Below are 461,373 nucleotides of genomic sequence, written 5' to 3' on the forward strand. Positions count from 1 at the left end.
GGAACGTCCATGCCCGTGCTGAAGGTCACCACCTCGCCGATACCGTTAGTGAGCAGCGCCCAGCGCCCCCGCCGGTTTGCCTCTGACTGCCTGGTGCAGCCGATCGCAGTCATTTCGAGCTGACGATAATCGAAGCGCATGGCCAGATCGTTATCGTAAACAGGCTCAGGCGTGTCTTTATAGTGGTTGGCTGGGTCTGACCAGTTCACCAGCGCGGCAGTGTTTCGGGTGGTTTCACTCGGATCCGCAAAGGTAAATTTTCCTTCAACAACGCTGGCGTGGTTATAGATGTGCCACACATCCCGTGGCATATCAGCCAGGACATACATCTTATTGTCGCCCCAGTACGTCATGCCGCGAAATATACCCGCCAGGTCACGAAGTACGGTCCAGGCGTCATTACGGTCCTGGATATAAACGTTGCAACGAAAACGAGGCTCCGTCCCGCTGCCGCCCTTGCCGTCTGGTACCAGTTGATCGCAATACTGGGCGATGCGATAAAGTTCCCATTTGTCTATCTGAGTCGCATCGATTCTTTGACCCAGCCCGAAGCGCTCGTTCAGAATGATGTCGTAATAAATCCAGGCAGGGTTATCCGTCCACGCCCATTTAAATACGCCCTCCCATGTACCAGAATAAGTGCGGGTTTCGGGATCATAAGTATCAGGTACACGGATGATTCGCCCTTTCGGATTGCACACAACCTGAGGAATGCCATTAGGGAACTGCTTTGCGTCAAACTCTACATACAGCAGCGCTGTGTTAACGTAGCGAAGTTTGGCGTCAATAATTTCAGTAACGGCCACAACGCGCATGGTGTCGACGATATTCACGCTCGTGGAATCCGGCGTGATTCTGCGAACCCGTAACTGCCATCCAGTCGAGGCTTTCGGAAGATTGACGCGGTGACTGCGCTCATAAAGCGACGTGGTTTTGTCATCAACAGCACCGTTAACCACCGTTTCATACGGCCCGCCATCGACCGACAGATCGATAGCATACTCGACGCGGGTGCCGACTTTATCACCGTTGTTTTTCTGGAGTAAAAGAGTTGGCCATCCCAGGCGAATTCGCAGCGCAGAGTGCTGCGTGTTGGATACCGCCCGAACATACGGTACAGCCTGTTTCAGCTCATATGAAACCTGAAGTTCGTTTTCAATGCCCGGAAAGCCCTGAATGTAATCCTGGTCCTGAGTACCGGAACGGAACTCGTATTTTACATTATTGAAATTGTAACTTCCGTCGGCGTTCTGGAGAGGGGTGTATGAAGATGAGTCGCCAAGGAAAATATTTTTACCATCAAGCCCGCCGGCGAACTCCCCCTCCCCAAGAGCAATCAGCACCTTTGCCCTTGCAATGGACTGAATGCTGTCTGGTGCCTCAACAGGCGTACGGGTCTGATTGCTGCCACCTTTGCCGCGGCCTTTGATGATTGTCGTCGTCATATCGCGTCCATAAAAAAGCCACCGTCAGGTGGCTTGCAGTACGTGGTTTTGTTTATTGCTGATCTTCTGCATAAACCCCGGCGGATATAATGGCGCCGCCAATTTCCCGTTGCCCATAAAGCAGGGGGACGGGATTGCCAGATGCCGTCGTGTTAACGGGACCACCAAACGCATAGGAGGGTTTGTTATCAGGTTCCTGACGCATTCGCAGACCTGAAACCTGAGGAGAGAGCATTTGCACTACACCGCCAACGGCCATTGCGGCACCAACGGAAAACATGAGGTTACTTGCTGCGATACTAACTCCCGGCATCCATATGGCAGCAGCGACCAGAGCCGTTCCGAGCAACGCCTGGAAAACTCCAGCTCTTTTACTACCCCTTATCACAGGGATTATTCTTAACTCATCACCCGGCCCCAGGAGTTCAAACTCTTCGAGCCCGATATTGCGACGATCCCGGAAAATAACAAAATCCAGTCCCTTTGCCCGAGCTTCACGCAGATAAGCATCAAAGCCGTCAATGGTGTTAGAAAGCGCCCTGAAAACTTCGCTGGCGGACGTTAGTGCACGGCGATGTGTCCTGCCAAATCGCTGAGCCATTGAGCCGCTGAGTTTGATAACGGTTTTTCTTTCCATTACATCAAATCCTTATAACGCAGAATTTTGATGGTACGGTCACGGTAATAGCCACCGTAGGGAATACGCTGGCTTAGCTGGCCATACATGTGATGCAGTAGCATGTTGCCATCAAGCAAAATCCCGGCATGGTTCGGGACGGTGGACTGAACCTGCATGATAACCATGTCACCTGGCTGAGCGGGACCGTCGTACTCACGGAAACCGCATTCCTGCCAGTTATCCATATAGAGGTTTTCACCCTGCTCCCACCAGTGGCGATCTACGCTGTAGTTGGGCAGTTCAATGCCGTGCTCGATGCGGAAATAGTCCATGATGAGAGACCAGCAGTCTGCATACCCGAGTACAAACTGGCGCCCTGTGAGGGGACGGTCTCCGCGAGGCATGACGGTGCGAATGTCGCCCTCCGGCCACGATGCAATAATCCAGGGCAGTTCCGTGGCATCACACATCAGCATGTCGAGCTCGCTCGGCTGAGTTGTTGCCCCGTCGCCGGGATGGCTGTGGACGATCGCCACCACAGTGCCCTGCTCTTCGGCGGCCGCATAATCCTCAGGATTAAGTTCAAATTGCTCAGTCGGCGACTCAGCATTATTTTTGCAGGGGATGTATTTCTCCACCCGCCCCTTCTGAATAACCACGCCACAGCACTCCTCGGGGAAGGATGCGGCGGCATGGGCCAGAATGGCGCTAACTGTTTTGTCGCGCATGATTATCCTCTCAGAAGTGAAGCGCCTGGGAACCCGCCATAATCCAGCTGTTCATTCTCTCCGAAGCGAGGTTTACAGCCCGTTGACAGCAATCCGGAGCAAACATCCTGTGAAGGATCGTCCACCCGATTGCCGTCTTTATCGAACCAGCCGTTTTGCCCGGCGTAGGTGCAGCCGTTCCCGGTTTTGTACCAGCCCCGCATGCACCACGTGCACATTGGCTGAATTTGCCGGGTCGGAATGAGTTGCCCTCGCAAATCGGCTGGACTTGAAAGCTCAAACTCTACGGTTTCATCGTCTGACCCTGATTTACGGTCGATGTAATAAACCTGTTTGCGCTCCTCGTTGGGATTCGCAGTCGGGTTCCCGCCAGGAAAATTTCTTGCGTCCAGGTAGTGAGCGAAGGTGTCATGGATGATCACCTTTGCTTTAGCCATCCCCTGAAACCTGCGGCACAGCGCGCCAATCGTACCGCTGATGTTTGCAACAGTGAGTGACGGCCGTGAACTCTGGCCGTCACTGCTTACAGATATGCCGGTCAGTTCATACGGCCACGCGCCATACTCCTGCCCCTGCCACCACACCGACTTCGGCTCAAGTTTTGACTCGTCGCCGCCTGCGGCGATGATTTCCGCCTCGGTATGCGGGATTGTCTCGTTGTGAAAGCGAAGAATACCCGCACCGAACGCTGAGCCGTCCACCTCGATCAGGCGGACGCGCTTACCCGGTTCCAGTTTCTGGACATCAGATGAAATACTCATGGATGGTATGCCTGTATGAATGTGCTGCTGAGGGTGTATTTTTTGTTGCCGTGGGTAGATATCTGGAAGGATTCCGCGCGCCATAAACCTGAAGGATCAAGCGGTGGCTTCCAGATAAATGACTTCCACCCTGCATGTCTGTTCAGAAAGTTTTTAATGGCCTGAATGTAAGCCTCGTCGCCGGTAAAGCTCACGCTCCACTGAGGTGTTACCGGGTTGATGCCGTCCCCGGCCACCTGTGTATAGCCATCGCCAAACTGCGCCTTTCGGGTACGAAAACTTGTATCAACCTGAGAGGCAACCTTTGGGCACCAGCTGAAGGTTTCGACTGCCATGGTTAAACTCCCTTGATTAATCGCCACAGAGGCGAGCCCGGCATGCTGGCCTGCTCGTTAATAACGCCAGTGATGGCATCTTTCAATTGTCTGCCAGCGGCACCGGCTGTTCCCTGACTGGCCGCCTGGGATGATCCGCCCTGAATATTGATATCGCCAAAGTTAACTGAAGGCACGCCACCAGAAACCTGCGGCATCCCCACTGCGCGAACGGCAAGATCACCATTAGGTGCCCGCGTGAGGGGCATGATTGCTTCAGGACCTGCCTCGCCGAAAATCCCTGCGCCTTTAGCAAAAGCAAACAGTTGAGGTGTCTGAAAAACGCCATTGCTGTAAGCGCTCAGGGACGGAGAGTCGTAAACATTACCCTTTGCATTAAAGGTAAAGTTCGCGCCAGCATTCTGAATAGCGGTACCGCTGCTGGCGGTTGCGGCTGACGAGGCACCAAAACTGAACAGTGATCCAATTGAGCTGACGCCATTAGCAACAGCCATGTTCACCAGAACGTTCTGGATAATCTTCAGTACGCTCACGCCCCAGTCCTTCCAGCTGTCAACGTTGCCATTGAGCATGTCGGTGATCGTGGTGACCGCGCCACCCATGGCCTGCTTCATGCCGTCAGCGGCCATGGAAGAATAATCAGTAGCTTCGTCCACCCAGTTCGCATAACCCTCAGACAGTCCCGTCATCCAGTCGTCACGCTGCGCATCAGAAGCTGCGTAATATCCCTCCTGGTCGCGCAGGCGCTCTTCGAGGTAGCGCTTATTAAGTGCCAGCCCCTGCTGATAGAACGTCTCGTCGATTTCACCAGCCTGACGCTGGCGGAGAAGATCGGTATTCTTCTGCTCAAACTCCTTACGCAGATTGAACTGCTCCTGAAGTCTTTCACGGAACCTGGTTCCCTGCCCGTATCCCAGCAGTTGCGCTTCATTGGCTGCGCGGGCGCTGGCGTTACTGTCGGCAAGGTTGGCTTCGTAATTTCGCAGTTGCTCACGCAATTTAACCTGGTCAATCAGCGCTGCATTCTGCAATACCGTCTTTTTCTGGGCTTCTGTCAGAGAAGCAAGCTCCCCCTGGCTGACCTGAAATTTAACCTTCGCCAGTTCAGTATTCTGACCCTGCAGGGCGATCTGCTCTTTTTGCTGCTTGATAAGGCGCTTATATACATCCTCTGTTTTCTCGCCTTCAGTTTTGCCTCCCTTCGCCTTAGGTTTGTTGGCCTCATTATTCCGCCATTCCGCCAGGCCGTTATTAATCAACTCCTGACGGCCTGTCTGGAATTGAGGATCACTGGTTAATCCCAGATCATCAGCGGCATAACTCAGCCGTAAACGCTCTTTGTCCTCACCCTTCAGGCGTGACAACTCCAGATCCCGGCGGCTCTTTTCGAGGGCATCAGTTTGTTTTTTGTCGAGGTCGGCCTGGGGAAGTCTGAGCGGGACGTTAGCCAGCCCCTGACGAGCCATAAGGAGCTGATTACCCAGCCCCAACAGGCGGTTAAATTCAGTATGCTGACCATTCATCATGATCATCGACTGATATACCGCATTCTGTCGCCAGGCTTGTTCGCGAATTAAATCATTACGACGCCGTTCAATTTCTTCGAGAGCCTGCTGTATGCCGCGAGATTTATCTCGCATGTCATTTAATTTTCCCTCTTCAACAGCAAGCTGATCCGTAACAATAGCTATCGCTCTCAGTATATTTGCATCGTTCTCGCTGGTAATGCCCGGTTTTCCACGCGATGCATTCAAATCATCGATCTGGGTCTTCAGCTCACCAACCTTTTTGGCTTGCTCATCAATCAGACGATTTTGCTCTACCAGAGCACCAACAGTCCTCCCCCTATTATCGTCTGTTTCAGACAAAGACATGCGGGAGGTTTTTTCTCGTATCTCGTCAATTTGACTGGCATATTCCTGAGCAGAACGCCGAGCCTGCTCCTGATTCTGATACATCGCATACCAGGCTCCTGCACCCAACATAACCAAACCAGGAACTCCACCGATGAGACCAAGTGCACCACTCATGAGCCGAGTGCCGACGGATGTCACGCTATTGAGATTGCTTTGAGCCGAAACACGGTTTGCAAGGTTCCGGTTTAAGGCAGCCTGAGCTGAAGCCAAACGCCTTTCAGCGACAGCCTGGGCGTCGGCATTTTTAGCTGCTACCAGCCCTGCCTGTGCACGCTCAAGTGCAGTTCTGGCCCTGACTTTTTCCGTAGCGGTGCCACTTGCAAGAGCGGTAGTCAGTCTGGCTTGAGCTGCTGTAACTTTTGCTTCAGCTGCTGCGACTTTTTCTTGCTGAGCTGCCTGAACATCTGCACTTCTTGAACTCTGTACTGCTTGCTGAGCACGGTAAACTTCAGCCCTTGAAGCTGCAACAGCAGACTGAGCCGCTTTATCTTGCGCAACAGCAAGTGCAACCTCTGACTTAGCCGCAGAAATTAGCGCGCCGGTAGCGCTCGTGGCGCTAGTTACCACTCCACTGAGATATCTTGCCAGCCCAACACCAACAAGCGCCCCAGCCACTGTTGTTATTGTGGACATATTGTCAGCAACGTCATTCAAGGCACCGCTAACAGCTGAAGAAGTGAACGCATCCAGAGTTTGGGCTAAACTATCCAGCCCGCCAGACAAACCTGCCGTTGCGCCGGTAGCCTGATCAATGCCGCCAACCCATTGCATGAATGAGTTAGTAACCTTCTGCAAGGAACCAGAAACCGTTTGTGGTAAGCTTTTGAACTCATCTTGCAAATTATCTAACTGGCCTACCAGAGCTGGAACAACCTTATCAATCGTAAGCTGCCCCTGATCGGCCATGCTCTTGAGGTCTTTGCGGGCCACGCCCATTCCGGCGGCAAGTGCGCGGATAACGCGGTCACCGGATTCGTTAACAGCGTTAAACTCCTCGCCACGAAGAACGCCCTGTGCCAGCGCCTGGCTGAATTGAGTGATAACAGAACTCGCTTCCTGGGTGTTAGCCCCCGAAAGTTTGAGGCCGGTAGAAACAGCTTCGGTAATTTTCAGGACTTCATCGGAGCTATACCCGTATTCACGCATTGAAGCCGCAGCGCGGGAAAAAAGGTTTGCATTATCTGCGAACGCCGTCCCAGTTCTTTGACTTATCTCCATCAACTGACGCTGAGAAGCTGCAAAATCGTCAGCAGAAGATGATGCCTGCTTGAGTCGCGCGTTTACGGAGTTCCACTCGTCAGCGATCTGAACAATTTTCCCGGTAGCAAACGCTGCGCTAGCAGCCGCGGCGGCTTTCCCTGCTGATGCAAATCCCTTAGTAAGATCAGAAAGTGCCCTCTCGCTTTCGCGGGCAGCGGCTGCTGATTGCCTCCCTCCATTTTGCATGGTTCGGTAATAATCTGCACCCATTCGTGAGGCGCGAGCAATCTCACTCTGGAAAGATTGAGAGTTCGCGGAGATTTTAATTATTAGTTCGCGTAGAGCCGCCATCTCTTGTACCTTAATAATGAAAATAGAATAGCCACTTGGACTAACAACTCAGAGGCTTGGCTTTTTTTTGCACATGGAGACATATATGTTGAGCTTGAACTTTGAAGTTCCCGGCAACCCGGATGACTACTACGAAGTTAGGGAAAAGGAAGACGGAACGCTTTCCTATAAGCCTAACAGATTAAAAATTAGAGGGTTAGCAAAAACTCAGTGTGATTATTTTGATTATATATCCTCTTTAGGTGAGAATATTCACATAGCCACACTTGAGAGCAATGATGTCATCAACGAATTTTTTGAAAATGAGCCGGAAGAGGCTCAAATTTCTATTTACAATACTCTTTCCGAAGAATTTAACGCTATTACTGATACCATTTTAGATAAAACTTCAGAATTGAATGCGCAGGCACAGCAGACAGAAAATGTAGCAGAGAACATAGGTAAAGTTATAGGGGCTATAATCCTTATAGGCTTTATAGTTTTTATATTATCGCAAATAAACTAAGTTACGGGCGGTTTACCGCCCTAATTTGATGCAGCAATTAAAGCCGCCTCAAGCCCTGCAAACGGGTCATTCGGTTCTGATTGCTCCTCACCACCCCAGCGCAGGATCGCATCGTCCAGCGGTACTTTTGCCCCCTGCGAACCGTAGATGGCAGAGACGATCTGGGCGGCCTGAATGTCACCGCGAATATCGCCAACCGGACTTTGCCTGTCGTACTCAATCCACATCAGAAGCTCGCTTGCCGTCATATTCTGCCGAAGCTCTGAGAGCGTGCGCCCCATCCGGAGCGCAAGCGACATCAGAAACTTTACGCCGGGGGTTGAGACTTTTCCCGCGCTTCGTCCGCGTTGTTGATCAGGTCAAGCGCCTGTTTGAGCAGGCGTGAATGGACGGGGCCGTAGATTTCACGCACCTGCTCTTCTTCGTCTACGCTGAATACCGGTTGCTTATCGGTGTCGCACAGGACGTCAATGAAGAGCACCACGTCAGCGCAAAGATTACGGTGTGCCTTTTCCGATACCGACACATTTTCATCATCAGCACCCGCTTTCACCACTTCCTGCCAGCGAAGCCAGGCTTCACCGGATGGCTCACGGAGAACCACTTTGACGCCTTCCCACTCAGGAACGGCGACCGTCTTATGACGAAAACCCGACATCTTAGCCAGGGCGAGATTTTTAATATTCTTCATGCGACCTCTCAGGAGCCAGACTCGATGTTTTCAGGCTTACCTTTCAGGCGCAGGGAGAACGTTGCCGCCACTACGCCGTTGGTACCGGAAGACCAGGTGTGCTGGCGGATTTCAGCCAGGAACTTAAAGCCTTTGCCGGAAGGGAAGATCACCTGGAAAGCGTAGGTCGTATCGTTGTCATACGCATCACGCAAGGCGTCCTGCGCCGGATTCTTGTAGAAGTTTCCGGACAGAGAGATTTCTGACGGAGAAGGCAGGCCGTTAATGTTCTCCTGCTCGGTCGAGCAAAGCGTTGTTACGTCGATATCCTGCTTCTGACCACCGGTGAACTGAATTTCTTTGATGGTGCAACTCAGATCGAGGAAGGTTGCGGAATCCATCGTTTCTTTGGTGGCTGGCAGGGAGGAAATAAGGATCTTCGTCAGCTGCGATTTTTCATAAAGTGCAGACATAGCTGTCTCCTGGAAAAAGAAAACCCGCCATCAGGCGGGTTCGTTGGGTGAATTAATTGTCAGGGGGTAACTTTAAAATCCAGGGTGGCACGGTAGAGCCGATAATCTGGCTCGTATCCGGGGATTTTTACCACCTCTGTAGGGTTTAACTGCTTAAGCGATGCGAGCGCCAAATCTCTCAGGGATCGTGATTCAGTGATCGTTGTGGCATACACATCGACCTGAACGGAAACCCTGCTCTCTGCCTGGCCACACATCACGTCAGCGGAAACATCATCGACGATGGAAAAGATAATCCAGGGTGGAGTGACCGACGGTTTCCCGTCACTATCTAATGGCGCAACATAGGGATATACCCGTCCTTCTGCCAGGGGAGAAAGCAAGGCGTAGATATTATCTTCATTCACTTGCTCAATACCTCATCAATAGCCTGACTCATCCTGGCAATGGCGACGCTGGCGGCCTCTTCCTCGCGCGTATCGTAAGCGGGTCGCACAAACGGATGTGCAGGCATTTTCGCGGTGCCCATTTCTACGAATCGCCAGTAAAAGGCGTTTCTCGGGTTATTCGCCTTCATCGTGTTATCGCTGTTGCCGGTGCGCGGGTTAACGCCACGGATATGAATACCGGATGAAATCTCCCCGCGTCGGCGGCTTTTTTGGGTCACCACTACCACATTTTTTTTCAGTTTCCCGGTGCGTTCCGGCGCGCGAGCGATCACTTCTTCTTTCAGCACTTCGGCACCGGCGCGAGTGGCATCACGCAGAACCTTGTTGTTTTCAGCGCGGCTAAGCGCCTCAAGGTCCTTTGCGATATCATTCAACCCGGAAAAATCGAGGCTCGTCTCAATCATTTTTCGGCACCCTGTTTGCAAAGAATTTCTAGCTGAACACCACGAGAGTCAGGGATAGGCGGACCAATGATATTCAAAATAGCCCCCTTGAGCGGGCCTGTGACAACCTTGATTCTGGACGCTGCAGTAATATCGCTACGAAATCGTGTCCATACCCTGATAGTGGCTACTGCGGTTTCAGCACCAGCGGCTACCAGCTCACGCCCACTGATGCCCTTTACTTCTGCCCAGGTTTCTGCGCCGTCATGCCATGATTCAACAGGCTGACCAGAAGGATCTCTGGATGTGGTGATGTTCTGAATTATCACCCTGTCTCTCAGTCTTCCTGCCTGCATAAACCCCTCCTACACACCGTAAATTCGATATGGTTGCAGCAGGGCTTCAACTGCAAACGGGACCTCTGCAACAGTCTGCCCAATAGCTACAGGTTCACGATTGGCGTACCAGTGCCCGATCAGCAGTAACATGGCCGCCTTCACATCGTCATTGAGCAGAATCGAGTCTGGGTCGTCTGCGTAACCAGGACTGTCCTCATTTTCATAGAGCGTTCGTCGTGTCCAGTTCTGCACGTATCGCGCCGCCGCCCCCGTGTAAATTCCCAGCAGGGCATCATCACCGGTAAAGTCGGTATCAATGCGGCAGTGCTGCTTCACCACATCAAGATCGACCATTATTTTTTCGCCTTCTTATCTGCTTTTGCTTCCGGCTGTTCCTGCTGCTGTTCCTGCTGCTGTTCCTGCTGCTGTTCCTGCTGCTGTTCCTGCTGCTGTTCCTGCTGCTGTTCCTGCTCTGCAGGATTTTCTGATTCATCGAGCATCGCATAGCCTTTTTTAATGAGCTCGCGACCGTGCTGTTCCAGAGTTTCCAGCGGAAGCCCCTCAGTAACGACAGTACCGCCGAAATAAATCGGTTTAAGTGCAATCAGTTTCATTTTGCCACCTGTAAAAGCGGCCCGAAGGCCGCAGTTTCATCAGCTACCAGCGCCAGTGTGGAATGCACCATACACAAATGCCTCAGGGCGTTTGACGGCCAGCGCCAGACGTTCCTCGCAACGGATGGTGAGCATGTTTTTCTCGAAGTCGTCGGCGTTCTCTGTGGAGATCACCACGTTCGCATCTTCGCGGTCGAAGATTTGCGCGCCTGCGTTGAAAGCACCGGTCAGGAATTTACCCTGGAATGCTGCCGCTTCGGTGGCAACAACCGGCAGGCCCCACAGAGTCGGTCCAGTCAGCGCCGCAGGGTTAGCCAGGATGTAACGGCCCAGGCTGTCTTTTGTCAGCTCGATCCGAGCCCAGTCAATGAAGTGAAGCACATGACCGGATGCCGGGAATCGCGCCAGCTGCACCTGCAGCATCGCCAGACGCAGATCGTCAATACCGCTCTGCTGTTCTACAGTGAACGCAGGATCAAACGCCGATGCCTGAGGAACGATGCCATGCAGATGCACACCGGTACCGTCACCGAAGAGAATTTCCTGCTCTTCCGCGTATTTCAGCCCGTAGCGCATTTCGGCATCAACGGTCGACTGCAGCTGCGCAAAGTCATCCAGGATCTGCTTAGAGGCTTTGAACAGGTGGGCGATGGTGCTGACACCAGTGATTTTCGGCGTAAATTCAATGTCGCTATATGGTTTCTGAGTATTTTCAGCAACCACTTTCGCGTTATTGGTAAAGCCTGTCTGCTGCACCCAGAAAATAGCCGGGGAGGAAGTGCGGCCAGGTGCAATCAGATCACGGATAAACAGGCGCTGCTTCGGAGCAGTATCGATACCAGGCAGGCGCTGCGGCTCCACCACACCATCAGGAACATCCGCAGAAGTCAAAGCTGCCTTCACAGGGATGCTGATACGTTTGCCACCTTCCACACCGGAAGCAAAGGTTTTCAGCGCTTCAGCAGAGATCACCTGCTGGCCAATTGATTCCACAACATGCTTCGCGTTAGCCAGCGGCATCTGAGCAACATGTTGCTCCAGTTCCCCCATCGCCGCCTTCAACGTTTTTTCTGCTTCGCGCAGGGCGTTGAACTCAGAAGCCATTTTATCAACGGCTGCCTTTGTTTCCTCAGACAGCTTGCCTGATTTCTGCGCCTCGTTGAGTGCGTCTTCTGCTTTCGCGTTGAACTTGCCGGTTGCCTCTTCAATGCTGGCAGTGACTTTTTTCAGAATATCGTTTACTTCAGACATAAAGGGTCCTTATTTGACTAACGCCGCCAGGGCGTTTTCAAGTGAATTGATAGTTTCAGGTTTGATATCTTTGGCAGCGCCCGGCATACCGTCGTTGGTGGTGACAGCGCCAGGCATGCCACCGGATAAGGCTTTAATGAGTTTTCGGCGCTCAGAGCGCGGGGTGTTGGTTTTAGCCAGCAACGCATCAAGTTTTCGAAGCGCGGCGGCAGGTGATTCGTCTCCGTCGCTGACCGCATCAGCAGAAAGCAGGCTGTCTGCCAGTCCTTTCGCCACGGCGTCACTTCCACCGATATAACTTTCTGCATCCATCAACTTCTGCACGACGGCCATATCAAGGCCGGATCGCGCCGCGTAGATATCAGCCATTGCGGTATCAAATGGCTCCAGTGACTGCGCCAGTTCTGCAAAGTCATGGCGGTTGCCCATCGCGTAAACCCAGCAGTTGTGGATCATCAGGAAGGCACCACGACCAATCTGAATATCATCCCCGGCCATTGCGATGATCGAGGCGGCACTGGCTGCAATGCCAAGCACCTTCACCGTTACAAGGCCTTCGTATTCGCGGAGAAGGTTATAAATAGCCAGACCTTCGAACATGTCCCCGCCCGGTGAGTTGATATTCACCGTGACGTCGGCCCCGTTCATCGCCCGAAGCGCACCGGCAATACGTTTAGCTGTTACCCCTTCGCCCCAGTAGTCCTTCCCGATAACATCAAAAACAGAAATGCTGTTATCGTCGGTGGCCGCCGCTTTGATCCCGCCGTCCCAGCGGTCCAGTGCGGACGGTAATGTTTCACAGGTAACGCGCGCGCAGGGGCGACCCGCCGGTGCTACCGGAAGTTGTTTTTTGCTCATCAGGATAGTGCTCCTAAGCGGCCTGTTTCAGCGGAGATTGTTCAAAGGAAATATCTGGGAATACGTGGTTGTGTAGTTCTCTCAGAGCCAGAGCCTGAACAGCAGGATTGATGCTTTCGAGATTTTTCAGTTGCGTCAGGTTGAGCTGAACGGTGTAAATGTCGCCCCCTTCAATCGGCGGCATGTTCTCCAGACGGCGAACGTCATTGCGGGACATCCAGCCATTCTGAAGCGCACTGGTATAGTACGCAGCACGGCCCACGCTGTCGGCTCGCAGCAGTCCTTCAACCGAGAACTCTGCAAACACCTCATCATCGCTATCAAGCAAGCACCGGCCAATTTCCTGCTCTATGTTCACCAGTAGCGGTCGCAGGGTGTGTGTCAGGAACTGCAGGTTCATACCCTCAAGGCTTGACGCCCAGCTGCTTTGTTTCGTGGTGTGACCAACCATGAAAGGAGGAACCCGGAACCAGCGGCAGATTTCCTCAATACTGAATGAGCGGCTTTCCAGCATCTGGGCGTCTTCCGGATTCATGGTAACGCCCTGGTACTTTAGTCCGCCCTCCAGAACCATAATTTTCCCGGCGTTCTTTGAACCGGTAAACTTAGCCATGTACTCACGGAGTCTTTCCCTTTGCTCATCGTTTAATGCTTGCTCCGCTGTCAGGAAGCCAGAACTCTGTAACCCTTGCTCGAAAATTTTGGCTGCAGACTCCTCCACCGCCATCGCTGAACCGATCACATCTCTGCCAGTTTTCATCGGCATCATGCCGCAAACACCGTCCAGACCGAATCCGCGAATGTGCATGATGTTTTTGACGGAAATGACGCGCTCGTTTCCGTTTTCGGTGTATTTGTACTCCAGCGCACCGGTGGTAAGGCGCTTAACCACCATGTTTTGCGGCAGTAAAGGGACCAGCGACACCAGGCGGTTTGCGATGAATTTCTTCTCAATGAAGGCGTTCCCGCGCAGGCAAATACTGGCGACTACCATCAACATAAAGCGGGATGGTGTCATTTCTGAATTTGGTTTGCGACACAGTATCGAATAGGCCGGGTGATCGGTTGCCGCTTTACGTGATCCGTCAGGCTGCCTTATGTAGATTTTCAACGGGAGTGTTGAAATAGACTCACTTAACAACCTGACACATGCCCAAACTGCCGATAGCTGGATGGCTTTATCGGCCGTTACCACCTTTCCGCTGCTGCTGGTACCAAACCATTCCTCCCAGAACGTGCCGGTAGTGAGGCTGATAGGCACACCGAGCCAGTTAAGCAGAGCACTCTTCACCCTGCCTGGCTGTTTGTTTTTTTTCATCAGAAACCTACCATGATGGGATTATTGAAGAATCCAGAAAGATCCTGCTGGTCATTGCCACCGTTGACCAGAACGCGGCTCATTGCAGTAAACAATGCCGCAGGGCCATCAATCTTGGCCTCTGGTGTGGACTTGTTAGGGAAAATGTTCTCGTTTCGGTCAGGTTTTACGGTTACGTTGGACATCATCCAATTCATTACCGGGTGATCGCTGTGATGGAAGCGGCCCCCGTATACCAGTGCTTCGACCTCTTTCATCGCCTCAGAGAAATTGCGAACCGTCTGCGGCACTTCCACCAGCGGCAACCCTTCTTCTGCCAGCGCAAGGCTGAACTGAGTCGCACTCCACGGATCGAAGCCAATTTCTTTCAGACTCTCGCCAGCAACCCACTCCTGAAGCTCCTCCTTAATCTGAGCATGGTCTATTACATCCCCGTCGGTAAGGATCAGCTTGTCCAGCTCGGACCACTTACGATAGAGCTCTGCCATCTGTCGGGAACATTTCTCAAGCCGTCCTTCCGGCAGCCAGAATTTAAAATCTGCATGGACGTGACCATCTGGCGAACGCCAGACTTTAGCGGCCGCACAGATATCAATTTTGTTTGAAAGGTCAACGCCAATCCATGAGGGATAGGTTTTAAGTTCGTGCTGCGGGGCGATAAACTCGCATTTTTCCCACTTCATCATGTCCATCCAGGCCGCCTCAGCGGTTACCCAGATATTCATGTGCTTGGTAAAAAAGTTAATCCTGGCAGAAACCTGCTCTTTAGCCTTTTTAGCCAGGCGGCGAAGGTCATCCCAGCGCTTACAGATACCCAGACCCGGATTCGCCTTCTGCCAGACTTTTTCATCAAAGGGATCATCACCTTCATCTAAGGTGTAGATGATGGCAAAAAACGTATCGTCTTTTACCAGCCCACGCAGCACCTTAATTGCGTAATCACGCAGTTCGTAGCAGATGCCTTCTTTGTTGAAGCCAGCTGTGGTGATACCGAAAAGCAGCGATTGCAGGCGCGCGCCGGTTGCCGTCTCCAGAACGTCCCAGACGTCACGGGTCTTGTGAGCATGCAGTTCGTCGACGATGGCGCAGTGAATGTTCAGGCCATCGAGGTTGTTCGCATCTGATGATAATGGCTCGAATTTAGAGGCTGTCTGTTCCTGGTAGATAGCTAGCTTGTTGAATTCGAAGATCCGCCCAAGAGTGGCTTTCGCCTTCTTGACCATATTCTTCGCGTCTTCAAAAACAATTCGCGCCTGGTCACGGGTGGTAGCAGCGGAATAAACCTCCGCACCGCCCTCGCCGTCGGCACCAGCCATATACAGCCCCACGCCAGAGCAAAGTGTTGATTTGGCATTTTTACGGGCCACCTCAACATCAGCAGTACGAAAGCGCCGAACCATTACCGGACGACCGCTGCCGTCGTTACGCAGGACGGTTTCTCCCGTTTCTTCATTAACCAGCGGGATCACAAATCCAAAAATATTAATCAGGATGAAAACATGCCAGTCCATCAGCTTAATAGGCTGGCCTGCCAGCGCGCCTTTTACGTGAGGCACAAAATTATAGAAATTCAGAATGTGCTGCGCGCGCGGCTCACTAAAGAAAATACCGCGCTCTTCGCCGTGTGCCAGATCGTCAAGAAAACGCTGACAGGCAAGGCGCACATACTCACAGGCAATAATTTCTCCCGCCACTACCCTCTCGGCGTAGCGGATGCCTTCTGCAACCTTAGCCATTAATCCCTCGCTTTCATAAACTCGGTCAGCGGGTCAACCGCATCAGGACCTTTTGCATTCACTTTAGAGCGGCTGGCTGGCGTCATGCCGAACTCTCCGAGCATGGCGCGCAGACGTTTCCAGGCATCAGCTTTCATAATGGCCGCCGGGTGAGCTTTGATCATCACATCCCCGCTCTGCGTTTCGGTCCGGTAGGTGTACCCCTCAATTTCAAGCGTGTCGCAGTGGTGCCGGTATTCGGTATATGCCTCAACCAGCAACTCAAGGGCTCTGGCGTCCAGTTGGGACATCACACCGATAGCATCGAGCTCGTCGGCCATCCGCTTAAACCAGTATTTCCCCTGCTTGTCGAAATGCTTCGGTGTTGGGGGTACCCCAGCAGCGGGTTTTGGTTCGTTTTTGTTGATCGGGCGTTTAGATGGGTTACCCCTCACCAAACGTAGATGGGTCGGGGTTTTCGGTGGTCCAGACATAATCGAAAACTCCTATTAATCATCGAATGGGGGACCCCATAAAAAAGTTTTCTAACCTGCGGCGATGTGAAAAGAGGTTAGGCGGCGGTCCTTTAGGGTGATTCCCCTGAGGTTTTTACCCCCCCTCCCCCTTTGACCAAATATCTGGATGGCACAGATGATCCCTGATGCGGCGAACATGCGTGTGCGTAATACCGTAGCGCTTTGCAATTTCTACCAACGTCTTACCGGACTTCGCCTCTCGCTCAATGCTCAGGATGATTTCAGGCTTCAATTTTGTTGCGACCGCTCGCTGTCCGCGCCGCAGACAAGCGGCCGTTCCATGCTGCATGCTGTCTGAGGTGTTCTCCTTTGGCGTTCCCCAAGCGAGGTTTGTTTTGCAATTGTTCAGCGGGTTGCCATCCAGATGGCGGGTGATATGGGCTTCAGATGGCTTTGGCCCGGTAAAGGCAAGCAACACAAGCTGATGCACTTGCTTCTTCACTTTCGTATCATTACCTGCTCCGGTGTTTACATTCACGTGCCAATAGCCGTTATGTAGCCGCATCGACAGCCGCCGAACGCTATCTGAGCGGAGCGAGTAAATAAGACCATCGTCACTTGCCAGATACCCTGGATAACCGGGAATATCTTTCATCTGGGCGCGCGAAAGCCCTGAACCATGTTTCGATTCAGTCATCTTCACCTCGTTACTTAATTTCTGTTCAGGCGCTCGCGTGCTGTCTTGGCTTTATGGCAGCCGCGGCAAATTGATTCCAGATTAGAGAGATCGTCAGTACCGCCGTGAGCTTTCGGCTTAATGTGGTCCACCGTCTCAGCGGGTGTATACCTTCCATTTCGCAGGCATTCCTGACAAAGGTGTTTATCTCTGTCGAGAACGATTGGGCGCAGCCTGTCCCACTTACTGCCATAACCGCGCTGATGCCTGCTCTGTCCCCGCTGATGCTGCTGCCAGCCTTCGTTAAGGTGTTTGGGGCAATAGCCTGAGCGATCTGTGGTTGTGCCGGGGCAGCCACGCTTGCGGCATGCTCTCGGTATTAACGCAGGCATCAGGCTAACCTCCACGCCCGGCGGCGTTCTGTACGTGGCGCTGAGTCAGGGTGACGCTCAACAGGCTCACCATCAGCATGATCCACCAGCGAGTAACACGGATAAACCACCGCGCCGCCATAGGCATCCCCGACTGCATAGTCGGCTGGCTTACTGCTGTCCCATCGAGAAAGGACTCGTTCAATATGCTGAGGCGGTACGCTGTAGCACACGCCGTGTATAAGGCGCGGCAGCGTGATGAAGTCAGACCGTGTCTTGTCAGCAACAATCAGACGTTCGGCTACCTGCATCTGATACTGTGGTGGTCGGCCAGTGCCCAGGTAAAAACTCACCAGCGATTCCGGGAAGCGGTTAAGCCAGCTCGTGACTGAAGTGAAGAACAAGTCCACTGGCATCGCATCATCTTCAACAACAACTACCCGGCAGGTTTGTTCTGCTGTCCACTCAAGCGCACGCCGATGATTCCAGTTCGCACCGTGGTTACCGTCATCAATAAGCAGATGGGCATCCAGCATCGCAGCGAGACGTTGTGCATGAACTATGCGAGAAACATGGCCGACCACCACAAACTTTATGTCTTCAGCCACCAGCGAATCTCCAATAAAAAAGCCGCACGATGGCGGCTACTGTCTGAATATCAGGGTGTTGCTTCGTTTTAACCCTGGTTAAGGTAAGCATTCAGCCCGTCAGTGGTTGGACACTGGCGCACTCTGTCGCGGGGGGATGGCTGATTACCTCCGAAAAGGAAAATACCCATGGGTTCCATGTCAGAACTGGAAAAAGCAGTTGCAGATTTACAACGTGAATTAAAGATTGAAAAAGCCACCAATAAACTGGTTTTTTCTTTGATTATTGAAGCTGTTAACAAGCTGTCACCAAAACAGAATGTTGGGGACGTTCTGATGGATGTACTGAAGGAGGTTACACCGCCTGAAATTTCATCTGCCCCAGATGCTCACGAAGCGATTAAGAGAGTTGAGAAAATAATTCAGAAGAAGCAACCGCGTTCGTAACTTCCTGAATTAAATCGTCAGCGGCTCGGTGCTGAGCCGCATTCACAATCTGATCGATTACAGTTTTCGCGTGAGTTTCAGCGCGCTGCTTGTAACCTTCAAGAGTAAAGTCTGCTGTAATGTCTTCACGATAAGGTACAGTCAGCATAGTTTTCTTATCGAGCTGTACTTTAACATCACCACCAATAGCATCAGTCACCATGGTTTTCGGAAATCCAGATGCATTTAAGCCGTCAATTTTTAAACTTACAGATTTTTGGGTCGGGAACTCAACCTCATACGAAATCATAAGACCTCCTGTTATTTATGGCGCCACCAGGCATTTTCTTTGCCGATGCCCCCAGTTTTGAACACCGTGTGAACCAGTGGGCCGGTGACCAGCCTGTCAGCGAATGACTGCGCAACAATGCCGAACGCCATCATGTCACCCACCGCGGCACCAGCCTGTTCTTTCTTCCAGAACCGATAGCTCTCGATCCGGTAGTAAAGACGGATGATGCCGTGAGCGAACGCCATTACATCAGAGCGGGTACCACCCAGCAGACCAGCGTTTAGCATCACATCGTTGCGGTGCGCTTCGATGAACTCCTGATAGATACGCTCTGGATGATTCTGCTTTGCCCAAGTGTCAGCGTATGTCTTCGGTTCTGAACCTACATAAACATTACCGGGCTGCATTTCTTCCCACGGTGCGCGAAGCATTTCGACATCGGTTCCATCGGTACACCAGACGAAACGGTATTCATGATGATCGCGCAGGTGCTGCCAGATGTGCAGCCAGCGCCGGAAGTAGACATTCATCTTCACGTCAGCGACGCGATACAGCTCAACGTCTGCCGGTGCCGTCTGCAGCTCATCCACCAGCGCAATACGTCCACAATTCCGAAGCGAGGACGCCCATTTAGCCAGCATGTCAGGCGAGGCCGCCATTTTTGTGCCGCGCTGCGGGTCAGGCTGACTGGTAAGCAGCGTTGTGATAACCACGTCGCGCTGCTGGCGGTATTCAACATAACCAGTAAACCCAGAATCACGCCGTTCGTTATGGATCTTCACGTTACGTTCCACCAGCGCCTGTCGGTCGGGACGCGGTACCGAACGCTCTACGGCTTCATGCTCATCGAGAGAATGAATCAGCTTTTCTGAACCGACCACATCACCGTAAGCCCACGTAGTCAGTCCTGCGTTATGGATACGTAGCGCGAGGTCACTGTGTTCGTACATGCCGCGACCATAAACCGGATCGAATCCACCCACCTTCTCGATGGCGCTACGGTGGTAATAGAGCATCACTCCGCGCTGCCCGGTGTACGCCACATGCTGATAGTCACGGTAAAGCACCGAAAGGTCATTGAGCTTATTCTGGCCAGCAAGATCGAGAAACTGGTAAGCCAGATGTGGCTCGGGTGATTTGATGTAGGGAAGATGCCAGTTATCGGCGATGGCATACGCATCGTCATCCCATAAAAACAGATGCTCGCACCCGGCATCCATCAGGGCTGACAGGCTGGCGTTCTTCGAGGCAACAATGCCGAGTGATTTTTCATGGCGAAGCAGCTGCACGCCGTGGGGAACTACCGCTGCAGGTTTTGAACCATCATCGATAACAACCACCAGCGCGCCCGAAGGCATATGTTTCATATGTTGTTCGAGTGATCGTTTCAGGACGTCGGGGCGCTGATGTGTCGTTATAGCAATGCCGATCCGCGCTGAATTAGCACAAGCTGGCGCATACTGTACGCCGTCTATAGTTACCTGCATTTTTATCCTCTACAGGGCATAATTTATGTTTATCCCCTACAGCCATTACGATGGGCCTGCCCATGGTGATGGCAATAAAAAACCGCCCGGAGGCGGTTATATTCAGCAGGTCAGCATATTATCTGTGAATGACAAATAGTGATTTGCATCGAGGACAAAGCAACGGCAGCTCCTGTCGTACTTTTGTGGAAGGTTGATTAGAGTGATGACCACATATCGGGCAAGTCACTGTTGTTTTGGTCGCCGCTTCAACGCGTTTAAGTGCGTAATCGAAGAATGACATAATTTTTAACCTCTCTAAGAGTGAGGTCTATCATAACACGGCTGGATACTTTTTAATCACAACTGACCACGCCTTAGCACTTAATCACCTTGTTAATATACTGCTATCGGTTGGTTGTTTGCAGTTCGCCTGCCACGCTTTGTTATGCGCCAGGATGTCTTTCTTCGTCTGGCGGTCCAGAACGTCAATATCGTGGTTTGTCAGATAGATAATCCGGGTCCACAGGCAGCCCGTATCAATCACCACCGGGGCGGGTGAAGTTTTCGCGCAGCTCGCGATCAACATCGTCATCAGGCATGTGATTAACAGTCTGCTGGACATTACTGGCCTCTTTAGTGACTTCCGCTTTACGTTCTGCCGCCGCAACGGTCGCCGCTGCATTCTCTTCGGTGCGCTGCTGGTTGGCTTTAGCCTCTGCTTTACTGGTGCCGCGAATATGGCCCAGGCCGAAAGCGCCAGCGATGGCGGCAATGACTGCTGCAGCAATACCAAATAAAGTTTCAAACCCCATAGTGACCTCACACCAGGACAGATTTCGCCAGGTTAAACAGCGCGCGGCGTTTATCCAGACCGTTACGACCGCCATTGATAAGCAGCGTGACGCGCTCCACATCGCCTGAATGGAGCAGGCATCCGTGCGAGACGTAGAACCATGCGGCGGAGCGCGCAGCGTATTCATCTCGTTCCAGTAGTTCGGGATACGAAACCAGATCCAGTTTGAGAGCCTGGCCGCAGTTGCGATAGTTGCTAAGCCCGGTGATTTGCTTAAGGCCTCGGCCGCGATATTTCCAGCCATCACCAGCAACCTGGTTTCCAAGGTTCTTTTTGCCCCACTCACCGCCGTAAACCAGATTGGCTATCGCTTTCTGGTTTGCCGGTTGAGTTGCCGTTCTGCCGAGCGCGGCGGCCTGCTGGGGAGTAATGCGGTGTCTGCCGAATGTAGGCACTAAGTTTTCAGCCGCGTAATTCAGGTTTTCCACCAGCCGGGTAAATCCCGTGGACTCATGCCCCATCTGTGCGATGAACATGGCCTGATCGAGCGGCGCCGTGATGCCGAATTCCTTCATTGCAGCATCGATATAGTGAAACCAGCGCACGGCTAGACCGGCGCTTATACCTGCCGCCTTTTCAAATTGTGTTTGGTTCATTAGTGCCTCAGATGATCTACCAGACGTGCCAGATTTCCCCGGGTCCTCATAACGGCGGCGCAGATAAGGAGGTTTGCCACCACCACCAGCCAGCTGGAGTCACGATAGAGACCGAAGATAAACTGCAACGGGATAACGGCATAAACCAGTACGGTTACATACGCCATGATAGAGATGAAAGGACGATGCCGGGCGCCATGTCGCTGGTAGAACATCAGAACGACAACAATTACCGCGCAGATAAATGCATTAAAGAATGCAGTCAGCTCACCTGCCATTTCCCCCTCCTCCGCGTAAACGCGAGAAAAAGCTGAACAGGCTGTTCAGATCCTGGTTATTAAGATAAGTTAGGATTTTGATACACAGGGCAGACAGAATCACTGCTCCGAGTGCATCCAACGGTTTTTCATATCGCGATGCGGCATTTAGCAGTGAGCCAACAAATCCAGCCCCAAGCACCCCAACGATAAACGACGTCAGAAAATACCCAGCCAGTCGTGCACGAGACAGGTTCGTTGCTGTTGCGACGTAGAACACCGCACCACCAAACGCCCCAAACACCACACCGAAATCTGTATGAGTAAAGACGCCGTACAGGACTGAACCCAGCAGGCCGCCGCCGAGAACTGCGCCGGTGCCGGTTAATGGATCGGACATTTTGCCCCCTCTTATTGCTGTTGATCCTCTCAGAAGGTTGAGGGGAAACAAAAAAAGGCCACCGTGAGGTGGCCTATATATGATTGAAATTTTTGATTTGGTAAGGCTTGATCAGACCGGCAATGCCTTCGGCTTGCCCATGTGATATGTAACAAGGCTGCTTTTGCTGCCATCTTCCCAGACTGTAGAGCTCTCGGTGATCATCAAAATCACCCAGCCTTTAGAAAGGCCCAAATTGACTTGCTCCACATCCTCTACCGTCCGTACTTCCTGAATTTTACTCAACAAGTTTTCATCTGCGCTCATCAACTGACCCTCAGTTAAAAAACACAACATAACAAACGCAATGAAGAAAAACCTTGCTGGAAATAAAAAAACCCGCAACGTGGCGGGCTTTTAGAGGTTAATTATCTACAGGCGCTATACTCCATAATCAGAAGCATACAGGACAGTTTTATGCAAAGTCAACACTAACGTGCAAAAAAGTGTCGCCATTTGTTCCGATCATATTAATAAGTTGTCGCCTTCTCAAACTCTACTGCCGCGTGACGCTCCCCCTGGCGCAGCGTGTCCACCAGCATTTCATAAAAGGGTTTCCAGTTGCGTGACCATGAGGACTGATGGAGGTCCGGGAGACGCTTCAGAATGGCACGGTGTACCGTCGCCGAGGAGATAGCAGAGAAGCCATTACCAGAGCAACGTTCACACGTTTTGAAAACCGGTGCGCCACGTTCTTTGGTCGCTTTGCGATCCAGCACTTCACCTTTACCGCCGCACCTGCACCGGGCGCTGATCGTTCCCTTGCCTTCGCAAGCATCACAGACCGCCGGTACAACCTCTGTTACCTCCATCCACTGCTCCCAGTCAGACGGTCGAACAGCACGAGAGCGGCAGGCCCAGTATGGAGCTTTACCCCATGGGTACGAAACCTTGCGGGTAATCTGTTCGCGGGTTGTTCGTCCGGTACCACTGCAGCTGTGACACGTCACGCTTGTAGCCGCCGAACGTGAATAATCAGCAAAGGCAAATTGCGCCAGCATCTGCATGCACCATCCGAACTGCCCACCAGCTGCTTTGCGAACATTCTTCGGTGCGGCATCCATCGCATATCGCGCCAGCGCCTGAACTGCGAGCTGTTCATCCGTTTTGCTGATTCCCGCTTTACCGAAGAACGCCGCCAGGCCGAAGCGCGCACGGCTGCTGGTGGTGCCAATCGCCGCCATTACATCTGTTCCTGTAAGGCGGTCCGGAGAGGTTCCTTTCACGTCGTCGCTGATGTGCATTCCCTGAGGGCTGAAATGTTTGAGTGATGTTTCCAACTTCATTGAATGGTTTCCCCCTTTTCAGCAGTGCCAAACCAGCCAGGGTGCGCCCACTGGACATCAGTCATTTTATCGCCGTTACCCCACAGCGTCAGAACACGCATAGCAACGTAGTGCATAAGGATTTTTTCATGCTCTCGCCACTCATCATCAGGAGTGTCTTCAACAAATTCAGCGATGGCGTCAGCAATAAGACCGAAACACTCAGGGAAATCACTATGACCGATTGCGATGTCTTTTGCCGTTTCCTGAAGCTCCAAAAAACGCTGCTTGGTAAAGAGATACGACATTTCTCTAATTAGACGATCCATTTTAATACCTCGTTGCGTTGGTGGCTTCCCACTCAATATCAATTTCACTTTGCTGTTTGCCGGCCAAATAATTGAAGGGCCCTTTATCACCCTCGATAAACTGGTGTGAGCGGGAATCAAAGTTAGCCCCTATGTCTCCGATCCAGCCTTCCCCTTCACGTTGTTTCAACAGGCGGATCATCGAAGCGGGCATTTGGATAGCAGTCTGTTCGTCCTTATCAAGGCTCTCATACCCCATTCTTTCAGCTTTGCGCTGCGCCAGTTCGCGCGGGATATTACGCCAGACGGCCATAACGTTGTCGGGCATGTCAGTTAAAGCGCCAGTGCCTTTAACATCCATTTTCCCTGTTGGTGCAGCTTCGTTTGTTTTTCTGGCATGCGTTACCAGCAGAACATGGCAGTTGTGCTCGTTTTTAAAGTCGCAGAGGGTATCGATAAATTCTTTTTGTCCACCGTAGTCCTCCTCATCGAGTCCACATTTTGCCAAGTTGTCGATAACGAAAAGATCGATTCCATAGCGGCGTCTGGCATAGGCAAATATTTCCAGCAGGCGATCGGCCTTGGCTGTTCCGGTGAGTTTGAACACCCAAAGACGATCAGAAAACCACTCGTTAGTCATGATGATTTCAGTACGTTCTGGGTTTTTTCTACAAATGGTTTGCCGGGTAAGACGAGCCAACATTTTCCCAGGCTTAAGCTCCAGCGAGGCAATGCATACCCGGACTCCCTGGCTCATGGCATTGACGGCGATATGTCCCACCAGCTCGGTTTTTCCGTGGCCGTTTACTCCGTTAACCAGCGTCAGCTCGCCGGCGCGGAATTTGAAATTACTGTTCAGCGAATCCCACGGGCTGGAAAATAATCCAACGTCTCGATGCTCGAACGCATCCAGTGTTTCCTGAAGGAGATCACCCGCAGAGCAGAGTTCATCAGGGTCAAAGAATTTAGCGGTCCCCAAGTAGTGCCAGATTTCATCCTCGCTCATCCCGGAGGTCAGGCATTCATTGATATCTTTGTGCGGCAGCTCTACCAGGCGGCAACGATGCTCCCCTAGACGACGAGCAATTTCTTTTGCGGCTTCGCGCCCTACATCATCGTTATCGAGGCTTAACCAAATTTCTTCGAATCGGTCGAGGTTGTGATACTCGTATTCGATCCATTGCTGTTTGGCCCCTTTTCCACCGCCGAACGGTACCGATAGAGCACTGATACCGAATTGCGAGTAGGTCATACAGTCAATCTCTCCTTCGCAAAGCACAACAGCGCGAGCTTTCGCGTCCATAGCCTGCCAGCCAAACAGACATGGCTCGCAATCAGCTTCAGCCATGATCAACTTTTTGCCATTTGGTCGTTCAGTGCCGATTCGCTTTACCTGCAAAAGCTCACCGTTGCGAAGATACGGAAACGCCACTGCCGGAATTTCGCGGTTTTCATCGTGGTACCAGACGACTGCGTCCGAAACACGGAATTGATCAGCTGTCTCTCGGGTGATGCCACGGGAAGAGAGGTAGTCGTAGCAATGGCTCGCCTTTTTAACGCCTTTTTTGGTTGGCCGTGAGAAGGTTTTTTTCTTCGCCTCGAAGTGGTTATCGTCGTCCTTCAGCCCAAGGAACTCTTTCGCTTCCCGCATAGCGTCGTGCAGCTGGCAGTTACGCACCAGCACCCAAAGATCAAGCAGGTCTCCGCTGTCGCCGCTTGCAAAATCTGCCCAAGTCTTCTTACCACCGAGATTAATTTTCAGGCTCTTACCGGCATCACCATTGGTATTACCAGCGCACCACTCCTTGCCCTCGAGGTGTCCTCGTGGAAGCAGGTATTTCGCAACTCTTTCGGCGTTGTCCCACAATTTTTCAGATAACTCAGCAGGGGTCATCACACACTCCGTAAATCGAATTTTATAAAGCACATAGTCACGAATTCCTCACGCAAAAAGCCTCGGTTATAGCCAGCAACCAGTAGACGTTTGAGGATTCTTTTCATGGGCGGTTAGCTCCGCGCTTCATGCGGTCAATGGCTGCCTGGCTGATAAATACCTCAGCCGAACCGTCACTTGGTTTTGCGAACCAGGAAGCACCTGTCCCACCGATGGCGTTTGCGCTTGCGGATATCTGAGGAGCTCCATTTGGTTTTTCATCGTTCCAGCGCTCTCCGTTCAGGTATGACGCTGGCAGGAGTTTGTCGAACCCCATTTGCTGTGTTTTCACCCGGAGGCTGATATCTTCAGCCAGCATAACGGCGAAGTTCTCAGGCGTACCTCGGTTCGCTTTTTTCCAGTCGCGATATTTGGTCCTGAACGCTGACTTAGCCTTGACCTTGGCATCCTTTCTCAGACCTGCCCCCCAAAAAATATTTTCGAAAGCGACATCGACTGGATCTTGGCCTTCAGCATCATCTGATTCTGAATCAGGTTTTTCCTGTGAAGGTTTCCCTTTCGACTCGTCAGGTTTATCGCCATCAGTCCGATTCGAATCGGACAAATTAGTTTGATCTTGTTCTTTCTCCTGCTCCTGTTCCTGCTCTTGGCTTGCAAGCCCCTTTGAAGCCCCTTCATTTACATCCGGGATCTGGAGCTCACTACTACGGGGACAGGTCATATTGAACTGCTTCGAATATTTCTCGTAAAACTCTGAAAGAAATAGGTTATCCGATATTTTGTTGTATTCGTTCTGTACTCCAGTGCAGCGCTTGTCTCCGGGTTTCAGTGCCTCGCCGATTTGATGCGTTGCCATTTCGATGACCCACACCATCTCTGAATGCTCGTCGTACTTACAAAACCCGGCTTTAATGGCGCTATTAAGCCCCTTCTTAGCCCCTTCCATGGTTAATCCAGTCTCATGAGACAGGAACGCAAGAGGCATGTAATAAAGACCGATCATATTGGCGTGCGGACTGGTAAGCAGGTACAACGCCACAAGCTGAGACTCTGGCCCAGCCTGACGCAGCTCTTTGCCTGTTCTGCCAATCCAGAAGTGAGGAGACACCTTTCCGTAATCACGCATTTTGCGCCTCCGAGACCTTCGTAAAATATTGTTGGAACTTCCAGACAGGCTGCATGCATTCATGCGGATAATTCTGTCTGGTGAAATACACCTGCTGTTTATCCCGATTCCAGCCGGTGACATGCACAATCACACCGCGCGGATCGCGATAATCGATATCCAATGGCTTAATTTGGTTTTCGGTAGTGATTGGGTGTGACATGTCACACCTCATTGCCCGGGTGAGGGAATAATTTTGGTTTGTCAGGTCTCAGTTCATGGGCGGGAATCCCAGTAAAGGCCGCAACATCAGGCACATGTTCCACCCCAACAACACCAACCTTTCTCCAGCGAGAGACAGAGGGTTGTTTTACACCTATAGCGCGAGCTAGAGCATTTACTCCTCCAGCAGCATCAATAGCTCTTTCAATTGCTGATTTCATTTTTTTGCTAATCCCGTTCAGTTGCTATCGAACTTATAATAGCAATTGCTATTGGAATGAGCAATAGACTTGTTTATCATGCTTGACTAGAATGTGATAGCGGAGGCTATAAATATGCAAGAGAGAACACTTAAGACGCTAGCTGACAGACTTAACTACGCAATGCATGAGATGGGCATGAGCCAGGGTCAGTTAGCCAAAGCGGCGAATATGGCACAACCAACCATATGGCGAATAACATCTGGAAATGCTAGAGGCACAACCAAAATCGTTGAAATAGCTAATGCCCTGGGTGTTCGTTCGGAGTGGCTATCAAACGGTACTGGACCAATGAGGGGTGACGACCAACAACCACCCCCACCGATGAATAACAAAAAAGATCCAGCCATCTTCAGAGTTGACGTACTCGACCTTACCGTAAGTGCTGGCCCGGGCATAATTAACAGCGAATTCGTGGAGGTGCTGCGCTCCGTGGAATACTCAGTTGAAGATGCCCGTCAAATGTTTAATGGCCGGAAACAGGAGCAGATACGCATCATCAACGTTCGAGGTGATAGCATGTCTGGCACCATAGAGCCAGGGGACTTACTCTTCGTCGATATCAGCGTTCAGCATTTCGACGGCGACGGTATATACGCGTTCATCTACGATGACACATCGCATGTTAAGCGCTTACAAAAGATGAAAGACAAACTCTTAGTTATCTCTGACAACCATACCTATCTACCATGGGAACCAATCGAGAAGGAAGAGATGAACAAAATTTTCATCTTCGGAAAGGTGATCGGCAGCATGCCGCAGACCTACAGGAAGCATGGGTGAATAATGCAAATTAAAATAAAAACTTACGCATAACAAGCTGAATGGATTCTTAACCCGGCCAGTGCGTCGGGTTTTCTATGTGCCCCCACAATAGTAACCACCAGTCAACCAGGCGGGCGACTACCTGGAGTCTGTACATAAATTTGTGTAATTGCCTGATTTTGATATGTTCAATCCAACATCAAAAGCAGGTTAATTTATGGACGAAAAACAGTTGCAGGCTCTGGCTAACGAACTGGCCAAAAATCTCAAAACCCCTGACGATCTCAACCAGTTCGATCGCCTGCTGAAGAAAATCAGCGTTGAGGCGGCTCTCAACGCCGAAATGTCCCACCATCTGGGCTACGATAAAAATCAGCCCAAACTGGGGGCTAATTCCCGTAACGGCTATTCCACAAAGACCGTTACCACCGGCGATGGCCCTCTGGAACTACGTACCCCACGCGATCGTGATGGCTCCTTCGAACCCCAACTGGTGAAGAAAAACCAGACCCGCATTACCGGCATGGATAACCAGATTTTATCGTTGTATGCCAAAGGGATGACCACACGCGAGATCGCCGCCGCGTTCAAAGAGTTGTATGACGCGGATGTCTCACCCGCGCTGGTCTCAAAGGTCACCGATGCGGTCATGGAGCAGGTTGTCGAATGGCAAAATCGTCCGCTGGATGCAGTCTATCCCATTGTTTATCTTGACTGTATCGTCCTGAAAGTCCGACAGGATAGTCGTGTCATCAATAAATCAGTGTTCCTGGCGCTGGGCATTAATATCGAAGGCCAGAAAGAGTTGCTGGGGATGTGGCTGGCCGAAAATGAAGGGGCGAAGTTCTGGCTGAATGTGCTGACAGAATTGAAGAATCGTGGCCTGAACGATATCCTCATTGCCTGCGTTGACGGCCTGAAAGGTTTCCCGGACGCCATCAACGCGGTGTATCCGGAGGCCCGCATCCAGCTGTGCATCGTGCATATGGTGCGCAACAGCCTGCGGTTCGTCTCCTGGAAGGACTACAAAGCCGTCACCCGCGACCTGAAAGCGATTTACCAGGCACCGACGGAAGAAGCAGGCCAGCAGGCGCTGGAAGCGTTCGCCGCAGCCTGGGACAGCCGCTATCCGCAGATAAGCCGAAGCTGGCAGGCAAACTGGGCCAACCTGGCGACGTTCTTCGCTTACCCGGCAGACATCCGCAAAGTCATCTACACCACCAACGCCATAGAATCACTGAACAGCGTGATCCGGCATGCTATCAAAAAGCGTAAGGTGTTCCCGACGGACGACGCGGTGAAAAAGGTGGTGTGGCTGGCAATCCAGGCGGCCTCACAGAAATGGACGATGCCGCTGAGGGACTGGCGTATGGCAATGAGCCGCTTTATTATCGAGTTCGGTGACCGCCTGGACGGTCACTTCTGAGAAAAGGCATTTACACAGAATCGTGTACAGGGTCACTACCTGATCGGAACTCCTACCCTACCCTCTTGCTCTCTGCGAGTATCTCGCCCTTTCACAGTCCATTTAATTCTCAAGCTTCGATGCTCCAACTCCCGATATCTCATGTATTGGTAGATCACTGTCTAAAGGACAATTATTTCTACCGTGCTGTTACAAACACATCAGCAATAGATTTTTTTTATTTTTGATATCAAAGACATAAAAATCAATAGCATTTTAAATAGCAATATCTATTGCAAATACCAATAGCAGGCTCTATCATCATTCTATCAAATCAACTCAGAGGTGATAGAAAATGTCTCAGAAGATAAAAACATTTAAGGGGTTGCCCATCCATCCTTGTGATGCTTTCAAGAATATGTCCTTGATTGTTGAAGCAGCTAGTTTGTTATCGGCGGTTGATGATGACGAGTATAGAGAAATTAGCGACATTCTTCTCGCGTTTGTCTGCAACTATGCAAACGAGGCCCATAAAAATGAATGGGATAAATGTTAATGAAAAATCCAATCGAAATGCTAAATGATATTGCTGCGGAAATCACTGAGAATGCTTCGTTACTGGAGGTTATTTACCGCATAAATGAATTTTCACCGGAAGCCGATAACACAATTGCCTGCCTGATTCGTTCTATGCTAAAGACCAGCCAAACTGCTTACGAGTATGTGGAGCAACTTAGCATCCATGCTGGAGCTGAATGTCAACGGGGACAAAAATTAGAGTCGCCAACAGCGCTAGCTAATCAACTTAACTCTTGGGCTTGTGATATCGGCGATTGTAAGCTTGCCGTTTATAATTCAATGGATGATATACCAACAGAATCAAACTCAATTGGGGTTTTAAGTCTCGTCTCCCAAAAACTGGATGAAATGCAGAGCATTATTAGCTCTAAAGCGGACAAGATCGAATTCAATAAGTAACGCTAAATAATAAAACAAATAACACCTTCACTGGTGTGGCTTCCTGCAACCTGAAAACAGGATTAGGTTAAAAATGACATTCATCAAAGATAAATCTGCGTATTTAACAGCACGGCTTTTCTTCGCGACCTATGGTGAGGAATACCGCCATATCTCTAACCTTTTCATGCGCAAAGCTTACGGGGTCTGAATATGCTCAGTAAAGACAGCTCTCTAGAAACCGCAAAAAACACAGCAGATAACCTGTATCAATTAATGGAATTAATTAACTCCAATATTATTGATATGGATATCGAGCAAATAATTTCTCTGTCTGGCCTCTGCCTTGACTTGTCGGCTCAGGTCTCAATGTGGATGGATTCGGAGTTTGAACGTCGTGAAAAACAACGTAATTGAAACCTACCGCCGCCGAATTTTAAAGGCAGCGTTATTACGCCACCAGCGTAAAACGGGCAGTAACTGCCTTGTTATTAAGCTCAATAAAGGCGGTATTAACACGGTCGAGTTAACAGAGATTCTTCTCGATGGATTATTGAGAAAATTCGAAAGGCTTGCGATCAGTGAGTACGGGAATGTCGAAGGCGTAAAAGCTATCAAGGGAATTTACAGCAGCGCTGTTGATGTTAATGGCAGCGGTGAATTCCTTACGGATTGCGGGAAGGAATTAATCGACGAGCTCATTTCTGAGCTGGTTGAGTTCGTCAAAAAACAAAAAGTAGAGGCTCCGAAAACGGAGGGTCATGAAATGGGGGGATCTGATGGCACTGACAGCGATACGAATTCCTGAGTGGGTTCACCTCAAAGCAGCACACGTTTTAAGCCAGTTCAGAGCAAGGCGCATTCACCCCTGCCGTATGCACGGCTCCGGTAATTTGAGCCTCAAGGTTAACCACCGCTGGCGGCTACTCTCCCGCGATGGCGGCAAGAACTGGGAAGTAATGTCCCATGAGCGTTATTCAAAAGTTAAGGATCGGAAATGAACGATAAACGCACCGTAAGCACAATTGATCTGGCATTGCAGAAACACGATACGCCAGTTGGCCCGCTTTTCGTGGCAGTACGCCACGGACGCATTAAAAAATGCTTCACTCGAGACACAGCGATCCGCTATCTGGCGTTCTTCATGACCACCGAGGCTTTTGAGCGTTCAGGTTTTCCACAGCGTCACCCGCGGGTGCGTATTGATCGCGATGATATGGAGGTATGGCGAGACGGGGAAACAAAGGCGGAGTATCTGGCCGCCCACCAGCGTTGTATTCGCCGTCTGCGTCGTATCCTGGCGCGCAAGCGAGAAATGGAGAAATGGTGTGAAAAATGGGACGCGATGCATGACCGGTTCATTAAAGAGGTCGATGCACTTCAAGCCATCAAGCCTAAAGGAGTGTATTGATGATTGCTTCAGCCTTTACTCCGGAGCCGACATCAACAGGCATCCGTTTTGGTAACCGCGTCATTGGTTATTCCGTCGCGGTTCGCCAGCTCGACAATGGCAACTATGACAAACGAATTCCGGATGGATTAGATCTGCTGGCTTGCATCATGGAAGCGATTGAAAGCGGCTGGTTTACCCCTGGCATCGAGAAAGAAATCATCATTTGGCGTTGGATGCTTGTTGCGGTCTTCATTACCGAGGAGCAGGCAAAGAACGGCACAGTTGAGGTTGCCAACGATTCTGGAGGGTTTGACACCGCAGTTATCTACTCCGGACAGCACGGTTCAATCAGTGTTTATCCTGCGCCAGAGCGGTTCGCACTCGCAAGCCATGTGGAAGGGTTAGCCATTGAGAAATACGGTCAGGAACTCGGCCAGCAGATGGCGCTGCGCATGTACCGGGACATGTTAGATACGGACGCTGAGAACGGGCTTCAACTCTCAAAAATGGGCCGGGAAGGTTTTAATCTCCTTCATGACAGCTTCATTGAACAGATTCAGAAAGAAGGTATGCCTGACAAGCCGGTTATGCACTGAGGAGGACGAAAATGAACACAGTAACGATCAATAACAAACAGCTGCCGGCAGTCGAATATCGCGGTCAGCGCGTTGTGACATTCGCAATGATTGACGAAGCTCACCAACGACCAGATGGAACAGCAGGACGTAATTTTCGTGAAAACAGGAACTACTTTGTCGAGGGGGTAGATTACGTTGAATTAGGTTCCGACGCTATACGCCGGGACCTTCCGGAAGGTGTGTTTTCTAAGTTTGCGCCCTCTGGAATTGTGCTTTTCGAGTCTGGATATCTGATGGTGGCGAAGTCACTCACGGACGATCTGGCCTGGCAGGTTCAGCGTGAGCTGGTTAACAGCTATTTTCGCACTCGCGCACCGCTGACGGAAATCGAGATGATCGCCGCAATGGCCGCCGATGCCGTTCGCCAGCAGAAGCGCCTGAATCATGTTGAAGAGCAGATCGAAACAGTCACAGAAGCTGTGGAGAACATCAAACGCGGGACCATGCGCGCCGGATATGTCGGTTACCGCCAGGTGGTAGCCAAAAGCGGAATGAGTGACGCCAAGTGCCGAAATTTGGTCAATGCCTACCGCATCCCTACAGACACGCACGAATTTATGACTCCAGACGGGCTTTTGTCACGTAGGGCTATCGTCGAACTGGAGCCGTTTATGGCCGCGTTTCGCCAGATGATGTCAGAAGCTGAACCGCGCGGCACCCGCTGGTATCACCCTAAAATGGGCCTGTTCCAGGCGATTGGGTGGGAGGGTTAAGAATGCACAAATTCTTCGTGGAGACAAACAACCTGAACACTATCAGCGATTGCCTGCAGCAGCTTGTTAACGCAGAAGAAGCGCAGCTCAGTATTGAAGAGCAACTGGCGAGATCGAACAGCAGTAGTGACTGGAGCACATGGCGCAAAAAGGCAGAGAACGCGCTGCGGCTGATCAAAGGGAAGCGTCGCATCATCACAGCCCGTCTGGCAGTCCTGCGTCATGAGGAAAAAGAACGCAACCTGGAACTGCACCAGCAGCACAACGATTTCCTGGTTCAGGCTCTGCGCGAAATTGTAACGCCCTCCTCTTTTGCGCGTTGCGTGCGTCTGGCTAAAGAGAAAATGGAGGAGATCCATGCAAACCAGTGCTGAAATCGTTCTTCTGGTGCCGAATGACTGGGTTAGCGAAAAGGTTCTGATTGCGGTTACCGGGCTTAAGCCCGGAACCATCACCCGCGCCAGAAAAGAATCCTGGATGCTGGGCCGCGAGTACCTGCACATTTCACCAGATGGTAATCCTAAGCCTTCGAGCGAATGCATGTATAACAGGAAAGCCGTTGATCAGTGGATCGAGGCGCAGAAAAAAAATCAACCAGGTGCGAAGACAGCATGAAAAGCAGTACACTCGTCAACGCTCCTGGACGTCAGGAGGGATCAATGGCTAATGCATCATACCCGACAGGCGTCGAAAACCACGGCGGTTCGCTCCGCATCTGGTTTCTGTATAAAGGTAAACGTGTCAGGGAAAACCTCGGTGTCCCTGACACTGCAAAAAATCGCAAGATAGCTGGTGAGCTGCGTTCTTCGGTTTGTTTTGCGATAAGGATGGGGAATTTTAACTATGCGGAAAAATTCCCAAACTCACCGAACCTTGCCCGGTTCGGTCAGGATAGAAAGGAAATTACTGTGCTGGAGCTTACCGAAAGATGGTCAGAGCTGAAGAGAATGGAGATCAGCTCTAATACCATGAGTAGGTACGAATCCATCATAAAAAACATGCTTCCGCGCATCGGCGAAAATAAAATGGTTTCTGCGGTTACCACTGAAGATTTGCTGTATGTCAGGAAGGAGTTGCTGACGGGCTTCCATGTAATGAAGAAGGATCACCGTACACAGGTAAAAGGCCGGAAGTCTTCAACGGTGAATAATTACATGATGCTGATGGCCGAGATCTTCCAGTTTGGAGCTGATAACGGCTACGCAAAGGAAAACCCGTTTAGCGGAATTAACCGGCTCAGGAAGGCAAAAGACGAACCAGATCCACTCACGACAGACGAGTTCATCAGGTTCATTCAGGCATGCGGCCACCAGCAGATGCGAAATCTCTGGACCGTCGCCGTTTATACCGGAATGAGGCATGGGGAATTATGTGGTCTTGCATGGGAAGACATCGATCTCACCGCGGGAACCATTACGGTTAAGCGTAACCTTACCCAAACGTATGAGTTCACCCTGCCAAAAACCGAGGCAGGCACTGACAGGGTGATTTATCTCATACAACCAGCTATTGATGCCCTCAGGAATCAGGCCCAACTGACGCGCCTTGGCCGGCAGCATGAGGTTGAAGTGAATTTGCGTGAATATGGCCAGTCAGTCATACATCCATGCACTTTCGTTTTCAGCCCTCAATGCGTCAAGCGTGGGTCCCGAAGAGGATATCATTATGCGGTTAATTCGATTAATAAAATTTGGGCCCCGATAATCAAGCGCGCCGGCATTCGTTACCGCAACGCTTACCAGTCACGGCATACCTATGCGTGCTGGTCATTATCAGCTGGTGCAAACCCAAACTTTATAGCAACTCAAATGGGGCATACCGATGCACAGATGGTTTACAAGGTGTATGGAAAGTGGATGTCTGAGAAGAGCGGCGAACAGGTTACTCTGCTCAACAAGGCGCTTTCACACATTGCCCCATCGCTGCCCCAAAGCATGATAGTAGCGCAGTAGAAAACCTTAAATTCAAGTGGTTAGCATAGTTACTGCTACATTTGTATAACACGGGGCACAAAATGCCCTCGACCATAAAGAGCGCTTATGTTGTGATCGGGGTTCAATAAATCACTAAACAAGGTATACTCCGGAGTTGTTTATTGTACTAAACGCTCCTGTGAGAGGATGCTACTGCGCACCTATGACTCAATTCGCTTCTCCTGTTCTGCATACATTGCTGGATACCGACGCGTATAAACTGCATATGCAGCAAGCCGTTTTCCACCATTACTATGACGTCCATGTCGCGGCGGAATTCCGCTGCCGTGGTGACGACTTGCTCGGTATCTACGCAGACTCCATTCGTGAACAGGTCGATGCTATGCAGCATCTGACGCTGCAGGACGACGAATATCAGTGGCTCTCTGGCCTGCCCTTCTTTAAAGCTGACTACCTGAACTGGCTGCGCGACTTCCGCTATAAGCCGGAGCAGGTGACCGTGGTCAATGATAACGGCAAGCTGGATATTCGTCTTGAAGGCCCGTGGCGTGAAGTGATCATGTGGGAAGTTCCGCTTCTCGCGGTGATCAGTGAACTGGCCCACCGCTACCGTTCGCCGGAAACCGGTGTTGAGCAGGCGGTCGCGTCGCTGGAAAATAAACTGGCCGCATTCTCAACGCTGACCGAAGGGCTGGATATGTCCCGCTTCCGCCTGATGGATTTTGGCACGCGTCGCCGTTTCTCTCGCGAAGTGCAGCAGGCTATTGTGAAGCGTCTGCAGCAGGAGCCGTGGTTCGTGGGCACCAGCAACTACGATCTGGCACGTCGTCTGGATCTGACCCCAATGGGTACCCAGGCGCATGAGTGGTTCCAGGCGCATCAGCAGATAAGCCCGGACCTGGCAAACAGCCAGCGCGCCGCACTGGCCGCGTGGCTGGAAGAATATCCCAATCAACTGGGCATCGCGCTTACCGACTGTATTACGATGGACGCGTTCTTGCGTGATTTTGGCCCTGAATTTGCCGAACGTTATCAGGGATTACGCCATGATTCCGGGGATCCGGTTGAATGGGGTGAAAAGGCCATTGCCCATTACGAAAAACTGGGCATTGACCGGATGAGCAAGGTGCTGGTCTTCTCCGATAACCTCGATCTGGCGAAAGCGGTCGATCTCTATCGTCATTTCACCTCCAGAATTAACCTGAGCTTTGGGATTGGCACCCGCCTGACCTGCGACATCCCTCAGGTAAAACCTCTGAACATCGTGATAAAACTGGTGGAATGTAACGGTAAGCCGGTAGCGAAGCTCTCCGATAGCCCCGGTAAAACCATCTGCCATGACAAAGCCTTTGTGCGCGCATTACGCAAAGCATTCGATCTGCCGCAGATCAAAAAAGCCAGTTAACCGCTTTCGGGAGCCTTTCAGGCTCCCCTCTCCTCAATTTATTTCTTAATTCTTCTCTTTTGACTGCGAAATCTGCTTGTCTGATGGCGGATGCCAGGTAACATAGATATCCCCCCCAGTAAGGGTGGACAAGTGTTTATTTTTTCCGACTATTAACAGAGAGAATATTATGAGCGTTGTGCCTGTAGCCGACGTACTCCAGGGCCGTGTCGCCGTTGACCAAGAAGTCACCGTGCGCGGATGGGTGCGTACTCGCCGAGATTCTAAAGCTGGCATCTCCTTCCTTGCCGTCTATGACGGTTCCTGCTTTGATCCTGTACAGGCCGTCATTAATAATTCTCTGCCCAATTACAATGATGACGTTCTGCGCCTGACAACGGGTTGTTCCGTTATCGTAACCGGTGTTGTTGTGGCATCACCTGGTCAGGGTCAGAGTTTCGAAATTCAGGCCTCAGCCATTGAAGTCACTGGCTGGGTTGAAGATCCCGACACCTACCCAATGGCGGCAAAACGTCACAGCATCGAATACCTGCGTGAAGTGGCGCACCTGCGTCCACGCACCAACCTGATTGGTGCGGTTGCCCGCGTGCGTCATACGCTGGCGCAGGCGCTGCATCGTTTCTTCGACGAGCAGGGTTATTTCTGGGTGTCTACCCCACTGATCACCGCGTCCGATACGGAAGGCGCGGGTGAAATGTTCCGCGTCTCTACGCTGGACATGGAAAACCTGCCGCGTACGCCAGAAGGTAAAGTGGACTATGACAAAGACTTCTTCGGTAAAGAGGCCTTCCTGACGGTTTCTGGTCAGCTCAACGGTGAAACTTATGCCTGCGCGCTGTCCAAAATCTACACCTTTGGTCCAACCTTCCGTGCAGAAAACTCCAACACCAGCCGTCACCTGGCGGAATTCTGGATGCTGGAGCCTGAAGTGGCGTTCGCAGATCTGGATGATGTCGCGGGTCTGGCAGAAGCGATGCTGAAATATGTCTTCAAAGCGGTGCTGGAAGAGCGTCCTGATGACATGAAATTCTTCGCAGAGCGTGTCGACAGCGATGCAGTCGCACGTCTGGAGCGTTTCGTCTCAGCAGATTTCGCGCAGGTGGACTACACCGACGCGGTGGCCATCCTCGAGAAATGCGGTGAGAAGTTTGAGAACCCGGTTTACTGGGGCGTTGACCTGGCGTCTGAGCACGAGCGTTACCTGGCCGAGAAGCACTTCAAAGCACCGGTTGTGGTGAAAAACTACCCGAAAGACATTAAGGCCTTCTATATGCGCCTTAACGAAGACGGTAAAACCGTTGCGGCGATGGACGTCCTGGCACCGGGCATTGGTGAAATCATCGGTGGTTCTCAGCGTGAAGAGCGTCTTGACGTACTGGACGCACGCATGGAAGAGATGGGCCTTAATCCTGCGGATTACAGCTGGTATCGCGATTTACGCCGTTACGGTACCGTCCCGCATGCCGGTTTTGGTCTGGGCTTTGAGCGTCTGATCGCCTATGTCACCGGTGTTCAGAACGTCCGTGACGTTATTCCATTCCCACGCACACCGCGTAACGCCAGTTTCTAATCGACTGAATAACAAATGGCCAGCAATTGCTGGCCATTATTTTATTCTGCATTGTCAGTTTTCGTCAGCGCAAAGTCAGCATTTTTAAACCACAACCCCGTTACAACCACTACCTGTTACGTTTTGTTTCCACGAAACATCTACGCACAAAAAATAAACCACATTCTTATTGCGCTTATTGCAATCTGAAGCAATAGCACAAAATTCAACCAGTTTTACAGCCATCCAGAAGTCTCTTTCGGGTCATAAGAAAAAATGAGCCGTTTGGCTTCTGTTTATACAAATTGCCTTTATCTAAATTAATTATAAGCTTTTCATATAGATATCAAAGTATCTGCCGTTTAATTCGCCAGTGGACGCTGAAATTTGAGGTGGTTCACAAAGTTCCGAAAAATACACATTTAGTTACACATGATTTCTTTTTGTAACTTAATCTTGAGAATTGTAGCAATTTCAGGCTAGCGAAACGGTTCTATGAATGGAAAGATGCCTGTCAGATACATAAAGACACCTAACTCTCATCAATAGTTCCGGAAATATTTATTGACAGAATTTATTGACGGCAGTGGCGAGTGTCATAAAAAAACCAATGAGGGTAATAAATAATGATGAAGCGCAATATTCTGGCAGTGGTAATCCCTGCCCTGCTGGTAGCCGGTGCAGCTAACGCTGCAGAAATCTATAACAAAAGCGGCAACAAACTGGATCTGTACGGGAAAGTGGTTGGTGAGCACGACTTCGTTACCTCTGGTGACAACACTGACAGCAACGACGCTACTTATGCTCAGATCGGTTTCAAAGGCGAGACTCAAATTAACGACCAACTGACTGGTTTCGGTCAGTGGGAATACCGTGCTCTGGCAAGCCAGGCAGAAAGCAACCAGACTCAGCGTACCCGTCTGGCGTTCGCCGGTCTGAAAGCAGGTGATGCAGGTTCCATCGACTACGGCCGTAACTACGGTATCGTATACGACGTAGAATCTTACACCGATATGGCGCCATCTTTCTCAGGTATGACCTGGGCAAACTACTCTGACAACTTCATGACTGGCCGTAACTCTGGTCTCCTGACTTACCGCAACTCTGACTTCTTCGGTCTGGTTGATGGTCTGAGCCTGGGCCTGCAGTATCAGGGCAAAAACGAGCGTACTGACGTGAGAACCGCTAACGGTGACGGTTTCGGTACCTCTGTAGGTTATGAGTTCGGTGAAGGTTTCGGCCTGATCGGCGCATACAGCAACTCTGACCGTACTGACGGGCAATCCGCAGACGGCAAAGGCGAGAAAGCGGAAGCATGGGCTGTTGGTGCTAAATACGATGCGAACAACATCTACCTGGCAACCACCTATGCTGAAACGCGTAACATGACCCGTGAAGACGACGGTTCTTTCGCAAACAAAACGCAGAACTTCGAAGTTATCGCTCAGTACCAGTTCGACTTCGGTCTGCGCCCATCCGTGTCATACGTGCAGTCTAAAGGTAAAAACCTTGCACAACGTGGCACCTTCGCTGGCGGCGATGCTGACCTGCAGAAATTCGTTGAACTGGGTGCAACTTACTACTTCAACAAAAACTTCAACATCTATGTTGATTACCAGCTGAACCTGATCGACGACACCGACTACTCTCGTAGCGTAGGTATCGTGAACGGTAAAGACGACCAGGTTGCAATGGCTGTGACCTACCAGTTCTAATCAGTACACCACTTTGTTATATGCTTAATGAACAGGGCTTCGGCCCTGTTTTTTTATGTCTGATAGCAAAAAATGGCGACTTTTGAAAAGCCGCACGCTTTTTGTCGCAAACGGTTGGCATTTTGTAAATCTACCGTTAACCTGATAGCGGATTTCACTTCTGTAATCACAATGGAACTTCGTCATGTTTGAGAACATTACCGCCGCTCCTGCCGACCCTATTCTGGGCCTGGCCGATCTGTTTCGTGCCGACGACCGCCCTGGTAAAATCAACCTGGGTATTGGTGTATATAAAGATGAAACCGGCAAAACCCCGGTGCTGACCAGCGTTAAAAAAGCTGAGCAGTATCTGCTGGAAAATGAAACCACCAAAAATTACCTCGGTATTGATGGTATCCCTGAATTTGGTCGTTGCACTCAGGAACTGCTGTTCGGCAAAGGCAGTGCAATTGTGAGCGACAAGCGTGCGCGTACAGCACAGACTCCTGGCGGTACCGGCGCGCTGCGCGTCGCGGCGGATTTCCTTGCGAAAAACACCTCTGTTAAGCGTGTCTGGGTGAGCAACCCAAGCTGGCCAAACCACAAGAGCGTATTCAACTCTGCAGGCCTGGAAGTACGCGAATATGCTTACTACGACGCGGCTAACCACTCTCTGGACTTCGACGGTCTGCTGGCCAGCCTGAACGAGGCTCAGGCGGGTGATGTGGTGCTGTTCCACGGCTGCTGCCACAACCCAACCGGTATTGATCCAACGCTGGAACAGTGGGAACAGCTGGCGAAGCTCTCCGTAGAAAAAGGCTGGCTGCCGCTGTTTGACTTTGCATACCAGGGCTTCGCCCGTGGTCTGGAAGAAGATGCGGAAGGTCTGCGCGCTTTTGCTGCCGTGCATCAGGAACTGATCGTGGCAAGCTCTTACTCCAAGAACTTCGGTCTGTACAATGAGCGTGTCGGTGCCTGTACGCTGGTTGCGGCGAACACTGAAACCGTTGATCGTGCATTCAGCCAGATGAAATCCGTGATCCGCGCTAACTACTCTAACCCGCCTGCACACGGTGCCTCTGTCGTTGCGACTATCCTGAGCAACGATGCACTGCGTGCTATCTGGGAACAAGAGCTGAACGATATGCGTCAGCGTATTCAGCGCATGCGTCTGCTGTTTGTGAACACCCTTGCGGAGAAAGGCGCTGACCGTGACTTCAGCTTTATTATTAAGCAGAACGGTATGTTCTCTTTCAGCGGCCTGACCAAAGAACAGGTTCTGCGTCTGCGTGAAGAGTTTGGCGTCTACGCCGTGGCGTCTGGCCGCGTCAACGTTGCAGGCATGACCCCAGACAATATGGCGCCGCTGTGCGAAGCCATCGTCGCCGTGCTGTAAATTGCCCCCATAAAAAAAGCCTGCATAATGCAGGCTTTTTTTTATTCTGGTTACCAGACAGGCATTTCGTCCTGAAGGAACGGGTTATGGAGTCGTTCATAACCCAGCGTCGACATCGGACCGTGTCCAGGGATAAACGTCACATCATCGCCCAGCGGCAACAACTTCTGTTTAATCGACTGAATCAGCTGTCCGTGGTCGCCACGTGGAAAATCGCTGCGTCCTACGCCACCTTTGAAAATCACATCGCCGGAAATCAGCAGACGGGACTGGTCATCAAAGAAGACAATATGGCCTGGCGTATGCCCAGGACAATGCAACACCTGTAAAGTCACATTCCCTACGTTAACGCGCTCTCCTTCATTTAGCCAGCGATCGGGCGTCAGGGGCAGACACTCATCAAGGCCAAACATGCGGCTCTGGGCTGGTAAACCCTGCAGCCAGAACTCATCTTCTTTTTCCGGACCGATCACAGGCACACCGAAGTGCTGTGCCAGCTCCGCCGCCGCACCAACATGATCAAGATGACCATGCGTCAGTAAAATCTGCATCAGCGTGACACCGCTATCAGCGACTTCCTGCTTGATTTTCTCAGCGTCACCGCCGGGATCGACAAGCGCGGCCAGTTTGGTTTGCTCACACCAGATTAATGAACAATTCTGGGAGAATGCAGTAACCGGAATAATACGATAGTTCATACTGCTCCTGTGTTTCGTTATTACCAGTGCCGGACCGGACCGGTATCAATATGCACAAAGTTGCTACTTGGGTAATATCCTACACCACCTGCGCGCATAGATAACGCAGCTTTGCGAATATTGGCTAACGAAACGCCTTCAATATGGAAATCCATTGCCTGTCCCTTCGTGTGATAGCTTTTTTTCGCTACCCCACGGCTGTGGGCGCGCAGTTCATTATTGGTATCAACAGAGCGATAACCAGAAATAAGCTGCACTGGCTTGCTGGTACCCAGCAGGCCCTGAAGGCGGAATAACTGATCAAACAGTCCTGGGTCGATGGCTTTTATTTTATTCGCGCGGAAATCACGGAAAAAATGGTTAAGTCTTGCTAATTCATCCTGAATATAGCCTCTGCCATCGAAGAACTCCGCTTTTAACGACTCACCGGTGTGGAGATTGTTGAGCGTTAAAACTCGCGGACGAGGTGTCGAGAGGGTGGCAAATGCTGGCGTCGGCAAGATGGCCGCTGCGCCGAGCGCAACACCACCTAACGCCAGCAGTTTGCGGCGATTAGCGTCAAATTTGTCCATGATAATCAGGTCTACAGGTCAATGTTTATCGTAAATATGCTTAGCGCACGAAGGGCACCTTAACTGGCAAAGCCGACTACGTCAAGGCACCCAACCCCAGTAAATACGCGGCCTCCAGCCATATAGCCCCGTATTCACCATTACTTACGACAACCTATTTTCCCGAACTGCTTCATTTACCTGATTAATTGTTCAGCTTTTGGCAAAATTTGTGCGCCGGATCGCGCCGTGAGATCATAATTGTAAATATCTGTACGATACTGCGTCCGCCCGTCCTCACCCACAAACGCCGTCAGATAATAAAGATTGACCGGAATATTATGGCGAATATTAACGTAACGCGTATCCCCCTGCTTCAGGGCGTCAGAGATGCGCGTATCGTTCCAGCCTGCATCCTGCAACAGCATATTAGCCAGCTCCGAGGCTTTATTGACACGCACACAGCCTGAACTCAGCGCGCGGGTGTCTTTCTGGAACAGATTGTGGTTCGGCGTATCGTGCAGATAGATAGCATCTGAACTCGGCATATTGAACTTGTAGCGTCCGAGCGAGTTATGCGCACCGGGTGCCTGCTGGAACCGGAATGGCAGATTTGACGCGGTAATGGTTGACCAGTCGACCATATAGGGGTCTATCGCCTCTTTGCTGTTCCAGCCGCGCATTACCGTATAGCCATGGCGTTCCAGGTAGCCCGGATCGTTCCAGACCTTGGGCAGAATGTCTTTACGTGCCAGCGTCGGCGGTACGTTCCACGGCGGGTTAACCACCACGTTGTTCAGTGCACTGCTCATCATCGGCGTTTTGCGATCGGGACGTCCCACAATCACGCGTGACGCCAGCACTTCACTGCCGTTCTGGTAATAGACCAGCGAATACGCTGGAATATTCACCATGATGCCAGTAGAGAGGGTCCCTGGCAGCAAGCGTAAACGCTGGATATTGAGCGCCAGCACCCCTGCCCGCTGCGCAGGTGAGACGTTCAGCCAGTCGCGCGTTGACTGGCCAATCACGCCATCAGCACCCAGCCCCTGAGCAGCCTGAAACTGCTTAACCGCTGCAACCAGCTCCCGATCGTAGGCCGCGGGCTTATCACTCAGAACGGCGGCTTTTTTCTCTTTCACCGGGGCTGACGGGCTGACAACGACGCTTTGCGCATCGTCACCCGGCAGGGCAATTTTAGGCCCGCTATCCAGAATACCGGAGCGTTTGAGGATCTCACGCAGGGCAGGCACATCGCTGCTCCACTGTCCAGGACGCAGCGTCGCGGTACCACGCATCTGCGGCCATGGACGTGAATCCCCGACCAGTTCCAGAAGCGACTGATGCATGGTCGCGTATTGCGGATGTGCCGGCGCGAGGCTCGCAATAAAGCGCGGCAGATCGCCACTATCCAGTGCCAGTTGCCACTGGTTAATTACCGACAGTGCCGGAGTCGCCAGCTTGTAAGGCTTATCGCTGTACAACCAACGGTTACCATTGACCGGAATACCGGCCACAAACTGGAGATACCCCATCATGGCATCGGAAAGCACCACGTCCCGCGCCTGCCCGGTGACAGCAGGATCGGTTAAGAGCTCAACCCATTTTGTGAACTGCGGCTGGAACCCTGCAATGGCGACTTCTGCCAGCTGTTGCTGGAAGGCGCGCACCGCATCACGGTTTTCCCACATGGGTTTCATGTCACGCGCCGCATAGAGCAGCGTGAGCTGGCTGGTATAGACAGGCGTGTAGCCTGCTGGCAGCCCAGACAGCAGCTGCTGGCGAAGCGATTCCGCGTCGATGCCTTCTGGCAACGGTTTAATACCGGCCATGATGGCCGTCGCAGGAGACTGCTCCAGCGGTTGAGACAGCGACGTTGGCTGTGTGCCAGTCGTTGCTGTGCTGTCAGTCGGCACAATTTCAGGCTCGTCGGCCTGAGCGGTTAACAGTGGAGCAAACGTCACTGCCAGGCATAAACTTAGCGCAGACAGCTGACGACCACATTTTTTCTTTAGCAACATCCCTTGCCCCCTGTTTTCACGACATGCCCATCACGTTGGGGCTTTCTTTTATTATAGGGTGACGGCAAACCTGTTGCCTTACCTTATGTAAAGAAGTTTAAAGATAACGCAGCCTTAAACACAAGTTAAGCGAAAAAAAAAGCGGCGCTGGTGCGCCGCTCACAGTTAGAAAACGCCTCAGGACGCGTCTGCCGTTGTTTCCGGTAAGGATTCTGGCGGCTGTGGGGCAAAACCGCGTAACCCGACCACGTGAACGTGTTCGGTATTCTGGAATACCTTACGCACCAGTTTATACGTGGTGCCTTTCTCAGGACTGATGTTCTCCGGCGCAGCGATAATGAGCTGCATATCAAGACGCTCACAGAGTTCAAACAGTGTGGCAATTGAGCGGGCGTCAAGACGCGCCGCTTCATCCAGGAACAGCAGTCGACATGGGGAGATATCTTTGCCGCGCAGACGACGTGCTTCATCTTCCCAGCTCTGGACCACCATCACCAGAATCGACATCCCGGTACCGATAGCTTCACCGGTAGAGAGTGCACCGGACTCCGCACGGAGCCAGCCGTCTGAACCACGGTTAACCTCCACTTCCATTTCCAGGTAGTTACGGTAATCCAGGAGCTCTTCACCAATGGTTTGCGGCGTGCGTTGCCCCATGTCAATCTGCGGATTAAGGCGTTGATACAGTTTCGCCAGCGCTTCGGAGAAGGTCAGACGGTTGCTGTTGAACAGATCCTGATGCTGTTCGTGCTGTTCAGACAACACTTCCAGCAGCGTCGAGTGCGCTTCACGCACGTTCACGTTCAGACGCACGCTGTTTACCTGACCAAACGATACGCTCTGCAAGCCCTGGTTCAGCTGGCGAATTCGGTTCTGCTCGCGCTGGATGGTTTTACGGATGATATTCGCCACGCTGCGGGAACTGATAGCCAGCTTCTGCTCGCGGGAGGTCAGCTCTTCCGTCAGGCGGCCCAGTTCGATTTCCATCTGCTCAATGGCTTCGACCGGATCGTCGGTACGAATGATGTCCTGACGAATACGCTCACGCAGGTGCTGATAAACGGCCACGAAGAACTGGATCTTACGCTCAGGGCGTTTCGGATCTTCGGACATACGCAGCACATCGCGCAGGTGTTCGTTATCCGCCACCGCCAGACGCAAGGCACCCAGCGCCTTATCCGACATAGAGCGCAGTTCATCCGCAGAGAGATAGGCCAGCTCGCGACGATGCAGACGGCGTTCAACGTTATTGTCTTTCACCATCCGCATGACGGCGCACCAGCCCGCCTTCGCGGTCACGACCTGCTCACGCATTTCGTGATAATCACGCTCCAGCTTGCGCAGGCGACGAGTCAGGTTATCCATTTCCGCTTCACAGAAGGTCAGCGCTTTTTCCAGCTGATTACGACGTGCGCGGTTATTACTGAGCTGCGCATGCAGTTCATCACGACGGATACGCGCCCGCTCTTCTGCTCCGCTGTCAGCACGGACGCCAATGTCCTGTAACTCTTTCTGAAGATCGTTTAACAGCTCTTTCTTGGTGTCGAAGGAGCTTTTCAGCGAGGCCAGGACCTGATTGTACTGGTTCAGCTGTGCCGAGTGGCTACGCATCGCGTCACGGGCGCGAGTACGTTCCGCTTCAGCCTGTTCAAGGCGCTGACGCAGCTTCTCATTGAGATCGCTCTTACCGCTCAGCATCTCCGCGGAATCGGAGTAGCCGAAGTGAGCCCGGCGCTGCACAACTTCAGTCAGGGCAAACGCCTGCTGGCGCGCTTCGCGCTGCACCTGCTGCGACCAGGCATAATCTTCTTTTAACTGCTCGAACTGCTCCGGATCGCTCTGCAACACGGAGACCATTGGTTCGAGCTTCGCCAGCTGATTACCGTACTGCTGAACAAAACGTGCCGCTTCCTGAGCTTCATCCAGACGTTCCTGAATCTCATCCACGCGGTCAGCCAGCGTGTCATCTGCCAGCAGATTCAGGCGAGGCAAGATGCGGTTAAGGGCCGCAACGCCCTCTTTCGCCTGTTCGAACTGAACGCGGCTTTGCTGGTTGTCATTTTCATGGTTTGAGATCGCACGCTCAAGCTCGCCGCGACGGGTGTTGAGCTTGCGAATTTCGGCTTCCGGGTCAGCTTCAAACGCCACGCCCAGATGGCTGCCGATAAAGCGGCTGAACGCCTGATGAAGACGCTGGGTTTTCTGCACGTCAAACGACAGGGTCGCAAAACGTTCAGACAGCTTCTCACGCTCGGCGTGCAGACTTTCAATCCGGTTTTCACGCGCTGCGCGACCAAACAGCGGAAGCTCAGGGAAGCGAGAATAACGCCACTGACGATCGGCGATTTTGACGACAACCGCTTTTTCCAGCTCATCGACGCTGAATACGCTGTCATCGAACGACTGCGGATCCCCTTCGATTAAATAGAGGTCTTCCGGGCAATCTTCCAGTCCTGCCAGCTGGTCAGCAATCAGCGACAGATCCGGGACCACAATCGCATTACGTGATGGGCCATACAGGGCTGAGAAGTACGGCGCATCGTCCAGACCGACATCGTCATAGATTTCGGACAACAGCACGCCGCCAAAACGTTCAGCCAGGGCGTTCAGACGTGAATCTTCCGAACCACCAGGCTGGCTTAAGCGCTCAATCTCTTCATCGATCTCGCGTTTACGGGCGCCGACTTCATCGCGCTCAACAATCGCCTCGCGCTCGCGCTCCAGCAATTGTTGCAGATATTCGGTCACGTCCTGGCTGGACTCAAACTGTTCGCCGCACTGTTCACTGAGCTGATTCAGGCTACTTTGGGCAGCCAGCCAGACTGGGGCACGCTGCAGCAGCACCTTAGAACGGGACTGCAGCTGTTCCATCTCCTGGCGCAGCGTCATGCGCTGTTCACTGGCGTTGGATACGGAATCGGAAAGCGCAGCAATACGCGCCTCGAGCTCCTGATGCAGAGCTTCAAGATCGTCGAAATCGTAATTTTTGCCCTGGCGCTTACAGAACTCCGCCAGCATACGCTCGGCTTCCTGCTGTTCGCGAAGACGCTGTTCCAGTTCGTTCAGGCGCATACGCAGCGGCTGAACCTGCTCGGCCAGATGGCGCTGGTTCACACCGTCGCGCAGCAGTTCACGGGCAACTTCCCACGCTTCGTTACGCGCAAGCGGGCCGTTAATTGCCACAACCAGCTGGTACGCTTGCTCAAACTGACTGTGCGCCGTTTGCGCGACGCTCATCTTCTGTTCAAGCGAGAGCAGTTTCTCGGTCGCTTCCTGCTCTTTGGCCTGGAAGGTATCCAGCCACTGGTCAGCGCTTTCCGGGGTGAGGTCAGGCAGATGACACAGCTCTTTTGCACGCTGTAACGCCTGAAGTGCCTGGGTATACTGAATTGCACGCGTCTGCTGCACGTCCAGCGCCTGCTGGTAATCGGCCAGCTGATTTTTCAGCTCATCCACTTCCAGCTCGGCGGCCTCGGCACGTGCTTCGTTCTCTTCCTGCATGTCGGCAGCTTCCGCCACCACTTCATTTTGCTCTTCGAGACGAATTTGCAGCTCATCGAGATCCGCTTCATAGCGCTCGATCTTCTCCTGCTGACGCAGGGCGGTCTGCACCAGGTTCAGGTGATCGCTGGCAGCCTGGTAATCGGCTTCCAGATCGCCTTCGGCACCGTTGTGCTCGCCCAGTTCACGCGCCATTTCGACGTGCTTATACTGCTCAGCCACCAGCTGTTTACGGGAGGTGAACAGCTCGCGGCGGTACTCTAACGCCTGATCGAGATGGACACGACGTTCATTGGCGTGACGCATATAGTCCGCCGCCACGTAGTTGGTGGCCTCGCTAATCAGGTGCTTAAACAGGTCACGGTCAGACTGCGTCACGCGAATGGCTTCGAGCGTCATCCGGTTTTCACGCAGCGCGGCTTCCATATCCTGGAAGGCCTTACGCACGCCGCTGTTTTCCGGCAACAGGTAGTCGCGCAGGGAGCGGGTAATGGCGCTGGAGATACCACCGTACAACGATGCTTCGATCAAACGGTAGTATTTGCTACGGTCAGACGCGCTGCGCAGACGACGCGCCACAACGCCCAGATCGAACATCAGGGAGTGGTAATCCGTAATGGAGTTGAACTGCTTGAACTGCACGCCTTCGATGGTTTCGAGCTTATCTTTCAGCTCCTGCAGCGTCAGCACGCGCGCCTGGCGCTCATTCAGGGTTTCCGTCAGCAGCGCTGTGGGCTGCATGGAGGTTGGCAGACCCTGGATAGCAAACGGTTTAATGTCCACTTTACGGTCACGGCCTGCGACCTGCTGCAGACGTACCCCCACCACCACACGCTGATGTCGGGAGTTAATGACGTCCAGTACCGAATAACAAACGCCTGCTTTGAGTTTGCCGTGCAGGCCTTTATCGCGAGAGCCGCTGGTCGCCCCCGCTTCGGTGGTGTTACGGAAATGGAGCAGCGTCAGATCGGGGATCAGTGCCGTAACAAACGCCGCCATGGTGGTGGATTTACCCGCACCGTTACCACCGGAGAGCGTCGTAACCAGCTCATCCAGATCGAACGTCCGGGCAAAGAAGCCGTTCCAGTTAATCAGCGTTAGTGAGCGAAATTTACCGCGTTCAATCATTACTCTTCCTCCCCGCTATCCGGCAGATTCTCTTCATGCTCATCGTCGAGCTGCAAATGGTTTTCCACCGGCATCGCTTCACCGTCGCGGATCATGCGAAGCTGCGCTTCACGCGCATCGTCGCCCGCACGCACATCGGCGCCGAAGCGGAAGACAGATTCCGTAATGCGGAATTTGCTGCTGTCATGGCCCATAAACCAGACCATGCCCAGACGACGCAGACGGTTAAGGGAAGAGCGAACTTTTTCCTGCAATTTCTGGCGGTCAAGATCCGAGCCGGTGGAGCGGTTGTTCACCAGCTTAAGCAGCTTGCTCTCATCCGCCAGCGCCAGCAGCTCGTCGTAAAGCTCCTGCTGGGTGAAGATGCCTTCATTTGCCAGACGCTCCGGGCTGAGATAGAGGTAGCAAAGAATTTTGCCGACCATCATATCCAGCTCAGAGAGCACGGAACGCGGAATCAGGGTTGTGGAACGTGGACGCAGGTAGAAAAACCCTTCCGGTGCGCGGATAAGCTCCACGTTATAGCGGGCGTAAAACTCCTCCAGGTACTCCTGGAAGTCCATCAAAAAAGCGTGATTGTCCAGCTCGTCTAAGCCAATGTGACGACCGGCACGCAGTTGGCTGTCCAGCGCCGGAAACAACGGATTCGCCAGCGCCTGTGCCAGCTTAACTGGCATCACTTGTTCAATATTTGTCAATGACATGCGCCTGTACCTTGGCTCCGTAATCGTTAATCGGCTGCCACTTCGGCGGCAGCCCGGTGAAATCTGCTTGCGCGACGCCCAGACGCACGGCCTGGTCTACCACGATGCGGGCGATGTCGAAGTGGCGCGCGCGAGGATATTGCGCCAGATAGTCGCGCACCACGAGCCCAAGATCCAGCGGCACTTGTCTGGTTTTGTAGACAGCGAGCTGTTCTTCGATCATCGCCGCAAGTTGCTCACGAATTTCGTTGAACTCTTCATATTCCAGATCCGGTGGCAGTTCACCGGTCACTTCTTCATCGCGCAGGGCCATCTCTTCGTCACGCATATCCAGTAGACGATCGGCACTGGCGTAAGTCAGCGCCCATGGCGCATCGAAATAGGTCTGTACCGACTGGCGCAGACGCTGGGCAAAGACGCGGTTTTTATCCATATCGATCGCGGTACGGATAAATTTATGCACGTGACGGTCATAACCGATCCACAGGTCAATCGACTGCTGACCCCAGCTGATAATACGATCGAGTTTGCTCTGCAGATCGAACACCAGACGGTCAATAAAATGCAGATCGTCATGGGCCATGGTCGCATCCTGGATGCGCAGCAGGTTCGCCTGAAGCTTATCCCCTGCGGCTTCCAGCGTATCCTGCAGTTCACGCAGCGTACCCGAGGTTTCCGACAGCAACATTTCACAGCTGGAGATGGCCGCACGCCAGTCTTTATTCAGCAACTGCGCGATATCGTCTTTTACCTGTTGCTGCTGTTCATCCATCAGACGCTGGGTCAGATCGATGCTGTCGAAAATCTCTGCCACCGAATATTTCAGCGGCGCATAGACGTTACGGTGCCAGTGGAATTCGTCACCGTTTTCATCCGCTGCATCGGCGGCGCGCTTAAGTTCACCCGCCACAATCGAGAGCTGCATGGAAAGACGCAGCGTGGAAAATTCACGCTGGCGGATGTAGTAATCCGTGATGCCGATACCCAGTGGCGTCAGACGATAGATGGCGTTTCCTTCCGCCTGCTCGCTGGTAAAGCGGTTCAGCAGACGTTGACGCACCATATCGTTGATTGCGTTGTTGGCACGCACGCTAATGGTTTCGCTGGTTTGCTCAAACGCATCACTGACATGGCGGAACGCATCCACCAGTTCACCCTCGCTCATTTCGCCATCCAGCCGTTCGCCGTTCAGCGTGGCAACCGCCAGCAGGAAAGAGAGTCTGTCTACCGGCAGCGAGATGGAGAAATCGTTTTTCCTGGCCCAGGCAACCAGTTCGGGGACTGTCTGGGAAAATTCACTCATAGGTTATCCTTGCATCTGCGGCTTGTGCGCGGTGACGTGAATATAGCGGCCAAGACTGACAAAAGGTTCCTGACGGCAATACCGCGTTTCCAATTCTGTTAAGGTGTCAAAACAGTCACGCTGTTTGTGTTTTTCACGCAGATAATCATGAAACACCCTGACGCCCGTTTTCCCGATTATCTGCCAGCCAATCTCTTCCAGCCAGCCATACACCTGCTGCGGATCACGCGGATAATCCGGGGAAAGCGTGCGTTTTTTCTTTTTTGGCATCCCGACCTGAACATAGTCGAAGTTACCCGCAACCATGTTGTGCATCAGGAAGCCGTTAGCATTGTAGAACATCAGTGACAGCGTACCGCCCGGGCGCAACATCGACCACAGGGTGCGTAACACGCTTTGCGGATCGGCAACCCACTCCAGCACTGCATGAAACAATATCAGATCAACCTGGGTTTCCAAATGCTGTGCGATGTCCTGAGCGGCGCATTGTATAAAATGCATGTTGTCGCTCACACCTTTCTCTTCTGCGGCACGCGTCGCACGCGCGATCATCTCAGCAGAAAGATCGCAAAGCGTTACGTGATGACCGCGCTGGGCCATTTTAATAGCCGTCTGCCCTTCACCGCCGCCAGCGTCCAGCACGCGCAACGTTTGCCCCTCAAACGAGGCCAGGATGTTGTCCAGATCCTGCCAGAGGATCGTCTGACGCAACTGCCCTTTCGTGGTGCCATAAATGTTGCGCGAAAACTTTTCCGCGATGTCATCAAAATTGCGATCCCGCATTGGGAGAGTTCCACTCGCTAACTGCAAAACCGCTATTTTGTCACACCCGCGCGGAGAATGAACCTCTCTGGTGTAATATCACGAGTAATCACCTGCTATATGGTTAAAAAAGGAACCAAAAAGGATGCTTTTTACCCTGAAGAAATACATTGGGGGGATGATGCTTCCCCTTCCACTGCTGCTTATCATCATTGCGCTGGGGCTGGCGCTGGTGTGGTTTAGTCGCTTTCAGAAAAGTGGCAAAACGCTTATTACCGTCGGCTGGCTGGTTCTGCTGCTGCTGAGTCTGCAGCCGGTTGCGGATAGCCTGTTACGCCCTGTCGAAAACAGGTACCCGACATGGCAGGGTCATCAGGAGGTGAAGTATATCGTGGTGCTGGGTGGCGGTTACACCTGGGATCCGAACTGGGCGCCCAGTTCAAACCTGATTAACAACAGCCTGCCTCGACTGAACGAAGGCATTCGCCTGTGGCTGGCGAATCCGGGATCGAAAATGATCTTTACCGGTGCGGCGGCAAAAACAAACCCGGTCAGCACGGCCGAAGCCGGAGCCAGAGTGGCTGAATCGCTGGGTGTACCGCGTTCCGCTATCATCACGCTGGACAGCCCAAAAGACACTGAAGAAGAAGCTGCCGCCGTGAAGCAGGCGATTGGCGATGCCCCGTTCCTGCTGGTTACGTCCGCCTCGCACCTGCCGCGGGCGATGATTTTCTTCGAAAGAGTTGGCCTGCATCCCCTCCCCGCGCCGGCTAACCAGATGGCCATCGACGCGCCGCTTAACCCGTGGGAACGGGCGATCCCGTCCCCGGTATGGCTGATGCACAGCGATCGTGTCGGTTACGAAACACTTGGACGCCTCTGGCAATGGCTAAAAGGCGCGTCAGGCGAGCCAGGGCAGGAGTGATTTCGTGGCGAGATCGAAGTTGGCACGATTAAAACGGCCAGTATTAACCAGTTGCGCCACTTCATCCCAGAGCAGATAGAGCCAGCGGCGCCAGAGAAACGCTTCTGCAACCGGCGCGCGCTGGAGATAATGCCAGAGTAACCCCTCTGCGGCCCCGCTGTCGCTGAGCCTGAACAACTCGTACTCGCGCGGTGCCCAGAGCATGATCCCCGGCCCTACCATTGCCAGAAGCTGGTCGCTGCGAGGGTCTTTCAGCATGCTGCGCAGGGTAAAATTGCCGTGAACCAGCACGCAGTTGTCGTTAAAGCCGTCAAACAGCGCGGGCAAACACTCCCGGGTGCGGAACAAAATACGTTTGTCCTGCATGGTCAAACCGGTGTTATTAAACTGGTTAAGGGTGCCCCACAACACTTCGACCCGCTGGCGATACCACAGTGGCCACAGGTTTTCCTGGGTGCTGTCTACCGGCCCGACGAGCCCACCGCTGTCTTGTCTGTGCCAGCCCAGCAGCGCCTCGACAATCTGATCTTTCAGCTGTTCCCAGCGTTCCGGTGAACGAGCAGGCGCTTCCACAGGCACGCCACGTAACCGCTCAATCAGCAGGACATCGGGGCCGGAGTGTTCTTCATGCGTCATCACGCCATACACCGTCGGCATGCGGACGGTCCCTTGTCGCGCAAGCATCGACATTTTCCAGGCCAGCTGCCTGGCAACGCCCGGCGAGGTAAAACTTCGGGCCATCAGCGGCATTGGGTTTCCCTGGCTGTCATATAACGACCAGAGTGCGGTATCTGCTTTTTCGTTCACACACTCAACCCTGCTTAACTTCTCACCCAGCAGATGGCTCAGTTCAGCACGCAGCTGTTCCATATGAGATTACCCCCATTAAGACTACTGCTTTTATAATGAGCGCGCGGACAGAAGATGTCACCCGACAGAGATCAATTATGGAAAAGAAAGGGAAAATAACCTGGAGAGAGCATCCCCCCGTAAGGAGGGATGCGGGCGCTATTAACGCAATTCGGCGCGGACGCGCTCAAGATCTTCCGGGGTGTCAACACCCGTACCTGGCACTTCCTGCGCAACGGCAACGTGGATTTTTTCCCCGTACCAGAGCACGCGGAGCTGCTCCAGCATTTCGATATGCTCCAGCGGGCTGGGTGCCCAGGTGACATAACGACGAATAAAGCCAGCGCGGTAGCCGTAGATCCCCAGATGACGCAGGAATGAATCACCAATGGTCTCTTTTGAAACCGCAAAACGATCACGATCCCAGGGAATAGTGGCGCGAGAGAAGTAGAGCGCATAGCCCTCGGCATCCATCACCACTTTCACCGCGTTCGGATTAAACGCCTCTTCAGCGTGGAGCACAGGAACCGCGAGTGTAGCCATACCGACCTGGCGCTGCGCCAGGTTTTCCGCCACCTGGCGAATAATGACCGCCGGGATCATCGGCTCGTCGCCCTGTACGTTAACGATGACGGTATCATCACTAAAACCGCATTTCTCAACCACTTCTGCCAGCCGCTCTGTGCCGGACTGGTGATCGGCGCGGGTCATGCACACTTCTCCACCAGCCGCCTCAACCGCACGGGCAACGTCCGGATGATCGGTTGCCACGATAACGCGCTCAGCACCGGACTCACGCGCACGTTCAAGGACATGCACAATCATCGGTTTGCCGTTGATATCCACCAGCGGTTTACCCGGCAGACGGGTTGATGCATAACGCGCAGGAATAATGACAACAAAACTCATGGTTTGCTCTCTTCTGCCACCAGGGAGCGGGCTTCGTTTTCCAGCAATACCGGAATACCGTCGCGCAGCGGGAATGCCAGACTGTCCAGCTTGCAAATCAGCTCTTGTTTGTCCTGGCTGTAGTAAAGTTTGCCGTTGCACACCGGGCAGGCAATAATTTCAAGTAAACGGTGATCCATAGTTCCTCCGTATGGGTAATCGCTAAAGCTTAACACATTCCTTTTTCAGGGAGTGTCTGTTTCCCAGCCACGTCGACAGGTGCTAAACAACCCGTCAGGCACCCGACCCAGCGCCACGTCGTGGGCCCCCTGCCAGCATGCGAATTCGCTAATGGCGGAGGTTAATCCTTTTTCCAGCGCCGCTGTGGTCTTGATCCCCTCTTCAAGATAGAGCGCGATAATCTCCAGCGTGCCGGTTTTGCGGTGCATTTTGGCATCCATTCGACCGACCAGTTGCCCTTTGTGCAGCAGAGGCAACACAAAGTAGCCGTACTGACGCTTTGGCGCGGGGGTGTAACACTCAAGCCGATAGCTGAAATTAAACAGCTGTTCGGCCCGTTTTCTGTCCCACACGACCGGATCGAAAGGCGATAACACCGCGCTGTGGGTTGCCTGAAGCTTACTGTCCAGAGCCTGGGGTAAGAGCGGGAGGAGATCCGAATGCAGCCACATGTCCCCGAGGGTTTCTACCGTGACGGGGATAACACGATGTTCACGCTGCCACATTTCCAGCAGCGGTTTCAGGGCCGGCTGGCGAAGGCGATAGTAATCCGCCAGCCACTGCGGCCGGAAAATGCCCAGACTGCGGGCGCTGTTTTCCAGCATGATGGCTTCCGCTGCCTCCTGGGTGAGTAAGTCACGCTCATCGTCCCAGTGGGGCATCACGCGGTGCGTCAGGTCATACACGCGCTGAAAATTACGCCGTTCAATCACCATGACTTTGCCGGACGTAAATAGTCCTTCAAGGTGGCGTTTGTGCGGCTTCCACTCCCACCAGCCGCTGGTCCCTTTTCTCGGATGTTCAAAATCGGCGGAACGTACAGGACCGTTTTGCTGAATATGCTCGATAAGCTGTGCAATTTCAGTCGCGTGCTCCTGCATCCATTCCTGGCGGTATTTCCAGCCCATCTTTTCGGGGGCCAGCATGCGATGGCGAACCAGGGCAAAATCGCTGCGCGGCAGGAAACAGGCCTCGTGCGCCCAGTACTCCATTAAGTCCCCCTTACTGAGCGCGTCATCCAGCCACTGAGGCGGATAATTCCCCAGTCGACTAAACAGCACAAGGTAAGGGCTACGGGCCACGATATTAATGGTGTCAATTTGAAGGAGCGACATGCGCTGAACGGTAGAGAGAATATCGGCGGGCTGCGCGCGGCAGCGGGGCTTTTTGAGCAGCCCCTGTGCGGCAAGGTGCAAATGACGTGCGGCTGAAAGCGAGAGTTGCGGTAAAGACATGCGTTTTCCTGTCAGTCAAAGCGCCACCAGAACCGCGTAAGCCATTACTGCACTAACGCAATCAGTTCCTTGAGCAATTGTTCCGGTTGCTCACCGCTGAGTTCAGCGTCAACCGGCAGATACCACCAGTTATCCTTTGCAAAGGCACGGCATTTCACCGCATCTTTTTCAGTCATGATTAGCGTCTGCCCCGGAGCAGTCAGAGCCGCGACCTGATCTGGCACCAGCGCCTGATGATCGGCCAGCGGAACGCGTTTTTCAAGCCGGGCACCACACTGTTCCAGCGTCGCGAAGAAACGCGGAGGATGACCGATACCCGCCATGGCCACCAGCGCGGGTAACAACGAGACAGCACGGCGCTCTCCGGTCAACAGATTCACCGCCATTCCCGGCCTGAGATGCATAGGGATCTCACCCGGTTTGGCCTCTCCACCGTTAACAATCACCGCATCAACGGACCTGAGACGCGAAGCACGTTCGCGCATTGGTCCGGCGGGTAGCCACCAGCCGTTACCGAACCGGCGAACCCCGTCAATGACCACAATCTCTTTATCACGCGCCAGCGCGTAATGCTGCAGACCATCGTCAGTAATAATAATGTCTACCGTGTGTTCGGCAAGAAGTGCCTGAACGGCATCACTGCGTACCGGGGAAACCGCAACAGGTGCACCTGTACGCTGGTATATCAATACTGGCTCATCACCCGCTTCAGCGGTCGTAGTTTCCGCGGTCAACAACAGGGGATACTGCGCCGCTTTTCCGCCATATCCACGCGATACCACGCCTGGGCGTATACCGCGTTTTTGCAGTTGCTCCACCAGCCAGATCACCACCGGTGTTTTACCGTTGCCGCCAGCCGTCAGGTTACCCACCACGACAACCGGCACCGGCGCGCGCCATGCTTGCTTCAACCCCAGACGGTAAAGCAGACGAATGACGCCGCTCACCAGGCCATAAAGCCAGGAAAGCGGCAGAAGCAGCAGCCACAGCGGTGATTCACCGGACCAGATGCGTGCAATCATTCGCCGAATTGCATCTTATGCAGTTGGGCGTAAACGCCGCGGTGCGCCAGCAAATCAGAGTGGCTTCCGCGTTCGACAATCACGCCATCTTCAACAACAACGATTTCGTCAGCCTGCTCGATAGTCGACAGACGGTGCGCAATCACCAGCGACGTACGGTTCTTTTGCAGCTCATCCAGCGCAGACTGAATGGCACGTTCAGATTCCGTATCCAGCGCAGAGGTTGCTTCATCCAGAATCAGAATCGGGCTATCACGCAACAGCGCACGAGCAATGGCGATACGCTGGCGCTGGCCACCGGAGAGCAGTACACCGTTCTCACCGATAATGGTATCCAGACCGTTATCCATCTTGTTGATAAAGTCCATCGCATAGGCCATACGAGCGGCCTTTTCAATCTCCGCACGGCTGTACTCTTCTGTACGCGCATAGGCAATGTTATTTGCCACAGTATCGTTGAAGAGATGCACATTCTGGGAGACCAGCGCCACCTGGTTACGCAGCGACTGCAGGGTATACTCCCGCAGGTCATGGCCATCCAACAGGATTTCACCCTCGTCGATATCATAGAAACGGGTGATCAGGCTGGCGATGGTGGATTTACCTGAGCCAGAGCGGCCTACCAGCGCAACGGTTTTACCCGCGGGAATGGACAGGTTGATATTACGCAAAGCCGGCGTTTCGCGGCCAGGATAGGTGAAAGTCACATTGCGGAATTCAACATCGCCGTGGGCGCGTTCAATCTCGCGTTTACCTTCATCTTTCTCCTGTTCGGTATCCAGAATGCTGAACAGGGTCTGGCAGGCAGCCATCCCGCGCTGGAACTGAGCGTTGACGTTCGTCAGTGATTTCAGCGGACGCATCAGGGCAATCATCGATGAGAAGACCACGGTGATGGTACCTGCCGTCAGCGTCTCCATCACGCTAGGGAAGCTGGCCGCATACAGAACGAAGGCCAGCGCCAAAGAAGCGATCAGCTGGATGATAGGGTCAGAAATTGAAGAGGCCGAAACCATTTTCATCCCCTGCAGACGCATTTTGTTGCTGACTTTATCAAAGCGTTTGGTTTCGACTTCCTGCCCGCCGAAAATCAACACCTCTTTATGCCCTTTCAGCATCTGCTCAGCGCTGGTCGTAACCTGGCCCATCGTGTTCTGCATATTCTTACTGATGTTGCGAAAACGCTTTGAAACGACGCGAATAGCAATAGAGACAACCGGTGCCAGCACGATAAGGATCAGTGACAGCTGCCAGCTGTAATAGAACATCATGATGAACAGACCAATAATCGATGCACCTTCACGCACCACGGTAATCAGCGCGTTGGACGACGATGATGCCACCTGCTCGGAGTCGTAGGTAATACGTGACAGCAAGGTACCGGTAGACTGCTTATCAAAGAACGCTACTGGCATGCCCATCATGTGGCCAAACAGCCGACGGCGCATGGTCATAACGACTTTCCCGGAAACCCAGGAGATACAGTAGCTCGAAATGTAGCTGGTGATACCGCGTAAGATCATCAGTCCAATAACCACCAGTGGCATCCATATCAGCACTGAGCGATCTGTTTTACCAAAACCGTCATCCAGTAACGGTTTGAGAAGCGATAACATAAACGTATCGCTGGCTGCGTTGAGGACTAACGCTACACCCGCCACGATCAAGCCTGCTTTAAAAGGTGCAATCATCGGCCAGAGTCGGCGGAAGGTTTGCCACGTGGAGAGATCTTTGTCGTTATGCATTCAAAAAACCAGCATCTGTTGAAATAGCCGCATATTCTACCCGTTATCTACGGGCGCGCCAAACCACTGATGATACCAACGCGGTAAATATTCATCACGTACGCGCTGTATTTGCCATCGATGTTGCGAGAATGTCACCGATATTTGTCCAGAATGGGGGGTATCGTGCCAGATATAGCCCTCTTTTCGATAACGTCTGATAACTTTTGCCGACGGAAAATGCCATGCGTTATAGCGGGCCGCAGAATCGAGCGCGATCCTCCCCTCTACCCGTTGCACCAGTGACAATGATGAAGACGTATTGCTGCCATGATGGGGTACCTGTATTACAGTGGACGTCAGATGACGCCAGTAATGGCTAAGCATAGTCTGTTCCGCTTGCGCTTCAATATCCCCCGTAAGCAACGCACTCTGCTCACCATCGTCGATTTTTACCACGCAGGAGCGATTGTTCCCCCTTTCGGAATAGCCCTCAGGAGGCCAGTGGACGGTGATGGTTAACCCCTCCCACATCCATCTCTGCCCGCGAAAACAAGGCCGATGTTCCGCCCGGCCTAACGGGCTTCTTATCCATAACGTGGGCCATGTTTTTTGCAGCGTCACCAGGCCGCCCGCATGGTCGAGATGCTCATGACTGAGGATGACGCCTTCTGGTTGCAAATGGTGCCAGCGTAGCCACGGAATGATTAACTGCCGGGCGCTATCACCCCCCGGCCAGGCGAGCCCGGTATCATAAAGAAGGGCTTTACCGTGGCGTTCAATGACCATTGCCAGTCCCTGCCCCACATCCAGCATATGCAGTGTCCAGCCCTCACTTCTCACCGTTCGCCAGAGCGGAAATGCCAGTAAGACACTCCCTGCCAGACACACTGCAGGAACGGATTTCCAGGCATGAAAGCGCCAGCCGATAATGGCAAGCCAGGGCAATAACGTCAGGTATTGCCATCGTTCATCTACATTCTGCCAGCCATCCGGCAGGCGCATCAGCATCCAGAACAACCCCCCCAGGGATTTATTGGCTGCAAGCCAGAGGACACTTTCCAACGCCGTCAGCGGCAACAGATGAAGCAACATTCCGGACAGGATCAGCGGTACGCAGATAAAAGTGACCAGGGGGACGGCAAAGAGATTAGCCACCAGGGAAGAGAGGCTGAACCCATGAAAAATCAGCACCTGTAATGGCATGAGCAGAAGCAACATGCCGGTTTGCAGATAGAGCAGATTCAGCAAAGGCTGTAACCAGCGAACCCGGTGCCCGCGAGGAAGAGGCAGCCACTGAAACCAGAAAATCAGCGCGGCGACGGCAAACGCTGAAAGGACCAGACTTTGAGAAAGCACGGCTAAGGGATCGCTTATCAGGATTGCCGCGATACAGCAACACCACACCTGCCAGGGAGACCACTGACGGGCGCCAATGCGCAATGCGGCCAGCACGGCAAGTGCGATAACCGTTCGCAATGCGGGCGGTTGCAGCCCGGTAAGCCAGGCGTAGAAAGCGGCAAAGAGCAACCCAGCCAGGAGAGGAATCTGCCAGTGGATCCAGTGGCCCGGCATCAAGAACTGAAGCCCACGCGCAAGTAACCAGACGATGGATGCGGCCAGCGCAATATGCAGACCCGAAATTGCCATCAGGTGCAGCGTGCCGGTGTCGCGCATCAGATCTTTAATTTCCCGGGGCACCTCCAGACGTTCTCCCATCCCCAGCCCAAGCATAACCGCGCCCCAGTGAAAAGCAGAAAGCCGGTGTTGCAGTGACATCAGGTACTGAGCACGCAAGCTGCAGTTTTCATCGACGATTTTCGCCTGCGTAAAACGTCCGCTGAGCGTCTGGTGTCGGGCAAAGGCGCTTCGCTGGGGATCATATCCCCCGTCGTTTAGCTCGCCATGCACAGGCCGGAGCCTGAGCGTCATAGCCCAGCGCTGACCGGCACATACCTTTTGCGGCAGGTAATTGCCATACAGCGTCACGCCCGTGGATGCCCACCAGCGTTGACCATCGACACGCAGAATGTTGCCCTGATGCATTGTTGCACCATCGGTGGCCGTGATTTCTATCTCTGCCTGCACTGCTCCCGTCGTTAAATGTTGCATCGGCCAGACGCTTTCCTGCGCGGCAAGAAGACCCCAGACACAAAATAACACCACGATCCCCATATACTTCAGGACGTTGTGTCGCTGGACGGCCAGCGCTATCCCACCGGCTATCATTACCCACACGGTATGACGTTCAGGCAGGACGGGTAACCAGAGTAACGGCATGATCGCCAGAATGGCGCAAAGACTTATCGCGGGAATGCCCATTACTACCTCCCTGTTTGAGGGTGACAGTATGGAAGCAGGCAGGGTGAGTCGTCAGCCAGAAGAAACGCGGTTTACAGCGGGCGCTGAAGCATTTTTATCCGTTTGCAGAAAACAAAAGGAAAATTGCGCGGCATCTTCAGAATAAAAGCGACAGGCACAAAAAAAGCACCCGCAGGTGCTTTCTTTCGAACCCAGTTTAGCGCTGATGGCTAAACTCAGTTGCCGTAAATGTTGGCGCGATCGCGCAGTTCTTTACCCGGCTTAAAGTGTGGAACGTACTTACCTTCCAGTTCGACTTTATCGCCAGTTTTCGGGTTACGCCCGGTACGTGGAGCACGATAGTGCAGAGAAAAACTACCGAAACCGCGGATTTCAATGCGCTCGCCCTGGGCAAGAGTGGAGGCCATATGCTCCAGCATCTCTTTTACGGCATCCTCCACTGCTTTCGCAGGGATATGCGGTTGCTGACTGGCAAGTCTTTCAATCAATTCTGACTTGGTCATGATTCCTCCGGTTCCTTTCAAACCAATTAGCTGAACAGCTCATTAAACAAGGGCGGCCGTAGCCGCCCTTTGTTATTGATTACAGGACGAATCCTCTAATCTGTCAAGTTTGCTCCTCATCCTTCTCGCTGTAAATGCGTTACAGCTCAAAATGATGCGGACAACCTGATATTACTCGCCTTTAGCTGCTTTGAAAGCTTCAGCCATTGCGTTGTTAGAGAAGTTTGCATCTTCCTGTTTGTTAACAGTGGCGATTGCATCTTTCTCATCAGCTTCGTCTTTAGCACGAACAGACAGGCTGATTGCACGGTTCTTACGGTCAACACCGGTGAACTTAGCTTCAACGTCGTCACCAACGTTCAGAACCAGAGTGGCATCTTCAACGCGGTCACGTGAAGCTTCAGAAGCGCGCAGGTAACCTTCAACGCCGTCAGCCAGTTCTACGGTTGCGCCTTTAGCGTCAACTGCAGTGACTTTACCGTTTACGATTGCGCCTTTCTTGTTCAGTGCAACCCAGTTGTTGAACGGATCTTCTGCGAGCTGTTTAACGCCCAGGGAGATACGTTCACGCTCTGCGTCAACCTGCAGAACAACTGCAGCGATTTCGTCGCCTTTTTTGTATTCACGAACTGCTTCTTCGCCTGCAACGTTCCAGGAGATGTCAGACAGGTGAACCAGGCCATCGATGCCGCCGTCCAGGCCGATGAAGATACCGAAGTCAGTGATAGACTTGATTTTACCTTCAACACGGTCACCCTTGTTGTGGGTTTCCGCGAACTGCTGCCATGGGTTGTTTTTGCACTGTTTCAGGCCCAGGGAGATACGACGACGTTCTTCGTCGATATCCAGAACCATAACTTCCACTACATCACCAACGTTAACAACTTTGGATGGGTGGATGTTTTTGTTGGTCCAGTCCATTTCGGAAACGTGCACCAGGCCTTCAACGCCTTCTTCGATTTCAACGAAGCAGCCGTAGTCAGTCAGGTTGGTAACGCGACCAGTCAGTTTAGTACCTTCTGGGTAACGCTTAGCGATAGCTACCCATGGATCTTCGCCCAGCTGTTTCAGGCCGAGGGATACACGAGTACGCTCGCGGTCGAACTTCAGCACTTTAACAGTGATTTCGTCGCCCACGTTCACGATTTCGCTTGGGTGCTTAACGCGTTTCCACGCCATGTCGGTGATGTGCAGCAGGCCATCAACGCCGCCCAGGTCAACGAATGCGCCGTAGTCAGTGAGGTTCTTAACGATACCTTTGACTTCCATGCCTTCCTGCAGGTTTTCCAGCAGCTGATCGCGTTCTGCGCTGTTTTCGGATTCGATAACGGCACGACGGGATACAACAACGTTGTTACGCTTCTGGTCCAGCTTGATTACTTTGAACTCAAGCTCTTTGCCTTCGAGGTGCAGGGTGTCACGGACTGGACGAACGTCTACCAGAGAACCTGGCAGGAACGCACGAATACCATTCAGCTCAACAGTGAAGCCACCTTTAACTTTGCCGTTGATAACACCGACCACAGTTTCAGCTTCTTCGTAAGCTTTTTCCAGCGTGATCCAAGCTTCGTGACGTTTAGCTTTTTCACGGGAAAGCAGGGTTTCGCCGAAGCCGTCTTCTACTGCATCCAGAGCAACGTCAACTTCGTCACCAACCTGGATTTCCAGCTCGCCCTGGGCGTTTTTGAACTGCTCTGCCGGAATGGCGGACTCAGATTTCAGACCGGCGTCAACCAGTACTACGTCTTTGTCGATAGCAACAACAACACCACGAACGATGGAACCCGGACGGGTTTCGATTGTTTTTAAGGATTCTTCAAATAGTTGAGCAAAAGATTCAGTCATGTTTAATCTTCAGGTTAATATAACGTCCACCTGGCTCCGTGCCGGATGGGGTTGTTTCACATACCCGCCGTCAATCCATTGCAGCGGGGGTACTGCTAAATCGGTCGCAATTACGCGAGTGCCAGTTTTTGGCGCGCATATTGTAGCGCTTTTTCAATCACTTGCTCAATAGTTAAACTGGTTGAATCCAGAACTAATGCATCTTCTGCAGGAACAAGTGGGGCGACGGCGCGGTTACGATCGCGGTCATCGCGCTCTTTTATCTCGGACAAAAGGCGATCAAAGTTAACACTAAACCCCTTTTCCTGCAACTGAAGCATGCGGCGTTGAGCCCGTTCTTCCGAGGAGGCGTCGAGGAAAATTTTCACTGGCGCATCAGGGAAGACAACGGTTCCCATGTCACGCCCGTCAGCGATCAGGCCAGGCAGCTCACGGAAGGCGCGTTGACGGCGCAGCAGTGCTTCACGCACGCGCGGGAAAGCGGCAACCTGTGACGCGGCATTCGCCACGTCCTGAGTCCGAATTTCACCGCTGACATCTTCACCTTCGAGAATCACTTCCAGATTTCCGTTGGTAGAGATAAAGCGAACATCAAGATGGGTAGCCAGCGGAACCAGCGCGTCTTCGGAGGCCACATCAACATGGTGATGAAGCGCCGCAAGCGCTAACACGCGGTAAATAGCACCAGAGTCCAGCAGATGCCATTGCAATGCTTCCGCCATTGCCTTGCACAAGGTGCCCTTTCCTGCACCGCTTGGGCCATCAATGGTTATGACCGGGGCAATTGCCGTCATCTTTATCTCCTTAAACAGGCATACCGTTAACGTAAACGCCGCGCATTATACGCGCCAATGCCCACAATCGTTAACGTTGTGTGCAAAAACGCGAATTACAGGTATTTAGATGAAGAATTATTGCGCAATGATACTTCTACATCGTTCGCGTTGCTTGCAGGCGGCAGGCGCACATCTTCAGAAGTGTAGATCATCACGTCAATGAGTGGGAACGGTGTAAGCGCGCCAGCACAGAGGCTGGCGCGAAGGCAAATCAGGTAGGGGTACTGATACGCGCCAATTGCTCGAAGTAGTCCGGGAAGGTTTTCGCCGTACATTTCGGGTCGAGAATGGTCACCGGCGTATCGGAGAGCGCCACCAGCGAGAAGCACATTGCCATGCGGTGATCGTTATAGGTGCCGATTTCCGCAAACTGCAGTTTTGCCGGAGGCGTGACGCGGATGTAGTCTTCGCCCTCCTCCACTTCGGCGCCCACTTTACGCAGTTCGGTCGCCATCGCGAACAGACGGTCAGTCTCTTTTACGCGCCAGTTGTAAATATTACGCAGCGTCGTGGTGCCTTTTGCGAAGAGCGCCGCCGTGGCAATGGTCATCGCCGCATCCGGGATATGGTTCATGTCCATATCGATAGCGTTCAGCTCGCCATGGGTGCAGGAGATGAAATCATCGCCCCAGGTAATCGTGGCGCCCATTTTTTCCAGCACGTCAGCAAAACGGATATCGCCCTGAACGCTGTTACGGCCAATGCCGGTCACTTTCACCGTACCGCCCTTAATTGCCCCTGCCGCCAGGAAATAGGAGGCAGACGAAGCATCACCTTCCACAAGGTAATGACCCGGAGACTGGTACTGCTGCGCACCGCGAACCACGAATTGCTGATAAGCGCGGTTTTCCACCTCAACCCCAAAGGTTTTCATCAGGTGCAGCGTAATATCAATGTACGGTTTAGAGACCAGGTCGCCTTTGATGGTGATGACCGTATCCTGTGGTGCCAGCGGCGCAGTCATCAGCAGAGCCGTCAGGAACTGGCTGGAGACGCTGCCATCCACGTCGACGTTACCGCCATTGAAACCACCGCGCAGACGCAGAGGCGGGTAATTTTCCTGCTCCAGATACTCAATCTGCGCGCCGCCCTGACGAAGGGCATCCACCAGATGACCAATGGGACGCTCTTTCATGCGCGGCTCACCGGTCAGCACAATATTGTTGCTGCCCAGGCACAGGGCCGCCGCCAGCGGGCGCATCGCCGTCCCCGCATTACCCAGAAACAGTTCACGCTCTTCAGCCGAGCGTAACGCGCCGCCGTTGCCGGTCACTTCACAGCGGGTGCGGTCGTCAGACAGCGTGTAATGAACTCCCAACGCTTTCAGCGCATTGAGCATATGGCGCACGTCATCGCTGTCCAGCAGGTTTGTGAGGACGGTGGTGCCGTTTGCCAGAGCTGCCAGCAGCAGAGCGCGGTTCGAGACACTTTTTGAACCAGGCAGATTAATGGTGCCATCTACCCGCGCGATAGGTTGTAACGTCAGGGATTCCATGAAACTTAACTCTCAACTCAACATAATAAAAACCCCGCAGCAGAGCTACGGGGGTGAAAAACAGCGTACTTAACCGTGGCGACGTTCGAAGTCGATCATGAAATCGGTCAGGGTTTTAACCCCTTCCAGCGGCATCGCGTTATAGATAGAGGCACGCATACCGCCTACAACACGGTGGCCTTTCAGCGCATGCAGGCCTGCAGCGAAGGACGCTTCAAGGAAGACTTTATCCAGGTTGCTGTCCGCCAGCTGGAACGGCACATTCATACGAGAACGGTTAGCTTTCGCGACATCGTTACGGTAGAAATCGCTCTTATCGATCACGCCATACAGCAGGTCGGCTTTCTGCTGATTGATTTTGTCCATCTGCGCCACGCCGCCGTTTTGCTTGAGCCATTTAAAGACCAGGCCAGAGAGGTACCAGGCAAACGTAGGGGGGGTGTTGAACATGGAGTCGTTATCGTTGAGGACCGTATAATCCAGAATAGACGGGCAAGACTGATGGGCTTTACCCAGCAAATCTTCGCGCACGATGACGATCGTCAAACCCGCCGGGCCGATATTTTTCTGCGCACCCGCATAGATAACACCGTAACGGCTGACGTCAATTGGCGCGGACAAAATGGTAGAGGAGAAATCGGCTGCAACCACGACGTCTTTACCGAAGTTCGGGGTCTCGTCGATGGCAATCCCGTCGATGGTTTCATTTGGGCAATAGTGCAGGTACGCAGCGTTATCAGAGAGCTGCCATTCGCTCATCGGCTTCACGGCACGCAGGCCATCAACGGTAATTTTGGCGTCGATAACATTTGGCGAGCAGTACTTTTTGGCTTCTTTAACCGCACTTGCCGCCCAGTAACCCGCATCAACGTAGTCTGCCGTGGTTTTGTCGCCGAGGATATTCAGCGGGACGCCAGCAAACTGACCGCGGCCACCGCCGTGGCAGAACAAAACTTTGTAGTTTGAGGGAATGTTCAGCAGATCGCGAAAATCCTTTTCTGCCTCTTCCGCCACCTGAATAAACTCTTTACCACGGTGGCTGATTTCCATCACCGACGTACCCAGACCGTTCCAGTCACAAAGTTCCTGTTGAGCCTGTTTAAGCACGTCTGCCGGCAACATCGCCGGACCTGAACTGAAATTAAAGACTTGAGCCATTTCCCCTCACCACGCTAAAAGCAATAAGTTATAACTGTGGATATCGGTTTTATCATTCAGTGACACGCGCCGCAATGTCTAAAACTTATGACCGGTGAAATGTGTCCCGCGTCACACAATACAATCTGCCACCTCTCTGCGGCAAAACCGACAATATGGCTGTCAGGTAAGGCGTTTGGCCCGGCTAACCTTCGTCCATTCCGGATTTGTACAGCGGGGACATAATTGATGATCGCCCGGCTGCATCGCCACAACATGGCTACATCTTATACAGGCATATTCGCCTGACTCAGGCACGGTCGTGAAACACTCAATAAGCATATCCGGCAGAATACAGAGCCCCGGCTTCACCTCGTCGTCAGCATAGTAATAGACGCTGATTTGCCCGTTCGTTTCCATGATTGCCAGCCGCACCTGCCCGAGTTGTTCAACGCTATTCAGACGCAGTTCCATAAAAAACTCGAACTCGGTCATGTTGGCACTCTGTACATTTTCCCAGGCCAGCCGCCCGTTCTCGACGATAACCACCGGCTTCCCTTCGAGAAGATCTTCCAGCTTTTCACTTTTCGACATCAGCCACATGACAAGCCGGTAAAGTAGCGCCAGTGAGACAAAAACGATAAAGACCGGCACCATCGGCACATCGTCGTAAAAGGCAACATCCCCCGCCGCTGAACCCAGCGTCAGAATAATCAGCACCTCAAAGAGGGACATCTGCCGGACGCCACGCCGCCCGGTGATTTTGAGAAACAGAAAGACCAATACAAAGGTATACAGGCTGCGCAGGGCCACTTCGCCCAAAAATTCGGGAGGAACTTTATCAAACGCCATCCGCTGGAGATCAAATGCTTTCATTTTTCTATGCCTTAACAGTAAGTTACTGTCTGTAAGCATAGTCGAGTCTTTTATTTTCGCCGAAGATAGCACCTGTCACGCAAAACCCGTATCATTGCGCGCTTTACGTACGATAAAAGTGAACGCCATGACTCAAACGTTTATCCCCGGCAAAGACGCCGCTCTGGAAGATTCCATCGCTCGCTTCCAGCAGAAACTGACCGACCTGGGCTTTAATATCGAAGAAGCCTCCTGGCTCAACCCGGTGCCTCATGTCTGGTCCGTGCATATTCGCGATAAAGAGTGTGCCCTGTGCTTTACCAATGGTAAAGGCGCGACAAAAAAAGCGGCACTGGCCTCTGCGCTGGGTGAGTATTTTGAACGTCTGTCGACCAACTATTTCTTCGCCGATTTCTGGCTGGGTGAAACCATCGCCAACGGCCCGTTTGTGCACTATCCGAACGAAAAATGGTTCCCGCTGCCTGAAGACGACGCGCTGCCGGAAGGCATTCTCGACGCGCGTCTGCGTGCGTTCTACGATCCGGAAAACGAACTGACCGCCAGCATGCTGATCGATCTGCAGTCCGGCAATGAGGATCGTGGTATCTGCGCCCTGCCGTTCACGCGTCAGTCTGATGAGCAGACCGTCTATATCCCGATGAACATCGTTGGCAACCTGTATGTGTCCAACGGTATGTCTGCCGGTAATACCCGTAATGAAGCGCGCGTACAGGGGCTGTCTGAAGTCTTCGAACGCCACATTAAAAACCGCATCATTGCCGAATCCATCAGCCTGCCTGAAATTCCGGCTGACGTGCTGGCGCGCTACCCGGGCGTGGTGGAATCCATCGCCAGGCTGGAAGCGGAAGGTTTCCCAATCTTTGCCTATGACGGCTCACTGGGCGGTAAATACCCGGTTATCTGTGTGGTGCTGTTTAACCCTGAAAACGGAACCTGCTTCGCCTCCTTCGGCGCGCACCCTGACTTTGGCGTGGCGCTGGAGCGTACCGTCACCGAATTACTGCAGGGCCGTGGCCTGAAAGATCTGGACGTGTTTACGCCACCGACCTTTGACGATGAAGAAGTGGCCGAGCACACCAACCTTGAAACCCACTTCATCGACTCCAGCGGTTTGATCTCCTGGGATCTGTTTAAGCAGGACGCGGACTATCCGTTCGTCGACTGGAGCTTTGCAGGTACCACCGAAGAAGAGTTCGCCACGCTGATGGCTATCTTTAAGGCGGAAGATAAAGAAGTCTACATCGCTGACTACGAACACCTTGGCGTGTACGCCTGCCGCATTCTGGTGCCGGGCATGTCCGACATCTATCCGGCAGAAGACCTGTGGCTGGCGAACAACAGCATGGGCGCGCACCTGCGTGAAACCCTGCTGGCCTTGCCGGGCAGCGAATGGGAAAAAGAAGATTACCTGAACCTGATCGCGCAACTGGACGAAGAAGGCCATGATGACTTCACCCGCGTACGCGAGCTGCTGGGTCTGGCGACCGGTAAAGATAACGGCTGGTATACCCTGCGTATTGGTGAGCTGAAAGCAATGCTGGCACTGGCTGGTGGCGATCTGGATCAGGCTCTGGCCTGGACCGAGTGGACTATGGAGTTTAACCAGTCTGTCTTCTCTGCCGAGCGCACTAACTACTATCGCTGCCTGCAAACCCTGCTGCTTCTCGCGCAGGAAGACGATCGTCAGCCGCTGCAATACCTGAATGCGTTTGTTCGCATGTACGGTGCTGACGCCGTTGAAGCCGCCAGCGCAGCACTGAGCGGTGAAGCGCCGTTCTATGGTCTTCAGGCTGTGGATAGCGACCTGAAAGCCTTCCCGGCACATCAGTCTCTGCTGAAAGCGTATGAAAAATTGCAGAAGGCGAAATCCGCTTACTGGTCAAAATAAGCGCATATAACATTATCAGCTGTAGGCGTATTCAATCGTCTGGGCTATATTACGGGGCAATTTCATTGCCCCGTTTTTTATTTTTTTCGGCAATGACTGTTGATTGTAATAATAAAGTTAAATATGGGTAAATATAATAATATTTACCTGGACTTTACTGTTACTTTTTATGGTAATTACTCCATATTAATTAACTGTTGCAGAGGTGGCCGAAAGAAATAATTCAACTCTTTTCATAACTTTTAAAATTTATTTTTATACGGATAATCAAATACTTACTCCGCTTTTGCTGTAAATCCATACACATTGCGGGCCTATAAGCCAGGCGAGATATGATCTATATCAATTTCTCTTCTATAATGCTTTGTTAGTATCTCGTCGCCGACTTAATAAAGAGAGAGTTAGTGTGAAAGCTGACAACCCTTTTGATCTTTTACTCCCAGCTGCTATGGCCAAAGTTGCCGAAGAAGCGGGTGTCTATAAAGCAACGAAACACCCGATGAAGACGTTCTATCTGGCGATCACGGCTGGTGTGTTCATCTCTATCGCGTTTGTCTTCTACATCACTGCCACCACCGGTACTGCCGCGATGCCTTTCGGCATGGCGAAACTGATTGGCGGTATTTGCTTCTCACTGGGACTGATTCTTTGCGTCATCTGCGGCGCCGACCTCTTCACTTCTACAGTGTTGATTGTCGTGGCAAAAGCCAGCGGAAGAATTACCTGGGGTCAACTGGCGCGCAACTGGCTTAATGTCTATGTTGGCAACCTGATTGGCTGTCTGCTCTTTGTTCTGTTGATGTGGCTCTCTGGCGAGTATATGACCGCCAACGGTGGCTGGGGACTCAACGTCCTGCAGACCGCAGACCACAAAATGCACCACACATTTATCGAAGCCGTTGCTCTCGGCATCCTCGCTAACCTGATGGTATGCCTGGCTGTCTGGATGAGCTACTCGGGTCGTAGCCTGATGGATAAAGCCATGATTATGGTTCTGCCGGTTGCGATGTTTGTTGCCAGCGGCTTCGAGCACAGTATTGCGAACATGTTTATGATCCCAATGGGAATTGTAATCCGCAACTTTGCAAGCCCGGAGTTCTGGACTGCTGTTGGTTCAACCCCGGAAAGTTTCTCTCACCTGACTATTATGAATTTCATTACTGATAACCTGATCCCTGTCACTATCGGGAACATTATCGGTGGGGGTCTGTTAGTTGGGTTGACATACTGGGTCATTTACCTGCGTGGCGACGACCATCATTGATGGTTATCTCAGGCAGTAAATAAAAAATCCACTTAAGAAGGTAGGTGTTACATGTCCGAGCTTAATGAAAAGTTAGCCACAGCCTGGGAAGGTTTTGCGAAAGGTGACTGGCAGAATGAAGTAAACGTACGTGACTTCATTCAGAAAAACTATACCCCGTATGAAGGTGACGAATCCTTCCTGGCTGGTGCAACTGACGCGACCACCAAGCTGTGGGACAGCGTAATGGAAGGCGTAAAACTGGAAAACCGCACTCACGCGCCAGTTGATTTTGACACCTCCGTTGCTTCTACCATCACTTCTCACGATGCTGGCTACATTAACAAAGCCCTTGAGAAAATCGTTGGTCTGCAGACTGAAGCACCACTGAAACGTGCGATCATCCCGTTCGGTGGTATCAAAATGGTTGAAGGTTCCTGCAAAGCGTATAACCGCGAGCTGGACCCAATGCTGAAAAAAATCTTCACCGAATACCGCAAAACCCACAACCAGGGTGTATTCGATGTTTACACCAAAGACATTCTGAACTGCCGTAAATCTGGCGTTCTGACTGGTCTGCCAGATGCCTATGGCCGTGGCCGTATCATCGGTGACTACCGTCGCGTTGCGCTGTACGGTATCGACTTCCTGATGAAAGACAAATACGCGCAGTTTGTTTCCCTGCAGTCTGATCTGGAAAACGGTGTAAACCTGGAAGCGACTATTCGTCTGCGTGAAGAAATCGCTGAACAGCATCGCGCGCTGGGTCAGATCAAAGAAATGGCGGCTAAATATGGCTGCGATATCTCTGGTCCTGCAACCAACGCTCAGGAAGCTATCCAGTGGACCTACTTCGGCTACCTGGCCGCTGTTAAGTCTCAGAACGGTGCAGCAATGTCCTTCGGTCGTGTATCCACCTTCCTGGATGCTTACATCGAACGTGATATGAAAGCGGGCAAAATCACCGAGCAAGACGCTCAGGAAATGATTGACCACCTGGTCATGAAACTGCGTATGGTTCGCTTCCTGCGTACCCCTGAATACGATGAGCTGTTCTCTGGTGACCCAATCTGGGCAACGGAATCTATCGGTGGTATGGGTGTTGATGGCCGTACTCTGGTTACCAAAAACAGCTTCCGCTTCCTGAACACCCTGTACACCATGGGTCCTTCTCCGGAGCCGAACATCACCGTTCTGTGGTCTGAAAAACTGCCTCTGAACTTCAAGAAATTCGCCGCTAAAGTGTCCATCGACACCTCTTCTCTGCAGTACGAGAACGATGACCTGATGCGTCCGGACTTCAACAACGATGACTATGCTATCGCATGCTGCGTAAGCCCAATGGTTGTTGGTAAACAAATGCAGTTCTTCGGTGCGCGTGCAAACCTGGCGAAAACCATGCTGTACGCAATCAACGGCGGCGTTGATGAAAAACTGAAAATGCAGGTTGGTCCTAAGTCTGAACCAATCAAAGGCGACGTTCTGAACTTCGATGAAGTCATGGAGCGTATGGATCACTTCATGGACTGGCTGGCTAAACAGTACGTCACTGCCCTGAACGTTATCCACTACATGCACGACAAGTACAGCTACGAAGCCTCTCTGATGGCGCTGCACGACCGTGACGTTATCCGCACCATGGCGTGTGGTATCGCAGGTCTGTCCGTTGCGGCTGACTCCCTGTCTGCAATCAAATATGCGAAAGTTAAACCAATTCGTGACGAAGACGGTCTGGCTGTTGACTTCGAAATCGAAGGCGAATATCCGCAGTTTGGTAACAACGACTCTCGCGTTGATGACATGGCGGTTGACCTGGTTGAACGTTTCATGAAGAAAATTCAGAAACTGACCACTTACCGTAACGCTATCCCGACTCAGTCTGTTCTGACCATCACGTCTAACGTTGTGTATGGTAAGAAAACCGGTAACACTCCGGACGGTCGTCGCGCGGGTGCGCCATTCGGTCCTGGTGCTAACCCAATGCACGGTCGTGACCAGAAAGGTGCTGTTGCCTCTCTGACCTCCGTCGCTAAACTGCCGTTTGCTTACGCGAAAGATGGTATCTCTTACACCTTCTCTATCGTGCCAAATGCGCTGGGTAAAGACGACGAAGTACGTAAAACTAACCTCGCGGGTCTGATGGATGGTTACTTCCACCACGAAGCGTCCATTGAAGGTGGTCAGCACCTGAACGTGAACGTAATGAACCGTGAAATGCTGCTTGATGCGATGGAACACCCTGAGAAATATCCTCAGCTGACCATCCGTGTATCCGGCTACGCAGTACGTTTTAACTCCCTGACGAAAGAACAGCAGCAGGACGTTATCACCCGTACTTTCACTCAGTCCATGTAAGTGGAATTGACTGAAATCACGCGTTAAAAGGCGTACAATAAAGGCTCCACATACGTGGGGCCTTTTTAACACTCTCTCCATCACAGTCTCTTTTGTCCGCTATCTATACTCTATGGATAACAGCCAAAACAGACTTAAACACAGCCGGTTTTGAGCTGTGCATACACAGGCCCCGGACGGGCCGATGCTGGAGATATCACCGCAATGTCAATTATTGGTCGCATTCACTCCTTTGAATCCTGTGGCACTGTCGATGGCCCGGGTATCCGCTTTATCACCTTTTTCCAGGGCTGCCTGATGCGCTGCCTGTACTGCCATAACCGTGACACCTGGGATACGCACGGCGGCAAAGAAGTGACCGTCGAAGAACTGATGAAAGAGGTGGTGACCTATCGTCACTTTATGAACGCATCCGGCGGCGGCGTAACCGCTTCCGGCGGTGAAGCCATTCTGCAGGCCGAATTCGTGCGCGACTGGTTCCGCGCCTGCCGCAAAGAAGGCATTCATACCTGTCTCGATACAAACGGTTTTGTCCGCCGCTACGATCCGGTCATTGATGAACTGCTCGACGTCACCGACCTGGTGATGCTCGATCTCAAACAGATGAACGATGAGATCCACCAGAATCTGGTGGGGGTTTCCAACCACCGTACGCTGGAGTTTGCCAAATACATCTCCGGGAAAGGCATCAAAACCTGGATCCGCTATGTTGTTGTACCTGGCTGGTCAGATGATGACGATTCCGCGCATCGGCTGGGAGAATTTACCCGCGATATGGGCAACGTTGAGAAAATTGAGCTTCTGCCCTACCACGAACTGGGTAAACACAAGTGGGTCGCCATGGGTGAAGAATATAAACTCGATGGCGTTAAGCCGCCGAAGAAAGAGACGATGGAACGCGTGAAAGGTATTCTTGAACAGTACGGCCACAAGGTAATGTATTAAGAAAAGGCCCGGTGAGAACCGGGCCTTTTTTATATTATCTGAAGACGCCATTAATAATGGTGGTCACAACCGCAGTACTCAGCGCAATTAAGACCAGATCGTCACCGACGACACGCCATTCATAGCCAGGATAGGAAGGAAGCTGGCCCAGCATAGAAGCCGGCACGGTTTTCTTCGCAATGCCCGGAGGGAGCGGTTTACCGCGTGCGAGGTTTTTCGCAATACCCGGAGGCAGTGACTCATAACCTGTTAAGCCGTAATTGAGTGCCAGGTGACGGGCATGATCGAAGCTCACACGGGCGTCGACATCGTCACTGACGCTTTTATTCGATTTACCTGGATTTTCCTGACCGTTATTTTGTTTATTACCGTGGGTACCGGAATTTCCGTTGCCATGACTACCGGAATTGCCGTGACTGCCGCCATTACCTTGTCCGCCACTGTTCCCGTGACCACTGCCATTCCCGTTACCCGGGTTAGCCATGACCGGAGCTGCAGCAAATGTTAAAGACAACACTACTGCCAGAGCGGTAGTGGTAAAACGACGAGTAGACATGATTGTTGCCTTTTAGTGATAGAACTCACCTGAATTATCGCCTGGTGCAATAAACAAACAATACGTAAAAGTCTTATATGTGATGGGGACAAAAAAGCCAGTCATCGACTGGCTTTTTATTAATCAGGCATGCGCCACAGGCGTCGGGTGTTCTCCCACTTTGCGCAGCAGCATTAAGAGGTAAATAAACGATACGCTGGCAATCATAATAAACAGCAAATTGTCGGAGTAATTCTGCATCAGCATCGCGGTAAAGGTCGGTCCCAGCAGGCTGCCGATGGTATAGCTCAGTAACAACGCCTGATTCATTGCCACTAACTGGTGATGTTCAACTTTCTCACAGGCCCAGGCCATCGCGACCGGATAGAGCGTAAAACCTGCGGCACCCAGAATAAACAGCGCAGGCGCCATCGCCGCATTGCTGAGCATGGCGAGACAACCCATGATCACCACGAAAACCTGAACACGCAGCACCAACAGGCGACCAAAGCGATCGGCCAGGCGTCCAATCGGCCACTGACCGACGATCCCCGCACTCACCATCACCGCCATCCAGAAACCGATCCCGGAATCGCTGACGCCCTGATGGTTCAGATAAAGCGGCATCAGGCCATACAGTGAACCAAGCACAATTCCGGAGATAATACAGCCATTAACGCCAAGGCGCGCCTGACGCAGTCTCAGCATTGGCCAGACGTGGGTTGCTTCCTGGTGTTCGCTATTCTGGTTCACAATGCGCGTAAAGAGCAGCGGCAGGATTGCCGCCAGCACCATTCCCGTCACCCACGGCAGAACGCTCATCAGGTCGGTTGGCAGTTTGCTCACCATCAGTTGACCAAGCACGGTACCGATGTAATAAACCATCATATAGGCTGCCAGCAGGCGTCCGCGGTTACGTGACGTGCCGCTGCACATCAGCGCGCTTTCAACCACCACCCAAATCATCGCGCAACCCACTCCGGCGATAAAGCGCCATACCATCCAACTCCAGAAGCCGACCATCAGGCCCAGCCCGGCACATCCGACCGCGAAGAGCAGCGAGGCCAGATAATAGCTGCGGTTAAAACCAAAGCGTTTAATCAGGCTTCCTGTAACCAGCGTACCCAGCAGGTTGCCGGTAAAAAAGGACGAGCTGACCATACCCACCTGCCAGGTCGGTAAGTTTTCATGGGCGAGCCACAGCGGGACGAGCGTATTTAACACTGCGATCGCCAGGGTCAGCAGAAGCAGGCCACAGAGCAATAAAAGCACTGGCCGGGTATAGATGGTCATGGATTAAAAACCGTGAGGAAGTTCAGATTTCGTGCGCATCATGCCACTGGCAAAAACAAAGTCAATCCACTGATTTCACCGCCACGCACGATATGTTCCCTGTCGATTTAAAAAACTTATCCTGCTAATGCAACGCCTGCTATAGATATGAATTATGTATCTGTTTTTATTTATTAATGCCCGAAGTGAAAACAAAACGTCAGTCGAAAAATTTCATGATTAAAATAAAAAAAGCCGGGCGCTCCGTCCCGGCTTTATCTCACCCACTGCAACGTTAACTGGCGACGGCCATACCTACGGTCATATGCAAACCATAGAACACACCGCGGCCGATCAGTTCACCTGCGAGGACCAGCACAAAAGCCAGTGACAGGAGCGGCAGCGCGGGTTGATACCCCTTAAGCTGAGGCACAATCCAGCACACCAGTGCCGCCACCAGCAGGACCACGCGCCAGGCCATCAGCGAGCCGTATGCCGGCACCAGGGCAGATGCCTGCTGAACAGAGCTGTGAATGGTTGCCAGCTCCGCGCCCTGCATCAGGGTGACGACTGCGCTCACCACCAGCGCCAGCAGTGAAACGACAGGCAGCAAACGCATCGCCCAACCGTCAACACCCGCGACGCGCAGCAGCATGAAGCCAAGAAGCGGCCCACCAATAAACAGCGTCAGGAAGAAGCTCATCGGCGTCCAGATGCTGTACCAGGTCGGCACGGTGTCGATGGTGTTATAGACCCGCACCATCATCCACACAAACACCACGCCCAGCACCATCGTGACAATCAGCCACACGCTGCGCAGCCCTGCCGGCAATTTCTTCAGTGCTGCCAGCAGCCAACCCAGCCCACCCACAGCAAAGAAGATCGCCCCGCTGGCGATTTCATTACTGAGTGACGACGCGCCCACCCGGTTCAGGGAGTTGAACGCGCGCATTGGTGAGCCGAGGTGCAGCGTAGAGGCAATAAAGCCAATTCCCATCAGCACCCACAGGCCAAACATACTCAACACTAAACGTTGTTGTTGCTCAGCAGTGAGATTCCCTTTCAGCAGCGCCAGCGCGAGGACAATAAAACCGCCCGCCACACACTGCCCAAAGACCGTGAAGATCATCAGCGGCCATTCATGCCATCCACTTCCCATCTCACACCTCCTTCGGGTTTGCCAGGTAGCCGGTGGTATCCCCTGTCGGGCGGCTGTTGGCGTTAGGTTTAATCACGATGCTTGGCTTCGTGAAGTGCGCGGACGGCAGCGGCGCGACGGCCGCCAGCTGGCCATGTTTTTTACGCAGTTCGTCAATGGGACCGAAATCCAGCGCACGCAGCGGGCAGGACTCCACGCAGATCGGCTTTTTGCCGTCTGCCACGCGGGTGTGGCAGCCGTCGCACTTGGTCATATGCCCTTTGGCGGCGTTGTACTGCGGGGCACCGTACGGACAGGCCATGTGGCAGTAGCGACAGCCGATGCAGACATCTTCATCCACCACCACGAACCCGTCGTCACGCTTGTGCATCGCCCCGCTCGGGCAGACCTTGGTGCAGGCCGGGTCTTCGCAGTGGTTGCAGGCAATCGACAGGTAGTAGGCAAACACGTTCTGGTGCCAGACACCGCTGTCTTCCTGCCAGTCACCGCCCGCGTATTCGTAAATACGGCGGAAGCTGACGTCCGGGGTTAAATCTTTGTAATCCTTGCAGGCGAGCTCGCAGGTTTTGCACCCGGTGCAGCGGCTGGAATCAATAAAAAATCCATACTGGGTTGTCATCGGTTACTCCTTACACCTTTTCAACCTGAACAAGGTTCGTGTGGGACGGGTTGCCCTTCGCCAGTGGCGACGGACGCTGCGTGGTCAGTACGTTAATACTGCCTGCCTGGTCGATGCGATTCGCATCCGGGCTATACCAGGCCCCTTCCCCCAGCGCGACAACGCCAGGCATCATGCGCGGAGACACCTTGGCTTCAATGTGTACCTCACCGCGACCGTTAAAGATGCGCACGCGGTCGCCATTGCTGATCCCACGGGCTTTGGCATCCATCGGGTTAATCCACATCTCCTGACGGCAGGCAGCTTTCAGTACGTCGACGTTGCCATATGTAGAGTGAACACGTGCTTTGTAGTGGAAGCCGGTCAACTGCAGCGGGAATTTCGCGGTCAGCGGATCGTTGTAGTTTTCAAAGCCCGGCGTGTAGATCGGCAGCGGATCGATAACATCCCCTTCCGGCAACTCCCAGGTAGAGGCAATTTTTGCCAGCTCTTCTGAATAAATTTCAATTTTGCCCGATGGCGTGGTCAGCGGATTGGCCTGCGGATCGTCACGGAAAGCTTTGTACGCCACGTGGTGGCCTTCCGGATCACGCTGTTTGTACATCCCCTGCTCACGGAAGGTATCGAAATCCGGGAGGTCAGGGATCGCTTTGCGGGAGAGTTCATGCAGATGGCGCATCCACCCTTCCTGCGTGCGCCCCTCGGTAAATTGCTGCTCAACGCCAAGACGTTTCGCCAGCTCAGAGGTCATCTCATAGATGGTTTTGCACTCAAAGCGAGGTTTAATGGCCTGATCGGTAAAGATGACGTAGGACATGTTGCCGCAGGAGGCATCCAGCGCGAAATCCATCTGCTCAGAGGCCGTGCAGTCCGGGAGAATAATATCGGCATATTTTGCTGAAGAAGTCATGTGGCAGTCGATCACCACAATCATCTCGCACTTCTTGTCATCCTGCAGGATTTCATGGGTGCGGTTAATTTCAGAGTGCTGGTTGATGAGACAGTTTCCGGCGTAGTTCCAGATCATCTTGATCGGGACATCCAGTTTGTCCTTACCCCGCACGCCGTCACGCAGCGCAGTCATTTCCGGGCCGCGTTCAATGGCATCAGTCCACATAAACATGGAGATACTGGTCTGAACCGGGTTTTCCAGCGTCGGCATACGTTCAAACGGCACTTCATAGGAGCCTTCACGCGCACCGGTGTTACCGCCATGAATGCCCACGTTACCCGTCAGAATGGCGAGCATCGAAATGGCACGGGTGGCAATTTCACCGTTCGCATGACGCTGTGGACCCCAGCCCTGACTAATATAGGCCGGTTTAGCCGAGCCAATCTCGCGTGCCAGTTGAACAATACGGTCTACCGGAATTCCCGTGATGGTGGACGCCCATTCCGGCGTTTTGGCAATACCGTCGCTGCCCTGACCGAGAATATAGGCCTTATAGTGGCCATTAGCCGGCGCGCTGGCTGGCAATGTTTTCTCGTCATAACCGACGCAGTATTTATCGAGGAACGGCTGATCGACCAGATTTTCAGTGATCATCACCCATGCCAGCGCGGAGACCAGCGCAGCATCGGTGCCAGGACGAATCGGGATCCACTCATCTTCACGCCCTGCACCGGTGTCGGTATAGCGCGGGTCGATAATAATCATGCGGGCATTCGATTTGGCGCGCGCCTGTTCGAGGTAGTACGTTACCCCGCCACCGCTCATGCGCGTTTCACCCGGGTTGTTGCCGAACAGCACCACCAGCTTACTGTTTTCGATATCAGACGGGCTGTTGCCGTCTGCCCAGCCACCGTAGGTGTAGTTCAGACCAGCGGCAATCTGCGCCGAAGAGTAGTCGCCATAATGGTTCAGATAACCGCCGCAGCAGTTCATCAGACGGGCCACCAGCGTTTTCCCCGGTGGCCAGGAGCGGGTCAGCGTGCCGCCGAGCGTCCCGGTGCCATAGTTCAGATAGATGGATTCGTTGCCGTAGTCTTTGATCAGACGCTGCATGTTCGTCGCGATAATGTCGTAGGCTTCATCCCAGCTAATGCGCTCGAACTTCCCTTCTCCACGCTTGCCAACGCGTTTCATCGGGTACTTCAGGCGGTCCGGGTTATAAACGCGACGACGCATTGAACGGCCGCGTAAGCAGGCGCGGACCTGATGTAACCCCTCGTAGTTATCGTCCCCGGTATTATCGGTTTCGACATATTTAATCTCACCATCCACCACATGCATACGCAGTGGACAACGGCTACCGCAGTTTACGGTACAGGCACTCCACACCACTTTTTCCGGGGTGGCCGGGGACAGTGCATCCGCCGCCGACACCAGACGAGAAAAAGGGAGCGTAAAGGCGCTGCTGGCAACGGCCAGACCACCAATTGCCGTGGTTTTCATCAACCCACGGCGAGTGACCTCGGCAGCCATTAACGCTTCAGGCGCTTTGATTTTCATAGAGACTCACTTTGGTTGCTCACAAAGAAAAGAGAGGCGGCATATGCCGCTATATAGTTTTATATATAACGAATGACTTCGTTATTGGTTTTTTATGCTGACTTTCATTCGGAGGAGTATTACTACTTTGGAGGGAGGGGTTATTGCGTCGTATCAATTCTAAGGTATAAAAAAAGCGCCCTGAGGCGCTTTTTTGTTTCACGTCAAATCATTAACCGATGTACTGCTGGCCTTTCATGTACGGGCGCAGCACTTCAGGGATCTCAATACGACCGTCCGCCTGCTGATAGTTTTCCAGCACGGCAACCAGTGTACGACCGACAGCCAGACCAGAACCGTTCAGGGTATGCACCAGACGGGTTTTCTTGTCAGACTTGCTGCGGCAACGTGCCTGCATACGACGCGCCTGGAAATCCCAGACGTTAGAGCAGGAGGAGATTTCACGGTAGGTATTCTGCGCAGGAACCCAGACTTCCAGGTCGAAGGTTTTGCAGGCACCAAAGCCCATATCACCGGTGCACAGCGCCATACGACGGTACGGCAGCCCCAGCAGCTCCAGCACTTTCTCAGCGTGGCCGGTCATCTCTTCCAGCGCGTCCATCGACTCTTCCGGGCGGACAATCTGCACCATCTCTACTTTGTCGAACTGGTGCATACGGATCAGACCACGGGTGTCGCGACCGTAAGAACCCGCTTCAGAACGGAAGCACGGAGAGTGTGCTGTCAGTTTGATTGGCAGGTCGTCTTCGTCGATGATCTCATCACGCACGAGGTTAGTCAGCGGCACTTCCGCAGTTGGGATCAGCGCGTAGTTGCTGCTGTCAGCTTCCTCGTCCAGCGGACGGGTGTGGAACAGATCGCCGGCAAATTTTGGCAGCTGGCCAGTACCGTACAGCGTATCGTGGTTAACCAGATACGGGACGTAGGTTTCGCTGTAACCGTGCTGCTCGGTGTGCAGATCCAGCATAAACTGCGCCAGAGCGCGATGCAGATGAGCAATCTGGCCTTTCATCACAACGAAGCGAGAACCGGTCAGCTTAACTGCGGCCGCAAAGTCCAGGCCGGCATGCATTTCGCCCAGGGTAACATGATCGCGAACCTCGAAGTCGAACTCGCGAGGCGTACCCCAGCGTTTCACTTCAACGTTGTCGTTTTCATCTTTACCGACAGGTACGCTATCGTCAGGAATGTTCGGGATCGCCAGCGCGATATCACGGATCTCGGCCTGAAGCACGTCCAGCTCCGCTTTCGCCTGATCCAGCTCTTCACCCAGTTTGTTCACTTCCAGGCGTAATGGCTCAATGTCTTCCCCGCGCGCTTTCGCCTGGCCGATGGATTTCGATCGAGAATTACGCTCTGCCTGCAGATTTTCAGTTTGTACCTGCAGAACTTTACGACGCTCTTCAAGAGCGCGCAGCTTATCTACATCCAGCTTAAAGCCCCGGCGTGCCAGTTTTTCAGCGACTGCGTCTGGCTCATTACGCAGCAGATTGGGATCGAGCATGCTTATCCTGTGCTTATCGAATTAAAATAGGAAAATGTGACCACAGCCTGCGGCCACAGGGATACATTGCCAACATTACCGCAACGATCGCACTAACGGTAGCGTTTTATAGGGCTATTTTGATCCTGTCCGGCGAGCCAGGCGAGCTTTTCGCCAATCTTGCCTTCAAGACCTCTGTTTGTGGGGTGATAATAGCGGGTTTGTGCCATCTCCTGCGGGAAATATTCCTCCCCGGCGGCGTAGGCATTGGGTTCGTCGTGGGCGTAGCGGTATTCCTGCCCATACCCCATCTCTTTCATCAGTTTGGTCGGCGCATTGCGCAGATGAACCGGCACGTCATAATCCGGGCGTTCACGAGCGTCGGACATGGCCGCTTTAAAGGCGGTATAGAGAGCGTTACTTTTCGGTGCGCAGGCCAGATAAACAACCGCCTGAGCGATAGCACGCTCGCCTTCAGCAGGCCCGACGCGGGTAAAGCAGTCCCAGGCCGAAATAGCCACCTGCATGGCGCGTGGGTCGGCATTCCCGACATCTTCAGAGGCAATCGCCAGGCAGCGACGGGCCACATACAGCGGATCGCCACCGGCGGTGATAATGCGGGCATACCAGTAAAGCGCCGCATCGGGCGCGCTGCCGCGCACGGACTTATGCAGTGCCGAAATCAGATCGTAAAACCGATCGCCTTTATTGTCGAAACGCGCGCTGCGCTCCCCGGCGATCTCGGTGAGCAACGCCGGTTTCAGTACCCGCTTGCCGGACGCATCCACTTCGGCCATATCGGCCATCATTTCCAGCGTATTGAGTGCCCGGCGGGCGTCGCCGTTAACCAGCTCAGCGATCGCCCGGCGCGTGTCGTCAGGCAGAACGATATCCTGCCCGCCGTAGCCGCGCGCGTTATCGTTCATCGCCTGCGTGAGAACCTGTTCAATATCCTCCACGGTCAGGGATTTGAGCAGGTACACACGTGCACGGGAAAGCAGTGCGGAATTGAGTTCAAACGACGGGTTTTCGGTGGTGGCACCGATGAAGAAAATGGTGCCGTCTTCAATGTGCGGCAGGAAAGCATCCTGCTGGCTTTTATTGAAACGGTGAACTTCGTCAACAAAGAGAATGGTACGTCGCCCGGCATTGCGGTTTTGCCGCGCACGTTCAATCGCCTCGCGGATCTCCTTCACGCCGGACGTGACCGCCGAGATGCGCTCGACATCCGCGTTAGCATAGCGGGCGATAACTTCCGCGAGCGTGGTTTTGCCTGTACCGGGTGGACCCCAAAGGATCATGGAGTGCAGATGCCCGGCCTCAATGGCACGCGGCAAGGGTTTCCCCGCAGCCAGCAGGTGTTGCTGGCCGATGTACTGCGCTAAATTTTCTGGCCGCATACGAGCGGCCAGAGGTTGAAACGCATTCTCAGAAAAATCGAGCGACAGATTGCTCACTCATGCCTCTTACTTGTTGCGCTGATCGTCCACCGTTACGCCCTGCGGCGGGGTAAAGGTGAATTTAGACGCGTCAACCGCGCCGTTTTGCTGGGTCTTGAGCTGGTAGCTGCTACGCTGGTCGTCCTGCTCAACCGCGCCAAACTGATTAATGGTTCCGTTGGTGCTCACGTTGATGGTGAACTGTTTCAGGTTGCCATTGCTGCCTTTCGGCGTCAGAACAAACTCATCACCATTCTGTTTGATATTGTACTGCTGCCAGTCGCTGGACTGGTTACGCGCAATCAGCATGAAAGGCGTATTGCTGGTCGCGTCTTTCAGCCAGGTCGCAGTAGCCTGCTCGACAAACGGGTTGTAGAACCACAGGGTCTTACCGTCAGAAACCAGGATGCTCTCATCCGGCTGAGTCATATGCCAGTTAAACAGATTCGGGCGTTTTACCCACAAATCCCCCTGACCTTCCTGCACCGCATTGCCACTGCCGTCAGTCACTTTTTGCGTGAAGCTGGCGTGGAAACTGCTCACTTTATCCAGTCGGCTTTTAAGGTCGCTGGCTGCATCAGCCCAGACGCTGCTGGCGACAAAACTGGTGAGTAATGCACAGGCGATTGCGATTTTTTTCATTGTTATTCCTTAAAATACGTCATCCCAATATGGGGTTCTGCCCTCTATTGTGTACCTGCCCGAAGGCAGGCGACAGAAGAAAATGCTTAATTTTGGCTGATTTACCCTTCTTTGCAATCACTGAAGGTTAATCAAACGGCGGCGGCGCCAGCACCTCACGGTTACCGTTGTGCCCCTGCTCGCTCACAATGCCCTGCGCTTCCATCTGCTCGATGATGCGCGCTGCGCGGTTGTAGCCGATGCGGAACTGACGCTGCACACCCGAGATAGAGGCTTTACGTTTTTCGGTGACGAAGTTAACCGCCTGGTCGAATAACGGATCCAGCTCCTCGCCGCCGTCCAGGCCACCACCGCCGCCTTCGCTTTCGCTGTCGGAGGTAATGCCATCAACATATTGCGGACGACCGCGCGCTTTCCAGTCCTGCACCACGGCGTGAACTTCCTGGTCGCGAACAAATGCGCCGTGAACACGCACCGGAGAGGTAGAGTTCGGGCCAGAGTAAAGCATGTCCCCCATACCCAGCAGCGACTCCGCGCCACCCTGGTCGAGAATAGTACGCGAGTCAATTTTGCTCGATACGGTAAACGCGATACGGGTTGGAATGTTCGCTTTGATCAGACCCGTAATGACGTCCACAGACGGACGCTGCGTCGCCAGAACCAGGTGGATGCCGGCCGCACGCGCTTTCTGCGCGAGACGTGCAATCAGCTCTTCCACTTTTTTACCGACGGTCATCATCAGGTCAGCGAACTCATCCACCAGCACGACGATGTAAGGCAGTTTTTCCAGCACCGGATGTTGTGCATCCATGCTGTCGCCCGGTTTCCAGTAAGGGTCCGGAATCGGACGGCCCATCCGTGCCGCCTCGGCGATTTTCTCGTTATAACCGGCAAGGTTACGCACGCCCAGCGCAGACATCAGCTTGTAGCGACGCTCCATCTCATTAACGCTCCAGCGCAGAGCATTGGCCGCGTCTTTCATGTCGGTAACCACTTCTGTCAGCAGATGCGGGATACCTTCATAGACCGACAGTTCCAGCATTTTCGGGTCGATCATGATGAAACGGACATCTTCCGGCTGCGCTTTATAGAGCATGCTGAGGATCATGGCGTTCACACCGACGGATTTACCGGAGCCGGTGGTACCTGCCACCAGCAGGTGAGGCATTTTTGCCAGATCGGCCACCACCGGCTCGCCCGCAATATCTTTACCCAGAACCACGCTCAGCGGTGACGGGTTATCGCGGAACTTCGCGTTATCCAGGACTTCGCGCAGGTAAACGGTCTGACGTTTCTTATTCGGCAGTTCAAGACCGACGTAAGGTTTACCCGGAATAACCTCTACAACACGCACCGCCACGGTCGACAGAGAACGCGCCAGGTCACGGGAAAGGTTAGAAATACGCGCGGCTTTTACGCCTGGTGCCAGATTAAGTTCGAAGCGAGTGATCACCGGCCCTGGGGAGTAGTTGACCACATCAGCCTTGATACGGAAGTCCGCCAGACGCGCTTCCACCAGACGAGCCATCTGCTCAAGAGCAAAGGTATCGACCGGCTCGACTTCAGCCGGCGGTGGGGTTAACAGATCCAGCGACGGCAGAGGCGTGCTTGGACGCTGCAACGGACGGCTGTCGCCATTACGCATCAGCAGCGGGTGAATGAGACTCTCCTGCGGCTGTGCCTGAGGCTGCTGGAACTGCGGCGGCTGTGGTGGCTGCTGCGGTTGCGCGTAAGCCTGCGGCGCCGGTTGCTGCTGCTGAGCATACGCCTGCGGCGCTGGTTGTTGCGGCTGTGCATACGCCTGCGGTGCCGGTTGTTGCGGCTGTGCATACGCCTGCGGTGCCGGTTGTTGCGGCTGTGCATACGCCTGCGGCGCTGTCGCAGTCTGCGGACGCGTCGGTTCAGCGTCCGGCATCACGCTCGGCGTGAACAGCGGCTCGCTCGGGCCATCATCAACCAGATCTTTCATTGGCGAGAATTCAAAATCCGACAGCGAGAACGGATTCGCTCCGGCAGGCTGCTCACCGGCATAACGCTGCTGCTGCGTGGCCGCGAACTGGCGCGCTAATTCCGCCTCAGCCGCGTCATCTTCGTCTTGTGGATGATGCACTTCATGCTGGTATTCTTCGCCATAGCGCTGATGCTGCTGGGCGGCGAACTGGCGCGCCAGTTCATCCTGATGCATTTCATCAACGTCATCTTCATACTCATTCTCGCGCGCTTTTTCCTCAGCCATACGCTGAGAAGGGAGCTTGATACCGTAGGAGGCCAGCTCACGCCGCGTTGGCACGCGGACACGGTTTGGGCGAGGTAACTGCGGGCCAATGCCCTCTTTCACCTGTGGACGTGGCGCACCGCCTGTGGCGAGGCTAAAGACCGGGGCAGCCGCGGCGGCTGCCGCTGTAGCCTGCTTCACGCTTTCAGCAACAGGTGCAACGGCAGGCGTTGGATCAACCGGAGGAACCGAAACAGAAGGTGCTTTGGTTACAGGCTCCTGCACCGGTTCAGGCACAGGCTGATACCAGGCCGCCAGCTGTTCACGCTCGCGGGCACGACGCTCTTCGACCTCTTCAAAATAGTATAATGGCGGACGAGACGGTTTCGCCTCTTCCACCACGTCAGGCTCTGGCTGAGGCGCTACGTATGGCTGTTCAGGTTCAACCGGCTCCGGCACGTACTCCTGATGAGGCTGTGCGGCAGGCTGCGCGTACTGCGGATATCCCTGAGGCTCATATGCCGGCTCCGGCTGATAAGGCTGCTGCCAGGCTTCCTGCTGGACAGGAATATAGCTCTCTGGCTCTGGCGCAATAACCGGCTCAGGCGTATGAACGCCAGGGGCGGTTTGCCATTCCACCTGAGGTTGCTGAATGGCGGATTCAGGTGGTGAAACCGGTGCTGAAGGCATCACCGCATCGGCTGGAGCGGCATACGCCTGTGAAGCCGTAGTAGCGGCGGCCGCTGCAGCGACCGGCTCGGTCACGGAGTGACCATTTAACAGCGGGTCATATTCATCAAACGCTCCCGGCGTGGCACGGTTGCCGGAGAAGAGCACATCGTTTGGATCGACAGCCGCACCGGCTGCACGATATTCAACCTGATCGTCTTCATCCATGCGTTTGCCGGAGAAGAGCGCCGCATCGGTTTTACGGCCTAGCGGGTTTGCAAATTTCTCGGCAACACGCTGACGACGCGCCAGCGCGCCTCGCATAATGCGGGCACGACGAGATTCGCGACGCTGAACGGGAGCATCGTCTTCCTCTTCGTACTCATCTTCATATTCATCTTCGTCAACCCACGTATCGTCGCGACGGGTACGGTTGCTGGCGAAGGTCAGGAGGGTAAGGATAAAGCTGCCAATCTTCTCGGCGATGCTCACCCACGACCAGCCGGTGAACAGCGTCAGTCCTGCCGCCCAGATACAGAGCAACGCAAGCGTGCCACCACTGCTGTGAAGCATGGGCTGTAGCGCAGAGCTCAACAGGCTGCCGATCACCCCGCCAGAGGCGAAATACCAGATATCATCGGCGTTGATAGCCGCCAGCCCACACGAGGTGAGGATCAGCGCCAGTGCGCCAATCAGGCGCAGCGACACCGCGAAATAGTCGATATAGTCATCGTTTTGACGATGGCGCCAGGCAAACCAGCATCTGCCAATGATAATGACGGGAAGGGTGTAGGCCATCACCCCGAAAATGAAGAAGAGCGTATCTGCAAGCCAGGCGCCGGGAACACCGCCTAAGTTATGGATAGGCTCATGCCAGGCGGTTTGTGACCAGCTGGGATCTGAGGGGTTGAAACTGAGTAGGGCTGCCATCAGCCAGACGGCAAAAAGGGCAATAACAATCAGCAAAGCCTCGAGGAGACGACGTCCGCTGCTTAGCTTCGATAATGTGACTTCTTTGTCTTCAGTGTATTCCTGGCTCAAGAAAGGCTCTCCAGGTATCAGGCATATCCTGCCTGTTTGCTAAAACGGACAACAGCGCCGGGTATCCCCGGCACTGTTGCTGTATGGATTAACAGGAGTGTAATCAAACTACACTGATTTTGCACCTGTTCCGTGTTAGCGCGTCTTAATAACCAGACGATTGCTCTGTTTGACTTCTTCCATCACCACATAGGTACGGGTGTCATTCACGCCCGGCAGACGCAGCAGGGTTTCACCCAGCAGCTTACGGTAGGCGGACATATCAGGCACACGGGTTTTCAACAGGTAGTCGAAATCACCGGATACCAGATGACACTCTTGAATTTCTTCAAGTTTTTGTACAGCGGCGTTAAATTGCTCAAACACATCCGGCGCACCACGATTCAGAGTAATCTCAACAAATACCAGAAGTGAGGCATCCAGATAATGCGGGTTCAACAGAGCCGTATAGCCCTGAATGAAACCCTGTCTTTCCAGTCGGCGCACACGCTCAAGGCACGGCGTCGGGGAAAGTCCCACACGTTTTGAAAGCTCGACGTTGGAAATACGCCCATCCTTTTGCAATTCATTAAGAATGTTACGATCGATACGGTCGAGATCTTTGCCAGGGCGCTTCTTGCTATCTACCATTATTATTGTCTCTCTGTATTCCTTCCCTACTCCTGCCTGGACCCTGTGCACATCACTGTTCAGAGCCTGTACCCGTTAGTCATCACATCGCCTGGTTATGTATTAGACGCGATGCGGATTCGGGTTCTGTTGGTAAGAAGACCGTTGCCCGAAGGCAGTCACCGATATCACGTATGGCGTCTGTCCACGCCATGCGTAGATTTCACTGACCCGGTAAAAATGGCATTTACGTGCATGCCTATGCGGCATGCGGTTAACGCGGTTTTTTTTTCTTCCTTGAATGTTTTCGCAAAAGCGCAGGGGATTGTCAAAGCAAAACATCGATTTTTAGTACAACATGCCGGATATTCATTACGGCAGGGTATTAATCCTCATTTTATTGCCGTACAAACGAGCGAATTTCGGTGCAAAGCGTGATGTTATAGCGCTTAATTCATCGTCGCTGGCTATTGCACATATCGATATCAAAATTGCTGCGCTCTTTTTTTACGGCAACAAATTCCCTACAATCCAGCCAAATGTCTGCCAACAACAATGGGGATCTCATGGGCACGGCCAAACACAGTAAGCTGCTAATTCTTGGTTCTGGACCTGCGGGATATACCGCGGCGGTCTATGCTGCACGCGCTAACCTGCAACCGGTTCTGATTACCGGCATGGAAAAAGGCGGTCAGCTGACCACCACCACGGAAGTGGAAAACTGGCCAGGCGACCCGAACGACCTGACCGGGCCGCTGCTGATGGAGCGTATGCATGAGCATGCGACGAAATTCGAAACCGAAATTCTGTTCGATCATATCAACAAGGTTGACCTGCAGAACCGTCCGTTCCGTCTGACGGGCGACAGTGGCGAGTACACCTGTGATGCACTGATCATCGCGACCGGCGCTTCTGCTCGTTACCTCGGTCTGCCGTCTGAAGAAGCATTCAAAGGCCGTGGCGTCTCCGCCTGCGCAACCTGCGATGGTTTCTTCTATCGCAACCAGAAAGTGGCGGTTATCGGTGGCGGCAACACTGCCGTGGAAGAAGCCCTTTATCTGGCGAACATCGCCTCTGAAGTGCACCTGATCCACCGTCGTGACACCTTCCGCGCAGAGAAGATCCTGATCAAACGTCTGATGGATAAAGTGGCGAGTGGCAATATCGTGCTGCACACCAACCGTACTCTGGAAGAAGTCACGGGCGATCAGATGGGCGTTGCCGGTCTGCGTATTCGTGATACCCAGAACACCGATAACGTCGAAACGCTGGAAGTGGCGGGTCTGTTTGTGGCGATCGGTCACAGCCCGAACACCGCGATTTTCGAGGGGCAACTGGAGCTGGAAAACGGCTACATCAAAGTGCAATCCGGTATTCACGGCAACGCGACCCAGACCAGCATTCCTGGCGTATTCGCTGCTGGCGATGTGATGGACCATATCTACCGTCAGGCGATCACCTCTGCTGGCACCGGCTGTATGGCCGCGCTGGACGCTGAACGCTACCTCGACGGGCTGGCGGAACAAGGTAAATAATCTTTACAAGTCAGTAACAAACGTAAATAAAGGCGGCGATAAGTCGCCTTTATTGTCTCTCCGTTGTAACATTGCGCTGCCCAACTTCTAATAACGTCACCTGCTAAGTACGCAATGGAAAAAACCCGTCAACAAGAATTAACACGCTGGCTGAAACAGCAAAGCGTTCTTTCCCGCCGCTGGCTAACCATCTCCCGTTTTCTGGGGTTTGTCAGTGGTCTGTTGATTGTTGCCCAGGCATGGCTGCTGGCCCGCATTCTTAATCACATGATCATGGAGAACATTCCGCGCGAAGCGCTCCTGTTGCCCTTTATCGTCCTGATCCTGATTTTTGTTCTTCGTGCCTGGGTGGTCTGGCTGCGTGAGCGCGTGGGTTTTCACGCCGGACAGCATATCCGCTATGAGATCCGCCGTCAGGTGCTTGACCGCCTTCAGGAGGCCGGTCCGGCGTGGATCCAGGGTAAACCCGCGGGAAGCTGGGCGACGCTGATCCTTGAGCAGATTGACGATATGCATGACTACTATGCGCGCTATCTGCCACAGATGGCGCTAGCCGTCTTCGTTCCGTTGCTGATTGTCATCGCCATCTTCCCGGTCAACTGGATGGCAGCGCTGATCCTGCTGGGCACAGCCCCGCTGATCCCGCTGTTTATGGCGCTGGTGGGCATGGGCGCCGCGGACGCTAACCGACGTAACTTTCTGGCTCTGGGTCGCTTAAGCGGCCATTTCCTTGACCGTCTGCGCGGCATGGAAACGTTGCGCATTTTTGGCCGCGGTGAAGCGGAAACTGAAAATATCCGCCTCGCATCGCAGGATTTCCGTCAGCGCACCATGGAAGTGTTACGTCTGGCGTTCCTCTCCTCCGGCGTACTCGAATTCTTTACCTCGCTGTCGATTGCGCTCGTGGCAGTCTACTTTGGCTTCTCGTATCTCGGCGCGCTGGATTTTGGCCACTACGGCACGGCGGTGACCCTTTCAGCCGGTTTCCTTGCGCTGATACTGGCCCCCGAATTTTTCCAGCCGCTTCGCGATCTGGGCACCTTCTATCATGCAAAAGCGCAGGCCGTGGGCGCGGCTGACAGCCTGAAGACGTTTATGGAAACGCCACTGGCGCATCCGGAACGCGGTGACGTGACGCTGAACGCCAAAGAGCCGGTTACCCTTGAAGCGCGTGATTTCTCCATTCTGTCGCCTGAAGGCAACGTGCTGGCAGGCCCGCTTAACTTTACCCTTCCGGCCGGAAAACGTGTGGTGCTCGTAGGCATCAGCGGTTCAGGGAAAAGCTCTCTGCTCAATGCGCTATCGGGTTTTATGGCCTACACCGGATCGCTGCGGATCAACCAAACTGAACTGCGCGATCTCGATCCGCTTGCCTGGCGTAAACAGCTTAGCTGGGTGGGACAAAACCCTCAGCTTCCTGCCGCCACGCTGCGAGACAATGTGCTACTGGCTCGCCCGGATGCGCGTGACGATGAACTGCAATCCGTGCTCGACCGCGCCTGGGTCAGCGAGTTTCTGCCGCAGCTTCCGCAGGGTGTCGATACCGTTGTCGGTGACCAGTCTGCCGGCCTGTCAGTCGGTCAGGCCCAGCGTGTGGCGGTTGCCCGCGCGCTGCTTAACCCATGCCAGCTCATGCTGCTCGACGAGCCAGCAGCGAGCCTTGACGCACACAGTGAGCAACGCGTCATGGATGCCCTGAATGCGGCCTCGCGGCAGCAGACCACCCTGATGGTCACCCATCAGCTGGAAGGTATTGCTGACTGGGATCAGATCTGGGTCATGGAAAATGGTCATATTGTTGAGCAAGGCGATTACGCCTCTCTCGTTGCCGCGCAGGGCCCGTTTGCCACCCTGCTGGCAAACCGTCAGGAGGATATCTGATGCGTGCTCTGCTTCCCTATCTTGCGCTCTATAAACGACATAAATGGATGCTGCTGCTGGGCATTGTGCTGGCGATTGTTACCCTGCTTGCCAGCATCGGTCTGCTTACGCTCTCCGGCTGGTTCTTGTCCGCTTCGGCCGTCGCGGGGTTCGCGGGTTTATACAGCTTTAACTATATGCTTCCTGCGGCAGGCGTTCGCGGCACCGCAATCACGCGTACTGCCGGACGTTATTTTGAGCGTCTGGTCAGCCACGACGCCACTTTCCGCGTGCTACAGCACCTGCGCATTTACACCTTCAGCAAACTGCTACCCCTCTCCCCTGCCGGGCTGGCACGTTTTCGTCAGGGTGAGTTACTCAACCGTGTCGTAGCCGATGTCGACACGCTGGATCACCTTTACCTGCGCGTCATCTCACCCATCGTGGGGGCGTTTGTGGTGATTGTGGTGGTCACGCTGGGGTTGTCGGTTCTGGACGTTCCCGTTGCGCTCACGCTGGGTGGCATCATGCTGCTGACGCTGATTATCCTGCCACCGCTGTTTTATCGTGCAGGTAAATCCACCGGCGAGAACCTGACGCGACTGCGCGGCGACTACCGACAGCAGCTGACATCCTGGCTGCAGGGACAGGCGGAACTGACCATTTTTGGTGCCAGCACGCGTTATCGCAGTCAAATGGAAAGCACTGAGCTGAACTGGCACGAAGCCCAGCGCCGCCAGTCGGAGCTGACGGCATTCTCCCAGGCGCTGATGATGTTAATCGGCGGCGTGGCGGTCATCGCCATGCTGTGGATGGCTTCAGGTGGCGTAGGCGGGAATACCCAGCCCGGCCCTCTGATTGCCCTCTTCGTTTTCTGCGCCCTGGCCGCATTTGAAGCGCTGGCCCCGGTGACGGGCGCCTTCCAGCATCTTGGACAGGTCATCGCTTCTGCCCTGCGCATCACCCAGATTGCCGAGCAGGAGCCGGAGGTTACATTCAGCGGCGCTCAGACCGCCGTGCCGGTGCAGGTTGCGCTGACCCTGGATAACGTCACCTTTGCCTATGAAAAACAGGCGCAGAACGCGCTGGAAGGGATCACGCTGTCTGTTAAAGCAGGCCAGCGGATTGCGCTCCTCGGTCGTACCGGTTGCGGTAAATCCACCCTTCTTCAGCTACTGACCCGTGCCTGGGATCCGCAGCACGGTCAGATTCAGTTTAACGATACGCCGCTGACCGACTTCAGCGAACAGACGCTGCGCAAGACCGTGAGCGTGGTTCCGCAGCGCGTGCACCTCTTCAGCGCGACGCTGCGTGATAACCTGCTGCTCGCGGCACCTCAGGCCTCCGACGATGATCTGCGCGCCATGCTGGAGCAGGTTGGGCTGCAAAAACTGCTTGAGAACGACGGGCTGAACGGCTGGCTCGGGGAAGGCGGTCGTCAGCTCTCCGGCGGCGAGTTGCGCCGTCTGGCGATTGCACGCGCGTTGTTGCACGATGCGCCACTGATGCTGCTTGATGAACCCACCGAAGGGCTGGATGCAACAACCGAGAGCCAAATCCTTGATTTACTGGCCCATGTTATGATCGGAAAAACCGTGCTGATGGTCACCCACCGCCTGCGCGGGCTGGCGAGTTTTGATCAGATAATTGTGATGGACAACGGACATATTATTGAGCAAGGTAGTCACACAGAACTGTTGGCGAAACAGGGTCGCTACTACCAGTTTAAACAGCGTCTGTAGACTATATTTGTACCGATCCTAACTCGCGTATTGGAGTTCTGCTGTCATGCGCCTGGTCCAGCTTTCTCGTCATAACATCGCGTTCCCTTCGCCGGAGGGAGCGCTGCGTGAACCTAATGGGCTGCTGGCCCTTGGCGGCGACCTTAGTCCTGCGCGGCTTTTGATGGCTTACCAGCGCGGCATTTTCCCGTGGTTTTCACCCGGCGACCCGATTTTATGGTGGTCTCCCGATCCCCGTGCCGTGCTGTGGCCGGCGCAGTTTCACCTGAGCCGCAGCATGAAGCGTTTCCATGCGAAATCACCCTACCGCGTCACCCTGAATCATGCCTTCGGTCAGGTCATTGAAGGCTGTGCCGAAGACCGTCATGAAGGAACCTGGATCACCCGCGATATCATTACCGCCTATCACCAGCTGCATGAGCTGGGTTTCGCGCACTCCATTGAAGTCTGGCAAGACGGTGAACTCGTCGGCGGGATGTATGGCGTTGCGCAGGGGACGCTGTTTTGCGGCGAATCGATGTTCTCCCGTGCCGTGAATGCCTCGAAAACCGCGCTGTTGATCTTCTGCCAGGAGTTTGCCCAGCGCGGCGGAAAACTGATGGATTGCCAGGTCCTCAATGAGCATACGGCCTCGCTCGGCGCGGTTGACATCCCCCGCCGTCACTACATAGAACATCTGGACGTTTGCCGTCAGGAGAAGCTGCCGCGAGACTTCTGGGTACCAAGAACGCTCTTTATGCCCAATGCCTAAATGTTTTCCGCATATTTTTTGTGAGGGTGTTATAATTATGCCGCAGAGTAGGTTCTGCCTGTTGCCTCGCCGCCGTTTGGGTCCTCCGCTTCAGATAACGTCCTGACGTTTATCCTGTTGTATCCCCTTTACGAATGCGCTTTCCGTTCGGTTGTACCGTGACGCTTGGGCAATGCGCCGAAACTATTTTGCTGCGTTTTAAACGCGCAATTCTTTACTTAATTGATGAATTTCGGCATTATCTTGCCGGTTCAAAACTTGGTAGTGATACCCCAGAGGATTAGATGGCCAAAGAAGACAATATTGAAATGCAGGGTACCGTACTTGATACGTTGCCTAACACCATGTTTCGCGTAGAGCTGGAAAACGGTCACGTGGTAACTGCGCACATCTCCGGTAAAATGCGCAAAAACTATATCCGCATTTTAACGGGCGACAAAGTGACTGTTGAACTGACCCCGTACGACCTGAGCAAAGGCCGCATTGTCTTCCGTAGTCGCTAATTGTTTTCGCCTGTAATGGCAGATGAATATATAAAGGTCGGGTTAACCCCGGCCTTTTTTATTTAACGGCTTAATGCCGGGCAGGAAGATGTATTGTCATGCGGGGCTGCGCCGGCGTGATTAAATCCCCGGCCATGGAATGCGCCACCTCATGCAGCAATCCCGTCAGGTACGGCAGCATATCCCGATCAAAATGGGACACCAGCAGCACGTGGTTTACTGCCCGGCAGTAGTCGCACTTTGTTTCGGTATCTTCCAGTAGCCACGCTTTTTGTCGCGGTGGTTCAGCGTCCTCCTCAAATTCCACTATCTGAAAATCACGCATTGATTCTGTGAGTCCGGTTTTGACTTCTTCCAGATACGCGCCTAAACAGCGGCACACGGGCTGCGTTTGCGGGTGGGCGTTGCAGTCCAGCAGAATTTCGGTGAGCAGCATGCAGCGCCCGGCCAGGGTCGGGAGATCGGGGTTGAGGGAGAGTTCGCTGTAGAGCTGGGAGAAAGAGTTTTCTGTATTCATTGGGTAATACCTTCACACACGTTGAGTTACCACCGCAGGAAACGCCAGATTCGCTGGCGGCGGACGAAAAGGAATTGGCGTACCAGTGTGTGTGCTACTGGCGCTTCAAAAGAAGCTTCCGATTCGCCCGCCAGATGCAGAATTATACCCTTTTCCTTAGGGCGAACGAAGCCTGCAGCAATGGTGCTGCTCACACACTTTCAGGACGCCAATCCTGACACCTGATTTTGCAGGTGCGCCGCCATTCTAGGACTGTGAATTTATACAGCAATGAGTGAGATGAAAATATGGAAAGCGCCTCGCAAAGTTTCGGTGCGGGCAGGCATAAAAAAACCGGGCAGTTGCCCGGTTTTTAAGACTAATGCTGGAAATTAGTGAGCCGCTTCCGGCTTGTGCTTCTGCGCACTCTGGAAATCATACGTCAGCTCATTCTTCTCCTGGTCCAGCGCGACCGTCACCTGACCGCCGTCTACCAGCAAGCCAAACAGCAGCTCGTTCGCCAGCGGTTTCTTCAGGTTGTCCTGAATCACACGCGCCATTGGACGGGCACCCATCGCACGGTCGTAGCCTTTCTCAGCCAGCCAGTTGCGGGCCTCCTGGCTCACTTCCAGCGACACGCCTTTCTGATCCAGCTGAACCTGCAGTTCGACGATGAACTTATCCACTACCTGATGGATAACCTCGGTAGAGAGGTGATCGAACCAGATGATGTTGTCCAGACGGTTACGGAACTCCGGCGTAAAGATCTTCTTGATCTCTTCCATCGCATCGGTGCTGTTATCCTGATGGATAAGGCCGATAGATTTGCGCTCCGTTTCACGTACACCGGCGTTGGTGGTCATTACCAGCACTACGTTGCGGAAGTCCGCCTTGCGCCCGTTGTTATCGGTCAGCGTCCCGTTGTCCATCACCTGCAGCAGGATGTTGAACACGTCCGGGTGCGCTTTCTCGATTTCATCGAGCAGCAGTACCGCGTGCGGATGCTTGATCACCGCGTCAGTTAACAGACCGCCCTGGTCAAAGCCCACATAGCCCGGAGGCGCACCAATCAAACGGCTGACGGTGTGACGCTCCATGTACTCGGACATATCAAAACGCAGCAGCTCAATGCCCAGCGCTTTGGAAAGCTGAACCGTTACCTCGGTTTTCCCCACACCGGTCGGACCGGCGAACAGGAAGGAACCGACAGGCTTATGTTCATGCCCCAGTCCAGCACGGGCCATCTTGATGGCTTCGGTTAACGCCTCAATGGCTTTATCCTGCCCAAAGACCAGCATTTTCAGGCGATTGCCAAGGGTGCGCAGCGTGTCGCGGTCGCTCTGAGAAACGCTCTTCTCAGGGATACGCGCGATACGGGCCACCACGGTCTCGATATCCGCCACGTTAACGGTTTTCTTACGCTTGCTGGCTGGCATTAGACGCGCACGCGCCCCTGCCTCATCAATCACGTCAATGGCCTTATCCGGCAGATGACGATCGTTGATGTATTTCACCGCCAGCTCCACCGCCGCACGCACCGCTTTGGCGGTATAACGCACATCGTGGTGCGCTTCGTACTTCGGTTTCAGACCGTTGATGATCTGCACGGTTTCTTCAACAGAGGGTTCAGTCACATCGATTTTCTGGAAGCGACGCGCCAGGGCGCGATCTTTCTCAAAGATGTTGCTGAACTCCTGATACGTTGTGGAGCCAATCACGCGGATCTTACCGCTGGAGAGCAGCGGTTTGATCAGGTTAGCGGCATCCACCTGGCCACCCGAGGCCGCACCGGCACCGATGATGGTGTGGATCTCATCGATAAACAGAATGCTGTTGGTGTCCTGCTCGAGCTGTTTCAAAAGCGCCTTAAAGCGTTTTTCAAAATCGCCGCGGTATTTAGTGCCCGCCAGCAGCGAGCCAATATCCAGCGAGTAGATGGTGCAATCGGCAATCACTTCCGGTACGTCGCCCTGCACAATACGCCAGGCGAGACCCTCGGCAATCGCGGTTTTACCGACGCCAGATTCACCCACCAGCAGCGGGTTGTTCTTGCGGCGACGGCACAATACCTGGATCGCGCGCTCCAGCTCTTTATCGCGACCAATCAGCGGATCGATACCGCCAACGCGAGCAAGCTGGTTGAGATTGGTGGTGAAGTTTTCCATACGATCCTCCCCGCCTGCTTGCTCTTCATTGTTATTGACCTGATTGCTGGAATCCGATGCCTGGTTCGGCTCGTCTTTACGCGTTCCGTGAGAGATAAAGTTAACCACGTCGAGTCGGCTGACTTCGTGTTTGCGCAGCAGGTAGGCAGCCTGTGACTCCTGCTCGCTGAAGATGGCGACCAGCACATTTGCGCCCGTCACTTCGCTACGTCCGGAAGACTGGACGTGGAATACCGCACGCTGCAACACGCGCTGGAAGCTGAGCGTCGGCTGCGTGTCGCGCTCTTCTTCACTGGCTGGCAGCACCGGTGTGGTTTGTTCGATGAAGGCTTCGAGTTCCTGACGTAGCGCCACCAGATCCACGGAGCAGGCTTCCAGCGCTTCGCGGGCAGATGGGTTGCTAAGCAGTGCGAGCAGTAAATGCTCGACGGTCATAAACTCATGTCGGTGCTCACGCGCTCTGGCGAAAGCCATATTTAAACTGAGTTCCAGTTCTTGATTGAGCATAGGCACCTCCCCCAAATTTTATGCCTTATCAGGCCTTTTCCAGCGTACACAGCAACGGATGCTCGTTCTCCCTCGCATAATCGTTCACCATCGCGACTTTGGTCTCCGCCACTTCGGCGGTAAAGATGCCGCAGATAGCTTTGCCACGATAATGAACGGTAAGCATCAGTTGCGTTGCACGTTCTACATCATAAGAAAAGAACTTTTGTAGCACGTCAATAACAAATTCCATCGGCGTGTAATCATCGTTCATTAACATAACTTTATACATAGATGGCGGTTTTAGCGCGTCACGCACTTTATCTTCCGCCAGCTGGTCAAAATCCAGCCAGTCGTTGGTCTTACCCATTTTGCATAACCACTTTGAATCTACCTCAGATGTTAGATAACAATCATCTATTACTGTCATCCGCGATGTCTGTCACAAACTGTTGCAATAGCGTTAACTGCTTCAAACTTTGGTTGATTATTGTCCCATCTCAAGCGCCAAACGCTTGACGACTTCTTTCGTTTCTCTAAATTGTACAAGCGTGAGATGGCGAGGTTTTGAACAGCCCCCACTCCACCACCGGTTCATTCCATCTTAACTTATAAGATTTACGAAGGATGTCGAAGCATGGAAATGGGTACTGTTAAGTGGTTCAACAACGCCAAAGGGTTTGGCTTCATCTGCCCCGAAGGCGGCGGCGAGGATATCTTCGCTCACTATTCCACCATTCAGATGGATGGTTACAGAACGCTCAAAGCCGGGCAGTCCGTCCGGTTCGATGTACACCAGGGACCAAAAGGCAATCATGCAAGCCTGATCGTACCCATTGAAGCAGAAACGGTCGCATAGCTCTCTGTTTTATTGTGTACATCCCGCCGTCAAAATGCCAGCCCGATCGGCTGGCATTTTTATTTTCAGCCTATTCGCGAGCCAACGCATCCACAGGATCCAGACGCGCCGCATTGCGGGCAGGCAGCCAGCCAAACAAAATGCCGGTAAAAGTCGAACACAAAAATGCGGTAAGAATGGCCACCGGCGAGAAACCAATCTCCCAGCCGGGTAAAAAAAGCTGCAGAGCAAACGCGATCATCATCGACAGCGCAATGCCCATCGCGCCGCCCACCAGACACACCAGCACCGCTTCAATCAAAAATTGCTGCAGCACATCGCTGGCTCTGGCACCGACTGCCATGCGGATGCCAATCTCCCGGGTACGTTCCGTGACCGATACCAGCATGATATTCATCACCCCGATACCGCCAACCACCAGCGAGATCACCGCCACCAGCGTCAGGAACAGCTGAAGAGTACGTGTGGTCTTTTCCGCCGTTTTCAAGAGACCGTCCATATTCCAGGTGAAGAAATCTTTCTTCCCGTGACGCAACGTCAGCAGCCGTTCCAGCTGTTGCTCGGCCTGCGCGCTGTCGTAGCCCTCCTTCACGCGAACGGTGATGGAGTTCAGCCAGGACTGCCCCATAATCCGCCCGGAGATGGTGGTATAGGGTAGCCAGACGCGCAGGATCTTGCTGCTGCCAAACATCGACTGTTTCTCTTCCGCCACGCCAATCACCGTCGCAGGCATGTTTCCGACCAGGATAACCTCGCCCACCACGTTGGTTTTATTGGGGAAGAGCTGCCGGCGCGAGTTGGCATCAAGCACCACCACCTGCGCCCGGCCCGCTAACTGCTCGGCATTGAAGGTGGCACCTTCGCTGAAGGTCATGCCATAGACGTTAAAGTAATCGCCGCTGACGCCGTTGGCGCTGGCAGCAACGTCAACATTGCCTACCCGCAGACGAAGGTTTTGTGAGACCGCCGGCGTGGCCGAATTCACCCACGGCTGCTTCTGGATAGCCGCCAGATCGTCGTACTTCAGCGCCTGCTGATACTGCGGCTCGTCATCGCCAAAATCTTTGCCGGGATAGACATCAATGGTGTTGGTCCCGATGGCCCGAATATCCGCCAGCACCAGCTGTTTGGCCGCGTCGCCCACGACCACAATCGATACCACCGAGGCGATACCAATGATGATGCCCAGCATGGTCAACAGGGTGCGCATTTTATTGGCGGCCATCGCCAGCCAGGCCATGGTCAGCGCCTCACGAAACCCGCTGGAAAATTGTCCCCAACCGGTTGACGCCGGCAGGACTTCTTTCGGCGCCGCCGCCCGGGCGTGACGCGCCGGCGGGTTGCTGACCAGCTCTCCGTCGCGGATCTCAATGATGCGCTCGGCCTGCGCAGCCACCTGCGGATCGTGGGTAACGATGATGACCGTATGCCCCTGATCGCGAAGCTGGTGAAGGATCGCCATCACCTCTTCACCCGAATGGCTGTCGAGCGCCCCGGTCGGTTCATCTGCGAGGATCACCTGACCGCCGTTCATCAGCGCGCGTGCGATACTGACACGCTGCTGCTGGCCGCCGGAGAGCTGCGAGGGCTGGTACTCCACCCGCTCCGCCAGCCCCAGACGCGTCAGCAGCATCTGGGCGCGCTCAAGGCGTTTTTTCCGCTCGACGCCGGCATAGACCGCCGGCACTTCGACGTTCTGCGCCGCCGTCAGGTGAGAGAGCAGATGGTAACGCTGGAAGATAAAACCGAAATGTTCCCGCCGCAGTTTTGCCAGCGCGTCACCGTCCAGCGTGGAAACATCCATTCCGGCCACCCGATAGGTGCCGCTGGTGGGTCTGTCCAGACAGCCGAGAATATTCATCAGCGTCGATTTACCGGAGCCGGACGCACCGACAATCGCCACCATCTCGCCCGCTTCGACGCGCAGGGTGATCCCCTTCAGCACCTCAACCGGGCCATCACCCGACGGATAGCTGCGACGAATGTCATTCAGCTCAAGCAACGCCGTCATTTAGCGGCTCCGGGCAGGCTTTCGCTGGTGACAACCTCCTCACCCTCTTCCAGCCCTTTGACCACCACCACGTCAGTGTCATTACGCGCACCAATGACCACTTCTCGCTCACGCGTTTCGCCGTTGCGCAGCACTTTCACTTTATAGCGACTCTCGCCGGTGGATTCACCCAGCGCAGAGAGAGGAATGGTGAGCACATTTTTCACGCCGGTAAGCTGAATGTGCACCTGTGCGGTCATGTCCAGACGCAACACGCCCTGCGGGTTAGGTACCTCGAAGCGCGCATAGTAGAAGATGGCATCGTTCACTTTTTCCGGCGTCGGCAGAATGTCTTTTAGCGCGCCTTCATAGCGCGTCTGAGGATCGCCGAGGACGGTGAACCAGGCTTTCTGCCCCGGCTTCAGATGAATAACATCCGCCTCTGAGACCTGGGCTTTCACCAGCATGGTGCTCATGTCCGCCAGGGTCAGAATGTTGGGCGCCTGCTGCGCCGCAATCACCGTTTGCCCCTGCAGCGTGGTAATTTGAGTCACTTCCCCGGCCATGGGCGCCACAATCTGCGTATAGTCGAGGTTGGTTTTGGCCGTATCCAGCGAGGCCTGGTTGCGCTTGATCTGCGCATCGATAGTCCCGATCTGCGCCTGCTTAACCGCCAGCTCGGTGGCAGCCGTGTCTAAATCTTGTTTCGAGATGGCCTGCGTTTTGGCCAGCGCCTGCTGACGCGTTAACGTCACCTGGGCCAGGTTACGCTCAGCCTGCGCCTGTGCACGCTGGGCACGCAGTTCCATGAGCGTGGCTTCCACCTCACGGATCTGGTTTTGCGCCTGCTCAGGATCGATAACGCCCAGCAGCTGGCCTTTTTTCACCTTGTCGCCAATCTCAACCGACAGCGTTTTCAACTGACCGCTTACCTGTGCACCCACGTCAACCTTGCGCAGGGCATCCAGTTTTCCCGTCGCCAGCACGTTTTGCTGCAGCTCGCCCGGACGGACAATCAGTGTTTGATACTGTGGTACAGGGGCATTCAGGATCTGCCATAGCCAGAACCCACTCCCGATAACAATTACCGCCAGCAGCAGAAACCACGTTCTGCGTTTTCCCTTGAGGTTCATAAATATTCCAAATAAATGTTCTGGCAATTATAAACGTTGATTCTATCTAAACGACTCCTCAACGAAACCCCCGCGCACCGAAATCGCCTCAATTTGTTGATGAGTTATTGAAATTTCGCCTGCTGAAATAGAACCCTTCCTTCAGAAGCAGGATCTAACATGTCTTCCATCGTCGATACACTTATTTCTCATCAGCACCAGCCTAAATCCGGCTGGCAGCTCTTCAATAATCTGGCCTTCGGGAAGATCACTCCGGGGCTGGCATGGCAAAACCCCGCTTATCGACGTAAATTCATGCTCCGTTCGCTGATGACACCGTTCAGCACCACGCGTCTGCTGTCAGAGCTGGCAAAGCAGCCGCGCCTGATGCAAATGTTGCAGGTACAGCCGGGGCTGCCGTGCCGCCTGCACCGCCCGTGGTTAACGGTGGACATGGATCGCCGACAGGCGCTGGAATCGCTGACCTGGCACTACCAGACCATGACGCGCCAGCTTCCGGCAACGCTGGTCAAGGGTTACCTTTCACCGCAGGGGGCAACCCTGCTGACCCTGACCGGAAAAGACGAACAGCAGTTTACTGTGCGCCTGTGCGCCGACGCCTTCATGGATAAAGAAGGTGAAGCTACCCTCGTCTTTTGTAACCATCAGAATACCGTGCTGGCGGAAATGACCTTCACGCTGTGCCTGTTTGAAGGAAAAACAACGCTGTTCATCGGCGGCCTGCAGGGGGCAAAAGCACATGTTCCACATGAACTGATCCAGGGGGCGACCAAAGCGTGTCACGGCCTGTTCCCGAAACGCCTGCTGGTTGAAACGGCAATGACGCTTGGCGCAGCTTTCCCGGTTGAGCATATTGTCGCGGTGAGTAACGCCACGCATATCTACCGCAGCTGGCGTTACCGCAAGAAAAAAGAGGGGAAACTGCTGGCCGATTATGACAACTTCTGGCTCTCCCTCGGCGGGCAAAAACAGGATAACGGCCACTTCATGCTGCCGCTCGCCATGCCCCGTAAGCCGATGGACGAGATTGCGAGCAAAAAGCGCGCTGAGTACCGCCGCCGCTATGCGTTACTGGACAGCCTGACGCAACACGTCACGCAGGCGACCCGCGCTTAATCCGCTTTCCCGCGTGCCAGCCACAGCACGCGGGAGAACATCTTGCGCAGCAACGTCGGCACGGACTCCACGCCCCGTCTCCCCGCTTCCGTCGCCACCTCAATCGCTAAATCAGGTTTTGAAGAGCGGTGGATGGCTTTGGCAATCACGCGCCGCATGTTCATTGGCACATCCACCGGCACCATCGCAATCCGGTGGAACACGTCGTCGAACCCCTGACGGTACATAAAGTGCTCCATGTCCATGGCCGGCAGCATGGTTAGGTGGTCGCGCTCTTCTTCGCGCTCATTATTCAGCAGGCCACGCACGGTCGCGGCATATTTTTTCCCCGCTTCGTCACCATCCACCAGTACATGCCATTCAATGCCCATCCGCCGGGCGAATTTGATCAGCGGCTTGATCCCCGACTGGGCAAATTCGATGACCTTGATACCTTCGGCATCAAAATGGTGGCCGCACTGACGCGCCAGTTCGTTGATAACCCAGGTTTCCGTTTCTCCCTCAACCAGCAGCCAGCAGCGGGCGAACAGCGACGACGCACGATTAAAGCGGATGTGGAACGAGATACGACGTCCCTCTTCCGCGTTCATCCCGCCCGGCCCGAGGCGATAGGCGGTGACGCGGGAAGACTCACGTACCAGACGGCAGACGTGCTCAACCGGGGTCAGCGACAATAACTCGCCGGAGTTGGTGGTGGTCACGCGCTGCAGCGGCAGCAGATTCAACAGGTGCCACGCCACCGAGAGCATGATCGGGTGCAGGCGCGTTTCCGGGTCTTCCACCAGCAGCAGCGGGCGGGCGTCACGGTCGAGACGAACGGTGCCCTTGGCCTGCAGTAGCGTAGAAAACAGCCCCAGCAAAATCACCCGATGGGTACGGCCACCGGGCCTGTCGATCATCCGGTTAATGATATCGAGGTAACGCCAGCTGCGTTGTTCATCGTGAGAGCGGCGGCGCATCAGACGATGGCGCGACTCCGACGTCCCCTGCTCGGAAAAATAGTGTTCCAGCAGTTGTACCATTGCCGACAACCCCTGGCGGATTTGACCATCGGTCAGATTTTGCGGACGCGCCACCAGCTCTCGCGCCAGGAAATCCAGCTCGCGGGCGGTCACTTCCACTTCCGGCATATTCGGTACGGTGCCGTTGCGGATCCGCCGCATAAAACGCGCATCACGCAGGCGCAACACCGGCATCAGGCGAATCAGGTGGCGAGCCAGGTCGTCGATGTCATCCAGCGGAATAGGGTTGGCTTTCTCATCGAGGAAATCACGCAGGGTTAATACGCCCTCGTTTTCTGCCATCTCACCTTCCAGCCGGTAGAAAATCCGGTGGAAACCGTCGTCGCACGGGACCCAGCAGGGTGATAACGGCCGGAAGCGACGCACGCGGTGACGCCCCGGCTCGGATTCGCGGAATGTCAGAATAATGTGCAGGTGTTTTTCGCGGCCGTTCACATCGCCGGGAGGAAACCAGAAATCATCATGGGCAAAGTGATACAGATCGTCTTCGGGCGAAAGCAGCAGCGTCAGCGCATCCAGCAGGCTGGACTTACCCCACGCGTTCTCACCGATCAGGACGTTGTTCTGCTCAAGCTGCAGCGACAGGCGGTTAATACCGCGGAACCCAACAATTTCCACACGTTCGAGAAGCATAAATCCCCCGCGAGATGATCACTTTTTCCTTTAAGTTATCAGCAGTATAGCGGCAGGAACTTTGACACGACAGCACAACCTTCGTGCTGTAGAGAATTGGTCTATGCTCTATTTACCGTCGATTTGAACAAGGAATGACATCACGTTGCCATAAATCAAATTAACCGAATTAATTTTAGTGGCGAAGGGATGTTTTTGTTTTTAAAATAATGGCTCTTTGAGTCGTCATCCCTTTTTTGACGATATCCCGCACGCAGGAACGCGTGTGAAGTTTATTATTGAGGTGGTTATGTTTAGAAAATTAGCAGCAGAATGCTTTGGTACATTCTGGCTGGTGTTTGGTGGCTGCGGTAGCGCCGTTCTGGCAGCAGCATTTCCGGAATTAGGTATTGGTTTTGTCGGCGTTGCGCTGGCATTCGGTTTAACCGTATTAACCATGGCGTTTGCCGTGGGTCATATTTCCGGTGGTCATTTTAACCCGGCGGTGACATTAGGTTTATGGGCGGGCGGTCGTTTCCCTGCTAAAGAAGTCATTGGTTATATTGTGGCCCAGGTTGTTGGCGGGATTATTGCTGCAGCGGTTCTGTACGTTATTGCCAGCGGTAAAGCCGGCTTTGACGCCGCCGCAAGCGGCTTCGCCTCAAACGGTTTCGGCGAACACTCCCCTGGCGGTTACTCCATGCTCTCTGCCATCGTGATTGAAATTGTGCTGACCGCAGGCTTCCTGCTGGTGATCCACGGCGCAACCGACAAACACGCCCCGGCGGGCTTCGCGCCTATCGCCATTGGTCTGGCGCTGACGCTTATCCACCTGATCTCTATTCCGGTCACTAACACCTCCGTAAACCCGGCGCGCAGTACTGCCGTCGCTATTTTCCAGGGCGGCTGGGCGCTTGAGCAGCTGTGGCTGTTCTGGGTAATGCCAATCATCGGCGGTATTCTGGGCGGCGTGCTGTATCGCACCCTGCTGGAAAAACGCGATTAATTGCGTGTGCAGTCGGGTAGCACTTACGCTTACCCGACCTGCATGACAACACTCAGGCCGGGTCAGGCGTTGCTGCCACCCGGCTTTTTTGTTGCTCCTTTACCTGACAACGTTTATTGGGTAGTGTCTCTGGCGCTTAACAGATATTCACAAGGACCCGTTGTTCATGTTTTCAGGACTCCTCATCATTCTGCTGCCTCTGATTGTGGGCTACCTTATCCCGCTACATCGCGAATCCGCGTTACGGCTTATCAACCGTTTTCTGAGCTGGATTGTCTACGTCATTCTTTTCTTTATGGGGATAAGCCTGGCGTTTCTGGATAATCTGGCCACCAATCTGCTGGCGATCCTGCATTATTCTGTCGTCACCTGCGCCGTTATTTTGCTGTGCAATATTGCCGCACTTTTCTGGCTTGAGCGCACTATTCCGTGGAAAAATCACCACCATCAGGAAAAACTGCCGTCACGAATTGCAATGGCGCTGGAATCTTTAAAATTATGCGGCGTCGTGGTGCTGGGTTTTGTTCTTGGGCTGAGCGGATGGAATTTTTTACAGCACGCGACGGAAGCCAGTGAATATACCCTCATTTTCCTGCTGTTCCTTATCGGTATTCAGCTGCGAAATAATGGCATGACGTTGAAACAGATTGTCCTGAATCGCCGTGGAATGATCGTCGCGGTTATCGTCGTCATTAGCTCACTGGTGGCGGGCGTGATTAACGCTTTTATTCTCGGCCTGCCGTTAAAAACCGGTCTGGCAATGGCCTCCGGATTTGGCTGGTATTCCCTTTCCGGTATTCTGCTGACCGAATCGTTCGGTCCGGTCATCGGGAGCGCCGCCTTCTTTAACGACCTGGCGCGAGAATTAATTGCCATTATGCTGATCCCGGGCCTGGTGCGCCGCAGTCGCTCGACCGCACTGGGTCTGTGTGGCGCCACGTCGATGGACTTTACCCTGCCGGTTCTGCAGCGTTCAGGTGGGCTGGAGATGGTGCCTGCCGCCATCGTACACGGCTTTATTTTGAGCCTGCTGGTTCCCGTTCTGATGGCGTTTTTCTCCGCCTGATACTCCTCTGGCGGTAGACTTTCTGCCGCCAAAATTGCGCTAAATCAATCTCCCTCTATTTTGTAGAAGAAAGCCCTTTTCACCGTTCAGTCACAGGCATAATCTCAAACATGTATATCAAATATAACTTTAACAGGTGTGATTATGTTTTGTGTGCAATGTGAACAAACCATCCGTACCCCGGCAGGCAATGGCTGCTCTTATGCGCAAGGTATGTGCGGCAAAACCGCAGAAACATCAGACCTGCAGGATCTGCTGATTGCCGCCCTGCAAGGCCTTTCCGCATGGGCATTCAAGGCCCGCGAATATGGCATTATTGACCACTATGTAGACAGTTTCGCCCCCCGCGCCTTTTTCTCCACGCTGACTAACGTTAACTTTGATTCCCCGCGCATCGTCGGCTATGCCCGCGAAGCAATTGCGCTGCGTGAAGCGCTGAAAGCGCAGTGCCTGAGCGCCGATGCCAACGCACGGGTAGAAAACCCAATGGCAGACCTGCAGCTGGTGAGCGACGACCTGGGCGAGCTGCAGCGTCAGGCAGCAGAATTCACCCCCAACAAAGATAAAGCGGCGATTGGCGAGAACATTCTCGGCCTGCGTCTGCTCTGCCTGTACGGCCTGAAAGGGGCCGCGGCCTATATGGAACACGCGCACGTTCTGGGCCAGTACGATAACGCTATCTATGCTCAGTACCACAAAATCATGGCGTGGCTGGGTACCTGGCCTGCCGAGATGAATCCGCTGCTCGAATGTTCAATGGAAATCGGCCAGATGAACTTCAACGTGATGCGTATTCTGGATGCCGGTGAAACCCGCACCTACGGCCACCCGACGCCGACGCAGGTTAACGTTAAAGCGACCGAAGGCAAGTGCATCCTGATCTCCGGCCATGACCTGAAAGACCTCTATAATCTGCTGAAGCAGACCGAAGGCACGGGCGTTAACGTCTATACCCACGGCGAAATGCTGCCCGCACACGGCTACCCGGAACTGCGTAAATTTAAACACCTGGTCGGGAACTACGGCAGCGGCTGGCAGAACCAGCAGGTTGAGTTCGCCCGTTTCCCGGGCCCCATCGTGATGACCTCTAACTGCATCATCGACCCCACCGTTGGCGCGTATGACGACCGCATCTGGACCCGCAGCATCGTTGGCTGGCCGGGTGTGAGCCACCTGGAAGGGGATGATTTCGGCCCGGTCATCGCCCAGGCGCAGCAGATGGGTGGCTTCCCGTACAGCGAAATCGAACATCTGATCACCGTCGGCTTTGGTCGTGAAACCCTGCTCGGTGCCGCGGATTCACTGATTGACCTCGTGAGCCGTGAAAAACTGCGCCATATCTTCCTGATTGGCGGCTGTGACGGCGCGCGCGGTGAGCGTAACTACTTCACCGATTTCGCCACCAGCGTACCGGAAGATTGCCTGATCCTGACGCTGGCGTGCGGTAAATACCGTTTCAACAAGCTGGACTTCGGCAACATCGAAGGTTTGCCACGTCTGGTCGATGCGGGTCAGTGTAACGATGCCTACTCTGCCATCATTCTGGCCGTCACGCTGGCGGAAAAACTGGGCTGCGGCGTCAACGATCTGCCGCTGTCGCTGGTGCTCTCCTGGTTTGAACAGAAAGCGATTGTCATCCTGCTGACCCTGCTCTCTCTCGGTGTGACCAACATTGTGACCGGCCCCACCGCACCCGGCTTCCTGACACCGGATCTGCTGGCCGTGCTGAACGAGAAGTTTGGTCTGCGTTCCGTGACCACCGTAGAAGAAGATATGCAGCAGCTGCTGAGCGCGTAAGGAGTTATTCATGACCATGCCAACCTCACAATGTCCGTGGCGGATGCAGGTTCATCACATCCATCAGGAGACGCCGGATGTGTGGACGCTGTCCCTGCTGTGCCATGACTACTATCCGTACCGTGCAGGTCAGTATGCGCTGGTCAGTGTCCGCAACTCAGCGGACACGCTGCGCGCCTACACGATCTCCTCAACGCCGGGCGTGAGCGAGTACATCACGCTCACTATCCGCCGTATCGATGATGGTGCAGGCTCGCAGTGGCTGACCCGGGACGTGAAGCGCGGGGATTACCTCTGGCTGTCCGACGCACACGGGGATTTCACCTGTGACGATAAAGCGGAAGATAAATTCCTGCTGCTGGCCGCCGGGTGCGGCGTCACGCCGATCATGTCAATGCGTCGCTGGCTGGCGAAAAACCGTCCGCAGGCTGATGTTCAGGTGATCTTCAGCGTGCGCTCGCCGGAAGATGTGATCTTTGCCGAAGAGTGGCGTAACTATCCGGTGACGCTGGTGGCGGAACATAACGCAACCCACGGTTTTGTCGCCGGTCGTCTGAGCCGCGAACTGCTGCAAAGCGTCCCGGATCTCGCGGATCGTACCGTGATGACCTGTGGGCCGGCGCCGTATATGGATATCGTTGAGCAGGACGTGAAAGCGCTGGGCGTGACCCGCTTCTTCAAAGAGCAGTTCTTCACCCCGGTCGCGGAAGCGGCAACCAGCGGAATTACGTTTACCAGACTGCAGCCTGCTCAGACCTTCTTTGGCCGGGTCGGCACCACGCTACTGGATGCGCTGGAAAGCAACAACGTGCCGGTGGTGGCAGCATGCCGTGCTGGCGTGTGTGGCTGCTGCAAGACCAAAGTGGTCTCCGGTGAGTACACCGTGACGAGCACCATGACGCTGACCGAGGCAGAAATCGCCGACGGATACGTGCTGGCGTGCTCGTGTCATCCACAAGGGGATCTTGTGCTGGCGTAATCAGCCAACGCGCGAATGACGGGGGTAAGCGCTCGCGTTTACCCCCGGTTAGTACGCCTACCGCCAGACCGGCGCTTTCCCCAACGCAAAACGCCCAGCGCCTAAACATGCTACCGCCAGCGCACCGATAAAGAAGTACACCAGGCTCTCAATCGCCCAGGCACCTACCGCGTCAAGCGCAAAGGTTTCCCCCGTCCCGACCATCAGCCACGCCACAATCATGGTAAACGCCAGCACCAGCGCCGCCGGGCGCGTAAAAAGCCCCACGATAATCAGGACAGGCGCCACCACTTCGCCAATGAGCACGCCGTAGGCGATAAACCCCGGTAATCCTTTTTCCACCAGCATGCCGCTGATGAACCCCACGCCACCCAATAACTTGTGTAAACCGTGAAAAAGCATCAGCCCACCGACGGCAAGTCGTAACAAGAGTTTGCCGGCATCGTCGCACGATAGCTTTTCATTAACAGCAATTAACAATGATTTAACCATTTGAAATGATTCCTGTTTTCATCTGTGTGATGACCAGATTATGCCGAATCATTGCGGGTGAAAAGCACCTTTTAATAAGGGGGAAAGCGCGGCAATACAGTGACTTTCTTCTAAGGAAGGTGCGAACAAGTCCCTGATATGAGATCATGTTTGTCATCTGGAGCCATGGAACAGGGTTCATCATGAGTCATCAACTTACCTTCGCCGACAGTGAATTCAGCAGTAAGCGCCGTCAGACCAGAAAAGAGATTTTCTTGTCCCGCATGGAGCAGATTCTGCCATGGCAAAACATGGTGGAAGTCATCGAGCCGTTTTACCCCAAGGCTGGTAATGGCCGGCGACCTTATCCGCTGGAAACCATGCTACGCATTCACTGCATGCAGCATTGGTACAACCTGAGCGATGGCGCGATGGAAGATGCTCTGTACGAAATCGCCTCCATGCGTCTGTTTGCCCGGTTATCCCTGGATAGCGCCTTGCCGGACCGCACCACCATCATGAATTTCCGCCACCTGCTGGAGCAGCATCAACTGGCCCGCCAATTGTTCAAGACCATCAATCGCTGGCTGGCCGAAGCAGGCGTCATGATGACTCAAGGCACCTTGGTCGATGCCACCATCATTGAGGCACCCAGCTCGACCAAGAACAAAGAGCAGCAACGCGATCCGGAGATGCATCAGACCAAGAAAGGCAATCAGTGGCACTTTGGCATGAAGGCCCACATTGGTGTCGATGCCAAGAGTGGCCTGACCCACAGCCTAGTCACCACCGCGGCCAACGAGCATGACCTCAATCAGCTGGGTAATCTGCTGCATGGAGAGGAGCAATTTGTCTCAGCCGATGCCGGCTACCAAGGGGCGCCACAGCGCGAGGAGCTGGCCGAGGTGGATGTGGACTGGCTGATCGCCGAGCGCCCCGGCAAGGTAAGAACCTTGAAACAGCATCCACGCAAGAACAAAACGGCCATCAACATCGAATACATGAAAGCCAGCATCCGGGCCAAGGTGGAGCACCCATTTCGCATCATCAAGCGACAGTTCGGCTTCGTGAAAGCCAGATACAAGGGGTTGCTGAAAAACGATAACCAACTGGCGATGTTATTCACGCTGGCCAACCTGTTTCGGGCGGACCAAATGATACGTCAGTGGGAGAGATCTCACTAAAAACTGGGGATAACGCCTTAAATGGCGAAGAAACGGTCTAAATAGGCTGATTCAAGGCATTTACGGGAGAAAAAATCGGCTCAAACATGAAGAAATGAAATGACTGAGTCAGCCGAGAAGAATTTCCCCACTTATTCGCACCTTCCCTAAGCTTGTAAGCGATATCACTTAAAGGAGATGGACACCCATGAAACAAACCGTGGCTGCATACATAGCAAAAACCCTCGAGCAGGCAGGCGTAAAGCGCATCTGGGGCGTAACCGGCGACTCCCTGAACGGGCTGAGCGATAGCCTCAATAAAATGAAGACCATTGAATGGATGCCAACCCGTCATGAAGAGGTTGCCGCCTTCGCGGCTGGTGCGGAAGCGCAGGTGACGGGTGAACTGGCCGTCTGCGCCGGATCGTGCGGACCGGGCAACCTTCACTTGATCAACGGCCTGTTTGACTGCCACCGCAATCACGTACCGGTCCTGGCGATTGCCGCTCACATCCCTTCTTCCGAAATCGGCAGCGGCTATTTTCAGGAGACGCATCCTCAGGAGCTGTTCCGTGAATGCAGCCACTATTGCGAATTAGTTTCCTCACCAGAACAGATCCCTCAGGTTCTGGCCATTGCAATGCGCAAAGCCGTGCTTAACCGCGGTGTTTCGGTGGTCGTTATTCCCGGTGACGTGGCGCTGAAGGCCGCGCCTGAGGGTGCCAGTTCGCACTGGTATCACGCCCCACAGCCTGTCATCACGCCGGCTGAAGAAGAGCTCAAAAAGCTCGCGCAGCTGCTGCGTTACTCCAGCAATATCGCCCTGATGTGCGGCAGTGGCTGTGCGGGCGCGCACAAAGAGCTGGTGGAATTTGCCGGCAAGTTAAAATCCCCGATTGTTCACGCCCTGCGCGGCAAAGAGCACGTCGAATATGACAATCCGTATGACGTGGGCATGACCGGACTGATCGGTTTTTCCAGCGGTTTCCACACCATGATGAATGCCGACACGCTGATCCTGCTCGGCACCCAATTTCCGTACCGCGCGTTTTACCCGACGGATGCCAAAATCATTCAGATTGATATTAACCCGGGCAGTATTGGTGCCCACAGCAAAGTCGATATGGCGCTGGTAGGGGACATCAAATCCACCCTCGCCGCCCTGCTGCCGCTGGTGGAAGAAAAAACCGACCGGAAGTTCCTCGACAAAGCCCTCAGTGATTACCGCGATGCACGCAAAGGACTGGACGATCTTGCCAAACCGAGCGACAAAGCCATTCATCCCCAGTATCTGGCGCAGCAAATTAGCCATTTCGCGGACGACGACGCCATCTTTACCTGCGACGTAGGCACCCCGACCGTCTGGGCGGCACGCTATCTGAAGATGAACGGCAAACGCCGTCTGCTGGGGTCGTTCAACCACGGTTCGATGGCCAACGCCATGCCGCAGGCGCTGGGGGCCAAGGCCACCGCACCAGAGCGTCAGGTGGTGGCGATGTGCGGCGACGGCGGGTTCAGCATGCTAATGGGCGATTTCCTGTCGGTTGTGCAGATGAAGCTCCCGCTGAAAATCGTGGTCTTTAACAACAGCGTGCTGGGCTTTGTGGCGATGGAGATGAAGGCAGGTGGCTATCTGACGGACGGCACCGAGCTGCACGACACCAACTTCGCGCGCATCGCTGAAGCCTGCGGCATCACGGGTATTCGCGTAGAGAAAGCCTCAGAAGTCGATGAAGCCCTGCAGCGCGCCTTCTCCATCGACGGTCCGGTACTGGTGGACGTGGTGGTGGCGAAAGAAGAGCTGGCGATCCCACCGCAGATTAAACTCGAGCAGGCCAAAGGATTCAGCCTCTATATGCTGCGCGCCATCATCAGCGGACGCGGTGATGAGGTAATCGAACTGGCAAAAACCAACTGGCTCAGGTAAAACATTTCACATAACCTCTTAAATTAAAGGGATGTGAAATGATTGATTTACGCAGTGATACCGTTACCCGTCCGGGTCGCGCCATGCTCGAAGAGATGATGGCCGCCCCGGTCGGGGACGACGTCTACGGTGACGATCCAACGGTGAATGCGCTGCAGCATTATGCCGCCGAGCTAAGCGGTAAAGAGGCCGCCCTGTTTCTGCCATCCGGCACCCAGGCCAACCTGGTGGCATTGCTCAGCCACTGCGAACGCGGTGAAGAGTATATTGCCGGTCAGGGCGCGCACAATTACCTGTACGAAGCAGGCGGTGCGGCGGTACTGGGCAGCATTCAGCCTCAGCCGATAGATGCCGCCCCGGACGGCACCCTGCCGCTCGACAAGGTCGCGGCGAAAATCAAAGTCGATGATGTGCATTTCGCCCGCACCAGGCTGCTCAGTCTGGAAAACACCCACAACGGCAAAGTGCTGCCGCGCGAGTACCTGCAAGCAGCGTGGGAATTCACCCGCGAGCGCAAACTCGGGCTGCACGTGGACGGCGCGCGCATCTTTAACGCCGTGGTGGAGTATGGCTGCGAGCTGAAAGACATCACGCAGTATTGCGATTCGTTCACTATTTGCCTGTCTAAAGGGCTGGGGACGCCCGTTGGCTCGCTGCTGGTGGGCAATGCGGACTACATCAAACGCGCGGTCCGCTGGCGTAAGATGACCGGCGGCGGGATGCGCCAGGCCGGTATTCTGGCGGCAGCCGGACTGTACGCCCTGAAAAACAACGTGGCCCGCCTGAAAGACGACCATGAAAACGCCGCGTGGATGGCCGCACAGCTACGCGAGATTGGTGCAGACGTTATGCGCCACGATACCAACATGCTGTTCATTCGCGTGGGCGAAGAGCACGCTGCCGCGCTGGGTGAGTTTATGAAAGCCCGTGGCGTGTTGATCAACGCCTCGCCGGTGGTACGCCTGGTTATGCACTTAGACGTTAATCGTCAGCAGCTGGCAGACGTGGTGAAACACTGGCAGGCGTTTTTACAGCGCTAAGGAGCAGAGCGTGCCGCAACGTATTCTGGTACTCGGTGCCAGTGGGTATATCGGTCAGCATCTCACCACTGCGTTAAGTCAGCAGGGGCACCAGGTGCTGGCCGTGGCACGCAACACGGAGCGTCTGCAAAAACTGCACCTGCCCGGGGTGACCTGTCACAACGTCGATCTCAACTGGCCCACGACGCTGCCGGCGTTACTGGAAGGGGTCGACACGCTTTACTACCTTGTTCACAGCATGGGCGAAGGGGGCGATTTTATCGCCCACGAGCGTCAGGTGGCGATGAACGTTCGCGACGCGCTGTTGCGCACACCGGTGAAGCAGGTGATTTTTTTAAGCTCGCTGCAGGCGCCTGCTAACGAGCAGTCCGACCATCTTCGCGCCCGTCAGCTCACGGCTGAGACCCTGCGCGGCGCCAATATTCCCGTCACCGAACTGCGGGCGGGGATCATCGTCGGAGCTGGCTCCGCCGCGTTCGAAGTGATGCGCGACATGGTGTACAACCTGCCGGTGCTTACCCCGCCGCGCTGGGTGCGATCGCGGACCACGCCGATTGCGCTGGAAAATTTACGCCATTATCTGGTGGCCCTGCTGGACCATCCGGCTGAGCAACACCGTGTGCTTGAGGCTGCCGGCCCGGAAGTGCTGAGCTACCAGCAACAGTTCGAACATTTTATGCGTGTCAGCGGCCGCCGACGCTGGCTGATCCCCATTCCCTTCCCTACCCGCTGGATCTCGGTGTGGTTTTTAACCGTCATTACGTCCGTGCCGCCGACGACCGCAAAAGCGCTGATTCAGGGGCTCAAACACGATCTGCTGGCCGACGATCGCGCGTTGCGTGCGCTGATCCCCCAGACGCTGATCCGTTTCGATGACGCGGTACGCAATACGCTCAAGGAAGAGGAACAGCTGATGAACTCCAGCGACTGGGGCTACGACGCCCAGGCGTTTGCCCGCTGGCGGCCTGAATACGGTTACTTTCCTAAACAGGCGGGCTGCACGGTGAACACCCCGGCAAGTCTGGCTGACCTGTGGGAGGTGGTGAATCAGATTGGCGGCAAAGAACGCTATTTCTTCGGCAATATCCTCTGGCAAACCCGTGGCGCACTGGATCTGCTGGTAGGACACAGGCTGGCGAAAGGCCGTCCTGCGCACCCGTATCTTGCGGTAGGCGATACGGTTGACAGCTGGAAGGTAATTATCGTCGAGCCCGAAAAACAGCTGGCGCTGCTATTTGGCATGAAAGCGCCCGGTCTGGGACGGTTGTGCTTTACGCTAAAAGACAAAGGCGACCATCGTGAACTGGACGTTCGTGCATGGTGGCACCCGCACGGTATGCCCGGGCTTTTCTACTGGTTGTTAATGATCCCCGCTCACCTGTTTATCTTTCGCGGAATGGCGAAACGTATCGCGCAGCTGGCAGAACAAAAGACGAAAATAACTCAATAAAACTCTTATTCTTTCACCTTTCCCATTGCAACCCGCCGTAATTCACGAAAGAATGCGCACGAAATTCTTTTTCAACACAGTGGATTGATATGAAGGTACTGGTTACCGGGGCGACCAGCGGCTTAGGCCGAAATGCGGTCGAGTTTCTGCGCAACAAAGGCATCAGCGTCAGGGCCACCGGTCGCAACGAAGCGATGGGTAAACTGCTGCAAAAAATGGGCGCAGAGTTTGTCCATGCCGACCTGACGGAGCTGGTCTCCTCTCAGGCCAAGGTGATGCTGGCCGGTATCGATACGCTGTGGCACTGCTCCAGTTTTACCTCCCCGTGGGGTACCCAGGAAGCTTTTGACCTCGCCAACGTGCGTGCCACCCGTCGTCTGGGTGAATGGGCCGTGGCCTGGGGCGTGCGTAACTTTATTCATATCTCCTCCCCGTCTCTCTATTTCGACTATCACCATCACCGCGACGTGCAGGAAGATTTTCGCCCGGCGCGCTTTGCCTGTGAGTTTGCCCGCAGTAAAGCGGCCAGCGAAGAGGTGATCGATCTGCTGGCGCAGTCGAACCCGCACACCCGTTTTACCGTATTGCGTCCTCAGAGCCTGTTCGGCCCGCATGACAAAGTGTTTATCCCGCGTCTGGCGCAGATGATGCACCACTACGGCAGCGTGCTGCTGCCCCGCGGTGGCGATGCGATGGTGGATATGACGTACTACGAAAATGCGGTCCACGCCATGTGGCTGGCAAGCCAGCCCGACTGCGATACCCTGATTTCCGGTCGCGCGTACAATATCACCAACGGTGAGCCCTGCACGCTGCGCAGCATCGTGCAAAGGTTGATTGACGAGTTGCAAATAGACTGCCGTATTCGTTCCGTGCCCTACCCGATGCTGGATATGATTGCCCGCAGTATGGAGCGTCTTGGGAGTAAATCGGCGAAAGAGCCTGCGTTGACGCACTACGGTGTCTCAAAGCTCAACTTTGATTTTACGCTGGATATCACCCGCGCAGAAAACGAACTGGGGTATAAGCCGATTGTCTCCCTGGATGAGGGGATTGTGCGTACTGCCGCCTGGCTGCGTGACCACGGCAAATTGCATCGCTAGTTGAGCGCGCTCATCTCAGAGAACAGAGACGAAAACGGCAACCCGAAGGTTGCCGTTTTGTTTTACAGCGCCGTCCAGGCGTCTGACCACGCCAGACCCGCGCCTGGCTCGTAGTACGCCGGGGCATTGTTACACCAGCCGCTGTACGGGAACGGTTTGCACTGGAACAGTTTACCGTGGTTATTCACGATATCGCCTGCCTTGTACTTGCTGTTCGCGCTCCACGCGGCATAAGCACCAGAGGTACCGTCGTTTTCAGACGGCGTCGTGGCTTTCGCTTTAACGTTCAGCAGATAGGAAGTGGTGCTGCTCAGCTCGCCATCGCTCACGGTCAGGCTGACTTCATACTGTTGAGCCGTCGCAGACTCTGGCGCGGTAAAGGTCACCACCGCCTTGTCTTCACCGGTGACCGTCTGGCCATCCTGTGAACGCCAGGTGTAGGTCAGCGTGTTGCCGTCCTGGTCAGTGGATCCTTCTGCGCTCAAGGATACCTGCGCGCCCGCTTCCACCGCACCGATTGGGCCCGCAATCTGCGCGACCGGGGCGTGGTTCACCACGGTCGGTTCTGCCGGCGTTTCGTCCGGAACCGGTGCCGGGGTTTCATCTTCCGATGGCGTCGGTGCCGGAGTGACCGGATGCTCGTCCGGCGTCACGGCGGAACCGTCATCGTTGATGATGTTGACGTTATAGAATTTCTTCACGCAGTTCGTGTAGTCACCCTCTTTAAAGGCGCTGAACGGCGTCTGATAACCGACCAGCTGGCAGGAATACGTTTTACCGTCTGGCGTATCGGCACTCCATCCCCAGTCCTGCTCCCAGTAAATCTTCAGCGCACCGGAGCCGCCTTCATCGAACTGCTTCATGTTGGCACAGCCGAGGACTTCATTTGCCGGGACAGGCACTTTCAGGTACTTCGCAAACTCTTTGTAGTACTTGATACGGTTTTCAGACTGGGCAATCTCAGTCGGGCCGCCGCACTCTACGCCACCGTTAATGATCTGGGTGGTCACGCCGAAGCCCGGAACCAGGCCGTTGGCTTTGTCATGATCGTTTGGCTGCCAGGTGCCGTCGATAACCTGCAGCATGCTCGGTTTCGGCGGCTGCGGATAGGCGAAGAAGAAGATGGCGCTTGCCAGGTTCAGCCAGGTGTCAGCCACCAGCTCCGGCTTGTCGAGCAGCGTGCGGACAGTGCCGAACATCGCTTCAGAGAACGGACCGTAGTTGTAGTTATAAGACAGCTGTTTAGCCCCACGGCCAAAGTAACTCACGAAATCGCCGTCTTTGTCTTTGCCGCACGGCCAGGTTTGTCCCTGCCAGATATCAGGATTACATTCGCCGTTGTAACCGCCTTTCTGCCCTTCGGTCCAGCCCATTTCGCGAACGTGAACCAGCGCCTGACGCCATTCGGCTTCCGGACGCCAGCTTTCGTGGCCGCCGGTTTCCTGTGCGAAGTGGGCAAACATAGTGGCCAGCTCTTTACGGCAGATGGCGTCGCTGTCACGGCCGTCGTTGTAGGTCTTACACAGCGCCGGGAATTTGCCCACCGCTTTCAGGAAGTTACTGTAGGTGTAGGACTGCGCTCGCATCGGGAAAAGGTATTCCCAGTCGCTGGCCTTCACAATGCCTTCAACGCGTTTAACGTTATCCGGGTTCGCTGCACGGCCTGGCTCAATCAGCTCAACCTGGGCATTATCCAGCGTACGAATGGTGTCTTTAACCGACGCCATCAGTGGAAAGTTAGTCAGTTCCTGTTCTTTCTTCGCCAGATCGCTGGCTTTCAGGGTGAACGGCTCGCTGGTGGTTGCCTGCAGCGTCGCAGCCTGTGCCATGAAAGGCGCAATGCATGCACCCGCAACGAGCACGCTCAGTAAGGTCCTTTTGGTCATTTCAACTCATCCTATATATAGCAACAAGGGTTAATGCAATCACGGTTTATGTATTATTCCCTTAATAAATAAACCAAAGAGTGCGGTAATTTTTCATTTTCTGAAGCGCACCTCTGGGTACGCTTCAAAAAACAAAAAGCAGAATTAATAAGAGGAACGAGGTTTTATCTCCTGATATTTCGCCCAGACCTTGCGGGCATAATTCATGCGCTTTGAATAATTCTCTTTTTTCACTCCCGCGTTATAAGCCCCGACGGCTTCCCAGTTATAGCCATATACGTTGATCATCGTCGACAGTATTGACGCGCCCACCATAATGGAGGTGCAGGGCTCGGTCACAAGCCGGTTCTCGTCAATGCCCTGGCGCTGCAGTTCGCTGAAATGCGTGCTGTTAATCTGCATTAATCCCACGTCCCGTGAGCCATCCTGATTCCACCCCACGGCATTCGGATTCATACCGGATTCCACCTGCGCAATGGCATATAATAAATACGGATCGACATGATAATAATGCGCCGCTTTATCCCAGCAATTTGCTGTCGCACTCTGACTTAAAATAAGCAATAACAATAAAAAGCGTTTCATCTCATTACCTGTTTATTTACTGACGATCCTTCTCCTTGCGCACGCTGTCTTATTCCGGAAGGGGTTGACCACACCCGAAACGGGGTGTGGTCAACGATTGCAGGCGATATCAAACCCGCAACCTCAGGCTAAGAAGGTTATTTGCAGTCTGCTGACGCGCCTTCTTTCACCCATACATCGCTGTTACCTGGTTTATCACCCCGGGTCCACCATTTCGCACGGTAGACATACCCCTGGTAGGTGGTCGTATCGCCACCGTTGTAAACCACATCTGAACGCCAGTTCATTTTCACCTGGCTGACCAGCTCCCACGCATCCGCGTCAAAGCCAGGTTTATTGCCCTGTGTCCAGTACTTCGCTTTCCACACCAGGTTGTCGGCGCTCACGGTGTCACCACTGTTGTAGATTTTGCTCGCACTCCAGGCCGGGTACTGGCTGGCATTGGCATCAACAGGTGCATCACAGCTGCCGGTGGCAGAGCCTTCATCAGAAGGTGGCGTGACCTCATCGGCTGGTGGTGTCACCTCGTCAGATGGCGGCGTGACCTCATCGGCTGGTGGTGTCACCTCGTCAGATGGCGGCGTGACCTCATCGGCTGCTTTTGGCGTGACAATAACCTGCACGTTCGATTGAACGCTGGTTTTACCGTCGCTGACCACCACGCTCAGGGTGTAGGTGGAATCGGAAGCGACAGCCGGTGCAGTGATATTCACGTTCGCGGTGTCAGTACCGGTTGCGTTCATGTCCGCCGGCACGCTCCAGGCATAGGTCAGCGCGTCACCATCCGGATCGGCCGCCTGCGCATGCAGGGCATAGGTTTCACCCGCCTGCAGCGTGATGCTTTCCATCGGGTTGACCACCGGTGCCTGGTTCGCTTTAGGTGCTTTGTTCACGACCTGAACATCAATGGCGTTCGTCAGGCCTTTCGCATCTTTCACCGTCAGGCGGAAGGAGAGCGTCTGGTTCTGAGTCACTGCCGCCGCGCCGAAGGAGGCTTTGGCTTTCGTGCTGTTGGTAAGGGTCACGGCTGGACCGGAAATCTGGGTCCACTTATAGGTAATGGCGTCGCCGTCCGGATCGCCAGACGCAGAGCCATCGAGGGTGACGGTAACAGGCCCGGTCACGGTCTGGTCGGCAGCCGCAGCGATCGGCGCATGGTTGGTGACAACGGGATCAACCGGCGTTGAACCGCCGCCCAACAGGCTTTCGTTCATCGCATTAAGGATGTCGCCATTGTCCGAGTCGATGGACCAGGAGAACAGACCGCCCAGGTTTTTCGCCAGCACATACTTACCTTTTGCCGTGGTAGAACGCGCGTCTTCATAGGTAATCAGATCGCCGGTGGCTTTATTGAACAGATACGGCGCTTCTGCCGCGGCATCGTATTTGTATTCCCAGCCTGGCTTGCCTTTGTACTCGTTCGCAATCTGACGGTAGTCAACCACGCCCGGTTCCCAAGTGCCTTTGACCGCGCCCGTTGCCGTACCGGTGAACGGATTGTCGCCTGTGTAGCCATGAACGCCGGTCCAGCCGCGACCGTACATGCCCGCCCCCACAACAATCTTGCCCGGCTGCACGCCCTGCTCCAGCAGCGCGTTCACGCCGTTTTCAGTGGTGTAGTTGGTGTCCGGTTTCCACTCCGCGCCGTGCAGCGCCGCCTGGTGGCCGAGATCAGTATTGCTCCAGCCGCCGTAGAAGTCGTAGCTCATCAGGAAGATGTGGTCGAGGTACTGCTGCGCCGTGGTGTAATCCACGTCTTCAATTTTGTCTTTACCGGAACCAATGGCGGTGGTCAGTTCGTACGTACGGCCCGTTTCTGCTGACAGCTCGTTCAGCATCGCGCGCAGATCGTGCATCACCGCGGTATAGGTGGCTTTGTCCTGAGCAGGGTTGCCAAGATTTTCCGACACGCCACCACCCCCCGGGAATTCCCAGTCAATATCAACCCCGTCGAAGAATTTCCAGGTTTTCAGGAACTCTTTCACGGAAGAGACGAAGCGCGCGCGGATCGCTGAATCATGCATCTGAAAGAATGGATCGGACATCGTCCAGCCGCCAATGGAAGGCAGCACTTTCAGATCCGGATGGGCTTTTTTCAGCGCCATCAACTGACCAAAGTTACCTTTGTAGGGGTCGTCCCAGTTGGTCACGCCGGCCTGCGGTTTTTGCAATGCCGCCCACGGATCGTGAATGGCCACGGTGTAATCCTGACGGCCCGCACAGGCGCGCTGCAGCGCGGCGAAGCTGTTGCCGTTCTCAACCGTTTTTAACCCGTCGTTGATGCCATCACCACCACAGATCGGAATGAAACCGTACAAAATGTGGTTCAGGTTCGCCGCAGGGATTTTATCCACCGGGAACTCACGCCCATAGACGCCCCACTCAGGGAAATAGGCACCCACCACTTTGTCCGTATGTTGAGAGAAAGTTTTGTTATTTTCCTTCAGGGTGGTGTTCAGCGGCAGCAGATGGCTCCCGTCCGTGTCCGCCACGATGATCAGTTTGCTGGCACTTTTAGAACACCCGCTGGCGTTACAGAGTTCAACCTGCTCCTGATAGCGTCCGCCCTTTTTCACTTTGAAGGTGGCTGACCCGGAGGCGCTTGCGGCACCACTCCACACGGCCTGACCATCCAGAAGTACTTTCGCCGAGGTTGGCGCATCGCCGCTCCAGACGTTCCACTCAACTTTCACATCCGCGCCATCATGGACTTTCACAAGGCTGTTATAGTCTTGCGCTGCCTGGTCAACTTCAACAATCGCAAACTTATCATTGCCACTGCTGAGGGTTGGCGTACCTGGCGCCGCCGCGAAGGCAGAGCTGGACGCCGCTGCAACGAAAAGCGCCAGATATTTAGGCTTCATAAATTTCATTTTTATTTCCTGATAAATTTATTTGTAAACGTTAATGACCCATGTCTTCCTTTAAAACATGGAATAGTTTTTTACAGACTTTGAATTTCAACTTAAGCAATAATCGTTAACCGCTATTTCTGTGGCGCGCTGTATTCCTCCATTAAAAGATACAAGCTCGAATTCTGTGAAGCTTATGTCTTTAACGATACGCTGAATAAATACTGTATTCCTTTCATTCCCCAATCGAAAAAATCGCTAAAAAAACTTGACCGGTGTATTCAGAATGTGGAACAGGCAACCTGATAAACAAAAACCGTCATGCCGGCAAAAGCTAAATAAGGCCCGAAAGAAATAATGCGGTTATTTTTATTCGCATGTGTTGTCGCGAAATATCCGACAATACCGCTTAACGCGGCAATCAGTTCCAGGGTGGGCAGTGCCTGCCAGCCGCACCAGGCGCCTAACGCCGCCAGAAGTTTAAAATCGCCATAGCCTAATCCTTCTCGTCCGGTAAGCAGACGAAATACCCAGTAGAGAGACCAGAGCGAAAGGTAGCCAGCCACCGCCCCCACCAGCGCATCCTTAAGCGGTAGCGTGTGGTCAACGAGGTGTAACAACAGTCCTGCCCACAGCAACGGCTGGGTCAGACAGTCAGGGAGCAACTGATGCTGCCAGTCAATCATCGCCAACGGCAGCAGAAACGCGGCCAGCAACCACAGTGAGAACAACGCCGGTTCGCCCGGAATGCACAAGGCGGTGAGGCCAAAAAAGAGCGCGGTGACGAGTTCGAGCATCAATAAGCGCAGCGGGATGGCCGTGCCGCACTGCCTGCAGCGCCCGCGCAATACTAGCCAGCTGACCAGCGGGATATTCTCCCAGGCCGCGAGATCATGCTGGCACACCGGGCAGTGAGAGGCCGGAAACAGCAAGTTGCCCGCGCCTTCCTCCTCCATCACCATGCCCGGCACGCGCTCGGCGACAACCCCCAGAAAACTGCCCACCATGCTGCCCAGGATCGCACTCATCACCGGGAACCCCACCGGGTAGATTTCCCGCATCAGCGCAACGGTGTTCATGCGGTTTTGCGCCAGGTGAGCTGCACTTCGGCTTTCACGTCACTGAGGTGATCGACCGGTGTAAGGTTCATTTTTTGCAGCCTGACGCCGGAGGTCTGGTTGATTTCCCGCAGCCAGTTTTTTAATTCATACACGTTTACGCGGTTCACCACGAACGATAAGGTTTGCCCGTCCTGACGCACCTCCGTCAGGGAAAGGTTAATTTCATGAGCGCTGTTCTCCACCACCGTGCGCGGGTTATCCGTTTTAATGATCATCACCGGAAGGTGGTGTTTATCTATTTCTCTGCGCATCCAGTTCAGCGTCTCTTTTTGTCGGGTCAGCGTTGATTTGCTATTTTGAATCATATTATCCAGTGGCATCATGCCCGCGTAATAAACAGCCGCGGCCAGGAGGGCAACGGCACCGGTTTTTAAAATATATTTCTCCCGGATGCTGTATTGTTGATAACGCGACGTAAGCTTCGTGATTCGCTCTTTCATTTATATTTCCCTGCGATCATGGCGGTATAAGGTGCAGTGGTAGAAACAGGCTGTAGGGTGAAATCAAAATGCTCCCCTGTTTTCTCCACAAACGACTGCAGTGCGGCCTGGCTTTGCGCACTGACGCTCAGGGTCAGCGCATTTTGTTGCGCATCGTACTCAAGCAGGGAGATCTCAAGTGCGGGTACGGCCTGCCTGGCTTGCTCAAGATCATCCAGCTGCAGGAATACCCCTTTGTGCTGCTTTTTCATGTTTTGACCAAAGTGGTATTTGATATTGGTCTGCTGGCGCATGCTGGGAAAATGGTGCTGATAAACCTGAACGATCTCCTGCTGAACCCGATTTTCCTGCTGTACCAGCATCCAGGCCATCGCGATCCGCGGACCCAGCAACAGCCCGAGAGACAGCAGACCCGCCGCCGCCATCGCGATTTTTATTCCTTTAGACGCGCTGCCTTTCCCTGCCTTCGGGCTGAATTCACCGTGCAGGAGGGTGACCCGACAGGATTGCCACTGGGGCTGGATCAACACCAGCGGATGCTGCCACGGGTGCAGAAGATCCACCCCGACACCGGCTGGCGGTTCGCCGTAACAGCACACGTCACCGTCTGGGGTTTTTTGCATCAGCAGCGGCAGCAGGCTGGCCTCCATTTCGCTGGCGACATGGGGCGACAGGCGCAGCCAGTAGCGGTCATCCAGGGCAACCAGCGTGCTTCCTCCTGCCGTCACCGGCAGCAGCCAGGCATCCGGCAGCACCTGAATCACCTTCAAACCGGCCTCCTGGCAACGGGCTAACCACCCGCGCAGAACATCGGTATCAATCGCCACCGCGTCAACGTCGGCCCCCTTTTTGTGAAGCACCGTCCAGTGAAGGTTGTCCACATCGCCAATGAGCGTCTCTTCCGCCAGCCACGAGAACGCCGCCGTCTGAGAGGCAACTTTTTTCGGCAACGTAAAATGGCGGAAGATCATGTTGCCCGCGGGCAACAGTAAACAGACCCGGGCCGCGAGAGGATGGTCTGCCAGCGCGTCAAGGCGCTCCACAACGTCAACCTGCTGGCTGCCGGAAGCACACCACATTATTTTCCCGCCCTCACGGCTGTCGGGACGAACAAAAAGTACCTGTTTCATAGCCATCTGCTTTTCTTATTCAATCATTCGGTAACGACGTTGCCACGTCACGATCTCACCGGCTTCGTTATTGACCTGAAGCTGGCTTACCACGCGAAGCGTTAGCGCATCGGTGTTGCCGGTATAGTTAACGCGGAAGTACCGGCTTTGGGTGGAGAGTTGTCCGGCCACCTGCGGAAGGTCGTCTTTCACCTGCGGGAAGGCCTGCTCCAGCGCGTTGCTGAAGGTTTCCATATTTTCCCAGCCGGTTTCAGGTCGCGATTCAATCAGGCGAACGGCATCGTCTTGCGTTATTTTTCCGGGGAACATGGCGGCCAGTAAGGCGGCCTGTTCCGGTTTCAGGGTGTTCACATCCACCTTGCTGGCGGTATCCGGTAAGGCACACAGCAGCGTGCTCACCTTCCGGTATGCCGTTGCCGGAAATGCCGGCAGCAGCGTGATCTCAGCGATCGTGCGCATCATCTGGTTTGCGGGCTGCCGGGGGGGCACCACGCCCGCCCAGGCATCGCTCTCCGCCCCCTCGCTGGCCGTGGTGGTATCGCCATCCAGATAGTCCACCAGCTGCGAGTAAACCTCGTGCGCCGTGGACTGGCTGAGGCCACTCCCGGTCAGGAGTTGCTCAACAATCTGCTCTTTCCGCGGTTTTTCCGGCACCGCGGGCGCATTTTGCCCCTGCGCGATGTCATCGACCGCCAGCAGGTTATTCACGTTGAAGCAGTCCTGGGCGTCTTCCACCTGGCTGACCACCGTGTAATCGTCACCCCGGGTCTCCAGCGGCTGGTGCCAGTCACCCTGCAGGGTAAGGGCTTTACTCTCACCGCTGGCGTCGCTCTGCAGACGATCTTTGACCACCTTCTCCTGAGCCTGCATGGCCCAGCGCAGCTGCTGCTGACTCACCTGGTAATGGGTTTTCTGCAGATTGCGGCAGAACTGCTGGCTGATTCTGGCAGCCAGCGCCGACATCATGACCAGCAGGATCAGTACCACCAGCAGCGCGACGCCTTTCTGTTTACGTAAAGCCTTCATGATGTCGCTTCCGCTGCAGGTGGCGCGGCAGGTGCGTCTGCGGGCGCTGGCGCGGCGGCCTCGGGGATATCGCCCGGCGTTGTAAACACCCAGCGCCAGGTTTCCCCGTTTTCCATCGTCAGCGTCAGCTCGACGCCATCCGGCAGATGTGCCGGGTCGTTCCAGCTTTTTTGCCAGCCCTGACGGTAAAAACGCCACTGCAGAGATTTCACCTCGCCGACAATCGGCACCGCATCGGGTCTGGCATCCGCCGGGCTGTCAATCACCGGCCAGACATCCCGGTACAGTCGCCCCTCTTCCAGCCGCCAGCGCACGCGCTCCAGCTGTACGGTTCCGCTCACGCCGTTCAGCGTGGTCAGCTCAAGGCCGTCATCTCCCTGACGAAATGTATCCGGCTCGTTGCGCGGCGCACGCGCCTGAAGCTGATAGAAATCGCGCTCCATCAGGCTCCAGGCACGCTGAAGCTGATTGAGCTTTGCCGCGCTGGCCTCCGTCGCCGAACTGGTGCGCATCGCCCCGTCGAGGATTTGCCAGGCCAGGGTGCTGATCACCGCAAAAATGGTCAGCGCAATCATGATCTCCAGCAGGGTAAATCCCCGCTGGCGTCGGATTTTCTTCACGGTTCCTCTCCCGGCGCGATAACCTGCAGTGAAATAACCGGCTGGCTTTCATCGCCTTCTGCATAGACGCGGATGGCATTCGCCCAGCCGTTAGACGCGGTTTTTACGCGCTGCTTTCGCCAGGCCCAGCTGCGCCCGCCCATGACCTCTGCCCCCTGCGCTTCAGCGTCAGGAAAATCACGTCTGTTGAGCTGCGCCTCCGCCAGTTGATTTTCGGCGACCCAGCTGGCCTGCAATGTATCGGCCAGCCCGTGGGTGAAACGCACGTTCAGGGAGACCGAGTTCATCAGCGCCAGTGCGGCGGTGGAGAAGATGACCAGCGCGACCATCACCTCCAACAGAGTCATCCCCTTTTGCTTTCTCTTGCCGTTAGCCATCGTTTTCTACCGTTACAGGGGCCGCGCCTTGCGACACCACGCGGAAATGGTGCGCGTTGTCGCGATTTTGCAGCGCCAGCGTAAAGCGGCTGATTTCACCGTCCGGCAGAAATAACACCTGCGGTTCGGATGTCACCGTGGCGGCGAGACGCTGCGGCGAGAGCGAGACGTGCATCTCCGGCGGGAAATCACCCCGGGTCGTTATCCGCCCCGCGGATAACGACACCCAGTGACGCTCACCGTTTTTATCCTCGAGCGTCACCAGCCGGTATTTATCCGCGGTCATAACCAACCCCACGATATTTCCGTCCATCACTGCCCGGTCTGAACCATAATCAACGAGGGCTTTTAATTGCTGACCAAATATATCTGCACCGCTGCGTGAGGGTATTGTTGAAACCACCATCATGGCGCAGCTGGCAAATATCACCAGCGCCAGAATAATTTCCAGCAACGTAAAGCCGCGTTGACGTTTCATTATTTCTCTTTCTTATCCAGAGACCAGTTTGTAATATCATCGGCGGTATTGGCTTCGCCATCCGGACCTGCGGAGAAAACGTCTACGGCACCGTGTTCACCCGGGCTGACCAGAATATAATCCCCGCCCCACGGGTCCTGCGGCAGGCGGCGGATATAACCGTCCGCACGGTAGCCGTTGGGAATGGGCGCAATCTCTGGCTTCGTGACCAGCGCCTGCAAGCCCTGCTCGGTGGTGGGATAGCGGTGATTATCCAGCTTATACATATCCAGCGAGCCTTCGAGCGCGACGATATCGCTGGTCGCTTTTTGGGTATCCGCTTTTTCTTTATTGCCCATTAAATTGGGTACCACCATACTCGCGAGTACGCCGAGAATAACAATAACCACCATTAATTCGAGCAAGGTGAAGCCCGCCTGGCGAGCCAGGTGTTTACGTTTTATAGCCATGATTTAACCTACCATATTATTAAGTTGCAGAAGCGGTTGTAATATTGACAGGACGATGAATAAAACAATCGTCGCCATAGATACCACCAGTGCCGGTTCAAATACCGACAGTGTTAACGTAATACGATGCTGTAATGCCGATTCCTGGTTTTCCGCCGCGCGGTCCATTAAATGGCCTAATTCCCCACTCTCTTCCCCGGAGGCAATCATATACAGCATGGTCGGCGGGAATAATTTCGCCTGCTCCAGAGCCGCATAAAGCGATGCACCCTGGCGCACGGTATCCGCCGCCTGCTCCAGCACCTGCCGGGCATACCGGTTTTCGATCCCGTCCATCGCGATATACATCCCCTCCAGCAACGGCACGCTACTGGCCTGCAAAATGCTCAGGGTACGGATATAGCGGGCGCTGTTGATGGCGCAGACCAGCTTTTTGACGGGCGAACCGTTCACCAGCCAGCCGTGCCAGCGAAAACGATTTTTAGCGTTTCGAAGCCAGGCCTTAAAACCCATCATCCCGCCTGCCAGGCTGCCGACGATATAGAGGCCGTAAACCTGCAGGAAATCACTCACCGCGATCAGCGTGCGGGTGGTGATCGGCAGCTGCTGTTTCATATGGGTGAACTGCTCAATCACCTGGGGCACAACCGCCACCAGCAGAATGCCGATCACCGCGATGGCCACCACGGTCAGGGTGATCGGGTAGACCATCGCCTGCGTCAGTTTGCTTTTCATCTTCTGACGCTGCTCGTTGTACTCGGCCAGCTTTTCCAGCACGTCGCCCAGATGGCCGGTCTTTTCACCGGCCATTACCAGCGTGCAGTAGAGCTTGTCGAAGCTGCGCGGAAACTGGCTGAAAGCCTCAAACAGCGTATGCCCTTCCACCACCTTCTCGCGGATGTCCACCACCATCGCCGCGAGCTTTTTGTCCTCCGTCTGTTTCGCGATTGCCTTCAGCGCGCTCTCCAGCGGCAGCGCAGCGTTGACGAGCGTCGACAGCTGACGGGTAAACATCGACAGCACCGGCGTGGAGAGTTTTGCCCCGGCGTTCGCATTACCGGCAGCCGCAACCTCACGGGTTTCGTTGATACTGACGGGCATCAGCTTTTGCTCGCGCAACATCTGGCGGACCTGCTTTTGCCCCTCAGCCTGCAACGTGCCACGCCGGGTTTTGCCCGCGGTATCCCTCGCCGTCCAGGCGTAGAAGGCCATTACGTATCTCCTCCGCGCTCGGCGGTGACGCGCATCACCTCTTCCAGCGAAGTGACGCCACCGATCACCTTCAGCAGCCCGTTCTCACGCAGGCTGTAGGCCTGCTTAAAGAGTTCGGTTTCGATGGCCATTTCGTCTTTATCTTCATGAATGGCGCGGCGCAGGGTGCTGTCGACCACCAGAAACTCATGAATACCGGCGCGCCCCTGATAGCCGCTCTGGCGACAGTGTTCGCACCCCACCGCGCGATAAATCGCATGTGGCGGCTGGTCCATAAAGCTGAACAGCGCCTTTTCATTGTCATCCAGCGGACTGGTGGTACGGCAGTGCGGACACAGCCGACGCACCAGACGCTGGGCAATGACCCCCAGTAACGATGAACCGATTAAAAACGACTCCAGCCCCATATCCCGCAGGCGGGTTATCGCCCCGGCGGCGCTGTTGGTGTGCAGCGTAGACATGACCAGGTGACCGGTGAGCGACGCCTGCACCGCAATTTGTGCCGTCTCGGCGTCACGGATTTCGCCGATCATCACCACGTCCGGGTCCTGGCGCAGAATTGCGCGTAACCCGCGGGCAAAGGTCATGTCCACGCGCGGGTTAACCTGCGTCTGCCCCACCCCTTCCAGCTCGTATTCAATAGGATCTTCTACGGTCAGGATGTTGCGCTCATGGCCGTTCAGCGCCGAGAGAATCGCGTACAGGGTGGTACTTTTACCGGAACCCGTTGGCCCGGTGACCAGGATAATGCCGTGCGGGCGGTCAATCAGCCCTTGTAACTTCTCCCGTTCTTCATCAATCAGCCCAAGCTTGTTGATATCAGGCTTGAGATTGCTTTTATCGAGCAGACGCATGACCACGCGTTCACCATACTGGGACGGAATGGTCGATACGCGCACGTCGACCGCCTTACGGCCAATGCGCAGGGAAATACGGCCATCCTGCGGCAGACGTTTCTCCGCGATATCCAGCCGGGACATCACCTTGATACGCGAAACCAGCAGCGGCGCGAGCTTACGCGCGGGCTGCAACACCGGACGCAGCACGCCGTCGACGCGAAAGCGAATGCTCAGCGTACGCTCGAAGGTTTCAATATGAATATCCGACGCGCCCTCTTTTACCGCCTCGCCGAGAATGGCGTTGATCAGGCGGATCACCGGCGAGTTTTCATCGTTATCGAGCAGATCTTCGTTGTCCGGGATCTCCTCGGTTAACGCCATCAGATCGATATCGGCGTCCATATCGTCCACCAGTTGCTGGGACACCCCGCTGCTCTGCTGCCAGATCCTGGCCAGCATTTCATCGAAGGCTTCCGCCGTCAGGGTGACCGGGACAAACGCGCGTCCCAGCACCCGACGCACTTCCAGCAGCGCGAGTGCCGGGGTGTCATCACGGATATAGACCGCATCGTGAAAAAATAAAACGCCGTTATCTTTTGCGTAGCCGCTGCTACACAGGGTTTTGCTCAGTTCGTCCACGTGATACCTCCGCCTTACTCTTTAAACGGATTGCGGGACGCGCTGGTTTTCACCGATGCAGCACTCGCAGCAGGGAACGCGGGTAACACGGCGTTATCCGCCGGTTCAATGATCCCGAGCTTTTTCTCCTCAACGCGCTGCTGCTGGCGGGCGCGGATCTGGTCATATTTCTCTTTCGACGCCGCGCTGTAGTTGTCGTCGTCACGCAGCACGGTGGTATGAATAAAGACCATCAGGTTGCGTTTGGACGCGTCCTGCGAGGTGTAGCGGAAAAGCTGCCCGACCAGCGGAATATCCCCCAGCAGCGGCACTTTGGAGACCGACTGCTTAGTGACATTCTCCATCAGGCCGCCGAGCACCACCGTTTGCCCGCTGTGCACCATCACTTCGTTATTGATGGTTCGGGTATTAAAGGTTGGGCCAAGGCTGGCGTCTTCCGTTGCGCTGTTGTCGACGCTTGAGACTTCCTGCTCAATCTTCAGGTGGATCATGTCGCCGTCGTTGATTTGCGGCACAATTTTCAGTTTGGTCCCCACCGTCTTGCGCTCTACGGAGTTAAAGACATTATCACCACTGGTGGTCTGCGAACCGGAAAGCACCGGCACGTCCTGACCGACATTGAATGACGCCTCTTTGTTATCCAGCGTGACCACGCTTGGCGTGGAAAGGATGTCGTTTTTGCCGTCAGTTGAGAGCGCGGTCATCAGCGCACCGAAATCACCGTTAAAGAAGCCGGTCGCCAGGCCAGTAAAGCTGGCGCCCTTGATGGTGCCATTTTTTATCTGACTAATGGGCAGGCCGGTGGAGCCGAACTGGACGCCACCGTGCTTGCCGGTCCACTGCACGCCGAGATCCAGACCGTTGCCGTCCTGCACTTCAGCAATGATGGCTTCCACCAGCACCTGCGGACGGCGGATGTCGAGCTTGTCGATCACCTTCTCCAGAGAGTTCATCACGTTAGGCTGCGCGGTGATCACCAGCGAGTTGGTTGACTCGTCGGCGGTAATATTCAGATCGGTCGCCGCGGTGGCCGTTTTCGCCTTCGCGGTGCCGGCTTTGTCTTTCAGCTGTTCGCCAATACCGGTGAGCACCGGAACCACTTTGGTGGCGCTGGCGTACTTGAGATAGAAGACGCGGGTATTCCCCTCGTTGTTCTGCTCGCGATCTAACTCATGGATCAGGCTGCGGGTACGCGTGCGCGCATCTTCCGAACCGCTGATCACCAGGCTGTTGGTTTCGTCATCCGCCACCACTTTGGTGGCCAACTGCGGCGCGTTCTGCCCTTTCTGCTCTTCGTTGTTGAGATTATTCAACATGTCGGAGAGCGCTTTGGCGGAAGCAAAGCGCAGGGGGACGATTTCGCGACGCTGAACACCGTCTTTATCCACGCGCTGGACCAGATCCACCAGCCGGTTCACCACGGACGCTTTACCGGTTAACAGCAGCACGTTGGAAGGCTCGAAGTGCACCACGTTGCCGATGCCGGTAGCATCGTTCAGTTGACGCAACAGCGGCGCGAGTTCACGCACCGGCACGTTTTCCATGCGCACGACACGGGTAATAATCTCATCGCCTTTGCCCGGGTTTGTGCTGTCTGCCAGCGGCGCACCGGCGGTGCGGGCCACGCTTGAGCGCACCACTTTAACCATGCCGTTATCCATCGGGATCACCGAGAGACCGTAGAGATCCAGCACGCTCAGGAAGAACTGGTAATACTCATCCTCCGTCAGCACGTTGTAGGTTCTGACGGATACGGAACCCTGAACCGACGGGTCGACGAGAATGGTTTTGTTAAGGTTACGGCCTACCGTATCGATAAACTCGCGGATATCGGTATTTTTAAAACTCGCGCTAAAGTTGGCTGCGAGCAGCGAACCCGAATATAACGACAATGCGGTCAGCGCCACGCACGCCCATGGAAATTTCTTCATGTCTGTACACTTATTAATTGTTAAGAACATTGACCCGAATATTTTCAAGGTGAGCGTGACGTCTGACGACAACCTCCGCTTCTTTCATTTTTGACCATTCAGCAATAATATTTTTTGCCTTTACTTCATTGGTCATATCGACAGCATTCACTTCGACTGCCACATCCCCTTTTTTCAGTCCTGAATGGCTATAAAAGGAAGAGGCATTCCGGGGATTAATGGCATAGCCTTCCAGTTGGCCTTTTTCGACAACCGGTTTTAATACCAGATAATCATTCAGATGCAGCGTGTCTGCGCCTGCATCTTTTGTCGATTTGGTTACCGGGCCGCTATCAACGCCGCCCTTGTAATAATCCGGTTTCTTTAAGGCCAGCGTCTGCGTGATGCCTTCATAATTCACGACGACACTGTCTTTGTTAATTTCCTGAATAAAGGCATCGTTAAACCCGGTCAGCGGCTCCCCTTCGCGGTAGCTCTTCTGGCCCGCGGGCGTTTTAATAACAGCGAAGGAAAGCCAGGGGTCATCACTGCGCACAATGCCTTCTATTTCCGCCGCCAGCGGGGCTTTTAGCGCAGCCGGCCCAATGTCCTGACGTGCTGCCGCCGTGAAAAGCGTGAATGTTTTCTCTTCGCGGCGGTTTTTCAGCGGCTGCGCATCGGCGTTAGCCAACCTATTCGTAACCTTTTTATAATCTTTAAACGTGAAATACCCTTGCTGGCCGCTAAAAATTAACAGCGCCAACATCATGCAAGGGGTTATCCACCGTGACAGAAATGAGAACCTCATTTTTCATCTGGCCTTTAACAAAGCGAAAATAAGCAGCATCACGCTGCGACAAAACGTGTGAAGAGAGTAATGAGACGCGGTGAATACGACCATCGACTTCGCCACCAACTTTAATAAAGAAAATTATTGACCGTCTAAAATCGAGGTGTTAGGACATTTCTGCCGGATATTTTTACCCAGTTGAAAAATTGATCGCCCCGTCTCCTTACCGTAATTTCACGACCTGTTGCTATTCCTAATCAGAGACGGTAAGTCGTTATGTATCAGAGCCACTTTACTTTTAAAACCCCGCCCTTCAGGATGGTCACCCGCTTATCCGGGGATTTTCTGGTGCCTTATCATCAGGACGTCTTTAACCTGCTGAAAGAGAAAACCCAACAGGCGGGAATATGCGGGCTCTTTAGCGACGATACCTCGCTGTTGGGCCAGTTCAGCGATGCGCTGAAAAACAGCGACAACCGCGTTCTTGCCATCAACGCGTTTCCAAAACTGAGTGCCAGTAGCCTGCTGTACAAGCTCAGCCCGGACACGAAAGCGATCGCCAGCCGTATTCAGGCGGTCGATACCGTGCTGCAGCAGTGGCAAGCCGGGAAAACACAGGCCACCGTGCTGGTCATTTCCCATACTGAAGCCATGAAAGAGACCTGCCGGACGGTGCTGGGGATGTTGCTCACCCGTGCGCAGGAGCTGGGGTTTCATTTATCGGTGGTGCTGACGGGCGCGGAAAATCAGGCGGCGCTGCTACAGCAATCTGATCTGCGTGAATATGTGCATACCCACCACACCTTGCGCCCCCTGACCTGCCGTGAATATCTCAGCTACGTGCAGGCGCAGTGCGAAGAGCACGGGGGCGAAAGCTCGCCGTTATCCCCGGCGCGCGTGCGTAAGATGCACGCAATGACAAAAGGGAAAATCAGTGAACTGAATGCGCTGGCGCACCTGTCGATGCTCGCGGCCTGGACCGAACGCGCAAGCCAGGTCAGTCCGCGACATTTACGCCTGGCGGCCGCAGAGGTGCTGCCCGCGAAAAAACAGGGTAAGCGTCTGGCAACGGTTTCACTGTTTGCCTCTGTGCTGTTCGCGGCTTGCGGCTGGTATTTCACCGCCTCAATGACTGCTCGCCTCCCGGTTTCTCTGCCGGTCCCGATAAGCTGGAAACACCCGGCCGCCCCCCTTCAGGCCCCCGTCGTGCCGGTTATCGACAAGGAAATAGTCAATCAGCCGGACGCGATGCATCAGCTTTATCTGATGTGGGGGTATGACGCCTCGGCGGACGATGCGCTGTGTCAAAACGCGGTGAAGGTAAACCTGATGTGTAAGCAGGGAAATGCCTCTCCGGATGCGCTGGCAAGCGAAGGTTATCCGTGGGTGAGCGAGCTCAAAACCGGCAATCATCTTAACTATGCGGTGGTCGCCCGCGTCGGAGAAACCTCGATGGACTTACTGATGAATAACCGGACCTGGCAGGTCAGCCGCAGCTGGTTTAACCGGCATGCAACCGGAAACTATACGCAACTGCACCGCCTGACGCCGGAAGGTAAAGACGCCATCAGCGCAACCAGTGACGGCAAAGAGATGACCTGGCTTGATCAGCAGCTGAGCCAGGCCCTTTCTCAGCCTGAAACCCACGCTCAGCGCTGGACTGCGGAGATGATGAAACGCACCCGCGCGTTCCAGCAAAAAATGCATCTGCATGTGGACGGTATTCCCGGCGAAGAGACATTGATGCAGTTAATGCGGGAAACCAACACCACGCCGAGCGTATTGATCCAGGCTTCGCATGCAATACCGGATGCGAAAATGCAGGAGAAGCATTCCTGATGTCTACTATCAGCCTTGCGGCTCAGCGCAGTTACACTACCGGGGAAGCGGTCTGGTTTTCATATCGCCTTCCCGGACTGAGAAACGTTTTTGCCCACACCGTTTTAGGACTCCTGGGTCTGTGCGCCATGCTGATGGCCGGGTTGTACGCGCATGTGTATTGGGATCTGCGCCACCCTGCACCCGCCCCCATCAACGCGAGCAGCGCCAGACCGGAAACACAGCTTTCAGATATGCATTATGTGTATGTGAGCAAACCCTTCCCGCATCCGCACCCTAAACCTGCGCCGGTGCATGAGGATATGCCTGCCCTGCAGGATCTGCCGATTAACGGCGATGATACCGACTGGCAGCAGGCGCCTGAAGGAGCGTCTCAGCACGATACCGCGCGGGATACGTTACCCGGAACCGGGGCGCACACCGACGCTTCTGCACGGGCTGGCAGTGACAGTTCCTCATTAACAGAATTGTTTAAGCAGGCGTTAAAAGAACAAGAGCAGGATTATTCGCAAGGCAAAATTCCCGCGCCGCCGGTTGACGAAACGCAGGATATTTCCCGGTCCCCTTTACGTCATAAAGGAGACCGGCTGGAGTAATTAATATTTTTCAGGCAAGGATGTCAGGTTAAGGAGTCGCCCCTTTTCCACCACAATATACTGGCCTTTTTTCAGGTCGGAGAGAATTTTAATAATGGTACTGCGTGCCAGGTTGGTGTATTCCTGAATATAGTCATATATATTGATATCACGCTGATGCTGAACAATCAGTTCATTAATCTCGTATAAAAATTCGCGCACCACCGAATAGGCACTGCGGGCAACCAGCACATCGTCACGCTTGCTCAGCATACAAATATACCAGGAGAGCACTTTCGTCAGTTCCGGCCACAGATTGTTTTCAGTCATTAGCTGGGCGAAGTCCTCTTTTTTTATCGAGCGCACGACGGTATTTGACCGAATGAGGCCATACATGTGCGTGGCGCTGTAAAACATAGAACAAAGCCCAAATATACACGGCCCCTGAACGGTGAACATGCACAGTTCATCAGATTCGCGGCGGAACTCAACGTCGCCACTGACGATAATATGAATATACTGTGAATCACTGGTAGATATTTTCTGCCACTTTTTTAACGTCTTCTCTTCAAATCCTGACGTTGCAGAAATAATTGCATTGACTTCGTTTTGCGGACGTAATTTTTTACCGTAGATGCTTAACATTATTATACCCAATTTAAGATGTGAAATATAAAACTCAGGATTAAGACGTAAGGCCTCAACCCAGGAATATTTTCCTGATGAAACACTCAAGGAGAAAATAAAAGTAGAAATTGTTTACGTTAATTTGCTGCTTTACTTAGCAAGCTATGTGTCCATCTTAAATCCGGATAATTTTAAGTCAATTAACTAAAAATGAATTGAGTTTGTACTTAAGATTAATCTTACTTAAATTACGCGAAAAATACTCACGAGGGGGTATCCCGCAGGATCACCCCTGTCCGTACTTTTCCAGAAGCGCTTCAGCGATGGCCAGCGTTTCCCGGTCAGCCACACCATTCCACAGCTGTGGACGGAAGTGCATTTGAAACGCGGTAATCACTCTTTTCTGCTGCTGGGCTGTGGCAGCCTCCGGCACTTCATAGCCATACCGCGCTAACAGATCGAGCAGCAGTGCGCTGTCCACTTCCTGATAGCGTGGCTGCCCATTGAGATAAAAGTTGACGCGGTCCGGATCGGGCCAGGCACCAATTCCCTGCTGCGCCAGTTCGCGCCAGGGGAACAGCGGGCCGGGATCGTCTTTACGCTGGGGGGCAATATCAGAGTGCGCGACGACGTTCTGCGGCTTAATGTCGTAGCGGGCGATAATGTCTTTGGCGAGCGGGATCAGAGCAGCAATTTGCGCCGGCTCGAACGGGGTGAAATGTTTTACTCCCACCGTTTTTTGCCAGCCCCGGTTTTCCAGCTCAATCCCCACGGAGGTGTCATTAATACGGTTGGTGCCGCGCCAGAAGCTGATGCCGGCATGCCATGCCAGTTCGCTCTCCGGTACCAGCTGCCAGATACGCGGTTTGCCCTCAGGGGCAGGCGGTTTGGCGGGGATCAGGTAGTGAGAGCTGACATTCTTGTCGGTTAACGTCGCCAGCGAGCTGTCAAAGTCATCGGCGGTGTAGTGGATCACCAGCACCTTTATACGCGGGTAAGCCGCCTGGGCCTGATGGCGGGTATCCAGCTCATAGGCACCTTTATCAATAATGCCTTTTTCCGTGGCGCACCCTGCCAGCAACAGCGCCAGCAGGAGTGTGGCAAGCGAGCGCTTCATCGACGGGTTTTCACCGCCGTACCGCTTACGCTCACCATCAGCATGCTGGCATCTTTACCGACCGTTTCGTAGTCAATATCGATGCCTACCACGGCATCTGCACCCAGCGCCTTGGCCTGCTCGCCAAGCTCTTTAAACGCAATTTCGCGGGCTTTGCGCAGCTCTTTCTCATACGCGCCAGAACGTCCCCCCACGATATCGCGAATGCCGGCAAAGAAGTCCCGGAAAATGTTCGCGCCCAGTATGGCTTCGCCGGTGACCACGCCGCAGTACTCGGTAATAGGTTGCCCTTCCAGGGTAGGCGTTGTTGAAAACTGCATACTTTCTCTCCTTCTTTAGCGTTCAATGCCTTAGGTACAGCATTATCGGTTCGTTACGCTATGATTGAAAGGATAGTTAATAAATAAGGAAATCAACATGCGCTATTCAGCTTTAACACTTTTCGTGCCCTGCGCGCTGGTGCTCAGCGCCTGCACCACCACGGTCACGCCAGCCTTTAAGGATATTGGTACCCGCAGCGGCCCATGCATTGAGGGCGGCCCGGATACCGTGGCACAACAGTTCTATGATTACCGCATACAGCACCGCAGCAATGATATTACCGCCCTGCGTCCGTATCTGAGTGACGGCCTGGCGAAACTGCTGAGCGACGCCACCCGCGATCCGCAGCATAACGCGCTGCTTAAATCCGATCCGTTCTCCAGCCGCGCCACGCTGCCTGACAGCGCCGAGGTCACCAGTGCTTCAACGATCCCAAACACCGATGCGCGAAACATTCCCCTGCGCGTCAAACTGACCCAGGGAACCCAGACCTGGCAGGATGAAGTGCTGATGATCCGTGAAGGTCAGTGCTGGGCGGTGGACGACGTAAGGTACGTCGGTGGCAGCGTTCACGCCCCGGCAGGCACGCTCCGCCAGTCGATTGAAAACCGCTAAGCCTCCCGTTTAAAAAGCGTTAACCCCGTAAAATGTGCGGCATTTCATGCGGAATGCCGACATTTATACTCGCCGACATTGCCGTTCGCTATTTTGTGCTATGTTTAGAGGGTATTGCGGGTTATATTTAACTTTTAACGCAGAAATATTGCATAACTATTCTGTCAACGGTACTATCTGCGGCCTCAATTGCTATAGATTGCCTGGATGAGTAAAGACTGCCCCGATGAGTATTAAACTAAACGGCATTAACTGCTTCTACGGCGCACACCAGGCGCTGTTTGACATCACGCTGGACTGCCCGGAAGGCGAAACGCTGGTTTTGCTTGGCCCAAGCGGTGCAGGTAAAAGCTCCCTTCTGCGTGTCCTTAATCTGCTTGAAATGCCCCGTTCGGGTACGCTGGCTATCGCCGGTAACCATTTTGATTTCGCGAAAACACCGTCTGATAAAGCGATTCGTGAACTGCGTCAAAACGTTGGCATGGTCTTCCAGCAATACAATCTCTGGCCGCATCTGACCGTACTGCAAAACCTGATCGAAGCCCCGTGCCGCGTGCTGGGCTTAAGCAAAGATCAGGCGACCGCGCGTGCGGATAAGCTGCTGGAGCGTCTGCGCCTCAAGCCTTACAGCGACCGCTATCCGCTGCACCTGTCCGGTGGTCAGCAGCAACGTGTGGCGATTGCCCGTGCGCTGATGATGGAGCCTGCGGTACTGCTGTTTGATGAACCGACCGCGGCGCTGGATCCCGAAATTACCGCCCAGATCGTGAGCATCATTCGCGAGCTGGCGGAAACCCATATTACTCAGGTCATCGTAACCCATGAAGTGGAAGTGGCGCGCAAAACGGCCAGCCGCGTGGTCTACATGGAAAACGGGTATATCGTTGAGCAAGGTGATGCGAGCTGCTTCTCAAACCCGCAAACCGATGCGTTCAAAAACTATTTATCTCATTGATTGTGTCAGGGGAAATGATAATGAAAAAAGTATTACTTGCCGCGCTGCTCGCCAGCGTCACCCTTTCCGCTACCGCAGCCCAGACGATTCGTTTCGCGACTGAAGCGTCTTATCCTCCGTTTGAATCCATTGATGCGAACAATAAAATTGTCGGCTTTGACGTGGATCTGGCAAACGCCCTGTGTAAAGAGATCGACGCAACCTGTACCTTCAGCAACCAGGCGTTCGACAGCCTGATCCCAAGCCTGAAGTTCCGCCGTATCGACGCCGTTATGGCCGGAATGGATATCACCCCTGAGCGCGAAAAACAGGTTCTCTTCACCACCCCTTACTACGACAACTCTGCCCTGTTTATTGGTCAGAAAGGCAAATTCACGTCGGTTGATCAGCTGAAAGGCAAGAAAGTGGGCGTGCAGAACGGCACCACGCACCAGAAATTCATCATGGATAAACACCCGGAAATCACCACCGTTCCGTATGACAGCTACCAGAATGCGAAGCTGGATCTGCAGAACGGCCGTATTGATGGCGTGTTCGGCGACACCGCCGTGGTGACCGAGTGGCTGAAAGCCAACGATAAACTGGCGCCAGTGGGCGATAAAGTGACCGACAAGGATTACTTCGGCACGGGTCTGGGTATTGCCGTTCGTCAGGGCAACACTGAGCTGCAGCAGAAATTCAACGCTGCGCTGGAAAAAGTGAAGAAAGACGGCACCTACGAAACCATCTACAAAAAATGGTTCCAGAAGTAATTCCTGATGAATGAAATTTTTCCTTTAGCAAGCGCCGCCGGGATGACCGTCGGCCTTGCCGTTTGCGCACTGATTATCGGCCTTGTGCTGGCGATGATCTTTGCGGTATGGGAATCAGCAAAATGGTTCCCTGTCGCATGGGCCGGCTCAGCGCTGGTCACCGTGCTGCGTGGGCTGCCTGAAATTCTGGTGGTCCTGTTTATCTATTTTGGCTCCTCGCAGCTGCTGTTAACGCTGTCGGACGGCTTCACCCTCAATCTGGGTGTGGTGCAGATCCCGGTGCAGATGCAGATTGAGAACTTTGACGTCAGCCCGTTCCTGTGCGGCGTGATTGCCCTCTCTCTGCTCTATTCCGCGTATGCTTCGCAAACCCTGCGCGGTGCGCTGAAAGCGGTTCCGCAGGGACAGTGGGAGTCTGGCCAGGCGTTAGGCTTGTCGAAATCGGCGATTTTCTTCCGTCTGGTGATGCCGCAGATGTGGCGTCATGCGCTGCCCGGGCTGGGTAACCAGTGGCTGGTGCTGCTGAAAGATACCGCGCTGGTAAGCCTGATCAGCGTGAACGATTTAATGCTGCAAACCAAAAGTATCGCGACCCGTACCCAGGAGCCGTTTACCTGGTACATCGTGGCGGCGGCTATCTACCTGGTGATCACGCTGGTGAGTCAGTACATCCTCAAGCGCATTGATCTGCGTGCGACGCGCTTTGAACGGAGACCAGGCTGATGCTTGAATATTTTCCGGAGCTGATGAAAGGGCTGCACACCAGCCTGACGCTGACCGTCGCATCGATCATCGTGGCGCTCATCCTGGCGTTGATCTTTACCATCGTCCTGACGCTAAAAACGCCGGTGCTGGTATGGATTGTGCGAGCCTACATTACCTTGTTCACCGGTACACCGCTGCTGGTGCAGATCTTCCTGATTTACTACGGCCCGGGTCAGTTCCCGTCGCTGCAGGAGTATCCGGTTATCTGGCACCTGCTTTCTGAGCCATGGCTGTGCGCCCTGATTGCCCTTTCGCTGAACAGTGCGGCCTATACCACGCAGCTGTTCTACGGGGCTATCCGCGCCATCCCGGAAGGGCAATGGCAGTCCTGTGGTGCGCTGGGCATGAGCAAGAAAGACACGCTGGCTATTTTGCTGCCGTACGCGTTTAAACGTGCGCTCTCCTCCTACTCCAACGAAGTGGTGCTGGTTTTCAAGAGTACGTCTCTGGCCTACACCATCACGCTGATGGAAGTCATGGGCCACGGGCAGCTGCTCTACGGACGCACCTATGACGTCATGGTGTTTGGTGCCGCGGGCGTGGTCTATCTGGTGGTGAACGGTTTGTTGACGCTGATGATGCGCCTTATTGAGCGTAAAGCGCTGGCGTTTGAGCGCCGTAATTAATCACCGATTTGCATAAATTTTATTGACGAAGACGGGCAAGTCTAACGACTGCCCGTCTTTTTTTATGAGATAAATAATATTTAATCATTTTTATTGAATATAAATTCATTAAATGGCATTGTATTTCCATGCCGCAGACACGGCGCATAAGACAGACTGACAGACGGGAGCATTACAATGAAAAAGTTAGTTCTGGCCGCTTTACTGGCCACTTTCGCCGCTGGCGCATCAGCTGCAGATAAAATCAACTTCGGCGTTTCGGCCACCTATCCGCCGTTTGAGTCGCTGGATGCCAGCAACCAGATTGTCGGTTTTGATATCGACCTCGCCAAAGCCCTGTGCAAACAGATGCAGGCCGACTGCACGTTCACTAACCATGCGTTTGACAGCCTGATCCCGTCGCTGAAATTCAAAAAATACGACGCGGTGATCTCCGGGATGGACATCACCCCAGAGCGTAGCAAGCAGGTCACCTTCACCGACCCGTACTACGCCAACTCGGCGGTGGTCATTGCGAAGAAAGGGGCTTACACATCCTTTGACCAGCTGAAAGGCAAACGCATTGGGATGGAAAACGGCACCACGCACCAGAAATACCTGCAGGACAAACATCCTGAAGTGAAAACCGTGGCCTATGACAGCTACCAGAATGCCATTATCGACCTGAAAAATGGCCGTATTGATGGGGTCTTCGGTGACACTGCGGTGGTGAACGAGTGGCTGAAAACCAACCCACAGCTGGGCACCGCGACCGAAAAAGTGACCGATCCACAGTACTTCGGTACGGGCCTGGGCATTGCGGTGCGTCCGGATAACAAAGCCCTGCTGGAAAAACTGAATTGCGCGCTGAAAGCAATTAAAGCTGACGGCACGTACAAGAAAATCAGCGATCGGTGGTTCCCGCAATAACAGCTTTTTGTCGGGTAGCCTGGCCTACGGGGGTGGTCTGTAGGCCGGGCAAACCCGGCAATTTCACAGCGGAACAAAGAAGCGAAAACGAGCCCCGTTTGTGGACTCCATCAGCCTGATCCCCCCGCCGTGCAGTTCCAGCATGCGTTTCACAATCAACAGCCCCAACCCGCCACGGTTTTCCCGTGATGCCTGCGGATTTAACGCCGAAGGACGCTCAAACAGATCGTTGCGAAGAGAAGCATCAACGCCGGTTCCATTATCAGCCACCTCAACCTGTAGCTGCGCGTTCTCCTGCCAGACCGCCAGACGGACCTCTCCACCGGTCGGCGTATGCCGCATCGCGTTATCCAGCAGGTTAGTCACCACCCGCTCAATCATCGAGACATCGGCATTCACCAGCGGCAACGGGCCCGGTACATCAATGCGCAGGTTCACCTCCCGCGTGCGGGCCGTGAGTTCAAATTTCTGCGCCACGTCTGAAATCAGCTCACCCATGGCAAAACGCTCGCGCTGCGGTTTGATGCCGCCGTGCTCAAGGCGCGCCAGTTCAAACAGCTGCTGCGAAAGATGACGCACTTTCTGCCCCTGGCGCAGCGCCGTGGCGAGATACTGCTGGTGCTCCTGCGGCGTCAGCGTCGCGGATTTCAGCGACAGCGTTTCGAGATAGCCCAGCAAGGAGGTGAGCGGCGTGCGTAAATCATGCGAAATATTGGCGATAAACTCCCGGCGCTGGCGATCGCTGTCGGCCAGTTGATCCCACTGCAGGGTGATTTTACGGGACAGCTCGATAAACGTATTGCGCAGCGTGGCCACTTCATCCTTTACCGTGGTTTCAGTAGGCTGCGCCGCCAGCTGCTTAATGGCACTAATGCTGTCCTGCTCCAGCCCGGCCACTTCCTGCGTGAGACGTTTGACCGGACGCGTTACCCAGTACCAGACCAGTAACCCCGCCAGCAAACCAAACAGCGCGACCCACATCAATGACCACAGGACGGTGCTCCAGAGCGCCTGATGCCAGGCCATCTCCGCCAGCGCGTTTGACTCTTCGCCCTGCAGAATAATATACAGATAGCCTTTCAGTTCTCCGTCCTGACGCAACGGCGTTGCGCTGAAAACCTTTTTGTTCTGGCTTCGCGGGTCATCGCCCAGTACCGGCCGTGCGGCATCACTGAGGAAAGTCTGCACCGGCCCGAGGTCGATTTTTTGCCGCTGGATATGCCCCGGCGGCGCGGCGTCAGCCAGCAGTTCGCCATCAGGCGAGACAACGTACAGTTCGACGCTTGGATTGAAGGTCATCAGCCGGTCAAAGAGCGGTTTCAGCGCGTGGCGGTCAACCCTGCCCTGCGCATCCAGAATCGGTTCCCGCTGGACAATCTGCTGCGCCAGGCCACCGGACAGCCGCTGCACCATTGCATTACCGTACTGCGTGGTGCTGTAAAGTTGCACCGCGCAGGCGATGGTCGCACAGAGCGTCAGCAGCAGAATAAACAGCAGCGTCAGGCGCTGGCTCAGGCTAAAGCGGCGCATCGTTTGGCTCCGCAAATTTGTAGCCTTTGCCCCAGACGGTGCGAATGATCTCCGGCTCGGCGGCGTCCTTCTCAATCTTGATGCGCAGGCGGTTAATGTGGGTGTTGACGGTGTGTTCGTAACCTTCGTGCTGATAGCCCCAGACCTGTTCCAGCAGCGCCAGACGCGAGAAAACTTCACCGGGATGACGGGCAAAGAAGTACAGCAGTTCAAACTCGCGCGGGGTGAGATCCACCACCTGGCCGTGCAAAAGCACGCTGCGCGCCAGCGGGTCGAGCGTCAGGCCGTGAGCCTGAATATTCCCGGCACTTTGCGCCTGCCCCATCGCCTGCTGGCGCCGGAACAGCGCCTTGATACGCGCAATCAGCTCCTGTACCGAAAACGGCTTGGCCAGATAATCGTCCGCCCCGGTTTCCAGCCCGGTAATGCGGTCGGTTTCGCTGCTGCGGGCGCTGATGATGATCACCGGCAGATAGCGGGTCATCTGGCGAATGCGACGGCAAATCTCCAGACCGTCGACATTGGGGAGCATTAAATCGAGGATCACCGCATCCCACGGCTGCTTTTCGAGGCGCTGTAAGGCATTGCCCCCGTCGGGCTCGTGGGTGATGGCGTAGCCTTCATCTTCTAAGTTGAGGCGCAGAAGCGCCGCGATATCGTGGTCATCTTCCACCAGCAGGATCTGCTTCATGGGTAAGCCTTCTTCAATTCTGATGAGATAAGCTTACCTGATTTCGCAGGCGGACAGAGTTCACATTTTGTTTAAGATTTAACGAGTAGCGTCAGGACTTCATAATGCGCGGTATGCGGGAACATATCGAACAACTGGACGCGTTCAATGCGGTAGCCCGCCAGCGTCGCGATATCTTTTGCCATCGTCTGCGCGTTGCAGCTGGAATAGACGATGTAGTCCGGTGCCATCTGGCTCAGATAGTCGCACAGCGCTTTCCCGATGCCCCGGCGCGGCGGGTTCACCAGCACCAGTTCAGGCACATTGTCCTGCCCCGTCGCGAACTGCGTGGAGTCCAGCGCCTGGAAGTGCAGCCGGGTCAACCCAAGCTCTGCGGCAGACTGTCTGGCACAGGCAATCGCTTCGGCGGAGATCTCAATCCCGGTAAGCTGCATGTCTGGCGTGGCGCAGTGCAGACCGAAGCCACCTACCCCGCAGAACAGATCCCACATATGATGGATATTTAACGCCCGCACCCAGTCACGGGCGGTGGCATAAAGCGCACTCGCGACGGTCGGGTTGGTCTGGAAGAAGCTTTGCGGACGGATCCACAGCGGTACATCGTTGAACGTTTCTGCCAGCGCATACTGTTCGGTGAAGAAGATCTCCCGCTCCCCTTCCATGATAGCCATATGCACCGGCTGAATATTCGCGGTGATAACGGTTAACTGCGGAAGCTGTTGCTGAAGCCATGGCAACGCCGCGCGAAGCTGCTCCACCTTGGCTTCTGAGCGCAGAACAAAGCGCAGCATCATGCTGCCGTCTACCTGGCTTTCGGTAAGAAGAAGGTATTTGAGCTCGCCGCGCTTGCGGGCAACGTTATAGGGCGTTAACCCGGCACGGGCAATAAACGGTTTGAGCGCAGCAAAGACCGGCGCAAACGAGGCGGGATAAAGCGGACAGTCGGTTAAATCTTCAGGCGTACCCTCACGATGCAACATGCCCAGCAGCGGTTTTTCAACGCTGCCGCTCACCACCATTTTGGCTTTATTACGAAAGCCCTGCTCCGGCCCGCTGACGGGTGCGCACCATTCCCCCACGGCATGGTCTGCCAGCAGGTGTTGCAGGTCGGCCATTTTGGCGGTGAGTTGCTGAGAAACCGGCTGTTCTATCCACTGACAGGAGCGGCAGCGACCGGCGTCATAGAGTGCGCACTGCATATCAAAACCTTAAGAATCACGAGGGCTGCGATTATACACATTATTGCAGCTGGAAGAACCGCCGACTGGAAGCAGGCACGAACAGGAAGAACAGCACCAGCATATCCGGGAGTTTTTGCAAAAACAGCGCGTGCAAAATCTCGCGTTTTGATCCACCCGCAATGCTGAACAGTTCCGGATAGCCATACCCCAGCGAGGCGGCCCACAGATAGCTCGCCGCCGTAATTTGCGTCAGCAAATAGACCCAGCGCGCCCAGTTGCGTCCTCTGACCAGCGAAAATGCGCAGTAAATCTCGATAAACACCAGTACCAGGCTGCTCAAAAAGACCAGCGTCAGGTTCCACGTCTGTACGCTGCGGTGAATGAATTCAGCCATACCGCGCACACCCAGGGTGTTAAGGATCATCAGCACATCAAGACAGCGGATCATAATAATAGCGAGCGCCGCCACCTGCACCAGTGCAGGAACGTTTGGACGAGCGTGCGTAAGACGTGATTTTTTTAATAATCCCAATGTTTTACTTCCCTGAAAAACAGTGCCGCGTCATGCGCGGCACATCACTGGAAATTTTAAATCCTTCAGCCGCGTCTTGCACGCTGGATATCACGCACACGTTGTTTTTCCGCGCGCGCCATCAAATACCAGGCGATAAATCCGACAATTCCGACCACCCCGAGGATAATCGAGGCCAGGGCGTTAATCTCCGGATTGACCCCCATGCGTACACTGGAGAAGACCAGCATAGGCAGCGTCGTGGCGCCCGGTCCTGAGACAAAGCTGGCGATAACCAGATCGTCGAGCGACAGCGTAAACGCCAGCAGCCAGCCGGAGATCACCGCCGGCATAATCATCGGCAGCGTGATGATGAAGAAGACCTTCAGCGGCGTCGCACCGAGATCCATCGCCGCCTCTTCAATGGAGCGGTCCAGCTCGCGCAAACGCGAAGAGATAACCACCGCCACGTACGCGGTACAGAAGGTGACGTGCGCCAGCCAGATAGTGAGCATGCCGCGATCTGCCGGCCAGCCAATGGCATGCGCCAGGGCCACGAACAGCAGCAGCAGCGCCAGACCGGTGATAACGTCTGGCATAACCAGCGGCGCGGTGATCATAAAGGCAAAGCCGTTCGACCCCCGAAAACGCCCGAAGCGCACCATGACCAGCGCGGCAATGGTCCCCAGCACGGAGGCCATCGTGGCCGCCAGCGCGGCGATGGTCAGGCTCAGCCCCACCGCGCTCATCATCGCGTCATCATGGAACAATTCGCCGTACCAGCGCGTCGACCAGCCGGCCCATACCGTTACCAGTTTGGAGCTGTTGAACGAGTAGATCACCAGCATCAACATGGGTGCATACAGGAAAGTAAAGCCAATCACCAGGATGGCAATTCGCCACGGGGAGCGCACTACCGGTAAGTTGTTCATCCGTGGTCTCCCATCTGTTTCTGCTGATGTTTGTGGAACCACATGATCGGTACGATCAGCAGGAGCAACATCACGATCGCCACCGCAGACGCCACAGGCCAGTCGCGGTTATTAAAGAACTCCTGCCACAGCACACGCCCAATCATGATGCTGTCCGGGCCACCGAGCAGTTCCGGGATCACAAACTCCCCTACCGCCGGGATAAAGACCAGCATCGACCCGGCAATAATGCCGCCCCGGGTCAACGGAACGATAACGCTGAAGAAGGTTTTAAGCGGACGGGCACCAAGGTCAAGCGATGCTTCCACTAGCGAATAATCGATACGCGTCAGCGCCGTATAAATTGGCAGCACCATAAACGGCAGATAGGCGTAAACAATCCCGATATAGACCGCGAGATTGGTATGCAGGATTGTCAGGGGCTGATCGATAACCCCAAGCCACATCAGGACGTTATTCAGCACGCCGTTGTTTTTCAGGATCCCCATCCACGCGTAGACGCGGATCAGGAACGAGGTCCATGACGGCAGGATCACCAGCAACAGCAGAATGTTGCGCGTCGAGGATTTACTGTGCGCCACGGCCCATGCCAGCGGGTAACCCAGCAGCAGACAGCAGATCGTCGAGATCGCCGCCACCTGCAACGACTGCAGATAAGCTTCGAAATAGAGCGGATCTTCCGTCAACTGCAGGAAATTGCCGAGGTTAAGGGTCAGCGTCAGCTGTCCGTCAGCCCAGTCCAGCAGGTTGGTATAGGGCGGGATCGCCCGCGCCATTTCCGCCAGGCTTATCTTAAAAACAATCAGGAACGGCAGCAGGAACAGCAGGATCAGCCACACGTAAGGCATGGCAATCACCAGCTTGCGTCCGTGGTTCATCTGCATGCGCGCCAGCCAGTGCGCGAAGCCACCCGGTTTTTCAACGCGGGCTGGAGGTTCTAAGGTACTCATTGTCCGCTCCTTATACCGTCAGCACTACACAACTGTCCGCATCCCAGCACAGGCGCACTTCGTCGCCCCAGGTCGGCTGTCCCTTGCGATAACGATGTTCGTTCTGCAGCTGGGCGCTGAGCATCTGCCCGCTTTTCAGACGCACATGGTAGATGGAGAGGTCGCCCAGGTAAGCAATGTGCACCACTTCCCCGACGGCGAAGTTAAAGCCATCGGCCGGCGGATCTTCGCACAGCATGATCTTCTCCGGGCGGAGCGCGACATACACCGGCACGTTATCCACCACCGAGCTATCCGGATCGACCTTAAGCGGATGCTGCAGCCCCGGCGACTCGATTACCAGACCGTCATCCTCGCGCGATTTTAGCAGCCCTTCGAAAACGTTGACCGACCCGATGAACTCCGCGCTGTAGCGGGTGGTCGGATGCTCATAAATCTCTTCCGGCTCGCCAATCTGTACGAACTTACCGCGGTTCATGATCGCAATACGCCCGGCCATGGTCATCGCCTCTTCCTGGTCATGGGTAACCATCACGCAGGTCACCCCCACACGCTCAAGGATATCCACCACTTCCAGCTGCATACGGTCACGCAGTTTTTTATCCAGGGCGCCCATCGGCTCATCGAGGAGCAGCAGCTTTGGCCGTTTCGCCAGGCTTCTGGCCAGCGCCACGCGCTGACGCTGGCCACCAGAGAGCTGATGCGGTTTACGCTTCGCGAACTCCTGCATGTGCACCAGGCTGAGCATCTCTGCCACGCGGGCGGTGATTTCGGCTTTCGGCAGTTTGTCCTGCTTAAGACCAAAGGCGATATTCTGCTCCACCGTCATATGCGGGAAGAGCGCGTAAGACTGGAACATCATGTTTATCGGGCGCTGATACGGCGGCACGCGGGAAAGATCGACACCATCCAGCATGATTTGCCCGGCGGTAGGCTGTTCAAAACCGGCCAGCATACGCAGCAGGGTCGATTTACCGCAGCCAGATGCGCCCAGAAGGGCAAAAATTTCACCTTTGTAGATAGTCAGGCTGACGTCGTCCACGGCATGCTGACCATCGAAAGATTTGGTGAGGTTACGAATTTCAAGAAGCGGGGTCAGCGCTTTACGGACTTTCGCCTGCGGGCGGGGGATCGCGTCATTCACGGGGTGCTCTCCGGCAGAAATCAAAACTGGTGCAAACGCACCATCAGGGTGCGCATCGTCGGGCGGCGCTCACGCCAGCCCGACCGACGGGTTTAGCAGGCCCGGTGAGCGTTTTCGCCACCGGGCAACCGTACCGGACGCCGTTATTTACCGCTTTTCACTTTGGTCCACGCACGGGTACGCACGCGGTCAATTTTTGGATCCTGAACTTTCAGGGTGAACAGCTTGGCAAACACATCCGCCGGCGGATAGATAGCCGGGTTATTGCGGATCTCTTCGCTGACCAGCGGCACAGAGGCCTTATTGCCGTTAGCGTAATAGACGTGATCGCTGATATGCGCGATGACTTCCGGACGCATCAGGTAGTTAAGGAACTGGTAAGCTTCGTCTTTGTTTTTCGCGTCAGCCGGCATGGCGAAGACGTCGAAGAACGCCAGCGCGCCCTCTTTTGGAATGAAGTAGGAAACATTCACGCCGTTTTTGGCTTCTTTGGCGCGGTTAGCCGCCTGCCATACGTCCCCTGCCCAGCCAATCGCCACGCAGATGTCGCCGTTTGCCAGGTCGTTGATGTACTGCGAGGAGTGGAAGTAACGAATGTTCGGACGCAGCTTCAGCAGCAGATCGGTTGCCGGGCCGGTGTAATCATCGGCCTTGCTGCTGTTAGGATCTTTGCCCAGGTAGTTCAGCACGGTGGCGAAAATCTCTTCTGGCGCATCCAGGAAAGAGACGCCGCAGCTTTTCAGCTTCTCAAGGTTTTCCGGCTTCAGCACCACGTCCCAGCTGTCGAGTTTGACATCTTTACCCAGCACCGCTTTGACTTTATCGACGTTATAGCCAATACCGGTGGTCGCCCACAGATACGGCATCGCGTATTTGTTGTCCGGGTCATGCTTGGCGACCAGCTTAAGCACTTCCGGATCGAGGTTTTTCCAGTTCGGTAATTTGCTCTTATCGAGCGGCTGGAAAACACCTGCCGTCAGCTGACGCTCAAGGAAGCTTGCGGAAGGTACCACCAGGTCAAAACCGGTACTGCCCGCCATCAGTTTCCCTTCCAGCACTTCGTTGGAATCGAAAACGTCATAGACCACTTTAATGCCGGTCTCTTTTTCGAAATTAGCGACGGTATCCGGCGCGATATAGTCAGACCAGTTATAAACGTGCAGCGTTTTTTGTTCCGCAGCGAGCGTGCCGGCAGAGACGGCCATCAGAGCACCCGCAACCAGACCCGATAACCATTTTTTATTCAAGGCGATCATATCGTTATTCCTTCTGAAAGCTCGTTAACAAACGAACTAAAACTGTGCAATCTGAAGATATGCAATAATCATGCATAGTTTGTCGCTCTGCACGAAATAAAAAGAAACCTCTTTACCCGGCAGGATCCGCTCGCTTTTTTAAGCATCGCAAGAATAACTGTAGCCCGTGTCTCCGGCTATAGCCCAGACGAAAAAACGCCTTTTATCAATTTTTTATGCAGGTTATGTCTACGTGATAAGCCGAAATGGCGTTTGGGGAGGTGAAAAATTCTTTAAAGAAAGGTTAAAAGCAGCAGAAAAAATGGCGTTATGCAGCCGCTATGGCAGCGACTGCGCAAAAGTCAGACAGGCTTAGTGAAGAAAATTGGGAGATGCATCATTATTCTCTGCATCATCTTCCGTGCTATACAGCAGATGGTGCGCATTCGCTTCCATCATTACCATCGAAATTTGCTCTTCACTCAAGCGCATAAACCAGGAGAACTGCTTGAATGAGAGGCCGGCACCGGAGAATAAAGACTGGCAAACGACCAGTTTTGGCAGATTATCATCCTGTATATCGAGAAATGCTTTCACCGTCAAAGAACTGGCGTTGATGGCCGACAGGTCAGAGGCCAGTGCCAGCAGCGCAGACGGTTTCACTTCGGCCAGCGCAGAGAAGAGGATCACGTCGTTAATGAGATCGATTTTGGCATCGAAAATACCATCGAAATTTTGCATATGAGGCAAATGCAGCGCCTGGCAGGAATCACATTCAAAGAAAGTGATACCGGCATCATCGAGCCATTGACGTAACGTATCCAGTGTTGGAACGACCTGTAAATCCATCGCGGTGCAGCCTCTTTAATAAAAACTTCGCATAGAGTACGCAAAAAGTGCGCTGTAATCCATTTAACCGCCCGTTTTCAGACAGTAGCCCGGCGTTGCGTGGCGCTCGACCCATGAGATCATTTTACCCGCAATATCGACCCCGGTGGTTTTTTCCACCCCTTCCAGTCCCGGTGAGGCATTCACCTCCATCACCAGCGGCCCGCGCGTCGCCCGCAGTAAATCAACACCCGCTACATCCAGCCCCAGCGTTTGCGCCGCCTTCACGGCAATCTCACGCTCGCGATCGCTGATATCCGCGACTCTCGCCACGCCGCCACGGTGCAGATTAGAGCGGAAGTCGCCCTCTTTTGCCTGGCGTTCGATGGCCGCAACCACCTCGTTACCGACAACAAAACAGCGAATGTCGCGCCCTTTGGCTTCTTCAATGTACTCCTGCACCAGAATATGGGCATTCAGCCCACGAAAGGCGTCAATCACGCTTTCCGCCGCCTGCCGCGTTTCGGCCAGCACCACACCAATGCCCTGAGTGCCTTCCACCAGCTTGATCACTAACGGCGCGCCACCCACCATATCGATTAAATCGCTGGTGTCGTCCGGTGAATGTGCAATGCCGGTAACCGGAAGATCGATTCCCTGCCGGGCAAGCAGTTGCAGCGAACGGAGCTTATCGCGGGCGCGAGATATCGCAACGGATTCATTGAGCGGATAACTGCCCAGCATCTCAAACTGGCGCAACGCGGCCGTGCCGTAATAGGTTATCTGGGAGCCGATGCGGGGGATAACCGCATCAAAATGCGGGAGCTTGCGGCCTTTGTAATGAATCGATGAGGCAGCAGGATCAATGTTCATATAGCAGGACATCGGATCGAGGATCTCAACCTGATGCCCCCGTTTTGCCGCCGCTTCTCGCAGGCGTTTACATGAATAGAGCGTTCCATCCCGGGACAAAATGGCAATTTTCACCCTGCACCTCTCTAAAGACATGGAAAAAGCCTGCGTATCATACACGCAGGCAGGCGCAGGATGAATGGGCTATCGTGTCGCCCAGCCCTGTTTGTGCAGATAGTCGAGAATAAACGGGCGATTCTCTTTAATGATGGTGCGACGAATGTGGTCACTCCAGGTATCGCGACGGTTATTGCTGTCGCGCGTCATGTAGTAGTGCGCCAGCTCTTCATCGTATTGCGCCAGCACATCCTGATCGACAGGCTGGTAGTGGTTTTCATGCACCAGCATCGCCGCAGGCAGGCGCGGCTTGAGGTCCGGGTTATCCGCAGGCCAGCCAAGGCACAGGCCAAACAGGGGTAGAACATGTTTTGGCAGCTTCAGCAGTTCGGTAACGCTTTCGATATTGTTACGCAGCCCGCCGATGTATACGCCGCCCAGCCCCAGCGACTCCGCCGCCGTGAACGCGTTTTGCGCCATCAGCGCGGTGTCCACGACGCCCAGCAGCAGCTGTTCGGCAAGGCCAAGCTCGGCTTGCGGGCAGATCTGCAGGTGGCGGTTAAAATCAGCGCAGAACACCCAGAACTCGGCTGCCTGTGCCACATGCTTTTGTCCACCGGTGAGGGTCACCAGTTGTTCACGCATTGCCGGGTCGGTAATACGAATAATGGAGCTGCACTGCAGGAAGCTGGAGCTGGATGTCGCCCTTGCACTGTCAATAATGGCTTCACGCTGCGCCGGCGTTATCGGCTCGTCGGTGAAGTGGCGAATTGAACGATGGGAACGTAGCAGGTCTATGGTTGGCGTCATCTTGTCTCTCTTTGTCTTGCGTGAATCATATCGCAGCCAGTATAGGCAATGATGCGCGCGATGTAATTGGCGAAACATAGCTGAGAGGTATTATAACGACAGGCGAAACCTTCTTTAATGACGGCAGGTTATCGGGCACTATAGACCCATTCGCCGTCAGGCTTGTTTTCGAGGAGAGAGAAATGTTTGCAGTAATTTTTGGTCGTCCAGGGTGCCCTTACTGTGTGCGCGCGAAAGAGCTGGCTGAGAAACTGACCGAAGAGCGTGATGATTTTAACTTCCGTTATGTTGATATCCACGCGGAAGGGATCAGCAAAGCCGATCTGGAAAAAACCGTGGGTAAACCGGTTGAAACCGTACCGCAGATTTTCCTCGATCAGAAACACATCGGCGGTTGCACAGACTTTGAAGCATACGCTAAAGAACATCTGGGCCTGTTTGCCGCTCAGTAATGCTAAGACGCCCTCACCCTGAGGGCGTTTTTATTTGTGCTGTCTGCGCCGGGCCAACATGCTATGAACAAACAAAAAGCATAGCGCTCCCAGTGCGCACCAGAAGACGCCACTCAGCAACCACGCCAGCTCCTGCCAGAAACTTCGCGTAGAAATATACAGTGACCGCATCAGCAGCAGACACAGCGGCGCTGCAAGTATTGCGCCCAGTAACGGTTTCACCACTTCCCCCCGGCGGGAGAGAAAACTGGCAGCAGCCCCTGGCAGGGTGAAAAAGAGCAACCCCAGCTCCGGATGACCCGACGCCCTGAACGCCCCCTTCACATTAAAAGCGAGGGACATGCAAACGACAATGAACAGCAAAAAGCAGCTGATCACCCCCGCCCAGTTTCGTTTAATGTTCAAACTATCCTCCTGACTTATCTCTATCAAATACACTTTCGTCGGGTAGACGCCCAGTCAGATAAAGCAATGCGGCAATCCTTGCCAAAGTACACACAGGGTGAAGCGATAATAGGTGGCTGTCAGTAGCTAATACGATTAAACTAACCGCCAGCTAATGTTTTAGGGAATAAAGCTGGAAACAGGGAGCGTTAAAGCCTTTCCCTGACCCAGAAAACAGTAGCCCAAAAAGTCCTTTCATTCAACAACTTACTGGTAAACAAGAAGTTAGCCTCCGTGAATATAAACGTCGCAGACTTGTTAAATGGGAATTACATCCTGTTATTATTTGTGGTACTGGCGCTGGGCCTTTGCCTGGGTAAATTGCGCCTTGGTTCGGTTCAACTTGGTAATTCCATTGGCGTTTTAGTCGTCTCACTATTATTAGGCCAGCAGCATTTCAGCATTAACACGGACGCGCTCAACTTAGGTTTTATGCTGTTTATTTTTTGTGTTGGTGTGGAAGCCGGGCCCAACTTTTTTTCTATTTTCTTCCGCGACGGCAAAAATTATCTGATGCTGGCGCTGGTCATGGTCGGCAGCGCGCTGCTGATCGCCTTAGGGCTGGGTAAACTGTTTGGCTGGGATATCGGGCTAACGGCCGGTATGCTCGCCGGCTCGATGACCTCCACGCCGGTGCTGGTGGGTGCAGGCGATACCCTGCGCCACTCCGGCATGGCTGGTGCGCAACTCTCTACCGCGCTCGACCACCTGAGCCTGGGCTATGCCCTGACCTATCTGATTGGTCTGGTGAGCCTGATTGTGGGCGCCCGCTACCTGCCAAAACTGCAGCACCAGGATTTGCAGACCAGCGCTCAGCAAATTGCCCGCGAACGCGGTCTGGACACCGACAGCAAGCGTAAAGTCTATCTGCCCGTGATTCGCGCCTACCGCGTTGGGCCCGAGCTGGTTGCATGGGCGGACGGGAAAAACCTCCGCGAGCTGGGGATTTACCGCCAGACAGGCTGCTATATCGAACGTATTCGCCGTAACGGCATTCTGGCAAACCCGGACGGCGACGCCGTGCTGCAGATGGGCGATGACATTGCCCTGGTTGGTTACCCGGATGCCCACGCCCGCCTCGACCCGAGCTTCCGCAACGGTAAAGAGGTGTTTGACCGCGATCTGCTCGATATGCGTATCGTCACCGAAGAGATTGTGGTGAAAAACCATAACGCCGTCGGCCGTCGTCTGGCGCAGCTGAAGCTGACCGATCATGGTTGCTTCCTCAACCGCGTGATCCGCAGCCAGATTGAGATGCCAATTGACGACAACGTCGTGCTGAACAAAGGCGACGTTCTGCAGGTCAGCGGCGATGCGCGACGCGTGAAAACCGTTGCGGACCGCATCGGCTTTATCTCTATTCACAGCCAGGTCACCGACCTGCTGGCCTTCTGCGCCTTCTTTATCGTCGGCCTGATGATCGGGATGATCACCTTCCAGTTCAGCAACTTTAGCTTTGGCATCGGTAACGCTGCCGGGCTGCTGTTCGCCGGCATCATGCTGGGCTTCCTGCGAGCGAACCACCCGACCTTCGGCTACATTCCGCAGGGGGCGCTCAATATGGTGAAAGAGTTTGGTCTGATGGTCTTTATGGCGGGTGTCGGCTTAAGCGCCGGTAGCGGCATTGGCCACAGCCTGGGTGCTGTTGGCTGGCAGATGTTGGTTTCCGGACTTATCGTCAGCCTGGTACCGGTAGTGATTTGCTTCCTGTTCGGTGCTTATGTGCTTCGCATGAACCGCGCCCTGCTCTTCGGGGCAATGATGGGGGCCCGTACCTGCGCCCCGGCAATGGAAATTATCAGTGATACCGCACGCAGCAATATTCCTGCGCTGGGCTATGCGGGCACCTACGCTATCGCTAACGTACTGCTTACGCTGGCGGGTACGCTGATCATCATCATCTGGCCTGGACTCGGATAACTCTTAAGTTCTGCGCACGACGAAAAAATTTTCGTTACGCGCAGAACTTTTTTATCAGGGGGCAGTCATAACTATTGCCACTGCTTTTCTTTGATGTCCCCAATTTGTGGAGCCCATCAACCCCGCCGTTTTGGTTCAAGGTTGATGGGTTTTTTGTTGCCTGAAATTCCCCTCTTCAACATTCCGCCTTCCCTCTTTCCATCCAAACATATATGCTTAACCATATATATAACCAACCGCAGGAAAGCCGATGCTACATCCGGTCCAACTTTTCAAAGCCCTCTCCGACGAGACCCGCCTGTCCATCGTCATGCTTCTGCGCGAAGCCGGGGAACTGTGCGTCTGCGATCTCTGTTCCGCCACGGCTGAATCACAGCCCAAGGTATCGCGCCATATGGCACTGCTGCGTGAATCCGGGCTGGTGAGCGATCGCCGGGAGGGGAAATGGGTTTATTACCGTTTGTCCCCCACTATGCCGGCATGGGCTGCCACCGTGATTGACAACAGCTGGAACTGCTTGCGGGAAGAGACCCGCGCAAAGCTGAAAAACCGTCTTCGGGGCGCGTGTTAAAACACATTCATAAAAACAGATATAACGGAGTTCACGATGTTTCTGGCTGGGGCAATTTTTCTGTTTACACTGGTGCTGGTCATCTGGCAGCCCAGAGGGTTAAGTATCGGCTGGAGCGCCACGATGGGTGCTGTACTGGCGCTGGTCAGCGGCGTGATCCACATTAACGATATACCGGTGGTGTGGAATATTGTCTGGAACGCGACGGCCACGTTTATCGCCGTCATCATCATCAGCCTGCTGCTTGATGAGTCCGGATTTTTCGAGTGGGCGGCGCTGCACGTGGCCCGCTGGGGTAATGGCAAGGGCCGGTTGCTGTTTACGTATATCGTTCTGCTGGGTGCGGCCGTTGCGGCGCTTTTTGCCAACGACGGCGCGGCGCTTATCCTCACGCCCATCGTTATCGCCATGCTCCTGGCCCTCGGGTTCAGCAAGCAGGCCACGCTGGCGTTTGTCATGGCGGCTGGATTTATCGCCGACACTGCCAGCCTGCCGCTGATCGTTTCGAACCTGGTCAATATCGTATCGGCAGACTTCTTCTCGCTAGGGTTCAGCGAATACGCCTCGGTGATGATCCCCGTGGATCTGGCCGCGATTGCGGCCACGCTGGTGATGCTGCACCTGTTCTTTCGAAAGGACATTCCGCCGACATACGACCTGTCAAAACTCCGCGAGCCTTCCCGCGCGATTAACGATCTTCCAACCTTCAGAACGGGCTGGATTGTTCTGTTACTGCTCCTTGTCGGGTTCTTTGTACTTGAACCGATCGGCATTCCGGTCAGTGCTATCGCGACAGCAGGCGCGTTGATTTTGTTTGCCGTTGCAAAGCGCGGGCATGCCATTAATACGGGAAAAGTGCTTCGTGGCGCACCGTGGCAGATCGTTATCTTCTCGCTGGGGATGTACCTGGTGGTGTATGGCCTGCGCAATGCCGGGCTGACGGAGTATCTGTCAGGGGTACTCAATCTCCTCGCCGGACATGGCCTGTGGGCCACCACGCTCGGTACCGGGTTCATCACGGCGTTCCTGTCATCCATAATGAACAATATGCCGACCGTCCTGATTGGGGCACTCTCTGTCGATGGCAGCACGGCATCGGGTGTGATTAAAGACGCGATGATTTATGCCAACGTGATTGGCTGCGACCTGGGTCCGAAGATCACGCCTATCGGCAGCCTGGCCACCCTGCTCTGGCTCCATGTCCTGGCGCAGAAAAACATGACGATCACCTGGGGCTATTATTTCCGGACAGGCATCATCATGACGTTGCCGGTTCTGTTTGTGACGCTCGCCGCGCTGGCGTTACGTCTCTCCTTCACACTGTAATGAGTAACGGATATGAGCCATATCACCATTTACCACAATCCAGCCTGCGGCACCTCACGCAACACGCTGGAGATGATCCGCAACAGCGGCACTGAACCCGAAATTATTCTGTACCTTGAGAACCCACCGTCACGTGATGAACTGACCAGACTGATTGCTGAGATGGGGATTTCCGTGCGGGATTTGCTGCGCAAAAATGTCGAACCTTATGAACAGCTGGGCCTCGCCGGGGACCGGTTTACCGACGACCAGCTTATCGATTCTATGCTGCAGCATCCGATCCTGATTAACCGTCCGATCGTGGTGACGCCGCTGGGCACTCGCCTGTGCCGCCCTTCCGAAGTCGTACTCGATATCCTGCCTGATGCACAGAAAGGGGCGTTTACGAAAGAAGATGGCGAAGCGGTGGTGGACGCTAGCGGAAAAAAAATCTCCGGCAGCTAATCTGCTGATAGTGATGCCCTAAGTCTTGTCAGTCACATACCCTGCCCCTTGGCGGAGTTGCATCCGCCGTCACCCGACCCATAATTTGATGGACCGGTCTGGTGAGGGGATGCAGGTATGAGTCTCAAAAATAAAACCGCCGTTATCTTTGGTGGCAGCGGCGCTATTGGCAGCGCCGCTGCGTACGCGCTCGCCCGTGAAGGGGCAACGGTCTACCTCGCGGCACGCGATCAGGCCAGGCTGGAGCACGTCGCTAACCGCATTCACGCCGCTGGCGGGTCAGCCCGGCGGTTTGTTTTCGATGCTCTCAATGCCGACGCGACGCTCCCGGACGTTGCCGGGATTGATATCGTCGTGAATGCCACGGGTTTTATGCATGACCAGGGTAAACGCCTCGACGCATTAACGCTCAGTGAATTCAGACAGGGGTTCGACCCTTTTCTGGCCGCCTATTTCAACATCGCCAAAGCTGTCGCACCCCGTATGGGCGGTGAGCGTGCCGGAACGCTTATCACCGTCGTTGCGCCGGCTGCAAATATGGCGATGCCGGGACATCTCGGGCATATCGTTGGCTGCGCGGGAACGGAAGCGTTAACCCGTGCGCTCGCGGCGGAGCTGGGGGCAAAGAATATTCGCGTCCTGTGCGTGCGTTCGCATGCGATAGCCGACGCGGTTCAGGCCGGTTCCGGTGTGGGTGACCTGTTCGCCATCAAGGCGCAGGCGATGGGCATCACCGTGGAGCAGTTTCTGGAGGGCGCGGCACAGAGCACGATGCTGAATCGCCTGCCGACGCTGGAGCAGGTGGCAGACACCATCGCGTTTCTGGCGTCAGATGCAGCCGGTGCCATCACGGGAACAACGGTGAACATGACGGCCGGCGCCACCACAATCTAACGTCCACTCTCGCCCGCTATCCTGCCGACCATCGCCCGGATCTCCTCCCGGGTGAGCGGGGCTCTGTCGGTCACAAAGTGCAGCGTCATCCCTTCGATAAAGGCATCCAGCGCGCGGGTGGTCACCGGGTCGAACCACTGCTCAAGCGTGGTCTGGCTCATCTTCATCCAGTCCTGCATTACCGTTTTGAGCGCCGCACTGCGGTGCATAAAGGCATAGAGCTGGTACATCAGCGCCATATTCTGCGGCGTCGTGACCTGCGAACTGTGGATCAGCGTGGTGATGGATTCGCACGCCATTTCTGGCCCGGTCACGCCGGCGAAGAAATCCCGATACTGCTGCGACATCTGCCGGGTAAACCACGTAAAGGCCTCTTCCAGCAGCGACTCCATACCGTCAAAATAGTAGGTCATCGACCCCAGCGGCACGCCCGCGCAGGTGGCAATTTTCCGGTGCGTCACGGCATGAATACCGTGCTCTGCAATGGTGTCCAGGGTCGCCTGCAGGATCTTCTCCCGGCGTTGAGGATCGTTCGGTGCTCTGCTCATAAATTCCCCACGTGGTTTGTGTACAAATGTACACAAACTTGCTAGTGTTGTCGCTATTGTTGTACTTCCGGTGCTGACTTCAATGACTCTGACCTCCCCCCGTAGAACCCTGCAGCTGCGTATGTGGGCGCTGTTTATGTTCTTCTTTATTCCCGGTCTGCTGATGGCCTCATGGGCCACGCGTACCCCGGCCATTCGCGATATTTTATCCGTCTCAACGGCCGAGATGGGCATCGTGCTATTTGGCCTGTCGATAGGCTCCATGAGCGGTATTCTCTGCTCCGCGTGGCTTGTCAAACGCTTCGGTACACGGGCGGTCATCCGCACCACCATGTGCTGTGCCGTGTTCGGGATGCTGGTGCTGAGCGTGGCGCTGTGGTTTGCCTCGCCGGTGCTGTTTGCCCTTGGGCTGACGGTGTTTGGCGGCAGCTTCGGTGCCGCTGAAGTGGCCATTAACGTTGAAGGGGCAACGGTTGAACGGGAGATGAATAAAACCGTACTGCCGATGATGCATGGCTTTTACAGCCTTGGCACGCTGGCCGGTGCGGGTGTGGGGATGGCGCTGACGGCCTCGGGCGTCGCCGCGAACCTGCATATTCTGCTGGCCGCACTGGTATGTATTATCCCCATTCTGACCGGTATCCGGGCGATCCCTGATGGCACCGGCAAGAACACCTCTGACGAACACGCCACCGCGGAAAAAGGGCTGCCGTTTTACCGCGACATTCAGCTGATGCTGATCGGCGTGGTGGTGCTGGCGATGGCCTTTGCGGAAGGGTCCGCTAACGACTGGCTGCCGCTGCTGATGGTTGACGGCCACGGTTTTAGCCCAACCTCCGGCTCCCTGATCTACGCCGGTTTCACCCTCGGGATGACCGTCGGGCGCTTTACCGGTGGCTGGTTTATTGACCGCTACAGCCGCGTGGCGGTGGTGCGTGCCAGCGCCCTGCTGGGCGGGCTGGGGATTGCGATGATCATCTTTGTGGACGTGGACTGGATTGCCGGTGTGTCGGTGATCCTCTGGGGTCTGGGGGCTTCGCTTGGCTTCCCGCTCACCATTTCAGCCGCCAGCGACACTGGTCCGGATGCACCGACCCGCGTCAGCGTGGTGGCCACCACGGGCTACCTCGCTTTCCTGGTGGGGCCACCGCTGCTCGGCTTCCTCGGTGAGCACTACGGGCTGCGCAGCGCCATGCTGGTGGTGTTAGGGTTAGTGATCATCGCAGCGCTGGTAGCGCGCGCGGTCGCGAAGCCGGAAACGGAACAAACGACACTGGAGAAGGGATATGAGCGTTAAACTGATCGCCGTCGACATGGATGGCACATTTCTGAGCGATGCCAAGACCTATAACCGCCCGCGTTTTCTGGCGCAATATGCACGAATGAAAGCGCAAGGCATTCGCTTTGCGGTTGCCAGCGGCAACCAGTACTACCAGCTGATTTCCTTTTTCCCGGAGATTGCCCATGAAATTGCGTTTGTCGCGGAAAATGGCGGCTGGGTGGTCAGCGCCGGGGAAGATGTCTTTAACGGTGAACTGTCGAAGACGCACTTCGACACCGTTGCCGCCGTGTTAAACGATGTGCCGGGCATTGAGATTATCGCCTGCGGAAAAAGCAGCGCCTATACGCTGAAGCACTATGACGACGGCTTTAAGGATATCGCGGCAAAGTACTACCACCGTCTCGAAATGGTGAGTGATTTCGGCAACCTGAACGATATTTTCTTCAAATTCGGGCTTAACGTCTCTGACGACGACATCCCGCGTATTCAGGCGATGCTGCACGAAAAGCTGAACGACATTATGGTGCCCGTCACGACCGGCCACGGCAGTATCGACCTCATCATCCCCGGGGTGCATAAAGCCAACGGTCTGCGAATACTGCAAAAGCGCTGGGGCATTGATGACAGCGAAGTGGTGGCTTTTGGCGATAGCGGGAACGACGTAGAAATGTTGCGCCAGTCAGGGTTCAGCTTTGCGATGGCAAACGCCAGGCCGCATATTAAGGCGGTGGCGCGCTTTGAAGCCCCGCACAATAACGACGAAGGCGTGCTGGATGTAATTGATAAAGTGTTGAACGGCGAAGCGCCGTTTTATTAACGCCACCATGGCCCTCTCCCGCCGGGAGAGGGTAAACGGCTTACGGCTGTAAAGCATTCCCGACGCGTTTATCCTTCAGGAACACCACGATAAGCCCAACCCACAGCACGCCGTTAGCCAGATTAAACAGGCTGAACAGACCGTTGCCGCCAAATGCGTAGGCGTGTTTGCTCACCTCGATTCCAACGGTGAAAATCAGCATTTGCAACATGCCCATCGCCGCTGACACCGTGCCTTTGCTCATCTCGCTGGCAAACAGGGTCAGGCGCACCAGCCCGGCATTCGCCACACCGATACCGAACGCGTAAACGCTTAATCCTGCGGTCATCCACAGATACGCATGGGACGACACCACTGTCGCGACCGCCGCCAGAACCAGCCCGGCAGCGATGGGCCAGCCGCCCATAATAATCAAGGCACGCACCGTACGACGGGATGTGAGACGCGCCAGCACCAGGTTACCGATAATCAGCGCGCCAAAAATCGGCACCTGCAGCAGGCCATACTCATAGCTGCTGAGCTGCTCGCCGCTGATGATAATGACCGGCGACTGGGCAATCCACGCCAGCAGAGGCAGGCTAACAAACCCCGTCGCCAGCGCGCCCGCCACAAAGCGGCCGTTCTTCAGCACTTCTTTGTAATCCCGGCCCAGCTCTTTTAGCGACAGTTTCTCACCCAGACGGGTAGCGGTTTCCGGCATCGCGCGGTGCAGGCCAAAGAAAGCGACGGCGGCCAGCACGGAAAACAGCACGAACATCCCTTCCCACGGCGCAACGTGTACCCAGGCAGCGCCCACCAGCGGCCCCAGCAAGGGCGCGATCAGCGCCACGTTCGCCATCAGCGCGGTAATCTTGATACACACCGCTTCCTCAAACGACTCCTGGATGGCGGCATACCCGACGGCACCGATAAAGCAGAGGCTCACCCCCTGCAGGAAGCGCAGCAGGGTAAATTGCTCAATATTTTGCGCCAGCAGCGTGGCGAGGCAGGTCACGATAAACCACACCACGCCCGTCAGCATCACCGGACGACGGCCAATACGATCCGACAGCGGCCCTAACAGCCACTGCAAAAACATGCCGCCAGCCAGATAGGCGGTCATGGAGGTCGGTACCCATTCGATCCCTGCGTTGTACTGTTCAACAACGGCCAGCATGCCGGGCTGGATCATATCGTTGCCGATGTAAGTAGAGAATTCGTAGAGCACCAGACATAAGGGGAAAAGCAACGCCTGACGACCCAGACGTGAACCAGAAGAAGAACGGTTTAACATGCAATCTCTTTATCGTGACAAAATCGCGACGAGTGTAATGAAATGCCCTGGCTCGAGATAGTGATTTATCCAGAAGAAACAGAAATAAAGCACATATCGTCTTTGTTTAAGGTTTCCTTAAGTTGACAGATTTATGATAGCCCCATTTCTCGTCAACGACTCCGGATTATGGCACCCACTTCCAGCCGTTCAGAATTGTCTAACTTACAGACAAATAAGACAAAACGACTTTACCGTCTACCACCCCGCTTTTATGGTTATCAGCTTTTAATACTGATAGCCCTTGCCGTGCTGTTTACCTGGCTATCCCGCGATGAAACGCTCGACAGATGGATCACCGGTTTATGGTATGACGCGGCTGCTCACCGTTTTCCACTGCAGCAAGACCACCTGCTGGACCTGCTGAACCATCGACTGGCGAAGTACATCGCCATCGCCGCAGGTGCTGTTGCGCTCATTTATGGCGCGTTCAGGCGCAATGCGAGACTGCTCACGGCCGCGCTGCTGATGGGGCTTGGCGCGCTGGTGGTTGGCGTACTGAAAAGCATAAGCCATCACAGCTGCCCGTGGGATCTGGTGGAGTATGGCGGTAAGGCCGTTTCTTATCCGCTGTTCAGTGCCGCTCCCGCTGACAGCGGTCCGGGTCGCTGTTTCCCCGGCGGTCATGCCTCCAGCGGCTTTATGGTGATGGGACTGTTCTTTGCCTTCTGGCGCGAGCGTCCGCGTCTTGCCTGGTGCTTCGTCGTGCTGGGCGTCGTTTTAGGTCTGGCGATGGGTTACGGCCAGGTCATGCGCGGGGCGCATTTTTTCTCTCACAACCTGTGGGCTGGGTGGTGGGTCTGGTTTTCCCAGTTGGTGGTCTACGGTCTGGTCTCCACCTGGTTTGCTAAAGAGTGACAACGCTATGTTAGAGAATTTGAATTACCAGCTGTTTTATCTCATCAACGCCACTCCGGCCTCGCCAGAGTGGATGATTGATTTCGCCACCTTCCTGGCAAAAGATCTGATCAGTATCGTGCCGGTGCTGGCGGCGATCCTCTGGCTGTGGGGGCCGAGAAGCCAGGTGAAGGCGCAGCGTCAGCTGGTAATTAAGATGGCGATGGCCCTCGGGATTAGCGTGCTGGTCAGCTACATTCTGGGCTTGACGTTCCCGCACGACCGCCCCTTCGTCGACCACGCGGGGTATACCTTCCTGCACCATGCCCCGGATGACTCGTTCCCAAGCGATCACGGGACGGTTATCTTTACTTTCGCGCTGGCCTTCCTGTTCTGGCATCGTCTGTGGTCGGGTGCGGTGCTGATGGTGGTGGCCGGGGCTATCGCCTGGTCTCGCGTTTATCTCGGCGTCCACTGGCCGATGGATATGGTGGGGGGGTTGCTGGTCGGTCTCATCGGCTGCGTCAGCGCAGCGATCCTGTGGAATCTCTTCGGTGAAGCGCTCTACCGCGGCCTGTCTTATCTGTATCGCACCCTTTTTGCTATCCCGATCCGCAAAGGCTGGATACGTGACTAACCCCAGTCTGACAGGTTACACTTGAACCCCCGCCCTGCGGGGGTTCACTTTTTTATCCCGAGGAACTATGGAAACACGTCGCGATGACCGCATTGCTCAGCTGATACAGGCGCTGAAGCGCAGTGATAAGCTTCATCTTAAGGAAGCCGCCAGTCTCCTCGGGGTCTCTGAGATGACCATTCGCCGGGATCTGAACAGCGAGAGCGCGCCTGTCGTGCTGCTGGGCGGGTACATTGTGCTTGAGCCGCGTAGCGCCAGCCATTATCTGATCAGCGACCAAAAGACGCGCCTGGTGGAAGAGAAACGCAAAGCCGCCCGGCTTGCGGCCTCGCTGGTGCAGCCGCATCAGACACTTTTTTTTGACTGCGGCACCACCACGCCGTGGATAATCGAAGCGATCGACAGCAGCATTCCGTTTACGGCGGTGTGTTACTCGCTGAATACCTTTCTGGCACTGCAGGAGAAACCCGAGTGCCGGGTGATCCTCTGTGGCGGTGAGTTTCACGCCAGCAATGCCATCTTTAAGCCGCTGAATCTGCAGGATACGCTCAGCAACGTATGTCCGGATATCGCGTTTTATTCCGCAGCGGGGGTCACTGTCCGTCAGGGAGCAACCTGCTTTAACCTGGAAGAGTTGCCGGTCAAGCACTGGGCATTAAGCGCCGCGCAGTACCATGTGCTGGTGGTCGATCACAGCAAGTTTGGCAAGGTTCGTCCGGCAAGAATGGGTGAGCTGTCGCGCTTTGACGCCATCGTCAGCGATTGCCGTCCGGATGAAGAGACCGTGGCCTACGCGAAAGCGCAGCAGGTGAAGTTGATGTACTGAGTCAGGTGCAGAGGTCATGCCGGGTGGCGCGATGCCACCCGACAATGGAGGCTTAACTGAACCAGCTGCCAAACCATCCGTGGAATTTCATCATGACGAAGTCCCACATCCGGCTAAAGAAACCGCCCTCTTCTACCGCTTCCATCACAATCAGCGGACGCTGTTCAATCGATTTGCCATTAAGCTGGAAATCAATCGTCCCGACCACCTGGCCTTTTTTCAGCGGCGCGGTGAGCTGGCTGTCGGTCAGGGTGTAGCTGGCTTTCAGGTTTTTCAGCTGACCACGGGGAATGGTCACCGACCCGCCTTCACCCGCCCCCAGGTTCACTTCACTCTTGTCACCAAACCAGACGCGCTGGCTGATGAACGTGGCATCCGGTTTAATGGGCGTGACGGTTTCATAGAAGCGGAAACCCCAGGTCAGCAATTTTTCTGATTCATTAAAACGAATGCGGTCGGTTTTGGTGCCCAGCACGACCGAGATCAGGCGCATATCGCCCTGAGTTGCGGAAGCGACCAGGTTATAACCCGCGCCGGCCGTGGTGCCGGTCTTCATACCGTCGACGTTGACGTTGCTGCTCCACAGCAGACGGTTACGGTTCGGCTGGCGGATTTTATTGAAGGTAAACTCTTTCTCTTTGTGGATGGCATATTCATCCGGCACGTCGTGGATCAACGCTTTGCCTAACAGCGCCATGTCGCGCGCGGTACTGAACTGACCCGGCGCATCAAGACCGTGCACGGTTTTAAAGGTGGTATTGGTCAGGCCCAGTTTTTGCGCGTAGCCATTCATCAGGCCAATAAAGGAGTCCTGGCTGCCCGCAACGTAATCGGCCAGCGCAATACAGGCATCGTTACCGGACTGGATAATGACCCCTTTATTCAAATCAGACACTGACACCTGATCGCCGGGTTTGAGGAACATCACCGATGACCCACGCAGCGCCGGGTTGCCGGTCGCCCAGGCGTCCTTCCCGATGGTGACCATATCGTCAAGCTTGATTTTGCCCGCTTTCAGCGCCTGACCCACCACATAGCTGGTCATGATTTTCGTCAGGCTTGCCGGGTCAAGTTTCTCATCCGCATTGCCTTCCGCCAGCACTTTACCACTGGAATAATCCATCAGGATCCAGGCGCGCGCATCCACAGGCGGCGCTTCGGGCGCAGCCTGTTCCGCTGCGTAGAGAGTTGGTACAAACAGGAAAAGGAGCGCAGAGCCTGCCGCCAGGCTGCGCAGAGAAGTCATTTTTCGCGTCATAAATGCCACCCGAGTGTCCATTCAAAAATTACGTCACATCACCGTGTCGCAAGAAGCGATGAGTAATAGCGCACTAAAACGGTTAAAGAAACCTAACCAAGGTAAAGTTATTAAAGTTTATGCAATAACATTCAGATACGCTTTGATTCAGGCGATTTTTTTGTCTTCTGTTGCGTAATTGTTAGGTTTATCTCACCATGGCAAATCGCTGGCGTTGATTCACATCTCAGGTTGTTTGACTATTTCGGGAGTTTCTATGATTACGCTGTGGGGCAGGAACAATTCAACCAACGTTAAGAAAGTCCTCTGGACGCTGGAGGAGCTGGATTTACCGTTTAAGCAGGTGATGGCAGGTTTGCAGTTTGGGGTAAATAAAGATGCCGACTATCTGGCCATGAACCCAAACGGTCTGGTGCCCTTGCTGCGCGACGAAGAGACCGACGTGACGCTGTGGGAGTCCAACACCATCGTGCGTTACCTCGCGGCACAGTATGGTCAGAGCCGCCTGTGGGTGGACAGTCCGGCCCAACGCGCTCAGGGTGAAAAGTGGATGGACTGGGCAAACCAGACGCTCTCCCCCGCACACCGTGTGATCCTGATGGGGCTTGTCAGGACCCCCGAAGCTGACCGCGACTATCCTGCCATTCATGCAGCCCAGGACACCTGTGAAAACCTGTTTGCGATGATGGACGACGAACTGGCGAAGCATCCGTGGTTCTCAGGCGAACGCTTCGGCGTAGGCGATATTGCCGTTGCGCCCTTCATCTGGAACCTGACCAACATTGACGTTACCTGGACGCCGCGCCCGCACCTTGAGCGCTGGCTGAAGCAACTGAGCGAGCGCCCGGCATACCGTCACGTGGTGATGATCCCGGTGACCTGATTACGATCCGGACGGGCTGACTTTCAACAGTTGCCCGTCCGTCTCATCGGTCAGGACATACAGATACCCATCCGGCCCCACCCGTACATCGCGAATGCGCTGGTCTCTGTCTCCTAAAATTCGCCCCTTCTCGGTAACCGTGTTGCCCTCCACGCTCAGCACGATAACGTCTTTCTCCTTCAGCGCCCCGACAAACAGCGTATTTTTCCACTGCGGGAATACGTCACTGTTGTAAAACGCCATCCCGCTCACGGCGGGGGACACTTTCCAGACAAACAGCGGCTTTTCCGTTCCCTCGACGTGCTCGCCCTGGGCTTCCGGGATCTTCAGGCCGCTGTAGTTGATACCGTGCGTCGCCAGCGGCCAGCCGTAGTTTTTGCCTTTCTCCGGGATATTGATTTCATCCCCGCCGCGCGGGCCGTGCTCGTTAAGCCATAGCGTGTCGCTCCAGGGGTTCATCGCCATCCCCTGCGGATTACGAATGCCGTAAGACCAGATTTCGGGCCGTGCGCCGGGAGTGTTCACAAACGGATTATCGGCAGGCACTTTGCCGTCCTCCGTCAGGCGCACAACTTTGCCCTGCAGTTTATCCAGATCCTGCGCCGTCGGACGCTGGTTGTTCTCGCCCAGACCAATAAACAGATGGCCTTTACCGTCGAAGACCAGTCGACCACCGAAATGGTTACCGGTGGACAGTTTCGGCATCTGACGGAAGACCACCTGGAAACCTTCAATTCGGGAGAGATCATCGCTTAAGCGGCCATAGCCAACCGCCGTTCCCGCTTTGCCGTCATTCCCCGCCTCGGCATAGCTCAGCCAGACGCGGCGCGATTTTTCAAAATCCGGGGCGAGTGCCACATCCAGCAACCCGCCCTGGCCGTTTGCCCAGACCTTGGGTACGCCGACGATCGGATCGGAAAGCCCTTTTCCGGCCTGCCAGTGCTTTAACTGGCCTCCCTTAAGGGTCACCAGCAGCCCTTTATTGTCCGGCAGGAACGCCATCGACCAGGGATGATCGAGCCGGTTTTGCACAACGTCGACTTTTACCGCGTCAGGGGCGGCGAGGAGAGAAATCGGGAAAAAAAACGCAGGCAGGAAAATCAGCGAAGATCGATGCATAACGCGCTCCTTTATCGGTTTATGGCATAAAGGTTAGCCACTGGGTCCGGGCACGTTATCACTTTTACAAAAGCTTAATCAGAAGGGGGAGTTGCCTCCCCCGGTGTCAGTGTTGTTCAAGCGTCTCGTGCTTGTTCAGACACATGATGCATAGAGAGAGTGTGGTCAGGCAGTTTTCAAGCTTCTCCGCGTTAACAGCGATAAAATTCGGGCAGTCGTGGCGTCCGTTCATCAAACATACCCCTGCAATGGAGAGCACCTCGGCGGCGCGGCGCAGCGCAACGAGTTCGCTTTCGGCGTATTCCGCTTTCAGGACGGGTGCTTTTTCACGCATGAAGTTGCAAAGTTCAAAGAGATTATCACGCAGATGTTCGCTTTCGCTGACTGACATATACCCTTTTGCCTTCCTCAACTGCAGGTACGCGGCAAGGTCGATTCGGGCATTGATCAGCTTGTTAAGCAGATCGCGTTTCAGTCTGTCAACGGACATGCTCTTTCCTCCTCTGTCAGCCATTGTGCATATTCAGAATAAGGTTATTTTTTGTACAGTTTAATGCCTGAGATCAATAATTCTTAACTGATTAACATTATTTACAATGTTACAACCTTCTCGTCGGTCATCCGCCTCGCAAAGAGTGTATAAATCCCCCGCGGAACGCTGTAAAATCCCGCCCTGATAACTCCATAATTGATGAATTTTTAACCTATGAGCAATGTTACGCACCAGCCTAAAATCGGCTTCGTCTCCCTGGGCTGCCCAAAAAACCTGGTGGATTCTGAACGCATCCTGACCGAACTGCGCACCGAGGGCTATGACGTGGTGCCAAGCTACGACAACGCCGACATGGTGATCGTTAACACCTGTGGGTTTATCGACAGCGCGGTTCAGGAGTCACTGGAAGCCATCGGTGAAGCCCTGACGGAAAACGGCAAAGTGATTGTGACCGGCTGTCTGGGCGCGAAAGTGGACCAGATCCGCGAAGTGCACCCGAAAGTGCTGGAGATCACCGGCCCGCACAGCTACGAGCAGGTACTGGAGCATGTTCATCACTATGTCCCTAAACCTAAGCACAATCCGTTCCTGAGCCTGGTGCCAGAACAGGGCGTGAAGCTGACCCCGCGTCACTATGCGTACCTGAAAATTTCCGAAGGCTGCAACCATCGCTGCACCTTCTGCATTATCCCGTCCATGCGTGGCGATTTGGTCAGCCGTCCGATTGGTGAAGTGCTGGCAGAAGCCAAACGTCTGGCAGACGCAGGCGTTAAAGAGCTGCTGGTCATTTCTCAGGATACCTCGGCCTATGGCGTCGACGTGAAGCATCGCTCTGGTTTCCACAACGGTGAGCCGGTGAAAACCAGCATGGTTGGCCTGTGCGAACAGCTTGCCAAACTGGGTATCTGGACACGTCTGCATTACGTCTACCCGTATCCGCACGTTGACGATGTCATCCCGCTGATGGCAGAAGGGAAAATTCTTCCGTATCTGGATATCCCGCTGCAGCACGCCAGCCCGCGTATTCTGAAGCTGATGAAGCGTCCTGGCTCCGTCGATCGCCAGCTGGCGCGCATCAAACAGTGGCGTGAAATCTGCCCGGACCTGACCCTGCGTTCCACCTTCATCGTGGGCTTCCCGGGTGAAACCGAAGAAGATTTCCAGATGCTGCTCGACTTCCTGAAAGAAGCACGTCTGGACCGCGTAGGCTGCTTCAAATACAGCCCGGTCGAAGGCGCAACCGCCAACGAACTGGCGGATCAGGTTCCGGAAGAGGTGAAAGAAGAGCGCTGGAACCGCTTCATGCAGCTGCAACAGCAGATCTCTGCTGAACGTCTGCAGGAAAAAGTGGGCCGCGAAATTCTGGTCATCATCGATGAAGTGGACGAAGAAGGCGCAATTGGCCGCAGCATGGCGGACGCCCCTGAAATCGACGGCGCGGTCTACCTGAACGGCGAAACCAGCGTTAAGCCGGGCGATATTGTCCGCGTGAAAGTTGAAAACGCCGACGAGTATGATTTGTGGGGAAGCCGGGTTTAACGGCGTTTACCCTTCCCTTCACCCTCTCCCGCCGGGAGAGGGTTTCCATCCTACCCCTTAATCCTCGGATCCAGCGCGTCGCGTAACCCATCACCCAGCAGGTTAAACGCCAGCACGGTCAGGAAAATGGCCAGGCTCGGGAAGATGGCCACGTGCGGTGCAATGACCATGTCCGCTCTTGCTTCATTCAGCATCGCGCCCCACTCCGGCGTAGGCGGTTGCGCACCCAGCCCCAGAAACGACAGGCTGGCCGCCGAGATAATCGACACGCCGATACGCATGGTAAAATAGACCACGATAGACGACACCGTCCCCGGCAGAATATGGCTGAACAGGATAGTGGCATCGCTGGCCCCCATGCTGCGCGCAGACTCAATAAAGGTTTGCTGTTTGAGCACCAGCGTGTTGCCTCGTACCAGACGCGCAAACGCCGGTATTGAGAAGACCGCAACCGCAATAATGACGTTAGCCATACCGCTGCCCATTATCGCCACTACCGCAATCGCCAGCAGAATGCCCGGGAAGGCAAACAACACGTCGCAGATACGCATGATAATGCGGTCCCACCAGCCTTCGTAATATCCGGCGACCAGACCCAGCACGGTGCCGATTGCCGCGCCAATCAGTACCGCAAAAACCCCGGCGGCGAGAGAGATCTGCGCCCCCACCAGCACGCGGCTGAAGATGTCGCGCCCAAGCGAGTCCACGCCGAACCAGTGCAGCATCGACGGTCCATCATTGAGACGGTCGTAATCAAAATAGTTTTCCGCATCAAACGGTGCTACCCACGGCGCAATGACCGCCACCACAATCAGCAGCAGGACAAACAGCCCCGCCGTCATGGCGACCGGCTGACGGCGAAAACGCCGCCAGAATTCAGACCACGGCGTGCGGATATGGTCCGGCTTTAGCCCCGGCATAGCGTTTAACATGGCCTGACGACGCCAGTTCAACAATCGCATTTTACTTATACCTGATGGCCGGGTTAATGGCGGCGTAGAGCACATCCACCACTAAGTTGATAAGAATAAATTCCAGTGAGAAAAGCAGGACTTCGGCCTGAATAACCGGGTAATCACGCATTTCGACTGAATCCACCAAAAGACGTCCCAGCCCCGGCCAGTTAAAGACCTTCTCCACCACAATCGAGCCGCCCAGCAGGAAACCAAACTGGAGCCCCATCATCGTCACCACCGGGATCATCGCGTTACGAAAGCCGTGTTTGAGGATGACCCATTTCTCGCTGACCCCTTTCGCCCGGGCGGTGCGAATATAATCTTCGCTCAGCACGTCAACGAACGAGGCGCGGGTAAAGCGGGCCATCACGGCAGCAACAGCCGCGCCCAGCGTCATTGAGGGCAGAATGTAGTGTTTCCAGGTGTCGGCCCCGACCGTCGGCAGCCAGCCCAGCTCCACGGAGAATATCTGCATCAGCAGCATCCCCAATGCAAATGCCGGGAAGGAAATGCCCGTGACGGCCAGAGCCATACCGAGCTTATCCGGCCAGCGGTTGCGCCAGACGGCAGCGACAATTCCTGCGCCAAGACCAAACAGCACCGCCCAGCTCATGCTGGCAATGGTTAACCAGAACGTGGGCATAAAGCGGCTGGCAATCTCTTCCGACACCGGACGACGTGACACCATAGAAGTGCCAAAGTCACCCTGCAGAACGTTGCCAATATAGTGGAGAAACTGCATATACAAAGGCTGGTCGAGGCCCAGTTGTTTTCGCACCAGCGCGATAACCGTTGCATCCGCATCTGACCCTGCAACCAGACGTGCCGGATCGCCCGGCAGCATATGAACAAACAAAAACACCAGCACCGCCACAATCAGCAGAGTCGGGATAAGCCCCAACAGGCGTTTACAAACATAATTCAGCATGCCTTTCCCTCTCATCCCACAGGCGGTGGCCTGCGGGCATGAGTATTATTTTAAATCTGCTTCATCAAAGCTAAAGCCCGTATCCGGCATGATGTAGAACCCGGTCAGCGCTTTGTTATGCGCGGAAACCAGTTTTTCCACCACCAGCGGTACCCACGGTGACTCTTTCCAGATGATATCCTGCGCCTCTTTATACAGGCGTGCTTTCTCTTCCGGTTTGGTCGTTTTCAGGGCATCCGCCAGGTCTTTATCCACCTTCGGGTTGCTGTAGAAGGCCGTGTTGAACAGGGTCGGCGGCCAGTTCTGTGAGGCGAACAGCGGCGACAGCGCCCAGTCCGCTTCACCGGTAGAGGCCGACCAGCCGGTGTAGAACATCCGTACGCCGCTCTCTTTCTGCCCTTTCCCTTCCACCTCAGCCGCACGCTGACCGGCATCCATCGCGGTGACCTGCGCCTTGATACCTACCTGCGCCAGCTGCTGCTGGGTAAATTGCAGCACCTTCTGAGCGGTACTGTGATTATGCGACGACCAGAGCGTGGTGCTAAAGCCGTTCGGGAAACCCGCCTCTTTTAACAGCTCACGCGCTTTGGCCGGATCGTAAGGCCACGGTTGATAGTTTTGCGAATAGGCGATCGCCGGAGGCAGCACGCCGGTAGCCGGCGTGGCATAGCCAGCAAAGGCGACTTTTACCAGCGCCTGGCGGTTAATGGCGTAGTTGATGGCCTCACGCACTTTTGGGTTATCAAACGGTTTTTGTGTCACGTTCATGCTGATATAGCGCTGCATAATGGACGGGCTGGCGACCAGCTCCAGCTTGCTGTTTTTCTGCAGAATGGCGGCTTGCTCATAGGGGATCGGGAACGCAAACTGCGCCTCGCCGGTCTGAAGCATCGCCGCGCGGGTGTTGTTGTCCACCACCGGACGCCAGGTAATGGTGTCCAGCTTCGGCAGGCCCGGCTGCCAGTAACCCGCAAACTTCTTAACCTTCACAAAGTCGGTCTGGTTCCAGGTGAGCAGCTCGTAGGGGCCGGTCCCCACCGGATGGAACCCGATCTCTTTGCCGTATTTTTTCAGCGCGGCAGGCGAAATCATCGCCGTGGCAGGGTGCGCCAGAATATTGATAAACGCCGAGAACGGCTCTTTCAGGGTGATCTTCACCGTCGTCGGATCGACCACCTCGGTGCTGGCGATGTTTTTATACAGGTTGTAGCGCTTGAGGCTATTTTCCGGGTTGCTGGCGCGATCGAGGTTTATCTTCACCGCCTCCGCGTTGAAATCTGTACCGTCCTGGAACTTCACACCGGTTCTGAGCTTAAGGGTATACACCAGCCCGTCGCTGGAGACGGTATACCCTTCCGCCAGCACATTTTTAAGTTTCATCTCGCTATCCAGGCCAAACAGCCCCTGATAGAACGATTTCGCCACCGCCTGGGAGAGCGTGTCGTTGGCATCATACGGATCCAGCGTGGTGAAATTGGAACCGACGGCGACCACCACATCTTTGGCAGCGAACGCCGGCGCGGCGGCCAGGGCTGCCGTCACGCTCGCGGCGAGTAACCATCTGCGCGCTACAAATTTAACCATTGTGTTCTCCTGCCTGTTTTAAGTTATAACCGCGAGAATGCATTGTCCTGACGCGGAGGGGCCACAAAATGCCCCGGGCCAATCTCGCGCAGCGCCACGCGCTCCACCGCCTCGCCCCGTTTACGAATATTGCTCGGCATTTCGTCCTGCAGCAGCACACGCTGGCCGCGGCGATGCTCAGGGTCGGCAACCGGCACTGCGGCGATAAGCTTGCGTGTGTAAGGGTGCTGTGGATTTTCAAATACCGCCCTGCGCGGTCCTATCTCCACAATTTGTCCCATAAACATCACCGCGACACGGTGGCTGATACGCTCAACCACCGCCATGTCGTGGGAGATAAAGAGGAAGGCAATCCCCATATCCCGCTGCAGGTCGAGCAGTAAGTTAATGATTTGCGCCCGGATAGAGACATCCAGCGCCGAGACGGATTCATCTGCAATCACCACTTTCGGGTTAAGCGCCAGCGCGCGGGCAATGCAAATACGCTGCCGCTGACCGCCCGAAAACTCGTGCGGATAACGCCAGGCATGTTCCGGCTTCAGCCCCACGCGCTCGAGCAGCCAGGCCACCCGACGCTGCGCGGCTTCACCGTCGAGCAGGTTATGCACCCGCAGCGGCTCCATAAGTGAATACCCCACCGTATGGCGCGGGTCGAGGGAGGCATACGGATCCTGGAAAATAAACTGGATATCTCGCCTTACCGCCTGCAGTTTGCTGTCCGGAAGGGTATCAATGCGTTCCCCGTTAAAGGTTATGCTGCCCTCCTGGGATTCTACCAGCCTGAGCAGCGCCCGCCCGGTGGTGGATTTCCCGCAGCCCGACTCTCCCACCAGCGCCAGCGTTTCGCCTGGCCATAAATCAAAACTGACGTTTTCAACCGCATGCACCTCGCGCTTCACGCGGTTAAACATTCCGCTGCGCAGGGGAAAACGGGTCACCAGATCGCGCACTTCCAGAATCGGCTTTCCGGGTACCACGGTATCCTGCTCGATTTCATCTTCCTGCTGGCCTGCCGCTTCGAGAGAAATTAACGGGAACCGGCGCGGTAAATCGCTGCCGTTCATCGCCCCCAACCGCGGAACCGCCGCCAGCAGCGCTTTGGTGTAAGGATGAACCGGCGCATGGAAAATCTGCTCAACCGTGCCGGTTTCCACGGCGTTGCCCTTGTGCATGACCAGCACGCGATCGGCAATATCGGCGACCACGCCCATATCGTGGGTGATGAAAATCACCCCCATCTCCATCTCCTGCTGCAGCACTTTGATAAGCTGCAGAATTTGCGCCTGAATAGTCACATCCAGTGCCGTCGTGGGTTCGTCGGCAATCAGCACCGCGGGACGGCAGGAGAGCGCCATCGCAATCATGACGCGTTGACGCATACCGCCGGAAAGCTGATGCGGGTAGCGTCCCAGAATGGCCTGCGCTTCCGGTATGCGTACCAGGTCGAGCATGCGTTTCGCTTCACGAAGCGCCTCATCACCGCTCAACCCCTGATGCAGTCGGATGGACTCGGCAATCTGTTCCCCGACCGGAAAGACCGGGTTCAGCGAGGTCATCGGCTCCTGGAAGATCATCGCAATATCGGCCCCGCGCACGCTCTGCATCTGCGAGGCGCTCAGCTCATTTAAATCAATGACCTGGTGGTTACGCCGGCGCAGCAGCATTTTTTCGCAGCTGACCTGTCCGCCGGTCTGTTCCAGCAGGCGCATCAGTGCCAGTGCGGTGACCGATTTCCCTGAACCGGACTCGCCCACAATCGCCAGCGTTTCGCCGCGGTTGAGCGAGAACGATAAATTCTGTACTGCGGGGATGAACTGCCGCTCTTCCTGAAACGCAATATTCAGTTGATGGACAGCCAGCACTTCACGGTTGTCCAGCTCTTCACTGTGCGGCACGCTTTGCCCCCTTATTCACGATAGATCCCCGTACTGGGTTCATCACCGGCATAACCCCACGCGCGGTACATACCTTCGCTGTTAAACGGCAATGCCACGTTGCCCTCACGATCCACCGCAATTAACCCACCGCCCCCCCCCAGCGCGGGCAGTTTCTCCATCACCACGCGTTCACAGGCTTCGGCCAGGCTTAACCCGCCGTAATCCATCAGCGCGGTGATGTCGTACGCCGCGAGGGCGCGAATAAACACTTCACCGGTTCCGGTGCATGACACTGCCGCCGTGGCGTTATTGGCATAGCACCCTGCCCCCGGCAATGGACTGTCACCGACCCGGCCCGGCAGTTTGTTGGTCATTCCGCCGGTCGACGTGGCCGCAGCCAGATTCCCGGCTTTATCAAGAGCCACCGCCCCTACCGTGCCCATTTTGCTGCGCTCATCGAGCGGCGCGGTATGGTCAAGCTGCGCCACGTTTGCCGAGCGCGCCTCAAGCAGCTGTTGATAACGCTCCGGCGTTGAAAACAGATCGGGAGAAACTGGCGTCATGCCATGTTCCGCGGCAAACGTCTCCGCCCCGGCCCCGGTCAGAAGAACATGCGGGCTCGCCTCCATCACCAGACGCGCGGCCAGCACCGGATTACGAAGATGGCTCACCCCCGCGACGGCGCCCGCTTTAAGGGTGACACCGTCCATGACGCAGGCATCCAGCTCGTGTGTTTCATCGCGGGTAAAGACCGAACCAATGCCCGCGTTAAACAATGGGCACTCTTCCAGCAGACGTACCGCCTCGGTAACCACATCCAGCGCGCTCTCGCCCGCCTCCAGCATCCGCTGGCCCGTTTCCACAATGGCATACAGCGCATCAATATAACGTTTTTCCTGCTCGGGACTGAGCAGGGCACGGGTGATTGCCCCGGCGCCACCATGAATTGCGATTACCGCATTAACCATTCCCATCACCCGTTAGCCTGATTTGCGGCTTTTTCTATAAATATCATTATCGTCGCTGAAACTTCAGATGATTTTTGAATATAGAAAGACGCAACTGTGATGTAAAGCGTACACCCATCGGGTCATACAGTTAGTGGCACTTTTCTGCCATAATGGACGCTTTCGTCGTTACTCCGCAGGAGCCCACCATGGATTTTACCGCCGGACTGATGCCGCTTGAGGCGGCACTCACGCAGATGCTTGACCGAATTTCCCCCCTGCACGACCACGAGACGCTGCCATTGGTGCGCTGTTTTGGTCGTATTGCCGCGCGCGATATCGTCTCTCCGCTTAACGTGCCTGGGTTCGATAACTCCGCAATGGACGGCTACGCGGTACGCCTGGCGGATATCCGGACGGATACGGCGCTGCCCGTGGCGGGGAAAGCATTTGCCGGACAGCCGTTTAACGGTGAGTGGCCTGCGGGTAGCTGCATACGCATCATGACCGGTGCCCCCGTACCGCCAGGCTGCGAAGCGGTGGTGATGCAGGAAGAGACCGAACAAACGGAAGCGGGCGTCCGCTTCACCGCGAGTGTTAAAGCGGGACAGAATATCCGTCGTACCGGTGAAGACATCACGCGTGGCGCAACGGTATTTGCCGCCGGGCAGAAACTGACGGTGGGCGAACTGCCGGTGCTGGCCTCGCTCGGCATTGCAGAAATTGACGTTATCCGTAAGGTACGCGTGGCGGTCTTTTCCACCGGCGATGAACTCCAGCTTCCGGGCCAGCCACTGCAGGACGGCCAGATTTACGACACTAACCGCCTCGCGGTACACCTGATGCTTGAACAGCTGGGGTGTGAGGTCATTAACCTTGGCATCATTGCGGATGATCCGGAGAAACTGCGCGCCGCGTTTATTGAAGCGGACCGGTCGGCGGACGTGGTAATTAGCTCCGGCGGCGTTTCCGTAGGTGAAGCGGATTACACCAAAACCATTCTTGAAGAGCTGGGGGAGATCGGCTTCTGGAAACTGGCCATCAAGCCGGGCAAACCGTTCGCGTTTGGTCAGCTGAAACACAGCTGGTTCTGCGGCCTGCCGGGTAACCCGGTTTCCGCCGCCCTGACCTTCTACCAGCTGGTCATTCCGCTGCTGGCAAAACTGTCTGGTAACCAGGCCCACCCGCTGCCGGTTCGCCAGCGCGTACGTGCGGCGACGCGCCTGAAGAAATCACCGGGCCGTCTTGATTTCCAGCGCGGTATTCTGACGCGCAACGCTGAAGGCGAGCTGGAAGTGAGCACCACCGGACACCAGGGCTCACACATCTTCAGCTCGTTCAGCCAGGGCAACTGTTTTATCGTTCTCGAGCGTGAACGCGGCAGCGTGGAGCCGGGTGAATGGGTTGAGGTGGAAAGCTTTAACCACCTCTTCGGAGGCTAACATGACGGCTGAACTCAGCGACCAGGAGATGATGCGCTATAACCGCCAGATTGTTCTGCGCGGTTTTGATTTCGACGGCCAGGAAGCGCTTAAGGCAGCACGGGTGCTGGTCGTGGGGCTGGGGGGGCTGGGCTGCGCTGCGGCCCAGTACCTGGCCGCGGCGGGGGTGGGCAATATGACGCTGCTGGATTTTGATACCGTGTCGGTGTCGAACCTGCAGCGCCAGACGCTGCACAGCGACGCGACCCTCGGCCAGCCAAAAGTGGAATCGGCCCGTGCGGCGCTGGCGCGCATCAATCCTCACGTGAAGTTCACCCTGATTGACGACCTGCTGGATGATGAGGCGCTGTCGGCCCAGATAGCACAACACGATCTGGTGCTGGACTGCACCGATAACGTCACCATTCGCAATCAGTTGAATGCAGGATGTTTTGTCCACAAAACGCCGCTGGTCTCCGGTGCCGCCATTCGCATGGAAGGCCAAATCAGCGTCTTTACCTACGCCGGGGGCGAACCCTGCTATCGCTGCCTGAGCCGTCTGTTTGGCGAGAACGCCCTCACCTGCGTGGAGGCGGGCGTCATGGCTCCGTTAGTCGGCGTCATAGGTTCGTTGCAGGCTATGGAAGCGATCAAAGTGCTGGCGCATTACGGGACGCCTGCCGCGGGGAAAATCGTGATGTATGACGCGATGACCTGCCAGTTCCGCGAGATGAAACTGATGCGCAACCCCGGCTGTGAGGTCTGCGGACGCTAAACGGTTGCCGGGCAAGCGTTAGCATAACCCGGCAACCGTATCAGAGCGTCGTTCTGCCAAACGCCCCTTGCCAGTCCTGCTCAAACTTCACTATTGCCGCATCCACCGCAGGCGAAGTAATAAACTGCTGAGCAACATCCAGCGGCAGGGTGATGGATTCACAACCGGCCAGCAGGCAGTCCAGTGCCTGACGCGGCGTTTTGAAGCTCGCGGCCAGCACTTTTGACTGCGGGGCATGCAGCGTCAGAAGCTGCTGCAGTTCAACCACCGTCTGGATCCCGTCCCCGCCCTGCGCGTCCACGCGGTTAACGTAAGGGGCAACATACTCAGCGCCCGCCAGCGCGGACAGCATCCCTTGTGCTGCACCGTACACCGCCGTACCCAGCGTCGGGATCCCTTCCGCTTTCAGCATTTTGATCGCCGCCAGACCTTCCGCCGTTACCGGCACTTTTACCACCAGGTCGTTGATAATGGTGCGCAGTTTACGCGCCTCTTCCACCATCCCTTCAGCGGTGGTCGCCATGACCTGCGCGAACAGGCGACCTTTCCCGCCGAGCGCATCCTGCAGCGCCGGTAGCAGCGCCTCGAGCGGCGTTTTCCCTGCCGCCACGATACTGGGGTTCGTGGTCACGCCCGCCAGCGGGAAGATACGCGCCAGCCGTTTCACTGCCGCGACGTCGGAAGTATCGAGATAAAGTTCCATGATGTAACCCTCAAATTTAGCCTGCACTTACCCTATCACGACAAAACCTGCTCAGGAGTTGACCTGCATCAAGATAACTTTCATTCGAAAGTAATTTAATCTTCATATGCAAGATGAGAGGCGAAAACATGATCTTCAATATTCAGCGTTACTCTACCCACGATGGCCCCGGTATTCGTACCGTGGTGTTCCTGAAAGGCTGCTCGCTGGGCTGTCGCTGGTGCCAGAATCCGGAAAGCCGCTCCCGCCACCGGGATGTGCTCTTTGACGCACGACTGTGCCTGGAAGGCTGCGATCTGTGCCAGAAAGCGGCGCCGGGCATTATCGATCGTGCGCTGAATGGGCTGGTTATCCACCGTGAAAAGCTTAACGAAGAGACTCTCGACGCCCTCACCGACTGCTGCCCGACGCAGGCGCTCACCGTCTGTGGTGAAGAAAAGCAGGTCGAAGAGATTATGTCCACCGTACTGCGCGACAAGCCGTTCTATGACCGCAGCGGCGGCGGGATAACCCTGTCCGGCGGTGAACCGTTTATGAATCCCGATCTGGCTCATGCCCTGTTTAAAGCCAGCCATGAGCAAGGCATACATACCGCCGTGGAAACCTGTCTCCACGTGCCATGGCATTATATTGCACCGTCATTACCGTATGTCGATCTGTTCCTGGCGGACCTGAAACACGTTGATGGCAGGACGTTCAAACAGTGGACCGACGGTTCCGCCAAACGGATCCTTGATAACCTGAAACGCCTGGCCGCCGCCGGTAAACAGGTCACCATCCGCGTACCGCTGATTCAGGGCTTCAACGCCGATGAAGCGTCGATTACCGCCATCACCAATTTTGCCGCAGACGAACTCAACGTCCGCGAGATCCATTTTCTGCCGTACCACACGCTGGGCATGAACAAATATACCCTGCTCGGCCAACCCTACTCTGCCCCTGATAAACCGCTGGATGATCCTGCGCTTCTGGACTTCGCACAGCAGTACGCCTGCCAGAAAGGGTTAACCGCGACCTTACGAGGATAAACTTATGACGACCCTGAATCTCAGCACCCTTAGCGAGCGCATAAAAGCACACAAAACGGCCCTCGTGCATATCGTGAAGCCGCCGGTCTGTACCGAGCGCGCCCTGCATTACACCGAGATGTACCAACAGCATATGGACAAGCCGATCCCGGTGCGTCGCGCGCTGGCGCTGGCGCATCACCTCGCGCAGCGCACCATCTGGATAAAACACGATGAGCTGATCATCGGTAACCAGGCCAGTGAAGTCCGCGCCGCGCCAATTTTCCCGGAATACACCGTCTCGTGGATTGAAAAAGAGATTGACGATCTGGCGGACCGTCCGGGCGCAGGCTTTGCGGTGAGCGAAGAAAACAAGCGCGTATTGCATGAGATCTGCCCATGGTGGCGCGGCCAGACGGTGCAGGATCGCTGCTACGGCATGTTCACCGACGAGCAAAAAGGGTTGCTGGAAACCGGCATTATCAAAGCGGAAGGCAACATGACCTCCGGCGATGCACACCTGGCGGTTAACTTCCCGCTGCTGCTGGAGAAAGGCCTCGATGGTCTGCGCGACAAAGTGGCCGAGCGTCGTTCGCGTATCAACCTGACGGTGCTCGACGACCTTCACGGGGAACAGTTCCTGAAAGCGATCGATATTGTGCTGGAAGCGGTCAGCCTGCACATCGAACGTTTCGCCGCGCTGGCGCGTGAAATGGCGGCAACCGAATCCCGTGAAAGCCGTCGCGACGAGCTGCTGGCGATGGCAGAAAACTGTGATGTGATTGCCCATCAGCCGCCAACAACCTTCTGGCAGGCGCTGCAGCTGTGCTACTTCATCCAGCTTATTCTGCAGATTGAGTCCAACGGCCACTCCGTCTCGTTTGCCCGCATGGACCAGTACCTCTATCCGTACTACCGCCGCGACGTGGAGCTGAACCAGAGCCTCGACCGCGAACATGCCATCGAGCTGCTGCACAGCTGCTGGCTAAAGCTGCTGGAAGTGAACAAAATCCGCTCCGGCTCGCACTCCAAAGCCTCAGCGGGTAGCCCGCTGTATCAGAACGTCACCATCGGTGGACAGACGCTGATCAACGGTGAGCCTATGGACGCGGTCAACCCGCTCAGCTACGCGATTCTGGAATCCTGCGGTCGCCTGCGCTCCACACAGCCAAACCTGAGCGTGCGTTATCATGCGGGCATGAGCAATGACTTCCTCGACGCCTGCGTGCAGGTGATCCGCTGCGGCTTTGGTATGCCCGCGTTCAACAACGATGAGATTGTCATTCCGGAATTTATCAAGCTCGGCGTCGAAAAAGAGGATGCCTATGACTATGCCGCGATTGGCTGCATCGAAACCGCAGTGGGTGGCAAATGGGGTTATCGCTGCACCGGCATGAGCTTTATCAACTTCGCCCGCGTGATGCTGGCAGCGCTGGAAGGCGGCCGCGATGCCACCAGCGGTAAGGTATTCCTGCCACAGGAGAAAGCACTCTCTGCCGGTAACTTCGATAACTTCGAAGAGGTGATGGCAGCGTGGGATACCCAGATCCGCTACTACACCCGCAAATCTATCGAGATTGAGTATGTGGTGGACACGATGCTGGAAGAGAACGTCCCCGATATTCTCTGCTCAGCGCTGGTGGATGACTGTATAGAACGCGCGAAAAGCATCAAACAAGGCGGCGCGAAGTATGACTGGGTGTCAGGCCTGCAGGTGGGTATTGCTAACCTGGGCAACAGCCTGGCCGCGGTGAAAAAACTGGTCTTCGAACAGGGTACGATAGGTCAGCAACAGCTGGCCGCCGCTCTGGCCGATGATTTCGACGGGCTGACCCACGAGCAGCTGCGTCAGCGGCTGATCAACGGCGCGCCAAAATACGGTAACGATGACGACAGCGTGGATATGCTGCTGACCCGTGCCTACGAAACCTATATCGCCGAGCTGAAGCAGTACCATAACCCGCGCTATGGCCGTGGTCCGATTGGCGGTAACTACTATGCCGGCACGTCATCTATCTCCGCGAACGTGCCGTTTGGCGCGGCAACGATGGCAACCCCGGATGGACGTAAGGCGCATACTCCGCTGGCAGAAGGAGCCAGCCCGGCCTCCGGTACTGACCACCTCGGCCCGACGGCGGTAATTGGCTCTGTCGGCAAACTGCCAACCGAAGCGATCCTCGGCGGGGTACTGTTAAACCAGAAGCTCAATCCGTCGACGCTGGAAAATGACAGTGACCGTCAGAAACTGATGGTGCTTCTGCGTACCTTCTTTGAAGTGCACAAGGGCTGGCATATTCAGTACAACATCGTTTCGCGTGAAACGCTGCTGGAAGCGAAGAAACACCCGGACCAGTATCGTGACCTGGTGGTGCGCGTCGCAGGGTACTCCGCGTTCTTTACCGCCCTGTCGCCGGATGCGCAGGACGATATTATTGCGCGTACCGAGCACACGCTTTAACTCTCTTCAGACTTATGCCCTCTCCCATCAAGGAGAGGGAACCTGTCTTTAAGCGGCAATTTCGGTTGCCGCTTTGCTTTGACTTTCGAATGAAATTAAATTTGTGCTCTCCGTCACCTTGTTATTAGAATGTTTCAAACGCAGTGACTCAGGAGCACAGTATGACCGTAAAAGTTATCGTCACCGATATGGACGGAACTTTCCTTGATGATGCCAAGCAGTACGACCGCGACCGCTTTCAGGCACAGTTTGAGCAGCTTAAAGCCCGTGATATTGAATTTGTTGTCGCCAGCGGCAACCAGTATTACCAGCTCATCTCCTTCTTCCCGGAACTGAAAGATCAGATCTCCTTCGTGGCGGAAAATGGCGCGCTGGTGTTCGATCACGGTGAGCAGATTTTTCACGGTGAACTGACCCGCCATGAGTCGCAAATTGTCATTGGCGAGTTGCTGAAAGACAACGCGCTCAACTTTGTGGCCTGTGGGCTGGAGAGCGCCTACGTCAGCGAACGGGCGCCGGACGCGTTTGTGGCGCTCATGTCAAAGCACTACCACCGCTTAAAACGCATCCGTGATTACCGCGAAATTGACGACGTGCTGTTCAAATTCTCCCTGAATCTGCCGGACAGCGATATCCCGAATCTTGTCGACAAACTGCACGTCTCCCTCGACGGGATTATGAAACCCGTCACCAGCGGTTTTGGGTTTGTCGATTTAATTATCCCGGGCCTGCACAAAGCCAACGGCATTAGCCGTCTGCTGAAGCGCTGGAAAATCTCCCCACAGGCGTGCGTGGCCATCGGCGACAGCGGCAACGATGCGGAAATGCTGAAGCTGGTGAAATACAATTTTGCCATGGGCAACGCGGCGCAGAGCATCAAAACGATCTGCCGCTACAGCACGGATGACAACAACCATCAGGGCGCACTGAATGTGATTCAGGCCGTGCTTGACGACCACTCCCCGTTCGACGCGTAATCTCTCTCTTGCCGGAGCACTGCTCCGGTACCTCACTCTTTTTCCATCCTGTGGCACTCGTCAAATATTTAAACTTGCATTAACTAATTTTTAACTTAAAGTATCACTTGTAGATATTTTTACTTTCGAATGAAAGATGCGAGGCAGTTATGACGTTTACCAGTGAAAGTTTGCCTGAGGACCATAAAGCAGCGATTCGTCAGTTGAAGCGTGAATTACGAGCGCAGATCGGAGACGTTCAGGCGGTATTCGACACGCTCAGCGATAAAATCGCGACCCGCGTGGCGGAAATTAATGCCCTGAAGAACAAAGGTGAAACCGTCTGGCCGGTTATCCCGTTTGCGGATGTGAAAAACGGGACGATCACCCAGGCACAGCGTGACGCGGTCAAACGCCGTGGCTGCGCGGTGATTAAAGGTCACTTCCCTCGCGAGCAGGCGCTGGCGTGGGATCAATCGATGCTCGACTACCTCGATCTCAACCGGTTTGATGAGGTCTATAAAGGTCCGGGCGATAACTTCTTTGGTACCTTAACCGCCTCACGTCCGGAAATTTACCCTATCTACTGGTCGCAGGCGCAAATGCAGGCTCGCCAGAGTGAAGAGATGGCGCAGGTACAGTCGTTCCTGAACCGTTTATGGACATTCGAGAGTAATGGCAAACAGTGGTTCGATCCGGACGTCAGCGTCATTTATCCGGACCGTATTCGTCGTCGCCCACCGGGTACCACCTCTAAAGGGCTGGGCGCGCATACCGATTCCGGCGCGCTGGAGCGCTGGCTGCTGCCGGCCTATCAGCAGGTCTTTGCCCGCGTTTTTGACGGCAACGTGGATAAATACGATCCGTGGAACGCCGCACACCGTACCGAAGTGGAAGAGTACACCGTGGATAACACCACAAAATGTTCTGTATTCCGCACCTTCCAGGGCTGGACGGCGCTGTCAGATATGATCCCGGGTCAGGGGCTGCTGCATGTGGTGCCGATCCCGGAAGCGATGGCCTACATTCTGCTGCGTCCGCTGCTGGATGATGTCCCGGAAGATGAACTCTGCGGCGTCGCGCCGGGACGTGTCCTGCCGGTCTCCGAGAAATGGCATCCGCTGTTAATCGAAGCGCTGAGCAGCATTCCTGCACTGGAAGCAGGCGATTCCGTGTGGTGGCACTGTGACGTGATCCACTCCGTTGCACCGGTGGAAAATCAGCAAGGCTGGGGCAACGTAATGTATATCCCTGCCGCCCCGATGTGCGAGAAAAACCTCGCCTATGCGAAAAAAGTGAAAGCAGCGCTGGAAACCGGTGCATCGCCGGGCGATTTCCCGCGCGAAGATTATGAAAAAAACTGGCAGGACCGCTTTACCGTGAACGATCTGAATATTCACGGCAAGCGTGCCCTGGGCATGGCTTAACTGTCGTATAACCCTTCCCGCTCCACGGCGGTGCGTCGTTTCCCCTGACGTATCCGCCGGACAGAACCCCGCACGGCCAGCGTGCCGTTAAGCAATAACGTTCCCACCGGCGCATCCGGGCGCATCAGCCGTTGCTGAAGCATATGCACCGCTTCGGTTCCCAGTTCATCGCGCGGTACGTGCACCGCCGTGAGCGGAACATCCTGAATGGCCGCCAGATTAAACCCGTCAATGCTCATCACCGAGATATCCTGCGGCACACGCAAGCCCTGTTTTTGCAGCGCACTGATGGTGCCCGCCGCCATAAAATCGCCGCCGACCAAAAATGCGGTGGGCAGATCCTTACCCTGCATTTGACGGAGCCAGGAGGTGACCAGCTCTTCCGTTTCACGCGCGCTGAAGCTCGGAGCCACCAGCAGATCGCGTTTATCGTTGAATTTCAGGTTGTGAGATTGCCACGCATCGCGGATCCCGGCCAGACGCAGTTCCATGGTGTAACGCCGCAGGCAGAGGACATTCATCACCTCACGGTGTCCCATTTCAAACAGATAGTCCGCGGCCCGCTCACCTATCGCGCGGTGGTCCGGTGCCACTGCAGGCAGGCGCATATGCCGGTCGCGGCAGTTAATCAGCATGCAGGGTTTACCCACATCCACCGCCAGATCGTGGATATGCGGATCGTCGATACCGAGAAGAATAGCGGCCTGTGTCTCCGGCTCGTTCATCCGTGCCAGAAAAAGCTGTGCGTCGCTGTCATTCTCTTCCAGCGCGCAATAACGCAGACGGACATCGTGGGAAGCAAGGCCTTTACTCACGCTCTGGATCACCCGGTAGTAAAAGATGTCGGACCGCTCGTCAAAGGCGCGCTGTGGCGCAAAAACCACCAGGCTGTTGAGCAGCAGACGCCCCGCCGCCAGACCGTCCATCACCCCCAGCTCCCGCGCACAAGCCAGTACTCTGGCGCGCGCTTTTTCACTGGTGTTCGCTTTTCCTGCCAGTACCCGCGACACGGTGCTGATGGAAAGCTGCGTACGGGCGGCAATTTCGGTGATTTTTAGCCTTTTGTCCATTTTGTGATCTGGCTCCATTTGCGAAATGAAAAAATTTTCATAGCGTACTCATCAGGCAGTAACGGGCATGAAAAGCATCATGCCAGATGATTTATGTCATTGATGAGAAATTTTGCACAAAATCCACTATTGCCCGCTCATTTTCTCCCTTAAGGTGAATTTGTCACACCACTTCCATACTAGTTGTATAGCAACTTCTAAATTAAAACGGATAGAAATCAAAGCCATAAAAATCTGTGTGACACCTGAACCTCCGTCCCCTTACCGTCCGTCTTGTGGAGAGTAAAATGAGTCAGGACATCAATAACACCGTTGCGACAAGCAAAACCCGTCGCGTCATTAAGAACCTGCGCTGGTATGTGCTGGTGCTGTTCTTACTGGGCGTCACCGTTAACTACATCACCCGAAACTCGCTGGGTATTCTCGCCCCTGAGTTGAAAGAGAGCCTTGGGATCACCACCGAGCAATACTCCTGGATCGTCGGGGCATTTCAGATTGCCTACACCATTTTCCAGCCTCTGTGCGGCTGGTTGATCGACGTGATTGGTCTGAAGATTGGCTTTATGGTTTGCGCCGGGATCTGGGCGCTGATGTGTATTTTCCACGCCGGGGCGGGCAGCTGGCTGCACCTGGCTATTCTGCGCTTCTTTATGGGTGCTTCTGAAGCGGCCGCCACGCCGGCGAATGCGAAAACCATTGGCGAGTGGTTCCCGAAATCGGAACGTCCTGTCGCGGCCGGTTGGGCGGGCGTAGGGTTCTCCATTGGCGCGATGCTGGCACCGCCCATCATCTATTTCGCGCACGCCTCGTTTGGCTGGCAGGGCGCGTTTATGTTTACCGGCGTGCTGGCGCTGCTGTGGGTGATCCTCTGGTGGGCTTTTTACCACAACCCGGAACAGCATCCGAACCTGAGCAAGGACGAACTGGCGTTTATCAAGCAGGATAACGAACCGCCTGCGGTAAAACTGCCTTTCCTCACCGCGCTGAAAAATGTCTCCAAAAATAAGCGCTTCTACGGTATCGCCCTTCCGGCGTTTATGGCCGAACCGGCCTGGGCCGTGCTGAGCTTCTGGGTTCCGCTGTATCTCGCCAAAGAGCACGGCATGGATTTGAAGCAGATTGCGATGTTTGCCTGGCTGCCGTTCCTTGCCGCGGACCTCGGCAGCGTGGCAAGCGGCTACCTCACCCGTCTGTATGCCCGACTGTTCGGCTGCAGCCGTGTGAACTCGGTGGTGGCCAGCTCCGTCACCGGCGCATTCCTGATGATCTCCCTGGCCGTCGTGGCCATTACCCGCGACCCGTATATCACCATCGTGCTGATTTCCATCGGCGGTTTCGGGCATCAGATCATCTCCTGCATGCTTAGCGCCCTGGTCGTGGAGTCATTTGATAAAGGTCAGATGGCGACCGTTAACGGCATGCGCGGCTCGGCGGCCTGGATCGCCAGCTTCCTGTTCTCCCTGTTAATTGGGGTGACCGCCGACAAAATCGGCTTTAACCCGCTCTTTATTGCCATGGGGTTCTTTGACCTGATTGGCGCTGTTTTCCTGGTGGCATTTATTGCTGAACGTCGCGCCAAGCGCGCCTGATAGTGGATGTATTGCGTATGAAAACCCTGAAAAGCTGGACCGTTGATAAGCAGTCGGCAAATCATCTGGAACTGCTGGTCGATAACCAGCACCGTCTGTGCCTGTATGTGCTGGAAGAAAATCTGTTCCGCGTGCTGATTAAACGCAAAGGTGAGCTGACGCTGGATCGCACCTGGAGCATCGCCCCGCAGCAAGATGTGCCGTGGGAAGGTCGCCGCCGCGACGATCTGAGTGGTTTCACCTGCCCCGCCTGGACGCTAACGCAGCAGGACGACGTGCTGACGGTTGCTACCGAACAGCTGCGTGTGACCGTGCATCAGCCGCTGTGGCTGGAGTGGCACTACCGCAATGAGGCGGGTGAATGGCAGCCGCTGGTCAACGACCGTCCGACCAGTGCCTATCTGCTGAATGCCCATGGCGACGGTGCGGCGCACTACCTGAGCCGCCGCAAGGATGAACGCTTCTACGGTCTGGGTGAGAAAGCCGGCGATCTGCAGCGTAACGGTAAACGCTACGAGATGCGCAACCTTGATGCAATGGGCTACAACGCGGCCAGCACCGATCCTCTGTACAAACATATTCCGTTCACCCTCACCCGTCGCGATGACGTGAGCTACGGGCTCTTCTACGACAACCTGAGCAGCTGCTGGCTGGATCTGGGCAACGAGATTGACAACTATCACACCGCCTATCGTCGCTGGCAGGCGGAAGCGGGCGACATCGATTACTACCTGTTCACGGGCAAACGGGCGCTGGACGTGACCAAAGCTTTCGTGCGTCTGACCGGGAAAACGCTCTTCGGGCCGAAATGGAGCCTGGGTTACAGCGGTTCGACCATGCATTACACCGACGCGCCGGATGCGCAGAACCAGCTGATGAACTTTATCCGTCTGTGCGAAGAACATGCTATTCCCTGCGACTCGTTCCAGCTCTCTTCGGGCTATACCTCGATCAAGGGCAAGCGCTACGTCTTTAACTGGAACCACGACAAGGTGCCGCAGCCGAAGGTGATGACCCAGGCTTTCCACGACGCGGGGTTAAAGCTGGCGGCCAACATCAAGCCATGCCTGCTGCAGGATCACCCGCGCTATAACGAAGTTGCGGAAAACGGGTTGTTCATCCGCGATTCAGAAACCGACGCGCCAGAACGCTCCAGCTTCTGGGATGACGAAGGTTCTCACCTCGATTTTACCAATCCACAGACGGTGAAATGGTGGCAGGAAGGGGTAACCACGCAGCTGCTTGAGATGGGGATTGACTCCACCTGGAACGACAACAACGAATATGAAGTGTGGGATGGCGAAGCCCGCTGCCACGGCTTTGGCAAGGAAATCGCGATCAAGCACATTCGCCCGGTGATGCCGCTGCTGATGATGCGTGCCTCGCTGGAAGCGCAGCAGCGTTTTGCCCCGGAAAAACGTCCGTATCTCATTTCCCGCTCCGGCTGCGCGGGCATGCAGCGTTACGTCCAGACCTGGAGCGGCGATAACCGTACCAGCTGGGATACCCTGCGCTATAACACCCGCATGGGTCTGGGAATGAGCCTGTCCGGGCTGTTTAATGTGGGGCATGATGTCGGTGGCTTTTCTGGCGACAAACCCGACGCGGAACTGTTCGTACGCTGGGTGCAAAACGGCGTGATGCATCCGCGCTTTACCATTCACTCATGGAATGATGACCACACCGTTAACGAGCCGTGGATGTATCCGGGCGTGACGCCGGCTATTCGTGGTGCCATTGAATTACGTTATCGTCTGCTGCCGTACCTTTATACCCTGCTCTGGCAGGCGCATACCGACGACGAACCGATGCTACGCCCGACCTTCCTCGACCACGAACACGATGCGCAGACGTTTGAGGAGAACGATGATTTCCTGCTGGGTCGCGACCTGCTGGTGGCAAGCGTGGTGGAGGCCGGGCAGCGCGAGCGATGCGTCTGGCTGCCGGATAACGAAACGGGCTGGTACGATTTTTACACCCACGAGTGGTTCGCTGGCGGGCAGTGGATCGTACGTGATGCGCCGCTGGAGAAATTGCCGATGCTGGTACGTGCCGGTGCGGGTCTGCCGCTCAGCGAACGCATTACGCATGTCAGCGCGGAAAAAGACACTACCCGTGAGCTGAAACTGTTCCCGGTGAAAGGCGTCGGTTCAACCGCGGGCCTGCTGTTTGAAGACGATGGTGAAAGCTGGGGCTATCAGAACGGCAATGCGCTGTGGGTGGAATGGGACATGGCATGCGACGGTGCCACCATCAACCTGAAGGTCAGTGCGCGGGGAGATTATCGTCCGGCGTGGAAAGCGCTGAAGATATCGTTACCGGCCGGGGAAAAACGCACGCTGCTGGTGAATGGTATTGAAGGGAATGAGTGGGCAGTGTAGTGCGGCCTGATGCCCGCTCCCGCCGGGAGAGGGCATCAAACACAGGCCCGGTAGGCGTAGCGCCACCGGGCTTTTTTTAACTCTCGATACCTTTACTGCGCAGGTAATCTTCGTAGTTACCGGTGAAGTCCACCACGCGCTCAGGCGTAATTTCGATCACGCGGGTCGCCAGCGAGCTGACGAATTCACGGTCGTGAGAGACGAAGATCAGGGTCCCCTGATACATCTCCAGCGCCATGTTCAGCGATTCGATAGATTCCATATCCAGGTGGTTAGTCGGTTCATCCATCACCAGGATATTAGGTTTTTCCATCATCAGCTTACCGAACAGCATGCGCCCTTTTTCACCACCGGACAGCACTTTAGCAGGCTTCTTGATGTCGTCCTGGCTGAACAGCAGACGACCCAGAATGCTGCGCACCGCCTGCTCGTCGTCGCCTTCCTGCTTCCACTGGCTCATCCAGTCGAAGACGGTCAGGTCGTTTTCGAACTCGTATTCATGGTCCTGTGCGTAGTAACCAATCTGCGCGTTTTCAGACCACTTCACGGTACCGTTATCCGGCTGCAGTTCGCCGACCAGGGTTTTCAGCAGGGTGGATTTACCCACGCCGTTGGCACCCAGAATGGCAATCTTCTCGCCCACTTCCAGCAGCAGGTTAAAGTTTTTAAACAGCGGACCGTTTTCAAAACCTTTAGCCAGAGCTTCCACTTCCAGCGCATTACGGAACAGTTTCTTGTCCTGCTCGAAGCGTATGAATGGGTTCTGACGGCTGGACGCTTTCACTTCATCAAGCTTGATCTTGTCAATCTGACGCGCACGAGAGGTCGCCTGGCGAGATTTAGAGGCGTTCGCGCTGAAGCGGCTGACGAAAGACTGCAGATCAGCAATCTGGGCTTTCTTCTTGGCGTTATCCGCCAGCAGACGTTCACGCGCCTGCGTGGCTGCCGTCATGTACTCATCGTAGTTGCCCGGATAAACGCGCAGCTCGCCGTAGTCCAGGTCCGCCATGTGTGTACACACCATGTTCAGGAAGTGACGGTCGTGCGAGATGATGATCATGGTGCTGTCGCGATCGTTTAGCGTCTGCTCCAGCCAGCGGATGGTGTCAATGTCCAGGTTGTTCGTTGGTTCGTCGAGCAGCAGGATATCCGGATTGGAGAACAGCGCCTGCGCCAGCAGAACACGCAGTTTCCAGCCTGGCGCGACTTCGCTCATCGGGCCGTAATGTTGTTCTACCGGAATACCCACACCCAGCAGCAGCTCGCCCGCACGCGCTTCCGCAGAGTAGCCATCCATTTCGCCGTACAGCACTTCGAGATCGGCCACTTTGTAGCCATCTTCTTCGCTCATCTCCGCCAGAGCGTAGATGCGATCGCGCTCCTGCTTCACTTCCCACAGCTCCGCGTGTCCCATGATAACGGTGTCAAGGACGGTGAACTCTTCAAAGGCGAACTGATCCTGACGCAGCTTACCGATGCGCTCGTTTGGATCGAGCGAAACGTTGCCCAGCGTCGGCTCTAAATCACCGCCGAGGATTTTCATAAAAGTAGATTTACCGCTACCGTTGGCGCCAATCAGGCCGTAACGGTTGCCGCCGCCAAATTTGACGGAAATGTTTTCGAACAGCGGCTTACTGCCAAACTGCATAGTGATGTTGTTGCTAAGGAGCAAAATTGATACTCTCTACTAAGTGATTGAAAGGATTAGAATATGCAAAAGCAAAACGGGTTAGCTTACAGTTACATACGATTTTCGAGCAAGAAACAAGAACAAGGCGACTCAGTGCGCAGACAGACAGAACTTGCCGAAAAATACTCTATTGCTAACAATCTTACCCTATCTGAGAAAAACTTTCAGGACTTGGGAATTTCAGCGTTTAAAGAAGGCAACAGACCGTCGCTTGGTGACATGCTTTCTGCTATCGAGCAAGGAGCAATCGAATCAGGTTCAACGATAATCATCGAGAGTCTTGACCGCTTGAGTCGTCGGGGTATCGATGTGACTCAACAGATAATCAAGTCAATCTTACAACACAACGTCTTTATAGCGAGCCTGACAGACGGTCTATTACTCAACAGAGAATCAGTTAACGACCTTGTAAGCGTGATTAGAATCGCTCTGGCTGCTGACCTTGCGCATAAAGAATCAGAGAAGAAATCACAGCGTTTGCGTGAGACAAAACAGCAACAAAGAAAAGCTGCTCTTTCTGGTAAAGTAATCAACAAAATACTGCCATTCTGGTTAGCAAGAGAAAAAGACCAGTTTGTTTTCTCTGACAGACTCGACGCAGTAAAAAGAATTATCGAACTCAAGAAAAAGGGACTTGGCACGAATAAAATAGCTAAGACATTAAACGATGAAGGATTCAGACCATTACGTTCTGCTGGTTGGAATCACACAACTGTTGGTAAAACTCTTAGTTCAGTTGCGTTATACGGTGCTTATCAAACATCAGAAACGACGAAAGACAGAAAAGTTATTCTGTTGGATATTATCGATAATTATTATCCAGCAGTAATTAGCAAAGAAGACTGGATGTTATTACAGTCTGATGCAAAGCAGAACAAGCCGGGATATAAGTCAGATAAAAACGCTTTCACAGGGCTGTTAAAGCACTCTTGCGGAGGTGCGTTAGTCAGAAAATTCCATGTTGTTACTGGTAAAACGTATCAATACCATGTTTGTGCTAATGCTCGCGATGGTAAATGCACCGTTACGCAGAATTTTAAAAACATGGAGATTGCTCTTTATAAAATCTTAAAGCACTTAAAGATGGAGAAGAAAACCTCTGTTGATACGACAATTGCACAAGAACGCGCTCAATTAAAAGAGCAAATCGACAACTTGAACGGAATGCTTCTAACAATGAAAAAAGTTCCTATGAGTGTTCTTGAGACAATCGGCAATCTTGAGGAAAAGCTACAGGAACTCGACCAGCAGTTTAAACAACAATCTGATATGGTATTAGCTGAACAATCAGTCGATTTCAACCTCCTGTCGGAAATCAAAGATCCTATCGAATTAAACATGATGCTTAAACGAGTTATAAAAGAAATCACGGTATTTAATCTTAAAAAATCTTGGCGAATAAAAGTTCAGTATCTGAATGGTCATTCTCAGAGTTTCCGATGGGATGGATATAGTATGAGTTTTGTTTCTGACAGCAAAAAACTACTGGAATACATGAACGCTGAGAAAGAGCAATTGGATAACTAACTACAACCATAAATGTAACAATACGTATTGCATTTAACTAAATGTTAACCACGTTAATATTTTACGTAGCATCCTTGACAAGCTAACATAAGACAAAATCAGAGCTTCGTGTTTTAATCTATTGAGTTTCTTACTCATTAACTTCAAAAGGAATCGAAATGAAATTACCAATTGTTGATGTATTTGAGAACCCATACGAATCCTGGACCTGCAGAAAGGCCAGTCAGGAAGAAATGATGGCTGTCTACAGGGCTACTGGCAAATTTGAAACTCATATCAAAGATAAACTGATTGCAAAAATTAAAAATCACTTAGATGCAGCAAAACACATGGCAAAAAGAGGTTCGGATAATGGATTAGAGAATTTCATTGACCGATATCTTGACAATAGCGTCAATTATAAAGAACTAAGACGCGCTATGCCTTCAAAAACTCCAAAAGTGTTATTTGACTATCAACAAAAATATCCTAATTACTCAGTAACCGAGGTGGATAAAGAAATCAATAGCATCGGTCATACACTAAGCGAAGGTCAATATCTTTTTCATGGTGGTGCATGGCTAAATGGAGCATCAAATCAATTCAAATTAACAGCACCACTTTCAACAAGTTTTTGTCCTCAAGTTGCATTAAGAAATGCTGAATGGAGAGGGAAAGCATATGATAACAATAAAATAGAGTTATTTGTATTACATACAGTGAATCCTATCACTAATGTTTTTGCTTTTCCTAGAAAGAATTCAAGTATGGGAAATGAAAAAGAGATTCTTTTTGCATCAGGGGCGACCCTGATTAGGCGAGCCACTCATTTAATACGTGATGACTATCCGGCTGGAAAATATGAACATAAGGATAAAAAAATCCCAATCTATGTAGTAGAAGTTGACATTTCATAATACAATTCATGAGGGAGCAACAGCTCCCTTATTTTACGCTCGTCCATTTCGATTCTGAGTTCCATTTTCCGATTCGAGAAAAGAACGTGTCTTGTTCATTACCCGGATAACTACGATGAACACCATCGGAAGCGTGATTTCTTGCAGATTTCTCAAGAACTTCCCAGATTGAGTTCATAACAGCTTCGGTTTCGTTTTTCGCTTCATTATCATCGTATTCGATGTTAACTGTTAATTTATCCATAGAGCCTGTGAACAGATTAAAACTCTCTGTTGGACTGCCAGTATTAGGATTCAGAAAACAAATATCAATTTTAACGTCTGCTCTGTTTAAAGCTTTCGTTCGAATCAAGTTGATATATTCTTTTCGGATATTAGCCAGCTTAACGGTCATTCCGATGTTATTAATTTCTTTTTCTTCGCTGATTGAACTGATATCAGTAAAGTCACCAGCGGCAATATAATTCTTACCTTGATATTGCAAGTCGTAATAAGCATCAGTTAACAACAGTTCTGTGCCGTTATGCATCTTAATCTGAACAAGATGAAACAACGTGCCGACACTGAACAACTGACCAGTAGTCAGTTCTGTATAATTAGTGCCGTTAAAATCGTTATACGCTTCGATGAAGTCAGGGTCTTTTCTTAGTCTGTTAAATTGGTCTTTTACTGACATTACACCACCTCTGTTGCAGTAAGTTTAATATTTGAAATCGATTGAAGATCTAACGGAATAGTATCGTTCGTCAGGATGAATCGCCCTTTCGTTCCTCTGTAATTCACAGTCTCACCAGCTTGAACGTTCTGCAACAGATTCGGAAAGAGTTTCATCTCTCCACCTGCTTTGACATCCTCCGTGACGGTATAAAGCTTGGAGTGATTCTGAAACTGAACTAATGTTCCTGCTTCTAAAGTATCGGTGAAGCTGTTCAGAGTGACCTTACGCGCTCCTTTGTTAGCTGTAACAGATGCTTGAATAAGTCCCTGAGCCGAACCTTTATAGTCAGTCAAGTAGCTTAACGGAAAGTCAAACGGCTGACCTTGTTGATGCATCGCGATAAAGCGTTGAACGTGTCTTGTGTCTTGCGACATATAATTCACAGTGAAATTCAATTCGAAATATTGCACGCCTGTATAACGTTTCTGAAAACGTCCTGATACTGCTCTGTTAGAGAAAAACGGAGCATTTGATTTAAGCTGAACATCGGTCAGCCTAACGTCTGTGTCTAATAGATTCATAAGTCCTCTCATAAATAAGATTTTAACTATATTTATGAGGCTAATATGGAACTTAACGCAATGCTTCGTTACGACGAAGGCGAAAAACTCACGATGTATAAAGACACAGAAGGATATTTCACAATCGGTGTCGGACATTTGATTACTAAGAATCCATCAAGAGACTACGCTTTGAAAGAACTTGATAAAGCAGTTGGTCATCCTTGTTATGGATATATCACAGCGAAAGAATCTGATCAGTTATTGAATACAGACGTTAATTCAACGTTACGTAAGCTTAGTAAAACAGAACTGCATCCAGTTTATATCAGAATCGATACAGTCAGGCGTTCAGCTTTAATCAATATGTGTTTTCAACTCGGCGTTTCTGGCGTATGTCAGTTCAAGAAATTCTTGGGATACATGGCTGTTGGAGATTATCAAAATGCGGCTGATGAAGCTTTAGACTCAAGATGGGCACGTCAGACTCCTAATAGAGCAAAACGTGTAACTGATGTTATTCGTTATGGAGATTTCAGAAGTTATAATTAAAAATTTAAGTTATCTAATTTGAACAGCATCAAGTTGATGAATGGAATAAGCAGATATGTAATTAACACCATCAGCTTAGTCTACATATATTTTGTTATAATATTTTACGACTCAACGAAGTCTTGTTAGGATAATGTAAACAAATCCGTTTTTTTAGATGTGAGTAATATTAGCAATGTTCATCTTAGAATGTGATATCGAAGGAAACTCGAAAATGATAATAGCTTTACACTATTGAGAAAATTTGGTTGAGGCTTCAAAATAGAGCATTCATACGTGATCAATAGCCAGACTAAGCAAGCAACAGCTAAACCCCGTAACGTACTGATTAAATTGATAATTGAAGGTGCATATGTTAAAAGTTACTGGTCTTGATAAGCTTCAGAAAGAACTCAAGGATGCAAAGCGTATACTGAGTGAGCTGGATGGCGAGCTAGGAGTCGTAAAGTTTAACCCTAACGACCCTGCTAGCATCGAGTCGGCAATTCAAACAGTTAATCACATGATTGATGAACGCATTGGCGGATGTTCAACCAACTCCATAGTCGGCTCGCTTGCGCAGCAGATGAAGGAAACATACAGAGAAGGCATTCTTAAAAAAGCTGCCGAAGCCAGATTGACTTCAAGTGAGGATGAGTAATGGCTCAAGATATTTTTTCTGAAATGAACAATGCTGTTCTGGATTTACAGGCTTCACAATACCAGACCTTTGAACGTCCACTCAAAAAGCTTGCTCAGCTTCTAAAACATTCCGATCTTGAATCATACAATGCAGACCTGACTGAAGGACTCAATCTTACAGAGTTTCTCGCAGAAAGTGAGAAGACTGGAGGAAGTATGGCTGGGAGTGCCCAGCTTGTCTGGCCAGATGATGCAAGAAAAACACTAGGCCTTACATTACTTTTGATTTTTAAGTTAGCAGAAGATCCTAATTATGCAATCAACTTTGGACATCATTTTTTCTATTCCGGAAGTAAAGTTATAGCAGGCATTCATTCGATTACAGGACAACTTATCATTCCTTTCGTTAGAGATTACAAAAATTATGTTCAGTCTAAGGGAAGCACAGAAACTATGTTGAAGCCGCAGTTTTCGAACAAAGTTTTCATTGTTCATGGTCATGATGATGGCGCCCGTGAAACAGTCGCAAGGTTTCTTGAACGTATAGGTTTAGAAGCAATCATATTACATGAGCAAGCTAATCAGGGACGAACTGTCATTGAGAAAGTTATAGCAAATAGTGATGTTGGATTTGCTGTTGTATTGCTAACACCAGATGATGAAGGTTGTGCTAAAGGAGGAATACCAGAACCAAGGGCAAGGCAGAATGTAATGCTAGAATTAGGATATTTTATCGGGCGTTTAGGCAGAGAGAAAGTATGTGCACTAAAACGCGGCTCACTAGATATTCCAAGTGATTTTGCTGGGGTTGTTTGGGAAAATATGGATAGCAGTGGAGGCTGGAAGCAAGCACTCGCACGAGAACTTGAAGCTGCTGGTCACAATATTGATTGGAATAAAGCAATGCGGAGTTGATTTTATATAGCTCTATTTTTAGCGATACTGGCGTTTCATCGACAATTAAAAATTTGGCTGCTGATTAGCCTAAAACGCAGCCAAATATAAATCATTAATGATATTGCTTAAATAAGTTTTAACGACTCATCTTCTGCCCCCCCTCTAACAAAAAATAATAGTTACTCTGGGACTTCTGAAACACCGAGATGTTTCGAGCGCTCGGCTTTTTTCTGCTGTGTTAAAATTCCAAATCAATTCAGTTCATCATCGATAGACAGGACTGATTCCGGATGATTTTTCCGTTCAAGATAAATACAGTAATAAACCCTTGGGCCACTTGTGTAAGGAGAATAAAATGGCACGTAAAATTTACGTCAGTATGACTGATATGGCAAAACGTTATGGTTATACCCTTAACGCTATTAAATCATGGAGAGCAGAAGGACTTCCTTATTCAGATAATCCAGCAGGAATACCAGAAAACGAAGGCACTTTATGGATCGTACAGAACAAAATTAATCCGATGCGCAATATGTCTGTTCGTGATGAATTCGAGAAAGAAAAACTTCGTGAACAGGTGGCGAAGGCTGACTTAGCAACTTATGCAGCGCAAGAAAAATCAGGTGAATTAATCCCTGTTGAGTTGGTGCAAGCTCAATTGAATCAGTTCTGTCAGTCTCTGAAAGATTCCATCAGGCTGATTCCGTCAAAACACGGTATCGAAATCATGGAGTCTGCTAATGATATCCAGGAGCTGAAAGAAAAACTCAAAGAGATTTTCAACAGAACATTGAATGAACTTGGTGAGTCGTTCGAACAAGACTTCGAACACGTTGACAAACCAGAAGAGAAAGAAGATAGTGAAATTGAACTTTAAGGGAGTTTGCACTCCCTTTTTAATTTCAAACAGTTACCATGTTTATGTATTTCATTTTTAAAATCGAATGAAGGAATTTAAAGCGATGGTGGGACCAAAATGTTTTTCATCGTGTTGCTCCTTTAAAGATTTGTTTCTGACGATTAATGAACATTCTTTCCTGCTTGAAATAGCCTGCTTCAATTTCGACTGACTCTGTTAGATGTTGCTTAGGGTATTTTTCGCGACTAGCGCAATGTACATTTTTTCGTTGTAACATAAAACTAATTTTCACATAATCGCGCTTGCAAATTAAACACTTGTAATCATGGCCTGTCATATATACTCCTTTGTAAAACTATATTTATAGCCTCCATAACATTACAAAAGAATGATATTTTTAATTTGAGGTGTCGTCCAAATATGATTATATTCCAAAGTGACATTAATGAATATTGTCCCGACTACGGAATAGGGATTAAAATAAACCGTAACCGGGAAATATATTTATTATCCATTTTTAACCATCATGGATAGTACAAATTTTTAAAGTGATTATTAATATCAACCATAGCATCAAGAATTGGTTTGAACAATGAAAAATCTATAGTCTGTCTATTTTCTCTGATAATATTGTTGGCAAACCTGTCTTTTCCAAAAGTAGTAGTGCTATCATGATTATTACTTTTATCAAAGGATTTACCGTTAATTGTCTTTGTCAGAACTTCATCTTTGAAAAAGTCTTCCATGCACGATTGTTTATCACCAGCCAATAGTGGAGTTAACAATACGTAGAGGTTATTCTCTAAATGTAAAAATTTATGTTTTCTTACGTCCTCTGATTTTCTAGGCAGGTGAGAATATTCTTTGATTATATTATTAATAAAATCAGATGGCCCAGTGTCATTATCCAAAACAATTATTACTGGATTTTTAGGCGGTTGTCTTTCAAATTTCTTGCATTGTTCTCTATGCCTTCTAAAGAATCTTACATAGTCAGCAGCCCCACCGTAGAGGTCTAAAAAATATTCCTTTTTTGCGTTTGTTTTGAATAACGTAATATTTAAAATTCTATTCTTTGTTCTATCGTCAACTCTAACCAGAGCAGGATAACTTAAATACAAAGAATCAATTGCACATTTCAAATAAATTGGATCTGTTTTACCTTCTGTCAAAACTGTAGGCTTTATATTCCCATAAAAATACTTATAATGAAGAAAGTTACTGAATGCTGTCTCTCTTGAATTCAATTTGAGAGTAAAATTAATTCCAGTTTTCTTTAGCACATATTTTTCTGGGAGTGTATGTTTTTTAGCGTTAATGTTATTATACTTATCAAGCATATCAATATAAACGAAGCGGCCTTCAAGTTCATTTAGAGTACCTTTTCGCGGTTTTCCACTAATATCCAAAAGGGTAAAATCCCCTTCTTTATAAAGTGCATGCGCCATAGCTCTGGTTTTTTTAATATAATCTTTATTGACATTTATTTTTTTGTTTACGGTTAAACCTGTTACTTCCTGCCTTGATGTATGCCGCAATATTCTGGTCTTATTATTATTAATTTTAAATCCAGCTTTTTCAATTTCATTAACTAACAATGGTCCTAACTCGTTAGAATTCTCATTTATAACAATTGAGTCAGGAAACTGATTTTTGTTAGTTGAGAATGTTATATCATCTGCATATCGACTATAACTGCATCCATTAGAAAGTGCCAACTTTGACAATCTAATATCTAAAATATTACATATAAGATTGCTTATTACAGGAGAGCAAGGACTTCCTTGCGGAAGTTTTCCATCATAGCAAGCTATCTGCGCAATTATAGTTGCTATTGATGGGTGCAAATTAAAATATTGATTCGCGATAAAATAACCACGGACCCTACCGAAATTAAATGTAGGGAAAAAATCCTCAAGATCAATATTTAAAACATTGGTTTTATTTCTATGTCTTTCTGCATTTGTTATTATTGTTTTATTTTTCTCAAATCCATGAGATAAGCTAGGGGTGATATTATTTGTTTTCCATATTTCGCTCTGACAAACATACAATAAATCTGATAAACGCCTTTGTATGTCTTTTAGTTTTTCAGTAGGCGCAAATATCTCTCTGTCACCTCCAGACTTCTTTTTTATAATAAATCTTTCATATTGATGCTCAGGTCGTATTCTGTACAGGACATTAGTAAGAAAAGAAACTTTAATTTGAAGTAAGCGTGCAAACTCAAATTTGGTCTTGCATGACTTGAGTCTTTCTAAGTAGGAGGGAGTGAACATAATAGTAAATTCCATTATTAATTATGTTATTGCACATGCAGGCACTCTTACGCATTTCAAAGTGACGCCCAAGAAGATCCGACGTCCGTCAGAGGCGAATACTGCCGACCTTTTAATCACTGATTGCGATACCACAACCAACAAATCTACCTGCATGTGCCTTGCTAATTTATCATAGTTAACAATCAAAACAAGCACTTTTGAAAATGGCTGTATCTTATTGATTAACTAATCATGGTCAAAGCCGAACATTCCTCGTGAAGATTGTTAGAATTTGAGATCTTTACGAGCACTTAACAGACTGTCAGATTCAGTCATGGAGCAAGTTGAATGCAATGTTATCATGTATCACTTTTTCTTTTTCGTCGTTAAGATGGTTCATAAAACTTACCATTAAGTCGATTGATAACTAGTAATTACATCTGTAGGTTCTCTTGATGATTTGTCAGAGGGCATTTGAGCTAAATAAAGTTGATTCGACGAGTTCAATTGCTTCATCTTCGATAGTTGATTTGTCCATTGTTTTGGTCGGCTCAGAAATATCAATTTTCACAATTACAATCTCGTCATCAAAAGATAGTTTTTCACCCCTTCTTTCTTTACGTAAAACGCTGTTCTCTTTGCTGAGTTCAGCGTTTTTCCTTTCTAACTCTGCGACTCTTTTCATCAAATCTTCCATTTTGGAATTCACAACATCTAGTCTCTGCTCAGTCGGAAATTCAATACTTTCGATGATTTCAATAAATTCACCAGTATACATCTGAACAAACTGCTCGGTGTCTTTGATCTTCTGCATTCTTAGATCTGAACAGAAAGCTTTCCACGAGTTCTTTTTACCGTTAATTTCACAAGCAACGATAACAGCATTATCGGTTGTATAAGCAACGATTGCAGGCAGATTATTAACTTCGGTCGTACCGATTTCGAAGCTATGCATATTTTTTACAGTCACAGCATTTTCAATCTTCTGTAACATCTTAGCTCGAACATTACGATGAATATCTATAGCTTTAACAAGAGCTTTCAGGCTGTTTTTGTTATTGGTCATTCTATTAACTTTGATAATATTTCTGTTCAGGCTTGCTTTAACTGTTCTGTCTAGATTTTCGAAGACTGCAAATTTGAAATTCAATTTATTTGCCTTTATTGATTGGTTGAGTTCTGATATTACGTTTTTTGCAAGCATTATACATCGTTGCTTTATTCATTTGTTTAGATTCTGCAATTTGCTGAAATGTCTCACCAGAGTCTAAGCGAGATTCAATTTCGAATTTGTTAGGTATAAATTTCATGGGGTTGCCTTTTTTATTGAATTGAAAAATAAGCACTCCGAAGAGTGCTTTAAACTTAAGGAATTTTTAAATGAACTAAGCTAATTGCTTATATCTTATTTTATGACGGATAAAGTCAGTAGTAAACAAACGAGAGAAAATAACGAGGAAGAAGAAACTCTCTGTGTTCATACTAATATTTATATAGTTCACCGAAAGTGTAAACAAAGTCCGAAAAATAATTTAGTGAAAAGCAGGTGCATTGATGCACATCAAAACGCATCGATAACGCATCGATGCGACTCGGAGAAGTGCATGGACCCTAGAAAAAATCGCCCTATAAGAACAATTGGATAAAGATGAACTGGAAGGATATAGAAGCAGTACAAAACCTGGAAAACATAGCGAAGCGAGCAGATTGCGCGAAGCGCGGGCGAAGCCCTAATTGATAAACATTAGCGCGAAGCGCGACAGATAACACTATCGAACTTGATTACTAGCTACTGATTAGATGTTTCTAGATAAAGATTATTAGCGCTTCGCGCGTTCGCTACGCTCACAATATTATTTTTCAGATCTGGATAATAATGATTACTGGATAACTGCATTATACTGTTCGTCTGACAATCAATAAACATAACGATCGATAATTAATTGAAATAACGTTAATGAGTTCTCCTTCGCTATCGCTACGTCGAACGGGCAAGCCCTATCTTTGATGATAGTAATGATTGACTGCTACATCATCCCTCCTCGCTTCTCCCTGCTTCTACTGACCTAATGATACTCCAAGTCAATTCCCTGTTATCAAGTTCACCTGATGCTTCCTGCTTCGTTATCGACCTTATTGCTTTTGACTCTACGCTTTCAGCTTCGCAGGAAGTACGCCCTGCTGTTTGCAGATCGTTCTAAAGAACTGAGTAATCAAGTTCTCAACTATTTGATTCCTTGCGCCCCAAAGATGCCTCCAGTATCTGTGGTTTACAATCTACTCATTTGAAATTCAATAAAAAAGGGAGCACTAAGCTCCCTTTTGTCATTTCAGACCAAGCACTAATGCTTGTTCAAGTTTTTTCTCAAGCAGAGTGTTTAATCCACTTTCGAAAAATTCAATCGCTTGAACGTCTGAGTCTGTTTTTAAGCGAACAGCGGCATCGTCAACTGTTAACTCTTCGGTCTTAACATCACCGTTTTTATAAACCACATTAGCAATCATGCTTTCTCCTTTGTTGCTAAAAAATAATAACCGAATGATATCACTTGTTCAATTTTTCTTTCAATCAAATAAGTATCCGATGAATAGTCGGCTCTCTAAACTAGCAGGTATGAAATAGTTCCTTAATTCTGAACCTCCTCACTTTGCTTCCTATTTAATATTGCAATTTTAAATCTAGTGTAATTAATTTAGCTACAAACTTGCATTTATTATACATTTAAAAAATCGCCTCCATTCGTTAGGCATTCTCAGTTTCACTCATTTCTCCTTTAGTGCTATTCACACAGCGAAGAAACTGATCCCTCTGATACGCGGCAGTTTTGTCTGACATCTGTTTTTTGAATAACTCAAAATCCCCCTCTGTACGTTTAAAAATAATCATGCTAATCGCAGATGGTTTTTTATTAGCCGATTTGCTAGCAAGAAGTTTTTCGATGTTATCGAATCCGAAAGCCTGATTCACGATTCGTTGTGCTTCAACAGCATCGACAACTTCAACCGTATTTTCAGCTTTAACTTCTTCAACAACTGTATATTCCTCGATGTTAGCTTTAACACGACGAACAACAGAACGAGGAACATCGTATTTTTCAGCAAGCTTACTCTCTGACATATCAGTACCAGCGTTTAATTCAGAAGCAATTCGGTTTTCAACAGTCAGTTCAGTTTTCATTGTCGTTCTCCTGTGTTTTGTTGGAACAGACTTTAACAGGCGGATATCCAGGTGCAAGAACTCTTAGAAATAATTTTATGGAGGTTTTCATAAATACAGACAGAGAAATGAAATCCATTTTGGGTTCATCCACTTAGGGCTGATTATGAAAAACTCAAATAAACTGAAAAGTATCTTACAGAATGCAAAGCGCTTTTTAATGCCACCTCCTGACTACACTCCGTCCGAGTGGGTCGAACAGTACCTGAAATTCCCTGATGGTCCTTATACAGGGCAGCCGATGAAACTGTTTGAGTTTCAGAAAGGCATGATTGACGTCATTAAAGAACGTAAGAAGAAAATCGTCTTCGAGACTTCTGCCCAGATTGGCAAGACAACCATCTTGAACGGAATTCTGTTCTATAAGTCTGCTACTGATCCCGGTAACGCTGGTGTCTTGCAGTCAACCGGTAAAGAGACGACTCAATGGCTATCAGGCAAGATTCGCCCAATGATTGACGAATCGGAAGAAATGCAACGAATCGTCACCGACAAGAACGACAGAAACGCAGTGAATAACACCAGTCAAATTCAGCTACGTGCTGGAGGCTTTTGGTATTTCATGTCGCTCAATAGCCCTTCTCACTTACGCGGTAAAACTCTTCCGCTGATGTTGCTTGATGAAGTTGACGCAGTTGAAACAGACACAGAAGAAGGCAACCCGATTATCATCGCGGAACAACGTGCTACGACGTTCGGTGAAGACGCTCGTGTTTTCATTAGCTCGACGCCTACAAGTAAATACGGTGCTATCCACACGCAGTATGAAGCATCCGACAAGCGCAAGTATCATGTTCCCTGTCCTACATGTGGTCATAAGCACGAACTGACGTGGGAGAATATCAAATTCGACTGGGTAAAAATCGATGGTAAATCATTACCTGATCCTAACTCTGCCAGAATTGAATGTCCTGAATGTCATCACGCTTTCTCTGAAGGCGACCGAGCACGAGCAATTAAACAAGGTGAATGGATTATTCATCAACCTGAAAGTCGAATTGCTGGATTCCACGTAAGTCGTTTATACAGCCCAATGAGTTCTATCAAATCAGTTGTTGAAGACTATAAGCAAGCATGGCAAACGTTCAGCTTGTCAACGTTTTATAACACTGTTCTTGGTCTACCGTTTGATGATTTAAACGAAGACATTGAGGTTAGTAAATTAGAAACACTCAAGACGAATATCGGCATCAGCAATATACCAGAAGACACGTTGTTTTTAACCGCTGGGGTTGACCAACAGCAAGACCGTTTAGAAGTAACCTTGATGGGTCACAACGAACGAACCGTTTATATTCTTGCACATCGTAGCTTTATGACAATGAACGCTGAGGTTATCGATTCCCCTGCTTATAAAGAACTTCTTGCATACGTTAAAGCACCGTTCAGAACAGCTTTGGGAAGAAAGGTTCCTTTAGCGTGGGTGAACGTCGATAGCTCAAACGGTCGAGCAACTAAAACAATCTATCGTTTCTGCTCTCAGTGGACAAACCTGAAAGCAATTAAAGGTGCCAGCTCTGTTGATGCCCCTTATGTTCCAACGAAAATCACGAAAACCGGTGGTTATGAACTTTATATGATTGGTGTAAACCAAGGAAAAAACTTAGTTCGTGAACTGCTAAACAGAAGCGTGAAATCTGGAAATACACCAGTCAGAGTCGAAATCTCTGATGATGTTCCAGATGATTACTGCGAACAGCTTATGTCCGAAGAATTAAAACGCTCTGGTAATACTGTTAGATGGGTTATTAAACAAGGCGGTGTTCGTAACGAAGGTCTTGACTGCTTTAACTACGGTTATTGCGCGCGTCTGCAAGTTCTAGAGAAAATCAAATTTCACGAGTGGAGGAAACTCGCTGCTAAATCTGATATTGAAATGCCAGAAGAACAAAACGAAACAAATTCTCCTGTTATTCAAACTCATGAACCTCGTCGAAACATTATCAAACGAAACAGACCAGTTAATAAGCCTCGTGGTTTCGGATTATAAATATAAGAAAGGAGAACTCAATGCAAAAATCAAATTCAGAAATTTACATCGGTGAAAAACTCGCTGTTTATAATCCTGAAGGTGCAACAGTCTCCATAGGCTCAACTGAAACTAAATTGTTTTCTCAAACTGATTGTCCAGCGAATATCTCGGTGGACACATCAGATTTTATCGAAGGAACTTTTTCTGTTGTTGTTCTCTATGAAGGTGCGCTTATCAGTAACAGCATTATCAAAGTGAAATCACCATTCGTTTCAAAAACGAAAAGAGAACAACTCAGAGAAATGATTAACGATATCGATACAGTTATTCAGTATCGTCTGACAAGTAACGAAGAAGCTATTCAACAAATGAGTATTAACGGTAAATCATTCGTTTATGAAACGCTTGATTCGCTGCTTATGGCTCGAAAACGACTTTTAGCTAACTTAGCAAATCTGATTAAGTCAGAACAAATGGCAAACGGTAAATCTCCGATTGTTACTATTAAAGCGAGGTTCACGAATCCATCATGAGTATTAGAGATTTTTTCACATTTAAAAAAGCAGAACCGAAAACACGTAAACAGAAACAGAAACTGGTAATTGATAACGAGCAAGCATATGGCTCACAGTTACAGCGTATTCTTGGTCCTCGAACTGACCGTTTAGATGGCGACTTTCAAGAGAACCTGATTACGACTGCAACGATTAATAACGAGATTCGAACTTATGCCGATGGCATTCGTAATATGTCTCGAACTCTTTCGATTAATACACCAGTTGGTAAACGTGCTGTTCAATATCAAGTTGATAACGTTATCGGTGAAGGTATTAACCCACAATTGCGTATTCTGGGAACAAACGGAAAGCCAAGCAAGAAACTGAACTCTATGATTATGGACCAGTTCAGCTATTGGTCAAGTTCAGCAAAACGTTTCAGTAAAAATGAAAGAATGAACTGGCGCAGATTTCAAGAACTCGTTGAACGTTCAAGATTTGTTGACGGCGAGGTTTTTATTCGTATTCACGAATCTGATACTGAATTTAAGCTTGAAATTATCGAAGCTTCACGCTGTAAATTTGGCGACAGAGAAACCTCCGACAACGGTTATGTTCTTGATGGTATCGAATATAATAACGATGATGTTCCAGTTCGTTACTGGTTTAACACAATAAGCAAAGCAACACAGACTTCATCTGGTAAATCTGAAGGTATCGACGCTGAAAATATTATTCACTATTACAGAGAATTGTTCCCTGATCAACGCAGAGGCATTCCTGAATGTGTAGCGAATATTGATGTTATGAACCAATATGATGCTTTCACAAAAGCAACGTTGATTCAGAAACGCGCCGCAGCAAGCTCTATGGGTTTCATCACTCAAGACAAAGACGGTCAAGATAATATCGAAATTGATAGCGATAACGAAGGCATTGAAGAATCTCCTGATGTTATTCAAAACTTTGAATCAGGGACAATTCATAAACTTCCTGCTGGTTACGATATAAAGCAGTTTAGCTCTACTCAGGGCGGTGACGACTTTATGAACTTCACGAATCGTCTGGAAGACCTGCTTGCTATGGGTTACGGTTTTTACAAACAAGGTTGGAAAGGTGACACAGCAAATATTAACTATTCTGCTGCCCGCTTCGGTGATCTTGCACAACGCGTAATGTTTAAATCAGTTCAGCGTAATATTAAAGAACAGGTTTTTGATGTTATTTTTGAACGTTGGTTACAATGGTCAATTATCAGAGAAACCGTTAATTTGAAAATGACAACTATTCCTTCAGTTCTTCGTCAGACTGTTTGGACATATCCTCAATGGCAAAGTATCGACCCAATTAAAGATACTCAGAAGGATATTTTTGATGTTGAAAACGGATTCAAATCTGCTTCTGATATTATTATTGCTCGCGGTGAAGACCCGGATATTGTATTTGCTCAGGTTGAACAAGAAAGAACTCGTTATGTTCCGAAATACGATAATCAAATTAAAGTTGCTGCTGCACCTGCTGCATTAACGGCTGATGCTCAAGTGGAAGTTGCTGAAATTAATTCGGATAACTCGGTGGAATAACACTAAATACATTCAGAAAAACAAAGAGCGTCGAAAGACGCTCCAACAGAGGACTGGTAATGCTAAAACTTAAGCGCGATTACACAGTTCAGGGTATTGATTCTGTTGATGGTGTTTTTGAAATTGCGTTCAGTTCTGAAACTCCTGTTGAAAGACAGATTCAGGATGAATACGGTCAAAACATTACTGTTAATGAAATTCTCGTTCATGACGGCTCACATAACGCTGACTTGACCCGAATTAATAACGGTGCTGCTTTGCTGTTTAACCATGATTTTGATAAACACTTGGGAATCGTTATTCCTGATTCTGTTCGAATCGATGAAGACAAAATAGGACGAGCAAAAGTCCAATTCAGTCAACACGGTGAATTAGCTAAAGAAATCGGTGCAAAAGTTCAAGAAGGAACAATTAGTAAAATCTCTTTCGGATATGACATTAATGAATATCACTTAGAAGGCGACAATCTTATTGTTACGAAATGGGCACCATATGAAATTTCTTTCGTCACTGTTCCTGCTGACGATAAAGTCGGTTTGGGAAGACTACTAAATACAGATACAACAAACAAACTTAACAAAGGTACTCGAATGAAACGTATTGATGAAATGACTAAAGATGAACTGGCAGAAATGACTATCGATGAAATTGAAATGCTGTCCGATGAAGATCGTGCAAAGCGTGAAGAAATTCTGGAAGAAGTAGTCGTTGAAAATGAAAACGCTGGTGATTCTGCTGTTGAAAAAACTGATGACGCTCCTGCTGCTGTTCCTGCTGGTGACGAACTGACAGAAGAAGAACGCGAAGAAGAAGCGGAAGAAATTCTTGAAATCGCACAACGCTACAAAGTAGCACAGAAAGACGTTGCAAGCGCTATCGCTAAAGGCATGACCGCACGTCAATTCAAACGCTCTATTAAACCTAATAAATCTGCAACGGTGATTCGCAACATGACTAAAGATACTAAACAAACTCTGGAAAATAAATTCGACCTTGGCGATGCTGTTCGCTCTATGATGAATGGTAAAGCTGTTCGCGGTGCTGCTGCTGAATATACTCAAGAAATGTCCCGTAAGCGTCTGATGCGCGGTGCTAACGTTTCTCAAGGTATCTATATGCCAGTTAGTGCTCTGCAAGGCAAACGCGCTATTAACACTGTATCAACTGTTTCCGCAGTACAAGAAACTGTTCAGCGTTATGATTCATTCGTTGAAATGCTGTTGAAAGACACTGTTGCTGATAAGCTGGGAGTTAACTTCCTGACTGGTCTGACTACTCCGATTTCTGTTCCTAAGCAGACAAAATCAAGTGTTGATGCATTCGGTTTCGTTGATGAAAACGGTGAATCTCCAGAAGGCGAAAGCAAATTCGAAAACATTCAGTTTATGCCTAAGACATTTACTGGTGGTAACCCGATTTCTCGTCAAGCTCTGTTGACTCTGCCTAATCTGGGTGCGTTCATTTCTGACCATATCGTGAATTTCTCACGCGCTAAACTGGAAGGTCTGATGTTCGGTTCTATTACCGACGCAAAAGCTCCTCAGTCTATCGTTGCTCAGTTAGTAGCAAAACAGATGGGAATGACCTACAAAGAATTCGTTGTTGAAGCTGCTAAAGCTAAAGGCGACGGCGTAGCAATGGACAAGTTCAAATATTTGATGGCTGCTGCTCTTGAAGGTGATTTGAAAACCACTCTGCGTGACGCTGGTGTTGCTGGTTATATCATCGACGACCTGAACAAACTGGGCGGACATGATGTTATCGGTTCCGGTCTTGTTAAAGAAGGTCAGGTTATCTCTGGTGACTTCTCTGCTGTAACCGTAGCTGAGTGGGAAGGTCTTGCTCTTGACCTAGGGAAGGTGCGAATAAGTGGGGAAATTCTTCTCGGCTGACTCAGTCATTTCATTTCTTCATGTTTGAGCCGATTTTTTCTCCCGTAAATGCCTTGAATCAGCCTATTTAGACCGTTTCTTCGCCATTTAAGGCGTTATCCCCAGTTTTTAGTGAGATCTCTCCCACTGACGTATCATTTGGTCCGCCCGAAACAGGTTGGCCAGCGTGAATAACATCGCCAGTTGGTTATCGTTTTTCAGCAACCCCTTGTATCTGGCTTTCACGAAGCCGAACTGTCGCTTGATGATGCGAAATGGGTGCTCCACCTTGGCCCGGATGCTGGCTTTCATGTATTCGATGTTGATGGCCGTTTTGTTCTTGCGTGGATGCTGTTTCAAGGTTCTTACCTTGCCGGGGCGCTCGGCGATCAGCCAGTCCACATCCACCTCGGCCAGCTCCTCGCGCTGTGGCGCCCCTTGGTAGCCGGCATCGGCTGAGACAAATTGCTCCTCTCCATGCAGCAGATTACCCAGCTGATTGAGGTCATGCTCGTTGGCCGCGGTGGTGACTAGGCTGTGGGTCAGGCCACTCTTGGCATCGACACCAATGTGGGCCTTCATGCCAAAGTGCCACTGATTGCCTTTCTTGGTCTGATGCATCTCCGGATCGCGTTGCTGCTCTTTGTTCTTGGTCGAGCTGGGTGCCTCAATGATGGTGGCATCGACCAAGGTGCCTTGAGTCATCATGACGCCTGCTTCGGCCAGCCAGCGATTGATGGTCTTGAACAATTGGCGGGCCAGTTGATGCTGCTCCAGCAGGTGGCGGAAATTCATGATGGTGGTGCGGTCCGGCAAGGCGCTATCCAGGGATAACCGGGCAAACAGACGCATGGAGGCGATTTCGTACAGAGCATCTTCCATCGCGCCATCGCTCAGGTTGTACCAATGCTGCATGCAGTGAATGCGTAGCATGGTTTCCAGCGGATAAGGTCGCCGGCCATTACCAGCCTTGGGGTAAAACGGCTCGATGACTTCCACCATGTTTTGCCATGGCAGAATCTGCTCCATGCGGGACAAGAAAATCTCTTTTCTGGTCTGACGGCGCTTACTGCTGAATTCACTGTCGGCGAAGGTAAGTTGATGACTCATGATGAACCCTGTTCCATGGCTCCAGATGACAAACATGATCTCATATCAGGGACTTGTTCGCACCTTCCCTAGACGACACAACTTACCGTAACAAAGGCGCTATCGTTCCTCGCGTTTGGGCTGATATCGATTGGAAAGTTTGTGCTGATGATCGTCTGTTCCTGCACGAAAAACAAGCCTAAGAAAAGCAAAAGCAAAAGCGAAAGCGAAAGCTGAAACTGCTGAATAATCAGAGGACTCCTTCGGGAGTCCTTTTTTCGTTTCTGGACTAAATATAATAAAAAGGAGACAACATGATTTTTCCATATTCAGAAAAACAAAAACAGTCTTTCTTAACTCGTTTCGGACAGAAAATCAAAATTAACGATTCTGATGAACTCGGTATTGTTGAAATTGAGATTAACAACGATAACGGACAAGTAAGCGAGACAATCTATATAACCGCTGATATCAATAAAGTTAAGCAAGAAGATGAAGTTCTATTAAACGAGATTCTGTATACCATTGCGTATCTTGTTAATGATGGTTCAGGACTTGCTAATTGTTATCTGGCATTTAAAGGCGAACAGGAGACATCATTCTATGACTAATCTGCCACGTTTAGGAATTAAACGCGCTCTGGAAGAAATAATCGTTAAAGAACTTAATCTGAAATACGTCAAAAACGCTTTCACAACTGGTGTTAAAGAACCTGTTCAAGTAATGATTCCAGGAATGACAGAAGAATATACGCGAATCGGTTTGCAATCGAAACTTGCAAGTGTTCTTAGTATTACGATTGATATTTTCTCAGAGAAAAGCGAAACAGGCGTTCACAAAGCCGTTTACGACTTAATTTCTATTAAAGCTAATCATGAAAAACTTATCCCATTTAAAATCGATAAGATTTATCCAAGTTCGAGCTTCACTGATTATGATAGTGAAGCATCAAATGGTCATGTTAGCGCACAAATAATTTTAACTTTCGAATACTTAATGTGAGACTAAAATGACAAACGATATTTTTGTAGGAAATAACGTCAGAGTTTCAGTTAATCCGCTAATCGTTGAAATCCCAGGATATAACGACCCAGGTTATGTAAGCACTGATAAACTGGCTGCATTCCCTGTTATCGGATTTAGAAAAGAAGTTCAGACACTAGAAGATTACAGAACCGATTTCACAACGAAACTTTCAGGTGACGTAACAATTAACGACACTTCAATAAGCTTATTTGAAGACAGTTCTGACCCAGTTTATCAGTTGCTTGATGAAGCTCTTATGGAAAAGAAACTCCTTAGATTCAGAAGTCTTTATGTTATCGATGGAGAAACAAAGAAAGATAATGATGCTGGTCTTTATCATATTTTTAATGCTTATGTAACGAAGAAAGAAACATCAGGTTCGGCTAACTCAGTCGTTACAACAACTTTTAATCTTTCTCCTGATGGTCAGTTGTTTACAGGTTTTGCTGAATTCTCAGTTCCGTTAAACGTTGGCGATTATGGTATTGGTGCTGGTACAGAAGAAATCGCAGGCGTTAAAGACTTAGGATTATTAACTGGTAACAGATGTGTAACAGTCGATGCAACAAACAGCGATAACCCTTATAACTCTGGCACGTCTGCTATGGCTATTCAGCATCCTGATGGTCAAGGTTGGGAGCTTATTGGTTCGTCAGTCGGTAATCCAAGCATCAGAATCAGAAACAAACAACAAAGCGGTGAAACTGTTACTGAATCTCCGTGGGTCAAAGTCTATACAGAACTTGAACGTCCAACTCCTGAAGATATTAATGCTTTGCCTATTACTGGTGGAGAACTCAAAGGATCTTTGACTATTCAGGAATATCTGAACGTTCGTAAAAAGATTTCTGCGCCACAAGGTGAAATCTTGGCTCTAAATAGTAATGAAATTAACTCAACTTCTGTCAAGGTCAAAGGCAAAGAAGTCTATTCTCCAAGTAATAAACCAACGCCATTAGAGATTAATTGTGTAGCGTTAGGAGAAACCTTAGACGCAGGAGTATTTTAACGGATAAAGAAAATGGCAAATAATAAAGTTAAACATTATAGAACAGACGTCGCCGGAAGAAAGCCAGAAGCGAAAAACATGCTTGATGGTGAAATCGCTATTAACTTAGCCGATAAAAAGATTTTTACTAAATTCGGTGACGCTGTTATTAACATCGGTAATGGTGCTGATGCTGTTGTTGAAGGCGGTCAGACCTTTACTGGAAAAATTAAAGCAAGTGATATTGAATCCGATTCTAATCTGACTTTAAAAAATCTTGATAAAAGCGATATTGTTTTTGCTGATGAACACGACAAAGCAAAAGCACGTATTAGTTCTCCTGCTCAGACAGACTCTAAAGGTGAACTTCGTGTTACGGTAGCGAAAGGAAAAGCTACAGGAGAGAGTTCTGACTTCGTGCTTAACGGTAATGGTCAGTTATCTTTGCCTGCTGCTCCTGTTGCTCCTGATAGCGCTACGCGTAAAGATTACGTTGATTCTGAAATCAGCAAAGTTCAAACAGGTTCAAGTGCTGACCTGACGAAACTCGAACAGAAAGTTGATGCTAACGACGCTGCTATTAACACTCGCGTTGATAATCTGAATTCAAAAGTTGACCAGAACGACACGGCTATTAATACGAAAGTTGATGCGAATAAAGCTGATGCTGACGAAAAGATTAAAGCAGTTAATGACCGTTTGACTGTTGATAATCAGACTCTGAAAGACATGATTGACACCAAAGTTAATAAAGCTGGCGACACGATGACTGGCGACTTAACTGTTCCTTCTGTTCATGCTGCTGGTAATGTATACGCAGGAACTTTGAAAGTTACACCTGCTGGTAATAACGGTGATGTTCTGAGTATTGAAAACCACGGCAGAACTTCAAAGACTATTCATCAAATTGCATACGCAACGGATACGGATGATCGACTGTTATTTCGTCGTGATGCTAACGAAGGAACCGACGCATTAGATCTAATGACCATGACTTGGGGAAAAACAGGCAGAGGAATGTCAATTGATATTTCAGGTCAAGCTAGAATCACTGATGCAGTAACAACTCCTTTAATGTCCGTTGCAAGCAACTTTGCCGTTGGAAATTCACTGGGTTTAAACTCTATCGCGATTGGTGATTCCGACACTGGTTTTAAATGGAGAGAAGACGGATGGTTAAACTTCTATTCAAATAACGTTGTAACAGCTTCTATTGCAGGATCTGAAAACTACTTTAATAGAAAAACTCATTTCCGTTTCAGAAGTGATGATGGTGATTCGAATCTGATGGCTCCTGAAGGTTATTCATTAATTAATATCGATACGACAACCGACGGTAATAACATTGGTGACGCCACGACTTATTTCGGATTAGTTAATGGTGGAAAATATAATCATTATCTGAGAGGTTCAGGCAGAACTTATATTGATACTAAAGAAGGTCTTGGTGTTGCTGGCCCTGCAAGTTTCTATAAAACGATTTATAATAATAAGCCTTACGGATGGTATGACTCGGAAAGCTTACCCGACTGGAACACTCCTGAGCAACAATCAAATCATTTAAGAAAAGTTAGAGCCGTTGGTGCTGGATCCATTTATCATGAGTTGGCAATGGCTAATCATCCTGACGATAGGCTGGATAACTCTATATGTTGGTTTCATGGTGATACTCCTGAATATTGGATGGGTTCATTAAACACCAATGGTCGATTGAATCTTGCAAGTGGTGTTTCTGTCAACGGCGAATCTAATGCTATTCAGTTGAATATTCCTGCGTCGAATCAGGCAAGTTATATGTCTGGCAATATGGACGGTCGCAATAATACCTGGATTCTTGGCAAGACAAGTGAGAATCTCGATATTGTCTGGTCTCAGAATATGAGAAATGATTTCTCTACGTCATCTGGTGTTACTCTTAGAACTAACGGATCCGTGACGGTTCAGACTGGTACTAATACCGCGATGGATATTCAGCATAATACAATTCAAATTGATGGTGCAAGATGGGCAGCAACCAATGATCATGCTTACGCTAATCAATGGAGACAAAATGCTCCTATGCAGATTAACTTCGGAGCAGTTGCTGGTGAAAGTGATTATTATCCCGGATATTCGATGAACTCTGTTTCCGTAGGACACGGATTCTCTACTGTTGTTGAATTAGGAACTATTAGAGGACCAGCTAATTCATGGGGCAAAGGAATTCTTCGTGTTGGGACGAAAGAAGAATCGACGTTCGGTAAAATGGCTAATTATGAATTTGATATCGATGGTCGTTTTGCTGTTCCTGGAAAAATTAATACTCCTTCTGTTGAAACAAATCGTTTAACAAGTTTTGGTATTAACACGGACAACGTACTAGGTGGAAACTCAATCGCGTTTGGTGATAACGATACAGGTATTCGACAAGTTACGGACGGAAACTTAAGCATTTTTACTAATGGTATTCAAATCGCAACCTTTAACACAGCTGGTTTGACAATTGATCGGTCAATTACGATTAACACCCATAATGAGTCTCGCGGTGTTTATGTTGGAAACGTTAGAACCGGGGCAAGCAATGCGATGATTCAAGGTGTCGTTGACGGTTGGCCGCAGTGGTCAGCGTGGCGTGATCGTCCTGCGGGAATGATTGTTGAAGCTCAGACTCGTGATAAATGTATTAATATCTGGAAACATGTTCATTGGGGCACAGAATACGGTGCTGCGATGGACATTTATAATCCGGGTAGTTCTGCTCCCGAGGCTGCACTTCACATTGGTGGTGCAGACTATCTATTCCTCGGTAATGGAACAGCAAATGCGATCCAATGGGTTAGCACTTCTGATAAACGTCTGAAATCGAACTTTGAAGAAATTGAAAACGCAGTTGATAAAGTCGAGAAACTTACTGGTTACGTATACGATAAGAAATCTGATTTAGTCAAAACTGAATATTCATTCGAAGTTCGTGAAGCAGGTATTATTGCTCAAGAACTGAAAGAAGTATTACCAGAAGCTGTTAGTTCTTTCGGACCTGACGAAATTCTTGGTGTTAACTCTGCTGCTGTAAACGCGTTGCTGGTTAATGCTATCAAGGAATTAAGTGCTCGCGTTAAAGAACTTGAAGCTAAATAACAAAAAGGGGAGAAATCCCCTTTGCTAAATAAACTATATTAACTCAAATAGGAAATTAAAAATGGCAGACAAATTTGATATTTTTGCTGGCTCTTACGTCAGTGTGTTCTATAACTCAGAAATTGCAAACACCGATCTGAATTCAGAAAAGTTTGTTGAAATTCCTGAAACTGGTGCATTCCCTTCTACGGGTATTGAACGCGAAGTTATTACAGCTCCTAACTTCTCTCACAAATACTCCCGTAAACTGGTTGGTCGTGGCTCTGTTCCTGATATCGACTTGACCGTTAACTATATTCCAGAAAGCGTTCATGATGTTCTGATTAAGCTTGCGGAAGATGGTAAACGTGGTCAGTTTAAAATCGTTTATTGGATTGATGCTACTAAAAAACTGGGTGTTGCAAAAGTTTATAACGGCTTCTTGTCAAGCGCTGTTCATAATGGCGGTGAATCAGAAGTTCAAGGTCTGACAATGACACTGAGTGTTGATGGTGGTCCTGTTGTTTCTGGTGTTGTTGATTTGACATCAAGTGATTAATTAAAAAGACTCCGCAAGGGGTCTTTTTTTGGCTCTAAATAAAGTCAGAGGTGAAACATGTTTAAATTTCAAGCTGACTTATCAAAATTACTTAACCGCTATATCAATCAGCAACACGTTTTCGGTCAAAACGACTGTAATATCCTTGTTGCTGAATATATCGACCTTGTTTGTGCTACTGAATACACAGACAAATTAAAAGACAAATACACGAGTATTCCTGAAGGTCTCAAGATTTGCAAAGAGCTAACTGGTTTTAATAACGTTCTCGAAGCGTGTGAAACGCATCTTGAGAAATCAGAAACTATAGAAACAGGCTCGGTTATCTTAATTAAGAAAAAACATAAAAACCGTGTCTATTACGTTGCATCTATCGTTTTTAATAATAGAGCATTAGTTGAACATGAAAATAAATATCAACTGATAAACGTCAACGATTTTAATTTTGAATTAATTTTTAACAGGAGAAAATAATGGCTATTGTAGCTATTGGTGCAATTATCGCAGGTGCTTCCGCGGCTGCTGCTGCTTACGCTGCGGGTGCTGCTCTTGCTTTGGCAATTGGTATTGGTGTCGCTGTTGCTGCTGTTTCTGCTTTGATGTCAACTCAGATGGCGCAGAACGTTCCCCGATTTAACAGCACAGACACAGCAACGACATTAGGAACAACGTCAGATCCATCAAGTGTTATTCCTATTATCTATGGTGAACAGCGTACAGGTACGATTAACGTTTGGAAAGCTGTTGGCGTTGATACGACATATTTGGTTCAGATCTTTGCAATCTGTGAAGGTGAAGTTGATAGCTTCAAAAACCTTTATATGGATAATCAGAAAATCTTACTTGATGGCGTTTATAAAGACGGTGTTCTTCCGAAACGTTCAATCGCTGCTGAATATCAGCAATATGTTGAAGTTGAATTCTCAACTGGTAAGCCATACGGTCACGTTTTTACTCTTGCTCAGAAACATCTAGGAAATTCAGATGCTGGCTGGCCTGATTCTGCTACTGGTAATAACATCGCTGCTTGTTGTGTTGTTATGCGCAAACGTAACTCAGACCTTCAAAACCAAGCTGATATCCTGCAACCTAACAGTCAAGTATCTGTTGACGTTAGAGGACGTTTGATTACAGATCTGAACACAGGAGAACGCGTTTCCTCGAACAACGGTCCGAGTCAGATTGTTGATTATCTAACAAATGATAGATACGGTCTTGGAATTCAGATTGATAAAATCGACCTTGATAGTTTTAAAGAAGCTGCTCGATATGCAAAACTGAACAGTTTATTTTCTGATGGTGCAACTGACCCGAACGGTTCATTCAAAGAAAACTTAACTCAGCTTGCAGGTGCATTTAACGGTATTATCACAGAGACTTTCGGTAAAGTAACATGCAGAATCGATGGACCTGATGTTGTTCAATATGACTTCAACGAAGATAATATTAACGCTGGTACTGTTAGCTTAAACGATGGCGGTTCTGAGAATTATTACAATACTCTGAACGTGAAATATCAAGATCCGTCGATTGACTATTCTGACCAAGTTCTGCGTTATCCGTCTGACGTAACAAATGATGGAACAATCGCGAAAGATAAACGTATTATCGCTAAAGATATCAGTTACAGATTCGTGAAATCAAAATCTCAGTTGGATAAAATTGCTTCAATCGAACGTAACAAATCTCTGTTAAAGCAAGTTATTAGTTTTTCAACTGCTGATGCTTATACCGCACAGGTCTGGGATGTTATCAGAGTTAATTTCTCTGAACTGGAACTTGTGAATTCATTATGGCGTATTACTAATATCGATCGTTCGATGAATAAAGGTGCTGCTGGTATCGTTACTATTACTGCTTCTGAATATATCGAAGAAGTTTATACCAATCTTGACTACGCGAAAGACCCTGATAACACAGGAAGCAACATTCCTAATAAATCTGTTCTGATTGCTCCTAAGAATCTGACAGTTAAAGCAGTTGCTGAAACAGCTTTAGGAAGAACTCTGAAAGTTCAATGGACGTCTGAACCTGATTATAATCGCGCAGGTTATTATATTCAGTATAGTCTTGCTGGTAAGAACTCTTGGATTCAAGCAGGTTTCACATCAGGCGATTATTTCTTGATTATGAGTCTTGACCCTAATCAGAAATTTGATATTCGTGTTTGTGCTTCTGGTGTTGTGTATCGTTCAGATTGGGTTTATGTCAATAACGTTAACCCTGAGGTTATGTATAACTTACCAGTCGTTACAGGACTGCACCTAGTGAACGCAGTTGAAAATCAATACACCACTAACAAGACTCAATTTGAATTCGCCTGGGACGACCAGAGCGCACAGAAATTCTATGTTGACGACACGTTACAGACATTCGGTGAAGTTTTTCAATATTACGAAATCAAAATTGAAGGTCAGCGTCCTGTAATTTACAAGACTAAAGACTTAGGTTTTGTATATGACTTTAATATGAACTTGGGTAATGGTCTGAGTCGTGAATTGAAAGTTTCTGTTACTGCATACGGTCACGCTGGTATGAAGTCAGATCCTGCTGTTATTACTGTTAAGAACAATCAAGCTCCTGCTATTCAAGGTTTCACAGCTTCGAATGGTCCTGGAATGCTGATGTGCTCTTGGAATGACCCACGCGATAATAAGCCTGAAGTTCCTGACTTCAAAGGCACAATCGTTCATATTGCGAAAGACCAGAGTTTTAATGAAATTGTTCACGTTTATTCAAGTTCAAGTCCGTTCTTAGATAATTTTCCATTAGAAGATGGTCAATTCTATGTTCGTTCAGCTTGGTATGACGTATTCGGACAAGACCAGATTACTTGGTCAGAATCGAAGTTTATCGATATGAAATGGGATATTCCGTGGACTGACGATATGAAAGAACAGTTAAACGATTTGCTTGATTTGGATAAACGTGTTGATGGTGCTATCGATGAAGCATTAGACCTCGCTAACAAATACACTGATACGAAAGTTACAGCATCCGAGCAAAAAGTTACTACTGAATTAAATCAGACTATCACGACGAAAAACACCGAACTTCATACTCAGATTACTAATGAAACTAATGGCGCTATCAATCAGGCTATCAGTATTCAAGAATCTAACTTTGATGGAAAACTTAACTCGGCTATTACGAAAGTTGAAAAAACTCAAGCTGATGATAGACAAGCAACCGCAAGTTCAATTAATCAATTGAAAGCTGAAACAAACACAGCTATTGCAACAGTTAGTCAAGAATCAAAAGCAAGCGTTGACGACTTAACAGGAACGATTAATAGCAAATGGGCAGTTCAGACTAATGCCGACGGTGTTGTTGCTGGTATCAGTATGCTGGCTAATAAGAATCCTGACGGTTCAAAACAGTCTAGTATTGTTTTTAACGCTGATAAAATCGCTATAACGAATAACAATACTCCTGCGGGTGCTGTTGCTCCGTTTATGGTCGCTGATAACAGAGTTTATATGGATTCTGCAATGATTCGTAATGCTTCTATCGGTTCAGCACAGATTGCAGATGCTTCTATTAACAACGCTAAGATTCAAAACGGTGCTATTAACAACGCGAAGATTGAAAACGGTGCGATTACTACTGCGAAAATTGGTAATGCTCAGATCGGTTCAGCACAGATTGCTTATGAAATATCTTCTGATAACTGGTTCCCTTCCGGTGGTACTCAAGGTTGGACAATCAGAAAAGACGGTTGGGCTTCTTTCCAAAACGTTAATATCAGAGGTAACATTCAAGCAGCTTCTGGTTATTTCGCAGGTGAAATCAGAGGCGGTTCAGGTTATTTCACAGGAACTGTATACGCTGACAGAATTGAAGGTGACGTTATCAAAATGGGTCATATAGATCCGTGGACAACAGTTCATATTCCTGCTGTTAACTGGAACAGAGTAATTTCTATTCCAAACCTTTCGATTTCAGGCAGAACTTATTCCGGTGGTGCTTGGGGCTACGGAACTGCATGGATTAATATGTCGAACGGTCAAGAAATCGTAAGAACAGTTACCAGTGCAATGAGTGGTTCAAACGGTGGTACAGGCATTATCTATGCGGGACAAGCTGTTGATTTGAGTTACGGTGCTGACTTGAATCATGCGACCGCAGCAAGAGCAGTTTACTTTATCAGTAAACAACAATAACGTTCTAAATAAAGACAAGGAGGTCTTTTAAAAAGGAGATTCAAGATGGTCGATATAGCACTGATCATTTCCATCTTGGGTGCTCTAGGAGGTTTCTTGGCTTGGGTTTATGCCGAAATTAAATCAAACAATGAAAAACGAATTGACCTTGAGAAACGTTTCTCAGACATCGAAAAAAGCATAGCCGTTAATGACGCAAAAGATGCTTCGCTTATAAGCGATATAACACGACAACAGGATGAATTTCGAGAGGTCAAATCTGATTTGAAGAATTTAGAAGGAAGAACAGCAAAGCTAGATATCGACCTAGCAGTTCTAAGAGGAAAATGAAAAGAAAAGAGATTCCGATTTATAAGCAAGAACTCTTTCAAAAGCAAAAAGGTCTTTGTGCTTTAACTGGCATAAAGATTCATGAAGTTAATAAAGCCCATCTTGACCATGACCATATATTAACAGGCTCTAACGCAGGCAGATGCAGAGGATTATTAATCGCTCAAGCAAACGTCCTAGAGGGCAGAATAAAACATCAGTTTAAACGTTCGGGTCTCGATGGGAAAATTGACTACATCGAGTTTTTGAAGAATCTTGTTCAGTATCTTGAAAAAGACTACTCAGACAATCCTACGCATCCACAACTTATTCCTGATTTAAAGAAGGCGTTCTCTCGAAAAAATCTTTCTGAGATGAAAGCTATTACAGGTTCAAACCTTAAAACGAAAAAGGAGCTTGAAAAAGTCTACTCAAACCAAATAAAGGTGAAATATGAAAATGAAATATCTCCAAGCATTGGCAAAACACGCTAAAGATTATCTTATTGTTCTATTTCTCGTTACTATAACTTATAACACTGTTGCTGTTCCTGTTCTGCAAGCTTTCGATATTAAAGCACCTAAAATGATTCTTATCAGCGAAGAACAGATAAAAACATTTGGGACGCTTCTGATGTCAGGAGTGAACTAATGGCAAAAGCAAAAGATGTTATGAAAGACCTTGAAAAATGGCGAATCAAAGAATCTGACGTGTTCAGTAAGAAAGTAACCAAAGCGTCTAAACTCGCTTCTGTTGAGTTGCAAAGAAAAATCAACAGACGAGTCGATGGACCAGTTAATTTCACTAAGAACGCAGTAGGTTTCAGTTTCAGATACGATCAGAACGGGTCACGAAATAGAATATTCATCAAAGACAAGCAGGCTGATTATCTTGCTCCGTTAATTGATGATAACAAAGGAATTAACAAGTTTGTTCCAACTGGTGTAAGAGGTTCAAAGAACAAATTCGGTAACATTCCTAACTTGAAATCAAGAAATAATCTTGAAGCTGTCAAGCAAAAAAAAGATGGCGTAACTCGAACGATCCTCATTAAAACTAACGTTAAAAAGCAAGACCGTCGTTTAATTGCTGTATTCAAGAAAAATCAACACAGAAGAAAAACTCTGGGTTCATGGAATCAAATCTCTGACGATATATTCAAAACCGTTAAGCGTGTTGCGGGTACTAAATAAAGTCAAAAGGAGAACAAATGAACATTCACGATTTTGATACTTACAGATTAGACGAACTTGCCGACATCTACGTTAACGAGATTAATCCCGAGTCAATGACTGTTCCTTACGGTTGCGAACACATCAAAGATAAGCGAATTAAAAAATATCTGTTCAACGATAAGAACGTTTTTATTGTTTCAACACAGAAGAAAAAACCTAATTGTCATTTCAAATTAGGACAGACAGTTCGACTGCAAGGTCCATTTTTTGAGACCGAAGCGAAGAACTTAGGAATGATTGAATATATCCACAAAGGTTTCAGAATGTACGGATATTTCTTTCAATGGAAATAACAAAAGGGAGCCTCGCGCTCCCTTTTTCATAAATAAAAGAAAACTCAACAAAGGGAAACAAAAATGAATTTCGATGAAATGTTAGCAAGTCTTTCGCCTTCTCGCGAACCAGTAGAAATCAACGGCTTTAAATTCTATGCTCGTCCTATGACCGTATCTGAATTCGGTGAATTCTATTTCAAAAATGAAAACACAGAAGAACGTAACGACCGAATGATTCTGAATTGTATTCAACACGAAGACGGAACTCCTGTTTTTAAAGAAATCGCTCAAGTTCAGAAACTTTATACCACTGTTCGTTCAACTCTTGCTAGTGCTGTTTCTACTGCCAGTATTCTCAGTAAGAAATCAGACGTTCTGGAAAAGAACTAAGACAGAACTGGGCTAAATCATTTCAGTATAGAACAATGCTACGTCGCGGATTATCTAACGATGAAATTCAACAGATGTCCGTGATGATGTATTACGAACTATGGTTTTTCGACTCGTTTATTGAACCTCAAGGTCCTGTCTATAACGATTTCTATCAAGCACGTTTGGTCCACACTATCGAAGCTAATAATCCTAATCTTACAAAAGAATATAGGAAAAAGCTCAACATGAAAGATCACCTGCTTATTAAAGATTCTGTGTTTAAGTCTCAAGAGGAAATCGAAAAAGAGAAAGAGCAACAGGAGCTTAAACGCAAGAAAGCTGTTGAATCGATGTTCGACCCTGCTCTGTTAGACAAAGTTAGACTGAAACAACAAAAAAAGGTGAATAATGGCTAAATCACGTTATGACGTCGAGATTAACGGAGATAACAAAGGCCTATCAATTTCTATTGACAAGTCCATGAAGAAACTGAATGAACTCGATTCAGTAGCTAATGGACTTTTTAGTAATATGACAGGACCGTTGAATAATCTCAACAACGGAATCTCAGGTATTGCAGGAATGTCCAAGGGTATGCAAGCTCTGGGGATTGCAGGAATGGCAGCAGGTGCAGGTGTAGCTGTTCTTAATACCGCGTTAGAAAAAACGAGAGAACTCAATCAACTCTCTACATCAACTGGTCTTTCAGTTGAATATCTGCAACAACTTAAAAATGAATTTCGCGAAACAGGTATGGAGATTGACCGTTTCGGAGATTTAAACAAAGACACATTAGATAAACTTGGCGATTCATTCAGAGAAGGTCATGGCGGTATTGCAGACGACCTCAAAGAATGGGGTATTGGTCTTGAACAGTACACACAATACGTCAACGATGCCCAAGGCGGTATTAAAGCGCTTGTTCAGACTTATTATGACCTGAAAGCTGCTGGTGCAAGTCAAGCTGAAATCGTGAACGGAATGGAGTCAATGGCTTCTGATGCTTCACATTTGATTTCAACTCTTGAAAAATACGGTTCAACTCAAGACGCATTAAACGCTATTAACAATCGTTCTGTTGATATCACAAACGAAACAGCAAAAGAATATAAAGAATTCGACGAAAACATGAAAACGTTAACCGTCAATCTGGATAATCTAACTGTTAACGTTATGAGTCCGTTAGTTAAGAAAATGAACGACCTGTTCGAAATTGCTAATAAAGATTGGACAGCAAGTAACTTTTTAGACTTCATGGGAACATTAAGCACGTTGCGTCCTGATGCTGCTCTTTCTGATTGGGCTGCCGAAGCGACTGTTAACAAAATGGGCGAATGGATGCCTAATGCGGGTTTTGCTAAACGTAGAAAAGCAATTGCAGATGAAGAAAAGTTTCAGAAAGATATTGCCGCAGCAAGAATCAAAGCTGATGAAAATCTTCGTTTACAGCAAGCAAATGCTAAAACTGCCGCAGATCTGAAAAGAAAAAAAGATGCATTAGCTGCCGAAGACGCTAAGAAAGAAGCTGAAAAAGCTAAACGCGAAGCTGACAAAATAGCAAGAGAAGCTAAAGCTGCTCAGAAAGAAAAGGAACGCTTACAGGAACAAGCCGCAAGAGAAGCTAAAGCTGCTTATGATAAGATGATGCAAGAGCGTCAGACAGCGTTACAGAATCTTTCCAGTCTTGATGCTGCAATTCTCAGTCAAGAAGGCAGAACTATTTCTAGTCAAGTCAGTAAAGTTAGAGAAGCTGTTGAAACAATCGACGAACTTGAAAAGAAAGGAATAATCAGCGCTACACAGGCAAATCAACGTCGTAAAATGCTTTTTGAGAATTCAAACAAAGAATTCAAACAAACTCTTATGGCAAGTCCTGAAGAAATCGGTGTTATTACGTCGAGTCTTGAAATCGTATATCAACAACAACTTGAACAACTCGAAGCTAAGAAAGCCCAATCGCTTATCGGTCAGAAAGAATATAATTCTCAGTTAGAAGCTATTCAGAAAGACCATCAGCAACGTCTTGAAGCAATTAAAGCGACTGCTGGCGATGGTAATATGTCTAATCTTAAAAATCTTGATGCTATCGGTTTTGCAACTGATGAAGAAAAAATGGCTATTCAACAGAAAATGTTGGAAGAACAATTTCAGAAGATGCAAGAACAGAACCAAAAGCTATATGACGGACAATTGATTTCTTATGAAGATTATCTCAAACAGAAACAGCGTCTTGAGCAAGCTTATGCGGTTAAATCGAAAGCAATTACTTTCACTGAGATTCAGACAAAACTCCAGATGTATAACGGTTTTGCTTCTGGTATGGGTGCAGTTATAGCCGGTATTTCTGGTGAAAACTCTAAAGCTGCTCAAGCAATGTTTGCAGTTGAAAAAGGAACAGCAATCGCAAGCGGTATGTTAAACGCTTATGAATCAGCAACTGCTTCAATGGCAAAATATCCTGGTCCTTTAGGTTACGCTCTGGCTGCTTCAAGTTATGCAAGAGTTATCGGACAAGTCATGCAGATGAAATCAGTGAATCTTACTGGTATGGCTCACGATGGTATTTCTAATGTTCCAAGAGAAGGGACATGGCTGCTTGATGGTGGCGAACGTGTCGTTGATGAAAGAACAAACGGCGACTTGAAAGACTTCTTAGATAATCAGAAAACAGGAGGCGAAACAAAAATCGACGCAAGTATTCACGTTTCAGGGAATGTTACTGATCAGCGTTGGTTTGCTGAACAATTAAAACGTCAGCAACAGAACATCGCGGCTATTGTTCAAGACAGCAACAGACGCAAGATGTAACTAATGGGAGCATCGCGCTCCCTTTTGATGTCTTGATTTTATCGCTTTGAAACTATATTGTGACGTTGCTGGTAACTAACACGGGGAGATTCCTGCGAAAAGTGTGATAAACACGGCATTATGCCACAATTCCGAATTGAGATCCCGCGTTGCGGCAATCCGCTAAACTTTAACAAAATCGAAAAAAATGTGATTTCGTACACATCTGAATTCCCTGTTAGCGGGAATGCACATATAATGCGCTCCCATCAAGATTCAGACTTATCAACTCATCGCCGGAATGGCTTAGATACCTCGCACAACATGAACATGAAATTAACAACGCTTTTTGCGGCGGCGTTAGCCGTAGTAGGTTTTTGCAAAACCGCTTCTGCGGTGACTTATCCGCTGCCGACAGACGGTAGCCGTCTGGTTGGTCAAAACCAGGTGGTCACGGTGCCTGAAGGTAACGCTCAGCCACTGGAATATTTCGCGGCGCAGTACCAGTTGGGCCTGTCTAACATGCTGGAAGCGAATCCGGGTGTTGACCCATATCTGCCTAAAGCCGGTACCGTGCTGAACATTCCTCAGCAGCTGATTCTGCCGGATACCGTCCATGAAGGTATCGTCATCAACAGCGCGGAAATGCGTCTGTATTACTACCCGAAAGGCACCAACACGGTTATCGTGCTGCCAATCGGTATCGGCCAGCTGGGTAAAGACACCCCAATGAACTGGACGACCAAAGTTGAGCGTAAGAAAGCAGGCCCAACCTGGACGCCAACCGCCAAAATGCACGCGGAGTACATCGCTGCGGGTGAACCCCTGCCAGCCGTTGTACCGGCAGGCCCGGATAACCCAATGGGTCTGTACGCGCTGTACATTGGCCGTCTGTACGCGATTCACGGGACCAACGCCAACTTCGGTATCGGCCTGCGCGTAAGCCACGGCTGCGTACGTCTGCGTAACGAAGACATCAAATTCCTGTTCGAAAACGTGCCGGTCGGTACCCGCGTCCAGTTCATCAACGAACCGGTTAAAGCGACGTCTGAGCCGGATGGCAGCCGTTACATTGAAGTACATAACCCGCTGTCCACCAGCGAAGACCAGATCAACAACAACGAAATCGTTCCGGTTACGCTGAACAGCGCGGTGCAGTCCGTGACCTCTCAGCCGGATGTAGAGACAGCGATTGTTGACCAGGCCGTTCAGAACCGTTCTGGTATGCCAGTGCGTCTGAACTGACCCTCTGCCCGGTGGCGCTTTGCTGACCGGGTCTGAGAATAAAAAAGCGGGCTCTGATGCCCGCTTTTTTTTATCCGTTATTGACGATAACTATCCCACCATGGTCGTAACGGTAGTGACAATGGGCATACTCAAGCGGTGTGCCATCCTCCAGATAGATAACCTGCTCCACCTCCAGCACCGGATCGGTCTGCTCGCAGATAAGGTGTTGCATATCCAGCGCGTTCGGTTTTAGCGCCCGCACCACGCGGTACGACCCCATAATTTTCAGCCCCAGCGTCTCCTGCACGTAGCGGAACACAGAGCCTTCAAGATGGCTTTTATTCAGACCGGGCACCAGATTAAGCGGCATTACGGTGGAGTCCAGCGACATCGGCTCACCGTTAAGCAGACGCAGACGAACAAAGTCATAGACTGGCGCATCGGCGTTAATCATCAACGAGGCCTGCTCCTTCTCGTTTGGAAAGCGCAGCTCGAAATGGACCACGACGCTGGAAACGGTGCCCAGATGCTCCCAGGTTTTTGTTGCGCCGAAGTAGTCGCTGCCGGAAAGATCCCACTGCGAGAGTTGCAGGAAATTTTTGCGGATAAACGTCCCCTGCCCCTGACGGGTATAGATCAGCCCTTCCACGATTAACTGGCGTATGGCCTGCTGTATGGTCATCCGGCTGGTGCTGAACTCCGCCGCCAGGGCAAACTGGTCCGGGAGCGGTTCGTTGGCGGCGTATTGCTGGCTAATAATGCGTTTCTTAATTTCCCGCGCTATGGTGATGTACTTCGCCGCCATCGTCCTTCCTTTCTGTTAGTTTTCTGTCCCGCTGTTTTTTAATGCCACTCTCTCGGCAATTTTGAGGAAAGGCAGGTAGAAGAATACACCAAATACAATGATTGCCAACTGCACGACCACGGCCCGCCAGTCCCCTGCCGTTGCCAGCCAGGCGCTCAGAATGGGCGGGGTTGTCCACGGGATCATAACCACACAGCGCGACATTAACCCCAGGGTCGTACAGAACCACGCAAACCAGATACCTATGGCAGGTAGCAGCACAAAGGGGATCATCAGCGGCAGGTTGAACACAATCGGCAGGCCAAAAATGACCGGCTCGTTGATGTTAAACAGGCCCGGCGCCAGCGACAAACGGGCCACCTGTTTCGCCGATTTTTGCCGTGAGAAGATGAAAATGGCAATTAGCAGGGAAATCGTGCTGCCGGTCCCCCCCACCATACCAAAGGTCGGTACAAAGATATTATTGATGATATGTGGGACAGGCTGACCGTTGGCAAAGGCCAGCATATTCTCGTTGGTGTTGATCAGCAGAAACGGCTCCAGCACCACGCTGTTAACCACCGACTGATGGATCCCAAGCGTGAACAGGAAGTTACCAAAGCTATAGATAAAAATCGTGCCCGGCAGGCTGGTATTGATCAGGCGCAGCGGCTGCTGAATAAAAGTGGTGATCAGGTGGATGAGATCCGTGTGCAACACGTTCGCCAGAAGCGCGGCCAGTATGGCAAACAGGGAAAGCGTCAGGATCGTCGGGATCAGCGCGGTAAACGATTTGCTGACCGCCGGCGGTACATTTTCACCTAAAGAAATGTGCAGCGCTTTCAGACGAGAAATGGCGATAAACAGTTCCGTTGAGAGCAGACCAATCAGCACCCCGGCAAAAATGCCGGTTGAGCCAATATTGGAGAACGTCAGCACCTGCGTGACGTTCACCGTGGCGTCGCTGCCGACGGGCGTGAGCTGTAAGCGCATCGGCATCATAATGATAAAACTGCTGATGGCGATAACCACTGCCGAGACCGGGTTGTCGAAGTCTTTGTTGCGTGCCAGCGACCAGGCAATCATCGGTGCCAGCAACAGCGCGGCGATATTCAGCGTACCGTTAATAATCGCCTCGCCCCACACCTTAAAATGCGCCAGCGTGTCGCCTTCAAAAATCCATGGAAATACCACGTTATTCACCAGCACCGCCAGCCCGGCAAGGATGAAAATGGGCATGACCGTGGCGAAGGCATCGCGCAGGGAACGCAGGTGCACCTGGTTTGCCAGGCGCGCCGAGAACTCAACAAATCTGTCGACAAAAGACTGCATATGCGGTGTTATTTTTGTTTCAGACATAGCGGATATTTCCCTTCAATCAGTCACAAAAACGGCCCGGCAGCGTACGGCTTAAATCTCGCGTCCGTTGGTATGGATAACCTGTTTCAACCATGCGTAGCTCTTCTTCGGTACGCGCTTTAAGTCTTTCAGGTCGTGGTTTTCACGGTTCACATAGACCACGCCGTAACGCTTACGCATGTCTCCCTGTGAACTCAGAATGTCGATTAAGCCCCAGCCGAGGTAACCGATCACCTCTGCGCCATCCTCAAATATGGCTTGTTTCATCGCCTCGATATGCGCCCGGTGGTAGTCAATACGGTAGGTATCTTCAATCGGATTCACACCGTCCCAGGACTCGATCACCCCAATACCGTTTTCAATCGGGAATACCGGCATACGCCAGTCGTTGTAATAGCGGGTGATGATGGTGCGAAAGCCCAGCGGATCAATCTGCCAGTTCCATTCGGTCGCTTTCAGGTACGGGTTATTTTTATCACCGTGCAGAAGGTAATCGTTGACCGGCGTTCCTTCGGGGATCGCATCGCTGTCGAGGGTTTTACTGGCGTAGTAACTGAAGGCCATATAGTCGTTTTTGGTACGCGCCAGCAGCGCAAGATCCTCAGCGCGGTAGATATCCGCAAAACCTTGCTGTTCCACGACCGCCATCACCGCCGGGCTGTAACCCTGGCCGGCAAAGACGCGCAGCAGGTTCTGGTTGAGGAATTCGTCATACTGCTGGGCGCAGAAGATATCACGCGGTTTACAGGTCGCCGGATAGACCAGCTGGTGCGCCAGCATGCCGCCCATCAGCTGCCCCGGACGGGTCTGGTGCAGGTATTCGGTCAGGGTCATATGCGCGACCATGGTGTGGTGCTGCAGTTCATACAGCTCGCGCAGGGTTTTCTCGCCTTTCATATAGCCCGAGATCCGGAAGGCTTCCGGCATGTGGAAGATGTTCTGCTCGTTAAACGTCAGCCAGTACTTCACCCGGTCGCCGTAACAGTCGATCATTTTTTTGCCGTAGCGGATAAACGCGTCCATCACACGGCGTTCGTTAAAACCGTTGTACTCCTGCGCCAGCGCCAGCGGCATATCGAAGTGGTAGAGGCAGATCATCGGCTCAATGCCGCGGGCAATTAAATCGTTAATAAAGCGGTCATAAAAGGCGATACCTTCGTCGTTGAAGTCACCGTCGCCCTGTGGACATACGCGGCTCCAGGCGATCTGAAAGCGGTAGCAGTTCATGCCCAGATCCTGCATCAGGTCGAAATCTTCCCGATAGCGGTGGTAGGAATCGGTCGCGACTTTCCAGTCAGAAACGTTCTCCCCGGCTTCGCGAATGTCATATACCGACATTCCCTTTCCTCCCTCATTCCAGGCTCCCTCCGTCTGCATACTGGATACGGAATTGCCCCATAAAAAATTGGCTGGCAGAAATTGATTCATGATCGCTCCCTATATGACTAGTCATTTAAAATTTCATGACTAGTCATATAGGCGAAGACGAAAAATCAATCAAAGAGGAGGATCGTTTTTTGTGAGCAAGGCGGGAAAAAAACCCGGTCAGCGAAGCGAGACCGGGGGAAGGACGGTTATTGTTGTGCGAGCTGATGACGGCGATATTCACCCTGCCGCTCCAGCATCCAGCCCGGGTACTCGCGCGGCAGCGCGCTGACGGCATCAAGCTGTTTAAGCTCGTCTTCGCTTAAACGGATCCCGGTGGCGGCAATGTTGTCGTCCAGCTGGTCGACACGTTTGGCACCAATAATGACGCTGGTTACGGCCTTCTGATGCAGCAACCACGCCAGCGCAATTTGCGCCACAGAGACACCCTTGCGCTCGGCCAGAGTGCGCATCACATCCACGCAATCGAAAGCACGCTCTTTATTCACCGGCGGGAAGTCAAATTCCAGGCGGCGACCGCCAGATTCACTCTGCCCGTCACGGCCATATTTTCCGCTAAGCAGACCACCTGCCAGTGGGCTCCAGACCATCAACCCGACGCCTTCACTCTGCATCATCGGTATCAGTTCACGCTCAAGATCGCGCCCGGCGATGGTGTAATACGCCTGCAGCGAAGCAAAACGCGCCAGTCCAAGGCGTTCGGAAATGCCCAGCGCTTTGGCAATCTGCCACGCCGCCCAGTTAGAGACGCCGATATAACGCACGTGCCCATGCTGCACCAGGTTATCCAGCGCGTAGAGCATCTCTTCGACCGGGGTTGCCGGGTCAAAACCGTGGAGCTGATACAGATCGATATGATCGAGCTGCAGACGGCGCAGGCTCTCTTTGACGCTACTGATGATGTGATAGCGCGAACTGCCGCGGGAGTTCACCCCGGCCGTGCCCGTTTCGCCAAACACTTTGGTGGCAACCACCACGTTTTCGCGCGGAATTTTCAGGTTCTTCAGCGCCTGGCCGGTGATCTCCTCCGAGCGCCCTTCCGAATACACATCCGCGGTATCGATGAAATTAATTCCGGCATCCAGTGCACGGCCCACCAGCTGCTCGGCTTCACTTTGCTGCAGCTGACCAATCTTGCCCCACATGCCGCCTTCTCCGCCGAAGGTCATGGTGCCAAGGCACAGTTCAGACACAAACAGACCGGTATTGCCCAGTTTTTGATAACGCATAAGATAATCCTCGCATGTCGTTCGATGGGTACCCGATAGTTATACCCGCCCCATAGCCATCGCGAATGTGGTGTTCCTGTCCGTTTCTTGCCCAATCCTCTGAATCTTATCCGCGCGGAGCCTCACCAAAGACCTTGTAATCCGGTAATTGCACCTGCTGATACGGCTCCCAGCCGCCGCCCAGCGCTTTGTAGAGCGCCACCAGATCGAGAGCGCTTTGTACCTGCGCCTGCGCGCGTTGCTGCTGCGCCTGCGCCAGCTGCCGCTGGGCATCCAGCACGTCAATAAAGCTGGCGATCCCCTGCCGGTAGCTGTCGCTTGCCAAATCAAACGCGTTTTGCAACGCATCGATGGTTTTAGCAAGGCCGGCTTCACGCTGCTGATCGGTGCGGTAGCTCACCAGCGCATTCTCTACGTCCCCGAGCGCGGTGAGCACCGTCTGGCGGTAGTCGAGCACTGCCGCGCCCTGCTGCGCACGCGCCACCTTCACGCTCGAGACCAGTCTTCCGCCCTGGAAAATCGGTATCGAGACCTGCGGGCCGAAGCTGTAGAAGTGGCTGCTCCAGTCCGTCAGCCAGTTGGTTTCGCTGTTTCGCAGACCAAACTGCCCGGAGAGGGTAAAGCTCGGGAACAGCTGCGCCACGGAAACGCCAATCTGCGCCGTGGCGGCGTGGAGATTGGCTTCCGCCTCGCGCACGTCAGGACGACGACGGGCCAGCGTGGATGGGATACCCGTTTGTACGATATCCGGCAGGGCGGGCATCGGCTGTGCCGACTGCAGCTCCGCATCCAGCGCCCCCGGCGGCTTGCCGAGTAAAATCGCGAGGCCATTCATTGCCTGCCGTGCCTGGGCCTGATACTGAGGAAGCTGCGCTTCGAGGTTCCCCAACTGGGCACGCGCGTTTTCAACGTCCATCTGCGGTGACAGCCCGCCCCGCTGGCGGCTTTCGGTGAGTTCCAGGGTTTGTTGCGCGCTCTTAATCTGGGTGTTCAGCGTGGCAATGATGCTCTGCGCCCCCCGCAGCTGCAGCCATGCGCGCGCCACTTCCGCCTCCAGCGACACCAGCGCGTCGTTACGCTGCTCTATCGCCGCTTTCTGCTGCGCTTCGGCAGCCTCTACCTGTCGGCGCACCTTGCCCCACAGGTCGATTTCCCACTGCGCGTCGAAACTCCCCTGGTAAAGATTGATCGGCTGCGTCAGCGGTCCTAGCGCGCCCCTGAGTTCAGGATCCACGTTATCAAGCTGGTCGTACACGCCGTGGGATTTCAGCTCTCCCTCCAGCCCAAGCTGCTGGCGCGTGGCCTGCAGATTACCGTTTACGGAAGGGTAAAACGCCCCACCCGCCTGGTTAATCTGTTCGCGCGCCCCGGCAATACGCAACACCGTCTGCTGCAGGGATAAATTCCCCGCGATCGCGCGCTCTATCAGGCTGTCCAGCTGCGGTGAACCGAAGGTTTTCCACCAGCGTGGGTTGGTTGCCGTCGAGGCCGTTTTTGACTTCACGCCGCTGTCACCCGGGTCGTTCCAGTGTGTCGGGGTCTGCGACGCCGGCGGCTGGTAATCCGGCCCCACGGCGCAGCCTGCCAGCAGCATGATTATCAGGGGGGTTAAACGTCTGTGTATCATCAATGTGCTCCTGCACTCCCCTCGCTCTTAACCGGCGAGAGCAACAAACAAAACGGAATCAGTAACATGGCTACCACGCTCAGAATGGTGAACACGTCGATATACGCCAGGAAGCGCGACTGCTCGATCATGGTCTGGTACATGCGCCCGGTGGCGATACCGGTAGGGTCCCCGACCTGAGTGGTGAAGTTCTGGATCGCCTGCGCACTTTCGCGTATCGCCAGCTGGAACTGTTCATTAAACGGTGACGCGTGATAGGCCAGATGCGCGCTGTGCGCCTGGGAACGTTCGGTAATGGCCGCCGTAGAAAGCGAGATGCCAATTGAGCCCGCCACGTTGCGGAACATGGTAAACAGCGCCGCCGCATCGGCGTTCAGCCGCCTCGGTATCGAAATAAAAGCAATGGTGGTGAGAGGAACAAACAGGAATCCAAGCCCTATCGACTGCGCACTGCGGAACAGCACCAGCGTTTCGAAATCGATGTCCGGGGTCAGCGTACGTGACCAGAAGAACGACACCGCCAGGCAGGTAAAACCAAAAGCGATAATCCAGCGCGTCTGCACCACCGGCATCAGCTTCAGCACCAGCGGGATAGTCAATACGATCAACACGGCGCCCGGCGAAAGCACCAGCCCGGACCAGGTGGCGGTGTAGCCCAGATCCTGCTGTGCAAGCTGCGGAATCACCACCGAACTGCCGTACAGAATCATCGCCATGCCCGCCATCAACAGGCTGGAGATGGCGAAGTTGCGATCTTTCATGCAGTGCAGATCTACCACCGGTTTTTTTGCATACACCAGCCAGTAAATCGCACCAATAATGCCGATGAGCGTCAGCACGGCGAAGGTGCGAATAAAGTTCGAATAAAACCAGTCCTCATCTTCTCCCCGGTCGAGCATCACCTGCAGGCAGCCTAGCCCCAGCGCGATCAGGCCAATCCCCGTCCAGTCGATAGACAGCTTCTCTTTCGATTTGCTTTCCCATGGCGGGTCTTCCAGCAGCTGGTAGATCGCCAGCACCGTTACAATCCCCACCGGAATGTTGATGAAGAAAACCCAGCGCCAGGAGTAGTTATCGGTGATCCAGCCGCCCAGCGTCGGGCCAAGTACCGGCGCAACGATGATGGCGATTGACGACAGGCCAAACGCTTTACCCCGGTCCTCGGGTTTAAAGTAGTCGAGCAGCACCGACTGCTGCGTGGGCTGCAGCCCCCCGCCGAAAAAGCCCTGCATTACGCGAAAGAGAATGATTTGCCACAGCTCGGTGGCGATCCCGCACAGGAACGAACAGACGGTGAACATCACGATGCAGATGAGGAAGAACTGCTTGCGGCCAAAAACCCGGCTCAGGAAAGCCGATATCGGCAGCACTATGCCGTTTGCCACCAGGTAGCTGGTCAATACCCAGGTGGATTCGTCGTAGCTGGACGAGAGCGACCCGGCCACATGCGGGAGCGCCACGTTAACGATAGTGGTGTCGAGGATCTCCATAAACACCGCCAGCGTGACCACAATCGCCACCGCCCACGGATTACTGGCGGGTCGCCAGTTGTCGTGGCTGTGATCCGTCATTCCACTGTCACCTTCGGTGCAACCGACAGCCCAAGCGGCAGCGGTTTGTTGGGATCCAGCCCTTTATCAATCACGATCTTCACCGGCACGCGCTGAACGATTTTGACAAAGTTACCGGTAGCGTTTTCCGACGGGAAGGCGGAGAAACGCGAGCCGCTGCCCTGTTGAATACTGTCGACATGGCCTTCGAGCGCCATATCCGGCCAGGCATCTACGGACACCTCGACCTTATCGCCCGGCTTCATGCGTTCGAGCTGCGACTCTTTAAAGTTCGCTACCACCCACACATTCGGAGAGACCAGTGAAAACAGCGCGGTACCCGCCTGCACCAGGGTGCCGGGCTGGACGTTGCGTTTAGTGACAAAACCGTCAAACGGGGCGCGGACTTCGGTGTAAGAGAGGTTCAGCGTCGCGGTTTCCAGCTGCGCTTTGGCCTGATCGACCTGGCGCTGACGCGCTTCCACATTGGTTTCCTGCTGGCGGATCTGCAGCTGTACCTGCTCCGCCACTTCAAGCTGCGCCTGCGCACTTGCCAGGCCCGCCTGGGCACTGCGCAGCTGGGCATTGGCGGTATCAATACTTTGCTGGGTGGTCGCTCGCGGGTCAACGCCTCGCTGGCGGCGATACTCCGCCTGCGCATTGGCCAGATCGGCCTGCGCTTTAATCACCTGCGCTTTGGCTTCATCACGCTGAGCGGGATACTGGACTTTTGACAGCGCCAGCTGCGCCTGAGCCTGATGCAGCTGGGCTATCGCCAGCCCAAGCTGGGCCTGCGCCTGATCGCGCTGGGCAGTGGTATCACGCGGATCGATAACCACCAGCAGGTCACCCTTTTTCACCCGCTGGTTATCGCGCACACGCAGCTCGGTGACATAGCCTGCCGTTTTCGGGGCAATCGTCACCACATCACCGTCGGTAAAGGCGTCGTCAGTGGTCTCTTCGTTACGGGTTAAAAACCACCAGACCAGCGCCACGATAACCATCACCACCACGACAATGCCAAGGATGATTAACGGTTTTTTGCCCGGGCGCTTACGCTGTTTAGTGTTGTTTTCCTGCTCGTCAGCAGGCAGGTTTTGATCTTCAGCCATAGGTCAGCAACAGTCCTGTCAGTGAGCGGCATCACACTATGCCGTTCACTAAAGCTAGGACGTTGCTATACGTTTGCCAGGAAAAACTGACAAATTGCGCACTATATGAGAAGGAAAATTCCGAAACCGATCGCCGCGGCCCAAATCAGCATCGGGATCGACCAGACATGGAAACGCCACCAGATACGACGATCGTTAGCCATACGCAGGGCAATCAGGTTAGCAAGCGAACCGGGCAGCAGCCCAAACCCGCCGATATTCACCGCCCACGCCAGCAGCGTGTCAGGGGGAACGTAGTTGAGGAGTAAAATGGTGGAAGGCACGTTGCTGATGAACTGTGACAGACCAATCGCCGTGAGCCACAATCCCGGCTGCGACAGGCCGCTGACGCTGTGCAGAACGTGTTGCAGTACCGGAAGCTGGATAAGCAGATGTACATCAATAAACATCACCATAAAGACCAGCAATAACGTCCAGTCCACGCTGATCAGCACGCGCCGCGCCAGGAATAAAAAACCGGCGGCGACGAGCAGTACGCCCGCCAGTTCATACTTCAGTTCCAGCGCGAACAGGAAAACGATGTACAGCGCCAGACAACTCCACACCAGACGCGGCTGCCACTGCGGGCCCGTGGTACCGCTGTGATACTGCAGTTTTTTGACCGGGAACGCGAACCAGCAGACCGCCAGCAGCGACACCATCATCACCAGTGCCAGCGGAGCCATCTGCCAGGTAAAAGCGGCAAACGACAGCCCGGAGCGTCCCCACAGGAGAATATTTTGTGGGTTGCCGATAGGGGTCAGAAGCGAACCGGCGTTAACGGCCAGTGCCTCGAAAATGATCAGCCGGCTAACCGGGATCTCGCAGAGCTTACGCAACGTGAGCGTGAGTGGCACAATGATAAACAGCGCCACGTCGTTGGTCAGAAACGTCGACAGCACCGCAGCAGAGAACACCATAAACAGCGCCAGGCGGCGTTCAGTGGCAAAGCGGCGCACCATTTTACGTCCCAGGACGTCAAAATAGCCACTCAACTCTACCCCTTTGGTGAGCATCATCAGGCCACTGAGGGTAATGATGGTGCGCCAGTCAATCACCGCAGGCCAGGTGTGTGGCGCAAACGGCACAAAGATGCTTAATACTGCGCCAATGATGAATAAGAGATGGAAGAAACGATCGCGTGCCAGGGCCTGCAGTCCGGGGATGTTCATTCAGCGGAGGGACCATATTTAAGGGTAAATTCGCGAAACTTAACCAGCGTCTCTTCGCTGACGTGGTGTTCCATTCCTTCCGCGTCCCGGCGGGCAATTTCCGGGCTTACGCCCAGCACCAGTAAGAAGTTTTCGACGAGCTGGTGGCGCTCGCGACTCTCCTGGGCGAGTTTCTCCCCTTCCGGCGTCAGAAAGACGCCGCGCCAGGGGATCATTTCAATCAGGCCCACGGAGGCCAGACGTTTTAACATTTTTGCCACTGTCGGTTGGGAAACGCCCAGCCGTGCAGCCATATCCACCTGGCGCGCCTCCCCGACCTCGCGAATCAAATCGGAAATCAGTTCAACATAGTCATCAATCAGCTCACGACGGTGCGCTTCACGTACCTGGCGAAAACCTTCGACATGTTCTTCAACATTCACCAGTTGCGTCGTTTTTCTGATTGTTGGCTTACCTGCGCGACGGTTCATTGTACTTCCTCAGTGGGGTGACGCTTCCAGCGCCCGGTATCGAGAGCGCACATTGTAAACCATCCCTCTACAAGCACAAAAAATTAACGAAATAGCCATAGCTATACAATATAGCCTGTGCTATATCTGTATGTAATGCAGTCACCCTTCACGGATCGAAGGGATCAAAAATCAGGAGGTCTCATGAACGAATTCAAGAGGTGTATGAACGTGTTTACCCACTCCCCCTTTAAAGTACGCCTGATGCTGTTGAACATGCTGTGCGATATGTTTAACAACAAACCCCCGCATCAGGACGACAAACCTTCCCACTAAGCGGCGTTGCGGTACGCCGCTTCATTTTTCCGTCACAAACCCTCTGTACACTGGCTTTTAGCCGCCCTATTCCCGATCTTTTTTACGGATTTGCAATCCCCTTCGCAAAACATCTGCTTAGCAACTGTTGCTATTATTTAGCGCTCGCACTATCTTCTTGCAGCCCTGCACAATTTGCGGCTCGCTGAAGCGGACCCTCATTCCCTCTCCACGCACTGTCAGGCAGGTTATGACCCTTGACGCCAGGGTGAGCACATGGCGTTTTTATCCATGATAGTGACCTATGAATTTAACCCTGATAGACACCGTTGTTACCCGTAGCCGGGCCTTAAGCCCGTGGACGGGATTTTACTTTTTGCAGTCATTACTGATTAACTTTGCGCTGGGCTATCCCTTTAGCCTGCTCTATGCCGTGGCCTTTACCTGCATATTGCATGTGCTGTGGCGAACGGCTCCGCGCGCGCAAAAAACGTTAGTCGGAATCTGTTCTCTGGTCGCTGCACTCTATTTCCCGTTTGGTCAGGCTTACGGCTCGCCGAACTTTAATACCCTGCTGGCGCTGCACTCGACCAATATGGAAGAGTCAACAGAGATCCTGACGATCTTCCCCTGGTACAGCTATGTGGTCGGCCTCTTTATCTTTGCCCTTGGCGTGATAGCCGTTCGCCGTAAAGCGGAAGAGAAAAAAACGTGGGGAAAAATTGAGCACCTGTGCCTGGCGTTTAGCGTGGTGGCATTCTTTGTCGCACCAGTACAAAACCTGGCCTGGGGTGGGGTGTTCAAGCTGAAGGATACCGGCTATCCGGTGTTCCGTTTTGTGAAAGACGTCGTCGTTAACAATAAAGAGGTGCTCGACGAACAGGCACGTATGGCTGAGCTTTCAAATATGAAAGACACCTGGAACGTGCTGGCCGTGAAGCCCAAATATCACACCTATGTGGTGGTGATTGGTGAAAGTGCACGTCGCGACGCCATGGGAGCATTTGGCGGACACTGGGACAACACACCGTTCGCCAGTTCGGTCAAAGGCACCCTGTTTACCGATTATGTTGCGGCCAGCGGCTCAACGCAGAAATCTCTCGGCCTGACGCTGAACCGGGTGGTCGATGACAAACCCCAGTTTCAGGATAACTTTGTTACCCTGGCGAACCGCGCAGGTTTCCAGACCTGGTGGTTCTCCAATCAGGGACAAATTGGCGAATACGATACGGCCATTGCCAGTATCGCCAGACGCGCCGACGAAGTGCAGTTCCTGAAGAACGGTGATTTTGAAGCGGACAAGAACACGAAAGATGAAGCGTTGCTGAAAATGACGGCGCAGGTCTTTGCCTCTCCGCGTACCCAGCCGCAGCTGATTGTTCTGCACCTGATGGGGTCTCACCCGCAGGCCTGCGATCGGACCGGCGGTAAATACGCAGAGTTTGTGCAGTCCAAAGAGACCTCATGCTATCTCTACACCATGACGCAAACCGACGACCTGCTCAGCAAGCTGTACGATCAGTTGCGCAATACGGGTGACAGTTTCTCGATGGTCTACTTCTCGGATCACGGGCTGGCGTTTAAAGAGCGCGGTAAAGAGGTGCAGTATCTGGCGCACGACGATAAGTTCCAGCAGAACTTCCAGGTACCGTTTATGGTTGTGTCGAGTGATGATAAAACGCATCGCATTATTAAAGCGCGGCGTTCGGCCAATGATTTCCTGACCTTCTTCTCGCAGTGGACGGGGATTTCGGCACAGCAGATAAAAAATGCGTACCCGTTTGTCTCTAACAAGAAGGCTCCCCCAGTTTACATTACCAACTTCAAGTTACAGAAAGTTGACTATAACCATCTGGGAACCGATATCTTCGATATTAAGAGTAAATAATCCGGGCAATCTGCTACCCTCTCATGCAAGGCGAGGGATTAACGTAAAAAAAAATCCGCCACATTGGGCGGATTTTTTACTGGCTCACCGAAGTGATTAGAAGCGGTAACCTACGCCCGCGATCCAGGTGCCAACGTCAACGTTGCGGATACGGCTCTGCTCATAAGAGAAGTCCAGAGCGACGTCCTGGATTGGGTTGAACTGCAGACCCGCGCCATAGGAGAAGCCGTAGTCGCTGTTGCTTGCAGTGCGGTTCAGACCCTGGTTTTCGGTCTGCTGGAATTTACCGTAGCCAACACCTACAACACCGTAGATGCTTGCCCAGTCGTTCAGACGGTAAGCTGGACCAGCGGTGATGCCGTAGTACTGGCCTTTGTTGTATGCGCCGTTTTCAGAACGATCTTTCTCGGTGTAGGTGAAAGAACCGATCACGCCCAGTGGGTTGTTATCCTGCTCGTAACGATACTTCAGGTTGAAACCGTTAGCTTTGTTCATCACGCCCTGCATATCGCTCTGAGCGTAACCACCGGTTACAGTAGAAGTAGCAGCTACAGCGGTACCTGCGGAAACAGCCAGTACAGCGGCCAGTGCTGAAAGACATGCAATTTTTTTCATAACCACCTCAAATGTGCTTCAAGTAAGTCCGTAAGTTTTAAATATATCAAAAAAATTTGCGAAACTCTTTGTGATTCGTGATGTCTAACAGAACCTTTCCTGTAACAGAACGTTTCCAGCGTCAGCTATCTCATTCAAATCACATACAATTTTCGCTATAAAACGCTCATACTGCGCGCCTGCGCCGTTACATTCATCCAGATTATTCCTAATCTGACAGGCGATAAATCCACCAGCGCTTAACCATTTTACGGAATTTACACGTTTTTTTTTCAACGGTCTCTCAACCGTTGCAGCTTATTTCCTTTACACTGCAACCTTTACTTCATTTGACATAAGTTGACAGGAGAAAGGATGCCTGGGTTATTCCGCTCGTCGTCGGTCTGGTTGCCGGTTGTCGTCATACTCATCGCCATGTTGTCCATTCAAAGCGGTGCCTCGCTGGCTAAATCCCTCTTTCCGCTGGTCGGTGCGCCTGGGGTCACGGCCCTGCGTATTGCCCTCGGAACCGCGATCCTGGTGGTGATTTTCAAACCCTGGCGTTTACGCTTTAAAAAAGAACAACGCTTACCGCTGCTTTTTTACGGGCTGTCCCTGGGAGCGATGAACTACATGTTCTATCTCTCCATCCAGACAATTCCGTTGGGGATTGCCGTGGCACTGGAGTTTACTGGCCCGCTGGCGGTAGCGCTTTTCTCGTCCCGTCGTCCCGTTGACTTTATCTGGGTAATTCTAGCCGTTCTTGGCCTGTGGTTCCTGCTGCCGCTGGGTCAAAGCGTCTCAGAGATCGATCTCACGGGCGCGGCGCTGGCTCTGGGGGCGGGTGCCTGCTGGGCTATCTATATAGTGACCGGACAGCGCGCCGGGGAAGAGCATGGCCCGGCGACGGTGGCAATCGGTTCATTGATTGCCGCTATCATCTTTGTGCCGGTGGGTATGGCTCAGGCCACCGAGTCCATCTGGCAATGGTCAGTCATGCCCATCGGGCTGGCGGTCGCCATTCTTTCCACAGCACTCCCCTACTCTTTAGAGATGATAGCCCTTACGCGCCTGCCGACGCGCATTTTCGGCACGCTAATGAGCATGGAGCCCGCGCTCGCCGCCCTGTCAGGGATGGTCTTCCTCGGGGAAACCCTGACCTTCACCCAGACGCTGGCCCTGTGTTCGATTATCGCCGCCTCAATGGGCTCAACGCTGACGATGCGCCCGGAACCTAAAGTTGAGAAAATTGACCTCAATTAGCGCTCTATATTCTGCGTGGCTTTATAGCCATGCAGAATAAAGGCCAGTTTCCCGTTTAAAATATTTTTTTACATACTTTGCACTCTTCGTGAAATATTTCCCCGCTGTCGATAACGTTTTCCTGAATTAGGATTGATCTGCATCAATTTTAAATAATCCCTTTAATTTCATACCATTGCAAACACAACGTCCTTCTCACTATTAAACTGATAGGCAGAGCCTCCCCGCAGGGAAAAAATCCGGTGCTATACTTAATCCCGCAATTACCTGGGACACAAACATCAAGAGGATATGAGATTATGAGTACCGCTAAACTGGTGAAAACGAAAGCGTCTAATCTGCTTTATACCCGTAACGATGTATCGGATAGCGACAAAAAAGCGACCATTGAGTTGCTGAATCGCCAGGTGATCCAGTTCATCGATCTTTCGCTGATCACCAAACAGGCCCACTGGAATATGCGCGGTGCAAACTTTATTGCCGTTCATGAAATGCTGGATGGCTTCCGCACAGCACTGGTTACCCACCTCGATACCATGGCCGAACGTGCCGTACAGTTAGGCGGTGTGGCACTGGGTACCACGCAGGTGATTAACAGTAAGACGCCACTGAAAAGTTATCCGCTGGATATCCATACCGTTCAGGATCACCTGAAAGAGCTGGCAGACCGCTACGCGATAGTGGCTAATGATGTGCGTAAAGCTATCGGCGAAGCGAAAGACGAAGATACAGCCGATATCTTCACCGCCGCTTCCCGCGACCTGGATCAGTTCCTGTGGTTCATTGAGTCCAACATCGAATAATTCATAAGAATTTCCTATACAACCCTCGCCCTCCGGTGAGGGTTTTGCACATCTATGGTGCACGTTTTTGGCCTGAGACGCTGCAAAAGTGAAAAAATTGTAATAATCACCTCACACAACCGTTAACGGAAGATTGTTTTTTCGTCAGAATTTACGCTAAATAACGCTTCGTCAGTTGAGCCAAATGATGCGCACCAAAACGGTGCTCCACTTTGGTGCAATAAAAGTTCATTGCCCCGTTTTCTGTGCAATGCATGACATCATCCCCTTTGTAAAACAACAGCTTGTAAAGTTGGCACGATTTTTTCATTGTGCCACTCGTTCTCGCAGGGGATCGCCCCGTGGATATAAAAGGAAATGCTATGAAGTCTGTATTAAAAGTTTCACTGGCTGCACTTACCCTGGCTTTTGCGGTCTCTTCCCAGGCTGCCGACAAACTGGTTGTGGCGACCGACACGGCGTTCGTTCCGTTTGAATTCAAACAGGGTGATAAGTACGTTGGCTTTGATGTTGATCTGTGGGCTGCTATCGCAAAAGAACTCAAACTGGATTACACCCTGAAGCCAATGGACTTCAGCGGCATCATCCCGGCACTGCAAACGAAAAACGTTGATCTGGCCCTGGCCGGTATCACCATTACTGAAGAACGTAAAAAAGCGATCGACTTCTCTGACGGCTACTACAAAAGCGGCCTGCTGGTGATGGTGAAAGCCGATAATAACGACGTAAAAAGCGTGAAAGACCTCGACGGTAAAGTCGTCGCGGTGAAAGGCGGTACCGGTTCTGTTGATTACGCGAAAGCAAACATCAAAACCAAAGACCTGCGTCAGTTCCCGAACATCGATAACGCCTACATGGAGCTGGGTACCAACCGTGCTGACGCAGTGCTGCACGATACCCCTAACATCCTGTACTTCATCAAAACGGCGGGCAACGGCAAGTTCAAAGCCGTCGGTGATTCTCTGGAAGCCCAGCAGTACGGTATTGCGTTCCCGAAAGGCAGCGACGACCTGCGTACGAAAGTTAACGGCGCGCTGAAAACCCTGAAAGAGAACGGCACCTACAACGAAATCTATAAAAAATGGTTCGGTACCGAGCCTAAATAATAATTCTTAAAAATGACGTTCACTCGGGGGCGACCTTTCGCCCCTGCTATTTTAGAAACACGGTAACAGTAACAGGAAACTATCATGCAGTTTGACTGGAGCGCCATCTGGCCTGCCATTCCTATCTTGCTTGAAGGCGCTAAAATGACCCTGTGGATTTCGGTCCTCGGTCTGGTTGGTGGGTTGATTATCGGTCTTGTCGCCGGTTTCGCCCGCACCTACGGCGGCTGGATTGCAAACCACATCGCACTGGTTTTCATCGAAGTGATCCGCGGCACCCCAATTGTCGTTCAGGTCATGTTCATCTACTTCGCCCTGCCAATGGCTTTCACCGACCTGCGCATTGACCCGTTCAGCGCCGCTGTCGTGACCATTATGATCAACTCAGGTGCCTATATCGCGGAAATTACCCGTGGTGCGGTCCTGTCGATTCATAAAGGTTTCAGTGAAGCGGGTCTGGCGTTAGGCCTTTCTCGTCGCGAAACTATCCGCCACGTCATTCTGCCGTTGGCCCTGCGCCGCATGCTGCCACCGCTGGGGAACCAGTGGATCATCAGTATTAAGGATACGTCGCTGTTCATCGTTATCGGCGTTGCTGAGCTGACCCGTCAGGGCCAGGAGATCATTGCGGGCAACTTCCGTGCGCTGGAAATCTGGAGTGCGGTAGCCGTTGTCTACCTGATCATCACTCTGGTTCTGAGTTTCGTTCTGCGTCGTCTTGAAAGAAGGATGAAAATCCTGTGATTGAATTTAAAAACGTTTCCAAGCACTTTGGCCCAACCCAGGTGCTGCACAATATCGATCTGAACATCAAACAGGGTGAAGTGGTGGTAATTATCGGGCCATCCGGTTCCGGTAAATCGACTCTGCTGCGCTGCATCAACAAGCTGGAAGAGATCACCAGCGGCGATCTGATTGTCGATGGCCTGAAGGTGAATGACCCGAAAGTCGACGACCGTCTGATTCGTCAGGAAGCCGGCATGGTGTTCCAGCAGTTCTACCTGTTCCCGCACCTGACGGCGCTGGAAAACGTAATGTTTGGTCCACTGCGCGTACGTGGTGCCAGCAAAGCGGCTGCGGAAACGCTGGCTAAAGATCTGCTGGCTAAAGTCGGCCTCGCGGAACGTGCTCATCACTACCCTTCTGAGTTGTCCGGTGGACAGCAGCAGCGTGTGGCTATCGCCCGCGCACTGGCGGTAAAACCGAAGATGATGTTGTTCGATGAGCCAACCTCGGCGCTTGACCCGGAACTGCGTCACGAAGTGCTGAAAGTCATGCAGGATCTGGCTGAAGAAGGGATGACAATGGTCATCGTGACCCACGAAATCGGCTTTGCTGAGAAAGTGGCTTCCCGCCTGATCTTTATTGATAAGGGCCGTATCGCTGAAGACGGTAACCCACAAGCGCTGATCGCTAATCCACCGAGCCAGCGCCTGCAGGAGTTCCTGCAGCACGTCTCCTGATAGCGCTTCAGTTACGCCATTCTGAGCCGGGCATGCCCGGCTTTTTTACGCCAGATTGTTCCCAAAAATCCTCCCGCGCGCCTCGCCCTCTATACTTATCTTTTTGTTCATTATTTTCACCGGAGGATGCCGTGCCGTGGATCTTGCTGTTGCTTAGCCTGTTTTGTGCGCCATCGTTCGCCGTTTCCATCCCCGGCGTCACCACCGGCACGACCGCCACACAGCAAACGACACCGCCCCCAGAGCCGGATGTTGAACAGAAAAAAGCCGCCTACAGTGCCCTTGCCGATGTGCTTGAAAACGATACCTCCCGGCAGGAGTTAATCGGACAATTGCGAAAAGTCGCCGCCACGCCACCGCAGGAACCGGTGCCGACAATTACCCCTCCGCAAGTGGAAGAACAAAAAACGGTGCTGGAAAATGTCACCGACGTGAGCCGTCACTATGGAAGCGAGCTCTCCTCGCGCTTTGCCCAGCTCTATCGCAACCTGATTGGTTCGCCCCATAAACCGTTTAATCCCCATACGTTTACGACAGCCGCCACGCAGTTTTTGATGCTGGCGGGCGCTGTATTTCTGTTTTACTGGCTGGTACGCCTGTGCGCATGGCCGCTCTACCGTAAGATGGGGCAATGGGGGCGCAAGAAGAACCAGCAGAAAAGCAGCTGGTTACACCTGCCGCTGATGATAGCGTCGGCGTTTATCATCGATTTACTGCTGCTGGCGCTGACGCTGTTTATGGGCCAGGTCCTGGCCGACAGGCTTAACGCCGGCAATAAAACCATCGCTTTCCAGCAGGCGCTCTTCCTTAACGCCTTTGCGCTGATTGAGTTCTTTAAGGCGCTGCTGCGTTTGATATTTTGCCCGCACGTACCGGATCTTCGTCCCTTCTCGATTCGGGATGAGAGCGCCAGATACTGGGCGCTGCGCCTCAGCGTGCTCAGTGGATTGATTGGTTACGGTCTGCTGGTTGCCGTGCCGATCATCTCCAACCAGGTCAACGTGCAGTTTGGCGCCCTGGCGAATGTGCTGATTATGATCTGCATTACCGTCTGGGCGTTGTACCTTATCTTCCATAACAAAAAGACCATTACCCAAAGCTTGCTGCATCTGGCCGATCGTTCCCTGTCGTTTTTCAGTCTCTTTATCCGCGCCTTCGCGCTGGTGTGGCACTGGCTGGCGAGCGCCTACTTTATCGTGTTGTGCTTCTTCTCGCTGTTCGACCCGGGCAACAGCCTGAAATTTATGATGGGGGCGACGTTCAAGAGCCTGGCCATCATTGGCATTGCGGCATTTGTCTCTGGCCTGCTGTCGCGCTGGCTATCGAAAACCTTCACCCTCTCGCCACAGGTGCAGCGCAGTTATCCGGAACTGCAAAAAAGGGTCAACGGCTGGATCTCGGTATCACTGAAAGTGGCGCGCATTCTCACCGTCTGCGTGGCGATTATGCTGTTGCTTAACGCATGGGGATTGTTTGACTTCTGGAACTGGCTGCACAACGGCGCGGGCGAAAAGACCGTCGATATTTTAATTCGCATCGCGCTGATCCTCTTCTTCTCTGCGGTTGGCTGGACGTTGCTGGCGAGCCTTATCGAGAACCGTCTGGTCTCCGACATTCACGGCCGCCCCCTGCCCAGCGCCCGTGCCCGCACCCTGCTGACGCTGTTTCGCAATGCGCTGGCGGTTATTATCAGCACCATTACCATCATGATTGTGCTCTCGGAAATCGGCGTGAACATCGCGCCACTGCTGGCAGGTGCCGGCGCGCTGGGGCTGGCTATCTCCTTTGGTTCGCAAACCCTGGTGAAGGATATAATCACCGGCGTCTTTATCCAGTTTGAGAACGGGATGAACACCGGGGATCTGGTCACGATTGGGCCGTTAACCGGCACGGTAGAGCGCATGTCCATTCGTTCCGTCGGCGTGCGCCAGGACACCGGGGCGTACCACATAATTCCATGGTCATCGATAACCACTTTCGCTAACTTTGTCCGAGGCATTGGCTCGGTAGTGGCCAACTACGACGTTGACCGTCATGAAGATGCAGATAAAGCGAAACAGGCGCTACGGGACGCCGTGGAAGAGATGATGGCGATGGAGGATATTCGCGGGCTGGTGATTGGAGAGCCGTCGTTTGCCGGTATTGTCGGCCTGACGAACACGGCATTTACCCTGCGCGTGTCGTTCACCACGCAGCCACTGAAGCAGTGGACGGTGCGCTTTGCGCTCGACAGTATGGTGAAAAAACACTTTGACCTGGCCGCGGTGCGGATGCCGGTGCAGACCTACCAGGTATTACCCTCACCGGCGTCCCCCACACCGCCACAGGAGCCCACCTTATAGCGTGGGGACCGGGTAACGGCGTCGCCTTACCCGGCCTGCCTGTGGGTTATTTACTGCGCTTGTTAGCGTCCATAAATGACCAGGCGATAAAGCGGCTCTGCTTCTGGCCTTGCGCCATCTCTTTTTTCACCACGTTAACGGCGCCCACGTCGGTCAGTGCACGGTACAGGGGGGGCAGGTTATCCCCACGGGATACCAGCGTCGTGAACCATTTAACCTGACGGCCAAATACTTTACTTTCCTCAATCATTCGCAGGATGAATGCCACTTCTCCCCCCTCGCACCACAGTTCCTGTTGCTGCCCCCCAAAGTTCAGCGCGGCATCTTCCGCCTGACCGAGATTGCGGCGTTTGCGCTCGCTGCCCGCACGGGCGGTGGCCGCGGAGTCATGGAACGGTGGGTTACACAGGGTGGCATCGTAGCTTTCGTTCTTGTGGATAATCCCGTTGAAGATCGATGCGGCATCTTTCTGCCGACGCAAGCGGACAGACCGGCTTAACCCAGGGTTGGCGTTGATAATCGCCTGTGCGCTGGAAAACGCCTCATTACCGATTTCACTGCCGGTAAAGCGCCAGTGATATTCATGAACGCCAATCAACGGATAAATCAGATTCGCCCCGGTACCGATATCAAGCACGGATGCTTGCTCAGGGATGACACCGTTGCGATCGCCAGCGAGAAGATCGGCAAGATGGTGGAGATAATCGGCCCGCCCCGGCACGGGTGGGCAGAGAAAGCCTTCCGGAATATCCCAGTGCGCCACACCGTAATAGTGTGCCAGCAGGGCTTTATTGAGCATTTTAACCGCCTGCGGATCGGCAAAGTTGACCGAAGGTTCACCGGCAGGTGTCTGCACAATGTAGTCCTGCAGCGAAGGACAGCTCTGACATAACGCATTCATGTCATAGCGGTTACGATGGCGATTTCGTGGGTGCAATCCCGGCTTTTGGGAAGTCATGGCTTTCTCCTTTAAACAGCGGCGTAAGATACCCTTTGCAGGCTCAACGGTAAATATTTCTCTGCGACGCTCAAAAACCCGTCATAAATCAAACACCTTTATGTCTATGATCTGTCAGTAAAACGTCAGTTTATATCGTTCAAAAAATAAGCAGATCATCATCAAATTTTTGCGCTAAATCACACTCGCCAGGCTTCTAAACTTAAAGGGAATCACCTGTTGTTTCCTCATGAGGATGTGATTATGAAAAAATACCTGACCCTTGTTGTTCTCGCGGGTGCACTGGCTACCGCGTCATTCTCTGCCATGGCGGTACAGTCATTGACCGACAATACAGATACCAGCCAGCTCAAGCCTGCGGGCACCGTCTCGGTAAGCCGCGCAAGTAACCTTGACGATCTCCAGAATAAACTCGCCGAAAAAGCCCGCCAGGAAGGGGCTAAAGGTTTCGTGGTTAACGCCGCGGGCGGGGATAACCATATGTATGGCACGGCGACCATTTATAAATAACGTCTCTTTCTATAAACAAACTGCATCTGCCTGACAGATGCAGTTCCTCTCTGCCTTGACTGCACGTTTTTTCACCCCATAGTAAAAACAGGGCTTAACAGATCCCAGGAGTAAACCATGGCTTCCGGTTGGGCGAATGATGACGCCGTTAACGAACAAATCAACAGTACAATTGAAGATGCGGTTGCGCGCGCTCGCGGTGAAATTCCGCGCGGTGAAAGTCTCTATGAATGTGAAGAGTGTGGAGAAGTGATCCCAGAAGCGCGGCGCAAAGCCATACCAGGCGTACGGTTATGCATCGCCTGCCAGCAGGAGAAAGATTCGAAAAATAGCGCGCACTCAGGATATAATCGCAGAGGATCGAAAGACAGCCAGCTACGTTGACTTTCCTTTACCGAAGTTAACGGCGCAGGCGGTTACCTTTACGCTCACGGTTTTTTGCGAACCGCGTAGCAAAATGTGCCCTTCTCGTCGCTTCTGTAAAGCGCAGCTACAAGAAGTGTAAAGTCGTCCTCTGAATTTATTAATATTCAATAAGTTATTTGTCATTCAATTTTTTTGAGCAACCACGTCAATTCTCTTCGATTTTCTCTCGCATAAAAAAACGTGATACTTATCACATCGACGGAACATCGTCCCCTTAACAGAATCACCTGCGAGAGATTAATTATGAAAACCATCAAATATGCTGTTGCTGCTGTTGCCCTGTCCGCTCTGTCTTTCGGCGCTTTTGCTGCAGAACCTGTGTCTCCATCTCAGGCGCAGAGCATGAACAAACTCGGTGTGGTAAGTGCTGAAGGCGCGACCACTCTGGACGGTCTGGAAGCGAAACTGGCTGAGAAAGCTGCTGCTGCCGGTGCAAGCGGATACACCATCACCTCCGCGAACACCAATAACAAACTGAGCGGTACTGCGGTTATCTATAAGTAATTGACTGAATGCTCCACCCTCGCCATACCCTCTGGTGAGCTGCTCCAACCCTCATTGACCCTGTTGTTGTTACCCTTGCTTGCCCGTCCGCCACTGGACGGGCTTTTTTTTTTTGGGCTTAAAACGTCTTCCCGACGCGTTCCATCCCTGCCTCTACGGATTCAACTTCACCGGTCGCCAGCAGGCAACAGGCCATCTGCAGCTTGATCGCGTGCGGTACCGGAACCTTTCCGGCCAGGCACTGCTCAATCCAGTGGGCGGTGGTATGCGGATCTTTTGCGTCAGGCAGGATCGCGTCGGAACGCTCTTCCCCTCGCTCGAGAATGGCGCGCATGCCAGCGGAATCAATCAGCATCATCTGTGGGCAGCGCTGCGGGTTAGCATACACCTCGCCTTCCGTGCCGTGCATCAACAAGGCCCTGCCGCCTATGTCTTCAAAGAATTTCCCCACTCGCGTCACGTACTCCGGGTGAGAGACGCTGGAAAGACGCAGAGCCGCGTCTTCGCCAAACGGCGTAGCCAGTTTCGCCAGCGTATGCGCGCTGTTACGCACGCCCATGCGCCAGCGCATATCAAGCTGCTTCTCCAGCGGGGGGCAGAGTGCTCCGACAGGGATATAAACCGGCTGATGGCCATCAAGCTTCGCCTGTGCCTGGCCGGCATGCCGTGTGGGTTCGATACCCAGCATGCCGAAAATCGTTTCGGTCAGCACGCGGGTTGGATCTTCGCTTACGCCATGCACCACCACCGGGAAGCCCAGCTTGTGCAATAAAATAGCGAGCAGCGGCGTCAGGTTGGCCTGCTTGCGTGCCCCGTTGTAGCTCGGGATCACAATCGGCATCGGTTTTGCCACTGGCGCGTTTAAGCGCAGGGTCTGCGCCTGCATTGCTTCGTAGAAGCCACGCATCTCCGCTTCGCCTTCTCCTTTGATACGCAGCGCTATCAGGATACCGCCCATTTCAAGGTCGGGTACGTCACCGTTGAGCATATGCGTATAGAGCGCACGAGCGGTTTCATGGTCCAGATCGCGGGCATGATTTTTCCCTCGTCCTACCTCTTTGATAATTTTGCGATAATCCACGACATCTCTCCTGACAGCTTCATCTTGTTAACAATATAGCCCTGAAGAACGTCTGGCCGTTAGTGTTTTTGAACCGGATCATCCTTCTGTTTTTATGACGAAAAAAGAAACTCAAGCACTATTTCAATTATTTGTGATTGCCGTTGAAGATTCTTACCCCACCCGTTTCTGATTAAATAACCAACGGAAAATCATTTAAGGTCAACGGTGAAAACGTCCAGGCAACGTTCTCACCAGAAACATACCAGGATTTGTTATGAACAAGGTTGCTATAGGTTTATTTATCGCCGCAACGGCAGGATGTTCTGCATCCGCATTTGCGGCAACAAACGGTGAAGGTCAGATTAACTTCACCGGTGAAATTATTGATTCTGCTTGTCAGGTAGTGAACGGGTTAAGTAATCCATTAAATGTTCAGTTAGGGAAGGTGCGAACAAGTCCCTGATATGAGATCATGTTTGTCATCTGGAGCCATGGAACAGGGTTCATCATGAGTCATCAACTTACCTTCGCCGACAGTGAATTCAGCAGTAAGCGCCGTCAGACCAGAAAAGAGATTTTCTTGTCCCGCATGGAGCAGATTCTGCCATGGCAAAACATGGTGGAAGTCATCGAGCCGTTTTACCCCAAGGCTGGTAATGGCCGGCGACCTTATCCGCTGGAAACCATGCTACGCATTCACTGCATGCAGCATTGGTACAACCTGAGCGATGGCGCGATGGAAGATGCTCTGTACGAAATCGCCTCCATGCGTCTGTTTGCCCGGTTATCCCTGGATAGCGCCTTGCCGGACCGCACCACCATCATGAATTTCCGCCACCTGCTGGAGCAGCATCAACTGGCCCGCCAATTGTTCAAGACCATCAATCGCTGGCTGGCCGAAGCAGGCGTCATGATGACTCAAGGCACCTTGGTCGATGCCACCATCATTGAGGCACCCAGCTCGACCAAGAACAAAGAGCAGCAACGCGATCCGGAGATGCATCAGACCAAGAAAGGCAATCAGTGGCACTTTGGCATGAAGGCCCACATTGGTGTCGATGCCAAGAGTGGCCTGACCCACAGCCTAGTCACCACCGCGGCCAACGAGCATGACCTCAATCAGCTGGGTAATCTGCTGCATGGAGAGGAGCAATTTGTCTCAGCCGATGCCGGCTACCAAGGGGCGCCACAGCGCGAGGAGCTGGCCGAGGTGGATGTGGACTGGCTGATCGCCGAGCGCCCCGGCAAGGTAAGAACCTTGAAACAGCATCCACGCAAGAACAAAACGGCCATCAACATCGAATACATGAAAGCCAGCATCCGGGCCAAGGTGGAGCACCCATTTCGCATCATCAAGCGACAGTTCGGCTTCGTGAAAGCCAGATACAAGGGGTTGCTGAAAAACGATAACCAACTGGCGATGTTATTCACGCTGGCCAACCTGTTTCGGGCGGACCAAATGATACGTCAGTGGGAGAGATCTCACTAAAAACTGGGGATAACGCCTTAAATGGCGAAGAAACGGTCTAAATAGGCTGATTCAAGGCATTTACGGGAGAAAAAATCGGCTCAAACATGAAGAAATGAAATGACTGAGTCAGCCGAGAAGAATTTCCCCACTTATTCGCACCTTCCCTGGAGTTTGGAGCCCGTTATATTCAGACCCAGGCCGCAATCACCGCAGGCCTGGCAAATGCCGTGTCGACCTTCACCGTTATTTATAACTGATATTATCCATCCTGAGATATTAGCTCTGTTCTGAGAGTTAATATCTCTTCTTTTATTGAGATACCTTTATGCGCCACGGTTATTTACTGAGTGCTCTTTTACTGGTAGCCGCCACTTCCCATGCCGGTGTCGTTATTAATGGCACACGCCTGGTCTATCAGGGCGACAAAAAGGAGTCGTCTCTGGGTCTTTCAAACCCAGATGCCACGGATTATCTGGTACAGTCCTGGGTTGATTCTGGCGGTAAAAACCCGGCTAAAGCCCCCTTCCTGATCACCCCACCGCTGTTTCGTCTCGATGCGAAAGAGGATAACGTCCTGCGTGTCGTGCGCACCGGCGGAAATTTGCCCGAGGATCGTGAATCTCTTTACTGGCTTAATATCAAAGCTATTCCCTCGTCAAAGCACGTCGAAGGGGTAAATACCCTGCAGATTGCCATTAATACACGCATTAAATTGTTGTATCGCCCGTCAGCAATAACAGGCAAACCCGAGGCTGTGGCGGACAAGCTTCAGTGGCATCGTGAAGGTCACGACCTGGTTGTGAATAACCCGACGCCTTTCTATATGAATTTCCAGACGGTGATGCTTAACGGCCATAAAGTGGATAAAGCCACCTGGGCAGTCCCCAAAACGGAAACGCACTTTGCCTTACCCGATAATGCCAGCGGGTCGACCGTCACCTACTCCATTATTACTGATTACGGCAGCATCAGCCAGACCTGGTCGGCATCCGTTCATTAACACCCACTCAGGCTATTAATATCATCATGTACAGCCATAAAAAGCCGTTCATCCATCGCCTTTCTTCAATGCTGGTCATTTTATGTGGCCTGGCACTGGCGATCTTTGCGCAGCAGGTTATGGCTGATGATTATTTCAACCCGGCATTACTGGATATTGATAATCCTCAACAGGGGAAAACCGACCTGTCTGTTTATGAAAAAGGACCGGGACAAGCCCCCGGGAAATATCAGGTCAACATTTTCATCAACAATAATAAAATTGATACCCGTGATGTCACGTTCAAATTAATAAAAGACGCTCAGGGCAATCATTCTCTTCAACCCTGCTTTAGCCTGGATGAGCTAAAAAACCTTGGGATCAAAACCCGGCAGTATCCCGCGCTGATGGCTAAAGGCCAGTGCGCCGATATAAGCGCCATTCCCGCGGCATCCGCAACGTTTCAGGTTCGACATCAGCAACTGTTGCTCAGTATTCCACAAACGGCGCTGGGCCAGGTCCCGCGCGGGTATATCGACCCGAAAACGTTCGACGAAGGGATCACCGCAGGTCTGCTGAACTACAGCGCCACCGCCAGCCAGAGCCATGCCCGTGTGCAGGGAGAGCAGGATAACAGCAGCCAGTACGTTAACCTGCGCCCGGGCCTCAATGTGGGGGCCTGGCGCATACGCAATTATTCCACGTGGAATCGCAGCACAACGGGCAACGAGGAAGAGCACAGGTTCTCCTCCGTCTACACCTATGCTCAACGCGATATCGTGGCGATGAAAAGCGATATGACCGTCGGGCAAAGCACCTCCCCGTCGGACGTTTTCGACAGCGTGCCCTATACCGGGGTTGAGCTGAAATCCGATACCGACATGCTCCCGGACAGTGAAAAAGGCTATGCGCCGATTATTCGCGGCACTGCCCACAGCAATGCGCTGGTGATGGTTCGTCAGAACGGTTACGTCATTTATCAGAACACGGTTGCACCCGGTGCGTTTGAAATTAACGATCTCTATCCCACCGGCAGCAGCGGCGATCTGCAGGTCACCGTGAAAGAGACCGACGGCAGCGAAAGTCACTTTGTCGTGCCTTACGCCTCGGTCCCGGTCCTGCAGCGTGAAAAGAATCTCCGCTACAGCGTGACCGCCGGGCGTTACCGGTCTTACGACAAGGACGTCGAACAAACCCCGTTTGCCGAGGGCAGCGCCATCTACGGCATGCCATTGGGTTTCACCGCCTACGGTGGTGCGCAGCAGAGTCGCCATTATCAGTCCCGGGCGCTGGGCGTCGGGAAAAACCTGGGCGATTTGGGTGCTTTCTCCCTTGATGTCACCCGCGCCAAAGCGCTGCTGAAAAAGCAGCAGGCCAGCAAAGGCCGCTCCTGGCGCGTTCGCTACAGCAAAGATTTTGTCGCCTCGGGCACTCACTTCTCCCTGGCGGGCTATCGCTACAACAGCAAAGGGTTTTACACCCTGGAAGACACGATGGAGTCTTACACCCGTTCAGACGACGGGTCTGCGCCGCAGCAGCGACGTGCCCGAACGGAAGCCACCGTCGACCAGACGCTGCCCGCGGGCTGGGGCTCTGTCACCCTGAGCCTGGTCAAAGAGACCTACTGGAGCCAGAGCCAGGATATGACCTCCATGAGCGTCAGCTACAACAACAGCTGGCACGGCGTCAGCTACAGCCTGAGCTACAGCATGAACAAAAACACCCAGGACAGCGATGCGAACGGTGACGATGTGATGAACGACAACCAGTTCTCGTTAAATGTCTCCGTTCCACTGGATCGCTGGATGCATAACACCTGGGCCACCTACAACCTCAACAACACCAAAGACGGTACGACGCAGAACATCGGCCTTAACGGTACCGCGCTGAAGGGAGACAACCTGAACTGGAATATTCAGGAGGGGCTGAGCAGTACCGGTAGCGGAAACTCCACCAGCATGAACGCCGATTATAAAGCGACCTATGGCGAAGTGAGTGGCGGGGTAAGCCAGGATAAATCCAGCAAACCGTAAACGTCGGGCTGCAGGGTGGCGCGATCGTGCACGCCAACGGGATAACCCTGAGCCAGCCGCTCGGAGAGACCATTGCGCTGGTGAAAGCACCGGGAACACACGGTACCCATATCGCCAATCAGACGGGCGTTGAGACCGACTTCCGCGGCTATACCGTCGTGCCGTTTGTTACCCCTTATCGCCACAATACCATTGCGCTGGATACCGAAACCCTGCCCGACGAGGCCGACGTGACGCACGCAGCGTACGTTGTTACCCCGACACGCGGGGCCGTGGTGCGCGCCAGCTTTAATACCCGCGTGGGCAGCCGGGTCCTGATGACGCTGACGCACAACGGTAAACCGCTGCCCTTCGGTGCGACGGTAACAACGGAGGATAAGGACAGCGAATTTATTGTCGGCAATGACGGCCAGACCTATCTCTCCGGCCTGCCAAAGCAAGGGCATCTCGCCGTCACCTGGGGACAGGATGCGAGCGAGCACTGCGAGGCCGACTACGTCCTTACGGATGAGACAGAGAAAACCAACATCCTTAACGCTGCTGCGCAGTGCCACTGATTCACCGTTCAGGCAAACCATTATGCAAATGATTAAACAGTGCTTTTTCTTCCTGGTCCTGGGAACCGCCGCGTTATTTATGCCACATGCTAACGCGCTCTGTACCTCCTCCGATCTGCCAAAACAGATTAATGTGGCCTCCGTATCCGTCTCAAGCACGTTGCCGGTAGGTGCCACCATTCCGGGCACCGAGCAGACCGTTCACGTAGCGGGCAACTGCTATAACCCTTCTGACTTCGGGCTTCCGATTGTTGCGTGCTATTACGGCGCAGGTCTGGAGATCCCCGGTCTTTCTGGGGTGTATGAATCAGGGCTGGAAGGAATTGGCGTAGCGCTGATGAATGACAAAGGCCAGCGAATTACCGGCGCCGGGGGAATTTACTGTAATTCAAGCGGCACGCCGCTGGGCTATGTCTCCAACGACATTTCTGAGGCCTTTAACTTTAATGTCACGCTGGAACTGGTGAAAACGAGCAATACGGTCAAATCAGGTTCGCTTTCTCAGGCGGAGTCTAAATTTGGTGTCGGGGTTTATCAGCATGAAGGCATCAGCGATCCTAATACGATTTCCTATGCGGGCAATGTGAATCTCGAAACGGTTACCTGCTCTGTCCTGCCTAAAAATCTCACCGTGAACCTGGGCGATTTTCCCGTCAGTGATTTTATCAGTATCGGGTTGCTATCCAGCCCTGCACAAAACTTTGACGTCACGATTAATTGCGACAGCACCGTCCAGCCTGAGCTAAAGGTGACCAGCGCAAACGGCTACGAAACGGCATTCGAAGGGGTGATCAAATTGACTCAGCAGAACGGCATGGCAACCGGCGTGGGCGTGAGAATGCTCTTTGATGACCATCTCGCCACCTTTGACACCTATGTCAGCACCCGAAGCCAGGCCATCGCCAACGAAACCCTGCGAATACCGTTCGAGGTTCGTTACGAACAGGTCAGCAACGTGGTGACACCGGGGCCGGCCAATACCGTGGCGACGATCACTCTGGCTTATAAGTGACCAACATGAAAAAGACACTTGCGATCCTGATTCTCGGCTTGATTGCCCGGGCACAGGCGGACGATATTCAGATCCAGATGACAGGCAATATTTACGCCAACACCTGCATTATTGACAGCGCCAGCCGCAACCTGACGGTGGATTTAGGCCAGGCGGTATCAGGGGATTTTAAAAATGTGGGCGATACCGGCGCGTGGAAAGACTTTACGCTCTCGGTCTCACATTGCCCTCCCACACTTGCGCTGGCGACCGCCTTTTTCTATGGTCAGGCCGACAGTACGCACCCGACAAAATTCGCCAATATCGGCAGTGCGAAAGGGTTGGCTCTGGAACTGGCAGACCGCCAGGACAATATACTCATTGCCCCGCAGGCAGCCTTTAACGTTCCGGTTAACTCAGCGGACCACACGGCAACGTTTCCTCTGGCTGCCCGCTATTATGCCAGCGCATTGCCCGTCACCGCCGGAACGTTTAACAGCGTGGTCCAGGTGACCTTTACTTACCAGTAGGACCGCGCCCCTTCGTACGGACGCTTTTACGCCGCCCGGCGGCAGGTTTTGCCGGACGTTTTTTAACGTCGGGCACGTCCGGCTGTTCAATCGGAAAAACCGGCAGAGCGTTGAGTAACCGCTGGCCGTAATTTTTGGTGAGCAGACGTTTGTCATAAATCACCACCTCTCCCCAGCAGCTGTGGCTACGGATCAGACGCCCCACCTGCTGAATCAGATTAAACGACGCCGCGGGTAAGCTTTGGACCTCGAACGGATAGCGATTGAGGCTTTTGAGCCATTCACCTTCGGTGATGACGACCGGGCTGTCGATGGGCGGGAAGGCGATTTTATGGATATGCACCTGCGTCAGGTAATCCCCCTTCAGATCCAGCCCCTCCGCGAATGATTGCAGCCCGATCAGCACGCTACGTTCCCCGTTATCAATGCGTTTGCGGTGCAGCTCTACCAGCCGGTAGCGGGGCTGATCGCCCTGCACCAGCAACAGCAATCGCAGGTCGGTAACGTGCTCCAGAAAACGCTGCATCGCCCTTCCACTGGCAAACAGGACCAGCATGCCGGGATATTTTTCACTCTCCAGCTGCTCGCGGAAATACGCTGCCATTTCGGCAATGTGCTGTTCTTCGTTGTCGATAAGCGGCTCATACTTCATGCGCGGAATGACCAGCTTGCCCTGCTCACAGTGGTTAAACGGCGAGTCCAGCGCCACAAAACGGTCGCCGGCTTTCTCTTTCAGCCCGCTCATCTCCTGTAAACGGGAGAAACTGTTCAGGGAACGCAACGTCGCGGAAGTCACTACCACGTGCGGCACGCTGCGCCAGATAAGCTTTTCCAGCTGATCGGCAACACGAATCCCCACGCAGTGGAAAAACAGGTGCGCCTGTCCGTCTTTCACGTCACGGGTTGCCCATTTGGTGACCGGCGCACCGGACGCCTGCGCCATCGAGGCCAGACGCCAGAGCTTGCTCTGGGCTTCGAACATGCCCAACGCACGGTTCATCTGCAGCAGAATGCGGTGCAAACGCACCACGTCGTGGGTACCGGTTTTCTCACTGAGATCGTTTAAGAACATCTCCGCCAGCCCGCGCAGCTTTTCAAGGTGCTTCGCCAGCTGCTGGCAGATCTCCATCACCTCGTCGGGCAGCTCTCCCATCGCAAAGCGATGCTCTGCTTCCTGGGTCGCCGGGAGATAAAGATTGAGGATGTTATTCAGGGAAGCAATAAGGCTGTAGACCGCTTCGCAATGTTCGCTCAGCCGCTCGGGCACCGCCAGCGGCGGCGTGGTTTTCGGGCGGAACTGCTCCATACAGGTCGCCACCAGCTTGCAGAACAGATCCAGCTGCAGGCGGAACCACGGCGCGGTGATTTCGGCGCTCATCTCCAGCGCATCCCGCGCCACATCGGGCAAATGGTGGCCTTCATCGAGCACCAGCAGCAGGTTTTTGGGCTCCGGCAGGACGGCCTCACTCTCCAGCGCGGCCATGACCAGCGCGTGGTTAGCGACAACCACCTCCGCTTCCTGAATCTCCCGCCGTGCGACAAAGAACGGGCACTCGCGATAGTAGTGGCAGTTGCGGTTAAGGCAACTGGCTTTATCGGTGCTGAGCCTGCGCCACAAATCATCGCTAATGGCATGGCTGGTGTGATCGCGAAGGCCGTCCCACTTGTAGCTGTCGAGCTCGGTTTTTAGCTTCGCGCACTGCTCCTGTTCTGCTTTGTTGTTCGGCGTCAGTTCATCATCCAGGAAGGCCAGCAGATCCTGCTGAGAGGGCTCACTGCTGGCGAGAGCCGCGAGATTGCGCGGACACACATAACGCCCGCGGCCAAAGGCGGCTGTAAATCGCAGTTCGGGGATAATTTTGCGCAGCAACGGCAGGTCTTTGCTGAAGATTTGATCCTGCAGGGCCACGTTAGCGGTGCTGACCACCAGCGTTTTTTGCTCTTCCCGCGCGATGGCAATGCCCGGGATTAAATACGAAAGGGTTTTCCCGACACCCGTCGGGGCTTCAATCGCCAGATGTCGTCCGTCGTCCCCGGAGAGCGTTTTTGCCACATCAGCAATCATCTGCCGCTGAGGCGCTCGGGGGATAAAATCGGGGATCTGCTGTTGTAGCGCCTTATACCAGGCGCCAATTTGCGCTTTGAGCGCCGCGGTTAAAGCCATCGGAGGACCTGAAATACTGTATAAACAGCCACTATTGTGGCACTTTCTTTCCGCTGCCGCAAAAGAAAAGCCCGGCTTTACGACCGGGCTTCCAGATTACTGCGGGTTAGCAGGTTTACGCGGGCGGCGTCGGCGCTGCCCTTCCCCTGCTGGTTTCCCCTCGCCGCTACGCCATGGGCTTTCACCGCCTGGCTTAGCCTCTGTATTACGACGCGGAGGTTTGCCCGCGGCTTTCGGTGCACCGCCTTCAGAACGACGCGGCTGCTGACTGCGCCCCCCGCCACCCTGACCACGACCACCGCCGCCGCCCTGACGGCCATTCTGAATAGGCTCCGCCTTGATGGACGGGTCCACGTCATAGCCCGGGGTTTCGATGCGCGGGATCTCTTTTCTCAGCAGACGTTCGATATCACGCAGCAGTTTGTGTTCATCCACACACACCAGCGAGAGCGCTTCACCGGTTGCCGCCGCTCTACCGGTACGACCGATACGGTGAACATAGTCTTCCGGTACGTTTGGCAGCTCGTAGTTTACGACGTGCGGCAGCTCTTCAATATCCAGACCGCGGGCAGCAATGTCGGTCGCAACCAGGACGCGAATGTCACCGGATTTAAATTCAGCCAGCGCGCGGGTACGTGCCCCCTGGCTTTTGTTGCCGTGGATCGCCGCGCTGCGGATACCGTCTTTATTCAGTTGTTCCGCCAGATGGTTAGCGCCGTGCTTGGTACGGGTAAAGACCAGCACCTGCTGCCAGTTGCCCTGACCAATCATATGGGAGAGCAGTTCCCGCTTACGCTTTTTATCAACGAAGTGCACGTGCTGGGTAATTTGCTCAGAGGCGGTGTTGCGACGCGCCACTTCCACTTCCAGCGGGTTATGCAGCAGTTTTTCCGCCAGCGCCTTGATCTCATCAGAGAAGGTGGCAGAGAACAGCAGGTTCTGACGACGCGGTGGCAGCTTAGCCAGCACGCGACGAATGTCGTGGATAAAGCCCATATCCAGCATGCGGTCAGCTTCGTCCAGCACCAGGATTTCGATGCTATCAAGCTTCAGGGCATTCTGGTGCTCAAGATCCAACAGACGACCCGGCGTTGCCACCAGCACGTCCACGCCACCGCGCAGCTTCATCATCTGCGGGTTAATACTTACTCCACCGAAAACCACCAGCGAGCGAATGTTGAGATAGCGGCTGTACTCACGCACGTTCTCACCAATCTGGGCCGCCAGCTCACGCGTTGGGGTGAGGATCAGGGCACGCACCGGACGACGTCCTTTGGCGTGCGGCTGATTTTTTACCAGCAGCTCTAACAGCGGCAGGGTAAAACCCGCGGTCTTACCGGTACCGGTCTGGGCGCTGGCCATCAGGTCGCGGCCCTGCAGAACGGCCGGAATAGCCTGCTGCTGGATTGGGGTTGGCTCGACGTAGCCCTGCTCTGCGATAGCGCGCAAAATTTCAGGGTTCAGGCCAAGGGAATCAAAAGACATAAAAACTCCGAACCGCCCCGACCATCACAGGTGTAGTTTTCAGGGAGATATAACGAATAGGGAAGGACAAAAACCACAATGTCGTGAAGCAGCGGAGTGTAGCAGGTTTTGTGACGTGGCGCATAAAATATCCCGCGGCGCTGCGTTGACGAAAGATTTCCCGCCGTGTGGTCACTGGACAAAAAGGGCAACCGGGCATAATGTTAATCAATCGATTGATTAATTTTTAAAACCGCCATGAATACGACCCCTACGACATCGAAAGGTGAACAGGCCAAAAACCAGCTTATTGCCGCCGCGCTGGCGCAGTTTGGCGAATATGGTCTGCATGCCACCACGCGGGACATCGCGGCGCAGGCCGGGCAAAACATTGCGGCCATCACCTACTATTTTGGCTCAAAAGAGGATTTGTACCTCGCCTGTGCCCAGTGGATCGCCGACTTTATCGGTAACCATTTTCGGCCACACGCTGAAGAGGCCAGCGGGCTATTGAGCCAGCCGTCGCCGGATCGCGCCGCCATCAGGCAGCTGATTATCAGCGCCTGCGACAATATGATTCGCCTGCTGACCCACGACGAGACGCTGAGCCTGAGTAAGTTCATCTCCCGTGAGCAGCTCTCCCCTACGGCGGCTTACCAGCGAGTGCACGATCAGGTGATTGCCCCGATGCATACGCACCTGACCCGGCTGATCGCGGCCTATACCGGACGAGACGCCGACGATACCGAGACTATTTTGCATACCCACGCCCTGCTGGGTGAAATTCTCGCCTTCCGTCTTGGGCGCGAAACGATCCTGTTACGCACCGGCTGGACACAATTTGATGAGGATAAAGCCGCGCAGATTAGCCAGGTCATCACCTGTCATCTCGATCTGATCCTGCAAGGCTTAACGCAAAGGAGCCTGAAGTCATGAAAAAACCTGTCGCCATCATTCTGGTGGTCGTTGTTCTGCTTGCCGCAGGTATCGGCGGCTGGCTGTGGTATCAAAGTCACCAGGACAGAGGCCTGACGCTGTACGGTAACGTCGATATTCGCACCGTGAATATGAGTTTCCGCGTCGGGGGGCGCCTGGCCTCCCTCACCGTTGATGAAGGCGATACCATCAAAACCGGTCAGATGCTGGGGATGCTCGACAAGGCCCCGTACGAGAACGCGCTGATGCAGGCGAAAGCAGGCGTTTCCGTGGCGCAGGCGCAATATGACCTGATGCTGGCCGGCTACCGTGACGAAGAGATTGCTCAGGCCGCCGCCGCGGTCAAACAGGCGCAGGCCGCCTATGACTACGCGCAAAACTTCTATGCCCGTCAGCAGGGACTGTGGAAAAGCCGCACCATTTCTGCCAACGACCTGGAAAACGCCCGCTCCTCCCGCGACCAGGCCCAGGCGACGCTGAAATCCGCCCAGGATAAATTAAGCCAGTACCACACCGGTAACCGCCCGCAGGACATCGCGCAGGCAAAAGCCAGCCTGGAACAGGCGCAGGCGCAGCTGGCGCAGGCGGAACTGGATCTGCACGACACCACGCTCATTGCCCCGTCTGACGGCACGCTGATGACCCGCGCCGTGGAGCCGGGCAGCATGTTAAGCGCGGGGAGCACCGTCCTGACGCTTTCTCTGACGCGTCCGGTATGGGTGCGCGCCTACATTGATGAGCCTAATCTCGGCCAGATGCAGCCGGGCCGCGAGCTGCTGCTCTACACCGACGGTCGGCCGGATAAACCGTATCATGGCAAAGTTGGCTTTGTGTCACCGACGGCTGAATTCACACCCAAAACGGTTGAAACGCCGGATCTGCGTACCGACCTGGTTTATCGCCTGCGCATCATCGTGACCGATGCCGACGACGCGCTGCGTCAGGGCATGCCTGTCACCGTAAAAGTCAGCGACGGGGAACGACATGAATGACGCGGTTATTCAGCTCAACAATCTGGTCAAACGCTTCGCGGGGATGGAAAAACCTGCCGTCGCCCCGCTGAACTGTACCATTCAGAAAGGCTATGTGACCGGGCTGGTTGGCCCGGACGGCGCAGGCAAAACGACGCTGATGCGGATGCTGGCGGGTTTGTTAAAGCCCGATGAAGGAACCGCCAGCGTGCTCGGACTCGACCCGATTAAAGACGATGGCGCGCTCCATGCCATGCTGGGCTATATGCCGCAGAAGTTTGGTCTGTATGAAGACCTGACGGTGATGGAAAACCTCAATCTGTATGCTGACCTGCGCAGCGTCACTGGCGAAGCCCGTCAGAAGACCTTTGCCCGTTTGCTGGAATTTACCTCGCTTGGCCCCTTCACCGACCGGCTGGCGGGCAAGCTCTCCGGCGGGATGAAACAGAAGCTGGGGCTGGCCTGTACGCTGGTGGGCGAGCCGAAGGTTCTCTTGCTCGATGAACCTGGCGTGGGCGTCGACCCGATTTCGCGCCGCGAGCTGTGGCAGATGGTGCATGAGTTAGCCGGCGATGGGATGCTGATCCTCTGGAGCACCTCGTACCTTGATGAAGCGGAACAGTGCCGTGACGTTCTGCTGATGAACGAAGGTGAACTGCTTTATCAGGGAGAGCCGACCACGCTGACGCAGAGCATGGCTGGACGCAGCTTCCTGTTGCACAGCGCCCAGGCCTCCAACCGTCAGCTGCTGCAGCGGGTGCTAAAGCTGCCTCAGGTCAGCGACGGAATGATTCAGGGCCGTTCGGTGCGCGTGATCCTCACGAAAGAGGCGACCGCGGACGATATACGCCGTGCACCGGGAATGCCTGAAATTGAGATGGAGGAGACCGCGCCACGCTTTGAAGATGCGTTTATCGATCTGCTCGGCGGCGCAGGAACATCAGAATCCCCCCTCGCCGCGATCCTGCACACGGTTGAAGGCACGCCGGGTGAAACGGTGATTGAAGCCAAATCCCTCACCAAAAAGTTTGGGGATTTTGCCGCCACCGATAACGTCAATTTCGCGGTGAAACGCGGTGAGATTTTTGGCCTGCTCGGGCCAAACGGCGCCGGGAAATCGACCACTTTTAAGATGATGTGCGGCCTGCTGGTACCTACCTCGGGGAAAGCGCTGGTGCTCGACATGGACCTGAAGGTCAGCTCCGGCAAGGCGCGTCAGCATCTGGGCTATATGGCGCAGAAATTCTCGCTGTATGGCAACCTGACGGTCGAGCAGAACCTGCGCTTTTTCTCCGGCGTGTACGGCCTGCGGGGCCGCGCGCAGAACGAGAAAATCCACCGCATGAGCGAGGCCTTTGGCCTGACGGGCATTGCTTCCCATGCCACCGACGAACTGCCGCTCGGCTTCAAGCAGCGGCTGGCGCTGGCCTGCTCATTAATGCATGAGCCCGATATCCTGTTTCTCGATGAGCCGACCTCCGGCGTTGACCCCCTCACCCGCCGCGAGTTCTGGCTGCATATCAACAGCATGGTGGAGAAAGGGGTCACGGTCATGGTAACCACCCACTTTATGGATGAGGCGGAATACTGCGACCGCATCGGGCTGGTGTATCGCGGCAAGCTGATTGCCCACGGTACGCCGGACGACCTGAAAGAACAGGCCGCCGATGACGAGGTGCCGGACCCGACCATGGAACAGGCGTTTATTACCCTCATCCACGACTGGGATAAGGAGAATGCCCATGCGCAATAACGCCATTTCGTGGCGCAGGGTGCGTGCGTTGTGTATCAAAGAGACGCGCCAGATCGTGCGTGACCCCAGCAGCTGGCTGATCGCTGTGGTGATCCCCCTGCTGCTGCTCTTTATCTTTGGCTACGGGATCAACCTCGACTCCAGCAAACTGCGGGTCGGGATTTTGCTGGAGCAGCAGAGCGAAGAGGCGCTTGATTTCACCCACACCATGACCGGCTCCCCTTACATTGACGCCACCATCAGCGACAACCGGCAGGCGCTAATCCAGATGATGCAGGCCGGGAAGATACGCGGGCTGGTGGTGATCCCGGTGGATTTTGCCGCCAATATGGCGCGCACCGATGCCAGTGCGCCGGTGCAGGTGATCACCGACGGCAGCGAGCCAAACACCGCGAACTTTGTACAAGGCTATGTGGAGGGTATCTGGCAGCTGTGGCAAATGCAGCGTGCCGAAGATCGCGGGGAAACCTTCGAACCGCTGATCGACGTGCAGACGCGCTACTGGTTTAACCCTGCGGCCATTAGCCAGCATTTTATTATCCCGGGTGCGGTGACCATCATCATGACGGTTATTGGCGCCATTTTGACCTCGCTGGTGATTGCCCGCGAGTGGGAACGCGGCACCATGGAAGCGCTGCTGTCTACCGAGGTCACACGGGTTGAACTGCTGCTCTGTAAGCTTATCCCCTACTACTTCCTCGGCATGCTGGCGATGCTGCTCTGCATGCTGGTCTCGGTGTTTATCCTCGGCGTGCCGTACCGCGGATCGCTGGTGGTGCTGTTCTTTATCACCAGTCTGTTTTTACTGAGCACCCTTGGGATGGGGCTGCTTATCTCCACCATCACCCGTAACCAGTTCAACGCCGCGCAGGTGGCCCTGAACGCCGCCTTTTTACCGTCGATTATGCTGTCCGGGTTTATTTTCCAGATAGACAGCATGCCCGCCGTGATCCGTGCCGTGACCTACATTATTCCGGCGCGCTACTTCGTGAGTACGCTGCAAAGCCTGTTCCTGGCGGGGAATATTCCGGTGGTGTTGATCATCAACACGCTGTTTTTGCTGGCATCGGCGACGATGTTTATTGGGCTGACGTGGATAAAGACCAAACGGCGTCTGGATTAAGGAGCGAACATGTTTCACCGTTTATGGACATTGATACGCAAAGAGCTGCAGTCGCTGCTGCGCGAGCCGCAGACGCGCGCCATTCTGGTATTACCGGTGTTGCTTCAGGTGTTGCTCTTCCCGTTTGCCGCCACGCTGGAGGTGACTAACGCCACCATTGCTATCTACAACGAAGATAACGGCAAACATTCTGTCGAATTGACGCAGCGTTTCGCCCGGGCGAAGGCTTTTACCCACATCCTGCTGCTGAAAAGCCCGCAGGAGATCCAGCCCACCATCGATACGCAAAAAGCGTTATTGCTGGTGCGTTTTCCGGCCGATTTTTCCCGCAACCTGGATACCTTCCAGACGGCACCAATGCAGTTAATCCTCGACGGGCGCAACTCCAACAGCGCCCAGATTGCAGCCAACTATCTTCAGCAGGTGGTGAAGGATTACCAACAGGAGTTGATGGACGGGAAACCAAAACCTAACAACAGCGAGCTGGTGGTGCGCAACTGGTATAACCCGAATCTGGATTACAAATGGTTCGTGGTGCCATCGCTGATCGCCATGATCACCACCATCGGAGTGATGATCGTAACGTCGCTCTCCGTCGCCCGTGAGCGCGAACAGGGGACGCTCGATCAGCTGCTGGTTTCCCCGCTCGCAACATGGCAAATTTTCGTCGGCAAAGCGGTTCCGGCGCTGATTGTCGCGACCTTCCAGGCCACCATCGTGCTGGGCGTGGGAATATGGGCCTACCAGATCCCGTTCGCCGGTTCGCTGGCGCTGTTCTACTTCACCATGGTGATTTACGGGCTGTCGCTGGTCGGGTTTGGACTGCTGATTTCCGCGCTCTGCTCTACCCAGCAGCAGGCATTTATTGGCGTGTTCGTCTTTATGATGCCGGCGATTTTGCTTTCGGGCTACGTCTCACCCGTCGAGAACATGCCGGTATGGTTACAGGATTTGACGTGGATAAACCCAATTCGGCACTTCACGGATATCACCAAGCAGATCTATCTGAAGGATGCGAGTCTGGACATTATCTGGGGAAGTTTGTGGCCGCTACTGATCATAGCGGCCACGACGGGTTCAGTGGCGTACGTGATGTTTAGACGAAACATCGCGTAGCTTTTTCTCTTTGGTCAGTAACGAGACCACGGCAGGCCCTGCGAGGATTGCCAGACCGGCCAGGGCCAGCAGCAGGTTGTTTTGCAGCACACGCGACAGCAACCAAAGCACAATCATCGCCGCACCAAAGTACCAGGTGGTGGTGAGCTCTTCGAGCACATCACCCACCTCACGCCAGCGTGCTTCGTGGTGGCGCTGTAAAAACAGCATCGACAGTACGGTGACGCCATAGAGGACGCATAGCCCTAAGCCGACCCGCACCAGCGTGCCGCTCATCCAGCCCATCACCAGTACGGCCACGACCAGTAAATGCAACATTATCTGCCAGCAACTCAGGCCAGTTGCGACACGAACGCGTTGTTGCCACTTCATGGCTTCTCTCCTGAAGGATTTTTCTCTGCTTAATCAGACTACCGCACTTTACGGAAAATTCCGTAACACCGCATCTTTTTGTGACGCCTACTACACTTTATTTTCATCGGGATAGTCACCCTGGAAGGAACGTATGACCAAAAAAATGCAGCATTTCTCGCTTAAAGTGCTGACGATAAACATTCATAAAGGCTTCACAGCATTTAACCGCCGCTTCATTTTACCGGAGCTGCGCGACGCGGTACGCACCGTCAGCGCGGACATTGTCTGCCTTCAGGAAGTCATGGGCGCGCACGAAGTGCATCCGCTTCACTTTGAAAACTGGCCGGACACCCCGCACTACGAATTCCTGGCCGACACCATGTGGAGTGATTACGCCTACGGGCGCAACGCGGTGTACCCGGAGGGGCATCACGGTAATGCGGTGCTGTCACGTTTTCCCATCGAACATTACGAGAACCGCGACGTCTCTGTGGGTGAAAGTGAAAAACGCGGGCTGCTTTACTGCCGTATCGCCCCGCCGGACCTGGCGTTCCCGGTGCACGTGGGCTGTGTTCATCTGGGCCTGCGCGAAGCCCATCGCCAGGCACAGCTAAAAATGCTGGCCGAATGGACCAATGCCCTGCCCGAAGGTGAACCCGTGGTCGTGGCCGGTGATTTCAACGACTGGCGGCAGCGGGCTAACCATCCGTTGAAGGTTGATGCCGGACTTGAGGAGATTTTCACCCGTGCAAATGGCAGGCCTGCACGCACCTTTCCGGTACGGTTCCCGTTTTTGCGACTCGACAGAATCTACGTGAAAAACGCCCATGCCAGCAGCCCGACCGCACTGGCGTTACTTAACTGGCGACATCTTTCCGACCATGCGCCGCTCAGCGCGGAGATCCACTTATGAAATGTTCATGGCAGGAAGGCAACCGGATCACGCTGCTGGTCAACGGGGATGAATATTACCCCGCGGTGTTTGACGCGATTGACCACGCAAAGCAGAAAGTGATCCTTGAAACGTTTATCTGGTTCGAAGACGACGTCGGTAAGCAGTTGCACAGCGTGCTGCTGCGTGCTGCCCTGCGTGGCGTCAAAATCGAAGTGCTGCTGGATGGCTATGGCTCACCGGACCTCAGTGATGCGTTCGTCAATGAGCTCACCTCAGCAGGCGTCGTGTTCCGCTACTACGATCCTGGCCCTCGCCTTTTCGGCATGCGTACCAATCTTTTCCGCCGGATGCACCGCAAAATTGTGGTGGTGGATGAGACGGTAGCGTTTGTTGGCGGCATTAACTACTCCGCTGAACATATGTCCGATTACGGCCCGGAAGCCAAGCAGGATTACGCGATTCGCATTGAAGGACCGGTGGTGCAGGATATCCTGCTCTTTGAGCTGGAAAACCTGCCCGGTAAAGAGGCTGCCCGGCGCTGGTGGCAGCGCCGCCATCATCGTCCGGAAGAGAACCGTCACCCCGGTGAAGCGCAGGCGTTATTTGTCTGGCGGGATAACGGTGAGCACCGGGACGACATTGAGCGGCATTACCTGAAGATGCTGGCGAATGCGAAGCGCGAAGTGATCATCGCCAACGCCTACTTTTTCCCGGGCTATCGCCTGCTGCATGCCATGCGCAATGCGGCCCGACGCGGCGTGCGCGTGAAGCTCATTGTTCAGGGCGAGCCGGACATGCAGATTGTCAAAATCGGTGCCCGGTTGCTGTACAACTATCTGGTGAAAGGTGGCGTACAAATTTACGAATATCGCCGCCGGCCGCTGCACGGCAAAGTTGCCCTGATGGACGATCACTGGGCCACCGTGGGCTCCAGCAATCTCGATCCGCTGAGTTTGTCACTGAATCTTGAAGCTAACCTGATCATCCACGATCGCCAGTTCAACCAGACTCTCAGGGATAACCTGCAGGCGTTGATCGTGAACGACTGCGTGCGCGTGGACGAATCCATGGTGCCCAAACGCACCTGGTGGAATCTGGGCATTAGCGTGGTGGTGTTCCACTTCCTGCGTCATTTCCCGGCGATGGTGGGCTGGCTGCCGGCGCACACGCCAAAACTTGCGCTGGTGGATCCGCCTGTCCAGCCCGAAATGGAAACCCAGGACCGCGTTGAAGCGGAAGATGGAGGGAAAACCTGATGTCGAAATCACATCCTCGCTGGCGACTGGCTAAAAAGATCCTCACCTGGCTGTTTTTCATCGCCGTCGCGGTTCTGCTGGTGGTTTACGCCCAGAAAGTTGACTGGGAAGAGGTGTGGAAAGTTATCCGCAACTACAACCGGCTGGTGCTACTGGGCGCGGTGGGTCTGGTGATTGTGAGCTACCTCATGTACGGCTGCTATGACCTGCTGGGCCGCTCCTACTGCGGCCATAAGCTTGCGAAGCGCCAGGTCATGCTGGTGTCGTTTATCTGCTACGCCTTTAACCTGACATTGAGTACCTGGGTGGGCGGGATCGGCATGCGCTATCGCCTTTACTCGCGCCTCGGCCTGCCGGGTGGAACCATTACGCGCATTTTTTCCCTCAGCATCACCACCAACTGGCTGGGTTACATTTTGCTCGGCGGGGTGATTTTCACCATCGGCGTGGTGCAATTGCCTGCGCACTGGTACATCGATGAAACCACGCTGCGGATTTTAGGCTTTGCATTACTGCTCATCATTGCGCTCTATCTTTGGGCCTGCGCCTTTGCCAAACGCCGACACATGACCATCAAGGGGCAAAAACTGGTGCTGCCTTCGTGGAAATTCGCGGTCCTGCAGATGGCCGTGTCCAGCGCCAACTGGATGGCGATGGGGGCGATTATCTGGATGCTCATTGGTGAAGATGTGAATTACTTCTTTGTGCTGGGCGTGCTGCTGGTCAGCAGCATTGCCGGCGTGATCGTGCATATCCCGGCGGGGATTGGGGTGCTGGAGGCGGTATTTATCGCCCTGCTCGCCGGAGAGCATGTTTCACAGGGTACGATTATTGCCGCCCTGCTGGCCTACCGTATGCTCTATTACTTCCTGCCGCTGGCGCTGGCAACGGTGTGTTATCTGGTGCTGGAGAGTCGGGCGAAGAAACTCCGGGCGAAGAATGAGAAAGCGTTAGCGAAGTGAGGTCTGGCGGGGGAACTTACCCGGCCTGCGCAACGCAGGTCGGGTAAGGGAAACACCCTTAACGACGGTTGCCTAAAATACGCAGCAACATCAGGAACAGGTTGATGAAGTCCAGATACAGCGTCAGGGCGCCCAGAATCGCGTATTTGCGCAGGTTTGAGCTGTCGCGTACGTCAATCTGTTCGCCAATATTTTTCAGCTTCTGAGTGTCGTAGGCCGTCAAATCGACGAAGATCACCACCCCGATATAGGTCACCGCCCACATCAGCGCTTCACTCTTCAGCCACAGGTTCACCAGCGACGCCAGCACAATCCCAATCAGCCCCATAAACAGCATGCTGCCGAAACCACTCAGGTCACGCTTCGTGGTGTAGCCGTAGAGGCTCATCGCACCAAACATCCCGCCAGCGACCACAAACGTGCTGGCGATGGAGGAATAGGTATACACGATGAAGATGCTGGAGAGCGTTAGCCCCGTCAGTGCCGAATAGAGCATAAACAGCGTGGTCGCCATTCCGGCGCTCAGCTTCTGCACCAGGCCGGAGAGAACAAAGACCAGCGCCAGTTGCGCGATGATCAGCCCAAAGAAGGTGATTTTGCTTGAGAAGATAAACATCATCAGCTCAGGCGTGTTGGCTGCATACCATGCGATAAAGGCGGTCAGCAGTAAACCGACCGTCATCCAGCCATAAACCTGAGCCATATACGTCTGCAGCCCGGTACGGGTCTGCTGTACTATTGAATCGGAACGCGGAAATCGGTCCATGATTCACTCCTGATTAAGTAGACACACACGTTAAGACTAACACATCCACGCAAACCGACTACCAACGACTGGCGGCTTCTTTGTCGCTGTCACGCGACTCAACCCACCTGTCGCCTTCCGGCGTCGCTTCACGTTTCCAGAATGGCGCTTTGGTTTTGAGGTAATCCATAATGAACTCCCCTGCGGCAAACGCGCTACTACGATGGGCACTGGTCACGCCGACAAAAACGATTTCCTCGCCAGGCCACATTTCACCAATACGGTGGATAACCGTCACTCGCCCGAGCGGCCAGCGGCCACGCGCCTGTTCAACGATCTCCGCGAGGGATTTCTCCGTCATGCCCGGATAGTGTTCCAGCGTCAGCGCCTTTACGCTGTCGCCGAGATTATGGTTACGCACTTTGCCGGTGAAGGTGACAACCGCACCGTCTTCGTCACGCTCTGCCAGCCAGTCATATTCTGTACCAACGCTGAAACGATCATGACCTACCAGAATTCGGGTTTCAGCCATCTTAGCCTCCTGTCACTGGCGGGAAGAAGGCCACTTCATCCCCGGCCGTCAGCGGATGAGTCAGCTCCACCAGCGTCTGGTTAACCGCGGCCAGCAGCTTGCCTTCATCCAGCGCCAGCGCCCAGCGGTCGCTTTGCGCGGCAAGATGCGCACGCAGGTCGGCAACGGTGTCAAAGGGGGCATCAAGCGTCAGGCTGTCGGTGCCCACCAGCTCGCGGACCTGAGCAAAAAAGAGCACCTTAATCATGGTTGCCCACCTTAAAATAACCGGATTTACCACCGCTTTTCGCCAGCAAACGAACCGGGCCAATCACCATATCTTTCTGCACCGCTTTGCACATGTCATAGATAGTCAACGCGGCGACAGAGGCCGCCGTCAGGGCTTCCATCTCAACCCCGGTTTTCCCGGTTAAGCGGCAGAGCGACTCGATGCGCACGCGGTTGTGCTCCGGCTGCGCCTGCAGGTTAACTTCCACCTTGCTCAGCATCAGCGGGTGGCAGAGCGGAATTAAGTCCCAGGTGCGTTTCGCAGCCTGGATCCCGGCGATGCGGGCGGTGGCAAAGACGTCGCCTTTGTGATGGCTACCGTCAATAATCATCGCCAGGGTCTCTGGCAACATGGTCACGAAGGCTTCAGCACGCGCTTCACGCACCGTTTCGGCTTTGGCGGAGACATCCACCATATGTGCTTCGCCAGCGGCGTTAATGTGGGTCAGTTGCGACATAACTTATTTCTTTAAATGGGGATGGAAATTACACGGACGAGTACGGGCATCCAGCTGCGGCGCAATAATATTTTCCCACGCGGTGCGACACGCTTTTGTCGAGCCGGGCATGGCAAAAATCAACGTGCCGTTCGCCACACCGGCCACCGCACGCGACTGCAGCGTGGAGGTGCCAATCTCTTCAAACGAGAGCATGCGGAACACTTCACCAAAGCCTTCCACTTCCCGGTCAAACAGCGGGACGAGCGCCTCGGGAGCCTGGTCGCCTGTGGTAAAGCCGGTGCCACCGGTGATCAGCACCACCTGCACCTCATCGCTGGCAATCCACTGAGAGACCTTGGCACGAATGGCATAACGGTTCTCTTTCACGATCGCCTTATCAACAATACTGTGCCCGGCATCATGTGCCGCATCGCGCAGCCAGTGGCCGGAGGTGTCATCCTCTTCACCGCGGCGGTCGGAAACGGTAAGAATAGCAATGCGTGTCGGGATAAATTCCGCGCTAACCTGGCTCATCTTCTGGTTCCTTCTTAAGCCTGATTACCCGCCAATGTAGGACAGGTTCTGAGTAATGCCGGTGTTGCCCTGATGCAGGAAGTGGGTCTGTTTTTTGTGCGTCAGAGCTTCAGAAATCCGCGCTTCAAGCGCGGCCTGTTGGGCGTCGTCCGCCAGCAGATCGCGAAGGTCGACACCGCCATCCCCGAACAGGCACAGATGCAGCTTACCAACGGAGGAGACGCGAAGACGGTTACAGCTGGCACAAAAGTCTTTCTCATACGGCATGATAAGCCCGATTTCCCCTTCGTAATCCGGGTGACAAAAAACCTGCGCCGGGCCGTCGCTGCGCTGACGAATCTGGTGGATCCAGCCGCGTTTCAGCAGCTCATCACGCAACACCATCCCGGAGATGTGATGCCGACGGAACAGCTCACTGCCCTCGCCGGTTTCCATCAGCTCGATAAAACGCAACTGGATGGGGCGGGATTTGATCCACGCCAGGAAGGTATCAAGCTGGTGATGGTTGACGTCACGCATTAGCACCGTATTGACTTTGACCTTCTGGAACCCGGCACTGAACGCCGCGTCAATCCCATCCATCACCTGGCGGAATTTATCCTGGCCGGTAATGGCATGAAACTGGCGGGCATCGAGGCTGTCCACGCTGACGTTGATGGCGGTTAAGCCCGCGTCGCGCCAGGCCGCAACGTCGCGAGCCATGCGGTACCCGTTGGTGGTGACCGCAATCTGACGGATACGATCGTTCTCACGCACCGCAGCAATGATATCGGGGAAATCACGACGCAGAGAGGGTTCCCCTCCGGTCAGGCGGACCTTTTCCGTGCCGAGTTCAGAGAATGCGCGCGTGACGCGGCGCACTTCGTCCACGGAGAGAAAGCCGTTATTGGTGACGCTGCCCGGTTTGTAGCCATCGGGCAGGCAGTAGGTGCAACGGAAGTTGCACACATCGGTAATCGACAGACGTAAGTAAAAAAACTTACGCGCGAATGCATCAGTAAGTTGTGAAGCCATGTACACCTTTCCAGAGACGGGAGGCACAGTCATTTCTTTCTGTACCCTGGTGGCATATTCGCCACGGCCAGGACGCCATATCTTTCGACACAGGCGCCAGGGCTCGAGTGTATGTTTTCAAATTTGAAAACGTGGTTATGGCGATAGTAGCGCGGAAATCTTCCCTTCGCCATTATCACTTAACGCTATATAACCATATACATAACGACATAATCGTGTATTTTCGCTACAGAATACCTAAAAACAGCATATTCACATTGATATACGTCATTTTGCGCCGGGTGAGGCATCGTCTTTTAGGGGTAGTTAGGGTAGTGTTACGCAGATCGAACGTGATAAGGAATGTGTATGCGCAATCGCACTTTTGCGGATCTTGACCGTGTTGTCGCTCTTGGCGGAGGCCATGGTCTGGGGCGAGTGATGTCTTCTCTGTCTTCACTTGGCTCAAGGCTGACAGGGATAGTGACAACCACGGATAATGGCGGCTCCACCGGGCGTATTCGACGCGCGGAAGGGGGTATCGCCTGGGGCGATATGCGTAATTGTCTGAACCAGCTAATTACCGAGCCGAGCGTCGCTTCGGCGATGTTTGAGTACCGTTTTGGGGGTAACGGCGAACTTTCCGGCCATAACCTTGGAAATTTGATGCTTAAAGCGCTGGATCACCTGTCAGTGCGCCCGCTGGAAGCCATCAATTTGATCCGAAACCTGCTCAAGGTTGACGCGTTCCTGATCCCAATGTCCGAACAACCGGTCGATTTAATGGCGATCGATGCGGAAGGGCACGAGGTTTATGGCGAAGTAAACATCGACCAGCTTACCGTGCCGCCAAAAGAGCTGATGACCTACCCAAGCGTGCCCGCCACGCGTGAAGCCATTGAGGCCATCGGCGAAGCGGATTTGATTTTGATTGGGCCGGGCAGTTTTTACACCAGTCTGATGCCCATTTTACTGGTCAAAGAGCTGGCACAGGCCCTGCGCAGAACGCCCGCCCCCATGGTTTACATCGGCAATTTAGGCCGTGAGCTGAGCCCGGCGGCGGCCAGCCTGTCGCTGGCGGACAAACTGAATTTGATGGAGCAGTACGTCGGGAAGAAAATCATCGATGGCGTAGTGGTCGGCCCGAAAGTTGATGTATCAGGAATTGGCGATCGCGTGGTGGTGCAGGAGCCGCTGGAAGCGAGCGATATCAAATATCGCCACGACCGTCACCTGCTGCGTGAAGCGCTGGAGAAGGCGATTCAGGACCTGGGATAGAGATTAGCCTTCACCCGACCACTCTCCCACGGGAGAGTGCAACCACTAAAAAAATGATAGCCTGCGGCTGTCATTTTGCTTTTACCTAGGAGGCGGCGATAAACAGATCGCGCAGCTGATGCAGCTGGTCGCGGATTTGGGCGGCCTCTTCGAATTCGAGGTTCTGCGCATGCTGCATCATCTGCCCTTCCAGTTCGTGGATTTTCTGCTGCAGCGCTTTTGGCGTCAGCTCGACGGTATCCGGCTCAACCACTGAACGCGCCTTCCCGCGCCCTTTCGCTTTGGTCTTCGCAATGTTCTGACCCAGCGCCAGAATATCCACCACTTTCTTGTTCAGGCCCTGCGGCGTAATACCGTGCTCTTCGTTGTAACGCTGCTGTTTCTCACGACGACGCTCCGTTTCGCCAATTGCTTTCGCCATTGACGGGGTAATTTTGTCACCGTAAAGGATCGCTTTACCGTTAACGTTACGCGCGGCACGGCCAATGGTCTGGATCAGGGAGCGTTCAGAGCGCAGGAAGCCCTCTTTGTCGGCATCCAGAATCGCCACCAGCGAGACTTCTGGCATATCCAGGCCTTCTCGCAGCAGGTTGATACCCACCAGCACGTCAAACTCGCCCAGACGCAGGTCGCGGATGATCTCCATACGCTCGACGGTATCGATATCCGAGTGCAGGTAACGCACCCGCTCACCGTGCTCCTCAAGATACTCGGTGAGATCTTCCGCCATACGCTTGGTCAACGTCGTTACCAGCACACGCTCGTTGATGGCCGCGCGGATACGGATTTCTGACAGCAGATCGTCAACCTGAGTGGCGACCGGACGCACCTCGATAATCGGATCCAGCAGCCCGGTCGGACGCACCACCTGGTCAACCACCTCATCGCCCGATTTTTCAAGCTCGTAGTTGCCCGGCGTAGCCGAGACGTAGATGGTTTGCGGTGCCAGCGCCTCAAATTCTTCAAACTTCATGGGACGGTTATCCAGCGCCGATGGCAGACGGAAACCATACTCCACCAGCGTCTCTTTACGCGCCCGGTCACCGCGATACATCCCGCCAATTTGCGGGATAGTCACGTGAGATTCGTCGATCACCAGCAGACCGTCTGCCGGCAGATAATCAAACAGCGTCGGCGGTGGCTCGCCCGGACCACGCCCGGAGAGGAAACGTGAGTAGTTTTCGATACCGGAGCAGTAGCCCAGCTCGTTCATCATCTCCAGGTCAAACTGGGTGCGCTGGCTCAGGCGTTGCTCTTCCAGCAGCTTATTATTCGCCAGAAGCACCTTACGGCGGTCTGCCAGTTCAACTTTGATCTCTTCCATCGCCTGCACGATACGCTCGCGTGGCGTCACGTAGTGCGTTTTCGGGTAGATGGTATAGCGCTGAACAACCGACTCGACGTGGCCGGTCAGCGGGTCAAAAAGCGACAGGCGTTCAACTTCTTCGTCAAACAGCTCAACGCGCAGGGCGATATCGTCCGACTCTGCCGGGAAGATATCAATCACCTCGCCGCGCACGCGGAAGGTACCGCGCTGGAATGCCTGATCGTTACGGGTGTACTGCAGCTCTGTCAGACGGCGTAAAATAGCGCGCTGATCGATGATCATCCCCTGGGTCAGGTGCAGCATCATCTTGAGATAGAGATCCGGATCGCCCAGACCGTAGATAGCCGACACTGACGCCACCACCACCACATCGCGACGCTCAAGGAGCGCCTTCGTCGCCGACAGACGCATCTGCTCAATGTGTTCGTTCACCGAGGCATCTTTCTCAATGAAGGTGTCAGAGCTCGGGACATACGCTTCAGGCTGGTAGTAATCGTAGTAGGAGACAAAATATTCCACGGCGTTATCCGGGAAGAACTCTTTCATCTCGCCGTAAAGCTGAGCGGCCAGGGTTTTGTTTGGGGCCAGCACCATCGTGGGGCGCTGCAGATCGGCGATAACGTTGGCAATGGTAAACGTTTTGCCCGAACCGGTTACCCCCAGCAGCGTCTGGTGCGCCAGCCCATCTTCCAGCCCCTCTTCGAGACGTCGGATCGCCTCAGGCTGATCGCCGGAAGGACGGAATGCAGAATTCAATTTGAACGGTTTACTCATGGGCGACAACCTGATGACGTTATAAGCGGCAGGTGAGTAATTTTACTCGTTGCTGCCAGGAATGCCAGTAAAAAACACTGGATGAAAAACCAGTAGCATGTCAGGATATTTAGAGTACCGGCAGGGTGATTAGCGCGATAGCGGTCAAAATTTGGACCGTGACAACATAAAACACCAGTCAGGACGGGTTATCCCCAGAACTTTTTCTTTTTTAACATTTGTCAAGCCAGGTAATGATAGTTTTATGGCAACAGGTGACACTTTCATTACGGCAATTGCTTTTATCTAACCAATTAAATATTAAGCGATATTTTCTAAAGCCGCGTTTCGCGCCAATTTGGTCGTAACCCGCGTCTTCTCTCGCTTATCGCGTGTTTTCTAACTCTAATGCACATGGTTATCCACAGGAATAGTGGATAACTGCTTCCAGCCCGTGCAGACCGCCGCTCAGCAAATTCCCGACTTTTCCCACGAAACGGCAGCAAAAATTTTTTATAGCTATTTTTTGCTGATAAACAGTTGTGTCATTCATAACCAACCGATGCGATCTTGCTCACATTTCCACCATTTTAACCCTGCACCACAACTCATCACGTCCGGCACCGCGGATGTGCAAAGGGGGTAATCACACACCGCTTATCCAGGACAAATTCCTAAAAAAGTCTCTTTTTTAATCAATTTAGGGTTTCTGGCAGGAGTTTTGCACATCCCACAATGAGCCTCATCCACACAGATTTTTAAGGAGAGAAAGATGTTGAGTCTGCGTGCAGTTAACCAGTTTTACGGAAGCCAACATACGCTATGGAACGTGGATTTAGATTTTCCCAAAGGCATGTGTACAGGCGTTGTTGGCCTGCCGGGGATGGGCAAAACGACCCTGATGAATTGCATCGCCGGGAAAGTGCCTGTCGACAGCGGCACCATCATCTGGCACGAAGCCGGTGCACCGCCGCGAGATTTGCTTAGCCAGACGCCAGAACCCTTCGCTGGTCCGGGAATAGGCTATGTCCCGCAGGACAGGCGGATTTTCTCCCAGTTAACCATTGATGAAAATCTGCATATCGCCATGCGGGCGACAGGGAAGCCTGACCCTGAAGCGAAAAGTGACGTTTACGACCTCTTTCCGGAACTCTATGCGCTGCGACAAACCCGGGCCAACACGCTTTCGCCAGACGACCAGTATCAGCTGGCGCTGGCCAATGCGCTGGTCATCCGTCCGCGGATGCTGATTCTGGATGAACCGATGCATGGCGCGGGCCACAGCTTCGCCCAGAAGCTGAGCCAGCTGCTGGTGCGGTTAAACCGGGAACTGGGAATGACGGTGTTGTTAGCTGAGCAGCAGCTGTCGTTTATCCGCCGGGTCGCGGAGCGCTTTTGCATGCTGTATCGCGGGCGTAACGTGGCCCAGGGCCACGTTAACGAGCTGGATGACGAGCTTATCGCCCACTGGATGTCGCTGGAGGCAAGACGCTGAGATCGAGGTAATGCCCGGTTTCAGCGCACCCGGCCGTGTCAGCCAGCCACGGGATCTCCCCAAGAAACGGCGCAGGAAGCACCCGCTTCAGCGTTGCCAGATACTCCTGATGTCGCCTGCCCGGCGCAACCACGTCGTTGGCTATCCAGCCGGCCAGGCGCAGCCCGGCCTGCTGAACGGCCTGGGCAGTCAGCATCGCATGGTTGATACAGCCGAGTTTGACCCCTACCACCAGAATTACCGGCAGCTGCTCGATTTGCACCCAGTCAGCAAAGGTCTGGTCCGCCGAAAGTGGCGTAAACCAGCCACCGGCGCCCTCCACCAGCACCCAGTCAGCCTGGCGTTCAAGGGCGCGTAACCCGGCAGAAAGCACGGCAAAATCAATCGGGCGACCTTCATCGGCGCTGATAATATGCGGCGAGGTGGGCTCGGCAAAGGTGTACGGATTCACCGCTGAATAGGCAAGTTCAAGCGTGCTGTTACGCTGGAGCGCCAGCGCGTCGGTATTGCGTAACCCGTGCGCCGTCATCTCGCTGCCGGAGGCGACAGGCTTATATCCGGCGGTGGTTTTTCCCTGCATGCGCGCCGCCTGCAGCAGCGCTGAGCTGGCAACCGTCTTGCCCACTTCGGTATCTGTTCCGGTGACAAAATAACGTTCAGTCACGTTCAATAATCCCATGAAAAAGTTGATATGAGAGCGGGAACTGCCCCCGCTGCTGCGGCCACGCCAGCTCCAGACGCTGCAACTGGCCGCGGGTAAGAGGTTTCTTTTCACGCCCCGCATGCAGATGGGTCGCGCCAATGCCCTTCAGGGAGCGCATGGCGCTGAAGGCATCGTCGAAATTCAGCGTAATGGTCTGCTCAGCGCAGCGATAGCGCCATCCCGCCAGCGCGTGGATGACCTGCTCGTGCGGCAAAAAACGGTTAGCGTGAGGTTGTTCATCCACCGCTTTCCACGCCTGATTGAGCTCCGGTAAAGAGCTTTCCAGCAGCGTGGTGAAGGCCACGCATCCGCCCGGGCGTGCCACGCGATAAAGCTCGTTTAATGCCTGCGGGAGACTACTGCACCACTGTACCGCCAGATGGCTCCAGACCAGATCAAACCGCGCATCCGGCAGCGGAATGGACTCAATATCGGCAACCAGATAGTGGTGCGCGGCCTGCTGCTGACGGGCCTCCTCGAGCATATCGGGCGACAGATCGATAGCCGTCACCTCGCTGCCGGCCGCACGCCAGTGTCGGCTATTGGCACCCGGCCCACACCCGGCGTCCAGCACCTGAGGGAACCGGGTCTCGTTGAGTAAAGCAAGCAGACCCTGCGCGCTCTGACGCTGGAGTTCATCGTGCTGCGAATAGCTGCGCGCGGCCCGGCCAAATGCCGCCGCGATCGCCTGTTTATTCACGGGTGTCATGCAGCGCCTCCAGAAGTGCCTCGATATCCTCTGCTTCGTGCGCCGCCGTGAGCGTCAGACGCAGTCGGGCAGTGCCGGGCGGTACGGTTGGTGGACGAATAGCCGTCACCCATATCCCCCGCTCGCGAAGCGTCTGCGCCAGCGTGAGAGCCTGACCGTTTTCCCCCACCATCACCGGCTGGATTGCGCTCTGCGAATCGGTGCTCTGGAACGGGAGATGGCGTAACCCCTGGCGAAAACGCCGGATATGTTCCGCCAGACGCGCCCGTCGTTCCGCACCTTCAGCGCTGCGGATCACCGCCAGTGATGCAGACAGCGCCACGGCCTGTGCGGGCGGCATACTGGTGCTGTAAATGAGATGACGGGCGAACTGCAGCAGATAGTCGGCGACAGACTCGCTGCACAACACAGCCGCCCCGCTCACGCCAAAACCTTTCCCGAAAGTCACCACCAGCAGTTCCGGCTTCACGTTTTGCTGATGGATGCTACCGCGCCCTTCCTCACCCATCACGCCAATACCATGCGCATCATCAACCAGCAGCCAGGCGTTTTGTCGCTGCGCCGTCTCATGCAGCGGACGCAGCGGTGCGCTGTCGCCGTCCATGCTGAACACCCCTTCTGTGACCACCAGCTGCTGTCCGGTGCAGGGCTTATCGAGCAGACCAGCAAGCTGAGCCGCATCGTTATGGGAAAAGCGGCGGAGCTGCGCAGGGCTTAAACTTGCCGCTTCCAGCAGCGAGGCGTGACTTAAGCGGTCGGCAACAATGCGGTCGTCCTTGCCCATTAGCGCGGTGATGACCGCCTGGTTGGCGGCAAAACCTGAAATGAACAGCAACGCACGCGGATACCCCAGCCAGTCGGCAAGGGCCTCCTCCAGCGCCTGATGCGCCGTGGTGTAGCCGCTGACATGCCCCGAACCGCCGCTGCCGACGCCAAACCGCTCCGCCCCCTGTTGCCAGGCGCGGACGATTGCCGGGTGCTGGCTCAGCCCGAGATAATCATTGCTGGAGAAATTGCAAAACTGCCGGCCCTCGCGGGTGAGAAAACGGCCTGCGCCGTTTTCTACCACGTTGCGAACGCGAAAGGCATCTGCCGCCCGCCGTTCTTCGAGCGCAGAATGGATACGTGCCTGCCAGGTCATACGGTTGCCGCGTTGTAGAACTGGTCAGTATCGGCGTTGAAAATCTGCTGCTCCAGCTGCTGCTGTTGCTCGTTATCCCCCGTCAGGACGTCGGTCTGATGCGGGTTCAGCCCCAGCTTGCGGAACAACTGGACGTCTTTATCCTCTTCCGGGTTCGGGGTGGTCAGCAGTTTGCAGCCGTAGAAGATGGAGTTGGCCCCGGCCATAAAGCACATCGCCTGCGTCTGTTCGCTCATCTGTTCACGACCCGCCGAGAGGCGCACGTAGGAGGTTGGCATCATGATTCGCGCCACCGCAATGGTGCGGATAAAATCAAATGCATCCACGTCTTCGTTATCCGCCAGTGGCGTACCTTTAACTTTCACCAGCATGTTGATCGGCACGCTCTCCGGCGGTGTGGGCAGGTTCGCCAGCTGCAGCAGAAGACCCGCACGGTCTTTCACCGTTTCGCCCAGTCCCACAATCCCGCCGGAACAGACTTTGATGCCGGCGTCACGCACTTTATCCAGCGTGTCGAGACGCTCCTGATAGGTCCGCGTGGTGATGATATTGCCGTAAAATTCAGGGGAGGTGTCGAGGTTGTGGTTGTAGTAATCCAGCCCTGCTGCGGAAAGGCGTTGCGCCTGCTCTTCGTTCAGCGTGCCAAGGGTCATGCAGGCTTCCAGCCCCATCTCTTTCACCCCTTTCACCATCTGCTCCAGATACGGCATGTCGCGATCGTGCGGGTTTTTCCATGCCGCGCCCATACAGAATCGGGTTGAGCCTGCATTTTTCGCCTTACGGGCAGAGTCGAGCACCTGCTCCACTTCCATCAGACGTTCAGATTCAAGCCCGGTTTTATAGCGCGCACTCTGCGGGCAGTATTTGCAATCTTCTGGGCATGCGCCGGTCTTGATCGACAGCAGCGTACTGACCTGCACATGGCGTGGATCGAAGTGCTGACGATGCACCTGTTGGGCTTCAAACATCAGCTCAAGGAAAGGTTTATTGAATAATTCAGTAACTTGCGACATCGTCCAGCGTGCGTGGTGAGCCATGGGGCTTCTCCAAAGGGTTTTGTTAATTTTCAGATCGGTTTATACTCGTAAACCTAAAACTTTTCAAAATGGTTTACAAGTCGATTATGACCCAGGACGATCTCGCCTTCGACAAGCAGCATATCTGGCACCCTTACACCTCCACTACCCGCCCCCTCCCCGTTTACCCGGTCGCCTCGGCTCACGGGTGCGAACTGACCCTGAGCAGCGGTGAGTCGCTTGTGGACGGCATGTCATCCTGGTGGGCGGCTATTCACGGGTATAACCACCCGCGTCTGAATGCGGCGATGAAAGCGCAGATTGACCAGATGTCGCACGTGATGTTTGGCGGTATCACCCATCAGCCTGCGGTTGACCTGTGCCGGCGTCTGGTCGCGATGACCCCGGCCCCGCTGGAGTGCGTTTTCCTTGCAGATTCCGGCTCTGTTGCCGTGGAAGTGGCGATGAAAATGGCGCTGCAGTACTGGCACGCCAGAGGTGAGACCCGCCAGCGGTTCCTCACCTTCCGCAACGGCTATCACGGCGACACGTTCGGCGCGATGTCGGTGTGCGATCCGGATAACTCCATGCACAGCCTGTGGAAGGGCTATCTGCCAGAGAACCTCTTTGCCCCGGCACCGCAAAGCCGTTTTGACGGGGAGTGGGATGAAATGGACATGGTCGGTTTTGCGCGGCTGATGGCTGCCCACCGCCATGAGATTGCCGCCGTTATTCTTGAGCCGGTTGTGCAGGGTGCAGGCGGGATGCGGATGTACCACCCGGCATGGCTGACGCGCATTCGTAAGATGTGCGATCGCGAGGGCATTCTGCTGATTGCCGATGAGATCGCCACCGGCTTTGGCCGCTCCGGCAAGCTGTTCGCCTGCGAGCATGCGGGGATCGCACCGGATATTCTGTGTCTGGGTAAAGCGCTGACCGGCGGCACCATGACGTTGTCCGCCACGCTGACAACGCGCCACGTTGCCGACACCATCAGCGACGGCGACGCGGGCTGCTTTATGCACGGCCCGACGTTTATGGGCAACCCGCTGGCCTGCGCGGTGGCGAGCGAAAGCCTGGCCATTCTCGAGAGCGGCGAGTGGCAAACGCAGGTCGCGACGATTGAAGCGCAGCTTCGCCAGGAGCTGAGCGCAGCGTCAGCGGCTGAATTCGTGGCGGATGTGCGCGTGCTGGGTGCCATCGGCGTGATTGAGACCACCCATCCGGTTAACATGGCGGCGCTGCAGCGTTTCTTCGTGGAACGGGGAGTGTGGGTGCGTCCTTTCGGCAAGCTTATCTATCTGATGCCGCCTTATGTTATCTCGCCGGCTCAGCTACGTCAGTTAACGGCTGCGGTAGTTGACGCCGTTAACATTCCCGCACATTTTGCGATTTAACCCTGAGCGTTAACGTCGGTACTCTGTTTATGCATTACACTTTTTGCATAATCGGGTACCGAGGTAAATCGTATGAAAATCATCAGTAAAGATCTGCGCGACGGGGAAAAACTGCCTGAACGCCACGTTTTTAACGGCATGGGTTATCAGGGGGATAATATCTCTCCGCATCTGGCGTGGGACGATGTTCCGGCGGGAACCAAAAGCTTTGTTGTCACCTGCTATGACCCGGATGCCCCTACAGGCTCAGGGTGGTGGCACTGGATAGTGGCGAACCTGCCTGCGGATACGCGCGTTCTGCCGCAAGGTTCCGGCTCTGACCTGGTGGCGCTGCCTGAAGGCGCTATCCAGACCCGAACCGATTTTGGCAAAGCGGGTTACGGTGGCGCCGCGCCGCCAAAAGGGGAAACGCACCGCTATATCTTCACGGTTCACGCGCTGGATGTGGACAAGATTGAGGTGGATGAGGGCGCGAGTGGCGCAATGGTCGGCTTTAACGTCCATTTTCATTCGCTGGGCAGCGCATCGATCACGGCGATGTATTCGTAAAAAAACCGGTGGCCTGTACGTGTCCGGGCCACCGGGCAAATCTTAGAGCACCGAAGGCAGTAAGCCCACCAGGCTTCCCTTCTCCAGCAGCGCGATCGCTTTATCAATATCCGGCGCAAAGAAACGGTCATCATCGTAATGCGCGACCTGTTCACGCAGCAGATGACGCGCCTGTTCCAGCAGCGGGCTGGACTTCAGACCTTCACGCAGATCAACGCCCTGACATGCGGCCAGCCATTCCACCGCCAGCACGCCACGGGTGTTGGCGGCCATCTCCCACAGACGACGTCCAGCGGCCGGGGCCATCGAGACATGATCCTCCTGGTTCGCTGACGTTGGCAGACTGTCCACGCTGTGCGGATGCGACAGGGCCTTGTTCTCGCTCGCCAGCGCCGCGGCCGTCACCTGGGCAATCATAAATCCGGAGTTGACCCCGCCGTTGCGGACCAGAAACGGCGGCAGCTGGGACATATGTTTATCCATCATCAGCGCGATGCGACGTTCGGATAAGGCCCCCACTTCCGCAATCGCCAGCGCGATATTATCCGCCACCATCGCCACAGGCTCGGCGTGGAAATTTCCCCCGGAGACCACTTCGTTTTCCTGAGCGAACACCAGCGGGTTATCAGACACCGCATTCGCCTCCACCAGCAGCACTTCTGCCGCGTGGCGCAGCTGCGTCAGACAGGCTCCCATCACCTGGGGCTGACAGCGAAGCGAATACGGATCCTGTACCTTGTCACAGTTATGGTGAGAGTCTGCAATATCGCTGGTCTCGGTCAGCAGGTGACGGTACATCGCCGCGGCGTCAATCTGCCCGCGCTGGCCGCGCACCTCGTGGATACGGGCGTCAAACGGACGACGTGAGCCAAGTACCGCCTCGGTGGTCAGCGCACCGCACACGACCGCGGAGGCGAAAAGATCCTCGGCTTCAAACAGACCACGCAACGCAAACGCCGTCGAGGCCTGGGTCCCGTTAAGCAGCGCCAGCCCTTCTTTCGCCGCCAGCGTTATCGGGGTTAACCCGGCTTTTTTCAGCGCCTCTTTCGCAGGGAGCCACTCGCCCTTCCAGCGAGCCTGACCTTCACCGAGCAGCAGCAGCGACATATGGGCCAGCGGCGCAAGATCGCCGGATGCACCGACGGAACCTTTTGCCGGGATCCACGGATAGACTTCCGCATTCACCAGCGCCATCAGCGCCTCGATCACGCTGAGGCGAATTCCGGAGAACCCACGTGCCAGACTGTTGATTTTGAGCACCATCATCAGGCGGACAATGTCATCATCCAGCGGTTGACCGACACCCGCCGCATGCGAAAGCACCAGCGAGCGCTGTAAATTTTCCAGATCGTGCGTGGCGATACGCGTCTGCGCCAGCAGACCAAATCCGGTGTTGATGCCGTAGGCGGTACGTCCTTCGGCAATAATGGCTTCAACGCAGGCAACGCTGTCGTTAATCGCGGCGTGGGCGCTTTCATCAAGTGAGAGCGTGACCGGTTGACGCCAGACGTTACGCAGCTGTTTGAGCGTCAGTGAGCCGGGAGTGAGGGTTAAGGCGTTCATTAATGCTTTCCTTGTGTGGCAGGGATCATCGGCAGGTTCAGGCCCTGCTCTTTGGCACATTCAATCGCAATCTCGTAACCGGCATCCGCGTGGCGCATTACGCCGGTTGCCGGGTCGTTATGCAGCACGCGAGCGATACGCGCTGCCGCTTCATCCGTACCATCACACACGATGACCATTCCCGAGTGCTGGGAGAAGCCCATTCCTACGCCACCACCGTGATGCAGCGACACCCAGGTCGCCCCGCTGGCGGTATTCAGTAAGGCATTCAGCAGTGGCCAGTCGGAAACGGCATCGGAGCCGTCGCGCATGGCTTCGGTTTCACGGTTCGGGCTGGCAACAGAGCCCGAGTCGAGATGGTCGCGTCCGATAACAATCGGCGCGGAGACTTCACCGCTGCGCACCATTTCGTTAAAGGCCAGACCCAGTTTTTGTCGCCACTCCAGCCCGACCCAGCAGATCCGCGCCGGCAAGCCCTGGAAGTTAATGCGCTCGCGAGCCATATCCAGCCAGTGATGCAGATGTTCGTCGTCGGCGACGATCTCCTTCACTTTGGCGTCGGTTGTGTAGATATCTTCCGGGTCGCCGGACAGGGCCACCCAGCGGAACGGACCAATACCGCGACAGAACAGCGGACGAATATAGGCAGGCACAAACCCCGGGAAGTCGAAGGCGTTACTCACGCCCATCTCTTTCGCCATCTGGCGAATATTGTTGCCGTAATCAAATGTCGGAATGCCCATCTGGCTAAAGGCCAGCATGGCGTTCACGTGCTCCGCCATGGAACGTTTAGCGGCGAGCACCGTGCCTTCCGGGTCACTTTCGGCGTTTTGCTGGTACGCTTCCCACGTCCAGCCCGATGGCAGGTAGCCGTGAAGGGGGTCGTGCGCGCTGGTCTGGTCGGTGACGAGATCCGGGCGTACGCCACGGGCCACCAGTTCAGGGAGAATGTCAGCCGCGTTGCCGCAGAGCGCAATCGACATCGCTTTGCCTTCTGACGTGTATTTTTTGATGCGTGCCAGCGCGTCATCCAGGTTTTCAGCCTGTTCATCGACGTAACGGGTACGCAGTCGGAAATCAATGCGGCTCTGCTGACATTCAATGTTCAGGGAGCAGGCACCGGCAAGGGTCGCGGCCAGCGGCTGTGCGCCCCCCATTCCCCCCAGACCAGCGGTCAGTACCCAGCGACCTTTCAGCGAACCGTTATAGTGCTGACGACCGGCTTCCACGAAGGTTTCGTAGGTGCCCTGCACAATCCCCTGACTGCCGATGTAGATCCAGCTTCCCGCCGTCATCTGGCCATACATCGCCAGCCCTTTGGCGTCCAGCTCGTTAAAGTGTTCCCAGGTCGCCCAGTGCGGGACAAGGTTAGAGTTGGCGATCAGCACGCGCGGTGCATTCTTGTGGGTTTTGAACACGCCGACCGGTTTGCCGGATTGCACCAGCAGGGTTTCGTCATGTTCCAGATGAGTCAGGGATTCAACAATCGCGTCATAGCACTCCCAGTTGCGCGCGGCGCGGCCTATGCCGCCATACACCACCAGCTCGTGGGGGTTCTCCGCGACCTCAGGATCGAGGTTATTCATCAACATGCGCAGCGGGGCTTCGGTGAGCCAGCTTTTGGCGGTAAGTGTGGTGCCGCGCGCGGCGCGGACATCCTGCTGGCGGTATTTACCTGACGACATTGTGTGCTCCTCATACGGGACAGATGATGTATTCAGATATACTTGTATAGACAAGCACACACAAGGTCGGATTTAACAAAAAAGATACAATTTTGTTATATTGCGTTAGCTATCACGCTTTTAAAACGTATGACCCTTACGACATGAAATGGCCCTGCAGCCGGTATCGATTTCCCGGGAACAGTAGTCTGGCATGCGACACAATATGCGACGAAGACCAGGTACGGCGACGAATGAGCAGGCAAGGATCGTGCTCTTTGATCCGCAACAGTTCGCACTCCTGCGGCGTAGCGCGAACCGCTTCCACGATGTGCTCCCCTTCCGTCAGCGGCGCGATGAGCGAAAGATAGGCATGCGGCGTGGTCTGGGTGTAATCCTGATCCAGGTACTCGGGCACCCGATCGGCGTTCACGCAGCGATCTTCAATCTGCACCGGGATGTCGTTTTCATAATGCACCATCACGGAATGAAAGATGCGGCTTCCCTCTTTGACATTCAGCTCCACGGCCTGCTCAGCGCTGGCCTGTGTCTCTTCGAGCACCAGCACTTCACAGTGGTGCTGATGGTTACGCGAGGCTATCTCATCGGCAATACTTCTGATCTCAAACAGTGCCGATTGCCCTTTCGGCTCCGCGACGAAGGTCCCGACCCCCTGCAGACGCACCAGAAGGCCCTCATCGGTCAGCTCGCGCAGCGCCCGGTTGATGGTCATTCGGCTAAAACCAAACTGTGCGACCAGTTCGGCCTCGGACGGAATGCGATCGTGCGGCCGCCAGACGCCGGTTGCGATTTTTTCGCTGATAGCCTGCTTTACCTTTTCGTAGAAAGGCGCGGGAGGGCTGGACTGCGACAGCGGTGAGCGTGAAAACATCCTGACTCCTTAAACGTTGTTATGCCCACCAGTGAGCAATTTGCCAGGCCAGACGGGCGGCAAGCTTTGCCCCCTGTCCGTCCCGATCGTACTGCGGGTTAAATTCTACCAGATCGGCAGCCTGCAGTTTTCCACTGCGGCAGATGTGTTCAATCACCGGCAGAAGATCCAGCGCGGGTACCCCTAACGCCGCGGGCGCTGAGACGGCTGGCATTTCGCCAGCAGGCAAAACATCGAGGTCAATGGTGAGGTAAACGCGGTCGGCCTGGGCCAGGACCTTGTCCAGAGCCGATAATGCATCTCGCCTGAAATGAAGGTCTTCCACCAGCGTGACGTTTAGTCGCTCAGCTTCATCCCACAGCGCCTGCGTGTTCGCCGCCCGGCTGACGCCCAGGCAGGCATACTGAAAATCGCGCGCCTGTTCCGCACAGTAGTGTGCCAGCTGACGAAACGGCGTGCCGGAGGTCGCGCGGTCCGCCTTGCGCAGGTCAAGGTGTGCATCCAGATTTATCACCACCACGCGCGCGTTCGGGAAAGCATCCAGAACCCCGCGGCCATGCGCCCAGGCGGTCTCGTGTCCCCCGCCAAAAACCAGCGTACGCATGCCGGACTGCTGGCAGGCCTGCACGGCATCGCTTAACGCCCGCTGAGCCGCTTCCAGATTATCGCCCTCGACATACACCGACCCCATATCCACCAGCCGGTCATGTCCATGATGACTTGCCATGTTCGCCAGCGCTTTGCGAAGCACCTCCGGGGCCTGTACGGCGCCGGGCCTGCCCTGATTGCGTTTTACCCCTTCATCACATTCAAACCCTATCAAAGCGATGCCGGACGACTGAGGGGTAAATACCGGCATCTGTCGCAGGGTCTGAAAAATACGTTTTGCATTGCTGGCCTCGGCGCTGTCGTCACGCCCCTGCCAGACGGTCTCGGCAACCGGCCGCCAGAGTCTCATATGCTCTCCCCACGGAAAATACGTTGATACAACGGATTGCGTCCCGGCTCGTAGACCATTTCGACCGGGTGATGTGCATCCCAGACGACAAAGTCAGCCACGAATCCAGCCTGCAGCTGCCCGTGCGTGGCCCCGCGTCCCAGCGCCTGGGCAGCATGTCGCGTCACGCCAGCCCAGGCCTCTTCAGGCGTCAGGCCAAACTGCACGCAGGCCATATTCATCGCGAGATGAATACTCGCGAACGGGCTGGTGCCGGGGTTATAGTCGGTGGCGACAGCCATGGGAACGCCCTCTTTTCTGAGCTGTTCAACCGGCGGACGCTGGCGCTCCTGAAGAAAATAGAACGCCCCCGGCAGTAATACCGCAACCGTGCCGTTGTGCGCCATCGCCTGAATACCGGCGTCGTCGAGATATTCAATATGATCGGCGGAAAGCCCCTTAAAGCGGCTGACCAGCGCCGCGCCGCCAAGATTTGAAAGCTGTTCCACGTGTCCTTTGACCGGAATCCCCAGGGCAGTGGCAGCGCGGAAAAGCCGCTCGGTTTGCGCTGGCGTGAAGCCGACGTTTTCGCAAAACACATCCACGGCTTCGAATAAGCCTTTTTGCCACAGCGTGGGCATCATCTGCTCGCACACCCTGGTGAGATACGCGTCCGCGTCGTGGCGGTATTCCGCCGGAACCGCATGCGCAGCCAGAAGCGTTGGGCTGATCTCTACCGGATTGTTCTGGCCCAGCTGGCGGGCGACCTGCAGCATCTTCTCTTCCGCTTCGGCGTTGAGACCATATCCCGACTTGATTTCAACCGTGGTCACCCCTTCATCGATCAGCCGCTGCAGACGCTGTTGCGCCAGCCTGAGCAGGGTCTCGGGCGAACTGCTCCGAGTCGCCGTCACGGTCGCGTTAATCCCGCCCCCCTGCGCGCTGATGGTTTGATAAGAGACGCCGTTCAGACGCTGCTCCCACTCTGCCGCACGATCGCCACCGAACACCAGGTGGGTATGGCAGTCAATCAGCCCGGGCGTGACCAGACGACCGTGCAGATCGACACAGTGACGGTGGCCGGAAGGGATGTCGGATTCGGGAATAACGGCCAGAATCGTCTGGCCGCGCACCACCAGGGCGTGCTGCGCTTTCAGGCCATAAGGCGTGCTGTCGTCCGGGATCATTGTCGCCAGTCGCGCATTGCGCCATATTACATCGTCGGGATGAAGCTGCTGCATGGGCATTCCACTTGTCATGGGTTGTATAGACATTTATTTTCATCTGCCCCCTGCTGTCAACCGCTCTGGCGGAAAATGTTATTTATTTGTGATGACTTTCCCGCCTCCCGCGGGTAAAAAATGCATCTTTTACCCTTTTTATCTTCCCGTTTCGCTCAACTTAGTATAAAAAAGCAGGCTATTTCGTCTATCCCGTTAAGACTTGCATACCCAGGAGCTTTACCTTGAACATTTCCAGGATTTCCCGTCTGGCGTTAGCGCTCGCCTTTGGCGTGACATTATCCGCATGCAGTTCTACCCCACCGGACCAGCAGCCTTCTGAGCAGGTTGCACCGGGTACCGCCTCTCGTCCGATTTTGTCCGCTGATGAAGCGAAGAACTTTGACCGTGCACACTACTTCTCGGCGATGGACCCTAACGCTGCGCCGTGGACACCGTCTTCTATTAACCTGCCGAAACAACCTGACTTCGTTGTCGGTCCGGCAGGCACGCAGGGCGTGACGCACACGACGATTCAGGCTGCGGTTGACGCGGCTATCACAAAACACAGCGCCTCTCGCCAGTACATCGCGATCCTGCCTGGGGAATATGAAGGCACCGTTTACGTTCCGGCAGCACCGGGCAGCATCACCCTTTACGGGACAGGCGAGAAAGCGGTCGACGTGAAAATTGGTCTGGCGATTGATTCTGAAATCGACAGCAACACCTGGCGTCGCCTGGTCAACCCGGCGGGTAAATACATGCCAGGCAAACCGGCGTGGTATATGTTTGACAACTGCCAGAGCAAGCGTGCAGCTACTATCGGCGTGATGTGTTCGGCGGTCGTCTGGTCTCAGAATAATGGCCTGCAGCTGCAAAACCTGACCATTCAGAATACCCTGGGCGATAGCGTGGATGCCGGTAACCACCAGGCCGTTGCACTGCGTAGCGATGGCGATAAAGTACAGATCAACAACGTGAATATTCTCGGCCGTCAGAACACCTTCTTTGTGACGAACAGCGGTGTTCAGAACACGCTGCAGAATAACCGTCTGACCCGTACGCTGGTCACTAACAGCTACGTTGAAGGTGACGTGGATCTGGTCTCCGGTCGCGGCGCGGTGGTGTTTGAGAACACCGATTTCCGCGTGGTGAATTCACGCACTCAGCAGGAAGGTTATGTGTTTGCCCCGGCCACGCAATCTAACCTGTTCTACGGCTTCCTGGCCGTTAACAGCCGCTTTAACGCGTCCGGTGACGGCGTCGCGCAGCTGGGCCGCTCGCTGGATGTGGACTCTGCCACCAACGGTCAGGTTGTTATTCGTGACAGCGTGATCAACGAAGGTTTCAACATGGCTAAGCCATGGGCCGATGCCGCTATCTCCAAACGTCCTTTCTCCGGCAATACCGGTAGCGTGGATGATAAAGGTAACGTGCAACGCAACCTGAATGACGCGAACTTCAACCGCATGTGGGAATACAACAACCGCGGTCTGGGTAGCAAAGTGGTTGCTGAGCCTAAGCAATAAAAGAATGCGTTGATGTCTTTTGCTGTACTCGCCCGGTGCCCACCGGGCATAAAAAAACCTCGCATTTGCGAGGTTTTTTGTTTTAAGCCTTTTAGTGTGCGTTTACCACCACCCACATTGGCCCCTGGCCGACGGCGTAACGCCCTTTCTCTTCCAGCAGCCCCTGCGCACCTTTGATTTCGTACAGCGCGATGTGGTGAGATTTTTGCCCCGCCGCAATCAGGTATTTACCGCTGTGATCGATATTAAACCCGCGTGGCTGGGTTTCGGTAGGCTGGAAACCTTCAATCGCCAGCACGCTACCGTCTTCAGAAACGCTGAATACCGTAATCAGGCTGGAGGTACGGTCGCAGGCATACAGATGACGCCCATCCGGGGTGATGTGAATATCAGCCGCCCAGCGGGTGTCAGAGAAGTCAGACGGCATCATATCCAGCGTCTGCACGCACTCAATCTTGCCGTTAGGATCTTTCAGTTCCCATACGTCAACAGAACTGTTCAGCTCGTTCACCACATAGGCGTACTGTTGGTTCGGGTGGAACACCAGATGGCGCGGGCCCGCGCCCTCAACGGTGGTCACTTCAGCAGGATTCTGCGCCACCAGGTGCCCATCATCGCTCAGGGTAAACAGGCAGATACGATCCTGTTTCAGCGCAGGGACCCACAGCGTACGGTTATCCGGAGAAATATTCGCCGAGTGGCATCCTTCCAGCCCGTCAACCACCTCCACGGTTTCAAGCGGTAGGCCCGCTTCCAGACGCGTTACGCTGACACAGCCGGCATTGTAAGAGCCGCTGAAGATGAAGTTGCCTTTGCGATCGGTGGAGATATGCGTTGGGCTGCCCGGTAAAGGTGCTTCCGCAGTGTAAGTCAGCGCGCCGTCGTCCGGCGAGATGCGGTAGGCCAGCACGCGAAACTCCGGGCGCACACCCACGTACAAGAAACGTTTATCCGGGCTGATAACCATCGGCTGCACCTGACCTGGCACATCAACAACCTGAACCAGCGTGAGGGTACCCTCGGTATTTAAACGCCAGACGTGGATCTGCTGGCTTTCAGGACTGGCGGTATAAACGGTTTGTTTCATGAATATTCACTCCTCACTGCGCATGAAAGTAGTTAACTTTTGACGGTGAATGCTGAATTGTCATCGGGAATTTTGAAGCCTTTGCCTCTCGGTGTACCATCCCTTCAGAACGTAAATTCAATATTAACCCGGAAAAACAAATGACCTCGCGTGTAATAGCTCTGGATTTAGACGGTACCTTACTTACTCCGCAGAAAACCCTTCTCCCCTCTTCCCTTGAAGCACTCAAACGCGCGCAGGAAGTGGGATATCAACTCCTTATCGTAACGGGTCGACATCACGTTGCCATTCATCCTTTTTATCAGGCACTGGCGTTAGATACACCTGCAATTTGTTGTAATGGCACTTATTTGTATGATTATCAGGCAAAAAAGGTTTTAGAATCCGATCCGCTGCCCGTGCCTCAGGCGCTGCAATTGATTGATCTGCTTGATGAGCATGCCATTCACGGCCTGATGTATGTGGATAACGCAATGGTGTATGAACGTCCGACAGGCCACGTGATCCGCACCAGCAACTGGGCATTGTCTCTGCCTGAAGCGCAGCGTCCGGTCTTTACCCAGGTTTCCTCCCTGCGCCAGACGGCTCAGGATGTCGATGCTATCTGGAAATTTGCGCTGACGGATGAAGATACCACCAAACTGAATGCCTTCGCGACGCACGTTGAACAAACGCTGGGTCTGGAGTGCGAGTGGTCCTGGCACGACCAGGTCGATATCGCCCGCAAAGGCAACAGCAAAGGCAAGCGTCTGACGCAGTTCGTGGAGTCACAGGGCGGGTCAATGCAGGATGTGATTGCCTTTGGCGATAACTACAACGACATCAGCATGCTGGAGGCCGCCGGTACAGGCGTGGCAATGGGCAACGCCGACGATGCGGTAAAAGCGCGTGCTAACGTCGTGATTGGTGATAACACCACCGACAGCATCGCGCAGTATATTTATACCCACCTGCTGTAATCAGGTGGTGATGGAGACGCTCTTGATTTGCGCGTAAAGCCACAGGCCAGGTTTGATTCCTAACTCATCTCTGGCCCACGGACTGATGCGCGCCCAGAGCGTCTTGCTGCCCACCTCGAGCTTCACCTCAACCTGACCGTTATCATCAAAACACTCCGCCACTTTCGCGCGCAGGATATTGCGAATACTGGTCTGCAGCGGCGCTTGCAGCACCAGAGAGACATCTGAAGCCTGAATACGTATACGCAACGCAGACTGCAGCGGTTTGTCGATTTTGTTGACCCACAAATGCTGGTCGCCCAGCGCCAGTGCGGTCATCGCATAATGTGGGTGATGTTCCAGCACGCTCACCTTAAGGATGCTGCTCTGCTGCTCCTTCGGTAACCACGGGTGCATCACGCTGCTGCCCCACACCTCTTCCAGATTACCGAATGCCTTAACGCTGCCCTCTTCCAGTACCAGCACTTTATCGGCCAGATGCAGGATCTCATCCAGCGAGTGGCTGACGTAGAGCATCGGGATATTGATTTCACGCGCAAGGCGCTGAAGATAGGGCAGCAGTTCACGTTTTCGCGGAATATCCAGCGAGGCCAGCGGTTCGTCGAGCAACAGCAGTTCTGGCGCGGTGAGCAACGCGCGGCCTATCGCTACGCGCTGTTTTTCACCACCAGAAAGCGATGAAGGGAGCCGGTCCAGCAGTGACTCAATGCCCAGCAGCGCCACCAGCTTATCAAATTGCGCGGCCATGCTTTTGGCCATGCCGTAGCGAAGATTACCGCGCACGCTGTAATGCGGAAATAATCGCGCATCCTGAAAAACATAACCAATTCGCCGCTTATCCGGTGCCAGGTAAATTTTGTTCTCAACGTCGTTTAAGACGCGATCGTTGAGCACAATCCGTCCGGACTGCGGCCGCGTCAGTCCGCTGATGGCATTGATCAATGAGGTTTTCCCTGCACCAGATACGCCAAAGATGGCGGTAATGCCGCTCGCAGGCAGCGTTTCGTTAAGGGTCAGGGTATGATTTCCCAGCGTCTGGGTGAACTGAAGTTCGAGCATGACTATTTCCCCATCCGCTCGCGACTGAGTCGCGCCAGCCATTCCGAAACCAGCAGCGAGACCAGCGCCAGCACAATTGAGATGATGCACAGCCGCGCCGCGGCACCTTCTCCACCCGGCGTCTGAATCAGGGTGTACATTGCTGACGGGATCGTCCGCGTCTCACCGGGGATATTCGACACAAAGGTAATCGTGGCACCAAACTCACCGAGCGAGCGGGCAAACGCCAGTACCGTGCCGACAATAATGCCCGGCAGCGTAAGCGGGAGCGTGATGGTGAAAAAGACGCGCCAGCGCCCGGCTCCCAGCGTGCGGGCAGCCTGTTCCAGTTTGATATCAACCCCTTCCAGCGCCAGGCGAATAGCCCTGACCATCAGCGGGAATGACATCACCGCCGCCGCCAGTACCGCCCCTCGCCAGCTAAACGCAAACGTCAGCCCAAACCAGTCATATAACCATTCGCCAATAAAACCGCGCCGCCCCATCGACACCAGCAGCAGGTAGCCAACCACCACCGGTGGCAACACGAGGGGAAGATGAAGAACGCTATCCAGCAGGGCTTTGCCGGGAAACTTACAGCGAACCAGTAACCAGGCAAAGAAGATCCCAAAGGGCAAACTCAGCGCAACCGCCAGGGAAGAGACTTTCAGGCTCAGCAGGACAGCCTGCCATTCAGAATCGGTCAATATCATTAGTGAGTCGTAAATCCGTAACGTTTAAAGATTGCGGACGCTTCGGGTCCCTTCAGGTATTCGCTGAAGGCCGTCACGGTCGCATTTTTATGTCCATCAACAATCGCAACAGGATATTCCACTTTCTTGTGGGAGTCTTCCGGGAACGTACCAACCACTTTCACCCCTTTACTGGCGACGGCGTCCGACCCGTAGACTATCCCCAGCGGCGCTTCATTACGTTCAACCAGCGCCAGAGCACCGCGCACATCTTCAGCCGGAGCCAGTGTGGGCGATAACGTCTCCCAGGCACCCAGTTTTTGCAATGCTTCTTTGGCGTAGATCCCCGCCGGTACATGCTCCGGATCGCCAACGGCCAGGCGTCCTCCGTTCAGCAGCCGGGTCCAGGGGGTCTCTTTGTTGATACTGATTTCGCCTTGCTGACTGGCTTTCGGCGCCACCACGACAAGGCTATTCCCCAGCAATGTTTCGCGGGTAGTCGCATCAATCGATTTCTTTTCAGCCGCGTAATCCATCCACTTCTGGTCTGCAGAGATGAACAGATCGGCCGGTGCTCCCGCTTCAATCTGACGTGCCAGCGTCGATGAAGAAGCAAAAGAGGAGACCACCTCGACGTTCTTCTCTTTTTTATACGCTGTCGCAATATCCTGCATCGCGTTGGTCAACGACGCCGCCGCAAAGACGGTAATTTTACCCTCGTCAGCCAGCGCGTGTCCGCTCAGCGAAAGTGTCAGCGTTGCCCCTGCGAAAAGGCGTACCCATGTACGTGCCATTTGTAGCTCCTGTGAGTATCGTTATATACACACTAATATAACGGTAACTCCGGGGAGATCCCAGCGTTAAATCGTACCGCTCAAGGGGTACAGCAAGCTGATGCTTTAAATAATATCGGCGAGAAAGGGAAATACTTGAGAGCAAAACGCCCGGGCAAGCCGGGCGTTTCGGGGGGAAATTAATGCTGCTTTTTAGCCTGGTCTCTGTGACCAATGTTCGAAAATACGTTGAACACTTCACCCAGGCCGTAGATGGCACCGAGGATAACGGCCATCACTACTGGTACCATGATCACGGCGAATACCAGACTTTTCAACAATTCCAACATGGTTTTCTCCAGATATTGTGAATGGCTTATTCTACCCTGAAAAGTGAGAAAAACATCCCCTTTTGTGCGGTGCCCTTTGCGACCTTCGCCATTTGGGTCACAATGCACTTTTTGCCAGGACAGTGTTATGCAGGCCGAAATTCTCCTCACTCTACGACTACAGCAGAAGCTTTTCGCCGATCCGCGACGTATCGCCCTGCTTAAACAAATAGAACAAACCGGTTCAATAAGCCAGGGGGCTAAGAACGCTGGCATTAGCTATAAAAGCGCCTGGGATGCCATCAACGACATGAACACCCTGAGCGAGCAAACGCTGGTTGACCGGGCCACGGGCGGCAAAGGCGGTGGAGGTGCGATCCTGACACGTTACGGCCAGCGCCTGGTTCAGCTGTATGATCTGCTGGCGCAGATCCAGCAAAAAGCATTTGATGTGTTAAGTGACGACGATAATCTCCCGCTGGACAGCCTGCTAGCTGCCATTTCCCGCTTTTCGCTGCAAACCAGCGCCCGTAACCAGTGGTTTGGTACGGTGATGGCGGGCGATAACGCCCAGGTGCAGCGTCATATTGAGATCCTGCTTGCCGATGGAACAACCCGTCTGAAAGCCGCGATTACCGCACAAAGCGCAGACCGACTGGCGCTGAATGAAGGTAAAGAGGTGCTGGTGTTACTGAAAGCGCCATGGGTGAATATCACTGCCGATGCCGAAAAAGCAAAAGCCGCTGATAACCAGCTACGCGGTGCCATCCGCCACGTTGAACGCGGTGAAGAGCAGTGTGAAGTACTGATGACCCTGCCGGACGGGCAAGAAATCTGCGCAACCCTTCCCCTCAGCGACGCCGCAGAATTAGAAGAAGGTGCTGTGGTGACCGCATATTTCAACGCCGACCGGGTGATTATCGCCACATTGTGCTGAGCACATTGACAAGCGTGTCGACAGTGAGTATCCCTGACATCTGTTGCTGCAAAAAATGGGATAAGTCATGTCATCATTGCATATTTCGCAAGGCACGTTTCGTCTTAGCGACACCCGAACGCTGACGATTTCTGATTTAACAATACGCGCCGGTGAAAGCTGGGCGTTTGTCGGTACAAACGGAAGCGGGAAATCAGCGCTGGCCCGTGCGCTGAGCGGAGAGCTCGCGCACCTTAAAGGTGAATACCAGTGTAACTTTACGCGCCTGACGCGCCTATCATTTGAACAGCTGCAAAAGCTGGTGAGCGATGAATGGCAGCGCAATAACACCGATTTACTCAGCCCGGGCGAAGAGGATACGGGCCGCACAACGGCAGACATTATTCAGGATGAGGTCAACAATCCTTCCCGTTGTGTGTATCTGGCAGAACAGTTTGGCATCACCTCCCTGCTGAACCGGCGCTTTAAATACCTCTCGACCGGTGAAACCCGAAAAACGCTGCTGTGTCAGGCGCTGATGAGCGAGCCGGAACTGTTGATTCTGGATGAACCGTTCGACGGTCTCGACGTGCAGTCCCGCGCACAGCTGGCCACCCTGCTCGGCTCGCTTAACCAGCAGGGCTATACGCTGGTACTGGTGCTTAACCGTTTTGATGAAATTCCTGAGTTTATTCAGAACGCCGGCGTGCTCGCTGACTGCAACCTGACTGAAACCGGCGAAAAATCGGCGTTACTTAAGCAGGCGTTAATTGCCCAACTGGCGCACAGTGAAAACCTGGACGGCATTACGCTGCCGGAACCGGACGCACCTTCTGCCCGCCACGCGTTAGATCCCCACCAGCCGCGCATCGTGCTGCGTGATGGCGTGGTAGCGTATGACGATCGGCCGATCCTTAATCATCTCAGCTGGACGGTCAACCCGGGTGAACACTGGCAAATTGTTGGCCCCAACGGCGCGGGAAAATCAACGCTGCTGAGCCTGATCACCGGCGATCACCCTCAGGGCTACAGTAACGATCTCACCCTGTTTGGCCGCCGCCGCGGAAGCGGTGAAACGATCTGGGATATCAAAAAGCATATCGGCTATGTCAGCAGCAGCCTGCATCTGGATTACCGGGTCAGCACCACCGTGCGCAATGTGATCCTGTCCGGGTATTTTGATTCCATCGGCATTTATCAGGCGGTCTCGGACAAACAGCATAAGCTGGCCCAGCAGTGGCTGGATATTCTGGGGATGGATAATCGGGTCGCTAACGCGCCGTTTCATAGCCTTTCATGGGGACAGCAGCGTCTGGCGCTGATCGTTCGCGCGCTGGTGAAACACCCGACCCTTCTGATCCTCGACGAACCGCTACAGGGCCTGGACCCATTAAACCGCCAGCTGATCCGCCGTTTTGTGGATGTCCTGATTAGCGAAGGCGAAACGCAGCTGCTGTTCGTTTCCCATCATGCCGAAGATGCCCCGTCCTGCATTACGCACCGCCTCGAGTTTGTGCCCGACGGTGAACGCTATCAGTACCTGCTGAGCAAAATCGATTAACTCCGGAGGGCTCTGCCCCTCCGTTTTTTCGGATAACCTGCACAAAGACTTCACTATCCCTTTGATCTACAATGTCGCATTGCCGCCAAAAAACGGATTTTAAAAGCAGTGTAAACGATTCCACTATTTTATCCCATGTCACACTTTTCGCGTCTCTGTTATGCTATGGTTATTACATACCATAAGCCCAATGGAGCGAAATATGCGAGTTCTGGTAACAGGTGGTAGCGGTTACATTGGTAGTCATACCTGCGTGCAGCTGCTGCAAAATGGTCATGATGTCATCATCCTCGACAACCTGTGCAATAGTAAGCGCAGCGTGCTGCCTGTGATTGAACGTCTTGGCGGTAAACAACCGACCTTCGTGGAAGGCGACATCCGCAATGAAGCGTTGATGACCGAGATCCTTCACGACCATGCCATTGAGACGGTGATCCATTTCGCCGGCCTGAAAGCGGTGGGTGAATCCGTCGCGAAACCGCTGGAGTATTACGACAACAACGTCAACGGTACCCTGCGTTTGATCTCCGCCATGCGCGCAGCGAACGTCAAAAACTTTATCTTCAGCTCTTCCGCAACCGTCTACGGCGATCAGCCAAAAATCCCTTACGTTGAAAGCTTCCCGACCGGTACGCCGCAAAGCCCGTATGGCAAAAGCAAACTGATGGTGGAGCAGATCCTCACCGATCTGCAAAAAGCACAGCCTGAATGGAGCATCGCCTTGCTGCGCTACTTCAACCCGGTTGGCGCCCATCCGTCAGGCGATATGGGTGAAGATCCACAGGGCATCCCGAATAACCTGATGCCGTACATCGCCCAGGTGGCCGTTGGCCGCCGTGAGTCTCTGGCTATTTTCGGTAATGATTATCCAACCGAAGACGGTACCGGTGTGCGTGATTATATCCACGTCATGGATCTGGCCGACGGCCACGTGGCGGCAATGCAGCAGCTGGCCGATAAGCCAGGCGTGCATATTTATAACCTCGGCGCCGGGATCGGCAGCAGCGTGCTGGACGTCGTGAATGCCTTCAGTAAGGCCTGCGGTAAGCCTGTGAACTATCACTTCGCACCGCGCCGTGAAGGCGACCTCCCGGCTTACTGGGCCGATGCCTCCAAAGCCGATAAAGAGCTTAACTGGCGTGTCACCCGCACGCTTGATGAAATGGCACAGGATACCTGGCACTGGCAGTCTCGCCATCCACAAGGTTATCCGGACTAAGGATCCGTCATGACTTCGTTCAATCCCGTCGATCATCCGCATCGTCGTTTTAACCCGCTAAGCGGGCAATGGATTTTGGTTTCTCCGCATCGCGCCAAGCGCCCCTGGCAGGGGGCGCAAGAGACGCCTGCAAAACAGACGCTTCCCCAGCACGACCCGGACTGCTTCCTGTGTCCGGGCAACACGCGTGTGACGGGCGATAAAAACCCGGACTACAAAGGCACCTTCGTTTTCACCAACGATTTTGCCGCCCTGATGACCGACACGCCCGACGCGCCGGATAGCCAGGACCCGCTGATGCGCTGTGAAAGCGCGCGCGGCACCAGCCGTGTTATCTGTTTCTCGCCCGACCACAGCAAAACGCTGCCGGAGCTGAGTGTTGACGCGCTGAAAGAGGTCGTCAGCACCTGGCAGACGCAAACTGCTGAGCTGGGTCAGACCTACCCGTGGGTACAAGTGTTCGAAAACAAGGGCGCGGCAATGGGCTGCTCTAACCCGCACCCGCACGGTCAGATCTGGGCCAACAGTTTCCTGCCAAACGAAGCCGAGCGTGAAGACCGTCTGCAAAAAGCCTATTTCGCGGAAAACGGATCGCCGATGCTGGTGGATTACACCCGTCGTGAACTGGCCGATGGCAGCCGAACGGTGGTGGAAACCGAGCATTGGCTGGCCGTCGTACCTTACTGGGCAGCATGGCCATTTGAGACGCTGCTTCTGCCAAAAGCACAGGTTCTGCGCATCACCGATCTGAGCGACGCACAGCGCGATGACCTCGCCCTGGCACTGAAGAAACTGACCAGCCGTTATGACAACCTGTTCCAGTGCTCCTTCCCGTACTCAATGGGCTGGCATGGCGCTCCGTTTAACGGTGAAGAGAATCAACACTGGCAGTTGCATGCCCATTTCTATCCGCCGCTGCTGCGCTCTGCGACGGTACGTAAATTCATGGTGGGCTATGAAATGCTGGCAGAAACCCAGCGTGACCTGACGGCAGAACAGGCTGCAGAACGCCTGCGTGCTGTGAGTGACGTCCATTATCGCGAATCAGGAGTCTAAAAAATGAGTCTGAAAGATAAAACACAATCCCTGTTTGCTGAGAAATTTGGCTACCCTGCCACCCATGTCATTCAGGCGCCTGGCCGCGTGAACCTGATTGGTGAACATACCGACTATAACGATGGTTTCGTTCTGCCGTGCGCCATTGATTACCAGACGGTCATTAGCTGCGCTAAGCGCGATGATCGCAAAGTCCGCGTTATTGCAGCGGATTACAACAATGAGACGGATGAGTTTTCCCTCGATGCACCCATCGTTACCCACGACAGCCAGCAATGGTCTAACTACGTGCGCGGCGTGGTAAAACACCTGCAGAAACGTAATAAAAACGTGGGCGGCGCTGATCTGGTCATCAGCGGAAACGTGCCTCAGGGCGCCGGGTTAAGCTCGTCCGCGTCGCTGGAAGTCGCCGTGGGTACCGTCTTCCAGCAGCTTTATCATCTGCCGCTGGACGGGGCACAAATCGCCCTGAATGGTCAGGAAGCGGAAAACCAGTTTGTGGGCTGTAACTGCGGCATCATGGACCAGTTGATCTCTGCGCTGGGTAAAAAAGAGCATGCCTTGCTTATCGACTGCCGCTCTCTGGGCACCAAAGCCGTTCCCTTGCCAAAAGGCGCAGCTGTGGTAATTATTAACAGCAACTTTAAACGCACGCTGGTGGGCAGCGAGTACAACACCCGCCGCGAGCAGTGTGAAACCGGCGCACGTTTCTTCCAGCAACCTGCGCTGCGTGACGTTTCGCTCAACGAATTCAATAAAGTGGCGCACGAACTGGATCCGGTAGTGGCGAAACGCGTTCGTCATGTGCTGACGGAAAATGCCCGTACCGTTGAAGCGGCGTCCGCGCTGGCGAAAGGCGACCTGAAACGTATGGGTGAACTGATGGCAGAATCTCACGCCTCCATGCGCGATGATTTTGAAATCACCGTTCCGCAAATCGATACCCTGGTGGACATCGTCAAAGCCACGATTGGCGATAAAGGCGGCGTGCGTATGACCGGCGGCGGCTTCGGTGGCTGCATTGTTGCCCTGATGCCGGAAGAGCTCGTCCCTGCCGTCCAGCAGGCGGTGGAAAAACAGTACGAAGCGAAAACAGGTATTAAAGAAACTTTCTACGTGTGTAAAGCATCACAAGGAGCAGGACAGTGCTAAACGAAACGCCAACCCTTGCCCCGGATGGCCTGCCGTATCGCCTGTTAACCCTGCGCAACAGCGCAGGAATGGTGGTTACGTTAATGGACTGGGGTGCCACTTTGCTATCCGCTCGCGTACCAATGCCTGATGGCAGCGTACGTGAAACCCTGCTTGGCTGCGCGTCGCCTGAGCAGTATGTCAATCAGTCCGCCTATCTTGGCGCGTCTGTCGGCCGTTATGCTAACCGCATCGCGAAAAGCGCTTTCGAACTTGATGGCGAGCGTTACTCGTTGCTTTCCAGTCAGGGCGAAAACCAGTTGCACGGTGGACCTGAAGGGTTCGATAAGCGCCGCTGGAAAATCGTTCAGCAAAACGACCGCGAAGTGCTGTTCTCACTGGACTCGCGTGACGGTGACCAGGGATTCCCCGGTAACCTCACCGCGTTCGCGCATTTCACGCTGGCTGACGATAACCGTATCGCCATTGAATATCGTGCGAAAGTTGATAAGCCGTGCCCGGTCAATCTGACCAACCACGCTTATTTCAACCTGGACGGCAACCAGTGCGACGTGCGTAATCACACGCTCCAGATCCTGGCCGATGCCTATCTGCCGGTGGATGAAATGGGGATCCCGTATCAGGGGCTCAAGGCCGTCAGCGGTACCAGCTTTGATTTCCGCAGCGGAAAAACCATCGCACAGGATTTCCTGAGCGATGACGATCAGCGCAAGGTGAAAGGCTATGACCACGCGTTCCTGCTGCAGGCGAAAGGTGATGTGACTCAGCCTGCCGCGCAGGTCTGGTCTGCAGATGAGAAACTGCAGATGACGGTCTACACCACGGCCCCTGCCCTGCAATTCTATTCAGGCAACTACCTTGGCGGTACCACGGCACGCGAACATGAAGAGTACAGCGACTGGCAAGGTCTGGCGCTGGAAAGCGAGTTCCTTCCGGACAGCCCGAACCATCCAGAATGGCCACAGCCGGACTGTGTGCTGCGCCCGGGTGAAGAGTACGTTAGCGTGACAGAATATCATTTCATCCCGCATTCATAATTCCCAGCCCTCCTTGCGGAGGGCTTTTTCTCTCCGTGTTGCTGAAAATAGCGCCGATCGCAGACAAAATCATAACCCTGGATTCACAAGCATCTTACACTCAGAGACTATTTTCGCTATGGTTAGGGTTAAGCGTTGCTGCTGGCACTGTCACGGCAATATAATGAGAATTGTTATCATTCAATAAAGCTTATGAGGAGTACGATATGGCTGTAACTAAGCTGGTCCTGGTGCGTCATGGCGAAAGCCAGTGGAACAACGAAAACCGCTTTACCGGTTGGTACGACGTTGATCTGTCAGAAAAAGGCGTAAGCGAAGCAAAAGCAGCAGGTAAACTGCTGAAGGCTGAAGGCTTCAGCTTTGATTTTGCTTACACCTCTGTGCTGAAACGTGCCATCCATACTCTGTGGAACGTTCTGGACGAACTGGATCAGGCCTGGCTGCCGGTTGAGAAATCCTGGAAACTGAACGAGCGTCACTACGGTGCGCTGCAGGGTCTGAACAAAGCGGAAACCGCTGAAAAATACGGTGACGAGCAGGTTAAACAGTGGCGTCGCGGCTTCGCGGTAACCCCACCAGAGCTGACCAAAGATGACGAGCGCTACCCGGGCCACGACCCGCGTTACGCGAAACTGACGGATGCTGAGCTGCCAACGACCGAGAGCCTGGCGCTGACCATCGACCGCGTTGTGCCTTACTGGAACGAAACCATTCTGCCACGCCTGAAAAGCGGCGAGCGCGTGATCATCGCAGCTCACGGTAACTCCCTGCGTGCGCTGGTGAAATACCTGGACAACATGGGTGAAGACGAGATCCTCGAACTGAACATCCCAACTGGCGTTCCGCTGGTGTATGAGTTCGACGAAAACTTCAAACCAATCAAACATTACTATCTGGGCAACGCTGATGAGATCGCTGCAAAAGCCGCGGCTGTAGCGAACCAGGGTAAAGCGAAATAATTTTCGCTGGACATAAAAAAAGCGTGGAGCAATCCACGCTTTTTTATTTGGCTCCTGAAACTCAGCCGCGACGCGCTTTTACCGCATTCGCCAGCTGACGCAGAAGGACATCCGTATCGTCCCAGCCGATGCAGGCGTCCGTGACGCTCTTACCGTAGACCAGCGGCTCGCTGCCTTCCAGATTCTGGTTGCCTTCCACCAGATGGCTTTCGATCATCACGCCAATGATCGCGTTCTCACCGCCGGCAATCTGCTGACAAACATCGGCGCCGACTTCCATCTGCTTTTTAAACTGCTTGCTGGAGTTGGCATGGCTGAAGTCGATCATCACCTGTTGTGGCAGACCCGCTTTTTCCAGCCCGACCTTCACGTCTGCGACATGTTTTGCGCTGTAGTTCGGCTCTTTACCGCCACGCAGAATAATATGACAGTCACCGTTACCGCTGGTATTCACAATGGCGGAGTGACCCCATTTGGTGACGGACAGGAAGCAGTGCGGTGCCCCGGCGGCATTGATGGCGTCAATTGCCACCTTAATGGTGCCATCGGTACCGTTTTTAAAACCAACCGGACACGAGAGACCTGACGCCAGTTCGCGGTGAACCTGAGATTCTGTAGTACGCGCACCGATTGCGCCCCAGCTCATCAGATCCGCCAGATATTGCGGCGTAATCATGTCGAGGAACTCACCGGCAGCCGGCAAACCGCTGTCGTTGATCTCCAGCAGCAGTTTGCGCGCAATACGCAGACCGTCGTTGATCTGGAAACTGTTATCCATATGCGGGTCGTTAATGAGCCCTTTCCAGCCAACGGTTGTACGCGGCTTTTCAAAGTAAACACGCATGACAATTTCCAGCTCGCCTTGCAGTTCTTCGCGAAGCTGAAGCAACCTTGCTGCGTACTCTTTGGCCGCAGCAGGATCGTGAATTGAGCAAGGGCCAATCACCACCAGAAGACGATCGTCATTACCTTTCAGGATCTTATGGATCGCTTTACGAGCATGAGACACCGTGTTTGCGGCATTTTCAGTGGCGGGGAATTTCTCAAGGAGTGCTACAGGAGGTAATAACTCATTGATCTCTTTAATACGTAAATCGTCGTTCTGATAATTCATTTTCTTTCCAGCTCTGCCATATCTTTAGTAATGAAAGCAATCCTTTCAATCTAACTTGCCGACCAGAAAGTGTAAACACGGTTTTACACTTCACGCAGATAATTCCTGGAATTCACCTAAAAATCGCCACAAAATAGCGAAAAACGAGATCTAACCTAAGCTTTTTAACTGTAACAACCACTTTTGTTTGATTAAACGCGATTCCATACTGACGTAAGTCCGTATGACGGAATCTTTCGCCTCTGAAAAAGATGCACTGTTGGAAAATGTTATCCAGCGTAACGACAAGAACAGGAGCACCAAGATGAAAATGACGAAACTGGCAACCCTCTTCCTCACAGCCTCCCTTACCCTGGCAAGCGGCAGCGTCCTTGCCGCTGAGACGGGCTCAACAGATAACAACGGTGACGCGAATGCCGCGGCGGCGGCGGGACAGGTCGCCCCTGATGCAAAACAGAATATCGCCCCGAATAATGTCGATAACAGCCAGATCAATACCGGGAACACTAATACCGGAGGCACGATGTTGCATCCGGACAGTAGCGGCTCTGGCACCATGAATCATGACACGATGAGTACCGATGAGATGCATAAGAACACCATGTGCAAAGACGGTAAGTGTCCGAATTCGAATGACAAAGTGGGCGACGATGCCAATACCAAAACGGATGGCACAACCCAATAATCCGTGACGGATGTAAACGTAAAAGGAGAGCTCTGGCTCTCCTTTCTTTTTGGAGTAAGCCATTAAAAACGCTACACTAAAAACAATAACAAAAAGGAAAGCTGATATGGCGCACACGCATTCACACACCCCGTCTCCTGGCGATGACAACGCTAAACGCCTTATGCTGGCCTTCGGCGTCACGGCAACGTTTATGGTTATCGAGGTCATTGGTGGCCTGGTTTCCGGCTCTCTGGCGCTTCTGGCGGATGCCGGACATATGCTTACCGATGCCGCCGCCCTGCTCTTTGCCCTGTTGGCCGTGCAGTTTGCCCGTCGTCCGCCTAACGCGCGTCATACCTTTGGCTGGCTGCGACTGACCACTCTGGCGGCGTTTGTTAACGCTATTGCTCTGGTGGTTATCACCCTTCTTATCGTCTGGGAAGCCATACAGCGCTTTCGACACCCTCAGCCGGTCGCCGGAGCGACAATGATGGTTATCGCCGTAGCAGGTCTGCTGGCGAATCTTCTGGCGTTCTGGATTTTGCATCGCGGCAGCGGAGAAAAGAACCTCAACGTGCGCGCTGCGGCTCTGCATGTCATGGGCGATTTACTGGGTTCCGTCGGTGCTATTGTGGCCGCGCTGGTGATCCTTTATACCGGCTGGACGCCCGTCGACCCGATTCTTTCCGTGCTGGTATCGTGTCTGGTATTGCGCAGTGCCTGGCGGCTGCTGAAGGAGAGCGTGAATGAACTGCTTGAAGGGGCGCCGGCATCCGTGGACATTGCCGAGCTTAAACGCAACCTGCGTCGTTCCGTGCCCGAGGTGCGCAATGTGCATCATGTTCACGTCTGGCTGGTGGGTGAGAAACCCGTCATGACATTGCACGTCCAGGTGATCCCTACCCATGACCATGATGGCCTGCTTGAGCGCATCCAGCACTTTCTCGAACATCACTATGAGATTGGCCACGCCACCATCCAGATGGAGTACCAGCCCTGTAACGGCCCGGACTGCCACCTGAACGAGGCGCAGTCCGGCCATTCACATCATCACCATCATTAGTTCGAAAGCGCGCGAGAGCCTCGCTCACGCGCGCTATTAATCCACATCCGGCTCCCGTTCAGGGCAATGAAGGTCAGCAGCAGATACTCCAGCGACATCGCATAGACGCCCTGAAGTGCAAAAATAACCACGCTAATGACGTTAATGACTACCCAGAGCAGCCAGTTCTCAACGTATTTACGGGTCATCAGGATCATCGCCGCAATCGATAGCACCATCATGCAGGAGTCCCAGAACGGGAAAGCATCCGGCTGGAGTGTTGGCATAGCGACATTCAGCCCGAGGCCAGACATGACCGACACCGCGACACGGGTCAGGAATGCAAACACCGGGTTGATATAGACGGTCATTAAACCAATGGCGACAACGCAGGCGACAAACCAGGCGATGGCTTTCGGTAAGGGCAGCCAGCGGATTTGCAGCTCCGCCTCCTGCTGGCTGTTCTGCCGCGACCACGCGTACCAACCGTAAATGTTCGCCGCAAAGAAGAACAACTGCAAAAGCAGGCTGGCGTACAGCTGGATCTGGAAGAAGATAATCGCAAAGAGCGTAACGTTAATTAACCCGAACGCGTAGTTGCTGATCTTCTCCAGGCTTGCCAGCCAGATACACAATAACCCAGCCAGCGTACCCACGGCCTCAATCCATGACAGGTCATAGCCACCTGCACCAATCGGTATATGAACCAGAATGTTCTGTGTGCTAAAAAAATCCATCTTTTCCCCAGGGCGTATTGAATTAAGTACGTAGTGTAGCCGCAAAATCCAGCATGCGGTTAAGCGGAATTAACGCACCTTCACGCAGAGCAGCATCCACATGGATTTCATGCGCTGCTCCGCCTTTCTCCAGCCCCTCAGCAATAGCTTTCAGGCCGTTCATCGCCATCCACGGGCAGTGCGCGCAGCTACGACACGTCGCCCCCTCGCCCGCCGTTGGTGCTTCAAGCAGCTCTTTCTCAGGCACGGCCTGCTGCATCTTATAGAAGATACCGCGGTCGGTTGCCACGATGAGCTGCTTGTGCGGCAGCGTCCTGGCAGCATTGATAAGCTGGCTTGTGGATCCCACGGCATCCGCCATGTCGACAATGGACTGCGGTGATTCCGGGTGAACAAGGATCGCTGCGTGCGGGTAAAGCGCCTTCATGCGCGAGAGCGCCTGCGTCTTAAATTCGTCATGAACAATACAGGCACCCTGCCAGCAAAGCACGTCAGCGCCGGTCTGCTTCTGCACGTAATTACCGAGATGGCGGTCAGGCGCCCAGATGATTTTCTCGCCCAGACTGTCCAGATGCTCAATCAGTTCAACGGCGATGCTTGACGTCACGACCCAGTCTGCCCGCGCTTTCACTGCGGCAGAGGTATTGGCATAGACCACCACGGTACGGTCCGGATGGGCATCGCAGAAGGCCGAGAACGCATCAATCGGACAGCCGAGGTCGAGTGAACACTCCGCATGTAGCGTTGGCATCAGAATGGTTTTTTCAGGGCTGAGAATCTTTGCGGTTTCACCCATAAAGCGAACGCCTGCGACCAGTAACGTGGAAGCAGGATGTCTGGCACCAAAGCGTGCCATCTCCAGAGAGTCAGAGATGCAGCCCCCGGTCTCTTCCGCCAGTTGCTGGATTTCCGGGTCGGTGTAGTAATGTGCAACCATCACTGCATCTCGCTCTTTGAGAAGACGTTTGATCTTCTCACGGTAAAACTGCTTCTCATCCTGACTCAGCGGGACAGGCTTTGGCGGGAAGGGATAGATTGCGGCTTCTGGATCAAACATCACGCTCATTATGGCTTCTCGTTTTACTGGCTTAACATTATTGCCTTACTTTTGCATGACATAGCAAAACGGACGGCAAATGTGTTTTGTATACTAAACAAGATAGCGAATTTGCGAGAAAAAGTCACCGGAAATAGGTGTGCGTAGCACGCATCGGATGGCGACTTCGCCGGAGCCGACCTGCAAGGTCAAAATATGCGGAATACAGATAGCAAAAAAGCGCCTTTAGGGCGCTTTTTTGCATTGGTGGGTCGTGCAGGATTCGAACCTGCGACCAATTGATTAAAAGTCAACTGCTCTACCAACTGAGCTAACGACCCCTTGCGGGATGTACTGCAAATCTATTCAGGCTGGTGGGTCGTGCAGGATTCGAACCTGCGACCAATTGATTAAAAGTCAACTGCTCTACCAACTGAGCTAACGACCCGCTTGGGTGTTGCCTGAATTTTTACTCATACCAATAACCTGGTGGGTCGTGCAGGATGACTCGGCTTCGCCTCGCCCTACGGGCCGTTTCTGTTGCAACGTTATCCTTCACGTTTAACATCTGAGTAAGACATTAAAATTGGTGGGTCGTGCAGGATTCGAACCTGCGACCAATTGATTAAAAGTCAACTGCTCTACCAACTGAGCTAACGACCCGGAGTGGTGGGTGATGACGGGCTCGAACCGCCGACCCCCTCCGTGTAAAGGAGATGCTCTACCAACTGAGCTAATCACCCACTCTGTACTACCGGAACTGCTTTAAGTGGTGGGTCGTGCAGGATTCGAACCTGCGACCAATTGATTAAAAGTCAACTGCTCTACCAACTGAGCTAACGACCCACTTTTACGCTGTTTTCACGTTGTTTGATATCCCGTGGCAACGGCGGCATATATTACTGATTTAAGAATTCAGCGCAACAAAAATTTCGATGAAGATCACTTAACTGCTTACGAATCATGCTGCACGACCAGAAATAACGCGATTTCTGGTCATGCGATAATCATCCCATCGAATTCAGACGTTTTTGCGCCTGCTTCGCACCTTCGGTGCCAGGGAATTTAGCAACCACCTGCTGATAAACCGCTTTCGCTTTCGCAGTGTCACCTTTGTCCTGCATGATGACGCCGACTTTAAACATCGCATCAGGCGCTTTTGGCGATTTCGGGTAATTTTTCACCACTGAGGCAAAATAAAACGCCGCATCGTCCTTTTTACCCTTGTTGTAATTCAGCTGACCCAGCCAATAATTTGCATTGGGCAGATAAGTAGAATCAGGGTATTTCTTCACAAAGTTCTGAAACGCAACGATAGCGTCATCCTGACGAGATTGATCCTGTACCAAGGCAATGGCCGCGTTGTAGTCCGTATTCGCGTCACCGCTCTGAACAGGCGCTCCCGTCGAGGCCGAAGCATCTGCCGCAGGAGCAGGGGTCGACGTCGCCGCACCGCTCTGATCGCCTGCTGCTGGCTGCGCAGCTGCGCCACCGCTGCTGAGGCTATCCATCTGCAGCAAGATTTGCTTCTGACGTTCCACTACCTGGTTAAGCTGATACTGGCTTTCCTGAATCTGACCACGGAGAGAGTCAATATCGTTTTGGTTGTCGGAAAGTTGTTGCTGGAGTTGGGTTAAAAGCTGACTGTGAGCGTTAGAAATACGCTCGAGTTGAGTGACCCGGTCTTCTACCGAGCCTGAGCCGACACTACTGATTGGTGCCTGAGCAAAAGCGGCCCAGGGGGCCGCTATTCCAACCAGTAACGACAGACTCAACAGATGATGTCTGAAGTTACTGCTCATGCAATTCTCTTAGTAAACCAGTACGGCACGACGGTTTTTGGAGTAAGCCGCTTCGTCGTGACCCAGTACTGCAGGTTTTTCTTTACCGTAAGAAACGATGGAGATCTGGTCAGCAGAAACGCCTTTACCCTGCAGGTACATTTTAACGGCGTTAGCACGACGTTCACCCAGGGAGATGTTGTACTCTGGAGTACCACGTTCGTCCGCGTGACCTTCTACGGTGACTTTGTAAGACGGGTTGCTACGCAGGAAGTTAGCGTGAGCATCCAGCATCGCAGCGAAGTCAGAACGGATGTCGTATTTATCCAGATCGAAGTAAACGATGTTGTTCTGCTGCAGCTGCTGCATCTGAAGACGCGCTTGCTCTTCAGAAGACATGTTGCCATTGCCATTCGCGTCCATACCGGTACCGGCACCCATCATGCCTTCGCCGCTCTGGTCATTGCTTGCATTCTTGTTAGAAGAACACGCTGCGATTGCCATTACAGGCAGAGCGATCATCAGCCCCTTCAGCACTTTGTTCAGTTGCATTTCTATGATTCCTTTAGTAATCAATTAATTATTATTTACAGATACGGCGACCAGGCAGGTGATTTTACCTGTCCATCAGTTGCCGGAATACGCGCTTTGAAACGCCCATCTGTAGAAACCAGATTCAGCACAGATCCCATCCCCTGAGAAGAGCTGTAGATTACCATAGTGCCGTTAGGTGCCAGACTTGGCGTTTCATCCAGGAACGTTGACGACAGAACTTGAACGCCACCCGCTACCAGATCTTGTTTGGCAATGTGCTGCTGCCCACCGTTGGAGCTGACCATTACCATAAATTTACCGTCGCTGCTCACATCTGCGTTTTGGTTCTGCGAACCTTCCCAGGTAATACGCTGTGGAGCACCGCCGTTGACGTTCACTTTATAGATTTGTGGACGACCTGCCTGGTCAGACGTAAATGCCAGGTTCTGGCTGTCCGGGAACCAGGACGGTTCGGTGTTGTTGCTGCGACCATCGGTCACCTGGCGAATTTGACCAGAGCCAATGTCCATCACGTACAGGTTCAGGCTACCGGTTTTAGAGAGCGCAAACGCCAGTTTGGTACCGTCCGGAGAGAACGAAGGCGCACCGTTGTGACGAGGGAACGACGCAACCTGGCGAACAGCACCGTTAGCCAGCGTCTGGATAACCAGCGCTGAACGACCGCTTTCGAAGGTAACATAAGCCAGTTTAGAACCGTCCGGAGACCAGGCTGGAGACATCAGCGGCTGAGAAGAACGTTTCACCAGGAACTGATTGTAACCATCATAGTCAGATACGCGCAGCTCATACGGGAACTGACCGCCATTGGTCTGTACCACATAAGCAATACGGGTACGGAACGCACCTTTAATGCCGGTCAGTTTTTCAAATACCGCATCGCTGGCAGCGTGTGCCGCGTAGCGCAGGTACTGTTTAGTGACCTTGTAAGAGTTCTGTGCCAGAACGGTACCCGGTGCACCGCCGGTATCAACCAGCTGCCAGGCAACGTTGTAAGAGCCGTCCGGGTTAGGTGTAACCTGACCAACAACGACAGCATCAATACCGAGTGCAGACCATGCAGCAGGCTGTACTTCCTGCGCGCTGCCCGGCTGCTGAGGCAGACGAGAACGATCTAATGGGTTGAATTTACCGCTGTTACGCAGGTCAGCCGCAACGATGCCACCGGCATCTTCAGGCGCAGCGCCAGGACCGGCCCACTGGAACGGAACAACACCGATTGGGCGTGCCGAATCCACCCCCTGGGTGATCTCGATACGTACTTCTGCGTGCAGTACTGCTGCCCACAGCATTAAAAAACCAAATGCTACACGTAATGCCTGCTTCATCATATCTCCCTTATCCGGGTAACCTTACCCACGATAATTTAGCAGAATGTTAACAAACCCAAATAGACAAAACTACTAAACACTCGTTAGGACAATAGACTGTTTTTCATACTTCCGTAAGGACAGTCGATTACAGTTTAAAGTCCAGTTTGGCATCTTTTATCCGTTCATAAACAGCCTCACTAGGCGGTTTAGGAATGTTCGCCGACCTTGCAGCGGCCAATGCTGCCTGACAAAGCGCAGGATCGCCCCCTTCAGAGGTCACGCTTTTCAACCTACCGTCTGGCGCAAGGTTGATATGCAGTACACATTGTTTGCCCTGATAGATGCTTGCATCAAACAGGCGGTTCTGAATCGCAACCTGAATTTGCTTAGCATAAGCGCTGATATCAGCACCCGTCGCCCCACCATTGGCTCCAGAAGTACCACTGTCTTTAGAGGGCTGACCACTGCCTTTCGCACCACCGCCCGCTTTCGGCGCATTCTTACCAGAACTCAGGTCGCCCAGGAGATCGTCAACGCCAGCGGCATCCGCGGCTTTCTCAGCGGCGGCCGCTTTTTTGGCGGCGGCTTTCTCTGCAGCAGCTTTCTTATCGGCAGCGGCTTTTTCTGCTGCAGCTTTTTTGTCAGCAGCCGCTTTCTCGGCGGCGGCTTTCTTCTCTGCTGCGGCTTTTTCAGCAGCGGCCGCTTTTTCTGCTGCAGCCTTCTCGGCAGCAGCCGCTTTCTTCGCAGCATCGGCAGCAGCTTTCTTCTCTGCTTCCTGAGCGGCTTTCTTCGCGGCTTCCGCTTCAGCTTTTTTCTGAGCATCAGCAGCAGCTTTTTTTGCCGCTTCCGCTTCAGCTTTCTTCTGAGCATCAGCAGCGGCTTTCTTCGCCGCTTCCGCTTCAGCTTTCTTCTGAGCATCGGCTGCGGCTTTCTTCGCCGCTTCCGCCGCTAATTTTGCCTGAGCATCAGCTTGTGCTTTCGCGTCCGCCGCGGCTTTGGCTGCCGCCTCTTCCGCCTGCTTCTGCTGTTCCTGAGCTTTCTTCGCGGCCTCTTCAGCTTGCTTCTGCTGTTCCGCCTGCTCTTTCGCCGCTTCCTGCGCCTGCAAACGTTCTTTCTCAAGCTGCTTCAGTCGCTCCTGCTCAGCGGCCTGCTTTTCACGCAGTTCTTCCGCTTGCTGTTGCGCCTGTTTTTCACGCTGCTCTTCAGCCCGTTTTGCACTCGCCTTCTGCTGTTGCTCGCGGTTATAGCTCTGCACTACCGCACCGGGATCCACCATGACGGCGTCAATGGAAGAGCCTCCACCGCCGCCCGATGATGCATCAATGTGCTCGTCGAACGAACTCCAGATCAGCACTGCAAAAAGAATAACGTGCAGCACTGCGGAGACGATTATCGCTCGCTTAAGCTTGTCGTTCTGTTCGGTTGCCTTTGACACTATCGGTTCCCAAAAACTACGCAGATGATCAAATAGGCTGAGTCATTAAGCCAACTGACTTAACGCCCGCGCTATGTAGCAAGTTCAGCGCTTTAATAATTTCATCGTATGGTACGTCTTTCGCGCCACCGATTAAGAAGACCGTTTTCGGATTTGACTCCAGGCGTCGCTGCGCTTCAGCAATAACCTGCTCAGGTGGCAGTTGATCCATACGATCTTTTTCTACCACTACGCTGTATTGCCCTACACCGGAAACCTCAATGATGACCGGAGGATCGTCATTGGTGCTTACCGCCTGTGATTCTGTCGCATCCGGCAGATCAACCTCCACGCTCTGGGTAATGATGGGTGCTGTCGCCATGAAGATCAGCAGCAGTACCAACAGAACGTCCAGCAGTGGAACGATATTGATTTCGGACTTGAGCTCGCGACGATTTCGTCCACGCGATCTGGCCATGGTTTACCCCTTGTTACTCTCGGTACTGGTAAACGCCTGACGGTGCAGAATCGCGGTGAACTCTTCCATAAAGTTGTCGTAGTTCAGTTCCAGTTTATTCACGCGCTGGTTCAGACGGTTGTAAGCCATAACCGCCGGGATCGCCGCAAACAGACCGATAGCGGTCGCAATCAGTGCTTCTGCAATACCCGGGGCAACCATCTGCAACGTCGCCTGCTTCACCGCCCCCAGGGCGATAAAGGCGTGCATAATCCCCCAGACCGTACCAAACAGACCAATATACGGGCTGATGGAACCAACGGTCCCCAGGAAAGGAATATGCGTTTCAAGGTTTTCCAGCTCGCGATTCATGGAGATACGCATCGCACGCGAGGCACCTTCCACAACCGCTTCGGGCGCGTGGCTGTTTGCCCGATGCAAACGAGCAAACTCTTTGAATCCGCTATAGAAAATCTGTTCGGAGCCTACGAGGTTATCACGGCGTCCCTGGCTTTCCTGATACAGACGAGAAAGCTCAATACCCGACCAGAACTTATCTTCAAACGCTTCTGCTTCACGGCCAGCCGCATTGAGGATACGCGTTCTCTGGATGATGATGGCCCAGGATGCGATTGAAAAACCAATCAAAATCAACATGATAAGTTTAACCAGAAGGCTTGCCTTCAGGAACAAATCAAGGATATTCATGTCAGTCACTGCTTAAACTCCGCGACAATAGACTTAGGAAGCGCACGAGGCTTCATTATGGTTGGATCAACACAGACGATCAGGACTTCAGCTGAGTTCAGTACCGTATTTTCTGCATTGACTATCCGCTGCGTGAAAACCATTGAGGTTCCGCGCATTGATGTAATTTCAGTTTGGACTTCGAGCATATCGTCGAGTCTGGCAGGCGCAAAATACTCAAGCGTCATCTTGCGAACCACGAAGGCAACTCGCTCAGCCAACAGCTCCTGTTGACTAAAGTGATGATGGCGCAGCATCTCTGTGCGTGCCCGTTCATAAAAAGCAACGTAGCTGGCGTGGTAAACCACACCCCCGGCATCGGTATCTTCGTAATAGACACGAACCGGCCATCGAAACAGCGTTGTATTCACTTTACATCCCGGTAATGCAACAAAAGTTAGAGCTTTTAAACTTCGCTACTATACGCGCGGGAAAGATGGTTTGGAATGGGAGAAAGTAAACGGAGAGTAAATTTTTATGGGCCAGGGTAAGCCCATATCATTAACGGACATTTCTTATTCAGAAGAAGAAGAAAATCAAGCCAGCGAGAAGCACCAGATCGGCGATAAGTGGGCAGAAAATCCCCTGCCAGTGCAGCGCTTTCGGACGAAAGCCTACGCCGTGGATCACACCTGCGCACACCGCCCACATAATGAGGAAGCCGTGCCAGATCTCAAGCTCGCTGGTCTTCGCTGCAAAGCGCGAAGGGTCCCAGAAGATACAACCTGCCAGCAGTAATGCCATCACTAAAGAAAGCGCCCTTAACGGGCGCTTATCCATTACCGCGTAAAGCGTCGCGATAATGTTCATTAGTGTTTGTCTTCACCTGCTTTAGACGCTTCGACGTGCTCAAGCGCCAGGGCAGTAATGACACCAAATGCACAGGCAAGAAGCGTCCCTAAAATCCATGCGAAATACCACATATTCAGCTCCTTACTTAGTACAGAGAATGAGTGTTGCTTTCAATATCTTCTTTCGTGATACGACCGAACATTTTCCAGTAACACCAGGCGGTGTACAGCAGGATAATCGGTACGAACACGCAAGCAACATACGTCATCAGGTTAAGCGTCAGCTGGCTGGACGTTGCATCCCACATGGTCAGGCTTGCATTCATCATCGTGCTGGACGGCATGACGAATGGGAACATCGCGATACCTGCAGTCAGAATAATGCACGCCAGCGTCAGTGAGGAAAATACAAATGCCAGGGCACCTTTTTCCAGACGTGACGTCAGTATCGTCAGCAGCGGCAGCAACACACCCAGAGCCGGAATAGCCCACAGAACAGGCATATTGTTGAAGTTCACCAGCCACGCGCCAGCCTGACGTGCTACTTCTTTCGTCAGCGGGTTAGACGGTGCCGTGTGGTTAATTGCAGACGTAATGACATAACCGTCGATACCGTACATCACCCATACGCCGGCCAGTGCGAAGCACACCAGGGTAATAAGCGCAGCAACCTGCGCCGTTGCACGAGAGCGAAGATGCAATTCACCTACGGTACGCATCTGCAGATAGGTCGCACCCTGAGTAATGATCATTGCCACACTCACCACGCCTGCCAGCAGACCAAACGGATTCAGCAGCTGGAAGAAGTTACCGGTGTAGTAAAGACGCATATATTCATCGATGTGGAACGGTACACCCTGCAGCAGGTTACCGAACGCCACGCCAATCACCAGCGGTGGAACGAAGCTACCAATGAAGATGCCCCAGTCCCACATGTTGCGCCAGCGGGTGTCTTCAATCTTGGAACGGTAGTCGAAACCAACCGGACGGAAGAATAAAGAAGCCAGCACCAGAATCATCGCCACATAGAAACCGGAGAACGCAGCCGCATAGACCATCGGCCAGGCAGCGAGCAGCGCGCCGCCTGCGGTGATCAGCCACACCTGGTTACCGTCCCAGTGCGGGGCGATGGAGTTAATCATGATTCGACGCTCGGTGTCATTACGACCGAGGAAACGGGTGAGCATCCCCACCCCCATGTCGAAACCGTCAGTGACTGCGAAACCGATCAGCAGAATACCGACCAGCAGCCACCAGATAAAACGCAATACTTCATAATCGATCATTTGATGACTCCTGTCTTAGCGTGCCGGCTGAGTAGTCGCACCGGACTGCTCGTAGTGATAGCGACCGGTTTTCAGGCTGCTTGGGCCAAGGCGCGCGAACTTGAACATCAGGAACAGTTCAGCCACCAGGAACAGGGTGTACAGACCACAAATCAGCAGCATGGAGAAGATCAGATCGCCTGCAGTCAGAGAGGAGTTCGCTACCGCCGTTGGCAGCACCTCACCGATCGCCCATGGCTGACGGCCATATTCCGCTACAAACCAGCCGGATTCGATAGCAATCCACGGCAGTGGGATACCATACAGCGCGGTACGCAGCAGCCATTTTTTCTCACCGATGCGGTTACGAATCACGGACCAGAAGGACGCCGCAATGATCAGTAGCATGATGATGCCGCAGCCCACCATGATACGGAATGCGAAGTACAGTGGCGCCACGCGTGGAATGGAGTCTTTGGTCGCCATCTGGATCTGCGCTTCCGTCGCGTCGGAGACGTTCGGGGTATAGCGTTTCAGCAGCAGACCGTAACCCAGATCTTTCTTCACATCGTTGAACTGGTCACGCACGGCCTGGTCGGTAGAACCCGCACGCAGCTGCTCCAGCAGCGCGTAGGCTTTCATACCGTTACGGATACGGCCTTCATGCTGCACCATCAGCTCTTTCAGACCCGTCACCTGCTTGTCGACGGAGCGGGTGGCAATGATGCCGAGCGCGTAAGGAATTTGAATGGCGAAGCGGTTTTCCTGTGCATCCTGGTCGGGAACACCGAACAGAGTAAAGGCAGCAGGCGCGGGTTGGGTTTCCCATTCGGCTTCGATAGCGGCCAGTTTGGTTTTCTGCACGTCACCCATTTCGTAACCAGATTCATCACCCAGCACGATAACAGAGAGGATTGCAGCCATACCGAAGCTTGCAGCGATAGCAAAGGAGCGCTTAGCAAACGCGAAGTCACGACCACGCAGCATGTAGTAAGAGCTGATGCCCAGTACAAACATCGCGCCGCACACATAGCCAGACGCCACGGTGTGAACGAATTTAACCTGTGCGACCGGGTTCAGCACCAGCTCGGCAAAGCTGACCATCTCCATACGCATGGTTTCGAAGTTGAAATCAGACGCGATAGGGTTCTGCATCCAGCCGTTCGCGACCAGGATCCACAGTGCGGACAGGTTCGAACCGAGTGCCACCAGCCAGGTCACCGCCATATGCTGGACTTTGCCCAGACGGTCCCAACCGAAGAAGAACAGACCTACAAAGGTGGATTCGAGGAAGAAGGCCATCAGACCTTCAATGGCCAGCGGCGCACCGAAGATATCCCCAACGTAGTGAGAATAGTAAGACCAGTTAGTCCCGAACTGGAACTCCATGGTCAAACCGGTAGCCACGCCCAGTGCAAAGTTGATACCAAACAACTTGCCCCAGAACTTGGTCATATCTTTATAAATCTGTTTGCCGGAGAGGACGTAGACCGTTTCCATGATGGCCAGCAGGAACGCCATACCGAGCGTTAGTGGCACAAACAGGAAGTGGTACATCGCGGTCAAGGCAAACTGTAAGCGCGACAGTTCGACTATATCTAACATCATGACTCCTTGCTCATCGCATGAAGACTCCGAGAGTGAACCCCGTTAGAAAAGGATTCACACACATGCCCCAATACAAATTATTCGCATCCATGTCGTCGCGCTTAGCCTGAGAAAGGATAAAAGCAATGACGATAGGTTACAAATACGTTAATAAAAAACTCAAATTGATCCCGTAAATATAATACGCTGCAAAACCCTTACAATAAACAGGTTTTTATTGAATCACATTTACGTTTTTTCGACGGCGATCAATTTATAGCAAAATTACCACTTTTCAGCCATTTTGATCGGGGACAATTTACCGCCTTTCGACACCTTTTTCCAAGGATTAAACTTTGATTTAAATCAAAAAGCACCGATTCTGTTAACCATGTTTAAATGTGGTGTGAATGGTAAAAACCTTGTTAATGCTATGTGTACGACGAGATATTTGGAGTTATCAAAAGCAAGAAAGAATATAAACAAACGTGATTTATTTTAACGCTGAAGAACAACGCATCTTTACATTCGCGTTAACGTATAAAGGTAGTCGTCAGCGCGTTTTTTTTCCATTGTGCGACGATAGCCGCAGATAATTACATTTATTTTACCTGCGACACGCTTAAAATTAACACCACAATGTGACTATTCAATAAAAAAGGCTGCCCTGCGCGCAGCCTTTTGTTCACTTCAGACGCTACCTTTCCGTTTTCAGGCTAAAAGTCCGCGATTGCCCAGGCCTGAACAGGCCCGTAATGCCCTTTTCTTCTCCCCTGCCTGCCAGCACCTGTTCATTTAAATCCGTCTCGCAACAGCCTTTAAGCGCCTGATTCCACGATAAAGAGGCATCACAGGACACAGATTCCGACGGATTAAACAGACGAAGGATAAGCGCGTCCCGATCCTCCGCCTTTTTTATCGCGCTCATAACACAGCCTGTCGGCGAAAGGGTCAGCAGGCTGTATCTGTCCGGCGTGCTGAACGGCGCACGGTTAAGTTTCATGGCATCCCAGGGGATTTTGTTATAACACTGGACGGGGGTAAGCCACGCTTTCGCCTGCTGAGCAACGCCGGCGTTCTCGGGAGAGCCGCTAAAACTCAGAAGGCTAAAACGGCAGTCGAGCCGGCCCCGAAGCTGCGAGTCCGGAACGGCCATTTTTATGCCGGACGGTCGGCCCGGGCGCAACAGCAAATCTTCCTTTCCCAGCACGCCCACACCGCGTAAAAGGGTCAGAGCAAACGCTTTTTCCGCCTCCCCCACCACTTCAAATTCGCGTAACCCTTCTGTGAACAGGGCGAGCCCGTTTCGTTCCTGCTGCAGCACGGCGTAGTTAAGTAAATTCCAGACGGGAACCGGTGCTTCTTTCCAGCCCTCTTCTTGCCAGTTAGCCATTGCGTCATCGCGAACCGGGCGCGTTATGGAGCCAAACTGCGTATCTGACAGTACCTGCTCCGTCATAAACGGCGTCGGGATAAGCACACGGACCCGGTGATCGTCAGCCTGATTATCCAGACGCGCCACAACATCTACACGCCTGCTGTTATGGCTGAGAGTGACCTCAAATTCCACCGCAAGAGCGCCATTGCGCAGGCGGGCCGACCGCTCGGCCAGGTTTGCCGGAACGGCGATAAGATGCTGGATCACCGCCCTGCTCTGCCAGGCTTCCTGTATCACCTCAACATGATGCTGCCCGTGCGCTGAAGTGAGCCGCCACTCTTCCCGGGATGGCGAGTAGTCGTACTCATCGCCATCATCCGACCCCTCTTCAATTTCCAGTACGCGGTCATAAATAAGTCCGGATTCTTTATCACGCAGGCGCAGCGTGCCATCGTCATTTATATCAATTTGCCAGAAGGCATTTTCCAGCAGAGCATCCGTTTTTGCCCTCGCGGGAAGCCTCTTTTCAGGAGCCTGGGGCTCGATGTAAAGCGTGCGGTATCCCATCGCGGGCAGGATCTGACAGATTTGGATATCAAACTCCATAAACGGATCGTAATTACCATAGTGCACGATTTGCCGATCAATCAGCCCCGGGTCAATTTCCCGGGCGCTGCGAATAAAACAGGGGATCTCATTACCTTTATTATCCCGCAACCGGAACTGGCTCGCGCGCAGACGAAGGGTGGTGTTAATCACCTCTTCACGGGGCCAGGGCATCAGATTGAACATCACCAGCTTGTCGGCCTCGCTTTGCGGCATATTGTCGACAATCTTGCGCATCGAGAAGCGCGTGAGGTTATCGGCCATGTCTTCAGCGAGCGCAAACCGGGCCATAATCTCACGATGCACTTTGTCGCTGCAGCAGCAGCCAATGCTGTCGTGAGCATGATTCTTGAGGATCTCTTTCCACATTTTCTCCAGCAAACCGTGGTGATACTCGAAGCCAAGCATCCAGGCGAGCACCGCCAGCGGTTCGAGGATATTCACGATTTTGTTTTCAATGCGGGCGTGGGCAATTTTGATGTCCATCCGTGTGGAGCCGATTGTCCGGTGTACACGCATGTATTTGCCGTCGATAAACTCCCCTTTCAGCGTCGCCAGTTCGTCACGGTGCGCTTCAGTATGTTCAAAGACCTCCTCGAACCGGCTCATCACAAATTTCCGCTGCGGGTACATCTTTCGAAGGGTATCCATCACCGCGAAAATGTTCTGCTGGAGGGGCATCTGGTCGTGACCGTTAGGCAGCAGAATCTCTTTCGTCACGGAAGCGTTCTCCAGCAATGTAAGCCAGGTATCGAGCCGTTTACGCAGCCCCGCTTCATCCTCCGGTAAGTACTTACCAATCGCGTAGCCCAGCGGTAGTACCTGCGCCGTGACTTCGCTGCCGTCTGCGCTCTGCCATAAAAATTCTGTTTTATCGGTGCCGTGACGCTCAGAACATCCGCGCCAGAACAGCGTGCGGGTGATACCAAAGCCGTTATAGATATGCGGAAGTTGCCCGGACATGCCAAACGAATCCGGCAGATACCCTATTTTCATCGGCTCACCGAATTCCATGCAGTCGCGCATCCCGTACATCAGGTTGCGAACGATCGATTCGCCGCTGACTATCGTGGTGTCGGTCTGGGTATACCACGGCCCGATAATCAGCTTTCCGCGCTCAACCAGCGCTTTTACCCGGGGCCGGTTTTCCGGCACAACGGCGAAGTAATCCTCCAGTACCGCGGTCTGTCCATCGAGAACGTAGTATTTATACTCTTCGTCCTGCTCCAGACGGGTCAGGATCTCCTCCATGTTATTGACCAAAAGGATCCGCGACGCTTCGGTGGTGAAATACCACTCACGGTCCCAGTGCATATGTGGCGTGATATGAACGCGAGATACAGCTTTCATCTTCGTTTCCTGTAAGTGAATTTATGGCGTGACGTCTTCCGTCAGGTATTTGCCTTTTTTTACGCCCTGACGTCGCCAGAACAGTAAGATGAGCGTAGAGAGCATCGTTCCCCCCAGCGCTGCGCCAAACCAGCCTGCCGCCGCGATCGCGCCACCCATCCCCGCGTCATGCAGTAAAAAGAGAGAGAAGATGCCCGCCCCCGGCGTAGACAACCCGATACCCATTGCACCGATAATCGCCCCTGTTGCCATCGAGCCAACAACAAACGAGCCAATCACCCGCAGCGGATCTTCAATGGCCATCGGAATTGCCCCTTCGGTGATGCCCGCAAGGCCCAGTAGCCACGTCGACTTGCCGGTTTCGATTTCAAACGGTTTAAAGAGATGCGGTGCCAGCATGGTTGAAGCCGTGACGGTAAAAGCCGAGACCATTTTGACGGAAGCAAAAATGGCATACGGCCCGTAAACGCCGTTGGCCATCGCCCCCAGACAGAACGCATAGGCCGCTTTGTTGACCGGTCCCCCCAAATCGAACGAGCACATAAAACCGAGCAGAGTACCCAGTAGCAACGCATTGGCACCGGAGAGCCCGTTAAGCCATGCCGTGAGGGAGGTGTTGATCCACGCGACCGGCTCGCCGATCACGAACAGCATCAGGCTGCCCACGCCCAGCACGCCAAGCACCGGGTAGAGGTAATAGGTTAAAAAGCCGTTATAACGCTGACTCAGACGGATATGGTTTTTCACCCAGCGCATCAGATAGCCGGCAATCAGGCCACCTGCAATCGCCCCTAAAAAACCTGAACCGATCATATTGGCGGCAAGACCGGCCGCAAAACCCGGCGCCAGAGCAGGTTTATCTGCCAGCGAGTAGGCGGTATACGCGGCCAGCACCGGCACCATTAACGTGCCTAACATCCCCCCGCCGAGTTTGCGATACATCCACAGCCATGAGTTCTCTTGCTCAAACAGATGCTGTAATCCCAACATCTGTGCCAGCAATACCGCGACGGCCAGCACCGTGCCTCCCGCCACAATTAGCGGCACGGCAAAGGAAATACCGCTGAGCAGGGCCTGCTTAAGCTCCGTTTTAAGGCTCTTGCTCACATCATTGCCGGTGTGCACCTGGCGATCCGTTCCCGCGGGGGGTAAGGCCAACGCACGCTTAATAAGCGCTTCGGCATGGCGAAGCGGTTCCGCGACCGGCACGGACAGCGTCGGGATGCCCTGAAAACGCTCGCTCTCTTTGAGAGCCACTTCTGCGGCAATGATACAAGCCTGCGCAGTGCGTAACTGCTGCGCGGTCAACCGCCCTTCGATACCGTTCGCCCCCTGCTTTTCCACCACCACGTTTACGCCAAGCTTACGCCCCGCTTTTTCCAGATACTCAGCTGCCATATAGGTATGCGCAATGCCGGCGGGGCATGCAGTTACACAAACGATGGTTGGCGCATCCACGAACGCGACAACGTCATCTTCCTGTGGCACATCGTCCAGCGCGGCGAGTAGCGCTGCTGCCGTGGTAGCCGCCATGACGCGCGCCCGAAGAGTTTCATCCGCCAGACGAGAAGTAAGTTCCGTCAGCACCTGGATATGGGTTGAGCCAGCTTCAGCCGGCGGAATGGCAAGCAGGAAAATCAGCTCGACATTTTCCGGGCCATCCACGCCTTCCCAGCTCAGCGGTTCACACAGGGTGGCTACGGCAAAAGCCGCCTCTTTCACCACCGCTGATTTACCATGCGGGACTGCCAGCCCTTCGCCGAGCGCGGTAGGGCCTAGCGATTCCCGATGAAAGACTTCGGTTAAAAACGCATTGCCGTCGGTAATTTTGCCGAGCGTCACCAGCCGCATCGTGAGCTGGCGTATTGCTTCATCACGACTGGTGTACTGCGCCTGCACGCAGACAGCGTCGGGATGGGTCAGGGTCGTCAGGTTCATCAGGATCCTCACACTCAAGGGTAATTGTTCAGGATCGATTGTGACAGACGAACTGATACCTTTATGTGATCATTTTCACTAACACCGATAATTTGTATTTAATTTGTATTATTTACAAATTCTATGCTGGAGGCATAATTCCGTGAAAAGGTATTAGAAGGCAGACGACATGGGCAATAAACCGATGTACCGGCAGATAGCGGATGCGCTTCGCGAGAAAATTACCGCCGGTGAGTTAAAACCCGGTGATGCGTTACCGACGGAATCCAGCCTGCAGGAGACATTTAGCGTCAGTCGCGTCACGGTGAGGCAGGCACTGAAGCTCCTCACTGAAGAGCAGATTATCGAGAGCATTCAGGGCAGCGGCTCCTATGTGAAAGAGGAGCGCGTCAATTACGACATTTATCAGCTTACCGGCTTTTATGAAAAACTGGCGGACCGAAACGTCGATACCCACAGCGACGTAAAAACATTCGAAGTGATCAAAGCGGATGTGAAACTGGCTGAGACGCTTAACATTCGCCCGGATGACAAAGTGTGGCATGTCAAACGGGTGCGCTTTATTAAGCAAAAACCGGTGAATCTGGAAGAGACGTGGATGCCGCTGGCGATGTTCGCCGACCTCACCTGGGAGGTGATGGAAAATTCCAAATATCACTACATCGAACAGATCAAGAAGATGGTTATCGATCGCAGTGAACAGGAACTGGTTCCGATCATGCCCTCACAGGAGGCGATCGACGCGCTGGCGCTGGATCCGGCAAAACCGATACTGGAAAAGGTGTCACGCGGCTTTCTGAAGGATGGGCGGGTGTTTGAATACAGCCGTAACGTGTTTAACAGCGACGATTACAAATTCACGCTGGTCGCGAAACGCAGGCATTAAAAAAGGCCGCTTTACAGCGGCCAACCATGTCGAAACGGACACTTATTACTTCAACGCTCCCTTTTACAGGGAGCAGAGAGGATTTACTTAATGATGGATTTCAGTGCTTCGCCGATATCCGCCAGGCTGCGAACGGTTTTCACGCCTGCGGCTTCCAGCGCGGCGAATTTCTCATCAGCCGTACCTTTACCGCCTGCGATAATCGCGCCTGCGTGACCCATACGCTTACCTTTCGGCGCTGTCACACCTGCGATATAACCGACAACCGGCTTGGTCACATGTTCTTTGATATACGCAGCCGCTTCTTCTTCTGCGCTACCGCCGATTTCACCGATCATCACGATCGCTTCGGTCTGCGGATCTTCCTGGAACATTTTCAGGATATCAATGAAGTTAGAACCTGGGATGGGGTCACCACCGATGCCCACACAGGTGGACTGGCCGAAACCGTAGTCGGTAGTCTGCTTAACCGCTTCATAGGTCAGCGTACCGGAACGGGAGACGATACCCACTTTACCCGGTTTGTGAATGTGACCCGGCATGATGCCGATTTTGCATTCGCCTGGGGTGATAACGCCCGGGCAGTTCGGGCCGATCATGCGCACGCCAGCTTCATCCAGCTTCACTTTCACGGTCAGCATATCCAGCGTCGGGATACCTTCGGTGATGGTGATGATGAGCTTGATGCCCGCGTCAATCGCTTCCAGAATCGAGTCTTTGCAGAACGGAGCCGGAACGTAGATAACGGTCGCGGTCGCGCCCGTCGCTTCAACTGCTTCGCGCACGGTGTTGAATACCGGCAGGCCCAGGTGCGTGGTGCCGCCTTTACCTGGCGTTACGCCACCAACCATCTGCGTGCCGTAGGCAATCGCCTGTTCGGAGTGGAAAGTCCCCTGGCTACCGGTGAAGCCCTGGCAGATAACCTTGGTATCTTTATTAATTAAAACTGACATTATTTCCCCTCCACTGCGGCAACAACCTGCTGAGCTGCATCCGTCAGACTTTTCGCTGCAATAATATTCAGGCCGCTGTCAGCCAGTTTTTTCGCGCCGAGTTCAGCGTTGTTACCTTCCAGACGCACCACAACCGGGACGTTAACACCCACTTCTTCTACCGCACCGATGATACCGTCTGCGATCAGGTCGCAACGCACGATACCGCCGAAGATGTTAACCAGCACGGCTTTGACGTTGTCGTCAGAGAGGATGATTTTGAACGCTTCGGTTACACGCTCTTTGGTTGCGCCACCGCCCACGTCGAGGAAGTTTGCAGGCTCACCGCCGTGCAGCTTAACGATGTCCATGGTGCCCATCGCCAGGCCTGCGCCGTTAACCATGCAGCCGATGTTGCCATCCAGCGCTACGTAGTTCAGTTCCCACTGTGCAGCCTGCGCTTCACGCGGGTCTTCCTGAGACTGGTCGCGCATTTCACGCAGATCCGGCTGGCGGAACAGTGCGTTGCCGTCAGCGCCCAGTTTGCCGTCGAGGCAGATCAGGTCGCCCTGAGTGGTGATGACCAGCGGGTTGATCTCGATCAGCGCCAGGTCGCGCTCCAGGAAGATGGTGGCCAGACCCATGAAGATCTTGGTGAACTGCTGAACCAGCTTGCCTTCCAGGCCCAGTTTGAACGCCAGCTCACGGCCCTGGTAAGGCATAGGGCCTGCCAGCGGATCGATCGCCACTTTGTGGATCAGGTGTGGCGTCTCTTCTGCCACTTTCTCGATTTCCACGCCGCCTTCGGTAGACGCCATGAACACCACACGACGGGAGCTACGGTCAACAACCGCGCCCAGGTACAGTTCTTTCGCGATGTCAGTTGCAGCTTCAACCAGGATCTGGTTGACAGGCTGACCGTTCGCATCTGTCTGGTACGTTACCAGACGCTTGCCGAGCCAATGTTCAGCAAACGCACGAATCTCTTCTTTACTCTTAACAACCTTCACACCGCCCGCTTTACCACGGCCACCAGCGTGAACCTGACACTTAACTACCCAAGGGCCGGAACCGATTTTAGATGCGGCTTCTTCTGCTTCACGCGGGGTAGTACAGGCATAACCCACCGGAGCCGGTAAGCCATACCGGGCAAACAGCTGTTTGGCCTGATATTCATGTAAGTTCATGTGTTCTATCCATCCTTCAGGTAATCGTTAGGTAGTGCTTTTGTAGGCCCGGCAGACAACGCGCCGCCGGGCAAGACTGCTAAAACTAGACGTCCAGCAGCAGACGCGTTGGATCTTCCAGCAGCTCTTTAATGGCAACCAGGAAGCCCACGGACTCGCGGCCGTCGATCAGACGGTGATCGTAAGAGAGTGCCAGATACATCATTGGCAGGATCTCCACTTTGCCGTCTACCGCCATTGGACGATCTTTAATGGCATGCATACCCAGGATCGCGCTCTGCGGCGGGTTGATGATCGGGGTAGACATCAGTGAACCGAAAACGCCGCCGTTGGTAATGGTGAAGTTACCGCCGGTCAGATCGTCTACGGTCAGCTTGCCGTCGCGACCTTTTACAGCCAGCTCTTTAATCTTTTTCTCGATGTCAGCCATACCCAGAGTATCGACATCACGCAGAACAGGGGTAACCAGACCACGTGGCGTAGAGACTGCCATGCTGACGTCGAAGTAGTTGTGGTAAACCACGTCATCGCCATCGATAGAGGCGTTAACTTCCGGGTAGCGTTTCAGCGCTTCAACAACCGCTTTCACGTAGAAGGACATAAAGCCCAGACGGATACCGTGACGTTTTTCAAACGCGTCACCGTACTGCTTACGCAGGTCCATGATTGGCTTCATATTCACTTCGTTGAAGGTGGTCAGCATCGCGGTGGAGTTTTTCGCTTCCAGCAGACGCTCAGCCACACGCTTACGCAGGCGAGTCATCGGCACGCGTTTTTCGCTACGGGCACCCAGCGCAGGCTGTGCTGCCGGCGCCGCTGCCGCTGCTGGCGCTTTAGCTTCTGCCTGAGCAGGGGCTTTCGCCAGGTGCTTCTCGATATCTTCACGGGTCAGACGACCACCGACACCGGTGCCTTTAATGGCAGCCGCATCCAGGTTGTGCTCGGCCAGCAGGCGACGGATCGCCGGGCTGAGCGCGTCGTTAGTCTGCTCTTCCAGAGAGGCCTGCTGACGCTGGGCTGGGGTAGACGCTTTTTCGTCAGACTTCGCGCTGGACTCTTTGCCCGCGCTGTTGCCTTCACGCAGGCGACCCAGGATCTGACGGGAGGTTACGGTTGTCCCTTCGTCTTCCAGGACTGCATCCAGAATGCCATCCGCTGAAGCCGGTACTTCCAGTACCACTTTGTCAGTTTCGATTTCTACCAGCACTTCATCGCGCTTAACGCTATCGCCCGGTTTTTTGTGCCAGGTGGCGACGGTCGCATCTGCTACGGACTCAGGCAGGTCGGGAACAAGAATATCTACGCTACTCATTATGTATCCTTTAATTAATCGACGTTCAGCGCGTCATTGACCAGATCTTGTTGCTGCTTCTGGTGAACGGACATATACCCTACCGCCGGAGAGGCGGAGGCCGGGCGACCTGCATAACGCAGGGCAGACCCAAATGGAATGACTTCACGGAAATGATGCTGACTGCAGTACCAGGCGCCCTGGTTAAGCGGCTCTTCCTGGCACCAGACAAAATCATGCACGTGAGCATACGGTTTCAACGCTTCCTGCACCGCCTGGTGCGGGAATGGATAAAGCTGTTCGATACGCACGATGGCGACATCTTTCTGGTCGTTCTTACGGCGCTGTTCCAGCAGGTCGTAATAAACCTTACCAGAACACATCACAACACGCTTAACGGCCTGCGGATCCAGTTCGTCAACCTCACCGATGGCAGGCAGGAAGGTGCCGTTCGCCAGTTCGTCCAGGCTGGACACCGCCAGCGGGTGGCGCAGCAGGGATTTTGGCGACATAACCACCAGCGGACGGCGCATACCGCGCAGCGCCTGACGACGCAGCATGTGGTAGACCTGAGCCGGAGTGGACGGCACGCAGACCTGCATGTTCTGCTCAGCACAGAGCTGCAGATAACGTTCCAGACGGGCGGAGGAGTGCTCCGGACCCTGACCTTCGTAACCGTGTGGCAGCAGCATCACCAGGCCACACATACGGCCCCATTTCTGCTCGCCGGACGAGATGAACTGGTCGATAACGACCTGGGCACCGTTGGCGAAGTCACCGAACTGCGCTTCCCAGATAGTCAGGGTGCGCGGTTCCGCAGTGGCGTAGCCGTATTCGAATGCCAGTACCGCTTCTTCAGACAGGACGGAGTCCCATACCTTGAACTGACCCTGACCGTTATGGACATGCTGCAGCGGAGTATAGGTTGAACCGTTAGTCTGGTTGTGAACAACCGCGTGACGGTGGAAGAAGGTGCCACGGCCCGCATCTTCACCGGACAGACGAACAGGAATGCCTTCATCAACCAGCGTTGCGTAAGCCAGTGTTTCCGCCCCGCCCCAGTCGAACAGCTTCTCGCCCGCCGCCATTGATTGACGGTCAGCATAAATTTTCGCTACGCGAGACTGCATCTCGATAGCGTCTGGTACGGTGCTGATACGTTTAGCCAGCTCCTGCAGGCGCTTCATCTCTACCTTGTTCGGGTAGCTCTCATCCCACTCGTGATTGAGGTACGGCGACCAGGTAAAGGAGTGCATGTTCATCGGGCGCAGCTCTTTCACTACGCATTCACCCGCATCCAGCGCGTCGCGGTAGAGGTTGACCATTTCGGTCGCATCTTCCAGCGTCGTCACGTTGTCGCCTTCCAGCTTGTCAGCATAGATTTTGCGTGGCGTCGGGTGTTTTTTGATTTTCTGATACATCAGCGGCTGCGTTGCACTTGGCTCGTCAGCTTCGTTGTGGCCATGACGGCGGTAGCAGAACAGGTCGATGAACACATCGCGTTTGAAGGTGTTACGGTAGTCCAGCGCCAGACGGGTAACGAACGCCACGGCTTCAGGGTCATCCGCGTTAACGTGGAAGATTGGCGCCTGAACCATCTTACCGATGTCGGTGCAGTACGGGGTAGAACGCGCATCCAGTGGGTTAGAGGTCGTGAAGCCCACCTGGTTGTTGATAACAATGCGAACGGTACCGCCCACTTCGTAACCACGCGCCTTGGACATGTTCAGCGTTTCCTGAACCACGCCCTGCCCTGTGACCGCCGCGTCACCGTGAATGGTGATTGGCAGAACTTTGTTGCTGCTCGGCTCGTCCAGACGATCCAGACGCGCACGCACAGAACCGATAACCACCGGGCTCACGATTTCCAGGTGTGACGGGTTAAACGCCAGCGCCAGGTGAACCAGACCGCCTTCGGTTTCGATATCAGACGAGAAGCCCATGTGGTACTTCACGTCACCGGTGCCGAGGTGTTCTTTATGTTTGCCCGCGAATTCGTCGAACAGGTCCTGCGGTTTTTTACCCAGCACGTTGACCAGTACGTTCAGACGACCGCGGTGCGCCATACCCAGCACCACTTCACGGGTACCGCTTTTGCCCGCGTGACGAATCAGCTCTTTCAGCATAGGTACCAGCGCGTCGCCGCCTTCCAGCGAGAAGCGTTTCGCACCCGGGAATTTCGCGCCCAGATAGCGCTCAAGGCCTTCTGCTGCGGTCAGTTCGCTGAGGAAGCGTTTTTTCTCTTCAGCAGAGAAATTCGCGTGGCCCGCCACAGATTCGATGCGCTGCTGGATCCAGCGTTTCTCTTCTGTAGAGGTGATGTGCATATATTCCGCGCCGATGGAGCCGCAGTAGGTTTGCTTGAGCGCGTCAATCAGCTCGCCCAACTTCATCGTGTCTTTGCCGATGGCAAAGGAACCTACGTTAAAGCTTTCCTGGAAATCGGCCTCGGTCAGATCGTGATACGCCGGATCGAGATCCGCCACACGATCTTGTTTCCACAGTCCCAGCGGATCGAGATTCGCATGCTGGTGACCACGGAAGCGATAAGCGTTGATAAGCTGCAGGACTTTAACCTGCTTCGCATTGGTGTCAGGGTCGGAAATCGCAGAAGAGTAACGTGAGGCATCCTTCGCCAGACGACGGAAATAATCACGTGTTTTGGAATGGAATTGATCCGGTTTGACTCCAGTGCCAGGTAACTGCTGGAACATGGAACGCCAGTTTGCGTCCACTGAGTCAGGATCGGTTAAGAAGTCTTCATAGAGCTGTTCTATCCAGCTCTGGTTTGAACCAGAGAGGTAAGAAGAGTCCAGCCAGGCTTTCATTGCGCCGTTCTGCATCGTGATCCCTTAAGCATTTTTATGCTTACTTTCGCCGTAGAAACTACCACGTACAACACGTACGTGCCGGGGTTCACCTGCGAGCTCTTATGTTGTCTTGGGCTCGCGAAGGAACCTTTAAAAACTGTCTGCACCTCGGGGCAGTTTTTAGAGGTTTCCTACATTTTATCCCCTCTCCTGTCAGGAGAGGGTCAGAGTGAGGGGAACAACGCTCCCCTCCTGTTACTTATGCACTGCGCTGCAGCAGCATCGACTTAATATGGCCGATGGCGCGCGTCGGGTTCAGTCCCTTAGGACATACACTGACGCAGTTCATGATGCTATGGCAGCGGAATACGCTGAAAGCATCACTCAGTCCTTCCAGACGACTGTCGGTTTCGGTGTCGCGGCTATCGATCAGGAAGCGATAGGCAGCCAACAGACCGGCCGGGCCGATAAACTTGTCCGGGTTCCACCAGAACGACGGGCAAGAGGTCGAGCAACATGCACAGAGAATACACTCGTACAAACCATCGAGTTTTTCACGCTGCTCAGGAGACTGTAAGTGCTCACGAGCCGGTGGATTTTGCCCATTATTCAATAAGTAAGGCTTAATCTTCTCATATTGTGCATAGAATTGCCCCATGTCTACCACCAAATCACGAACGACTGGCAGACCAGGCAAAGGACGGATAACAATTTTCTGACCCGCGCGCTGCAACGCTGAAATTGGCGTGATGCAGGCCAGACCATTTTTACCGTTCATGTTCACACCGTCAGAGCCACAAACGCCTTCACGGCATGAGCGACGGAACGACAGTGTCGGATCTTTTTCTTTCAGCTGGATTAAGGCATCCAGCAGCATCATGTCACGGCCTTCTTCCGCTTCCAGGGTGTAATCCTGCATACGCGGAGCATCATCTACATCCGGGTTATAACGATAAACTGAGAATTCGAGTTTCATTATCCTGTCTCCGCATTAGTAAGTACGAATCTTCGGCGGGAACGCCGGACGCAGTTTCGGTTCCATATTGACGCTACGACGCGTCATGGATTCCGACTCTGGCAGATACAGGGAATGGCACAGCCAGTTTTCATCGTCACGATCCGGGAAGTCGAAGCGGCTATGCGCGCCACGGCTCTCGGTACGGAAGTTTGCCGACATCGCGGTAGCGAACGCCGTTTCCATCAGGTTATCCAGCTCCAGACACTCAACGCGCTGGGTATTGAACTCGCTGGACGTGTCGTCCAGACGGGCATTTTTCAGACGCTCGCGGATCGCTTTCAGCTGCTCAAGACCTTTGGCCATCGCATCCCCTTCACGGAATACCGAGAAGTTGTGCTGCATACATTCCTGCAGCGCTTTGCGGATTTCCACCGGATCTTCACCATTACGGTTGCCGTTCCAGCGGTTCAGACGCTCAAGCGACGCATCAATTTCATCGTCGGTGGCATCACGCAGCGCACCCTGCTCGGCAATAGACTCTTGCAGATGCAGACCTACCGCACGACCAAATACCACCAGGTCAAGCAGGGAGTTCCCGCCCAGACGGTTTGCACCGTGTACGGATACGCAGGCAATTTCACCGACGGCAAACAGGCCCGGGATAACAACGTCTTCACCCTGCTCGTTCACGGTCAGCGCCTGGCCGGTCACTTTGGTCGGAATACCGCCCATCATGTAGTGACAGGTTGGGATTACCGGGATAGGCTCTTTCACTGGATCGACGTGCGCGAAGGTACGAGACAGCTCCAGAATGCCTGGCAGACGTGATTCCAGAACCTCTTTACCCAGATGGTCGAGTTTCAGCTTCGCGTGTGGACCCCATGGGCCGTCACAGCCGCGGCCTTCACGGATTTCGATCATGATGGAACGCGCCACCACGTCACGACCCGCCAGGTCTTTCGCATTCGGGGCATAACGCTCCATGAAGCGCTCGCCGTGTTTGTTCAGCAGGTAACCCCCTTCACCACGGCAGCCTTCTGTTACCAGCACGCCGGCACCGGCGATGCCGGTTGGGTGGAACTGCCACATTTCCATATCCTGCACCGGTACGCCGGCGCGGATAGCCATACCTACGCCGTCACCGGTGTTGATGTGGGCGTTGGTGGTAGATTGATAAATACGGCCTGCACCGCCGGTCGCCAGCACGGTAGCACGCGCTTTGAAGTAGACCACTTCACCGGTTTCAATACACAGCGCGGTACAACCTACAACGGCGCCATCGGCGTTTTTCACCAGATCCAGCGCATACCACTCGGAGAAAATAGTCGTGTGGTTTTTCAGGTTCTGTTGATACAGCGTGTGCAGCAGTGCGTGACCGGTACGGTCAGCCGCAGCTGCGGTACGTGCCGCCTGCTCGCCGCCGAAGTTTTTCGACTGGCCGCCAAACGGACGCTGATAAATGGTGCCATTTTCCAGACGGGAGAACGGCAGACCCATGTGGTCCAGCTCCAGAATCGCTTCCGGGCCAGTCTTACACATATATTCGATAGCATCCTGGTCGCCGATGTAGTCGGAACCTTTGACCGTGTCATACATGTGCCATTCCCAGTTATCTTCATGGGAATTGCCCAGCGCAACGGTAATACCGCCCTGCGCGGAGACAGTGTGGGAACGGGTCGGGAAGACTTTAGAGAGCAGCGCACAGGTCTGGCCGCTCTGGGAAATTTGCAGTGCTGCACGCATACCTGCGCCACCAGCACCAATCACAACAGCATCAAATTCTCTGACTGGCAGTTTCATTACACACCCCACACCACAACGAATCCATAAATAACGTAAACCACCAGTGCAACGACAATGACCAGCTGCAGAGGAAGGCGAATCGCCAGTGGTTTAACGTAATCGGTCAACACCTGCCACATACCAATCCAGGCATGAATAAGGATGGAGAACAGAGCCAGCAGGGTGAACACTTTGGTGAAGGCAGATCCGAAGAACCCACTCCAGATTTCCCACGTCAGCGTGCCGCTGGTCGCGAAGAAACCAATCATATAGATGATATAAAGGGTGAGAACGATGGCGGTAGCACGGACCAGAATGAAGTCATGTACGCCGTTGCGTCCTAATGCGGAGGCGTTGCTTACCATACGAGAACTCCTGCGAGAAGTGAAAGCACGACAGTCAATACAAATGAAATATTAGCGGAGCGTTTACCGGCTTCGAAAGTCTCTTCCAGGTAGCCAAAGTCCATCAGCATATGACGAATGCCCACGACAACGTGGTACGCCAGCGCAGTCAGAATGCCCCACATGATAAATTTCACGAAGAAGCTGTTCATGATGGCAGAGGCCTGGAGGAATCCTTCAGGAGAAGAGAGGCTGGTACCCAGTAACCACAGCAGAATGCCGACCGCCACAAACGTAATCACACCAGAAACGCGGTGCAGAATGGACGCTATTGCTGTTACAGGGAACCGGATCGTTTTGAGATCCAGATTGACAGGTCTTTGTTTTTTCACATTTCTTATCATGAATAACGCCCACATGCTGTTCTTATTGTTTCCTTCCTCCGGACTGCGATGCGGGTCAGACAGCGTTCCTTTTCTATAACTGCGCGTCATGCAAAACATTGCTTCCAAATGCTAAAACGACACGTTACAACGCTGGGTGGCTCGGGATTGCAGGGTGTTCCGGAGACCTGGCGGCAGTATAGGCCGTTCACAAAATCATTACAATTAACCTACATACAGTTTGTCGGGTTTTCTCTGGAACAGTGATCAGGGTCACGATAACAACATCTTTTTAATTTTTAATCATCTGATTTGACAAATGTTAAACAATATTGTTACAAACGTCATCAGAAAAGGCATATAATGCGCAAAAGTTATGAGGTCTCACTTTCACCTGACAAATAGTTATGTAACAGTGTGATGGTATTGACCGAAGTTATCAGGACAGTTATTAGTGATATACAGGTTTGAATAATTCGGACTGCGAAGACACTGATTTGCTGTTGTTTCACTGATTTTTCATGTTTTTACCTGCAAGGCGCCATAGCTCTGTACCCTGGTTTCTCCTCGTGAGCTGAGCGGTAAGCCAAATAACAAACTGGTAACGGTGAGAAATCAGCAGAATGCAAATCCGGTAATTGGCAGTCTTAAGCAATAAGGCGCTAAGGAGACCGTAAATGGCTGATACAAAGGCAACGCTCACCCTAAATGGTGACACTGCTGTTGAACTGGATGTGCTAAAAGGCACGCTCGGTCAGGATGTTATTGATATCCGTACGCTGGGTTCTAAAGGTGTATTCACCTTCGACCCTGGATTTACCTCTACCGCATCTTGCGAATCCAAAATCACCTTCATTGATGGTGACGAAGGTATCCTGCTCCATCGCGGCTTCCCCATCGATCAGTTAGCCACCGAATCCAACTATCTGGAAGTGTGCTACATCCTGCTGAACGGCGAAAAACCGACGCAGGCACAATACGATGAATTCAAAACCACCGTCACCCGTCACACTATGATTCATGAGCAGATTACTCGTCTGTTCCATGCTTTCCGTCGTGATTCTCACCCAATGGCGGTGATGTGCGGTATTACCGGCGCGCTGGCAGCGTTCTACCACGACTCGCTGGACGTGAATAATCCACGTCACCGCGATATCGCGGCGTTCCGCCTGCTGTCCAAAATGCCGACAATGGCAGCGATGTGTTACAAATACTCCATCGGCCAGCCGTTTGTTTATCCACGTAACGACCTCTCCTACGCCGGTAACTTCCTGCGCATGATGTTCTCCACACCGTGTGAAGAGTACGAAGTGAACCCGGTACTGGAACGTGCGATGGACCGTATTCTGATCCTGCACGCCGACCACGAACAGAACGCCTCCACCTCCACCGTCCGTACCGCAGGCTCTTCAGGCGCGAACCCGTTCGCCTGTATCGCTGCGGGTATCGCCTCCCTGTGGGGACCGGCGCACGGCGGCGCGAACGAAGCGGCACTGAAGATGCTGGAAGAGATCAGCTCCGTTGAGCACATTCCTGAATTCGTGCGTCGCGCGAAAGACAAGAATGACTCCTTCCGTCTGATGGGCTTCGGTCACCGTGTGTACAAAAACTACGACCCACGCGCTACCGTTATGCGTGAAACATGCCACGAAGTGCTGAAAGAGCTGGGTACAAAAGACGACCTGCTGGAAGTGGCGATGGAGCTTGAGCACATCGCGCTGAACGACCCGTACTTCATCGAGAAGAAACTCTACCCGAACGTCGATTTCTACTCTGGCATTATTCTGAAAGCGATGGGCATTCCGTCTTCCATGTTCACCGTGATCTTCGCCATGGCACGTACCGTTGGCTGGATTGCGCACTGGAACGAAATGCACAGCGAAGGCATGAAAATCGCCCGTCCTCGTCAGCTGTATACTGGCTACGAGCAGCGTGATTTTAAGTCTGACATCAAACGCTGATGTTAACGGGGTGTGGCCTGATGTCCTCACCCCATCCCTCTCTTACTCCGAGAGAGTGAAGACATTAAAAACGGTAACCCCCTGGGTTACCGTTTTCATTTTACTTCTGGCAGTGCGGACACCAGTAAAACGGTCTCGACGACAGCGTGGTTTTCGCAATTAACCCGCCGCACCGCTCGCACGCCTTCCCTTCACGATGAAACACCTTAAAGCGGAACAATGCCCCATGGTGCTTGCTGTCATCCACCACGCCACGCGTATTGTACGACAGGCGCGGGATATCCAGCAGTGCGTGGGATAACGCCTCCAGCTGTTCATCACTGAGTTGCGATGCCTTATGCTGCGCCGCCAGGCCCACCTCCCAGAGGATCTCCACCCTCAGGTAATTTCCTAATCCAGCCAGAAACGCCTGATCGAGCAACAGTCCGGAAAACTGTCGGTTACGAAACCGAGGTGACACCAGACGGGCTTTCACCTCGCCCGGGGTCAGGCTGATATCCAGCACATCCGGCCCGACGCGCTGCAGGAACGGATGAGTGAGCAGCTGCTCTGGCGTTAACATTTCGATATCGGATGCGCTGTAGAGCAGAATCGCGTTGTCTGCCGTCTGTAGCCTGACGCGCAGCACGCGGGTAGTTTGCGGCTGCTCGTTTGCCTTCACCACGCGCCAAACGCCGTACAGCTGATTATGGCTATATAACGTCAGGTTATGGGAGAAATGCGTGAGCAGCGCTTTGCCGCGCGTTTCAATGTGCGTCACCGTCTGACCCACCAGCTGGGCTTCAAACGGTTTCAGTTGAGGAAAAGCAAACCAGACATCCGTCAGCGGTTTGCCCTTTATCGCCGCCTCGAGGCTATCCGCTGCACGGCGGATCTCCGGGCCTTCAGGCATTTTTCTGTCCTTATCGTTATGTCATGCACTCACGAGAATACCCTGCTCCGCAAAGGCCGTCCGTAAGCGGCGTGCAAACTGCAGCGCATGCTCACCATCGCCGTGTAAACACACCGTATCCGCCTGGACTCTGGCCGTTGAACCATCAATTGCCTTTACCGAGCCCTCACATACCATCGCCAGCGTTTGCGCCAGCGCCTGTGATTCATCGGTAATAAGCGCACCGGGCAGTGAACGGGGAACCAGGCTGCCGTCCGGCTGATACCCTCTGTCAGCAAAAACTTCCTGACGGGTGGTTAACCCCAGCCGCTGTCCCGCGCGAATAAGCTCGCTCCCCGCCAGCCCCACCAGGATGAGCTGCGGGTTGCAGTCCCGCACCGCGCGGGCAATGGCATCCGCGAGAGCCGGATCTTTGGCCGCCTGATTGTAGAGCATGCCGTGGGGTTTCACATGGCGCAGCACGCCCTGCTGGGAACGCACAATCGCCTCCAGCGCGCCCGTTTGATAAAGCGTCTGGGCATACACCGTCTCAGGAGGGAGATCCATTGCCGTGCGGCCAAAATTATCCCTGTCAGGAAAACTGGGATGTGCCCCTATCGCCACGCCGTGCTTAATCGCATTACGCACGCTGTCCAGCATGGTTTGCGCGTCACCCGCGTGAAACCCGCAGGCAATATTGACCGAAGAGACCAGCGTCATCAGTTCAGCATCGGCACTTCCGCCCTCACCCAGATCGGCGTTTAAATCAATCTTTGCCATCGAGCCTCCATGCCAGTTGTTCCAGATAACGCTGCTGATCCTGGCGTGCCTTCAGCGCCTCCTCCAGCGAACATTGCACAAAATGAATCGGCTGTCCGAGAGGAATTTGCGCCAGATGGTAGCGATCTGCTTCAATGATGCAGGCAATACGCGGGTATCCCCCCGTGGTTTGCGCATCGTTCATCAGCACGATCGGCTGACCGTTACCCGGCACCTGAATGACACCAGGTAATAAACCGTGTGAGAGCAATTCCCGATCTGTCGTACGGGTCAATGGCTGCCCCTGCAGGCGGTATCCCATACGGTTACTTTGCGGGCTGATCTTCCACGGCGAACGCCAGAACGTCTCCTGAGCGACTTCATCGAACTCCTGATATTCCGGCCCCGGTAAGGCACGGATTTGGTTGGTCCATAACAGCTGTTTTACCCCCTGGGCCGTCGAGAAGTGGCGCGTTGAGGGGTTAACCGCCAGACGATCGCCGTCACGCAGCAGGCGCCCTTCATGACCGCCAATGCCGGCTTTCTGATCGGTACTGGATGAACCCAGCACCTCTGGCACATCAATCCCTCCTGCGACCGCAAGATAGCTTCGCACGCCGTGCACAGGACGTTTGAGGGTCAGACGCTGCCCGGCTTTCGCCCGCAGCCGCCAGCCTGTCCAGACCGCTTTGCCATCCAGCTCGGCGTCACAGGCGGCCCCGGTTAAGGCAAACCAGGTCTCCTCGCCGAATTCAATCACACACTGGCCAAGCGTAATTTCGAGTGCCGCCGTGCTGCCAGGGTTGCCCACCAGCACGTTAGCAATCTCCAGCGCAGGCCTGTCCAGCGCACCACAGTAGCTCACGCCCGACTGGCGCATGCCAAAGCGGCCGGCATCCTGTACGGACGTGTAAAGCCCGGCGCGAATCAGCGTTAACATACCCCCTCCTTCTGCGGGATAAAGCGCAGGGTATCGCCGGGACGAAGGAGTATGGGAACCTCCTGCCCTGGTTCAAATAACGGCCTGGACGTATGCCCGATAAGCTGCCAGCCCCCCGGTGACGTCAGAGGATAAATGCCGGTCTGCTCACCACCGATAGCCACCGTGCCCGCCGGCACGCTCAGGCGGGGTTCGGCGCGACGCGGCGTATGCAACTGCGGTGAGAGCCCCCCCAGATAGGGGAAGCCCGGCTGGAAACCTAAGAACCAGACCACGTAATCAACGCAGGCGTGCAATTCAACCACCTGCTTTTCCGTTAATCCGCAGTGTTCCGCCACCACGCCAAGATCGGGTCCATGCTCGCCGCCATACACCACCGGGATCTCAATTGTCCGGGAATCCGGCTCCAGCGCCTCGCTCTCTTCCCACCAGCGCTGCAAACGTTCAATAGCATCCAGCGCCAGCGTATGCGGATTACGCAGCACCACGGTGATGTTATTCATACCCGGAATCGCTTCAACCACTTCAGGCACATCGGCCAGGCGCTGCGTTAGCCGCCAGATACGCTTTTGCGTGGCAAGGGTCACTGGCGGTTCCAGCTCCAGAACCACTGCCGTTTCCCCCAGAAGATAACAACGCGCTCGCTGCACTCAGATACCTCTCATCAGGCCGGGTTAGGGATATCAATAAACGTGACATCCAGATCGGTATTTTCGGTCAGCCATTCACTGAGGGCGCGAATTCCGCCACGCTCGGTGGCATGGTGACCTGCCGCGTAAAAATGCAGACCTTGTTCACGCGCCGAATGGACGGTCTGCTCGGACACTTCTCCAGTGATGAAGGCGTCGACACCAAAGCGTGCCGCGCTGTCAATAAAGCCCTGACCACCACCAGTACACCAGGCAACCCGTTTCACCGTGTCCGGACCGGTGTCACCGCACCAGAGCGGACGGCGTCCCAGACGCGCTTCAATCCATGAGGCCAGCTCCAAGCCGGGCACCGGCATGGCCAGCTCTCCCCAGGGCACCAGCGGCTCAATTTCACCCATGACGGTAATCCCCAACAGCTGCGCGAGCTGTACGTTATTGCCCAGCTCCGGGTGCGCATCCAGCGGCAGATGGTAACCGTACAGGTTGATATCATTTGCCAGCAGCGTTTTCAGGCGGTTTCGCTTCATACCGCGAATGATCGGTGCTTCGTTTTTCCAGAAATAACCGTGATGGACAATAACGGCATCCGCTTCCTGACGGACAGCTTCGTCCAGCAGCGCCTGGCTTGCCGTCACGCCAGTGATAATTTTCTGCACCGTTTCGCGTCCTTCAACCTGGAGGCCGTTCGGGCCGTAATCGCTGAAGGAGACGCTGTTCAGTTTTTCGTTAATCAGGCTTTCCAGTTCGCTGTTTTTCATCATTACTCTCTTAAGCTTTGCGGGCGGCCTCGTACGCCGCCAGCGTGGCGACACGCGCCTGTTTATGGTCAACAATCGGACGGGGATAATCGAGCTTCACGCCCTGTTTATCCGCCCATGCCCACGGGTCGTGGATCGCTTTTGCAGGGACATTGCTCAGCGCGGGCAACCAGCGGCGGATAAACTCGCCGTCTGCATCAAATTTTTGTCCCTGCGTGGCAGGATTAAAAATACGGAAATAGGGCGCGGCGTCGGTTCCGGTGGACGCCGCCCACTGCCAGCCGCCGTTATTCGCCGCCAGATCGCCATCGATCAGCTGAGAAATAAAATACCGCTCCCCGACACGCCAGTCGATAAGCAGATCTTTCACCAGGAAGCTGGCGGTAATCATTCGCAGCCGGTTGTGCATCCATCCGGTTTCATTGAGCTGGCGCATCGCGGCATCAACAATCGGGAAGCCCGTTTCGCCTTTCTGCCAGGCCTGTAAGTGGCTCTCGTTGTGTTGCCAGTTTACGTTATCAGTCCAGGGTATAAACGGACGATGCTTACATAAATCAGGGTGATACGTCATCAAATGGCGATAAAACTCGCGCCAGATAAGTTCGTTAAGCCAGACGGAGCCGGGGCCCCCGTCCAGTGCCTGCGGTTGTTCCGCCAGAAGACGATGCAGACACTGGCGCGGAGAGAGCACGCCCAGCGCCAGACAGGCCGATAAACGGCTGGTGCCCTCTGTCGCGGGAAAATCCCTGCGCGCGTCGTAATCGCCTGCGCCCGCTTTACAAAACTGGCGCAGCTTCGCGATAGCGTTTTTTTCGGTAGCCGGGAACAGAGTCTCATCAAACGCCTGTTGCGGATAGTCAAACTCCCGCTCGGGTATCTCCGTTATGGCCTCTCCCCTCACGGTGGGTGCAGCCACACATTCCGGCAGCGCCTCCTTCAGTCTTTTAATGAAGGCATTTTTAAACGGCGTAAAGACTTTATACATCTCGTGGTTGCCGGTCATGACACTGCCCGGCGGCAGCATGACGCTGTCATCAAAACCCTGACACTCTACATCCTGCAGGATTTTCTCCAGCTGACGATCCCGCTGACGTTCATTGAATTCGTACTGATAGTTGTAAAAAAGGTGGGTGACAGCGTACTGCTCACAGATTGCCTTCACAGCCTGGCATTGCGCGGAGAAGTCACTGACCTCTTTATAAATGAGCGGGATCCCTTTTTCGGCAAGCGAACACTGCAAGCCATTCAGATGTGAGCTGAGGTAAGCCGCCTGGCGTGGTGCCATAGCATGCTGCTGCCACTGCCCGGGGGTGGCGATAAACACCGCCAGCACGCGGGCTTCCGGGGAGCGGCAGGCAGCCGCAAGGGCGAGATTGTCATGTACGCGCAGGTCCGCGCGAAACCAAACCAGATGGGTGGGCATAAAACTCCTGGCAATTATCCATTATGTCCGTAAGGCCATGCCACTAAAGAGAAAATGCGGCTGGCTTTTATCTACTTTGCCATGAAGTGTAGACGCGATGAAATAAAAAAGGCCGCCCGGGGCGGCCTTAACGCTACGTATCTTGCGCCATCATGGTAAAAGCAATAAACACTGTCGGTTCATCACGTCTTACCACGAGTACGCTGGCGACAATGAACGCAATGCAAAAAGAGCGTTTCATCATGCGGTCCCTGCTGCTAACCACTCCACCGTTCACCACCGGTGATAAGTCGGTGGACACACGCTCTGACGAGAGCCCAAAAACGGCCCAACGGACCGCGGATCCTGAGGGATAAAAAAAACCGCCACATTGCTGTAGGCGGTTTTTTTTATTGCTGTGTGTCGTCTTTGTATCAGTAAAAATCGCAGGTCGCTTTCTCGGCCTGATCCATCCACACCGGCTTCTCGCTGGTTTTGGCCCAGACGCGGTGCAAATAGCTATAAAAACGTGCGCGGTCTTTCCAGAAGAGCATCACCGGCAGGGCCAGCACGCCAGCCACTACGGCGAAAGTGCGACGCATGAAAACGATATGAGCCGGATACGCTTTATAAAGATCCATATTTTCTCCCCTATAGTTGGCCGGAAACATGCTCCGGAAAATTTGAAATCTGTGATCTGGCTAAAATAATACCGCTTTGCTTGTAATTTTACTACTCATCAGACCAGTTATTTTCATCCATTTAGTGAATATTTACATTTCCGCCGTAAGTAAGTTACAAAAAAGTTAACGACTTACTTACCAACAGTTAAATTGTGCCTTTTCCATTTTTATACTTTTTTTACACCCACCCTGCCGATTTTTGCGAAATCTTTGCGCCATAAATCCTACCGTTAACACAAATACAAATGTCACTCGGAGGTGGATTGTGAGTGCAGGTCTGATTACCGGCATCGTGCTGGTGTTCCTGTTATTGGGTTATCTGGTATACGCCCTGATTAATGCGGAGGCCTTCTGATGGCTGCTCAGGCGTTTTTACTTATAGCCAGCTTTTTACTGGTCTTATTGGTGCTTGCCAGACCGCTGGGAACGGGGCTCGCGCGGCTGATCAACAACGTGTCCTTACCGGGTACGGGAAGTATCGAAAAAGGGATCTGGCGCGTACTGGGAATACGCGATCAGGAGATGAACTGGCGTCAGTATCTGGTCGCTATTCTGCTGCTGAATATCGTTGGGCTGGTCGCGCTCTTTGTCATGCTGATGTTGCAGGGTAGCCTGCCGCTGAACCCGCAACAGTTACCGGGCCTGTCCTGGCATCTTGCGCTTAATACGGCCGTCAGCTTTGTCACCAATACCAACTGGCAATCCTACGCCGGCGAAACCACGCTGAGCTACTTCAGCCAGATGGTGGGATTAACCGTACAAAATTTCCTCTCAGCAGCCAGCGGCATCGCGGTTGTCTTCGCGCTGACGCGTGCGTTTGCACGTCAGAATATGGGTACGCTGGGCAATGCCTGGGTTGATCTCACGCGCATTACTCTGTGGGTCTTACTTCCGATTGCTCTGCTCATCGCGCTGTTCTTTATTCAGCAAGGTACGCTGCAAAACCTGCTGCCTTACGCGCCTTATACCTCGCTTGAAGGGGCAAAACAGCTTCTGCCGATGGGGCCTGTGGCCTCACAGGAAGCCATTAAGATGCTCGGTACGAATGGTGGCGGTTTCTTCAATGCCAACTCATCGCATCCGTTTGAAAACCCAACGGCACTGACCAACGCTGTGCAAATGCTGGCGATCTTCCTGATCCCCGCAGCGCTGTGCTTTGCTTTTGGCGATGTGGTGAACGATCGTCGTCAGGGTCGCACCCTGCTCTGGACCATGTCGCTCATCTTTGTCGTCTGTGTTGCGCTGGTGATGTGGGCCGAATGGCAAGGTAACCCGCATTTCCTGACGCTGGGCGCTGACGGCACCATGAATATGGAAGGGAAAGAGAGCCGCTTTGGCATTCTCGCCAGTAGCCTTTATGCCGTGGTCACGACGGCGGCATCCTGCGGGGCGGTCAATGCTATGCACGACTCCTTCACGGCACTGGGCGGCATGATCCCGATGTGGCTGATGCAGATCGGTGAAGTGGTATTCGGCGGCGTAGGCTCAGGTCTTTACGGCATGCTGCTGTTTGTTCTGCTGGCGGTGTTCATTGCGGGCCTGATGATTGGTCGCACCCCGGAATATCTGGGCAAAAAAATCGATGTCCGTGAGATGAAGTTAACCGCGCTGGCGATTCTGGTCACCCCCGCCCTCGTGCTGGCTGGTACCGCACTGGCACTGATGACGGAGGCCGGACGCAGCGGCATCTTCAACCCTGGCATCCACGGCTTTAGCGAAGTGCTTTATGCCGTCTCTTCTGCTTCTAACAATAACGGTAGTGCCTTCGCAGGCTTAAGCGCTAACTCACCGTTCTGGAACTGTCTGCTGGCGTTCTGCATGTTCGTGGGCCGTTTCGGGGTCATTGTGCCGGTGCTGGCGATTGCCGGGTCGCTGGTGAGCAAAAAAATTCAACCGACCACCAGCGGTACGTTGCCGACCCACGGCGCGCTGTTTATCGGACTGCTGGCCGGTACCGTGCTGCTGGTCGGCGCCCTGACCTTTATCCCCGCCCTCGCGTTAGGCCCGGTCGCGGAATACCTCTCTTTACGCTGATTTTGCGGAGAATTTGTCATGAGTCGTAAACAAATGGCCCTGTTTGAACCGTCGTTAGTTCGACAGGCCCTCATGGATGCGGTGAAAAAGTTGAGCCCGCGCGTGCAGTGGCACAACCCGGTGATGTTTATCGTCTGGATAGGGAGTTTACTCACCACCGCGCTGGCGATTGCCATGGGAACGGGTCATCTGCAGGGGAATGCGACGTTCACCGGCGCTATCAGCCTGTGGCTGTGGTTCACCGTACTGTTTGCCAACTTTGCGGAAGCGCTGGCGGAAGGCCGCAGCAAAGCGCAGGCCAATAGCCTCAAAGGGGTGAAAAAGACCGCTTTTGCGCGCAAATTACGCGAACCGAAATACGGTGCCCAGATGGACCATGTCCCGGCAGATGAACTGCGTAAAGGTGACGTGGTGCTGGTCGAAGCCGGGGACATTATTCCCTGCGACGGTGAAGTCATTGAAGGCGGCGCGTCGGTAGATGAAAGTGCCATCACCGGGGAATCCGCTCCCGTCATACGTGAATCCGGGGGTGATTTCGCCTCCGTAACGGGCGGGACACGCATTCTCTCCGACTGGCTGGTGATCCAGTGTAGCGTCAACCCGGGTGAAACCTTCCTTGACCGTATGATTGCCATGGTGGAAGGCGCGCAGCGTCGTAAAACACCAAACGAAATTGCCCTGACCATCCTGCTGGTGGCGCTGACGATTGTCTTTCTGCTGGCAACCGCCACGTTGTGGCCATTCTCCGCTTACGGCGGTACCGCGGTCACCACCACCGTCCTGGTGGCGCTGCTGGTCTGCCTGATCCCGACCACCATCGGGGGGCTGCTGTCGGCCATCGGCGTGGCCGGTATGAGCCGTATGCTGGGCGCGAACGTCATCGCGACCAGCGGACGTGCGGTAGAGGCCGCAGGGGATGTAGACGTTCTGCTGCTGGATAAAACCGGGACAATTACCCTCGGTAACCGCCAGGCGTCAGAGTTCTTACCTGCCCCCGGCGTGGATGAAAAAACGCTGGCGGATGCGGCGCAACTCTCTTCCCTCGCCGATGAAACGCCGGAAGGCCGCAGTATCGTGATCCTCGCCAAGCAGCGCTTTAACCTGCGCCAGCGCGACGTTCAGAGTCTCCATGCGACTTTCGTTCCCTTCACGGCACAAACCCGAATGAGCGGCATCAACATTCAGGACCGCATGATCCGTAAAGGCTCCGTCGACGCAATTCGTCGCCACATTGAAGCCAACAATGGTCATTTCCCACCAGAAGTGGACAACCTGGTCGAGAGCGTGGCACGTCAGGGCGCGACGCCGCTGGTGGTGGCTGAAGGGGCACATGTGCTGGGAGTGATTTCGCTGAAGGATATCGTAAAAGGCGGGATCAAAGAGCGCTTTGCCCAGTTGCGGAAAATGGGGATCAAAACGGTGATGATCACCGGGGACAACCGTCTGACCGCCGCCGCGATTGCTGCCGAAGCGGGCGTGGATGATTTTCTCTCGGAGGCAACGCCTGAAGCCAAGCTGGCATTAATTCGTCAGTATCAGGCGGAAGGTCGCCTGGTGGCGATGACGGGTGATGGCACCAACGATGCCCCTGCCCTAGCGCAGGCCGACGTGGCGGTGGCCATGAACTCCGGTACCCAGGCGGCGAAAGAGGCGGGCAACATGGTCGACCTCGACTCGAACCCGACCAAGCTGATTGAAGTTGTGCACATCGGTAAGCAGATGCTGATGACGCGCGGTTCACTGACAACGTTCAGTATCGCCAACGACGTCGCAAAATACTTTGCCATCATTCCCGCGGCGTTTGCGGCCACCTATCCGCAGCTTAATGCGCTGAACGTGATGCATCTGCACTCGCCAGCATCAGCCATTCTCAGTGCGGTTATTTTTAACGCCCTGATTATTGTCTTCCTGATCCCGCTGGCGCTCAAAGGGGTGAGCTATAAACCGCTGACCGCGGCCGCCATGCTGCGCCGCAACCTGTGGATTTACGGGCTGGGTGGGCTGATTGTCCCCTTCATCGGTATCAAGGTTATCGACCTGCTGTTGACGCTGTTTGGGCTGGTTTAAAAGGTGAATCAAATGACGATGTTACGTCCCGCTATACTTCTGTTTATTCTGTTGTCGCTTATTACCGGCGGGCTTTACCCGCTGGTGACCACCGCGCTGGGCCAGTGGTGGTTTAAGGATCAGGCCAACGGCTCGCTGATCGTGCAAAACGGTGAAAACCGCGGTTCGCGTCTGATTGGACAGAATTTTACCGACGCCCGTTACTTCCAGGGACGCCCTTCCGCCACTGCCGAAAGCCCGTATAATCCGATGGCATCCGGTGGCAGTAACCTGGCCGGCAGCAACCCGGAGCTGGATAAAGCCATTGCCGAACGTGTAGCTGCCCTGCGCGCCGCAAATCCACAGGCCAGCCGGGAGGTGCCTGTGGAACTGGTGACGGCCTCTGCGAGCGGGCTGGACTACAGCCTGACGCCGAAAGCGGTGGCATGGCAGATCCCCCGCGTCGCAGCGGCCCGTCAGCTGACGGTGGAACAGGTGAGCAAGCTGGTCGCAGAGTATACGCAAAAACCGCTGGTCAGCTTCATCGCCATGCCCGTGGTGAATATTGTTGAGCTGAATCTGGCGCTGGACGCGCTAAGGAAAAACTAAATGACCGACGAGCCCATGCGCCCGGATCCGGACAGGCTGCTCGAACAGACGGCTGAAGCCCATCGCGGCAAACTGAAAATCTTCTTCGGCGCCTGTGCTGGCGTCGGGAAAACCTTCGCCATGCTGACAGAAGCCCAGCGGCTTCGGGCGCAGGGGCTCGATATTCTTATCGGCGTGGTGGAAACCCACGGCCGGAAAGAGACGGCAGCACTGTTGAAGGGGCTGGCGACACAGCCGCCTCGCCGTATCAGCCATCGTGGGCGTCTGGTCACGGAGTTCGATCTCGACGCCGCCCTCGCCCGCAGGCCCGCGCTTATCCTGATGGACGAACTGGCACACAGTAATGCTTCAGGCTCGCGCCACCCCAAACGCTGGCAGGACGTTGAAGAGCTGCTTGAAGCAGGCATTGATGTTTTCACCACGGTAAATGTTCAGCATCTCGAAAGCCTGAACGACGTGGTCAGCGGCGTGACCGGGATTCAGGTTCGCGAAACCGTACCCGATCCCTTTTTCGACTCTGCGGACGAAGTGGTGCTGGTCGATCTGCCTCCAGACGATCTGCGCCAGCGACTGCATGAAGGAAAAGTCTATATTGCAGGTCAGGCCGAACGCGCCATCGAACATTTCTTTCGCAAAGGCAACCTGATAGCCCTGCGCGAGCTGGCCCTGCGTCGCACGGCGGATCGCGTGGACGATCAGATGCGCGCCTGGCGTGACCTGCAAGGGCAGGAGCGCGTCTGGCATACGCGGGATGCCATTCTGCTGTGTGTGGGTCACGGCAGCGGCAATGAAAAGCTCGTCCGCACCGCAGCGCGTCTGGCGGCCAAGTTTGGTAGCGTCTGGCATGCGGTCTATGTCGAGACGCCGCAGCTTCACGCGCTGCCTGAAAACCAGCGCCGCGCGATCTTAAGTTCGCTGCGTCTGGCACAGGAGCTGGGCGCAGAAACCGCCACCCTCTCCGATCCCCAGGAAGATAAAGCCATTCTGCGCTACGCGCGTGAGCACAACCTCGGGAAAATTGTCATTGGCCGTCGTCAGCATCGTCGCTGGTTTAGCCGCGAATCCTTTGCTGACAAACTGGCCCGGCGTGCTCCCGACCTCGATCTGGTAATTGTCGCACTGGATGACAAACCCACCCCTTTACCCAACCGCGCACCGGACAGCCGCACTTTTAATGATAAATGGCGAATTCAGATCCGCGGCTGTCTTGTCGCCGTCGTGCTCTGCGCGCTGATCACCGTGATTGCCAGCCACTGGCTGATTGCCTTCGATGCGGCCAATCTGGTGATGATCTACCTGCTCGGCGTGGTCGTGGTGGCGCTCTTTTACGGGCGCTGGCCCTCAGTACTGGCGACGTTCATCAACGTCATCAGCTTCGATCTGTTCTTTATCGCGCCCCGCGGAACGCTCGCCGTTTCGGATGTGCAGTACATTCTCACCTTTGCCGTGATGCTTACCGTTGGGCTGGTGATCGGTAATCTGACGGCGGGTGTGCGCTATCAGGCCCGTATCGCGCGCTACCGCGAACAGCGCACACGGCATCTTTATGAGATGTCTAAATCGCTGGCGGTTGGCCGTACGCCGCTGGATATTGTGCAGACCAGCGAGCAGTTTATCCGCTCGACCTTTCACGCCAGCAACCTGATTTTACTCCCGGACGAACACGGGAAACTGCGCCCGCTGACCTCGGCCTCAGGCATGACGCCCTGGGATGAAGCCATTGCGCGCTGGAGCTTTGATAAAGGACTCCCTGCGGGTGCAGGGACGGACACCCTGCCCGGCGTACCGTATCAAATTCTGCCGCTGCGCAGTGCCGATAAAAATCAGGGGCTGGTGATCGTTGAACCTTCGAATCTGCGCCAGCTGATGATCCCCGAACAGCAGCGATTGCTGGAGACATTTACCCTGCTGGTGGCAAGCGCACTGGAACGGCTGGCGCTTACCGCCAGCGAAGAACAGGCCCGTCTGGCAAGCGAGCGCGAGAGCATTCGTAACTCATTGCTGGCCGCCCTCTCCCACGACCTTCGCACCCCACTCACCGTGCTGTTTGGCCAGTCAGAAATTTTGACGCTGGATTTGGCAGCGGAAGGCTCGAAACATGCGTTGCAGGCCAGCGAGATCCGCCAGCATGTGCTGAACACCACACGCCTGGTAAATAATCTGCTTGATATGGCGCGTATTCAGTCGGGCGGATTTAACCTCAAAAAAGAGTGGCTCACGCTCGAAGAGGTGGTGGGTAGCGCTTTGAAAATGCTGGAGCCGGGCCTCGGTGGGCGCCATATTGCGCTGAACATGCCCGAACCGCTGACGTTAATTCACGTTGATGGCCCGCTGTTTGAACGCGTGCTGATCAATCTGCTGGAAAATGCCGGCAAATACGCAGGAGCAAACGCCCGGATTGGGGTGGATGCCACGGTGGAAGATCACACGCTACGGCTTGACGTCTGGGATACCGGGCCGGGTATCCCTGCCGGACAGGAGTTCGCTATTTTCGAGAAATTTGCCCGCGGTAATAAAGAGTCGGCCATTCCCGGCGTGGGTCTGGGTCTGGCGATTTGCCAGGCGATTATTGACGTTCATGGCGGTACCATTTCGGCGGAGAATCGCCCGGAAGGCGGCGCACGTTTTTGTGTTAAACTTCCTCTGGAAGCCCCGCCAGAACTTAATGAATTACCAGAGGATTTGTGATCAACGTTCTGATTGTTGAAGATGAGATCGCCATTAGCCGGTTTCTGCGTGCTGCGCTGGAAGGCGATGGTCTGCGCGTTCATGACGCCGGCACGCTCCAGCGGGGTTTGATTGAAGCGGCCACGCGCAAACCTGATCTGGTGATCCTCGATCTCGGCCTGCCGGATGGCGACGGCATCGATTTTATTCGTGAGGTTCGACAGTGGAGTCAGATGCCCATTCTGGTGCTGTCAGCCCGTACCGAAGAGTCGGATAAAATCGCGGCGCTGGATGCCGGAGCGGATGACTATCTGATTAAGCCTTTTGGTATTGGCGAACTGCAGGCTCGCCTTCGTGTCGCGCTGCGTCGTCACAGCGCCACCACCCCTGCCGACCCAACATACACGTTTGGTGATATTCGGGTTGATCTGGCAGCACGGCGCATTGTTCGCGGTGAAGAGGAAATCCATCTCACCCCCATCGAGTTTCGGCTACTCGCCGTTTTGCTCAATAATCACGGTAAGGTACTCACCCAGCGCCAGCTGTTGAGTCAGGTGTGGGGGCCAAACGCCGTGGAACATAGTCACTATTTACGCATATATATGGGACACCTTCGACAAAAACTGGAAGTTGACCCCGCGCGTCCTCGTCATTTATTAACTGAAACCGGTATCGGTTATCGGTTCATGCTTTGAATAACTATTCAGTTTATTTTTAAATAAAAATCTACCCTCCCATAAAATACGCGAAAAATAATCTCCGGGTTATTTTTTGGTATGTTTATGTCCATTCAGCACATTCATAATACAATCCGTTAACGCAACATCAACATATCAGCATTTTGATCTGCGATATTCATCAAAAGCGAATATTTATTTCTGATTTGATCGGTTAACGGTGATCTGTTTCACAGTTAATCGCTTTTTCCAGGATAAAATGTCCATGCTTTCAATTACTGAAAGGAAATGAAACATGGAAAACAATAATCGTTTAATGCCCCATATAAGGCGGACAACTCATATCATGATGTTTGCCCACCGAAACTGTTTTGACTTTCATATCTTTAATGCCCGGTAGTCCTTCGACTTCTGGCGCACACGCTTACAGGTTATCCTGAAACACCCTATTTTACAGGCCTTTGCCTGTGAACCCGTGCGCTCATTCATCTTAATTCAGGCTCATCCGCGACCGGGCGGACTGAATTCTATTCAGCAAAAAACGCATTACTGATTTTTTTAATCAGCGGCCTCCTTTTGCTGTTTTCCGGCATATTATCGATTTCTTTTCTGCAAGAAATCGAGGGACTGTTATTACCTAAAATAAAGAGAGAAAGATGAAAAGTTTAAAAATTGCAGCCAGCCGCGCCTGCCCTGATTGCTTTACCACTCACCGTGAACTGGTTGATATCAACGCCACGGATTATATTGATGTTGCCGCTATTGTTCTGGCCGTCAGCGATATTTTCACTGGTCGTATAGAAGAAATAGAAGCAACCGGATTTGGCATTCCTGTTTTTGTCGCGACGCATAAAGAAGAAATTATCCCGGCAGAGTATTTATCGCGGATCCACGGCGTATTCGAAGCATCAGACACCAGCAACGACTTCCACGGACGCCAACTGGAAGCGGCCGCGCAGAAGTATGAAACCCAACTGCGTCCGCCGTTTTTCCGGGCTCTGGTCGACTATGTCAAACAGGGTAACAGCGCCTTCGACTGCCCGGGTCACCAGGGCGGGCAATTCTTCCGCCGTCACCCTGCCGGCAATCAGTTTGTCGATTTCTTTGGCGAAACCCTTTTCCGCTCAGACCTGTGCAACGCCGACGTGGCGATGGGCGATCTGCTGATCCACGAAGGGGCACCCTGCATTGCGCAGCAACATGCGGCCAAAGTCTTTAATGCCGATAAAACCTACTTCGTGCTGAACGGAACCTCATCGTCCAACAAAGTGGTGCTCAACGCCCTTCTCACTCCGGGCGACCTGGTCCTGTTCGATCGCAACAACCATAAATCCAACCACCATGGAGCACTTCTTCAGGCGGGCGCAACGCCGGTCTATCTGGAAACCGCACGTAACCCGTACGGCTTTATTGGCGGCATCGACGCCCACTGCTTCGAGGAGAATTATCTGCGTGAGCTGGTGTCCGAAGTGGCGCCGGGCCGTGCCCGCGACGCGCGTCCGTTCCGCCTGGCGGTGATTCAGCTGGGTACCTACGATGGCACCATCTATAACGCTCGCCAGGTCGTGGATAACATCGGCCATCTGTGCGACTACATCCTGTTTGACTCTGCCTGGGTGGGTTACGAGCAGTTTATACCGATGATGGCCGATTGCTCTCCGCTGCTGCTGGAGCTGAATGAAAACGATCCAGGGATCCTGGTCACCCAGTCAGTCCATAAACAGCAGGCCGGTTTCTCACAGACCTCGCAAATCCACAAGAAGGACAGCCACATCAAAGGCCAGCAGCGCTATGTTCCGCATAAGCGGCTGAATAATGCCTTCATGATGCACGCGTCCACCAGCCCGTTCTATCCGCTGTTTGCTGCACTGGATATCAACGCCCGCATGCATGAGGGACAGAGCGGCCGCAACATGTGGATGGACTGCGTGGTGACCGGTATCGAAGCCCGTAAGCTGATCCTGCAGAACTGCCAGTATCTTCGCCCGTTCGTGCCGGAACTGGTTGATGGCCGTCCGTGGGAAAGCTGGGACACCGCTGAGATTGCCACGGATCTGCGCTTCTTCCACTTCGTGCCCGGTGAACACTGGCACGCCTTCGAAGGCTATGCCGAACATCAGTATTTTATCGATCCGTGCAAACTGCTGCTGACCACGCCGGGTATTAACGCCCGGACCGGTGAGTACGAGGATTTCGGCGTCCCCGCCACTATTCTCGCCAACTTCCTGCGTGAAAACGGCATCGTGCCGGAAAAATGCGATCTCAACTCCATCCTGTTCCTGCTCACGCCTGCCGAGGATATGGGCAAACTGCAGCAACTGGTCGCGCAACTGGTGCGCTTCGAAAAACTGCTCGAGACGGATGCCCCTCTAAAAGAGGTGCTGCCTTCTGTCTGTAAACAGTATCCGGAGCGCTATGCAGATTACACCCTGCGCCAGATTTGCCAGGAAATGCATGAGCTGTACGCCCGCCACAACGTGAAGCAGCTGCAAAAAGAGATGTTCCGCAAGTCTCACTTCCCGCGCGTCATGATGAACCCGCAAGAGGCGAACTATGCCTACCTGCGGGGTGAGGTCGAGCTGGTCTCACTGCGCGATGCGGAAGGTCGCATTGCCGCCGAAGGCGCCCTTCCTTATCCACCGGGGGTATTGTGCGTTGTGCCGGGTGAAGTCTGGGGCGGTTCCGTGCTGCGCTACTTTGCTGCGCTGGAAGAGGGTATCAACCTTTTACCGGGCTTCGCGCCGGAACTGCAGGGCGTTTACGTTGAGGAGTGTGACGGTCGTAAGCAGGTTCGTTGTAACGTCATCAAACACGCTGCCGCTCAGCCATCGCTGCTGAAAGGAGAAAAATTATGAGCAAGTCCAATAAAATGGGCGTGGTGCAGCTGACCATTCTCACCATGGTAAACATGATGGGGTCCGGGATCATCATGCTACCCACCAAGCTTGCGGAAGTAGGAACCATTTCGATTATCTCCTGGATGGTGACCGCAGTGGGGTCAATGGCACTGGCCTGGGCATTCGCCAAGTGCGGTATGTTCAGCCGCAAGCCCGGCGGGATGGGCGGCTACGCCGAATATGCCTTTGGCAAATCCGGTAACTTCATGGCCAACTACACCTACGGCGTCTCTTTGCTGATCGCTAACGTGGCGATTGCCATTTCCGCCGTGGGTTACGGTACGGAGCTATTCGGTGTGGCGCTGACCCCGGTGCAAATCGGGCTGGCCACCATCGGCGTGCTGTGGATCTGCACCGTGGCAAACTTTGGCGGCGCGCGCATTACCGGACAGATCAGCAGTATTACCGTCTGGGGGGTCATTATCCCGGTGGTTGGGCTGTGCATCATCGGCTGGTTCTGGTTTAGCCCCACGCTGTACGTCAACTCCTGGAACCCACACCATGTTCCGTTCTTCACCGCAGTGGGCTCTTCCATCGCCATGACGCTGTGGGCCTTCCTGGGGCTGGAATCTGCGTGTGCTAACGCCGAAGTGGTGGAAAACCCGGAGAAGAACGTACCGATTGCCGTGCTTGGCGGTACGCTGGGCGCAGCAGCCATTTACATTGTCTCAACCAACGTGATTGCAGGGATTGTACCGAACATGGATCTTGCCAGTTCCACGGCACCGTTCGGTCTGGCCTTTGCGCAGATGTTTACGCCGGGTGTCGGGAAAGTGATCATGGGGCTGATGGTGATGTCCTGCTGCGGCTCGCTCCTCGGCTGGCAGTTCACCATTGCTCAGGTCTTTAAATCATCCGCTGACGAAGGGTATTTCCCGAAAATCTTCTCCCGGGTCAGCAAAGCAGAGGCACCGGTTCAGGGCATGCTGGCGATTGTTATCTTCCAGAGTGGGTTATCTTTGATGACCATCAGCCCGTCGCTGAACAGCCAGTTCAACGTGCTGGTCAACCTGGCGGTAGTGACCAATATCATTCCATATATTCTGTCGATGGCGGCGCTGGTCATCATTCAGAAGGTGGCGAAGGTGGACGCAGGCAAAGCGAGGGTGGCGAATATTGTGGCGCTGATTGGGGCAATTTACAGCTTCTATGCGCTCTACTCTTCCGGCCAGGAAGCCATGCTGTATGGTGCGATGGTGACCTTTATGGGCTGGACGCTGTACGGTCTGGTATCACCGCGGTTTGAATTGAAAAATAAACACAGTTAATGCAAAAGCAAAACGGCAACCCTGGGGTTGCCGTTTTGATTGCATCGTGAGGGCATCAGCCCACCGCGATTTACGCGTTTTTCAGCACTTCGCTGACAATCTCTACCGCTTCTTTCTCAATCAGCTTACGGTGTTCGTCGCCGAGGAAGCTCTCACAATAGATTTTGTATGCATCTTCCGTACCGGATGGACGCGCGGCAAACCAGCCGTTTTCGGTCATCACTTTCAGACCACCGATTGAGGCACCGTTACCCGGGGCCGCCGTCAGACGGGCCGTGATAGGATCACCGGCCAGCGTGCTGGCACTGACCATCTCCGGAGAGAGTTTAGACAGCGCTGCTTTCTGCGCGGAGGTCGCGCCAGCCTGAATACGGTTATAGCTTGGCGCGCCAAAGCGTGCCGCCAGCTCGTTATAGTGTTCCTGCGGATTTTTACCGGTGACAGCGGTGATTTCCGCCGCCAGCAGGCACATGATGATCCCGTCTTTATCGGTGGACCATGGCGTGCCGTCGAAACGCAGGAAGGATGCGCCCGCGCTCTCTTCACCGCCAAAACCGAAGCTGCCGTCGTGCAGACCGTCAACAAACCATTTGAAGCCTACCGGTACTTCCACCAGCTTACGGCCCAGCGCCTCAACCACGCGGTCAATCATCGCCGAGGAGACAAGCGTTTTACCTACAGCCACCTCTTTGCCCCACTGTGGACGATGCTGGAACAGGTAGTTGATGGCAACCGCAAGATAATGGTTCGGGTTCATCAGCCCTGCCGGGGTGACAATACCGTGGCGGTCATAATCCGGGTCGTTGGCAAACGCCAGGTCGAATTTATCACGCAGCGCCAGCAGGCCCGCCATCGCGCACTCGGAAGAGCAGTCCATACGGATTGCGCCGTCTTTATCCAGGTGCATAAAGCGGAAGGTCTGATCAACGTGATCGTTAACGATGGTCAGGTTCAGCTTGTAATGCTCTGCGATGCGTTTCCAGTATTCGATACCGGAGCCGCCGAGAGGGTCAACGCCCAGCTTCAGACCGGCTTTCTGGATTGCCGCCATATCGACGATATCCGCCAGACCTTCCACAAATGGCTGTACCAGATCCTGCTCTTTCACATGGCCGGACGCCATGGCCGCATCCAGAGAGAGGCGTTTCACCCCTTTCAGGCCATCCGCCAGCAGCGCATTGGCACGATCTTCAACCACTTTCGTGACGTTCGTGTCTGCCGGTCCACCGTTAGGCGGGTTGTATTTGATCCCACCGTCTTCCGGCGGGTTGTGTGATGGAGTGATCACAATCCCGTCAGCCAGCGCGCCGCCTTTTTTGTTGTGGACAAGGATCGCGTTAGAGACCGCAGGGGTCGGCGTGAAGCCGTTATTTTCCTGAACAATGACGTCAACGCCATTCGCCGTCAGCACTTCCAGCACGGAAATGAACGCCGGTTCAGACAGAGCATGGGTATCTTTTCCCACATAGCACGGACCGGTAACGCCGTTTTTAGCGCGCTCTTCCGCGATGGCCTGAGCAATAGCCAGAATGTGCGGTTCGTTAAAGCTATGGCGCGCCGCGCTACCGCGGTGGCCAGATGTACCAAACTTCACTGCGTGTTCTGCGTTGCCCACGACCGGTTTCAGCACGTAATACTGCGCGGTCAGCTGAGCGACGTTAATCAAATCGCTTTGTTGTGCAGGTTGGCCTGCACGGCTGTGATTTGCCATTACCGGGTCCTTCTGATGCAAGGGTTAAATTGTACCGCAAACCTTTTCAATCAATTCCGCCGGGAACTGCATGGACTGCATGATGTGTTCAACCATGCTGCACTTGCGGCCCGTATTGGTATTGGTGATGACCCAGTACGGTGTGCCCGGGACATGTTTAGGTTTGGTTTGGTTGCCATTTTGCAGCAGCGTTTGCTCGTCGCCTGCGAAATAGACGCGGGTACGACCGTGCAGCGACTCGGTCGCTTCAGCAAACGCTTTGTTATCCAGTGAATAGAGTGTAGACAGCACCAGCATGAAGCGGTTAACCGCTTTTTTCTGCTCGGCGTACTCATCAGAGAGCAGCAACTCGCGCATCGCACGTACTTTGTCTTTCACTTGCGCGACGGCAGGTTTTGCTTGTGCAACAACGTTTTGTTGAGACACGACATCTTTAGTGACTGGGGTAGCAGGCTGTGAGGCGGCGGAAATTTTAAGCATGCGCCGTAAAATGTCGGACGCACTCTCCCCGATATGCCGCGTCTGGCTGGCAATATACTGATAGAGTTCGTCATCAACTTCGATTGTTTTCATCTTAATCCAGTGCGATATCTTATCTGAATACAAGTCGTTGGGATTATAAAGTTAAATTCCAACAGCGGATAGCGTCAAACCAGGTTGGCGGCAAAAGTCAGATTAAACTGGAACCTTGCAGCCGGGCGGCAGAATGGTCAACATGATACCCTAACCTGACATACGTAAAAAAAGAACTTTGCCATGAAATTGAATACCCGAGCGCAAACTGCACAATCGCCGAACAATAATTCTCCCATCGTACTGGTTCACGGGCTTTTTGGCAGCCTGGATAACCTGGGGGTGCTGGCGCGCGATCTGGTTACCGATCACGATATTTTGCAGGTCGATATGCGAAATCACGGTCTTTCCGGGCGTTCAGAAGAGATGACCTACGCGGCAATGGCCCAGGATCTGCTCGATACGCTTGATGCCAACCATCTTCAGAAGGTGACGCTCATCGGGCATTCTATGGGCGGCAAGGCGGTAATGGCCCTGACGGCGCTGGCACCGGACAGAATCAACGGTCTGGTCGTGATCGACGTTGCCCCGGTGGATTACGACGTGCGCCGTCATGACGACATTTTTGCTGCCATCACTGCGGTGACAGAGGCTGGGGTTTCAACCCGCCAACAGGCCACAGCCGTCATGCGCGAACATCTTAATGAAGAAGGCGTAATTCAGTTTCTGCTGAAGTCGTTTGTCGACGGCCAGTGGCGTTTCAACGTGCCGGTACTCTGGGCGCAGTACAACAACATCGTCGGCTGGGATACGGTGCCCGCCTGGCAACACCCTACCCTCTTTATTCGCGGCGGTAACTCCCCTTATGTCACCGACGCCTATCGCGACACCTTGCTGGCGCAATTCCCGCAGGCCCGCGCCCATGTCATCGCCGGTGCCGGACACTGGGTTCACGCGGAAAAACCTGACGCCGTGTTACGCGCCATCCGCCGCTATCTCTCTGATACTGCGAATTGATTAAAAAGAGAGCGACTGGAAGGTTGCGGGCTTCCAGTCGTTGGCGTGCCGTTTTTGGTGATGTATGATGGCGCGCTCATCGCCCGGGCAATAGCAGGGCGGCTTGTTTCCCCCGAAGTCTCAGAATCATGGCCAAAGAACAAACGGACCGTACGACACTAGATCTGTTCGCGAATGAGCGTCGACCGGGACGACCGAAAACGAATCCGCTTTCGCGCGATGAACAGCTGCGTATTAATAAACGCAACCAGCTTAAACGCGATAAAAATCGTGGGCTTAAGCGTGTCGAACTGAAGCTCAATGCCGACGCCGTCGATGCGCTTAACGAACTGGCCGAAGCGCGTAATATCAGCCGTAGCGAGCTCATTGAAGAGATGTTGATCGCCCAGCTTGAGACGTTGCGCCGCCAGGCATAAGTCTGAAAATCCCCTTTCTTACCCTTTTCATGTAGCACAGAGTGCAGTCCTGCGCGATAGCTGTTTCCGCGGGGTTGCCAGTTCTGCTATTATTGCCCTTATCCGTGGACAAATTGCGCCACCATACCATTAAGTTTCAAGAGGTTATTTTACTCATGGCAATCATCGGCATTTTCTTCGGCAGTGATACCGGCAATACCGAAAATATCGCAAAAAACATTCAAAAACAGCTCGGTAAAGACGTTGCCGATGTGCATGACATCGCCAAGAGCAGCAAAGAAGATCTCGAAGGCTATGACATCCTGTTGCTGGGTATCCCAACCTGGTACTACGGTGAAGCCCAGTGTGACTGGGATGATTTCTTCCCGACGCTGGAAGAAGTGGACTTCAACGGCAAGCTGGTCGCCCTGTTTGGCTGCGGCGATCAGGAAGACTACGCTGAGTACTTCTGTGACGCGCTGGGCACTATCCGCGATATCATTGAACCGAATGGTGCAGTTATCGTAGGCCACTGGCCGACTGCAGGTTACCACTTCGAAGCGTCTAAAGGCCTGGCCGATGACGACCACTTCGTGGGTCTGGCGATCGACGAAGACCGTCAGCCAGAACTGACCGCAGAGCGCGTTGAGAAGTGGGTGAAGCAGATCCGCGAAGAACTGCACCTGGACGATATTCTTAACGCCTGATTGTTATTGTGGCGCAACCCCGGTTGCGCCCAGGAACCGGGTCAAACGATTAAATTAATCGCTACAATCTTTTAACTTTTTCGCCCAGACCTGTACAATGTCTCCCAGGTAAAATGGGGTGCCATTGAGTAAGTTTGTCGGTGATACCACGTTTTTATAAGCATACTTTGCCTGAGACTTGCAGTTTTCATTTAGCCATGGCAGTTCTATAATGAGACGCATTATTCCAGGTGCATTTTCTGTCACTTCCTCCAGAAGTGAATCGTTTAGCAACAGGACAGATTCCGCATGACTGACAACAATACCGCATTAAAGAAGGCTGGCCTGAAAGTTACGCTTCCTCGGTTAAAAATCCTTGAAGTGCTTCAGGGTCCAGACAATCACCATGTCAGTGCGGAAGACCTTTACAAGCGTCTTATCGACATGGGTGAAGAGATTGGGCTGGCAACCGTCTATCGCGTGCTGAACCAGTTTGATGACGCGGGCATTGTTACCCGTCATAATTTCGAAGGCGGTAAATCTGTATTCGAACTGACCCAGCAGCAGCACCACGATCACCTGATCTGCCTGGATTGTGGCAAGGTCATTGAATTTAGCGATGATTCCATCGAAGCACGTCAGCGTGAAATCGCTGCTCGTCATGGTATCCGCCTGACCAACCATAGCCTGTATCTGTATGGTCACTGTGCTGAAGGTGATTGCCGCGAAGACGATCACGCACACGACGCCAAATAAGTCGAACTTTCATACTCTGAGCCAGCCGCAAGGTTGGCTTTTTTTTGCCTGTCACCCGGCGAAAAAAAGCCCGGTAAGCACAGCGCCACCGGGCCTTAACACGCTTAATTAATTTCCGTTGTTACTGCGTATTTCCTTCCAGATCTGGTCGCAACGCTTCGCCACTTCCTGATCGTTACCGGTTTTACGCGCCTGAATGCAGGCCTGATAGTCCATCACGCGAACATTTTCCTGCGTCGCAAACTGCTCATGCGCCTTCTCTTTCTTCAGCACATTCAGCACGCTCTGGCAGGCTTCAATTTTCTCCGGTGAGCCTTCAGCGGTGTTAATGCAGGCGCTGTAAGCCTCCTTCAGGCGAGAATCTTCTTTCGGCGCCGGGTCCTGGGCGCAAGCCACCAGCCCCGAGGCCAGCAACGCGACGATTACCATTTTTTTCATCATGTGCAGTCTCCATTCCGGCGGGACGGAACCCGCCGGAGCGTTCATCAGAAGATAGTGAATGGTGCGATAACCATGAATTTCACGTCACGTTCATCCTGGAAGATGTTGCCGTAACCGCCCGCGTAGCTTGGAATATCAGAGTGGTTGTCATACTGCGTGAAGTGCAGCTTGAACATCGTGCCTTTCGCACGTCCATCCTGCACGGTATAGATGGCATCCAGGCTGTAAGAGGACTCTTTCAGACGGTAGTTCGGATCGTAGTACGCATCCGGTGTGGCCATGTCGCCCGGTTTGGCGTCCCAGGCATACGCGTAGGAGGCGCCCACCGCCCAGCCCGGCAGGTTCCAGTTTTTCAGGTCATACATTGCGCCGAAGAAGACCGCTTTTTCGCCGTCGGCGTTGAAGTCAGAGCGGTTATCCCACCAGATATCCAGACGACCGTTTGAAGATGCGTAAGTCGGGGTCATACGCTGCAGGAAGTAGCCCTGCTGCCCTTCCGCCTTCACCCATGTTCCTTCCAGACGCAAATCCACCTGACCCACTTTATAGCCAAAGGTCAGCGCCTGCAGCCAGGCCGTGCCGTCATAAATATCGTTGACGCCACCATCGCTGACTTTGTCTCGCGTGCCGTAGAACTGGTAACTGGTACTCAACGGACTCCCTGCGATATCAAATTTGTAGCTGGCTTTGGCAAAATACTGATCGATATAGCCTTCAGCCTGACCAAAGGCGGCTTCTAACACGAGGTCGTTTTTAAAATCGTACTTCGCACCCAGTGAGTGGAGGTAATCCACTTTGGTCTTTTTATCGTTCTGGTAAAACTTATCCATTTCGATATGCCACGGGGCTTTGTATTCGTTGGTCCACATATAGGAGAAACTCAACGCACCCGCATCACCGTAGTCAAAGTTAGCGCCAGCTTCAGCGCCCTGGTAAGTACCAGGCATAAAACTCCAGTGTGGCGCTAACAGGGTTTGGCCAGTTGGCTGAATATATCCGCCGCGCGCCCAGACTGGACCATATTTGAATTTCGCAGCGGCTTTATACAGGCTGATACCGCTTTTATCGCCGGACCAGTCTTCTTTATAGGCCTTATTGCTGGACGAGAAGGCAATTTCGTTCGGGTGTCCGCTGTCGCCATTTTCCGCCATTTCAATTGCCGTGAACGCGGCAATATCCAGGCCGAACATATCGGCGGCATAGCCTGACTGGAAGTCGAGGTTGGCGTTCCAGGTAGAGTGAGAAAGGTTGGTTTTGTATTTGTCTTCGGTAACGTCTTTACGGTCACGTTCACGCTGCCAGTAATAAATACCGCCCGTGAGGGTAGAATCTTCGATGAAACCTGCTGCCTTAGCCTCTGGCGCAATCACCAGGCCTGACATTGCTGTCACACCGGCGATAGCCAGCGCCAGCGCACTACGTTTGCCACTGAACGTACGCATAGATTATTCCTCTTTGACGAATTAAAACGCCTGAACGGCGAAAAATATAAAAGACCAAAAGGTCAGGGGTAGTCAGAAATACCCTCGAATTAACTACCGCCTTTAGGTTATTTTTCGCGCCGCGAATTATCAATGCTTTTCAGTGGGCAAAAGTCAGGATTATGACGAAGTGCACATAATTCGTAGTGCTTTGTAACATTTAGCGGGAGACGAGATTTGGCGGGGCAAGTCATTAAATTCAAGCCAGTAATTGTGTAAATTACTGGTTATTTTCAGGCCTTCATTATTTTCAGAAATATACAAACTTTTTTTAGAAAAATAAGTAGCACCACATTGACCTGAATATTGCGCAGACATTATTTTTGCTCGCGCTTAACGATATGATCATTCAATAAAAAAACGCCGCATTACGCGGCGTTTGTCTCTCATTGACCAGAGCAGCGTTATTATTCGCCGACTTTAGTCCAGGTATCACGCAGACCAACGGTACGGTTAAACACCGGTTTTTCCGAGGTACTGTGACGGCTGTCGAGGCAGAAGTAGCCTTCACGTTCGAACTGGAACGCTTTGCTCGCTTCAGCGGCTTTCAGAGACGGCTCAGCATAACCCTGCTTGATGACCAGAGATTCCGGGTTGATTGTCGCCAGGAAGTCTTCTGCTGCACCTGGGTTAGGCACGCTGAACAGACGATCGTACAGGCGAATTTCAACCGGCAGCGCATGTGTTGCACTTACCCAGTGGATCACGCCTTTCACTTTGCGGCCATCTGCCGGATCTTTGCTCAGGGTTTCAGCGTCGTAAGAGCAGAAGATGGTGGTGATATTCCCTTCTGCATCTTTCTCAACACGCTCAGCTTTGATCACGTATGCGTTACGCAGACGCACCTCTTTACCCAGCACCAGACGCTTGTACTGCTTGTTCGCTTCTTCGCGGAAGTCAGCACGATCGATCCAGATTTCACCGCTGAACGGCACGTCACGGGTGCCCATTTCCGGCTTGTTCGGATGGTTAGGCATGGAGACCATTTCGCTCGCGCCCTGCGGGTAGTTTTCGATAACCAGTTTTACCGGATCGATGACGGCCATTGCGCGTGGCGCGTTGTCGTTCAGATCTTCACGAATGCAGGATTCCAGAGAGGCGATCTCAATGGTGTTATCCTGCTTGGTCACGCCGATGCGCTTACAGAACTCGCGAATAGACGCGGCAGTATAACCACGGCGACGCAGACCCGAGATGGTTGGCATACGCGGATCGTCCCAGCCCTCAACGTGCTTGTCGGTCACCAGCAGGTTCAGCTTACGCTTGGACATCACCGTGTATTCCAGATTCAGACGAGAGAATTCGTACTGACGCGGATGCACCGGGATGGTGATGTTATCCAGAACCCAGTCGTACAGACGGCGGTTGTCCTGGAACTCCAGCGTACACAGGGAGTGCGTAATGCCTTCCAGCGCATCGCTGATGCAGTGGGTAAAGTCGTACATCGGGTAGATGCACCACTTGTTACCGGTCTGATGGTGTTCAGCGAACTTGATACGGTACAGAACCGGATCGCGCATCACGATGAACGGTGATGCCATGTCGATTTTGGCACGCAGGCAGGCTTTACCTTCCTCGAAGCCACCCGCACGCATTTTTTCAAACAGCGCCAGGTTCTCTTCAACGCTGCGATCGCGGAACGGGCTATTTTTACCCGGCGCGGTCAGCGTGCCGCGGTATTCGCGGATCTCTTCAGCAGACAGCTCGTCGACATACGCCAGACCTTTATTGATAAGCTCGACCGCATAGGCATACAGCTGATCAAAATAGTCAGAGGAGTAGCAGATATCGCCAGACCAGTTGAAGCCCAGCCATTGCACGTCATTCTTAATAGACTCAACGTATTCGATGTCTTCTTTTACTGGGTTGGTGTCATCGAAACGCAGGTTGCACTGTCCCTGGTAGTCTTGCGCGATGCCAAAGTTCAGGCAGATCGATTTTGCATGACCAATATGCAGGTAGCCGTTTGGCTCCGGCGGGAAACGGGTATGAACTGTGGTGTGCTTACCACTGGCCAGATCTTCATCGATGATCTGACGAATAAAGTTACTCGGGCGGGCTTCAGCCTCACTCATCGTGGATTCCTCAAAGCGTAAACAACGTATAACGGCATATGATCTTATAAGCCGGACGTAGTGACAACCCTTAAAACGTCTCTGAAGAAAATAATGGGGGCAATTGCTGCAAAAAAAAGCGGCGGAGGAAAACCCCCGCCGCTTAAGGCATGACTCTACTCAGGAGCGATTACTTGCCTTTAATCTCATACAGTGGCGTCTGGCCCGCAACGACCTGACCTTTCGCCTGAATCACCAGGCCGCTGAAGTCGTCGATATTGCTGCAAACGACCGGGCTAATCATGGAGCGCGCGTTAGCGTTCAGGTAATCCAGATCCATTTCCAGAATCGGCTGACCTGCCACCACGTCGGCCCCCTCTTCCACCAGGCGAGTAAAGCCCTGACCGTTCAGCGCGACGGTATCGATACCCATATGGACAACGATCTCCGCGCCCTTTTCTGTTTCGAGGCAGAACGCATGGTTGGTGTTGAAGATTTTAACGATGGTCCCGGCAGCCGGTGACACCACGGTTTTGTCCGTTGGTTTCACCGCCACACCGTCACCGACAGCTTTGCTGGCAAACGCTTCGTCAGGCACCTGCTCAATCGCAACCACTTCACCAGTAATCGGTGAAACCAGCGCGGCAATGGTCGTTGCGTTAGGGACGGCCTGCGGTTTTGCCACCGGGGCTTCCGTCACTGGCGCGCTGTTCGCTGCAGAAGCCGCGATCGGTCCACGGGCAACCACTTTCTTCATTTCATCGCCAATCGATTCCGCTTTCGCACCCACGATAACCTGGATGGTCTGCTTGTTCAGTTTCACCACACCGGATGCGCCAAGGCGTTTACACATGGCATCGTTAACGCGCGCTGAATCACCTACCGTCAGGCGCAGACGGGTAATACATGCATCGATAGCTTTCAGGTTATCCGTACCGCCTACTGCGGCAATATAATTGGTTGCCAGCTGGGTCAGCCCTTCTTCGGTATTGCTGTTAGCTTCGCCAGTAACGATGTCGTCTTTCGTATCTTCGCGGCCTGGTGTTTTCAGGTTAAACATACGAATGACTGCGCTGAACAGAACGAAGTAGATAACGAAGAACACCAGACCCATTGCGACCAGCATCCAGACGTTCTTGCTCGCCGCGGGCAGGTTGTACATCAACACGTAGTCGATCGCGCCGGCGGAGAAGGAGAAGCCCGCATGGATACCCAGCAGCGTTGCAACAAACAGGCTAATACCCGTCAGCACAGCGTGCATGAGGTACAGCAGCGGAGCCAGGAACATGAACAGGAATTCCAGCGGCTCAGTAACACCGGTCAGGAACGCGGTGATGGCAACTGACAGCAGCATCCCGCCAACCATTGGACGACGCGCTTTCGGTGCGGCCAGGTACATAGCCAGCGCCGCGCCCGGCAGACCAAACATCATGATAGGGAAGAAGCCCGACATGAACATGCCCGCGGTGCCGTCACCTGCATAGAAGCGGTTGATATCCCCGTGGAATACCGCGCCCGCGGCGTTGGTAAACTCACCAATCTGGAACCAGGCAATGGTGTTCAGCACCTGATGCAGGCCGGTTGGGATCAACAGACGGTTGATGAAACCGAAGATACCCGCACCCACTGCGCCAGCGGAAACAATCCACTCACCGCCCGCATGGATAGCGTGCTGCACCGGTGGCCAGATGTAGCCAAAGATCGCGGCCAGAATCAGACAGAAGAAGCCTGTCGCAATCGGCACAAAACGTTTTCCACCAAAGAAGCTCAGGAAGTCTGGCAGTTTGATCCCCGCCCAACGGTTATAAACAGCCCCGCCGACCAGACCGGTAATGATACCTGCCAGAACGCCCATGTTAATTTCTGGGTTTATCGTCACCATCGCTTTCGTCAGGATGAAGTAACCGACAGCCCCGGCCAGCGCCGCTGCACCCGCGCTGTCTTTTGACCAGCTGGATGCCACACCGATGGCGAAAATCAGCGCCAGATTGTCAAAAATCGCGCCACCCGCTTGCGCGATAAATGGCACATTAAGCAGATCGGGTTGCCCGAATCGCAGCAGCAGTGCTGCAACCGGTAGCACGGCGATAGGGAGCTGCAAAGCCCTACCGAGGCGCTGGAAAAAACCTAAAATATTCATCCTATTCCCCCTACGAGACCCTTATTAAGGCTCGTGCATAAACTATGTTTTTATTGTGTCGACAACGATAAATACAGTTGATGATTCACTGGCATTGTGAGTGTGTGAAAAATTAATTCGTATCGCAAATTAAACACGTATTTTTTGTGATTTTTGTCACCAAATATCGTTAATAACCCTCCCTTTCTCTGGCTAACAGTGAAAACTTATTTTATCATTCAAAAAATCAAGACGGATTGATCCGGCCTGAAAGGTTCCAGGTTACGCTTAGTTCAGGTTCCGATAGCCATCCGCCCACTCTTCTACTTTAACTCTTGAGGTGAACAATGAGACTGATTCCCCTGGCAACTGCTGAACAAGTCGGTAAATGGGCCGCCCGTCATATCGTTAACCGTATTAACGCGTTCAAACCCACCGCCGATCGTCCTTTCGTTCTCGGCCTTCCTACCGGCGGCACGCCGCTGACCGCGTATAAAGCCCTGGTTGAGATGCATAAAGCAGGCCAGGTTAGCTTTAAACATGTTGTGACCTTCAACATGGATGAGTATGTCGGCTTACCCAAGGATCATCCGGAAAGCTACCATAGCTTTATGCACCGTAATTTCTTTGATCACGTTGATATTCCGGCTGAAAACATTAACCTGCTGAATGGAAACGCGCCTGATATTGACGCAGAATGCCGTCAGTATGAAGAAAAAATCCGTTCCTACGGTAAAATCCACCTGTTCATGGGTGGCGTGGGCAACGATGGCCATATCGCGTTCAACGAACCGGCCTCTTCTCTGGCTTCCCGTACGCGTATTAAAACCCTGACCCATGACACGCGCGTGGCAAACTCCCGCTTCTTTGACGGTGATGTTAACCAAGTTCCAAAATACGCCCTGACCGTAGGCGTAGGCACCCTGCTGGATGCCGAAGAAGTGATGATTCTGGTTCTGGGCGGCGTGAAAGCGCAGGCGCTCCAGGCTGCCGTTGAAGGCAACGTTAACCACATGTGGACCATCAGCTGCCTGCAGCTGCATCCAAAATCAGTCATCGTGTGCGACGAACCGTCCACGATGGAGCTGAAAGTGAAAACGTTGAAATACTTCAACGAGTTAGAAGCTGAGAACATCAAAGGTCTGTAATTGAATAACCGCCTCTTCATCAAGAGGCGGCCGCTTTTTTTAACCGGGGGTCGTTATGTACGCTTTAACCCACGGTCGGATTTATACCGGCCATGATATTCTGGATGACCATGCGATTGTTATCGCCGATGGCCTGATTGAACGTGTTTGCCCGCTGGCAGAACTGCCGCCGGGGATTGAACAGCGCTCACTCAATGGAGCAGTAATCTCCCCCGGTTTCATCGACGTACAGCTGAACGGCTGCGGCGGTGTGCAATTTAATGATACCGCGGAGGCGGTGACGGTCGACACGCTGGAAATCATGCAGAAAGCCAACGAGAAATCGGGCTGCACCAGCTATCTGCCAACCCTCATCACCAGCAGTGATGATCTCATGAAACAGGGTATCCGCGTGATGCGCGACTACCTGGCAAAACACCCTAATCAGGCGCTGGGTCTGCATCTTGAAGGACCGTGGCTGAACATCGTGAAAAAAGGGACGCATAACCCGGATTACGTGCGTAAACCTGACGCTAAGCTGGTCGACTACCTGTGTGCCAACGCCGATGTGATCACCAAAGTGACGCTGGCTCCTGAAATCGCGGGACCTGACGTTATCAGCAAACTGGCCGCCGCCGGGATTGTCGTTTCAGCGGGCCATTCAAACGCAACGCAAAAAGAAGCGAAAGCAGGTTTTCGCGCCGGCATTACCTTTGCGACGCACCTGTACAACGCGATGCCGTATATCACCGGTCGTGAACCTGGGCTGGTCGGGGCAATTCTCGATGAGCAGGACGTTTACTGCGGCATTATTGCTGACGGCTTGCACGTCGATTACACCAACATTCGCAACGCCAAGCGCCTGAAAGGTGACAAACTCTGTCTGGTAACCGATGCCACCGCACCGGCAGGGGCAAATATTGAGCAGTTCATTTTTGCCGGTAAAACAATATACTACCGCAATGGACTGTGTGTTGATGAAAACGGTACGCTGAGTGGTTCCTCCCTGACGATGATTGAAGGGGTGCGTAACCTGGTTGAACATTGCGGGATTGCGCTTGATGAAGTCCTGCGTATGGCGACCCTTTATCCTGCGCGCGCGATGGGCGTAGATAAACAGCTTGGCGGAATTGCACCAGGTATGGTTGCAAACCTGACGGCATTCACACACGATTATAAAATTATCAAGACCATCGTTAATGGTAACGAGGTCGTCACTGAGTAAGTAAAAGTATGACACCAGGCGGACAAGCTCAAATCGGTAATGTCGATCTCGTTAAACAACTTAACAGCGCGGCGGTTTATCGTCTGATTGACCAACACGGGCCAATCTCGCGCATTCAGATAGCCGAACAAAGCCAGCTTGCTCCCGCCAGCGTGACAAAAATTACCCGTCAGCTCATTGAGCGCGGGCTGATCAAAGAAGTCGATCAGCAGGCCTCCACCGGAGGCCGCCGCGCCATCTCTATTATTACCGAAACCCGCAATTTTCAGGCGATTGGCGTACGTCTTGGTCGTCATGACACCACCCTTACGCTCTATGATCTGAGCAGCAAAGCCATCGCGGAAGAACACTACCCGCTTCCGGAGCGCACTCAGGAGACGCTGGAACACGCGCTGCTGAATACCATTGAACACTTTATCGAGAGCTGTCAGCGCAAAATCCGTGAACTGATTGCGATCTCGGTGATCCTGCCAGGCCTGGTAGACCCCGAAAGCGGCGTGATCCGTTATATGCCCCATATAAAGGTTGAGAACTGGGGGCTGGTAGATGCGCTGGAAAAACGCTTTAAAGTGACCTGTTTCGTGGGGCACGACATCCGCTCACTGGCCCTGGCAGAGCACTACTTTGGTGCGAGCCAGGATTGTGAAGATTCGATTCTGGTGCGCGTACACCGCGGGACAGGAGCAGGCATCATCTCTAACGGCCGCATTTTTATTGGCCGCAACGGTAACGTCGGTGAGATTGGTCATATTCAGGTAGAGCCGCTTGGCGAACGCTGCCACTGCGGAAACTTTGGCTGTCTGGAGACGATTGCCGCCAACACGGCGATTGAACAGCGGGTGCGCCATCTGCTTGAACAGGGTTACCAGAGCCGCGTCACGCTGGACGATTGCAAGATAGGGACTATCTGCAAAGCCGCCAACAAAGGCGATGCGCTGGCCTGTGAAGTTATTGAGCAGGTGGGTCGCCATCTGGGTAAAACCATCGCCATCGCCATCAACCTGTTTAACCCGCAAAAAGTGGTGATCGCCGGTGAGATTGTGGAGGCCGAGAAGGTCCTGCTGCCCGCCATTGAAGGCTGCATTAACACTCAGGCGCTGAAAGCCTTCCGCCAGAACCTTCCCGTCGTTCGTTCTAAGCTTGACCATCGCTCAGCGATAGGCGCATTTGCGCTGGTTAAACGCGCCATGCTCAACGGTATTCTGTTGCAACATTTGCTGGAAAGTTGATCGGGTCTTATAGTAACGCCTTCTTTTTTTGATGTCGGAATGTCCATGACCATTAAGAATGTAATTTGTGATATCGACGGCGTGCTGATGCACGACAACGTTGCTGTACCAGGTGCTGCGGAATTTCTTCACCGCATCATCGACAAAGGAATGCCTCTGGTTCTTCTCACGAACTACCCTTCTCAGACCGGTCAGGACCTGGCAAACCGCTTTGCCACAGCAGGCGTCAACGTGCCGGACAGCGTGTTTTATACCTCTGCCATGGCCACCGCTGATTTCCTCAAGCGCCAGGAAGGAAAAAAGGCCTACGTGGTGGGTGAAGGGGCGCTGATCCACGAGTTATATAAGGCAGGGTTTACCATCACAGATGTGAACCCGGACTTTGTGATCGTTGGCGAAACGCGCTCCTATAACTGGGAGATGATGCACAAAGCCTCCTACTTTGTTGCCAACGGTGCGCGTTTTATTGCCACCAACCCGGATACCCACGGCCGTGGTTTTTACCCTGCCTGCGGCGCGCTGTGTGCCGGTATCGAAAAGATCTCTGGCCGGAAACCGTTCTACGTGGGCAAGCCCAGCCCGTGGATCATCCGTGCCGCGCTGAACAAGATGCAGGCCCACTCCGAAGAAACGGTGATTGTCGGCGACAACCTGCGCACCGATATCCTGGCCGGATTCCAGGCGGGCCTGGAAACCATTCTGGTGCTTTCCGGTGTCTCCACGCTCGACGATATTGACGCCATGCCCTTCCGGCCGAGCTGGATTTATCCCTCCGTCGAAGAAATTGATATTATCTGATCCCAAACCACGCCTCAGCGCGTGGTTTTTTATTTTCACGCCCGATAAACAAACCCATATCTAACAAAACAGCCGATTTATTGCATAATCATCAATAAAAGCGTTCATGATGTACTCGTTTTTCACTATTCGGCAATCAGCATTGCACTATTTCCGTTTTATCCCGTAAAACCCTTGCGCGCCCTCCCCCTTTGCGGCATTTTCATAAGCAAGCAACATTACAAAGCAACAGGGTTAACGGAGAAGGTTATGTGTTCAATTTTTGGCGTACTGGATATTAAAACTGACGCAGGCGAACTGCGTAAAAAGGCACTCGAATTGTCCCGCCTGATGCGCCATCGCGGCCCGGACTGGTCCGGCGTTTACGCCAGCGATAAAGCCATCCTGGCACACGAACGTCTGTCCATTGTTGACGTCAACGCCGGTGCTCAGCCGCTGTATAACGAGAAAAAAACACACGCGCTGGCTGTCAACGGTGAAATCTATAACCATCAGGCGCTGCGCGCCGAGTACGGCGACCGTTACGCCTTCCAGACCGGTTCTGACTGTGAAGTGATCCTGGCGCTGTATCAGGAGAAAGGCCCGGAATTCCTCGATGATCTGCAGGGTATGTTTGCCTTCGCCCTGTACGACAGCAAAAAAGATGCCTATCTGATTGGCCGCGACCATATTGGTATTATCCCGCTGTATATGGGTCACGATGAACACGGCAACTTTTATGTCGCCTCAGAAATGAAAGCCCTGGTGCCGGTTTGCCGCACCATTAAAGAGTTCCCGGCAGGAAGTTACCTGTGGAGTAAAGACGGCGAGATCCGTCAGTACTATCAGCGCGACTGGTTCGACTATGATGCGGTTAAAGACAACGTGACTGATAAAGCCGAACTGCGTCAGGCGCTGGAAGATTCTGTTAAAAGCCACCTGATGTCAGATGTGCCTTACGGCGTACTGCTCTCCGGCGGGCTGGACTCGTCCGTGATCTCCGCGATCACCAAGAAATTCGCCGCGCGTCGTGTTGAAGATCAGGAACGTTCAGAAGCCTGGTGGCCGCAGCTGCACTCCTTTGCTGTGGGCCTGGAAGGTGCACCGGATCTGAAAGCCGCGCAGGAAGTGGCAAACCATCTCGGTACCGTGCACCATGAGATCCACTTCACCGTGCAGGAAGGCCTGGATGCGATCCGCGATGTTATCTATCACATCGAAACCTACGATGTGACCACCATTCGCGCTTCCACGCCGATGTACCTGATGTCGCGTAAGATCAAAGCGATGGGCATTAAGATGGTGCTCTCCGGTGAAGGGTCTGACGAAGTGTTTGGCGGCTACCTCTATTTCCACAAAGCGCCGAACGCAAAAGAGCTGCACGAAGAGACAGTACGTAAACTGCAGGCGCTGCATATGTTTGACTGCGCACGCGCCAACAAAGCGATGTCTGCCTGGGGTGTGGAAGCCCGTGTTCCCTTCCTGGATAAGAAATTCCTCGACGTGGCAATGCGCATCAACCCGCAGGACAAAATGTGCGGCAACGGCAAAATGGAGAAACATATCCTGCGTGAATGTTTCGAATCCTACCTGCCGGCGAGCGTGGCATGGCGTCAGAAAGAGCAGTTCTCTGACGGTGTCGGGTATAGCTGGATCGACACCCTGAAAGAGGTGGCGGCAAAACAGGTTTCCGATCAGCAACTGGAAACCGCGAGCTTCCGCTTCCCGTACAACACGCCAGGCTCCAAAGAAGCGTATCTGTACCGTGAAATCTTTGAAGAGCTGTTCCCGGTGCCGAGTGCGGCGGAGTGTGTTCCGGGCGGCCCGTCCGTTGCCTGTTCTTCGGCTAAAGCCATTGAATGGGATGAATCTTTCAAGTCAATGAACGATCCATCAGGACGTGCGGTAGGCGTACACCAGTCTGCCTATAAGTAATCGAAAAGCATCCAATCAGGCCCTGCGGGGCCTGATTTTTTTTGCCCCCTATTTCACTCCCCAAAAACGATAAATAACCAATAATTGCCGAATATTCGGTCACGCTGTTCGCAACCTAACCAAACAGTCACATTCCGGCTATTTTCGTTGAAAAAGGTGTTGACGCTGCAAGGGTCTATACGCATAATGCGCCCCGCAACGCCGATAAGGTAACGCGAAAAAAAGATGGCTACGTAGCTCAGTTGGTTAGAGCACATCACTCATAATGATGGGGTCACAGGTTCGAATCCCGTCGTAGCCACCATCTTTTTTGCGGGAGTGGCGAAATTGGTAGACGCACCAGATTTAGGTTCTGGCGCCGCAAGGTGTGCGAGTTCAAGTCTCGCCTCCCGCACCATTCCCAGGTAAGCGTTGCACGGATGGGGTATCGCCAAGCGGTAAGGCACCGGTTTTTGATACCGGCATTCCCTGGTTCGAATCCAGGTACCCCAGCCATATTTCTTCGATTTTGCGGTTCTCCGCGGTATTGGGGTATCGCCAAGCGGTAAGGCACCGGTTTTTGATACCGGCATTCCCTGGTTCGAATCCAGGTACCCCAGCCATCGAAGATTGCAGTACTGGCTACGTAGCTCAGTTGGTTAGAGCACATCACTCATAATGATGGGGTCACAGGTTCGAATCCCGTCGTAGCCACCAAATTAATCATCTGTCGAATGATTCGGTAGACGAGAAAAAATTGTTGGGGTATCGCCAAGCGGTAAGGCACCGGATTCTGATTCCGGCATTCCGAGGTTCGAATCCTCGTACCCCAGCCAATTTAAAAAGTCGTTAAGCACATTGTTTAACGCAATTGGGGTGTCGCCAAGCGGTAAGGCTCTGGTTTCTGATACCAGCATTCCGGGGTTCGAATCCCTGCACCCCAGCCACTTAGTAACAAAAAAGCCCGCTCTGCGGGCTTTTTTGTTTTTGTTGGATTATGTACCGCATCCGAAAGCCCTCTCCCGCAGGAGAAGGCGCCCAGATTAAAGGCCTAACGCGTACTTCAGTGCCTGACGTTTCAGCCCACCGGCACGCTCCGCCGCCATCAACCCAATGTTACGCAGAATGCGCACCGGACCAAGATCGTTACTGAACCCGGCATAAAACAGATCCATCCCCGACTGCATGATAAAGTTATCCGCCATACGCCGCGTCTGGTAACGTTTCAGTACCGGATGGCTGGCCCAGGCCTCCGCGTGAGCGCGCGCATTGCCCAGCACATCCAGTAAAGCCTCAACGTCACGGTATCCCAGGTTCACGCCCTGCCCCGCCAGCGGGTGAATGGTATGTGCCGCATCCCCCACCAGCGCCAGCCCTGCACGGGCATACTGCAATGCATGGCGACGCGTAAGCGGAAACGCCCCGGCGGCAACCGGCATGACGTTGCCCAGACGGCGTGGGAAGTGCTGATGGATCTCTCGCTGCAGCTGCTCCATTGACAGCCCCTGCAACTGACGAATGCGCGCCGGTTTGTCATACCACACCAGCGACGCCCAGCGATCAAACAACGGTAAAAAAGCATGCGGGCCATTCGGGGTAAAGTGCTGCCAGGTGCTCTCACCCGCGTCATTCTCACACTGCACGGTGATCAGCATGCACGCCTGCTGGTACTGCCAGGCATGAATGCCAATTCCCGCCATTTGCCTGACCTGTGAGTTGGCACCATCCGCTCCGACAACCAGCCTCGTAGCCAGCTCATCACCCTTATCCAGCTCAAGCAAATACCCGCCTTCGTGGGGATGCAGTGCTTTAAGTGACGCCGGGACGCGCAGCGCCACTTTCGGATGCGCCTCCAGGGCCTGCCAGAGCGCCAGCTGGAGGACCGTATTTTCCACCATATAACCCAGGCGGGGCAGCTTCAGTTCAGCGGCATCAAACGCGACATGCGCATTCTCCCACTCCCAGGTTTCGAGACGGCTGTAAGGGTGCGCGCGCATCCCGAGCACGGCATCCCAGACGCCCAGCCCGCGCAGCAGATCGACAGAGGCGGCGCTGATAGCTGAAATTCGCACATCCGGCTTTGCCGTCGGGTCAAACGCAACAGGGGCAGCCTGCTCGATAACCGTCACCTCAAATCCCTGCTGCGCCAGCCCCAGCGCGAGTGCGCCGCCGACCATACCGCCGCCGACAACGGCAATTTCGGTTTGTTGGAGAGTCATGGTCAATTATCCTTAATGGTATATACCTTAAGTTTACCGGATTTTTTCGGTCTTGAGGTTGACAACCTTCATACTGGTCACAACCGCAGCAAAGCATTACAATACGCGCCCTGCATTCCTGAGCATGAGCAAGTCGATGACAAAAAAACTCCATATAAAAACCTGGGGCTGTCAGATGAACGAATACGATTCATCCAAGATGGCCGATCTGCTGGATGCCACGCACGGGTATCAACTGACTGACAACGCGAACGAAGCGGACGTGTTGCTGCTCAATACCTGTTCGATCCGTGAGAAGGCGCAGGAGAAGGTGTTCCATCAACTGGGCCGCTGGAAGCTTATCAAACGCAAAAGACCCGATGTGATCATTGGCGTGGGTGGCTGTGTGGCCTCGCAGGAAGGCAAACTGATCCGCCAGCGTGCTCACTATGTTGATATTATTTTTGGCCCGCAGACGCTGCACCGTCTGCCGGAGATGATCAACGCCGTTCGCGAGAATCGCCGCCCGGTGGTTGACGTAAGCTTCCCGGAAATCGAAAAATTTGACCGTCTGCCAGAACCACGCGCGGATGGTCCAACAGCCTACGTCTCCATTATGGAAGGCTGTAACAAGTACTGCACCTATTGTGTCGTACCGTATACCCGCGGCGAAGAAGTGAGCCGTCCGACCGACGACATTCTGTTTGAAGTGGCGCAACTGGCGGCACAGGGTGTGCGTGAAATTCACCTGCTGGGCCAGAACGTCAACGCCTGGCGCGGCGAGAACTACGACGGTACCACCGGCAGCTTTGCAGAACTGCTGCGCCTGGTGGCCGCGATCGACGGCATCGACCGCCTTCGCTTCACCACCAGCCACCCGATGGAATTTACCGATGACATCATTGATGTGTATCGCGATACGCCAGAGCTGGTGAGCTTCCTGCATCTGCCGATTCAGTGCGGTTCCGACCGCGTGCTGAACCTGATGGGACGTCCACATACGGTACTGGAGTACAAATCCATCATCCGCAAGCTGCGTGAAGCCCGTCCTGACATCCAGATTAGCTCCGACTTTATCGTTGGCTTCCCGGGCGAAACCACGGATGACTTTGAGCGCACGATGAAGCTTATTGGCGAAGTGAATTTTGACGTCAGCTACAGCTTTATCTTCTCAGCGCGTCCAGGTACTCCTGCGGCCGATATGGTCGACGATGTGCCGGAAGAAGAGAAAAAGCAGCGTCTGTATATTCTGCAGGAGCGTATCAACCAGCAGGCCAACGCCTGGAGCCGTCGTATGGTCGGCACCGTCCAGCGTATTCTGGTGGAAGGCACTTCCCGTAAGAGCATTATGGAGCTGTCAGGACGCACCGAAAATAACCGCGTCGTGAACTTTGAAGGCACGCCAGACATGGTCGGTAAATTTGTGGACGTGGAGATTGTCGACGTGCTGACCAACTCCCTGCGCGCGAAAGTGGTCCGTACCGAAGACGAAATGGGTCTGCGCATCGCACAGTCGCCGGAATCCGTCATGTCCCGCACCCGCAAAGAAAGCGACGCTGGCGTCGGTATTTACCAGCCATAACGCCATCCGGCCTGCCGTTTCGGCAGGCCTTGTATTTCCTCTCATCGCCCCCAATATCTTCCGCAACGCTTGCGCCTTTATTCTATGGCGTGAATAATTTCGGTAATGACCGTTTTATTACGCCAGGTGGCACCGGGTCAGTTAAACAATCAAAGAGGAACAGTTTGAACATAGATACGCGTGAAATTAGCCTTGAGCCAGCAGACAACGCTCGCCTGCTGAGCCTGTGCGGGCCGTTTGATGACAACATCAAACAACTGGAGCGACGTCTGGGTATCGAAATCAATCGTCGCGATAATCATTTCAAACTCACCGGACGCCCTCTCTGCGTCAACGCCGCTGCGGATATTCTGCGTAGCCTGTATGTGGATACCGCCCCAATGCGCGGTGAAATACAGGATATCGAGCCAGAACAGATCCACCTCGCGATCAAAGAGGCGCGCGTGCTTGAGCAAAGCGCAGAAAGTGTGCCGGACTATGGCAAGGCCATCAATATTAAGACCAAACGTGGCGTCATTAAGCCGCGTACGCCAAACCAGGCGCAGTACATCGCCAACATTCTCGACCATGACATCACCTTCGGCGTGGGTCCGGCGGGTACGGGTAAAACCTATCTGGCCGTTGCCGCGGCGGTTGATGCGCTCGAACGCCAGGAGATTCGTCGCATCCTGCTGACCCGTCCGGCGGTGGAAGCGGGTGAAAAACTGGGCTTCCTGCCAGGCGATCTGAGCCAGAAGGTTGACCCTTACCTTCGTCCGTTATACGACGCACTGTTCGAGATGCTCGGCTTTGAGAAAGTGGAGAAGCTGATTGAGCGTAACGTGATTGAAGTTGCCCCGCTCGCCTATATGCGCGGCCGTACGCTGAATGATGCATTCATTATTCTCGATGAAAGCCAGAACACCACCATCGAACAGATGAAAATGTTCCTGACACGTATCGGCTTTAACTCAAAAGCGGTCATTACCGGTGACGTCACGCAGATTGACCTGCCGCGCAGCACCAAGTCGGGTCTGCGCCATGCCATTGAAGTGCTGGCCGACGTCGACGAAATCAGCTTTAACTTCTTCCACAGCGAAGACGTGGTCCGTCACCCGGTTGTGGCGCGCATCGTTAACGCTTATGAAGCATGGGAAGAAGCAGATCAGAAGCGTAAGGCCGAACTGGCCGCAGAACGTAAGCGCGAAGCGCAGGAGCAAGAACAAAAATGAGTCAGGTGATCCTCGATTTACAACTGGCATGTGACGATAATTCCGGTTTGCCAGAAGAGGCGCAGTTTCAGACATGGCTGGATGCGGTTATCCCCCCGTTTCAGGAAGAATCAGAAGTCACGATTCGTCTGGTGGATGAAGCCGAAAGCCATGAGCTTAACCTGACCTACCGCGGGAAAGATAAGCCGACCAACGTGCTCTCTTTCCCCTTCGAAGCCCCACCGGGAATTGAGATGCCGCTGCTGGGCGATCTGATCATCTGCCGCCAGGTCGTGGAACAGGAAGCTAAAGAGCAGCAAAAACCGCTGGAAGCCCACTGGGCGCATATGGTGGTACACGGTAGCCTGCATCTGCTCGGCTACGACCATATTGAAGATGACGAAGCGGAAGAGATGGAGTCCCTCGAGACAGAGATAATGCTTGCTCTGGGCTATGAGGATCCGTACATTGCCGAGAAAGAATAGTCAGTCGACCGACTGACTAACATGCCGCCGCGTAGGGAAATAGCGCGGCGGTAAACGTTGAACTAACAAGAGAACCCTTAACAAACGCCATGAGCGACGACAATTCACACAGTAGCGACACGACAAACACCAAAAAGGGATTTTTCTCCCTCATTCTGAACCAGCTTTTCCACGGCGAACCTAAAAACCGTGACGAACTGCTGGAGCTGATTCGTGATTCCGGGCAAAACGACCTTATCGATGAAGATACGCGCGAAATGCTCGAAGGGGTAATGGACATCGCCGACCAGCGCGTTCGCGACATCATGATCCCCCGCTCGCAGATGATCACCCTGAAACGTAACCAGACTCTGGACGAGTGCCTCGATGTGATCATCGAATCCGCACACTCGCGTTTCCCGGTCATCAGCGAAGACAAAGATCACATTGAAGGGATTTTGATGGCGAAAGATCTGCTGCCGTTTATGCGCAGCGATGCCGAAGCCTTCAGCATGGAAAAAGTGTTACGCCAGGCCGTGGTTGTGCCGGAAAGTAAACGTGTGGATCGGATGCTGAAAGAGTTTCGCTCTCAGCGCTACCACATGGCGATTGTTATTGATGAATTTGGTGGCGTTTCCGGTCTCGTCACGATCGAAGATATCCTTGAGCTGATCGTGGGCGAAATCGAAGATGAGTATGACGAAGAAGAGGATATCGACTTCCGTCAGCTTAGCCGTCACACCTGGACCGTTCGTGCGCTGGCCTCGATTGAGGACTTTAACGACGCCTTTAGTACCCATTTCAGCGATGAAGAGGTCGATACTATTGGCGGGCTGGTGATGCAGGCCTTTGGCCACCTTCCGGCACGCGGCGAGACCGTTGACATCGACGGTTACCAGTTCAAAGTGGCAATGGCCGACAGCCGACGTATTATACAGGTTCATGTCAGAACGCCGGACGACTCACCGGTGCCAAAACTGGAAGATTAATGTAAATGGCATTTGCCCCATTACTTGAACGCCAGCGTGTACGTCTGCTGCTGGCGCTGTTACTCGGAGCCAGCGGAACGCTGGCTTTTTCTCCTTACGATATCTGGCCTGCAGCCATTCTCTCCCTGATGGGACTTCAGGGTTTAACCCTGAATCGTCGTCCCGTCCAGGCGGCAGCGATTGGCTACTTCTGGGGACTGGGGCTGTTTGGCTCCGGCATCAACTGGGTCTATGTCAGCATCGCCCAGTTTGGCGGTATGCCAGGACCCGTTAACGTCTTCCTCGTGGTGCTGCTGGCCGCTTATCTCTCGCTCTATACCGGTCTGTTCGCGGGTATCCTTTCTCGCCTGTGGCCAAAAACCACCTGGCTGCGCGTTGCCATTGCTGCGCCGGTTGTCTGGCAAATTACCGAGTTCCTTCGCGGCTGGGTACTGACTGGCTTCCCGTGGCTGCAGTTCGGTTACAGTCAGATTGATGGCCCGCTAAAGGGGCTTGCTCCGGTAATGGGCGTTGAAGCGATTAACTTCCTGTTGATGGTGGTGAGCGGACTGCTGGTCCTGGCGCTGGTCACACATAGCTGGAAGACGCTGGTCGTGGCGCTGGTGTTGTTTGCCCTGCCTTTCCCACTGCGTTATATCCAGTGGTACAGCCTGGTGCCAGAGCGCACCACGCAGGTTTCAATGGTGCAGGGGAATATCCCTCAGTCAATGAAATGGGACGAGAAAGAGCTGCTGAACACGCTGAAGATCTACGCTAACGCCACCGAGGCGGTCATGGGTAAATCGCAGCTGATCATCTGGCCAGAGTCGGCGATTCCGGATCTGGAAATTAACCAGCAGCCGTTCCTGAACATGATGAACGATCTACTGCTGGCTCGCGGCAGTACGCTGGTTACCGGGATTGTCGATGCGCGTCTGAATCAGCAGAACCGCTATGACACCTACAACACCATCATTACGCTGGGTAAAGACAGCGAATACAGCTACAACTCCACTGACCGGTATAACAAGAATCACCTGGTACCGTTTGGCGAATTTGTACCGCTGGAGTCCATTCTGCGCCCGTTAGCACCGTTCTTTGACCTGCCGATGTCCTCATTCAGCCGTGGCCCGTACGTTCAGCCCCAGCTGCATGCACACGGTTTTGCCCTGACGGCGGCCATCTGCTACGAAATTATCCTCGGCGAGCAGGTGCGCGATAACTTCCGTCCGGACACTGACTTCCTGCTGACTATCTCCAACGATGCCTGGTTTGGTAAGTCGATTGGCCCGTGGCAGCATTTCCAGATGGCGCGGATGCGCTCCCTGGAGCTGGCGCGCCCGCTGCTGCGTAGCACCAACAATGGCATTACCGCCGTGATTGGCCCGCAGGGCGAAATCCAGGCCATGATCCCGCAGTTCACCCGTGAAGTGCTGACGACCAACGTCACGCCTGCGACGGGCCTGACGCCTTATGCCCGCACCGGCAACTGGCCGCTGTGGATCCTGACCGCGCTGTTCGGATTTGGCGCGGTGCTGATGAGCTTGCGTCAGCGTCGTCGATAATTTCCCCTCCCTTCCCCTCTCCCGTTGGGAGAGGGCATTTCTGGCACGTCTCTTGCTTTATTTCCCCACGTAAACGCAGTTTGGCTTAACGTGCAACTTCGTCGCACCAGCGTAGATCACCGGTAGCACCGAAACGGTGCAACGAGAGATATTTGCCTCTGATTGGTGCGGCGCGCTTCGCAAAAATAAACAATAACGCAGCAAAATCTTTACATTAAGCCAGACTAAATGTTAACAAGCTTGCATAACACTGCACTCGCATAGCGCGAGATATAACAACATCACAATGGGTATCAATGCGTCACTGGCGCTGATAAGAAAGGAGTTGGGTATGCAATTACGTAAACTGGCCACAGCAATGCTGGTTATGGGGATGTCGGCAAGCGTTGTTCACGCTGAAGATGCTCCGGCTGCCGGAAGCACTCTCGACAAGATTGCCAAAAACGGCGTGATCGTGGTCGGCCACCGTGAATCTTCTGTCCCGTTCTCTTACTACGACAACACGCAAAAAGTCGTGGGCTATTCGCAGGATTACTCCAACGCTATCGTTGAAGCTGTGAAGAAAAAGCTGAACAAACCTGACCTGCAGGTGAAGCTGATTCCAATCACTTCACAAAACCGTATTCCACTGCTGCAAAACGGCACGTTCGATTTTGAGTGCGGTTCCACCACCAACAACCTTGAGCGTCAGAAACAGGCTGCCTTCTCTGACACCATCTTCGTCGTGGGCACCCGCCTGCTGACCAAGAAAGGCGGCGAGATCAAAGACTTTGCGGACCTGAAAGGCAAAGCCGTCGTTGTTACCTCCGGTACCACTTCCGAAGTGCTGCTGCACAAGCTGAACGACGAGAAGAAAATGGATATGCGCATCATCAGCGCGAAAGATCATGGCGACTCTTTCCGTACCCTGGAAAGTGGCCGTGCTGTGGCGTTTATGATGGATGATGCCCTGCTGGCAGGCGAACGTGCAAAAGCGAAGAAACCAGACAACTGGGATATCGTCGGCACGGCGCAATCTAAAGAAGCGTACGGCTGTATGCTGCGTAAAGACGATCCGCAGTTCAAGAAGCTGATCGATGACACCATCGCTCAGGTTCAGACCTCCGGTGAAGCGGAAAAATGGTTCGATAAATGGTTCAAGAACCCGATTCCACCCAAAAATCTTAACATGAACTTCGAACTGTCTGACGACATGAAAGCGCTGTTCAAATCACCAAACGACAAGGCTCTTAACTAATTAGAACAACAGGGGCGGGATCTCCTGCCCTCTCGATTGTCGGGAAGCATGGACAGACTATACGTTGAGTGGTCGTTCCCCACTCAGCGCGAAAAATGAGCTTCTCACCAATCTTCGAGGGTAGCGCTGCTACCCTTTTTTTTCTGGAGTTTATTATGTCAATAGACTGGAACTGGGGCATATTCCTGCAACAAGCCCCGTTCGGCAACACCACCTATCTTGGCTGGCTGTGGAGCGGTTTTCAGGTTACCGTCGCCTTATCGATCACGGCGTGGATTATCGCGTTTCTTGTCGGTTCACTGTTTGGTATTTTGCGCACCGTGCCTAACCGTTTTCTCTCATCTCTCGGCACCCTGTATGTGGAACTGTTCCGTAACGTTCCGCTGATTGTGCAATTTTTCACTTGGTATCTGGTCGTCCCGGAACTGCTGCCGGAAAATATTGGCATGTGGTTTAAGTCGGAACTGGATCCGAACGTGCAGTTCTTTGTCTCCTCCATGCTCTGCCTGGGGCTCTTCACCGCCGCGCGCGTTTGCGAGCAGGTGCGTGCCGCCATTCAGTCACTGCCGCGCGGACAAAAAAATGCTGGCCTGGCGATGGGCCTGACGCTGCCACAAACTTACCGCTATGTACTGCTGCCTAACGCTTACCGCGTCATTGTTCCACCGATGACGTCTGAGATGATGAACCTGGTGAAAAACTCGGCCATCGCCTCGACCATCGGTCTGGTGGATATGGCCGCACAGGCGGGCAAGCTGCTGGATTATTCCGCCCACGCGTGGGAATCCTTCACAGCGATCACACTCGCCTATGTTCTGATTAACACTTTCATCATGCTGGTGATGAACCTGGTTGAACGCAAAATCCGCCTGCCGGGCAATCTGGGGGGCAAATAATGTACGAATTTGACTGGAGTTCTATCGTTCCATCCATGCCTTACCTGCTGGATGGCCTGCTGATCACCTTAAAAATCACCGTGATTGCTATTGTGGTGGGTATCGTCTGGGGCACCCTGCTGGCGGTCATGCGCCTGTCGGCTTTTAAACCGTTCGCCTGGTTTGCCACGGCCTACGTTAACGTTTTCCGCTCCATCCCCCTGGTGATGGTACTGCTGTGGTTTTACCTGATTGTTCCCGGCTTTCTGCAAAACGTGCTGGGGCTGTCGCCGAAAACCGATATCCGCCTGATCTCCGCGATGGTCGCGTTCTCAATGTTTGAGGCTGCTTACTATTCAGAGATTATCCGAGCGGGTATTCAGAGTATTTCACGTGGGCAGTCCAGCGCCGCGCTGGCGTTGGGGATGACGCACTGGCAATCCATGCAGCTCATTATTCTGCCGCAGGCGTTTCGCGCCATGGTTCCCCTCCTGCTGACCCAGGGCATCGTACTGTTCCAGGATACCTCTCTGGTCTACGTACTGAGCCTGGCAGACTTCTTCCGTACCGCGTCTACCATCGGTGAACGTGACGGTACGCAGGTCGAAATGGTGCTCTTCGCGGGTGGCGTCTATTTTGTGATTAGTTTAAGCGCGTCGCTGTTGGTCAGCTGGCTGAAGAAAAGGACTGTATAATGATTTCCCTGAAAAATGTTTCTAAATGGTATGGGCACTTTCAGGTGCTGACCGACTGCTCAACCGAAGTGAAAAAAGGTGACGTGGTGGTGGTATGTGGGCCATCCGGCTCTGGTAAATCCACGCTGATCAAAACCGTTAACGGCCTGGAGCCGGTGCAGCAAGGAGAGATCCTCGTCAACGGCACCAAAGTCAATGACAGGAAAACCAACCTTGCTCAGCTGCGTTCCCACGTCGGCATGGTGTTCCAGCACTTTGAGCTGTTTCCGCACCTCTCCATTATTGAGAACCTGACGCTGGCGCAGGTAAAAGTGCTGAAACGCGATAAAAAGCTCGCGCGCGATAAAGGTCTGAAGCTGCTGGAACGCGTGGGGCTCTCTGCGCATGCTGATAAATTCCCGGCGCAGCTCTCTGGCGGTCAGCAGCAGCGTGTGGCTATTGCCCGGGCCCTGTGTATGGATCCGGTCGCCATGCTGTTTGATGAACCGACTTCCGCTCTCGATCCCGAGATGATCAACGAAGTGCTGGACGTAATGGTTGAGCTGGCGCACGAAGGGATGACGATGATGGTGGTGACCCACGAAATGGGCTTTGCCCGCAAAGTGGCGAACCGCGTGATCTTCATGGACGAAGGGAAGATTGTTGAAGACTCGCCGAAAGAAGAGTTCTTCGCCAATCCTAAATCCGAGCGAGCAAAAGACTTCCTCGCCAAAATCCTGCACTAATCTCCCCGGTGCGCAATCTGCGGATTGCGCACCGCTTCACGCTTTAACTCTCTTCTTCTCGTCGGCGTCACATTGCAGCGTTAACCTTGTCACAAAATAATGCTACGTATGGAGCACGCTATGGCACAACCTATCCTTCTCGATTGCGACCCGGGTCATGATGACGCGATCGCCCTCGTCCTTGCACTTGCCTCCCCTGAACTGGACGTCAAAGCCGTTACGTCCTCTGCCGGAAACCAGACACCCGAGAAAACGCTGCGTAACGTCCTGCGTATGCTGACGTTGCTCAAACGCATCGATATACCGGTCGCCGGTGGTGCCGTCAAACCGCTCATGCGCGATCTGATCATTGCCGACAACGTGCACGGTGAAAGTGGGCTGGATGGCCCGGCACTGCCCGAACCGGGGTTTGAAGCGCAACCCTGCACCGCCGTAGAGTTGATGGCGAAAGTGCTGCGTGAAAGCGCGGAACCGGTCACGCTGGTGGCCACCGGCCCGCAAACCAACGTTGCGCTGCTGCTGAACAGCCATCCAGAATTGCACAGTAAAATCGCCCGAATCGTGATCATGGGCGGCGCAATGCGACTCGGGAACTGGACGCCAGCGGCGGAGTTCAACATTTTTGTCGATCCGGAAGCCGCAGAGATTGTCTTCCAGTCTGGCCTGCCTATTGTCATGGCCGGCCTGGACGTCACCCATCGCGCACAAATAATGGCGCACGACATTGCGCGCTTTCGTGCCATTGGCAACCCGGTGGCGACAACCGTCGCAGAGTTGCTGGACTTCTTTATGGCGTATCACAAAGCCGAGAAATGGGGTTTTCACGGCGCGCCGCTGCACGATCCGTGCACCATTGCCTGGCTGCTCAAACCGGAGATGTTTACCACGGTAGAACGGTGGGTGGGCGTGGAAACCCAGGGGAAATACACTCAGGGTATGACGGTGGTGGACTACTATTCGCTGACGGGCAATCACCCCAACACCACGCTAATGGTGGATATCGACCGGGAAGCGTTCGTGGATTTACTGGCGGAAAGACTCAACTATTACAGCCAGGCCCGGTAAGCGATGGCCACCGGGCATGGTAGACAGCTCTGTGGCCTGATGCCCTCCCTCTGACCTGCTGGCAGAGGGCGGCTTTTAATTAGGGCTCAAACGGCCGACGCTGGAACTGATCGTGTCCACACTTTGGACACAGCGGCAACACATCCGGCGTATAGACTGCAATGTGGTGATGGCATTTCTCGCACACCAGATTCCCCAGTCCGACCACTTCTCCGCTGTGATAGACCCCGTGGTGGTTGAGATCCTGAAAGACTTCACGCCACTCCAGCTGCGTTTTATCGGTGATATCCGCCAGCTCCTGCCACAGGCTTTCTTTAATTACCCGCATAAAGACACTGTCGGTAACCTCGTTCTGACTCTCTTCGTAGCTTCGCGCAAACTCTTCCAGGTCGCGGCGTACGGCGCGCGTCACCTCTTCCACTTCGGTTCGCGTTAACTCACCCGTTTGCGTCACGCGGGCCCGCGCCTGTTCCACCAGCGCATCGATATCACGCTCGCCGTTACGCAGCCGTTCCGTCAGTGTTGTCACCAGTTCTCGGTAAAATTGAGCAACCTTGTTCATCATTTTGCCTCCCGGGTAAGTAACTGACTCTAATAATAGACCTTATTTCGCCACCGCTTTGCCAGGTGAACCACAGACCCGACAAATTCCTCACGCGCGCATTTGTGCGAAAGGCTGTTTTGGCGCGGGCGTTTGGGCTATGCTATGCGGATCTGAATTACCACATCCATTGGCTACATTTGTAGCTGTATTGAAAACAGGACCACTGGCTGCCATGCAAGAGCAATACCGCCCGGAAGAGATAGAATCAAAAGTCCAGCAACACTGGGACGAGAAGCGCACCTTTGAAGTAACCGAAGACGAGAGCAAAGAGAAGTATTACTGCCTGTCGATGCTTCCCTATCCTTCTGGTCGACTACACATGGGCCACGTGCGTAACTACACCATTGGTGATGTGATTGCCCGCTATCAGCGTATGCTCGGCAAAAACGTCCTGCAGCCAATCGGCTGGGATGCGTTTGGTCTGCCTGCAGAAGGCGCGGCGGTCAAAAACAACACGGCACCTGCCCCGTGGACGTACGACAACATCGCGTACATGAAAAACCAGCTCAAAATGCTGGGCTTTGGCTATGACTGGAGCCGCGAGCTGGCGACCTGCACCCCGGAATACTACCGCTGGGAGCAGAAATTCTTCACCGAGCTGTACAAAAAAGGCCTGGTGTACAAGAAGACCTCTGCCGTTAACTGGTGTCCGAACGACCAGACCGTACTGGCGAACGAGCAGGTTATCGACGGCTGCTGCTGGCGTTGTGATACCAAAGTTGAGCGTAAAGAGATCCCACAGTGGTTTATTAAAATCACCGCCTACGCTGACGAGCTGCTGAACGATCTGGATAATCTGGATCACTGGCCTGATACCGTCAAGACCATGCAGCGTAACTGGATCGGCCGTTCAGAAGGCGTGGAGATCACCTTCAACGTTGAGAACGACGATCGGACCCTGACCGTCTACACTACCCGTCCGGACACCTTCATGGGTGCGACCTATCTGGCCGTGGCCGCTGGTCACCCGCTGGCACAGAAAGCCGCGGAAAACAACCCGGAACTGGCGGCCTTCATCGACGAGTGCCGCAACACCAAAGTGGCCGAAGCCGACATGGCGACGATGGAGAAGAAAGGCGTTGATACCGGCTTTAAGGCTATCCATCCACTGACGGGCGAAGCAATCCCTGTCTGGGCAGCCAACTTCGTGCTGATGGAGTACGGTACGGGTGCCGTCATGGCCGTTCCAGGCCACGATCAGCGTGACTACGAATTTGCCACCAAATATGGCCTGACCATCAAGCCTGTCATCCTCGCGGCTGACGGTTCTGAGCCAGACCTCTCCGCACAAGCCCTGACCGAAAAAGGCACCCTGTTCAACTCGGGTGAATTCAGCGGTCTGAGCTTTGAAGATGGCTTCAACGCGATTGCCGACAAGTTAGCGTCGCTGGGCGTCGGTGAGCGTAAAGTCAACTACCGCCTGCGCGACTGGGGTGTCTCTCGCCAGCGCTACTGGGGAGCACCTATCCCAATGGTGACGCTGGAAGATGGTACCGTGATGCCAACGCCAGAAGATCAACTCCCGGTGATCCTGCCGGAAGACGTGATCATGGACGGTATCACCAGCCCAATCAAAGCCGATCCTGAGTGGGCAAAAACGACCGTTAACGGCCAGCCAGCGCTGCGTGAAACTGACACCTTTGATACCTTTATGGAATCGTCATGGTACTACGCGCGTTACACCTGCCCGCAGTATCAGGAAGGCATGCTGGATTCCGATGCAGCAAACTACTGGCTGCCTGTGGACATCTACATCGGTGGTATTGAACACGCCATCATGCACCTGCTCTACTTCCGCTTCTTCCACAAGCTGATGCGCGACGCAGGCATGGTCAATTCTGATGAACCAGCAAAACAGCTGCTGTGTCAGGGAATGGTGCTGGCCGATGCCTTCTACTACGTCGGGGCGAACGGCGAGCGTAACTGGGTGTCTCCGGTTGACGCGATCGTTGAGCGCGACGAGAAAGGTCGTATCGTGAAGGCGAAAGACGCCGAAGGTCATGAACTGGTTTATACCGGCATGAGCAAGATGTCGAAGTCTAAAAACAACGGCATCGACCCGCAGGTGATGGTTGAGCGTTACGGCGCAGATACCGTGCGTCTGTTTATGATGTTTGCCTCTCCGGCTGACATGACCCTGGAATGGCAGGAATCGGGCGTTGAAGGGGCTAACCGCTTCCTGAAGCGTGTCTGGAAACTGGTTTACGAGCACACCTCTCAGGGTGATGCTCCGGCAGTGAACGTCGCGGCACTGACTGAAGATCAGCAGGCGCTGCGTCGTGATGTTCATAAAACGATTGCAAAAGTGACCGATGATATTGGTCGTCGTCAGACCTTCAATACCGCAATTGCGGCTATTATGGAACTGATGAACAAGCTGGCAAAAGCCCCGCAGGACGGCGAGCAGGATCGTGCCTTAATGCGTGAAGCGCTGCTGGCCGTCGTTCGCATGTTGAACCCGTTCACCCCGCACGTCAGCTTCACCCTCTGGCAGGAGCTGAAAGGCGAAGGCGATATCGACAACGCACCGTGGCCAGTGGCTGACGAATCCGCGATGGTGGAAAACACCACGCTGGTTGTGGTCCAGGTTAACGGCAAAGTTCGCGGTAAAATTACCGTGGCGGTCGATGCTACCGAAGAACAGGTTCGCGAACGCGCAGGCCAGGAACATCTGGTTGCGAAATATCTTGAGGGCGTTACCGTACGTAAAGTGATCTACGTACCGGGTAAATTGCTGAATCTGGTCGTTGGCTAAGCGCGGGAGGAAACGTGCGACAACTGGCAACAATACTCTTATCTCTGGCGGTGCTTGTCACCGCTGGTTGTGGCTGGCATCTGCGCAATACCACGGCAGTGCCTGCTGAAATGAAAACGATGATTTTCGACTCATCAGATCCGAATGGTCCACTCAGCCGGGCAATTCGAAACCAGCTGCGGCTTAACGATGTTGAGTTGATTGAGAAAGGGACGTTACGTCAGGATGTTCCATCCCTGCGCGTTCTGGGCTCAGCCTTAGCTCAAGACACGGCGTCCATTTTCCAGGACGGCCGTACCGCAGAGTATCAGATGGTCCTGTCGGTTAATGCCGCCGTTCTGATCCCGGGTAAAGACATCTACCCAATCAGCACGAAAGTGTACCGTTCGTTCTTCGATAACCCGCAGACGGCTCTGGCAAAAGACGCCGAGCAGCAGATTATCATCAAAGAAATGTACGACAAAGCCGCAGAGCAGTTGATCCGTAAGCTGCCGGGCGTTGCCGCGTCAACGAAACAGGGTTCTGACATCATCGAAAAACCGGATGCCACCACGCCTCCTGTTTCTGCCTCCATGGGTAACTGATGATCAGGCTGTATCCTGAACAACTCCGCGCGCAGCTCAATGAAGGGCTGCGCGCGGCGTATCTGCTTCTCGGAAACGATCCGTTATTACTTCAGGAAAGCCTGGATGCCGTCCGACAGGCGGCGGCCGCGCAGGGCTTTGATGAACACCACACCGTCCAGCTGGATAACAACACCGACTGGAATGCCCTCTTCTCGCTTTGCCAGGCGATGAGCCTCTTCGCATCGCGCCAGACCATCCAGATCCTGCTGCCGGAGAATGGCCCTAACGCGGCCATCAATGAACAGCTGGCAACGCTGGTCAGTCTGCTGCACAGCGATCTGCTGTTTATTGTGCGCGGCAACAAGCTCACCAAAGCGCAGGAAAACGCGGCCTGGTTTACCCAGCTCGCGGCCAATGCGGTTATGGTGACCTGTCAGACGCCTGAGCAAGCCCATCTGCCAAAATGGGTCGCGACAAGAGCGAAGCAAAACAATCTTCAGCTGGACGACGCCGCAAACCAGCTTCTCTGCTACTGCTATGAAGGCAACCTGCTGGCACTGGCGCAGGCGCTGGACAGGCTCTCCCTGCTCTGGCCAGACGGTAAGCTGACACTGCCACGCGTGGAGCAGGCCGTTAACGATGCCGCGCACTTCACGCCCTTCCACTGGGTGGATGCACTGCTGGCAGCGAAAAGCAAACGCGCCCTGCATATATTGCAACAGCTGCGTCTGGAAGGTAGCGAACCGGTTATTTTGCTGCGCACTCTTCAGCGCGAATTATTACTGCTGATTACGCTCAAGCGTCAGTCTGCACATACGCCATTACGTTCGCTGTTTGATAAACATCGCGTGTGGCAAAACCGTCGGGCGATGACCACCGAGGCCATCAACCGCCTGAGTCATGAACAGCTGCGTCAGGCCGTGCAGCTTCTGATGCGCGCTGAGCTTACGTTGAAACAAGATTATGGTCAGTCGGTCTGGGCGGAGCTGGAAAGTCTCTCTCTGCTGCTCTGCCATAAGGCGCTGGCAGACGTATTTATCGATGGATAGTATGCATTCTTTACAGGCCCTGTACGGTGGTACCTTCGACCCGGTCCATTACGGACATCTGAAGCCGGTTGAAATTCTGGCGAATCTGATCGGCCTTCAGCGCGTAATCATCATGCCCAATAATGTGCCGCCACACCGTCCGCAACCTGAGGCGAGCAGCGAGCAGAGAAAAGAGATGCTCGCTCTGGCCATCGCGGATAAACCGCTTTTTAGCCTTGATGAGCGAGAATTGCGCCGCAACACACCGTCCTGGACGTCGCAAACGCTGCAGGAGTGGCGAGCCGAGCAAGGGCCGGACACGCCGCTGGCCTTTATTATTGGTCAGGACTCCCTGCTCAATTTTCCCACCTGGCACCAGTATGAAACGATTCTGGAAAACAGCCACCTGCTTGTCTGTCGCCGTCCGGGCTATCCGCTGACCATGCGAGAAGAGCAGTATCAGCAGTGGCTTGAGGCGCATCTCACAGACAATATTGAAGACTTGCACAACCAACCTGCCGGGAAGATTTATCTGGCAGAGACGCCGTGGTTCGATATTTCTGCGACCCTCATTCGCGAGCGTCTGCAGCAGGGATTAGCCTGTGACGATCTGCTGCCATCATCTGTGCTGGACTACATTCACGCGCATGGGTTGTATCAGAAAAGCGCAGACGCATAGCGGGGGCGCATGAAAAAGCGGCGTAATGATTATCCTGCCTTGACAGGTTAAGCCATACTGTTATCCTCCGCTGCCAGACTTTCCCGCCGATCATTGCTTTACAGAAATTGTTTTACAAAAATGGCGATGCAATCTCAGGCGGAGGGTGGGATGATACCCGCCTTCAAAAGCCCGGCCGGAGACATTTGTCCCGACACTGGCGTCAGTTCAGGTATACTGTCTGGCCACGAATTCATAGTTATACAATCTCATTCACCCCAGGGGGAAAACTTGCAGGGTAAAGCACTCCAGGATTTTGTTATCGACAAAATTGATGACCTGAAAGGTCAGGACATCATCGCTATCGACGTTAAGGGTAAATCCAGCATCACCGACTGCATGATTATCTGCACCGGTACTTCAACGCGTCATGTTGTTTCGATTGCCGACCACGTTGTTCAGGAATCGCGTGCAGCAGGCCTGTTACCGCTTGGCGTTGAAGGTGAAGCGACCGCTGACTGGGTGGTTGTCGATCTCGGCGATGTGATTGTCCATGTCATGCAGGAAGAGAGCCGTCGCCTGTATGAGCTGGAAAAACTCTGGGGTTAATGCGTGAAGTTGCAACTGGTCGCCGTCGGCACCAAAATGCCGGACTGGGTACAAACCGGTTTTACTGAATATCTGCGTCGTTTTCCAAAAGACATGCCGTTCGAACTGGTGGAAATTCCCGCCGGGAAACGCGGCAAGAACGCCGATATCAAACGTATTCTCGATAAAGAGGGAGAGCTGATGCTGGCTGCCGCAGGCAAAAACCGCATCGTCACCCTCGATATTCCAGGTAAACCCTGGGATACGCCGCAGCTGGCGCACGAACTGGAGCGCTGGAAGCAGGATGGTCGTGACGTCAGTCTGTTGATTGGCGGGCCTGAAGGGTTATCTCCTGCCTGCAAAGCGGCGGCAGAACAAAGTTGGTCTCTCTCCGCGCTGACGCTTCCCCACCCGCTCGTTCGGGTACTGGTGGCAGAAAGCCTGTATCGCGCGTGGAGCATTACTACCAACCACCCATATCACCGCGAGTAGTGACTGACCAGGGTAGATTAAGCAGCGGATGAAACTACAGAATTCTTTTCGCGACTATACGGCTGAGTCCGCGCTGTTTGTGCGCCGGGCGCTGGTCGCCTTTACGGGGATTTTGCTGCTTACCGGCGTGCTGATCGCCAACCTCTATAATCTGCAAATTGTCCGCTTTACCGATTATCAGACGCGTTCAAACGAAAACCGTATCAAGCTGGTGCCCATCGCGCCCAGCCGCGGCATTATCTACGACCGTAACGGCACTCCGCTGGCGTTAAACCGCACCATTTATCAAATCGAAATGATGCCGGAAAAAGTCGATAATGTGCAGGATACGCTTGAAGCGCTAAAAGGCGTTGTCGATCTGACCGACGATGATATCGCCGCGTTCAAAAAAGAGCGTGCCCGCTCCCACCGTTTCACCTCAATTCCGGTTAAAACGAACCTGACGGAAGTCCAGGTGGCCCGCTTTGCCGTGAACCAGTATCGTTTTCCCGGCGTGGAAGTGAAAGGTTACAAGCGTCGCTACTACCCTTACGGTTCCGCACTGACGCATGTCATTGGTTACGTTTCCAAGATCAACGATAAAGACGTTGAACGCCTCGATAAAGACGGCAAACTGGCGAACTACGCGGCGACGCACGATATCGGTAAGCTGGGGATCGAACGCTACTACGAAGATGTCCTGCACGGGCAGACCGGCTATGAAGAGGTTGAAGTTAACAACCGTGGCCGCGTCATTCGCCAGCTCAAAGAAGTGCCACCGCAGGCGGGGCATGACGTCTACCTGACGCTCGACCTCAAGCTGCAGCAGTATATTGAAACCCTACTGGCGGGCAGCCGTGCTGCCGTTGTCGTCACCGATCCGCGTTCCGGCGGCATTCTGGCGATGGTGTCCATGCCAAGCTACGACCCGAACCTCTTTGTCGATGGTATCTCCAGCAAAGACTATTCCGGTCTGCTCAATGACCCGAATACACCGCTGGTGAACCGCGCCACACAAGGGGTTTACCCGCCAGCGTCAACGGTAAAACCGTACGTGGCGGTCTCTGCGCTGAGCGCGGGCGTCATCAACCGCAATACCAGTCTGTTTGACCCGGGCTGGTGGCAATTACCAGGCTCTGAAAAACGCTATCGCGACTGGAAAAAATGGGGCCATGGTCACCTCAACGTTACCAAATCGCTGGAAGAATCTGCGGATACCTTCTTCTACCAGGTTGCGTATGACATGGGCATTGACCGCCTGTCAGAGTGGATGAGCAAATTCGGCTATGGACATTACACCGGCGTTGACCTTTCAGAAGAACGTTCCGGTAACATGCCAACCCGTGAGTGGAAGCTGAAGCGCTTTAAGAAGCCGTGGTATCAGGGTGATACCATTCCGGTGGGTATCGGTCAGGGCTACTGGACGGCGACCCCGATTCAGATGAACAAAGCGATGATGATCCTCATCAACGATGGCGTAGTGAAAGTTCCGCACCTGCTGCAAAGTACGGTTGAAGACGGCAAAAAAGTGCCGTGGATCCAGCCGCATGAAGCCCCGGTGGGTGACATTCATTCCGGTTACTGGGAAATTGCCAAAGACGGTATGTACGGCGTGGCGAACCGCCCGAACGGGACCGCACATAAGTATTTCGCCGGCACACCGTATAAAGTGGCCGCCAAATCCGGTACTGCGCAGGTCTTCGGTCTGAAAGCCAATGAAACCTATAACGCGCACCGCATTGCTGAACGTCTGCGTGACCATAAGCTGATGACGGCCTTTGCCCCTTATGATAACCCGCAGGTTGCGGTGGCGATGATTCTGGAAAACGGCGGCGCAGGTCCGGCCGTGGGGACCATCATGCGCCAGATCCTCGACCACATTATGCTGGGTGATAACAACACCGAACTGCCGGCTGAAAACCCGGCCGCCGCTGCGGCGGAGGACCAATAATCATGACGGATAATCCAAATAAAAAATCGCTGTGGGATAAAATCCACATCGACCCAGCTATGCTGCTGATCCTGCTGGCTCTGCTGGTTTACAGCGCCCTGGTTATCTGGAGCGCCAGCGGCCAGGACATCGGCATGATGGAGCGCAAAATCGGCCAGATCGCGATGGGTCTGGTCATTATGGTGGTCATGGCGCAGATCCCGCCGCGGGTCTACGAAGGCTGGGCACCGTACCTGTACATATTCTGTATTGTGCTGCTGGTTGCGGTAGATGCCTTTGGGGCCATCTCTAAAGGCGCGCAGCGCTGGCTGGATCTGGGCGTTGTCCGCTTCCAGCCCTCTGAAATAGCCAAAATAGCGGTTCCCTTGATGGTGGCGCGTTTTATTAACCGTGACGTCTGCCCGCCTTCGCTGAAAAATACCGCCATTGCGCTGGTGCTGATTTTCCTGCCGACGCTGCTGGTTGCGGCGCAGCCTGACCTCGGCACCTCGATTCTTATCGCCCTCTCCGGCCTGTTTGTCCTGTTCCTGTCGGGTTTAAGCTGGCGTCTGATTGGCATTGCAGTTGTGCTGGTGGCAGCGTTCATCCCGATTCTCTGGTTCTTCCTGATGCATGATTACCAGCGACAACGCGTCATGATGCTGCTCGATCCGGAAACCGATCCGCTGGGTGCGGGCTATCATATTATTCAGTCCAAGATTGCGATCGGTTCCGGCGGCCTGCGCGGTAAAGGCTGGCTGCACGGCACGCAGTCCCAGCTGGAGTTCTTACCGGAACGCCACACCGACTTTATCTTTGCGGTTCTGGCGGAAGAGCTGGGCCTGGTTGGCATCCTGATTCTGCTGGCGCTGTATGTGCTGTTGATCATGCGAGGGCTGTGGATCGCCGCGCGTGCGCAAACCACCTTTGGCCGCGTAATGGCAGGCGGGTTGATGCTGATTTTATTCGTTTATGTCTTCGTAAATATTGGTATGGTGAGTGGTATTCTGCCGGTTGTTGGCGTCCCGCTCCCGCTGGTGAGCTACGGAGGCTCGGCACTGATCGTGTTGATGGCCGGGTTTGGTATCGTGATGTCGATCCATACCCACAGAAAAATGTTGTCAAAAAGCGTATAAAAATAAGGGGATCGGAATGCGTAAGCAGTGGCTGGGGATCTGCATTGCGGCAAGTTTACTTGCGGCCTGCACAAGTGATGATGGTCAGCAACAGGCAACCGTCGCGCCGCCGCAGCCTGCGGTTTGTAATGGCCCGATCGTTGAAATCAGCGGTGCCGATCCCGTTTATGAACCGCTCAATGCCAGCGCGAATCAAGATTACGAGCGCGATGGCAAAAGCTACAAAATTGTTCAGGATCCCTCCCGCTTTAGCCAGGCTGGCTTTGCCGCCATTTATGATGCCGAGCCAGGCAGCAACCTGACGGCGACCGGCGAAGCGTTCGATCCGATGCAACTGACGGCGGCTCACCCGACCCTGCCTGTCCCGAGCTACGCCCGTATCACCAACCTGGCGAATGGTCGTATGATCGTGGTACGCATTAACGATCGTGGTCCCTACGGTAACGACCGGGTGATCTCCCTGTCACGCGCGGCTGCAGACCGCCTGAACACCTCGAACAATACCAAAGTCCGTATTGACCCGATTATCGTGGCGCAGGATGGCACCCTCTCCGGGCCAGGTACCGCGTGTACGACGGTGGCGAAACAGACTTATGCCCTTCCCGACCGCCCGAACCTGGACGGCGGCATGGGAAGCGTCTCTTCTCCGGCAGAGCCTTCTCAGCCAGCAGGAGAAGTGCGCCCAATCAGCAATGATACGTTGCAGAGCGAAGACACGACGGGTGCGCCGGTAAAGAGTAGCGGCTTCCTTGGCGCGCCGACAACGTTAGCCACCGGCGTGCTGGAAGGCAGCGAACCAACGCCAGCACCGGCTCCTGTTGTCGCTCCTGCCCCAGAGCCTGCGCCCGTAACGGCTCCGGCGACGGCGCAAAGCACACCGGTTGCGGCTCCAGCGGCGGCCAGCGGCGGCTTTGTGGTTCAGGTTGGGGCGGTAAGCGATCAGGCCCGTGCACAGCAGTATCAACAGCGTCTGAGCCAGCAGTTTGGTGTTCCGGGACGCGTTGCGCAAAACGGCGCAGTATGGCGTATTCAGATGGGACCGTTTGCCAGCAAATCGCAGGCAGCGTCTCTGCAGCAGCGCCTGCAAAATGAAGCCCAACTACAATCATTTATCGCTGTTGCGAAATAATGAACTGGCGGCATCCAAAGTGTCAATTTGTGTAAAACACATTCACAAACTCATGCTTAAAGTCGGATGCCTGCCTGAATAGCATTTGCTATAGTAAGGCACTTTTTTTAATTCCATCACGGATGTCGTTGTTCTGACCATGAAGACCACTTTTTCTGCTCGTTTTGTGCAGCGCATGGCGCTGACCACGGCCCTTTGCGCAACTGCTCTCTCTGCAGCTCACGCCGATGACCTGAATATCAAGACCATGATCCCTGGCGTTCCGCAAATCGACGCGGAATCGTATATCCTGATCGACTACAACTCTGGCAAAGTGCTGGCTGAACAGAATGCCGACGCCCGCCGCGATCCGGCCAGCCTGACCAAAATGATGACCAGCTACGTTATCGGCCAGGCCATGAAAGCAGGGAAGTTCAAAGAAACGGATCTGGTCACCATCGGTAACGATGCGTGGGCAACCGGCAACCCGGTATTTAAAGGTTCATCATTGATGTTCCTGAAACCGGGCATGCAGGTTCCTGTTTCTCAGCTGATCCGTGGTATTAACCTGCAATCCGGTAACGATGCGTGCGTGGCAATGGCCGATTTCGCCGCAGGAAGCCAGGATGCCTTCGTCGGTCTGATGAACAGCTACGTCACCGCGCTGGGTCTGAAGAACAGCCATTTCCAGACCGTACATGGTCTGGACGCAGATGGTCAGTACAGCTCCGCACGTGATATGGCGTTGATTGGTCAGGCGCTGATCCGTGACGTGCCGAACGAATACTCCATCTATAAAGAGAAAGAGTTCACCTTCAACGGTATCCGTCAGACCAACCGTAACGGCCTGCTGTGGGATAACAGCCTGAACGTTGACGGCATCAAAACTGGCCATACCGATAAAGCTGGCTACAACCTGGTTGCTTCTGCCACCGAAGGCCAGATGCGTCTGATCTCTGCCGTGATGGGCGGTCGTACCTTCAAAGGTCGTGAGACGGAAAGCAAGAAATTGCTGACCTGGGGCTTCCGTTTCTTCGAAACCGTGAACCCGCTGAAAGCCGGTAAAGAGTTTGCTTCTGAGCCAGTCTGGTTCGGTGATAACGACCGTGCTTCCCTTGGTGTTGATAAAGATCTGTACCTGACCATTCCTCGTGGTCGCATGAAAGATCTGAAAGCCAGCTACGTGCTGAACACCACTGAGCTGCACGCGCCACTGCAGAAAAACCAGGTGGTGGGCACCATCAACTTCCAGCTGGATGGTAAAACCATCGATCAGCGTCCGCTGGTTGTTCTGCAAGAAATCCCGGAAGGCAATTTCTTCGGCAAAATCATTGATTACATTAAATTGATGTTCCATCACTGGTTTGGCTAAAAATTGAACACTTGAAAGTGTGATTTTGATCCCCATATACTAGATATCCTGATAACTCCCACCTGTCGTGGGAGTTATTCTTTTTGACGTTACGCCGGAGCTGACATGAAAACCAAACTTAACGAACTGCTTGAATTCCCTACCCCGTTTACCTACAAAGTAATGGGTCTGGCGAAACCTGAGCTGGTTGATCAGGTGGTTGAAGTGGTACAGCGCCATGCGCCGGGTGACTACTCTCCGTCAGTAAAACCAAGCAGCAAGGGCAACTACCACTCGGTATCCATTACCATTACCGCAACCCACATTGAGCAGGTTGAGACGCTGTACGAAGAGCTCGGCAATATCGAAATTGTTCGTATGGTGCTGTAGTCCCTCTGCGGTTACCCGGTTTGCCGGGTAACCCGCCTCCCCGCTTGTGATATACTCTCCCTCACCTTTTGTCCCTCGTCTTCGGAGACGTCCTTTTGTATCAGGATAAAATTCTTGTCCGTCATCTCGGGCTGCAACCTTACGAGCCTGTCTCCCAGGCCATGCATGATTTCACCGATTCACGCGATGACACCACCCCTGATGAGATCTGGCTGGTCGAACACCTGCCGGTATTTACACAGGGACAGGCGGGAAAAGCGGAACATTTATTGATGACGGGTGATATCCCGGTAATTCAAAGCGATCGCGGTGGGCAGGTCACGTACCACGGGCCCGGGCAGCAGGTGATGTACGTTCTGCTGAACCTGAAGCGCAGAAAGCTCGGCGTTCGCGAACTGGTTACCCTGCTGGAACAAACCGTGGTTAACACGCTGGCGGAATACGGTATTGAAGCCCATCCGCGTGCCGATGCGCCGGGCGTCTATGTGGGAGAAAGTAAGATTTGCTCACTGGGGCTGCGTATCCGCAAGGGCTGCTCCTTCCACGGGCTGGCACTGAATATTAATATGGATCTTACCCCTTTCCAGCGCATAAACCCCTGTGGCTACGCCGGAATGGAGATGACGCAAATGCGCCAGTGGGTTGAAAGCGCAACGCCCGAGAATATTCGTCCTGTGCTTTTGAAGAACGTTTTAGCCCTACTTAACAATCCATCTTACGAATATATCACTGCTTAATATATCATGCATCATGGCTCGATTATTTGACGGGCCACTGTTTATTTACCGCTTTTACGCTTTACAATAATCCGCTTATTCTATATTTTCGAAGCGCCCGAATATTACCGCTACATATTATTTAGCCTCCAGCCAGAACTGCATACAGGGCGTAAGTAACTTGCGTGATAATCACACAACTGTTTGTTTTTGATAAACAAGTGAAACAAAACCAACACTTTACGAATCTCTACAAGCATAATAAATAAATTCAACTATCATTCATAATGTGAATGTATACGGAGTGAAAGCGTGGAGTATAATAATTTACCAGCCAAACGACTGAATGACCCAGGTGGTGAGGACAAGCCACAAATTTTTCGGACTTTACGTAATATTGATCTCAATTTGTTGACTATTTTTGAGGCAGTATATGTCCATAAGGGTATCGTTAATGCTGCGAAAATTCTTAATCTCACGCCTTCAGCAATAAGCCAGTCAATTCAAAAACTGCGCGCTATATTTCCCGACCCGTTATTTATTCGTAAGGGCCAGGGGGTTACGCCGACGGCCTACGCTACCCATCTGCATGAGTACATCAGCCAGGGGCTGGAGTCGATTCTGGGTGCGCTGGATTTAACCGGCAGCTATGACAAACAGAGAACCATCACTATCGGCTGTACCCCGTCTGTCGGCGTGCTGGTGATGCCCGCTATTTTTCAGGCGATAAAAGAGCATGTTCCCCAGCTCCTGCTGCGAAATGTGCCACTCAACGAGCCTGATATTCAGCTTGCTCAGTTTCAGACCGACCTGATTATAGAAAGCGGCAGCTTTAGCGCCCGAGCGCTCGGACAACATGTCCTGTATGCGGATAACCTGGTGCTGGTGTGCCGCCAGCAGCATCCCGCCCTGAGCGGGCCGTTGACCATTGAAAATCTGCGCAACTACGATCATTCGTCTTTCATGACCGAAGGACAGTCCAACCATGCGCTGCGTCAGCGAATCGATGAGATATTCCCGGAACGCCAGATCAGCTTCAGTAGTTACAATATGTTCACCACTGCCTCCCTGATCGGCAGCAGCGACATGCTCTGCATCATGCCTTCGCGTCTGTATACCTTGTTGCGTAAATGTTGGCCGCTGGAGAGCATTCCTCTCAACCAGCTCAATGCGGAATCTATCGAGATTTCACTGCATTACAACAAACTCAGCTTGCGCGATCCGGTACTGGAAAACGTTATCCGCGTCATCCGCCAGGCCTTCTGACTGGTTGATACAGCACAAGCCCCTGCCCCCTGCCGGGCAAAACGCACAAAACAACAACTATTTTACAAATTGGCGACCTGGCAGGCTGCTTTACCGACCGTTTCAATGATATACTGCCTGTCGTTCGTTCAAAAATAGTTGATAAATACAACATTCCCTTGAATAGAAACGCTTTCCTTCGATATTCGCAACTGGAACACGCACGCTATGAGTAAACCCATTGTGATGGAACGCGGTGTTAAATACCGCGATGCCGATAAAATGGCCCTTATCCCGGTTAAAAACGTGGCTACAGAGCGCGAAGCGCTGTTAAGAAAACCGGAATGGATGAAAATCAAACTTCCGGCTGACTCTTCGCGTATCCAGGGGATCAAAGCGGCGATGCGCAAGAACGGCCTTCACTCCGTCTGTGAAGAAGCCTCTTGCCCGAACCTTGCTGAATGTTTCAATCACGGTACCGCGACGTTTATGATTCTGGGTGCCATCTGTACCCGCCGCTGCCCGTTCTGCGATGTGGCTCATGGCCGCCCGGTAGCGCCCGACGCTAACGAACCTCAGAAACTGGCACAGACCATCGCCGATATGGCGCTGCGTTATGTCGTTATTACCTCCGTTGACCGTGACGATCTGCGTGATGGCGGTGCTCAGCACTTCGCTGACTGCATTACCGCTATTCGCGAGAAAAGCCCGAACATCAAAATTGAGACGCTGGTTCCAGACTTCCGCGGCCGTATGGATCGCGCGCTGGACATCCTGACCGCGACGCCACCAGACGTGTTTAACCACAACCTGGAGAACGTGCCACGTCTCTACCGTCAGGTACGTCCTGGTGCGGACTATAACTGGTCTCTGAAGCTGCTGGAGCGTTTTAAAGAAGCGCATCCCCATATTCCAACCAAGTCAGGCCTGATGGTTGGTCTCGGTGAAACGAATGCTGAGATCATCGAAGTGATGCGCGATCTGCGCCGCCACGGTGTGACCATGCTGACGCTGGGACAATATCTGCAGCCAAGTCGCCACCACCTGCCCGTGCAGCGCTACGTGAGCCCGGATGAGTTTGATGAGATGAAAGCCGAAGCGCTGGCGATGGGCTTTACCCACGCAGCCTGCGGCCCATTTGTTCGCTCCTCTTACCATGCCGATATGCAGGCAAAAGGCAAAGAAGTGAAATAAGACTGTAATATTCACTTACAGTAATACAAAAAAACCGGCCTCTTGAGCCGGTTTTTTTTCGCAAGCCCTCAGGCATTGCCGTTACTCTTTGTGAGAAAGCTTCTCTGCCGGGATGTCACCCTCGGCGCTTTTCTTCGCAGCCGCATCATCGTCGTTCATCGCTTTCTTAAAGCCTTTGATGGCGGCACCCAGGTCACCACCCAGCGTGCGTAACTTCTTGGTACCAAACAGCAGGACGACCAGTGCGGCAACCACCAGCAGTTTGGTAATACTAATCTCACCCATAGATACCTTCTTTACATAAACCAGGCTGCATTCAGCGCCAAAAACCTGATTGTATTAACGGTCATTTGACGCGTGCACACAATAGCAATCTGTAACAAGGTGAATCAAGCATTGTTGAAAAAAACATCACAATAATTGCGGTGGCGCAAACCGACGGTTGCGAAGAACCGGTAATTGCTGCCGTGCAAGCGTAATCCTCTCCCGCTGTAACTCTGTCATCAGCAAAACCGGGGCCTCCGCCGCAGCGGCTATCGTAACTCCCAGCGGATCCACCACCCTGCTCTGCCCAATGTTCTTATTGCCGCACTCCCCCGAGGCCACAACATAACAGGTTGTATCCAGCGCACGCGCTGCAAGGAGCGTTGCCCAGTGATGCTCTTTAAGCGGTCCCTTGACCCACGCGGCAGGCACAACCAGCACGTCAGCCCCCTTTAACGCGAGCGTAAGTGCCAGCTCAGGAAAACGCAGGTCGTAGCAGGTCATCAACCCAATCTTAAAGCCATCGACATCAAGCAGCGGTGGGATACTGTCTCCCGGATCCACCCGCCGTGATTCCTGAATGCTGAAGGCATCATAAAGATGGAGTTTGGCATAGCGCGCAACGATCGCGCCGTCACGGATGGCCACGAGCGTATTTACCGCTCGTCCTGCCGTCGAGGGGACATGCACCGTAAAGAGGGTGGTCAAACCATTGCCCACACTTTCCGCCAGCAGGTGCTGTAAAAATCCGCCGTCCAGGGGCTGGGCAGACTTCACCGACAGGTCCGGGTCGTTGTCATCTCTTGCCAGCAGCGCCTCCGGCAGCACCAGCAAGGATGCTTCTTTCAGGCGGGCCTGCCTCATCAGAGAGACACATTTATCTGCATTCTCTTGCCAGTCAGGCGTAACCGCAAACTGTCCTACAGCAACATACATATTTGTCCCCTCAGCAAAAACCGCGTTAAACTCGCCACTCTTACACATCAAATAGCAGGTATTTACAGTGTTACAACTACTTTTAGCCGTTTTTATTGGTGGGGGTACGGGTAGCGTTGCGCGGTGGTTTTTGAGTATGCGTTTTAATCCCCTGCATCAGGGTATTCCAATGGGTACGCTGGCGGCTAACCTGATAGGTGCTTTCATTATTGGCGTGGGGCTGGCCTGGTTTAACCGTATGACGCATATCGATCCCGTGTGGAAGCTATTGATTACCACCGGCTTTTGCGGCGGTTTAACCACCTTCTCAACGTTCTCGGCGGAAGTGGTTTTCCTGTTTCAGGAAGGGCGTGTCGGCTGGGCGCTGATGAACATTGCGATTAATATGCTCGGCTCCTTTGCGATGACGGGGATCGCATTCTGGCTATTTTCCTCCGCCACGACGCACTAACAGACGCTGCGTTAATGTTGGCTTAATTTTTCTCTGTCACTCTGAACGCAATACTGAACGAGGGTGACAGAATGAAACAGAACCTGATGAGCGCAGGTGTGGTGTTGTTGAGCGTGCTGATCGTTGCCAGCTTCCTCAAAATGTATCTGCTTAGCTGATTCAACGCGAAAAAAAACCCGCTCAGTGAGCGGGTTTTGAAATTCTTGCTGACGCGTCTGAATTACAGAGCGATTACGTTAGCAGCAGAAGGGCCTTTGGCACCGTTAGTGATTTCGAACTCTACACGCTGACCTTCAGCCAGAGTTTTGAAACCATTAGACTGGATTGCAGAGAAGTGTACGAACACGTCTTTGCTGCCATCTTCAGGAGTAATGAAACCGAATCCTTTGGACTCATTAAACCACTTAACGTTACCTTTAATCTTAGACATCAAAATTACCTTTACATTAAAAAACGACACAAATGCTGTGTCGGGTACCAGTACATCAATTGTGGGACCTTTTGTCCAGCGGTTCTTTGATAAAAAGTGACTAAAGTCGCGTTAATTTCTGCTGACGATTTTTTATCTCAACGGAATCAACGACTGCACACTTTTTCACCAGTACGTGACGTTTTTTCAGTTAAAACTGAAAACGCATCCAGGCGAAGTAAACGTTACCGTTGTTGTATGTCCCCGGGATATAGGTCATCTGGAACGTTGCCGGACCATAGCCGATAGAGGCCAGAGGCAGCAGTACCGGAATCGGAATGTAGTTCCAGTTGTCGCGTGCGGTCACACCGGCGGTGTAGCCCAGCCCCACATGAAAGTTTTCATCGGCTAACGGACGCCAGGTTTTCTCCCAGCCATAACCCCCGATCGGTTCCCATTTGTTAAAGGAATCTTTAAAGGCCATCAGATAGATGCCATGCCAGTTCCCTTTTTCGTCCCAACGCGACTGACCAAAACCAGCCCCCCACGGGCGCTCGTTATATTTGTCAGTCTTTTCTTTGTCATAGGCAAAACGCGCATGCCACGTTATTGCCGGAACATACAGGTCATAATGCTCTGGCGCAGTCCAGGTCTGCGACACATTATCAGTGAAGGTGGTGAACCAGCCTTTATCGGTTGCATTGCTCTCGGCGTGTGCAACAGACGACAATGCTAACTGCCCAAAAATAAACAACAAAATGAGGGAAAATTTATTACGTACAATCACAATGCAATTACCATTCTTAGTATTCGAGGCAAAGTTTACCATAAAATAGTTTAATCAAAGCTTAACAGCATCAGCGTTATTCCTAATTAATCAGCGTCTTCCTGGGAATATTCTGAGAGGAACATACCTTCACGCCATAATAAGCACAATAAAAGTAAGCCTTTATTAGGCTTTTATACGCTGGACAATCCAACCAACGCCAGCAATGACGGTCTCCAGGGCCCCTCCTGGAGGGCTGCCGGCAGCCATTAAAAACCCAGTTCCCAAAGGGTTTTTGCCTTTTCTTTCTGCGGCGAATTTAAACCCACAAAATATTTAACAACCCATTATCATTTAATTGACATATAGTGATATCTCTACCGGTCAATATGCGCATGAGATAAATGCCGGGGCGATGGCAAAAATACCGTTAATATCTTCTTTAGTAGTCTGTTTATTGATTTTAATCAGCAAGGACAGAACATTAATTCGGCACATTTCATCCTTCTTTTTTATTGATTATTTGTGCTCTCGGGCAGCAAGGATACAGGGGAAACCATGCTTACGTTTATCGAGCTCCTTATCGGAGTCGTCGTCATTGTCGGTGTAGCGCGCTACATCATTAAAGGTTACTCGGCCACAGGGGTATTATTTGTCGGCGGGCTAACCCTGCTCATTATCAGCGCCATCATGGGCCATCAGGTGTTACCGGCCAGCGCAGACAGTACGGGCTACACCGCCACTGACATTGTTGAATACATTAAAATCCTGCTCATGAGCCGCGGTGGCGACCTGGGTATGATGATCATGATGCTGTGCGGTTTTGCGGCGTACATGACCCATATCGGCGCGAATGATATGGTGGTTAAATTGGCGTCCAAACCGCTGCAGTACATTAACTCCCCGTATCTGCTGATGGTCGCGGCCTATTTCCTTGCCTGCCTGATGTCCCTTGCCGTGTCGTCCGCAACCGGTCTGGGCGTACTGTTAATGGCCACCCTGTTCCCGATTATGGTTAACGTCGGTATCAGCCGCGGCGCGGCCGCCGCGATTTGCGCCTCGCCGGCCGCCATTATTCTTTCCCCCACCTCCGGTGATGTCGTGCTCGCAGCCAAAGCCGCTGAGATGTCGCTTATCGACTTTGCGTTCAAAACCACGCTGCCCATTTCTATCGTCGCCATTGTCGGCATGGGCATCGCACACTTCTTCTGGCAGCGTTATCTCGATAAGAAAGAGAACATCAGCCACGAGATGCTGGACGTGAGTGAAATCACCACCACCGCGCCAGCGTTTTATGCCATTCTGCCGTTCACACCTATTATTGGCGTGCTTATTTTTGACGGTAAATGGGGCCCGCAGCTGCACATCATCACCATTCTGGTGATCTGCATGCTGCTGGCCGCCCTGCTGGAGTTTGTGCGTGGGTTTAACACGCAGAAAGTCTTCTCGGGTCTGGAAGTGGCCTATCGCGGTATGGCGGATGCGTTTGCAGGGGTCGTTATGCTGCTGGTTGCAGCAGGCGTCTTCGCCCAGGGCCTGAGCACCATCGGCTTTATTCAGAGCCTGATTTCCATCGCTACCTCGTTCGGCTCGGCCAGTATTATCCTGATGCTGGTTCTGGTGGTGCTGACCATGCTGGCCGCCATGACTACCGGTTCAGGTAACGCGCCGTTCTACGCCTTCGTTGAGATGATCCCGAAACTGGCTCACTCCTCAGGCATTAACCCGGCCTATCTCTCCATCCCCATGCTGCAGGCGTCAAACCTCGGTCGCACCATTTCACCGGTATCGGGTGTGGTTGTAGCCGTTGCCGGGATGGCAAAAATCTCGCCTTTCGAAGTGATCAAACGCACCTCCGTCCCCGTGATTGTGGGGCTGATTATCGTGATTATTGCCACGCAGGTGCTGGTACCCGGCGCAGCTTAAGCTAAATTCCTGATATCCAGAAAGCGCCTGCGGGCGCTTTTTGTGCTTTAATAATTTCCAGAAATTATTCATGCTCATTCGATCAGGAAATCACATGTTCAGGAAGGATATCGTTATTCCGTCTGGCGCAATCGCGCTGGCACTCTGTGTATTCTCCGCACAGGCCGACCCACTCAAGGCAACGCAGTATGGCGATTTCGATCGCTACGTTCTGGCTCTTTCCTGGCAAACCGGGTTCTGCCAGAGCATGGCCGACCGTAACCGCAACGAGCCCGAAGAGTGCCGTTTACAAAAAGAGAGTGATAACAAAACCGATTTTCTGACTGTGCACGGATTATGGCCGGGGCTGCCAAAGTCTGTTGCCGCACGGGGGGTGGATGAACGTCGCTGGATGCGTTTTGGCTGCGCAACCCGTCCAATCCCGAACATGCCGGAGGTGAAGGCCAGCCGCAAATGCGCTGCCGCCGAAACCGGACTGTCGCTTTCAGGTGCTGCTAAGCTGAACAGCGTTATGCCGGGTGCTGGCGGTAACTCCTGCCTGGAACGCTACGAATATGCCAAACACGGCGTGTGCTTTGGTTTTGATCCTGACGCGTATTTCGGCACGATGGTGCGCATGAATCAGGAGATAAAAAACAGCGCGATCGGCAAGTTCCTCGCCGATAACTATGGAAAAACCGTAAGCCGCAGCGACTTTGACAGCGCCGTGGCCAAAGGCTGGGGCAAGGAGAATGTCAAAGCGTTCAAGCTTACCTGTAATGGCAACCCGTCCTACCTGACCGAAATGCAGATCTCACTGAAGGCAGACACCATTAATAACCCACTTTCTGCAACCTCATTTGCTCCGCAGCCACACCCGGGTAACTGCGGAAAACAATTCGTCATTGATAAAGCCGGTCACTGATTGACGATCGGTCGGGTCATGTCAAACCGGTGCTCGTCACTGATGCCATAGTAAGCCGTCGGCCCACCCGCACGCAGGATGGGCTGCGCTTTCGCTGTCTGATAAATCCCCTCTTCCAGCAACGTTTCGGCGATGTGAATACCCACCACTTCGCCGAGCACCAGCCAGGTATCAACCGGTGTGCCGTCGGCCCCGGTAAGCTGAATACACTGCGACAGGCGACACTCAAAGTTAACCGGGCTTTCTGCCACCCGCGGGGCGTTCACCAGCTGGCTGGCCGCTGGCGTTAATCCCGCAAAGGTAAATTCATTTTCATCGTGGGGAAGCATAGCCGAGGTCGCATTCATCGCTTCAGCCAGATCGCGCGTCGCCAGGTTCCAGACAAACTCGCCGGTTTCGGTAATATTACGCACGCTGTCTTTCCAGCCGTTGCTGGAAAAACCGATGATGGGCGGACGATAGTTAAAGCAGTTAAAGAAGCTATACGGCGCGAGATTCAGCTGACCGGCGTTGTCGCACGAGGAGATCCAGCCAATCGGGCGTGGGCCAATAATCGCGTTCAGTGGGTCATGCGGCAGGCCGTGTCCCAGAGAAGGTTGATAGAAATACATAGTGCTCTCTTAATGGTGGGGCAGACACGAATTGCGTTTCGCTCAGTACCCTGGATCAGGACACTCAGCGTAACGCAATCCGCCAGGAATTAAGACTGAATAAATTTCAGCAAATCGTCATTGATCTGGTGCTTATGCGTGGTGCATATGCCGTGAGAACCCCCGGCATAGACCTTCAGTTCAGCGTTCGGCAGGAGCTCTGCAGCCACCCGACCACAGGTCTCGATCGGGACTATCTGGTCGTCGTCGCCGTGGATCACCAGCGTCGGGATAGTCATCTTTTTCAGATCTTCACGCAGATCGGTTTCAGAGAACGCTTTGACGCAGTCATACAGCGCCTTGATCGATCCCTGAAGCCCCTGCTCAACGAAGCTCTCCCGCACCGCTTTGGACTCTTTCGCCCCCGGGCGGTTATAGCCATAAAACGCCTCGGTCAGCGCATAGAAGAAAGCCGCACGATCGTTAATCACGCCTTCCCGAATACCATCAAACACCTCTTTCGGCACACCGTTCGGGTTGAAATCGGTTTTGATCATAATCGGTGTCACGGCACCAATAAGTACCGCTTTCGCCACGCGATCCGTACCGTGGCGACCAATATAGCGCGCCACTTCGCCACCGCCGGTTGAATGCCCCACGTGAACAGCGTCTTTCAGATTCAGACGCGCCGTCAGCTCAGCCAGATCGTCGGCGTACTGATCCATATTGTGCCCATCCCACGGCTGCGCTGAGCGGCCATGTCCGCGGCGGTCATGTGCAATTACGCGAAATCCTTTTGATCCCAGGTATAACATTTGGTCTTCAAAGGCATCCGCCGTCAGCGGCCAGCCGTGGCTAAACACCACGGGTTGCCCGCTTCCCCAGTCTTTAAAATATAAATAACTGCCGTCTTTCAACGTAATTTTGTCGTAATCGCTCATGAGATCTCCTGAGAAGAAACACTGAATGCGGATAGTCGCCCGCAGGGGGCGCTTAAAAAGAATAATGCAAATTGGCAAGGGAGCACGTTTTTCACCGAAAATTCATATGACCCATGAATGTGACCTGTATCACTTCAAAGTTGTGCGCTCAGCCAGTATCATCAGAAGAGTTAAACCCTCGCTGCCAGACGGCGAGGGTTTTCTTTTGGATTGGTTTCTGCGTTACACGCAGCATTAACGACATGGAGTAAAAAATGTCCAGACCCACCATCATCATCAATGAGCTTGACGCAGAACGTATTGACAGACTGCTGGAAAAAGCAGAATTCGCTTCGCTTCCGGTGGCTGACGCCCTGAATGAAGAGCTTGACCGGGCGCAGATGTGCACGCCTGAATCCATGCCTCACGACGTGGTCACCATGAACAGCCGGGTTAAATTCCGTAACCTGGCCACCGGTGAAGAGCTGACCCGAACGCTGGTCTACCCGGCGCAGATGACCGACAGCAGTGCACAGCTTTCGGTCCTTGCCCCTGTGGGTGCCGCGCTTCTTGGTCTGCGTACGGGAGACACCATCAACTGGGCGTTGCCAGGCGGTGCCGCGGCGCATCTGGAAGTGCTGGAGCTGCTCTACCAGCCAGAAGCCGCGGGCGACTACCTGCGTTAACCCCATCTGAACAAACGCTCCCGCGTTGCACAGAGGATGCACCCGCATCCTCTTTCCGCAAATTCACCCGATTATCCTATATCGCCCGAAAACCCCTTAACCCACGCTTAATCTGTTTGGGTGCCGCGGGGACGGTCATGAGTGAGATAGTGGTTATCACACTTATTTTTCTCATTATTCTGGCGATCATCGTCATGGCGGTGCTTTATCTTGAGCGTCATCGGTAAGCGATAATCTCACACCACCCCACCCGGGAAAGCATTGACCAGGCCTTTCACCTGCTGTGCCGCCGCGTCAGGCGTTTCCGCCCCCGGCACCAGAATGACCTTGCGGCACTCCTCCTCCCGTTTTTCGAAAATCTTGTAGGCGCGTTCCGCATCCGCCAGCGGCAGATAGTGGGTCACAATCTCCTCCGGCGTAAGCAGCCCTTTTTCGATAAGCGGCAGCAACTCGCCCAGCCAGGCGTGGACGTGTGTCTGCCCCATCCTGAAACTCAGCCCTTTATCGAAGGCATCGCCAAACAGGAAGCCGTGAATAAACCCGGCGTAAACGCCAGGGACGCTGACAACGCCGCCGCGCCGGACAGCCGCGATACACTGACGCAACGCTTTGCCGCTGCTGCCTTCAATTTTAAGGTTGCTGAGGATTGTTTCCGTGGTGCTGCCTTTGGCTTCGAACCCGACGGCATCAATCACCGCATCGACACCACGCTGGCCGGCAGTTTGCTCAATGATTTTTTCGGCGGCATCGTTCTCATCATCAAAGTTGACAGGGATTGCGCCGTAGCGCGCCTGAGCGAATCGCAGGCGATACAGGTGATGGTCGATGACGAAGATCTGTTCCGCCCCGAGCAGCCGCGCGCAGGCAATGGTCAGCAACCCCACCGGCCCGGCGCCGAACACGGCCACGCTCGATCCTTTTTCGATCTGCGCATTTTTTGCCGCCTGCCAGGCGGTGGGTAAAATATCTGACAGGAACAGCGCTTTGTCATCGGACAACAGCGGCGGCACCTTGAACGGCCCAACGTTCCCCTTCGGTACGCGAACATATTCCGCCTGGCCTCCCGGCACACCGCCGTAGAGATGGCTATAGCCAAACAGCGCGGCTGGCGCGGGAATTTGCTTTTTGTTCAGCGCGGCGCCCTGCCCAACGTTGGTCGTCTCGCAGGCCGCGTATTGCTGCAGACGGCAGAAGAAACAGTCACCGCAGGCAATCACAAACGGGATAACCACGCGATCGCCCTTCTGTAAACTCTTCACCTCCCTGCCGCACTCAACGATTTCCCCCATAAATTCATGACCAAAAATATCGCCGTGTTGCACCTTCGGGATTTTGCCGCGATAGAGATGCAGATCGGACCCGCAAATCGCCGTAGCCGTGACCCGCAGAATAATATCGTCTGGCTGTTCAATGATGGGATCGGGGACATTCTCGACGCGAACATGATGTGGGCCGTGATACGTGAGTGCTTTCATGCAACCTCCGAAAGGATCCAGGACAGTGTATAAAGGGTAGCTACCCCAGAAGACTTGCCCGTGATGACGGATCTTTTGAGATTTTTCCTGGCGAGATCAAAAAGTGGCGCCGCGCTTACAGAAACCATTCATATTTTGTGGTTGAATGAATTCAGCGTTTATAAACAAGGAGAAACGGGTATGTATCAGACAATCATTATGCCGGTTGATGTTTTCGAGATGGAGCTGAGCGACAAGGCCGTACGCCACGCGGAGTTCCTGGCGCAGCAGGACGGGATCATTCATCTTTTACACGTGTTACCGGGTTCCGCCAGCCTGAGTCTGCACCGCTTTGCCGCCGATGTACGTCGCTTCGAAGAGCATCTTCAGCACGAAGCTGAAAATCGTCTACAAACCATGGTCGGGCATTTCAGCATCGACCCTTCACGTATCAAAACTCACGTCAGGTTCGGTAGCGTGCGGGATGCCGTTAATGAACTGGCCAATGAACTGAAAGCAGACGTCGTGGTGATCGGTTCCCGTAATCCTTCCATTACCACCCACCTGCTGGGCTCTAACGCGTCGAGCGTGATCCGTCACACCCACATTCCGGTGATGGTCGTCAGGTAAAAAAAAAGAGGCCGCCTTTCGGTGGCCTCTTGCTGTTGCAGGTGTAGTCTTGCTTTCTTTTTATGCCGTTTTGGTGCGAATCAGATAATCGAACGAGCTCAGAGACGCTTTCGCCCCTTCACCGGTGGCAATGATGATCTGTTTGTACGGAACCGTGGTGCAGTCCCCTGCCGCGAACACCCCTTTCACGCTGGTTTCGCATTTCGCATCGATAATAATTTCGCCCATCCGGTTGCGCTCAATCGCGCCGTCCAGCCAGGTGGTGTTTGGCAACAGACCAATCTGTACGAAGATCCCCGCCAGCGCCACGCTATGTACGTCACCGCTCACGCGGTCGCGGTATTCCAGACCGGTTACTTTGCTGCCGTCACCTTTCACTTCCGTGGTCTGCGCATTCAGCACGATATCGACGTTTTTCAGGCTACGCACTTTGTCCTGCAGCACCTGGTCCGCTTTCATTTCTGGGGCGAACTCCAGCAGGGTGACGTGTTCAACGATACCCGCCAGGTCAATCGCCGCTTCCACACCGGAGTTACCGCCGCCGATCACCGCCACGCGTTTACCTTTAAACAGCGGGCCGTCGCAGTGCGGGCAGTAGGTGACGCCTTTGGTGCGATACTGATCTTCACCCGGGACGTTCATGTTGCGCCATTTGGCGCCGGTGGCAATGATAATGCTGCGCGCTTTCAGCACCGCGCCGGAGGCGGTTTCAATCTGGTGTAACCCCCCTTCAACCGCGGCCGGAACCAGCTTGCTGGCGCTCTGGCTGTCGATCACATCCACTTCATAATCGCTGACGTGCGCCTTCAGTGCGCCAGCCAGTTTCTGGCCTTCGGTCTTCGGCACAGAGATGTAGTTTTCGATATCCACGGTGTCGAGCACCTGGCCACCGAAGCGTTCGCCCATCAGTCCGGTACGAATGCCTTTACGGGCGGAGTAAACCGCCGCCGCCGCGCCCGCCGGGCCGGAGCCGACAATCAGAACATCATACGCATCACGTTTGTTCAGCGCTTCTGCCGCACGTTTTTCGGCACCCGTGTCCACTTTGGCAACGATTTCGGTCAGCGTCATACGGCCCTGGCCAAACTCCTGACCGTTCATAAAGACCGCCGGAACGCCCATGACGTTACGGTCGGTGATTTCGTTCTGGAACGTACCGCCGTCAATCGCCGTGTGCTTAATGCGCGGGTTCAGCACCGACATCAGGTTCAGCGCCTGCACCACGTCCGGGCAGTTATGGCAGGAGAGCGAGTAATAGGTTTCAAACTCAAAATCGCCGTCAATATCGCGGATCTGCTCGAGCAGCGCCTGCGCCTCTTTTGACGGATGACCACCGGTCCACAGCAGTGCCAGCACCAGCGAGGTGAATTCGTGGCCCAGTGGAGAACCGGCAAAACGCGGCCCCTGGTCAGAACCCGGATTGGTGATCAGGAAGGAGGGCTTGCGCACCGCCAGACCGTTATCTTCTTTGAAGGTCACGTTCGGTGACAGTTCGGCGATCTCTGCCAGCAGTTCCTTGATCTCTGCCGATTTAGCGCTGTCGTCCAGCGTGGCAATCAGCTCAACAGGTTTGGTCAGTTTCTCAAGGTAGGCCTTGAGCTGGGTTTTCATATTGGTGTCGAGCATTGTTCTTCCCTCTCTAAAAACGTCATCATGCAAGCTGCCTTATTCGGGCGGCCTGAATGCAACTTGCATCATGGTGCTGGAATAAAATGGGCGCGGGCGCGCCCATTACGACTGTCATTTCCGGAGCCTGTCGCGTCAGAGCAGGCGATGCACTGCGCGAAAGACGGCGGGAAACTTAGATTTTGCCAACCAGGTCTAAAGACGGTGCCAGAGTCGCTTCGCCTTCTTTCCATTTCGCCGGGCAAACTTCACCTGGGTGAGAAGCAACGTACTGCGCCGCTTTCACTTTACGCAGCAGGTCAGAAGCATCACGGCCGATACCTTCAGCGGTAACTTCGATTGCCTGGATAATGCCCTGCGGGTCAACAACGAAGGTAGCACGGTCAGCCAGGCCTTCATCTTCACGCATGTTGTCGAAGTTACGGGTCAGGGCGCCAGTCGGGTCGCCGATCATCGCGTATTTGATTTTCGCGATGGTTTCAGAGCTGCTGTGCCATGCTTTGTGGGTGAAGTGGGTGTCGGTAGAAACAGAGTAAACGTCTACGCCCAGCTTCTGCAGTTCGTCGTAATGGTCTGCAACGTCACCCAGTTCGGTAGGGCAAACGAAGGTGAAGTCAGCCGGATAGAAGAAGAAGACGCTCCAGCGGCCTTCGGTATCTTTCTCGGTCACTTCGATGAATTCACCGTTTTTGAACGCCTGGTTTTTGAAAGGTTTAATTTTGGTATTAATCAAAGACATCTGTACTTCCTCCGTGTTTTCGTTGAGATGTAAGGTAACCAACTTTCGCCGGGTGGGCTAATGCGTTTGCTTTATCAAATCAATCAGCCATACCTAACAACCCGAACAAGACAACGTGATGAACTGAATTAACGAAAAGCCAAAAGTAAAAAGGCCGCCCTGGTGGGCGGCCCTGATACCTGAACTTTCCACAGGAACTTTCAGTGCCAGCAATTGCTGGCGTTGCGTTGCGCTCTACAAACCTCATATCAAGGCCGTAACAGCGCCTTGATTACAACACCCGCACAGCGCGAGGGCAATGCACATGAGCGCCAATCGTATCTATGGCTGTGATAGGTTTCATCGAACACGGTTTATTGCGCAGGACTGAATACGCGCCGGCGAGGATTAATAAAAATGAATGATAATTATTTGTCTATATATAATTGAGACTATTTTAATGCAAACACTCTCGCAGTTTTAGAGATAAAAATATCTTAATATTCATTGAAGCTCTATTTTATAAATCTGCCATCGTGATATATTAAGTCAACATACAACTCTAATTAAGTAAGTTAATTGCATGGATGGCAAATGATTAACTTCCTTCTATAGTTATCAGTGATGTGTTAACGCAACGCAGTCCACTCAGGATGAAACATGGCTAATCTCTACGATCTGAAAAAATTTGATCTTAATCTGCTGGTAATTTTCGAGTGTATTTATCAGCACTTAAGCATCAGCAAGGCAGCAGAAACGCTCTATATTACGCCCTCGGCGGTCAGCCAGTCGCTGCAAAGGTTGCGTAATCAGCTCAACGATCCCCTGTTCATTCGTTCCGGGAAAGGGATTACGCCCACCACGGTAGGCGTGAACCTGCACCATCATCTTGAGCAAAACCTCAACCAGCTTGAGCAGACGATTAACATCATGCATGGCTCAACGCTAAAAAAGAATTTTGTGGTGTACAGCCCGCAAATCCTGACTACAGAAAATTTGCTGGGCCCGCTTAAATTATTGATGCGAGAGCACAATTACGAGATTGAACTGCATGACATGCTGCTCTCTGCTGACTCCGCAGAGGATCTGCTGGCATACCGTAAGGCAGACTTAATTTTCTCAATGGCCCCGGTTAGTAACCGTTCAATGATTTGTGTGCCATATGCATCCTATTCCGTCCTGCTGGTCTGCAGCCAGGATCATCCGCGGATGAAAGAGGTGGCCACCATGGAAGAGCTTCAGGAAGAGAAGTTTACGATATTCCTCAGTGATGAGCCGGGCGTTAAAACCTATCAATCGATGGCAGAAAAAGTGCATGCGGAAAAGACAATCGGTTTTCGCTGTGACTCTGTATTTACTATTATTTCGATGATAAGTGCCTCTCATTTAATTGGTTACGTACCGGAAATTTTATTTGATAAATACAGTGAAGTGCTAAGACTCAAAAAAATCACTGCACCGTTCACCCTTCCCTCGCTTGACATTTTTATGATTTATAATCGTTCGGCATTGAACAGTACGGCATTCGCGAAATTTATTAACGAAGTAACAGAAAAATAACAGCGACGGGCTGTGTCGCTCACAGCCCGTTCTCTCTGTTAATACATAATCCTGACTTATATTTTATAACGCGCTTTCGCGTTATTTTGACTGATATTACTCTCACTTATTATGGGCAGACCGCCGTTATTCTAACGCGAGAGGGATGACACGCTCAGAGTGTATTCAGCCGCTCCGCCGCCGCGAGAAGCGTCGATTCCTGTTTCGCAAAACAGAGCCGGATCAGCTTATGCGGGAACGGGTCGGCGCAAAATACGGACAGCGGAATGGCAGCAACGCCCACTTCTTTTGTCAGCCACTGGCAAAAACTCACGTCATCCCAATCCGAAATCGCGCTGTAGTCCGCCAGCAGGAAGTAGGTCCCTTCGCAGGGTAAAATCTCCAGACGGCTCTGGCTTAGCGCATTCACAAACAGATCCCGACGCTGACGGTAGAATGCCGGCAGGTCGCGGTAGTGCTCCGGTTCGGCGCGCAGCATATCAGCCAGGGCCAGCTGGGCCGGCGTGTTTACGGCAAACGTCAGGTACTGATGCACTTTACGCAGCTCAGCGCTGATGGCCGCGGGAGCCACGCAGTACCCCACCTTCCAGCCGGTCATATGATAGGTTTTACCAAATGACGATACCGCCACGGCACGCTCGCGAAGCTGCGGATGGGCCAGCACGCTGGCATGCCCTTCCTGCGCAAAACAGATGTGCTCATACACTTCATCGCTCAGCACGTAAATTTCACGCCCGGCAATCGCCTGCCACAGCTTAGCGAAATCGGCTTTCTGCCATGCGGTCGCCGACGGGTTGTGTGGGGTATTGATAATAACCAGACGGGTTTTGTCGCTCAGCAAGGCAGCAAACGCCTGCCAGTCCGGACGGAAATGCGGTGGCTGTAGCGCGATACGTTTTACCACGCCGCCGGAGAGTTCAACCGCCGGCGCGTAGCTGTCATAACTCGGGTCAAAGCAGATCACCTCATCACCCGTGCGCACCAGCGCGGTAATTGCGGCATACAACGCTTCGGTCGCCCCTGCCGTCACCGTGATGTCGCTGGTAGCGTCTGGCTTATAGCCATACAGCTCAGCCGTTTTGTCTGCTATGGCGTCCCGCAGTGCCTGCACGCCCGTCATCGGTGCATACTGGTTCGCCCCCTGCGCAACGTGGTACGCCAGACGTTCCTGCAAATAACGCGGGCCATCAAAATCCGGGAACCCTTGCGAGAGATTAATGGCGTTGTGCTGCTGGGCCAGTGCGCTCATTTGCGTAAAGATGGTGGTGCCAAGACTTGGAAGTTTACTCTGAGGAATCAATGCGTTATTGCTCATTGTGTTGTGCCTGCATGTAATACTTATGTTGCTGACACTATAACACGATGTTAGTCTTTGGCAATCAAGACGCTTAGACGTCTAAACAATATGAATATTCCTGACCGAGAGGGAAAAAGGAAGATGACCGACAACCTGCAACTCACACACCTGGTCGACGCCTGCCGCTGGATCGGCGCCAAAGGCTGGGCTCCTGCGACCGGCGGCAACATGTCCGTGCGTCAGGATGCACATCTGTGCTGGCTCAGTGAATCCGGCAAAGATAAAGGCAGCCTGACCACCGACGATTTTCTGCAGGTGGAGATTGCGACCAACCGTGCACCCTCTGGCCGCACGCCGTCGGCTGAAACCGGGCTTCACACGCTCATCTATCGTCTGTTTCCCGAAGCCAACGCGGTTCTGCACGTCCATACCGTCAATGCCACGGTCTTGTCGCGGCTGGTCAAAGAGCCCGAGCTGAAGATCACCGGCTTTGAGATGCAAAAATCCCTCTCCGGGCAGAGCACGCATCTGGATACGGTCGCTATCCCGGTGTTTGATAACGACCAGGATATCGACGCGCTCGCCGTGCGCATTGCCGAATACGCTCAGACGCACCCGTTTAATTATGGTTTTCTTCTGCGCGGTCATGGCTTAACCTGCTGGGGACGCAATGTGGCCGAGGCCCGCCGTCATCTGGAAGGACTGGAATTCTTATTTGAATGCGAAATGCGTTTACGACACTGGGAGAGAGTATGATTCGCGCGATTGTGACGGATATTGAAGGGACCACCAGCGATATCCGTTTTGTCCATGATGTTTTGTTCCCCTACGCGCGTGAGCGTCTGGCGGCCTTTGTGACCGCGCAGCAGTACGCCGAGCCGGTCAAATCGATTCTGGACAACCTGCGTGATGAAATTAACCACCCGCACGCCAGCGTAAGCGACCTTATCGACACACTCTTTACGTTTATGGATGAAGACCGCAAGTCAACCGCGTTGAAAGCACTGCAGGGGATCATCTGGCACGACGGCTACGTTAACGGCGATTTTACCGGCCACCTCTACCCGGACGTACTGCCTGCGCTGGAAAAATGGAAAGCGCAGGGTATTGATCTCTATGTTTATTCCTCAGGCTCCGTCGCGGCGCAGAAACTGTTATTTGGCTACAGCGACGAAGGTGATATTACTCATCTGTTCAGCGGCTATTTTGATACCCACATCGGTGCCAAGCGCGACGTCCAGTCTTACCAGAACATTGCGGCACAAACGGGTATCCCCCCGTCGCAGATCCTGTTCCTGTCGGATATACATCAGGAGCTGGACGCCGCTGAGCTGGCAGGTTTTCGCACCCTGCAGCTGATTCGCGGCGATGATGACGGTGCAAGCCATCACCATCAGGTACACCAGTTCGACGAGATTAACCCGGAGCAGATCCCTTCATGAGCGCATTGACCATTTATTCCGATAAAGACCCCAGTCAACCTCGCTGGCACAGCACCGACGCTGCCGACATCGCCCAACAGCTCAACGCCAGAGGGGTGCGTTTTGAACGCTGGGCCGCAGACCGCGACTTAGGCCGCGATCCTGCCCCCGATGCGGTTATCGCGGCTTATCAGCACGCGATCGACACGTTAGTGGCAGAGAAAGGTTATCAGAGCTGGGATGTCATCAGCCTGCGTGCCGACAACCCTCAAAAAGAGGCGCTGCGCGCAAAGTTCCTGAACGAGCATACCCACGGGGAAGATGAAGTGCGTTTCTTTGTTGAGGGTGCGGGGCTGTTTTGCCTGCACATTGGCGACGAGGTGTGTCAGGTATTGTGTGAGAAAAACGACCTGATTTCCGTGCCTGCCGGAACGCCGCACTGGTTTGATATGGGCTCAGAGCCGAACTTTACCGCCATTCGTATTTTTGATAACCCCGAGGGGTGGATTGCGCAGTTCACCGGCGATGCGATTGCGGATGCGTATCCGCGTCTGGCATGATTTTCCCCCTCTCCCTCCAGGGAGAGGGGGCGAAAAAACGTCAGTATTTCAATCCCTTCGTATACGCCACCAGCTGGTCCAGCACAATGCCCCACCCTTCGTGGAAGCCCATTTGTTCATGCTGTTCGCGGATTTCCGCCGTTGGGTGGCGAGCAATGGCGGTATAACGCGTTTTGCCCTCCCCCACATCATCCAGCAGTAGAATGGCCGTCATAAACGGCTTTTCTGCGGGCTTCCAGCCTTCCGTGTAACCGTCGGTAAAGACCAGCTTCCTGCCGGGATCGATTTCGAGAAACACACCCCGGTTATCCATCCGTTGCCCGTCTACCTCAAACACCGTGTTAAACCGCCCGCCAACGCGCAGGTCAAGGTCACACTCGGTCACTTTGTGCGGAACCGGAATGAAGAAGTTTTTGATGTGCTCGGGTGTCGTCCAGCAGAGCCACAGCAGATCGCGCGGAGCATCCACCACGCGTTCCAGTTTTAAGTCTGTATCAGGATCAAGCGTCACGTGACTGTCCTCCTAAAGGGAACCCCTTAAAGGATAGTCGTCCTCAGGCGAATTTCCCTTTTGCCACCTCTTCCGGCGTGACGATGCCCGTATCCAGCACCCAACCGCTTATCAATGCCGCTGGCGTGACGTCAAAGGCTGGGTTGTAGACCTGCGCGTTTTCAGGAGCCCACTGCACCGCGCCAAAGCTCCCGGCCACGCCCGTCACTTCGCTGGCCGCACGTTGTTCAATGGGGATTGCCTCACCGTTCGGGCACGCCGGGTCAAGCGTGGTATGCGGGGCGGCGACATAGAACGGAATACCGTGGAACGTTGCCAGAACCGCCAGAGAATAGGTGCCAATTTTATTCGCCACGTCGCCGTTGGCCGCAATACGGTCTGCGCCCACCCACACCGCGTCAACCAGCCCTTTTGCCATCAGGCTGGCGGCCATGGAATCGGCGATCAGCTGGTACGGCACGCCCAGTTCGCCGAGTTCCCATGCGGTCAGTCTTCCACCCTGCAACAGGGGGCGGGTTTCATCCACCCAGACAGAGCTGACGCGTCCTTCCTGATGCGCGCGGGCAATCACGCCGAGCGCGGTGCCAACCCCTGCCGTCGCCAGCCCGCCGGTATTGCAGTGGGTCAGCAGACGACTGCCGGGTTTCACCAGCGTACTGCCGGCGTTCGCGATGGCCTCGCACAGCTGCTTGTCTTCATCAATCAGACGCAGCGCTTCCGCCACCAGCGCAGGCACAAAATCCTCCTGCCAGAGAGCCAGCTTCATGCGGTCGAGGTTGTTCATCAGGTTCACCGCCGTCGGGCGGGATGCCCGCAGGGTCTCCAGGGCCACAGCCAGTTCATCACGGCTTTTGCCGTTTTCCGCCAGAAGGGCCAGCAGCAGGCTTGCAGAGAGACCAATCAGCGGTGCCCCGCGTACGCGCAGGGCGTGAATATGGCCGACCAGCGCCTCTACCGTCGAGGCGTCAAGCCAGCGTTTCTCCTGAGGAAGCGCCTGCTGATCGAGAATAAATAACTGATTCTCCGCCACTCGCAGGCTGGTCGTCTGTAATGTCTGCATGTCGTTAATTCCCTGTTGCGTTGTTGTAGCACATTGTGTCAGGATGAAATCCAGATGTATAGACGTCTAAATGTCTTTATTAGCTAAACCAGTGAGGAACAGGCAATGTCGCAATACCGTACCTTTACCGCCCAGGATGCCGTGGAGTATGCAAAGCAGTTCGGCGGCCTTGATGATCCCTCATCGCTGGTGGAGGCGCAGGAAGTGGGCGACGGTAACCTCAATCTGGTGTTCAAAATTTTCGATACCGAGGGTGTAAGCCGCATCGTTGTTAAGCAGGCGCTGCCGTATGTGCGCTGCGTCGGCGAATCCTGGCCACTGACCCTGGATCGCGCCCGCCTGGAGGCGCAAACGCTGATCGAACACTACCAGCACAGCCCGCAGCACACGGTGAAAATCCACCACTTCGACCCCGAACTGGCGGTGATGGTGATGGAAGATCTCTCCAGCCATGCCATCTGGCGCGGGGAGCTGATCAAAAACACCTACTACCCGCAGGCGGCGCGTCAGCTGGGTGAATACCTCGCGCACACGCTGTTCCATACCAGCGACTTTTACCTGCACCCGCATGAAAAGAAAGCGCAGGTCGCGAAATTCCTTAATCCGGAGATGTGCGAGATCACCGAAGATCTGTTCTTCAACGATCCGTACCAGGTCCACGAACGTAACAACTACCCTGCTGAACTGGAAAAAGACGTTGCCGCCCTGCGCGATGACGCTCAGTTAAAAATTGCCGTGGCCTCGCTGAAGCACCGCTTCTTCTCACACGCTGAAGCCCTGCTGCATGGCGATATTCACAGCGGCTCGATTTTCGTGGCAGACGGCAGTCTGAAAGCCATCGACGCAGAGTTCGGCTACTTTGGTCCCATCGGTTTTGACGTCGGCACCGCCATCGGCAACCTGCTGCTCAATTTCTGCGGCCTGCCGGGGCATCTGGGTATTCGCGATGCCGCCGCGGCCCGTGAACAGCGTCTGACCGACATTCAGTCGCTGTGGAACACCTTCGCGGAGCGCTTCCAGATCCTGGCCAGTGAGAAAACGCGCGATGCGGCACTTGCTGCCCCGGGCTACGCCTCTGAATTCCTGAAAAAGGTTTGGAAAGACGCGATCGGATTCTGCGGCACGGAGCTGATTCGCCGCAGTGTCGGTCTGTCGCACGTGGCGGATATCGAGACCATTCAGGATGAAGCAATGCGCCACGAATGCCTGCGCCACGCGATTACGCTTGGCAAGGCGCTGATTGTGATTGCCGACCGTATCGACACCGCCGAAGCGCTGGTGGCGCGGGTGCGTCAGTACAGTTAAACGCCTCGGCCCTCTCCCGATGAAGAGGGCCGTCAGAAAGACACCAGCGCGCCGTTACCCCAGATACTCAATCACCGACAATCCACCGTTATAATCCGTGCTGTAGATAATGCCCTGCGCATCGACAAACACATCGCATGACTGGATCACCTGCGGTCGATTCGGCCGCGTATCCATCATCCTCTCTGGCGCCGCCGGCACCAGCGCACCGGTTTCAACCGGACGGTAAGGATTGGAAATATCAAACGCGCGCACGCCCGCATTCTGCCAGGTCGCAAAAATCAGCGTAGAGCTGACAAAGCTTCCCGGCCGGTTCTCGTGCAGGTTGTGTGGACCAAAATGCGCCCCTTTCGCCACATAATCCCGCTCCTGCGGCTGCGGGAATGTGGAAATACTTACCGGGTTCGACGGCTCGCGAATATCAAACAGCCAGATGAACTTCTCACCGTCCTCCTGGTTATCCAGCACCGCTTCATCCAGCACCACCAGCAGGTCACGATCCGGCAATGGCAGCGCGGTGTGCGTGCCACCTCCAAACGGCGGGCTCCAGTTGCGATGGCTAATCAGCTTCGGCTGCGTGCGATCCTTCACGTCCAGCAGCGTCAGTCCCCCGTCGCGCCAGCTCCCGTAAGCGGTATCCCCGGCGATAATCGCGTGGTGCAGCGCGTAGCGTTTGCCTTCCGGCCAATTGGGTTGCTCACCGTCGGCCTGGTTCATCCCCGGCAGCCACCAGCGCCCGGCCACCTCAGGCTTTTGCGGGTCGGTCAGATCGATCGTCAGGAAAATATAGTCGGTAAAGCCGTCGATCAGCGCCGAAACATACGCCCAGCGCCCGCCGACGTACCAGATACGGTGAATGCCGATGCCGCTCAGGGATAAAAAGCCGATCTCACGCGGTTTGTCAGGGGTGGAGATATCAAACACCCGCATCCCGGCGCTCCAGCCCTTGTCCTGCACGTCGCGTACGGTTTCCCCTACCTGACGGGTGTAGTAGACCTTTTCGTCAGCGAAACGGGCATCCGCGAACAAGTCTCGCGCATTAATGACCAGCAGGAGATCGTCGTGCGCCTGGAGATGAACGTTCCAGGTGCCGGGCGGCGCGGGCATATAGCCTGCCGGTTTGGGATGTTTAGGGTCGCGCACGTCCACAATGGAAAAGCCCTGTGAGACCATATGCCCGATGTACGCGAAACCGCGATGCACCATCAGCTGCACGCCGTCCGGGCGACCGCCCTGGTCGCTATGGCCAATCAGCCGCATATTGCGGCTGTATTCAGGCGTGGGAAGCATACTCATTGATGTTTCGCTTCAAGCGTCGCAAACCACGGGGCGATAAAATCTTCGGTCTGACCCCAGCCTGGAATGATTTTCCCCAGCGACGCCACGTTCACCGCGCCTGGCTGGGCGGTCAGCAGCGCCTGCGGGATCGCCGCCGCTTTGAAATCATACGTGGCGGGTGTGGTTTCACCGGCAATCTTGTTGGCAATCAGACGTACGTTGGTTGCACCAATCAGCTTCGGATCCACCGCCACGCTCACTTTCCACGGGCTGCCTGGCTCGCGCATCAGCTGAAGATCCTGGTTTGAGATATCGATGCTGTAGAGTTTGATTTCGGTGCGGCCGTTCTCTTTCAGGGCTTTGTAGGCCCCCTGGCTGAAGGCATCCCAGGTTCCCCAGATGGCGTCAATTTTGCCTTTCGGGTATTTCGCCAGAATAGCGCCCACTTTATTCGCGGTATCTCCCTGCACGTCAGACGAAACGGCACCGATAGACTCCAGCTCTTTAATGTCCGGATACTGCTTCTGCAGCGCTTTATAGGCTGCCTGACGACGTTCCATCGGCGGGAAACCGGCAACCCACAGCTTCACGATGTTGGCTTTGCCGTTGAAATCTTTCGCCAGCTGGCCGAAGGAGAGATGGGTCAGGGAAGCATCATCCTGCTGGGTCACGGTCACCCCAGGAATGTCGCCCTGAACGGCGGTATCAAACACCGACACTTTAATGCCGGCATCGACGGCTTTTTTCACCAGCGCGGTCGCATAGGGGTCGCGCCCCTGAGAGAGGATAATCCCGTCATATTTCTGGCTGATCGCCTGATTAACGAAGTCCTGGAATTTGGCGTCGTCGCCATTGCTCAAAAAGGTGCTGACCTTAAAGCCGAGCTTTTTGCCTTCCTGAATGGCACCGGCGACAAACTGCGTGGTGTTGTCGTCAGAGCCGAGGTTACGGATCACCGCAATGCGGATGGGGCCGTCATGATTTGCAATGGCGGGCGGAAGCGGTGCGGGGGTTGCCGCAAGGCCTGGCAGCGACGTCAGTAACCCTAATGCCACCAGAGAGAGGGTGATTTTTTTCATTCTGTTTTCCCGTTGTGTTGTGATCAATCGTTAGCGTTTTTGTATGTAGGTAATCGCCAGCGCCACGGCGAGCACCAGCCCTTTTATAATGTCCATCGCGTAATAGGGTACGGAAAGCATCACCAGACCGTTCGACAGCACGCCAAGAATGACTGCCCCGACGAGCGTACCCAGCGCGTTCGGTTTTCCGGACCCGGCGAGCGAGAAGCCAATCCACGCCGCCGCAACCGCATCCATCAGATAGCCGCCGCCCGCATTCACCTGTGACGAGCCAATCCGCGAGGCCAGTAAAATGCCGCCTAATCCGGCGAGCAGAGAGGCAATCACGTAGGCCGTCACCTTGTAGCGCGTGGTGCGAATACCGGAGAGACGTGCCGCCTCCGGATTACCGCCGATGGCATACATGCGTCGTCCGTGGGTGGTCAGTGACAGCCCCAGCTGTGCGAGGATCGTCACCACCAGCATGATGATCACGATAGTCGGTACCTGTCCCAGCAGGCTGAACGCCGCCGGAATGGTCCCTTCAGCCATGTCGCCGCTCGGCAGCACCATGTTTTCGGTAATTGACCCGCCGTAGCTGTAGGTCATCGCCACGCCCTGGATAACAAACAGGCTGGCAAGCGTGGCAAGCATGTCCGGGATCCGCAGGATGACAATCAGAAACGCGTTAAACAGGCCAACCAGGGTACAGAGCGCCAGGGTAATCAGTATCGATTCGGTGGTGCCGAAGCCGTACCAGACGAACAGTGACACCACCAGCGCGTTAGCCAGCGATGCCGTTGAACCAACCGACAGGTCAAACCCGCCGATGGTCAGCGAAATTGACACCCCGATAGCAATCACCGTCACGATGGCAATTGAGCGCAGGATATTGATAATGTTGTTCGGATCGAGGAAGTTGTCCGACGCCAGGCCAAAGATGGCCACCAGCGCCACCACGGTCAGCAACATGCCCCACTTGTAGAGAAAATCAAAAATTTGCTGACGGCCAGACGCCGCCGCCGTTACTGAAAGGGCCTTGCTCACGACGCCGTTCCTCCGGTTGAATAATAAAGTAGTGTCTCTTCGTGGGCCTCGGCCCCGGCGATTTCCGCCACGATACGTCCGTCCCACAGCACGCAAATGCGATCGCACAGCCCCACCAGTTCAGCGAATTCACCGGAGGCGTAAATCACCCCTTTGCCCTCGCGCGCCAGGCCGTCAATTAACTGGAACAGATCGGTTTTCGCTTTGACATCGACGCCTTTGGTCGGCTCATCGAAAATCAACACGCTGGCGTCGTTGCGCAGCCACTTGCCGATGGCAATCTTCTGCTGGTTGCCCCCCGACAGACGACGTAGCACCTGCCCCGGCCCACGCGCACGCACGCCGACGCGGGCAATCACCTCTTCCGCCCAGCGCCACGCCTGACGGTGGCCGAACAGGCTCCAGCGCGAGAAGCTGTTATCCGCAGTGACCGCCAGGTTCATGCTCACCGGTTCATCAATAAAAATGCCCTCTTTGCGCCGTTCCTCCGGTACCAGCGCCAGACCGCGCAATACCGAATCCGCCGGATCGCGCGGCTGCCAGGGCTGATGATTTAGCTCACCACGCGCTACACGGCTTTTGCTGGCCCCAAACAGCGCCTTGCAGAGTTCCGTTTTGCCCGCTCCCGCCAGCCCGGCAATGCCCAGGATTTCGCCTTTTCGCAGGTGCAGGGAGATATCTTTCAACAGCGCGTCATCGTGCAGCCCTTCCACGCGCAGTAACGTCTCGTCGCTGTGCGCAGGACGGGCCGGCGGATAGATATCGTTAAGCTCATGACCAAGCATCTTCTCAACGATTGCGTCACCGCTGAGGTTCGCCATCGGGCCGGATTCAATCAGCTTGCCGTCGCGCAGCACGGTTAAGGTGTCGCAAATAGCGTTCAGTTCGTGAATACGGTGAGAGATAAACACCACGCCAATCCCCTGCTTTTGCAGACGTCTCACTACGGCGAAAAGCCGTTCGCTTTCATGGCTATCCAGCGGCGCGGTCGGTTCATCCAGAATCAGAAAACGGCAGTGGTGTGAGAGCGCCCGCGCCAGCAAAATCTGCTGCTTTTCTGCCAGCGTGCAGGTGTCGACGATGCGTCGCACATCCAGAGCGATACCCAGTTGCGCCAGCGCCTGTTTCGCCTGCTGGCGGATTGCGCGCCAGCGATAGCGATGCCCCGGCTGTGCAAGCTGATCGAGCATGATGTTTTCGGCAATGCTCAGCCCTGGTATCAGCGCGACGTCCACTTCCTGCTGCACCAGGTGGATACCCAGCCGTTTGGCATCAAGCGGCTCGCGGATCGTCACCGGCTGGTTATTAATGCAGATCTCACCTTCGTAGCGATCGTAAGTGCCGCACAGCACCGCCATCAGCGTCGATTTCCCCGCGCCGTTTGCGCCGGTCAGCGCATGCACGGAGCCGCCCATTAACGTCAAATCCACGCGCGACAACGCCTGAAAGCCGGAAAAGGCCAGGCTGATACCGCGCATCTCAAGGCGACTGGAAACCATCCGCGTTAAATCCTTCTTTCATATTGTGATTTATCGAATTTTTCACAGCTCCGGTTGACTGACAACGACGGAAAAGGCATAAGATAAAGCGAAATATTATTAGCCATCCGGATGTCCAGACATAACATCGGGTTAGCGCTTGCTAAAAAAAGGACAACACATGAGCAACACCGATATCCGCGTCGTGCCAGGCCCGGCGAACTATTTCTCGCATCCGGGAAGCCTTGCGCACCTGAATGAATTCTTTACGCCGGAACAGCTCTCCCGCGCGGTGTGGATTTATGGCGAACGCGCCATTGAAGGCGCGCGCCCTTTCCTGCCGGAAAGCTTTCACGCACCGGGGGCGAAACATCTGCTCTTTAAAGGGCACTGCAGCGAACGTGATGTCACCGATCTGGTGACGGCGTCTGGCAATAACGCCAGCGTGGTGATTGGTGTCGGCGGTGGCGCACTGCTTGATACCGCCAAAGCGGTGGCGCGCCGTCTCGGCGTGCCGGTGGTGGCTATTCCCACCATCGCCGCCACCTGCGCCGCCTGGACGCCGCTCTCCGTCTGGTATAACGATGCAGGTCAGGCGCTGCAGTTTGAGGTGTTCGACGATGCTAACTTCCTGGTGCTGGTGGAACCGCACATTATCCTCAAAGCCCCAGCGGAGTACCTGCTGGCAGGCATCGGCGATACGCTGGCGAAGTGGTATGAAGCAGTTGTCCTGGCCCCAGAACCCGAAAACCTGCCTCTGACCGTACGGCTGGGGATCAACGGCGCGCTGGCGATCCGTGACGTGCTGCTTTCCCGTAGCGAAGAGGCGCTGGCCGACCAGCAGCGTGGCGAAGCGACGCAGGCGTTCAGGGACGTTGTGGATGCCATTATTGCCGGGGGCGGAATGGTGGGCGGTCTGGGCGAGCGCTATACCCGCGTGGCGGCCGCGCATGCGGTGCACAACGGTTTAACCGTTTTGCCGCAAACGGAAAAATACCTGCACGGTACCAAAGTGGCCTACGGCATCCTGGTGCAAAGTGCGCTACTCGGCCAGGATGACGTGCTGGCCGAGTTGGTGGCGGCCTATCAGCGCTTTACCCTGCCCACCACGCTTCGCGAACTGGAGGTGGATATCAACAACCGCGACGGGCTGGACAAGGTCATTGCCCATACGCTGCGCCCGGTGGAATCTATCCACTATTTGCCGGTCGCGCTCACCCCTGAGGTTCTGCGCGCCGCGTTTGAGAAAGTGGAATCCTTCAGCCGTTAATCGTTCCGACCGACTATACCTAATGATGATTCTCATCACTCTCGCAACGAGGTCATCATGCAGATCGATTTAACAGGTAAGAAGGCGCTGGTTACCGGCGCCAGCCGTGGGTTGGGTCGTGCAATCGCACTTTCACTGGCACGCGCCGGTGCCGATGTGGTTATTACGTATGAAAAATCCGCCGACAAAGCCCAGGCGGTCGCCGAAGAGATAAAGGCGCTTGGGCGCCACAGCGAGGCGATTCAGGCCGACAGCGCCAGCGCACAGGCCATTCAGGATGCGGTTACCCATGCGGCGCGCTCCCTGGGCGGGCTGGATATTCTGGTCAACAACGCCGGGATCGCACGCGGCGGTCCGCTGGAGTCCATGACGCTGGCGGATATTGACGCCCTGATTAACGTCAATATCCGGGGCGTGGTGATTGCCATTCAGGAAGCGCTGGTGCATATGTCTGACGGCGGGCGCATTATCAACATCGGCAGTTGTCTGGCAAACCGTGTGGCGATGCCCGGTATTGCCGTCTATTCGATGACCAAATCTGCACTCAACTCCCTTACCCGGGGTCTGGCTCGCGATCTCGGCCCGCGCGGCATTACCGTGAACCTTGTGCATCCTGGCCCGACAAACAGCGATATGAACCCGGAGGATGGAGAACAGGCTGAATCTCAGCGCCAGATGATTGCGGTGGGACATTACGGCCAGCCGGAAGACATCGCCGCCGCGGTCACCTTCCTGGCCAGTCCTGCCGCCGGACAAATATCCGGCACGGGACTGGATGATTAGACTTGAGATAAATGACAGGGAATAAGTGAGATAATTATGGGAAGAACTGGGTCAGCATGGGAAGAGACTGGATGGAATATGCAATAACGTTACAGTATGTGAAAATCAGACCGGCCCGAAAAAAAACAGAACTCGCGCCAGCCTGATTGCAGATGTTACTCCTTTTTCCCCGTATCGGCATCGGGTTCACCATCAAACAGTTTGCCCTGCATCCGATCCAGTTCTTCTTTTCTGACCCGCTTCACCACGCTGTAGACCCACTGTAGCGAAACACCAAATTTGCGAGCCAGTTCGTGATGGTTGCGTCCGTCAAACTCCAGGAAGATTTCCCGGTCGCGCTGGCTGACCTTCCAGACCATGCCCATCGGAAAATAGACGTTTTGCCCGCCCCAGACCTGCATCATGCGGTTCGCGACAGCCTGACCAATCTGGTCGGCAACAGCGGGTTCGATATCAATAATCTCGCGGACGGTCTCAGAAGTATGCTGTGCCAGTTCCACCAATAGTTCCGGCCCTTTACTACGAAACTGATTCAGGTCGCTCATTGCTTCACCCCCGCAGCTCTGCGCTGCCACTTCTTCAGTTTCTCAATAACGCTACTTGCCTGCTCATTGCTGAGCCAGCGTAACGCGTTGATGCCTGTCTCCCGTTTAACCCACAGCGCCAGCGCCTGCTCTGAACTGTCTCGGACGGTACCCGCCGCTGCCATTTCAAGCCAAAGCGCACGGATTTTCTTTGACTGCGGATGGTTATCCAGCGGTAAGCCGGACCTGGCTTTTCCGGCAGGCTTAATGCGAAAGCCTTTCTTTTTCATAGATTCCAGAACACGGTTTAGCTGTGGGGTATCCATCCCTTTGGTTGAGGCTTTGCCAGTCAGCCCCTGTAGCATCTGGCGGTAGGTGTCCTCATCCATCTGGAGGTCATTGCGGGCAATATGGATGAGTTGAATAAGACGCTGCTTAGTCATCATCGTCGCTCCTTTTACCTGCGCCACCGATATAATCGACATATAAAGGAAGCGCTACAGGCCAGCACAGGAACATAACAGCCCAACTGATCCAGTGTCCGGCACCGCTGTAACGTGAGTAAAAACCTGAGCGGCGGTGCAGTTCAGCAGTACACCACCCCACGAGACCATACCAGAACAGGGCACATACAATAGATTCAGCCATCATAAACCACTCCCCAGCTTCCGCTGCTCCTGCCCGCCAACGGGCTGATGCAGGCGGACGTTTTCCCCTTCTCTGTAACCGATGCGGCGGGACATGTCCGCGTCACGTGATTTCCCGGCCCCATGGCCCGTGGTTGTGCCTGAGTCAGGGTATTTTTGTTCAAGCCAGAGGCTTGCCAGCTCCCGTTCTTCGCGGGACATAGCAAATAAATGAACCTCGCTGCGCACGGCCAGAACCCAGCCTTCGGCAAATTTGTCACCACGGCTGGTCTTGGTCGTGTTTTTGATTCTTTTATTCTGCTGTCGAATATAGTTTTTACGGGCCATGATTAATTGTCTGGCCAGTACCTCCCATGTATATGAGGCCAGTTCAACCCGGTCTTTATTACCGTAAAAACCAACGCTGGGTTTAAAGCCGGTGTGAATAATAGACTTAACGCCAAATGCTACCTGGATAATATCCAGCAGACCCAGCATGTAACGCGGCGGGTTAACGCTACCTGCAGTCCAGTAGTTACTGACGCTTTCATCAATATCACTGAGTGCGAGGTCAGCCTGAGTGATGTTATAGGCCTGCATCAGTTTCTGGGCGCGTTGCAGGGCCAGTGCAGCTTCATGAGGGTTGTCGGATTTAGCCAACGCCAGCAACTTTTTTAACTTCTCCAGCAGCTTTTCATTATTCTGCGGCATAAGTCACCCCCAGACGTTCGGCAAGGCGTTCCAGCTTTTTCTGCTTATGAAAGTCAATCATCAGACCCATCCCGTTGAGGCGGAACTGTTCAATCATGATTTCAACGTCAGCCAGCTCGCCAGCCAGATCAACTTCATTGCCCAGGCCGTTCATGTTGCGGGCAGCGGCAGCGGCCAGTTCGGCGGCTTCCTCCATCAGTTTCAGCGCCTGTGCTTCAGGGCCAAAAGTTTTCAGGGCCAGATTGTAGATCGTCGAACGGTTATATAATTTCATGCCTTTCATTTTGTTGCCTCGCAGGGGATGAACTCCATGGCCGGGACTTCGGTGTAGTAATGCTGGCTGCAGTGAGGACATACCAGCGTGATGAGGACGGCTGGCACATGGTATTTGCCAGAGGCAATGACGCTGGCGTCGCTGAACTTCAGGGTGGTGATACCTTTCTTACAGTTGGAACATTTGATGGACATGATTTATTCCTCAATATTGTTTTCGGCGTGCAGAAGCCCACGGCGCTGACGCCGAAATAAAAAGAAATTGAATTAAAATTAAATGGCAGCGATATCTAACGGAATATTAATTAGCTTCCCGTGTTTATCTTTCTCCCGGAAATTAATATAAGTTTTGGACATTGCCACCTGCAGTGATTCCGATATGGCCTCCATTGCTCGGTTCCAGCGCTCGTCCTGAATCTTGACCCGGCGCAGGGAAAGAATACGTCCGGTGTTAAGCTGGCCCTCTTTGTCCACCTGAAAAGCATCGCTGATGATGGCTCGCAGGTTGGCGTTTGCGCCTTCCGACCACTCGGTGACGCACTCGTCTATCAGGTCTTTGGCAATCTGCAGCTCTGGCCCGAAGGTCAGGGTTTCCTGCACGCGGATGGTGATCTGCTGAGCACCGTCGAAGCTGCTGAAGGTCACGTTGCCTTTGGCACCGCCACGCGTTCTGCCGTACTTCTCGGCCACAAGGTCAAGCCAGGCATAGCACTCGTCAAAGGCACGACGCTTGAAGTCGCTGAGTTCATCGCGTTTAACTTTCGCGGCGGCAACCTGTTCTTTAACGAAAGAATCCATCGCAAGGTCATAGTCAGACACCCGGTCAACCGGCACCAGACGCCCCTTGCGGTCTTTCATGTAGTCTTCTTTATTTACTTCGCTCATCTCTGTTCACCTTATGGTTAATGTAATGACTCTGACCAGGTAATACGGCAGCCATGCAGTTCAAAGACGCCCTGACGAAAGCGCCCTGAGCCGTCATGACCAACATGGGTATAACTCGCTTTGCCCTGCTCCAGCAGGCGGGCACAGTGCCCGTTGCGGGCGATGCGGATAACCGGCTTACTACCCGCAATCATGACGCTCTGCACGGTAGTGTTCATGGCGTTGAGCGCCATAATGGCGGACTGCACCTTGTTCATCTGCTGATTGATATCGGCGATGGATTTCATGATTAAACTCCCTTGACGACGTCGGCGTTGACCTGCGGAACCCCGATTTCAGCGGCCAGATTCATGGCTGCTATCACCAGGTTACTGACGGCCAGCGGATACAGCAGGCTGACCATGCTTTTACGGTTACTGCCCAGATTGCTCAGGCGGGCGCGGATGGCTTCCACTGCGCTGGCGTCCATGATGTCGGTCAGCTGCTTACCGGCGCGTTGCAGTTTGAACGCCAGAAATTCTTCCAGGCTGTTGTCCAGCGGCAGCAGTTCAACCACCTCGCAGCGCTGGACGACCTCACGGACTTCCATGTTGCGTTCGGACAGTTTGTCCGCCAGTTCAGGCTGGCCAATCAGCACGATGGACAGCAGTTTTTTAAAGCCCGATTCCAGCTCGAAGAAGCGTTTGAGGTGCTTCAGCGTCGGGATGGGCAGGCTGTGGGCCTCCTCAATCACCAGAACGTGGCTGAAGCCCGCCTGGCTGCTGTCCTTCAGGACGCGGTGCAACTGGCGGAAGCGGGCGTCCTGGCTGCGTTTGATGCTCTCCAGTGGCGCGATGGTGCTGATGATGGCCTCAGCGATAGCAGCCGCTTTCAGGGTTTTGCCCTTCACGTCGTTGTCTTCCATGGCGATGATGTATGGCTCGATAACAATCACCGGCGCGTTCTCGCGGTTGACACGTTCAATCAGGTCGCGGCGTAGCGTGGATTTACCCGCGCCGGACTCGCCGATAACCGCCAGAAAGCCACCGTGACGGGCGGTCTGGAACAGTGCCTCACGCACGTAGCGGATATCCGGCGTGGTGAACACATCGTCCGCGCCCTGCATGGCTTCATCGGCGAACGGGTCACGGAAAAGGCCAAACGCTTTTTTGGTTGCTGGAAATAACACCTGCTTTTTGAGTAACATGTTCTCTTCCTCACTGAGGTTGGTTTTATCGGTAGTACCCGCTGTACGGGGCGTGACCGCGCCCTGTACAGCATCAAAACTCTTCGCTGTATCAATCCCCTGACTTTCCAGCCAGGACGCCAGACGCTGGCGCACCTCTTCGGGGCTGGTGCGGGGCCACTCGTTATGGTTCACAATCTGGGCCAGCGTGGCCTCGGAAACGGCGACGGCTCTTGCCACCACCGCCTGCGGGATGCGGGCTTCTTTCAGTTGTTGCTTCAGTACCAGCATGTCTTCCTCCTCAGTTGCCGTTAACGATGCTGATAACGCTGCTGCGGGCCGGAGTGGTCAGGGTGACCATCACCTCATCCAGCGCGGCTTCCGGTACGCCATCCGGGTACTGCGCCGTTAACTGGCGGTAATGGTCCGGCGTCCAGGTATGGCCGTTCGCGCTGAACTTCTCGCGCAGGGCTTTCGCGGCCTCCACATGGGTCAGCGGACGCTGCTCAATACGCGGGCCGCGCACGTCTGAAGCCTGACCGCGCTTAGGCATATAGGCCGGAAGCGTGGTGTCGTCGATATGTTTATACGGGTCAAGTCGCCCGCCAAACGGCAGCGCCTTCGCCTTGCGTGCAGCAGCTGCATCGGCGGCGTTATCGGTGCCAGTGACCAGCTCTTCGATTTCTTTTACCGCCGTCTGCGCCGGGGTCTCCGGCAGGGCTTTGTAGTTTTCGCCAAATACCGCCGCGCTTTCGGCAAAGCCGAACTCGTTCTTTCTGACCTCTTCGACCAGGAAGAACGTCTCGTGGCCGTCCTCACCGGCCAGCACCACCTGCGCCACATCGCTGCGCCACGGGTTACGGGTAATCAACAGTTTTTCGCCGACCAGTACGCCCGGCACCGTCGAAACATCAAACTCAGCGCCCCGGAACGAGACGCGCAGTTTTGGCGTGACTTTGCGGAGTTCAGGTGCTGATACTGCCAGCTCGCGGCATACCTCAACGGAAGGTGCTTTCTTGAGCTGCTCAGCGTTAATTTTCAGCCAGATATCCGTGCGGGTTTTACCGTGGCGGCTGTGAACAGCCGTGGCGTTAAAGTGGCTGCGCCATTTCACGGCCAGCGCGTTCAGTTCTTCCAGACTGTGAACCGGCTGGAACTTGAGACCCGGCTCCAGCTTGCGTTCGATAATGTCACGGGCCTTTTCCACCTGCCCGGTGGCGCGGGCGTTATGCGGTTTATGCGCTATCAGGTTGATGCCCAGAGAGCGGCACATGTTTTTCGTCATGCCAGCGGTGTTCGCCGAACCGGGGTCGAGGTAGAGTATTTTCGGCACGCCGTGCAGCACGTCCGCGCCACCGCGCTCCTGCATGGCGTTGATAAGCACAGAACAGAGGTTCTCACCAGATTCCGCACCCATCACGTACTCAACGTAAATCCAGCCGCTGGTATGGTCGGTAATCTCGTAACTCCACACGCGGTCACTGGCGATGCGGGCGATGTTGGCAGGCTTGTTCTTGTAGAACTTCGCGCTGTCCATCACCTGCAGCCCTTTATGGCCGTTGCTCAGGTAGTAGAGCGTACAAAGTGAGGCATCAATCTCCCAGACGTGATTGGGATGCAGACTGGCCATCTCAGACGACGGGGCCGGTGCGTCAAGCTGTTCCGGGTGCAGACCATAGTTACGCAGGGCGCGGCTGATGGTGTCCTCGGACAAAGGGAAAAACTCGCCGGTGGCCTCGTCTGTTCTGCCTGCGGTGATAAAGCCGTTTGAACGCAGGGTCTCCACAGCATCCGCGATGGAATACAGGCGCTTGCCGTTCTTACGGGTGGCCTCGCGCAGCGTGGCGGATATCAGCGCGGCTTCGTCGCGGCTCAGGGCGCTGCGCCCGGCATCGGCGCGTTTTTTACGTTTGTCGGTCACTGATACCTCCTTCAGCTTGCGCAGCAGGGTGGCGCGGGACATGCCCAGTTCAGCGCAGGCGGCGTCGTATATCGCACCGCGCTTACCATGCCCCGCGTCACGTGCCGCGCGGGCAACATAAACCAGTCGTTCAGTCAGGGCGGCACTCATCGGTTATGCCTCCTGCCCGTTAATCTGTGGCGTCGGGTCAGTCAGCCATGAAGGGGCGGCGTTACCTGTCGGCTCATCCGGCAGGTCAAATGTGGAGCGCAGGCTACGCGCGGTGCTTTCCAGCTGGCAGACCAGACCGGCCATAAAGTCTCTGGGGGTATCAATCATGTTTTCAGCGCAGTATGCGCACAGAGTCTCAAAGGCGCTGGACAGTCGAACCGCGATGGCAGATTCCGCCTCAACCGCTAACGCTGTCACTTCTGCCCGCAGCTTCTTCACTTCTTCATCAGGCTTGGGTGGCTGAATACGGGATTTCTTCTCCAGTTTGGTGGAGAGAGAGTCGATTTTTTCGTTTTTGTCGGCGAGTACGCGCTGTTGTGCTGCGCTGGTTTCGCGGGCTTCACGCAGGGCTGCTTTCAGTTCGCGGCTTGTCATGCGATCAATATCATCGAGACTCATACCAGCAATCGTGCCGCCATCGGCTAATTCGACTAGGTCTTCGTCATCTTCCGTCATCAATTCAAACAGCTTTGTTTTACCCAAAAGCGCAAGCGCTTGCGCTTTTGGTTCAAGCTTGGGAGACAAGTATTTAAGTGATGCCTGCATCATCACCTGCGCGGTACGTTTGGACAGGGATAATTGAGATTCGACGATGTCGATGAAGTCGCCATGCGGTTCATTCTCTTTGAGAATAACCAGTCGTTTACCCGCTTCCAGCATGGCCTCGGCACTCTGTGCCATGTAGAAGCGAGTCTCATGAACGATACGATCTCGCTCATATGGCAGTCCGTCACCAAATTGCTGCATAATTTCGAGGCGATGCTCGGTCATGGCATTAAGACTAACGTTGAGGTCATCACTTACCGGCGCATCTTCCATCAGTTCAACTGGTTGTGATTTTGTGCGTCCCATTTCAACTCCTTAGCGACTGCCAGCCATAACACGCTGGTTGATTTCATTAATACGATCCTGCGCCCGCGCCATTTCGGTACTGTGCGCCATGGCGATTTGTAAGAGCTGGACTCCAGGGGCAAAACGCCCGTTATCCAGTTTCAGGGCCAGTCCTTCTTCGATAAGGGTATTCAGCGCACGATTGATATTCGCCGGGGACTCGCCTAGAGCCGATGCCAGTTCACCGTTAGAAACACCGTTCAGAGCGTGGCCGCGTAATGCTTTAAGAACGCGCAGAATGCGGGACCCAGAACTGGATACATTTGCTTTGCTCATGACGCCTCCTGAAGAATGCCTGGTGTAACTTCTTTGCCGATCACGACTGACAAATCGCGCAGAATGCGATACGTCAGTCGTCCGCGAGGAAGTTCATTTTTGCCAGCCCAGCGGCTTACCGCCTGAGTGACTGTTCGTGGCTCATAGCCCGCGTTAAGCGCGAACTGGCGCAGGCTGCTGCCCCGTTCAACCAGTCGTGCCCGAACTTGTTGTTTGTTCATATGCACCGTGTTCCTATTGGGTTATGATGTACTCAATATGAATAAGTGTACTTATTCAATATGAATAACTCAAGTGGGATTTATTTGAAATGAATAAAAAGTCCGTTGATGCAGTGCTCCTGCGCCTCATGTCACTGTTTAACGTTGATAGCGACAGTGAGTTGGCTCGAGCGCTAAACGTTAACAGACAGACTTTAGCTAGTTGGAGAAAGCGAGACTCTGTACCTTATTCAATTTGCATAAATATTGCTGAGGAGAGAGGGATCTCTCTTGACTGGTTACTCACGGGTAAGGGAGAAGAAGAGGTATTGAATGTTGAACCAGCAACTGAAATCTTCAGTCAAGCGGACCTTAAAATGCTTGAACTTTTAAACCAGTTAGATCCTGAAGTTCGACGAGATCTCATGCGAGGCGCTGAAGAAAAACAGCGTGTGATTGAGATGGAAAAACAACTGAAGGAATTATCCGCAACGATTGAGCGGTTAAAAAATGTAGGTTAATGTGTTCCTAACGAGAACACACAGCAGTAAGTGTTTGCCATTTAACAATAAAAAATAAGGTGAATAGTCAATGTCTGAGCAGGCCATTGAAGTTAAACACGTCGTAGTTCACATTTTGGACAAGCAACAAAATGGAGACGCTTCTGAGAGATTGAGTCCTGAAGAAGGGCTTGTTACTGAGGCCTCCCAGCGCCTTATAAACGATATTTGTGCAAAATACGCAGGACGCACAGGTAAAGGTTATGGCTATTTTGAAGGCGATACAGATAACTATCCGATGGAACGCATGGCTGGGGATTTTCTCGAAGGTGTTGATGATTTCTACCAAAGTTCATGCCGGATGATGCATCACCTGACGGAACGCTCACAACGAGAAAACATGGCTACTGGTGGTTATGTCCTTTTTGCAAACATCGTGATAGGACACAATGAACACCTGTTGATAGCTATTGTGAGTGCCACCATCGGGTCAACTGTCACTGATGATTTTAACATCCAGGATAGTACCTATCTTGATATCGCTAAGTTGCGCATGGCTGGGCGCATTGACTTAACCGCATGGAAAAGTGATGCAGAGCGCTATATCAGTTTTCTTAAGGGGCAAGGGAACGTTTCAAACTACTTTAAACAGTTCCTCGGCTGTAATGATGTTTTAATCGCCAAACGAGAGTCTGAAAAGTTACGTGACGTTTTAAAAGCATTTGCTGCAGAGAAAGAGCTTGACGGCGCTGAAAAAGACGCGTTTCTTAAGAGCGCGTTTGAACACTTACATGCGTTAAGCAAGGCTGGTGAGCCACTTAGTCTTGAAACCTTTGTTAATGCCGTTTGGCCTCAGGCTCCCGAGGAGTTATCTGGTAAACTTGCTGCTGAAGAGCTGGAGTTATCGGATGGCTTTGTTCCTGATGGTCGCGTCATTCGGGCTCTGGTATCTTTTAAAGGCAAGTCCAAATACTGGGAACTTAAGTTTGACCGGGAAGGGAAAACTGAAGGCTATATTGATTATGATCCGGCAACAAATATTATCACCCTACGTAATGTACCCGATGAGTTCAGGGAAATGTGGATGACTGAGGTTTAATCGTGACGATTTCGTTTGAGATGCTGACAGCACTGTACCGTCGCATGGAATTCCAGGAGGAGTTCCGTGTCGGTTCGCTGTTGCTCTCAGATCAGTCTGATTGTGACCAGATTAATACCTTACTTGATGATCCACGTGAGTATGGTCTTTCTATTGATACAGGGACTGTCGCTCTAGGCAACACGATCAACCTACGTGTTACGCCACCACGGAGTGGACTGGGACTTGTGTTTGCCACACACGAAAAATTACTAAATGCTCCAAAGCATCAGTGCCTTGAACCAGCTAATTACTTCATCCTCGAAACAAAATTTCGTAATGATGATGAAGATATCCCCGTTTTCATCAGCAACTACCGGAAGATTCTGGAGTTCGTTAACCTGCTAAAAGAGGCCGCTGCCTACTTCGACAGTTCAACTTGTCAGCTGGTTTTTCTGAAAAAAGAAGTTATCAAGCTATTGCCGCACTTCGCTGCCGAAAATGTACAAAATTTGCAACGAGAGCATCTTGATAACCTTATAGCCTGTTTCAACGATGATACTCATAAGGATCAGAAGCTGGATATTCTGATTGAAAGTATCCAGGCCGTTAGTGATGGAGTGGATTCACCACGGGTATTCGCGTTTTTACTGGACAACATTCAGCGTCTGCATGAAAAGTTCCTGAAAGGGTATCGTATCTACTCTTCTGGATTCTCTTATGACAAGGTAATGGATCAACTGCGTGCAGCAAAAGTCGAAGAAATGGGTAAAATCCACAAGGCTTTTTCGGATATCCAGAACCATATACTTGGCATTCCTGTTGCCTCTGTTATTGTGGCTACCCAATTCAAAGTAGCTACGAGATGGTCGGGTCAGGGGATAACAAACACAATAATTCTTCTGGGATGTATTTTTGCTGCGACGTTAATCTGGCTGGCACTTTCAAACCAGATGCAATCTATAAAGGCCTTGGGCGAAGAAATTGAATACAAAGAAAAGCAGATTAATAAGGAATATTCTTTCATCAAAGATGATGTAGCTGGTGTATTTCGCAGTATTTCTGCACGACTAGAGACGCAGAAACGTACGTTCTGGATCATACGCGGTGTACTGATAATCGGAATCATCACTGCGATCACAGTTTATTTTTGGTACACAAAGCCTGCTCTTGACTTCATGCAGTACTTGATTGACTGCATGAAGTCTTATTATTCTGTCAAAAATTGAGAATAATGAGTTCCTTCTTGCGACTGGGTTTGCCAGTTACCTTGAGGTTGTAGCTGATATCAACCGACTGCATATTCAGACCGTTGAATGCCAGCCGCATTTCCGGGATATCGTTCACCGATATAATCATCTTCCCTTTGATCCTACGCGCCAAATCTGCCATGTGGTCATAGTTTTCCAGCCCGAATTCCACACCATAGCCTTCCGTTCCCCAGTACGGGGGATCACAGTAGAAAAGCGTATGCGGGCGATCATATCGCTCAATGCACTGGTGCCAGTTCAGATGCTCTATCAGCGTTCTGGACAGGCGCAGGTGTGCCATCGACAGTTCTTCTTCGATGCGCAGGAGGTTAAAGCGCGGCGCACTTGTGGTGGAGGTTCCGAACGAGTGATCGGCCACCTTGCCGCCAAACGCCTGTTTCTGCAGGTAGTAGAACCGGGCCGCCCGCTGAATGTCGGTTAGCGTTTCTTCCGGTGTATCCTGCAACCATTTGTAAATCTGACGGCTGACCAGCGCCCATTTAAACTGGCGGACAAACTCTTCTAGGTGATGTTTTACCACCCGATACAGATTCACCAGTTCCCCGTTGATATCGTTAATGACTTCGATCTTGCTGGGTGTCTTAAGAAAATAAAGCGCAGCTGCTCCGCAGAACGGTTCCACATAGCAGGTATGGGCCGGGAACAGAGGAAGAATATGCTTAGCCAGACGACGTTTGCCGCCAATCCATGGAACGATGGGTAAAGATTGTTCTTTCATTATCCGTAAGCCTTTTGCAATCAATGAAAATATGGCAGGCTAGTCTGGTCTCGCGAGACTGACTGAACCCTGGTCGGCTCACAGTGCATACCTGTGGGTTGATGGCCAGCTTGGTGTTACAGCACTGGGCTGGTCGTTCTTTCAAAGCCATCATGCGGTTCACGTCCGCATTCTCACTATTAACGCTGTTTAAAATCCCTTTCCCCTGTGGGGAGGTGATTGTTTCTGCATGAGGGAGAGAAGCTTGATAAATCGGCGGAAGCCTTGGATAGCAAGGGATGCGAGGCGCGAGGGGTATTCCGCACGGCTCGACGAAAAATGATAAATTATGAGGAAAATTGCACTAAGTTTTGCACAGTAATGATAGCGAGTGGATCGCTATTAAACACATTTTAAAGCCTACTAAATTACTCTTCCGTACCAGACTACTTTACCAATCACGTCGAAATCACTTGGGATGTTATCCAAATCAATCAGGAAAGGCTCAAAGGCTGGATTTGTGCTGCTAATCCTGAGCTGAGCACCCGGTAAGCGCTGCACACGTTTGACAAGTAATTGACTATCCAAGCGAATGACATAAATGCCCTCATGAGGATCTCTATCCCCATGGTTAACAAGGATGACGTCTTTATCATTTAGGACCCCCATCATTGAGTCACCTATGACACTGATAACTGATAATTTCCTAGGGTCAGCCTTAAGATGATTCACAACCCAATATCGGCGGAAGCTGACAGTAAACATCGGGCTTTCATCGTCATTTAAAGCCCCGTAACCAGCCGATGCAGAGACATTGTATCTAGGTACAAAGACAAACTCTTCTAGGTCCACTTCGTTGCCCTTAACATCAATAGCAGTTGACCCAGATGTTACTACTGGCAAAGAACTGGAGGGCTCTGCCACTTCATCACCTGCGACTAGCCATGCTACAGATGCATTCAGGCACTCAGAAAGCTTGAGTATATGAGTAGCACTAGGTTCCCTGTCTTCATTCTCCCATGCTTGGAGCGTTGATAGCGCGACCCCAAGCTTATCCGCAACATAACTCCTCGAAAGTTTTAAAGCCTCTCTCTGAGTTCGAATACGAGTACCAATTTCACTCTTTAGTTCGTTTTCAGGTTTATTGGCCATATCTGGAAAAATCCCTCAACTTATTTTCAAGTTTTTCATGTTTGATGTAAGAGATTGAATTCAAAACAAAACAGTCTGTTTTTTGGCTGTTTTGATGACGTGAGCAACCTGAAAACAGAAAATTTAGTTTGTTTTCAGGTTTACATAACTCGAATTCGATCATATTGTACTTATGAGTTGAACCACGGAGATTAACTAATGAGTACATTCGAGAGCGCAAAAAAAAGCCAGAAAGATTCTGACTGGCATAGAGCCGATATCGTTGCAGCTCTTCATAAGCAAGGTTGGTCACTTCGTCGTTTGTCTTTGCACCATGGATACAAAAGTGCTGGGGCACTGAAAAACGCATTGGACCGACCGTGGCCGAAAGGTCAGCAAATCATTGCTGAAGCTATCGGCATCGCACCAGAAAGCATCTGGCCTACTCGTTATCATAAAGCATTTTCAGGTGAATGGAATTAATCATATGAACCAGATTAACCTGAAAACACATTATACAGCTCAAGAGTTGGCCTTGTTGCGCTTACCGGGATTACCGGAGACACGACCAGGTATAGCTGCAAGAGCTAAAAAGCACCAATGGATTTCACGATCAAGATCTGGTCGGGGGGGCGGTATTGAATATTCAGTAGATAGCTTACCTCTTACTGCCCAAGAAGCCCTACGTGACCAGCTCTATCAGAGCATACTCACAACAAAAAATGATGTTTGTGAAGTGTCACGAAAAAAAAGCTCAGTCAAACCGCGCGAAGAATTGGTATTAATCCGCCAGTGCCCGGCTCTTCTTGAGCGTGAAGTGGGCTCTCTGACTGATAAACAGAAAGAGATCGCCGATGCTCGTGCCGTTCTGGCAATGGAAGTGGAGAAACTGCGCGATGCCGGGATGTCCCGTACCGCAGCGGTTAACTACATCTCTATCGAGTCTCGTAAAGGTACACTGCCTGCACATCTGCTTAAGGCTGCTGAGATGGCCAATGCCCGCAAAGGCTCCAGCCGTGCCGGTGTTGGTACCCGTAGCCTCCAGGAATGGCTGACCATTTTTGAATCCACAAAGCCTGGCGTTGAGCGTATGGCCATGCTGGCCCCTGGCCATCTTAAAGCGAAGAAGCCTGAGCAGATTACCTGGCTCCCGGCGTTCCTTGCTCACTGGCGTAACCGCAAAGGCCCAACCCTGCGCGAGGCATACCGGGATTTCCAGGAGGAATGGTCTGTTATCTATGCTGACCAGCCTGCAATGGCTGCTGCATGTCCCTCTTATGATGCCGTTCGTCGGGCCATGGAGAAGCTGCCACGTCGCGAGAAAGCCCGTGGCCGCGTAAGTGGCTCTGCTGCGCTGGCTTATGAATGCTTCCAGAAGCGTGACTGGTCCCTTATGCCGGTTAATGGCTGCTGGATTGCGGATGGTAAATCCCTGGAGATGAAAGTGGCACACCCTGACCATGGCCGCCCGTTCACTCCAGAGCTGACGTTAATTATTGATGGCCGGACACGCTTTATTACGGGCTGGAGCCTGGCACTTTCAGAAAGCGTTATTGCTGTTGCTGATGCCTACCGTTACGCCATGCGTCATTTCGGCAAACCGTTATTTGTGTATTCCGATAACGGCGGCGGTGAAACAAACAAAACGCTTGATGCCGATGTGACGGGTATTTTCAGCCGCCTTGGTATTGAGCACCCTACCAGTATTCCGGGACGTCCTCAGTCTCGCGGCATCATCGAACGGCTTAACAAGGGTGTTCCCCGCCGTGTGGCCATGCAGTTCGATACGTTCAGCGGCGACAGTGCTGACCGGGAGCATGCCCGCATCACGTCGCGTGCCATCCAGTCAGCCATCAAGGCGCAGGAGAACGGACGGGAGCTGACGCCAGTACAGCGTAATGCCCTGGGTAAATTGCCCTCCTGGCAGCAGCTGCTTGACGCAATCGCCAGCGAAGTTGATGCATACAACAACACGCATGAACATCGTGAGCTTCCAAAACGTAACGGGCGTCACATGACTCCGGCTGCCTATCGTCGTGCCGTTCTCGAAGCTGAAGGTGACGATATTGAATATCTGACTGATGTTGAGCTGCGCGAAGCCTTTATGCCGGAGATGGTGCGTACCGCGCAGCGTGGCTGGTTGCGTCTTTTTAACAACGACTACTTCTCTGAAGAATTGATCCAGGTGGATAGCGAAGAGGTGCGGGTGGCTTTCGATATTCACGATCCCTCTTCCGTTATCGTTCGCCGGATGGATGGTACCTACGTCTGTACTGCGATCTGGAACGGTAATAAACGTGCCGCAATACCGGTGAGCGCAATGGATGTGGCAGTTGAGAAACGCCGCCAGCGCCGCCTCAACCGTATTGAAGACAAACGCCAGGAAATTGAGGCAGAGGGCCGCTCTGTATTACCGGGCCAGCGCTTCGACGATCTGGGGAGCTTTATCCCGGCTGAATTCAGCCGGATTACGGAAGAAGAACATTATTTCTTCCTCGAAACCGACCGTGAAGAATATCTGAAAAAAACCGGTAATACCCGGTAAGTGAGAGACATATGAGCCTACAAACAGAACTGAATGAACTTATGTCCCGCAAGGGTTACAGCCAGACACAGGTGGCCCGCGCTTTTGGTAAAAGCCCGGCAGTGGTTAATCAGTACCTGCAGGGAAAATATCAGGGTGATGTGGACAGCATCGACGAGCTGGCCCGCAGCTTCATTGCCCGCGAAGCCGACAAGGAAAAATCGCGGCGCATCACGCCGCGCTATATCCCCACAGTGACCTCCCGCAAGGGTATTGAGGTCATTCGCCTGGCGCACCTGGATGGGGAGATTAACGTTCTCTATGGCGCTGCTGGCCTGGGTAAAACCATGATTTTGCGTGAATACGCGTCCAGGCATCGTGATGCGCTGCTGATAGAGGCCGACCCCGGCTATACCGCCCGTGTTGTGCTCGAAGAGCTGTGTGGGCTGCTTGGCCTCAGCAAACGCGGCAACATGCATGAACTCAGCGAAGCCTGCATTGCTGCCCTGCGTGATTCAGGTCGCCTCCTGATGGTCGATGAGGCTGAGAACCTTCCATACCGTGCGCTGGAAACACTGCGCCGCATCCACGACAAAGCCGGTATCGGTGTCGTTCTGGCCGGGATGCCTCGCCTCATTATCAACCTTAAAGGCAAGCGCGGTGAGTATCAGCAGCTTTTCAGCCGCGTGGGTCTGGCGCTCAACATCGGCGAATCCCTGCCGCAGGCCGATATCAGCGATATCGCGATCAGTATGCTGCCGGATGCTGAGAACCCTGACGTATCTGAGGCGCTATTCCGGGCGAGCAACGGAAACGCCAGACGTCTTTTCAAACTGGTGCGCGGTGTCAGCCGTCACAGCGATATCAGTGGCCATGCAGTCAGCGCAGGCGCTGTCCGCAAGTTCGCAGAAATGCTCATTAACTGAGGATTTAACCATGACCAGAACATCAGGAAACACCGACAACGCAGGCGTTATCTCTGCGTTGATCCGGGCAGAAACGCTGATTTTATTTCTGTCAGCACAGGGAGTTCAGGTGAAAAGTGTATCCCTGCGCAACACACAGCCGGTCATTCGTATCGTGCGCCATGCATGGTGCGAGCGGATGAAAAAAGAGGGTCTGGCTCGGTTTGATATCACAGGCAATGACCGCCACGGGCGCTTTCGCCAGGGCGTCTATCAGGATGAAAGCGGGTGTCGGGTGGTCTGGTCTGAATCACTTCATTAAGCAGAGGGATATATGGCAAAGATTGTTATTGAAATAAAGGACAAATCTCGCGGTTTTGAAGTCGGTTGCAGGGTTATCCCTGATGACGGCGACAGCGATATCGTCAGCAAAGTGGCTGACAAAGTGGGTAAAGGTCTGGCTGGTCATGTGCTGGCAAAGGTTAACGAAGTCGTTAAGAAAGTAACGCGTCAATTTAAGGAGAGTAAAAATGTCCACTGAAAACAAGCAATTCACTGAAAAAAAAGCGCCAGAGGGTTACTGGATTGACGCCAAGGGCGTACTGACCCCTGTCAGTCTGATCAAAGATACCGACCAGATGCGTGACGATCTGGTGCGTAGCATCGTCGAAAAAGCGACGGCCCTGAGTGCTGCACTGGCAGAGTTCAAGCTTAGCGGCTTTTCCGATATCGGAGCCTTTGTTGATATCTCCGCCAGTCAGTACGGCGTCAGCCTGGGCGGCAAAAAAGGTAACGTCACGCTCTACAGCTATGATGGCCGCTATAAGGTTCAGCGTGCCATGCAGGACCGTATCGCATTTGACGAGCGCCTGCAGGCTGCTAAATCACTGATTGATGAATGTCTGGCAGACTGGACCGAGAATGCCCGCCCGGAGATTCGCGCCATCATCACCCGTGCATTCCAGACGGAAAAAGAAGGTGAAGTGAATACCGGCGCGGTTCTGGCATTGCGCCGCCTCGATATTACAGACGCTCGCTGGGTTAAGGCGATGGAGGCCATCGGCGAGGCTGTTCAGGTTGTCGGCAGCCGTTCTTATATCCGTGTTTATGAGCGCGTTGGTGAAAGCGATCAGTATCGCGCCATTCCTCTCGATATCGCTGGCGTGGGGGGGTGAGATGGCCATTCTGTTTGATCGTGCTAAATCGGACAAACCATGCAGCCCTTTCATGTCGTATGCAACCAGCGCTGTCATTGCCGAACAGAACGGCGAGTTTCAGCGGGCGGCGGATTCATGGAAACAGGCATTCAGTCTGGCAAAAATGGAGGTGAACTCTATTTATGCGGCTTCGCGTATGGAGTTCTGTCGTCATGCCGCACATCGTGGCTGGGGTGTTCCAGATGAAAGCTAAAGAATTCAATGCCCTTTACCCTAAAGGCAGTTCATTTATCTATCAGCCAGCCACAGGTTTACGCGGTGGCCGTGTAGTCAGAACGGTAGATGTGGCAAATGACCTTTATAAGGTCACGGTCGTGGAAATAAATCAGGAGCCTTATTTCGCGAATATTAAATCGCTGAAACCCGTCAACTGATTTTAACCGTAATTTAAATCACTTTTAAAAATGGCGTAAACCCGCAGGGGCTGGCTTACGCCAAATTCAGGAGTTGAACAATGGAAAATAAAGAGAAATATATCCAGAGAATTAAAAAGCTGATCGCGATGGCGCGTAATAACTCCAGCGCTGAAGAAGCTGCACTTGCCCTGCGCCGTGCTCAGCGTCTGATGGAAACCCACAAGCTGACTGAGGCTGATGCTGATTTGATTGATATCAATGAAGCTTCTACCCAGAAGGCCCCCTCTCATGCTGAGAAGATGCCGGAATATATGGCAATACTGGCAGAGATGGTCGCCCGCGTTTTTGGCGTGAAGTTTTACACCAGCCATGGCACTGAGCAGTGGGGCAAGCCAGCAAAACGCACCATACACTATTACGGCCCCGACGAACGCCCTCAGATAGCGGCATACTCATTCGAAGTTCTGGGTAAGCAACTGGTGAAAGCCCGCCGTGATTACCTATCCACATTACGCAAGAACATCAAACAGGCCACAAAAGTTGCCCGCGCCGATACCTTCTGCTCCGCATGGGTCAACGGTGCTTATGCCGTTGTCAGTGATTTCGCCGTCACGGAGGCGGAGACAACTCTGATGGAGTGCTACCGCAGCAGGAAATTAAGCGAAGGCATGAAAAGGCTGGAACCGCGCAAACCCGGCAAAGCCAGAGGAACGGATAAGGCGGAAAGCGAGGGATATCTGGCTGGACGTAATGCGCAGCTACATCACGCGGTAAGCAGTTCAGCTAATAAATGCGAACAGATCGGAGTGACAAAATGAAAACCTCGCCTCAACTGGAAACTACGCCAGTCAAAGAACTCGTAGCAGCCGGGCATGCGCTGGCGAAAGAACTACATTGCGCTGAGTCTGCCGCGCTGGTTCGCAATCTGGCTACAGCGCTTGATGTCCAGTTTGCTCGTGCCAACGCGCTAACGGTTGTTGATGTTTGTGACCCTAATGTGCTGGCGCAGCTGGATGAGCTGGAAGCTGTGAACGAGCTGTTTTTACGTGCAAGGCAGCTGATGTATCAATCAGGAGGGGCACCAATCGAAAACTCATTGAATCCGATTGATGCATGGCTGTATGACGCAGAACGCGTTGCCGGTAAAGGATAGTGACATGGCTACCAACGAAATTCTCATAGTTAACAAAATTGGGCGCGCTGATGGTGATTACGGATGCTACTGCCCTCACTGCGGAGAGCCGATGTTTTTCAGCGATGATGAACTGGAAGATATCCGAGGCTCTCAATACCAGCATTCTCGCGTGATAAATCTCAGAACCGGTGAACGGTGTGATGGATGGCTGGAAGTATCTACCAATGCGGGTTACTCGCGAATCTTGTTCGACCAGGGAGATGAATAGAGAAATGACAATCACCGAAATTTTGAATACCGGGCTCGCCTTCATGGGTTGGCTATTCATCATGGTCCAGACCGGTAAGTGGTTTACCTCTGCTGTTCTGAAATCGTGGGATAAACACCGCAAGTCATCACGTCGTCAGAAGGCTATTGATGAGTTATACGACGCTTTCGAACTGCAGAGCATTGAGCCTGGTACAACCGTTCGTCTTGCCACAAAGGGCGCTCTGACAATCATGATGTTTCGCTCTGAGGAGGCTGCCAAATGACAAACCGCAAAGCAAGAAGACTGCTGCGCATGCCTTTCAAATTCAGTAACCGTAAAGCGATGACAGGATGGCCGGCAACGATACCCCAGCCTGGCAACGAGTGGTGCGACAAGAAGAAACGCAGCGCTGCACAGAACCGCTGGAAAAATCATGTGAGGTATCTCTGATGAATTTAAACAAACATTCTGAGCGTAAGCCGGTGGTTTTCATTGCAGGTCCAATGACCGGGTATCACAACTTTAACCGCGATGAATTCAACGCTGAGGCTCGCATCCTGGAAGAGCGCGGCTTCACCGTCCTCAATCCGGCCATTCTTCCTGACGGCCTGCAGCATGAGCAGTATCTGCAAATTACATTGTCCATGCTTGAGCAGGCTGATGCTGTTTTCCTCCTGAACGGCTGGGAAAAGAGCACAGGCGCAACCAGGGAGTTTGATCGCGCCTGTGAGCTTGGTCTGTTGTTTCTTTACCAGGACTGGGAAAGCGTGTCGATTGCGATCCACCGTAAACGTCACCCATTAACGGAGGTGAGTTATGCATAGCGTAACGGGTTGCCAGTTCCAGGATAACGGCAACCGCCGTGTCTGGTTCTTCCGTGATAACAGCCAGGTTGTTGAGTTGTTGTCGGTTCCTCTTAAGTTGCGGTTCAACTATTACGACGCGAGTAACCGCAACGTTCTTAATAAGGGGATTCAGGCTGATATGAGAAAGGCGATTGAGTCTTTCAAGAAACTTCGGGGAATACAGTGATGGATATAGCTTTCATCCTCATATTTCTGGCGATGTATTTGACACTTGGCTGGTGTTGGGCATGCATCCTGGTCCGATTGGTGGGATTGGCTAATTTATCCTGCCAGAATTGCTGGTTCGCATTTCTCTTATGGCCATTAAGCATTATTGCAACCGATGCACATATGGAGGAGAACGATGAAAAGTCTGCTCAGAAACCTGACGGCGAAGACATTTAACCAGCGTTTTCCTGTCGGCTCCAGTTTCCTGTATCACCCGACACCAGGTATGCCCGAACGGGAGACCGTAATAACCCGCTCAGAAGCCTGGCATATGCGCAATGGTCGTCTGGTTGTCAGGGTTGAAGGGAAAATCGGTGGTATATCCGTCAGCAAAATGGAACCTTTAAAGTAAGTCATTACAGCAGGCACTTCACAAAGTGCCTGCGATAATGGCAACCAACAGGAGAAATATTATGTCCACGCCAGCAAAACGAGGCCTTATCGGGGCTATTAAAGCGGGTCAGGCATATCTTGGGTGGGATGATGTAACCTACCGTAGTGTTCTGTCTCGCTTATGCAACGGTAAAACATCATCCACTAAATGCACTCTCGACGAACTGCAGGCTGTCAGGGAATATATGCATGGTAAGGGCTTTCCTCGCTACTCAGCAAAACATGGTCGACGTCCAAAGGTTGCCAATACGCGCGAGTCAATTCTTGCTAAAATTCATGCATTACTTGCAGATGCAAAACGTCCGTGGAATTATGCCGAGAAAATGTGCGATCATATGTTCCACGTCAAATACATCGAGTGGTTGACGACAGAACAGTTAACCAAACTCATGCAGGCTCTCAGCATTGATGCGAGTCGGCGAAAAAAGCGGGAGCGTAATAATGAATCTGGAACAGGTAACGGAGCTGCTGCCATCAGCAGTGATACAAATAGCTGACCTGATAGGCTTCCCGGCGACCGAGCAGCTTCTTTCTGCTTTTGGTGGCACCACGTTCCCGATAGGTAAAGGCCTCCGCGCTATGGGGGCCAGCCGCGCAGCCCTCCTGCGCGATACTATCGGCGATGAGAAAACCCAATTACTCATCAAGAATTTTGGCGGCGAAGTTCTCTATTTACCCCGCTGTGATCGTGCCCTTCGTGAATTACGTAACCGTCGCTTTCTAGCCGAGTTCGCCGAAGTGCGTGGACAAGGTTCATCCTCTCTTATGGCCATGACCTTTCTTTGCCCTAAGTATGGTTTTAGTGATCGCTTTGCGTGGGAACTTCTTGCACAGCAGAAAAACAAAGATTGTAACAGTCAAGGAAAATTATTCTAATGGGCAATGCAATGAGATATGTGGCATTTTTCTTGGTGGTATTTAGTACTACTGCAGTAGCAAAAACAGTACCCAATACAAAAGCAGTTGAGACTTATAAAAATCAACTTGAGGAAACTAAGAGAATATTTAATGAAACGCAGAGCACTTTAATGGGTGCAACTGCTGTTTTTGATATGTACAAGAGTCTGGGATATCTTACACCTGAAGTTGTTGCAGTGAGTCGTCATTTCCTCCTCCTTGATGAGGATGCGAAAAAATTGTATGGGGAGAATCTTCTTTTAAACCCTACACCTTTTAGCTCTTGCGCTACGTTACCAGCAGCAGCTTACTCATATTGGATATCAAGGCTATCTTCATTAAAAACTGATAATGTTAAGGCTGTGAATGCGCAGGGTGAATCATACATAAAACAGGGTAAGGAATGTAAATTTGCAATTAACAACCCACCTCCTGCGCATATTGAAGAAAGTGACGATGTAGAGATAATTGATGTTAGTCAATAAGCCACTGAACCCCTTCACCTGATTATTCACCTAACCCGATGAAATACTGACGCCATCCCTTTTTAACCGGATGGCGTTATGCTTTTAACACTCCCACAATTTCAGCGAGCAGCGGGCCTTTCGCCAGTGATGGCGCAACGCTGGTTTGAACCATTCAGTAAAGCCACCGCTGAATTCCAGATTAATACACCAGCCCGGCTTGCCGCCTTTATTGCTCAAACCGGCCACGAGAGCGCGGGCTTCAGTCGGCTCAGTGAAAATCTCTATTATTCAGATGCTGAGCGCGTGGCGCGTATTTTCCGCAGCGACTTCGATCTCAATAAGAATCGTATTATTGAGCCCAGCGAGATTGAATTTGCCCGCCGCTATACCCGTAACCCTGAAAAAATGGCGAATTATGTTTACGCAAATCAGGGTGGTAACGGTAATGAAGCATCAGGCGATGGCTGGCGCTTTCGCGGGCGTGGCCTGATTCAGATTACCCTGCGCAATAATTACCTGCTTTGTGGTAAGGCGCTGGGTCTCGATCTCATCGCTAATCCCGATTTGTTACTGGAGTATCTCAACGCAGCCCGCAGCGCGGCCTGGTACTGGAAGGCTAATGGCTGCAATGAGCTGGCGGACAAAGGCGATTTTCTGGCTGTCACCCGCCGTATCAACCCTCCGGCTGAAGGTCAGGCCGACCGCGTGGCGCGGCTGAATGTCGCCAAGGCGGCGCTATGACGATCTCTCTGCGCGATCTGGTGACGAACCCGGCCACCGGTCGTCTCTCAACGTCAGACACCATCGTTTTTCTGGCCTTTCTGGTCAGTTCCTTCGTGCTGGTCTGGCTCACCGTTACCCGTCCAGAAACACCTGGTGAGCTGTATCTCACCTATCTGGGCGCATGGGTGGCACAGAGCCAGGCATCAAAACACATGTCCATCAAACGAGCCAGAGAGGTGCGCGATGTGGGAAGCAGCCCTGAAAATCCTGAAGGTTAGCTGGAAACCGCTGCTCGTCGTCGTGGTGCTGACAGGCTGCGGGATATGGTTCGGCACCTTCATCACAGGCAACAAGCTGGACGCTCAGGCGCTGGCCTTCAGCCAGGAGAAGCAACGCCTGACTGATGGTTTCAGTGAAAAAGAACGGCAGTGGGATCAGGAGCGTCTCAGCGCTGCGAATCAGTATGCAGCTGACCTGAAGGCTGCTCTTGATAAGCAGAACGCCTGGCAGCAGAAAGCGGATGCGCTGACGCGCGAGCTGGCTGAAAAGCAAAAGAAACATGATGAGACTGTTCGCGATCTTAAAAAGAGGCTTGACGATGCACTTGATAAAGATGGTCCTGGTTATACCGGCATTGGTCCTGGCGGCCTGCAGCTCTTCCGCGAAGCCTTCGGCTACCCCGGAGCCGAAGGTCTCCCCGCTGGTCAGTATCTGCCAGCCACCGCCAGCGGCACTTCTGGTCATTCCGGCCAGGCCACAGGCTCCGGTGGCGGACTCTCCCCCAGGGGTATAGTGGCGTTTTCAGCGGAATACGGCGCATGGTGCCAGCTCATTGAGAGCAGGCTGCAGGCAATAAACGAGTATTACAGGAAGTGAAAAACATTATGACTCTTGATATAGCCTTTCAGATTGCGCTGGCGCTGGCAGCGACCTTCGGCACCATCTGGATACGTCGTCTGCAAAAAGACATCACCGACCTGGAAAAGGCGGTTGATCGCATCCGGGATGAATACCAGCGCCGTGAGGATGCAAAAAGTAACTACACCGCAATGATGGATGCGATGAGGGAGCTGCGAGCGGCTATCGAGCGCATTGATAACAAACTGGACAGGAAACAGGATAAATGAAAGCCAGACACAAGCGCCGAACCCGCCGCGCGACAATCAGCCAGAGCGAACAGGAAACACTGAGCCGGATTTCCGCTCAGCTCGATCGCCTGCAGGCTCCCGTCAGCCCGGACATTCTGGGCGGGATTAATGACAAGCTGAGCCGGATTGATGTTCGTCTCACTACCATCAGCGACGATGCCGCTCGCCGTGGTGCCTCTGCGGGTGCGATTACAGGTGGCATCGCGGGCGGCGTCATCACGGTAGCGATTCTGCTCATTCGCGCAAAACTGGAGCTGTGATATGGCGCATCCGCAGGAAACACGGGAAAAACTGCGACGATCTTATATCTTCGGCCAGATGTCGCTCGAAATCGCCTCCGCTCAGGCTGGCGTGGCATTTGCGACAGCTCGCCGCTGGAAAAAGGAAGCACAGGACGCAGGCGATGACTGGGATAAGTTACGCGCCGCTCACCTTATGGCCGGTAATGGACTTGAAGAGATTGGCCGCGCCATTCTCACCGGGTTAATGACCCAGTATCAGACCACGCTGGAACTGCTTACAACCGAGTCTCAGCTCCCTCCGGGGGAACGCGTCGAGCTTCTGGCAAGCCTTGCTGATGCATTTAACAAAGCTGTCGCAGCAAACAAGAAAATACTGCCGGAGGTAAGCCAGCTGGCGGTGGCGCTGGATGTTATCCAGAAGCTCAGCGCATTTGTCGCCGAGCACTATCCAAAGCATCTGGCCGCATTCGTGGAAATCCTTGAACCCTTCGGCAAGGAGATGGAGCAACACTATGGCTGACCAGTTAATCCGGGTTAACAGTGAAAACTATGTGATGGCCAGTGACGTGCTGGGCGTCCGGTTCGCGGGCGGCAGAAACGTAACCGTCGCGACGTCGACAGGCTGCTACAGCCTCGATGTTGAACGAGATAAAACCGGCATCGAGTCGATGAACCGCTTCATCAGCGAGGTTAATAAAGCCCTCCGCAATCACCATTAACAGGCTGTTAAGGGCAAATTAATCATGGCCAGAACTAAGTTATCCAGCAAAGATTTTCTTGCCGAACTGGCGGAACTCTCCGCCAGTCTGCGTCGCACCATTGAAGCCGAAGATGTGGGCTTTGACCCCTCCGCTGCAGCAATTGCTGAGCGTCGCGGCCTCGTTGCTGACCCTGTAACGGGGTTTGAATACTTTGTGCAGCATTATTTTCCGCACTATGTCCGCCATTCCGCCCGCAGTGAGCTGCATAACTATCTTTATAAGCGCCTGCCTGAAATCATCCAGGCCACGGGGAGCCAGAACGATGCGATCGCAGCTCCGCGTGGTGAAGCCAAATCCACCATCGTGAGTCAGCTTTTTGTCATCTGGTGCATTGTGCTGGCGCTCAAGCATTACCCGGTCATCATTATGGATTCCATCGACCAGGCCTATCCGATGCTGGAGGCGATAAAGGCGGAGCTGCAGTTTAACCCCCGCCTGTTGATGGACTTCCCTGAAGCGACGGGCGGTGGCCGCGTCTGGCAGGCCGGGACAATCCTCACCCGAAACGACATTAAGGTACAGGTCGCCGGTAGTGGCAAAAAGCTGCGTGGTCTGCGCCATGGCCCGTATCGTCCTGACCTGGCTGTGCTCGATGATATCGAGAACGATGAGCTGGTGCGTAACCCTGAGCAACGCGACAAGCTCGATAACTGGCTCAAAAAAACCGTACTGCCGCTCGGCGGCGCGGGGGCCAAATTCGATGTGGTGTATATCGGGACAATCCTGCACTACGATTCCGTGCTTTCCCGCACCCTTAAAAATCCGCTATGGACGCGGGCCCGGTTCAAAGCGCTTATCAGCTGGCCGCACAATATGTCGCTGTGGGATAAGTGGGAAGAAATCCTGCGCAACAACGACGAAGATGGTCAGATGCTGGCACAGGCGTACTACCGTGAGCATCAGGCTGAGATGGATGAAGGAGCCGTGGTGTCATGGGCTGCGCGTCCGCTTTATGCCCTGATGCTCATCCGTGCCCGTGATGGCCACAGTACCTTTGATGCGGAATATCAGAACGATCCCGTCAGCGGCGAAGATGCGCCATTTACCGGCTGTATTAATTTCTGGGTCAACCGCCTTAACGAGTGGCGTTTCTATGGCGCATGTGATCCGAGCCTGGGTAAACACGGCAACAGCCGGGACCCTTCTGCGTTGCTGGTTGGCGGTTTCAACCGCTTCACCGGCATTCTGGATGTTGTTGAAGCGCGTATCCGAAAGCGTGTGCCGGACAAAATTATCTCTGACGTTATCGAGCTGCAGCGGGAATATAACTGCCTCGTCTGGGCGGTCGAGTCCGTCCAGTTCCAGGAGTTCCTGCGCACCGAACTGGTGAAGCGCTCCGCTGCGATGGGTATCCCCGTTCCTGCCAGAGCCGTCACGCCTTCGGTTGATAAGCTCCTGCGCATTGAGTCACTGCAGCCACATATGGCCAACGGCCTGATACGCCTGCACCCTTCGCAGACTACTCTCATCGACCAGCTCCGGCACTTCCCCAAAGCTGACCATGATGACGGGCCTGATGCCCTGCATATGCTCTGGATGCTGGCCGTTTCCGGCGCTGGTAATTTCGAATTTAAAGCTGTTCCCCGCCGTGGACATAGCGGGGACAGGTTCGGTCCTTCAGGAGGATTTTGATAATGGTTCAGATTCTTGACCAGTATGGTCGCCCGCTTAATAAAGAGGTGCTTAAAGCCCCCCAGACCTCCCGCACGTTCGAGCTGCAGCGTGACTGGCCAACTCACCCCTCACGGGGAATGACCATTGCTCGGCTTCCTAGACTGCTGGAAGCGGCTGAACGCGGCGACCTGGCGGCTCAGGCTGACCTTTTCGAAGATATGGTTGAGCGGGACGGGCATATCTTTTCTGAAATGGCCAAGCGCAAGAATGCGCTGCTCACTCTGGACTGGAGCATCGAGCCACCGCCGAACGCGACGGCGGAAGAAAAGCAGATCGCCGCGATGGTGGCCAGCTGGTTCGCTGACCTTCAGGAGATGGAAGATATTACCCTGAATGCGGCTGAAGCTATCGGGCATGGCTTTTCCGCTCAGGAGATTGAAAAGTGGGAACTTGACGGCAATCTTTGGCTTCCCGTCAAAATCAAACTGCGTCCGCATCGCTGGTTCTGTACCACGCCGGAAGCCGGGGATGAGGTGCGTCTTAACACCGGCACGCTGGGTGGAGAAGAACTCTGGCCGTTTGGCTGGCTGGTGCATACGCACAACGCCAAGTCAGGCTATATCGCGCAGTCCGGCTTATACCGCGTACTGGTCTGGCCTTATCTGTTTAAAAACTACAGCGTGCGCGATCTCGCTGAGTTCCTGGAAATCTACGGGCTGCCACCGCGTATCGGGTCGTATATGTCCGGGGCCAGCCAGGATGAACAGGATAAACTTATGGAGGCGCTGGTCAGCATCGGTCATAACGCCTCGGGGATCATCCCTGATAACACCAAAATCGAATTTAAGGATGCCGCCGAGGGGCAGTCCGATCCTTTCATGGCGATGATTAACTGGTGCGAACGTACCGAATCAAAGGTCATTCTCGGCGGCACGCTGACGTCACAGGCGGACGGCAAGTCCTCAACAAATGCCCTTGGTAATGTGCATAACGAAGTCCGGCACGATCTGTTGACCGCTGATGCCCGCCAGCTGGAAGGGTTTTATCGTGGCTTCATTCGTATGTTACTGGCCATTAATGGTTATAACGTCAGCCCGCGCCGTCAGCCGCGCCTGGTATTTGATACCCGTGAGCTGGAGAGCATTGAAACCTTTGCCAATGGTGTTTCCGCGCTGGTACGCGCCGGGATGGACACTATCCCGACGTCATGGATACACAAAAAGGTCGGGATTCCGGTGCCAAAAGAGAACGAAGCTGTGCTGACGCCGCCTGCTGTTTCCTCTCCGGTAGGGCTGAGCACCACGCCGGTATTCCGCCATTTCGCGGCACTGAGCACCACGGGCGAGGTTGTTGACCCTGCTCAGGATGCGCTGGACAGCGCCACGTCGCCTGGGGAGAGCATCGCGGTGGCCATGGATAAGCTGATTGCGCCGCTGGTTTCGGCTCTGAGAGAGGGGCAAAGCCCTGATGAGGCACTGGATATCATTGCTGCGAGTTACCCTCAGCTGGATGATACGCAGCTGCAACAGCTGATAAAACAGGCACTGTTTGTCAGCGAAGTCTGGGGGCGACTCAATGCCGAAAGCTGATGTTGATCTGGGGTACGCCATCGGGTTAAAGCCCGAAGAAGCGATTGCCTACTTCGAATCGAAGGGCTACGCCACCGGCTTTAACTGGCACGATATTGAAGCCCGCGCCCATGCCACCAGTTTCACCGTGGCGGGCGTCCTTAAACAGGATGTGCTTGAGGATATTCATAAATCGTTGCGCGAGCATATTGTTAACGGCGGCACGCTTCGTGACTTCGAACGGCAGATTACCCCAACGTTGATCCGTAAGGGCTGGCTCGCCGACCGTACCAGGCTGGTCGCCGATGACGATGGCGTTCTGGAGGGTAAGCAACTCACGCCACGCCGTCTGCGCACCATCTTTGAAACCAATATGCAGGCGGCCTATGGTGCCGGTCGCTATGCGGAGCAGATGGCCAACGCGGAATTTCGCCCCATATGGGAACGCGTGGCCGTCATGGATATGCACACCCGGCCACTCCACGCCAGACTCAATGGCTTCACTGCCCGCTATGACGATCCAGTGTGGCAGTTTATGTACCCGCCTGACGGTTACCACTGCCGCTGCCGCATTCGTGCCCGAACTCAGGCAGATGCAGACCGCATGGGGATTGAGGTCAAATCATGGGAGCAGGACATTGTCACGGTACAGCAGGCATGGGGACCAAAAGAAACCCGTGACGTTAAGGCGTTACGCTTCAACGGCGAGCTTTATACGCCTGATGCCGGATTCGGGCACAATCCGGGTCAGGGCTGGCTCTCTTCTCTCGGACAGCGCCTGATGGATAAATCTGCAACTACCACGCCCCGGATTGCCTCTCAGGCTATCCATGAAACCCTGTCTGAACCAGCTGTGCTGGATGCCGTCAGCGATGATGTGCGTCGCTGGGTCGACACCGTCAGCGTGCGGCAGAAGACCCGTGGCGACCTGAGGCGCGTTGGCGGTATCCAGCCTGAGCTGCTGAATCGCCTCGAAGAGCGTGGTGTTAACGGTGCGATCACATTAAGTATTCACGAAGAGGATGTCCGGCTAGCTCCGGGCCCGATGTGGTCAGAGCTTCCCGTTCTGCTCCGTCAGCCTGCTGGTGTCTGGCTTGATGATGACGCTCTGGTGTGGCTCCTGTCCGGGCAGAACGGCACCCGCGCCGTGCGTGGTGTGCAGTCTGACGATGGCTGGCGTCTGTCGCTTGTAAACGCCGGTGCCACAGTCACCCCTGGCGATGTGTTATCTGAACGCGCGGCGCAGCTGCTGGAGCTGAAATCATGAGCTACGCCATCAGGTATGACATTGGTGACTTTGAGCGCTCACTCGGTGAACTCATTAAAAAGCTGGAAAACCGCGCCCCCCTGATGCGTGAGATGGCCGCTGCTATGGGAGATGCGGTTGAAGAAAACTTCGCGCAACAGGGGCGGCCCGCGTGGATGGGCTGGAGCCCGGCATATGCCCGTCAGCGCCGGGGAGGTAAAATTCTCCAGAAGAGCGGTCGACTGGCGGCAAGTATCACGCAGTACAGCACGAATGATGAGGCGACGGTCGGGACCAATGTGAAATATGCCCGCATTCATCAGGAAGGTGGGGAAATCAGCATTCCGGCCCGCAGCCAGAAAGCCTACTACCGCCAGAACAAGGATGGTTCAGTGGGTAACCGGTTCGTTAAAAAATCCCGTTCCAACTTTGAGCAGTGGAACACAATCGGGGCGTATAAAATTAAGATGCCCGCGCGTCCTTTCCTGCATCTCACCGAAGATGACGTGGAGAAGATGGAGAGTACGGCTGAGCAATATCTGAAACGTATTTTAGACTGAGGGCAAATTCGTCCTGTAAGGCGCTGTGACGCGTTCAGTCTGATTGTGCTAGAGTGATTCGGCCAGAAGGTATTCAGACGTTTTTAAAAGCGGTTTAAAAAGGTCTGGGCTCATAAATGCATTACGGGAGCGAGCAACTGGACACATTCAAAGCTTTCCTTGATTATTTCACCCCGCAGCAGTGGGTTTTCATTGGCATCTTTGGGGGCCTGGTTATAAAGGTTGCTGAGTGGCTCACTGACCGATACTTTGCCCGCCGGCATCAGAAGCGTCAGTCTGCTAAACCCGATAAGCCGACAACCAAAGAAAACGATCCTCAGCAATAATCCACTGAACCTCTTCATCTGAACCTCCCCGCAGTGGTGCCGTATCGTCGGCACCATGAAAAAGACACTCATCGCTTCACTCACCCAGGAAATTAACACCGCCACTCCCGGTGTCATCCAGCTCTTCCCGGCTGGTGAATTCCGCGCCCGAGATGGCCGTCCGACCGAATGTGCCGCCTGGCTGATGACGCGTGAAATCGCCGAGCGGTTGATTGCCGCAGCCGATGAACGCGAGACGCCGTATGTCCTGGACTATGAACATCAGACTTTACGTTCAGCCAAAAATGGTCTGCCAGCTCCCGCTGCGGCCTTTTTCAAAAAGCTGGAGTGGCGCGAAGGTGAAGGCCTCTTTGCTGTCGATGTTGAGTGGACCACTGCCGCTGCAGACATGGTGGCAGCAAAAGCATATCGCTTTATTTCCCCCGTATTTTCTTACGACAAAACCGGTCAGGTGCTGGAGTTGCTCAACGCCGCGCTGACCAATACACCAGCGGTCGACGGGATGGAGGAAGTGTTACTTGCTGCCGCCTCCCTGATGGCCGCGCATTTAACCACAGAGGGTCAGACCGAAATGGATGAAGAATTTCTCAACGAGTTACTGAGCAACCTGCGCTGGATGCTCAATCTGCCAACCGCTTCAACGAAAGAAGAGATCATGGCTGAGCTGCAAAAAATCATCACCATGATTTCCGGTGGCCAGGGGACTGCAGCGGCGTCGGTCAGTCTGCTGGATATCCTGAACCAGAACGCGCAGAACATCGCCGACTTGACGGCGAAACTCGACACGCCTGACCCGGCTAAGTGGGTTTCGGTGGAGGTCATGCATTCAGCCGTTCAGCAGGCGACAGAGCGTGCCGGTGCGGGAAATACCGCCGCACTCGCCACGCAGCAGGCTGAAGCGCTGATTACGGTTGCCCTCGGCGACGGTCGTCTGCTTCCGGCACAGCAGGAATGGGCTGCATCACTGGCGAAATCCGATCCGGCCAGTCTTACCGCCTTTATCGAAAAAACGCCAAAGATTGCCGCACTGACTACCAGTCAGACTCAGGGGCAACCGCCTGCAGGCCTTCCGTCACGCCCGTCACAGGGTGCTGAAGATGATGCGATTGACCCGGCCATCTGCTCAATGATGGGCAATGACCCGGAAAGCGTCGCGAAATACCTCAAATAAAGGAGAGCGAAATGGATCGTCATACCCCTTATCGCGACGGCCAGCTGTTTGCCGTCCCGGTTGCGGCAGCCACAGAACTCTTTGGCGGCCACATTATTGCGGCCAACGCAGCGGGCTTTGCTGTACCAGGCAGCGCCACTGCAGCCAATACCACCCTCGGAATCTGTGATGGCTGGGTTGATAACACTGCCGGTGCAGCCGGTGATGCGAGCGTGCTGGTTCGTCGCGGTAAAGCCTGGTTCCTTGCCAACAGCACTGCTGACCCGGTCACGCTGGCGCAGACTGGCAAGGATTGCTACGTGGTGGACAGCCAGACCGTGGCCAAAACCAGTGATACCAACGCCCGCCCGGTCGCCGGAAAGGTGCTGGGTCTTGAGAATGATGGCGTCTGGGTTCTGATTTAATAAGGAGAGAACCGTGTTAATTAACGTAAAAAATGTACGTCAGATTTTCATTAATCTGAAAGCGACCTTCCAGAACGCCTTTGATCAGGCTCCGTCCGACTGGCAGAAGATTGCCATGGTGGTGCCGTCGACCGGGAAAGAAAACGACTACAGCTGGCTAAGCCGTTTCCCGAAAATGCGTGAGTGGATTGGCGACAAGGTGGTGAAAGCGCTCGCCGCGTTCAACTACACCATCCGCAACAAAGACTGGGAAGCGACGGTAGAAGTTGAGCGTAACGATATCGAAGACGATCAAATCATGGGCTATGCCCTGCAGGCGAAAGGTGCGGGCCAGTCCGCTGCAGAACTGCCTGCCGATATCGTCTTCGCTCTCCTGAGCAAAGGTTTCACCAATCTTTGCTACGACGGTCAGCCCTTCTTTGATACCGACCACCTTTCGGGGGGCAAGTCGGTCTCTAACAAAGGCACGAAAAAGCTTGCCGTTACCTCGCTTGCCGCCGCAAAAGCAAGTTACGGGGCTGCACGAACGGCCATGCGCAGCCTGAAGGATGATGAAGGCGCGTCCCTGAAAATTCGCCCGACCATCCTGGTTGTGCCTCCGGCTCTTGAAGACGATGCCAACTATCTGATGACGGCTGACCGCTTCCCTGACAATACGCCAAACCCATACAAGGGGACGGCTGAAGTTCTGGTTGTCCCAGAGCTGACGTCAGATACCGCCTGGTTCCTTCTGGACACGTCAAAACCCGTGAAGCCCCTGATTTATCAGGAGCGTAAAAAACCGGTCTTTGTCGAGCAGACCGACTACAACGCTGACAACGTCTTTATGCGCAAGAAGTTCATCTTCGGTGCTGAAGCCCGTGCAAATGGTGGCTACGGCTTCTGGCAGATGGCGTATGGCTCCACCGGGGAGGACGCATAATGCCGATTCAAATCACTGCCCGCCGCGATGGCTTTCGCCGTCTCGGCATCGCCCACAGCGCGAATACTGTCACCTGGCCGGATGACCATTTCAGCGACAGCGAACTCCAGATTCTGGAAAACGATCCCAATCTGATTGTGGTTCGTTTGCAGGATGTGCCTGAAAACGCTGGCGACGGCGATGCTGTTTCCGCCCTGACCACCGAGCGTGACGGCCTCAAGGCACGCGTCAGCGAGCTGGAGGCGACGGTTCTGCAGCTCAACCAGGATGGCGACGCGCTTAAGCAGCAGCTTGCCAGTGCAAACGGCACCATCACGGAGCTGGAGACGGTACGTGATGCACTGAGTCAGAAGCTGGATGCGCTGCAGGCCGGTTCGGAAAACCCGGACAAAAAGGCCAAGGGGTAAGCCATGTACGCGAACCGGGAGGACATGGTCAGGGCGTTTGGTGAGCGCGAATGCGTGTCGCTCACCGACCGCAACTACACCGGGCAGATTGACGATGATGTGCTGAACGGCGCACTCGTTCAGGCCAGCGCTGAAATC

455 protein-coding genes, 12 tRNA genes, 5 pseudogenes and 1 riboswitch (2 of these 473 running past the window's edge) are annotated in these 461,373 nt (G+C 53.5%); of the genes and pseudogenes, 237 read left to right on the forward strand and 235 right to left on the reverse strand.

The window, feature by feature from the left end:
* The 6 genes in view from HV157_RS05380 to HV157_RS05405 are tightly spaced (at most 52 nt apart) and all read right to left on the reverse strand, a layout consistent with a single transcriptional unit that may run on beyond the window.
* A protein-coding gene (locus tag HV157_RS05380; protein WP_182378407.1) for a phage tail protein crosses the window boundary here: on the reverse strand, window positions 1-1,445 show its beginning. The gene continues 2,392 nt to the left of window position 1, outside the view; the window shows 1,445 of its 3,837 coding nt (coding positions 1-1,445); its start codon is at window positions 1,443-1,445; its stop codon lies beyond the left edge, outside the window.
* Window positions 1,446-1,497: 52 nt separating this feature from the next.
* Entirely contained in the window at window positions 1,498-2,082 is a 585-nt protein-coding gene (locus HV157_RS05385) for a tail assembly protein (RefSeq protein ID WP_182378409.1), read from the reverse strand.
* Complete coding sequence (locus HV157_RS05390) at window positions 2,082-2,792, reverse strand: C40 family peptidase (protein ID WP_023296258.1); 711 nt, start codon at window positions 2,790-2,792, stop codon at window positions 2,082-2,084. Before HV157_RS05390 ends, HV157_RS05385 begins: the two co-directional genes overlap by 1 nt.
* A 2-nt stretch (window positions 2,793-2,794) precedes the next feature.
* Window positions 2,795-3,553, reverse strand: coding sequence for a phage minor tail protein L (locus HV157_RS05395; RefSeq protein ID WP_016240208.1), 759 nt, complete (start codon window positions 3,551-3,553; stop codon window positions 2,795-2,797).
* Entirely contained in the window at window positions 3,550-3,888 is a 339-nt protein-coding gene (locus HV157_RS05400) for a phage tail protein (RefSeq protein ID WP_058683958.1), read from the reverse strand. The genes HV157_RS05395 and HV157_RS05400 overlap by 4 nt, the downstream gene beginning before the upstream one ends.
* A 2-nt stretch (window positions 3,889-3,890) precedes the next feature.
* Window positions 3,891-7,355: a phage tail tape measure protein gene (locus tag HV157_RS05405; protein ID WP_182378411.1), complete on the reverse strand. Its 3,465-nt coding sequence runs from the start codon at window positions 7,353-7,355 to the stop codon at window positions 3,891-3,893.
* Between the two features lie 85 nt (window positions 7,356-7,440).
* Between HV157_RS05405 and HV157_RS05410 the strand changes: the two genes are divergently transcribed.
* Complete coding sequence (locus tag HV157_RS05410; RefSeq protein WP_060570048.1) at window positions 7,441-7,860, forward strand: hypothetical protein; 420 nt, start codon at window positions 7,441-7,443, stop codon at window positions 7,858-7,860.
* Window positions 7,861-7,880: 20 nt separating this feature from the next.
* Here the strand turns inward: HV157_RS05410 and HV157_RS05415 are convergent, their stop codons facing one another.
* The 16 genes and pseudogenes from HV157_RS05415 to HV157_RS05490 form a co-directional block, all read right to left on the reverse strand.
* A complete protein-coding gene (locus tag HV157_RS05415) occupies window positions 7,881-8,159 on the reverse strand; it encodes a DUF4035 domain-containing protein (protein ID WP_060570049.1) in 279 nt (92 codons plus the stop codon).
* Between the two features lie 8 nt (window positions 8,160-8,167).
* Entirely contained in the window at window positions 8,168-8,551 is a 384-nt protein-coding gene (locus HV157_RS05420; protein WP_001549114.1) for a phage tail assembly chaperone, read from the reverse strand.
* A gap of 32 nt (window positions 8,552-8,583) precedes the next feature.
* Window positions 8,584-9,003: pseudogene (locus tag HV157_RS05425) on the reverse strand (phage tail tube protein); the annotation flags it as partial.
* Window positions 9,004-9,062: 59 nt separating this feature from the next.
* Window positions 9,063-9,410 (reverse strand): DUF3168 domain-containing protein, encoded by a 348-nt coding sequence (locus HV157_RS05430; RefSeq protein WP_182378413.1) that lies wholly within the window; start codon window positions 9,408-9,410, stop codon window positions 9,063-9,065.
* A complete protein-coding gene (locus HV157_RS05435; RefSeq protein WP_182378415.1) occupies window positions 9,407-9,856 on the reverse strand; it encodes an HK97-gp10 family putative phage morphogenesis protein in 450 nt (149 codons plus the stop codon). The genes HV157_RS05430 and HV157_RS05435 overlap by 4 nt, the downstream gene beginning before the upstream one ends.
* Window positions 9,853-10,191, reverse strand: a complete 339-nt coding sequence (locus HV157_RS05440) for a phage head closure protein (protein WP_182063647.1) — start codon at window positions 10,189-10,191, stop codon at window positions 9,853-9,855. Before HV157_RS05440 ends, HV157_RS05435 begins: the two co-directional genes overlap by 4 nt.
* A gap of 9 nt (window positions 10,192-10,200) precedes the next feature.
* Complete coding sequence (locus tag HV157_RS05445) at window positions 10,201-10,527, reverse strand: head-tail connector protein (protein WP_063853216.1); 327 nt, start codon at window positions 10,525-10,527, stop codon at window positions 10,201-10,203.
* Window positions 10,527-10,787, reverse strand: coding sequence for a hypothetical protein (locus HV157_RS05450; RefSeq protein WP_063853217.1), 261 nt, complete (start codon window positions 10,785-10,787; stop codon window positions 10,527-10,529). Before HV157_RS05450 ends, HV157_RS05445 begins: the two co-directional genes overlap by 1 nt.
* Window positions 10,788-10,826: 39 nt before the next feature.
* A complete protein-coding gene (locus HV157_RS05455) occupies window positions 10,827-12,038 on the reverse strand; it encodes a phage major capsid protein (RefSeq protein WP_063853218.1) in 1,212 nt (403 codons plus the stop codon).
* A 9-nt stretch (window positions 12,039-12,047) separates the two neighbouring features.
* Window positions 12,048-12,896, reverse strand: coding sequence for a head maturation protease, ClpP-related (locus HV157_RS05460; RefSeq protein ID WP_063853219.1), 849 nt, complete (start codon window positions 12,894-12,896; stop codon window positions 12,048-12,050).
* A gap of 13 nt (window positions 12,897-12,909) precedes the next feature.
* On the reverse strand, window positions 12,910-14,214 hold the full coding sequence (locus HV157_RS05465; protein ID WP_063853220.1) for a phage portal protein: 1,305 nt from the start codon (window positions 14,212-14,214) through the stop codon (window positions 12,910-12,912).
* The gene (locus HV157_RS05470; RefSeq protein WP_063853221.1) at window positions 14,214-15,950 is read right to left on the reverse strand and encodes a terminase TerL endonuclease subunit; all 1,737 of its coding nucleotides are present in this window, start codon (window positions 15,948-15,950) and stop codon (window positions 14,214-14,216) included. Before HV157_RS05470 ends, HV157_RS05465 begins: the two co-directional genes overlap by 1 nt.
* Window positions 15,950-16,423, reverse strand: coding sequence for a phage terminase small subunit P27 family (locus HV157_RS05475; protein WP_063853222.1), 474 nt, complete (start codon window positions 16,421-16,423; stop codon window positions 15,950-15,952). The genes HV157_RS05470 and HV157_RS05475 overlap by 1 nt, the downstream gene beginning before the upstream one ends.
* Before the next feature lie 115 nt (window positions 16,424-16,538).
* On the reverse strand, window positions 16,539-17,102 hold the full coding sequence (locus HV157_RS05480) for an HNH endonuclease (protein WP_182378417.1): 564 nt from the start codon (window positions 17,100-17,102) through the stop codon (window positions 16,539-16,541).
* Window positions 17,103-17,116: 14 nt separating this feature from the next.
* Window positions 17,117-17,473, reverse strand: a complete 357-nt coding sequence (locus tag HV157_RS05485) for an HNH endonuclease signature motif containing protein (RefSeq protein ID WP_072143984.1) — start codon at window positions 17,471-17,473, stop codon at window positions 17,117-17,119.
* Window positions 17,385-18,063, reverse strand: a pseudogene (locus tag HV157_RS05490) (hypothetical protein). Before HV157_RS05490 ends, HV157_RS05485 begins: the two are co-directional and overlap by 89 nt.
* 165 nt (window positions 18,064-18,228) lie before the next feature.
* Between HV157_RS05490 and HV157_RS05495 the strand changes: the two are divergent.
* On the forward strand, window positions 18,229-18,486 hold the full coding sequence (locus tag HV157_RS05495) for a hypothetical protein (protein ID WP_040117529.1): 258 nt from the start codon (window positions 18,229-18,231) through the stop codon (window positions 18,484-18,486).
* On the opposite strand, the gene HV157_RS05500 is transcribed toward HV157_RS05495, so the two are convergent.
* The 15 genes from HV157_RS05500 to HV157_RS05560 all read right to left on the reverse strand — a co-directional run bounded on the left by HV157_RS05500 (window position 18,440) and on the right by HV157_RS05560 (window position 27,386).
* Window positions 18,440-18,775 (reverse strand): hypothetical protein, encoded by a 336-nt coding sequence (locus HV157_RS05500; protein WP_049012827.1) that lies wholly within the window; start codon window positions 18,773-18,775, stop codon window positions 18,440-18,442. The genes HV157_RS05495 and HV157_RS05500 overlap by 47 nt on opposite strands.
* 11 nt (window positions 18,776-18,786) lie before the next feature.
* Entirely contained in the window at window positions 18,787-20,244 is a 1,458-nt protein-coding gene (locus tag HV157_RS05505; RefSeq protein WP_182378420.1) for a glycosyltransferase family 2 protein, read from the reverse strand.
* Window positions 20,245-20,362: 118 nt separating this feature from the next.
* Window positions 20,363-20,527, reverse strand: a complete 165-nt coding sequence (locus tag HV157_RS26065) for a YnfU family zinc-binding protein (RefSeq protein ID WP_213841757.1) — start codon at window positions 20,525-20,527, stop codon at window positions 20,363-20,365.
* Between the two features lie 84 nt (window positions 20,528-20,611).
* Complete coding sequence (locus HV157_RS26220) at window positions 20,612-20,812, reverse strand: hypothetical protein (protein WP_249421984.1); 201 nt, start codon at window positions 20,810-20,812, stop codon at window positions 20,612-20,614.
* Entirely contained in the window at window positions 20,763-21,038 is a 276-nt protein-coding gene (locus HV157_RS05510) for a hypothetical protein (RefSeq protein WP_045285671.1), read from the reverse strand. Before HV157_RS05510 ends, HV157_RS26220 begins: the two co-directional genes overlap by 50 nt.
* Window positions 21,039-21,045: 7 nt before the next feature.
* Window positions 21,046-21,675, reverse strand: coding sequence for a glycoside hydrolase family 19 protein (locus tag HV157_RS05515; RefSeq protein ID WP_182378422.1), 630 nt, complete (start codon window positions 21,673-21,675; stop codon window positions 21,046-21,048).
* Window positions 21,675-21,953, reverse strand: a complete 279-nt coding sequence (locus HV157_RS05520) for a phage holin family protein (RefSeq protein WP_058647495.1) — start codon at window positions 21,951-21,953, stop codon at window positions 21,675-21,677. Before HV157_RS05520 ends, HV157_RS05515 begins: the two co-directional genes overlap by 1 nt.
* Window positions 21,943-22,332: a phage holin family protein gene (locus HV157_RS05525; protein WP_023306759.1), complete on the reverse strand. Its 390-nt coding sequence runs from the start codon at window positions 22,330-22,332 to the stop codon at window positions 21,943-21,945. The genes HV157_RS05520 and HV157_RS05525 overlap by 11 nt, the downstream gene beginning before the upstream one ends.
* A gap of 111 nt (window positions 22,333-22,443) precedes the next feature.
* A complete protein-coding gene (locus HV157_RS05530; RefSeq protein ID WP_047749287.1) occupies window positions 22,444-22,638 on the reverse strand; it encodes a hypothetical protein in 195 nt (64 codons plus the stop codon).
* Between the two features lie 203 nt (window positions 22,639-22,841).
* Window positions 22,842-23,657, reverse strand: coding sequence for an antitermination protein (locus tag HV157_RS05535; protein ID WP_182378424.1), 816 nt, complete (start codon window positions 23,655-23,657; stop codon window positions 22,842-22,844).
* Window positions 23,654-23,965, reverse strand: a complete 312-nt coding sequence (locus tag HV157_RS05540; RefSeq protein WP_045619504.1) for a hypothetical protein — start codon at window positions 23,963-23,965, stop codon at window positions 23,654-23,656. Before HV157_RS05540 ends, HV157_RS05535 begins: the two co-directional genes overlap by 4 nt.
* 1 nt (window position 23,966) lies before the next feature.
* A complete protein-coding gene (locus HV157_RS05545) occupies window positions 23,967-25,838 on the reverse strand; it encodes an AAA family ATPase (RefSeq protein WP_086581426.1) in 1,872 nt (623 codons plus the stop codon).
* A 103-nt stretch (window positions 25,839-25,941) separates the two neighbouring features.
* Window positions 25,942-26,964, reverse strand: coding sequence for a hypothetical protein (locus tag HV157_RS05550; protein ID WP_182378426.1), 1,023 nt, complete (start codon window positions 26,962-26,964; stop codon window positions 25,942-25,944).
* A complete protein-coding gene (locus tag HV157_RS05555) occupies window positions 26,957-27,166 on the reverse strand; it encodes a DUF4222 domain-containing protein (protein ID WP_048982547.1) in 210 nt (69 codons plus the stop codon). The genes HV157_RS05550 and HV157_RS05555 overlap by 8 nt, the downstream gene beginning before the upstream one ends.
* Before the next feature lies 1 nt (window position 27,167).
* Window positions 27,168-27,386, reverse strand: coding sequence for a YdaS family helix-turn-helix protein (locus tag HV157_RS05560; protein ID WP_032645228.1), 219 nt, complete (start codon window positions 27,384-27,386; stop codon window positions 27,168-27,170).
* Window positions 27,387-27,500: 114 nt separating this feature from the next.
* On the opposite strand from HV157_RS05560, the gene HV157_RS05565 reads away from it, so the two are divergent.
* The 16 genes from HV157_RS05565 to aspC all read left to right on the forward strand — a co-directional run bounded on the left by HV157_RS05565 (window position 27,501) and on the right by aspC (window position 41,274).
* Entirely contained in the window at window positions 27,501-28,208 is a 708-nt protein-coding gene (locus HV157_RS05565) for a helix-turn-helix transcriptional regulator (protein ID WP_023337033.1), read from the forward strand.
* A 199-nt stretch (window positions 28,209-28,407) separates the two neighbouring features.
* Window positions 28,408-29,616 (forward strand): IS256 family transposase, encoded by a 1,209-nt coding sequence (locus tag HV157_RS05570; protein ID WP_015386429.1) that lies wholly within the window; start codon window positions 28,408-28,410, stop codon window positions 29,614-29,616.
* Window positions 29,617-29,950: 334 nt separating this feature from the next.
* A complete protein-coding gene (locus HV157_RS05575) occupies window positions 29,951-30,151 on the forward strand; it encodes a hypothetical protein (RefSeq protein WP_182378428.1) in 201 nt (66 codons plus the stop codon).
* Window positions 30,151-30,573, forward strand: coding sequence for a hypothetical protein (locus tag HV157_RS05580; RefSeq protein WP_182378430.1), 423 nt, complete (start codon window positions 30,151-30,153; stop codon window positions 30,571-30,573). Before HV157_RS05575 ends, HV157_RS05580 begins: the two co-directional genes overlap by 1 nt.
* Window positions 30,574-30,765: 192 nt before the next feature.
* Window positions 30,766-30,969: a hypothetical protein gene (locus HV157_RS05585; RefSeq protein ID WP_016240231.1), complete on the forward strand. Its 204-nt coding sequence runs from the start codon at window positions 30,766-30,768 to the stop codon at window positions 30,967-30,969.
* Complete coding sequence (locus HV157_RS05590; protein ID WP_058647499.1) at window positions 30,950-31,360, forward strand: hypothetical protein; 411 nt, start codon at window positions 30,950-30,952, stop codon at window positions 31,358-31,360. Before HV157_RS05585 ends, HV157_RS05590 begins: the two co-directional genes overlap by 20 nt.
* Before the next feature lie 189 nt (window positions 31,361-31,549).
* The gene (locus tag HV157_RS05595) at window positions 31,550-31,963 is read left to right on the forward strand and encodes a hypothetical protein (protein ID WP_013097279.1); all 414 of its coding nucleotides are present in this window, start codon (window positions 31,550-31,552) and stop codon (window positions 31,961-31,963) included.
* Window positions 31,963-32,541 carry a hypothetical protein gene (locus tag HV157_RS05600; RefSeq protein WP_013097280.1) on the forward strand — a complete coding sequence of 193 codons (579 nt, stop codon included), beginning with the start codon at window positions 31,963-31,965 and terminating at the stop codon, window positions 32,539-32,541. The genes HV157_RS05595 and HV157_RS05600 overlap by 1 nt, the downstream gene beginning before the upstream one ends.
* Before the next feature lie 11 nt (window positions 32,542-32,552).
* Complete coding sequence (locus tag HV157_RS05605; protein WP_044158720.1) at window positions 32,553-33,296, forward strand: ORF6N domain-containing protein; 744 nt, start codon at window positions 32,553-32,555, stop codon at window positions 33,294-33,296.
* Window positions 33,297-33,298: 2 nt separating this feature from the next.
* Window positions 33,299-33,670 carry a hypothetical protein gene (locus HV157_RS05610; protein ID WP_044158718.1) on the forward strand — a complete coding sequence of 124 codons (372 nt, stop codon included), beginning with the start codon at window positions 33,299-33,301 and terminating at the stop codon, window positions 33,668-33,670.
* Entirely contained in the window at window positions 33,654-33,911 is a 258-nt protein-coding gene (locus HV157_RS05615) for an excisionase family protein (protein WP_013097283.1), read from the forward strand. Before HV157_RS05610 ends, HV157_RS05615 begins: the two co-directional genes overlap by 17 nt.
* 44 nt (window positions 33,912-33,955) lie before the next feature.
* Window positions 33,956-35,248, forward strand: coding sequence for a site-specific integrase (locus HV157_RS05620; RefSeq protein WP_044596886.1), 1,293 nt, complete (start codon window positions 33,956-33,958; stop codon window positions 35,246-35,248).
* Between the two features lie 184 nt (window positions 35,249-35,432).
* Window positions 35,433-36,635 carry a nicotinate phosphoribosyltransferase gene (pncB, locus tag HV157_RS05625; protein WP_182268407.1) on the forward strand — a complete coding sequence of 401 codons (1,203 nt, stop codon included), beginning with the start codon at window positions 35,433-35,435 and terminating at the stop codon, window positions 36,633-36,635.
* Window positions 36,636-36,804: 169 nt separating this feature from the next.
* Window positions 36,805-38,205: an asparagine--tRNA ligase gene (gene asnS / locus HV157_RS05630; RefSeq protein WP_032677806.1), complete on the forward strand. Its 1,401-nt coding sequence runs from the start codon at window positions 36,805-36,807 to the stop codon at window positions 38,203-38,205.
* A gap of 605 nt (window positions 38,206-38,810) precedes the next feature.
* Window positions 38,811-39,899 (forward strand): porin, encoded by a 1,089-nt coding sequence (locus HV157_RS05635; RefSeq protein ID WP_020884808.1) that lies wholly within the window; start codon window positions 38,811-38,813, stop codon window positions 39,897-39,899.
* Between the two features lie 184 nt (window positions 39,900-40,083).
* Window positions 40,084-41,274, forward strand: coding sequence for an aspartate transaminase (gene aspC, locus HV157_RS05640; protein ID WP_020884809.1), 1,191 nt, complete (start codon window positions 40,084-40,086; stop codon window positions 41,272-41,274).
* Between the two features lie 50 nt (window positions 41,275-41,324).
* On the opposite strand, the gene HV157_RS05645 is transcribed toward aspC, so the two are convergent.
* The 7 genes from HV157_RS05645 to cmoM all read right to left on the reverse strand — a co-directional run bounded on the left by HV157_RS05645 (window position 41,325) and on the right by cmoM (window position 51,963).
* Window positions 41,325-41,972, reverse strand: coding sequence for an MBL fold metallo-hydrolase (locus HV157_RS05645; protein ID WP_020884810.1), 648 nt, complete (start codon window positions 41,970-41,972; stop codon window positions 41,325-41,327).
* Between the two features lie 20 nt (window positions 41,973-41,992).
* On the reverse strand, window positions 41,993-42,544 hold the full coding sequence (locus HV157_RS05650) for a YcbK family protein (protein ID WP_014169403.1): 552 nt from the start codon (window positions 42,542-42,544) through the stop codon (window positions 41,993-41,995).
* 176 nt (window positions 42,545-42,720) lie between these two features.
* A complete protein-coding gene (ldtD, locus tag HV157_RS05655; RefSeq protein WP_014169402.1) occupies window positions 42,721-44,544 on the reverse strand; it encodes a L,D-transpeptidase in 1,824 nt (607 codons plus the stop codon).
* 177 nt (window positions 44,545-44,721) lie between these two features.
* Entirely contained in the window at window positions 44,722-49,173 is a 4,452-nt protein-coding gene (gene mukB, locus HV157_RS05660) for a chromosome partition protein MukB (RefSeq protein ID WP_182268406.1), read from the reverse strand.
* The gene (gene mukE, locus HV157_RS05665; RefSeq protein ID WP_014169400.1) at window positions 49,173-49,877 is read right to left on the reverse strand and encodes a chromosome partition protein MukE; all 705 of its coding nucleotides are present in this window, start codon (window positions 49,875-49,877) and stop codon (window positions 49,173-49,175) included. The genes mukB and mukE overlap by 1 nt, the downstream gene beginning before the upstream one ends.
* Window positions 49,858-51,180, reverse strand: a complete 1,323-nt coding sequence (gene mukF, locus HV157_RS05670) for a chromosome partition protein MukF (RefSeq protein ID WP_014169399.1) — start codon at window positions 51,178-51,180, stop codon at window positions 49,858-49,860. Before mukF ends, mukE begins: the two co-directional genes overlap by 20 nt.
* 3 nt (window positions 51,181-51,183) lie before the next feature.
* On the reverse strand, window positions 51,184-51,963 hold the full coding sequence (cmoM, locus tag HV157_RS05675; protein ID WP_182268405.1) for a tRNA uridine 5-oxyacetic acid(34) methyltransferase CmoM: 780 nt from the start codon (window positions 51,961-51,963) through the stop codon (window positions 51,184-51,186).
* Between the two features lie 124 nt (window positions 51,964-52,087).
* On the opposite strand from cmoM, the gene elyC reads away from it, so the two are divergent.
* A complete protein-coding gene (elyC, locus tag HV157_RS05680; protein ID WP_020884813.1) occupies window positions 52,088-52,867 on the forward strand; it encodes an envelope biogenesis factor ElyC in 780 nt (259 codons plus the stop codon).
* Here elyC and HV157_RS05685 read toward each other — a convergent pair.
* From HV157_RS05685 to HV157_RS05745, 13 genes are all read right to left on the reverse strand, one after another.
* A complete protein-coding gene (locus tag HV157_RS05685; RefSeq protein WP_182268404.1) occupies window positions 52,844-53,737 on the reverse strand; it encodes a YcbJ family phosphotransferase in 894 nt (297 codons plus the stop codon). The genes elyC and HV157_RS05685 overlap by 24 nt on opposite strands.
* 141 nt (window positions 53,738-53,878) lie before the next feature.
* Entirely contained in the window at window positions 53,879-54,625 is a 747-nt protein-coding gene (gene kdsB, locus HV157_RS05690) for a 3-deoxy-manno-octulosonate cytidylyltransferase (protein ID WP_014169394.1), read from the reverse strand.
* The gene (ycaR, locus tag HV157_RS05695; protein WP_006174474.1) at window positions 54,622-54,804 is read right to left on the reverse strand and encodes a protein YcaR; all 183 of its coding nucleotides are present in this window, start codon (window positions 54,802-54,804) and stop codon (window positions 54,622-54,624) included. The genes kdsB and ycaR overlap by 4 nt, the downstream gene beginning before the upstream one ends.
* A gap of 45 nt (window positions 54,805-54,849) precedes the next feature.
* A complete protein-coding gene (locus tag HV157_RS05700) occupies window positions 54,850-56,079 on the reverse strand; it encodes a winged helix-turn-helix domain-containing protein (protein WP_182268403.1) in 1,230 nt (409 codons plus the stop codon).
* A 44-nt stretch (window positions 56,080-56,123) separates the two neighbouring features.
* Window positions 56,124-57,101 (reverse strand): tetraacyldisaccharide 4'-kinase, encoded by a 978-nt coding sequence (gene lpxK / locus HV157_RS05705; protein ID WP_182268402.1) that lies wholly within the window; start codon window positions 57,099-57,101, stop codon window positions 56,124-56,126.
* Entirely contained in the window at window positions 57,098-58,846 is a 1,749-nt protein-coding gene (gene msbA, locus HV157_RS05710) for a lipid A ABC transporter ATP-binding protein/permease MsbA (protein WP_020884816.1), read from the reverse strand. Before msbA ends, lpxK begins: the two co-directional genes overlap by 4 nt.
* Before the next feature lie 36 nt (window positions 58,847-58,882).
* Entirely contained in the window at window positions 58,883-61,147 is a 2,265-nt protein-coding gene (locus HV157_RS05715) for a ComEC family protein (protein ID WP_182268401.1), read from the reverse strand.
* 215 nt (window positions 61,148-61,362) lie between these two features.
* The gene (gene ihfB, locus HV157_RS05720) at window positions 61,363-61,650 is read right to left on the reverse strand and encodes an integration host factor subunit beta (protein WP_008499965.1); all 288 of its coding nucleotides are present in this window, start codon (window positions 61,648-61,650) and stop codon (window positions 61,363-61,365) included.
* Window positions 61,651-61,821: 171 nt separating this feature from the next.
* A complete protein-coding gene (rpsA, locus tag HV157_RS05725; protein WP_014169387.1) occupies window positions 61,822-63,495 on the reverse strand; it encodes a 30S ribosomal protein S1 in 1,674 nt (557 codons plus the stop codon).
* Between the two features lie 110 nt (window positions 63,496-63,605).
* Complete coding sequence (cmk, locus tag HV157_RS05730) at window positions 63,606-64,289, reverse strand: (d)CMP kinase (RefSeq protein ID WP_014169386.1); 684 nt, start codon at window positions 64,287-64,289, stop codon at window positions 63,606-63,608.
* A 253-nt stretch (window positions 64,290-64,542) separates the two neighbouring features.
* A complete protein-coding gene (gene aroA, locus HV157_RS05735; RefSeq protein ID WP_182268400.1) occupies window positions 64,543-65,826 on the reverse strand; it encodes a 3-phosphoshikimate 1-carboxyvinyltransferase in 1,284 nt (427 codons plus the stop codon).
* A 69-nt stretch (window positions 65,827-65,895) separates the two neighbouring features.
* A complete protein-coding gene (gene serC / locus HV157_RS05740) occupies window positions 65,896-66,984 on the reverse strand; it encodes a 3-phosphoserine/phosphohydroxythreonine transaminase (RefSeq protein WP_025204554.1) in 1,089 nt (362 codons plus the stop codon).
* Window positions 66,985-67,146: 162 nt separating this feature from the next.
* Window positions 67,147-67,839, reverse strand: coding sequence for a DUF421 domain-containing protein (locus HV157_RS05745; protein WP_149376122.1), 693 nt, complete (start codon window positions 67,837-67,839; stop codon window positions 67,147-67,149).
* Window positions 67,840-67,966: 127 nt separating this feature from the next.
* Here HV157_RS05745 and ycaO point away from each other — a divergent pair, with 127 nt between their 5' ends.
* The 4 genes from ycaO (at window position 67,967) to pflA (ending at window position 74,270) form a co-directional block, all read left to right on the forward strand.
* Entirely contained in the window at window positions 67,967-69,727 is a 1,761-nt protein-coding gene (gene ycaO / locus HV157_RS05750) for a 30S ribosomal protein S12 methylthiotransferase accessory factor YcaO (protein ID WP_020884821.1), read from the forward strand.
* A 406-nt stretch (window positions 69,728-70,133) separates the two neighbouring features.
* A complete protein-coding gene (focA, locus tag HV157_RS05755) occupies window positions 70,134-70,991 on the forward strand; it encodes a formate transporter FocA (RefSeq protein ID WP_025204555.1) in 858 nt (285 codons plus the stop codon).
* A 51-nt stretch (window positions 70,992-71,042) separates the two neighbouring features.
* Window positions 71,043-73,325, forward strand: coding sequence for a formate C-acetyltransferase (pflB, locus tag HV157_RS05760; protein ID WP_014169380.1), 2,283 nt, complete (start codon window positions 71,043-71,045; stop codon window positions 73,323-73,325).
* Between the two features lie 204 nt (window positions 73,326-73,529).
* Complete coding sequence (gene pflA, locus HV157_RS05765) at window positions 73,530-74,270, forward strand: pyruvate formate lyase 1-activating protein (RefSeq protein WP_020884823.1); 741 nt, start codon at window positions 73,530-73,532, stop codon at window positions 74,268-74,270.
* Window positions 74,271-74,304: 34 nt separating this feature from the next.
* Here the strand turns inward: pflA and HV157_RS05770 are convergent, their stop codons facing one another.
* The 10 genes from HV157_RS05770 to lrp all read right to left on the reverse strand — a co-directional run bounded on the left by HV157_RS05770 (window position 74,305) and on the right by lrp (window position 88,426).
* A complete protein-coding gene (locus HV157_RS05770) occupies window positions 74,305-74,826 on the reverse strand; it encodes an anti-virulence regulator CigR family protein (RefSeq protein WP_020884824.1) in 522 nt (173 codons plus the stop codon).
* A 123-nt stretch (window positions 74,827-74,949) separates the two neighbouring features.
* Window positions 74,950-76,098 (reverse strand): MFS transporter, encoded by a 1,149-nt coding sequence (locus tag HV157_RS05775; protein WP_014169376.1) that lies wholly within the window; start codon window positions 76,096-76,098, stop codon window positions 74,950-74,952.
* A gap of 274 nt (window positions 76,099-76,372) precedes the next feature.
* Entirely contained in the window at window positions 76,373-77,236 is an 864-nt protein-coding gene (locus HV157_RS05780) for a dimethyl sulfoxide reductase anchor subunit family protein (protein ID WP_014169375.1), read from the reverse strand.
* Window position 77,237: 1 nt separating this feature from the next.
* A complete protein-coding gene (locus HV157_RS05785) occupies window positions 77,238-77,855 on the reverse strand; it encodes a DMSO/selenate family reductase complex B subunit (protein WP_020884826.1) in 618 nt (205 codons plus the stop codon).
* Window positions 77,856-77,865: 10 nt separating this feature from the next.
* On the reverse strand, window positions 77,866-80,307 hold the full coding sequence (gene dmsA / locus HV157_RS05790; RefSeq protein WP_182268399.1) for a dimethylsulfoxide reductase subunit A: 2,442 nt from the start codon (window positions 80,305-80,307) through the stop codon (window positions 77,866-77,868).
* A 211-nt stretch (window positions 80,308-80,518) separates the two neighbouring features.
* Window positions 80,519-81,811 (reverse strand): serine--tRNA ligase, encoded by a 1,293-nt coding sequence (gene serS / locus HV157_RS05795; RefSeq protein WP_008499983.1) that lies wholly within the window; start codon window positions 81,809-81,811, stop codon window positions 80,519-80,521.
* Between the two features lie 92 nt (window positions 81,812-81,903).
* Window positions 81,904-83,247, reverse strand: coding sequence for a replication-associated recombination protein RarA (gene rarA, locus HV157_RS05800; protein ID WP_020884828.1), 1,344 nt, complete (start codon window positions 83,245-83,247; stop codon window positions 81,904-81,906).
* 9 nt (window positions 83,248-83,256) lie between these two features.
* Window positions 83,257-83,871 (reverse strand): outer membrane lipoprotein chaperone LolA, encoded by a 615-nt coding sequence (gene lolA / locus HV157_RS05805; protein ID WP_014169368.1) that lies wholly within the window; start codon window positions 83,869-83,871, stop codon window positions 83,257-83,259.
* A 127-nt stretch (window positions 83,872-83,998) separates the two neighbouring features.
* Window positions 83,999-87,796: a DNA translocase FtsK gene (ftsK, locus tag HV157_RS05810; protein WP_182268398.1), complete on the reverse strand. Its 3,798-nt coding sequence runs from the start codon at window positions 87,794-87,796 to the stop codon at window positions 83,999-84,001.
* A gap of 135 nt (window positions 87,797-87,931) precedes the next feature.
* The gene (lrp, locus tag HV157_RS05815; RefSeq protein ID WP_000228469.1) at window positions 87,932-88,426 is read right to left on the reverse strand and encodes a leucine-responsive transcriptional regulator Lrp; all 495 of its coding nucleotides are present in this window, start codon (window positions 88,424-88,426) and stop codon (window positions 87,932-87,934) included.
* Between the two features lie 545 nt (window positions 88,427-88,971).
* On the opposite strand from lrp, the gene trxB reads away from it, so the two are divergent.
* The 5 genes from trxB (at window position 88,972) to infA (ending at window position 94,796) form a co-directional block, all read left to right on the forward strand.
* Window positions 88,972-89,940 (forward strand): thioredoxin-disulfide reductase, encoded by a 969-nt coding sequence (gene trxB, locus HV157_RS05820; protein ID WP_025204565.1) that lies wholly within the window; start codon window positions 88,972-88,974, stop codon window positions 89,938-89,940.
* A 114-nt stretch (window positions 89,941-90,054) separates the two neighbouring features.
* Complete coding sequence (cydD, locus tag HV157_RS05825) at window positions 90,055-91,821, forward strand: cysteine/glutathione ABC transporter permease/ATP-binding protein CydD (protein ID WP_020884832.1); 1,767 nt, start codon at window positions 90,055-90,057, stop codon at window positions 91,819-91,821.
* Complete coding sequence (cydC, locus tag HV157_RS05830; RefSeq protein ID WP_182268397.1) at window positions 91,821-93,542, forward strand: cysteine/glutathione ABC transporter ATP-binding protein/permease CydC; 1,722 nt, start codon at window positions 91,821-91,823, stop codon at window positions 93,540-93,542. Before cydD ends, cydC begins: the two co-directional genes overlap by 1 nt.
* 46 nt (window positions 93,543-93,588) lie before the next feature.
* Window positions 93,589-94,293 (forward strand): leucyl/phenylalanyl-tRNA--protein transferase, encoded by a 705-nt coding sequence (gene aat, locus HV157_RS05835; protein ID WP_020884834.1) that lies wholly within the window; start codon window positions 93,589-93,591, stop codon window positions 94,291-94,293.
* 284 nt (window positions 94,294-94,577) lie between these two features.
* Entirely contained in the window at window positions 94,578-94,796 is a 219-nt protein-coding gene (gene infA, locus HV157_RS05840; protein ID WP_002211347.1) for a translation initiation factor IF-1, read from the forward strand.
* A 70-nt stretch (window positions 94,797-94,866) separates the two neighbouring features.
* On the opposite strand, the gene HV157_RS05845 is transcribed toward infA, so the two are convergent.
* From HV157_RS05845 to clpS, 3 genes are all read right to left on the reverse strand, one after another.
* Entirely contained in the window at window positions 94,867-95,313 is a 447-nt protein-coding gene (locus tag HV157_RS05845) for a hypothetical protein (protein ID WP_040017044.1), read from the reverse strand.
* Between the two features lie 371 nt (window positions 95,314-95,684).
* The gene (clpA, locus tag HV157_RS05850) at window positions 95,685-97,964 is read right to left on the reverse strand and encodes an ATP-dependent Clp protease ATP-binding subunit ClpA (RefSeq protein WP_020884836.1); all 2,280 of its coding nucleotides are present in this window, start codon (window positions 97,962-97,964) and stop codon (window positions 95,685-95,687) included.
* Window positions 97,965-97,992: 28 nt separating this feature from the next.
* Window positions 97,993-98,313: an ATP-dependent Clp protease adapter ClpS gene (gene clpS, locus HV157_RS05855; RefSeq protein ID WP_006174393.1), complete on the reverse strand. Its 321-nt coding sequence runs from the start codon at window positions 98,311-98,313 to the stop codon at window positions 97,993-97,995.
* Window positions 98,314-98,580: 267 nt separating this feature from the next.
* Between clpS and cspD the strand changes: the two genes are divergently transcribed.
* Window positions 98,581-98,802, forward strand: a complete 222-nt coding sequence (gene cspD / locus HV157_RS05860) for a cold shock-like protein CspD (RefSeq protein WP_008499993.1) — start codon at window positions 98,581-98,583, stop codon at window positions 98,800-98,802.
* A 70-nt stretch (window positions 98,803-98,872) separates the two neighbouring features.
* Here cspD and macB read toward each other — a convergent pair whose 3' ends face one another.
* Window positions 98,873-100,813 (reverse strand): macrolide ABC transporter ATP-binding protein/permease MacB, encoded by a 1,941-nt coding sequence (gene macB, locus HV157_RS05865; RefSeq protein ID WP_020884837.1) that lies wholly within the window; start codon window positions 100,811-100,813, stop codon window positions 98,873-98,875.
* A complete protein-coding gene (gene macA, locus HV157_RS05870; protein WP_063925205.1) occupies window positions 100,810-101,925 on the reverse strand; it encodes a macrolide transporter subunit MacA in 1,116 nt (371 codons plus the stop codon). The genes macB and macA overlap by 4 nt, the downstream gene beginning before the upstream one ends.
* A 159-nt stretch (window positions 101,926-102,084) precedes the next feature.
* On the opposite strand from macA, the gene HV157_RS05875 reads away from it, so the two are divergent.
* The gene (locus tag HV157_RS05875; protein WP_063925206.1) at window positions 102,085-103,041 is read left to right on the forward strand and encodes a VirK/YbjX family protein; all 957 of its coding nucleotides are present in this window, start codon (window positions 102,085-102,087) and stop codon (window positions 103,039-103,041) included.
* Here HV157_RS05875 and HV157_RS05880 read toward each other — a convergent pair.
* Complete coding sequence (locus HV157_RS05880; protein ID WP_014169354.1) at window positions 103,038-104,696, reverse strand: ATP-dependent endonuclease; 1,659 nt, start codon at window positions 104,694-104,696, stop codon at window positions 103,038-103,040. The two genes, HV157_RS05875 and HV157_RS05880, sit on opposite strands and share 4 nt — an antisense overlap.
* Window positions 104,697-104,985: 289 nt before the next feature.
* On the opposite strand from HV157_RS05880, the gene aqpZ reads away from it, so the two are divergent.
* The 4 genes from aqpZ (at window position 104,986) to hcr (ending at window position 109,523) form a co-directional block, all read left to right on the forward strand.
* Window positions 104,986-105,681 carry an aquaporin Z gene (gene aqpZ, locus HV157_RS05885; protein WP_025204573.1) on the forward strand — a complete coding sequence of 232 codons (696 nt, stop codon included), beginning with the start codon at window positions 104,986-104,988 and terminating at the stop codon, window positions 105,679-105,681.
* A 166-nt stretch (window positions 105,682-105,847) separates the two neighbouring features.
* Entirely contained in the window at window positions 105,848-106,747 is a 900-nt protein-coding gene (locus tag HV157_RS05890) for a lysine exporter LysO family protein (RefSeq protein WP_020884841.1), read from the forward strand.
* Between the two features lie 144 nt (window positions 106,748-106,891).
* Entirely contained in the window at window positions 106,892-108,544 is a 1,653-nt protein-coding gene (gene hcp / locus HV157_RS05895; protein WP_032677785.1) for a hydroxylamine reductase, read from the forward strand.
* 10 nt (window positions 108,545-108,554) lie between these two features.
* Window positions 108,555-109,523, forward strand: coding sequence for an NADH oxidoreductase (gene hcr, locus HV157_RS05900; protein WP_014169350.1), 969 nt, complete (start codon window positions 108,555-108,557; stop codon window positions 109,521-109,523).
* A 57-nt stretch (window positions 109,524-109,580) separates the two neighbouring features.
* Here the strand turns inward: hcr and HV157_RS05905 are convergent, their stop codons facing one another.
* A complete protein-coding gene (locus HV157_RS05905; RefSeq protein WP_032677784.1) occupies window positions 109,581-110,015 on the reverse strand; it encodes a DoxX family protein in 435 nt (144 codons plus the stop codon).
* A 182-nt stretch (window positions 110,016-110,197) separates the two neighbouring features.
* Between HV157_RS05905 and HV157_RS05910 the strand changes: the two genes are divergently transcribed.
* From HV157_RS05910 to HV157_RS05930, 5 genes are all read left to right on the forward strand, one after another.
* Window positions 110,198-111,178 (forward strand): IS5-like element IS5 family transposase, encoded by a 981-nt coding sequence (locus HV157_RS05910; RefSeq protein WP_000019402.1) that lies wholly within the window; start codon window positions 110,198-110,200, stop codon window positions 111,176-111,178.
* A 187-nt stretch (window positions 111,179-111,365) separates the two neighbouring features.
* Window positions 111,366-113,084: a ubiquinone-dependent pyruvate dehydrogenase gene (gene poxB, locus HV157_RS05915; RefSeq protein ID WP_014169348.1), complete on the forward strand. Its 1,719-nt coding sequence runs from the start codon at window positions 111,366-111,368 to the stop codon at window positions 113,082-113,084.
* Between the two features lie 38 nt (window positions 113,085-113,122).
* On the forward strand, window positions 113,123-114,124 hold the full coding sequence (gene ltaE / locus HV157_RS05920; RefSeq protein WP_040017042.1) for a low-specificity L-threonine aldolase: 1,002 nt from the start codon (window positions 113,123-113,125) through the stop codon (window positions 114,122-114,124).
* A 10-nt stretch (window positions 114,125-114,134) separates the two neighbouring features.
* Entirely contained in the window at window positions 114,135-115,574 is a 1,440-nt protein-coding gene (locus HV157_RS05925; protein WP_040017040.1) for an SDR family oxidoreductase, read from the forward strand.
* Window positions 115,575-115,663: 89 nt separating this feature from the next.
* On the forward strand, window positions 115,664-116,677 hold the full coding sequence (locus HV157_RS05930; protein WP_020884845.1) for an NAD(P)-dependent oxidoreductase: 1,014 nt from the start codon (window positions 115,664-115,666) through the stop codon (window positions 116,675-116,677).
* Between the two features lie 62 nt (window positions 116,678-116,739).
* Here HV157_RS05930 and HV157_RS05935 read toward each other — a convergent pair whose 3' ends face one another.
* From HV157_RS05935 to gspC, 15 genes are all read right to left on the reverse strand, one after another.
* Window positions 116,740-118,563 carry a chitinase gene (locus HV157_RS05935; protein ID WP_040017039.1) on the reverse strand — a complete coding sequence of 608 codons (1,824 nt, stop codon included), beginning with the start codon at window positions 118,561-118,563 and terminating at the stop codon, window positions 116,740-116,742.
* Window positions 118,564-118,707: 144 nt separating this feature from the next.
* The gene (gene iagB / locus HV157_RS05940) at window positions 118,708-119,148 is read right to left on the reverse strand and encodes a type III secretion system invasion protein IagB (protein WP_014169343.1); all 441 of its coding nucleotides are present in this window, start codon (window positions 119,146-119,148) and stop codon (window positions 118,708-118,710) included.
* A gap of 137 nt (window positions 119,149-119,285) precedes the next feature.
* On the reverse strand, window positions 119,286-122,021 hold the full coding sequence (locus HV157_RS05945) for a glycosyl hydrolase family 18 protein (RefSeq protein WP_032681347.1): 2,736 nt from the start codon (window positions 122,019-122,021) through the stop codon (window positions 119,286-119,288).
* 260 nt (window positions 122,022-122,281) lie between these two features.
* Window positions 122,282-123,079 carry an A24 family peptidase gene (locus HV157_RS05950; RefSeq protein WP_150344229.1) on the reverse strand — a complete coding sequence of 266 codons (798 nt, stop codon included), beginning with the start codon at window positions 123,077-123,079 and terminating at the stop codon, window positions 122,282-122,284.
* On the reverse strand, window positions 123,076-123,561 hold the full coding sequence (gene gspM / locus HV157_RS05955; RefSeq protein ID WP_020884851.1) for a type II secretion system protein GspM: 486 nt from the start codon (window positions 123,559-123,561) through the stop codon (window positions 123,076-123,078). The genes HV157_RS05950 and gspM overlap by 4 nt, the downstream gene beginning before the upstream one ends.
* Window positions 123,558-124,691 carry a type II secretion system protein GspL gene (gene gspL / locus HV157_RS05960; protein ID WP_182268396.1) on the reverse strand — a complete coding sequence of 378 codons (1,134 nt, stop codon included), beginning with the start codon at window positions 124,689-124,691 and terminating at the stop codon, window positions 123,558-123,560. The genes gspM and gspL overlap by 4 nt, the downstream gene beginning before the upstream one ends.
* A gap of 15 nt (window positions 124,692-124,706) precedes the next feature.
* The gene (gene gspK, locus HV157_RS05965) at window positions 124,707-125,717 is read right to left on the reverse strand and encodes a type II secretion system minor pseudopilin GspK (RefSeq protein ID WP_182268395.1); all 1,011 of its coding nucleotides are present in this window, start codon (window positions 125,715-125,717) and stop codon (window positions 124,707-124,709) included.
* Window positions 125,714-126,337 (reverse strand): type II secretion system minor pseudopilin GspJ, encoded by a 624-nt coding sequence (gene gspJ / locus HV157_RS05970; RefSeq protein ID WP_020884854.1) that lies wholly within the window; start codon window positions 126,335-126,337, stop codon window positions 125,714-125,716. The genes gspK and gspJ overlap by 4 nt, the downstream gene beginning before the upstream one ends.
* Window positions 126,334-126,714, reverse strand: a complete 381-nt coding sequence (gspI, locus tag HV157_RS05975) for a type II secretion system minor pseudopilin GspI (RefSeq protein ID WP_044868487.1) — start codon at window positions 126,712-126,714, stop codon at window positions 126,334-126,336. Before gspI ends, gspJ begins: the two co-directional genes overlap by 4 nt.
* Window positions 126,707-127,192, reverse strand: a complete 486-nt coding sequence (gspH, locus tag HV157_RS05980) for a type II secretion system minor pseudopilin GspH (RefSeq protein WP_182268394.1) — start codon at window positions 127,190-127,192, stop codon at window positions 126,707-126,709. Before gspH ends, gspI begins: the two co-directional genes overlap by 8 nt.
* Window positions 127,192-127,641: a type II secretion system major pseudopilin GspG gene (gene gspG, locus HV157_RS05985; protein ID WP_014169334.1), complete on the reverse strand. Its 450-nt coding sequence runs from the start codon at window positions 127,639-127,641 to the stop codon at window positions 127,192-127,194. The genes gspH and gspG overlap by 1 nt, the downstream gene beginning before the upstream one ends.
* A gap of 3 nt (window positions 127,642-127,644) precedes the next feature.
* Window positions 127,645-128,853: a type II secretion system inner membrane protein GspF gene (gene gspF / locus HV157_RS05990; RefSeq protein WP_032677772.1), complete on the reverse strand. Its 1,209-nt coding sequence runs from the start codon at window positions 128,851-128,853 to the stop codon at window positions 127,645-127,647.
* On the reverse strand, window positions 128,853-130,331 hold the full coding sequence (gspE, locus tag HV157_RS05995) for a type II secretion system ATPase GspE (RefSeq protein WP_040017032.1): 1,479 nt from the start codon (window positions 130,329-130,331) through the stop codon (window positions 128,853-128,855). Before gspE ends, gspF begins: the two co-directional genes overlap by 1 nt.
* Before the next feature lie 14 nt (window positions 130,332-130,345).
* Window positions 130,346-132,262, reverse strand: coding sequence for a type II secretion system secretin GspD (gspD, locus tag HV157_RS06000; protein WP_047742434.1), 1,917 nt, complete (start codon window positions 132,260-132,262; stop codon window positions 130,346-130,348).
* Between the two features lie 13 nt (window positions 132,263-132,275).
* Window positions 132,276-133,007, reverse strand: a complete 732-nt coding sequence (gspC, locus tag HV157_RS06005; RefSeq protein ID WP_182268656.1) for a type II secretion system protein GspC — start codon at window positions 133,005-133,007, stop codon at window positions 132,276-132,278.
* 300 nt (window positions 133,008-133,307) lie between these two features.
* Here gspC and HV157_RS06010 point away from each other — a divergent pair, with 300 nt between their 5' ends.
* Window positions 133,308-134,870, forward strand: coding sequence for an ExeA family protein (locus HV157_RS06010; protein WP_182268393.1), 1,563 nt, complete (start codon window positions 133,308-133,310; stop codon window positions 134,868-134,870).
* On the forward strand, window positions 134,870-135,466 hold the full coding sequence (locus HV157_RS06015) for a hypothetical protein (RefSeq protein WP_182268392.1): 597 nt from the start codon (window positions 134,870-134,872) through the stop codon (window positions 135,464-135,466). The genes HV157_RS06010 and HV157_RS06015 overlap by 1 nt, the downstream gene beginning before the upstream one ends.
* On the opposite strand, the gene HV157_RS06020 is transcribed toward HV157_RS06015, so the two are convergent.
* From HV157_RS06020 to HV157_RS06030, 3 genes are all read right to left on the reverse strand, one after another.
* Window positions 135,467-136,090 (reverse strand): helix-turn-helix domain-containing protein, encoded by a 624-nt coding sequence (locus HV157_RS06020; protein ID WP_020884862.1) that lies wholly within the window; start codon window positions 136,088-136,090, stop codon window positions 135,467-135,469.
* A 268-nt stretch (window positions 136,091-136,358) separates the two neighbouring features.
* Window positions 136,359-137,189 carry an N-acetylmuramoyl-L-alanine amidase gene (locus HV157_RS06025; protein ID WP_049022068.1) on the reverse strand — a complete coding sequence of 277 codons (831 nt, stop codon included), beginning with the start codon at window positions 137,187-137,189 and terminating at the stop codon, window positions 136,359-136,361.
* Window positions 137,186-137,509, reverse strand: coding sequence for a heavy metal-binding domain-containing protein (locus tag HV157_RS06030; protein ID WP_006174327.1), 324 nt, complete (start codon window positions 137,507-137,509; stop codon window positions 137,186-137,188). Before HV157_RS06030 ends, HV157_RS06025 begins: the two co-directional genes overlap by 4 nt.
* 97 nt (window positions 137,510-137,606) lie before the next feature.
* Here HV157_RS06030 and HV157_RS06035 point away from each other — a divergent pair, with 97 nt between their 5' ends.
* The 6 genes from HV157_RS06035 (at window position 137,607) to artJ (ending at window position 142,132) form a co-directional block, all read left to right on the forward strand.
* Window positions 137,607-138,125 carry a lipoprotein gene (locus HV157_RS06035; RefSeq protein WP_014169325.1) on the forward strand — a complete coding sequence of 173 codons (519 nt, stop codon included), beginning with the start codon at window positions 137,607-137,609 and terminating at the stop codon, window positions 138,123-138,125.
* A 226-nt stretch (window positions 138,126-138,351) separates the two neighbouring features.
* Window positions 138,352-139,080: an arginine ABC transporter ATP-binding protein ArtP gene (artP, locus tag HV157_RS06040; protein WP_163304936.1), complete on the forward strand. Its 729-nt coding sequence runs from the start codon at window positions 138,352-138,354 to the stop codon at window positions 139,078-139,080.
* A gap of 20 nt (window positions 139,081-139,100) precedes the next feature.
* The gene (gene artI, locus HV157_RS06045; protein WP_020884864.1) at window positions 139,101-139,832 is read left to right on the forward strand and encodes an arginine ABC transporter substrate-binding protein ArtI; all 732 of its coding nucleotides are present in this window, start codon (window positions 139,101-139,103) and stop codon (window positions 139,830-139,832) included.
* Window positions 139,833-139,838: 6 nt separating this feature from the next.
* On the forward strand, window positions 139,839-140,555 hold the full coding sequence (gene artQ, locus HV157_RS06050) for an arginine ABC transporter permease ArtQ (protein WP_014169322.1): 717 nt from the start codon (window positions 139,839-139,841) through the stop codon (window positions 140,553-140,555).
* Window positions 140,555-141,223, forward strand: coding sequence for an arginine ABC transporter permease ArtM (artM, locus tag HV157_RS06055; protein WP_014169321.1), 669 nt, complete (start codon window positions 140,555-140,557; stop codon window positions 141,221-141,223). The genes artQ and artM overlap by 1 nt, the downstream gene beginning before the upstream one ends.
* Window positions 141,224-141,400: 177 nt before the next feature.
* The gene (gene artJ / locus HV157_RS06060) at window positions 141,401-142,132 is read left to right on the forward strand and encodes an arginine ABC transporter substrate-binding protein ArtJ (protein WP_182268391.1); all 732 of its coding nucleotides are present in this window, start codon (window positions 141,401-141,403) and stop codon (window positions 142,130-142,132) included.
* Window positions 142,133-142,195: 63 nt separating this feature from the next.
* Here artJ and HV157_RS06065 read toward each other — a convergent pair whose 3' ends face one another.
* The 11 genes from HV157_RS06065 to nfsA all read right to left on the reverse strand — a co-directional run bounded on the left by HV157_RS06065 (window position 142,196) and on the right by nfsA (window position 152,913).
* Window positions 142,196-143,662: an ATP-binding protein gene (locus HV157_RS06065; RefSeq protein ID WP_182268390.1), complete on the reverse strand. Its 1,467-nt coding sequence runs from the start codon at window positions 143,660-143,662 to the stop codon at window positions 142,196-142,198.
* Window positions 143,649-144,353, reverse strand: a complete 705-nt coding sequence (locus tag HV157_RS06070; protein WP_014169317.1) for a response regulator transcription factor — start codon at window positions 144,351-144,353, stop codon at window positions 143,649-143,651. The genes HV157_RS06065 and HV157_RS06070 overlap by 14 nt, the downstream gene beginning before the upstream one ends.
* Before the next feature lie 71 nt (window positions 144,354-144,424).
* A complete protein-coding gene (gene rlmC, locus HV157_RS06075) occupies window positions 144,425-145,552 on the reverse strand; it encodes a 23S rRNA (uracil(747)-C(5))-methyltransferase RlmC (protein WP_182268389.1) in 1,128 nt (375 codons plus the stop codon).
* A gap of 40 nt (window positions 145,553-145,592) precedes the next feature.
* Window positions 145,593-146,066: a YbjO family protein gene (locus HV157_RS06080; protein WP_014169315.1), complete on the reverse strand. Its 474-nt coding sequence runs from the start codon at window positions 146,064-146,066 to the stop codon at window positions 145,593-145,595.
* A 65-nt stretch (window positions 146,067-146,131) separates the two neighbouring features.
* Entirely contained in the window at window positions 146,132-146,977 is an 846-nt protein-coding gene (potI, locus tag HV157_RS06085) for a putrescine ABC transporter permease PotI (RefSeq protein ID WP_020884869.1), read from the reverse strand.
* Window positions 146,974-147,927, reverse strand: coding sequence for a putrescine ABC transporter permease PotH (potH, locus tag HV157_RS06090; RefSeq protein ID WP_025204595.1), 954 nt, complete (start codon window positions 147,925-147,927; stop codon window positions 146,974-146,976). The genes potI and potH overlap by 4 nt, the downstream gene beginning before the upstream one ends.
* Before the next feature lie 10 nt (window positions 147,928-147,937).
* The gene (potG, locus tag HV157_RS06095; protein WP_020884870.1) at window positions 147,938-149,071 is read right to left on the reverse strand and encodes a putrescine ABC transporter ATP-binding subunit PotG; all 1,134 of its coding nucleotides are present in this window, start codon (window positions 149,069-149,071) and stop codon (window positions 147,938-147,940) included.
* 143 nt (window positions 149,072-149,214) lie between these two features.
* Window positions 149,215-150,327 (reverse strand): spermidine/putrescine ABC transporter substrate-binding protein PotF, encoded by a 1,113-nt coding sequence (gene potF, locus HV157_RS06100; RefSeq protein ID WP_014169310.1) that lies wholly within the window; start codon window positions 150,325-150,327, stop codon window positions 149,215-149,217.
* Window positions 150,328-150,678: 351 nt separating this feature from the next.
* A complete protein-coding gene (locus tag HV157_RS06105; RefSeq protein WP_020884871.1) occupies window positions 150,679-151,155 on the reverse strand; it encodes a YbjN domain-containing protein in 477 nt (158 codons plus the stop codon).
* Window positions 151,156-151,218: 63 nt separating this feature from the next.
* Entirely contained in the window at window positions 151,219-152,121 is a 903-nt protein-coding gene (gene rimK / locus HV157_RS06110; RefSeq protein WP_020884872.1) for a 30S ribosomal protein S6--L-glutamate ligase, read from the reverse strand.
* Window positions 152,122-152,190: 69 nt separating this feature from the next.
* Complete coding sequence (gene nfsA, locus HV157_RS06115) at window positions 152,191-152,913, reverse strand: nitroreductase NfsA (protein WP_025204598.1); 723 nt, start codon at window positions 152,911-152,913, stop codon at window positions 152,191-152,193.
* Window positions 152,914-153,095: 182 nt separating this feature from the next.
* On the opposite strand from nfsA, the gene HV157_RS06120 reads away from it, so the two are divergent.
* Window positions 153,096-153,365: a GrxA family glutaredoxin gene (locus HV157_RS06120; protein ID WP_014169305.1), complete on the forward strand. Its 270-nt coding sequence runs from the start codon at window positions 153,096-153,098 to the stop codon at window positions 153,363-153,365.
* 30 nt (window positions 153,366-153,395) lie between these two features.
* Here HV157_RS06120 and HV157_RS06125 read toward each other — a convergent pair whose 3' ends face one another.
* Complete coding sequence (locus HV157_RS06125) at window positions 153,396-153,770, reverse strand: inner membrane protein YbjM (RefSeq protein ID WP_020884874.1); 375 nt, start codon at window positions 153,768-153,770, stop codon at window positions 153,396-153,398.
* Between the two features lie 273 nt (window positions 153,771-154,043).
* Between HV157_RS06125 and HV157_RS06130 the strand changes: the two genes are divergently transcribed.
* From HV157_RS06130 to HV157_RS06150, 5 genes are all read left to right on the forward strand, one after another.
* Window positions 154,044-155,729: an aspartate:alanine antiporter gene (locus HV157_RS06130; protein ID WP_014169303.1), complete on the forward strand. Its 1,686-nt coding sequence runs from the start codon at window positions 154,044-154,046 to the stop codon at window positions 155,727-155,729.
* 250 nt (window positions 155,730-155,979) lie between these two features.
* Entirely contained in the window at window positions 155,980-156,300 is a 321-nt protein-coding gene (locus HV157_RS06135) for a metalloregulator ArsR/SmtB family transcription factor (protein WP_182268388.1), read from the forward strand.
* Window positions 156,301-156,336: 36 nt separating this feature from the next.
* Complete coding sequence (locus HV157_RS06140) at window positions 156,337-157,626, forward strand: arsenic transporter (RefSeq protein WP_182268387.1); 1,290 nt, start codon at window positions 156,337-156,339, stop codon at window positions 157,624-157,626.
* A gap of 12 nt (window positions 157,627-157,638) precedes the next feature.
* The gene (arsC, locus tag HV157_RS06145) at window positions 157,639-158,070 is read left to right on the forward strand and encodes a glutaredoxin-dependent arsenate reductase (protein ID WP_025204600.1); all 432 of its coding nucleotides are present in this window, start codon (window positions 157,639-157,641) and stop codon (window positions 158,068-158,070) included.
* A 117-nt stretch (window positions 158,071-158,187) separates the two neighbouring features.
* Complete coding sequence (locus tag HV157_RS06150) at window positions 158,188-158,964, forward strand: SDR family oxidoreductase (RefSeq protein WP_182268386.1); 777 nt, start codon at window positions 158,188-158,190, stop codon at window positions 158,962-158,964.
* Here HV157_RS06150 and HV157_RS06155 read toward each other — a convergent pair.
* Window positions 158,961-159,512, reverse strand: coding sequence for a TetR family transcriptional regulator (locus HV157_RS06155; protein ID WP_020884879.1), 552 nt, complete (start codon window positions 159,510-159,512; stop codon window positions 158,961-158,963). The two genes, HV157_RS06150 and HV157_RS06155, sit on opposite strands and share 4 nt — an antisense overlap.
* Window positions 159,513-159,594: 82 nt before the next feature.
* Here HV157_RS06155 and HV157_RS06160 point away from each other — a divergent pair, with 82 nt between their 5' ends.
* Window positions 159,595-160,809 (forward strand): MFS transporter, encoded by a 1,215-nt coding sequence (locus HV157_RS06160; protein WP_025204602.1) that lies wholly within the window; start codon window positions 159,595-159,597, stop codon window positions 160,807-160,809.
* A complete protein-coding gene (locus HV157_RS06165; protein WP_047355698.1) occupies window positions 160,799-161,611 on the forward strand; it encodes a Cof-type HAD-IIB family hydrolase in 813 nt (270 codons plus the stop codon). Before HV157_RS06160 ends, HV157_RS06165 begins: the two co-directional genes overlap by 11 nt.
* 40 nt (window positions 161,612-161,651) lie before the next feature.
* Here the strand turns inward: HV157_RS06165 and HV157_RS06170 are convergent, their stop codons facing one another.
* Entirely contained in the window at window positions 161,652-162,884 is a 1,233-nt protein-coding gene (locus HV157_RS06170; RefSeq protein ID WP_059305489.1) for an MFS transporter, read from the reverse strand.
* Between the two features lie 168 nt (window positions 162,885-163,052).
* Between HV157_RS06170 and HV157_RS06175 the strand changes: the two genes are divergently transcribed.
* From HV157_RS06175 to deoR, 3 genes are all read left to right on the forward strand, one after another.
* Window positions 163,053-163,781, forward strand: coding sequence for a phosphatase PAP2 family protein (locus tag HV157_RS06175; RefSeq protein ID WP_182268385.1), 729 nt, complete (start codon window positions 163,053-163,055; stop codon window positions 163,779-163,781).
* 7 nt (window positions 163,782-163,788) lie between these two features.
* On the forward strand, window positions 163,789-164,397 hold the full coding sequence (gene ybjG, locus HV157_RS06180) for an undecaprenyl-diphosphate phosphatase (RefSeq protein WP_032681367.1): 609 nt from the start codon (window positions 163,789-163,791) through the stop codon (window positions 164,395-164,397).
* Window positions 164,398-164,464: 67 nt separating this feature from the next.
* On the forward strand, window positions 164,465-165,223 hold the full coding sequence (deoR, locus tag HV157_RS06185) for a DNA-binding transcriptional repressor DeoR (protein WP_014169292.1): 759 nt from the start codon (window positions 164,465-164,467) through the stop codon (window positions 165,221-165,223).
* Between the two features lie 52 nt (window positions 165,224-165,275).
* On the opposite strand, the gene dacC is transcribed toward deoR, so the two are convergent.
* The gene (dacC, locus tag HV157_RS06190) at window positions 165,276-166,481 is read right to left on the reverse strand and encodes a serine-type D-Ala-D-Ala carboxypeptidase (protein WP_020884884.1); all 1,206 of its coding nucleotides are present in this window, start codon (window positions 166,479-166,481) and stop codon (window positions 165,276-165,278) included.
* Between the two features lie 256 nt (window positions 166,482-166,737).
* Here dacC and HV157_RS06195 point away from each other — a divergent pair, with 256 nt between their 5' ends.
* Entirely contained in the window at window positions 166,738-167,364 is a 627-nt protein-coding gene (locus HV157_RS06195) for a glutathione S-transferase family protein (RefSeq protein ID WP_032681369.1), read from the forward strand.
* Here the strand turns inward: HV157_RS06195 and HV157_RS06200 are convergent, their stop codons facing one another.
* Together HV157_RS06200 and bssR are read right to left on the reverse strand one after the other, a co-directional pair.
* Complete coding sequence (locus HV157_RS06200; protein ID WP_182268384.1) at window positions 167,365-168,483, reverse strand: PQQ-dependent sugar dehydrogenase; 1,119 nt, start codon at window positions 168,481-168,483, stop codon at window positions 167,365-167,367.
* A 106-nt stretch (window positions 168,484-168,589) separates the two neighbouring features.
* Window positions 168,590-168,973: a biofilm formation regulator BssR gene (bssR, locus tag HV157_RS06205; RefSeq protein WP_020884887.1), complete on the reverse strand. Its 384-nt coding sequence runs from the start codon at window positions 168,971-168,973 to the stop codon at window positions 168,590-168,592.
* 216 nt (window positions 168,974-169,189) lie between these two features.
* Between bssR and rimO the strand changes: the two genes are divergently transcribed.
* Window positions 169,190-170,515 carry a 30S ribosomal protein S12 methylthiotransferase RimO gene (rimO, locus tag HV157_RS06210; protein WP_014169287.1) on the forward strand — a complete coding sequence of 442 codons (1,326 nt, stop codon included), beginning with the start codon at window positions 169,190-169,192 and terminating at the stop codon, window positions 170,513-170,515.
* Between the two features lie 50 nt (window positions 170,516-170,565).
* Here the strand turns inward: rimO and gsiD are convergent, their stop codons facing one another.
* The 5 genes from gsiD to iaaA are packed head-to-tail and all read right to left on the reverse strand — an operon-like array spanning window position 170,566 to window position 176,828.
* Window positions 170,566-171,477 carry a glutathione ABC transporter permease GsiD gene (gene gsiD, locus HV157_RS06215; RefSeq protein ID WP_020884888.1) on the reverse strand — a complete coding sequence of 304 codons (912 nt, stop codon included), beginning with the start codon at window positions 171,475-171,477 and terminating at the stop codon, window positions 170,566-170,568.
* 1 nt (window position 171,478) lies between these two features.
* Window positions 171,479-172,399 carry a glutathione ABC transporter permease GsiC gene (gene gsiC / locus HV157_RS06220; RefSeq protein ID WP_020884889.1) on the reverse strand — a complete coding sequence of 307 codons (921 nt, stop codon included), beginning with the start codon at window positions 172,397-172,399 and terminating at the stop codon, window positions 171,479-171,481.
* A 45-nt stretch (window positions 172,400-172,444) separates the two neighbouring features.
* The gene (gene gsiB, locus HV157_RS06225; protein ID WP_014169284.1) at window positions 172,445-173,983 is read right to left on the reverse strand and encodes a glutathione ABC transporter substrate-binding protein GsiB; all 1,539 of its coding nucleotides are present in this window, start codon (window positions 173,981-173,983) and stop codon (window positions 172,445-172,447) included.
* A 23-nt stretch (window positions 173,984-174,006) separates the two neighbouring features.
* Window positions 174,007-175,878: a glutathione ABC transporter ATP-binding protein GsiA gene (gene gsiA, locus HV157_RS06230; protein ID WP_182268383.1), complete on the reverse strand. Its 1,872-nt coding sequence runs from the start codon at window positions 175,876-175,878 to the stop codon at window positions 174,007-174,009.
* Between the two features lie 11 nt (window positions 175,879-175,889).
* Window positions 175,890-176,828, reverse strand: coding sequence for a beta-aspartyl-peptidase (gene iaaA, locus HV157_RS06235; protein WP_182268382.1), 939 nt, complete (start codon window positions 176,826-176,828; stop codon window positions 175,890-175,892).
* Between the two features lie 188 nt (window positions 176,829-177,016).
* On the opposite strand from iaaA, the gene moeA reads away from it, so the two are divergent.
* Both moeA and moeB read left to right on the forward strand, forming a co-directional pair.
* Entirely contained in the window at window positions 177,017-178,249 is a 1,233-nt protein-coding gene (gene moeA, locus HV157_RS06240; protein ID WP_020884892.1) for a molybdopterin molybdotransferase MoeA, read from the forward strand.
* 1 nt (window position 178,250) lies between these two features.
* On the forward strand, window positions 178,251-179,003 hold the full coding sequence (gene moeB / locus HV157_RS06245) for a molybdopterin-synthase adenylyltransferase MoeB (RefSeq protein WP_182268381.1): 753 nt from the start codon (window positions 178,251-178,253) through the stop codon (window positions 179,001-179,003).
* 40 nt (window positions 179,004-179,043) lie between these two features.
* On the opposite strand, the gene fsa is transcribed toward moeB, so the two are convergent.
* A complete protein-coding gene (gene fsa, locus HV157_RS06250) occupies window positions 179,044-179,706 on the reverse strand; it encodes a fructose-6-phosphate aldolase (protein WP_020884894.1) in 663 nt (220 codons plus the stop codon).
* Between the two features lie 128 nt (window positions 179,707-179,834).
* On the opposite strand from fsa, the gene HV157_RS06255 reads away from it, so the two are divergent.
* The 4 genes from HV157_RS06255 to HV157_RS06270 all read left to right on the forward strand — a co-directional run bounded on the left by HV157_RS06255 (window position 179,835) and on the right by HV157_RS06270 (window position 185,554).
* On the forward strand, window positions 179,835-180,734 hold the full coding sequence (locus tag HV157_RS06255) for a glycyl-radical enzyme activating protein (RefSeq protein WP_047955262.1): 900 nt from the start codon (window positions 179,835-179,837) through the stop codon (window positions 180,732-180,734).
* A gap of 4 nt (window positions 180,735-180,738) precedes the next feature.
* Window positions 180,739-183,171: a formate C-acetyltransferase/glycerol dehydratase family glycyl radical enzyme gene (locus HV157_RS06260; protein WP_025204613.1), complete on the forward strand. Its 2,433-nt coding sequence runs from the start codon at window positions 180,739-180,741 to the stop codon at window positions 183,169-183,171.
* Window positions 183,172-183,332: 161 nt separating this feature from the next.
* Window positions 183,333-184,148, forward strand: coding sequence for a Cof-type HAD-IIB family hydrolase (locus HV157_RS06265; RefSeq protein ID WP_025204614.1), 816 nt, complete (start codon window positions 183,333-183,335; stop codon window positions 184,146-184,148).
* 149 nt (window positions 184,149-184,297) lie between these two features.
* Window positions 184,298-185,554, forward strand: a complete 1,257-nt coding sequence (locus HV157_RS06270; protein WP_068795073.1) for a DUF1479 domain-containing protein — start codon at window positions 184,298-184,300, stop codon at window positions 185,552-185,554.
* Here the strand turns inward: HV157_RS06270 and HV157_RS06275 are convergent.
* A complete protein-coding gene (locus HV157_RS06275; RefSeq protein ID WP_047366374.1) occupies window positions 185,551-186,624 on the reverse strand; it encodes a LacI family DNA-binding transcriptional regulator in 1,074 nt (357 codons plus the stop codon). The two genes, HV157_RS06270 and HV157_RS06275, sit on opposite strands and share 4 nt — an antisense overlap.
* Before the next feature lie 287 nt (window positions 186,625-186,911).
* Here HV157_RS06275 and HV157_RS06280 point away from each other — a divergent pair, with 287 nt between their 5' ends.
* Both HV157_RS06280 and HV157_RS06285 read left to right on the forward strand, forming a co-directional pair.
* Window positions 186,912-188,213, forward strand: a complete 1,302-nt coding sequence (locus HV157_RS06280; protein WP_020884899.1) for an MFS transporter — start codon at window positions 186,912-186,914, stop codon at window positions 188,211-188,213.
* Window positions 188,214-188,230: 17 nt separating this feature from the next.
* Window positions 188,231-190,594, forward strand: coding sequence for a glycoside hydrolase family 31 protein (locus HV157_RS06285; RefSeq protein ID WP_182268380.1), 2,364 nt, complete (start codon window positions 188,231-188,233; stop codon window positions 190,592-190,594).
* A 76-nt stretch (window positions 190,595-190,670) separates the two neighbouring features.
* On the opposite strand, the gene HV157_RS06290 is transcribed toward HV157_RS06285, so the two are convergent.
* Window positions 190,671-192,266, reverse strand: a complete 1,596-nt coding sequence (locus HV157_RS06290) for an ABC-F family ATPase (RefSeq protein WP_182268379.1) — start codon at window positions 192,264-192,266, stop codon at window positions 190,671-190,673.
* Between the two features lie 39 nt (window positions 192,267-192,305).
* Between HV157_RS06290 and HV157_RS06295 the strand changes: the two genes are divergently transcribed.
* Complete coding sequence (locus HV157_RS06295) at window positions 192,306-193,811, forward strand: recombinase family protein (protein WP_001171815.1); 1,506 nt, start codon at window positions 192,306-192,308, stop codon at window positions 193,809-193,811.
* A gap of 158 nt (window positions 193,812-193,969) precedes the next feature.
* A complete protein-coding gene (locus HV157_RS06300; protein WP_182378432.1) occupies window positions 193,970-194,707 on the forward strand; it encodes a hypothetical protein in 738 nt (245 codons plus the stop codon).
* Window positions 194,708-194,735: 28 nt separating this feature from the next.
* Here the strand turns inward: HV157_RS06300 and HV157_RS06305 are convergent, their stop codons facing one another.
* Both HV157_RS06305 and HV157_RS06310 read right to left on the reverse strand, forming a co-directional pair.
* Window positions 194,736-195,383, reverse strand: a complete 648-nt coding sequence (locus tag HV157_RS06305; protein ID WP_000111578.1) for a DUF2163 domain-containing protein — start codon at window positions 195,381-195,383, stop codon at window positions 194,736-194,738.
* Window positions 195,383-195,946: a hypothetical protein gene (locus HV157_RS06310; protein ID WP_001050350.1), complete on the reverse strand. Its 564-nt coding sequence runs from the start codon at window positions 195,944-195,946 to the stop codon at window positions 195,383-195,385. The genes HV157_RS06305 and HV157_RS06310 overlap by 1 nt, the downstream gene beginning before the upstream one ends.
* A gap of 45 nt (window positions 195,947-195,991) precedes the next feature.
* Between HV157_RS06310 and HV157_RS06315 the strand changes: the two genes are divergently transcribed.
* The 4 genes from HV157_RS06315 (at window position 195,992) to HV157_RS06330 (ending at window position 198,872) form a co-directional block, all read left to right on the forward strand.
* Complete coding sequence (locus HV157_RS06315; protein WP_000422351.1) at window positions 195,992-196,477, forward strand: glycoside hydrolase family protein; 486 nt, start codon at window positions 195,992-195,994, stop codon at window positions 196,475-196,477.
* Window positions 196,478-196,829: 352 nt separating this feature from the next.
* Window positions 196,830-197,117, forward strand: a complete 288-nt coding sequence (locus HV157_RS06320; protein WP_000922096.1) for a hypothetical protein — start codon at window positions 196,830-196,832, stop codon at window positions 197,115-197,117.
* Window positions 197,117-198,013 carry a nucleotide-binding protein gene (locus HV157_RS06325; RefSeq protein ID WP_000046021.1) on the forward strand — a complete coding sequence of 299 codons (897 nt, stop codon included), beginning with the start codon at window positions 197,117-197,119 and terminating at the stop codon, window positions 198,011-198,013. The genes HV157_RS06320 and HV157_RS06325 overlap by 1 nt, the downstream gene beginning before the upstream one ends.
* A gap of 337 nt (window positions 198,014-198,350) precedes the next feature.
* Window positions 198,351-198,872, forward strand: a complete 522-nt coding sequence (locus HV157_RS06330; protein ID WP_000101429.1) for a hypothetical protein — start codon at window positions 198,351-198,353, stop codon at window positions 198,870-198,872.
* 506 nt (window positions 198,873-199,378) lie between these two features.
* On the opposite strand, the gene HV157_RS06335 is transcribed toward HV157_RS06330, so the two are convergent.
* The 4 genes from HV157_RS06335 to HV157_RS06350 all read right to left on the reverse strand — a co-directional run bounded on the left by HV157_RS06335 (window position 199,379) and on the right by HV157_RS06350 (window position 204,293).
* On the reverse strand, window positions 199,379-201,148 hold the full coding sequence (locus HV157_RS06335) for a retron Ec67 family RNA-directed DNA polymerase/endonuclease (RefSeq protein WP_001324718.1): 1,770 nt from the start codon (window positions 201,146-201,148) through the stop codon (window positions 199,379-199,381).
* 430 nt (window positions 201,149-201,578) lie between these two features.
* Window positions 201,579-202,319 carry a hypothetical protein gene (locus HV157_RS06340; protein WP_001324719.1) on the reverse strand — a complete coding sequence of 247 codons (741 nt, stop codon included), beginning with the start codon at window positions 202,317-202,319 and terminating at the stop codon, window positions 201,579-201,581.
* Between the two features lie 1,121 nt (window positions 202,320-203,440).
* A complete protein-coding gene (locus HV157_RS06345; protein ID WP_000561393.1) occupies window positions 203,441-203,620 on the reverse strand; it encodes a hypothetical protein in 180 nt (59 codons plus the stop codon).
* A gap of 238 nt (window positions 203,621-203,858) precedes the next feature.
* A complete protein-coding gene (locus HV157_RS06350) occupies window positions 203,859-204,293 on the reverse strand; it encodes a GntR family transcriptional regulator (RefSeq protein ID WP_149282226.1) in 435 nt (144 codons plus the stop codon).
* Between the two features lie 145 nt (window positions 204,294-204,438).
* Between HV157_RS06350 and HV157_RS06355 the strand changes: the two genes are divergently transcribed.
* Genes HV157_RS06355 through HV157_RS06370 form a run of 4 tightly spaced genes read left to right on the forward strand, consistent with a single transcriptional unit; the run spans window position 204,439 to window position 210,276 of the window.
* On the forward strand, window positions 204,439-206,322 hold the full coding sequence (locus HV157_RS06355; RefSeq protein ID WP_128542716.1) for a terminase gpA endonuclease subunit: 1,884 nt from the start codon (window positions 204,439-204,441) through the stop codon (window positions 206,320-206,322).
* A 20-nt stretch (window positions 206,323-206,342) separates the two neighbouring features.
* Window positions 206,343-206,837, forward strand: a complete 495-nt coding sequence (locus tag HV157_RS06360; protein ID WP_001172750.1) for a hypothetical protein — start codon at window positions 206,343-206,345, stop codon at window positions 206,835-206,837.
* On the forward strand, window positions 206,834-208,384 hold the full coding sequence (locus tag HV157_RS06365; RefSeq protein WP_000027534.1) for a phage portal protein: 1,551 nt from the start codon (window positions 206,834-206,836) through the stop codon (window positions 208,382-208,384). Before HV157_RS06360 ends, HV157_RS06365 begins: the two co-directional genes overlap by 4 nt.
* Before the next feature lie 59 nt (window positions 208,385-208,443).
* Complete coding sequence (locus HV157_RS06370; RefSeq protein ID WP_182378434.1) at window positions 208,444-210,276, forward strand: HK97 family phage prohead protease; 1,833 nt, start codon at window positions 208,444-208,446, stop codon at window positions 210,274-210,276.
* Between the two features lie 108 nt (window positions 210,277-210,384).
* Here the strand turns inward: HV157_RS06370 and HV157_RS06375 are convergent, their stop codons facing one another.
* Entirely contained in the window at window positions 210,385-211,365 is a 981-nt protein-coding gene (locus tag HV157_RS06375; protein ID WP_000019402.1) for an IS5-like element IS5 family transposase, read from the reverse strand.
* Window positions 211,366-211,658: 293 nt separating this feature from the next.
* Here HV157_RS06375 and HV157_RS06380 point away from each other — a divergent pair, with 293 nt between their 5' ends.
* From HV157_RS06380 to ldtB, 15 genes are all read left to right on the forward strand, one after another.
* Window positions 211,659-211,955 carry a hypothetical protein gene (locus HV157_RS06380; protein WP_000577166.1) on the forward strand — a complete coding sequence of 99 codons (297 nt, stop codon included), beginning with the start codon at window positions 211,659-211,661 and terminating at the stop codon, window positions 211,953-211,955.
* On the forward strand, window positions 211,948-212,346 hold the full coding sequence (locus HV157_RS06385) for a hypothetical protein (protein ID WP_000183389.1): 399 nt from the start codon (window positions 211,948-211,950) through the stop codon (window positions 212,344-212,346). Before HV157_RS06380 ends, HV157_RS06385 begins: the two co-directional genes overlap by 8 nt.
* Window positions 212,347-212,353: 7 nt before the next feature.
* Window positions 212,354-213,379, forward strand: coding sequence for a hypothetical protein (locus HV157_RS06390; protein ID WP_000180276.1), 1,026 nt, complete (start codon window positions 212,354-212,356; stop codon window positions 213,377-213,379).
* A 12-nt stretch (window positions 213,380-213,391) separates the two neighbouring features.
* Window positions 213,392-216,475: a tail fiber domain-containing protein gene (locus HV157_RS06395; protein ID WP_182268377.1), complete on the forward strand. Its 3,084-nt coding sequence runs from the start codon at window positions 213,392-213,394 to the stop codon at window positions 216,473-216,475.
* A 61-nt stretch (window positions 216,476-216,536) separates the two neighbouring features.
* A complete protein-coding gene (locus HV157_RS06400) occupies window positions 216,537-217,013 on the forward strand; it encodes a hypothetical protein (RefSeq protein ID WP_000763877.1) in 477 nt (158 codons plus the stop codon).
* A 57-nt stretch (window positions 217,014-217,070) separates the two neighbouring features.
* A complete protein-coding gene (locus tag HV157_RS06405) occupies window positions 217,071-217,487 on the forward strand; it encodes a hypothetical protein (protein WP_000472316.1) in 417 nt (138 codons plus the stop codon).
* Complete coding sequence (locus HV157_RS06410; RefSeq protein ID WP_182378436.1) at window positions 217,487-221,176, forward strand: DUF1983 domain-containing protein; 3,690 nt, start codon at window positions 217,487-217,489, stop codon at window positions 221,174-221,176. The genes HV157_RS06405 and HV157_RS06410 overlap by 1 nt, the downstream gene beginning before the upstream one ends.
* Before the next feature lie 45 nt (window positions 221,177-221,221).
* Window positions 221,222-221,506, forward strand: a complete 285-nt coding sequence (locus HV157_RS06415) for a hypothetical protein (protein WP_000227550.1) — start codon at window positions 221,222-221,224, stop codon at window positions 221,504-221,506.
* Window positions 221,503-221,979 carry an endonuclease domain-containing protein gene (locus HV157_RS06420; RefSeq protein WP_000823057.1) on the forward strand — a complete coding sequence of 159 codons (477 nt, stop codon included), beginning with the start codon at window positions 221,503-221,505 and terminating at the stop codon, window positions 221,977-221,979. The genes HV157_RS06415 and HV157_RS06420 overlap by 4 nt, the downstream gene beginning before the upstream one ends.
* A gap of 156 nt (window positions 221,980-222,135) precedes the next feature.
* Window positions 222,136-222,678 carry a hypothetical protein gene (locus tag HV157_RS06425; RefSeq protein WP_001029588.1) on the forward strand — a complete coding sequence of 181 codons (543 nt, stop codon included), beginning with the start codon at window positions 222,136-222,138 and terminating at the stop codon, window positions 222,676-222,678.
* Between the two features lie 17 nt (window positions 222,679-222,695).
* Entirely contained in the window at window positions 222,696-223,013 is a 318-nt protein-coding gene (locus tag HV157_RS06430) for a hypothetical protein (protein ID WP_001020753.1), read from the forward strand.
* A 63-nt stretch (window positions 223,014-223,076) separates the two neighbouring features.
* Entirely contained in the window at window positions 223,077-223,385 is a 309-nt protein-coding gene (locus HV157_RS06435) for a hypothetical protein (protein ID WP_001008297.1), read from the forward strand.
* Between the two features lie 35 nt (window positions 223,386-223,420).
* Window positions 223,421-223,783 carry a hypothetical protein gene (locus HV157_RS06440; RefSeq protein WP_001325352.1) on the forward strand — a complete coding sequence of 121 codons (363 nt, stop codon included), beginning with the start codon at window positions 223,421-223,423 and terminating at the stop codon, window positions 223,781-223,783.
* On the forward strand, window positions 223,776-226,175 hold the full coding sequence (locus HV157_RS06445) for a hypothetical protein (RefSeq protein WP_182268374.1): 2,400 nt from the start codon (window positions 223,776-223,778) through the stop codon (window positions 226,173-226,175). Before HV157_RS06440 ends, HV157_RS06445 begins: the two co-directional genes overlap by 8 nt.
* 303 nt (window positions 226,176-226,478) lie before the next feature.
* A complete protein-coding gene (gene ldtB / locus HV157_RS06450; RefSeq protein ID WP_025204618.1) occupies window positions 226,479-227,399 on the forward strand; it encodes a L,D-transpeptidase in 921 nt (306 codons plus the stop codon).
* Between the two features lie 70 nt (window positions 227,400-227,469).
* On the opposite strand, the gene HV157_RS06455 is transcribed toward ldtB, so the two are convergent.
* From HV157_RS06455 to mntR, 9 genes are all read right to left on the reverse strand, one after another.
* Entirely contained in the window at window positions 227,470-228,186 is a 717-nt protein-coding gene (locus tag HV157_RS06455; protein WP_014169269.1) for a GntR family transcriptional regulator, read from the reverse strand.
* 15 nt (window positions 228,187-228,201) lie between these two features.
* Window positions 228,202-229,524, reverse strand: coding sequence for a PTS transporter subunit EIIC (locus HV157_RS06460; protein ID WP_014169268.1), 1,323 nt, complete (start codon window positions 229,522-229,524; stop codon window positions 228,202-228,204).
* Window positions 229,525-229,575: 51 nt separating this feature from the next.
* Window positions 229,576-230,952, reverse strand: coding sequence for a glycoside hydrolase family 1 protein (locus HV157_RS06465; RefSeq protein WP_182268373.1), 1,377 nt, complete (start codon window positions 230,950-230,952; stop codon window positions 229,576-229,578).
* Between the two features lie 146 nt (window positions 230,953-231,098).
* Entirely contained in the window at window positions 231,099-232,139 is a 1,041-nt protein-coding gene (locus HV157_RS06470) for an aldo/keto reductase (protein WP_014169266.1), read from the reverse strand.
* A gap of 106 nt (window positions 232,140-232,245) precedes the next feature.
* Entirely contained in the window at window positions 232,246-233,766 is a 1,521-nt protein-coding gene (locus tag HV157_RS06475; RefSeq protein WP_148576502.1) for an efflux transporter outer membrane subunit, read from the reverse strand.
* Complete coding sequence (locus tag HV157_RS06480) at window positions 233,766-235,337, reverse strand: DHA2 family efflux MFS transporter permease subunit (protein WP_014169264.1); 1,572 nt, start codon at window positions 235,335-235,337, stop codon at window positions 233,766-233,768. The genes HV157_RS06475 and HV157_RS06480 overlap by 1 nt, the downstream gene beginning before the upstream one ends.
* Window positions 235,334-236,428, reverse strand: coding sequence for an HlyD family secretion protein (locus HV157_RS06485; RefSeq protein ID WP_020884906.1), 1,095 nt, complete (start codon window positions 236,426-236,428; stop codon window positions 235,334-235,336). The genes HV157_RS06480 and HV157_RS06485 overlap by 4 nt, the downstream gene beginning before the upstream one ends.
* A gap of 101 nt (window positions 236,429-236,529) precedes the next feature.
* Window positions 236,530-237,639, reverse strand: coding sequence for an anion transporter (locus HV157_RS06490; protein ID WP_020884907.1), 1,110 nt, complete (start codon window positions 237,637-237,639; stop codon window positions 236,530-236,532).
* Window positions 237,636-238,109, reverse strand: coding sequence for a manganese-binding transcriptional regulator MntR (mntR, locus tag HV157_RS06495; RefSeq protein ID WP_014169260.1), 474 nt, complete (start codon window positions 238,107-238,109; stop codon window positions 237,636-237,638). The genes HV157_RS06490 and mntR overlap by 4 nt, the downstream gene beginning before the upstream one ends.
* A 183-nt stretch (window positions 238,110-238,292) precedes the next feature.
* On the opposite strand from mntR, the gene mntS reads away from it, so the two are divergent.
* A complete protein-coding gene (mntS, locus tag HV157_RS06500; protein ID WP_020884908.1) occupies window positions 238,293-238,424 on the forward strand; it encodes a manganase accumulation protein MntS in 132 nt (43 codons plus the stop codon).
* A gap of 283 nt (window positions 238,425-238,707) precedes the next feature.
* The gene (locus tag HV157_RS06505) at window positions 238,708-240,291 is read left to right on the forward strand and encodes a phosphoethanolamine transferase (RefSeq protein WP_025204621.1); all 1,584 of its coding nucleotides are present in this window, start codon (window positions 238,708-238,710) and stop codon (window positions 240,289-240,291) included.
* A gap of 96 nt (window positions 240,292-240,387) precedes the next feature.
* Here the strand turns inward: HV157_RS06505 and ompX are convergent, their stop codons facing one another.
* Entirely contained in the window at window positions 240,388-240,906 is a 519-nt protein-coding gene (gene ompX, locus HV157_RS06510; protein ID WP_020884910.1) for an outer membrane protein OmpX, read from the reverse strand.
* Window positions 240,907-241,260: 354 nt separating this feature from the next.
* Between ompX and rhtA the strand changes: the two genes are divergently transcribed.
* From rhtA to ybiO, 6 genes are all read left to right on the forward strand, one after another.
* A complete protein-coding gene (rhtA, locus tag HV157_RS06515; protein ID WP_182268372.1) occupies window positions 241,261-242,148 on the forward strand; it encodes a threonine/homoserine exporter RhtA in 888 nt (295 codons plus the stop codon).
* Window positions 242,149-242,447: 299 nt separating this feature from the next.
* Window positions 242,448-242,951, forward strand: coding sequence for a DNA starvation/stationary phase protection protein Dps (dps, locus tag HV157_RS06520; protein ID WP_010428924.1), 504 nt, complete (start codon window positions 242,448-242,450; stop codon window positions 242,949-242,951).
* Between the two features lie 362 nt (window positions 242,952-243,313).
* Window positions 243,314-244,057: a glutamine ABC transporter substrate-binding protein GlnH gene (gene glnH, locus HV157_RS06525; RefSeq protein ID WP_014883108.1), complete on the forward strand. Its 744-nt coding sequence runs from the start codon at window positions 243,314-243,316 to the stop codon at window positions 244,055-244,057.
* A gap of 84 nt (window positions 244,058-244,141) precedes the next feature.
* A complete protein-coding gene (glnP, locus tag HV157_RS06530) occupies window positions 244,142-244,801 on the forward strand; it encodes a glutamine ABC transporter permease GlnP (protein ID WP_014169254.1) in 660 nt (219 codons plus the stop codon).
* Window positions 244,798-245,520: a glutamine ABC transporter ATP-binding protein GlnQ gene (gene glnQ / locus HV157_RS06535; protein ID WP_014169252.1), complete on the forward strand. Its 723-nt coding sequence runs from the start codon at window positions 244,798-244,800 to the stop codon at window positions 245,518-245,520. The genes glnP and glnQ overlap by 4 nt, the downstream gene beginning before the upstream one ends.
* 131 nt (window positions 245,521-245,651) lie before the next feature.
* The gene (gene ybiO / locus HV157_RS06540; RefSeq protein ID WP_047366371.1) at window positions 245,652-247,862 is read left to right on the forward strand and encodes a mechanosensitive channel protein; all 2,211 of its coding nucleotides are present in this window, start codon (window positions 245,652-245,654) and stop codon (window positions 247,860-247,862) included.
* A 46-nt stretch (window positions 247,863-247,908) separates the two neighbouring features.
* On the opposite strand, the gene rlmF is transcribed toward ybiO, so the two are convergent.
* Complete coding sequence (gene rlmF / locus HV157_RS06545) at window positions 247,909-248,820, reverse strand: 23S rRNA (adenine(1618)-N(6))-methyltransferase RlmF (protein WP_044866819.1); 912 nt, start codon at window positions 248,818-248,820, stop codon at window positions 247,909-247,911.
* A 243-nt stretch (window positions 248,821-249,063) separates the two neighbouring features.
* Here rlmF and mcbA point away from each other — a divergent pair, with 243 nt between their 5' ends.
* From mcbA to ybiJ, 3 genes are all read left to right on the forward strand, one after another.
* On the forward strand, window positions 249,064-249,330 hold the full coding sequence (gene mcbA / locus HV157_RS06550; protein WP_032677729.1) for a DUF1471 family periplasmic protein McbA: 267 nt from the start codon (window positions 249,064-249,066) through the stop codon (window positions 249,328-249,330).
* A gap of 117 nt (window positions 249,331-249,447) precedes the next feature.
* On the forward strand, window positions 249,448-249,714 hold the full coding sequence (locus HV157_RS06555) for a DksA/TraR family C4-type zinc finger protein (protein WP_014169247.1): 267 nt from the start codon (window positions 249,448-249,450) through the stop codon (window positions 249,712-249,714).
* A gap of 285 nt (window positions 249,715-249,999) precedes the next feature.
* Window positions 250,000-250,260 (forward strand): DUF1471 family protein YbiJ, encoded by a 261-nt coding sequence (gene ybiJ, locus HV157_RS06560; RefSeq protein WP_020884917.1) that lies wholly within the window; start codon window positions 250,000-250,002, stop codon window positions 250,258-250,260.
* 118 nt (window positions 250,261-250,378) lie between these two features.
* On the opposite strand, the gene ybiB is transcribed toward ybiJ, so the two are convergent.
* A complete protein-coding gene (gene ybiB / locus HV157_RS06565; protein ID WP_182268371.1) occupies window positions 250,379-251,341 on the reverse strand; it encodes a DNA-binding protein YbiB in 963 nt (320 codons plus the stop codon).
* Between the two features lie 256 nt (window positions 251,342-251,597).
* Between ybiB and HV157_RS06570 the strand changes: the two are divergent.
* From HV157_RS06570 to HV157_RS06600, 7 genes and pseudogenes are all read left to right on the forward strand, one after another.
* Window positions 251,598-251,771 (forward strand): annotated as a pseudogene (locus tag HV157_RS06570) (type 1 fimbrial protein); the annotation flags it as partial.
* 60 nt (window positions 251,772-251,831) lie between these two features.
* On the forward strand, window positions 251,832-252,812 hold the full coding sequence (locus HV157_RS06575) for an IS5-like element IS5 family transposase (protein ID WP_000019402.1): 981 nt from the start codon (window positions 251,832-251,834) through the stop codon (window positions 252,810-252,812).
* 146 nt (window positions 252,813-252,958) lie between these two features.
* A pseudogene (locus HV157_RS06580) lies at window positions 252,959-253,051 on the forward strand (type 1 fimbrial protein); the annotation flags it as partial.
* 68 nt (window positions 253,052-253,119) lie between these two features.
* Window positions 253,120-253,794 carry a molecular chaperone gene (locus HV157_RS06585; RefSeq protein ID WP_032677726.1) on the forward strand — a complete coding sequence of 225 codons (675 nt, stop codon included), beginning with the start codon at window positions 253,120-253,122 and terminating at the stop codon, window positions 253,792-253,794.
* A gap of 26 nt (window positions 253,795-253,820) precedes the next feature.
* Window positions 253,821-256,363: pseudogene (locus HV157_RS06590) on the forward strand (fimbria/pilus outer membrane usher protein).
* Window positions 256,364-256,385: 22 nt separating this feature from the next.
* Window positions 256,386-257,375: a fimbrial protein gene (locus HV157_RS06595; RefSeq protein ID WP_044866821.1), complete on the forward strand. Its 990-nt coding sequence runs from the start codon at window positions 256,386-256,388 to the stop codon at window positions 257,373-257,375.
* Between the two features lie 5 nt (window positions 257,376-257,380).
* The gene (locus HV157_RS06600; protein WP_025204629.1) at window positions 257,381-257,884 is read left to right on the forward strand and encodes a fimbrial protein; all 504 of its coding nucleotides are present in this window, start codon (window positions 257,381-257,383) and stop codon (window positions 257,882-257,884) included.
* On the opposite strand, the gene dinG is transcribed toward HV157_RS06600, so the two are convergent.
* Together dinG and rhlE are read right to left on the reverse strand one after the other, a co-directional pair.
* Window positions 257,871-260,048 (reverse strand): ATP-dependent DNA helicase DinG, encoded by a 2,178-nt coding sequence (gene dinG, locus HV157_RS06605; protein WP_025204630.1) that lies wholly within the window; start codon window positions 260,046-260,048, stop codon window positions 257,871-257,873. The genes HV157_RS06600 and dinG overlap by 14 nt on opposite strands.
* A 96-nt stretch (window positions 260,049-260,144) precedes the next feature.
* The gene (gene rhlE / locus HV157_RS06610; protein ID WP_020884924.1) at window positions 260,145-261,533 is read right to left on the reverse strand and encodes an ATP-dependent RNA helicase RhlE; all 1,389 of its coding nucleotides are present in this window, start codon (window positions 261,531-261,533) and stop codon (window positions 260,145-260,147) included.
* Window positions 261,534-261,770: 237 nt separating this feature from the next.
* Between rhlE and cecR the strand changes: the two genes are divergently transcribed.
* Genes cecR through HV157_RS06635 form a run of 5 tightly spaced genes read left to right on the forward strand, consistent with a single transcriptional unit; the run spans window position 261,771 to window position 267,411 of the window.
* A complete protein-coding gene (cecR, locus tag HV157_RS06615) occupies window positions 261,771-262,448 on the forward strand; it encodes a transcriptional regulator CecR (RefSeq protein WP_182268370.1) in 678 nt (225 codons plus the stop codon).
* Window positions 262,445-263,440, forward strand: coding sequence for a secretion protein HlyD (hlyD, locus tag HV157_RS06620; RefSeq protein ID WP_014169234.1), 996 nt, complete (start codon window positions 262,445-262,447; stop codon window positions 263,438-263,440). Before cecR ends, hlyD begins: the two co-directional genes overlap by 4 nt.
* Window positions 263,433-265,172 carry an ATP-binding cassette domain-containing protein gene (locus HV157_RS06625; RefSeq protein ID WP_014169233.1) on the forward strand — a complete coding sequence of 580 codons (1,740 nt, stop codon included), beginning with the start codon at window positions 263,433-263,435 and terminating at the stop codon, window positions 265,170-265,172. Before hlyD ends, HV157_RS06625 begins: the two co-directional genes overlap by 8 nt.
* On the forward strand, window positions 265,162-266,295 hold the full coding sequence (locus tag HV157_RS06630) for an ABC transporter permease (protein WP_020884927.1): 1,134 nt from the start codon (window positions 265,162-265,164) through the stop codon (window positions 266,293-266,295). Before HV157_RS06625 ends, HV157_RS06630 begins: the two co-directional genes overlap by 11 nt.
* 9 nt (window positions 266,296-266,304) lie before the next feature.
* Window positions 266,305-267,411 carry an ABC transporter permease gene (locus HV157_RS06635; RefSeq protein WP_182268369.1) on the forward strand — a complete coding sequence of 369 codons (1,107 nt, stop codon included), beginning with the start codon at window positions 266,305-266,307 and terminating at the stop codon, window positions 267,409-267,411.
* Here HV157_RS06635 and HV157_RS06640 read toward each other — a convergent pair.
* Window positions 267,373-267,783, reverse strand: a complete 411-nt coding sequence (locus HV157_RS06640) for a YbhQ family protein (RefSeq protein ID WP_014169230.1) — start codon at window positions 267,781-267,783, stop codon at window positions 267,373-267,375. The genes HV157_RS06635 and HV157_RS06640 overlap by 39 nt on opposite strands.
* 133 nt (window positions 267,784-267,916) lie before the next feature.
* Between HV157_RS06640 and HV157_RS06645 the strand changes: the two genes are divergently transcribed.
* Genes HV157_RS06645 through HV157_RS06655 form a run of 3 tightly spaced genes read left to right on the forward strand, consistent with a single transcriptional unit; the run spans window position 267,917 to window position 270,878 of the window.
* On the forward strand, window positions 267,917-268,678 hold the full coding sequence (locus tag HV157_RS06645; protein WP_014169229.1) for an endonuclease/exonuclease/phosphatase family protein: 762 nt from the start codon (window positions 267,917-267,919) through the stop codon (window positions 268,676-268,678).
* The gene (clsB, locus tag HV157_RS06650; protein WP_014169228.1) at window positions 268,675-269,916 is read left to right on the forward strand and encodes a cardiolipin synthase ClsB; all 1,242 of its coding nucleotides are present in this window, start codon (window positions 268,675-268,677) and stop codon (window positions 269,914-269,916) included. The genes HV157_RS06645 and clsB overlap by 4 nt, the downstream gene beginning before the upstream one ends.
* Window positions 269,916-270,878 (forward strand): YbhN family protein, encoded by a 963-nt coding sequence (locus HV157_RS06655; RefSeq protein WP_182268368.1) that lies wholly within the window; start codon window positions 269,916-269,918, stop codon window positions 270,876-270,878. Before clsB ends, HV157_RS06655 begins: the two co-directional genes overlap by 1 nt.
* Before the next feature lie 58 nt (window positions 270,879-270,936).
* Here HV157_RS06655 and HV157_RS06660 read toward each other — a convergent pair whose 3' ends face one another.
* From HV157_RS06660 to moaA, 6 genes are all read right to left on the reverse strand, one after another.
* Entirely contained in the window at window positions 270,937-271,644 is a 708-nt protein-coding gene (locus HV157_RS06660) for a Bax inhibitor-1/YccA family protein (RefSeq protein ID WP_182268367.1), read from the reverse strand.
* 58 nt (window positions 271,645-271,702) lie between these two features.
* A complete protein-coding gene (gene moaE / locus HV157_RS06665; RefSeq protein ID WP_014169225.1) occupies window positions 271,703-272,155 on the reverse strand; it encodes a molybdopterin synthase catalytic subunit MoaE in 453 nt (150 codons plus the stop codon).
* A gap of 1 nt (window position 272,156) precedes the next feature.
* A complete protein-coding gene (gene moaD / locus HV157_RS06670; protein WP_020884929.1) occupies window positions 272,157-272,402 on the reverse strand; it encodes a molybdopterin synthase sulfur carrier subunit in 246 nt (81 codons plus the stop codon).
* Entirely contained in the window at window positions 272,395-272,880 is a 486-nt protein-coding gene (gene moaC / locus HV157_RS06675) for a cyclic pyranopterin monophosphate synthase MoaC (protein ID WP_182268366.1), read from the reverse strand. Before moaC ends, moaD begins: the two co-directional genes overlap by 8 nt.
* A 3-nt stretch (window positions 272,881-272,883) precedes the next feature.
* Window positions 272,884-273,396 carry a molybdenum cofactor biosynthesis protein B gene (moaB, locus tag HV157_RS06680; protein WP_182268365.1) on the reverse strand — a complete coding sequence of 171 codons (513 nt, stop codon included), beginning with the start codon at window positions 273,394-273,396 and terminating at the stop codon, window positions 272,884-272,886.
* Between the two features lie 24 nt (window positions 273,397-273,420).
* Entirely contained in the window at window positions 273,421-274,410 is a 990-nt protein-coding gene (gene moaA / locus HV157_RS06685) for a GTP 3',8-cyclase MoaA (protein ID WP_063925241.1), read from the reverse strand.
* Window positions 274,398-274,532: riboswitch (molybdenum cofactor riboswitch) on the reverse strand. Its footprint overlaps the gene before it by 13 nt.
* Before the next feature lie 226 nt (window positions 274,533-274,758).
* Between moaA and yvcK the strand changes: the two genes are divergently transcribed.
* Window positions 274,759-275,667: a uridine diphosphate-N-acetylglucosamine-binding protein YvcK gene (gene yvcK, locus HV157_RS06690; protein ID WP_020884933.1), complete on the forward strand. Its 909-nt coding sequence runs from the start codon at window positions 274,759-274,761 to the stop codon at window positions 275,665-275,667.
* An 85-nt stretch (window positions 275,668-275,752) separates the two neighbouring features.
* On the opposite strand, the gene uvrB is transcribed toward yvcK, so the two are convergent.
* The gene (gene uvrB / locus HV157_RS06695) at window positions 275,753-277,768 is read right to left on the reverse strand and encodes an excinuclease ABC subunit UvrB (protein ID WP_020884934.1); all 2,016 of its coding nucleotides are present in this window, start codon (window positions 277,766-277,768) and stop codon (window positions 275,753-275,755) included.
* A 751-nt stretch (window positions 277,769-278,519) separates the two neighbouring features.
* Between uvrB and HV157_RS06700 the strand changes: the two genes are divergently transcribed.
* Complete coding sequence (locus HV157_RS06700; RefSeq protein ID WP_014169219.1) at window positions 278,520-279,242, forward strand: ATP-binding cassette domain-containing protein; 723 nt, start codon at window positions 278,520-278,522, stop codon at window positions 279,240-279,242.
* On the opposite strand, the gene bioD is transcribed toward HV157_RS06700, so the two are convergent.
* From bioD to bioB, 4 genes are read right to left on the reverse strand one after another with little or no spacing between them, the layout of a single operon-like run.
* Entirely contained in the window at window positions 279,205-279,906 is a 702-nt protein-coding gene (gene bioD, locus HV157_RS06705; RefSeq protein WP_032670604.1) for a dethiobiotin synthase, read from the reverse strand. The genes HV157_RS06700 and bioD overlap by 38 nt on opposite strands.
* On the reverse strand, window positions 279,899-280,654 hold the full coding sequence (bioC, locus tag HV157_RS06710; protein ID WP_032677719.1) for a malonyl-ACP O-methyltransferase BioC: 756 nt from the start codon (window positions 280,652-280,654) through the stop codon (window positions 279,899-279,901). The genes bioD and bioC overlap by 8 nt, the downstream gene beginning before the upstream one ends.
* Window positions 280,638-281,795: an 8-amino-7-oxononanoate synthase gene (bioF, locus tag HV157_RS06715; RefSeq protein WP_138613568.1), complete on the reverse strand. Its 1,158-nt coding sequence runs from the start codon at window positions 281,793-281,795 to the stop codon at window positions 280,638-280,640. The genes bioC and bioF overlap by 17 nt, the downstream gene beginning before the upstream one ends.
* Window positions 281,792-282,832, reverse strand: coding sequence for a biotin synthase BioB (gene bioB, locus HV157_RS06720; RefSeq protein ID WP_014169215.1), 1,041 nt, complete (start codon window positions 282,830-282,832; stop codon window positions 281,792-281,794). Before bioB ends, bioF begins: the two co-directional genes overlap by 4 nt.
* A gap of 68 nt (window positions 282,833-282,900) precedes the next feature.
* Here bioB and bioA point away from each other — a divergent pair, with 68 nt between their 5' ends.
* Window positions 282,901-284,208: an adenosylmethionine--8-amino-7-oxononanoate transaminase gene (gene bioA, locus HV157_RS06725; protein ID WP_083599643.1), complete on the forward strand. Its 1,308-nt coding sequence runs from the start codon at window positions 282,901-282,903 to the stop codon at window positions 284,206-284,208.
* A gap of 72 nt (window positions 284,209-284,280) precedes the next feature.
* Entirely contained in the window at window positions 284,281-284,757 is a 477-nt protein-coding gene (locus HV157_RS06730) for a kinase inhibitor (protein ID WP_014169213.1), read from the forward strand.
* 42 nt (window positions 284,758-284,799) lie between these two features.
* Here the strand turns inward: HV157_RS06730 and hutH are convergent, their stop codons facing one another.
* The 5 genes from hutH to hutI all read right to left on the reverse strand — a co-directional run bounded on the left by hutH (window position 284,800) and on the right by hutI (window position 291,054).
* Window positions 284,800-286,320 carry a histidine ammonia-lyase gene (hutH, locus tag HV157_RS06735; protein ID WP_032677716.1) on the reverse strand — a complete coding sequence of 507 codons (1,521 nt, stop codon included), beginning with the start codon at window positions 286,318-286,320 and terminating at the stop codon, window positions 284,800-284,802.
* On the reverse strand, window positions 286,320-288,005 hold the full coding sequence (hutU, locus tag HV157_RS06740; RefSeq protein ID WP_182268364.1) for a urocanate hydratase: 1,686 nt from the start codon (window positions 288,003-288,005) through the stop codon (window positions 286,320-286,322). Before hutU ends, hutH begins: the two co-directional genes overlap by 1 nt.
* A gap of 136 nt (window positions 288,006-288,141) precedes the next feature.
* Window positions 288,142-288,876, reverse strand: coding sequence for a histidine utilization repressor (locus tag HV157_RS06745; RefSeq protein WP_014169210.1), 735 nt, complete (start codon window positions 288,874-288,876; stop codon window positions 288,142-288,144).
* 19 nt (window positions 288,877-288,895) lie between these two features.
* Window positions 288,896-289,834 carry a formimidoylglutamase gene (gene hutG / locus HV157_RS06750; protein WP_047743876.1) on the reverse strand — a complete coding sequence of 313 codons (939 nt, stop codon included), beginning with the start codon at window positions 289,832-289,834 and terminating at the stop codon, window positions 288,896-288,898.
* Window positions 289,831-291,054, reverse strand: coding sequence for an imidazolonepropionase (hutI, locus tag HV157_RS06755; protein WP_182268655.1), 1,224 nt, complete (start codon window positions 291,052-291,054; stop codon window positions 289,831-289,833). Before hutI ends, hutG begins: the two co-directional genes overlap by 4 nt.
* A gap of 224 nt (window positions 291,055-291,278) precedes the next feature.
* Between hutI and HV157_RS06760 the strand changes: the two genes are divergently transcribed.
* Window positions 291,279-292,562, forward strand: a complete 1,284-nt coding sequence (locus HV157_RS06760; RefSeq protein WP_014169207.1) for a putative acyl-CoA thioester hydrolase — start codon at window positions 291,279-291,281, stop codon at window positions 292,560-292,562.
* Between the two features lie 91 nt (window positions 292,563-292,653).
* On the opposite strand, the gene pgl is transcribed toward HV157_RS06760, so the two are convergent.
* Window positions 292,654-293,649 carry a 6-phosphogluconolactonase gene (gene pgl, locus HV157_RS06765; RefSeq protein WP_182268363.1) on the reverse strand — a complete coding sequence of 332 codons (996 nt, stop codon included), beginning with the start codon at window positions 293,647-293,649 and terminating at the stop codon, window positions 292,654-292,656.
* A 140-nt stretch (window positions 293,650-293,789) separates the two neighbouring features.
* Here pgl and HV157_RS06770 point away from each other — a divergent pair, with 140 nt between their 5' ends.
* The gene (locus HV157_RS06770; protein ID WP_182268362.1) at window positions 293,790-294,608 is read left to right on the forward strand and encodes a pyridoxal phosphatase; all 819 of its coding nucleotides are present in this window, start codon (window positions 293,790-293,792) and stop codon (window positions 294,606-294,608) included.
* Here HV157_RS06770 and modC read toward each other — a convergent pair whose 3' ends face one another.
* From modC to HV157_RS06790, 4 genes are all read right to left on the reverse strand, one after another.
* Window positions 294,609-295,667: a molybdenum ABC transporter ATP-binding protein ModC gene (gene modC, locus HV157_RS06775; RefSeq protein ID WP_020884945.1), complete on the reverse strand. Its 1,059-nt coding sequence runs from the start codon at window positions 295,665-295,667 to the stop codon at window positions 294,609-294,611.
* A gap of 2 nt (window positions 295,668-295,669) precedes the next feature.
* Window positions 295,670-296,359: a molybdate ABC transporter permease subunit gene (gene modB, locus HV157_RS06780; RefSeq protein ID WP_182268361.1), complete on the reverse strand. Its 690-nt coding sequence runs from the start codon at window positions 296,357-296,359 to the stop codon at window positions 295,670-295,672.
* Entirely contained in the window at window positions 296,359-297,132 is a 774-nt protein-coding gene (modA, locus tag HV157_RS06785; RefSeq protein WP_151887592.1) for a molybdate ABC transporter substrate-binding protein, read from the reverse strand. Before modA ends, modB begins: the two co-directional genes overlap by 1 nt.
* Before the next feature lie 179 nt (window positions 297,133-297,311).
* The gene (locus tag HV157_RS06790; protein WP_020884948.1) at window positions 297,312-297,461 is read right to left on the reverse strand and encodes an AcrZ family multidrug efflux pump-associated protein; all 150 of its coding nucleotides are present in this window, start codon (window positions 297,459-297,461) and stop codon (window positions 297,312-297,314) included.
* Window positions 297,462-297,588: 127 nt separating this feature from the next.
* Here HV157_RS06790 and modE point away from each other — a divergent pair, with 127 nt between their 5' ends.
* The 7 genes from modE (at window position 297,589) to gpmA (ending at window position 305,340) form a co-directional block, all read left to right on the forward strand.
* A complete protein-coding gene (gene modE / locus HV157_RS06795; protein WP_020884949.1) occupies window positions 297,589-298,377 on the forward strand; it encodes a molybdenum-dependent transcriptional regulator in 789 nt (262 codons plus the stop codon).
* A 67-nt stretch (window positions 298,378-298,444) separates the two neighbouring features.
* Complete coding sequence (gene modF, locus HV157_RS06800; RefSeq protein ID WP_182268360.1) at window positions 298,445-299,917, forward strand: molybdate ABC transporter ATP-binding protein ModF; 1,473 nt, start codon at window positions 298,445-298,447, stop codon at window positions 299,915-299,917.
* A 202-nt stretch (window positions 299,918-300,119) separates the two neighbouring features.
* A complete protein-coding gene (gene galE / locus HV157_RS06805) occupies window positions 300,120-301,136 on the forward strand; it encodes a UDP-glucose 4-epimerase GalE (protein ID WP_020884951.1) in 1,017 nt (338 codons plus the stop codon).
* Window positions 301,137-301,145: 9 nt separating this feature from the next.
* Window positions 301,146-302,192 (forward strand): galactose-1-phosphate uridylyltransferase, encoded by a 1,047-nt coding sequence (gene galT / locus HV157_RS06810; protein ID WP_014169198.1) that lies wholly within the window; start codon window positions 301,146-301,148, stop codon window positions 302,190-302,192.
* A gap of 3 nt (window positions 302,193-302,195) precedes the next feature.
* A complete protein-coding gene (gene galK, locus HV157_RS06815; RefSeq protein ID WP_025204645.1) occupies window positions 302,196-303,344 on the forward strand; it encodes a galactokinase in 1,149 nt (382 codons plus the stop codon).
* Window positions 303,338-304,381, forward strand: a complete 1,044-nt coding sequence (gene galM / locus HV157_RS06820; RefSeq protein WP_032677707.1) for a galactose-1-epimerase — start codon at window positions 303,338-303,340, stop codon at window positions 304,379-304,381. The genes galK and galM overlap by 7 nt, the downstream gene beginning before the upstream one ends.
* A 206-nt stretch (window positions 304,382-304,587) precedes the next feature.
* Window positions 304,588-305,340, forward strand: coding sequence for a 2,3-diphosphoglycerate-dependent phosphoglycerate mutase (gene gpmA / locus HV157_RS06825; protein WP_020884954.1), 753 nt, complete (start codon window positions 304,588-304,590; stop codon window positions 305,338-305,340).
* Window positions 305,341-305,401: 61 nt separating this feature from the next.
* Here the strand turns inward: gpmA and aroG are convergent, their stop codons facing one another.
* Complete coding sequence (gene aroG, locus HV157_RS06830) at window positions 305,402-306,454, reverse strand: 3-deoxy-7-phosphoheptulonate synthase AroG (RefSeq protein WP_040016953.1); 1,053 nt, start codon at window positions 306,452-306,454, stop codon at window positions 305,402-305,404.
* Between the two features lie 304 nt (window positions 306,455-306,758).
* Here aroG and HV157_RS06835 point away from each other — a divergent pair, with 304 nt between their 5' ends.
* Both HV157_RS06835 and zitB read left to right on the forward strand, forming a co-directional pair.
* Complete coding sequence (locus HV157_RS06835; RefSeq protein WP_025204646.1) at window positions 306,759-307,139, forward strand: YbgS-like family protein; 381 nt, start codon at window positions 306,759-306,761, stop codon at window positions 307,137-307,139.
* 106 nt (window positions 307,140-307,245) lie between these two features.
* Entirely contained in the window at window positions 307,246-308,184 is a 939-nt protein-coding gene (gene zitB / locus HV157_RS06840) for a CDF family zinc transporter ZitB (RefSeq protein WP_020884956.1), read from the forward strand.
* Here the strand turns inward: zitB and pnuC are convergent.
* The 20 genes from pnuC to mngA form a co-directional block, all read right to left on the reverse strand.
* The gene (gene pnuC, locus HV157_RS06845; RefSeq protein WP_151887595.1) at window positions 308,181-308,900 is read right to left on the reverse strand and encodes a nicotinamide riboside transporter PnuC; all 720 of its coding nucleotides are present in this window, start codon (window positions 308,898-308,900) and stop codon (window positions 308,181-308,183) included. The genes zitB and pnuC overlap by 4 nt on opposite strands.
* 22 nt (window positions 308,901-308,922) lie before the next feature.
* Complete coding sequence (gene nadA, locus HV157_RS06850) at window positions 308,923-309,966, reverse strand: quinolinate synthase NadA (protein ID WP_040016951.1); 1,044 nt, start codon at window positions 309,964-309,966, stop codon at window positions 308,923-308,925.
* A gap of 235 nt (window positions 309,967-310,201) precedes the next feature.
* Window positions 310,202-310,277, reverse strand: a tRNA-Lys gene (locus HV157_RS06855).
* 31 nt (window positions 310,278-310,308) lie between these two features.
* Window positions 310,309-310,384 (reverse strand) — tRNA-Lys (locus HV157_RS06860).
* 139 nt (window positions 310,385-310,523) lie between these two features.
* Window positions 310,524-310,599 (reverse strand) — tRNA-Lys (locus tag HV157_RS06865).
* Between the two features lie 4 nt (window positions 310,600-310,603).
* A tRNA-Val gene (locus HV157_RS06870) sits at window positions 310,604-310,679 on the reverse strand.
* A gap of 27 nt (window positions 310,680-310,706) precedes the next feature.
* Window positions 310,707-310,782 (reverse strand) — tRNA-Lys (locus HV157_RS06875).
* Between the two features lie 161 nt (window positions 310,783-310,943).
* The gene (gene cpoB / locus HV157_RS06880) at window positions 310,944-311,738 is read right to left on the reverse strand and encodes a cell division protein CpoB (protein ID WP_014169189.1); all 795 of its coding nucleotides are present in this window, start codon (window positions 311,736-311,738) and stop codon (window positions 310,944-310,946) included.
* A gap of 9 nt (window positions 311,739-311,747) precedes the next feature.
* On the reverse strand, window positions 311,748-312,269 hold the full coding sequence (gene pal, locus HV157_RS06885) for a peptidoglycan-associated lipoprotein Pal (protein WP_003858578.1): 522 nt from the start codon (window positions 312,267-312,269) through the stop codon (window positions 311,748-311,750).
* A 35-nt stretch (window positions 312,270-312,304) separates the two neighbouring features.
* Entirely contained in the window at window positions 312,305-313,597 is a 1,293-nt protein-coding gene (gene tolB / locus HV157_RS06890) for a Tol-Pal system beta propeller repeat protein TolB (protein ID WP_025204648.1), read from the reverse strand.
* A gap of 130 nt (window positions 313,598-313,727) precedes the next feature.
* A complete protein-coding gene (gene tolA / locus HV157_RS06895) occupies window positions 313,728-315,017 on the reverse strand; it encodes a cell envelope integrity protein TolA (RefSeq protein WP_182268359.1) in 1,290 nt (429 codons plus the stop codon).
* A 28-nt stretch (window positions 315,018-315,045) separates the two neighbouring features.
* On the reverse strand, window positions 315,046-315,474 hold the full coding sequence (tolR, locus tag HV157_RS06900) for a colicin uptake protein TolR (protein ID WP_014169185.1): 429 nt from the start codon (window positions 315,472-315,474) through the stop codon (window positions 315,046-315,048).
* A gap of 3 nt (window positions 315,475-315,477) precedes the next feature.
* Entirely contained in the window at window positions 315,478-316,170 is a 693-nt protein-coding gene (tolQ, locus tag HV157_RS06905; protein ID WP_014169184.1) for a Tol-Pal system protein TolQ, read from the reverse strand.
* A complete protein-coding gene (gene ybgC, locus HV157_RS06910) occupies window positions 316,167-316,571 on the reverse strand; it encodes a tol-pal system-associated acyl-CoA thioesterase (protein WP_014169183.1) in 405 nt (134 codons plus the stop codon). Before ybgC ends, tolQ begins: the two co-directional genes overlap by 4 nt.
* 148 nt (window positions 316,572-316,719) lie before the next feature.
* Window positions 316,720-317,010, reverse strand: a complete 291-nt coding sequence (gene ybgE / locus HV157_RS06915; RefSeq protein ID WP_020884961.1) for a cyd operon protein YbgE — start codon at window positions 317,008-317,010, stop codon at window positions 316,720-316,722.
* Complete coding sequence (gene cydX, locus HV157_RS06920) at window positions 317,010-317,123, reverse strand: cytochrome bd-I oxidase subunit CydX (protein WP_014169181.1); 114 nt, start codon at window positions 317,121-317,123, stop codon at window positions 317,010-317,012. The genes ybgE and cydX overlap by 1 nt, the downstream gene beginning before the upstream one ends.
* Window positions 317,124-317,137: 14 nt before the next feature.
* Window positions 317,138-318,277: a cytochrome d ubiquinol oxidase subunit II gene (gene cydB, locus HV157_RS06925; RefSeq protein WP_182268358.1), complete on the reverse strand. Its 1,140-nt coding sequence runs from the start codon at window positions 318,275-318,277 to the stop codon at window positions 317,138-317,140.
* Between the two features lie 15 nt (window positions 318,278-318,292).
* Entirely contained in the window at window positions 318,293-319,861 is a 1,569-nt protein-coding gene (cydA, locus tag HV157_RS06930; protein WP_020884962.1) for a cytochrome ubiquinol oxidase subunit I, read from the reverse strand.
* 679 nt (window positions 319,862-320,540) lie between these two features.
* The gene (gene mngB, locus HV157_RS06935) at window positions 320,541-323,177 is read right to left on the reverse strand and encodes a mannosylglycerate hydrolase (protein WP_182268357.1); all 2,637 of its coding nucleotides are present in this window, start codon (window positions 323,175-323,177) and stop codon (window positions 320,541-320,543) included.
* Between the two features lie 21 nt (window positions 323,178-323,198).
* The gene (mngA, locus tag HV157_RS06940; protein ID WP_182268356.1) at window positions 323,199-325,115 is read right to left on the reverse strand and encodes a PTS 2-O-a-mannosyl-D-glycerate transporter subunit IIABC; all 1,917 of its coding nucleotides are present in this window, start codon (window positions 325,113-325,115) and stop codon (window positions 323,199-323,201) included.
* A gap of 169 nt (window positions 325,116-325,284) precedes the next feature.
* On the opposite strand from mngA, the gene HV157_RS06945 reads away from it, so the two are divergent.
* Window positions 325,285-326,001: a GntR family transcriptional regulator gene (locus HV157_RS06945; protein ID WP_014169175.1), complete on the forward strand. Its 717-nt coding sequence runs from the start codon at window positions 325,285-325,287 to the stop codon at window positions 325,999-326,001.
* 83 nt (window positions 326,002-326,084) lie between these two features.
* Here the strand turns inward: HV157_RS06945 and sucD are convergent, their stop codons facing one another.
* The 8 genes from sucD to sdhC all read right to left on the reverse strand — a co-directional run bounded on the left by sucD (window position 326,085) and on the right by sdhC (window position 335,724).
* Window positions 326,085-326,954, reverse strand: a complete 870-nt coding sequence (gene sucD / locus HV157_RS06950; protein WP_014169173.1) for a succinate--CoA ligase subunit alpha — start codon at window positions 326,952-326,954, stop codon at window positions 326,085-326,087.
* Window positions 326,954-328,120 (reverse strand): ADP-forming succinate--CoA ligase subunit beta, encoded by a 1,167-nt coding sequence (gene sucC, locus HV157_RS06955; RefSeq protein WP_006809579.1) that lies wholly within the window; start codon window positions 328,118-328,120, stop codon window positions 326,954-326,956. Before sucC ends, sucD begins: the two co-directional genes overlap by 1 nt.
* An 85-nt stretch (window positions 328,121-328,205) precedes the next feature.
* Window positions 328,206-329,432, reverse strand: a complete 1,227-nt coding sequence (gene odhB, locus HV157_RS06960) for a 2-oxoglutarate dehydrogenase complex dihydrolipoyllysine-residue succinyltransferase (RefSeq protein WP_025204653.1) — start codon at window positions 329,430-329,432, stop codon at window positions 328,206-328,208.
* A 14-nt stretch (window positions 329,433-329,446) separates the two neighbouring features.
* Entirely contained in the window at window positions 329,447-332,254 is a 2,808-nt protein-coding gene (sucA, locus tag HV157_RS06965) for a 2-oxoglutarate dehydrogenase E1 component (RefSeq protein WP_014169171.1), read from the reverse strand.
* Window positions 332,255-332,480: 226 nt separating this feature from the next.
* Complete coding sequence (gene sdhB, locus HV157_RS06970; protein ID WP_014169170.1) at window positions 332,481-333,197, reverse strand: succinate dehydrogenase iron-sulfur subunit SdhB; 717 nt, start codon at window positions 333,195-333,197, stop codon at window positions 332,481-332,483.
* A 15-nt stretch (window positions 333,198-333,212) separates the two neighbouring features.
* Window positions 333,213-334,979, reverse strand: a complete 1,767-nt coding sequence (sdhA, locus tag HV157_RS06975) for a succinate dehydrogenase flavoprotein subunit (RefSeq protein ID WP_014883036.1) — start codon at window positions 334,977-334,979, stop codon at window positions 333,213-333,215.
* Window positions 334,979-335,326 carry a succinate dehydrogenase membrane anchor subunit gene (gene sdhD / locus HV157_RS06980; RefSeq protein WP_010428702.1) on the reverse strand — a complete coding sequence of 116 codons (348 nt, stop codon included), beginning with the start codon at window positions 335,324-335,326 and terminating at the stop codon, window positions 334,979-334,981. The genes sdhA and sdhD overlap by 1 nt, the downstream gene beginning before the upstream one ends.
* Window positions 335,320-335,724, reverse strand: a complete 405-nt coding sequence (sdhC, locus tag HV157_RS06985; protein WP_025204654.1) for a succinate dehydrogenase cytochrome b556 subunit — start codon at window positions 335,722-335,724, stop codon at window positions 335,320-335,322. The genes sdhD and sdhC overlap by 7 nt, the downstream gene beginning before the upstream one ends.
* 641 nt (window positions 335,725-336,365) lie before the next feature.
* On the opposite strand from sdhC, the gene HV157_RS06990 reads away from it, so the two are divergent.
* The gene (locus HV157_RS06990) at window positions 336,366-337,649 is read left to right on the forward strand and encodes a citrate synthase (protein WP_014169167.1); all 1,284 of its coding nucleotides are present in this window, start codon (window positions 336,366-336,368) and stop codon (window positions 337,647-337,649) included.
* Between the two features lie 100 nt (window positions 337,650-337,749).
* Here the strand turns inward: HV157_RS06990 and nei are convergent, their stop codons facing one another.
* From nei to HV157_RS07025, 7 genes are all read right to left on the reverse strand, one after another.
* Window positions 337,750-338,541, reverse strand: a complete 792-nt coding sequence (gene nei / locus HV157_RS06995) for an endonuclease VIII (RefSeq protein WP_182268355.1) — start codon at window positions 338,539-338,541, stop codon at window positions 337,750-337,752.
* A 21-nt stretch (window positions 338,542-338,562) separates the two neighbouring features.
* Window positions 338,563-339,300, reverse strand: a complete 738-nt coding sequence (gene pxpA, locus HV157_RS07000) for a 5-oxoprolinase subunit PxpA (RefSeq protein WP_014169165.1) — start codon at window positions 339,298-339,300, stop codon at window positions 338,563-338,565.
* The gene (pxpC, locus tag HV157_RS07005) at window positions 339,287-340,219 is read right to left on the reverse strand and encodes a 5-oxoprolinase subunit PxpC (protein WP_014169164.1); all 933 of its coding nucleotides are present in this window, start codon (window positions 340,217-340,219) and stop codon (window positions 339,287-339,289) included. The genes pxpA and pxpC overlap by 14 nt, the downstream gene beginning before the upstream one ends.
* Window positions 340,213-340,869 (reverse strand): 5-oxoprolinase subunit PxpB, encoded by a 657-nt coding sequence (pxpB, locus tag HV157_RS07010; RefSeq protein WP_014169163.1) that lies wholly within the window; start codon window positions 340,867-340,869, stop codon window positions 340,213-340,215. The genes pxpC and pxpB overlap by 7 nt, the downstream gene beginning before the upstream one ends.
* A 14-nt stretch (window positions 340,870-340,883) precedes the next feature.
* Window positions 340,884-341,627, reverse strand: a complete 744-nt coding sequence (locus tag HV157_RS07015; protein ID WP_182268354.1) for a type 2 GTP cyclohydrolase I — start codon at window positions 341,625-341,627, stop codon at window positions 340,884-340,886.
* Between the two features lie 10 nt (window positions 341,628-341,637).
* Complete coding sequence (gene phrB / locus HV157_RS07020) at window positions 341,638-343,050, reverse strand: deoxyribodipyrimidine photo-lyase (protein ID WP_182268353.1); 1,413 nt, start codon at window positions 343,048-343,050, stop codon at window positions 341,638-341,640.
* A 413-nt stretch (window positions 343,051-343,463) separates the two neighbouring features.
* On the reverse strand, window positions 343,464-343,670 hold the full coding sequence (locus HV157_RS07025; RefSeq protein ID WP_014883027.1) for a YbfA family protein: 207 nt from the start codon (window positions 343,668-343,670) through the stop codon (window positions 343,464-343,466).
* A gap of 307 nt (window positions 343,671-343,977) precedes the next feature.
* On the opposite strand from HV157_RS07025, the gene kdpF reads away from it, so the two are divergent.
* The 9 genes from kdpF to potE all read left to right on the forward strand — a co-directional run bounded on the left by kdpF (window position 343,978) and on the right by potE (window position 355,910).
* Window positions 343,978-344,067 (forward strand): K(+)-transporting ATPase subunit F, encoded by a 90-nt coding sequence (kdpF, locus tag HV157_RS07030; protein WP_015386886.1) that lies wholly within the window; start codon window positions 343,978-343,980, stop codon window positions 344,065-344,067.
* The gene (kdpA, locus tag HV157_RS07035) at window positions 344,067-345,746 is read left to right on the forward strand and encodes a potassium-transporting ATPase subunit KdpA (protein ID WP_020884973.1); all 1,680 of its coding nucleotides are present in this window, start codon (window positions 344,067-344,069) and stop codon (window positions 345,744-345,746) included. The genes kdpF and kdpA overlap by 1 nt, the downstream gene beginning before the upstream one ends.
* A gap of 18 nt (window positions 345,747-345,764) precedes the next feature.
* Window positions 345,765-347,813 (forward strand): potassium-transporting ATPase subunit KdpB, encoded by a 2,049-nt coding sequence (gene kdpB / locus HV157_RS07040; RefSeq protein WP_040016942.1) that lies wholly within the window; start codon window positions 345,765-345,767, stop codon window positions 347,811-347,813.
* Between the two features lie 12 nt (window positions 347,814-347,825).
* Window positions 347,826-348,401 (forward strand): potassium-transporting ATPase subunit KdpC, encoded by a 576-nt coding sequence (gene kdpC, locus HV157_RS07045; RefSeq protein ID WP_040016941.1) that lies wholly within the window; start codon window positions 347,826-347,828, stop codon window positions 348,399-348,401.
* Window positions 348,402-351,089, forward strand: a complete 2,688-nt coding sequence (kdpD, locus tag HV157_RS07050; protein ID WP_014169155.1) for a two-component system sensor histidine kinase KdpD — start codon at window positions 348,402-348,404, stop codon at window positions 351,087-351,089.
* Entirely contained in the window at window positions 351,086-351,763 is a 678-nt protein-coding gene (gene kdpE, locus HV157_RS07055) for a two-component system response regulator KdpE (RefSeq protein ID WP_014169154.1), read from the forward strand. The genes kdpD and kdpE overlap by 4 nt, the downstream gene beginning before the upstream one ends.
* A 277-nt stretch (window positions 351,764-352,040) precedes the next feature.
* On the forward strand, window positions 352,041-352,145 hold the full coding sequence (gene speFL, locus HV157_RS07060) for a leader peptide SpeFL (RefSeq protein ID WP_106503839.1): 105 nt from the start codon (window positions 352,041-352,043) through the stop codon (window positions 352,143-352,145).
* A gap of 256 nt (window positions 352,146-352,401) precedes the next feature.
* The gene (gene speF, locus HV157_RS07065) at window positions 352,402-354,600 is read left to right on the forward strand and encodes an ornithine decarboxylase SpeF (RefSeq protein ID WP_020884975.1); all 2,199 of its coding nucleotides are present in this window, start codon (window positions 352,402-352,404) and stop codon (window positions 354,598-354,600) included.
* On the forward strand, window positions 354,597-355,910 hold the full coding sequence (gene potE / locus HV157_RS07070; RefSeq protein ID WP_014169152.1) for a putrescine-ornithine antiporter: 1,314 nt from the start codon (window positions 354,597-354,599) through the stop codon (window positions 355,908-355,910). The genes speF and potE overlap by 4 nt, the downstream gene beginning before the upstream one ends.
* 70 nt (window positions 355,911-355,980) lie before the next feature.
* Here potE and pgm read toward each other — a convergent pair whose 3' ends face one another.
* On the reverse strand, window positions 355,981-357,621 hold the full coding sequence (gene pgm / locus HV157_RS07075) for a phosphoglucomutase (alpha-D-glucose-1,6-bisphosphate-dependent) (protein ID WP_020884976.1): 1,641 nt from the start codon (window positions 357,619-357,621) through the stop codon (window positions 355,981-355,983).
* A 24-nt stretch (window positions 357,622-357,645) separates the two neighbouring features.
* Window positions 357,646-358,194, reverse strand: coding sequence for a replication initiation negative regulator SeqA (gene seqA, locus HV157_RS07080; RefSeq protein WP_020884977.1), 549 nt, complete (start codon window positions 358,192-358,194; stop codon window positions 357,646-357,648).
* 183 nt (window positions 358,195-358,377) lie between these two features.
* Between seqA and ybfF the strand changes: the two genes are divergently transcribed.
* The 4 genes from ybfF to fur all read left to right on the forward strand — a co-directional run bounded on the left by ybfF (window position 358,378) and on the right by fur (window position 360,988).
* On the forward strand, window positions 358,378-359,151 hold the full coding sequence (ybfF, locus tag HV157_RS07085) for an esterase (RefSeq protein WP_047357106.1): 774 nt from the start codon (window positions 358,378-358,380) through the stop codon (window positions 359,149-359,151).
* Window positions 359,152-359,279: 128 nt separating this feature from the next.
* Window positions 359,280-359,567 carry a LexA regulated protein gene (gene ybfE, locus HV157_RS07090; RefSeq protein WP_014169148.1) on the forward strand — a complete coding sequence of 96 codons (288 nt, stop codon included), beginning with the start codon at window positions 359,280-359,282 and terminating at the stop codon, window positions 359,565-359,567.
* A 155-nt stretch (window positions 359,568-359,722) separates the two neighbouring features.
* Window positions 359,723-360,253, forward strand: coding sequence for a flavodoxin FldA (fldA, locus tag HV157_RS07095; RefSeq protein WP_008501067.1), 531 nt, complete (start codon window positions 359,723-359,725; stop codon window positions 360,251-360,253).
* Window positions 360,254-360,541: 288 nt separating this feature from the next.
* On the forward strand, window positions 360,542-360,988 hold the full coding sequence (gene fur, locus HV157_RS07100) for a ferric iron uptake transcriptional regulator (protein ID WP_014169146.1): 447 nt from the start codon (window positions 360,542-360,544) through the stop codon (window positions 360,986-360,988).
* A gap of 108 nt (window positions 360,989-361,096) precedes the next feature.
* On the opposite strand, the gene chiQ is transcribed toward fur, so the two are convergent.
* From chiQ to nagE, 4 genes are all read right to left on the reverse strand, one after another.
* Window positions 361,097-361,426 carry a ChiQ/YbfN family lipoprotein gene (gene chiQ / locus HV157_RS07105; protein ID WP_025204664.1) on the reverse strand — a complete coding sequence of 110 codons (330 nt, stop codon included), beginning with the start codon at window positions 361,424-361,426 and terminating at the stop codon, window positions 361,097-361,099.
* 47 nt (window positions 361,427-361,473) lie between these two features.
* Window positions 361,474-362,871 carry a chitoporin gene (gene chiP, locus HV157_RS07110; RefSeq protein ID WP_020884980.1) on the reverse strand — a complete coding sequence of 466 codons (1,398 nt, stop codon included), beginning with the start codon at window positions 362,869-362,871 and terminating at the stop codon, window positions 361,474-361,476.
* Window positions 362,872-363,317: 446 nt separating this feature from the next.
* Window positions 363,318-364,985, reverse strand: coding sequence for a glutamine--tRNA ligase (glnS, locus tag HV157_RS07115; RefSeq protein ID WP_182268352.1), 1,668 nt, complete (start codon window positions 364,983-364,985; stop codon window positions 363,318-363,320).
* A gap of 169 nt (window positions 364,986-365,154) precedes the next feature.
* On the reverse strand, window positions 365,155-367,104 hold the full coding sequence (gene nagE, locus HV157_RS07120) for a PTS N-acetyl glucosamine transporter subunit IIABC (protein ID WP_032677692.1): 1,950 nt from the start codon (window positions 367,102-367,104) through the stop codon (window positions 365,155-365,157).
* A 326-nt stretch (window positions 367,105-367,430) separates the two neighbouring features.
* Between nagE and nagB the strand changes: the two genes are divergently transcribed.
* From nagB to HV157_RS07180, 12 genes are all read left to right on the forward strand, one after another.
* The gene (nagB, locus tag HV157_RS07125) at window positions 367,431-368,231 is read left to right on the forward strand and encodes a glucosamine-6-phosphate deaminase (RefSeq protein WP_008501061.1); all 801 of its coding nucleotides are present in this window, start codon (window positions 367,431-367,433) and stop codon (window positions 368,229-368,231) included.
* A 55-nt stretch (window positions 368,232-368,286) separates the two neighbouring features.
* On the forward strand, window positions 368,287-369,435 hold the full coding sequence (gene nagA, locus HV157_RS07130; RefSeq protein WP_182268351.1) for an N-acetylglucosamine-6-phosphate deacetylase: 1,149 nt from the start codon (window positions 368,287-368,289) through the stop codon (window positions 369,433-369,435).
* A gap of 8 nt (window positions 369,436-369,443) precedes the next feature.
* Window positions 369,444-370,664, forward strand: a complete 1,221-nt coding sequence (locus HV157_RS07135; RefSeq protein ID WP_014169139.1) for an N-acetylglucosamine repressor — start codon at window positions 369,444-369,446, stop codon at window positions 370,662-370,664.
* 45 nt (window positions 370,665-370,709) lie between these two features.
* Window positions 370,710-371,462, forward strand: coding sequence for a ribonucleotide monophosphatase NagD (nagD, locus tag HV157_RS07140; RefSeq protein ID WP_020884984.1), 753 nt, complete (start codon window positions 370,710-370,712; stop codon window positions 371,460-371,462).
* A gap of 249 nt (window positions 371,463-371,711) precedes the next feature.
* On the forward strand, window positions 371,712-373,376 hold the full coding sequence (asnB, locus tag HV157_RS07145) for an asparagine synthase B (protein ID WP_182268350.1): 1,665 nt from the start codon (window positions 371,712-371,714) through the stop codon (window positions 373,374-373,376).
* Window positions 373,377-373,603: 227 nt separating this feature from the next.
* A tRNA-Met gene (locus tag HV157_RS07150) sits at window positions 373,604-373,680 on the forward strand.
* 8 nt (window positions 373,681-373,688) lie between these two features.
* Window positions 373,689-373,773 (forward strand) — tRNA-Leu (locus HV157_RS07155).
* 23 nt (window positions 373,774-373,796) lie between these two features.
* A tRNA-Gln gene (locus HV157_RS07160) sits at window positions 373,797-373,871 on the forward strand.
* Between the two features lie 32 nt (window positions 373,872-373,903).
* Window positions 373,904-373,978: transfer RNA gene (locus HV157_RS07165), tRNA-Gln, on the forward strand.
* A gap of 17 nt (window positions 373,979-373,995) precedes the next feature.
* Window positions 373,996-374,072: transfer RNA gene (locus tag HV157_RS07170), tRNA-Met, on the forward strand.
* A gap of 44 nt (window positions 374,073-374,116) precedes the next feature.
* A tRNA-Gln gene (locus HV157_RS07175) sits at window positions 374,117-374,191 on the forward strand.
* A gap of 36 nt (window positions 374,192-374,227) precedes the next feature.
* Window positions 374,228-374,302: transfer RNA gene (locus HV157_RS07180), tRNA-Gln, on the forward strand.
* Window positions 374,303-374,398: 96 nt separating this feature from the next.
* Here HV157_RS07180 and ubiF read toward each other — a convergent pair.
* The gene (gene ubiF, locus HV157_RS07185) at window positions 374,399-375,574 is read right to left on the reverse strand and encodes a 3-demethoxyubiquinol 3-hydroxylase (RefSeq protein ID WP_121340093.1); all 1,176 of its coding nucleotides are present in this window, start codon (window positions 375,572-375,574) and stop codon (window positions 374,399-374,401) included.
* A 136-nt stretch (window positions 375,575-375,710) separates the two neighbouring features.
* On the opposite strand from ubiF, the gene miaB reads away from it, so the two are divergent.
* The 10 genes from miaB (at window position 375,711) to rihA (ending at window position 385,919) form a co-directional block, all read left to right on the forward strand.
* Entirely contained in the window at window positions 375,711-377,135 is a 1,425-nt protein-coding gene (miaB, locus tag HV157_RS07190; protein WP_020884986.1) for a tRNA (N6-isopentenyl adenosine(37)-C2)-methylthiotransferase MiaB, read from the forward strand.
* Window positions 377,136-377,299: 164 nt separating this feature from the next.
* Entirely contained in the window at window positions 377,300-378,346 is a 1,047-nt protein-coding gene (locus HV157_RS07195) for a PhoH family protein (protein WP_020884987.1), read from the forward strand.
* Window positions 378,343-378,810 (forward strand): rRNA maturation RNase YbeY, encoded by a 468-nt coding sequence (ybeY, locus tag HV157_RS07200; protein ID WP_040016936.1) that lies wholly within the window; start codon window positions 378,343-378,345, stop codon window positions 378,808-378,810. Before HV157_RS07195 ends, ybeY begins: the two co-directional genes overlap by 4 nt.
* 89 nt (window positions 378,811-378,899) lie before the next feature.
* A complete protein-coding gene (gene corC / locus HV157_RS07205) occupies window positions 378,900-379,778 on the forward strand; it encodes a CNNM family magnesium/cobalt transport protein CorC (protein ID WP_014169132.1) in 879 nt (292 codons plus the stop codon).
* 5 nt (window positions 379,779-379,783) lie between these two features.
* Window positions 379,784-381,322: an apolipoprotein N-acyltransferase gene (lnt, locus tag HV157_RS07210; RefSeq protein WP_032677686.1), complete on the forward strand. Its 1,539-nt coding sequence runs from the start codon at window positions 379,784-379,786 to the stop codon at window positions 381,320-381,322.
* 331 nt (window positions 381,323-381,653) lie between these two features.
* A complete protein-coding gene (locus tag HV157_RS07215; protein WP_020884991.1) occupies window positions 381,654-382,559 on the forward strand; it encodes an amino acid ABC transporter substrate-binding protein in 906 nt (301 codons plus the stop codon).
* Window positions 382,560-382,714: 155 nt separating this feature from the next.
* Window positions 382,715-383,455, forward strand: coding sequence for an amino acid ABC transporter permease (locus HV157_RS07220; protein WP_020884992.1), 741 nt, complete (start codon window positions 382,715-382,717; stop codon window positions 383,453-383,455).
* Window positions 383,455-384,129, forward strand: coding sequence for a glutamate/aspartate ABC transporter permease GltK (gltK, locus tag HV157_RS07225; protein WP_014169128.1), 675 nt, complete (start codon window positions 383,455-383,457; stop codon window positions 384,127-384,129). The genes HV157_RS07220 and gltK overlap by 1 nt, the downstream gene beginning before the upstream one ends.
* Entirely contained in the window at window positions 384,129-384,854 is a 726-nt protein-coding gene (locus tag HV157_RS07230) for an amino acid ABC transporter ATP-binding protein (protein ID WP_014169127.1), read from the forward strand. Before gltK ends, HV157_RS07230 begins: the two co-directional genes overlap by 1 nt.
* A 120-nt stretch (window positions 384,855-384,974) precedes the next feature.
* Window positions 384,975-385,919, forward strand: a complete 945-nt coding sequence (gene rihA / locus HV157_RS07235; protein ID WP_121340094.1) for a pyrimidine-specific ribonucleoside hydrolase RihA — start codon at window positions 384,975-384,977, stop codon at window positions 385,917-385,919.
* A 79-nt stretch (window positions 385,920-385,998) separates the two neighbouring features.
* On the opposite strand, the gene HV157_RS07240 is transcribed toward rihA, so the two are convergent.
* The gene (locus tag HV157_RS07240) at window positions 385,999-386,481 is read right to left on the reverse strand and encodes a zinc ribbon-containing protein (protein ID WP_025204671.1); all 483 of its coding nucleotides are present in this window, start codon (window positions 386,479-386,481) and stop codon (window positions 385,999-386,001) included.
* Between the two features lie 214 nt (window positions 386,482-386,695).
* On the opposite strand from HV157_RS07240, the gene leuS reads away from it, so the two are divergent.
* The 14 genes from leuS to lipA all read left to right on the forward strand — a co-directional run bounded on the left by leuS (window position 386,696) and on the right by lipA (window position 401,659).
* Complete coding sequence (gene leuS / locus HV157_RS07245; protein WP_020884994.1) at window positions 386,696-389,278, forward strand: leucine--tRNA ligase; 2,583 nt, start codon at window positions 386,696-386,698, stop codon at window positions 389,276-389,278.
* Between the two features lie 14 nt (window positions 389,279-389,292).
* Window positions 389,293-389,862, forward strand: a complete 570-nt coding sequence (lptE, locus tag HV157_RS07250; RefSeq protein WP_032677682.1) for an LPS assembly lipoprotein LptE — start codon at window positions 389,293-389,295, stop codon at window positions 389,860-389,862.
* Entirely contained in the window at window positions 389,862-390,893 is a 1,032-nt protein-coding gene (holA, locus tag HV157_RS07255; protein WP_040016926.1) for a DNA polymerase III subunit delta, read from the forward strand. Before lptE ends, holA begins: the two co-directional genes overlap by 1 nt.
* Window positions 390,886-391,551, forward strand: coding sequence for a nicotinate-nucleotide adenylyltransferase (nadD, locus tag HV157_RS07260; protein WP_182268349.1), 666 nt, complete (start codon window positions 390,886-390,888; stop codon window positions 391,549-391,551). The genes holA and nadD overlap by 8 nt, the downstream gene beginning before the upstream one ends.
* A gap of 270 nt (window positions 391,552-391,821) precedes the next feature.
* A complete protein-coding gene (gene rsfS, locus HV157_RS07265) occupies window positions 391,822-392,139 on the forward strand; it encodes a ribosome silencing factor (protein WP_003858696.1) in 318 nt (105 codons plus the stop codon).
* A 3-nt stretch (window positions 392,140-392,142) separates the two neighbouring features.
* The gene (gene rlmH / locus HV157_RS07270; RefSeq protein ID WP_003858701.1) at window positions 392,143-392,610 is read left to right on the forward strand and encodes a 23S rRNA (pseudouridine(1915)-N(3))-methyltransferase RlmH; all 468 of its coding nucleotides are present in this window, start codon (window positions 392,143-392,145) and stop codon (window positions 392,608-392,610) included.
* 28 nt (window positions 392,611-392,638) lie between these two features.
* The gene (gene mrdA, locus HV157_RS07275) at window positions 392,639-394,540 is read left to right on the forward strand and encodes a peptidoglycan DD-transpeptidase MrdA (RefSeq protein ID WP_014169119.1); all 1,902 of its coding nucleotides are present in this window, start codon (window positions 392,639-392,641) and stop codon (window positions 394,538-394,540) included.
* Between the two features lie 2 nt (window positions 394,541-394,542).
* Window positions 394,543-395,655 (forward strand): peptidoglycan glycosyltransferase MrdB, encoded by a 1,113-nt coding sequence (mrdB, locus tag HV157_RS07280; protein WP_014169118.1) that lies wholly within the window; start codon window positions 394,543-394,545, stop codon window positions 395,653-395,655.
* 16 nt (window positions 395,656-395,671) lie between these two features.
* Window positions 395,672-396,784, forward strand: a complete 1,113-nt coding sequence (gene rlpA / locus HV157_RS07285) for an endolytic peptidoglycan transglycosylase RlpA (protein ID WP_086532800.1) — start codon at window positions 395,672-395,674, stop codon at window positions 396,782-396,784.
* Window positions 396,785-396,923: 139 nt separating this feature from the next.
* A complete protein-coding gene (dacA, locus tag HV157_RS07290; protein ID WP_014169116.1) occupies window positions 396,924-398,135 on the forward strand; it encodes a D-alanyl-D-alanine carboxypeptidase DacA in 1,212 nt (403 codons plus the stop codon).
* Between the two features lie 105 nt (window positions 398,136-398,240).
* On the forward strand, window positions 398,241-398,504 hold the full coding sequence (ybeD, locus tag HV157_RS07295) for a DUF493 family protein YbeD (protein WP_003858718.1): 264 nt from the start codon (window positions 398,241-398,243) through the stop codon (window positions 398,502-398,504).
* Window positions 398,505-398,599: 95 nt separating this feature from the next.
* The gene (gene lipB / locus HV157_RS07300) at window positions 398,600-399,241 is read left to right on the forward strand and encodes a lipoyl(octanoyl) transferase LipB (protein ID WP_020885000.1); all 642 of its coding nucleotides are present in this window, start codon (window positions 398,600-398,602) and stop codon (window positions 399,239-399,241) included.
* Window positions 399,242-399,532: 291 nt separating this feature from the next.
* The gene (locus HV157_RS07305; RefSeq protein ID WP_020885001.1) at window positions 399,533-400,486 is read left to right on the forward strand and encodes a YbeF family transcriptional regulator; all 954 of its coding nucleotides are present in this window, start codon (window positions 399,533-399,535) and stop codon (window positions 400,484-400,486) included.
* A gap of 207 nt (window positions 400,487-400,693) precedes the next feature.
* Window positions 400,694-401,659: a lipoyl synthase gene (gene lipA / locus HV157_RS07310; RefSeq protein ID WP_182268348.1), complete on the forward strand. Its 966-nt coding sequence runs from the start codon at window positions 400,694-400,696 to the stop codon at window positions 401,657-401,659.
* 81 nt (window positions 401,660-401,740) lie between these two features.
* Here lipA and tatE read toward each other — a convergent pair whose 3' ends face one another.
* Together tatE and HV157_RS07320 are read right to left on the reverse strand one after the other, a co-directional pair.
* Window positions 401,741-401,944 carry a twin-arginine translocase subunit TatE gene (gene tatE / locus HV157_RS07315; RefSeq protein WP_014169112.1) on the reverse strand — a complete coding sequence of 68 codons (204 nt, stop codon included), beginning with the start codon at window positions 401,942-401,944 and terminating at the stop codon, window positions 401,741-401,743.
* Window positions 401,945-402,070: 126 nt separating this feature from the next.
* Window positions 402,071-402,859 carry a deaminated glutathione amidase gene (locus tag HV157_RS07320; RefSeq protein ID WP_182268347.1) on the reverse strand — a complete coding sequence of 263 codons (789 nt, stop codon included), beginning with the start codon at window positions 402,857-402,859 and terminating at the stop codon, window positions 402,071-402,073.
* 67 nt (window positions 402,860-402,926) lie between these two features.
* Here HV157_RS07320 and crcB point away from each other — a divergent pair, with 67 nt between their 5' ends.
* On the forward strand, window positions 402,927-403,310 hold the full coding sequence (gene crcB / locus HV157_RS07325) for a fluoride efflux transporter CrcB (RefSeq protein WP_182268346.1): 384 nt from the start codon (window positions 402,927-402,929) through the stop codon (window positions 403,308-403,310).
* Window positions 403,311-403,530: 220 nt separating this feature from the next.
* On the opposite strand, the gene cspE is transcribed toward crcB, so the two are convergent.
* Window positions 403,531-403,740: a transcription antiterminator/RNA stability regulator CspE gene (gene cspE, locus HV157_RS07330; protein ID WP_002439184.1), complete on the reverse strand. Its 210-nt coding sequence runs from the start codon at window positions 403,738-403,740 to the stop codon at window positions 403,531-403,533.
* Between the two features lie 190 nt (window positions 403,741-403,930).
* Complete coding sequence (gene pagP / locus HV157_RS07335; protein WP_182268345.1) at window positions 403,931-404,548, reverse strand: lipid IV(A) palmitoyltransferase PagP; 618 nt, start codon at window positions 404,546-404,548, stop codon at window positions 403,931-403,933.
* A gap of 495 nt (window positions 404,549-405,043) precedes the next feature.
* On the opposite strand from pagP, the gene dcuC reads away from it, so the two are divergent.
* Together dcuC and rna are read left to right on the forward strand one after the other, a co-directional pair.
* Window positions 405,044-406,411 carry an anaerobic C4-dicarboxylate transporter DcuC gene (dcuC, locus tag HV157_RS07340; protein WP_020885003.1) on the forward strand — a complete coding sequence of 456 codons (1,368 nt, stop codon included), beginning with the start codon at window positions 405,044-405,046 and terminating at the stop codon, window positions 406,409-406,411.
* Window positions 406,412-406,505: 94 nt separating this feature from the next.
* Complete coding sequence (gene rna / locus HV157_RS07345) at window positions 406,506-407,315, forward strand: ribonuclease I (RefSeq protein ID WP_078774872.1); 810 nt, start codon at window positions 406,506-406,508, stop codon at window positions 407,313-407,315.
* Here the strand turns inward: rna and HV157_RS07350 are convergent.
* Window positions 407,309-407,926 carry a flavin reductase family protein gene (locus HV157_RS07350; protein ID WP_025204679.1) on the reverse strand — a complete coding sequence of 206 codons (618 nt, stop codon included), beginning with the start codon at window positions 407,924-407,926 and terminating at the stop codon, window positions 407,309-407,311. The genes rna and HV157_RS07350 overlap by 7 nt on opposite strands.
* Window positions 407,927-408,015: 89 nt before the next feature.
* Complete coding sequence (locus tag HV157_RS07355) at window positions 408,016-408,846, reverse strand: alpha/beta hydrolase (protein WP_041162487.1); 831 nt, start codon at window positions 408,844-408,846, stop codon at window positions 408,016-408,018.
* Between the two features lie 254 nt (window positions 408,847-409,100).
* Between HV157_RS07355 and rnk the strand changes: the two genes are divergently transcribed.
* Both rnk and yldA read left to right on the forward strand, forming a co-directional pair.
* Window positions 409,101-409,511 carry a nucleoside diphosphate kinase regulator gene (gene rnk / locus HV157_RS07360; RefSeq protein WP_014169101.1) on the forward strand — a complete coding sequence of 137 codons (411 nt, stop codon included), beginning with the start codon at window positions 409,101-409,103 and terminating at the stop codon, window positions 409,509-409,511.
* Window positions 409,512-409,648: 137 nt separating this feature from the next.
* Entirely contained in the window at window positions 409,649-409,738 is a 90-nt protein-coding gene (gene yldA, locus HV157_RS26385) for a small membrane protein YldA (RefSeq protein WP_271661446.1), read from the forward strand.
* Between the two features lie 9 nt (window positions 409,739-409,747).
* Here the strand turns inward: yldA and HV157_RS07365 are convergent, their stop codons facing one another.
* Window positions 409,748-410,986 carry a zinc-dependent alcohol dehydrogenase gene (locus HV157_RS07365; protein ID WP_182268344.1) on the reverse strand — a complete coding sequence of 413 codons (1,239 nt, stop codon included), beginning with the start codon at window positions 410,984-410,986 and terminating at the stop codon, window positions 409,748-409,750.
* Window positions 410,987-411,166: 180 nt separating this feature from the next.
* Here HV157_RS07365 and uspG point away from each other — a divergent pair, with 180 nt between their 5' ends.
* Window positions 411,167-411,595 carry a universal stress protein UspG gene (gene uspG, locus HV157_RS07370; protein WP_020885008.1) on the forward strand — a complete coding sequence of 143 codons (429 nt, stop codon included), beginning with the start codon at window positions 411,167-411,169 and terminating at the stop codon, window positions 411,593-411,595.
* 60 nt (window positions 411,596-411,655) lie between these two features.
* On the opposite strand, the gene ahpF is transcribed toward uspG, so the two are convergent.
* Window positions 411,656-413,221, reverse strand: a complete 1,566-nt coding sequence (gene ahpF / locus HV157_RS07375) for an alkyl hydroperoxide reductase subunit F (protein ID WP_032681429.1) — start codon at window positions 413,219-413,221, stop codon at window positions 411,656-411,658.
* 175 nt (window positions 413,222-413,396) lie between these two features.
* A complete protein-coding gene (gene ahpC, locus HV157_RS07380; protein ID WP_008501015.1) occupies window positions 413,397-413,960 on the reverse strand; it encodes an alkyl hydroperoxide reductase subunit C in 564 nt (187 codons plus the stop codon).
* A gap of 639 nt (window positions 413,961-414,599) precedes the next feature.
* On the opposite strand from ahpC, the gene HV157_RS07385 reads away from it, so the two are divergent.
* Window positions 414,600-415,499 (forward strand): LysR family transcriptional regulator, encoded by a 900-nt coding sequence (locus tag HV157_RS07385; protein WP_032677673.1) that lies wholly within the window; start codon window positions 414,600-414,602, stop codon window positions 415,497-415,499.
* A gap of 154 nt (window positions 415,500-415,653) precedes the next feature.
* Here HV157_RS07385 and HV157_RS07390 read toward each other — a convergent pair whose 3' ends face one another.
* Entirely contained in the window at window positions 415,654-416,814 is a 1,161-nt protein-coding gene (locus HV157_RS07390) for a pyridoxal phosphate-dependent aminotransferase (protein ID WP_182268343.1), read from the reverse strand.
* 123 nt (window positions 416,815-416,937) lie between these two features.
* Between HV157_RS07390 and HV157_RS07395 the strand changes: the two genes are divergently transcribed.
* From HV157_RS07395 to HV157_RS07405, 3 genes are read left to right on the forward strand one after another with little or no spacing between them, the layout of a single operon-like run.
* A complete protein-coding gene (locus HV157_RS07395; RefSeq protein ID WP_063214884.1) occupies window positions 416,938-417,552 on the forward strand; it encodes a methylthioribulose 1-phosphate dehydratase in 615 nt (204 codons plus the stop codon).
* Entirely contained in the window at window positions 417,549-418,238 is a 690-nt protein-coding gene (mtnC, locus tag HV157_RS07400; protein ID WP_044868658.1) for an acireductone synthase, read from the forward strand. Before HV157_RS07395 ends, mtnC begins: the two co-directional genes overlap by 4 nt.
* Window positions 418,235-418,777 (forward strand): acireductone dioxygenase, encoded by a 543-nt coding sequence (locus HV157_RS07405; protein ID WP_014169089.1) that lies wholly within the window; start codon window positions 418,235-418,237, stop codon window positions 418,775-418,777. Before mtnC ends, HV157_RS07405 begins: the two co-directional genes overlap by 4 nt.
* A gap of 40 nt (window positions 418,778-418,817) precedes the next feature.
* Here the strand turns inward: HV157_RS07405 and HV157_RS07410 are convergent, their stop codons facing one another.
* Both HV157_RS07410 and mtnA read right to left on the reverse strand, forming a co-directional pair.
* Window positions 418,818-419,288 (reverse strand): SRPBCC family protein, encoded by a 471-nt coding sequence (locus tag HV157_RS07410; protein ID WP_047955223.1) that lies wholly within the window; start codon window positions 419,286-419,288, stop codon window positions 418,818-418,820.
* A 43-nt stretch (window positions 419,289-419,331) separates the two neighbouring features.
* Window positions 419,332-420,348 (reverse strand): S-methyl-5-thioribose-1-phosphate isomerase, encoded by a 1,017-nt coding sequence (gene mtnA, locus HV157_RS07415; protein ID WP_025204686.1) that lies wholly within the window; start codon window positions 420,346-420,348, stop codon window positions 419,332-419,334.
* Window positions 420,349-420,453: 105 nt separating this feature from the next.
* On the opposite strand from mtnA, the gene mtnK reads away from it, so the two are divergent.
* Window positions 420,454-421,653: an S-methyl-5-thioribose kinase gene (gene mtnK, locus HV157_RS07420; protein WP_138013619.1), complete on the forward strand. Its 1,200-nt coding sequence runs from the start codon at window positions 420,454-420,456 to the stop codon at window positions 421,651-421,653.
* Between the two features lie 54 nt (window positions 421,654-421,707).
* Here the strand turns inward: mtnK and HV157_RS07425 are convergent, their stop codons facing one another.
* The 4 genes from HV157_RS07425 to HV157_RS07440 are packed head-to-tail and all read right to left on the reverse strand — an operon-like array spanning window position 421,708 to window position 426,535.
* A complete protein-coding gene (locus tag HV157_RS07425; protein WP_182268342.1) occupies window positions 421,708-422,949 on the reverse strand; it encodes an LVIVD repeat-containing protein in 1,242 nt (413 codons plus the stop codon).
* Window positions 422,946-424,010, reverse strand: a complete 1,065-nt coding sequence (locus HV157_RS07430) for a sugar ABC transporter substrate-binding protein (RefSeq protein ID WP_020885017.1) — start codon at window positions 424,008-424,010, stop codon at window positions 422,946-422,948. Before HV157_RS07430 ends, HV157_RS07425 begins: the two co-directional genes overlap by 4 nt.
* Before the next feature lie 30 nt (window positions 424,011-424,040).
* Entirely contained in the window at window positions 424,041-425,036 is a 996-nt protein-coding gene (locus tag HV157_RS07435; RefSeq protein ID WP_182268341.1) for an ABC transporter permease, read from the reverse strand.
* Window positions 425,033-426,535 (reverse strand): sugar ABC transporter ATP-binding protein, encoded by a 1,503-nt coding sequence (locus HV157_RS07440; protein WP_020885019.1) that lies wholly within the window; start codon window positions 426,533-426,535, stop codon window positions 425,033-425,035. The genes HV157_RS07435 and HV157_RS07440 overlap by 4 nt, the downstream gene beginning before the upstream one ends.
* Before the next feature lie 160 nt (window positions 426,536-426,695).
* On the opposite strand from HV157_RS07440, the gene HV157_RS07445 reads away from it, so the two are divergent.
* Both HV157_RS07445 and HV157_RS07450 read left to right on the forward strand, forming a co-directional pair.
* A complete protein-coding gene (locus tag HV157_RS07445; RefSeq protein ID WP_182268340.1) occupies window positions 426,696-427,784 on the forward strand; it encodes an oxidoreductase in 1,089 nt (362 codons plus the stop codon).
* Between the two features lie 57 nt (window positions 427,785-427,841).
* Window positions 427,842-428,567, forward strand: coding sequence for a 3-oxoacyl-ACP reductase family protein (locus tag HV157_RS07450; protein ID WP_182268339.1), 726 nt, complete (start codon window positions 427,842-427,844; stop codon window positions 428,565-428,567).
* 155 nt (window positions 428,568-428,722) lie between these two features.
* On the opposite strand, the gene HV157_RS07455 is transcribed toward HV157_RS07450, so the two are convergent.
* The 13 genes from HV157_RS07455 to HV157_RS07515 form a co-directional block, all read right to left on the reverse strand.
* On the reverse strand, window positions 428,723-429,112 hold the full coding sequence (locus HV157_RS07455; RefSeq protein ID WP_001281697.1) for a Mor transcription activator family protein: 390 nt from the start codon (window positions 429,110-429,112) through the stop codon (window positions 428,723-428,725).
* Window positions 429,109-429,537, reverse strand: coding sequence for a regulatory protein GemA (locus HV157_RS07460; protein WP_244584062.1), 429 nt, complete (start codon window positions 429,535-429,537; stop codon window positions 429,109-429,111). The genes HV157_RS07455 and HV157_RS07460 overlap by 4 nt, the downstream gene beginning before the upstream one ends.
* Entirely contained in the window at window positions 429,527-429,742 is a 216-nt protein-coding gene (locus HV157_RS07465; RefSeq protein WP_074168557.1) for a hypothetical protein, read from the reverse strand. The genes HV157_RS07460 and HV157_RS07465 overlap by 11 nt, the downstream gene beginning before the upstream one ends.
* Window positions 429,739-430,428, reverse strand: a complete 690-nt coding sequence (locus HV157_RS07470) for a DUF2786 domain-containing protein (RefSeq protein ID WP_097455057.1) — start codon at window positions 430,426-430,428, stop codon at window positions 429,739-429,741. The genes HV157_RS07465 and HV157_RS07470 overlap by 4 nt, the downstream gene beginning before the upstream one ends.
* Window positions 430,415-430,711 (reverse strand): hypothetical protein, encoded by a 297-nt coding sequence (locus HV157_RS07475; protein ID WP_001569383.1) that lies wholly within the window; start codon window positions 430,709-430,711, stop codon window positions 430,415-430,417. The genes HV157_RS07470 and HV157_RS07475 overlap by 14 nt, the downstream gene beginning before the upstream one ends.
* Window positions 430,708-430,896, reverse strand: coding sequence for a hypothetical protein (locus HV157_RS07480; RefSeq protein ID WP_048994575.1), 189 nt, complete (start codon window positions 430,894-430,896; stop codon window positions 430,708-430,710). The genes HV157_RS07475 and HV157_RS07480 overlap by 4 nt, the downstream gene beginning before the upstream one ends.
* Window positions 430,897-430,974: 78 nt before the next feature.
* Entirely contained in the window at window positions 430,975-431,586 is a 612-nt protein-coding gene (locus HV157_RS07485; RefSeq protein WP_097455058.1) for a DUF3164 family protein, read from the reverse strand.
* 17 nt (window positions 431,587-431,603) lie between these two features.
* Window positions 431,604-431,873, reverse strand: coding sequence for a hypothetical protein (locus HV157_RS07490; RefSeq protein WP_000835317.1), 270 nt, complete (start codon window positions 431,871-431,873; stop codon window positions 431,604-431,606).
* 2 nt (window positions 431,874-431,875) lie between these two features.
* On the reverse strand, window positions 431,876-433,042 hold the full coding sequence (locus HV157_RS07495) for an AAA family ATPase (protein WP_080189927.1): 1,167 nt from the start codon (window positions 433,040-433,042) through the stop codon (window positions 431,876-431,878).
* Window positions 433,043-433,052: 10 nt separating this feature from the next.
* Entirely contained in the window at window positions 433,053-434,822 is a 1,770-nt protein-coding gene (locus HV157_RS07500; protein ID WP_182378438.1) for a DDE-type integrase/transposase/recombinase, read from the reverse strand.
* Window positions 434,823-434,825: 3 nt separating this feature from the next.
* Window positions 434,826-435,734 (reverse strand): DUF3102 domain-containing protein, encoded by a 909-nt coding sequence (locus HV157_RS07505; protein ID WP_182378440.1) that lies wholly within the window; start codon window positions 435,732-435,734, stop codon window positions 434,826-434,828.
* Window positions 435,735-435,743: 9 nt separating this feature from the next.
* Entirely contained in the window at window positions 435,744-436,049 is a 306-nt protein-coding gene (locus HV157_RS07510; protein ID WP_020803508.1) for a helix-turn-helix domain-containing protein, read from the reverse strand.
* Window positions 436,046-436,270, reverse strand: a complete 225-nt coding sequence (locus HV157_RS07515; RefSeq protein WP_032636378.1) for a phage-associated protein, BcepMu gp16 family — start codon at window positions 436,268-436,270, stop codon at window positions 436,046-436,048. The genes HV157_RS07510 and HV157_RS07515 overlap by 4 nt, the downstream gene beginning before the upstream one ends.
* Window positions 436,271-436,359: 89 nt before the next feature.
* Between HV157_RS07515 and HV157_RS07520 the strand changes: the two genes are divergently transcribed.
* The 3 genes from HV157_RS07520 to HV157_RS07530 all read left to right on the forward strand — a co-directional run bounded on the left by HV157_RS07520 (window position 436,360) and on the right by HV157_RS07530 (window position 439,056).
* Entirely contained in the window at window positions 436,360-436,770 is a 411-nt protein-coding gene (locus HV157_RS07520; RefSeq protein ID WP_182378441.1) for a helix-turn-helix transcriptional regulator, read from the forward strand.
* A gap of 70 nt (window positions 436,771-436,840) precedes the next feature.
* On the forward strand, window positions 436,841-437,848 hold the full coding sequence (locus tag HV157_RS07525; protein WP_150148912.1) for a nucleoid-associated protein: 1,008 nt from the start codon (window positions 436,841-436,843) through the stop codon (window positions 437,846-437,848).
* Window positions 437,849-437,850: 2 nt separating this feature from the next.
* On the forward strand, window positions 437,851-439,056 hold the full coding sequence (locus tag HV157_RS07530; RefSeq protein WP_182378443.1) for a hypothetical protein: 1,206 nt from the start codon (window positions 437,851-437,853) through the stop codon (window positions 439,054-439,056).
* On the opposite strand, the gene HV157_RS07535 is transcribed toward HV157_RS07530, so the two are convergent.
* Both HV157_RS07535 and HV157_RS07540 read right to left on the reverse strand, forming a co-directional pair.
* Window positions 439,046-439,816: a DNA adenine methylase gene (locus tag HV157_RS07535; RefSeq protein WP_182378445.1), complete on the reverse strand. Its 771-nt coding sequence runs from the start codon at window positions 439,814-439,816 to the stop codon at window positions 439,046-439,048. The genes HV157_RS07530 and HV157_RS07535 overlap by 11 nt on opposite strands.
* Before the next feature lie 402 nt (window positions 439,817-440,218).
* Window positions 440,219-440,947 carry a helix-turn-helix transcriptional regulator gene (locus HV157_RS07540; protein ID WP_075200074.1) on the reverse strand — a complete coding sequence of 243 codons (729 nt, stop codon included), beginning with the start codon at window positions 440,945-440,947 and terminating at the stop codon, window positions 440,219-440,221.
* A gap of 198 nt (window positions 440,948-441,145) precedes the next feature.
* Between HV157_RS07540 and HV157_RS07545 the strand changes: the two genes are divergently transcribed.
* The 36 genes from HV157_RS07545 to HV157_RS07720 form a co-directional block, all read left to right on the forward strand.
* The gene (locus HV157_RS07545) at window positions 441,146-441,409 is read left to right on the forward strand and encodes a helix-turn-helix domain-containing protein (RefSeq protein ID WP_038637756.1); all 264 of its coding nucleotides are present in this window, start codon (window positions 441,146-441,148) and stop codon (window positions 441,407-441,409) included.
* Between the two features lie 4 nt (window positions 441,410-441,413).
* Window positions 441,414-443,471 carry a Mu transposase C-terminal domain-containing protein gene (locus tag HV157_RS07550; protein WP_128299432.1) on the forward strand — a complete coding sequence of 686 codons (2,058 nt, stop codon included), beginning with the start codon at window positions 441,414-441,416 and terminating at the stop codon, window positions 443,469-443,471.
* 11 nt (window positions 443,472-443,482) lie between these two features.
* Window positions 443,483-444,376 carry an AAA family ATPase gene (locus HV157_RS07555; RefSeq protein WP_023311926.1) on the forward strand — a complete coding sequence of 298 codons (894 nt, stop codon included), beginning with the start codon at window positions 443,483-443,485 and terminating at the stop codon, window positions 444,374-444,376.
* A gap of 10 nt (window positions 444,377-444,386) precedes the next feature.
* On the forward strand, window positions 444,387-444,677 hold the full coding sequence (locus HV157_RS07560; protein WP_023311925.1) for a hypothetical protein: 291 nt from the start codon (window positions 444,387-444,389) through the stop codon (window positions 444,675-444,677).
* Between the two features lie 12 nt (window positions 444,678-444,689).
* Window positions 444,690-444,896: a hypothetical protein gene (locus HV157_RS07565; protein WP_058653834.1), complete on the forward strand. Its 207-nt coding sequence runs from the start codon at window positions 444,690-444,692 to the stop codon at window positions 444,894-444,896.
* A complete protein-coding gene (locus HV157_RS07570) occupies window positions 444,886-445,530 on the forward strand; it encodes a DUF3164 family protein (protein ID WP_182378447.1) in 645 nt (214 codons plus the stop codon). Before HV157_RS07565 ends, HV157_RS07570 begins: the two co-directional genes overlap by 11 nt.
* Before the next feature lies 1 nt (window position 445,531).
* Entirely contained in the window at window positions 445,532-445,765 is a 234-nt protein-coding gene (locus HV157_RS07575) for an ANR family transcriptional regulator (RefSeq protein ID WP_045261529.1), read from the forward strand.
* Entirely contained in the window at window positions 445,755-445,946 is a 192-nt protein-coding gene (locus HV157_RS07580; RefSeq protein WP_032663812.1) for a hypothetical protein, read from the forward strand. Before HV157_RS07575 ends, HV157_RS07580 begins: the two co-directional genes overlap by 11 nt.
* A gap of 80 nt (window positions 445,947-446,026) precedes the next feature.
* Window positions 446,027-446,746 (forward strand): DUF2786 domain-containing protein, encoded by a 720-nt coding sequence (locus HV157_RS07585; protein WP_111995282.1) that lies wholly within the window; start codon window positions 446,027-446,029, stop codon window positions 446,744-446,746.
* Window positions 446,743-447,081: a hypothetical protein gene (locus tag HV157_RS07590; protein ID WP_023311920.1), complete on the forward strand. Its 339-nt coding sequence runs from the start codon at window positions 446,743-446,745 to the stop codon at window positions 447,079-447,081. Before HV157_RS07585 ends, HV157_RS07590 begins: the two co-directional genes overlap by 4 nt.
* 4 nt (window positions 447,082-447,085) lie before the next feature.
* Window positions 447,086-447,331 (forward strand): hypothetical protein, encoded by a 246-nt coding sequence (locus HV157_RS07595; RefSeq protein WP_000224583.1) that lies wholly within the window; start codon window positions 447,086-447,088, stop codon window positions 447,329-447,331.
* Window positions 447,332-447,335: 4 nt separating this feature from the next.
* Window positions 447,336-447,596: a DUF4752 family protein gene (locus HV157_RS07600; RefSeq protein WP_023311919.1), complete on the forward strand. Its 261-nt coding sequence runs from the start codon at window positions 447,336-447,338 to the stop codon at window positions 447,594-447,596.
* A complete protein-coding gene (locus HV157_RS07605; RefSeq protein WP_158513304.1) occupies window positions 447,593-447,763 on the forward strand; it encodes a hypothetical protein in 171 nt (56 codons plus the stop codon). The genes HV157_RS07600 and HV157_RS07605 overlap by 4 nt, the downstream gene beginning before the upstream one ends.
* Entirely contained in the window at window positions 447,763-448,137 is a 375-nt protein-coding gene (locus HV157_RS07610; protein WP_023311917.1) for a DUF4406 domain-containing protein, read from the forward strand. The genes HV157_RS07605 and HV157_RS07610 overlap by 1 nt, the downstream gene beginning before the upstream one ends.
* Complete coding sequence (locus HV157_RS07615) at window positions 448,130-448,345, forward strand: hypothetical protein (protein ID WP_023311916.1); 216 nt, start codon at window positions 448,130-448,132, stop codon at window positions 448,343-448,345. The genes HV157_RS07610 and HV157_RS07615 overlap by 8 nt, the downstream gene beginning before the upstream one ends.
* A gap of 177 nt (window positions 448,346-448,522) precedes the next feature.
* Complete coding sequence (locus HV157_RS07620; protein WP_023063184.1) at window positions 448,523-448,738, forward strand: hypothetical protein; 216 nt, start codon at window positions 448,523-448,525, stop codon at window positions 448,736-448,738.
* 61 nt (window positions 448,739-448,799) lie between these two features.
* Window positions 448,800-449,276: a regulatory protein GemA gene (locus tag HV157_RS07625; protein ID WP_072001475.1), complete on the forward strand. Its 477-nt coding sequence runs from the start codon at window positions 448,800-448,802 to the stop codon at window positions 449,274-449,276.
* Window positions 449,221-449,655 carry a Mor transcription activator family protein gene (locus tag HV157_RS07630; RefSeq protein ID WP_023311913.1) on the forward strand — a complete coding sequence of 145 codons (435 nt, stop codon included), beginning with the start codon at window positions 449,221-449,223 and terminating at the stop codon, window positions 449,653-449,655. The genes HV157_RS07625 and HV157_RS07630 overlap by 56 nt, the downstream gene beginning before the upstream one ends.
* The gene (locus HV157_RS07635) at window positions 449,655-450,161 is read left to right on the forward strand and encodes a hypothetical protein (protein WP_045261524.1); all 507 of its coding nucleotides are present in this window, start codon (window positions 449,655-449,657) and stop codon (window positions 450,159-450,161) included. Before HV157_RS07630 ends, HV157_RS07635 begins: the two co-directional genes overlap by 1 nt.
* A 78-nt stretch (window positions 450,162-450,239) precedes the next feature.
* Complete coding sequence (locus HV157_RS07640) at window positions 450,240-450,884, forward strand: glycoside hydrolase family 19 protein (RefSeq protein ID WP_023311911.1); 645 nt, start codon at window positions 450,240-450,242, stop codon at window positions 450,882-450,884.
* Entirely contained in the window at window positions 450,881-451,144 is a 264-nt protein-coding gene (locus HV157_RS07645) for a DUF2644 domain-containing protein (RefSeq protein ID WP_023311729.1), read from the forward strand. Before HV157_RS07640 ends, HV157_RS07645 begins: the two co-directional genes overlap by 4 nt.
* Window positions 451,110-451,742 carry a hypothetical protein gene (locus tag HV157_RS07650; protein WP_023311730.1) on the forward strand — a complete coding sequence of 211 codons (633 nt, stop codon included), beginning with the start codon at window positions 451,110-451,112 and terminating at the stop codon, window positions 451,740-451,742. The genes HV157_RS07645 and HV157_RS07650 overlap by 35 nt, the downstream gene beginning before the upstream one ends.
* Before the next feature lie 8 nt (window positions 451,743-451,750).
* Window positions 451,751-451,993: a hypothetical protein gene (locus tag HV157_RS07655; RefSeq protein ID WP_182378449.1), complete on the forward strand. Its 243-nt coding sequence runs from the start codon at window positions 451,751-451,753 to the stop codon at window positions 451,991-451,993.
* Window positions 451,990-452,274, forward strand: coding sequence for a hypothetical protein (locus HV157_RS07660; protein WP_021567611.1), 285 nt, complete (start codon window positions 451,990-451,992; stop codon window positions 452,272-452,274). The genes HV157_RS07655 and HV157_RS07660 overlap by 4 nt, the downstream gene beginning before the upstream one ends.
* A 1-nt stretch (window position 452,275) precedes the next feature.
* Window positions 452,276-452,776, forward strand: a complete 501-nt coding sequence (locus tag HV157_RS07665; protein ID WP_000941096.1) for a DUF1804 family protein — start codon at window positions 452,276-452,278, stop codon at window positions 452,774-452,776.
* The gene (locus HV157_RS07670; RefSeq protein ID WP_023311731.1) at window positions 452,769-452,975 is read left to right on the forward strand and encodes a hypothetical protein; all 207 of its coding nucleotides are present in this window, start codon (window positions 452,769-452,771) and stop codon (window positions 452,973-452,975) included. The genes HV157_RS07665 and HV157_RS07670 overlap by 8 nt, the downstream gene beginning before the upstream one ends.
* A 24-nt stretch (window positions 452,976-452,999) precedes the next feature.
* The gene (terL, locus tag HV157_RS07675) at window positions 453,000-454,649 is read left to right on the forward strand and encodes a phage terminase large subunit (protein ID WP_023311732.1); all 1,650 of its coding nucleotides are present in this window, start codon (window positions 453,000-453,002) and stop codon (window positions 454,647-454,649) included.
* Between the two features lie 2 nt (window positions 454,650-454,651).
* Window positions 454,652-456,220, forward strand: coding sequence for a DUF935 domain-containing protein (locus HV157_RS07680; RefSeq protein WP_063924408.1), 1,569 nt, complete (start codon window positions 454,652-454,654; stop codon window positions 456,218-456,220).
* On the forward strand, window positions 456,207-457,466 hold the full coding sequence (locus tag HV157_RS07685; RefSeq protein WP_085406139.1) for a phage minor head protein: 1,260 nt from the start codon (window positions 456,207-456,209) through the stop codon (window positions 457,464-457,466). Before HV157_RS07680 ends, HV157_RS07685 begins: the two co-directional genes overlap by 14 nt.
* Window positions 457,463-458,005, forward strand: a complete 543-nt coding sequence (locus HV157_RS07690; protein WP_047063499.1) for a phage virion morphogenesis protein — start codon at window positions 457,463-457,465, stop codon at window positions 458,003-458,005. The genes HV157_RS07685 and HV157_RS07690 overlap by 4 nt, the downstream gene beginning before the upstream one ends.
* Before the next feature lie 116 nt (window positions 458,006-458,121).
* Window positions 458,122-458,331, forward strand: coding sequence for a phage holin (locus HV157_RS07695; protein ID WP_063161512.1), 210 nt, complete (start codon window positions 458,122-458,124; stop codon window positions 458,329-458,331).
* A gap of 55 nt (window positions 458,332-458,386) precedes the next feature.
* Complete coding sequence (locus tag HV157_RS07700; protein ID WP_096218649.1) at window positions 458,387-459,502, forward strand: phage protease; 1,116 nt, start codon at window positions 458,387-458,389, stop codon at window positions 459,500-459,502.
* 11 nt (window positions 459,503-459,513) lie between these two features.
* The gene (locus HV157_RS07705) at window positions 459,514-459,906 is read left to right on the forward strand and encodes a hypothetical protein (protein ID WP_045261517.1); all 393 of its coding nucleotides are present in this window, start codon (window positions 459,514-459,516) and stop codon (window positions 459,904-459,906) included.
* A 13-nt stretch (window positions 459,907-459,919) separates the two neighbouring features.
* Complete coding sequence (locus HV157_RS07710) at window positions 459,920-460,828, forward strand: Mu-like prophage major head subunit gpT family protein (RefSeq protein ID WP_021567604.1); 909 nt, start codon at window positions 459,920-459,922, stop codon at window positions 460,826-460,828.
* Complete coding sequence (locus HV157_RS07715; RefSeq protein WP_045261516.1) at window positions 460,828-461,235, forward strand: HI1506-related protein; 408 nt, start codon at window positions 460,828-460,830, stop codon at window positions 461,233-461,235. Before HV157_RS07710 ends, HV157_RS07715 begins: the two co-directional genes overlap by 1 nt.
* A 3-nt stretch (window positions 461,236-461,238) precedes the next feature.
* Window positions 461,239-461,373, forward strand: partial view of a phage protein Gp36 family protein gene (locus HV157_RS07720; protein WP_021567602.1) — the beginning only. Its footprint extends 294 nt past the window's final position; the window shows 135 of its 429 coding nt (coding positions 1-135); the start codon lies at window positions 461,239-461,241; its stop codon lies off the right edge, out of view.

Source organism: Enterobacter sp. RHBSTW-00318 (genome assembly GCF_014101375.1).
Classification (GTDB): domain Bacteria; phylum Pseudomonadota; class Gammaproteobacteria; order Enterobacterales; family Enterobacteriaceae; genus Enterobacter; species Enterobacter ludwigii.

Bases quoted from the DNA above. Each gene is read 5' to 3' on its own strand.
- nadA (WP_040016951.1), bottom strand. From the start codon at position 309,966: ATGAGCGTGATGTTTGATCCAGAAGCCGCAATCTATCCCTTCCCGCCA.
- HV157_RS07695 (WP_063161512.1), top strand. From the start codon at position 458,122: ATGCATTACGGGAGCGAGCAACTGGACACATTCAAAGCTTTCCTTGAT.
- HV157_RS05560 (WP_032645228.1), bottom strand. From the start codon at position 27,386: ATGAAATCAGCAATTGAAAGAGCTATTGATGCTGCTGGAGGAGTAAAT.
- HV157_RS07440 (WP_020885019.1), bottom strand. From the start codon at position 426,535: ATGGTTTCCAGTCGCCTTGAGATGCGCGGTATCAGCCTGGCCTTTTCC.
- lrp (WP_000228469.1), bottom strand. From the start codon at position 88,426: ATGGTAGATAGCAAGAAGCGCCCTGGCAAAGATCTCGACCGTATCGAT.
- HV157_RS07230 (WP_014169127.1), top strand. From the start codon at position 384,129: ATGATTTCCCTGAAAAATGTTTCTAAATGGTATGGGCACTTTCAGGTG.
- gspI (WP_044868487.1), bottom strand. From the start codon at position 126,714: ATGGCTAACGGCAAGAGAAAGCAAAAGGGGATGACTCTGTTGGAGGTG.
- HV157_RS06200 (WP_182268384.1), bottom strand. From the start codon at position 168,483: ATGCATCGATCTTCGCTGATTTTCCTGCCTGCGTTTTTTTTCCCGATT.
- HV157_RS07425 (WP_182268342.1), bottom strand. From the start codon at position 422,949: ATGAGTATGCTTCCCACGCCTGAATACAGCCGCAATATGCGGCTGATT.
- HV157_RS06595 (WP_044866821.1), top strand. From the start codon at position 256,386: ATGCAAATGATTAAACAGTGCTTTTTCTTCCTGGTCCTGGGAACCGCC.
- glnS (WP_182268352.1), bottom strand. From the start codon at position 364,985: ATGAGTGAGGCTGAAGCCCGCCCGAGTAACTTTATTCGTCAGATCATC.
- aspC (WP_020884809.1), top strand. From the start codon at position 40,084: ATGTTTGAGAACATTACCGCCGCTCCTGCCGACCCTATTCTGGGCCTG.
- mtnA (WP_025204686.1), bottom strand. From the start codon at position 420,348: ATGCAGACATTACAGACGACCAGCCTGCGAGTGGCGGAGAATCAGTTA.
- hutH (WP_032677716.1), bottom strand. From the start codon at position 286,320: ATGAACGCCTTAACCCTCACTCCCGGCTCACTGACGCTCAAACAGCTG.
- HV157_RS07590 (WP_023311920.1), top strand. From the start codon at position 446,743: ATGAAAACCTCGCCTCAACTGGAAACTACGCCAGTCAAAGAACTCGTA.
- hcp (WP_032677785.1), top strand. From the start codon at position 106,892: ATGTTTTGTGTGCAATGTGAACAAACCATCCGTACCCCGGCAGGCAAT.
- ycaR (WP_006174474.1), bottom strand. From the start codon at position 54,804: ATGGATCACCGTTTACTTGAAATTATTGCCTGCCCGGTGTGCAACGGC.
- rpsA (WP_014169387.1), bottom strand. From the start codon at position 63,495: ATGACTGAATCTTTTGCTCAACTATTTGAAGAATCCTTAAAAACAATC.
- moaE (WP_014169225.1), bottom strand. From the start codon at position 272,155: ATGGCTGAAACCCGAATTCTGGTAGGTCATGATCGTTTCAGCGTTGGT.
- HV157_RS06640 (WP_014169230.1), bottom strand. From the start codon at position 267,783: ATGAAGTGGCAACAACGCGTTCGTGTCGCAACTGGCCTGAGTTGCTGG.
- iagB (WP_014169343.1), bottom strand. From the start codon at position 119,148: ATGAAACGCTTTTTATTGTTATTGCTTATTTTAAGTCAGAGTGCGACA.
- HV157_RS05685 (WP_182268404.1), bottom strand. From the start codon at position 53,737: ATGGAACAGCTGCGTGCTGAACTGAGCCATCTGCTGGGTGAGAAGTTA.
- HV157_RS05930 (WP_020884845.1), top strand. From the start codon at position 115,664: ATGAAGGTACTGGTTACCGGGGCGACCAGCGGCTTAGGCCGAAATGCG.
- HV157_RS06195 (WP_032681369.1), top strand. From the start codon at position 166,738: ATGATTACGCTGTGGGGCAGGAACAATTCAACCAACGTTAAGAAAGTC.
- mrdB (WP_014169118.1), top strand. From the start codon at position 394,543: ATGACGGATAATCCAAATAAAAAATCGCTGTGGGATAAAATCCACATC.
- hcr (WP_014169350.1), top strand. From the start codon at position 108,555: ATGACCATGCCAACCTCACAATGTCCGTGGCGGATGCAGGTTCATCAC.
- nei (WP_182268355.1), bottom strand. From the start codon at position 338,541: ATGCCTGAAGGCCCGGAGATCCGCCGTGCAGCGGATAGCCTCGAGGCG.
- HV157_RS06265 (WP_025204614.1), top strand. From the start codon at position 183,333: ATGACCGTAAAAGTTATCGTCACCGATATGGACGGAACTTTCCTTGAT.
- serC (WP_025204554.1), bottom strand. From the start codon at position 66,984: ATGGCTCAAGTCTTTAATTTCAGTTCAGGTCCGGCGATGTTGCCGGCA.
- HV157_RS05845 (WP_040017044.1), bottom strand. From the start codon at position 95,313: ATGAATACAGAAAACTCTTTCTCCCAGCTCTACAGCGAACTCTCCCTC.
- potE (WP_014169152.1), top strand. From the start codon at position 354,597: ATGAGCAAGTCCAATAAAATGGGCGTGGTGCAGCTGACCATTCTCACC.
- HV157_RS26065 (WP_213841757.1), bottom strand. From the start codon at position 20,527: ATGTCATTCTTCGATTACGCACTTAAACGCGTTGAAGCGGCGACCAAA.
- HV157_RS05635 (WP_020884808.1), top strand. From the start codon at position 38,811: ATGATGAAGCGCAATATTCTGGCAGTGGTAATCCCTGCCCTGCTGGTA.
- HV157_RS07240 (WP_025204671.1), bottom strand. From the start codon at position 386,481: ATGAACAAGGTTGCTCAATTTTACCGAGAACTGGTGACAACACTGACG.
- HV157_RS07555 (WP_023311926.1), top strand. From the start codon at position 443,483: ATGAGCCTACAAACAGAACTGAATGAACTTATGTCCCGCAAGGGTTAC.
- asnB (WP_182268350.1), top strand. From the start codon at position 371,712: ATGTGTTCAATTTTTGGCGTACTGGATATTAAAACTGACGCAGGCGAA.
- HV157_RS05455 (WP_063853218.1), bottom strand. From the start codon at position 12,038: ATGTCTGAAGTAAACGATATTCTGAAAAAAGTCACTGCCAGCATTGAA.
- modB (WP_182268361.1), bottom strand. From the start codon at position 296,359: ATGATATTGACCGATTCTGAATGGCAGGCTGTCCTGCTGAGCCTGAAA.
- ldtD (WP_014169402.1), bottom strand. From the start codon at position 44,544: ATGTTGCTAAAGAAAAAATGTGGTCGTCAGCTGTCTGCGCTAAGTTTA.
- HV157_RS07025 (WP_014883027.1), bottom strand. From the start codon at position 343,670: ATGGATCTTTATAAAGCGTATCCGGCTCATATCGTTTTCATGCGTCGC.
- HV157_RS07540 (WP_075200074.1), bottom strand. From the start codon at position 440,947: ATGGCCAATAAACCTGAAAACGAACTAAAGAGTGAAATTGGTACTCGT.
- HV157_RS07690 (WP_047063499.1), top strand. From the start codon at position 457,463: ATGAGCTACGCCATCAGGTATGACATTGGTGACTTTGAGCGCTCACTC.
- rhlE (WP_020884924.1), bottom strand. From the start codon at position 261,533: ATGTCTTTTGATTCCCTTGGCCTGAACCCTGAAATTTTGCGCGCTATC.
- aroA (WP_182268400.1), bottom strand. From the start codon at position 65,826: ATGGAATCCCTGACGTTACAACCTATCGCGCGGGTAGATGGCACCATT.
- pncB (WP_182268407.1), top strand. From the start codon at position 35,433: ATGACTCAATTCGCTTCTCCTGTTCTGCATACATTGCTGGATACCGAC.
- HV157_RS05650 (WP_014169403.1), bottom strand. From the start codon at position 42,544: ATGGACAAATTTGACGCTAATCGCCGCAAACTGCTGGCGTTAGGTGGT.
- HV157_RS06390 (WP_000180276.1), top strand. From the start codon at position 212,354: ATGACAAACGATATTTTTGTAGGAAATAACGTCAGAGTTTCAGTTAAT.
- nfsA (WP_025204598.1), bottom strand. From the start codon at position 152,913: ATGACGCCAACCATAGACCTGCTACGTTCCCATCGTTCAATTCGCCAC.
- HV157_RS05500 (WP_049012827.1), bottom strand. From the start codon at position 18,775: ATGATTTCGTATGAGGTTGAGTTCCCGACCCAAAAATCTGTAAGTTTA.
- HV157_RS05535 (WP_182378424.1), bottom strand. From the start codon at position 23,657: ATGAAGTTGGAAACATCACTCAAACATTTCAGCCCTCAGGGAATGCAC.
- cydA (WP_020884962.1), bottom strand. From the start codon at position 319,861: ATGTTAGATATAGTCGAACTGTCGCGCTTACAGTTTGCCTTGACCGCG.
- seqA (WP_020884977.1), bottom strand. From the start codon at position 358,194: ATGAAAACAATCGAAGTTGATGACGAACTCTATCAGTATATTGCCAGC.
- sdhA (WP_014883036.1), bottom strand. From the start codon at position 334,979: ATGAAACTGCCAGTCAGAGAATTTGATGCTGTTGTGATTGGTGCTGGT.
- HV157_RS07615 (WP_023311916.1), top strand. From the start codon at position 448,130: ATGCATAGCGTAACGGGTTGCCAGTTCCAGGATAACGGCAACCGCCGT.
- HV157_RS07450 (WP_182268339.1), top strand. From the start codon at position 427,842: ATGCAGATCGATTTAACAGGTAAGAAGGCGCTGGTTACCGGCGCCAGC.
- HV157_RS06150 (WP_182268386.1), top strand. From the start codon at position 158,188: ATGAGTCTCAAAAATAAAACCGCCGTTATCTTTGGTGGCAGCGGCGCT.
- HV157_RS06645 (WP_014169229.1), top strand. From the start codon at position 267,917: ATGACCAAAAAAATGCAGCATTTCTCGCTTAAAGTGCTGACGATAAAC.
- ybfF (WP_047357106.1), top strand. From the start codon at position 358,378: ATGAAATTGAATACCCGAGCGCAAACTGCACAATCGCCGAACAATAAT.
- gspK (WP_182268395.1), bottom strand. From the start codon at position 125,717: ATGAAGGCTTTACGTAAACAGAAAGGCGTCGCGCTGCTGGTGGTACTG.
- HV157_RS07505 (WP_182378440.1), bottom strand. From the start codon at position 435,734: ATGGGACGCACAAAATCACAACCAGTTGAACTGATGGAAGATGCGCCG.
- pxpA (WP_014169165.1), bottom strand. From the start codon at position 339,300: ATGGCAAAGATTGATTTAAACGCCGATCTGGGTGAGGGCGGAAGTGCC.
- hutU (WP_182268364.1), bottom strand. From the start codon at position 288,005: ATGTCGTCAGGTAAATACCGCCAGCAGGATGTCCGCGCCGCGCGCGGC.
- HV157_RS07650 (WP_023311730.1), top strand. From the start codon at position 451,110: ATGTGGGAAGCAGCCCTGAAAATCCTGAAGGTTAGCTGGAAACCGCTG.
- gsiC (WP_020884889.1), bottom strand. From the start codon at position 172,399: ATGCTGAATTATGTTTGTAAACGCCTGTTGGGGCTTATCCCGACTCTG.
- HV157_RS05545 (WP_086581426.1), bottom strand. From the start codon at position 25,838: ATGACCCCTGCTGAGTTATCTGAAAAATTGTGGGACAACGCCGAAAGA.
- artQ (WP_014169322.1), top strand. From the start codon at position 139,839: ATGAATGAAATTTTTCCTTTAGCAAGCGCCGCCGGGATGACCGTCGGC.
- HV157_RS06430 (WP_001020753.1), top strand. From the start codon at position 222,696: ATGAACATTCACGATTTTGATACTTACAGATTAGACGAACTTGCCGAC.
- ltaE (WP_040017042.1), top strand. From the start codon at position 113,123: ATGATTGATTTACGCAGTGATACCGTTACCCGTCCGGGTCGCGCCATG.
- HV157_RS05620 (WP_044596886.1), top strand. From the start codon at position 33,956: ATGGCTAATGCATCATACCCGACAGGCGTCGAAAACCACGGCGGTTCG.
- ihfB (WP_008499965.1), bottom strand. From the start codon at position 61,650: ATGACCAAGTCAGAATTGATTGAAAGACTTGCCAGTCAGCAACCGCAT.
- HV157_RS05400 (WP_058683958.1), bottom strand. From the start codon at position 3,888: ATGGCAGTCGAAACCTTCAGCTGGTGCCCAAAGGTTGCCTCTCAGGTT.
- dcuC (WP_020885003.1), top strand. From the start codon at position 405,044: ATGCTTACGTTTATCGAGCTCCTTATCGGAGTCGTCGTCATTGTCGGT.
- artM (WP_014169321.1), top strand. From the start codon at position 140,555: ATGCTTGAATATTTTCCGGAGCTGATGAAAGGGCTGCACACCAGCCTG.
- HV157_RS06945 (WP_014169175.1), top strand. From the start codon at position 325,285: ATGGGCAATAAACCGATGTACCGGCAGATAGCGGATGCGCTTCGCGAG.
- ldtB (WP_025204618.1), top strand. From the start codon at position 226,479: ATGAACATGAAATTAACAACGCTTTTTGCGGCGGCGTTAGCCGTAGTA.
- gpmA (WP_020884954.1), top strand. From the start codon at position 304,588: ATGGCTGTAACTAAGCTGGTCCTGGTGCGTCATGGCGAAAGCCAGTGG.
- pagP (WP_182268345.1), bottom strand. From the start codon at position 404,548: ATGGTAAACTTTGCCTCGAATACTAAGAATGGTAATTGCATTGTGATT.
- speF (WP_020884975.1), top strand. From the start codon at position 352,402: ATGAAAAGTTTAAAAATTGCAGCCAGCCGCGCCTGCCCTGATTGCTTT.
- sucA (WP_014169171.1), bottom strand. From the start codon at position 332,254: ATGCAGAACGGCGCAATGAAAGCCTGGCTGGACTCTTCTTACCTCTCT.
- HV157_RS05770 (WP_020884824.1), bottom strand. From the start codon at position 74,826: ATGTCTACTCGTCGTTTTACCACTACCGCTCTGGCAGTAGTGTTGTCT.
- HV157_RS07385 (WP_032677673.1), top strand. From the start codon at position 414,600: ATGGCTAATCTCTACGATCTGAAAAAATTTGATCTTAATCTGCTGGTA.
- tatE (WP_014169112.1), bottom strand. From the start codon at position 401,944: ATGGGTGAGATTAGTATTACCAAACTGCTGGTGGTTGCCGCACTGGTC.
- pflA (WP_020884823.1), top strand. From the start codon at position 73,530: ATGTCAATTATTGGTCGCATTCACTCCTTTGAATCCTGTGGCACTGTC.
- HV157_RS06440 (WP_001325352.1), top strand. From the start codon at position 223,421: ATGCTACGTCGCGGATTATCTAACGATGAAATTCAACAGATGTCCGTG.
- modF (WP_182268360.1), top strand. From the start codon at position 298,445: ATGTCATCATTGCATATTTCGCAAGGCACGTTTCGTCTTAGCGACACC.
- HV157_RS07655 (WP_182378449.1), top strand. From the start codon at position 451,751: ATGACTCTTGATATAGCCTTTCAGATTGCGCTGGCGCTGGCAGCGACC.
- HV157_RS05570 (WP_015386429.1), top strand. From the start codon at position 28,408: ATGGACGAAAAACAGTTGCAGGCTCTGGCTAACGAACTGGCCAAAAAT.
- ybiJ (WP_020884917.1), top strand. From the start codon at position 250,000: ATGAAAACCATCAAATATGCTGTTGCTGCTGTTGCCCTGTCCGCTCTG.
- sdhC (WP_025204654.1), bottom strand. From the start codon at position 335,724: ATGTGGGCGTTATTCATGATAAGAAATGTGAAAAAACAAAGACCTGTC.
- HV157_RS06160 (WP_025204602.1), top strand. From the start codon at position 159,595: ATGACTCTGACCTCCCCCCGTAGAACCCTGCAGCTGCGTATGTGGGCG.
- gsiD (WP_020884888.1), bottom strand. From the start codon at position 171,477: ATGCGATTGTTGAACTGGCGTCGTCAGGCCATGTTAAACGCTATGCCG.
- HV157_RS26220 (WP_249421984.1), bottom strand. From the start codon at position 20,812: ATGTTGATCGCGAGCTGCGCGAAAACTTCACCCGCCCCGGTGGTGATT.
- HV157_RS06260 (WP_025204613.1), top strand. From the start codon at position 180,739: ATGACGACCCTGAATCTCAGCACCCTTAGCGAGCGCATAAAAGCACAC.
- HV157_RS06030 (WP_006174327.1), bottom strand. From the start codon at position 137,509: ATGCAGTTTTCAACAACGCCTACCCTGGAAGGGCAACCTATTACCGAG.
- gspH (WP_182268394.1), bottom strand. From the start codon at position 127,192: ATGAAACGTCAACGCGGCTTTACGTTGCTGGAAATTATTCTGGCGCTG.
- HV157_RS05435 (WP_182378415.1), bottom strand. From the start codon at position 9,856: ATGATTGAGACGAGCCTCGATTTTTCCGGGTTGAATGATATCGCAAAG.
- HV157_RS07670 (WP_023311731.1), top strand. From the start codon at position 452,769: ATGGCTGACCAGTTAATCCGGGTTAACAGTGAAAACTATGTGATGGCC.
- ompX (WP_020884910.1), bottom strand. From the start codon at position 240,906: ATGAAAAAAATTGCATGTCTTTCAGCACTGGCCGCTGTACTGGCTGTT.
- artJ (WP_182268391.1), top strand. From the start codon at position 141,401: ATGAAAAAGTTAGTTCTGGCCGCTTTACTGGCCACTTTCGCCGCTGGC.
- clpA (WP_020884836.1), bottom strand. From the start codon at position 97,964: ATGCTCAATCAAGAACTGGAACTCAGTTTAAATATGGCTTTCGCCAGA.
- pnuC (WP_151887595.1), bottom strand. From the start codon at position 308,900: ATGGATTTTTTTAGCACACAGAACATTCTGGTTCATATACCGATTGGT.
- HV157_RS05585 (WP_016240231.1), top strand. From the start codon at position 30,766: ATGCTCAGTAAAGACAGCTCTCTAGAAACCGCAAAAAACACAGCAGAT.
- nagE (WP_032677692.1), bottom strand. From the start codon at position 367,104: ATGAATATTTTAGGTTTTTTCCAGCGCCTCGGTAGGGCTTTGCAGCTC.
- sucC (WP_006809579.1), bottom strand. From the start codon at position 328,120: ATGAACTTACATGAATATCAGGCCAAACAGCTGTTTGCCCGGTATGGC.
- potF (WP_014169310.1), bottom strand. From the start codon at position 150,327: ATGATCGCCTTGAATAAAAAATGGTTATCGGGTCTGGTTGCGGGTGCT.
- HV157_RS05890 (WP_020884841.1), top strand. From the start codon at position 105,848: ATGTTTTCAGGACTCCTCATCATTCTGCTGCCTCTGATTGTGGGCTAC.
- HV157_RS07405 (WP_014169089.1), top strand. From the start codon at position 418,235: ATGAGCGCATTGACCATTTATTCCGATAAAGACCCCAGTCAACCTCGC.
- moaB (WP_182268365.1), bottom strand. From the start codon at position 273,396: ATGAGCCAGGTTAGCGCGGAATTTATCCCGACACGCATTGCTATTCTT.
- HV157_RS06135 (WP_182268388.1), top strand. From the start codon at position 155,980: ATGCTACATCCGGTCCAACTTTTCAAAGCCCTCTCCGACGAGACCCGC.
- rhtA (WP_182268372.1), top strand. From the start codon at position 241,261: ATGCCTGGGTTATTCCGCTCGTCGTCGGTCTGGTTGCCGGTTGTCGTC.
- pal (WP_003858578.1), bottom strand. From the start codon at position 312,269: ATGCAACTGAACAAAGTGCTGAAGGGGCTGATGATCGCTCTGCCTGTA.
- HV157_RS07635 (WP_045261524.1), top strand. From the start codon at position 449,655: ATGGGCAATGCAATGAGATATGTGGCATTTTTCTTGGTGGTATTTAGT.
- HV157_RS06105 (WP_020884871.1), bottom strand. From the start codon at position 151,155: ATGGATTTACAGGTCGTTCCAACACTGGATACGTTACGTCAATGGCTC.
- fsa (WP_020884894.1), bottom strand. From the start codon at position 179,706: ATGGAACTTTATCTCGATACTTCCGACGTCGCGGCAGTGAAACGGCTG.
- HV157_RS05600 (WP_013097280.1), top strand. From the start codon at position 31,963: ATGATTGCTTCAGCCTTTACTCCGGAGCCGACATCAACAGGCATCCGT.
- HV157_RS07320 (WP_182268347.1), bottom strand. From the start codon at position 402,859: ATGTATGTTGCTGTAGGACAGTTTGCGGTTACGCCTGACTGGCAAGAG.
- HV157_RS05410 (WP_060570048.1), top strand. From the start codon at position 7,441: ATGTTGAGCTTGAACTTTGAAGTTCCCGGCAACCCGGATGACTACTAC.
- HV157_RS07480 (WP_048994575.1), bottom strand. From the start codon at position 430,896: ATGTCCATCAAATGTTCCAACTGTAAGAAAGGTATCACCACCCTGAAG.
- HV157_RS07215 (WP_020884991.1), top strand. From the start codon at position 381,654: ATGCAATTACGTAAACTGGCCACAGCAATGCTGGTTATGGGGATGTCG.
- uspG (WP_020885008.1), top strand. From the start codon at position 411,167: ATGTATCAGACAATCATTATGCCGGTTGATGTTTTCGAGATGGAGCTG.
- moaC (WP_182268366.1), bottom strand. From the start codon at position 272,880: ATGTCGCAACTGACCCACATTAACGCCGCTGGCGAAGCACATATGGTG.
- HV157_RS07460 (WP_244584062.1), bottom strand. From the start codon at position 429,537: ATGATGACTAAGCAGCGTCTTATTCAACTCATCCATATTGCCCGCAAT.
- potH (WP_025204595.1), bottom strand. From the start codon at position 147,927: ATGAGTACCTTAGAACCTCCAGCCCGCGTTGAAAAACCGGGTGGCTTC.
- HV157_RS06745 (WP_014169210.1), bottom strand. From the start codon at position 288,876: ATGTTTTCACGCTCACCGCTGTCGCAGTCCAGCCCTCCCGCGCCTTTC.
- mcbA (WP_032677729.1), top strand. From the start codon at position 249,064: ATGAAAAAATACCTGACCCTTGTTGTTCTCGCGGGTGCACTGGCTACC.
- HV157_RS06585 (WP_032677726.1), top strand. From the start codon at position 253,120: ATGCGCCACGGTTATTTACTGAGTGCTCTTTTACTGGTAGCCGCCACT.
- HV157_RS06355 (WP_128542716.1), top strand. From the start codon at position 204,439: ATGAAAAACTCAAATAAACTGAAAAGTATCTTACAGAATGCAAAGCGC.
- mtnK (WP_138013619.1), top strand. From the start codon at position 420,454: ATGTCGCAATACCGTACCTTTACCGCCCAGGATGCCGTGGAGTATGCA.
- holA (WP_040016926.1), top strand. From the start codon at position 389,862: ATGATCAGGCTGTATCCTGAACAACTCCGCGCGCAGCTCAATGAAGGG.
- cspE (WP_002439184.1), bottom strand. From the start codon at position 403,740: ATGTCTAAGATTAAAGGTAACGTTAAGTGGTTTAATGAGTCCAAAGGA.
- HV157_RS06790 (WP_020884948.1), bottom strand. From the start codon at position 297,461: ATGTTGGAATTGTTGAAAAGTCTGGTATTCGCCGTGATCATGGTACCA.
- HV157_RS05390 (WP_023296258.1), bottom strand. From the start codon at position 2,792: ATGCGCGACAAAACAGTTAGCGCCATTCTGGCCCATGCCGCCGCATCC.
- HV157_RS05610 (WP_044158718.1), top strand. From the start codon at position 33,299: ATGCACAAATTCTTCGTGGAGACAAACAACCTGAACACTATCAGCGAT.
- moeA (WP_020884892.1), top strand. From the start codon at position 177,017: ATGGATTTTACCGCCGGACTGATGCCGCTTGAGGCGGCACTCACGCAG.
- HV157_RS07395 (WP_063214884.1), top strand. From the start codon at position 416,938: ATGACCGACAACCTGCAACTCACACACCTGGTCGACGCCTGCCGCTGG.
- pflB (WP_014169380.1), top strand. From the start codon at position 71,043: ATGTCCGAGCTTAATGAAAAGTTAGCCACAGCCTGGGAAGGTTTTGCG.
- HV157_RS05450 (WP_063853217.1), bottom strand. From the start codon at position 10,787: ATGAAACTGATTGCACTTAAACCGATTTATTTCGGCGGTACTGTCGTT.
- HV157_RS07515 (WP_032636378.1), bottom strand. From the start codon at position 436,270: ATGAACAAACAACAAGTTCGGGCACGACTGGTTGAACGGGGCAGCAGC.
- poxB (WP_014169348.1), top strand. From the start codon at position 111,366: ATGAAACAAACCGTGGCTGCATACATAGCAAAAACCCTCGAGCAGGCA.
- asnS (WP_032677806.1), top strand. From the start codon at position 36,805: ATGAGCGTTGTGCCTGTAGCCGACGTACTCCAGGGCCGTGTCGCCGTT.
- ycaO (WP_020884821.1), top strand. From the start codon at position 67,967: ATGACTCAAACGTTTATCCCCGGCAAAGACGCCGCTCTGGAAGATTCC.
- HV157_RS05565 (WP_023337033.1), top strand. From the start codon at position 27,501: ATGCAAGAGAGAACACTTAAGACGCTAGCTGACAGACTTAACTACGCA.
- HV157_RS06140 (WP_182268387.1), top strand. From the start codon at position 156,337: ATGTTTCTGGCTGGGGCAATTTTTCTGTTTACACTGGTGCTGGTCATC.
- HV157_RS07580 (WP_032663812.1), top strand. From the start codon at position 445,755: ATGAAAGCTAAAGAATTCAATGCCCTTTACCCTAAAGGCAGTTCATTT.
- HV157_RS07525 (WP_150148912.1), top strand. From the start codon at position 436,841: ATGTCTGAGCAGGCCATTGAAGTTAAACACGTCGTAGTTCACATTTTG.
- lolA (WP_014169368.1), bottom strand. From the start codon at position 83,871: ATGAAAAAAATCGCAATCGCCTGTGCATTACTCACCAGTTTTGTCGCC.
- HV157_RS06120 (WP_014169305.1), top strand. From the start codon at position 153,096: ATGTTTGCAGTAATTTTTGGTCGTCCAGGGTGCCCTTACTGTGTGCGC.
- HV157_RS07700 (WP_096218649.1), top strand. From the start codon at position 458,387: ATGAAAAAGACACTCATCGCTTCACTCACCCAGGAAATTAACACCGCC.
- HV157_RS06425 (WP_001029588.1), top strand. From the start codon at position 222,136: ATGGCAAAAGCAAAAGATGTTATGAAAGACCTTGAAAAATGGCGAATC.
- HV157_RS06340 (WP_001324719.1), bottom strand. From the start codon at position 202,319: ATGCTTGCAAAAAACGTAATATCAGAACTCAACCAATCAATAAAGGCA.
- cspD (WP_008499993.1), top strand. From the start codon at position 98,581: ATGGAAATGGGTACTGTTAAGTGGTTCAACAACGCCAAAGGGTTTGGC.
- kdsB (WP_014169394.1), bottom strand. From the start codon at position 54,625: ATGAGTTTTGTTGTCATTATTCCTGCGCGTTATGCATCAACCCGTCTG.
- HV157_RS06470 (WP_014169266.1), bottom strand. From the start codon at position 232,139: ATGCGTTATCAAAAACTGGGCAATACCGGTCTGTTTGTGTCTGAACTG.
- HV157_RS06625 (WP_014169233.1), top strand. From the start codon at position 263,433: ATGAATGACGCGGTTATTCAGCTCAACAATCTGGTCAAACGCTTCGCG.
- mngB (WP_182268357.1), bottom strand. From the start codon at position 323,177: ATGAAAGCTGTATCTCGCGTTCATATCACGCCACATATGCACTGGGAC.
- HV157_RS05540 (WP_045619504.1), bottom strand. From the start codon at position 23,965: ATGGATCGTCTAATTAGAGAAATGTCGTATCTCTTTACCAAGCAGCGT.
- HV157_RS07645 (WP_023311729.1), top strand. From the start codon at position 450,881: ATGACGATCTCTCTGCGCGATCTGGTGACGAACCCGGCCACCGGTCGT.
- HV157_RS05910 (WP_000019402.1), top strand. From the start codon at position 110,198: ATGAGTCATCAACTTACCTTCGCCGACAGTGAATTCAGCAGTAAGCGC.
- HV157_RS05415 (WP_060570049.1), bottom strand. From the start codon at position 8,159: ATGTCGCTTGCGCTCCGGATGGGGCGCACGCTCTCAGAGCTTCGGCAG.
- bioB (WP_014169215.1), bottom strand. From the start codon at position 282,832: ATGGCTCACCACGCACGCTGGACGATGTCGCAAGTTACTGAATTATTC.
- galE (WP_020884951.1), top strand. From the start codon at position 300,120: ATGCGAGTTCTGGTAACAGGTGGTAGCGGTTACATTGGTAGTCATACC.
- nagD (WP_020884984.1), top strand. From the start codon at position 370,710: ATGACCATTAAGAATGTAATTTGTGATATCGACGGCGTGCTGATGCAC.
- dps (WP_010428924.1), top strand. From the start codon at position 242,448: ATGAGTACCGCTAAACTGGTGAAAACGAAAGCGTCTAATCTGCTTTAT.
- gsiB (WP_014169284.1), bottom strand. From the start codon at position 173,983: ATGGTTAAATTTGTAGCGCGCAGATGGTTACTCGCCGCGAGCGTGACG.
- HV157_RS06255 (WP_047955262.1), top strand. From the start codon at position 179,835: ATGATCTTCAATATTCAGCGTTACTCTACCCACGATGGCCCCGGTATT.
- HV157_RS05780 (WP_014169375.1), bottom strand. From the start codon at position 77,236: ATGGGAAGTGGATGGCATGAATGGCCGCTGATGATCTTCACGGTCTTT.
- terL (WP_023311732.1), top strand. From the start codon at position 453,000: ATGGCCAGAACTAAGTTATCCAGCAAAGATTTTCTTGCCGAACTGGCG.
- HV157_RS06170 (WP_059305489.1), bottom strand. From the start codon at position 162,884: ATGTTAAACCGTTCTTCTTCTGGTTCACGTCTGGGTCGTCAGGCGTTG.
- HV157_RS06020 (WP_020884862.1), bottom strand. From the start codon at position 136,090: ATGTTAAGCATCTACGGTAAAAAATTACGTCCGCAAAACGAAGTCAAT.
- mukE (WP_014169400.1), bottom strand. From the start codon at position 49,877: ATGTCATTGACAAATATTGAACAAGTGATGCCAGTTAAGCTGGCACAG.
- bioF (WP_138613568.1), bottom strand. From the start codon at position 281,795: ATGACCTGGCAGGCACGTATCCATTCTGCGCTCGAAGAACGGCGGGCG.
- HV157_RS05715 (WP_182268401.1), bottom strand. From the start codon at position 61,147: ATGGGCATTCCCGCGATAAGTCTTTGCGCCATTCTGGCGATCATGCCG.
- bioC (WP_032677719.1), bottom strand. From the start codon at position 280,654: ATGACACCCGTGAATAAACAGGCGATCGCGGCGGCATTTGGCCGGGCC.
- HV157_RS06155 (WP_020884879.1), bottom strand. From the start codon at position 159,512: ATGAGCAGAGCACCGAACGATCCTCAACGCCGGGAGAAGATCCTGCAG.
- galK (WP_025204645.1), top strand. From the start codon at position 302,196: ATGAGTCTGAAAGATAAAACACAATCCCTGTTTGCTGAGAAATTTGGC.
- modC (WP_020884945.1), bottom strand. From the start codon at position 295,667: ATGCTCGAACTTCAGTTCACCCAGACGCTGGGAAATCATACCCTGACC.
- HV157_RS06305 (WP_000111578.1), bottom strand. From the start codon at position 195,383: ATGTCAGTAAAAGACCAATTTAACAGACTAAGAAAAGACCCTGACTTC.
- HV157_RS06490 (WP_020884907.1), bottom strand. From the start codon at position 237,639: ATGAACATCCCCGGACTGCAGGCCCTGGCACGCGATCGTTTCTTCCAT.
- ubiF (WP_121340093.1), bottom strand. From the start codon at position 375,574: ATGACTCTCCAACAAACCGAAATTGCCGTTGTCGGCGGCGGTATGGTC.
- hutI (WP_182268655.1), bottom strand. From the start codon at position 291,054: ATGCAGCAGCTTCATCCCGACGATGTAATATGGCGCAATGCGCGACTG.
- HV157_RS07445 (WP_182268340.1), top strand. From the start codon at position 426,696: ATGAGCAACACCGATATCCGCGTCGTGCCAGGCCCGGCGAACTATTTC.
- clsB (WP_014169228.1), top strand. From the start codon at position 268,675: ATGAAATGTTCATGGCAGGAAGGCAACCGGATCACGCTGCTGGTCAAC.
- HV157_RS05645 (WP_020884810.1), bottom strand. From the start codon at position 41,972: ATGAACTATCGTATTATTCCGGTTACTGCATTCTCCCAGAATTGTTCA.
- HV157_RS07500 (WP_182378438.1), bottom strand. From the start codon at position 434,822: ATGAGTGCCGCCCTGACTGAACGACTGGTTTATGTTGCCCGCGCGGCA.
- cmoM (WP_182268405.1), bottom strand. From the start codon at position 51,963: ATGCGGGATCGCAATTTTGATGACATCGCGGAAAAGTTTTCGCGCAAC.
- msbA (WP_020884816.1), bottom strand. From the start codon at position 58,846: ATGCATAACGACAAAGATCTCTCCACGTGGCAAACCTTCCGCCGACTC.
- HV157_RS05615 (WP_013097283.1), top strand. From the start codon at position 33,654: ATGCAAACCAGTGCTGAAATCGTTCTTCTGGTGCCGAATGACTGGGTT.
- sdhD (WP_010428702.1), bottom strand. From the start codon at position 335,326: ATGGTAAGCAACGCCTCCGCATTAGGACGCAACGGCGTACATGACTTC.
- elyC (WP_020884813.1), top strand. From the start codon at position 52,088: ATGCTTTTTACCCTGAAGAAATACATTGGGGGGATGATGCTTCCCCTT.
- HV157_RS05480 (WP_182378417.1), bottom strand. From the start codon at position 17,102: ATGACTGAATCGAAACATGGTTCAGGGCTTTCGCGCGCCCAGATGAAA.
- miaB (WP_020884986.1), top strand. From the start codon at position 375,711: ATGACAAAAAAACTCCATATAAAAACCTGGGGCTGTCAGATGAACGAA.
- HV157_RS06405 (WP_000472316.1), top strand. From the start codon at position 217,071: ATGTTTAAATTTCAAGCTGACTTATCAAAATTACTTAACCGCTATATC.
- HV157_RS07520 (WP_182378441.1), top strand. From the start codon at position 436,360: ATGAATAAAAAGTCCGTTGATGCAGTGCTCCTGCGCCTCATGTCACTG.
- HV157_RS05905 (WP_032677784.1), bottom strand. From the start codon at position 110,015: ATGGTTAAATCATTGTTAATTGCTGTTAATGAAAAGCTATCGTGCGAC.
- HV157_RS05475 (WP_063853222.1), bottom strand. From the start codon at position 16,423: ATGTCTGGACCACCGAAAACCCCGACCCATCTACGTTTGGTGAGGGGT.
- HV157_RS06270 (WP_068795073.1), top strand. From the start codon at position 184,298: ATGACGTTTACCAGTGAAAGTTTGCCTGAGGACCATAAAGCAGCGATT.
- HV157_RS07135 (WP_014169139.1), top strand. From the start codon at position 369,444: ATGACACCAGGCGGACAAGCTCAAATCGGTAATGTCGATCTCGTTAAA.
- HV157_RS07550 (WP_128299432.1), top strand. From the start codon at position 441,414: ATGAACCAGATTAACCTGAAAACACATTATACAGCTCAAGAGTTGGCC.
- yvcK (WP_020884933.1), top strand. From the start codon at position 274,759: ATGCGCAATCGCACTTTTGCGGATCTTGACCGTGTTGTCGCTCTTGGC.
- cpoB (WP_014169189.1), bottom strand. From the start codon at position 311,738: ATGAGCAGTAACTTCAGACATCATCTGTTGAGTCTGTCGTTACTGGTT.
- HV157_RS06400 (WP_000763877.1), top strand. From the start codon at position 216,537: ATGGCAGACAAATTTGATATTTTTGCTGGCTCTTACGTCAGTGTGTTC.
- HV157_RS07470 (WP_097455057.1), bottom strand. From the start codon at position 430,428: ATGCCGCAGAATAATGAAAAGCTGCTGGAGAAGTTAAAAAAGTTGCTG.
- rimO (WP_014169287.1), top strand. From the start codon at position 169,190: ATGAGCAATGTTACGCACCAGCCTAAAATCGGCTTCGTCTCCCTGGGC.
- lpxK (WP_182268402.1), bottom strand. From the start codon at position 57,101: ATGATTGCACGCATCTGGTCCGGTGAATCACCGCTGTGGCTGCTGCTT.
- HV157_RS06700 (WP_014169219.1), top strand. From the start codon at position 278,520: ATGTTGAGTCTGCGTGCAGTTAACCAGTTTTACGGAAGCCAACATACG.
- cydB (WP_182268358.1), bottom strand. From the start codon at position 318,277: ATGATCGATTATGAAGTATTGCGTTTTATCTGGTGGCTGCTGGTCGGT.
- HV157_RS06635 (WP_182268369.1), top strand. From the start codon at position 266,305: ATGTTTCACCGTTTATGGACATTGATACGCAAAGAGCTGCAGTCGCTG.
- iaaA (WP_182268382.1), bottom strand. From the start codon at position 176,828: ATGGTTAATGCGGTAATCGCAATTCATGGTGGCGCCGGGGCAATCACC.
- rlpA (WP_086532800.1), top strand. From the start codon at position 395,672: ATGCGTAAGCAGTGGCTGGGGATCTGCATTGCGGCAAGTTTACTTGCG.
- tolB (WP_025204648.1), bottom strand. From the start codon at position 313,597: ATGAAGCAGGCATTACGTGTAGCATTTGGTTTTTTAATGCTGTGGGCA.
- HV157_RS05580 (WP_182378430.1), top strand. From the start codon at position 30,151: ATGAAAAATCCAATCGAAATGCTAAATGATATTGCTGCGGAAATCACT.
- pgl (WP_182268363.1), bottom strand. From the start codon at position 293,649: ATGAAACAAACCGTTTATACCGCCAGTCCTGAAAGCCAGCAGATCCAC.
- HV157_RS06385 (WP_000183389.1), top strand. From the start codon at position 211,948: ATGACTAATCTGCCACGTTTAGGAATTAAACGCGCTCTGGAAGAAATA.
- HV157_RS05460 (WP_063853219.1), bottom strand. From the start codon at position 12,896: ATGAGCAAAAAACAACTTCCGGTAGCACCGGCGGGTCGCCCCTGCGCG.
- HV157_RS05505 (WP_182378420.1), bottom strand. From the start codon at position 20,244: ATGCAGGTAACTATAGACGGCGTACAGTATGCGCCAGCTTGTGCTAAT.
- infA (WP_002211347.1), top strand. From the start codon at position 94,578: ATGGCCAAAGAAGACAATATTGAAATGCAGGGTACCGTACTTGATACG.
- phrB (WP_182268353.1), bottom strand. From the start codon at position 343,050: ATGCCCACCCATCTGGTTTGGTTTCGCGCGGACCTGCGCGTACATGAC.
- glnP (WP_014169254.1), top strand. From the start codon at position 244,142: ATGCAGTTTGACTGGAGCGCCATCTGGCCTGCCATTCCTATCTTGCTT.
- HV157_RS05550 (WP_182378426.1), bottom strand. From the start codon at position 26,964: ATGCGTGATTACGGAAAGGTGTCTCCTCACTTCTGGATTGGCAGAACA.
- cydX (WP_014169181.1), bottom strand. From the start codon at position 317,123: ATGTGGTATTTCGCATGGATTTTAGGGACGCTTCTTGCCTGTGCATTT.
- hutG (WP_047743876.1), bottom strand. From the start codon at position 289,834: ATGAGACTCTGGCGGCCGGTTGCCGAGACCGTCTGGCAGGGGCGTGAC.
- HV157_RS07475 (WP_001569383.1), bottom strand. From the start codon at position 430,711: ATGAAAGGCATGAAATTATATAACCGTTCGACGATCTACAATCTGGCC.
- HV157_RS05595 (WP_013097279.1), top strand. From the start codon at position 31,550: ATGAACGATAAACGCACCGTAAGCACAATTGATCTGGCATTGCAGAAA.
- HV157_RS06365 (WP_000027534.1), top strand. From the start codon at position 206,834: ATGAGTATTAGAGATTTTTTCACATTTAAAAAAGCAGAACCGAAAACA.
- HV157_RS07575 (WP_045261529.1), top strand. From the start codon at position 445,532: ATGGCCATTCTGTTTGATCGTGCTAAATCGGACAAACCATGCAGCCCT.
- HV157_RS05495 (WP_040117529.1), top strand. From the start codon at position 18,229: ATGGGTTCCATGTCAGAACTGGAAAAAGCAGTTGCAGATTTACAACGT.
- HV157_RS05440 (WP_182063647.1), bottom strand. From the start codon at position 10,191: ATGCAGGCAGGAAGACTGAGAGACAGGGTGATAATTCAGAACATCACC.
- nagB (WP_008501061.1), top strand. From the start codon at position 367,431: ATGAGACTGATTCCCCTGGCAACTGCTGAACAAGTCGGTAAATGGGCC.
- pgm (WP_020884976.1), bottom strand. From the start codon at position 357,621: ATGGCAAATCACAGCCGTGCAGGCCAACCTGCACAACAAAGCGATTTG.
- HV157_RS06360 (WP_001172750.1), top strand. From the start codon at position 206,343: ATGCAAAAATCAAATTCAGAAATTTACATCGGTGAAAAACTCGCTGTT.
- macB (WP_020884837.1), bottom strand. From the start codon at position 100,813: ATGACGGCGTTGCTTGAGCTGAATGACATTCGTCGCAGCTATCCGTCG.
- HV157_RS07630 (WP_023311913.1), top strand. From the start codon at position 449,221: ATGAATCTGGAACAGGTAACGGAGCTGCTGCCATCAGCAGTGATACAA.
- bssR (WP_020884887.1), bottom strand. From the start codon at position 168,973: ATGTCCGTTGACAGACTGAAACGCGATCTGCTTAACAAGCTGATCAAT.
- HV157_RS05470 (WP_063853221.1), bottom strand. From the start codon at position 15,950: ATGGCTAAGGTTGCAGAAGGCATCCGCTACGCCGAGAGGGTAGTGGCG.
- HV157_RS06350 (WP_149282226.1), bottom strand. From the start codon at position 204,293: ATGAAAACTGAACTGACTGTTGAAAACCGAATTGCTTCTGAATTAAAC.
- cmk (WP_014169386.1), bottom strand. From the start codon at position 64,289: ATGACGGCAATTGCCCCGGTCATAACCATTGATGGCCCAAGCGGTGCA.
- HV157_RS07485 (WP_097455058.1), bottom strand. From the start codon at position 431,586: ATGAGCGAAGTAAATAAAGAAGACTACATGAAAGACCGCAAGGGGCGT.
- HV157_RS05575 (WP_182378428.1), top strand. From the start codon at position 29,951: ATGTCTCAGAAGATAAAAACATTTAAGGGGTTGCCCATCCATCCTTGT.
- HV157_RS06375 (WP_000019402.1), bottom strand. From the start codon at position 211,365: ATGAGTCATCAACTTACCTTCGCCGACAGTGAATTCAGCAGTAAGCGC.
- HV157_RS07705 (WP_045261517.1), top strand. From the start codon at position 459,514: ATGGATCGTCATACCCCTTATCGCGACGGCCAGCTGTTTGCCGTCCCG.
- HV157_RS06065 (WP_182268390.1), bottom strand. From the start codon at position 143,662: ATGCGCCGCTTTAGCCTGAGCCAGCGCCTGACGCTGCTGTTTATTCTG.
- HV157_RS06335 (WP_001324718.1), bottom strand. From the start codon at position 201,148: ATGGAATTTACTATTATGTTCACTCCCTCCTACTTAGAAAGACTCAAG.
- HV157_RS06770 (WP_182268362.1), top strand. From the start codon at position 293,790: ATGACCTCGCGTGTAATAGCTCTGGATTTAGACGGTACCTTACTTACT.
- HV157_RS07465 (WP_074168557.1), bottom strand. From the start codon at position 429,742: ATGATGGCTGAATCTATTGTATGTGCCCTGTTCTGGTATGGTCTCGTG.
- galT (WP_014169198.1), top strand. From the start codon at position 301,146: ATGACTTCGTTCAATCCCGTCGATCATCCGCATCGTCGTTTTAACCCG.
- artI (WP_020884864.1), top strand. From the start codon at position 139,101: ATGAAAAAAGTATTACTTGCCGCGCTGCTCGCCAGCGTCACCCTTTCC.
- HV157_RS07610 (WP_023311917.1), top strand. From the start codon at position 447,763: ATGAATTTAAACAAACATTCTGAGCGTAAGCCGGTGGTTTTCATTGCA.
- HV157_RS06465 (WP_182268373.1), bottom strand. From the start codon at position 230,952: ATGAATCAATTTCTGCCAGCCAATTTTTTATGGGGCAATTCCGTATCC.
- kdpD (WP_014169155.1), top strand. From the start codon at position 348,402: ATGACCGACGAGCCCATGCGCCCGGATCCGGACAGGCTGCTCGAACAG.
- rnk (WP_014169101.1), top strand. From the start codon at position 409,101: ATGTCCAGACCCACCATCATCATCAATGAGCTTGACGCAGAACGTATT.
- HV157_RS07220 (WP_020884992.1), top strand. From the start codon at position 382,715: ATGTCAATAGACTGGAACTGGGGCATATTCCTGCAACAAGCCCCGTTC.
- uvrB (WP_020884934.1), bottom strand. From the start codon at position 277,768: ATGAGTAAACCGTTCAAATTGAATTCTGCATTCCGTCCTTCCGGCGAT.
- HV157_RS07680 (WP_063924408.1), top strand. From the start codon at position 454,652: ATGGTTCAGATTCTTGACCAGTATGGTCGCCCGCTTAATAAAGAGGTG.
- ahpC (WP_008501015.1), bottom strand. From the start codon at position 413,960: ATGTCTTTGATTAATACCAAAATTAAACCTTTCAAAAACCAGGCGTTC.
- HV157_RS07620 (WP_023063184.1), top strand. From the start codon at position 448,523: ATGAAAAGTCTGCTCAGAAACCTGACGGCGAAGACATTTAACCAGCGT.
- HV157_RS06320 (WP_000922096.1), top strand. From the start codon at position 196,830: ATGTTAAAAGTTACTGGTCTTGATAAGCTTCAGAAAGAACTCAAGGAT.
- HV157_RS07495 (WP_080189927.1), bottom strand. From the start codon at position 433,042: ATGCTGGTACTGAAGCAACAACTGAAAGAAGCCCGCATCCCGCAGGCG.
- rlmC (WP_182268389.1), bottom strand. From the start codon at position 145,552: ATGCAGTGCGCACTCTATGACGCCGGTCGCTGCCGCTCCTGTCAGTGG.
- gspL (WP_182268396.1), bottom strand. From the start codon at position 124,691: ATGAAACAGGTACTTTTTGTTCGTCCCGACAGCCGTGAGGGCGGGAAA.
- artP (WP_163304936.1), top strand. From the start codon at position 138,352: ATGAGTATTAAACTAAACGGCATTAACTGCTTCTACGGCGCACACCAG.
- potI (WP_020884869.1), bottom strand. From the start codon at position 146,977: ATGAACAACTTACCGGTAGTGCGCTCCCCGTGGCGAATTGCCATCCTG.
- HV157_RS05405 (WP_182378411.1), bottom strand. From the start codon at position 7,355: ATGGCGGCTCTACGCGAACTAATAATTAAAATCTCCGCGAACTCTCAA.
- HV157_RS07665 (WP_000941096.1), top strand. From the start codon at position 452,276: ATGGCGCATCCGCAGGAAACACGGGAAAAACTGCGACGATCTTATATC.
- HV157_RS05530 (WP_047749287.1), bottom strand. From the start codon at position 22,638: ATGAGCGCAGATGAAAACTTGTTGAGTAAAATTCAGGAAGTACGGACG.
- odhB (WP_025204653.1), bottom strand. From the start codon at position 329,432: ATGAGTAGCGTAGATATTCTTGTTCCCGACCTGCCTGAGTCCGTAGCA.
- HV157_RS07560 (WP_023311925.1), top strand. From the start codon at position 444,387: ATGACCAGAACATCAGGAAACACCGACAACGCAGGCGTTATCTCTGCG.
- sucD (WP_014169173.1), bottom strand. From the start codon at position 326,954: ATGTCAGTTTTAATTAATAAAGATACCAAGGTTATCTGCCAGGGCTTC.
- HV157_RS05775 (WP_014169376.1), bottom strand. From the start codon at position 76,098: ATGACCATCTATACCCGGCCAGTGCTTTTATTGCTCTGTGGCCTGCTT.
- HV157_RS07510 (WP_020803508.1), bottom strand. From the start codon at position 436,049: ATGAGCAAAGCAAATGTATCCAGTTCTGGGTCCCGCATTCTGCGCGTT.
- HV157_RS05395 (WP_016240208.1), bottom strand. From the start codon at position 3,553: ATGAGTATTTCATCTGATGTCCAGAAACTGGAACCGGGTAAGCGCGTC.
- HV157_RS07660 (WP_021567611.1), top strand. From the start codon at position 451,990: ATGAAAGCCAGACACAAGCGCCGAACCCGCCGCGCGACAATCAGCCAG.
- HV157_RS06600 (WP_025204629.1), top strand. From the start codon at position 257,381: ATGAAAAAGACACTTGCGATCCTGATTCTCGGCTTGATTGCCCGGGCA.
- kdpC (WP_040016941.1), top strand. From the start codon at position 347,826: ATGACGATGTTACGTCCCGCTATACTTCTGTTTATTCTGTTGTCGCTT.
- nagA (WP_182268351.1), top strand. From the start codon at position 368,287: ATGTACGCTTTAACCCACGGTCGGATTTATACCGGCCATGATATTCTG.
- HV157_RS05445 (WP_063853216.1), bottom strand. From the start codon at position 10,527: ATGGTCGATCTTGATGTGGTGAAGCAGCACTGCCGCATTGATACCGAC.
- HV157_RS05525 (WP_023306759.1), bottom strand. From the start codon at position 22,332: ATGTCCGATCCATTAACCGGCACCGGCGCAGTTCTCGGCGGCGGCCTG.
- moaD (WP_020884929.1), bottom strand. From the start codon at position 272,402: ATGATTAAGGTGCTCTTTTTTGCTCAGGTCCGCGAGCTGGTGGGCACC.
- HV157_RS06505 (WP_025204621.1), top strand. From the start codon at position 238,708: ATGAATTTAACCCTGATAGACACCGTTGTTACCCGTAGCCGGGCCTTA.
- yldA (WP_271661446.1), top strand. From the start codon at position 409,649: ATGAGTGAGATAGTGGTTATCACACTTATTTTTCTCATTATTCTGGCG.
- mukF (WP_014169399.1), bottom strand. From the start codon at position 51,180: ATGAGTGAATTTTCCCAGACAGTCCCCGAACTGGTTGCCTGGGCCAGG.
- dacA (WP_014169116.1), top strand. From the start codon at position 396,924: ATGAAGACCACTTTTTCTGCTCGTTTTGTGCAGCGCATGGCGCTGACC.
- HV157_RS06010 (WP_182268393.1), top strand. From the start codon at position 133,308: ATGTATCAGAGCCACTTTACTTTTAAAACCCCGCCCTTCAGGATGGTC.
- HV157_RS07545 (WP_038637756.1), top strand. From the start codon at position 441,146: ATGAGTACATTCGAGAGCGCAAAAAAAAGCCAGAAAGATTCTGACTGG.
- ybeD (WP_003858718.1), top strand. From the start codon at position 398,241: ATGAAAACCAAACTTAACGAACTGCTTGAATTCCCTACCCCGTTTACC.
- mntS (WP_020884908.1), top strand. From the start codon at position 238,293: ATGAACGAATTCAAGAGGTGTATGAACGTGTTTACCCACTCCCCCTTT.
- cydC (WP_182268397.1), top strand. From the start codon at position 91,821: ATGCGTGCTCTGCTTCCCTATCTTGCGCTCTATAAACGACATAAATGG.
- HV157_RS07685 (WP_085406139.1), top strand. From the start codon at position 456,207: ATGCCGAAAGCTGATGTTGATCTGGGGTACGCCATCGGGTTAAAGCCC.
- kdpB (WP_040016942.1), top strand. From the start codon at position 345,765: ATGAGTCGTAAACAAATGGCCCTGTTTGAACCGTCGTTAGTTCGACAG.
- pxpC (WP_014169164.1), bottom strand. From the start codon at position 340,219: ATGTTAACGCTGATTCGCGCCGGGCTTTACACGTCCGTACAGGATGCC.
- bioA (WP_083599643.1), top strand. From the start codon at position 282,901: ATGGTTTACAAGTCGATTATGACCCAGGACGATCTCGCCTTCGACAAG.
- hlyD (WP_014169234.1), top strand. From the start codon at position 262,445: ATGAAAAAACCTGTCGCCATCATTCTGGTGGTCGTTGTTCTGCTTGCC.
- HV157_RS06295 (WP_001171815.1), top strand. From the start codon at position 192,306: ATGCAAAAGCAAAACGGGTTAGCTTACAGTTACATACGATTTTCGAGC.
- HV157_RS06310 (WP_001050350.1), bottom strand. From the start codon at position 195,946: ATGAATCTATTAGACACAGACGTTAGGCTGACCGATGTTCAGCTTAAA.
- HV157_RS07715 (WP_045261516.1), top strand. From the start codon at position 460,828: ATGCCGATTCAAATCACTGCCCGCCGCGATGGCTTTCGCCGTCTCGGC.
- HV157_RS06480 (WP_014169264.1), bottom strand. From the start codon at position 235,337: ATGACGGATCACAGCCACGACAACTGGCGACCCGCCAGTAATCCGTGG.
- HV157_RS06485 (WP_020884906.1), bottom strand. From the start codon at position 236,428: ATGGCTGAAGATCAAAACCTGCCTGCTGACGAGCAGGAAAACAACACT.
- HV157_RS06455 (WP_014169269.1), bottom strand. From the start codon at position 228,186: ATGGCGGCGAAGTACATCACCATAGCGCGGGAAATTAAGAAACGCATT.
- mrdA (WP_014169119.1), top strand. From the start codon at position 392,639: ATGAAACTACAGAATTCTTTTCGCGACTATACGGCTGAGTCCGCGCTG.
- leuS (WP_020884994.1), top strand. From the start codon at position 386,696: ATGCAAGAGCAATACCGCCCGGAAGAGATAGAATCAAAAGTCCAGCAA.
- trxB (WP_025204565.1), top strand. From the start codon at position 88,972: ATGGGCACGGCCAAACACAGTAAGCTGCTAATTCTTGGTTCTGGACCT.
- chiP (WP_020884980.1), bottom strand. From the start codon at position 362,871: ATGCGTACGTTCAGTGGCAAACGTAGTGCGCTGGCGCTGGCTATCGCC.
- zitB (WP_020884956.1), top strand. From the start codon at position 307,246: ATGGCGCACACGCATTCACACACCCCGTCTCCTGGCGATGACAACGCT.
- modE (WP_020884949.1), top strand. From the start codon at position 297,589: ATGCAGGCCGAAATTCTCCTCACTCTACGACTACAGCAGAAGCTTTTC.
- HV157_RS05485 (WP_072143984.1), bottom strand. From the start codon at position 17,473: ATGCCTGCGTTAATACCGAGAGCATGCCGCAAGCGTGGCTGCCCCGGC.
- gltK (WP_014169128.1), top strand. From the start codon at position 383,455: ATGTACGAATTTGACTGGAGTTCTATCGTTCCATCCATGCCTTACCTG.
- HV157_RS07430 (WP_020885017.1), bottom strand. From the start codon at position 424,010: ATGAAAAAAATCACCCTCTCTCTGGTGGCATTAGGGTTACTGACGTCG.
- HV157_RS05465 (WP_063853220.1), bottom strand. From the start codon at position 14,214: ATGAAAAAAAACAAACAGCCAGGCAGGGTGAAGAGTGCTCTGCTTAAC.
- HV157_RS06070 (WP_014169317.1), bottom strand. From the start codon at position 144,353: ATGAAGCAGATCCTGCTGGTGGAAGATGACCACGATATCGCGGCGCTT.
- HV157_RS06445 (WP_182268374.1), top strand. From the start codon at position 223,776: ATGGCTAAATCACGTTATGACGTCGAGATTAACGGAGATAACAAAGGC.
- aat (WP_020884834.1), top strand. From the start codon at position 93,589: ATGCGCCTGGTCCAGCTTTCTCGTCATAACATCGCGTTCCCTTCGCCG.
- HV157_RS06660 (WP_182268367.1), bottom strand. From the start codon at position 271,644: ATGGACCGATTTCCGCGTTCCGATTCAATAGTACAGCAGACCCGTACC.
- aroG (WP_040016953.1), bottom strand. From the start codon at position 306,454: ATGAATTATCAGAACGACGATTTACGTATTAAAGAGATCAATGAGTTA.
- mntR (WP_014169260.1), bottom strand. From the start codon at position 238,109: ATGAACCGTCGCGCAGGTAAGCCAACAATCAGAAAAACGACGCAACTG.
- gspM (WP_020884851.1), bottom strand. From the start codon at position 123,561: ATGAAAGAGCGAATCACGAAGCTTACGTCGCGTTATCAACAATACAGC.
- HV157_RS07585 (WP_111995282.1), top strand. From the start codon at position 446,027: ATGGAAAATAAAGAGAAATATATCCAGAGAATTAAAAAGCTGATCGCG.
- glnH (WP_014883108.1), top strand. From the start codon at position 243,314: ATGAAGTCTGTATTAAAAGTTTCACTGGCTGCACTTACCCTGGCTTTT.
- HV157_RS06165 (WP_047355698.1), top strand. From the start codon at position 160,799: ATGAGCGTTAAACTGATCGCCGTCGACATGGATGGCACATTTCTGAGC.
- sdhB (WP_014169170.1), bottom strand. From the start codon at position 333,197: ATGAAACTCGAATTCTCAGTTTATCGTTATAACCCGGATGTAGATGAT.
- mngA (WP_182268356.1), bottom strand. From the start codon at position 325,115: ATGAACCTGACGACCCTGACCCATCCCGACGCTGTCTGCGTGCAGGCG.
- HV157_RS06835 (WP_025204646.1), top strand. From the start codon at position 306,759: ATGAAAATGACGAAACTGGCAACCCTCTTCCTCACAGCCTCCCTTACC.
- HV157_RS05515 (WP_182378422.1), bottom strand. From the start codon at position 21,675: ATGAACCAAACACAATTTGAAAAGGCGGCAGGTATAAGCGCCGGTCTA.
- HV157_RS06325 (WP_000046021.1), top strand. From the start codon at position 197,117: ATGGCTCAAGATATTTTTTCTGAAATGAACAATGCTGTTCTGGATTTA.
- moeB (WP_182268381.1), top strand. From the start codon at position 178,251: ATGACGGCTGAACTCAGCGACCAGGAGATGATGCGCTATAACCGCCAG.
- ybgE (WP_020884961.1), bottom strand. From the start codon at position 317,010: ATGAACATTATCGCGACGCTTTACGCGGTAATGGATAAGCGCCCGTTA.
- HV157_RS07490 (WP_000835317.1), bottom strand. From the start codon at position 431,873: ATGAAATCCATCGCCGATATCAATCAGCAGATGAACAAGGTGCAGTCC.
- mukB (WP_182268406.1), bottom strand. From the start codon at position 49,173: ATGATTGAACGCGGTAAATTTCGCTCACTAACGCTGATTAACTGGAAC.
- HV157_RS07455 (WP_001281697.1), bottom strand. From the start codon at position 429,112: ATGAGCGACCTGAATCAGTTTCGTAGTAAAGGGCCGGAACTATTGGTG.
- HV157_RS07350 (WP_025204679.1), bottom strand. From the start codon at position 407,926: ATGTATTTCTATCAACCTTCTCTGGGACACGGCCTGCCGCATGACCCA.
- HV157_RS06175 (WP_182268385.1), top strand. From the start codon at position 163,053: ATGGCACCCACTTCCAGCCGTTCAGAATTGTCTAACTTACAGACAAAT.
- rlmF (WP_044866819.1), bottom strand. From the start codon at position 248,820: ATGACTTCCCAAAAGCCGGGATTGCACCCACGAAATCGCCATCGTAAC.
- HV157_RS07535 (WP_182378445.1), bottom strand. From the start codon at position 439,816: ATGAAAGAACAATCTTTACCCATCGTTCCATGGATTGGCGGCAAACGT.
- lipA (WP_182268348.1), top strand. From the start codon at position 400,694: ATGAGTAAACCCATTGTGATGGAACGCGGTGTTAAATACCGCGATGCC.
- HV157_RS07365 (WP_182268344.1), bottom strand. From the start codon at position 410,986: ATGAAAGCACTCACGTATCACGGCCCACATCATGTTCGCGTCGAGAAT.
- HV157_RS05950 (WP_150344229.1), bottom strand. From the start codon at position 123,079: ATGAACACCGTTGCGCTGATGCGGGAAATCTACCCGGTGGGGTTCCCG.
- HV157_RS05935 (WP_040017039.1), bottom strand. From the start codon at position 118,563: ATGACCAAAAGGACCTTACTGAGCGTGCTCGTTGCGGGTGCATGCATT.
- ybfE (WP_014169148.1), top strand. From the start codon at position 359,280: ATGGCCAAAGAACAAACGGACCGTACGACACTAGATCTGTTCGCGAAT.
- HV157_RS06395 (WP_182268377.1), top strand. From the start codon at position 213,392: ATGGCAAATAATAAAGTTAAACATTATAGAACAGACGTCGCCGGAAGA.
- kdpA (WP_020884973.1), top strand. From the start codon at position 344,067: ATGGCTGCTCAGGCGTTTTTACTTATAGCCAGCTTTTTACTGGTCTTA.
- HV157_RS07595 (WP_000224583.1), top strand. From the start codon at position 447,086: ATGGCTACCAACGAAATTCTCATAGTTAACAAAATTGGGCGCGCTGAT.
- HV157_RS07355 (WP_041162487.1), bottom strand. From the start codon at position 408,846: ATGAGCGATTACGACAAAATTACGTTGAAAGACGGCAGTTATTTATAT.
- HV157_RS06435 (WP_001008297.1), top strand. From the start codon at position 223,077: ATGAATTTCGATGAAATGTTAGCAAGTCTTTCGCCTTCTCGCGAACCA.
- arsC (WP_025204600.1), top strand. From the start codon at position 157,639: ATGAGCCATATCACCATTTACCACAATCCAGCCTGCGGCACCTCACGC.
- rihA (WP_121340094.1), top strand. From the start codon at position 384,975: ATGGCACAACCTATCCTTCTCGATTGCGACCCGGGTCATGATGACGCG.
- nadD (WP_182268349.1), top strand. From the start codon at position 390,886: ATGGATAGTATGCATTCTTTACAGGCCCTGTACGGTGGTACCTTCGAC.
- HV157_RS06370 (WP_182378434.1), top strand. From the start codon at position 208,444: ATGCTAAAACTTAAGCGCGATTACACAGTTCAGGGTATTGATTCTGTT.
- HV157_RS06460 (WP_014169268.1), bottom strand. From the start codon at position 229,524: ATGTCTGAAACAAAAATAACACCGCATATGCAGTCTTTTGTCGACAGA.
- HV157_RS05880 (WP_014169354.1), bottom strand. From the start codon at position 104,696: ATGCTTCTCGAACGTGTGGAAATTGTTGGGTTCCGCGGTATTAACCGC.
- corC (WP_014169132.1), top strand. From the start codon at position 378,900: ATGAGCGACGACAATTCACACAGTAGCGACACGACAAACACCAAAAAG.
- HV157_RS07015 (WP_182268354.1), bottom strand. From the start codon at position 341,627: ATGAAAAACAGCGAACTGGAAAGCCTGATTAACGAAAAACTGAACAGC.
- modA (WP_151887592.1), bottom strand. From the start codon at position 297,132: ATGGCACGTACATGGGTACGCCTTTTCGCAGGGGCAACGCTGACACTT.
- HV157_RS06330 (WP_000101429.1), top strand. From the start codon at position 198,351: ATGGCACGTAAAATTTACGTCAGTATGACTGATATGGCAAAACGTTAT.
- HV157_RS05785 (WP_020884826.1), bottom strand. From the start codon at position 77,855: ATGACAACCCAGTATGGATTTTTTATTGATTCCAGCCGCTGCACCGGG.
- HV157_RS07625 (WP_072001475.1), top strand. From the start codon at position 448,800: ATGTCCACGCCAGCAAAACGAGGCCTTATCGGGGCTATTAAAGCGGGT.
- dacC (WP_020884884.1), bottom strand. From the start codon at position 166,481: ATGACGCGAAAAATGACTTCTCTGCGCAGCCTGGCGGCAGGCTCTGCG.
- HV157_RS06025 (WP_049022068.1), bottom strand. From the start codon at position 137,189: ATGAAGCGCTCGCTTGCCACACTCCTGCTGGCGCTGTTGCTGGCAGGG.
- HV157_RS06655 (WP_182268368.1), top strand. From the start codon at position 269,916: ATGTCGAAATCACATCCTCGCTGGCGACTGGCTAAAAAGATCCTCACC.
- HV157_RS07600 (WP_023311919.1), top strand. From the start codon at position 447,336: ATGACAATCACCGAAATTTTGAATACCGGGCTCGCCTTCATGGGTTGG.
- HV157_RS06285 (WP_182268380.1), top strand. From the start codon at position 188,231: ATGAAAACCCTGAAAAGCTGGACCGTTGATAAGCAGTCGGCAAATCAT.
- cecR (WP_182268370.1), top strand. From the start codon at position 261,771: ATGAATACGACCCCTACGACATCGAAAGGTGAACAGGCCAAAAACCAG.
- HV157_RS06035 (WP_014169325.1), top strand. From the start codon at position 137,607: ATGCGCTATTCAGCTTTAACACTTTTCGTGCCCTGCGCGCTGGTGCTC.
- fldA (WP_008501067.1), top strand. From the start codon at position 359,723: ATGGCAATCATCGGCATTTTCTTCGGCAGTGATACCGGCAATACCGAA.
- rna (WP_078774872.1), top strand. From the start codon at position 406,506: ATGTTCAGGAAGGATATCGTTATTCCGTCTGGCGCAATCGCGCTGGCA.
- HV157_RS06410 (WP_182378436.1), top strand. From the start codon at position 217,487: ATGGCTATTGTAGCTATTGGTGCAATTATCGCAGGTGCTTCCGCGGCT.
- HV157_RS07565 (WP_058653834.1), top strand. From the start codon at position 444,690: ATGGCAAAGATTGTTATTGAAATAAAGGACAAATCTCGCGGTTTTGAA.
- HV157_RS06730 (WP_014169213.1), top strand. From the start codon at position 284,281: ATGAAAATCATCAGTAAAGATCTGCGCGACGGGGAAAAACTGCCTGAA.
- HV157_RS05605 (WP_044158720.1), top strand. From the start codon at position 32,553: ATGAACACAGTAACGATCAATAACAAACAGCTGCCGGCAGTCGAATAT.
- clpS (WP_006174393.1), bottom strand. From the start codon at position 98,313: ATGGGTAAGACCAACGACTGGCTGGATTTTGACCAGCTGGCGGAAGAT.
- ahpF (WP_032681429.1), bottom strand. From the start codon at position 413,221: ATGCTCGACACCAATATGAAAACCCAGCTCAAGGCCTACCTTGAGAAA.
- chiQ (WP_025204664.1), bottom strand. From the start codon at position 361,426: ATGAAAAAAATGGTAATCGTCGCGTTGCTGGCCTCGGGGCTGGTGGCT.
- HV157_RS07390 (WP_182268343.1), bottom strand. From the start codon at position 416,814: ATGAGCAATAACGCATTGATTCCTCAGAGTAAACTTCCAAGTCTTGGC.
- lnt (WP_032677686.1), top strand. From the start codon at position 379,784: ATGGCATTTGCCCCATTACTTGAACGCCAGCGTGTACGTCTGCTGCTG.
- dinG (WP_025204630.1), bottom strand. From the start codon at position 260,048: ATGGCTTTAACCGCGGCGCTCAAAGCGCAAATTGGCGCCTGGTATAAG.
- HV157_RS05700 (WP_182268403.1), bottom strand. From the start codon at position 56,079: ATGTCTTTACCGCAACTCTCGCTTTCAGCCGCACGTCATTTGCACCTT.
- HV157_RS07605 (WP_158513304.1), top strand. From the start codon at position 447,593: ATGACAAACCGCAAAGCAAGAAGACTGCTGCGCATGCCTTTCAAATTC.
- HV157_RS06275 (WP_047366374.1), bottom strand. From the start codon at position 186,624: ATGGACAAAAGGCTAAAAATCACCGAAATTGCCGCCCGTACGCAGCTT.
- dmsA (WP_182268399.1), bottom strand. From the start codon at position 80,307: ATGAAAATCAAAGCGCCTGAAGCGTTAATGGCTGCCGAGGTCACTCGC.
- ybjG (WP_032681367.1), top strand. From the start codon at position 163,789: ATGTTAGAGAATTTGAATTACCAGCTGTTTTATCTCATCAACGCCACT.
- HV157_RS05385 (WP_182378409.1), bottom strand. From the start codon at position 2,082: ATGGAAAGAAAAACCGTTATCAAACTCAGCGGCTCAATGGCTCAGCGA.
- HV157_RS06280 (WP_020884899.1), top strand. From the start codon at position 186,912: ATGAGTCAGGACATCAATAACACCGTTGCGACAAGCAAAACCCGTCGC.
- HV157_RS06015 (WP_182268392.1), top strand. From the start codon at position 134,870: ATGTCTACTATCAGCCTTGCGGCTCAGCGCAGTTACACTACCGGGGAA.
- HV157_RS06315 (WP_000422351.1), top strand. From the start codon at position 195,992: ATGGAACTTAACGCAATGCTTCGTTACGACGAAGGCGAAAAACTCACG.
- HV157_RS05745 (WP_149376122.1), bottom strand. From the start codon at position 67,839: ATGAAAGCATTTGATCTCCAGCGGATGGCGTTTGATAAAGTTCCTCCC.
- cydD (WP_020884832.1), top strand. From the start codon at position 90,055: ATGGAAAAAACCCGTCAACAAGAATTAACACGCTGGCTGAAACAGCAA.
- gspC (WP_182268656.1), bottom strand. From the start codon at position 133,007: ATGTTGGCGCTGTTAATTTTTAGCGGCCAGCAAGGGTATTTCACGTTT.
- deoR (WP_014169292.1), top strand. From the start codon at position 164,465: ATGGAAACACGTCGCGATGACCGCATTGCTCAGCTGATACAGGCGCTG.
- mtnC (WP_044868658.1), top strand. From the start codon at position 417,549: ATGATTCGCGCGATTGTGACGGATATTGAAGGGACCACCAGCGATATC.
- serS (WP_008499983.1), bottom strand. From the start codon at position 81,811: ATGCTCGATCCCAATCTGCTGCGTAATGAGCCAGACGCAGTCGCTGAA.
- fur (WP_014169146.1), top strand. From the start codon at position 360,542: ATGACTGACAACAATACCGCATTAAAGAAGGCTGGCCTGAAAGTTACG.
- HV157_RS06475 (WP_148576502.1), bottom strand. From the start codon at position 233,766: ATGATACACAGACGTTTAACCCCCCTGATAATCATGCTGCTGGCAGGC.
- HV157_RS06630 (WP_020884927.1), top strand. From the start codon at position 265,162: ATGCGCAATAACGCCATTTCGTGGCGCAGGGTGCGTGCGTTGTGTATC.
- gspD (WP_047742434.1), bottom strand. From the start codon at position 132,262: ATGAAGAAATTTCCATGGGCGTGCGTGGCGCTGACCGCATTGTCGTTA.
- HV157_RS07640 (WP_023311911.1), top strand. From the start codon at position 450,240: ATGCTTTTAACACTCCCACAATTTCAGCGAGCAGCGGGCCTTTCGCCA.
- speFL (WP_106503839.1), top strand. From the start codon at position 352,041: ATGGAAAACAATAATCGTTTAATGCCCCATATAAGGCGGACAACTCAT.
- aqpZ (WP_025204573.1), top strand. From the start codon at position 104,986: ATGTTTAGAAAATTAGCAGCAGAATGCTTTGGTACATTCTGGCTGGTG.
- HV157_RS06380 (WP_000577166.1), top strand. From the start codon at position 211,659: ATGATTTTTCCATATTCAGAAAAACAAAAACAGTCTTTCTTAACTCGT.
- HV157_RS06415 (WP_000227550.1), top strand. From the start codon at position 221,222: ATGGTCGATATAGCACTGATCATTTCCATCTTGGGTGCTCTAGGAGGT.
- HV157_RS06300 (WP_182378432.1), top strand. From the start codon at position 193,970: ATGAAATTACCAATTGTTGATGTATTTGAGAACCCATACGAATCCTGG.
- HV157_RS06990 (WP_014169167.1), top strand. From the start codon at position 336,366: ATGGCTGATACAAAGGCAACGCTCACCCTAAATGGTGACACTGCTGTT.
- HV157_RS05520 (WP_058647495.1), bottom strand. From the start codon at position 21,953: ATGGCAGGTGAGCTGACTGCATTCTTTAATGCATTTATCTGCGCGGTA.
- HV157_RS06555 (WP_014169247.1), top strand. From the start codon at position 249,448: ATGGCTTCCGGTTGGGCGAATGATGACGCCGTTAACGAACAAATCAAC.
- macA (WP_063925205.1), bottom strand. From the start codon at position 101,925: ATGAACCTCAAGGGAAAACGCAGAACGTGGTTTCTGCTGCTGGCGGTA.
- HV157_RS07570 (WP_182378447.1), top strand. From the start codon at position 444,886: ATGTCCACTGAAAACAAGCAATTCACTGAAAAAAAAGCGCCAGAGGGT.
- HV157_RS05875 (WP_063925206.1), top strand. From the start codon at position 102,085: ATGTCTTCCATCGTCGATACACTTATTTCTCATCAGCACCAGCCTAAA.
- HV157_RS06575 (WP_000019402.1), top strand. From the start codon at position 251,832: ATGAGTCATCAACTTACCTTCGCCGACAGTGAATTCAGCAGTAAGCGC.
- HV157_RS06345 (WP_000561393.1), bottom strand. From the start codon at position 203,620: ATGATTGCTAATGTGGTTTATAAAAACGGTGATGTTAAGACCGAAGAG.
- gspG (WP_014169334.1), bottom strand. From the start codon at position 127,641: ATGGCTATAAAACGTAAACACCTGGCTCGCCAGGCGGGCTTCACCTTG.
- HV157_RS05420 (WP_001549114.1), bottom strand. From the start codon at position 8,551: ATGAAGAATATTAAAAATCTCGCCCTGGCTAAGATGTCGGGTTTTCGT.
- HV157_RS05510 (WP_045285671.1), bottom strand. From the start codon at position 21,038: ATGGGGTTTGAAACTTTATTTGGTATTGCTGCAGCAGTCATTGCCGCC.
- moaA (WP_063925241.1), bottom strand. From the start codon at position 274,410: ATGGCTTCACAACTTACTGATGCATTCGCGCGTAAGTTTTTTTACTTA.
- ybeY (WP_040016936.1), top strand. From the start codon at position 378,343: ATGAGTCAGGTGATCCTCGATTTACAACTGGCATGTGACGATAATTCC.
- tolR (WP_014169185.1), bottom strand. From the start codon at position 315,474: ATGGCCAGATCGCGTGGACGAAATCGTCGCGAGCTCAAGTCCGAAATC.
- HV157_RS05945 (WP_032681347.1), bottom strand. From the start codon at position 122,021: ATGAAATTTATGAAGCCTAAATATCTGGCGCTTTTCGTTGCAGCGGCG.
- HV157_RS05555 (WP_048982547.1), bottom strand. From the start codon at position 27,166: ATGTCACACCCAATCACTACCGAAAACCAAATTAAGCCATTGGATATC.
- HV157_RS06420 (WP_000823057.1), top strand. From the start codon at position 221,503: ATGAAAAGAAAAGAGATTCCGATTTATAAGCAAGAACTCTTTCAAAAG.
- gspF (WP_032677772.1), bottom strand. From the start codon at position 128,853: ATGGCCTTCTACGCCTGGACGGCGAGGGATACCGCGGGCAAAACCCGG.